The sequence below is a fragment of the Streptomyces sp. 71268 genome, from assembly GCF_029392895.1.
Taxonomy (GTDB): Bacteria; Actinomycetota; Actinomycetes; order Streptomycetales; family Streptomycetaceae; genus Streptomyces.
In genome coordinates this window covers 6,150,566-6,611,938 of the sequence record NZ_CP114200.1, presented here as the reverse complement: position 1 = coordinate 6,611,938, position 461,373 = coordinate 6,150,566, and the positions used below count along the sequence as shown (strand labels likewise).

General features: G+C 73.5%; 381 protein-coding genes, 4 tRNA genes, 1 other RNA gene, 10 pseudogenes and 3 riboswitches (2 of these 399 only partly in view). Of the genes and pseudogenes, 189 read left to right on the top strand and 207 right to left on the bottom strand.

Annotated features, from left to right (window positions below):
* The 5 genes and pseudogenes from murF to rsmH form a co-directional block, all read right to left on the bottom strand.
* Positions 1-1,359: the 5' portion of a UDP-N-acetylmuramoyl-tripeptide--D-alanyl-D-alanine ligase gene (gene murF / locus OYE22_RS26330; RefSeq protein WP_277322705.1), read on the bottom strand. It extends 78 nt beyond the left edge of the window; 1,359 of the gene's 1,437 nt are visible here — the first part of the coding sequence; the start codon lies at positions 1,357-1,359; its stop codon lies off the left edge, out of view.
* Positions 1,360-1,421: 62 nt separating this feature from the next.
* Positions 1,422-3,115 (bottom strand): annotated as a pseudogene (locus tag OYE22_RS26325) (UDP-N-acetylmuramoyl-L-alanyl-D-glutamate--2,6-diaminopimelate ligase).
* A 252-nt stretch (positions 3,116-3,367) separates the two neighbouring features.
* Positions 3,368-5,407 (bottom strand): penicillin-binding protein 2, encoded by a 2,040-nt coding sequence (locus OYE22_RS26320; protein ID WP_277324330.1) that lies wholly within the window; start codon positions 5,405-5,407, stop codon positions 3,368-3,370.
* An 885-nt stretch (positions 5,408-6,292) separates the two neighbouring features.
* Positions 6,293-6,967 carry a septum formation initiator family protein gene (locus OYE22_RS26315; protein WP_277324329.1) on the bottom strand — a complete coding sequence of 225 codons (675 nt, stop codon included), beginning with the start codon at positions 6,965-6,967 and terminating at the stop codon, positions 6,293-6,295.
* Positions 6,968-6,999: 32 nt separating this feature from the next.
* Complete coding sequence (gene rsmH, locus OYE22_RS26310; RefSeq protein WP_277322704.1) at positions 7,000-7,959, bottom strand: 16S rRNA (cytosine(1402)-N(4))-methyltransferase RsmH; 960 nt, start codon at positions 7,957-7,959, stop codon at positions 7,000-7,002.
* 382 nt (positions 7,960-8,341) lie between these two features.
* On the opposite strand from rsmH, the gene OYE22_RS26305 reads away from it, so the two are divergent.
* The 4 genes from OYE22_RS26305 to OYE22_RS26290 all read left to right on the top strand — a co-directional run bounded on the left by OYE22_RS26305 (position 8,342) and on the right by OYE22_RS26290 (position 14,032).
* Positions 8,342-8,899 (top strand): carbonic anhydrase, encoded by a 558-nt coding sequence (locus tag OYE22_RS26305; protein WP_277322703.1) that lies wholly within the window; start codon positions 8,342-8,344, stop codon positions 8,897-8,899.
* Positions 8,900-9,243: 344 nt separating this feature from the next.
* Entirely contained in the window at positions 9,244-10,242 is a 999-nt protein-coding gene (locus OYE22_RS26300; RefSeq protein ID WP_277322702.1) for a MoxR family ATPase, read from the top strand.
* Positions 10,242-11,606 (top strand): DUF58 domain-containing protein, encoded by a 1,365-nt coding sequence (locus OYE22_RS26295; RefSeq protein ID WP_277322701.1) that lies wholly within the window; start codon positions 10,242-10,244, stop codon positions 11,604-11,606. The genes OYE22_RS26300 and OYE22_RS26295 overlap by 1 nt, the downstream gene beginning before the upstream one ends.
* The gene (locus OYE22_RS26290; protein ID WP_277322700.1) at positions 11,603-14,032 is read left to right on the top strand and encodes a DUF3488 and transglutaminase-like domain-containing protein; all 2,430 of its coding nucleotides are present in this window, start codon (positions 11,603-11,605) and stop codon (positions 14,030-14,032) included. The genes OYE22_RS26295 and OYE22_RS26290 overlap by 4 nt, the downstream gene beginning before the upstream one ends.
* Before the next feature lie 538 nt (positions 14,033-14,570).
* Here the strand turns inward: OYE22_RS26290 and OYE22_RS26285 are convergent.
* The 3 genes from OYE22_RS26285 to OYE22_RS26275 form a co-directional block, all read right to left on the bottom strand.
* Entirely contained in the window at positions 14,571-14,978 is a 408-nt protein-coding gene (locus OYE22_RS26285; protein ID WP_277322699.1) for a DUF3040 domain-containing protein, read from the bottom strand.
* Between the two features lie 304 nt (positions 14,979-15,282).
* Positions 15,283-16,056 carry a methyltransferase gene (locus OYE22_RS26280; protein WP_277322698.1) on the bottom strand — a complete coding sequence of 258 codons (774 nt, stop codon included), beginning with the start codon at positions 16,054-16,056 and terminating at the stop codon, positions 15,283-15,285.
* A gap of 114 nt (positions 16,057-16,170) precedes the next feature.
* Positions 16,171-16,692, bottom strand: a complete 522-nt coding sequence (locus OYE22_RS26275; RefSeq protein ID WP_277322697.1) for an SAV_6107 family HEPN domain-containing protein — start codon at positions 16,690-16,692, stop codon at positions 16,171-16,173.
* Positions 16,693-17,178: 486 nt separating this feature from the next.
* Between OYE22_RS26275 and OYE22_RS26270 the strand changes: the two genes are divergently transcribed.
* The 4 genes from OYE22_RS26270 to OYE22_RS26255 all read left to right on the top strand — a co-directional run bounded on the left by OYE22_RS26270 (position 17,179) and on the right by OYE22_RS26255 (position 23,082).
* Positions 17,179-18,138: an ATP-binding cassette domain-containing protein gene (locus OYE22_RS26270; protein WP_277322696.1), complete on the top strand. Its 960-nt coding sequence runs from the start codon at positions 17,179-17,181 to the stop codon at positions 18,136-18,138.
* Entirely contained in the window at positions 18,110-20,341 is a 2,232-nt protein-coding gene (locus tag OYE22_RS26265; protein WP_277322695.1) for a YhgE/Pip domain-containing protein, read from the top strand. Before OYE22_RS26270 ends, OYE22_RS26265 begins: the two co-directional genes overlap by 29 nt.
* A gap of 44 nt (positions 20,342-20,385) precedes the next feature.
* Positions 20,386-21,060, top strand: a complete 675-nt coding sequence (locus tag OYE22_RS26260; protein ID WP_277322694.1) for a TetR/AcrR family transcriptional regulator — start codon at positions 20,386-20,388, stop codon at positions 21,058-21,060.
* 462 nt (positions 21,061-21,522) lie between these two features.
* Positions 21,523-23,082: an NAD(P)/FAD-dependent oxidoreductase gene (locus OYE22_RS26255; protein WP_277322693.1), complete on the top strand. Its 1,560-nt coding sequence runs from the start codon at positions 21,523-21,525 to the stop codon at positions 23,080-23,082.
* Between the two features lie 216 nt (positions 23,083-23,298).
* On the opposite strand, the gene OYE22_RS26250 is transcribed toward OYE22_RS26255, so the two are convergent.
* The 5 genes from OYE22_RS26250 to OYE22_RS26230 all read right to left on the bottom strand — a co-directional run bounded on the left by OYE22_RS26250 (position 23,299) and on the right by OYE22_RS26230 (position 28,389).
* Entirely contained in the window at positions 23,299-24,486 is a 1,188-nt protein-coding gene (locus OYE22_RS26250) for a hypothetical protein (protein WP_277322692.1), read from the bottom strand.
* Positions 24,487-24,537: 51 nt separating this feature from the next.
* On the bottom strand, positions 24,538-25,455 hold the full coding sequence (gene metF / locus OYE22_RS26245) for a methylenetetrahydrofolate reductase [NAD(P)H] (RefSeq protein WP_176161163.1): 918 nt from the start codon (positions 25,453-25,455) through the stop codon (positions 24,538-24,540).
* 122 nt (positions 25,456-25,577) lie between these two features.
* Positions 25,578-26,264 carry a thiamine phosphate synthase gene (gene thiE, locus OYE22_RS26240; RefSeq protein WP_176161164.1) on the bottom strand — a complete coding sequence of 229 codons (687 nt, stop codon included), beginning with the start codon at positions 26,262-26,264 and terminating at the stop codon, positions 25,578-25,580.
* Positions 26,265-26,451: 187 nt separating this feature from the next.
* Positions 26,452-26,817 carry an Rv2175c family DNA-binding protein gene (locus OYE22_RS26235; protein WP_277322691.1) on the bottom strand — a complete coding sequence of 122 codons (366 nt, stop codon included), beginning with the start codon at positions 26,815-26,817 and terminating at the stop codon, positions 26,452-26,454.
* A gap of 339 nt (positions 26,818-27,156) precedes the next feature.
* Positions 27,157-28,389 carry an FAD-dependent oxidoreductase gene (locus OYE22_RS26230; RefSeq protein WP_277324328.1) on the bottom strand — a complete coding sequence of 411 codons (1,233 nt, stop codon included), beginning with the start codon at positions 28,387-28,389 and terminating at the stop codon, positions 27,157-27,159.
* Between the two features lie 228 nt (positions 28,390-28,617).
* Positions 28,618-28,729: riboswitch (TPP riboswitch) on the top strand.
* On the opposite strand from OYE22_RS26230, the gene thiO reads away from it, so the two are divergent.
* From thiO to OYE22_RS26205, 5 genes are all read left to right on the top strand, one after another.
* Positions 28,727-30,250 carry a glycine oxidase ThiO gene (gene thiO / locus OYE22_RS26225; RefSeq protein ID WP_277322689.1) on the top strand — a complete coding sequence of 508 codons (1,524 nt, stop codon included), beginning with the start codon at positions 28,727-28,729 and terminating at the stop codon, positions 30,248-30,250. Its footprint overlaps the riboswitch before it by 3 nt.
* A gap of 3 nt (positions 30,251-30,253) precedes the next feature.
* The gene (thiS, locus tag OYE22_RS26220) at positions 30,254-30,478 is read left to right on the top strand and encodes a sulfur carrier protein ThiS (protein WP_277322688.1); all 225 of its coding nucleotides are present in this window, start codon (positions 30,254-30,256) and stop codon (positions 30,476-30,478) included.
* A gap of 184 nt (positions 30,479-30,662) precedes the next feature.
* Positions 30,663-31,406 carry a thiazole synthase gene (locus tag OYE22_RS26215; RefSeq protein ID WP_348652278.1) on the top strand — a complete coding sequence of 248 codons (744 nt, stop codon included), beginning with the start codon at positions 30,663-30,665 and terminating at the stop codon, positions 31,404-31,406.
* Positions 31,407-31,560: 154 nt separating this feature from the next.
* On the top strand, positions 31,561-33,573 hold the full coding sequence (pknB, locus tag OYE22_RS26210) for a Stk1 family PASTA domain-containing Ser/Thr kinase (protein WP_277322686.1): 2,013 nt from the start codon (positions 31,561-31,563) through the stop codon (positions 33,571-33,573).
* Positions 33,574-33,753: 180 nt separating this feature from the next.
* Complete coding sequence (locus OYE22_RS26205; RefSeq protein ID WP_277322685.1) at positions 33,754-34,629, top strand: deoxyribonuclease IV; 876 nt, start codon at positions 33,754-33,756, stop codon at positions 34,627-34,629.
* 45 nt (positions 34,630-34,674) lie between these two features.
* Here OYE22_RS26205 and OYE22_RS26200 read toward each other — a convergent pair whose 3' ends face one another.
* Entirely contained in the window at positions 34,675-35,298 is a 624-nt protein-coding gene (locus OYE22_RS26200) for a sulfite oxidase-like oxidoreductase (RefSeq protein ID WP_277322684.1), read from the bottom strand.
* Positions 35,299-35,455: 157 nt separating this feature from the next.
* Between OYE22_RS26200 and bfr the strand changes: the two genes are divergently transcribed.
* Positions 35,456-35,935 (top strand): bacterioferritin, encoded by a 480-nt coding sequence (gene bfr / locus OYE22_RS26195; protein ID WP_277322683.1) that lies wholly within the window; start codon positions 35,456-35,458, stop codon positions 35,933-35,935.
* A 55-nt stretch (positions 35,936-35,990) separates the two neighbouring features.
* Here the strand turns inward: bfr and OYE22_RS26190 are convergent, their stop codons facing one another.
* The gene (locus tag OYE22_RS26190) at positions 35,991-36,263 is read right to left on the bottom strand and encodes a (2Fe-2S)-binding protein (RefSeq protein WP_277322682.1); all 273 of its coding nucleotides are present in this window, start codon (positions 36,261-36,263) and stop codon (positions 35,991-35,993) included.
* 161 nt (positions 36,264-36,424) lie between these two features.
* Entirely contained in the window at positions 36,425-37,768 is a 1,344-nt protein-coding gene (locus OYE22_RS26185; RefSeq protein ID WP_277324327.1) for a 3-deoxy-7-phosphoheptulonate synthase class II, read from the bottom strand.
* Positions 37,769-38,181: 413 nt separating this feature from the next.
* Between OYE22_RS26185 and OYE22_RS26180 the strand changes: the two genes are divergently transcribed.
* Positions 38,182-40,200 (top strand): anthranilate synthase family protein, encoded by a 2,019-nt coding sequence (locus OYE22_RS26180; RefSeq protein ID WP_277322681.1) that lies wholly within the window; start codon positions 38,182-38,184, stop codon positions 40,198-40,200.
* Between the two features lie 130 nt (positions 40,201-40,330).
* Here OYE22_RS26180 and OYE22_RS26175 read toward each other — a convergent pair whose 3' ends face one another.
* From OYE22_RS26175 to OYE22_RS26160, 5 genes are all read right to left on the bottom strand, one after another.
* Positions 40,331-41,359 (bottom strand): 6-phosphofructokinase, encoded by a 1,029-nt coding sequence (locus tag OYE22_RS26175; protein WP_277322680.1) that lies wholly within the window; start codon positions 41,357-41,359, stop codon positions 40,331-40,333.
* Between the two features lie 186 nt (positions 41,360-41,545).
* Entirely contained in the window at positions 41,546-42,220 is a 675-nt protein-coding gene (locus OYE22_RS26170) for a response regulator transcription factor (RefSeq protein ID WP_277322679.1), read from the bottom strand.
* Positions 42,217-42,483, bottom strand: coding sequence for an ATP-binding protein (locus OYE22_RS33495; protein ID WP_348652248.1), 267 nt, complete (start codon positions 42,481-42,483; stop codon positions 42,217-42,219). Before OYE22_RS33495 ends, OYE22_RS26170 begins: the two co-directional genes overlap by 4 nt.
* A complete protein-coding gene (locus tag OYE22_RS26165; RefSeq protein ID WP_348652247.1) occupies positions 42,441-43,508 on the bottom strand; it encodes a DUF5931 domain-containing protein in 1,068 nt (355 codons plus the stop codon). Before OYE22_RS26165 ends, OYE22_RS33495 begins: the two co-directional genes overlap by 43 nt.
* A gap of 114 nt (positions 43,509-43,622) precedes the next feature.
* On the bottom strand, positions 43,623-44,402 hold the full coding sequence (locus OYE22_RS26160; RefSeq protein ID WP_277322678.1) for a lysophospholipid acyltransferase family protein: 780 nt from the start codon (positions 44,400-44,402) through the stop codon (positions 43,623-43,625).
* 285 nt (positions 44,403-44,687) lie between these two features.
* On the opposite strand from OYE22_RS26160, the gene OYE22_RS26155 reads away from it, so the two are divergent.
* The gene (locus tag OYE22_RS26155) at positions 44,688-45,476 is read left to right on the top strand and encodes an alpha/beta fold hydrolase (protein ID WP_277322677.1); all 789 of its coding nucleotides are present in this window, start codon (positions 44,688-44,690) and stop codon (positions 45,474-45,476) included.
* 471 nt (positions 45,477-45,947) lie between these two features.
* A pseudogene (locus OYE22_RS26150) lies at positions 45,948-46,502 on the top strand (hypothetical protein); the annotation flags it as partial.
* Between the two features lie 124 nt (positions 46,503-46,626).
* On the opposite strand, the gene OYE22_RS26145 reads toward OYE22_RS26150, so the two are convergent.
* From OYE22_RS26145 to OYE22_RS26120, 6 genes are all read right to left on the bottom strand, one after another.
* Positions 46,627-47,442 (bottom strand): endonuclease/exonuclease/phosphatase family protein, encoded by an 816-nt coding sequence (locus OYE22_RS26145; RefSeq protein ID WP_277322676.1) that lies wholly within the window; start codon positions 47,440-47,442, stop codon positions 46,627-46,629.
* Between the two features lie 291 nt (positions 47,443-47,733).
* Positions 47,734-48,675, bottom strand: coding sequence for an ROK family glucokinase (locus OYE22_RS26140; RefSeq protein WP_277322675.1), 942 nt, complete (start codon positions 48,673-48,675; stop codon positions 47,734-47,736).
* Positions 48,676-48,731: 56 nt separating this feature from the next.
* Positions 48,732-49,316: a DUF5304 domain-containing protein gene (locus OYE22_RS26135; protein WP_277322674.1), complete on the bottom strand. Its 585-nt coding sequence runs from the start codon at positions 49,314-49,316 to the stop codon at positions 48,732-48,734.
* Positions 49,317-49,419: 103 nt separating this feature from the next.
* Positions 49,420-50,754 (bottom strand): ArsA-related P-loop ATPase, encoded by a 1,335-nt coding sequence (locus OYE22_RS26130; RefSeq protein WP_277322673.1) that lies wholly within the window; start codon positions 50,752-50,754, stop codon positions 49,420-49,422.
* A 5-nt stretch (positions 50,755-50,759) separates the two neighbouring features.
* Positions 50,760-51,209: an SRPBCC family protein gene (locus OYE22_RS26125; RefSeq protein WP_277322672.1), complete on the bottom strand. Its 450-nt coding sequence runs from the start codon at positions 51,207-51,209 to the stop codon at positions 50,760-50,762.
* Positions 51,210-51,310: 101 nt separating this feature from the next.
* Positions 51,311-52,090, bottom strand: coding sequence for a metallophosphoesterase (locus OYE22_RS26120; protein WP_277322671.1), 780 nt, complete (start codon positions 52,088-52,090; stop codon positions 51,311-51,313).
* A gap of 260 nt (positions 52,091-52,350) precedes the next feature.
* On the opposite strand from OYE22_RS26120, the gene OYE22_RS26115 reads away from it, so the two are divergent.
* A complete protein-coding gene (locus OYE22_RS26115; RefSeq protein WP_277322670.1) occupies positions 52,351-54,147 on the top strand; it encodes an AMP-dependent synthetase/ligase in 1,797 nt (598 codons plus the stop codon).
* 128 nt (positions 54,148-54,275) lie between these two features.
* On the opposite strand, the gene OYE22_RS26110 is transcribed toward OYE22_RS26115, so the two are convergent.
* The 6 genes from OYE22_RS26110 to OYE22_RS26085 all read right to left on the bottom strand — a co-directional run bounded on the left by OYE22_RS26110 (position 54,276) and on the right by OYE22_RS26085 (position 61,843).
* A complete protein-coding gene (locus OYE22_RS26110) occupies positions 54,276-55,418 on the bottom strand; it encodes a glycosyltransferase family 4 protein (protein WP_277322669.1) in 1,143 nt (380 codons plus the stop codon).
* A 67-nt stretch (positions 55,419-55,485) separates the two neighbouring features.
* Complete coding sequence (locus OYE22_RS26105) at positions 55,486-56,808, bottom strand: hypothetical protein (RefSeq protein WP_277322668.1); 1,323 nt, start codon at positions 56,806-56,808, stop codon at positions 55,486-55,488.
* Positions 56,809-56,872: 64 nt separating this feature from the next.
* The gene (locus tag OYE22_RS26100; protein WP_277324326.1) at positions 56,873-57,922 is read right to left on the bottom strand and encodes a C40 family peptidase; all 1,050 of its coding nucleotides are present in this window, start codon (positions 57,920-57,922) and stop codon (positions 56,873-56,875) included.
* A gap of 498 nt (positions 57,923-58,420) precedes the next feature.
* Positions 58,421-59,488, bottom strand: a complete 1,068-nt coding sequence (locus tag OYE22_RS26095) for a C40 family peptidase (protein ID WP_187064200.1) — start codon at positions 59,486-59,488, stop codon at positions 58,421-58,423.
* A 670-nt stretch (positions 59,489-60,158) separates the two neighbouring features.
* Complete coding sequence (locus OYE22_RS26090) at positions 60,159-61,448, bottom strand: NYN domain-containing protein (protein ID WP_277324325.1); 1,290 nt, start codon at positions 61,446-61,448, stop codon at positions 60,159-60,161.
* 155 nt (positions 61,449-61,603) lie between these two features.
* Positions 61,604-61,843 carry a hypothetical protein gene (locus tag OYE22_RS26085; protein WP_277322667.1) on the bottom strand — a complete coding sequence of 80 codons (240 nt, stop codon included), beginning with the start codon at positions 61,841-61,843 and terminating at the stop codon, positions 61,604-61,606.
* A 290-nt stretch (positions 61,844-62,133) separates the two neighbouring features.
* Here OYE22_RS26085 and OYE22_RS26080 point away from each other — a divergent pair, with 290 nt between their 5' ends.
* From OYE22_RS26080 to OYE22_RS26050, 7 genes are all read left to right on the top strand, one after another.
* Positions 62,134-62,871: a rhomboid family intramembrane serine protease gene (locus tag OYE22_RS26080; protein WP_277322666.1), complete on the top strand. Its 738-nt coding sequence runs from the start codon at positions 62,134-62,136 to the stop codon at positions 62,869-62,871.
* Positions 62,868-63,149, top strand: a complete 282-nt coding sequence (locus tag OYE22_RS26075) for an Lrp/AsnC ligand binding domain-containing protein (protein ID WP_176161189.1) — start codon at positions 62,868-62,870, stop codon at positions 63,147-63,149. The genes OYE22_RS26080 and OYE22_RS26075 overlap by 4 nt, the downstream gene beginning before the upstream one ends.
* A 187-nt stretch (positions 63,150-63,336) precedes the next feature.
* On the top strand, positions 63,337-63,669 hold the full coding sequence (locus OYE22_RS26070) for a small secreted hydrophilic protein (RefSeq protein WP_277322665.1): 333 nt from the start codon (positions 63,337-63,339) through the stop codon (positions 63,667-63,669).
* Positions 63,656-65,209, top strand: a complete 1,554-nt coding sequence (locus OYE22_RS26065) for an ATP-binding protein (RefSeq protein ID WP_277322664.1) — start codon at positions 63,656-63,658, stop codon at positions 65,207-65,209. Before OYE22_RS26070 ends, OYE22_RS26065 begins: the two co-directional genes overlap by 14 nt.
* Entirely contained in the window at positions 65,209-65,868 is a 660-nt protein-coding gene (locus OYE22_RS26060) for a response regulator transcription factor (RefSeq protein ID WP_277322663.1), read from the top strand. Before OYE22_RS26065 ends, OYE22_RS26060 begins: the two co-directional genes overlap by 1 nt.
* 143 nt (positions 65,869-66,011) lie before the next feature.
* The gene (locus OYE22_RS26055) at positions 66,012-67,427 is read left to right on the top strand and encodes an SLC13 family permease (protein WP_277322662.1); all 1,416 of its coding nucleotides are present in this window, start codon (positions 66,012-66,014) and stop codon (positions 67,425-67,427) included.
* A 68-nt stretch (positions 67,428-67,495) separates the two neighbouring features.
* The gene (locus OYE22_RS26050; RefSeq protein ID WP_277322661.1) at positions 67,496-68,905 is read left to right on the top strand and encodes a glycerate kinase; all 1,410 of its coding nucleotides are present in this window, start codon (positions 67,496-67,498) and stop codon (positions 68,903-68,905) included.
* Between the two features lie 72 nt (positions 68,906-68,977).
* Here the strand turns inward: OYE22_RS26050 and OYE22_RS26045 are convergent, their stop codons facing one another.
* From OYE22_RS26045 to OYE22_RS26020, 6 genes are all read right to left on the bottom strand, one after another.
* A complete protein-coding gene (locus OYE22_RS26045; protein WP_277322660.1) occupies positions 68,978-70,453 on the bottom strand; it encodes an aminotransferase class V-fold PLP-dependent enzyme in 1,476 nt (491 codons plus the stop codon).
* A 267-nt stretch (positions 70,454-70,720) separates the two neighbouring features.
* A riboswitch (SAM riboswitch) is annotated at positions 70,721-70,838 on the bottom strand.
* 223 nt (positions 70,839-71,061) lie between these two features.
* Positions 71,062-72,186, bottom strand: a complete 1,125-nt coding sequence (gene trpD, locus OYE22_RS26040) for an anthranilate phosphoribosyltransferase (protein ID WP_277322659.1) — start codon at positions 72,184-72,186, stop codon at positions 71,062-71,064.
* A gap of 126 nt (positions 72,187-72,312) precedes the next feature.
* Complete coding sequence (locus OYE22_RS26035) at positions 72,313-73,941, bottom strand: cytochrome bc complex cytochrome b subunit (protein ID WP_277322658.1); 1,629 nt, start codon at positions 73,939-73,941, stop codon at positions 72,313-72,315.
* On the bottom strand, positions 73,938-74,993 hold the full coding sequence (locus tag OYE22_RS26030) for a Rieske 2Fe-2S domain-containing protein (RefSeq protein ID WP_277322657.1): 1,056 nt from the start codon (positions 74,991-74,993) through the stop codon (positions 73,938-73,940). Before OYE22_RS26030 ends, OYE22_RS26035 begins: the two co-directional genes overlap by 4 nt.
* Positions 74,990-75,802, bottom strand: a complete 813-nt coding sequence (locus tag OYE22_RS26025; RefSeq protein WP_277322656.1) for a cytochrome c — start codon at positions 75,800-75,802, stop codon at positions 74,990-74,992. The genes OYE22_RS26030 and OYE22_RS26025 overlap by 4 nt, the downstream gene beginning before the upstream one ends.
* A gap of 81 nt (positions 75,803-75,883) precedes the next feature.
* Positions 75,884-76,504 (bottom strand): heme-copper oxidase subunit III, encoded by a 621-nt coding sequence (locus tag OYE22_RS26020; protein ID WP_176161200.1) that lies wholly within the window; start codon positions 76,502-76,504, stop codon positions 75,884-75,886.
* A gap of 271 nt (positions 76,505-76,775) precedes the next feature.
* Between OYE22_RS26020 and OYE22_RS26015 the strand changes: the two genes are divergently transcribed.
* Positions 76,776-77,177, top strand: coding sequence for a hypothetical protein (locus tag OYE22_RS26015; RefSeq protein WP_176161201.1), 402 nt, complete (start codon positions 76,776-76,778; stop codon positions 77,175-77,177).
* Positions 77,178-77,316: 139 nt separating this feature from the next.
* Here OYE22_RS26015 and OYE22_RS26010 read toward each other — a convergent pair whose 3' ends face one another.
* The 4 genes from OYE22_RS26010 to coxB all read right to left on the bottom strand — a co-directional run bounded on the left by OYE22_RS26010 (position 77,317) and on the right by coxB (position 81,802).
* Positions 77,317-78,570 (bottom strand): Ig-like domain-containing protein, encoded by a 1,254-nt coding sequence (locus OYE22_RS26010; protein ID WP_277322655.1) that lies wholly within the window; start codon positions 78,568-78,570, stop codon positions 77,317-77,319.
* Positions 78,571-78,714: 144 nt separating this feature from the next.
* Entirely contained in the window at positions 78,715-79,113 is a 399-nt protein-coding gene (locus OYE22_RS26005) for a cytochrome c oxidase subunit 4 (protein ID WP_277322654.1), read from the bottom strand.
* Positions 79,110-80,843 (bottom strand): cytochrome c oxidase subunit I, encoded by a 1,734-nt coding sequence (gene ctaD / locus OYE22_RS26000; RefSeq protein WP_176161204.1) that lies wholly within the window; start codon positions 80,841-80,843, stop codon positions 79,110-79,112. The genes OYE22_RS26005 and ctaD overlap by 4 nt, the downstream gene beginning before the upstream one ends.
* On the bottom strand, positions 80,840-81,802 hold the full coding sequence (gene coxB / locus OYE22_RS25995; RefSeq protein ID WP_277322653.1) for a cytochrome c oxidase subunit II: 963 nt from the start codon (positions 81,800-81,802) through the stop codon (positions 80,840-80,842). The genes ctaD and coxB overlap by 4 nt, the downstream gene beginning before the upstream one ends.
* Before the next feature lie 475 nt (positions 81,803-82,277).
* Between coxB and OYE22_RS25990 the strand changes: the two genes are divergently transcribed.
* Positions 82,278-83,834, top strand: a complete 1,557-nt coding sequence (locus OYE22_RS25990; RefSeq protein WP_277322652.1) for a cysteine desulfurase/sulfurtransferase TusA family protein — start codon at positions 82,278-82,280, stop codon at positions 83,832-83,834.
* 125 nt (positions 83,835-83,959) lie between these two features.
* Here OYE22_RS25990 and OYE22_RS25985 read toward each other — a convergent pair whose 3' ends face one another.
* Entirely contained in the window at positions 83,960-84,946 is a 987-nt protein-coding gene (locus OYE22_RS25985; RefSeq protein ID WP_277322651.1) for a carbohydrate kinase family protein, read from the bottom strand.
* A gap of 188 nt (positions 84,947-85,134) precedes the next feature.
* Between OYE22_RS25985 and OYE22_RS25980 the strand changes: the two genes are divergently transcribed.
* Both OYE22_RS25980 and OYE22_RS25975 read left to right on the top strand, forming a co-directional pair.
* The gene (locus OYE22_RS25980) at positions 85,135-85,350 is read left to right on the top strand and encodes a hypothetical protein (RefSeq protein WP_277322650.1); all 216 of its coding nucleotides are present in this window, start codon (positions 85,135-85,137) and stop codon (positions 85,348-85,350) included.
* Positions 85,351-85,551: 201 nt separating this feature from the next.
* Positions 85,552-87,279: a hypothetical protein gene (locus OYE22_RS25975; protein WP_277322649.1), complete on the top strand. Its 1,728-nt coding sequence runs from the start codon at positions 85,552-85,554 to the stop codon at positions 87,277-87,279.
* 256 nt (positions 87,280-87,535) lie between these two features.
* Here the strand turns inward: OYE22_RS25975 and OYE22_RS25970 are convergent, their stop codons facing one another.
* Positions 87,536-87,889, bottom strand: coding sequence for an iron-sulfur cluster assembly accessory protein (locus OYE22_RS25970; protein ID WP_187063318.1), 354 nt, complete (start codon positions 87,887-87,889; stop codon positions 87,536-87,538).
* A 243-nt stretch (positions 87,890-88,132) separates the two neighbouring features.
* On the opposite strand from OYE22_RS25970, the gene nadA reads away from it, so the two are divergent.
* Positions 88,133-89,335: a quinolinate synthase NadA gene (nadA, locus tag OYE22_RS25965; RefSeq protein ID WP_277322648.1), complete on the top strand. Its 1,203-nt coding sequence runs from the start codon at positions 88,133-88,135 to the stop codon at positions 89,333-89,335.
* 134 nt (positions 89,336-89,469) lie between these two features.
* Here nadA and OYE22_RS25960 read toward each other — a convergent pair whose 3' ends face one another.
* The 4 genes from OYE22_RS25960 to OYE22_RS25945 all read right to left on the bottom strand — a co-directional run bounded on the left by OYE22_RS25960 (position 89,470) and on the right by OYE22_RS25945 (position 92,907).
* Complete coding sequence (locus OYE22_RS25960) at positions 89,470-90,159, bottom strand: response regulator transcription factor (protein WP_277322647.1); 690 nt, start codon at positions 90,157-90,159, stop codon at positions 89,470-89,472.
* Positions 90,156-91,583, bottom strand: coding sequence for a histidine kinase (locus tag OYE22_RS25955; RefSeq protein ID WP_277322646.1), 1,428 nt, complete (start codon positions 91,581-91,583; stop codon positions 90,156-90,158). The genes OYE22_RS25960 and OYE22_RS25955 overlap by 4 nt, the downstream gene beginning before the upstream one ends.
* A gap of 154 nt (positions 91,584-91,737) precedes the next feature.
* Positions 91,738-92,016, bottom strand: coding sequence for a hypothetical protein (locus OYE22_RS25950; RefSeq protein ID WP_277322645.1), 279 nt, complete (start codon positions 92,014-92,016; stop codon positions 91,738-91,740).
* Between the two features lie 93 nt (positions 92,017-92,109).
* Positions 92,110-92,907: a PspA/IM30 family protein gene (locus tag OYE22_RS25945; protein ID WP_277322644.1), complete on the bottom strand. Its 798-nt coding sequence runs from the start codon at positions 92,905-92,907 to the stop codon at positions 92,110-92,112.
* Positions 92,908-93,102: 195 nt separating this feature from the next.
* Here OYE22_RS25945 and OYE22_RS25940 point away from each other — a divergent pair, with 195 nt between their 5' ends.
* The 4 genes from OYE22_RS25940 to OYE22_RS25925 all read left to right on the top strand — a co-directional run bounded on the left by OYE22_RS25940 (position 93,103) and on the right by OYE22_RS25925 (position 97,819).
* A complete protein-coding gene (locus OYE22_RS25940; protein WP_277322643.1) occupies positions 93,103-93,777 on the top strand; it encodes a DUF3043 domain-containing protein in 675 nt (224 codons plus the stop codon).
* A gap of 56 nt (positions 93,778-93,833) precedes the next feature.
* A complete protein-coding gene (locus OYE22_RS25935) occupies positions 93,834-94,568 on the top strand; it encodes a methyltransferase domain-containing protein (RefSeq protein WP_277322641.1) in 735 nt (244 codons plus the stop codon).
* A gap of 234 nt (positions 94,569-94,802) precedes the next feature.
* Positions 94,803-96,578, top strand: coding sequence for an ABC transporter ATP-binding protein (locus OYE22_RS25930; RefSeq protein ID WP_277324324.1), 1,776 nt, complete (start codon positions 94,803-94,805; stop codon positions 96,576-96,578).
* A gap of 116 nt (positions 96,579-96,694) precedes the next feature.
* A complete protein-coding gene (locus OYE22_RS25925; RefSeq protein ID WP_277322640.1) occupies positions 96,695-97,819 on the top strand; it encodes a trypsin-like peptidase domain-containing protein in 1,125 nt (374 codons plus the stop codon).
* A 95-nt stretch (positions 97,820-97,914) separates the two neighbouring features.
* Here the strand turns inward: OYE22_RS25925 and OYE22_RS25920 are convergent, their stop codons facing one another.
* Positions 97,915-98,136, bottom strand: coding sequence for a hypothetical protein (locus OYE22_RS25920; protein WP_277322639.1), 222 nt, complete (start codon positions 98,134-98,136; stop codon positions 97,915-97,917).
* Between the two features lie 218 nt (positions 98,137-98,354).
* Between OYE22_RS25920 and OYE22_RS25915 the strand changes: the two genes are divergently transcribed.
* From OYE22_RS25915 to OYE22_RS25900, 4 genes and pseudogenes are all read left to right on the top strand, one after another.
* Positions 98,355-99,566 carry a bifunctional adenosylcobinamide kinase/adenosylcobinamide-phosphate guanylyltransferase gene (locus OYE22_RS25915; RefSeq protein ID WP_277322638.1) on the top strand — a complete coding sequence of 404 codons (1,212 nt, stop codon included), beginning with the start codon at positions 98,355-98,357 and terminating at the stop codon, positions 99,564-99,566.
* A gap of 110 nt (positions 99,567-99,676) precedes the next feature.
* Positions 99,677-100,723, top strand: coding sequence for a nicotinate-nucleotide--dimethylbenzimidazole phosphoribosyltransferase (gene cobT, locus OYE22_RS25910; RefSeq protein ID WP_277322637.1), 1,047 nt, complete (start codon positions 99,677-99,679; stop codon positions 100,721-100,723).
* A gap of 135 nt (positions 100,724-100,858) precedes the next feature.
* Complete coding sequence (locus OYE22_RS25905) at positions 100,859-102,625, top strand: phosphatidylglycerol lysyltransferase domain-containing protein (protein WP_277322636.1); 1,767 nt, start codon at positions 100,859-100,861, stop codon at positions 102,623-102,625.
* Positions 102,622-103,278, top strand: a pseudogene (locus tag OYE22_RS25900) (hypothetical protein); the annotation flags it as partial. The gene OYE22_RS25905 and the pseudogene OYE22_RS25900, both read left to right, overlap by 4 nt.
* A 209-nt stretch (positions 103,279-103,487) precedes the next feature.
* Here the strand turns inward: OYE22_RS25900 and OYE22_RS25895 are convergent.
* The gene (locus OYE22_RS25895; protein ID WP_277322635.1) at positions 103,488-104,225 is read right to left on the bottom strand and encodes a hypothetical protein; all 738 of its coding nucleotides are present in this window, start codon (positions 104,223-104,225) and stop codon (positions 103,488-103,490) included.
* Between the two features lie 33 nt (positions 104,226-104,258).
* On the opposite strand from OYE22_RS25895, the gene OYE22_RS25890 reads away from it, so the two are divergent.
* The 5 genes from OYE22_RS25890 to OYE22_RS25870 all read left to right on the top strand — a co-directional run bounded on the left by OYE22_RS25890 (position 104,259) and on the right by OYE22_RS25870 (position 111,622).
* Entirely contained in the window at positions 104,259-105,152 is an 894-nt protein-coding gene (locus tag OYE22_RS25890; RefSeq protein WP_277322634.1) for an adenosylcobinamide-GDP ribazoletransferase, read from the top strand.
* 367 nt (positions 105,153-105,519) lie between these two features.
* Complete coding sequence (locus OYE22_RS25885; protein ID WP_277322633.1) at positions 105,520-107,055, top strand: leucyl aminopeptidase; 1,536 nt, start codon at positions 105,520-105,522, stop codon at positions 107,053-107,055.
* A 471-nt stretch (positions 107,056-107,526) separates the two neighbouring features.
* Positions 107,527-108,915, top strand: coding sequence for a dihydrolipoyl dehydrogenase (lpdA, locus tag OYE22_RS25880; RefSeq protein ID WP_277322632.1), 1,389 nt, complete (start codon positions 107,527-107,529; stop codon positions 108,913-108,915).
* A gap of 50 nt (positions 108,916-108,965) precedes the next feature.
* A complete protein-coding gene (gene sucB / locus OYE22_RS25875; protein ID WP_277322631.1) occupies positions 108,966-110,756 on the top strand; it encodes a 2-oxoglutarate dehydrogenase, E2 component, dihydrolipoamide succinyltransferase in 1,791 nt (596 codons plus the stop codon).
* A 242-nt stretch (positions 110,757-110,998) separates the two neighbouring features.
* The gene (locus OYE22_RS25870; protein WP_176161228.1) at positions 110,999-111,622 is read left to right on the top strand and encodes a GntR family transcriptional regulator; all 624 of its coding nucleotides are present in this window, start codon (positions 110,999-111,001) and stop codon (positions 111,620-111,622) included.
* A 101-nt stretch (positions 111,623-111,723) separates the two neighbouring features.
* On the opposite strand, the gene OYE22_RS25865 is transcribed toward OYE22_RS25870, so the two are convergent.
* On the bottom strand, positions 111,724-111,900 hold the full coding sequence (locus OYE22_RS25865) for a hypothetical protein (RefSeq protein WP_277322630.1): 177 nt from the start codon (positions 111,898-111,900) through the stop codon (positions 111,724-111,726).
* A gap of 245 nt (positions 111,901-112,145) precedes the next feature.
* Here OYE22_RS25865 and OYE22_RS25860 point away from each other — a divergent pair, with 245 nt between their 5' ends.
* The 4 genes from OYE22_RS25860 (at position 112,146) to OYE22_RS25845 (ending at position 118,246) form a co-directional block, all read left to right on the top strand.
* Positions 112,146-113,324, top strand: coding sequence for a sensor histidine kinase (locus tag OYE22_RS25860; RefSeq protein ID WP_277322629.1), 1,179 nt, complete (start codon positions 112,146-112,148; stop codon positions 113,322-113,324).
* Positions 113,321-113,977 carry a response regulator transcription factor gene (locus OYE22_RS25855; protein ID WP_277322628.1) on the top strand — a complete coding sequence of 219 codons (657 nt, stop codon included), beginning with the start codon at positions 113,321-113,323 and terminating at the stop codon, positions 113,975-113,977. Before OYE22_RS25860 ends, OYE22_RS25855 begins: the two co-directional genes overlap by 4 nt.
* Before the next feature lie 348 nt (positions 113,978-114,325).
* Positions 114,326-117,070, top strand: a complete 2,745-nt coding sequence (aceE, locus tag OYE22_RS25850; protein ID WP_277322627.1) for a pyruvate dehydrogenase (acetyl-transferring), homodimeric type — start codon at positions 114,326-114,328, stop codon at positions 117,068-117,070.
* Positions 117,071-117,280: 210 nt separating this feature from the next.
* On the top strand, positions 117,281-118,246 hold the full coding sequence (locus OYE22_RS25845) for a WYL domain-containing protein (protein ID WP_277322626.1): 966 nt from the start codon (positions 117,281-117,283) through the stop codon (positions 118,244-118,246).
* Positions 118,247-118,334: 88 nt separating this feature from the next.
* Here the strand turns inward: OYE22_RS25845 and OYE22_RS25840 are convergent, their stop codons facing one another.
* A complete protein-coding gene (locus OYE22_RS25840; RefSeq protein WP_277322625.1) occupies positions 118,335-119,297 on the bottom strand; it encodes an SDR family oxidoreductase in 963 nt (320 codons plus the stop codon).
* A 229-nt stretch (positions 119,298-119,526) separates the two neighbouring features.
* Here OYE22_RS25840 and OYE22_RS25835 point away from each other — a divergent pair, with 229 nt between their 5' ends.
* Entirely contained in the window at positions 119,527-120,054 is a 528-nt protein-coding gene (locus tag OYE22_RS25835) for a DUF4240 domain-containing protein (protein WP_277324323.1), read from the top strand.
* 64 nt (positions 120,055-120,118) lie between these two features.
* Here OYE22_RS25835 and OYE22_RS25830 read toward each other — a convergent pair whose 3' ends face one another.
* Positions 120,119-120,610: a GNAT family N-acetyltransferase gene (locus OYE22_RS25830; protein WP_277324322.1), complete on the bottom strand. Its 492-nt coding sequence runs from the start codon at positions 120,608-120,610 to the stop codon at positions 120,119-120,121.
* Positions 120,611-120,924: 314 nt separating this feature from the next.
* Here OYE22_RS25830 and OYE22_RS25825 point away from each other — a divergent pair, with 314 nt between their 5' ends.
* Together OYE22_RS25825 and OYE22_RS25820 are read left to right on the top strand one after the other, a co-directional pair.
* The gene (locus OYE22_RS25825) at positions 120,925-121,818 is read left to right on the top strand and encodes a TIGR01777 family oxidoreductase (RefSeq protein WP_277322624.1); all 894 of its coding nucleotides are present in this window, start codon (positions 120,925-120,927) and stop codon (positions 121,816-121,818) included.
* 416 nt (positions 121,819-122,234) lie between these two features.
* Positions 122,235-123,551, top strand: a complete 1,317-nt coding sequence (locus OYE22_RS25820; RefSeq protein WP_277322623.1) for an FAD-dependent oxidoreductase — start codon at positions 122,235-122,237, stop codon at positions 123,549-123,551.
* Positions 123,552-123,722: 171 nt separating this feature from the next.
* On the opposite strand, the gene OYE22_RS25815 is transcribed toward OYE22_RS25820, so the two are convergent.
* Positions 123,723-125,348, bottom strand: coding sequence for a regulator (locus OYE22_RS25815; RefSeq protein ID WP_277322622.1), 1,626 nt, complete (start codon positions 125,346-125,348; stop codon positions 123,723-123,725).
* A gap of 564 nt (positions 125,349-125,912) precedes the next feature.
* Here OYE22_RS25815 and lipB point away from each other — a divergent pair.
* From lipB to OYE22_RS25795, 4 genes are all read left to right on the top strand, one after another.
* Positions 125,913-126,722: a lipoyl(octanoyl) transferase LipB gene (gene lipB, locus OYE22_RS25810; RefSeq protein ID WP_277322621.1), complete on the top strand. Its 810-nt coding sequence runs from the start codon at positions 125,913-125,915 to the stop codon at positions 126,720-126,722.
* Positions 126,723-126,838: 116 nt separating this feature from the next.
* Positions 126,839-127,789 (top strand): lipoyl synthase, encoded by a 951-nt coding sequence (gene lipA, locus OYE22_RS25805; protein WP_187061246.1) that lies wholly within the window; start codon positions 126,839-126,841, stop codon positions 127,787-127,789.
* Between the two features lie 257 nt (positions 127,790-128,046).
* Positions 128,047-128,268 (top strand): hypothetical protein, encoded by a 222-nt coding sequence (locus tag OYE22_RS25800; RefSeq protein ID WP_277322620.1) that lies wholly within the window; start codon positions 128,047-128,049, stop codon positions 128,266-128,268.
* 10 nt (positions 128,269-128,278) lie between these two features.
* Complete coding sequence (locus OYE22_RS25795; protein ID WP_277322619.1) at positions 128,279-128,959, top strand: DUF4191 domain-containing protein; 681 nt, start codon at positions 128,279-128,281, stop codon at positions 128,957-128,959.
* 388 nt (positions 128,960-129,347) lie between these two features.
* Here OYE22_RS25795 and OYE22_RS25790 read toward each other — a convergent pair whose 3' ends face one another.
* A complete protein-coding gene (locus OYE22_RS25790) occupies positions 129,348-129,815 on the bottom strand; it encodes an RDD family protein (protein WP_277322618.1) in 468 nt (155 codons plus the stop codon).
* Positions 129,816-130,072: 257 nt separating this feature from the next.
* Between OYE22_RS25790 and glnA (OYE22_RS25785) the strand changes: the two genes are divergently transcribed.
* Positions 130,073-131,482, top strand: coding sequence for a type I glutamate--ammonia ligase (glnA, locus tag OYE22_RS25785; protein WP_277322617.1), 1,410 nt, complete (start codon positions 130,073-130,075; stop codon positions 131,480-131,482).
* Between the two features lie 259 nt (positions 131,483-131,741).
* Here glnA (OYE22_RS25785) and OYE22_RS25780 read toward each other — a convergent pair whose 3' ends face one another.
* Positions 131,742-132,275: a toll/interleukin-1 receptor domain-containing protein gene (locus OYE22_RS25780; RefSeq protein ID WP_277322616.1), complete on the bottom strand. Its 534-nt coding sequence runs from the start codon at positions 132,273-132,275 to the stop codon at positions 131,742-131,744.
* A gap of 386 nt (positions 132,276-132,661) precedes the next feature.
* Here OYE22_RS25780 and OYE22_RS25775 point away from each other — a divergent pair, with 386 nt between their 5' ends.
* Positions 132,662-133,078 carry a hypothetical protein gene (locus tag OYE22_RS25775; RefSeq protein ID WP_277322615.1) on the top strand — a complete coding sequence of 139 codons (417 nt, stop codon included), beginning with the start codon at positions 132,662-132,664 and terminating at the stop codon, positions 133,076-133,078.
* Between the two features lie 247 nt (positions 133,079-133,325).
* Here OYE22_RS25775 and OYE22_RS25770 read toward each other — a convergent pair whose 3' ends face one another.
* The 5 genes from OYE22_RS25770 to OYE22_RS25750 all read right to left on the bottom strand — a co-directional run bounded on the left by OYE22_RS25770 (position 133,326) and on the right by OYE22_RS25750 (position 141,135).
* Complete coding sequence (locus OYE22_RS25770) at positions 133,326-134,354, bottom strand: DUF5954 family protein (RefSeq protein ID WP_277322614.1); 1,029 nt, start codon at positions 134,352-134,354, stop codon at positions 133,326-133,328.
* A gap of 333 nt (positions 134,355-134,687) precedes the next feature.
* On the bottom strand, positions 134,688-136,838 hold the full coding sequence (locus tag OYE22_RS25765; RefSeq protein WP_277322613.1) for a glycosyltransferase family 4 protein: 2,151 nt from the start codon (positions 136,836-136,838) through the stop codon (positions 134,688-134,690).
* Between the two features lie 421 nt (positions 136,839-137,259).
* Positions 137,260-139,224, bottom strand: coding sequence for a choline/carnitine O-acyltransferase (locus OYE22_RS25760; protein ID WP_277322612.1), 1,965 nt, complete (start codon positions 139,222-139,224; stop codon positions 137,260-137,262).
* A 342-nt stretch (positions 139,225-139,566) separates the two neighbouring features.
* Positions 139,567-140,430: an arpA protein gene (locus OYE22_RS25755; protein ID WP_277322611.1), complete on the bottom strand. Its 864-nt coding sequence runs from the start codon at positions 140,428-140,430 to the stop codon at positions 139,567-139,569.
* A 420-nt stretch (positions 140,431-140,850) separates the two neighbouring features.
* Positions 140,851-141,135, bottom strand: coding sequence for a hypothetical protein (locus OYE22_RS25750; RefSeq protein ID WP_176161264.1), 285 nt, complete (start codon positions 141,133-141,135; stop codon positions 140,851-140,853).
* A gap of 130 nt (positions 141,136-141,265) precedes the next feature.
* Between OYE22_RS25750 and OYE22_RS25745 the strand changes: the two genes are divergently transcribed.
* Positions 141,266-141,634 carry an arsenate reductase family protein gene (locus OYE22_RS25745; protein WP_277322610.1) on the top strand — a complete coding sequence of 123 codons (369 nt, stop codon included), beginning with the start codon at positions 141,266-141,268 and terminating at the stop codon, positions 141,632-141,634.
* Positions 141,635-141,842: 208 nt separating this feature from the next.
* Here OYE22_RS25745 and OYE22_RS25740 read toward each other — a convergent pair whose 3' ends face one another.
* The 15 genes from OYE22_RS25740 to OYE22_RS25670 all read right to left on the bottom strand — a co-directional run bounded on the left by OYE22_RS25740 (position 141,843) and on the right by OYE22_RS25670 (position 161,368).
* Positions 141,843-142,421: a DJ-1/PfpI family protein gene (locus tag OYE22_RS25740; protein ID WP_277322609.1), complete on the bottom strand. Its 579-nt coding sequence runs from the start codon at positions 142,419-142,421 to the stop codon at positions 141,843-141,845.
* A gap of 634 nt (positions 142,422-143,055) precedes the next feature.
* Positions 143,056-143,961 carry an ABC transporter ATP-binding protein gene (locus tag OYE22_RS25735; protein WP_277322608.1) on the bottom strand — a complete coding sequence of 302 codons (906 nt, stop codon included), beginning with the start codon at positions 143,959-143,961 and terminating at the stop codon, positions 143,056-143,058.
* Positions 143,962-144,136: 175 nt separating this feature from the next.
* Complete coding sequence (locus OYE22_RS25730; protein ID WP_277324321.1) at positions 144,137-145,102, bottom strand: iron ABC transporter permease; 966 nt, start codon at positions 145,100-145,102, stop codon at positions 144,137-144,139.
* A 269-nt stretch (positions 145,103-145,371) separates the two neighbouring features.
* Positions 145,372-146,424: an ABC transporter substrate-binding protein gene (locus OYE22_RS25725; protein ID WP_277322607.1), complete on the bottom strand. Its 1,053-nt coding sequence runs from the start codon at positions 146,422-146,424 to the stop codon at positions 145,372-145,374.
* 73 nt (positions 146,425-146,497) lie between these two features.
* Positions 146,498-151,240: a non-ribosomal peptide synthetase gene (locus OYE22_RS25720; RefSeq protein WP_277322606.1), complete on the bottom strand. Its 4,743-nt coding sequence runs from the start codon at positions 151,238-151,240 to the stop codon at positions 146,498-146,500.
* Positions 151,227-151,484: a phosphopantetheine-binding protein gene (locus tag OYE22_RS25715; RefSeq protein WP_176161270.1), complete on the bottom strand. Its 258-nt coding sequence runs from the start codon at positions 151,482-151,484 to the stop codon at positions 151,227-151,229. The genes OYE22_RS25720 and OYE22_RS25715 overlap by 14 nt, the downstream gene beginning before the upstream one ends.
* Positions 151,485-151,529: 45 nt before the next feature.
* Entirely contained in the window at positions 151,530-153,167 is a 1,638-nt protein-coding gene (locus OYE22_RS25710; protein ID WP_277322605.1) for a long-chain-fatty-acid--CoA ligase, read from the bottom strand.
* Between the two features lie 96 nt (positions 153,168-153,263).
* Positions 153,264-153,821 (bottom strand): FcoT family thioesterase, encoded by a 558-nt coding sequence (locus OYE22_RS25705; protein WP_277322604.1) that lies wholly within the window; start codon positions 153,819-153,821, stop codon positions 153,264-153,266.
* Positions 153,821-154,708: a TauD/TfdA family dioxygenase gene (locus OYE22_RS25700; RefSeq protein ID WP_277322603.1), complete on the bottom strand. Its 888-nt coding sequence runs from the start codon at positions 154,706-154,708 to the stop codon at positions 153,821-153,823. Before OYE22_RS25700 ends, OYE22_RS25705 begins: the two co-directional genes overlap by 1 nt.
* 70 nt (positions 154,709-154,778) lie before the next feature.
* A complete protein-coding gene (locus OYE22_RS25695) occupies positions 154,779-155,015 on the bottom strand; it encodes an acyl carrier protein (RefSeq protein WP_176161274.1) in 237 nt (78 codons plus the stop codon).
* Positions 155,012-156,064, bottom strand: coding sequence for a beta-ketoacyl-ACP synthase III (locus OYE22_RS25690; protein WP_277324320.1), 1,053 nt, complete (start codon positions 156,062-156,064; stop codon positions 155,012-155,014). The genes OYE22_RS25695 and OYE22_RS25690 overlap by 4 nt, the downstream gene beginning before the upstream one ends.
* A 219-nt stretch (positions 156,065-156,283) precedes the next feature.
* On the bottom strand, positions 156,284-157,699 hold the full coding sequence (locus tag OYE22_RS25685) for an MFS transporter (protein WP_277322602.1): 1,416 nt from the start codon (positions 157,697-157,699) through the stop codon (positions 156,284-156,286).
* A 1,029-nt stretch (positions 157,700-158,728) separates the two neighbouring features.
* Entirely contained in the window at positions 158,729-159,481 is a 753-nt protein-coding gene (locus OYE22_RS25680; protein ID WP_277322601.1) for an aspartyl/asparaginyl beta-hydroxylase domain-containing protein, read from the bottom strand.
* A gap of 288 nt (positions 159,482-159,769) precedes the next feature.
* Complete coding sequence (locus OYE22_RS25675) at positions 159,770-160,381, bottom strand: sigma-70 family RNA polymerase sigma factor (RefSeq protein WP_187062958.1); 612 nt, start codon at positions 160,379-160,381, stop codon at positions 159,770-159,772.
* Positions 160,382-160,645: 264 nt separating this feature from the next.
* On the bottom strand, positions 160,646-161,368 hold the full coding sequence (locus OYE22_RS25670; RefSeq protein WP_277322600.1) for a hypothetical protein: 723 nt from the start codon (positions 161,366-161,368) through the stop codon (positions 160,646-160,648).
* Positions 161,369-162,249: 881 nt separating this feature from the next.
* Between OYE22_RS25670 and OYE22_RS25665 the strand changes: the two genes are divergently transcribed.
* On the top strand, positions 162,250-162,774 hold the full coding sequence (locus tag OYE22_RS25665; protein WP_277324319.1) for a winged helix-turn-helix domain-containing protein: 525 nt from the start codon (positions 162,250-162,252) through the stop codon (positions 162,772-162,774).
* A 55-nt stretch (positions 162,775-162,829) separates the two neighbouring features.
* On the top strand, positions 162,830-163,369 hold the full coding sequence (locus OYE22_RS25660; protein ID WP_277322599.1) for a hypothetical protein: 540 nt from the start codon (positions 162,830-162,832) through the stop codon (positions 163,367-163,369).
* A 211-nt stretch (positions 163,370-163,580) separates the two neighbouring features.
* Here the strand turns inward: OYE22_RS25660 and OYE22_RS25655 are convergent, their stop codons facing one another.
* Entirely contained in the window at positions 163,581-165,917 is a 2,337-nt protein-coding gene (locus OYE22_RS25655) for an MMPL family transporter (RefSeq protein WP_277322598.1), read from the bottom strand.
* 236 nt (positions 165,918-166,153) lie between these two features.
* On the opposite strand from OYE22_RS25655, the gene OYE22_RS25650 reads away from it, so the two are divergent.
* The 10 genes from OYE22_RS25650 to OYE22_RS25605 all read left to right on the top strand — a co-directional run bounded on the left by OYE22_RS25650 (position 166,154) and on the right by OYE22_RS25605 (position 180,155).
* Complete coding sequence (locus tag OYE22_RS25650; protein ID WP_277322597.1) at positions 166,154-167,434, top strand: sensor histidine kinase; 1,281 nt, start codon at positions 166,154-166,156, stop codon at positions 167,432-167,434.
* Between the two features lie 182 nt (positions 167,435-167,616).
* Positions 167,617-168,444 carry an RNA pseudouridine synthase gene (locus OYE22_RS25645; protein ID WP_277322596.1) on the top strand — a complete coding sequence of 276 codons (828 nt, stop codon included), beginning with the start codon at positions 167,617-167,619 and terminating at the stop codon, positions 168,442-168,444.
* A gap of 160 nt (positions 168,445-168,604) precedes the next feature.
* On the top strand, positions 168,605-169,252 hold the full coding sequence (locus tag OYE22_RS25640) for a response regulator transcription factor (protein ID WP_277322595.1): 648 nt from the start codon (positions 168,605-168,607) through the stop codon (positions 169,250-169,252).
* Positions 169,253-169,348: 96 nt separating this feature from the next.
* The gene (locus OYE22_RS25635) at positions 169,349-172,522 is read left to right on the top strand and encodes an alpha-N-acetylglucosaminidase TIM-barrel domain-containing protein (protein WP_277322594.1); all 3,174 of its coding nucleotides are present in this window, start codon (positions 169,349-169,351) and stop codon (positions 172,520-172,522) included.
* Positions 172,523-172,606: 84 nt separating this feature from the next.
* Positions 172,607-174,556, top strand: a complete 1,950-nt coding sequence (locus OYE22_RS25630) for a hypothetical protein (RefSeq protein WP_277322593.1) — start codon at positions 172,607-172,609, stop codon at positions 174,554-174,556.
* 281 nt (positions 174,557-174,837) lie between these two features.
* Complete coding sequence (locus OYE22_RS25625; RefSeq protein ID WP_277322592.1) at positions 174,838-175,767, top strand: metal-dependent hydrolase; 930 nt, start codon at positions 174,838-174,840, stop codon at positions 175,765-175,767.
* Positions 175,768-175,769: 2 nt separating this feature from the next.
* On the top strand, positions 175,770-176,873 hold the full coding sequence (locus OYE22_RS25620) for a PDR/VanB family oxidoreductase (protein WP_277322591.1): 1,104 nt from the start codon (positions 175,770-175,772) through the stop codon (positions 176,871-176,873).
* A gap of 39 nt (positions 176,874-176,912) precedes the next feature.
* Positions 176,913-177,743, top strand: coding sequence for a TetR/AcrR family transcriptional regulator (locus OYE22_RS25615; protein ID WP_277322590.1), 831 nt, complete (start codon positions 176,913-176,915; stop codon positions 177,741-177,743).
* Positions 177,744-177,952: 209 nt separating this feature from the next.
* Positions 177,953-178,969 (top strand): DUF4253 domain-containing protein, encoded by a 1,017-nt coding sequence (locus tag OYE22_RS25610; protein ID WP_277322589.1) that lies wholly within the window; start codon positions 177,953-177,955, stop codon positions 178,967-178,969.
* Between the two features lie 409 nt (positions 178,970-179,378).
* Positions 179,379-180,155, top strand: coding sequence for a hypothetical protein (locus tag OYE22_RS25605; protein WP_277322588.1), 777 nt, complete (start codon positions 179,379-179,381; stop codon positions 180,153-180,155).
* A gap of 49 nt (positions 180,156-180,204) precedes the next feature.
* On the opposite strand, the gene OYE22_RS25600 is transcribed toward OYE22_RS25605, so the two are convergent.
* Entirely contained in the window at positions 180,205-182,037 is a 1,833-nt protein-coding gene (locus OYE22_RS25600; protein ID WP_277322587.1) for a glycoside hydrolase family 13 protein, read from the bottom strand.
* A 457-nt stretch (positions 182,038-182,494) separates the two neighbouring features.
* Here OYE22_RS25600 and OYE22_RS25595 point away from each other — a divergent pair, with 457 nt between their 5' ends.
* On the top strand, positions 182,495-183,580 hold the full coding sequence (locus OYE22_RS25595) for a LacI family DNA-binding transcriptional regulator (RefSeq protein ID WP_277322586.1): 1,086 nt from the start codon (positions 182,495-182,497) through the stop codon (positions 183,578-183,580).
* Between the two features lie 86 nt (positions 183,581-183,666).
* The gene (locus OYE22_RS25590) at positions 183,667-184,743 is read left to right on the top strand and encodes a phosphatase PAP2 family protein (protein ID WP_277322585.1); all 1,077 of its coding nucleotides are present in this window, start codon (positions 183,667-183,669) and stop codon (positions 184,741-184,743) included.
* A gap of 125 nt (positions 184,744-184,868) precedes the next feature.
* Here OYE22_RS25590 and OYE22_RS25585 read toward each other — a convergent pair whose 3' ends face one another.
* The 4 genes from OYE22_RS25585 to glnA (OYE22_RS25575) form a co-directional block, all read right to left on the bottom strand.
* Complete coding sequence (locus tag OYE22_RS25585; RefSeq protein WP_277322584.1) at positions 184,869-188,099, bottom strand: bifunctional [glutamine synthetase] adenylyltransferase/[glutamine synthetase]-adenylyl-L-tyrosine phosphorylase; 3,231 nt, start codon at positions 188,097-188,099, stop codon at positions 184,869-184,871.
* A gap of 334 nt (positions 188,100-188,433) precedes the next feature.
* Entirely contained in the window at positions 188,434-189,702 is a 1,269-nt protein-coding gene (locus tag OYE22_RS25580) for a serine hydrolase domain-containing protein (RefSeq protein ID WP_277322583.1), read from the bottom strand.
* A gap of 408 nt (positions 189,703-190,110) precedes the next feature.
* A complete protein-coding gene (locus OYE22_RS33490) occupies positions 190,111-190,404 on the bottom strand; it encodes a WGxxGxxG family protein (RefSeq protein WP_348652246.1) in 294 nt (97 codons plus the stop codon).
* 313 nt (positions 190,405-190,717) lie between these two features.
* Positions 190,718-192,079: a type I glutamate--ammonia ligase gene (gene glnA, locus OYE22_RS25575; protein WP_187062162.1), complete on the bottom strand. Its 1,362-nt coding sequence runs from the start codon at positions 192,077-192,079 to the stop codon at positions 190,718-190,720.
* 366 nt (positions 192,080-192,445) lie between these two features.
* Between glnA (OYE22_RS25575) and OYE22_RS25570 the strand changes: the two genes are divergently transcribed.
* From OYE22_RS25570 to OYE22_RS25555, 4 genes and pseudogenes are all read left to right on the top strand, one after another.
* Positions 192,446-194,434 (top strand): collagenase, encoded by a 1,989-nt coding sequence (locus OYE22_RS25570; RefSeq protein ID WP_277322582.1) that lies wholly within the window; start codon positions 192,446-192,448, stop codon positions 194,432-194,434.
* A gap of 184 nt (positions 194,435-194,618) precedes the next feature.
* Positions 194,619-195,272, top strand: a pseudogene (locus OYE22_RS25565) (GntR family transcriptional regulator); the annotation flags it as partial.
* A 595-nt stretch (positions 195,273-195,867) separates the two neighbouring features.
* Positions 195,868-196,056 (top strand): hypothetical protein, encoded by a 189-nt coding sequence (locus tag OYE22_RS25560; protein ID WP_277322581.1) that lies wholly within the window; start codon positions 195,868-195,870, stop codon positions 196,054-196,056.
* 154 nt (positions 196,057-196,210) lie between these two features.
* Positions 196,211-197,878 carry a multicopper oxidase family protein gene (locus tag OYE22_RS25555; protein ID WP_277322580.1) on the top strand — a complete coding sequence of 556 codons (1,668 nt, stop codon included), beginning with the start codon at positions 196,211-196,213 and terminating at the stop codon, positions 197,876-197,878.
* A gap of 120 nt (positions 197,879-197,998) precedes the next feature.
* On the opposite strand, the gene OYE22_RS25550 is transcribed toward OYE22_RS25555, so the two are convergent.
* Entirely contained in the window at positions 197,999-198,919 is a 921-nt protein-coding gene (locus OYE22_RS25550; RefSeq protein WP_277322579.1) for an NAD(P)H-binding protein, read from the bottom strand.
* Between the two features lie 84 nt (positions 198,920-199,003).
* On the opposite strand from OYE22_RS25550, the gene OYE22_RS25545 reads away from it, so the two are divergent.
* A complete protein-coding gene (locus tag OYE22_RS25545; protein ID WP_277322578.1) occupies positions 199,004-199,822 on the top strand; it encodes a WYL domain-containing protein in 819 nt (272 codons plus the stop codon).
* A 65-nt stretch (positions 199,823-199,887) separates the two neighbouring features.
* Positions 199,888-201,642: an NAD+ synthase gene (locus tag OYE22_RS25540; protein ID WP_277322577.1), complete on the top strand. Its 1,755-nt coding sequence runs from the start codon at positions 199,888-199,890 to the stop codon at positions 201,640-201,642.
* 124 nt (positions 201,643-201,766) lie between these two features.
* Here OYE22_RS25540 and OYE22_RS25535 read toward each other — a convergent pair whose 3' ends face one another.
* From OYE22_RS25535 to OYE22_RS25520, 4 genes are all read right to left on the bottom strand, one after another.
* The gene (locus OYE22_RS25535; protein WP_277322576.1) at positions 201,767-202,024 is read right to left on the bottom strand and encodes a hypothetical protein; all 258 of its coding nucleotides are present in this window, start codon (positions 202,022-202,024) and stop codon (positions 201,767-201,769) included.
* A 224-nt stretch (positions 202,025-202,248) separates the two neighbouring features.
* Positions 202,249-202,569 carry a hypothetical protein gene (locus OYE22_RS25530; RefSeq protein WP_277322575.1) on the bottom strand — a complete coding sequence of 107 codons (321 nt, stop codon included), beginning with the start codon at positions 202,567-202,569 and terminating at the stop codon, positions 202,249-202,251.
* A 169-nt stretch (positions 202,570-202,738) separates the two neighbouring features.
* Positions 202,739-202,996 carry a YrhB domain-containing protein gene (locus tag OYE22_RS25525; protein ID WP_277322574.1) on the bottom strand — a complete coding sequence of 86 codons (258 nt, stop codon included), beginning with the start codon at positions 202,994-202,996 and terminating at the stop codon, positions 202,739-202,741.
* A 3-nt stretch (positions 202,997-202,999) separates the two neighbouring features.
* Entirely contained in the window at positions 203,000-203,371 is a 372-nt protein-coding gene (locus OYE22_RS25520) for a hypothetical protein (RefSeq protein ID WP_277322573.1), read from the bottom strand.
* Positions 203,372-203,569: 198 nt separating this feature from the next.
* Between OYE22_RS25520 and OYE22_RS25515 the strand changes: the two genes are divergently transcribed.
* Positions 203,570-203,968, top strand: a complete 399-nt coding sequence (locus OYE22_RS25515) for a DUF3307 domain-containing protein (RefSeq protein WP_277322572.1) — start codon at positions 203,570-203,572, stop codon at positions 203,966-203,968.
* Positions 203,969-204,127: 159 nt separating this feature from the next.
* Here the strand turns inward: OYE22_RS25515 and OYE22_RS25510 are convergent, their stop codons facing one another.
* The 3 genes from OYE22_RS25510 to OYE22_RS25500 all read right to left on the bottom strand — a co-directional run bounded on the left by OYE22_RS25510 (position 204,128) and on the right by OYE22_RS25500 (position 206,321).
* The gene (locus tag OYE22_RS25510; RefSeq protein WP_277322571.1) at positions 204,128-204,592 is read right to left on the bottom strand and encodes a hypothetical protein; all 465 of its coding nucleotides are present in this window, start codon (positions 204,590-204,592) and stop codon (positions 204,128-204,130) included.
* Positions 204,592-204,912 carry a hypothetical protein gene (locus tag OYE22_RS25505; protein ID WP_277322570.1) on the bottom strand — a complete coding sequence of 107 codons (321 nt, stop codon included), beginning with the start codon at positions 204,910-204,912 and terminating at the stop codon, positions 204,592-204,594. The genes OYE22_RS25510 and OYE22_RS25505 overlap by 1 nt, the downstream gene beginning before the upstream one ends.
* A 230-nt stretch (positions 204,913-205,142) precedes the next feature.
* The gene (locus OYE22_RS25500) at positions 205,143-206,321 is read right to left on the bottom strand and encodes a helix-turn-helix transcriptional regulator (RefSeq protein ID WP_277324318.1); all 1,179 of its coding nucleotides are present in this window, start codon (positions 206,319-206,321) and stop codon (positions 205,143-205,145) included.
* A 69-nt stretch (positions 206,322-206,390) separates the two neighbouring features.
* Here OYE22_RS25500 and OYE22_RS25495 point away from each other — a divergent pair, with 69 nt between their 5' ends.
* Positions 206,391-207,368, top strand: coding sequence for an XRE family transcriptional regulator (locus OYE22_RS25495; RefSeq protein WP_277322569.1), 978 nt, complete (start codon positions 206,391-206,393; stop codon positions 207,366-207,368).
* Between the two features lie 166 nt (positions 207,369-207,534).
* The gene (locus OYE22_RS25490) at positions 207,535-208,269 is read left to right on the top strand and encodes a DsbA family oxidoreductase (protein WP_277322568.1); all 735 of its coding nucleotides are present in this window, start codon (positions 207,535-207,537) and stop codon (positions 208,267-208,269) included.
* A gap of 152 nt (positions 208,270-208,421) precedes the next feature.
* On the opposite strand, the gene OYE22_RS25485 is transcribed toward OYE22_RS25490, so the two are convergent.
* The 3 genes from OYE22_RS25485 to OYE22_RS25475 form a co-directional block, all read right to left on the bottom strand.
* Positions 208,422-209,468: an endonuclease/exonuclease/phosphatase family protein gene (locus OYE22_RS25485; RefSeq protein ID WP_277322567.1), complete on the bottom strand. Its 1,047-nt coding sequence runs from the start codon at positions 209,466-209,468 to the stop codon at positions 208,422-208,424.
* 347 nt (positions 209,469-209,815) lie between these two features.
* A complete protein-coding gene (locus tag OYE22_RS25480; protein WP_277324317.1) occupies positions 209,816-210,427 on the bottom strand; it encodes a TetR/AcrR family transcriptional regulator in 612 nt (203 codons plus the stop codon).
* Between the two features lie 179 nt (positions 210,428-210,606).
* Complete coding sequence (locus OYE22_RS25475) at positions 210,607-212,295, bottom strand: MFS transporter (RefSeq protein ID WP_277322566.1); 1,689 nt, start codon at positions 212,293-212,295, stop codon at positions 210,607-210,609.
* Positions 212,296-212,639: 344 nt separating this feature from the next.
* On the opposite strand from OYE22_RS25475, the gene panB reads away from it, so the two are divergent.
* The 3 genes from panB to OYE22_RS25460 all read left to right on the top strand — a co-directional run bounded on the left by panB (position 212,640) and on the right by OYE22_RS25460 (position 215,750).
* Entirely contained in the window at positions 212,640-213,569 is a 930-nt protein-coding gene (gene panB, locus OYE22_RS25470) for a 3-methyl-2-oxobutanoate hydroxymethyltransferase (protein ID WP_277322565.1), read from the top strand.
* A gap of 283 nt (positions 213,570-213,852) precedes the next feature.
* Positions 213,853-214,890, top strand: a complete 1,038-nt coding sequence (locus tag OYE22_RS25465; protein ID WP_277322564.1) for an ATP-binding cassette domain-containing protein — start codon at positions 213,853-213,855, stop codon at positions 214,888-214,890.
* On the top strand, positions 214,887-215,750 hold the full coding sequence (locus tag OYE22_RS25460) for an ABC transporter permease (protein ID WP_277322563.1): 864 nt from the start codon (positions 214,887-214,889) through the stop codon (positions 215,748-215,750). Before OYE22_RS25465 ends, OYE22_RS25460 begins: the two co-directional genes overlap by 4 nt.
* Before the next feature lie 141 nt (positions 215,751-215,891).
* On the opposite strand, the gene OYE22_RS25455 is transcribed toward OYE22_RS25460, so the two are convergent.
* Complete coding sequence (locus OYE22_RS25455) at positions 215,892-219,899, bottom strand: BTAD domain-containing putative transcriptional regulator (RefSeq protein WP_277324316.1); 4,008 nt, start codon at positions 219,897-219,899, stop codon at positions 215,892-215,894.
* 422 nt (positions 219,900-220,321) lie between these two features.
* Between OYE22_RS25455 and OYE22_RS25450 the strand changes: the two genes are divergently transcribed.
* Positions 220,322-221,140 carry a site-2 protease family protein gene (locus OYE22_RS25450; protein WP_277322562.1) on the top strand — a complete coding sequence of 273 codons (819 nt, stop codon included), beginning with the start codon at positions 220,322-220,324 and terminating at the stop codon, positions 221,138-221,140.
* Between the two features lie 38 nt (positions 221,141-221,178).
* Here the strand turns inward: OYE22_RS25450 and OYE22_RS25445 are convergent, their stop codons facing one another.
* From OYE22_RS25445 to OYE22_RS25420, 6 genes are all read right to left on the bottom strand, one after another.
* Positions 221,179-221,412, bottom strand: a complete 234-nt coding sequence (locus tag OYE22_RS25445) for a hypothetical protein (RefSeq protein ID WP_277322561.1) — start codon at positions 221,410-221,412, stop codon at positions 221,179-221,181.
* 121 nt (positions 221,413-221,533) lie between these two features.
* The gene (gene npdG / locus OYE22_RS25440) at positions 221,534-222,262 is read right to left on the bottom strand and encodes an NADPH-dependent F420 reductase (RefSeq protein WP_277322560.1); all 729 of its coding nucleotides are present in this window, start codon (positions 222,260-222,262) and stop codon (positions 221,534-221,536) included.
* A 57-nt stretch (positions 222,263-222,319) separates the two neighbouring features.
* On the bottom strand, positions 222,320-223,168 hold the full coding sequence (locus OYE22_RS25435) for a carbohydrate ABC transporter permease (protein ID WP_277322559.1): 849 nt from the start codon (positions 223,166-223,168) through the stop codon (positions 222,320-222,322).
* Complete coding sequence (locus tag OYE22_RS25430) at positions 223,165-224,088, bottom strand: sugar ABC transporter permease (protein WP_277322558.1); 924 nt, start codon at positions 224,086-224,088, stop codon at positions 223,165-223,167. The genes OYE22_RS25435 and OYE22_RS25430 overlap by 4 nt, the downstream gene beginning before the upstream one ends.
* A 134-nt stretch (positions 224,089-224,222) precedes the next feature.
* Entirely contained in the window at positions 224,223-225,560 is a 1,338-nt protein-coding gene (locus tag OYE22_RS25425) for an extracellular solute-binding protein (protein ID WP_277322557.1), read from the bottom strand.
* A complete protein-coding gene (locus OYE22_RS25420; protein ID WP_277322556.1) occupies positions 225,557-226,684 on the bottom strand; it encodes a sialidase family protein in 1,128 nt (375 codons plus the stop codon). The genes OYE22_RS25425 and OYE22_RS25420 overlap by 4 nt, the downstream gene beginning before the upstream one ends.
* A gap of 424 nt (positions 226,685-227,108) precedes the next feature.
* On the opposite strand from OYE22_RS25420, the gene OYE22_RS25415 reads away from it, so the two are divergent.
* Positions 227,109-227,336 carry a DUF5708 family protein gene (locus OYE22_RS25415; protein ID WP_277322555.1) on the top strand — a complete coding sequence of 76 codons (228 nt, stop codon included), beginning with the start codon at positions 227,109-227,111 and terminating at the stop codon, positions 227,334-227,336.
* 352 nt (positions 227,337-227,688) lie between these two features.
* Complete coding sequence (locus tag OYE22_RS25410; RefSeq protein WP_277324315.1) at positions 227,689-228,978, top strand: MFS transporter; 1,290 nt, start codon at positions 227,689-227,691, stop codon at positions 228,976-228,978.
* Between the two features lie 144 nt (positions 228,979-229,122).
* Here the strand turns inward: OYE22_RS25410 and OYE22_RS25405 are convergent, their stop codons facing one another.
* Complete coding sequence (locus tag OYE22_RS25405) at positions 229,123-229,458, bottom strand: helix-turn-helix domain-containing protein (RefSeq protein ID WP_277322554.1); 336 nt, start codon at positions 229,456-229,458, stop codon at positions 229,123-229,125.
* Between the two features lie 168 nt (positions 229,459-229,626).
* Between OYE22_RS25405 and OYE22_RS25400 the strand changes: the two genes are divergently transcribed.
* Positions 229,627-230,769, top strand: coding sequence for an FAD-dependent monooxygenase (locus OYE22_RS25400; protein WP_277322553.1), 1,143 nt, complete (start codon positions 229,627-229,629; stop codon positions 230,767-230,769).
* Between the two features lie 48 nt (positions 230,770-230,817).
* Here the strand turns inward: OYE22_RS25400 and OYE22_RS25395 are convergent.
* Both OYE22_RS25395 and OYE22_RS25390 read right to left on the bottom strand, forming a co-directional pair.
* Positions 230,818-231,811: pseudogene (locus tag OYE22_RS25395) on the bottom strand (NADP-dependent oxidoreductase).
* A gap of 134 nt (positions 231,812-231,945) precedes the next feature.
* On the bottom strand, positions 231,946-232,149 hold the full coding sequence (locus tag OYE22_RS25390; protein WP_176165987.1) for a hypothetical protein: 204 nt from the start codon (positions 232,147-232,149) through the stop codon (positions 231,946-231,948).
* 101 nt (positions 232,150-232,250) lie between these two features.
* On the opposite strand from OYE22_RS25390, the gene map reads away from it, so the two are divergent.
* Positions 232,251-233,108, top strand: coding sequence for a type I methionyl aminopeptidase (gene map / locus OYE22_RS25385; protein WP_176161325.1), 858 nt, complete (start codon positions 232,251-232,253; stop codon positions 233,106-233,108).
* Between the two features lie 113 nt (positions 233,109-233,221).
* Here map and OYE22_RS25380 read toward each other — a convergent pair whose 3' ends face one another.
* The 3 genes from OYE22_RS25380 to OYE22_RS25370 all read right to left on the bottom strand — a co-directional run bounded on the left by OYE22_RS25380 (position 233,222) and on the right by OYE22_RS25370 (position 237,677).
* Positions 233,222-233,905 (bottom strand): biliverdin-producing heme oxygenase, encoded by a 684-nt coding sequence (locus OYE22_RS25380; RefSeq protein ID WP_277322552.1) that lies wholly within the window; start codon positions 233,903-233,905, stop codon positions 233,222-233,224.
* A gap of 316 nt (positions 233,906-234,221) precedes the next feature.
* On the bottom strand, positions 234,222-235,907 hold the full coding sequence (locus OYE22_RS25375; protein ID WP_277322551.1) for an HtaA domain-containing protein: 1,686 nt from the start codon (positions 235,905-235,907) through the stop codon (positions 234,222-234,224).
* A 240-nt stretch (positions 235,908-236,147) separates the two neighbouring features.
* The gene (locus OYE22_RS25370; RefSeq protein ID WP_277322550.1) at positions 236,148-237,677 is read right to left on the bottom strand and encodes an HtaA domain-containing protein; all 1,530 of its coding nucleotides are present in this window, start codon (positions 237,675-237,677) and stop codon (positions 236,148-236,150) included.
* A gap of 120 nt (positions 237,678-237,797) precedes the next feature.
* Between OYE22_RS25370 and OYE22_RS25365 the strand changes: the two genes are divergently transcribed.
* The 4 genes from OYE22_RS25365 to OYE22_RS25350 all read left to right on the top strand — a co-directional run bounded on the left by OYE22_RS25365 (position 237,798) and on the right by OYE22_RS25350 (position 242,033).
* A complete protein-coding gene (locus OYE22_RS25365; RefSeq protein ID WP_277322549.1) occupies positions 237,798-238,847 on the top strand; it encodes an ABC transporter substrate-binding protein in 1,050 nt (349 codons plus the stop codon).
* A gap of 194 nt (positions 238,848-239,041) precedes the next feature.
* A complete protein-coding gene (locus tag OYE22_RS25360) occupies positions 239,042-240,082 on the top strand; it encodes an iron ABC transporter permease (RefSeq protein WP_277324314.1) in 1,041 nt (346 codons plus the stop codon).
* Positions 240,079-240,954 carry a heme ABC transporter ATP-binding protein gene (locus OYE22_RS25355; RefSeq protein WP_277322548.1) on the top strand — a complete coding sequence of 292 codons (876 nt, stop codon included), beginning with the start codon at positions 240,079-240,081 and terminating at the stop codon, positions 240,952-240,954. The genes OYE22_RS25360 and OYE22_RS25355 overlap by 4 nt, the downstream gene beginning before the upstream one ends.
* 104 nt (positions 240,955-241,058) lie before the next feature.
* Positions 241,059-242,033, top strand: a complete 975-nt coding sequence (locus OYE22_RS25350) for a hypothetical protein (RefSeq protein WP_277322547.1) — start codon at positions 241,059-241,061, stop codon at positions 242,031-242,033.
* A gap of 65 nt (positions 242,034-242,098) precedes the next feature.
* On the opposite strand, the gene OYE22_RS25345 is transcribed toward OYE22_RS25350, so the two are convergent.
* A complete protein-coding gene (locus tag OYE22_RS25345) occupies positions 242,099-242,812 on the bottom strand; it encodes a bifunctional DNA primase/polymerase (RefSeq protein WP_277322546.1) in 714 nt (237 codons plus the stop codon).
* A gap of 469 nt (positions 242,813-243,281) precedes the next feature.
* A pseudogene (locus tag OYE22_RS25340) lies at positions 243,282-243,872 on the bottom strand (TetR/AcrR family transcriptional regulator); the annotation flags it as partial.
* A 150-nt stretch (positions 243,873-244,022) separates the two neighbouring features.
* Between OYE22_RS25340 and OYE22_RS25335 the strand changes: the two are divergent.
* Both OYE22_RS25335 and ddaH read left to right on the top strand, forming a co-directional pair.
* Complete coding sequence (locus OYE22_RS25335; protein WP_277322545.1) at positions 244,023-244,202, top strand: DUF6243 family protein; 180 nt, start codon at positions 244,023-244,025, stop codon at positions 244,200-244,202.
* 453 nt (positions 244,203-244,655) lie between these two features.
* On the top strand, positions 244,656-245,480 hold the full coding sequence (gene ddaH / locus OYE22_RS25330; protein ID WP_348652245.1) for a dimethylargininase: 825 nt from the start codon (positions 244,656-244,658) through the stop codon (positions 245,478-245,480).
* A 234-nt stretch (positions 245,481-245,714) separates the two neighbouring features.
* Here ddaH and OYE22_RS25325 read toward each other — a convergent pair whose 3' ends face one another.
* From OYE22_RS25325 to OYE22_RS25305, 5 genes are all read right to left on the bottom strand, one after another.
* Complete coding sequence (locus OYE22_RS25325) at positions 245,715-246,857, bottom strand: small ribosomal subunit Rsm22 family protein (protein ID WP_277322544.1); 1,143 nt, start codon at positions 246,855-246,857, stop codon at positions 245,715-245,717.
* 10 nt (positions 246,858-246,867) lie between these two features.
* Positions 246,868-248,094 carry a serine hydrolase domain-containing protein gene (locus tag OYE22_RS25320; RefSeq protein WP_348652244.1) on the bottom strand — a complete coding sequence of 409 codons (1,227 nt, stop codon included), beginning with the start codon at positions 248,092-248,094 and terminating at the stop codon, positions 246,868-246,870.
* Positions 248,019-249,560 carry a Bcr/CflA family multidrug efflux MFS transporter gene (locus OYE22_RS25315; protein WP_277322543.1) on the bottom strand — a complete coding sequence of 514 codons (1,542 nt, stop codon included), beginning with the start codon at positions 249,558-249,560 and terminating at the stop codon, positions 248,019-248,021. Before OYE22_RS25315 ends, OYE22_RS25320 begins: the two co-directional genes overlap by 76 nt.
* Positions 249,561-249,814: 254 nt before the next feature.
* Positions 249,815-250,003 carry a DUF2795 domain-containing protein gene (locus OYE22_RS25310; RefSeq protein ID WP_277322542.1) on the bottom strand — a complete coding sequence of 63 codons (189 nt, stop codon included), beginning with the start codon at positions 250,001-250,003 and terminating at the stop codon, positions 249,815-249,817.
* 115 nt (positions 250,004-250,118) lie between these two features.
* A complete protein-coding gene (locus OYE22_RS25305) occupies positions 250,119-251,759 on the bottom strand; it encodes an alkaline phosphatase D family protein (protein WP_277322541.1) in 1,641 nt (546 codons plus the stop codon).
* A gap of 336 nt (positions 251,760-252,095) precedes the next feature.
* Between OYE22_RS25305 and OYE22_RS25300 the strand changes: the two genes are divergently transcribed.
* From OYE22_RS25300 to OYE22_RS25290, 3 genes are all read left to right on the top strand, one after another.
* Positions 252,096-253,028, top strand: coding sequence for a PhzF family phenazine biosynthesis isomerase (locus OYE22_RS25300; RefSeq protein ID WP_277322540.1), 933 nt, complete (start codon positions 252,096-252,098; stop codon positions 253,026-253,028).
* 256 nt (positions 253,029-253,284) lie between these two features.
* Complete coding sequence (locus OYE22_RS25295) at positions 253,285-254,046, top strand: SDR family oxidoreductase (RefSeq protein WP_277322539.1); 762 nt, start codon at positions 253,285-253,287, stop codon at positions 254,044-254,046.
* Between the two features lie 132 nt (positions 254,047-254,178).
* A complete protein-coding gene (locus tag OYE22_RS25290) occupies positions 254,179-254,787 on the top strand; it encodes a hypothetical protein (RefSeq protein ID WP_277322538.1) in 609 nt (202 codons plus the stop codon).
* A 4-nt stretch (positions 254,788-254,791) separates the two neighbouring features.
* Here the strand turns inward: OYE22_RS25290 and OYE22_RS25285 are convergent.
* Positions 254,792-255,684, bottom strand: a protein-coding gene (locus OYE22_RS25285; RefSeq protein WP_277324311.1) for an IS5 family transposase whose coding sequence is annotated in 2 segments (ribosomal slippage) — positions 254,792-255,363 and positions 255,363-255,684 — 894 coding nt in all. Because the reading frame shifts where the segments join, the coding sequence is not laid out codon by codon here.
* On the opposite strand from OYE22_RS25285, the gene OYE22_RS25280 reads away from it, so the two are divergent.
* Positions 255,607-255,771, top strand: coding sequence for a hypothetical protein (locus tag OYE22_RS25280; protein WP_277324446.1), 165 nt, complete (start codon positions 255,607-255,609; stop codon positions 255,769-255,771). The genes OYE22_RS25285 and OYE22_RS25280 overlap by 78 nt on opposite strands.
* Before the next feature lie 190 nt (positions 255,772-255,961).
* Positions 255,962-256,426 carry a cupin domain-containing protein gene (locus OYE22_RS25275; RefSeq protein WP_277322537.1) on the top strand — a complete coding sequence of 155 codons (465 nt, stop codon included), beginning with the start codon at positions 255,962-255,964 and terminating at the stop codon, positions 256,424-256,426.
* 77 nt (positions 256,427-256,503) lie between these two features.
* Here OYE22_RS25275 and rnpB read toward each other — a convergent pair.
* Positions 256,504-256,931, bottom strand: an RNA gene (gene rnpB, locus OYE22_RS25270) — RNase P RNA component class A.
* Positions 256,932-257,130: 199 nt separating this feature from the next.
* Between rnpB and OYE22_RS25265 the strand changes: the two genes are divergently transcribed.
* From OYE22_RS25265 to eda, 3 genes are all read left to right on the top strand, one after another.
* On the top strand, positions 257,131-258,393 hold the full coding sequence (locus OYE22_RS25265; protein ID WP_277322536.1) for an APC family permease: 1,263 nt from the start codon (positions 257,131-257,133) through the stop codon (positions 258,391-258,393).
* Positions 258,394-258,548: 155 nt separating this feature from the next.
* Positions 258,549-259,349: a peroxide stress protein YaaA gene (gene yaaA, locus OYE22_RS25260; RefSeq protein WP_277322535.1), complete on the top strand. Its 801-nt coding sequence runs from the start codon at positions 258,549-258,551 to the stop codon at positions 259,347-259,349.
* Between the two features lie 161 nt (positions 259,350-259,510).
* Positions 259,511-260,122, top strand: coding sequence for a bifunctional 4-hydroxy-2-oxoglutarate aldolase/2-dehydro-3-deoxy-phosphogluconate aldolase (gene eda / locus OYE22_RS25255; RefSeq protein ID WP_277324310.1), 612 nt, complete (start codon positions 259,511-259,513; stop codon positions 260,120-260,122).
* A gap of 73 nt (positions 260,123-260,195) precedes the next feature.
* On the opposite strand, the gene OYE22_RS25250 is transcribed toward eda, so the two are convergent.
* From OYE22_RS25250 to OYE22_RS25235, 4 genes are all read right to left on the bottom strand, one after another.
* Positions 260,196-261,434: a bifunctional RNase H/acid phosphatase gene (locus tag OYE22_RS25250; protein ID WP_277322534.1), complete on the bottom strand. Its 1,239-nt coding sequence runs from the start codon at positions 261,432-261,434 to the stop codon at positions 260,196-260,198.
* A 5-nt stretch (positions 261,435-261,439) separates the two neighbouring features.
* Positions 261,440-262,183 carry a C4-type zinc ribbon domain-containing protein gene (locus tag OYE22_RS25245; RefSeq protein WP_277324309.1) on the bottom strand — a complete coding sequence of 248 codons (744 nt, stop codon included), beginning with the start codon at positions 262,181-262,183 and terminating at the stop codon, positions 261,440-261,442.
* Positions 262,180-263,046: a Nif3-like dinuclear metal center hexameric protein gene (locus tag OYE22_RS25240; protein WP_277322533.1), complete on the bottom strand. Its 867-nt coding sequence runs from the start codon at positions 263,044-263,046 to the stop codon at positions 262,180-262,182. Before OYE22_RS25240 ends, OYE22_RS25245 begins: the two co-directional genes overlap by 4 nt.
* Before the next feature lie 145 nt (positions 263,047-263,191).
* Positions 263,192-264,244 (bottom strand): iron-siderophore ABC transporter substrate-binding protein, encoded by a 1,053-nt coding sequence (locus tag OYE22_RS25235; protein ID WP_277322532.1) that lies wholly within the window; start codon positions 264,242-264,244, stop codon positions 263,192-263,194.
* Positions 264,245-264,613: 369 nt separating this feature from the next.
* On the opposite strand from OYE22_RS25235, the pseudogene OYE22_RS25230 reads away from it, so the two are divergent.
* The 4 genes and pseudogenes from OYE22_RS25230 to OYE22_RS25215 form a co-directional block, all read left to right on the top strand.
* Positions 264,614-265,774, top strand: a pseudogene (locus tag OYE22_RS25230) (hypothetical protein); the annotation flags it as partial.
* A 1,564-nt stretch (positions 265,775-267,338) separates the two neighbouring features.
* On the top strand, positions 267,339-268,304 hold the full coding sequence (locus OYE22_RS25225; protein WP_277324308.1) for an ABC transporter ATP-binding protein: 966 nt from the start codon (positions 267,339-267,341) through the stop codon (positions 268,302-268,304).
* A complete protein-coding gene (locus OYE22_RS25220) occupies positions 268,301-269,029 on the top strand; it encodes an ABC transporter permease (RefSeq protein ID WP_277322530.1) in 729 nt (242 codons plus the stop codon). The genes OYE22_RS25225 and OYE22_RS25220 overlap by 4 nt, the downstream gene beginning before the upstream one ends.
* 190 nt (positions 269,030-269,219) lie before the next feature.
* A complete protein-coding gene (locus tag OYE22_RS25215) occupies positions 269,220-270,515 on the top strand; it encodes a histidine kinase (RefSeq protein WP_277322529.1) in 1,296 nt (431 codons plus the stop codon).
* Here the strand turns inward: OYE22_RS25215 and OYE22_RS25210 are convergent.
* Entirely contained in the window at positions 270,509-271,027 is a 519-nt protein-coding gene (locus tag OYE22_RS25210; RefSeq protein WP_277322528.1) for a DinB family protein, read from the bottom strand. The two genes, OYE22_RS25215 and OYE22_RS25210, sit on opposite strands and share 7 nt — an antisense overlap.
* Before the next feature lie 308 nt (positions 271,028-271,335).
* Here OYE22_RS25210 and OYE22_RS25205 point away from each other — a divergent pair, with 308 nt between their 5' ends.
* A complete protein-coding gene (locus OYE22_RS25205; RefSeq protein ID WP_277322527.1) occupies positions 271,336-271,998 on the top strand; it encodes a response regulator transcription factor in 663 nt (220 codons plus the stop codon).
* Between the two features lie 78 nt (positions 271,999-272,076).
* Here OYE22_RS25205 and OYE22_RS25200 read toward each other — a convergent pair whose 3' ends face one another.
* Together OYE22_RS25200 and OYE22_RS25195 are read right to left on the bottom strand one after the other, a co-directional pair.
* Complete coding sequence (locus OYE22_RS25200) at positions 272,077-272,886, bottom strand: SDR family oxidoreductase (RefSeq protein ID WP_277322526.1); 810 nt, start codon at positions 272,884-272,886, stop codon at positions 272,077-272,079.
* A 276-nt stretch (positions 272,887-273,162) separates the two neighbouring features.
* A complete protein-coding gene (locus OYE22_RS25195) occupies positions 273,163-274,785 on the bottom strand; it encodes an MFS transporter (protein ID WP_277322525.1) in 1,623 nt (540 codons plus the stop codon).
* A gap of 837 nt (positions 274,786-275,622) precedes the next feature.
* Between OYE22_RS25195 and OYE22_RS25190 the strand changes: the two genes are divergently transcribed.
* From OYE22_RS25190 to OYE22_RS25180, 3 genes are all read left to right on the top strand, one after another.
* Positions 275,623-276,261, top strand: a complete 639-nt coding sequence (locus OYE22_RS25190; RefSeq protein WP_277322524.1) for a class I SAM-dependent methyltransferase — start codon at positions 275,623-275,625, stop codon at positions 276,259-276,261.
* 248 nt (positions 276,262-276,509) lie between these two features.
* Positions 276,510-277,448, top strand: a complete 939-nt coding sequence (locus OYE22_RS25185) for an N-acetylmuramoyl-L-alanine amidase (protein ID WP_277322523.1) — start codon at positions 276,510-276,512, stop codon at positions 277,446-277,448.
* Positions 277,449-277,605: 157 nt separating this feature from the next.
* Positions 277,606-278,451 carry a DUF5336 domain-containing protein gene (locus OYE22_RS25180; protein WP_277322522.1) on the top strand — a complete coding sequence of 282 codons (846 nt, stop codon included), beginning with the start codon at positions 277,606-277,608 and terminating at the stop codon, positions 278,449-278,451.
* Positions 278,452-278,542: 91 nt separating this feature from the next.
* On the opposite strand, the gene OYE22_RS25175 is transcribed toward OYE22_RS25180, so the two are convergent.
* The 4 genes from OYE22_RS25175 to OYE22_RS25160 form a co-directional block, all read right to left on the bottom strand.
* Complete coding sequence (locus tag OYE22_RS25175) at positions 278,543-279,331, bottom strand: maleylpyruvate isomerase N-terminal domain-containing protein (protein ID WP_277322521.1); 789 nt, start codon at positions 279,329-279,331, stop codon at positions 278,543-278,545.
* A gap of 144 nt (positions 279,332-279,475) precedes the next feature.
* The gene (locus OYE22_RS25170) at positions 279,476-280,576 is read right to left on the bottom strand and encodes a prenyltransferase (RefSeq protein ID WP_277322520.1); all 1,101 of its coding nucleotides are present in this window, start codon (positions 280,574-280,576) and stop codon (positions 279,476-279,478) included.
* The gene (locus OYE22_RS25165) at positions 280,573-281,385 is read right to left on the bottom strand and encodes a class I SAM-dependent methyltransferase (protein WP_277322519.1); all 813 of its coding nucleotides are present in this window, start codon (positions 281,383-281,385) and stop codon (positions 280,573-280,575) included. Before OYE22_RS25165 ends, OYE22_RS25170 begins: the two co-directional genes overlap by 4 nt.
* 173 nt (positions 281,386-281,558) lie before the next feature.
* The gene (locus tag OYE22_RS25160) at positions 281,559-282,935 is read right to left on the bottom strand and encodes a glycosyltransferase family 4 protein (RefSeq protein WP_277322518.1); all 1,377 of its coding nucleotides are present in this window, start codon (positions 282,933-282,935) and stop codon (positions 281,559-281,561) included.
* Positions 282,936-283,293: 358 nt separating this feature from the next.
* On the opposite strand from OYE22_RS25160, the gene OYE22_RS25155 reads away from it, so the two are divergent.
* Positions 283,294-283,899, top strand: coding sequence for a TetR family transcriptional regulator (locus tag OYE22_RS25155; protein ID WP_277322517.1), 606 nt, complete (start codon positions 283,294-283,296; stop codon positions 283,897-283,899).
* A 241-nt stretch (positions 283,900-284,140) separates the two neighbouring features.
* On the opposite strand, the gene OYE22_RS25150 is transcribed toward OYE22_RS25155, so the two are convergent.
* A complete protein-coding gene (locus OYE22_RS25150) occupies positions 284,141-284,371 on the bottom strand; it encodes a ferredoxin (protein WP_277322516.1) in 231 nt (76 codons plus the stop codon).
* A 570-nt stretch (positions 284,372-284,941) separates the two neighbouring features.
* Between OYE22_RS25150 and OYE22_RS25145 the strand changes: the two genes are divergently transcribed.
* The 6 genes from OYE22_RS25145 (at position 284,942) to OYE22_RS25120 (ending at position 291,911) form a co-directional block, all read left to right on the top strand.
* Complete coding sequence (locus OYE22_RS25145) at positions 284,942-285,316, top strand: SH3 domain-containing protein (protein WP_277322515.1); 375 nt, start codon at positions 284,942-284,944, stop codon at positions 285,314-285,316.
* Positions 285,317-285,519: 203 nt separating this feature from the next.
* A riboswitch (cobalamin riboswitch) is annotated at positions 285,520-285,603 on the top strand.
* A 198-nt stretch (positions 285,604-285,801) separates the two neighbouring features.
* Positions 285,802-287,154: a prenyltransferase/squalene oxidase repeat-containing protein gene (locus tag OYE22_RS25140; RefSeq protein ID WP_277322514.1), complete on the top strand. Its 1,353-nt coding sequence runs from the start codon at positions 285,802-285,804 to the stop codon at positions 287,152-287,154.
* On the top strand, positions 287,154-287,966 hold the full coding sequence (locus tag OYE22_RS25135; protein ID WP_277322513.1) for an SCO2322 family protein: 813 nt from the start codon (positions 287,154-287,156) through the stop codon (positions 287,964-287,966). The genes OYE22_RS25140 and OYE22_RS25135 overlap by 1 nt, the downstream gene beginning before the upstream one ends.
* A gap of 17 nt (positions 287,967-287,983) precedes the next feature.
* On the top strand, positions 287,984-289,378 hold the full coding sequence (locus OYE22_RS25130) for an energy-coupling factor transporter transmembrane component T (RefSeq protein WP_277322512.1): 1,395 nt from the start codon (positions 287,984-287,986) through the stop codon (positions 289,376-289,378).
* Positions 289,375-291,003: an ABC transporter ATP-binding protein gene (locus OYE22_RS25125; protein WP_277322511.1), complete on the top strand. Its 1,629-nt coding sequence runs from the start codon at positions 289,375-289,377 to the stop codon at positions 291,001-291,003. The genes OYE22_RS25130 and OYE22_RS25125 overlap by 4 nt, the downstream gene beginning before the upstream one ends.
* A gap of 83 nt (positions 291,004-291,086) precedes the next feature.
* Complete coding sequence (locus OYE22_RS25120) at positions 291,087-291,911, top strand: ECF transporter S component (RefSeq protein ID WP_277324307.1); 825 nt, start codon at positions 291,087-291,089, stop codon at positions 291,909-291,911.
* Positions 291,912-291,972: 61 nt separating this feature from the next.
* On the opposite strand, the gene OYE22_RS25115 is transcribed toward OYE22_RS25120, so the two are convergent.
* Positions 291,973-292,428, bottom strand: a complete 456-nt coding sequence (locus tag OYE22_RS25115; RefSeq protein WP_277322510.1) for a GNAT family N-acetyltransferase — start codon at positions 292,426-292,428, stop codon at positions 291,973-291,975.
* A 178-nt stretch (positions 292,429-292,606) separates the two neighbouring features.
* Entirely contained in the window at positions 292,607-293,869 is a 1,263-nt protein-coding gene (locus OYE22_RS25110; RefSeq protein WP_277322509.1) for a steroid 3-ketoacyl-CoA thiolase, read from the bottom strand.
* Positions 293,870-294,192: 323 nt separating this feature from the next.
* Between OYE22_RS25110 and OYE22_RS25105 the strand changes: the two genes are divergently transcribed.
* The 5 genes from OYE22_RS25105 to OYE22_RS25085 all read left to right on the top strand — a co-directional run bounded on the left by OYE22_RS25105 (position 294,193) and on the right by OYE22_RS25085 (position 299,129).
* Positions 294,193-295,041, top strand: a complete 849-nt coding sequence (locus OYE22_RS25105; protein WP_277322508.1) for a MerR family transcriptional regulator — start codon at positions 294,193-294,195, stop codon at positions 295,039-295,041.
* Between the two features lie 123 nt (positions 295,042-295,164).
* On the top strand, positions 295,165-295,302 hold the full coding sequence (locus OYE22_RS25100) for a hypothetical protein (RefSeq protein ID WP_277322507.1): 138 nt from the start codon (positions 295,165-295,167) through the stop codon (positions 295,300-295,302).
* Positions 295,303-295,389: 87 nt separating this feature from the next.
* Positions 295,390-296,076, top strand: a complete 687-nt coding sequence (locus tag OYE22_RS25095) for a hypothetical protein (protein WP_277322506.1) — start codon at positions 295,390-295,392, stop codon at positions 296,074-296,076.
* 185 nt (positions 296,077-296,261) lie between these two features.
* Positions 296,262-296,843, top strand: coding sequence for a GNAT family N-acetyltransferase (locus OYE22_RS25090; RefSeq protein WP_277322505.1), 582 nt, complete (start codon positions 296,262-296,264; stop codon positions 296,841-296,843).
* 102 nt (positions 296,844-296,945) lie between these two features.
* Positions 296,946-299,129, top strand: coding sequence for an MMPL family transporter (locus tag OYE22_RS25085; protein ID WP_277322504.1), 2,184 nt, complete (start codon positions 296,946-296,948; stop codon positions 299,127-299,129).
* Between the two features lie 40 nt (positions 299,130-299,169).
* On the opposite strand, the gene OYE22_RS25080 is transcribed toward OYE22_RS25085, so the two are convergent.
* Positions 299,170-301,410, bottom strand: a complete 2,241-nt coding sequence (locus OYE22_RS25080; RefSeq protein ID WP_277324306.1) for a bifunctional glycosyltransferase 87/phosphatase PAP2 family protein — start codon at positions 301,408-301,410, stop codon at positions 299,170-299,172.
* A 706-nt stretch (positions 301,411-302,116) separates the two neighbouring features.
* On the opposite strand from OYE22_RS25080, the gene OYE22_RS25075 reads away from it, so the two are divergent.
* The 5 genes and pseudogenes from OYE22_RS25075 to OYE22_RS25055 all read left to right on the top strand — a co-directional run bounded on the left by OYE22_RS25075 (position 302,117) and on the right by OYE22_RS25055 (position 304,809).
* A complete protein-coding gene (locus tag OYE22_RS25075; RefSeq protein WP_277322503.1) occupies positions 302,117-302,527 on the top strand; it encodes a DUF2000 family protein in 411 nt (136 codons plus the stop codon).
* 164 nt (positions 302,528-302,691) lie between these two features.
* Positions 302,692-302,961 carry a hypothetical protein gene (locus tag OYE22_RS25070; protein ID WP_277322502.1) on the top strand — a complete coding sequence of 90 codons (270 nt, stop codon included), beginning with the start codon at positions 302,692-302,694 and terminating at the stop codon, positions 302,959-302,961.
* Between the two features lie 128 nt (positions 302,962-303,089).
* Positions 303,090-303,776 (top strand): DUF4352 domain-containing protein, encoded by a 687-nt coding sequence (locus OYE22_RS25065; protein WP_277322501.1) that lies wholly within the window; start codon positions 303,090-303,092, stop codon positions 303,774-303,776.
* Positions 303,777-303,905: 129 nt separating this feature from the next.
* Positions 303,906-304,223 (top strand): antibiotic biosynthesis monooxygenase, encoded by a 318-nt coding sequence (locus OYE22_RS25060; protein WP_277322500.1) that lies wholly within the window; start codon positions 303,906-303,908, stop codon positions 304,221-304,223.
* A gap of 69 nt (positions 304,224-304,292) precedes the next feature.
* Positions 304,293-304,809: pseudogene (locus OYE22_RS25055) on the top strand (GNAT family N-acetyltransferase).
* Between the two features lie 33 nt (positions 304,810-304,842).
* On the opposite strand, the gene OYE22_RS25050 reads toward OYE22_RS25055, so the two are convergent.
* On the bottom strand, positions 304,843-306,960 hold the full coding sequence (locus tag OYE22_RS25050; RefSeq protein WP_277322499.1) for a DHA2 family efflux MFS transporter permease subunit: 2,118 nt from the start codon (positions 306,958-306,960) through the stop codon (positions 304,843-304,845).
* 193 nt (positions 306,961-307,153) lie between these two features.
* On the opposite strand from OYE22_RS25050, the gene OYE22_RS25045 reads away from it, so the two are divergent.
* The 5 genes from OYE22_RS25045 (at position 307,154) to OYE22_RS25025 (ending at position 310,680) form a co-directional block, all read left to right on the top strand.
* A complete protein-coding gene (locus tag OYE22_RS25045; protein WP_277322498.1) occupies positions 307,154-308,134 on the top strand; it encodes a peptidoglycan-binding domain-containing protein in 981 nt (326 codons plus the stop codon).
* Between the two features lie 295 nt (positions 308,135-308,429).
* Positions 308,430-309,104, top strand: a complete 675-nt coding sequence (locus tag OYE22_RS25040) for an HAD-IA family hydrolase (protein ID WP_277322497.1) — start codon at positions 308,430-308,432, stop codon at positions 309,102-309,104.
* A gap of 126 nt (positions 309,105-309,230) precedes the next feature.
* Entirely contained in the window at positions 309,231-309,812 is a 582-nt protein-coding gene (locus OYE22_RS25035) for a dihydrofolate reductase family protein (RefSeq protein WP_277322496.1), read from the top strand.
* Between the two features lie 317 nt (positions 309,813-310,129).
* On the top strand, positions 310,130-310,396 hold the full coding sequence (locus tag OYE22_RS25030; RefSeq protein ID WP_277322495.1) for a hypothetical protein: 267 nt from the start codon (positions 310,130-310,132) through the stop codon (positions 310,394-310,396).
* Positions 310,393-310,680: a hypothetical protein gene (locus OYE22_RS25025; protein ID WP_277322494.1), complete on the top strand. Its 288-nt coding sequence runs from the start codon at positions 310,393-310,395 to the stop codon at positions 310,678-310,680. The genes OYE22_RS25030 and OYE22_RS25025 overlap by 4 nt, the downstream gene beginning before the upstream one ends.
* A gap of 184 nt (positions 310,681-310,864) precedes the next feature.
* Here the strand turns inward: OYE22_RS25025 and OYE22_RS25020 are convergent, their stop codons facing one another.
* Together OYE22_RS25020 and OYE22_RS25015 are read right to left on the bottom strand one after the other, a co-directional pair.
* Entirely contained in the window at positions 310,865-311,446 is a 582-nt protein-coding gene (locus OYE22_RS25020) for a TMEM165/GDT1 family protein (RefSeq protein WP_277322493.1), read from the bottom strand.
* A gap of 269 nt (positions 311,447-311,715) precedes the next feature.
* Complete coding sequence (locus OYE22_RS25015) at positions 311,716-312,573, bottom strand: ABC transporter permease (RefSeq protein ID WP_277322492.1); 858 nt, start codon at positions 312,571-312,573, stop codon at positions 311,716-311,718.
* Between the two features lie 191 nt (positions 312,574-312,764).
* Here OYE22_RS25015 and OYE22_RS25010 point away from each other — a divergent pair, with 191 nt between their 5' ends.
* Together OYE22_RS25010 and OYE22_RS25005 are read left to right on the top strand one after the other, a co-directional pair.
* The gene (locus tag OYE22_RS25010; RefSeq protein WP_277322491.1) at positions 312,765-313,433 is read left to right on the top strand and encodes an HNH endonuclease family protein; all 669 of its coding nucleotides are present in this window, start codon (positions 312,765-312,767) and stop codon (positions 313,431-313,433) included.
* 301 nt (positions 313,434-313,734) lie between these two features.
* Positions 313,735-315,492, top strand: a complete 1,758-nt coding sequence (locus tag OYE22_RS25005; protein WP_277322490.1) for an alkaline phosphatase D family protein — start codon at positions 313,735-313,737, stop codon at positions 315,490-315,492.
* 22 nt (positions 315,493-315,514) lie between these two features.
* On the opposite strand, the gene OYE22_RS25000 is transcribed toward OYE22_RS25005, so the two are convergent.
* On the bottom strand, positions 315,515-316,258 hold the full coding sequence (locus tag OYE22_RS25000; RefSeq protein WP_277322489.1) for a Clp protease N-terminal domain-containing protein: 744 nt from the start codon (positions 316,256-316,258) through the stop codon (positions 315,515-315,517).
* A 620-nt stretch (positions 316,259-316,878) separates the two neighbouring features.
* On the opposite strand from OYE22_RS25000, the gene OYE22_RS24995 reads away from it, so the two are divergent.
* The 3 genes from OYE22_RS24995 to OYE22_RS24985 all read left to right on the top strand — a co-directional run bounded on the left by OYE22_RS24995 (position 316,879) and on the right by OYE22_RS24985 (position 319,401).
* Positions 316,879-317,337, top strand: a complete 459-nt coding sequence (locus OYE22_RS24995) for a DoxX family protein (RefSeq protein WP_277322488.1) — start codon at positions 316,879-316,881, stop codon at positions 317,335-317,337.
* A 489-nt stretch (positions 317,338-317,826) separates the two neighbouring features.
* Complete coding sequence (locus tag OYE22_RS24990) at positions 317,827-318,480, top strand: VTT domain-containing protein (protein ID WP_277322487.1); 654 nt, start codon at positions 317,827-317,829, stop codon at positions 318,478-318,480.
* Positions 318,481-318,705: 225 nt separating this feature from the next.
* Positions 318,706-319,401 (top strand): lytic transglycosylase domain-containing protein, encoded by a 696-nt coding sequence (locus OYE22_RS24985; RefSeq protein WP_277322486.1) that lies wholly within the window; start codon positions 318,706-318,708, stop codon positions 319,399-319,401.
* 149 nt (positions 319,402-319,550) lie between these two features.
* On the opposite strand, the gene OYE22_RS24980 is transcribed toward OYE22_RS24985, so the two are convergent.
* The gene (locus OYE22_RS24980) at positions 319,551-320,333 is read right to left on the bottom strand and encodes an alpha/beta hydrolase (protein WP_277322485.1); all 783 of its coding nucleotides are present in this window, start codon (positions 320,331-320,333) and stop codon (positions 319,551-319,553) included.
* A gap of 431 nt (positions 320,334-320,764) precedes the next feature.
* On the opposite strand from OYE22_RS24980, the gene OYE22_RS24975 reads away from it, so the two are divergent.
* On the top strand, positions 320,765-321,796 hold the full coding sequence (locus OYE22_RS24975; RefSeq protein ID WP_277322484.1) for an aspartate-semialdehyde dehydrogenase: 1,032 nt from the start codon (positions 320,765-320,767) through the stop codon (positions 321,794-321,796).
* 152 nt (positions 321,797-321,948) lie between these two features.
* Here OYE22_RS24975 and OYE22_RS24970 read toward each other — a convergent pair whose 3' ends face one another.
* Positions 321,949-322,671 (bottom strand): TetR/AcrR family transcriptional regulator, encoded by a 723-nt coding sequence (locus tag OYE22_RS24970; RefSeq protein WP_277322483.1) that lies wholly within the window; start codon positions 322,669-322,671, stop codon positions 321,949-321,951.
* Between the two features lie 156 nt (positions 322,672-322,827).
* Between OYE22_RS24970 and OYE22_RS24965 the strand changes: the two genes are divergently transcribed.
* On the top strand, positions 322,828-323,544 hold the full coding sequence (locus OYE22_RS24965; RefSeq protein ID WP_277322482.1) for a hypothetical protein: 717 nt from the start codon (positions 322,828-322,830) through the stop codon (positions 323,542-323,544).
* A 142-nt stretch (positions 323,545-323,686) separates the two neighbouring features.
* Here OYE22_RS24965 and snpA read toward each other — a convergent pair whose 3' ends face one another.
* Positions 323,687-324,352, bottom strand: a complete 666-nt coding sequence (gene snpA, locus OYE22_RS24960; protein WP_277322481.1) for a snapalysin — start codon at positions 324,350-324,352, stop codon at positions 323,687-323,689.
* 323 nt (positions 324,353-324,675) lie between these two features.
* On the opposite strand from snpA, the gene OYE22_RS24955 reads away from it, so the two are divergent.
* Positions 324,676-325,773 carry a LysR family transcriptional regulator gene (locus OYE22_RS24955; protein WP_277322480.1) on the top strand — a complete coding sequence of 366 codons (1,098 nt, stop codon included), beginning with the start codon at positions 324,676-324,678 and terminating at the stop codon, positions 325,771-325,773.
* Here the strand turns inward: OYE22_RS24955 and OYE22_RS24950 are convergent.
* Positions 325,685-326,065, bottom strand: coding sequence for an anti-sigma factor antagonist (locus tag OYE22_RS24950; RefSeq protein WP_277322479.1), 381 nt, complete (start codon positions 326,063-326,065; stop codon positions 325,685-325,687). The two genes, OYE22_RS24955 and OYE22_RS24950, sit on opposite strands and share 89 nt — an antisense overlap.
* Before the next feature lie 716 nt (positions 326,066-326,781).
* Positions 326,782-326,853, bottom strand: a tRNA-Val gene (locus OYE22_RS24945).
* A 504-nt stretch (positions 326,854-327,357) separates the two neighbouring features.
* Between OYE22_RS24945 and OYE22_RS24940 the strand changes: the two genes are divergently transcribed.
* Both OYE22_RS24940 and OYE22_RS24935 read left to right on the top strand, forming a co-directional pair.
* A complete protein-coding gene (locus tag OYE22_RS24940; RefSeq protein WP_277324305.1) occupies positions 327,358-328,677 on the top strand; it encodes a hypothetical protein in 1,320 nt (439 codons plus the stop codon).
* 112 nt (positions 328,678-328,789) lie between these two features.
* On the top strand, positions 328,790-329,014 hold the full coding sequence (locus OYE22_RS24935; protein ID WP_277322478.1) for a zinc ribbon domain-containing protein: 225 nt from the start codon (positions 328,790-328,792) through the stop codon (positions 329,012-329,014).
* Between the two features lie 124 nt (positions 329,015-329,138).
* Here OYE22_RS24935 and OYE22_RS24930 read toward each other — a convergent pair whose 3' ends face one another.
* From OYE22_RS24930 to OYE22_RS24915, 4 genes are all read right to left on the bottom strand, one after another.
* Positions 329,139-329,960 carry a GntR family transcriptional regulator gene (locus OYE22_RS24930; protein ID WP_277322477.1) on the bottom strand — a complete coding sequence of 274 codons (822 nt, stop codon included), beginning with the start codon at positions 329,958-329,960 and terminating at the stop codon, positions 329,139-329,141.
* Between the two features lie 157 nt (positions 329,961-330,117).
* Positions 330,118-330,780: a class I SAM-dependent methyltransferase gene (locus OYE22_RS24925; protein ID WP_277322476.1), complete on the bottom strand. Its 663-nt coding sequence runs from the start codon at positions 330,778-330,780 to the stop codon at positions 330,118-330,120.
* A 136-nt stretch (positions 330,781-330,916) separates the two neighbouring features.
* On the bottom strand, positions 330,917-331,573 hold the full coding sequence (locus tag OYE22_RS24920; RefSeq protein WP_277322475.1) for a response regulator transcription factor: 657 nt from the start codon (positions 331,571-331,573) through the stop codon (positions 330,917-330,919).
* Positions 331,564-332,832: a histidine kinase gene (locus OYE22_RS24915; protein WP_277322474.1), complete on the bottom strand. Its 1,269-nt coding sequence runs from the start codon at positions 332,830-332,832 to the stop codon at positions 331,564-331,566. The genes OYE22_RS24920 and OYE22_RS24915 overlap by 10 nt, the downstream gene beginning before the upstream one ends.
* A gap of 133 nt (positions 332,833-332,965) precedes the next feature.
* Here OYE22_RS24915 and OYE22_RS24910 point away from each other — a divergent pair, with 133 nt between their 5' ends.
* Positions 332,966-333,589 (top strand): DedA family protein, encoded by a 624-nt coding sequence (locus OYE22_RS24910; RefSeq protein ID WP_277322473.1) that lies wholly within the window; start codon positions 332,966-332,968, stop codon positions 333,587-333,589.
* Positions 333,590-333,635: 46 nt separating this feature from the next.
* Here the strand turns inward: OYE22_RS24910 and OYE22_RS24905 are convergent, their stop codons facing one another.
* From OYE22_RS24905 to OYE22_RS24895, 3 genes are all read right to left on the bottom strand, one after another.
* Positions 333,636-334,379: an HAD family hydrolase gene (locus OYE22_RS24905; protein WP_348652277.1), complete on the bottom strand. Its 744-nt coding sequence runs from the start codon at positions 334,377-334,379 to the stop codon at positions 333,636-333,638.
* A 119-nt stretch (positions 334,380-334,498) separates the two neighbouring features.
* Entirely contained in the window at positions 334,499-337,441 is a 2,943-nt protein-coding gene (locus tag OYE22_RS24900) for a phosphoribosyltransferase domain-containing protein (protein WP_277322472.1), read from the bottom strand.
* A 116-nt stretch (positions 337,442-337,557) separates the two neighbouring features.
* Complete coding sequence (locus tag OYE22_RS24895) at positions 337,558-338,730, bottom strand: HpcH/HpaI aldolase/citrate lyase family protein (protein ID WP_277322471.1); 1,173 nt, start codon at positions 338,728-338,730, stop codon at positions 337,558-337,560.
* A 217-nt stretch (positions 338,731-338,947) separates the two neighbouring features.
* Between OYE22_RS24895 and OYE22_RS24890 the strand changes: the two genes are divergently transcribed.
* Entirely contained in the window at positions 338,948-339,901 is a 954-nt protein-coding gene (locus OYE22_RS24890) for a TerD family protein (RefSeq protein WP_277322470.1), read from the top strand.
* Positions 339,902-340,051: 150 nt separating this feature from the next.
* Here the strand turns inward: OYE22_RS24890 and OYE22_RS24885 are convergent, their stop codons facing one another.
* From OYE22_RS24885 to OYE22_RS24860, 6 genes are all read right to left on the bottom strand, one after another.
* Entirely contained in the window at positions 340,052-340,783 is a 732-nt protein-coding gene (locus OYE22_RS24885; protein WP_277322469.1) for a Tellurium resistance, read from the bottom strand.
* 104 nt (positions 340,784-340,887) lie between these two features.
* Entirely contained in the window at positions 340,888-342,036 is a 1,149-nt protein-coding gene (locus tag OYE22_RS24880; protein ID WP_277322468.1) for a DUF475 domain-containing protein, read from the bottom strand.
* Positions 342,037-342,085: 49 nt separating this feature from the next.
* Positions 342,086-342,661, bottom strand: coding sequence for a TerD family protein (locus tag OYE22_RS24875; RefSeq protein ID WP_176161409.1), 576 nt, complete (start codon positions 342,659-342,661; stop codon positions 342,086-342,088).
* A gap of 370 nt (positions 342,662-343,031) precedes the next feature.
* Positions 343,032-343,607, bottom strand: a complete 576-nt coding sequence (locus OYE22_RS24870; protein ID WP_176161410.1) for a TerD family protein — start codon at positions 343,605-343,607, stop codon at positions 343,032-343,034.
* 181 nt (positions 343,608-343,788) lie between these two features.
* Positions 343,789-344,247, bottom strand: a complete 459-nt coding sequence (locus OYE22_RS24865; RefSeq protein ID WP_277322467.1) for a peroxiredoxin — start codon at positions 344,245-344,247, stop codon at positions 343,789-343,791.
* 120 nt (positions 344,248-344,367) lie between these two features.
* Positions 344,368-344,808 (bottom strand): DUF3052 domain-containing protein, encoded by a 441-nt coding sequence (locus OYE22_RS24860; protein ID WP_277322466.1) that lies wholly within the window; start codon positions 344,806-344,808, stop codon positions 344,368-344,370.
* 474 nt (positions 344,809-345,282) lie between these two features.
* Here OYE22_RS24860 and aceE (OYE22_RS24855) point away from each other — a divergent pair, with 474 nt between their 5' ends.
* Positions 345,283-348,030, top strand: coding sequence for a pyruvate dehydrogenase (acetyl-transferring), homodimeric type (gene aceE / locus OYE22_RS24855; protein ID WP_277322465.1), 2,748 nt, complete (start codon positions 345,283-345,285; stop codon positions 348,028-348,030).
* A 68-nt stretch (positions 348,031-348,098) separates the two neighbouring features.
* Here the strand turns inward: aceE (OYE22_RS24855) and OYE22_RS24850 are convergent, their stop codons facing one another.
* Positions 348,099-348,524 carry a peptidase inhibitor family I36 protein gene (locus tag OYE22_RS24850; protein WP_277322464.1) on the bottom strand — a complete coding sequence of 142 codons (426 nt, stop codon included), beginning with the start codon at positions 348,522-348,524 and terminating at the stop codon, positions 348,099-348,101.
* A 355-nt stretch (positions 348,525-348,879) separates the two neighbouring features.
* The gene (locus OYE22_RS24845) at positions 348,880-350,487 is read right to left on the bottom strand and encodes an MFS transporter (RefSeq protein WP_277322463.1); all 1,608 of its coding nucleotides are present in this window, start codon (positions 350,485-350,487) and stop codon (positions 348,880-348,882) included.
* A gap of 322 nt (positions 350,488-350,809) precedes the next feature.
* Between OYE22_RS24845 and OYE22_RS24840 the strand changes: the two genes are divergently transcribed.
* The 7 genes and pseudogenes from OYE22_RS24840 to OYE22_RS24810 form a co-directional block, all read left to right on the top strand.
* Positions 350,810-351,592 (top strand): TetR family transcriptional regulator, encoded by a 783-nt coding sequence (locus tag OYE22_RS24840; RefSeq protein WP_277322462.1) that lies wholly within the window; start codon positions 350,810-350,812, stop codon positions 351,590-351,592.
* Positions 351,593-351,879: 287 nt separating this feature from the next.
* On the top strand, positions 351,880-353,106 hold the full coding sequence (locus OYE22_RS24835) for an alpha/beta hydrolase (protein WP_277322461.1): 1,227 nt from the start codon (positions 351,880-351,882) through the stop codon (positions 353,104-353,106).
* Positions 353,107-353,201: 95 nt separating this feature from the next.
* Positions 353,202-354,104, top strand: a complete 903-nt coding sequence (locus tag OYE22_RS24830) for a DUF4429 domain-containing protein (protein WP_277322460.1) — start codon at positions 353,202-353,204, stop codon at positions 354,102-354,104.
* A 337-nt stretch (positions 354,105-354,441) separates the two neighbouring features.
* Positions 354,442-355,875: a sensor histidine kinase gene (locus tag OYE22_RS24825; RefSeq protein ID WP_277322459.1), complete on the top strand. Its 1,434-nt coding sequence runs from the start codon at positions 354,442-354,444 to the stop codon at positions 355,873-355,875.
* A gap of 70 nt (positions 355,876-355,945) precedes the next feature.
* Entirely contained in the window at positions 355,946-356,626 is a 681-nt protein-coding gene (locus tag OYE22_RS24820; RefSeq protein ID WP_277322458.1) for a response regulator transcription factor, read from the top strand.
* 433 nt (positions 356,627-357,059) lie between these two features.
* The gene (locus tag OYE22_RS24815) at positions 357,060-358,526 is read left to right on the top strand and encodes an alpha/beta hydrolase (RefSeq protein WP_277322457.1); all 1,467 of its coding nucleotides are present in this window, start codon (positions 357,060-357,062) and stop codon (positions 358,524-358,526) included.
* A gap of 358 nt (positions 358,527-358,884) precedes the next feature.
* Positions 358,885-359,976: pseudogene (locus OYE22_RS24810) on the top strand (acyltransferase); the annotation flags it as partial.
* Positions 359,977-360,486: 510 nt separating this feature from the next.
* On the opposite strand, the gene OYE22_RS24805 reads toward OYE22_RS24810, so the two are convergent.
* Positions 360,487-361,503, bottom strand: coding sequence for an aldo/keto reductase (locus OYE22_RS24805; RefSeq protein ID WP_277322456.1), 1,017 nt, complete (start codon positions 361,501-361,503; stop codon positions 360,487-360,489).
* Between the two features lie 5 nt (positions 361,504-361,508).
* A complete protein-coding gene (locus OYE22_RS24800) occupies positions 361,509-361,979 on the bottom strand; it encodes a MerR family transcriptional regulator (RefSeq protein WP_277322455.1) in 471 nt (156 codons plus the stop codon).
* Positions 361,980-362,248: 269 nt separating this feature from the next.
* Here OYE22_RS24800 and OYE22_RS24795 point away from each other — a divergent pair, with 269 nt between their 5' ends.
* Complete coding sequence (locus OYE22_RS24795) at positions 362,249-363,067, top strand: serine hydrolase domain-containing protein (RefSeq protein ID WP_277322454.1); 819 nt, start codon at positions 362,249-362,251, stop codon at positions 363,065-363,067.
* 128 nt (positions 363,068-363,195) lie between these two features.
* Here the strand turns inward: OYE22_RS24795 and OYE22_RS24790 are convergent, their stop codons facing one another.
* The gene (locus OYE22_RS24790) at positions 363,196-363,867 is read right to left on the bottom strand and encodes a pirin family protein (protein WP_277322453.1); all 672 of its coding nucleotides are present in this window, start codon (positions 363,865-363,867) and stop codon (positions 363,196-363,198) included.
* Positions 363,868-363,937: 70 nt separating this feature from the next.
* Between OYE22_RS24790 and OYE22_RS24785 the strand changes: the two genes are divergently transcribed.
* From OYE22_RS24785 to fabF, 5 genes are all read left to right on the top strand, one after another.
* Complete coding sequence (locus OYE22_RS24785; RefSeq protein WP_176161427.1) at positions 363,938-365,116, top strand: helix-turn-helix domain-containing protein; 1,179 nt, start codon at positions 363,938-363,940, stop codon at positions 365,114-365,116.
* 95 nt (positions 365,117-365,211) lie between these two features.
* Positions 365,212-366,153 (top strand): ACP S-malonyltransferase, encoded by a 942-nt coding sequence (locus OYE22_RS24780; protein WP_277322452.1) that lies wholly within the window; start codon positions 365,212-365,214, stop codon positions 366,151-366,153.
* A 13-nt stretch (positions 366,154-366,166) separates the two neighbouring features.
* Positions 366,167-367,180 carry a ketoacyl-ACP synthase III gene (locus OYE22_RS24775; protein ID WP_277322451.1) on the top strand — a complete coding sequence of 338 codons (1,014 nt, stop codon included), beginning with the start codon at positions 366,167-366,169 and terminating at the stop codon, positions 367,178-367,180.
* A gap of 96 nt (positions 367,181-367,276) precedes the next feature.
* Entirely contained in the window at positions 367,277-367,525 is a 249-nt protein-coding gene (locus tag OYE22_RS24770) for an acyl carrier protein (RefSeq protein WP_176161430.1), read from the top strand.
* Between the two features lie 66 nt (positions 367,526-367,591).
* Positions 367,592-368,854, top strand: coding sequence for a beta-ketoacyl-ACP synthase II (fabF, locus tag OYE22_RS24765; protein WP_277322450.1), 1,263 nt, complete (start codon positions 367,592-367,594; stop codon positions 368,852-368,854).
* Positions 368,855-369,242: 388 nt separating this feature from the next.
* Here the strand turns inward: fabF and OYE22_RS24760 are convergent, their stop codons facing one another.
* The gene (locus tag OYE22_RS24760) at positions 369,243-369,737 is read right to left on the bottom strand and encodes a DUF3145 domain-containing protein (RefSeq protein ID WP_277322449.1); all 495 of its coding nucleotides are present in this window, start codon (positions 369,735-369,737) and stop codon (positions 369,243-369,245) included.
* Positions 369,738-370,059: 322 nt separating this feature from the next.
* Between OYE22_RS24760 and OYE22_RS24755 the strand changes: the two genes are divergently transcribed.
* A complete protein-coding gene (locus tag OYE22_RS24755; protein ID WP_277322448.1) occupies positions 370,060-370,959 on the top strand; it encodes an SGNH/GDSL hydrolase family protein in 900 nt (299 codons plus the stop codon).
* Between the two features lie 166 nt (positions 370,960-371,125).
* On the opposite strand, the gene OYE22_RS24750 is transcribed toward OYE22_RS24755, so the two are convergent.
* On the bottom strand, positions 371,126-371,965 hold the full coding sequence (locus tag OYE22_RS24750) for an EI24 domain-containing protein (RefSeq protein WP_277322447.1): 840 nt from the start codon (positions 371,963-371,965) through the stop codon (positions 371,126-371,128).
* A gap of 181 nt (positions 371,966-372,146) precedes the next feature.
* Positions 372,147-373,187 (bottom strand): NADP-dependent oxidoreductase, encoded by a 1,041-nt coding sequence (locus OYE22_RS24745; protein ID WP_277322446.1) that lies wholly within the window; start codon positions 373,185-373,187, stop codon positions 372,147-372,149.
* Positions 373,188-373,275: 88 nt separating this feature from the next.
* Here OYE22_RS24745 and OYE22_RS24740 point away from each other — a divergent pair, with 88 nt between their 5' ends.
* Both OYE22_RS24740 and OYE22_RS24735 read left to right on the top strand, forming a co-directional pair.
* Positions 373,276-373,719: a MarR family transcriptional regulator gene (locus OYE22_RS24740; RefSeq protein ID WP_187064306.1), complete on the top strand. Its 444-nt coding sequence runs from the start codon at positions 373,276-373,278 to the stop codon at positions 373,717-373,719.
* Between the two features lie 13 nt (positions 373,720-373,732).
* The gene (locus OYE22_RS24735) at positions 373,733-374,353 is read left to right on the top strand and encodes a DsbA family protein (RefSeq protein ID WP_277322445.1); all 621 of its coding nucleotides are present in this window, start codon (positions 373,733-373,735) and stop codon (positions 374,351-374,353) included.
* Between the two features lie 566 nt (positions 374,354-374,919).
* Here OYE22_RS24735 and OYE22_RS24730 read toward each other — a convergent pair.
* Positions 374,920-376,410 (bottom strand): pyridoxal-dependent decarboxylase, encoded by a 1,491-nt coding sequence (locus OYE22_RS24730; protein ID WP_277322444.1) that lies wholly within the window; start codon positions 376,408-376,410, stop codon positions 374,920-374,922.
* A 329-nt stretch (positions 376,411-376,739) separates the two neighbouring features.
* Here OYE22_RS24730 and OYE22_RS24725 point away from each other — a divergent pair, with 329 nt between their 5' ends.
* The gene (locus OYE22_RS24725; protein ID WP_277322443.1) at positions 376,740-377,258 is read left to right on the top strand and encodes a hypothetical protein; all 519 of its coding nucleotides are present in this window, start codon (positions 376,740-376,742) and stop codon (positions 377,256-377,258) included.
* A gap of 49 nt (positions 377,259-377,307) precedes the next feature.
* On the opposite strand, the gene OYE22_RS24720 is transcribed toward OYE22_RS24725, so the two are convergent.
* The 5 genes from OYE22_RS24720 to OYE22_RS24700 all read right to left on the bottom strand — a co-directional run bounded on the left by OYE22_RS24720 (position 377,308) and on the right by OYE22_RS24700 (position 382,123).
* A complete protein-coding gene (locus tag OYE22_RS24720; protein WP_277322442.1) occupies positions 377,308-378,081 on the bottom strand; it encodes a maleylpyruvate isomerase family mycothiol-dependent enzyme in 774 nt (257 codons plus the stop codon).
* Between the two features lie 11 nt (positions 378,082-378,092).
* The gene (locus OYE22_RS24715; protein WP_277322441.1) at positions 378,093-378,587 is read right to left on the bottom strand and encodes a methylated-DNA--[protein]-cysteine S-methyltransferase; all 495 of its coding nucleotides are present in this window, start codon (positions 378,585-378,587) and stop codon (positions 378,093-378,095) included.
* A 34-nt stretch (positions 378,588-378,621) separates the two neighbouring features.
* Positions 378,622-379,620: an LLM class oxidoreductase gene (locus OYE22_RS24710; RefSeq protein ID WP_277322440.1), complete on the bottom strand. Its 999-nt coding sequence runs from the start codon at positions 379,618-379,620 to the stop codon at positions 378,622-378,624.
* 783 nt (positions 379,621-380,403) lie between these two features.
* Positions 380,404-381,303: a LysR family transcriptional regulator gene (locus OYE22_RS24705; protein ID WP_277322439.1), complete on the bottom strand. Its 900-nt coding sequence runs from the start codon at positions 381,301-381,303 to the stop codon at positions 380,404-380,406.
* A 358-nt stretch (positions 381,304-381,661) separates the two neighbouring features.
* On the bottom strand, positions 381,662-382,123 hold the full coding sequence (locus OYE22_RS24700; RefSeq protein WP_277322438.1) for an Lrp/AsnC ligand binding domain-containing protein: 462 nt from the start codon (positions 382,121-382,123) through the stop codon (positions 381,662-381,664).
* A 495-nt stretch (positions 382,124-382,618) separates the two neighbouring features.
* On the opposite strand from OYE22_RS24700, the gene OYE22_RS24695 reads away from it, so the two are divergent.
* The 8 genes from OYE22_RS24695 (at position 382,619) to ectB (ending at position 391,692) form a co-directional block, all read left to right on the top strand.
* Positions 382,619-383,959 (top strand): SidA/IucD/PvdA family monooxygenase, encoded by a 1,341-nt coding sequence (locus tag OYE22_RS24695; protein WP_277322437.1) that lies wholly within the window; start codon positions 382,619-382,621, stop codon positions 383,957-383,959.
* 38 nt (positions 383,960-383,997) lie between these two features.
* Positions 383,998-385,326: a SidA/IucD/PvdA family monooxygenase gene (locus tag OYE22_RS24690; protein WP_277322436.1), complete on the top strand. Its 1,329-nt coding sequence runs from the start codon at positions 383,998-384,000 to the stop codon at positions 385,324-385,326.
* 38 nt (positions 385,327-385,364) lie between these two features.
* Complete coding sequence (locus tag OYE22_RS24685) at positions 385,365-385,781, top strand: cupin domain-containing protein (RefSeq protein ID WP_176161448.1); 417 nt, start codon at positions 385,365-385,367, stop codon at positions 385,779-385,781.
* Positions 385,778-386,980, top strand: a complete 1,203-nt coding sequence (locus OYE22_RS24680; RefSeq protein WP_277322435.1) for an FAD-dependent oxidoreductase — start codon at positions 385,778-385,780, stop codon at positions 386,978-386,980. Before OYE22_RS24685 ends, OYE22_RS24680 begins: the two co-directional genes overlap by 4 nt.
* On the top strand, positions 386,967-387,563 hold the full coding sequence (epsC, locus tag OYE22_RS24675; RefSeq protein ID WP_277322434.1) for a serine O-acetyltransferase EpsC: 597 nt from the start codon (positions 386,967-386,969) through the stop codon (positions 387,561-387,563). The genes OYE22_RS24680 and epsC overlap by 14 nt, the downstream gene beginning before the upstream one ends.
* Complete coding sequence (locus OYE22_RS24670) at positions 387,560-389,215, top strand: class I tRNA ligase family protein (RefSeq protein ID WP_277322433.1); 1,656 nt, start codon at positions 387,560-387,562, stop codon at positions 389,213-389,215. Before epsC ends, OYE22_RS24670 begins: the two co-directional genes overlap by 4 nt.
* Before the next feature lie 95 nt (positions 389,216-389,310).
* A complete protein-coding gene (locus OYE22_RS24665) occupies positions 389,311-390,198 on the top strand; it encodes a hypothetical protein (protein WP_277322432.1) in 888 nt (295 codons plus the stop codon).
* A gap of 225 nt (positions 390,199-390,423) precedes the next feature.
* A complete protein-coding gene (gene ectB / locus OYE22_RS24660) occupies positions 390,424-391,692 on the top strand; it encodes a diaminobutyrate--2-oxoglutarate transaminase (protein ID WP_277322431.1) in 1,269 nt (422 codons plus the stop codon).
* Between the two features lie 99 nt (positions 391,693-391,791).
* Here the strand turns inward: ectB and OYE22_RS24655 are convergent, their stop codons facing one another.
* From OYE22_RS24655 to OYE22_RS24645, 3 genes are read right to left on the bottom strand one after another with little or no spacing between them, the layout of a single operon-like run.
* Positions 391,792-392,931 (bottom strand): serine hydrolase, encoded by a 1,140-nt coding sequence (locus tag OYE22_RS24655; protein ID WP_277322430.1) that lies wholly within the window; start codon positions 392,929-392,931, stop codon positions 391,792-391,794.
* Positions 392,924-393,478 carry a flavin reductase family protein gene (locus OYE22_RS24650; protein WP_277322429.1) on the bottom strand — a complete coding sequence of 185 codons (555 nt, stop codon included), beginning with the start codon at positions 393,476-393,478 and terminating at the stop codon, positions 392,924-392,926. Before OYE22_RS24650 ends, OYE22_RS24655 begins: the two co-directional genes overlap by 8 nt.
* The gene (locus OYE22_RS24645) at positions 393,475-394,482 is read right to left on the bottom strand and encodes an LLM class oxidoreductase (RefSeq protein ID WP_277322428.1); all 1,008 of its coding nucleotides are present in this window, start codon (positions 394,480-394,482) and stop codon (positions 393,475-393,477) included. Before OYE22_RS24645 ends, OYE22_RS24650 begins: the two co-directional genes overlap by 4 nt.
* Before the next feature lie 87 nt (positions 394,483-394,569).
* Between OYE22_RS24645 and OYE22_RS24640 the strand changes: the two genes are divergently transcribed.
* Complete coding sequence (locus OYE22_RS24640) at positions 394,570-395,175, top strand: TetR/AcrR family transcriptional regulator (protein WP_277322427.1); 606 nt, start codon at positions 394,570-394,572, stop codon at positions 395,173-395,175.
* Positions 395,176-395,682: 507 nt separating this feature from the next.
* Positions 395,683-396,228 carry a hypothetical protein gene (locus OYE22_RS24635; RefSeq protein ID WP_277324303.1) on the top strand — a complete coding sequence of 182 codons (546 nt, stop codon included), beginning with the start codon at positions 395,683-395,685 and terminating at the stop codon, positions 396,226-396,228.
* Positions 396,229-396,321: 93 nt separating this feature from the next.
* Here OYE22_RS24635 and OYE22_RS24630 read toward each other — a convergent pair whose 3' ends face one another.
* From OYE22_RS24630 to OYE22_RS24615, 4 genes and pseudogenes are all read right to left on the bottom strand, one after another.
* Positions 396,322-396,930 (bottom strand): histidine phosphatase family protein, encoded by a 609-nt coding sequence (locus OYE22_RS24630; RefSeq protein WP_277322426.1) that lies wholly within the window; start codon positions 396,928-396,930, stop codon positions 396,322-396,324.
* Positions 396,923-397,306 carry a thioredoxin gene (gene trxA / locus OYE22_RS24625; RefSeq protein ID WP_277322425.1) on the bottom strand — a complete coding sequence of 128 codons (384 nt, stop codon included), beginning with the start codon at positions 397,304-397,306 and terminating at the stop codon, positions 396,923-396,925. The genes OYE22_RS24630 and trxA overlap by 8 nt, the downstream gene beginning before the upstream one ends.
* Positions 397,307-397,718: 412 nt before the next feature.
* Positions 397,719-398,633, bottom strand: coding sequence for a LysR family transcriptional regulator (locus OYE22_RS24620; RefSeq protein ID WP_277322424.1), 915 nt, complete (start codon positions 398,631-398,633; stop codon positions 397,719-397,721).
* 577 nt (positions 398,634-399,210) lie between these two features.
* Positions 399,211-401,151: pseudogene (locus tag OYE22_RS24615) on the bottom strand (NAD-binding protein).
* A 619-nt stretch (positions 401,152-401,770) separates the two neighbouring features.
* Between OYE22_RS24615 and OYE22_RS24610 the strand changes: the two are divergent.
* Positions 401,771-402,217 (top strand): MaoC family dehydratase N-terminal domain-containing protein, encoded by a 447-nt coding sequence (locus OYE22_RS24610; RefSeq protein ID WP_277322423.1) that lies wholly within the window; start codon positions 401,771-401,773, stop codon positions 402,215-402,217.
* Between the two features lie 91 nt (positions 402,218-402,308).
* Here OYE22_RS24610 and OYE22_RS24605 read toward each other — a convergent pair whose 3' ends face one another.
* From OYE22_RS24605 to OYE22_RS24535, 15 genes are all read right to left on the bottom strand, one after another.
* Positions 402,309-403,595, bottom strand: coding sequence for an acyltransferase (locus OYE22_RS24605; RefSeq protein WP_277322422.1), 1,287 nt, complete (start codon positions 403,593-403,595; stop codon positions 402,309-402,311).
* Positions 403,596-403,655: 60 nt separating this feature from the next.
* Positions 403,656-405,086, bottom strand: coding sequence for a 3-carboxy-cis,cis-muconate cycloisomerase (pcaB, locus tag OYE22_RS24600; protein WP_277322421.1), 1,431 nt, complete (start codon positions 405,084-405,086; stop codon positions 403,656-403,658).
* A gap of 95 nt (positions 405,087-405,181) precedes the next feature.
* Positions 405,182-407,161, bottom strand: a complete 1,980-nt coding sequence (locus OYE22_RS24595) for an FAD/NAD(P)-binding protein (RefSeq protein ID WP_277322420.1) — start codon at positions 407,159-407,161, stop codon at positions 405,182-405,184.
* A gap of 157 nt (positions 407,162-407,318) precedes the next feature.
* Positions 407,319-409,568, bottom strand: coding sequence for an anthranilate synthase component I (locus OYE22_RS24590; protein ID WP_277322419.1), 2,250 nt, complete (start codon positions 409,566-409,568; stop codon positions 407,319-407,321).
* A gap of 56 nt (positions 409,569-409,624) precedes the next feature.
* Positions 409,625-411,286, bottom strand: coding sequence for an FAD-dependent monooxygenase (locus OYE22_RS24585; protein WP_277322418.1), 1,662 nt, complete (start codon positions 411,284-411,286; stop codon positions 409,625-409,627).
* Positions 411,287-411,291: 5 nt separating this feature from the next.
* On the bottom strand, positions 411,292-413,169 hold the full coding sequence (locus OYE22_RS24580; RefSeq protein WP_277322417.1) for an AMP-binding protein: 1,878 nt from the start codon (positions 413,167-413,169) through the stop codon (positions 411,292-411,294).
* 292 nt (positions 413,170-413,461) lie between these two features.
* Entirely contained in the window at positions 413,462-415,693 is a 2,232-nt protein-coding gene (locus OYE22_RS24575) for an MMPL family transporter (protein WP_277322416.1), read from the bottom strand.
* A 72-nt stretch (positions 415,694-415,765) separates the two neighbouring features.
* Entirely contained in the window at positions 415,766-416,752 is a 987-nt protein-coding gene (locus tag OYE22_RS24570) for a transglutaminase domain-containing protein (RefSeq protein ID WP_277322415.1), read from the bottom strand.
* Between the two features lie 22 nt (positions 416,753-416,774).
* Positions 416,775-418,325, bottom strand: a complete 1,551-nt coding sequence (locus OYE22_RS24565; RefSeq protein WP_277322414.1) for a class I adenylate-forming enzyme family protein — start codon at positions 418,323-418,325, stop codon at positions 416,775-416,777.
* Entirely contained in the window at positions 418,322-418,609 is a 288-nt protein-coding gene (locus tag OYE22_RS24560; protein WP_176161471.1) for a phosphopantetheine-binding protein, read from the bottom strand. The genes OYE22_RS24565 and OYE22_RS24560 overlap by 4 nt, the downstream gene beginning before the upstream one ends.
* A gap of 146 nt (positions 418,610-418,755) precedes the next feature.
* The gene (locus OYE22_RS24555) at positions 418,756-419,919 is read right to left on the bottom strand and encodes an SDR family oxidoreductase (protein WP_277322413.1); all 1,164 of its coding nucleotides are present in this window, start codon (positions 419,917-419,919) and stop codon (positions 418,756-418,758) included.
* 185 nt (positions 419,920-420,104) lie between these two features.
* Positions 420,105-420,980 carry an alpha/beta hydrolase gene (locus tag OYE22_RS24550; RefSeq protein WP_277322412.1) on the bottom strand — a complete coding sequence of 292 codons (876 nt, stop codon included), beginning with the start codon at positions 420,978-420,980 and terminating at the stop codon, positions 420,105-420,107.
* A gap of 85 nt (positions 420,981-421,065) precedes the next feature.
* A complete protein-coding gene (locus tag OYE22_RS24545) occupies positions 421,066-421,251 on the bottom strand; it encodes a hypothetical protein (RefSeq protein WP_277322411.1) in 186 nt (61 codons plus the stop codon).
* 181 nt (positions 421,252-421,432) lie between these two features.
* Positions 421,433-423,451: an AfsR/SARP family transcriptional regulator gene (locus OYE22_RS24540; protein WP_277322410.1), complete on the bottom strand. Its 2,019-nt coding sequence runs from the start codon at positions 423,449-423,451 to the stop codon at positions 421,433-421,435.
* 2,118 nt (positions 423,452-425,569) lie between these two features.
* Complete coding sequence (locus OYE22_RS24535; RefSeq protein WP_277322409.1) at positions 425,570-426,145, bottom strand: TetR/AcrR family transcriptional regulator; 576 nt, start codon at positions 426,143-426,145, stop codon at positions 425,570-425,572.
* A gap of 95 nt (positions 426,146-426,240) precedes the next feature.
* Between OYE22_RS24535 and OYE22_RS24530 the strand changes: the two genes are divergently transcribed.
* On the top strand, positions 426,241-426,675 hold the full coding sequence (locus OYE22_RS24530; RefSeq protein WP_277322408.1) for a nuclear transport factor 2 family protein: 435 nt from the start codon (positions 426,241-426,243) through the stop codon (positions 426,673-426,675).
* Positions 426,672-427,586 (top strand): NAD(P)H-binding protein, encoded by a 915-nt coding sequence (locus OYE22_RS24525; protein WP_277322407.1) that lies wholly within the window; start codon positions 426,672-426,674, stop codon positions 427,584-427,586. Before OYE22_RS24530 ends, OYE22_RS24525 begins: the two co-directional genes overlap by 4 nt.
* Positions 427,587-428,015: 429 nt before the next feature.
* Here the strand turns inward: OYE22_RS24525 and OYE22_RS24520 are convergent, their stop codons facing one another.
* Positions 428,016-431,537 (bottom strand): hypothetical protein, encoded by a 3,522-nt coding sequence (locus tag OYE22_RS24520; RefSeq protein ID WP_277322406.1) that lies wholly within the window; start codon positions 431,535-431,537, stop codon positions 428,016-428,018.
* 159 nt (positions 431,538-431,696) lie between these two features.
* Positions 431,697-432,467 carry an alpha/beta hydrolase fold domain-containing protein gene (locus tag OYE22_RS24515; protein ID WP_277322405.1) on the bottom strand — a complete coding sequence of 257 codons (771 nt, stop codon included), beginning with the start codon at positions 432,465-432,467 and terminating at the stop codon, positions 431,697-431,699.
* A gap of 318 nt (positions 432,468-432,785) precedes the next feature.
* Between OYE22_RS24515 and OYE22_RS24510 the strand changes: the two genes are divergently transcribed.
* The 5 genes from OYE22_RS24510 (at position 432,786) to OYE22_RS24490 (ending at position 438,943) form a co-directional block, all read left to right on the top strand.
* Complete coding sequence (locus OYE22_RS24510) at positions 432,786-433,520, top strand: D-Ala-D-Ala carboxypeptidase family metallohydrolase (RefSeq protein ID WP_277322404.1); 735 nt, start codon at positions 432,786-432,788, stop codon at positions 433,518-433,520.
* A gap of 466 nt (positions 433,521-433,986) precedes the next feature.
* Entirely contained in the window at positions 433,987-434,253 is a 267-nt protein-coding gene (locus OYE22_RS24505; RefSeq protein WP_277322403.1) for a hypothetical protein, read from the top strand.
* A complete protein-coding gene (locus tag OYE22_RS24500) occupies positions 434,250-436,607 on the top strand; it encodes a tetratricopeptide repeat protein (RefSeq protein ID WP_277322402.1) in 2,358 nt (785 codons plus the stop codon). Before OYE22_RS24505 ends, OYE22_RS24500 begins: the two co-directional genes overlap by 4 nt.
* A 417-nt stretch (positions 436,608-437,024) precedes the next feature.
* Positions 437,025-438,494: an MFS transporter gene (locus tag OYE22_RS24495; RefSeq protein ID WP_277322401.1), complete on the top strand. Its 1,470-nt coding sequence runs from the start codon at positions 437,025-437,027 to the stop codon at positions 438,492-438,494.
* Positions 438,494-438,943 carry a MarR family transcriptional regulator gene (locus tag OYE22_RS24490; RefSeq protein ID WP_277322400.1) on the top strand — a complete coding sequence of 150 codons (450 nt, stop codon included), beginning with the start codon at positions 438,494-438,496 and terminating at the stop codon, positions 438,941-438,943. The genes OYE22_RS24495 and OYE22_RS24490 overlap by 1 nt, the downstream gene beginning before the upstream one ends.
* A 19-nt stretch (positions 438,944-438,962) precedes the next feature.
* On the opposite strand, the gene OYE22_RS24485 is transcribed toward OYE22_RS24490, so the two are convergent.
* Positions 438,963-439,730 (bottom strand): DUF2071 domain-containing protein, encoded by a 768-nt coding sequence (locus OYE22_RS24485; protein ID WP_277322399.1) that lies wholly within the window; start codon positions 439,728-439,730, stop codon positions 438,963-438,965.
* A 337-nt stretch (positions 439,731-440,067) separates the two neighbouring features.
* Between OYE22_RS24485 and OYE22_RS24480 the strand changes: the two genes are divergently transcribed.
* Both OYE22_RS24480 and OYE22_RS24475 read left to right on the top strand, forming a co-directional pair.
* On the top strand, positions 440,068-440,742 hold the full coding sequence (locus OYE22_RS24480) for a hypothetical protein (RefSeq protein ID WP_277322398.1): 675 nt from the start codon (positions 440,068-440,070) through the stop codon (positions 440,740-440,742).
* A 96-nt stretch (positions 440,743-440,838) separates the two neighbouring features.
* Complete coding sequence (locus tag OYE22_RS24475) at positions 440,839-441,351, top strand: hypothetical protein (RefSeq protein WP_277322397.1); 513 nt, start codon at positions 440,839-440,841, stop codon at positions 441,349-441,351.
* A gap of 168 nt (positions 441,352-441,519) precedes the next feature.
* Here the strand turns inward: OYE22_RS24475 and OYE22_RS24470 are convergent, their stop codons facing one another.
* Positions 441,520-442,065, bottom strand: coding sequence for a heme-binding protein (locus OYE22_RS24470; RefSeq protein ID WP_277322396.1), 546 nt, complete (start codon positions 442,063-442,065; stop codon positions 441,520-441,522).
* Positions 442,066-442,452: 387 nt separating this feature from the next.
* Here OYE22_RS24470 and OYE22_RS24465 point away from each other — a divergent pair, with 387 nt between their 5' ends.
* Together OYE22_RS24465 and OYE22_RS24460 are read left to right on the top strand one after the other, a co-directional pair.
* Positions 442,453-443,577 carry a sensor histidine kinase gene (locus OYE22_RS24465; protein WP_277324302.1) on the top strand — a complete coding sequence of 375 codons (1,125 nt, stop codon included), beginning with the start codon at positions 442,453-442,455 and terminating at the stop codon, positions 443,575-443,577.
* Positions 443,574-444,197 (top strand): response regulator transcription factor, encoded by a 624-nt coding sequence (locus tag OYE22_RS24460; RefSeq protein WP_277322395.1) that lies wholly within the window; start codon positions 443,574-443,576, stop codon positions 444,195-444,197. Before OYE22_RS24465 ends, OYE22_RS24460 begins: the two co-directional genes overlap by 4 nt.
* 60 nt (positions 444,198-444,257) lie before the next feature.
* On the opposite strand, the gene OYE22_RS24455 is transcribed toward OYE22_RS24460, so the two are convergent.
* The 5 genes from OYE22_RS24455 to OYE22_RS24435 all read right to left on the bottom strand — a co-directional run bounded on the left by OYE22_RS24455 (position 444,258) and on the right by OYE22_RS24435 (position 447,516).
* A complete protein-coding gene (locus OYE22_RS24455; protein ID WP_277322394.1) occupies positions 444,258-445,589 on the bottom strand; it encodes an amidohydrolase in 1,332 nt (443 codons plus the stop codon).
* A gap of 253 nt (positions 445,590-445,842) precedes the next feature.
* Positions 445,843-446,532, bottom strand: a complete 690-nt coding sequence (locus OYE22_RS24450) for a GntR family transcriptional regulator (RefSeq protein ID WP_277322393.1) — start codon at positions 446,530-446,532, stop codon at positions 445,843-445,845.
* Positions 446,533-447,094: 562 nt separating this feature from the next.
* Positions 447,095-447,168, bottom strand: a tRNA-Ile gene (locus OYE22_RS24445).
* A gap of 197 nt (positions 447,169-447,365) precedes the next feature.
* Positions 447,366-447,438, bottom strand: a tRNA-Asn gene (locus tag OYE22_RS24440).
* Positions 447,439-447,443: 5 nt separating this feature from the next.
* Positions 447,444-447,516 (bottom strand) — tRNA-Asn (locus tag OYE22_RS24435).
* Positions 447,517-447,752: 236 nt separating this feature from the next.
* Here OYE22_RS24435 and OYE22_RS24430 point away from each other — a divergent pair.
* Positions 447,753-448,052, top strand: a complete 300-nt coding sequence (locus OYE22_RS24430) for a YtxH domain-containing protein (RefSeq protein ID WP_277322392.1) — start codon at positions 447,753-447,755, stop codon at positions 448,050-448,052.
* 268 nt (positions 448,053-448,320) lie between these two features.
* The gene (locus tag OYE22_RS24425; protein WP_176161487.1) at positions 448,321-449,763 is read left to right on the top strand and encodes an FGGY family carbohydrate kinase; all 1,443 of its coding nucleotides are present in this window, start codon (positions 448,321-448,323) and stop codon (positions 449,761-449,763) included.
* 90 nt (positions 449,764-449,853) lie between these two features.
* Here the strand turns inward: OYE22_RS24425 and OYE22_RS24420 are convergent, their stop codons facing one another.
* The 8 genes from OYE22_RS24420 to cutA form a co-directional block, all read right to left on the bottom strand.
* The gene (locus tag OYE22_RS24420; protein ID WP_277322391.1) at positions 449,854-451,134 is read right to left on the bottom strand and encodes an RNA polymerase sigma factor; all 1,281 of its coding nucleotides are present in this window, start codon (positions 451,132-451,134) and stop codon (positions 449,854-449,856) included.
* Positions 451,135-451,214: 80 nt separating this feature from the next.
* The gene (gene dnaG, locus OYE22_RS24415; protein ID WP_277322390.1) at positions 451,215-453,161 is read right to left on the bottom strand and encodes a DNA primase; all 1,947 of its coding nucleotides are present in this window, start codon (positions 453,159-453,161) and stop codon (positions 451,215-451,217) included.
* 110 nt (positions 453,162-453,271) lie between these two features.
* Positions 453,272-453,775 (bottom strand): GNAT family N-acetyltransferase, encoded by a 504-nt coding sequence (locus OYE22_RS24410; RefSeq protein WP_277322389.1) that lies wholly within the window; start codon positions 453,773-453,775, stop codon positions 453,272-453,274.
* Positions 453,776-453,817: 42 nt separating this feature from the next.
* Positions 453,818-455,107 carry an FAD-dependent oxidoreductase gene (locus tag OYE22_RS24405; RefSeq protein ID WP_277322388.1) on the bottom strand — a complete coding sequence of 430 codons (1,290 nt, stop codon included), beginning with the start codon at positions 455,105-455,107 and terminating at the stop codon, positions 453,818-453,820.
* A 244-nt stretch (positions 455,108-455,351) separates the two neighbouring features.
* Entirely contained in the window at positions 455,352-456,779 is a 1,428-nt protein-coding gene (locus tag OYE22_RS24400) for a deoxyguanosinetriphosphate triphosphohydrolase (protein ID WP_277322387.1), read from the bottom strand.
* Between the two features lie 118 nt (positions 456,780-456,897).
* Positions 456,898-457,353 (bottom strand): MarR family winged helix-turn-helix transcriptional regulator, encoded by a 456-nt coding sequence (locus OYE22_RS24395; RefSeq protein ID WP_277322386.1) that lies wholly within the window; start codon positions 457,351-457,353, stop codon positions 456,898-456,900.
* A 48-nt stretch (positions 457,354-457,401) separates the two neighbouring features.
* Positions 457,402-458,466: an adenosine deaminase gene (locus tag OYE22_RS24390; RefSeq protein ID WP_277322385.1), complete on the bottom strand. Its 1,065-nt coding sequence runs from the start codon at positions 458,464-458,466 to the stop codon at positions 457,402-457,404.
* A 273-nt stretch (positions 458,467-458,739) separates the two neighbouring features.
* Positions 458,740-459,117, bottom strand: a complete 378-nt coding sequence (gene cutA / locus OYE22_RS24385) for a divalent-cation tolerance protein CutA (protein WP_277322384.1) — start codon at positions 459,115-459,117, stop codon at positions 458,740-458,742.
* Between the two features lie 195 nt (positions 459,118-459,312).
* Between cutA and OYE22_RS24380 the strand changes: the two genes are divergently transcribed.
* Complete coding sequence (locus OYE22_RS24380; protein WP_277322383.1) at positions 459,313-459,657, top strand: cupin; 345 nt, start codon at positions 459,313-459,315, stop codon at positions 459,655-459,657.
* A gap of 79 nt (positions 459,658-459,736) precedes the next feature.
* Entirely contained in the window at positions 459,737-460,117 is a 381-nt protein-coding gene (locus OYE22_RS24375) for a DUF4259 domain-containing protein (protein ID WP_277322382.1), read from the top strand.
* Between the two features lie 16 nt (positions 460,118-460,133).
* Here the strand turns inward: OYE22_RS24375 and OYE22_RS24370 are convergent, their stop codons facing one another.
* The gene (locus OYE22_RS24370) at positions 460,134-460,565 is read right to left on the bottom strand and encodes an ATP-binding protein (protein WP_277322381.1); all 432 of its coding nucleotides are present in this window, start codon (positions 460,563-460,565) and stop codon (positions 460,134-460,136) included.
* A gap of 328 nt (positions 460,566-460,893) precedes the next feature.
* Here OYE22_RS24370 and OYE22_RS24365 point away from each other — a divergent pair, with 328 nt between their 5' ends.
* Positions 460,894-461,373, top strand: partial view of a LuxR family transcriptional regulator gene (locus OYE22_RS24365; protein ID WP_277322380.1) — the start only. Its footprint extends 489 nt past the window's final position; 480 of the gene's 969 nt are visible here — the first part of the coding sequence; it begins with the start codon at positions 460,894-460,896; the stop codon falls past the right edge of the window.

The following is a 461,373-nucleotide window of genomic DNA, read 5'->3' as shown; positions in this document are numbered from 1 at the left end:
CCTGGACGCCTTCACCAGCGCGATGTCTCCCGGGCGCAACTCTCTGCGCAACAGTTCGACCGCCGCCCGCGCGTCGGACACGTGCACCGACTCCTCACCCCACGAACCCTCGTTCTTGGCGCCCATGTCGATCCAGGCGGCCTCCTGGCCGCCGACCGCCACGAGCTTGCTGACGTTGAGTCGAACGGCCAGCCGTCCGATCGCGTCGTGCTCGACGAGTGACTCCTCGCCGAGTTCGGCCATCTGACCGAGCACCGCCCACGTGCGTCCCCCCTGCGCCCGGTGGGCCGTGCCCATCGCCACGAGCGCGCGCAGCGCGGCTCGCATGGACTCGGGGTTCGCGTTGTAGGCGTCGTTGACGATCGTCACGCCGTCCGCGCGCTCGGTGACCTCCATCCGCCAGCGGGAGAGCTGTCCCGCCTCGGAGAGCGCCTCGGCGATCTCTGGGGCGGACATGCCCAACACATGGGCGACGGCGGCAGCGGCGAGCGCGTTCGACACGTGGTGCTCACCGTACAGGCGCATGGTCACGTCGCCGCACCCGGTGGGTGTGTGAAGCGTGAAGCTGGGCTGTCCGAGGTCGGTAAGCCGGACATTCTCGGCGCGTACGTGGGCCTCGGCGGCCTCACCGAACAACAGGACCTCCGCCTGGGTACGCGCGCTCATGGCGCGCACCAGCGGGTCGTCGGCGTTGAGCACGGCCACGCCGCCCGCCTCGGCCGTCGGCAGCCCCTCCACGAGTTCGCCCTTGGCCTGGGCGATCTGCTCGCGGCCGCCGAACTCCCCGATGTGCGCGGTGCCGACGTTGAGCACCAGGCCGATGTGCGGGGGCGTCAGTTCGGCCAGGTAGCGGATGTGGCCGATGCCGCGGGCGCCCATCTCCAGGACGAGGTGGCGGGTCTCGTCGTCGGCGCGCAGCGCCGTCAGCGGCATGCCGATCTCGTTGTTGAACGAGCCCGGCGTCCACACGGTCGGCCCGAGCCGCTCCAGGAGTTGGGCGATCAGGTCCTTGGTGCTGGTCTTGCCGGCCGAGCCGGTGAGGCCGACGACGCGGGCGCCGAGCCGCTCGACGACGGCGCGGGCGAGCGCGCCGAGCGCGGCCACCACGTCGTCCACGACGATGGCGGGCACGCCGACGGGGCGCGTGGCCACCACCGCCACCGCGCCGGCGGCGACGGCGCGTTCGGCGTAGTCGTGCCCGTCGACCCGCTCGCCGGCGAACGCGGCGAACAGGCCGCCGGGGCGCACCTCACGGGAGTCGATCACCACGGGCCCGGAGACCCGCTGGTCGAGGTCCGGTATGTCGTACGGCTGCCCGCCGACGATGGCGGTGACCTCGGCGAGGGACAGCGAGATCACAGGTCACCTCCGGCGGTTCCCGTGAGCTGCCTTGGAGAGGGTGATGCGCGCATGGCGGTGGGTCATCCCTGGTCGTCGTGGTGCTGCGTACGAGAGGCGCTGGGCGCCGCGGATGCGTAGTACGGGTGGCCCGGGTGCTGGCGGGCGGCCTCGATGGCCTCGCGCAGCACCTGGCGGTCGTCGAAGGCGCGCACCACGCCGGCGATGTCCTGGCCCTGTTCGTGGCCCTTGCCCGCCACGACGACGGTGTCGCCGGGCTCGGCGCGGGCGACGGCCGCGGCGATGGCCACGGCGCGCTCCTCCTCGACCAGCACCGTGCCGCGCTCGTGGGTGGGCACCTCGGCGGCGCCGGCGAGCATCGCGGCCAGGATCGCCAACGGGTCCTCGGAGCGCGGGTTGTCAGAGGTGAGGACGGCGGTGTCGGACAGCCGGGCCAGGGCCGCGCCCATGGCGTGGCGCTTGTGCGGGTCGCGGTCGCCGCCGCAGCCGAGTACGGCGTGCAGCTTGCCGTCGGTGACCTTGCGCAGGGCGCGCAGCACGGACTCGACGGCGTCGGGCTTGTGCGCGTAGTCGACGACCGCCAGGTAGGGCTGGCCGGCGTCCACGCGCTCCAGGCGGCCCGGCACCCCGGGCACGGCGGCGACGCCGTCGGCCGCGGTCTGCGGGTCGATCCCGGCCACGACCAGGGCGGTGATCGCGGCGAGCGCGTTGGCGACGTTGAAGGTGCCGGGCAGCGGGGCGGCGGCGCGCACCGACTGGCCCTCGGGGCCGAGCGCGGTGAACGTCGAGCCCAGCGGGCCGATCTCGACGCCGGCGGCGCGCCAGTCGGCGTCCGGGTGGCCCTCGGCGGAGAACGTGGTGACCGGGATCTGGGTCTCGCGGGCGAGCCGCTGCCCGTACTCGTCGTCGAGGTTGATGACCGCGGCCCGGCTGCGGGCCTTGGTGAACAACTGCGCCTTGGCCCGGTAGTAGTCCTCCATGTCCGGGTGGAAGTCGAGGTGCTCGGGGCTGAGGTTGTTGAAGACGGCGATGTCGAAGACGCAGCCGTCGACACGACCGAGCACGAGCGCGTGGCTGGAGACCTCCATGGCGACCGAGCGCACGCCGCGCTCGCGCATCACCGCGAACAGCGCCTGCAGGTCGGTGGCCTCGGGCGTGGTGCGCTCGGACTTGATCCGCTCGTCGCCGATGCGGGTCTCCACGGTGCCGATGAGGCCGGTCAGCTCGGCGCCGCCGGCCTGGTCGGGCGCGCCCGGCGCCTGCCCGGCCGCCAGGGCGGCGCGCAGGCCGCCCTCCATGAGGTACGCGGTGGTGGTCTTGCCCGAGGTGCCGGTGATGCCGATCTGCAGCAGGTCCTCGCCCGGCTCGCCGTAGATGGTGGCCGCCAGCGCGCCCATTCTGGCCCGCGGGTCCGGCACGACCAGCGCCGGCAGGCCGGCCGCCGCGACCCGCTCGGCTCCCGCCGGGTCGGTCAACGCGGCGACGGCTCCCAGGTCGGCGGCCTGGGCGGCGAAGTCGGCGCCGTGTACGCGGGCGCCGGGCAGCGCGGCGTAGACGTCACCGGGTCGTACCGCCCGGGAGTCGTGGGTGATGCCGGTGGCCTCGGCGCCCTCCTCGCTCGCCGCTGGGGCCTCGATACCGAGCTGACCGGCCAGCTCCGCGAGGGGGTGGGGCGGACCCGTACGGGGCGGGGCGGCCCCGGGTAGACCGGGGCGGCGTCCTTCTGGGTGGTTTGAGACTGATCAGCGTGTGGCACGGCGGTGAGCGTACCGGGCCCATGGGGTCCGCCGCGAAATGAGGGGGGCCGGGGCTCGGCGCTCGCGGGGCCCGGGCCAGCGGCGGCGGACCCCGTCGGGGCGGGGGTCGCGGGGCGCCAGGGCACGCCTCCGGGGCCCGCGGCGGACGAGGTGTCGCGGGTGCCTTTCCGCGGGCCGAACGGGGGATGTGCGGGGGGCCGCGAGCCGTGGTTCCCGGGGCCGGGGGTGATCGTACTCACGGCGCCCCGCGCTCACTGTCCGGGCTGGTAGGTGACGGGCAGCCGGGCGGGCTGCTTGCCGGTGGGGGCCACCCGCATGGTCTTGAGCGCGAACTCCATGACCTGCTTGTAGATCGGGCCGCAGACCTGGCCGCCGAAGTAGCTGCCCTTGGTGGGGTTCTGGACGGCGCAGTAGACGGTCACCCGTGGCTTGTCGGCGGGCGCGAAGCCGGCGAAGGAGGCGGTGTAGCCGTGGTAGCGGCCGGTCTTGGGGTCGACCCGGTTGGACGTACCGGTCTTGCCCGCGACCCGGTAGCCGGGGATCTTGGCCTTCGCGCCGGTGCCCTCCTGGTCGTCGACGACGGACTCCAGCATCTGGGCGAGCGTCCTGGCCGTCTTCTCGCTGACCACCCGGGTGCGCTGCGGCTCGGGCGCGGGCGTGAACCGCCCGTCGGGCCCCTTGGTGCCGCGGACCAGCGTTGGCACGACCCGCTCGCCGCCGCCCGCGATGGTGGAGTACACCGAGGCGGCCTGGACGGCGTTGAGCGACAGGCCCTGCCCGAAGGGGATCGTGTACTGCTGCGAGGCGCTCCAGTCCCCGGGCTTGGCCAGGATGCCGGCGGTCTCGCCGGGGAAGTCGAGCCCCGTGGGCTGGCCGAGGCCGAACCGTCGCAGGTAGGAGTAGAGGACCTCGTTGGACTCGGGCTGGTTCCTGCCCAGTTGCTCGGTGGCCAGGATGGTGCCGATGTTGCTGGACTTGGCGAGTACGCCGTTGAGCGTCAGGTGCCAGGTGGGGTGGTCGATGTCGTCGGCGAACGCGCGGTCGGCCCGGGGCAGCCGGTTGGGCACCACGACCCGGGTGTGCGGGGTCGCGGCGCCCTCCTCCAGGACGGCGGCCAGCGACATGAGCTTGCTGGTGCTGCCCGGTTCGTAGGCATCGGTGAGCGCCGCGTTGCCGAGGGCCGCCGGGTCGGCGGCGGAGACGTTGGCGGGGTCGAAGCCCGGCGCGTTGGCCAGCGCGAGGATCTCGCCGGTCCTGGTGTCCTGGACGACGACGTAGCCCCCGTCGGCCTTGGACTCGCGCACCTGGTCGCTGATGGCCTGCTGCGCGGCCCACTGGATGTCGCGGTCGATGGTCAGCTCGACGTCCGAGCCCGGCACGGCGGGCTGCTCCTTCACGTCCGCGGTGGGCACCTGCCGGCCGCCGGACTGGGCGTAGACGCGCCTGCCGTCCTTGCCGGCCAGCTCGGCGTTGAGCATCTGCTCGATGCCGGCGCTGCCCTTGCCCTGCGCGTTGACGAAGCCCAGCACGCCGGCGGCGAGGTCGCCGTTGGGGTAGACCCGCTTGCTGTGCCGCTCCCGGTTGATTCCGGCCAGCACGTTGACGCCCCGGCCCTTGGCCTCCTTGTCGGCCAGCGCGCTCTTGAGGTCCTTGATCTGGTTCCACACCTGGGGCGTGCGCTGCCGGGCGAGCACGGCGTACTTCGACTTGGGGTTGGCCGTGAGCTTGCCGACGAGTTCGCGCTCGCCCACGCCCAGGATCGGCGAGAGCAGCGCCGCGGCCTGCCGTGGCGCGTCGTTGACCTTGGCGCGTTCGGGGGTGAGCAGGTCGGGCGCCGCGGTGATGTCGTACGCGTCCACGGTGGTGGCCAGTTCAACACCGGTGCGGTCGGTGATCGAGCCGCGCTCGGCGGCGAGGGTGACCGGAATGTAGCGGTTGACGTTGGCCTTGGCGGTGTAGGCGTTGGCGTCCACGGCCTGCACCTGGAGCAGCCGCACGACGAAGGCGAGCATCACGAGCGTGAGCGCGAGGCTCACCAGGCGCAGCCTCGGGCGCGGGTTGCGCAGCCGCGACGGCGGACGGCCCGAACCCCCCGCTCCGCCCGAGCCGCCGCGTGGCCTGGGCGGCCGTGGCCGCCCGGAGCCGGGCCGCTCCGGGGTGCGGCGCTGTGCGGCGGGCGCCTTGGGCCGGGCGGGGCGCTCGCGCTCCGCCTCCCGCCGATTGCCGGGCGCGCGCTCGGCCTCGCCACGGCCCGCGTCGCGCTGGCCGCCGGCGTTCGGGCCGGGGGCCACCGCGTTCGCGCCGGCGCCCTCGCGCCACTGGCGGGCGCCCACGCGCTCGCCCCGCTCCCCGTCCGCGTACGGCGGCCGGGGGCGGGCTCGGCCGGGGGCCGCCGCCGCGCGCTGCCCGACGCTTTCTCGCTCCTCGTCTCGGGGGCGGACCACGTCGCGTGGCCTGCCCTCTTCGCCCGGCCTCGGGGTGGCGGGCCGGCCGGCCGCGCCGTACGGGCCCCGCGCGCGCAGCCGCTCCGCGTCCCCCTGCGGGGAGCCGGCGGCCGGCGGGCGGGTACCGCGCGCGCCCGGGCGCGCTCCGGGCGCCTGGCCCGGCGCGCGCTCCGCGCGGCGTGGGGGCTCGCTGGCGTAGGGGCGTGCGCCGTCGCGTCGGGGCGCCGCTTCACGCGGGCCGCGCGGGCCACGCGGCGCGCCGTCCGCGCGGCGCGCCCGCTCGTCCGGCCCACCCCGCTCGCGTGACACGCCCCGCTCGCGCGGCCCGCCCTGCTCACGTGGCCTGCCGCTCTCGCGCGGGCCCGCCCGCTCCGGTCGCTCGTCGCGCGGGAGCGGTCGTCCGCGCCCCGCGCCGTCGGCCGGGCGTCCGTCGTCGCGCCGGGCGGCGCTGCGTGGGCGCACGGGGCCCTTGCCGCCGTCCTGCCGGCCCGGCTCGCGCGGGCCACCGGGGCGCCCCTGCGACCGCCGCGCCTCGCGCGCGGCGCGGCGCTCCTCCCACTCGCGCGCGCCCCGTAGGGGTCCGGCGTCGCGCGGCTCCCTCGGCGTACGGTCACCGCCGGCGCCGCCGGCGCCACGACGGTCGCGGGGGGCGCGCCGGTCGCCCGGCTCGCGGGGGTCTCGCGGCTCCCGGCCGGTCATCCGCGGCCTCCGTCGTCGATGTGCGGCACAACGTCACCTGCCGAAGGTCGGGGTGGAGTTCGCTGGCGGATCGGTGCCGGGCACCGGCGGCTGGCCGGCGGGCGCGGCGCCCGGGGCGGCGTGGCCGGTGGCGGGCGCGGTGGCCCCCGGGCCCACGGTGTGGCCGGAAGGGGTGGGCGTCCGCGTGCCCGGGATGGCCGAGGGAGCCGGGGTGACCGGGGCGGGGGCGGCACCCGACGGGGCGGGCGTCGCGGTGGTGCCCGGGCCGAGGGTCGGACCGGACGGGGCGGGGGCCTGGGCGGCCGGCGGCGGGCTGGACGGCCGGAGCGCGGGCGGCAGTACGGCCGTCGGGGCGCTCTGCGTCGTCGGCTCCTTCGTCGCCGGCGCCGGCACGCCGCGTACCGTGCCGTCCGGGTTCAGGAACGCGGGGCCGCCGCCCGGTACCAGGCCCAGTTCGCGGGCCCGCCGCTCCAGGGTGTTCGGCTGGGCCAGCTCGTCCACCTCTTGTTGCAACGCCTGCTGCTCGTCCGTCAGGTCGTCGGTCTGCCGCTCCAGCCGGCTCAGCTCGAAGGAGCCCTGGTTGAGCGAGGAGTTCAGCACCAGCAGCGTGATCAGCCCGGAACCCAGCAGGACGACGACCAGCAGCACGAACGGGGCCCGCCGGGCCGAGCCCCGGCCCGTCGGCCGCAGCCGTACCAGCCGGGTCATCCGGCCATCGCCGGTGCGCTGCCGCGGGCCGCTCACGGGGCCTCCTCGCGAATGCGCTGCGCACCTCGCAGTCGGGCCGGGGCGGCGCGCCGGTTCTCGGCCACCTCTTCCTCGGTGGGCAGCTCGGCCCCGCGCGTGAGGAGTTTGAGGCGTGGCTGGTACTGCTCGGGCACGACGGGCAGCCCGGGCGGCGCCGTGCTGGTGGCTCCGGCCGCGAACACCTGCTTGACCAGCCGGTCTTCGAGGGAGTGGTAGGCGAGTACGGCGATCCGGCCGCCGACGGCGAGGCGGGACACGGCCGCCGGGATGGCGCGCTCGACGCTCCGCAGCTCGCCGTTGACCTCGATGCGCAGCGCCTGGAAAGTGCGCTTGGCGGGGTTGCCGCCGGTGCGCTTGGCGGCCTGGGGCAGCGCGTCGCGGATCAACTCGACGAGGCGCGCGCTGTTGGCGAAGGGTTCCTTCGCGCGCTCGCGCACCACGGCCTCCACGATCTTGCGCGCGAACTTCTCCTCCCCGTACGTGCGCAGCACCCGCACCAGGTCGCCCGGCGGGTAGGTGTTGAGCACCTCGGCGGCGCTGATGCCGGTGCTCTGGTCCATCCGCATGTCGAGCGGGGCGTCCTGGGCGTAGGCGAAGCCGCGGTCGGCCTCGTCCAACTGCATGGAGGACACGCCGAGGTCGAAGAGGACGCCCTGCACGCGGGGTACGCCCACCCGGTCGAGGACCTCGGGCAGCTCGTCGTAGATCGCGTACACCAACGTGGCGCGGTCGCCGTACGGGGCCAGCCGCTCGCCGGCGAGCCTGAGCGCGGCCGGGTCGCGGTCGAGCGCGATGAGCCGGGCGGCGGGGAAGGTGGTGAGCAGGGCCTCGCTGTGCCCGCCGAGCCCCAGCGTGCAGTCCACCACCACCGCCCCTGGCTCGGCGAGCGCCGGAGCGAGCAGATCCAGACAGCGCTGGAGCATCACGGGAACGTGGAGAGCGTTGCTGCTCATGCGCCCTTCCAGAGAGGGTGAGGGGGTCACGTGCCGCCGGGTCCCCGCCCGCTCGCTGAAGGGGAAGCGGCCTACTGGCGCCGGGGAAGTGACGTCAGGCGGCCGGGAGCGGGAGGAGGCCGAGTGGCACGTACACGCCGCACACGCGGGAGATTTGTCGATGCGAGGGGAGCGACACGTCTCCCACTTCGCGTCACTTTAGTCCACTCGTCCCTTCGGTCAACCAACTGGCCAGCGCGTCTCCCGCCTGTTCTTCGCCGCCCGATTCACTCGTTGGGAGCAGCCAACCACTCCCTGTGGGTTACCTCACACGGAGCCTGGTTGATCGGCTTTACCCCACCCTCTCGCGGCGTTTCGGTCCGGCGCCGGTTACGGTCGTGCCATGTCGACATCTGCGCCCTCACCGCTGAACTCTTCCCCTGACAGTGACAGTGCCGCCGTGGGAACGGTGACCGACGCCCTCGTCGCCGCCAACCAGCGCTACGCCGCCACGTTCACCGATCCCGGCATGGACGCCCGCCCGGTGCGGCGCGTCGCGGTCGTCGCCTGCATGGACGCCCGCATCGACCTGCACGCGGCACTGGGTCTCGAACTGGGCGACTGTCACACGATCCGCAACGCGGGCGGTGTGGTCACCGATGACATCATCCGCTCGCTGACGATCAGCCAGCGGGCGCTGGGCACCCGCAGCGTGGTGCTGATCCACCACACCGGCTGTGGTCTGCTCAGCCTGACCGAGGACTTCCGGCACGAGATCGAGGAAGAGGTCGGCCAGCGCCCCGCGTGGGCGGTCGAGGCGTTCCGCGACCTGGACGGGGACGTGCGGCAGTCGATGCAGCGGGTACGCACGTCGCCGTTCCTGCCGCACACCGACGACGTACGCGGCTTCGTCTTCGACGTGACCACCGGGCTGCTTCGGGAGATCAGCCCGCGTCCCTGAACCACGCGCCCGAGCTTGGCCGCCCGAGTCGCCCACCCGACCACCTCGTCGCGCGGGGAACCTGCGATCATGACGAGCCCGCCAGGCGGCCGGGCCACGCGCGCCGCGCGGCCACGGGTGGCGATCTCGGTGAAGGCACCAAAACAGCACAGTCGAATCCGCCGCAACGCCCCCACGTCCGGCATTTCGCCCCGGGTTATCCACAGGCGAGTGACGGGCAGTGGCAAGGGCGGCAAGAATGCCTACGTGACATCACGCCCCGCCACCGTGGAGTGGTGTCGGTGTTTGGGGTGGGCCGGTCCACGGCGTGGACGCGGCTCGGGGAACGGGCCGAGGAGGGCCGGGTGACGACCTATGAGGATCGAACGAGCCTCACCGATCTGACCGCCACAGCGGATCGAGTCCGCAGGTCGGTGGAGGAAGTGATCGAGGGCAAGCCCGAGGTCGTACGCCTTTCGCTGACCGTGCTGCTCGCCGAGGGGCACCTGCTGATCGAAGACGTGCCGGGCGTGGGCAAGACGATGCTCGCCAAGGCGCTCGCGCGCTCCATCGACTGCTCGGTGCGGCGCATCCAGTTCACCCCCGACCTGCTCCCGTCGGACATCACCGGGGTGAGCATCTACGACCAGCAGCGCAAGGAGTTCGAGTTCAAGCCGGGCGCGATCTTCGCGCAGATCGTCATCGGCGACGAGATCAACCGCGCCTCCCCCAAGACGCAGTCGGCCCTCCTCGAATCGATGGAGGAGCGGCAGGTCACCATGGACGGCGAGACGTACGAACTGCCGAGCCCCTTCATGGTCATCGCCACCCAGAACCCGGTCGAGATGGAGGGCACGTACCCCCTGCCGGAGGCGCAGCGGGACCGCTTCATGGCCCGGGTGTCGATCGGCTACCCGCACCCCGAGGCGGAGCTCCAGATGCTCGACGTGCACGGCGGCGTCTCCCCGCTGGACGACATGCGGCCGGTGGCGCACGCGCACGACATCGTCAAGCTGGTCGACGCGGTGCGCACGGTGCACGTGGCCGAGCCCGTGCGGCGTTACGCCGTGGAGCTCGTCGGCGCCACGCGACACCACCCGGAGCTGCGGCTCGGCGCGTCACCTCGGGCCACGCTGCACCTGGTGCGCGCCGCGAAGGCGGCCGCGGCGCTCGCCGGCCGGGAGTACGTGCTCCCGGACGACGTGCAGGCCCTGGCCGTCCCCGTGCTGGCGCACCGCCTGCTGCCCACGGCCCAGGCCCAGCTGGGCCGCCGTACCTCGGAGCAGGTCATAGCCGAGATCCTGCACCGTACGCCGGTGCCCTCGCCGTACGGTCAGCAGCCTCCGGGCGCCCGGAGGGCGTGATGTCCGCCGGGGGGACGTCGGTGGATCGGGACCCCGGGCTTGGGGGTGTGCACGCGGCGCTCGCCGGGTTGACGACGCGCGGCAGGTCCTTCCTCGCCGCCGGTGTGGCCGCGGCGTTGTGCAGCTTCGTGCTCGGCCAGGCGGACCTGTTGCGCGTCGGGCTGCTGCTGATCGCGCTGCCGCTGGTCTGCGTGGCCGTGGTCTACCGCACCAGGTACCGGGTGGCCGGCAGCCGGCGGCTGGACCCGGGCCGGGTGCCGGCGGGCTCGGAGGCCAGGGTGCAGTTGCGGATCGACAACGTGTCCCGGCTGCCCACGGGCGTGTTGATGCTCCAGGACCGGGTGCCGTACGTGCTGGGGCCCAGGCCCCGCTTCGTCCTCGACCGCGTCGAGACGGGCGGTCGGCGCGAGGTCTCCTACCGGGTCCGCTCCGACCTGCGCGGGCGCTATCCGCTGGGGCCCCTGCAACTGCGGCTGACCGACCCGTTCGGGATGTGCGAGCTGACCCGTGCCTTCAGTGGCTACGACACGCTCACGGTGGTGCCGCGGGCCGAGCCCCTTCCCCCCGTGCGACTGTCGGGCGAGGCCGCGGGGTACGGGGACGGCAGGCACCGCTCGCTGGCGCTGGCCGGCGAGGACGACGTGATTCCGCGCGGCTACCGGCACGGTGACGACCTGCGCCGGGTGCACTGGCGCTCCACCGCGCGCTACGGCGAGTTGATGGTGCGCCGCGAGGAGCAACCCCAGCGCGCCCGCTGCACGGTGCTGCTCGACACCCGCCGGGTGGCACACCAGGGAGCGGGCCCCGACTCCCCCTTCGAGTGGGCCGTCTCCGGCGCGGCGTCGGCCGCGGTGCACCTGCTGGAGCGCGGCTACTCGGTGCGGCTGCTCACCGACACCGGCAGTTCGGTGCCCGGCCACGACGGCGCCGGCGGGCACGCCAGCTCGCACGATTCGGCGGACGCCGCCGGGCTGGTGCTGGACACGCTCTCGGTCGTGCGGCACTCGGACGGCGCCGGGTTCTCCCGCGCCCACGACGTGCTGCGCGGCGGTGACGAGGGCCTGCTCGTCGCGTTCCTCGGCGAGCTGGACGAGGAGCAGGCGATGCTCGTCGCCAGGATGCGGCAGCGCAGCGGCGTGGCCGTGGCGTTCGTCCTCGACGGCGCCGCCTGGGCGCGCGGCGGGGCGTGGACGCGGCCGCGCCAGCTCGACGAGCGGCTGCGCCTGTTGCGGGACGCCGGCTGGGCGGCGCTGCCGGTCGCTCCCGGCACGCCGCTGCCCGAGCTGTGGCGGCAGGCCGATCAGTATCGAGCGCGGCACGGCGGCGTCACGGCGCCCGGTGCGGCGGACGGAGGCTGGGCATGAGTGGAAGCGCCCGGCTGGCGCTGTGTGCGACGCTGGCCACGCTGGCGGCGAGCTGCGCCCTGTTGCCGCTCGTGGACGGCTCCGGCTGGCTCCTGCAGGCGATGGTGCTGCTCGGTGTCCAGGCCGTGATCGGGGTGCTGGCCCGCCGGGTTCCGCTGGCCCGCCCGCTGACCGTCGCGACCCAGGCCCTGGCCGGGCTGCTTCTGCTGACCCTGGCCTTCGCGCGGGACCAGGCGATCGCGGGCGTGCTGCCAGCCCCCGCCGCCTTCCGCGAACTGGGTCGGCTGCTCAGCACGGGCGTCGACGACGTCGAGCGGTACGCCATACCGGCGCCCAGCACCACCGGCATCGAGCTGCTCCTCGTCGGCGGCGTGCTCGTGATCGGCCTGGTGGTGGACGCGCTCGCGGTGACGTTCCGCAGCGCCGCCCCCGCCGGGCTGCCTTTGCTCGCCCTGTTCTCCATCGCGGCCGGCCTGTCCGACGGCGGCTTCGACTGGCTGTGGTTCCTGGCGGCCGGCGCCGGCTACCTCGTGCTCCTGCTGGCCGAGGGCCGCGACCGGCTGTCGCAGTGGGGTCGCGTCTTCACCGGCGGTACGGGCCCGCGCGGCCAGGGCCGGGCGTCATCGGGCCTGGACGTGGGCAGCACCTCCCTGTCGCCGGTGCGCACGGGGCGCAGGATCGGCGTCCTCGCGCTCGGCATCGCGCTGGCCGTGCCGGCCGTGCTCCCGTCACTGGACGGCGGGCTGCTCGACCAGCGGGCCGGCGACCGCGGGCGGGGCGACGGCACCGGCGGCACGGTCCTGGGCGTCGACCCGGCGGTGTCACTGCGCGAGAGCCTGAACCAGCCGGAGGACAAGGAGGTGTTGCGCTACCGCACCTCCAGCCCCGAGACCCGGGACATGTACCTGCGCATCGTGGCGCTCGACAACTTCGACGGCTCCTCGTGGAAGCCGTCGAAGCGACCGGTGGAGGACGTCCCCGACATCCTCCCCTCCCCCGCGGGGCTGGGGCCCGACATCCGCACGAACCCGGTCGAGACCCAGTTCCAGGCAGCCGACTGGTACGCGCAGAACTGGCTCCCGATGCCCTACCCCGCGTCCGAGGTGCGCATGGACGGGCGCTGGCGCTTCGAACCGGAGGGCCGCACCATCGTCGGCGACCGGGGACAGACCACGCGCGGCGTCCAGTACGCGGTCTCCAGCCTGGCCGTGGACCCCACCGCCGCCCAGCTCTCCCAGGCCCCACCGCCACCTCCGGAGCTGCTCCGCGAGTACACCCAGATACCCGACTCGCTGCCGTCGGTCGTGGCCCGGACGGCGGACAGGGTGACCCGGGGCGCGAGCAACGCCTACGAACAGGCCGTCAAGCTCCAGGACTGGTTCTCCCTCGAGGGCGGCTTCCGCTACGACACCCAGGTGGAGACCGGCAGCGGCAGCGAGGCCATCGCCCGCTTCCTCCGGGACAAGGAGGGCTTCTGCGTCCACTTCTCCTTCTCCATGGCGGCCATGGCCAGGACGCTGAACATCCCCGCGCGCGTCGCGGTCGGCTTCACCCCGGGCACCGCGCAGACCGACGGCTCCATGTCGGTGGGCCTGCGGGACGCGCACGCCTGGCCCGAGCTGTACTTCGAGGGCGTCGGCTGGACGCGCTTCGAGCCCACGCCGAGCCGGGGTACGCAGCCCGACTACACCATCGAGGAGACCCCCTCCGACGACGGCTCGGTCCAGCCGCTGCCGCGGCCGACCCGTTCGACCGAGCCGTCCACCCGTCCCTCGCCGTCGGAGAGCTGCACGGTCGACATGAAGCGGCTCGGCGAGTGCGGCGGGCCCGCCCCCAAGGAACGGGACGAGGACGACAAGGACAGCGGCTTCCCCTGGGTCAGGACCACGCTGATCAGCGCGGGCGCCCTGGCCGCCGTGACCATCCCGCTGCTGCCGCTGCTCTGGCGGGTGCGGATACGGTCGCGACGGCTGGGTGAGTCGGCCGGACGCACCCCCGAGGCCGCCACCGCGCGCACGGTGGCCGCCTGGCAGGAGTTGCTGGACACCGGCTGGGACTACGGCATACCCCCCGACGACTCGCTGACCCCGCGCAAGGCCGCGGCCCGCGTCGTCGGCGTGGGCAAGCTGACCGGGCCACCGGCGGAGGCCGCGCACCGCGTGGCGGCGGCGGTGGAGGAGACCTGGTACGCACCACGGCCACGGCCGGCGGCGGGCCTCGCGGAGGACGTACGGCTGGTGGCGGCGGGACTGCGCGAGGCAGCCACCAAGCCCGCGAGGCTACGCGCCCTGCTGCTGCCCCGCTCGGCATCGCGAATCACCGAGCAGGCCGCGAGGCGCTGGGCCGAGCTGCTCGACCGCTGGCGCGCCTCCGCGTGGCAGCGCCGGCTCGCCAACCTGCGTTTCCCGAGCCGGCAGCGCGGCTGACCCGGGCCGCCCGGCGGACGGAACGCCGGCCGGGCGGCCTGGGCCAACCCCGGTGGCTGGCTGTGGATTGGGGGGCTGACCGCTCGGCCGACCGACGGGCCGGGTGCCGGCTGGTCGGTTGGCTGACGGGTCGGGTGGCGCGGACCCGCGAACGCGGGCCCCGTATGCGAGCCCGTACGGCCGCTCGCTTCCGAGCGGTCCGCGTCGGGCCTGCCCGCGTCCGTCCCCTCACCGCACCACAGCGCCCATGACGTGACCACGGCTCCCCGCCCACCCGGCGTTCCGCTCACGGGCGTGGCCGGTCCCGGCGCGGCGGCGCGGCGACGGTGGGACCCCGCGTCGCGCGGGCGTCGTGGCGGAATACGAAAGAGCTGTGGGGGGACCGCCAACGTGCGGTGCTCCGCCCACAGCTCTTCGCTGGTGAACGTGGTTCAGGGGTGGTGATCCGGGAGTCGGGTCGAAGGGCCCGACCCCGCGTCGGCGGGGGTTCGTCGTCCGGGACACCCGCGCCTTCGCGCTGACGGAGTGCGGTGAGTCCCTAGTGACCCTGTTCGTCGCGGCGGCGCTGCCACCGCTCCTCGATACGATTCATCATCGAACGACGCTGGTGACGACTTGGCTTGCGTGGCGCTGCCGCCCCGCCACCACCCGTCCCCTGCGCCTGCTCGCCTGGCTTGGGCGCCTTGCGCCAGCCGGTCACGGCCAACACGGCACAGCCCAGCATGACGAGGAAGCCTACGACGCTGATCCAGATCTGCTGGGCGACCATCCCAGCCATAAGGAGCGCGATGCCCACCAGAAAACCCGCGACCGCCTGGTAGACCCGTCGCCGGGTGTACGTGCGCAGGCCGCTACCCTCAAGCGCTGTCGCGAACTTGGGATCTTCGGCGTACAGCGCTCGCTCCATCTGCTCGAGCATGCGCTGCTCGTGCTCCGAGAGCGGCACGGAGTCCTCCTACTCGTCGGTCGCGGGGGGCGACCGGGGTGCGACCCTTCCAGGATAGGCAGGGAATCGCCCCCGTGAAACCCGCCCCTCTGCGCCAATTCACCCACCAGAACCGCAGTGGTGCCTGATAGCTCTGAGACGTCCATTCCCCACCCACCGACCCGCCATGCCGGACCGTGTGCCTTCGATCATACGGGGGGAACGGGCTGATCGGGTGGCCTGTGGTCGACTGCACGCCGGTCTCACGGCCATTGCCACGCGCTAGCCCACGCGAGTGACGGATGGGGCTGCGCTCACCGCGGAATCACGGCCGCTCGGCCAGTACGTGCAACTGGGTGGCGACGGAGTGGAAGGCCGGCTGTTCCGCCGCCGCGGCCTCCAGCCGCAGCAGCGCGTCCATGGCGCCGGGCTCGGTGTCCACCAGGACCCCGGGGACCAGGTCCGCGAAGACGCGCACGCCGTGCACCGCGCCCACCCGCAGCCCGGCCGCCGTCACCAGGTCGGAGAGCTGGTCGGCGGTGAAGCGCCGTGGCACCGGGTCGCCCTCGCCCCAACGCCCGGCCGGGTCGGTGAGCGCCTGCCGGGCCTCGGTGAAGTGCCCGGCCAGCGCGCGGGCGAGCACGGCGCCGCCGAGTCCGGCCGCGAGCAGGCTGAGCACGCCCGCCGGGCGGAGCGCGGCGACGGCGTTGCGCACGCCCTCGGCCGGGTCGTCCACGTACTCCAGGACGCCGTGGCAGAGCACCGCGTCGTAGCCGCCGCGCTCCACCACGTCGAACAGGCCGTGCGCGTCACCCTGCACGCCGCGCACCCGGTCGGCCACGCCCGCCTCGGCGGCCCGGCGCTCCAGCGCGAACAGCGCGTTGGGGCTGGGGTCCACCACGGTGACCCGGTGCCCGAGCCGTGCGACGGGCACGGCGAAGTTGCCGGTCCCGCCGCCGGTGTCGAGTACGTCCAGGGCGTCGCGCGCACCATCGCCGCCCTGTCGCTCGGCCTTGACCCGGCGGTCCAGGGCGTCCTTGAGGACATCCCAGACCACGGCGGTACGGAGGGATGCGCGGGGGCGCAACGGGTCTGACACAGCGGGTGGCTCCTCGGCGCGGCGCCGACCCGGCCTGTGGCGGTGTCGGCGGGAGATGACGTCGTAAAGCCCCAGCCTATTGCCTCCGGCGCCGCGTCCGGCCGCGCGGTGCGGTCAGCCCCGCGCGGCGTCGTCGCGTGGCGCCTGCCGGGGCAGCACGGGTTGCAGCACCAGCATGCGCTCGACGATGCGCAGGAACATGCTCGCGTCCCGGAGCAGGTCGTCCGCGTCGCGGTCGCTGGCCGCGCCGCGTATGCCCGCCTCGGCCCGGGCCCGGCGGGCGGCGCCGGAGGCGAACAGCGCGCTCCACTCGGTCAGTTCCGGCGCGACTTCCGGCAGCACCTCCCAGGCGCTGCGGATGCGCTGCCGCCGTCGCGGGTTGGTCTCCGGGCGGCCGTGGACGGCGAGCACGGCGGCGGCCGTGCGCAGGGCGGCGAGGTGGGCGGTGGCGAACCGCTCGTTGGGCACCGCCAGCGCGGCGGCCTCCTCTAGTCCGTGGTGAGCCTGGGTGAGCAGATCGAGGGCCGCGGGCGGGGCCGTGGCACGGCGGATGACGGGGTGGACATCGCTCGCGGGACCGGGCAACGAGGGGGCAGCGGCGGCACGGTGCCGTCGTGCGGCGGCGGTACTGGCCATGACGAACCTCCTGTCGTCGTCGGGCGGCCCGACCGTGTGGTAAGAGGGCCGCCGTATGTGCCCATCGTGGGGCACACCACTGACAATCGGCGCTGACCTGCACGAACGCCCGATAGTCGGGTCGCGGCGGCCCCTCGGGGGCCCGGGCGGCGGCGCCCTTGCCGTGTGCGTGGCCCGCCCCGCCCGCCGGCCGGCCCCGGCGCTCGCACCGCCTCGCGCCCCACCCGCCCCGGTACCCACCGCATCGAGCCAATTCCGCGACGGGCGGCCACCTCTCCCGTACCCGTACGCCTCCTCGCGCCCCGCTCACCCGCGAGCGCCCCGCTCTCGCGCCCGGCGCCGCCCGACGTCGCTCCGTACCCGCCTCACCGCCGCCCGAATACCGGTCCGCCCTCCCTCAGCCCCCTCCGCCTGCCACCCGGGTGGTGTCGCGGCGCTCTTCGCGTGCATACTTTTTAGACTGACCAGTCAGATCAAAGGAGTCTCGTGTTGCGAACCCCTCGTCCTGCCGAGGAGGCTCACTCTCGGTCCGGGGCGGCCGTCACGGCCGAGGGGCTGGGCGTGCGCGGGCCGCGCGGTTGGGTCTTCCGCGACATCAGCGTGGTGGCGGACCCTGGAGCGCTGATCGCGATCGCGGGCCCGTCCGGGTCCGGTCGCACCTGCCTGCTGCTCGCGCTCACCGGCCGGATGCGCGTCACCGCCGGCCACGCGGAGGTGGGCGGTCACCGGTTGCCGCGCCAGATGACGGCCGTGCGCCGCAGCACGGGGCTCGGCCCCGTACCGGGCGTGACCGATCTCGAGCCGGCGCTCACCGTCGCCGAGCACCTGCGGGAGCGCGCTCTCCTCACCCGGCGGTTCGGCGGCTCGCCGCGCGCCCTGTTCCGGCCGCGCTCCGCGCGTGCGGCCGAGTCGCGTGCGCGGATCGAGGACGCGCTCCACCGCGCCGGCCTGGACGTCGACGCACTGCCCAAGGGCGCCCGGACCGCCGTGCGCGACCTGGAGCGCCTTGAGGTCCTGCGCCTGTCGGTGGCCCTCGCGCTCATCGGCGCCCCGCGCCTGTTGGCCGTCGACGACACGGACCTCAAGCTGTCGCCGGCCGACCGGGAGCGCGCCTGGTCGATGCTGCGCGGCATCGCGGAGGGCGGCACGACGGTCCTCGCGGTGTGCGGCGAGCCGCCGGCGGACGCCGTGGTGCTGTCGACCAACCCGGGCGACAGGGAGCGGGCGCACGATCCGGCGCACGCGCGGGAGGAGGCCGACGCCACCCCGGCGAACGGGCCGGCCACCCAGCGGCCCGCGGCCAGCACAGACGAGGCCGGCACAGACGAGGTCAGCACGGACGAGACCGGCGCGGACGGGCCCGGCGGGCAGGGCAACGGGCGGCACGGGGCCCACGAGCACGAGGGAGGGGCGTTCGATGCGATCGCCGAAGCTGGCCGCGCTTGAGCTGAAGCGGTTCGGCCGGGGGAAGCTGCCGCGCGCCGCGCTCGCCGCGATGATGCTGCTCCCCCTGTTGTACGGGGCGCTCTACCTGTGGTCCTTCTGGGACCCGTACCACCGCCTCGACAGGATCCCGGTCGCGCTCGTCAACGCGGACGAGGGCGCATCGGTGGACGGTGAGAAGCGGGTGATCGGCGACGACCTCGTGCGCGGGCTGCGGGACAGCGACACCTTCGACTGGCACGAGACCAGCGCCAAGGAGGCGCGCGAGGGTGTGGAGGACGGCACGTACTACCTGTCGCTGACCGTTCCCGCCGACTTCAGCGGCCAGCTCGCCTCCAACTCCGGCGACGCCCCGGAGACCGGCGCGCTGAAGGTGCGTACCAACGACGCGAACAACTACATCGTGGGCCAGATCTCCCGCAGCGTCTTCTCCGAGGTGCGCGCCGCCGCGTCCGCCAAGGCGTCGCGCGGTTTCTACGACAAGATCTTCGTGAGCTTCTCCGACATCCACGGCAAGACGGAGGAGGCCGCCAAGGGCGCCGACAAGCTCGGCAAGGGCATCGGGGACGCCAAGAACGGCGCCGACAAGATCCACAAGGGCCTCGACAAGGCCGAGAAGGGCAGCAGTTCCCTCCAGGGCGGCGTGACGAAACTGCACTCCGGGGCCGGCCGGCTCAAGGCGGGCGCGGGCGACGTGGCCGACGGCACCCAGCAACTGGCCGACAAGGTCAACGGCGCCTACCGCGACAACGCGAACGCGCGCGCCTTCCTCAAGGAGCACGGCAAGGACATCGGCGAGGCCGCCCGGCTCGTCGCCGACACCTCGCAGCGCATCGGCGACAACCTCGACACGCTTCCCAGCTCCACCGGTACCGCGGCCCGCGAGGCCCGCACGGCGGCCGACGACCTCGCCACCGAGTACCGCGAGCAGTGCGCGGACGCCGGATCGCCCACGCCAGCCCCGAGCGGCGGCGCGCCCGGCCCCACCGCGAGCCCCGCGCCCCCGACGGCCGCCACACCCGACACACCCGCCCCGGACGCCGGCCCCACCACGCCTGCGCAGCGCCCCGGCGTGCCCGGCGCACCGTCCGGCTCGGTGTGCGCCGCGCTGGGCAGCGCCGTGGAGGCCGCGGAGCGCGCCGCCGACGTCGCGCGCGACCTCGACGCGCTGGTACGGAGCAACACCAAGGGCCTGGACGAGCTGGCCCGGAACCTGGACGACGTGCACGACAAGGCCGTCTGGCTGGCCGAGCGCGCCCCGCACCTGAGCCGGGACATCGACTCCGCCGTCGCCAAGATCAACGCGCTCAACGACGGCGCGCACCAGGTCGCCACCGGAGCCGGCGACCTGCACACCGGGCTCACCAGCGCCAAGAGCGGGGCCACCTCCCTGCACACCGGCGTGGACGACCTGTACACCGGCGCGGGCAACCTCAACGGCGGGCTGTTCAAGCTGGTGGACGGCTCGCAGAAGCTGTCCGGCGGCCTGCACGACGGCGTCAGGAAGATCCCCGACTACGACAAGGAGCAGCGGGACGCCCGTACCGAGGTGATGGCCGACCCGGTGCGGCTCGCCTCCCAGTCGATGCACGCGGCACCGAACTACGGCACCGGATTCGCGCCGTACTTCATCCCGCTCTCCCTGTGGGTCGGCGCGATGGTGGCGTACATGCTCATCCAGCCGCTAAACCGGCGCGCGCTGGCCGCCGGGGCCTCGCCCGTGCGGATCGCGCTGGCCGGGTGGCTACCGGTCGCGGCCATCGGCGCCCTCCAGACGGCGGCCCTGATGGCCGTGTTGCACTGGGGGCTCGGCCTGGAGATGACCCGCGCCGCCGGCACCGTGGGCTTCCTGGCGCTGGTCACCTGCTGCTTCGCGGCGATCGTGCAGTGGCTGAACGCGCGTTTCGGGCCCGCCGGGCGCATCCTCGTCCTCGCGGTGCTGATGTTGCAGTTGACGTCGGCCGGCGGCACCTACCCCGTGCAGACGAGCCCGGCGTTCTTCAACGCGCTGCATCCGCTGCTGCCGATGAGCTACGTCGTGGAGGCGCTGCGCAGGTTGATCACCGGCGGCGGTCTGGAACCGGTGTGGCAGGGCAGCCTGGTGTTGCTGGCCTTCACGGTCGGCGCGCTCGCGCTGACCACCCTCACGGCCCGGCGCAAGCAGGTGTGGACCATCGACCGGCTGCACCCGGAGCTCACTCTGTGAACCGCGCGCGCCGGCCGACCCCGCCGACGGGCAGAATCGGGGGCATGAACACCAGCGCCGCGCCCGCCCCGAAGACGCCCCCGGGGCCACCCGCCGACAAGCGCCGCGAGGGCACGCGGCGCAGGCTCTTCGAGGCGGCGGTCACGCTCATCGCGGAGCAGGGCTTCTCCTCCACCACGGTGGAGGAGATCGCCGAACGCGCCGGGGTCGCCAAGGGCACCGTCTACTACAACTTCGCCAGCAAGTCGGTGCTCTTCGAGGAGTTGCTGCGGCACGGCATCGAGCTGCTGCGGGACGCGTTGCAGGAGGCCGCCGACACGGTGGCCGCGCGCGGCGGCGGCAGCGTGGACGCGCTGGACGCCATGATCCGGTCCGGGCTCGCCTTCATCGACCGCTACCCGGCGCTGACCCAGCTCTACGCGGCCGAGCTGTGGCGCACGAACCGGGCCTGGCAGTCGACCCTGATGGTGGTGCGCGCACAGGTCCTCGCCGTCATCGAGGCTGTCCTGCGGGACGGCGTGGCCAGGGACGAGCTGAGCGCCGAGATCGACACCGGGCTGACGGCGTCGGCCCTGTTCGGCATGGTCCTGGTGGCCGGGGTCGACTGGAAGTCGTACCAGCCGCAGCGCAGCATCGACGACGTGCACGCCGCGCTGTCGCTGCTGGTCCAGGGCCGGGTGGGGGGCACCAGGGCGCCGGGCCCGGGCCCGGCCGCGTAGCGGGGCCGGGGCGGGGCGTCGGTGGCGGGGCCGGCTGGCGCGCCGGCGCCGCCACCCCCGGCGCACAGGCGAAGGCGCTGTTCTGGCGTCGATCGATCCCCCTCGACCGCCCCCAGAACAGCGCCTGCCCCGTACTCCCCCGTTGTTCCCCCGTACTCCCCCCGTATCCCCCGTTGCTCCCCCGTGTCCGGCGGCCCCGAGGGGCCGCCGCGTCGCGGTGGTCCCCCGAGCCAACCCGCCCCCCGTCTCGGCAGGGTCGCCGCGCCGCTCCGCCGCCCCGTGTCGGCGGTGTGACGCCAGCGTCCCTGCCGCGGCCCTCACTCTTCCGTCTCCGCAGGTGGAGCCCCATCCGCGCACCTACTCATCTGGGTGACTGAGTACGCGTACCTACCGCGTGAGTTCTCGCGCCGAGGCCGGGGCCGGCCGGCGGCGTTGTCAGAGGGGGCGGATAAAGTCGCGGGCATGGCACGGATTGCGGTGATCGGCGCCGGGATGGGCGCGATGGCAGCCGCCGCCAGGCTGGCCGTCGCGGGCCACCGGGTGGCGGTGTACGAGCGCGGTGCGACGCACGGCGGCGGTGTGGGGCGGCTTGAGCGGGACGGCTTCGCCTTCGACACCGGCCCCGGCCTGCTGCACCTGCCCGCCGTCTACCGCGATCTGTTCGTCAAGACCGGCAAGGAGTCGCTGGAGCAGTGCGTCGAGCTGCGCCAGGTCGATCCGGCCGGCGCCCACGTCTTCGCCGACGGCACCACGGTCACGCTGCCCAACGCGTCCCGGGCCGGCGTGGTCAGCGCGCTGGACGCCGCGTTCGGCGCCGGGTCGGGCGAGCGGTGGAGCGATCTGGTCAACCGCGCGCGCGAGGTCTGGGACGCCACCCGGCGCCCCCTGCTGGAGGAGCCGCTGCGCGCCGACCGGGCCGCGCTGGCCGACGACCCGTATCCGGCGCTGCGGCGCGGCTGGTTCCAGCGCGGCCCCGCCCCGCTGGCCAAGGTCGCCCGGCGCGAGCTGGCCGACCCCCGGCTGGCCGCGCTCCTGGAGAGCCAGGCCCTGGCGTACGGCCTCGACCCGCGCGCGGCGCCGGCCAGCGCGAGCGTGCTCGCCTATCTGGAGCAGACCTTCGGGAGCTGGTACGCGCGGGGCGGGATGCGCGCGCTGGCCGACGCGCTCCACGCGCGCTGCCTGGCTCGCGGGGTGGAGTTCACCTTCGGCGCGGAGGCCAGGGCCGTGCTGGCCAAGGACGGTCGTGCCGCGGGCATCGAGCTGGCGGACGGCACCACGGTCACCGCCGACTCGGTGGTCGCCGGCGTGAGCCCGGAGCGACTGGCGCGCCTGCTCCCGCCGGAGGCCGTCGCCGGCTCGGCGCCGGTCGCGGAGGGCGACGAGGACAGCGGGCCGCGAGCGCCGCTCGGCCGGTTCTCCGTGCTGCTGGCGCTGCGTGGCGCCCGCCCCACCGACGCGCCGCACCGCACGGTGGTGCACCCGGCGGACCCCGACGCGGAGTACGCGGAGTTGTTCCCGACCCGCCCCGGCCGGCGGCGGGCGGCGGCCCCGGCGCCCGGCCCGGGGGTGGCCACGGCGCCGACGGTCACGGTGTCGCGACCCGCCGACCCCGAGCTGGTGCCGGACGGCGACCACGAGGCGGTGACGCTCACGGCCGCCGCGCGCCCGCACACGGCGGTGGACTGGACTGACGCGGAGCTGGCCGAGCGGTCGGCGGACCGCCTGGTCGCGGCGGCCGAGGCGGCCGTGCCGGACCTGCGGAGCCGCGTGTTGTGGCGCGAGATACGCACGCCGTACGACACGGCACGGGAGACGGGCGTGGCCACCGGCAGCGTGCCGGTCCCCTCGCTCGCGGGGGCCGGCGGCCGGTACCTGGCCCCGGCCAACCCGGCCCAACTGCCCGGCCTATACCGGGTGGGCGGCTGGTCGCACCCGGGCGGCGGCCTCGCGCACGCGGGCATGTCGGGCGCCATGGTGGCCGGGCTCATCGTCGACGGCGCGGACTGGCGCGGCTCGCAGTAGCCGCCCCTCCCGGGCCGGTCCGACCACGGGTCACCGGGCCGCCGCCCGTCCGGCGCGCGGCCGTCACCCAGCGCGCGGCGGGTCCGTGCGCGACGGGTTGTCACGCGCCGAGTTGGTACGCGAGGGGCCCGTGCCCGGCGGCTGCCGCGCGGTGGTCGGCGCGTACCCAGCGGCCCGCTCCGTCCTCCGCCCGGGGCTCGGTCGTCGCGGGCGGCGTCAGTAGCGGTACTGGCCGTCCGGGTCGTGGTGGCCGGGGTAGTACGGGTCGGGCTCGCCGGGGGGCGGGGTGATCGGCGGGGTCTCGCCGTCGCGCTGTTGCGGGACCCACGCGCCCTCGGGCGGCGCCTGCGGGGAGAACTGCTGCGGCACGCCGTAGCCGGACGCGGGGTAGCCGGCCTGGTCGTACCCGTCGTACCCGTCGCCGCCGAGGCCGCCCGGGGCGTAACCCGTGCCGTAGCCGCCGGCGGTCTGGCCCGGGAAGCCCGCTGGGTCGGAGTAGCCCGCGGCCGGGTCGTAGCCGCCCGGGGCCAGGTCGTGCGGGGCGAGGTCGCCCGCGGCGAAGCCGGTCGGGGCGACCTCGTTCGCGGCGGCGGGCTGGCCGTAGGGGTCGTGCGGGGTTTGGCCGTAGCCGCCCTGGGCGTACGGGCCCGGCGCGCCGAGGGGGCCTTGGCCGTAGCCACCCAGAGGGTCGCCGGTGTGGGCGTACGGGTCGTCGGCGGGCGACGGTGGGGCGCCGTAGGGCTGCTCGGGGTAGCCGGCGTACGGGTCCGCGCCGTAGCCGTCGTAGCCGCCGGGCGGGTAGCCGTGCTGGCCGTCGCCGGCGCCCTGACCGTCGTAGGTCGCGTAGGCCTCGTAGCCGCCCGGCCCACCCGGACCGGCGGCGGCGCCGGTGTCGCCGGAGGAGGGCGGGCCGCTCGGCGCGGCGGCGAACGGGGTGTCGGCGGAGTCCGTGCGGTATATGCCGTAGCCGTCGGTGTCGTCGGGCAGCGGTTCCGGTTGGTAGGTCGGCGGGACGGGCGGCTCGACGGGGGCGGGCGGGGCCCCCGGCTCAGCCTGCTCGGCCTGGAGGTCGGAGACGCGTAGCGTCGGCTCGGACGCGGGGGCGCCGCCGCGGCGGCGGCCCTTCCCGCCGCCGGTGGCGCGCCCCGCGCCGCCCGAGCCGCGCAGCGACCAGCCGGTGACGAAGCCGCGCCGGAAGGAGAGCGTGACGTAGGTCTGGCCGACCGCGAAGGCCGCGGTGCCCGCGCCGATCAGCGGCACCGACCCGAGGACGACGCCGAGCACGACGCCGAGGAAGCCGGTGAAGGCCAGCAGCCGCCAGCGCAGCCGCGCCTTGTGCTGCAACAGCACCTCACCGAGCAGCCACAGGGCGACGACGCCGAACGCGCAGTAGAGGACCGCCATGCCCGTGTACGCCCCTCTCGTCCGGCCGCGGGTGCGCGGCCGTCACCGCTTTCAGGGCCGTTGGTGCAGCCCGAGGTTCTCGTAGATTTCCAGCGTCGCCGTGGAGTGGTTCAGGGTGATGAAGTGCAGCCCGGGGATCTCCTCGGCCATCAACCGCGCGCACAGTTCGGTGGCGTAGTCGATTCCGATTGAGCGTACAGCCGCCGGATCGTCCTTGACCGCCAGGATGCGCGAGGCGAGTTCGGGCGGGAACGCGGCGTTGCTCAACTGCGCGAACCGCTCGATCTGGCGGACGTTGGTGACCGGCATGATCTCCGGAATGATCGGCGTGGGGCAACCGGCCGCCGCGACCCGGTCCCGCAGTCGCAGGTAGTCCTCCGGGTAGAAGAACATCTGGGTGATCGCGAAGTCGGCGCCCGCGCGGCACTTGTTGATGAAGTGCCGGATGTCGGTCTCCCAGTCCTGGGAGCGCGGGTGCATCTCCGGGAAGGCCGCGACGCCGACGCAGAAGTCGCCGGACTCCTTGATCAGTTCGACGAGTTCGGCGGCGTACGAGACGCCCTCGGGGTGGCGCACCCACTCACCCATCGGGTCGCCGGGCGGGTCGCCACGGACCGCCAGCATGTTGCGGATGCCCGCGTCGGCGTACTGGCCGATGACGTTGCGCAACTCGGTCAGCGAGTGGTTCACGGCCGTGAGGTGGGCGACCGGGGTGAGGGTGGTGTCGGTGGCGATCCGCTCGGTGGCGCGGACGGTGCCCTCGCGCGAGGAGCCGCCCGCGCCGTACGTCACGGACACGAAGGTGGGGGCGACGGCCTCGATGCGACGGATGGCATTCCACAGGGTCCGCTCGCCCTTCTCCGTCTTCGGGGCCGCGAACTCAAACGAATACGACTGTTCACCGGATGCGAGGAGTTCGCGCACCGTACGGGCGTGATCGGTCCGGGTGGATGCTGTGCCAAGGGCCATACCAGCAGGTTATCGAGCCGCGCCCGAGGCCCCCAACCGTCCCCGGCGTTATGCCCGGATAGCGCGGATCGCTCCAGTGTTTTCGGACACCGGCCCGCGGGCGGGCGGGCCGCGCCGGGCGGCTACGCCGAACGCTCCCGCACCCGTTTGGCCAGGTGGGCGGTGGCCTCGGCCGGGTCAGCGGCCTCGGTGATGGCGCGCACCACGACGACCCGGCGGGCCCCGGCGTCCAGGACCTCGTCCAGGTTGCCGGCGTCGATGCCGCCGATGGCGAACCACGGCCGGTCGGAGTCGAGCGAGGCCGCGTACCGCACGAGGTCGAGCCCGGGGGCGTGCCGGCCCGGCTTGGTCGGGGTCGGCCAGCAGGGGCCGGTGCAGTAGTAGTCCACGCCGGGCTCGACGGAGGCGGCACGGGCCTCGGCCTCCGCGTGGGTCGACCGCCCGATCAGCACCTCGTCGCCGAGGATGGCGCGGGCGGCCGGCACCGGCAGGTCGCCCTGGCCCAGGTGCAGCACGTGGGCTCCCGGCTGGTGGGCGCCACGGGTGGCGAAGGCGACGTCCGCGCGGTCGTTGACGGCCAGCAGGGCGCCGTGCCTGCGGCACGCCTCGGCGAAGACGGCGAGGTGGTCGAGTTCCTCGGCCGCCTCCATGCCCTTGTCGCGCAACTGCACGATGTCCACGCCGGCGGCGAGCACCGCGTCGAGGAACTCCGGCAGGTCCCCCTGGCGCTTGCGGGCGTCGGTGCACAGGTACAGCCGGGCGTCGGCGAGTTGCTCGCGCGCGGCGGCTGCGGTGACTGCGGCGGCCATGGGATGGCCTCCCCCCAGATCAGCGGCGTACGGGCCGGGCGCGGGTGCGCCGGCCCGGCCCGTACGCCGGACGGTTACGTGCTGTGGGCACTACGGAACGGATCGCGAAGCGGGTCGCGCGGGGCGCGGACGGCGGCGCGCCACGGGCCGGCGGCCCGCGACGGCGCCCCGGCACCGCGCGTGCGCCCTACACCGCGAGCGCCTGCGCCCGGCGCTTCACCTCCGTGCCGCGGTTCTCGCGGAGCGCCTGCGCTGGGGTGCCGGGGAGTGTCGGGTCCGCGGTGAACAGCCACTCCAGCATCTCTTCGTCGGTAAAGCCGTCGTCCCGCAGCAGCGTCAGGGTGCCTACCAGGCCCTTGACGATGCGGCCCTCGCCGATGAACTCGGCTGGCACCTGGAGCGCCCGGTTCTCGCCACGGCGCACCGCGATCAACTGGCCCTCCTTGACCAACTGCCGCACCCGGGTTACCTCGACGTCGAGCAGTTCGGCGATGTCGGGGAGGGTGAGCCAGGCAGGGACGAGAGCATCGGTCTTTGCGTCAATCTCGGTCACGGGACAAGCCTGCCATCTGGGACTGACACTCGGTAGCCGAAAACGGTCAGCTACCCCCTTCTCACACCTCGGCCGCCCGCTCTGACCTGGGGTTTTACGCCGAGAAGCGATCCGTGGCGGCTACCGGGCGGCGCCGCCGCCGGGCCTCGCCCGGCCGGTTCGCGAGCGGCCCGGGCGCCCGGCCGCCGCGCCCGGTACGCGCCAGCCGGCCACCTCGCCCAGCCCGCTCGCCGGGCGCCCGCGAGGGGCGGCGGGCCCCACGCGGCGCGCCCGCGGGCCCCTGCCGCCGGCCTGGCCCGCCGCCCGCGGGCCCCTGCCGCCGCCAGCCCGGCCCGCGCGTCAGCGGACGGCGGACTTGAGTGGCACCGACGGGTCGGCCGCGCGGGCCTCGTCCAGGTGGGCGCCCTGCTCGATCAGCTTGCGGCCCTGGGTCAGGTCGCGCGGGCGGCCCACCGCCAACAGGGCGATCAGGGCCCCGTCGCGCAGCCAGCACACGCTCCAGGCGGCGCTCGTCGGGTCGCCGCGCCAGACCATCGTGTCCGCGGCCGTGTGGTGACCCGCGTACTGCACGAACCGGCCGAACTGCTCGGACCAGAAGTACGGCACCGGGTCGTAGACCGGCCCCGTGAAGTGCGCGGCGTCACCGCCGACGATGTGGGCCGCGACCGTGCGCGGCCCCTGGAGCGCGTTGTCCCAGTGGTGCACGAGCAGCCGCTGGCCGTAGCGGGCCGAGGGGAAGGAGACGCAGTCGCCGACCGCGTACACGTCGGGGGCCGAGGTGCGCAGCGCGCCGTCGGCCCGCACGGAGCCGTCGGGCCCCAGGGCGATGCCCGACTCCGCCAGCCAGCCCGTCGCGGGCCTGGCCCCGATGCCGACCACCACGGCGTCGGCCGGCAGCCGGGTGCCGTCGGCGAGCGAGACCGCCCCCGGCTCCACGGCGGCCACCCGCGCCCCGGTGCGCAGCACGGCCCCGCTGTCCGCGTACCAGCCGACCATGTGCGCGGCCACCTCGGCCGGCAGCGCGCCGGCCAGCGGCCGGTCCGCGGCCTCGACCACGGTCACCGCGCAGCCCGCCTCGCGGGCCGCGGTGGCGAACTCGGCCCCGATCCAGCCGGCCCCGACGACGACGATGTCGTGCTGTGCGGCGAGCACCGGCCGCAGCCGCTCCGCGTCATCCAGCGTGCGCAGCAGGTGCACGCCGGGCACGCCCTCGCTGCCGGGCAGCGCGATCGGCTCGGCGCCGGTGGCGATCACGAGATGGGCGTACGGCACCGGGCCCGCGTCGGTGACCACGAGGCGATCGGCCGGCCGCACGCCGGCCACCCAGCGGCCGAGCTGGAGGTCGATGCCGAGCGCGGCGAAGTCCACGTCGAAGGCCGACCCCTCGGCCTTGCCGAGCAACACCGCCTTGGACAGCGGTGGCCGGTCGTACGGCTGGTGGGGTTCGCCACCGAGCAGCGTGATGGTGCCGGTCCAGCCCTGCTCACGCAGGGCGACCGCGGTCTGCACCCCCGCCATGCCGGCCCCGACGATCACGACCCGGCGGTCGTCGCCGCTCGGGCCACCGGTCACGGCGCGGCCCTGGCCGCCGTTACGCGTCTCCTCGGTGTCCTCGCTCACGCGATCACTGTAGGACGAGGCGTCTCACGGGCCGCAGCGCCGTGCGGGGAGATCTCCGACACAAGGTCGCCCGCCGTGACACGGCGGGCCCGCGCTCCGGGCGCGGGGTCGGTGGCCCCACCACGGATACCGGGCCCGCTCCGTTTCGGGGCCACGGGGGGCGTATTAGGGTGGCGGGTGCACACCACTCGCGGGAGCCCGGACGCACCGGGCTGAGAGGGGGGCTGGCGGCCCCCGACCGTACGAACCTGATCCGGGTCATTCCGGCGAAGGGAGGGGCTGGACGCCCATGCACGCGTCTGCCGAGGACCACGCGGCCGCCCACGACGGGGCCGCCGCGACCGCGCCCCCGTACCACGAGGACCCGCACCGTCCCCCGCCCGGGGCCCGCCCCGCTGACGCGCGGCGGCCCGCGCCGCAGGGGGCGGTGGCGGCGCGGCCAGCGGCCTCCGACGTCCGCTGTGACGTGCTGGTCATCGGCGGCGGCATCATCGGCCTGGTCACCGCGTGGCGCGCCGCCCAGCGCGGGCTGCGCACCGTGCTGGCCGACCCGGCGCCCGGTGGCGGGGCCGCCCAGGTCGCGGCGGGCATGCTGGCCGCCGTCACCGAGACGCACTACGGCGAGGAGACGCTGCTCGGCCTGAACCTGGCGTCCGCGCGCCGCTACCCCGACTTCGCCACCGAGCTGACACAGGCGAGCGGCCAGCCCACCGGCTACCGTGCCTGCGGCACCCTCGCCGTCGCGCTCGACAGCGACGACCGGGCGCAACTCCGCGACCTGCACGCCCTCCAGCAGCGCTGCGGGCTCGACGCGCGGTGGCTGACCGGGCGTGAGTGCCGGCGCCTGGAGCCGCTGCTCGCGCCCGGCGTGCGCGGTGGCGTGTGGGTCGAGGGCGACCACCAGATCGACCCCCGGCTGCTCGCCGCCGCCCTGCTCACCGCCTGCCGGCGCGCCGGGGTCGACTTCCGGCACTCCTGGGCGCGCCGACTGACGCTGGCCGGCCCCGGGGACGCCCGGGAGGCCGCGGAACACGCCGGTGACCGGCGCGCGACGGGTGCCGTGCTGGCCGACGGCGCCCGGGTCGCGGCGGGTCAGGTGGTCCTCGCCGGCGGCAGCCTCAGCGGCCGGCTCGCCGGGTTGCCCGCCGACGTGGTGCCGCCGGTGCGGCCGGTGAAGGGCCAGTTGCTGCGGCTGCGGGTGCCGGCCCCGCTGGCCGCCGCGGGGCCGTTCCTGTCCCGCACCGTACGGGCCGTGGTGCGCGGCGGGCAGATCTACCTCGTGCCCCGGGTGAACGGCGAGCTGATCGTCGGGGCGACCACCGAGGAACTCGGCTGGGACACCACCGTCACCGCGGGTGGCCTGTACGAGCTGCTGCGGGACGCGCACGAGGTGCTGCCGGGCGTCACAGAGCTGGAGCTGGTCGAGACGCTGGCCGGGCTGCGCCCCGGCTCGCCCGACAACGCGCCGCTGCTCGGCCCGACCCGGCTGCCCGGCCTGGTCCTGGCCACCGGCCACCACCGGAACGGCGTGCTGCTCACCCCGGTGACCGGCGACGTGCTGGCCGAGGTGCTGACCACCGGCGAACTCCCCCCGTACGCCCACCCGTTCACGCCCCTGCGCTTCCCCCCAGCGCCAGCACCAGCACCAGCACCAGCACCAGCGACCGTGCCAGTCCGCGAGACGGCCAGCGGCGGCCCCACGCCGCCGCCGTACGACACGTCACCGGTCGCGCCCGCCGGGCCCGCGCCGGCCCCGGCGCCCGACCGGCCCGCCCTGGCCACCCGGCCGACCGACGCACCCCAGGAGCCGTAAGCCATGACCGTCTCCCCTCCCGCCACCCTCACCGTCTCCGTCAACGGCGAGCCCCGGCAGGTGCCGGACGGCACCACGCTCGACCAGCTCGTCGCCACGCTCACCGCCGCGCCGGGCGGCGTCGCCGCCGCCGTCAACGAGGCGGTCGTCCCGCGCGGGCAGTGGCCCGCCACCGCGCTGTCCGCCGAGGACCGCGTCGAGGTGCTCACCGCCGTACAGGGAGGCTGATCCGTCCCCCATGTCCCACCCCGCACTCGACCACCACCACTCCCCCGACACCCCGTCCGACCCGCCCGTCCCGTCCAACCCGTCCAACCCGTCCGTGGGTGCCGACACGGCGCCCACGCCCGGCTTCCTGCCCAGCGCCGACCCGCTGACCATCGGCGACCGGGAGTTCGCCTCCCGGCTGATCATGGGCACCGGCGGCGCGCCCAGCCTGGAGATCCTGGAGCGCGCGCTCATCGCCTCCGGTACCCAGCTCACGACCGTCGCCATGCGCCGCCTGAACCCGCGCGTGCAGGGCTCGGTCCTGTCCGTACTCGACCGGCTCGGCATCCAGGTGCTGCCGAACACCGCGGGCTGCTTCACCGCGGGCGAGGCCGTGCTCACCGCCCGACTGGCGCGCGAGGCGCTGGGCACGGACTGGGTCAAGCTGGAGGTGGTGGCCGACGAACGCACCCTGCTGCCGGACCCCATCGAGCTGCTGGACGCGGCGGAGACGCTGGTGGACGACGGGTTCACGGTGCTGCCGTACACCAACGACGACCCGGTGCTCGCGCAGAAGCTGGAGGACGTCGGCTGCGCGGCGATCATGCCGCTCGGCTCCCCCATCGGCTCCGGGCTCGGCATCCGCAACCCGCACAACTTCCAGCTCATCACCGAGCGGGCGCGGGTGCCGGTCATCCTCGACGCCGGCGCCGGCACCGCGTCCGACGTCGCGCTCGCGATGGAGCTGGGCTGCGCGGCGGTCATGCTCGCCTCGGCGGTGACGCGCGCGCAGGAGCCCGAGCTGATGGCCGAGGCGATGCGGTACGCGGTCTCGGCGGGCCGCCTGGCCAGCCGCGCCGGCCGCATCCCGCGCCGGCACTTCGCGCTGGCCTCCTCGCCCGAGGAGGGCAGGGCGCGCCTCGACCCGGAGCGGCCCGCGTTCGAATAGCCACGTCCGACGGGTGCCGGCGGCGGCCGGCCGCCGGCCCAGGCGGGCGGTTCGCACGGGAGTGCCACTCTCCGGTCACTGTTCGGCTTCAGTCGCGGCCGGTGCCACCGCTGGTGAGCCCGGGTGTCGGGCACGGCTCGTAGACTCCTCTGTCGTGGATACGACCCTGCAGGACCCGCTCGTCGGGCAGGTACTCGACGGCCGCTACCGGATCGAGGCGCGGATCGCCGTCGGCGGTATGGCGACGGTCTACCGGGCCGTCGACACCCGGCTCGACCGCGTGCTCGCGCTCAAGGTGATGCACCCGGCGCTGGCCACCGACGAAGCGTTCGTCGAACGGTTCATCCGCGAGGCCAAGTCCGTGGCCCGGCTCGACCACCCCAACGTGGTGGGCGTGTTCGACCAGGGAACCGACGGCACGTACGTCTACCTCGCGATGGAGTACGTGGCCGGCTGCACGCTGCGCGACGTGCTGCGCGAGCGGGGGGCGCTCCAGCCGCGCATCGCCCTGGACGTCGCGGAGCCGGTGCTCGCCGCGCTGGGCGCGGCCCACCTGGCCGGCCTCGTACACCGCGACATGAAGCCGGAGAACGTGCTGATCGGCGACGACGGCCGGGTCAAGGTCGCCGACTTCGGGCTGGTGCGGACGGTGGACGCGGCGACCAACACCTCCACCGGCGCCGTCCTCGGCACCGTCTCCTACCTGGCGCCCGAGCAGATCGAGCACGGCACGGCCGACACCAGGGCGGACGTGTACGCCTGCGGCGTGGTCCTGTACGAGATGCTCACCGGCGCCAAGCCGCACACCGGCACCACCCCGGCCCAGGTGCTCTACCAGCAGTTGCACGAGGACGTCCCGGCGCCCTCGCGCAGCGTGCCGGGGCTCGCCCCGGCGCTGGACGAGCTGGTGGCCGAGGCCACCGCCCGCGACCCCGAGCAGCGCCCGGCCGGCGCCGTGGAACTCCTCGGCCGGCTGCGCACCGCCCGCTCGGGCCTGACCGACGCGCAGCTCGACGTGGCCCCGCCACGGGCGAAGGCCGGCACGCTCGACGCCCCGGTGCCGCGCTCCGGCAGCGGCCCCGACGACCGCACGAGCGTGATCCCACGGGCCGCCGCGGCGCGCGAGACCGCCACCCGGCGGCAGCCGGCGCCGAGCCCCGTGGCCGGCGGCGCGGCGGCGGACGGTGACGACGAGCTGAACCGCACCAGCGTGCTGCGCCCGCGGCTGCTGGAAGAGCGCCCGGTCAACGACGACCCGCCGCCCAAGCGGCCGCGCCGCCCCGGCGGGCTGCGCATGCCGCGCCGTCCGGTGCTCACCGCGGTCACGGCGCTGCTGCTGGTCTTCGGCGTCGGACTCGGCATCTGGTACATCAACTCCGGCCAGTTCACGCACGTGCCCGCCGTACTGAGCATGAAGCAGGCCGAAGCCGAGAAGAAGGTGCGGGACGCGGGGCTCGACGTCAAGATCAAGCACGGCTTCAGCGACGTCGTGGAGAAGGGGCGGATCATCTCCACCCACCCCGAGAGCAACGCCCGCATCCGCAACACCGGCACCGTCACCCTCACCGTCTCGCGCGGCACGGAGATGGCCGAGGTGCCGAACGTGGCGGGCATGTCGCTGGAGGACGCCAGGAAGAAGATCGAGGACGCCGGGCTCAGCCTCGGCAAGGTGACCAAGCGCTTCAGCGAGGAGACCCCGCGCGGCGACGTGCTGGGCTCCGAGCCGGCGGCCGGTACGGAACGGCGCCCGGACTCGGCCGTGGCGGTCACCGTGAGCAAGGGCGCCCCCATCGACCTGCCGGACGTCGTCGGCGACGTGCTCGACGACGCCGAGAGCGAGCTGCGGGACGCCGGCCTCGACGTGAAGATCGCCGAGCCGGTCTTCTCGGACGAGGACAAGGACACCGTCGCGCTGCAGAACCCGCCCGAGGGGTCGCGCGTCGCCGAGGGCGACACGATCACCCTGACGCCGTCCAAGGGCAAGGAGATGATCGAGGTGCCGCACGTCGAGGGCGACCACCTGGACGACGCCAAGCGGAAGCTGGAGGACGCGGGCTTCGAGGTCGGCGTCAACCGCTTCTTCTTCGGCGACACGGTCTTCGACCAGTCGGTCGACGGCGGCGACGAAGCGCCGAAGGGCAGCAAGATCACCCTGCGAGTGCGCTGACCCGACGCCGCCACGCCACGACTGCCCCGGCCCCCGCGAGCCCCGCCGCTCGCGGGGGCCGGGCCGTCCGGAGCGCGCGGGGCCCGTCGCTCGCGAAGGCGGCCCGCCGGGGCCGGCGGGGTGGCCGACGCCACCCGGCCCGGCGCTCCGGAGCGTGTGCCCGGCTGGCACCCTTGGTGCGTGAGCACGTCTGCCATCCGCACCCGCAACCCCATCGGCGGCCACGTACCCGTGGCCGGAGGGCTCGCCTCCGTCGGCCTGTCCTACGCCCGCGACCTCGGCGCCGAGAGCCTCCAGGTCTTCGTCGCCAACCCGCGCGGCTGGGCCACCCCGGCCGGCAACCCGCGCCAGGACGAGGAGTTCCGCGCGGCCTGCGCGGCCGAGTCGCTGCCGGCGTACGTGCACGCGCCCTACCTGATCAACTTCGGCTCGCACACCGAGGCGACCGCCGAGAAGTCGGTGGAGTCGCTGCGGCACTCGCTGCGCCGGGGCCGGGCCATCGGCGCGCTCGGGGTGGTCGTGCACACCGGCTCGGCCACCGGTGGCCGGTCCCGCGCCACCGCGCTCGCGCAGGTCAGGGAGCGGCTGCTGCCCCTGCTCGACGAGCTGACGCACGACGACGACCCCTGGCTGCTCCTTGAGCCGACCGCGGGACAGGGCGCGTCGCTGTGCGCGCTCGCCGAGGACCTGGGCCCCTACTTCGACGTGCTCGACCGGCACCCGCGGCTCGGCGTGTGCCTGGACACCTGCCACGCGTTCGCCGCCGGCCACGACATGGCCGCCGCCGGGGGCACCAAGGCGCTCCTCGACGAGCTGGTCGCGGTGGTGGGCGAGGGGCGGCTGAAGCTCATCCACGCCAACGACTCCAAGGACGTCGTCGGCGCCCACAAGGACCGGCACGCCAACATCGGCGCCGGCCACATCGGGGCGGACGCCTTCGGCGAGCTGTTCACCCACCCGGCCACGGCCGGCGTGCCGCTGGTGATCGAGACGCCGGGCGGCAAGGAGGGGCACGCCGCGGACGTGGCCCGGCTCAAGGAACTGCGCGCGGGCTGACGGCACCCCCGCCGGGCCGGGTCAGACCCGGCGCCGGGGCGCTGGCTACAGCTCCGGGCCGTCGCCCGGCTCCTCCTGGTAGGAGTAGCGCTGCTCGCGCCAGGGGTCACCGAGGTTGTGATATCCCCGCTCTTCCCAAAAGCCGCGCCGGTCGGCGGTCATGTACTCCACGCCGCGCACCCATTTCGGGCCTTTCCACGCGTAGAGCTGGGGAACGATGAGGCGGACCGGAAATCCGTGCTCCGCCGTCAGCGGCTCGCCGCCCTTGTGCGTGGCGAAAATTGTCCGCTCGGCCGCGAAATCCTCGAGTCGCAGATTCGAGCTGAACCCGTATTCCGCCCACACCATCACATGGGTGACATCTTCGGCCGGCGGAGCGAGTTCGAGGAACAGTCGGGCGGGCACGCCGCCCCACTCCGCGCCCAACATGCTGAACTTCGTCACGCAGTGCAGATCGGCCACGACCGTGGAGTACGGAAGGGCCGCGAATTCCTCGTGCGTCCAGCAGTGCTTGTCCCCGTCGGCCGTCGCGCCGAATACGCGGAACTCCCAGCGGTCGGGTCGGAACCTGGGCACCGGGCCGTAGTGGGTGACCGGCCAGCCCCGTTGTAGCCGTTGCCCCGGAGGTAGCTGTCCCTGCTCCCCTTCGCGGCTTTCCGGCTGACCCATGCCTCCATGGTGTCAGACCTTCGGGGGTGGTCGTGACCAGCGGCTCTGCTATTCGGGCAACTCACACTAAGCATGCACTTACTGGACGGTGTCGCCGGCGCGGTGCGAGGATGCGCGCGAACTCCCGTTCCCGCTTGGATTGGAAGGAGTCTCTGCGATGCAGGGCGACCCCGAGGTCATCGAATTCCTCAACGAGCAGCTCACCGGTGAGCTCACCGCGATCAACCAGTACTTCCTGCACGCGAAAATGCAGGAGAACTTCGGTTGGACCAAGCTCGCGAAGTACACGCGGCACGAGTCGTTCGACGAGATGAAGCACGCCGAGGTGCTGACCGACCGGATTCTGTTCCTGGAGGGCCTACCCAACTACCAGCGGCTGTTCCACGTCCGGGTGGGGCAGACGGTGACCGAGATGTTCCAGGCGGACCGGCAGGTCGAGGTGGAGGCGATCGATCGCCTGCGGCGCGGCATCGAGGTCATGCGGTCCAAGGGCGACATCACGTCGGCGAACATCTTCGAGAGCATCCTCGAAGACGAGGAACACCACATCGACTATCTCGACACCCAGCTCGAACTGATCGAGAAACTGGGCGAGCCGCTCTACATCGCGCAACTCATCGAGCAGCCCGACAGCTAGTCCCGTATTCGCCGGGCGGCACCCGTCCGCGCGGCAGTCTACGCGGGACCTGGCGTCAGGCGGCCTCGACGGTGGACACCGGCGCGGGAGCGGCCGGCTGCTCGGCGGCCAGCGCGGCGGCGGCACCGTCCGGACCGAGTCGGTCGAGGACCGCGCGCCGGGGACAGCCCGCGCCCCGCCCGAGGAGCGCCTGGATGCGGCGCACGCACGAGCCGCAGTCGGTGCCCGCCTTGCTGGCGGAGGCTATCTGGCGAGGGGTGCACGCGCCGCTTTCCGCATGCTCCCGTACCTGCCGCTCGGTGATGCCGAAGCATGAGCAGACGTACACGCGGTCACCCCCGTACGGGATTGATAGGGAAACCTCATCACCATTGATCGCTGAGGTTACCCTTACCTTACCCGGCACCCCACGGGGATAACAGTCGGGGTCACAGCAGTGGGGCGCGGATCACAGATCCGCGCCCCACACGCCGTTTCAGGCCCCGTCCGTCACTGGTCCCGGTACATCTCCGCGACCAGGAACGCCAGGTCAAGCGACTGGCTGCGGTTGAGCCGCGGGTCGCACGCCGTCTCGTAGCGCTGGTGCAGGTCGTCCACGAAGATCTCGTCGCCGCCGCCCACACACTCGGTCACGTCGTCGCCGGTCAGCTCGACGTGGATGCCGCCGGGGTGGGTGCCGAGGCCCTTGTGGACCTCGAAGAAGCCCTTGACCTCGTCCAACACGTCGTCGAAGCGCCGCGTCTTGTGGCCGGAGGCCGCCTCGAAGGTGTTGCCGTGCATCGGGTCGCAGATCCAGGCGACCTGCGCGCCGGAGGCGGTGACCTTCTCGACCAGCGTGGGCAGCATGTCGCGGACCTTGTCCGCGCCCATACGGGTGATGAAGGTGAGCCGCCCCGGCTCGCGGTTCGGATCGAGCCGCTCGATCAGGGTGAGGGCGTCCTCGGCCGTGGTGGTGGGGCCGAGCTTCACCCCGATCGGGTTGCGGATCTTGGAGGCGAACTCGATGTGGGCGCCGTCGAGCTGTCGGGTGCGCTCGCCGATCCACACCATGTGCCCGGAGACGTCGTACAGGTCACCGGTGCGCGAGTCGACCCGGGTCAGCGCCGACTCGTAGTCGAGCACCAGGGCCTCGTGCGAGGCGAAGAACTCAACGGTCTTGAACTCCTCCGGGTCCACCCCGCAGGCGTTCATGAAGTTCAGCGCGCGGTCGATCTCCCGCGCCAGCGCCTCGTAACGCTGCCCGGAGGGGGACGACTTCACGAAGTCCTGGTTCCAGGCGTGCACCTGGCGCAGGTCGGCGTAGCCGCCGGTGGTGAAGGCGCGCACCAGGTTCAGCGTGGCGGCCGACGCGTGGTACATGCGCTTGAGCCGCTGCGGGTCCGGGATGCGGGCGGCCTCGGTGAACTCGAAGCCGTTGACGGAGTCGCCCCGGTAGGTCGGCAGGGTGACGCCGTCGCGGGTCTCGGTGGGCTTGGAGCGCGGCTTGCTGTACTGGCCCGCGATCCGCCCGACCTTGACCACCGGCACCGAGCCGGCGTACGTGAGGACGGCGCCCATCTGCAACAGCGTCTTGAGCTTGTTGCGGATCTGGTCGGCGCCGACGGCGTCGAACGCCTCCGCGCAGTCGCCGCCCTGGAGCAGGAACGCCTCGCCGCGTGCCACCGCGCCCAGCCGGGCACGCAACTGGTCGCACTCGCCGGCGAAGACGAGGGGCGGATAGGACTCGAGCTCGGCGATCACATCGCGCAGAGCCTCGTGGTCCGGCCAGTCAGGCTGCTGCGCCGCGGGCAGGGAGCGCCAGGTGTGTCCACCGGCGTGGGTTTCAGCGTTCACGGTCACGTTGTCAACATTACGGGGTCTCTCCGGGCGTCCATGCCCCCGCCCACGGGTTGAGACGGTTTCCGACCGGTTCCTGGCTCGATGCCGACACCTTGTTGACCTGCGATGGAAGGCTTCACGACCGGTTGTGGCCGGTCCGCTTCGCGCGACCCGGGCGCCGCCGCCCGCGCCGCCAGTCCGTGGACACGGCGCCGCCGGCGCCCGTCCCGCTTCGGGTAGGGTGCCGCCCATGCACACGCAGCCCAACCGTTTCTGGTGGTGGACCGCTCACTCGGCGGCCCACTAGCGCGCGTTGTCCACAGCACCACGCGAAGGCCGCCCCGAGGGGCGGCCTTCGCTGCGTGTGCGGGCCGTCCCTCCCCCGTAGGTCCACCTGACCCGTGGACCCCTCCGGACGGAAGGACCCCATGTCAGAGCAGTCACAGCCACCCAAGCCGGCGCACCACGCCCAGCCCGGTACGCCCGAGCGCGACCAGCCCGGCGCCGCCGAGCTCGTCCGCCGCCTCCTGTCCGCCGACTGCCCTCCGTACGCGCTGTTGCGGCGCCGGGCGCCCGGGCACGACGCGGACACCGTCGAGGTCCTGATCGGGCCGGTCACCGAGGTCGACCGGCTCGCCGACATCCCGCTCCCCGAGCCGGGCGCGGACCCCGCGCGGGCGGGGCGACCGGCGTGGGACGCGCTGGCGCTGGTGCCCTTCCGGCAGATCCGCGAGCGCGGCTTCCAGGCGCACGACGACGGGACCCCGCTGGCGGTGCTGCGCCCCGACGAGGCGTACGCGCTGCCGCTGTCCGCGCTGCTCGCGGCGCTCCCCGCGCACCAGGTGCGGGTGACGGATGGCGCCTTCGACGTCGACGACGAGGGGTACGCGCGGATCGTGCGGCGCGTCATCGACGAGGAGATCGGCACCGGCGAGGGCGCCAACTTCGTGATCCGGCGCACCTTCGAGGGCGAGATCCCCGGCTTCGCCGCCCGCGACGCGCTCGCGCTCTTCCGCCACCTGCTGGCCGGCGAGCGCGGCGCGTACTGGACGTACGTGGTGCACACCGGCGAGCGGACGCTGGTGGGCGCCAGTCCCGAGGTGCACGTGCGGATGTCGGGCGAGACCGTCGTGATGAACCCCATCAGCGGCACCTACCGCTACCCCGAGCGGGGTCCCAGCGTCGAGGGCCTGCTCGCGTTCCTCGGCGACCGCAAGGAGGTGGAGGAGTTGTCCATGGTCGTGGACGAGGAGCTGAAGATGATGTGCGCCGTCGGCGACCGGGGCGGCGTGGTGGTCGGGCCGCGGCTGCGGGAGATGGCGCACCTGGCGCACACCGAGTACGAGCTGCGCGGGCGCAGCACGCTGGACGTGCGCGAGGTGCTGCGGCAGACGATGTTCGCGGCGACCGTCACCGGCTCGCCCGTACAGAACGCCTGCCGGGTGATCGCCCGGCACGAGCCGCGCGGCACGGACGGCCGGGGGCGCGGCTACTACGCGGGGGCTCTCGCGCTGATCGGCCGGGACGCCGGCGGGGCCCGCACCCTGGACTCGCCGATCCTCATCCGCACCGCCGACATCGACGGGCGCGGGCGGCTGCGGGTGCCGGTCGGGGCGACCCTGGTACGCCACTCCGACCCGGCCGGGGAGGTCGCCGAGACGCACGCCAAGGCCGCCGGGGTGCTGACGGCGCTCGGGGTGCGGGCGGCTCCGGCGCGGGCGTCCGGCGCGGGCGCCAGCCGTCTCGCGGACGACCCGCGGGTGCGGGCCGCGCTCGACGCCAGGCGCGCGGACCTGGCGCCGTTCTGGCTGCGGATGAACGCGCCGGGGCCGGGCGCGGGGAGCGCGGGGCACGCGCTGGTCGTCGACGCCGAGGACACGTTCACCTCGATGCTGGCGCACCTGCTGGCCACCTCGGGGCTGCGGGTTGAGGTGCGCGGGTTCGCCGAGCCGGGGCTGCGGGAGGCCGCGCTCGCGCACCCGGGTCCGGTCGTGCTCGGCCCGGGCCCGGGCGACCCGTCGGACGCGGCCGACCCGAGGATGCGGCTGCTGCGCGGCCTGGCGGCGGACCTGCTGCGCGAGCACCGGCACGGGCTGCTCGGGGTCTGCCTGGGGCACGAGCTGATCGCCGCGGAGCTGGGTCTTCCGATCGTCCGCAAGCGGGTGCCGGCGCAGGGCGCCCAGGAGCGGATCGACTTCTTCGGCCGGCCGGAGACGGTCGGCTTCTATAACACGTTCACGGCCCGCTGTGACGCGCGGGCGGAGACGGAACTCGCCTCGCGCCGGGTCGAGTTGAGTCGGGACGCGGTGAGCGGCGAGGTGCACGCGCTGCGCGGGCCCGGGTTCGGCGGGCTCCAGTTCCACCCGGAGTCGGTGCTGACGCTGGGCGGCGCGGCGCTGGTGGCCCAGGAGTTGGCGCTGGCCCGGCAGACGGTGCCGCAGGCGTAACGGGGCGGGCCCGGGGCGGCCGGCGCGGTAGCCGGTCGCCCCCCCCCCGGCTGAGGGCCGGTTGGCGCGCCCCGGCCGGGCCCCGGCCGGGACGGGCCCGCCGCGTGTCCGTGGCGGGCCCGCCACGCGCTCAGCCGAAGAAGACCCCGGCCTCCGCGTACAGCCGCGGGTCCACGGTCTTGAGCTTGGCCGTGGCCTCGGTCAGCGGCACGCGCACCACCTCCGTGCCGCGCAGCGCGACCATCGCGCCGTACGCCTGGTCCCGTACGGCCTCGATGGCGTGCAGGCCGAAGCGGGTGGCCAGCCAGCGGTCGAAGGCGCTGGGCGTGCCGCCGCGCTGGACGTGGCCGAGCACGGTGGTCCTGGCCTCCTTGCCGGTGCGCCGCTCGATCTCCTTGGCCAGCCACTCGCCGACGCCCGACAGCCGCACGTGGCCGAAGGAGTCCAGCGAGCCGTCCTTGAGGACCATCTCGCCGTCCTTGGGCATGGCGCCCTCGGCGACGACGACGATGGGCGCGTAGCGGACCTTGAACCGGGACTCCACCCAGCCGCAGACCTCGGCCACGTCGAACCGCTGCTCCGGGATGAGGATCGCGTTGGCCCCGCCGGCGAGGCCCGAGTGCAGGGCGATCCAGCCGGCGTGCCGGCCCATCACCTCCACCACCAGGACCCGCATGTGGGACTCGGCCGTGGTGTGCAGCCGGTCGATGGCCTCGGTGGCGATGTTGACGGCCGTGTCGAAGCCGAAGGTGTAGTCGGTGGCGGACAGGTCGTTGTCGATGGTCTTGGGGACGCCGACGCACGGCACCCCGTACTCGTCGGACAGCCGCGCCGCGACGCCGAGGGTGTCCTCGCCGCCGATCGCGATCAGCGCGTCCACCTCGTGCTTGGCGAGGTTCTCCTTGATCCGGCGGATGCCGTCCACCGCCGTGAGCGGATTGGTCCGCGACGATCCGAGGATGGTGCCGCCGCGCGGCAGGATGCCGCGCACCGCGGGGATGTCGAGCGGTACGACCTGGCCCTCCAGCGGTCCGCGCCAGCCGTCCCTGAACCCGGTGAAGGTGTATCCGTACTCCTGGACGCCCTTGCGGACGGCCGCGCGGATGACCGCGTTGAGACCGGGGCAGTCACCACCACCGGTCAGCACTCCGACCCGCATCGCATCTTCCCTTCTCCCGTGAATGACCCGATTTGGCAGCCACGCTAATGGTGACGCAGGTCACACGAGTGGGGGTAGAGGGCGAATTGCCGCGCGCGGCGCGGGAGTTGGTCCGGCGCGTTCACTCGTACGAGGGGCGCGCGGGGCGCGAGCGACCCGCGGACGGACGTTCGGCGGCCTCGCGCGTTACGCGTCGCCGTCCAGGCCGCGCTCTATGGCGTAGCGCACCAACTCGACGCGGTTGTGCAGGTGCAGCTTGCCCAGGGTGTTCTGGACGTGGTTCTGCACGGTGCGGTGCGAGATGACGAGCCGCTCGGCGATCTGCTTGTACGAAAGGCCCTTGGCGACCAGCCGCAGCACCTCGGTCTCCCGGTCGGTCAGCCGGGGCGCGCCCGCCTCGTCGGTGGTGGCCGGGGCCGGCTCGGTGGCCAGGCGCCGGTACTCGCCGAGGACCAGGCCCGCGAGGCCGGGCGTGAACACCGCGTCGCCGGCGGCCGTACGGCTCACCGCGTCCAGGAGTTCGGCAGTCGACGCGGACTTCACCAGGTAGCCGGTGGCGCCCGACTTCACGGCCTCCAGCACGTCCGCGTGCTCGCCGCTGGCCGACAGGACCAGCACCCGCAGCGCGGGGTTGGCGCCCACCAGTTCCTTGCACACCCGCACCCCCGGCAGCCCCGGCAGGTTGAGGTCGAGCACCAGTACGTCGGGCCGCGCGGCGGTGGCCCGGCGCACCGCCTGCGGCCCGTCGCCGGCGGTCGCCACCACGTCGAACCCGGCTTCCGCCAGGTCGCGGGCGACCGCGTCCCGCCACATCGGGTGGTCGTCCACCACCATCACCCGTACGACCGCTGCCTCGCTCATGACGCGTCCTTCCTCCCCCGTGGGACTCGCAACTCCACCTCGGTGCCCTGCCCCGGCACCGATTCGAGGTCCGCGCTGCCGCCGAGGTCGCGCAGTCGGCCCCGGATCGACTGGGCGACGCCGAGCCGCCCCTCGCGCTCGGCGTCCACGAGCCGCCCCTCCGGGATGCCCGGGCCGTCGTCGCGGACGGTGACGAGCACGGCGTCCGGCTCGTCCTCGATCAATATGAACGCCCTGGCCCCCTCGCCGGCGTGCTGGCGCACGTTGTCCAGCGCGGCGCTGACCGCGCTCGCCAGCTCCGTCGCCGCGTGCGCGGGCAGCAGTACGGGGGCGCCCGGTTCGGCGAGCGAGACCGAGGCCCCGGCGAACGGCGCGAGCAGGGTGCGCAGGTCCAGCGGCTCCGACGCGCGGCCAGCGTCCGCCGCCTCACGGGCGGCGTCCGCGGCGGCCCGGGCGGTGGCGAGGGGGACGGCGCGGCCGGGCCGGCGGGCGGTGCGGTGTCGGTGGGCCGGGCGCCGGGCGGGTGGCCCGACCGGTCCAGTCCGCTGGTGATCAGGGTGCGCAGCGCGACCTCCTGCTCGCCGGCCATCCGGCCGAGTTCGGCCGCCTCGCCACCGATGGCCACGCCCCGCCGCTGCACCATGGCCAGCACCTGGAGCACGCTGTCGTGGATGTCGCGGGCCAGCCGCTCCCGCTCCCGGGTGGCCGCCTCGATCTGCAGGGCCCGGGCGAGGGTGCGCTCACTGGCGCGGGCCACCTCGACCACGTAGCCGATCGCCACGCTGGCCACCCAGACCAGCATCACGTTGTGCACCGTGTTCTGGGCGAAGGCCCCGCGCTCGACGATGTTGGCCGCGCCCGCTATGGCCGAGGCCACCGCGCCCCAGCGCCAGCCGCCCTTGATGGCGAAGCCGAGCACGGCGCCCGCGGTCCATATCGAGGGCAGCGTGGGTCCGCCGTCGACGATCCGCTGGTCCGTGTCGACCAGCGGCGTCAGCAGGATGCCGACGATCGCCACGGAGAGGTCCGCGATCAGGAACCGCCTGGTGCACCGCTCGGCGGAGCTGACCATGCGCCAGCTGAACGCCATCCAGCCGGCCAGCAGCAGCATGTACGCGCCGGCGCCGAGCGGGTGCGCGTACTCGCCGTAGGCGTGGACGTACAGGGCGATCGCGTAGAGCGCGGTCAGGACGCGGTAGCCGGTCAGGGCTCGCCACAGCGGCTGCTCGACCGACATCCGCACCACGCGCTCGCGCGCCGGACGCTCACGCGCCGCTTGCTGAGCCACCTGACACCCCCCGCTGGGCACCGCTCCCCCGTCGACCGTAGCGACCCGGCCCCCTCACCAGCGACCCGGGCCCGTCGGCAGCGACCTGGCCTCGTCGCCAGCGCCCCGGCCTCGTTACCGGCCCGCCGCGTCCGAACCCCTCGTGCCGGCCCGGCCGGGCTTGCCGGCCTTGCCGGCATCGTCCTTCGCCGCCTTGGCCGCCTTCTCTTCCTTCTCCTGCTTGGCGGCCTCGGCGAGCTGCCGCTTGGCGGCGGTCGCGTAGATGTCCACGTACTCCTGGCCCGAGAGCTTCATGATTTCGTACATGACCTCGTCGGTGACCGAGCGCAGGATGAACCGGTCGCCGTCCATGCCGTGGTAGCGGCTGAAGTCCAGCGGCTTGCCGATCCGGATGCCCGGCCGCATCAGCTTGGGCATCACCTTGCCCGGCGGCTGGATCTTCTCGGTGTCGATCATCGCGACCGGGATCACCGGCGCTCCGGTGGCCAGCGCGACCCGGGCCAGGCCGCCCGGCTTGCCGCGGTAGAGCCGGCCGTCCGGGGAGCGGGTGCCCTCCGGGTAGATGCCGAAGAGCTCACCGCGCTCCAGCACCTCGATGCCGCTCTTGATCGCGGCCTCGCCGGCGCCGCGCGCGCCCGAGCGGTCCACCGGGAGCTGGCCGACGCCCTTGAAGAAGGCTGCGGTCATCCTGCCCTTGAGGCCGGGCGAGGTGAAGTACTCCGCCTTGGCGATGAAGGTGACCTTCCGGTCGAGCATCGCCGGCAGGAAGAAGGAGTCCGAGAAGGAGAGGTGGTTGCTGGCCAGGATCGCGGGCCCCTCGGACGGGATGTTCTCCAGGCCCTCCACCCAGGGTCGGAAGGCAAGCTTCAGCGACCCACCGATGGAAAGCTTCATTGCGCCGTAGAACAACCGAGGACCTCCTGTATCCGACGAGGAGACCTTAACCCGCCGCGGGGCACGGCTCTCGCCCGCGTTCGGCGGCGGGCGACGGGCCGGGGCGCGGCCCGGTCCGGTCCGACGCCCGTGGCCCGGCTCGCCCCGGGCCCCGCGCTCGGCGTGCGCGCGGCGTACCGGGCGGGCGCGGGCGTACCGATCGGCCTATCCGACGTGCGGCGCTCCGCGTAGGCTGAGGTCCCAACCGTCCGGCCGCGCCCGGCCCCTGACCGAACGGAGACCCCGGTGCCGCTGTCCCCCGGAGCCGAGCCGTTCCACCACCCCGGAAACCCCGGGAACACCGTCGGTGTCCTGGTCTGCCACGGCTTCACCGGCTCCCCCCAGTCCGTGCGGCCCTGGGCCACCTCGCTCGCCGAGCGCGGGTACGCGGTCTCGCTCCCGCTGCTGCCCGGCCACGGCACCCGGTGGCAGGACCTGGCGCTCACCGGCTGGCAGGACTGGTACGCGGAGGTCGACCGGGAACTGAGCAGGCTGGCGGCGCGCTGTTCCCGGGTCTTCGTCTGCGGCCTGTCCATGGGCGGCACGCTGGCGCTGCGCCTCGCGGCCCGGCACGGGGCCACCGTCAGCGGCCTGGTGCTGGTCAACCCGGCGAACAAGATGCACGACGTGGCGGCCAGGGCGCTGCCCGTGGTGCGCCACCTGGTCCCCTCGACCAAGGGCATCGCGAGCGACATCGCCAAGCCGGGCAACCAGGAACTGGGCTACGACCGGGTGCCGCTGCACGCGGCGCACTCGCTGCGTCAGTTCTTCCGGATCGTGGACGCGGAGCTGCCCCAGGTCACCCAGCCGCTGCTGGTGCTGCACAGCCCGCAGGACCACGTGGTGCCGCCGGTGGACTCGGCGCGCATCCTGGCCCGGGTCTCGTCCACGGACATCACCGAACGGCTGCTGGAGCGCAGCTTCCACGTGGCCACGCTGGACCACGACGCGGAGCTGATCTTCGCCGACACGCACGCGTTCATCAGCCGCCTGGCGTCGCCCGCCGACGCGCCGCGCCCGGACCGGGTGGGCTGAGCCATGCCACGGGCTGAGGGAGAGGCAGGACAGGGACCGGTGCCCGAGCGCGACGCACACACCGACGACACGGCGGACGCCGGCGCCCCCGAGGAGCGGCCGGCCGCTCCCGGCGCCCAGGAGCCCACCGACGGCGCGCCGGCCGACCGCGCGCCGGGCGTGCCGAGCCCGGCCGGCGAGGCCGAGGCGGCGCGCGCGGCCGAGGCCGGGCGCGCGGCGGACGGGGCGCACGCGTCCGGGGCGGCCGAGCCCCAGGAGGGGCCGCCCGGCGACACCCACCGCACCACGGGCGACCTCGCCACCCACGACGGCACACCGGGTGGCGGGACCGCCACCGGCCCGACCGCCGAGAAGCAGCCGCCGGCCGACGGCGCGGCCGGCGACGGCGCGGCGGCCAGCGGCGGGGCGGCGGCCAGCGACGGAACGGGCGGTGCCGCCGGCCCGGAGCACGACGCGGCTCGGCGCTCGGCCGAGGAGGCGGCGTGGGCCGAGATCGTCGCGGGTTACGGGGACGAGCCGCCGGACCCGCCGGGCGTGGCCCCCTGGTCGTCGGCCGACGCGCGGGCCCGGGCGGCCGGCGGGCCCGCACGGGAGATCGCGCCGGGCAAGCCGGACAAGACGCTCGGCACGGCGGGTGGCTCCGGCCGGGAGGCGGACGAGCCGCCGGCGGAGCCGGCCATGGCGCTCGGCGGCTCCGTGATCTTCGCGCCGGGCGTCGGCCCGCGCGACTGGTCCCCGGCCGAGCCCTCCGACGACGACTTCGACGCGAGCGACGAGGGCCATTTCGTGCCGCCCGAGCCGCCGCCGCTGCCGCACGCGGACACCACGGCCCGCTTCGCCTGGCTGGCCGTGCTCGGTGGGCCGCTGCTGCTGTTGCTCATGGTGGTGCTGCGCCAGGAGATCACCTGGTGGATCGCGACCCTGGGGGTCGGCGGCTTCCTGGGCGGCTTCGCCACGCTGGTGGCGCGGATGCGCGGCGACGAGGACGAAGAGGACGAGGACCCCGGCCGGGGCGCGGTCGTCTGAGCGACGGCGGGCCGGCCTGATCAACGGACCGGGCCGGCCCACCCCGCGACCGGCCCGGGGCTTCACACTCCCCCGCCAAGCCCCCCGCCGCCGGGCCTCGCCCGGGCCCGGCCGGGTCGGTCGGTCAGCCTTCGGACGGCGCGGGGTGCGGCAGCCGGAGGGCGGCCAGCACGGGCAGGTGGTCGGCCGCCGCGCGCAGGTCGGCCGGGCGCAGCGTGGGCAGTTCGGCCGGCACGCCAGCGCCGAGAACCTCCACGCCACCGGTGGTCAGCACGGCGTCCACCCGCTCGCGCGGCCCGGCGGGCGGCGCGGTGTGCTCCCCGCCCCACGGCCGCACGGCCCACGCGTCCCGCAACCGGCCGCCGGTCAGCCGCTGGAAGGCCGGGCCCTCCGGCGCCTCGCCGAGGCTGCCGGCGAGCACGGCGTACGGCGCGTCGAGGCCGCCGAGCCGGGACAGCAGCGCCCCCGCGTGGACCTGGCGCTCCGCGGCGTCCGGGCTGAGGTGGCAGCTCAGCACGCCGAGCCGGACGTCGCCGAAGCGCAGCACGGCGGCGGCCACACCGCGCCGCCGCAGGCCGGGCGTCCCGGGTAGCAGGGTCTCCTCGGTGCGCTCCACGTGGGCCCGCAGCGTGCTGAAGATCGCCGGGCCCGCGGTGGTGGCGCCGCCCGTCACGTGCACCAGGCCGGCCTCGCGGGCGAGCCGCGCGAGCGCCTTGCGCCAGCGGAAGAACCGGGGCGCCTCCTGGACGCACACCACGTCCGGGGCGGTGGCGCGGATGACGTGGGCCACCGCGCGGCAGGCGGCGCCGGCCGGCTGGCCGGGCGCGTCGCGCAGCGAGCGCACGTTGTAGCTGAGCACCCGCACCACGACGGAGCCGTCCGGCTCCCTGCGCGAGGCGGGCAGGTCGTGCTGTTGACTGCGTACGGCCGCGAACGTCACTTCGCCACTCCAGAACTGGGACCGGACTCGATGATCTGCTGTGCGCTGTTCCGTGGTGCTGGGTCGCACTGGTGGTGCTGAACACCCTGTTGATGCGTGCCCCATGGTGCCGACGATGCTGGTGTGACGGAAGTTCCCGCCGGCGGTGGCCCGTTCGAGCCGCGCGCGGGGCAGTGCCGCCGCCGGGTCGCGGGGCGAGCGTACGTCCACGGCGTGCCGCGTACGACGCGACGGCGCGGTGCCCACCCGCGCGGGGCTGTGCGGGGGCGGCGCCGCGCCGTCGGTGTGCGGTCAGCCCTGGCGGGCCAGGTCGGCCGCGCCGACCAGCCCCGCCTTGCCGCCGAGCTGGGCGGCCAACACCTGGGCGTGGGGCCGCCATTGGCCGCCCACCAGCCAGCGGCGGAAGGACTTGCGGATCGGGTCGAGCACGAGGTCGCCCTCGTCGGAGACGCCGCCGCCGACGATGAACGCCGACGGGTCGAAGAGCGAGGCGAGGTCGGCCAGGCCGGCGCCCGCCCAACGGGCGAGTTCGCGGAAGGAGTCGATGGCCACCGGGTCGCCGCTGCGGGCGGCCTGGCTCACGTGCTTGCCCTCGATCCCGGCGGGGGTGCCGTCGCCGAGGCCGAGCAGCAGCGACGCGTTCTCCGGCGTGGCGGCGGCGCGCTGGCGCGCGTAGCGGACCAGGGCGCGGCCGGAGGCGTACTGCTCCCAACAGCCCTGGCTGCCGCAGCCGCACAGCAGGCCGTCCGGGACCACCCGGATGTGCCCGAACTCGCCCGCCACGCCGAACCGGCCGCGGCGCAGCTTGTTGCCGATGATGACGCCGCCGCCCAGGCCGGTGCCGAGCGTGATGCAGATGACGTCCTCGTGGCCCTGGCCCGCGCCGAACCGGTATTCGCCCCAGGCCGCCGCGTTGGCGTCGTTCTCCACCACCACCGGCAGCCCGACGCGCTGTTCGACCTTGTCCTTGAGCGCCTCGTGACGCCAGTTGACGTTCGGGGCGAAGAGCACCGTCGCCCGCTTGTCGTCCACGTAGCCGGCCGCGCCGATGCCGACCGCCTCCACCTCGTGGTCCGCGCTGACCGTGCGCACGGCCTCCGCGATCGCGTCCACGACGGCCTCGGGAGTGGGCGGGGTCGGCACCTTGCAGGTGCCCCGGATCGCGCCCTCCTCGTCGACCACGCCCGCTGCGATCTTGGTGCCGCCGATGTCGACGCCGATGGTGAGTCCCATGTGTCCCTCAGTCTTCGGTCGAACCCCGCTGCGGCCAACCGTACCGGAGCGCGGGCTCAGTCGAGGTCGATGTGTTCACTTCCTGGAGGCGTATCGTCTCGGCGCTCGTCGTCTTCGCGCTCCGTCGCCGCTCCCGGCGCCGCCCCGCGCGCCGCCTCGTCGTCGCCCCGGGTCCAGCGCTGTTCCTGTCCACTGACGGCGGCCCGAGCAGCAGCGAGCAGCTCCGTACCGGCAGTTGCCAGGTGGTCGAAGACGTCGGGGTTGCGCTCGATGACGGGCTCGACCACCGCCCGCGCCTGCCCGATCAGTTGCCGTACGACGGTTTGGGCGGCGGCGCCAGCAATCGGGCCTTGAAGCGAAGAGAGCTTGTTGGTCACTGTTTCCGCCAACTTACGCAACTCTTCGGCGGCACTGACCTGCTGCGGTCCGTAGCGGTCCCGTCGCCTGGCGCGTTCGGCGTCGAGGTCCTCGGCGCACGCCTGCTCCCAGGCGCCCGGGTCGGGCGCCTGGCGCGGCCCGCTCTCGCGGGTGTCCTGGTCGGCGGGGTGGGCGCGGTCGCCGGCGGGGCCGTCGGCGCCGGGCTGGGAGGCGGGCCCGGGCGCGCTGGCGGCGTCGTCCGGGCGCTCGGTGGCATCGCTCATGGCGGGCTCCTGCGGTGCGGCCAGGCCGTCGGCCCGTCCGGCGCGATCGGCCCGGCCTGGTCTGGTCGGCTCTTTCGACGGTACCCGAACAGCGGTGTGCCGTTCAGTGGTCGCGGGGCCACAACCGTGGGTCGGGGGCGAAGCGCACGCGCAGGGCGCCCTCGTGCAGCCCCGCGCCGGCGACGGTGCACCGGCGCAGCGCGGAGGGCAGCGGCAGCACGCGGCGGAACTCGCCCACGGTGACGACGAGTTCGTCGCCGCGCCGCACCAGGGACAGATCGTCCCGCTCGGCGCCGTCCAGCGGCAGCCGCCACACCAGCAGCCCCTCGTCCGCCAGCCGGTCCTCGACCGTCCACGGCTCGGCGGCGGGCCGGTCGGGGCGCGCGTCGACGGGCCCGACGGCGTCCGCCAGCGGCCCGAGGTCGGCCAGGCCCCGTGGGTCACGCCCGGCGTGCGGCACCTCGCGTACGGGGATGCCGGCCGGCCCTTCGTCGGTGGCCTCGGCGGCGTGTTCAGGGGCGGCCGTGGCGCTCCCGCACGCCTCGCGCAACTCCTTGAGCGCGGCCTGCTGCTGGCCCGAGGCCGCGGCCAGCCACGGGTCGGCGGAGCCGACGGGCAGCAGCCGGTTGGCGATCACCGCGTCCACCCGGCAGCCGTGCAGGGCGAGCCCGGCGCGCGCGGCGCGCAGCGCTCGCGCGGCCAGCGGCCCCGGCTCGGCGACCAGGCGTACGGTCACCGCGTCCGACTCGATGAGCCGCCGCACCGCCGCCAGGTCCTCCTGCCAGCGGCCGAAGGTCTCGTAGAGCCGCTGCGCGGGCACAGGCACGCCGGCGAGCTGGGCCAGCATGGGGTGCAGCGCGCGGGACGCCTGGCGCTCGGCGGGCAGCAGTCGGCGCAGGTAGCGGCCGAGCTGCTCGGGCAGGCCGAGGAGGCGGATCGCCTCGGGCGCGGGCGGCAGGTCCACGACGAGCACGTCCCAACCGCGCGGGGGCCCGCCAGCCGCGCGGGCGGCGGCGCCGCGGTCCGCGGCCTGGTGGACCGCGCGCAGGGTGGCCAGGAGGGCGAACGTGTCGGCGCCCGGCAGTTCGGTGGCCTCCTCGGCGGCCACGGCGCTGGCCCCGAGATAGTCGAGGACGCTACGGGCGCGCTCCTGGACCGCCGCCAGCTCGGACCGGAAGTACTCCGGTGTCGCGATCCGCGCCACCCACAGCCCGGGAGCCAGTTCGGTGGGCGGGGTCCAGGGGGCGGGCGCGGTCTCGGCCGTCGGCTCGGCGGCGGGGGCCGGGCCCGCGGGGTGGAAGACCTCGTCCAGGGCGCCGGCGCGGTCGGTGCTGAGCAGCAGCGTGCGCTGCCCGGAGCGGGCCGTGGCGAGCGCGGTGGCGGCGGCGACGGTGGTGCGTCCACCGCCGCCGACGCCGGTGATCAGAACGGTGCGCATCCGGGTCAGCCCCTGGGGGCGCTCTCCACGCGCTTCTTCAGCCCCGCCAGCGCCCGGTCGATGATGACCTTCTCGGCCTTGCGCTTGATCATGCCGAGCATGGGGATCTTGACGTCCACGGTGAGCTGGTAGGTGACCAGGGTGCGGGCGCCGCTGTCGAGCGGGTCGAGCCGGTAGGAGCCGTCGAGCGAGCGCAGCATCTGGGACCTGACCAGCGACCAGCTCACCTCGCGCTCGCCGATCCAGGTGTACGCCAGGGTGTGGTCGTCCTTGATGGCGCCGGCGTCGAGCAGCAGCCGCACCTGTTCGACGCGGCCCTGCGGGTCCCTGGCGATGACCTCGGCTTCCTTGACCTCTCCGGTCCACTCGGGGTAGCGGTCGAAGTCGGCGATCACCCCCATCACGTCGGCCGGGGCCGCTTCGATCGTGATGCTTGAGCTGGTGTGTTCCGCCATCGCCGTGGCTCCTCCGTACCCGTTCGCCGCCTGGTGCGCCTGCGGTGAAGGCTATCGCGCGCCGTCCACCGCACCGACCGCCCCATGTGCCCGGCGCCGGCTCACCACTCCAACACCCAGGGGGTGCCGGACGAGGCGAAGTGGCCGACGTTCACGCACTCGGTCGCGCCCACCCGCATGCGGCGCGCCAGCGGCTGGTGCACGTGCCCGAAGAGGGCGTACGCGGGGCGCGTCGCGCGGATCGCGTCGAGGAGCGCGGAGCTGCCGCGCTCGAAGCGCCGGGCGACCGTGTCGTAGCACAGCTCGGGGACGTCGGGCGGGATGTGCGTGCACAACACGTCCACCTCGCCGAGCGCGGCGATCTTGGCCGCGTAGGCGTCGTCGTCGATCTCGTACGGGGTGCGCATCGGGGTGCGCAGCCCGCCGCCGACGAAGCCGAAGACCCGGCCGCCGATCTCCACCCGCTCGCCGTCCAGGACCGTGGTGCCCGGGCCGGCGTAGTCGGGCCACAGGGCCGGGATGTCCACGTTTCCGTACGTGGCGTACGTGGGCGTGGGGAAGGCGGCGAAGAGTTCGGCGTACTGTCCCCGCACCGCGGTCTCGATCGCCTGCTCACGGCTGCCGCCCGTGCGTTCCTCGAGGTCCGCCCAGAGCGCGCGGCCGAACTCGCGGGCCTCGTCGAAGCGGCGGGCGGTGCGCAGGGCCACGATGTGGTGCGCGTTCTCCACCCCGAACAGGTCCGGGAAGATGCCGCGCGAGTGATCGGCGTAGTCCAGGAAGAGCACGAGATCCCCGAGACACACCAGGGCGTCGGCGCCGGTCCCCGCCTTGTCGAGGTCGGCACTGTTGCCATGCACATCACTGACCACGTGAACTCGCATGCGGCTCACCTTATGCCCGTTAAGCAGCTCGCCGGAAGGGCCCCCACCTGCGGTTACTTCCGCGTCACCCGAGTTTGGGACTACTGTGCGCGAAGCCAGCTTCCTAGTGTGTGACGCATCAAACATCTAGGCGTGACCCCTATCCCCTAGCCGTACCGATGGGTAACGTCCGGGCAGTCCTACACCTCTGCCTGATGGACCGCAGCCGACGCAGCACGCCACAGCGACGTGGCGCCGGCGCCCGACGAGGAGCAGCAGTCTTGCGCGAGTTCAGCCTCCCGGCCCTGTATGAAGTACCGGCCGACGGCAACCTGACGGACCTCATCCGGCGCAACGCCGCCCAGCACCCGGACGTTCCCGTGCTGGGGCGCAAGGTCGACGGACGCTGGCAGGACGTCACCGCGGCGGTCTTCCTGGCCGAGGTCAGGTCAGCGGCCAAGGGACTGATCGCCTCCGGTGTCCGCCCCGGCGACCGGGTCGGGCTCATGTCACGCACCCGGTACGAGTGGACGCTCTTCGACTTCGCGATCTGGAGCGCCGGCGCGGTGACGGTCCCGGTGTACGAGACCAGCTCGGCCGAGCAGGTGCAGTGGATCCTGGGCGACTCGGGCGCCGTGGCCTGCCTGGTGGAGACCCCCGAGCACGAGGCCGTCGTGGACTCCGTACGCGACCGGCTGCCCGCCCTGGACCGCGTGTGGCAGATCGAGGGCGACGCGGTGGGCGCGCTGGCGGCGGCCGGCGAGGGCGTCACCGACCAGGCCGTGGACGAGCGCAGCGCGGCGGCGACCGCCGACTCCCCCGCCACCATCGTGTACACCTCGGGCACCACGGGCCGGCCCAAGGGCTGCGTGCTGACCCACCGCAGCTTCTTCGCCGAGTGCGGCAACGCCGTCGAGCGGCTCAAGCCGATCTTCCAGACCAACGAGTCCTCGGTGCTGCTCTTCCTCCCCGTGGCGCACGTCTTCGGGCGCCTGGTGCAGGTCGCCTCCGTGCTCGCGCCGATCAAGCTGGGCCACGTCGCCGACATCAAGACCCTCACCGACGAACTCGCCGCCTTCCGCCCGACGCTGATCCTCGGCGTGCCGCGCGTCTTCGAGAAGGTCTACAACTCGGCGCGCGCCAAGGCCCAGGCCGACGGCAAGGGCAAGATCTTCGACCGGGCCGCGGAGTGCGCCATCGCCTACAGCCGCGCCCTGGACACCCCCGGTGGCGTGCCGCTCGGGCTGCGGCTCAAGCACAAGGTCTTCGACCGGCTGGTCTTCCGCAAGCTGCGCGCCGTCCTCGGCGGCCGGGCCACGCACGCGATCTCCGGCGGCGCGCCGCTGGGCGAGCGGCTCGGGCACTTCTACCGCGGGATCGGCTTCACGGTCCTGGAGGGGTACGGGCTGACCGAGTCCTGCGCGGCCACCACCTTCAACCCCTGGGACCGGCAGAAGATCGGCACGGTCGGCCAGCCGATGCCGGGCTCGGTGGTGCGCATCGCCGACGACGGCGAGGTGCTGCTCCACGGCGAGCACCTGTTCAACGGCTACTGGAACAACGAGGCGGCCACCGCCGACGCGCTCTCCGACGGCTGGTTCCACACCGGTGACGTGGGCACGTTGGACGAGGACGGCTACCTGACCATCACCGGCCGCAAGAAGGAGATCATCGTGACGGCGGGCGGCAAGAACGTCGCCCCGGCCGTCATCGAGGACCGCATCCGGGCGCACGCGCTGGTCGCCGAGTGCATGGTGGTGGGCGACGCGCGGCCGTTCGTCGGCGCGCTGATCACGCTGGACGAGGAGTTCCTGCCGCGCTGGGCGGCCGAACGCGGCCGGCCCGCCGACGCGCCCGCCTCCGAGCTGCGCTCCGACCCGGAGCTGCTGGCCGAGATCCAGCGGGCGGTGGACGACGGGAACGCGGCGGTCTCCAAGGCCGAGTCGGTGCGCAAGTTCCGCATCCTGGCCACCCAGTTCACCGAGGACTCCGGCCACGTGACGCCGTCCATGAAGCTCAAGCGGAACGTGGTGGCCAAGGACTTCGCGGACGAGATCGAGGCCATCTACCGCACCTGACGGCCGCCGCCCGGGCCCACGAGGGCCCGGACGCCCGCGTACCACCGGCGCGCGGGCGCCCCGCGCCCCGCGCCAGCCCGGCCAGGACAGAGCAGCCCGAGCAGAGCAGCCCGGCCCGGGTGGCTCCGTCAGAGCAGTTCGGTCAGACGCTGGGCCAGTAGGTCCCAGCGCCAGCGCTCCTCGACCCAGGCGCGGCCCCGCTCGCCCATCCGCTGGCGCAGCTCCGGGTCGCCCAGCAGCGCGATGATCCGGTCCGCGCTCTCCTCGACCGAGCCGCCCCGTACGACCCAGCCCGTCTCGCCGTCGAGCACCGCGTCCGGCGCGCCGCCCGAGTCGCCGGCCACCACCGGCAGTCCGGTCGCCGACGCCTCCAGGTAGACGATGCCGAGCCCCTCGACGTCGAGCCCGCCGCGCCGGGTGCGGCACGGCATGGCGAAGACGTCGCCCGCCCCGTAGTGGGCCGGCAGTTCGGCGCCGGGCACCGGCCCGGTGAAGCGCACCGAATCGCTCACCCCGGTCTGCCGGGCCAGCCGCTCCAGGTCCCCCCGGTACGGGCCGCCCCCGACGATCAGGAGCACCGCGTCCGGCACCCGGCTCAGGATGCGCGGCAGCGCGAGGATCAGGGTGTCCTGCCCCTTGCGCGGCACGAGCCGCGACACGCACACCACGACCGGCCGGTCGGTAAGGCCGAGCCTGGCCCGGATCTCGTCACCGCCCGAACCGGGGTGGAACGCCTTCTCGTCCACGCCGGGCGGGAGTTGGACCATCCGGGCCGCGGCCCGCTCGGTGAGCGCGCCGGCGATCCGGGAGCGGGTGTACTCGCCCAGGTAGGTGAGCGTGTCGGTGCCGTCGCCGATGCGGCGCAGGAGCTGGCGGGCGGCGGGGAGCTGGGCCCAGCCGGCCTCGTGTCCGTGCGTGGTGGCCACCAGCCGGCGCGCGCCGGCCGCGCGCAGCGCGGGCGCCATCAGCCCGAGCGGCGCCGCGGCGCCGAACCACACCGACGAGCAGCCGTGGGCGCGCAGCAGCTCCGTCGCCCGCCGGGTGACCCGGGGCGTGGGCAGCAGCATGGTCGTGCGGTCCCGCACCACGGTGAAGGGCTGTTCCGCGTCGAAGGCCGCGCAGGCCCGGGCGCCCTCCTCGCCGCGCTTCCAGGTGCTGGCGTAGACGACGAGGCGGGCGGGGTCGAGGCGGAGCGCCATGTTGTGCAGGAAGGTCTGGATGCCGCCGGGACGGGGCGGGAAGTCGTTCGTGACGATCAGGGTCTTGTCCATCGCCGCCGACAGTACCCAAGGCGAGCCCGCCCCACGTCGGCAGGCGAGCCTGGCCCGCGCGCCCACGTTAGGACGCCGCCCGCGGTACGGCGGGCGCCGCGAGCTGCTTCTTGAGGTAGGCCCGCCAGCGCCGGACGAACTCCTTCTCGCTGACCCGCAGTACGTCGCGGAGCGCGTCCCGCACGCCCGCCTCACGGTCGGGCGCGCCGCCGACCGCGCGGTAGAAGGCGACCAGTTTCCGCTCGCCCCACTGCTCGGCGATCATCCGGCAGGCCAGCCAGCCCTGCTCGTACGCCTGCGCCAGCACGTTTCCGTCCCCCGCGAAGCCGAAGTCGGCGTCGCGCGGCAGGTCGTCGGGAAGGTCGCCGGCTTCCACGGCGCGGGTCAGCTCGGGGGCGACCTGGCGCGGGAAGGTCTTGGTGTCGCGGTAGCCGACCCAGTCGGCGAAACCCTCGGAGAGCCACAGCGGGGTGCTGGCAGAGGTGTGGGCGCGGGTCGCGACGTGGGTGGCCTCGTGCGTCATGACGACCTGCCGGCCGAGGTCGCCGAGCGCGTCGTACGCCTCCGGGTTGATGATCACGCGGTCCGCGGGGACGGTGCCCGAGCCGCCGATCTCGCCGGTGGTGACCGCCGCTATGCCCCGGTAGCCGGAGGCGGACCCGCCGAGCAGGGCCGCCATGTCCGGGAGCGAGCGCGGCACCAGGACCACCACGCGGCCCGCCCACGGCCCGCGCCAGGCGCGGTGCACGCTCGGCACGGCGCTGTCAGCGGTCTCGGCGACGCCCTGGAGGTAGCGCCGGTCCTGTCCGACACCGAGCACCAGGCTGCGTTCGCCACGGACCACCGAGACCCGGCCCTGGTCCCACAGTTGCGCGGCGCCACGCTCAGCGGCCCCCGGCGCGGTACGGGTCGGCGCCTGGACGGCGGCCACGTACCAGTGGTGCCCGCGCTGCGCGAGGGTGAGCCGCTGGGGCGCGACGACGGGCGCGGTGTCGTAGCCGGCGAGCCGGTAGCGCATCTCGACCTGGGCGGTGACCCGACGGCCGGTGCCGTCGACGGGCGGAAAACCGCCCTTTCGGATGAAACGGTACTGCACGGAGCTGAGGGGGACCTCGGCCAGATTGGCGAACGTCCGCTGCTGCTCGGCGCGGTGGCGCCCGGGCGCGCGGTCGACGGTGGCCATGAAGGCACCCTCGTCCCGCTCCCGGACCGCGTCGGCGCGCCGCTCCAACAGCCGCTCTATCGCCCGCGCGTCCGGGTCGGGGCCGTCCGACTCGCGGCCCCAGCCGGCCATCGCCGCCAGCGTGCAGAGCAGCGCCGTGAGCACCACAAGGGCGGCCACCACACCGCTGACCGCCCACCGTCCACCCCGCCGCAACCTGCCCGCCACGCCGTCGATCGTACGGGGTGCGCGCGAGCGGCAGCAGGCGAACACCGGACGACGCGGCGCGCCGTCAGGGGCGGTTGACGGACGTCACGGGCATCATCCCCACCGGGTCGTAGCGCACGTTGGCGCCGGGGTGCGGGGCGTGGATGACCTGGCCGCCGCCCACGTACATGCCGACGTGGCTGGCGTCGCCCCGGTAGACCACCAGGTCGCCCGGCTGCGCCTGGCTGAGCGGCACCCGCTGCCCGACGCCGGCCTGGCCCTGCGAGGTGCGCGGGATGGCCACCCCGGCCTGCCGCCAGGCCCACTGAGTCAGCCCCGAGCAGTCGAAGGAGCTGGGCCCGCTCTGGCCCCACGCGTACGGGGCGCCGATGGCGCCCTGCGCGGCGCGCACCGCGGAGGCGGCGCGCGGGGAGGCGGCGGCGCTCGTGCCCGCGCGCTGGTGTTCCTCCTGCCGCCCGAGGGCCTGGCGGTCGGCCTTGGCGCGCTCGCTGCGGCGCAGCGCGGCGCGCTCGGCCGCGGTGAGCCCGTTGAGCACGGTGCGGGCGGCGGCGAGTTTGGCGGTGACCTCGCGCTTGTGCCGGGCCACCGCCTCCCGGCTGCGTTCGAGTTCGACGAGCCTGCCGGCGGCCTCGGTGCGCTCCTGTCGCAGGGCGCGCTGCGCCGCGTGCAGCAGGCGGAGCTGGCCGGCCTGGCGGTTGGAGATCCGGTCGAGCGCCGCCGACTTGGTGAGGAAGCCGTCCGGGTCCTCGGTGAGCAGCAGGGTCAGGCTCGGGTCGACGCCGCCGGAGCGGTACTGGGCGCCGGCGAGCCCGGCGAGCGCCCCGCGCAGCTGGTTGACCCGCTCCTGGCCACGGGCCACGCCGTTCTGCAGCGCGCTGACCCGCTCGCGGAGTTGGTCGGCCCGCTCCTTGGCCAGGTTGTACTTCTCGGTGGCCCGCTCGGCTTCGTGGAAGAGGCGTTCCACGGTGCGCCTGGCGGAACTGGTGCTCTGGCCGCTGGTGTTGCCGCTCCGCGTGTCGCTGCTGTGCGCGTCGGACGGCGAGGCCCCCGGGTCGGCGCCGGCCGGGACCGCGGTGAGCGCGACCGCCGAGGCGGCGAGCGCGGCGGACAGCATGGCCACTCGGGCCGGCCGGTCGTGAGCTGAGGGCGAGGTACGGCGATGGGACGCCACTGGAGGCCGCATTCCCTTCCGCTGGCGGCGGTCCCCCGCGCCCACGGACAGGCGTACGACAGGGCGTGACCGCGCGCGGCAGAGAGTAGCCGTATGGACACGGAGGGTCCAAGGACCGTCCGCCGCGCCGCATTCCGGCCGAGCCCGGCGCCGTCGCCTCAGGCGCAGGTCACCGGCGGGGTGGCCAGTCAACCGGGGACCGGGCGGTTCCCCCGAACGGATGCCCGCCGACGTTCGGCCGACGGGGCGGACCGGCGGCGCGCGCGCCGCGATCCGGGAGCGACGAACGAGCGGGCCGGTCGGCCGGCGGCCAACCACGGCCGGGCGGCCGGCAGTTGATGGGCGCGCGACCGGCGGGACGGGGCATCAGAGGGCCTCGGGTACGCCTCGGCGCCCGGGCCGAAGTGGCCACGGGCGCCGACGGAGCGAGCGGGCGGGACGTCAGATGCGGACGCCGAACTGGAACGGCATGTTGTTGATCGACTCGTAGCGCACGTTGGCACCCGGCTTGGGCGCGTGCAGCACCTGGCCGTTGCCCGCGTACAGGCCGATGTGGTGCAGGTCGCTGTAGAAGAGCACCAGGTCGCCGGGCTGGAGTTCGCTCTGCCCGATACGGGTGCCGTTGTTGGCCTGCGCCTGCGAGGTGCGGTCCAGCGAGACGTCGGCCTGGCTGTAGGCCCAACCGGTGAGGCCGGAGCAGTCGAAGGAGTTCGGACCGGTCGCGCCCCAGACGTACGGGGAGCCGATCTTGGTCTTCGCGGCGGCGAGGGCGATGCCGGCGCGTCCCGAGGTCGGGACGTCCTTGGCCGGGTCGGACTCGCCGCCCTTGTCGGCGTCGAGGTCCTCGCGCTGGTTGGCCGAGCGGTTGGCCCGCTCCTGCTCCTCCCGCTCCTCCTTGGCGAGCTGCTCGCGCTCCTGCGCGGTGAGCGAGTTGAGCAGCGACTGCGCCTTGGAGAGTTTGCCCTGGATTTCCTTCTTCTTGTCGCCGAGCGCCTTGCGGGTGTCGGCCAGGTCCTTGAGCTTGAGGCCGGCCTCCTCACGCTGCTGCTTGAGGGTGCGCTGCTTGTCGGCGATCTTCTTGAGCGCCCCGGCCTGCTTGCTGGTGACCTGGTTGAGCGTGGACGCCTTGTCCAGGTAGTCGTCCGGGTCGGACGAGAGGATGAGCTGGAGGGAGGGGTCCACGCCACCGGAGCGGTACTGGGCGGTGGCCATCGAGCCGAGGCCGTTGCGCAGCTTGTTGAGCTCCTCCTGGCCGCGCGCGACCTTGTCCTGGAGCCCGTCCACCTGCTCTTCGAGGGTGTCCTGCTTCTCCTTGGCCCCGTTGTACTTCTCGGTGGCCACCTCCGCCTCTTCGTACAGCTTGTCGACCTGAGCCTTGACGTCCTTCTTGGTCGGCTTCGGGTCGGCCTGGGCGGCCTGCGAGGTGAGGGCGACGGCGGCGGCGGCGGTCGCGGTGAGGACGGTTACCCGAGTGCGGCTCGGCTGCTTGGGTCGACGGTGGGACGCCACAGTGGGCGAGCTCCTTCTTCCTCCAGCCGCCTACCGGGTGGCGGGGGGCGCTAACCCCGGCTCCGCGTCGCGAGCGCCCAGGGCGGACGGCCGTCAACACGGACTCGGCGGTACCTCCGCTGTCACTCCGGATGAGTGATCAACCGCGCGAAGGTTCGGGGCCTGACCTTAGTGACCTCGCCGTGATCCGTTCAAACTCACAGGGAAAAAACTTGGCTCTCGGGCCCATCCTTTACCAACATCACACAATCCGTCACCCCGAGTTGACGCACAGCTCATGAGGGAGCGCTGGGTATGCCGCTTTTGTTCGCCCTATGACGTGACTTGACCGATGCTCCCGCGCATAGCGATAGATGAGCGACTATCAGGTCAGATGCGGGGGCGCGGGTGACCGAGGCGTTGATCACAATGCGGGTCCGGAGGGACAAACCCGCGAGGGCGGGCGGACGTTCGCGCGCACCGACCCGCCGCGCCCGTACGAGGCCCGCACGGGCCCGCCAGCGTGCGTACGGGACCAGGGCGCGTGCGGGGACGAGGGCGCACGCGGGACGAGGTCACGCGAGGCAGCGGCGGCTACGGGGGGGGCGGGCGCCGGCGCGCACGAAAGTGGCGCGCCGGCGCGGACGCGGGCGGGCCTCAGGTGCGGGCGGGCTTCAAGTGCGGGCGGGCTTCAGGTGCGGGCGAGGCGCTTGAGCAGCAGGGCGGAGGCCACCGGGCGGGCGCCGGACTTGGCGACGCCGTCCGCCACCTCACGGTCGGTGGAGACCACCACCACGGGACGGCCCGGCGGCTCGGCCCGCACCAGTTGCCGGATCAGCTCGTCCGCCGTCACACCGGGCTTGCTGAACATCACCCGCACCCCGCGCGGCGGCGCGAGCAGCACCGGGGCGGCCAGTTCGGCGCCGTCGAAGACGCAGGTCATCTCCGCGCCGGTCTGCGCCGCGAGCACCGCGAGCCCGCCGAGCAGCCGCAGCCGCTGCTTCTCCAACGGCATCGTCGGATAGCCGGTCTTGGTCACGTTGTAGCCGTCGACCACCAGGTGGGCCTGCGGCAGGGCCAGGAGCTGGTCAAGGAGCGCCGGGTCCATGTCGGACAGCGCGCGGGTGGCGATGTCCTTGGGCGTCATCTTGCCGGGCTCGACGGCGTCCACGGTGTCCGCCGGACGCATCGACGCGGGCGGCAGGGCCAGTTCGCGGCGCAGCCCCTGCGCGGCGTCGAGCATCGTGTCGAGCAGCAGCCGCAGCCGCATGTCCTCCACGCTGCGCCCCTCGCGCACCGCGCGGCGGCTGGCCTCAAGTGCCGCCTCGGTCTCGGCCAGCCGCGTCTTGAGCCGCCGCGCCTCCCCGTCGGCCCTGGCCTGCTCGGCCGCCGCGGCGGCGCGCTGCGCCTCCAGTTCGCTCGCGGACTTGCGCAGCGCGGCCTCGCCCCGCCGCACGTCGCTGAGCGCGCTGCGCAGCTTGCGCTGGAGCGCGTCGGCCTCCTTGCGGGCCGCCTCCAGCTCCGCGCGCGAGCGCTCGGCGTCGCCGCGGGCGGCCGTGCGTACCTGGTCCAGTTCCTCGCGCAGCCGGCGCAGCTCGTCCAGGGCGCGCGCGCCGGCGCGTTCCGCGTTGGCGCGCTGGGCCTCCTCGCCCGCGGCCTCGACGAGCTTGACCCAGCCGGTGGGGCGCAGCACGTACGCCAGGGCCGCGACGTCCACCGGGTCGGCCGCGGCGGGCGGCGAGCCGGCCTCGATGGTCTCGGCCAGCTCGGGCTGCGTCTCGCGCAGCCGGGCGGCGATCCGCTGGCGGAAGGCCGGGGCGGTGGCGATGGCGGCGGCCATGGCGTTGCCCGCGAACTTGGCCCGCCGGGTCGGGGTGAAGCGGGCGTACTGCCGCAACTGGGGCGGCAGCTCGCCGACGGTCAGGGCACCGAACGCGTCGGCGACCAGGGCCACCACCCGGTGCCTGACCCCTTCGGGCAGCGGGCGGTCGAGCGCCTCGACGGCGTCGCCGGTGCCGCCGTCGGGCCCGTCGGAACCGTCGGGGCCAACGGCACCCGCGACGCCGTCAGCTCCGTCGGCGCCGTCCACGGCGTCCGGGCCGCTCGTCCGCTCCACCACCTGTCACCGCTCCGTTCTCAGGCGCTCGCGCCCGGGCGGTCGACGAGCTCGATCTGGTCGACCGCGTTGCACCAGCGGCAGCGCACCGACTCAATGGTCTCACTGACCACCTTGCGCTCCTCGGTGCTGGGTTCCCCGGCCAGGTCCAGGTGCACGTACTCGACGGCCTTGGTCGAGCGCGTCACGTCGAAACGGGTGAGGTTCCCGCACAGGGTGCAGCGCCAGCGGGTGTCGGCTGTGGGCTGGGGAGAGGCCATCGTGTCGTCCTTCACGTCTTCGTTCGCATTCGTTCGCGGTCCACGCGGCCTTCCGCCCGGCCTGGTGCACCCGGTACGCCGCGACCACGCGCGTCGCACCGGGCGCGGTACGCCGCACACGGCTGCCACCTGCCCCCGGGAGCGCCCGGGCCCCTCCGCGGTGCGCCGTCGGACTGCGGGAGTGCTGGGCGTAACCCTACGGCCTGACGGTCGCCGGGTGGGGGCCACGGCGGCACCCGGGGCGGGTACGGAGATCTGCGGGGTCCCGTGTGGTACGGGATGATCTGGACATGTTCAAGAAGGCGGCGTCCGACGGCCCTCTGGTGACATACGCGCTCATCGCCGCCTGCTGTCTGCTCTTCCTCCTCAGCCCCGCCGCCGGGCTCGCTCCCCCGGACGGGGACCGCGCCGAACTCCTGCGCGCGCGGCAGGACCACTTCGCCCGGTGGGGTGTGGTCCCCGCCAAGTTGTGGGCCGGCCCCGCCCGCGCCGCCCTGTCCCCGCTGACCGCGCTGTTCGTGCACGGCACCTGGCCGCACCTGCTGGGCAACATGCTCTTCCTCCAGGTCTTCGGCTCACTGGCCGAGGCCCGCATGGGTCGGTTGCGGTTCCTGGCGTGCTACCTGCTCGCCGGCTACCTGGCGCTGGTCGGCTTCGCCGTGGCGCACGCGGACTCCACACAGCCGCTGGTCGGGGCCTCCGGGGCGGTCTCGGGGGTGCTCGGCGCCTTCCTGTTCCTGCTGCCGCGGGCCCGGGTCACCAGCCTCTTCCCCTTCCTGTTCTTCCTGCCGCTGCGCTTCCCCGCCTATCTCGTGCTGCCGCTGTGGTGCGCGCTCCAGTGGCTGGCGGCCCGGCACGGCGGCCCCCGCCCCGGCGTCGCCCACCTCGCCCATCTGATCGGCTTCGGCGCCGGGTTCCTGTACGCCCTGCTCCACCAGCGGGGGCGGACGGGCCCCGGGGCGGGTTCCGGGCCGCCGGCTAGAGTGAAAGAGCCCGTTCAGGCCACCGAGGGAGACAGCCAGCCGTGATCACGTCAATCGTGCTCATCAAGACCAGCGTGGACCAGATCCCCGAGGTCGCCGAGAAGATCGCCGCCCTGGAGGGGGTGAGCGAGGTCTACTCGGTCACCGGCGCGCACAACCTGATCGCCATGGTGCGGGTGGCCCGCCACGACGACCTCGCCGACGTCATCCCCGGCCAGATCAGCAAGGTCCCCGGGGTGGCCTCTACGGAGACGCACATCGCCTTCCGCACGTACTCGCAGCACGACCTGGAGGCGGCCTTCGCGATCGGGCTCGACGCGTAACCGGGGCCGCGCGCCGACCGCGTACGGAGCCGGCGCGGGCCGCCGCGCGCGGTACCGGCCGGCCCGCTGGCCCGCTCGCGCGCGGCGTTCCGTACGCGCCGTCGGCGCCCCGCGCGACCAGGGAAGATGAAGAAGTCCTCATGGTGTCTTCATCGCGGCCCGCGGGTCGGCGGCGCACCGTGGGGGCATGGCCCTATCCCACCGACTCGCCACCCTCACGGCCGTCGTCGCGATCCCGCTCGGCATCGCCGTCACGAGCTACCTGCTGACCGACAGCCCCGACTCGCCCAAGGCCCCCTCCAAGGTCGAGCTCGAATCCGGCACCCCGGCGCCCGACCCAAGCGCCCCGCCGGGCGCCACGCCCACCGGGCCGCCCCCGGCGTCCGACCGGCCCGCCTCCCCGAGCCACGAGGCCGTACCCCCACCGCCAGCGACCGACGGTATGGCCGATGACACCGCAGACGACACCACCGAGCACGACGACGACGCGGGCGACGACGGACCCGGTGACGACGGCTGACGCGCCCCCCGCGCCGGGCCGCCGGATCTCGGCCCGGGTACGGATCCTGCTGTGGCTGCTCCTGGTGATGACCGTCGCGCTGGCCGCCGTCGCCACCACCACCCGCTCGATCCTGCTGCGCGACGTCGACCAACGCACGACGGAACTGCTCGCGCAGGAGGCCGGCGAGTTCGCCAACTTCGTCGAGCGCGGCCAGGACCCGCGCACCGGCGCCCCGTTCACCGAGCCGCGCCGGCTGCTCAAGGTCTTCCTGGAGCGGCAGTACGCCGACCCGTACGAGGAACTGCTCGGCCTGGTGCACGACGCGAAGCCGCCGTCGGTGGTCCGGCAGAAGCGCGACATTCCCGTGCGGCTACCGCTGTACCGCGACGACCGGGCGCTGGCCGCCATCGCCCGCTCCGAGCGGACCACCGGCACCCTCGACCGGGACGAGGGCGAGGTGCGCTGGGCCAAGGTCGCCATCCGGCCGGGCGGCGCGGGCCCCGAGGGCACCTTCGTGGTCGCCTTCCACCCGGACCGCGAAACGGCGCGCGCGGGCGAGGTCTTCCGCATCCTGCTGGCCATCTCGGGCGTCGCGCTGCTGATGACCTGCGGCATCGGCTGGGTCGTCGCCGGCCGCATCCTCGCCCCCGTACGCCTGGTGCGCACCACCGCGGCGCAGCTCACCGAGCAGGACCTGACCCGGCGCATCCCGGTGCGGGGCCGCGACGACATCTCGGCGCTCGCCGAGACGTTCAACGCGATGCTGGACCGCCTGGAGCGGGCGTTCGGCGCCCAGCGCCAGTTCGTGGACGACGCAGGCCACGAGCTGCGCACGCCCATCACCATCGTGCGCGGTCACCTGGAACTGATGAACACCGGCCCGGACGGGGCGGCCGAGCGCGAGGAGACCGTGCGCCTGGTCACCGACGAGCTGGACCGGATGAGCCGCATCGTCGAGGACCTGCTCCTGCTGGCCAAGGCCGAGCGCCCGGACTTCGTCGCCCCCGCTCCGGTGCAGCTCACCGAGCTGACCGCCGATGTCTTCGTCAAGGCCCGCACGCTCGGCGAGCGCCGCTGGGAGCTGGCCGAGGTCGCCGAGGGCGAGGCGCTGCTCGACGCCCAGCGCGTCACCCAGGCCATGGTGCAGCTCGCGCAGAACGCCGTGCAGCACACCGCCGTCGGCCAGCGCATCCGCATCGGCTCCCGGCGCGCCCCCGGCCTGGTGGAGCTGTACGTGAGCGACACCGGGCCCGGCGTGCGGCCCGAGGACACCGAGTTGATCTTCGAGAGGTTCCGCCGGGGCACCGCCCGGCGCGGCGCCCGCGGCCCGGGGGCGGCCACCGACACCCACGGCGGGGGCGCCGGCCTCGGCCTGTCGATCGTCAAGGCCATCGCCGAGGGCCACCGGGGCCGCGTGGAGCTGCGCCCCGGCGACTGGCACGACCCGGCCGCCCCCGCCCCGACGACCGGCCCCGCCACCGCGCCGCACCCGAGCCCGGCCGCGCCCGGGGACGGGGCCGGCGCCACCTTCGCCCTGCTGCTGGAGGACACCACCTGATGAAGCGCATTCTGGTCGCCGAGGACGAGGAGCGCATCGCCGCCTTCGTCGAGAAGGGCCTGCGCGCGAGCGGCTTCACCACCACCATCGCGGCCGACGGCGACACCGCGGCCGACTACGCCCGCACCGGCGGCTTCGACCTGATCATCCTCGACATCGGACTGCCGGGCCAGGACGGTTTCACGGTGCTGCGCGGGCTGCGCGAGGACCGGGTGACGACGCCGGTGATCGTCCTGACCGCGCGCGACTCCGTACGGGACACGGTGGCCGGCCTCGAGGGCGGCGCGGACGACTGGATGACCAAGCCGTTCCGCTTCGAGGAGCTGCTGGCCCGGGTGCGGTTGCGGCTGCGCACGGCCGCCCGCGCCCCCGAGGTGACCGTGCTGCGCAGCGGCGACCTCAGCCTCGACCTGCGCACCCGCAGGGCCCGCGCGGGGCAGACCTCGGTCGACCTGACGGCGCGTGAGTTCGTCCTGCTCGAACTGTTCCTGCGCCACCCGGGCCAGGTCCTCACGCGCGAGCAGATCCTCTCCCACGTGTGGGGGTACGACTTCGACCCCGGCTCCAACATCGTGGACGTCTACGTGCGGGCGCTGCGCAAGAAGCTGGGCGCGGGCCGCGTGGAGACCGTGCGCGGCATGGGCTACCGGCTGCCCTGAGCCGGGCGCCCGCGCGGCACGGCCCGGACCGGGGCGGGCTCCGGGCCGGTCACGTGGCGGGGCGGCGGGCGCCGCCGGCGGGGATGAAGTTCTCCTCATCGCGCGCTCATCGGCGGCTCACCGCCGGCGCCAAGACTGACGGAGTGACCCTCACCCACCGGCAGGCCGCCGCCTGGTGCGCCGCCCTCAGCGCGTGCGCCGTACTGGCCGTGCCCGGCACCCTGCCGGGGCTGGCCACCGACGCCAGGCTCACCCTGGCCGTATTCGCCCTGGCCACCTGCGCCTGGATCGCCACCCCGATCGACGACACCTACGTCGCGCTCGGCGCGGGCCTGGCGCTCACCGCGACCGGCGTGATCAGCAGCGAGACGCTGTTCGGCACCCTGGGCGACGCCACCGTGTGGCTGCTGATCTGCGCCTTCGTGCTCGCCGCCGCGGTGGGCCGCAGCGGGCTCGCCGGGCGGGCCGCGGCGTTCCTGGTGAGCGGGGCGGGCAGCGTGCGCCAGCTCGTCCACCTCACCACGGCCGCCCTGGTGGCCACCGCCTTCGCCGTCCCGGCCACCTCCGGGCGGGCGGCGCTCGCGCTGCCGGTGTTCCTGGCGCTCGCGCGGGTGCTGGCCGACCGGGCGCGGCTGGTGGTGATGCTGGCGCTGCTGTTCCCCACCGTCATCCTGCTCTCCGCCGTGGCCACGCTGATCGGCGCCGGGGCGCACCTGATCACCGTCTCGGTGCTGTGGGAGTCGACCGGCGAGGAGATTGGCTTCGCCCGCTGGCTGCTGCTCGGGCTGCCGCTTGCCATCGCCTCCTCGCACCTGGCGGCCGAGGTGGTGCTGCTGACCATGACCCGGCGGGCCGACCGTCAGGGGCCCGTACGCATCACCGCCGAGCAACTCCAGGAGCACACCCCGCATCCGGTGACCGGGCCGCTGAGCGCCGCGGAGACCCGCTGCGCGCTGTTGCTTGGCACCGTCGTGCTGCTGTGGTGCAGCGAACCCCTGCACCAGGTGCCGCCGGCCGTGGTCGCGCTGATCGGCGCGCTGGTGGCCGCCTCGCCGGCGCTGGGCACGGTGCGGCTCAAGGACGCGCTGAGCACCGTCCCGTGGTCGCTGCTGCTGTTCATGGCGGCCACGATGGCCATGGGCATCGCGCTCTCGGTCTCCGGCGCGGCCCGCTGGCTGGTGTCGGGCCTACCCGGCGGCGGCGTGCCGCCCTGGCTGTTCCTGGGCGTGGTCATCGCCCTCAGCACGGCGGCCCACCTGGCGCTCCAGTCCCGTTCCGCCCGCTCCAGCGTGCTGGTCCCGCTGGTGGTGGCCGCCGCCGGCGAGGCCGGGGTCAGCCCGGTGGCCGCCGCGCTGGCCTCCACGGCCGCCGCCGGCTTCTGCCACACCCTGCCGGCCTCGGCCAAGCCCGTGGCCCTCTTCGCCGACCTGCCGGACGACACCCCCACGTACGCGCCGCGCGACCTGTTGCGCCTCTCTCTGGTCCTGGCCCCGCTGACGGCCGTCCTGGTGTGGCTGTTCGCGCTGGGCGTCTGGCCCCTGCTCGGCGTACCGCTGTGACCCGCCGACGCCGGCCCCCACCACCGGACCGCTACCCGCCCCCACCCCCTACGGATCTACGGAGCACCATGAACGCCCCCGCACCCCGCCCCCTGCGCTTCGCCGTGGCCCCCAGTGGGTTCAAAGAGTCGCTGTCCGCCCGCGAGGCCGCCGAGGCCATCGCCGAGGGGCTGCGCCGTGTGGTGCCCGACGCCGACACCGACCTGATACCGCTGGTGGACGGCGGCGAGGGCACCGCCGAGGCGCTGGCCGCCGCGACCGGTGGCGCCCTGCACCACCTCACCGCCACCGGCCCGACCGGCGTCGCGGTGCCCACCCACTTCGCGCTGCTCGGCCCCGGCGCGCGCGGCCCGGCCGGGGCGCGCACCGCGGCGGTCGAGATGGCCGCCGTCGCCGGACTGTCCCTGGTGCCGCCGGACCAGCGCGACCCCGGCGCCACCACCACCCGCGGTGTCGGCGAACTCATCCGCGCCGCCCTGGACTTCGGCGCGCGCCGCGTCCTCGTCGGCTGCGGCGACTCGGGTACGTCCGACGGCGGCGCGGGCGCGCTCCAGGCACTCGGTGCCCGACTGCTCGACGCGGACGGCCGCGAACTCCCGCCCGGCGGGCGGGCCCTGACCCGCCTCGCCCGCGTCGACCGGTCGCGGCTCGACCCCCGACTGGCCGAGACCGAACTGCTGGTCGCCTGCAACCCGTTCAACGTGCTGTGCGGCCCGCAGGGCGTGGCCCGGGTCTTCGGGCCACAGAAGGGCGCGAGCCCGGCCCAGGTCGAGGAGTTGTCGGCCGCGCTCGAACGCTGGGCCCACATCCTCGCGCGCGACGTGAGCGGCCCCGCCGTCGCGCTCGCCTCCCCCGCGCCGGGCCCGCCACCGGGCGCCGCCCCCGCGCCGGCGCACGCCGCGCCGGGCGCGGCGCCGGCCCTGGCCCTGCTGCCCTCGGCCGCCGGCGGCGTCGATCTGCGCCACGGGCCCGGCACCGGCGCGTCCGGGGGGCTCGGCGCCGGACTGGCCGCGATCGGCGCCCGGTTGCTGCCCCGCTTCGACGTGCTCCTGGACGGCCTGGACCTGGATGCCCGGTTGGCTCGCGCCGACCTCGTCGTCACCGCCGAGGGCGCACTGGACCGGCAGACGACCCGGGGCAAGATCCCGGCCGAGGTGGCGCGCCGCGCCAAGGCCCACGGCAGACCGGTGCTCGCCCTCGCGGGCACCATCGGCGAAGGCGCTCAGGAGGTACGCGGCGCGGGGGTCGACGCCTACCACGGCATCCTGCCCGCGCCGGTGGCGCTCGCCGAGGCCCTGGGGCGGGGCCGGGAGTTCCTCACGGACGCGGCGGAGGCGGCCCTGCGGATGATCCTCATCGGCACCCGACTCACCGCCGCCCCGGGCCGCTTCGCGCCCGTGGCGGCGCCCATCACGGCCCCGAGCCCCGGCCCCGGCCGCCTCGTGCCGCTGCCCGGTCCGCCCGCCGCGTCGCGCTGAAGCCCCGCCCGCCGCCGGCCCGTGGCCCGAGCGCGGCACCGCGCACGGGCCACGGCGCGGCGGCGTCACGGGTCAATGCGCCGTCGCGCCCCGGTCCGGCACGCAGCGGCCGTCCTCGGTGCGATAGCTCCAGCGGGCGCCGTCGCGCACCAACTCCCGCACCGCGCGCACGAACCGCTCGACGTGCTCGTCGGGCGTCCCGGCGCCGAAGCTGACCCGGATCGCGTTCAGCGAGCCCGAGCCACCGGGCGCCTGGTCCGGCGCCCCGCACTCGCCCGGCTCCGACGCCTCGCTGTCGAGCAGGGTGCGCACCAGCGGGTGGGCGCAGAACAGCCCGTCCCGCACGCCGATGCCGTACTCGGCGGAGAGCGCGGCGGCGAAGTGCGAGCTGTTCCAGCCGTCCACGACGAAGGAGAGCACCCCGACCCGGGGCGCGTCGTCGCCGAACAGCGACAGGAGGCGCACCTGCGGGACGTCGGCGAGACCGGCCCGTACGGCGGCGATCAGCTCCCGCTCGCGCTCGACCAGCGCGTCGAAGCCGGCCTCGGTCAGCGCCCGGCACGCCGAGGCGATGGCGTACACGCCGATCACGTTCGGCGAGCCGGCCTCGTGCCGGGCGGCGGTGGTGTGCCAGGCCACGTCCACGCCGCCGTCGGCGGCCCGCACCACGGTGCGGCTGGCGCCGCCACCGGCGAGGTACGGCTCCGCCGCGCGCAGCCAGTCCGCGCGGCCCGCGAGCACACCGGATCCGAACGGCGCGTACAGCTTGTGACCGGAGAACGCGACCCAGTCCACGTTCAACTCGGCGATGTCGACCGGGTGGTGGGGGGCCAGCTGGGCGGCGTCGAGCACGATCCGGGCGCCGTGCGCGTGCGCCGTCGCCGCCAACTCACGCACCGGCCACAGCTCGCCGGTCACGTTCGACGCGCCGGTCACGCAGACCAGCGCGGGCCCTTCGGCGGCCCCTTCCGCCAGCGCCGCCTCCAGCGTCCGCACGGCGGCGGCGGGCGAACGGGGCGCGCTCAGGTAGGTCACCGACACGCCCCGCTGCCGCTCCCAGGGCAGCAGCGCGGCGTGGTGCTCGGTCTCGAAGACGTACACCCGCGTGCCCTCGGGCAGCACGGCGGCGAGCAGGTTGAGCGAGTCGGTGGTGGAGCGGGTGAAGACGACCTGGTCGTCCGGGCGGCAGCCGAGGAACGCGGCCACGTCCGCGCGGCTGGTCTCGAACAGGTCGGTGGACAACTGCGAGAGGTAGCCCGCCCCCCGGTGCACGCTGCCGTAGTACGGGGCGTACGCGGCCACGTCCTCCCACACCCGGCGCAGCGCGGGGGCGCTGGCGGCGTAGTCCAGCGCGGCGTAGCCGACCTCGCCCCCGGTGACCAGCGGAACCCGCACGTCCGCCCCGAGCACGGGCAGCGGCAGCGAGGCCGACCGGGCCGCACAGGCGGGCTCGGCCGCCACCCCGGTGTCGGCGGTGGTGGCCGAAGCGGCGTCGGCGGAGGCGACGGTGGCGGCGGTCGGGGCGGCGGCGAAGGGGCGCGTGGACATGGCGAGTTCTCCCGGCAGGGCAGGGCTTCACACGAGGGAAGCAACAGGGCTTGGGGAAACGCACGGCCGACGGCTGACCCGTCGGTGGGTGCGGAAGACGGCCCGGGGGTGCCCGCGCGCTGGCGCGGATCGGATGGGCCGGAATGTCCGGAAAACCGGAGCGTGCTGAACGGGGCCGGCGGGCCCTAACGCATTCGCTGACTCACGGAGCTTCTCCCTCGACCACCAGGACCCCTGGATGTCTCACTCGAGGAAACGAGTGCGAGGGGTCCGCGCTTGCCGTAGACCTCGCTGCCTACGGCCTGGTCATCACCCGGGGCACCCCGCCACGGACGGAGGGTTGCCGGACAGCGGGCCGGGGCCTGTGTCGCTGTCACTCGTGACCTGCGAAGCATCATGCCACACCGCGCCCACACCGCAACCGCCCACCTCCCCCACCGGCGGCACACGGGGTGGCGAATCGGCCACGCGCCCGGACTGCGCGGGCCGTTGACGGGCCCGCACGCGGCGCGAGGGCGCGCCCCCGTCCGGGGACGCGCCCTCACTCTGTACTGCCCTGTACCGCTGCGTGCTGTGCCGCCTGGCCCACGCCGCCGCGCGGCGCGTGGCTACTCCTGGCTGGCCGCCACCCACCGCTCCAGCGTGCGCCTGGCCGCGCCCGAGTCGATGGCCTCGGCCGCGCGCCCCATCGCCGCCCCGATCCGCTCGGCGAGCGGCGGCAGCTCCGGCGCGGGAGCCCCCGCCTCGAACCGCGCGGCCGACTCCGCCGCCGACGTCGTGCTCAACGCGTCCAGGGCGACGAGGGCCGCCGCCGAGTTGAGCAGCACGGCGTCCCGTACCGGCCCGTGCTCGCCGGCGAGCAGCCGGCGGGCCACGTCGGCGTTGTACGAGGCGTCAGCGCCCCGCAGGGCCTCCACGGGGACCAGTTCCAGGCCGACGTCGCGCGGGTCGAAGCTCTGCTCGCGCACGGTACCGTCGCGCACCTCCCACACCCGGGAGGTCGCCGTGGTGGTCAGCTCGTCCAGGCCGTCGTCGCCACGGAAGACCAGCGCGCTGGTGCCGCGCCCGGCGAGCACCCCCGCCAGGATCGGCGCCATCCGCGGGTCGGCGACCCCGGTGGCCTGGGCCGCGACCTTGGCCGGATTGGTGAGGGGCCCGAGGAAGTTGAACGTGGTGGGGATGCCCAGTTCGCGGCGGGCCGCCGCCACGTGCCGCAGCGAGGGGTGGAACTTGACGGCGAAACAGAAGGTGATGCCCGCCCGCCCGGCGACCTCGGCCACCCGCGCCGGCGTGAGGTCCAGGTTGACCCCGAGCTTCTCCAACACGTCGGAGGCGCCGCTGGCCGAGGAGGCGGCCCGGTTGCCGTGCTTGACGACCCGGGCGCCGGTGCCGGCCACCACGATCGAGGACATCGTGGAGATGTTGACCGTCTTGGCCCCGTCGCCGCCCGTCCCCACGATGTCCACGGTGGGCCCGGGGACGTCGATCAGGTTGGCGTGCTCGTACATCGTGCGGACCATGCCGGCGACCTCGTCGACCGTCTCGCCCTTGGCCCGCAGGGCGACCGCGAACCCCGCGATCTGGGTGTCACTGGCCTGGCCCGTCATGATGCGGTCCATCGCCCAGGCGGAGGCGTCGGCGCCGAGGTCCTGGCCGGCGAGGAGGCTGCGCAGGATGCCCGGCCAGGTGTGGGCCGTCGCGCTGTCGCCGCCTGCCGGGGTCACAACGTTCATGGTCCACGCTCCTGGTGGTGGGTGAGGTGTGGAGCCAGCCTATCCAGGGCCGGGAACAGACGAAGAACCCCGTCCAAACATCGGACGGGGTTCTCCGTGTGGCGATCAGCAGGTGATCAGGAGGGGTCAGTGGTGACCGTGGCCGCTCGTGATCTCCTTGTACTCCTCGACGGTGGGCTTGGCGATCTGGTTGTCCTCGCCGTACAGGCCCTTCGACAGCTTGACGCGGAGCTTCTCGGAGCGGGTGGGCTTGCGCACCACGCCGTTCTCGTCCACCTCGGGCTCCAGCTCAAGCGGCTTGTACTGGTCGTGCGCCGTGAGCGTGTGCAACTGGTCCTGCGACAGCGGCTCGTGCACCTCGATGAACTCGCCGTGCGGCAGCCGCTTGATGATGCCGGACTCGCGACCGTGCAGCACCTTCTCCTTGTCCCGACGCTGCAGGCCGAGGCAGATCCGCTTGGTGACGATGAACGACACCACCGGCAGCACGAAGAACGCGATGCGCGAGAACCAGGTGATCGCGTTGATCGACAGGTGGAAGTGGGTGGCCCACAGGTCGTTTCCACCGGCGATCAGCATCGTCAGGTACGTGGTGATCCAGGCGACACCGAAGCCGGTACGGGTCGGCGTGTTGCGCGGCCGGTCCAGCAGGTGGTGGTGGCGCTTGTCGCCGGTCGCCCAGGACTCGATGAACGGGTAGACGGCGATGGCGAGCAGCACCAGCGGGAAGATCACCAGCGGGATGAACACACCCAGCACGAGGGTGTGGCCCCAGGCGTTGATCTCCCAGCCAGGCATCACTCGGATCAGACCCTCGGCGAAGCCGAGATACCAGTCCGGCTGGGCACCTGTGGACACCTGGTCTGGTCGGTAGGGGCCGATCGCCCACACCGGGTTGATGGTGGCGACGGCCGCGATGGCCGCGATGACACCGAAGACCAGGAAGAAGAAGCCACCGGCCTTGCCCATGTACACCGGCAGGAACGGCGTGCCCACCACGTTGGTGTTGGTCTTGCCGGGCCCGGCCCAGTGGGTGTGCTTGTGCAGGAACACCATGATCAGGTGCGCCACGACCAGGCCGAGCATGATGCCCGGCAGCAACAGGATGTGGATCGAGTAGAACCGGCCGACGAAGTCGTGCCCGGGGAACTCGCCTCCGAAGAGGAACATCGACAGGTAGGTGCCGACCAGCGGGACCGACAGGATGGCGCCCTGGGTGAAGCGGACACCGGTGCCGGAGAGCAGGTCGTCCGGCAGCGAGTAGCCGGTGAGGCCGGTGAAGAGGCCGAGCACCAGCAGCAGGAAGCCGAACACCCAGTTCATCTCACGCGGCTTGCGGTACGCACCGGTGAAGAAGACGCGCATCATGTGCACGAACATGCTGCCGACGAAGATCAGCGCGGCCCAGTGGTGGATCTGCCGGATCAGCAGACCACCGCGGACCTCGAAGCTGATGTCGAGCGTCGAGGCGTACGCCTCCGACATCCTGATCCCCTGCATGGGCACGTACGGACCGTCGTAGACGATCTCGCCCATGCTGGGGTTGAAGAACATCGTCAGGTACACACCCGTGAGGATGATGATGATGAAGCTGTAGAGGCAGACCTCACCCAACATGAACGACCAGTGGTCGGGGAAGATCTTGCGCATGTTGGCCTTGGCCAGGCTGTAGATGCCCAGCCGGCTGTCGGCCCAGTCGGCGACGCGCTCGCCCGCTGGAGCCTTCTTGCGCCGAGTGTCGGTTGCAGTACTCATCCGCGCTCCCAGTAGGCAGGACCGACGGGCTCCGCGAAGTCGCCCATCGCCTCAAGGTAGCCCTTGTCGTTGACCGTGATCCGAAGCTGCGGCAGGGCGTGGCCCGCCGGGCCGAAGATGACTCGGCCGCCGTCGGTCAGGTCGAAGGTCGACTGGTGGCACGGGCACAGCACGTGGTGGGTCTGCTGCTCGTAGAGGCTGATCGGGCAGCCCACGTGCGTGCAGATCTTCGAGAACGCGACGATGCCCTCGTGCGACCAGTCCAGTTCGCGCTTGTTCTTGATGTCCTCCGGCTGCAGCCGGACGATCATGAGCGCCGCCTTGGCGATCTGGTTGTTGAAGTCGTGGTCCTCTTCGCTCAGGCCCTCGGGCATGGCGAACGTCAACGAACCGACGGCGATGTCCTCGGGACGCAGCGGCTCGTGCGTGTTCTCGTTGATGAGCATCTTGCCCTTGGCCCACTTGGTGTGCCTGAGCATCGTGCCCGGCATCGGGCCCAGGTCACGCAGCAGCACCAGGCCGGTCAGCGGCACCATGGCCATCGCGCCGATCAGCGTGTTGCGGACCAGCTTCCGGCGGCCGAGGTCCGACTCGCGGGCACCGTCCTGGAACCCGGCGAGCACCTCCTCGCGCACCTCGGGGGTGGCCTCTATGTCGTGCCGCTCCTCGGGCACCTCGACATCGGTCATCAGCGTCCGGGCCCAGTGGATGGCGCCGGCGCCGATGCAGAACAGCGCGAGCCCCAGGGTCAGACCCAGCGAGAGGTTGAGCGCGCTGACGTGGCCGATCGGGAAGACGTAGACGATCTTGTCGACCGGGAACGCGACGTACGAGGCGATGAAGCCGATCGTGGACAGCATCGACAGCGTGAACAGCCCGGCGACCACGCGCTCGGAGCGCTTGGCGGCCCGCTCGTCGATGTCCTGCACACGGTGCTCGTGGGGCGGCAGCCCCGGGTTGGCGAACGGGTTGTCCCGAGTCGCCAGCACGCCGCCGTCGGCGTCGTCCTGCTGCTGTGGCAGGTTCTCTTCTGAGTTGTCTTGGCTGCTCATGACTTCTTGGCCTTCGTGGTCCGGGCTGCGACCCAAATGGTGATGGCGACCAGGGCGCCCAGGCCGAACACCCAGGCGAACAAGCCCTCAGCCACCGGGCCGAGTCCACCCAGTTGGAAACCACCGGGGCTCTCGGTGTCGTCGCTGTTGACCTTGTTGAGGTAGGCGATGATGTCCCTCTTTTCCTTCTCCGGCATGACCGTGTCGGGGAAAGACGGCATGTTCTGCGGGCCGGTCTGCATGGCCTCGTAGATGTGCTTCGGGCTCACACCGTCAAGAGGGGGCGCGTACTTGCCGTTGCTCAGCGCCCCGCCCTTGCCTGAGAAATTGTGGCACTGGGCACAGTTCGAACGGAAGAGCTGCCCACCGTTGGCAGCATCCTCCTTGCCGTTGAGGCTGTACTGGCTCTTGTTCGGCGTTTCCGGGCCGGCGCCGAGCGAGGCCACGTACGCCGCGAGCTGCTCGGTCTCGGCGGCCGTGTAGACCTTGGGCTTCTTCGGGGCCTGGGCACCGTTCTGCTGGGCCGGCATGCGGCCGGTGCTCACCTGGAAGTCCACGGCGGCGGCGCCGACGCCGACCAGGCTCGGACCGTCAGATGTGCCTTGGCCGCCAGTGCCGTGGCAGCTTGCGCAGCCAACGGCGTAGAGCTTCTTGCCCTCGTCGATGGCGAGGGAGGTCTGGGCCTCGTCGGCCTTGGCCTTGTCCGCCGGCGCGAACGCGGCGTAAAGCCCCCCCGTGGCCGCCAGCGCGAAGAGTAGGACGACGAGCGCCGCCAGCGGATGGCGCCGTCGTGCGGAGAGCTTTTTCACGGATTACCCCGGTGTCAGGATCTTCAGCGTCGATGCTTTTGGCTGCGTCTCGGGTGAAACGCGGGTCCGGTGCGGGACCGGTTACTTGATCATGTAGATCGTGGCGAAGAGGCCGATCCAGACGACGTCGACGAAGTGCCAGTAGTACGACACGACGATGGCCGCCGTCGCCTGCTCGTGCGTGAACCTCTTGGCCGCGTACGTCCTGCCCAGGACCAGCAAGAACGCGATGAGTCCGCCCGTCACGTGCAGCCCGTGGAAGCCGGTGGTCAGGTAGAACACCGAACCGTACGGGTCGGACGAGAGGGTGAGCCCCTCGTGCTTGACCAGCTCGGTGTACTCGAAGACCTGACCGCCGATGAAGATCGCACCCATCACGAAGGTGACCACGAACCACATGCGCAGCTTCTTCACGTCACCGCGCTCGGCGGCGAAGACGCCGAGCTGGCACGTGAGGGAGGAGAGCACCAGGATCGTGGTGTTCGTGGCGGAGAACGGGAAGTTCAGCGCATCGGCCATTTCCTTCCAGTGCTCTGCCCCGGTCACCGATCGGAGGGTGAAGTACATCGCGAAGAGGGCCGCGAAGAACATCAGCTCGGAACTCAGCCAGATGATGGTTCCGACGCTGGTGAGGTTCGGCCGGTTGACCGACGGGTGCGCGTGCCCGGTATCTACTGCTGTTGCTGTCGCCACGACCGACATTATGTCGGTCGCTTATCCCGCCCTCACCTCGGGGGGTCCCGTTCGGAGTGTCAAGGCTGTTCAAGCGGCTCGTACGGCCTATTGCGGCGGTCCCCCGAAGGAGGGAAACGGTATCCGGGGCTCCACAACGCGTTCCGCGCGCCAGCCCTCCTGACGCCCCGTCGAGCCCGGGGAAGATCCGTACGACCTCTCCTCGCCGCGGGCCCCGGCGCAGTAGCATCCGCCCCACGGACCCAGTCCGTTCCGTGCCGTCCACCTGCCTGGAGGAAAGATGCGGCCCACTGCCACGGTGCTGGTCTACAGCGATGACGCGGGCACCCGCGAGCAGGTGCGGCTGGCCGCCGGGCGGCGTCCAGCGGCGGACGTCCCCGAGGTCGAGTACCTGGAGTGCGCCACCCTGCCCGCCGTCCTGGAGGCCCTGGAGGCCGGCGGGATCGACGTCTGCGTCCTGGACGGCGAGACCGCGCCCGCCGGCGGCATGGGCGTGTGCCGACAGATCAAGGACGAGATCTACGCCTGCCCCCCGGTGCTGCTGCTCATGGGCCGCCCGCAGGACGCCTGGCTGGCCACCTGGAGCCGCGCCGAGGCCGCTGTGACGCTCCCGGTGGACCCGGTGGCGCTCGCCGACGCGCTGGCCGGGCTGCTGCGCCAGAAGCGGGCCATAAGCGCCTGAGACCGGCACACGGCCGATTCACGGCGAAGGGGGTCCGGTCCGCGGGAGCGGTCGGGCCCCCTTCGGCATGTGGCGGGCCGGCTCGGCGTGTCGCGGGCCGCCTGGACGGCGGACCGCCGTGGCCGGGTCCTGCCGTGGCTCAGACCGCCGGTCGCAGCCGGGCCGTGTCGGCCGGGCCGCCGCCGTCGCGCGGTCCGGTGGTCAGGGCGCTGCCCTGGCGCCACTTGTCCCAGGACAGGTTCCAGTCGCCGAAGCCGTTGTCGAACGGCGTCATCGTGGTGCCGCCGCTGCCCGTGACCGTCACCAGGTCGCCGGGGCGCACCGTGTCGAAGAACCAGCGGGCGTTGGCGGTGCTCATCCCGGTGCAGCCGTGGCTGACGTTGGCGGCGCCGTGCGAGCCCGCCGACCAGGGCGCCGCGTGCACGTACTCGCCGCTCCAGGTGACCCGGGTGGCCCAGTGCACCGGCAGGTCGTACGACTCGGAACTGCCCTCCGCGATGCCGATGCTGGTCCCGCGCATGCGGACGAAGGACTCCTTGGCGAGGACGACCTTGACGCCGTTGCGCGTGTCGAAGCCCGGCTTGCCGGTGGTGACGGGGATGGTGCGCAGCGTCCTGCCGTCGCGCCGTATGGTCATCCGGTGCGCCGCCGCGTCCGTGACGGCCTCGATCCTGGCGCCGGTGCGCAGCGTGAGGGGCTTGGTGGGGCCGCCGTAGAGGCCGCCGGCGACCTTGATGCCGTCCAGGTGGCTGCGCACGGTGATGGTGGCTCTGGCGGGCCAGTACGCGCGCGGGCGGTAGTGCAGGCTCCTCTCGTCCACCCAGTGCCAGGCGCCCTCGACGGCCGGCTGGGAGCTGACGCGCAGGGCGCGTTCGACGGTGGCCCGGTCCTCGCGGTTCTTCACGGGGGCGCTGAGTTCGGCGGTGACCGGCTGGCCGACCCCGTAGGTGCCGCTGTCCGGGCCGAAACGCACCCGGAGCAACTTGTCGGCGGGGGCGGTGTCGTAGCTGATGGTCTTGCGGCCCGGCCTGCCGTCGGCGTTCTCGGTGCTCACCCGGAGCGTGTAGTGGGCGCCTGCCGCGAGCGGGGCGGTGGAGCGCCACCGCTTGCCGTCGGCGGTGAGTTCGCCGCGCAGGTAGCGGCCGGTGGCGTCGGTGGCGGTCACGTCGGTGATCCGGCTGCCGCCGCCCTTGGCGGTGACCTCCAGGGGCCGGTCGGGGTCGGCCTGGCGGCCGCGCGGGTCGCCGTTGAAGGCCACCTGTTCGGCGGCGTCGTACGGCTTGTCAGCCAGCGGGTCGGAGGGGGAGCCCGCGCAGGCCACGGCGCCTATCGCCAGCGGCGTCACCAGGAGGGCGCAGCGGATGGGTATTCGGGAGCGAGAGGTGTGGCTCATGACCACACGCTAAGAACGGCGGCCGGTTTCGGCGCGCGCAGCGGGCCAAACGAGGGGCGGCCACGGCGGTGACGGGTCCCCCGAAACGCGTACGGCCCGGACTCCCCCGAGGGGGTGTCCGGGCCGTACGGCGAACGGGTGTGCCTACTGGGTGCGGTTCTCGCCCCGGTAGTACTCAAAGACCCAGCCGAAGATGCTGATCATGATGATCGGGGCCGAGAAGTACATCAGCCACCAACCGAAGACCACGCCGAGGAAGGCGAACGAGCCACCCACCGCGAGGAACAGCGGCTGCCAGCTGTGCGGGCTGAAGAAGCCCAGCTCACCGGCGTCGTCAGCGACGTCAGCGTCCTTGTTGTCCTGCGCTCCGGCGTCCACCCGGCGCGCGGTGAACGCCAGGTAGTAGCCGATCATCATGCTCAGGCCGAAGGACAGGGAGAGCGCGGTCGTGCCGACCGGCTCCTTGGACCAGACGCCATAGACGATCGCCATGGCGAGGATGAAGACGGCGAGCCAGATGAACATCCGGCCTTGGATCTTCACTTGCCTGCCTCCTTGCCACCCGCGAGGGCCTTCTCTTCGGTGTGCCCGACGTTCTCAAGCTGGTCGAGCGCGGCGATCTCCGGGTGGTGCAGGTCGAACGCCGGGGATTCGGAGCGAATGCGCGGCAGCGTGAGGAAGTTGTGCCGCGGCGGCGGGCAGGAAGTCGCCCACTCCAGCGAACGGCCGTAGCCCCACGGGTCGTCGACCTCGACCTTCTTGCCGTACTTCGCGGTCTTCCACACGTTGTAGAAGAACGGCAGCACGGACAGGCCCAGCAGGAACGAGCTGATGGTGGAGATGGTGTTGAGCGTGGTGAAGCCGTCCGCGTGCAGGTAGTCGGCGTACCGGCGGGGCATGCCCTCGGCGCCCAGCCAGTGCTGCACCAGGAACGTGCCGTGGAAGCCGATGAACAGCGTCCAGAAGGTGATCTTCCCGAGCCGCTCGTCCAGCATCTTGCCGGTGAACTTCGGCCACCAGAAGTGGAAGCCGGAGAACATCGCGAAGACCACGGTGCCGAAGATGACGTAGTGGAAGTGCGCGACGACGAAGTACGAGTCGGAGACGTGGAAGTCCATCGGCGGCGAGGCCAGGATGACGCCGGTCAGACCACCGAAGGTGAAGGTGATCAGGAAGCCGACCGCCCACAGCATGGGCGTCTCGAAGCTCAGAGAGCCCTTCCACATGGTGCCGATCCAGTTGAAGAACTTCACACCGGTGGGCACCGCGATAAGGAAGGTCATGAAGGAGAAGAACGGTAGGAGCACGCCGCCTGTGACGTACATGTGGTGCGCCCAGACCGTCACCGAGAGACCGGCGATGGCGATCGTCGCGGCCACCAGACCGATGTAACCGAACATCGGCTTGCGGCTGAAGACCGGAATGACCTCGGAGATGATGCCGAAGAACGGCAGGGCGATGATGTACACCTCTGGGTGGCCGAAGAACCAGAAGAGGTGTTGCCACAACAGTGCGCCGCCGTTGGCCGCGTCGAAGATGTGCGCCCCGAATTTGCGGTCCGCCTCCAGGGCGAACAGCGCGGCGGCGAGCACGGGGAAGGCGAGCAGCACCAGGACACCGGTGAGCAGCACGTTCCAGGTGAAGATCGGCATCCGGAACATCGTCATGCCGGGAGCGCGCATGCAGATGATCGTGGTGATGAAGTTGACCGAGCCGAGGATGGTGCCGAAGCCCGAGAGGGCCAGACCCATGATCCACATGTCGGCGCCGACGCCCGGCGAGCGGACCGCGTCCGACAGCGGGGAGTAGGCGAACCAGCCGAAGTCGGCCGCGCCGTTGGGGGTGAGGAACCCGCCGACCGCGATGAGCGAGCCGAAGAGGTACAGCCAGTAGGCGAACATGTTCAGCCGCGGGAACGCCACGTCGGGCGCGCCGATCTGCAGCGGCATGATCCAGTTGGCGAATCCGGCGAACAGCGGCGTCGCGAACATCAGCAGCATGATCGTGCCGTGCATCGTGAACGCCTGGTTGAACTGCTCGTTCGACATGATCTGCGTGCCGGGGCGAGCGAGTTCGGCGCGCATGAACAGCGCCATGACGCCGCCGATGCAGAAGAACGCGAACGAGGTGACCAGGTACATCGTGCCGATCGTCTTGTGATCGGTCGTGGTCAGCCACTTCACCACGGCACTGCCGGGGGCTTTCCGGTACTCGGGTGGTGCTGCCTTTGCCGTGTCGGCGGCGGCACCCTGAGGTTCGTTGAGGATGCTCACTGGTTCTTGGTCTCCGCGTTCTTGGCGGCGTCCGTCTGCTTGATGGTTGCCGGGAGGTATCCGGTCTGACCCTTCTTCGCCAGGTCCTTCAGGTGCTTCCGGTACTCCTCGGGGGAGACCACCTTGACGTTGAAGAGCATCCGGGAGTGGTCCTTGCCGCAGAGCTCGGCGCACTTACCCATGAAGGTGCCCTCCTTGTTCGGAGTCACCTCGAATCGGTTCGTGTGGCCGGGGATGACGTCCTGCTTCATCAGGAACGGAATCACCCAGAACGAGTGGATGACGTCCCGCGAGGTGAGCACGAACTGGACCGTCTCGCCCTTCGGCAGCCACAGCGTCGGGCCCGGCCAGCCCTTGTCCGGGTCACGGTCGCCCGGGATGCCCTGGTCGTACACGCCCTCGGCGCCCTTGGGCACGGCCTTCAGCATCCGGTCCGGGATGCCGGCGACCTCCTTGGGGGTTTTCGCGGGTGTGGACGGGTCGCCGTCCACGTTCTCCATGTAGTTGAAGCCCCAGCTCCACTGGTAGCCCACGACGTTGATGACGTGGTCGGGCTTCTTGGAGGTCTTGAGGAGTTCGCTCTCATCGCGCGCGGTGAAGTAGAACAACACCGAGACGATGACGAGCGGCACGACGGTGTACAGCGCCTCGATGGGCATGTTGTACCGCGTCTGCGGGGGTACCTCGACCTTGGTCCTGCTGCGCCGGTGGAAGATGACGCTCCACAGGATCAGGCCCCAGACCAGCACGCCTGTGGCGAGTGCTGCCGCCCAGGAGCCCTGCCACAGGGAGAGAATCCGCGGCGCCTCCTCCGTGACGGGGGTGGGCATTCCGAGGCGGGGGAAGTCCTTGGATGTGCAACCGGTAGCGGTCGCGAGGACCAGGCCCGCGGCCAGCGCCTGCGGCAGCTTCCGCCGCATCGGGCGCCGCGACGAGCGGTCGGAGCCGTTGGGACTCACGTAGCGCCTTCCCGAGAGTCTCGCCCGTGCGGCCGGCTGCGGCCGTCTCGCTGGTCGGTCGCCGGCCCGCTGCGGGCAGGGGTTTGGATGTTTATGCGGACCAAACCCTACTGGACGCTATTTGAGGTCGCGCGGGGAGGGTGCCCAACGCGCCGGTCCGGGCCCCGAAGGGGTGGAACAGCCGGCTCCGGACGGCATCTGACGGTGTGCTGAGCGCACCCTCGCGCGGCCGGCCGAAGGGGCGGCCGGCTGGTCGTACGCCGGGCCGGGGCGGCCCGCGCCGCCGGTCGCACGCGGGCCGGGGCCCGGCTCCGGCGGCGGCCCCGGGCGAGCCCTCCCGGGCGCGGCCGCCTTCCGGGGGCGGCCGGTCGGCCCCTCGGGGGCGGCCGGTCGTCCGGCGCTCCCTGGTCCGCCCGGGCGACGCGGCGTGAGCCGCGCTACGGCGCTCGGCCCACCGGTCGTCTAGCGTCGTCGCGTGCCCTACTTCGACGCGGCCTCCTCCGCTCCCCCGCACCCCGTGGCCCGGCAGGCGCTGCTCGCCGCCCTGGACGAGGGGTGGGGCGACCCGGCCCGGCTCTACCGGGAGGGGCGGCGGGCCCGACTGCTGCTCGACGCCGCGCGGCAGACCGCGGCCGACGCCGTCGGCTGCCGCCCCGACGAGCTGGTCTTCACCGCGTCGGGGACGCGCGCGGTGCACCAGGGCATCGCCGGGGCCCTCGCCGGCCGGCGGCGGGTCGGCCGGGGGCTGGTCGTCTCGGCGGTCGAGCACTCCTCCGTACTCCACGCGGCCACCGCCCACACGGTCGCGGGCGGCACGGTCACCGAGGTCGGCGTGGACCGTACGGGTCGGGTGGCGCCCACCGCGTACGCCGACGCGCTACGCGGGGTCGCCGAGCCCGTCGCGCTGGCCTGTCTCCAGTCGGCCAACCACGAGGTGGGCACCGAGCAGCCGGTGGTGGACGTCGCGGAGGTCTGCCGCGAGGCGGGCGTGCCGCTCCTGGTGGACGCCGCGCAGTCGCTGGCCTGGGGTCGGGTCGAGGGCCGCTGGTCGCTGCTGACGGCGAGCGCGCACAAGTGGGGCGGGCCGGCGGGCGTGGGGCTGCTGGTGGTGCGCAAGGGCGTGCGGTTCGCGCCGCAGGGCCCGGTGGACGAGCGGGAGTCGGGCCGGTCCGCGGGGTTCGAGAACATCCCGGCCATCGTCGCCGCGGCGGCCTCGCTGCGCGCCGTGCGCGAGGAGGCCGAGTCCGAGGCGCTGCGGCTGCGCGGCCTGGTGGACCGCGTCCGGACCCGGGTACCGGAGCTGGTGCCGGACGTGGAGGTGGTCGGGGACCCGACGCGGCGGCTGCCGCACCTGGTCACCTTCTCCTGCCTGTACGTCGACGGGGAGAGCCTGCTGCACGGGCTCGACCGGGCGGAGTTCGCCGTCTCCTCCGGTTCCTCGTGCACGTCGAGCACGCTGACCCCGAGCCATGTGCTGCGGGCGATGGGGGTGCTGTCGGAGGGCAACGTGCGCGTGTCGCTCCCGAGGGGGACGACCGAGGCGGACGTGGAGCTGTTCCTGGAGCTGCTGCCCGGGATCGTGTCGGCGGTACGCGCGAAGCTGGGGGCGCCGACGGGGCGGGAGTCGGCCTCGGTACGGGGGCCGCGCGCCGACGGGGCGGCGCCGACGGGCGCGGTGGAGGCGCCCGGCGCTCAGAGCTCGGCCGCCGCGGACGCGGCCGGAGGCGGGGCCGGGAATGAAGGCGGGGCTGGGAACGAAGGCCGGGCCGAGGCCGACGGCGCGGGCGCGGACGACGCGCGCGATCTGGAGCCGGCGCTGACCGTGGACGCGCTGGGCAAGCGCTGCCCGCTGCCGGTCATCGAGCTGGCCAAGGTGATCGAGGACGTCCCGGTCGGCGCGGTGGTCGCGGTGCTGGCCGACGACGACGCGGCGCGCCTGGACATCCCGGCCTGGTGCGACATGCGGGGGCAGGAGTACGTGGGCGAGCGCGCGGCGCGGCGCGGCATGGCGTACTGGGTGCGCCGCCGGTAGCCTCCGCCGCGCCGACGGCGGACCGGCTCGCCCCCGCCCCCGCCGGTCACGCGGCGGGAGCGGGGGCGAAGGAGCGCGGAGCGCTGGGGCTGGTGCTCGGTGCGCGGAGCGCTCCGGGCGGGGGCTCAGGCCAGGTCGGCCGGCAGGTGCGGGGTGATCTCGGCGGCGGCGTCCGCGCCGTACGCCTTCTGGAAGCGCTCGACGAAGTTGCCGGAGCGCAGCTCGTACTCCTGCGTGCCGAGCGTCTCGATGACCAGTGTGGCCAGCATGCAGCCGACCTGCGCGGACCGCTCCAGGGGCAGTTCCCAGGACAGGCCGGCGAGGAAGCCCGCGCGGAAGGCGTCGCCGACGCCGGTCGGGTCGACCTTGGCCTTCTCCTCGGGCACGCCCACCTCGATGGTGGGCTCGCCGACGCGCTCGACGCGCACGCCCCGCGCGCCCAGCGTTGTCACCCGGGTGCCGACCTTGCCGAGGATCTCCTCGGCGGTCCAGCCGGTCTTGGTCTCGATGAGCGCCTTCTCGTACTCGTTGGTGAACAGGTACGTGGCACCGTCCACCAGACGGCGGATGTCCTCGCCCTCCATTCGGGCGAGTTGCTGCGAGGGGTCGGCGGCGAACGCGTAGCCGCGCGTACGGCACTCGTCGGTGTGGCGGACCATCGCCTCGGGGTCGTCGGCGCCGATCAGTACGAGGTCGAGTCCGCCGACGCGCTGCGCGACGGGCTGCAGCTCGATCTGGCGGGCCTCGCTCATGGCGCCGGTGTAGAAGGAGGCGATCTGGTTGTGGTCGGTGTCGGTCGTGCACACGAAGCGCGCGGTGTGCAGCAGCTCCGAGATGCGAACCGACTCGGTGTCGACGCCGTGCCGCTCCAGCCAGGCGCGGTACTCGGCGAAGTCCTCGCCCGCCGCGCCGACCAGGACCGGGCGCAGGCCGAGCGCGCCCATGCCGAAGCAGATGTTGGGCCCGACGCCGCCGCGGCGGATGTCGAGGGCGTCGACCAGGAAGGACAGCGAGACCGTATGCAACTGGTCGGCGACCAGTTGGTCGGCGAAACGGCCGGGGAAGGTCATCAGGTGATCAGTGGCGATAGAGCCGGTGACAGCAATGCGCACGGCGAGTCTGCTCCTGCGGGCGACGACAAGGACGATGGTGAGGACGGTCGCTTCACGCTACCGGCTCCGCCGCTCGGCGCCGAACGGGCAAAACTACCCAATAGTAGGGCTTTCTTCGCAGCGTTCGACGTGCCTACGGTGCCTCTAGCCGGGGTGTGCGCCAGCCGCCCCACGGACCGGGAGAGCCCATGCGACAGGACGCCACCCCCGACCTTCCCGTGCACGCCGCCGAACCGGAGTCGTTCGCCGAACTGCGGGCCGACTGCGCGCGGATGGCGCCGCGCTGGTCCGCCAGCGGCGCCGCGGCGACCGCGCCGCCGGTGGGCCCGGCCCAGCTTCGCGGCGTACGGGTGCCGTCGGCCTCCGCCCACCTGGTGGACGGCATGGCCGACTACGGCGACTGAACCGCCGCGCGAGGTGGCCGGCTCCGGCCGCGCCCCCGCCGCTCGGGCCCTCGGGCCGCCGCGTGCCACTCGGGCGCGCGGCGGCCCGTTTTCCGTTCCGCGCCGACCCGGTGGAACCGACCGCTCCCCCGCTCCGTCCCATCGGCGTCCCCGTCCCGGGGATGGAGCCGAACCAAAGAGCGGAGCCGAAGGAGTAACACCGTGAGCACCGAGGACACCCCCGAGGACCTCTCCGAGGAGACTTCCGGCCACACCAGTACGAAGACCGCGAGCAAGCGCCGTTCCCCGTGGGCCATCGCCACGGTGGCCGCGGCGGTGATGGTGGTCGGCGGTGGCGGCGCCTACTGGGCGTCGTCGGCCTCCGACGACGGTGGGTCGCGGGACGGCGGCCGGTCGAGCGACCCGGCGCCCCTGGCCATCGGCGAGCGGGCCGGCGACGAACGCGGGGCGCGCGATGGCATCGCCCCCGGCGAACCCGACCCCGGCCGCGCGCACTACCGGGCACCCGGCGAACTGCCCACCGCGCCACGGGAGACGGCCCCCGTCTACCGCACCGCCCCGAAGGTCTCCCGCGCCGACGTGGAGCGACTGGCCAAGGCGCTGCGCGTGGCCGGCGAGCCCCGGCTGGAGCGCGGCGTGTGGAAGGTCGGCGGCACCCCGGACCGGATGAGCCCGACGCTGCGCGTGAAGGAGACGGGTGCCGGCGGCTGGTCGTACACCAAGTTCGGCGCGCCGGGCGGCGACGGCTGCCTGGAGCCGCCGCACACCATGGGCGACGCCGACGACGCCAGCCAGTCCAGCCCGGCCGGCCCGCGCTGCGGCTCGCTGCGGGACGGCACCTCCGGCGGCGGCACCAAGGACGCCGGGCGCGGCCGCGAGGCGCGCGGCCCGAAGAACGCGCCGGCGGTGCCCGACGGCGGTTCGGAGCCGGTCTCCGTCGCCGAGGCCGAGAAGGCCGCGCGGCCCGTGCTCGACGCGGTCGGCCAGTCCGACGCGAAGCTCGACGCGAGCCGCACCTACGGGGCGGTGCGCGCGGTGACCGCCGACCCGACCTTCGACGGGCTGCCCAGCTACGGCTGGCAGACCACGCTTGAGGTCGGCGTGGACGGCGACGTCGACGGGGCCAACGGCTTCCTCAACAAGCTGGCCAAGGGCGACGAGTACCCGCTGATCGACGCGGACGAGGCCGTCAAGGCGCTCAACGCCGGCCCGGGCAACGCGGGCCGGGCCCCCGTCGGCGACTGCGCCCACACCGAGCCCGCCGCGCCCGACGTGGCGGACGACGTGGAGAAGGGCGACCAGGGCGACAGCGGCGGCAAGGCCGAGCGGGGCACCGACGGCGCGAGCGGCGCCGGGGACGGCGAGCGGGAGGTCGCGCCGTGCGCGCCGGCCCGTGGCGAGCGGTCCGCCGCGCACGAGGTGCGCGAGGCGAGGTTCGGGCTCGGCATGCGGTTCGAGGAGGGCCGGCAGGTGCTGGTGCCCTCGTGGATCTTCACGGTGCGCCCGGCGGACGCCAAGGACGGCGAGTCCGACTTCACCGTCACGCACCCGGCCGTGGACCCGAAGTACGTGATCGGCGCCAGGACCGGCCCCGGCGCGCCAACCGACGGCGGCTCGGACCGGGAGCCCGGTAACGGCACCCGCCCGGGCAAGCACATCGAGTCCTACAGCGCGGACGGCAAGAGCCTGACCGTCCGGTTCTACGGCGGGGTGTGCTCGACGTACGAGGCCACCGCCGACACCTCCGACTCAAAGGTCACCGTGCGGGTGACGGGCAAGGAGAAGAAGCCGGGCGCGAAGTGCGTCCTGGTCGCCAAGGAGTTCGAGAAGAAGATCACGCTCGACGAGCCGCTGGGCGACCGCGAGGTGGTGGACGCCGCCACCGGCGAGTCCGTGCCCAAGGGTGAGGGCGCGAAGCAGGACAAGTAGCGCGAGCGCGGCACGGCCCGTACGGCACGTGGCGCCGGAGCGTCGGGACAGCAGCGGACGCGACCGGGGCGGCGGCCCTCGTCAGCCATGGCCTGGAGCCATGGGGCGGGGGCCGCCGCCTCCGTCGTGGTCGGCCGCGCCGTGAGCCGGGCGCCGGAGCGCGCGGCAGGCGTGCGACCGGGGCGCGGTGCGCCGTCGGCCGCCGTGTGTGGCCCTCGGCCCCGCGGGCGGGTGCGCCCGCGGAGGGGTGGGGGCCTTAGCTGAAGGAGTCGCCGCAGGCGCAGGAGCCCGTGGCGTTCGGGTTGTCGATGGTGAAGCCCTGCTTCTCGATGGTGTCCACGAAGTCGATGGAGGCGCCACCGAGGTACGGGGCGCTCATGCGGTCGGTGACGACCTTGACCCCGTCGAAGTCCTTCACGACATCGCCGTCGAGCGAACGCTCGTCGAAGAAGAGCTGGTAGCGCAGGCCGGAGCAGCCACCAGGCTGAACTGCGACGCGCAGCGCGAGGTCCTCGCGGCCTTCCTGCTCAAGGAGCGCCTTGACCTTGCCCGCGGCGGCATCGGACAGGAGGATGCCGTCACTCGTGGTGGTGTCGTCCTGAACCGTCATCTGCTTCTCTCCCGGGTTGTACGGACTGCTTGCCCTCGGCTGCAACCCACGCCGGGCCGAATTCATTCCGACTCTGGCGCGCGTCTTCCGTCTTCATGCTCGCACACCGGCCTCCGCCCGGACACGGGCCGCCGAACCGGGCATGCGTCACATCGACGCGATGGCCATCGTCAACGTGACGCGAAGCGGTTATGATAAATAGCGTCAATCAGACGAAAAGGCTTGTCTGCGGAAACAGAAAGGGTGCGTGCTGTGACCACCGCCCAACCTCTCGACGTCCAGCCCACGCCTCTGGCCCTGCTGCTCCTGGGTCGCGAGTCCGACCCGAGGAGCGAGCGCGGCGTGGAGTGCCCGGGCGACCTCCCCGCCCCCTCCGACCCCGACCTGGTGGCCCGCGCCCGGGCGGCCAAGGAGCGGCTCGGGGACCGCGTCTTCGTGCTCGGCCACCACTACCAGCGCGACGAGGTCATCGAGTTCGCGGACGTCACCGGGGACTCGTTCAAGCTCGCCAGGGACGCGGCCGCCCGGCCGGACGCCGAGTTCATCGTCTTCTGCGGCGTGCACTTCATGGCCGAGTCCGCCGACATCCTCACCGGCGACGACCAGCAGGTCATCCTCCCCGACCTGGCCGCCGGCTGCTCCATGGCCGACATGGCCACGGCCGAGCAGGTCGCCGAGTGCTGGGACGTGCTGACCGAGGCCGGCGTGGCGGAGGTGACCGTGCCCGTCTCGTACATGAACTCCTCCGCCGACATCAAGGCGTTCACCGGCAAGCACGGCGGCACGATCTGCACCTCGTCCAACGCGCGGCGGGCCCTGGAGTGGGCCTTCGCGCAGGGCGGCCAGGCCGGCGGCGCCAAGGTGCTCTTCCTGCCCGACCAGCACCTGGGGCGCAACACGGCCGTACGGGACCTCGGGATGTCCCTGGAGGACTGCGTCGTCTACAACCCGCACAAGCCGAACGGTGGCCTGACCGTCGAGGAGCTGCGCGCGGCGAAGATGATCCTGTGGCGCGGCCACTGCTCGGTGCACGGCCGGTTCTCGCTGGAGTCGGTGCGGGACGTGCGCGAGCGCATACCGGGCGTGAACGTGCTGGTCCACCCCGAGTGCAAGCACGAGGTCGTCGCGGCCGCCGACTACGTGGGCTCGACCGAGCACATCATCCAGACCCTGGAGGCCGCGCCGGCCGGGTCCAAGTGGGCCATCGGCACCGAGCTGAACCTGGTGCGGCGGCTGGCCAACCGGTTCGCCGACCAGGACAAGGAGATCGTCTTCCTCGACAAGACGGTGTGCTTCTGCTCCACGATGAACCGCATCGACCTCCCGCACCTGGTCTGGGCCCTGGAGTCGTTGGCCGACGGCAAGGTGGTCAACCGCATCGAGGTCGACCCGGAGACGGAGAGCTTCGCCAAGCTGGCCCTGGAGCGGATGCTGTCCCTGCCGTAGCCCCGCCCCGGCGCCCCCACCAGCGGGCCGCCGCGAACGCCCCGCCCGCCGTCCCACCGACGCGGCGCGGGGCGTTCGCGCGCACGCCGGCCGCCCACCGCCAGCCGCGCCCCCGACCTCGCGGGGGACGACAGCTACTCCGAGCGCGGGCGCACCAGGCCGCTCTCGTACGCGATGACCACGAGCCCGGCCCGGTCGCGGGCGCCGAGCTTGGCCATGGTCCGGTTGACGTGGGTCTTCACGGTGAGCGGGCTGACCTGGAGCCGCTCGGCGATCTGGTCGTTCGACAGCCCGCCGGCGACCTGCACCAGCACCTCGCGCTCGCGCACCGTCAGCGCGTCGAGCCGGGCCGCCTCGTAGCCGCCGTCGGCCGCGTGATCTCCCGAACCGGCGCCCTGCGCGAGGAACTTGGCGATCAGCCCCTTGGTGGCGACCGGCGACAGCAGGGCCTCGCCCGCCGCCGCGACCCGGATGGCGGCCAGCAGTTCCTCGGGCTCGGCGCCCTTGCCCAGGAAGCCGCTGGCGCCCGCGCGCAGCGACTCCACCACGTACTCGTCCACCTCGAACGTGGTCAGCATGACCACCCGCACGTCCGCCAGCGCGGGGTCGGCGCTGATCAGCCGGGTGGCGGCGAGCCCGTCGGTGCCGGGCATCCGGATGTCCATCAGCACCACGTCGGCGCCGGTCTCCCGGGTCAGCCGGACGGCCTCGGCACCGTCCGACGCCTCCCCGACGACCTCCATGTCGGACTCGGAGTCCACCAGGATGCGGAAGGCGCTGCGCAACAGCGCCTGGTCGTCCGCGAGCACCACCTTGATCGTCATACGTTCTCGTCCCCTCCCGCGCGGCCCCGTACGGGAAGTGTCGCGCGCACTCGGAAGCCGCCCTCAAGCCGGGGCCCCGCCTCGCAGTCGCCGCGCAGCGCGGCGACCCGCTCGCGCATGCCGATCAGGCCGTGCCCGCCGCCGTCGGCCGCCTCCCGCCAGGCGCCACCGAGGTCGCGGGCGGTGGGCGGCGCGCCCCGGTCGGCGCCGCGCGCCGCAGGCTGGCCCCTGCCGGCCGTCGGGCCCGCCCTGCCCTGGAGCGCGCCGACGCGGGCGGCCGGCTGCGCCGCCGTCTCGCCGGTGCCGCCGCCGTCGTCCACGACGGTGATCTCCAGCTCGTCCCGCTGCCGCACGATGCGCACCGCGGCCGTGGCGCTGGGTCCCGCGTGCTTGTGCACGTTGGTCAGCGCCTCCTGGATGACGCGGTACGCGGTGAGGTCGACGGCGGTCGGCAGGGCGCCGGACACCTCGGCGACGCCGGCCGCGTCGGTCACCCGCGCACCCGGCTCGCCCTCGCTCGCCGCCTCCACGGTCACCCGCAGCCCGGTACGGACGAAGCCGTCGATGAGCTGGTCGAGGACGCTGAGCCCGGGCGCCGGCTCGGTGGGGGCCTTCGGGTCGCCGTACTGGCGCAACAGGCCGACGGTGGCGCGCAGTTCGCCCAGGGCCGAGCGGCTGGCCTCGCGCACGTGCGCGAGGGCCTGCTTGGCCTGGTCCGGGCGGCTGTCCATGACGTGCGAGGCCACCCCGGCCTGCACGTTGACCAGCGCGATGTGGTGGGCGACCACGTCGTGCAGCTCGCGGGCGATGCGCAGCCGCTCCTCGGCCACCCGGCGCCTGGCCTCCTCCTCGCGGGTGCGCTCGGCGCGCACCGCGCGCTCCTCGATCGCCGCGATGAAGGCCCGCCGGCTGCGCACCGCGTCGCCGACGGCGGCGGCCATGCCGGTCCAGGCGAAGATGCCGAGGTTCTCCTGCGCGTACCAGGGCTGGACCCCGAAGATCATCACGGTGCCGGTGAGCAGCGCGACGGTGGCCGCGCCGATCCGCCAGGTGGTGTGCCGGTCGGTGGAGGCCGCGACGGTGTAGAGCGCGATGACCACGCTGATGGCCAGTTGGGAGGGGGGCACGGAGCCGTCCCGCGAGCCGGCGATGCCCAGCACGCTCAGCACCGTGGTGACGGCGAGCACCGTCCGTGGCCGCCGGCGGCGCAGCACGAGCGCGGCGCTGCACAGCACGGCCAGGCCGACGAGGAGCGGGCCGACGTCGGGCCTGTTCTCGGAGGGCCCGGTCACCGAGCTGACCAGGATGCAGACGAAGACGCCGGCGGCGATCACCGCGTCCACGGCGAGCGGGCGCGCACGGAGCCAGCAGTCGCGGATCGGCCCCGGTCTCGGGGTGCTCGGTCCGGTGGCGGGAGGAGTCACGGCATCCAACGGTACGGGCTGACGCGCGGGCCGGTGGCCACCGCGCAGCACGCACCGCCCCCGGCGCCGGGAGGTCGTCCTCCGGGTGCCGGGGGCGGCGGGTGCGCTCGGTCCGGGCCAGGCGCGTGGGGTGGCTGGAGCGGTCGGGCGGTGCTCAGTTCGGGATGAGTCCGTCGTCGCTGAGCATCTGTTCGACCTCTTCGAGGGTGGCTTCGGGCCCGGGGAGGATCAACTCGGACGGCTGGAGCGCGTCGTCGGGCAGCGGTTCGCCCAGGCGGCGCACGGCGTCGAGGAGCGCGGCCAGCGTGCGTCGGAAGCCGTCGTGGTCGCCGCCCTGTATCTCGGCGAGCAACTCGTCGTCCAGGCGGTTGAGTTCGGCGAAGTGGACGTCGTCCAGCCTCACCTGGCCCTCCCCCATGATCCGTACGATCACGATGGCCTCCTCGGCTCACGGTCTTCCCGGCGCGGTCGAACGACCGGCGCCGGTGTCCTCGCCACGTCGCGCACGACGTCGCGTCCGGCGAGGCTACTTCTCGAAGCGCGGCTTCTGCCGGTCGACGGGCTGCACCTGGCTGCCGGGCGCGGCCTGCCCGCCCTCGATGGCGGGCGCCCCGCTGCCGCCGGCCAGCTCGGCCTTCATGCGCTGGAGTTCGATCTCCACGTCCGTGCCGCCGGAGATGCGGTCCAGCTCGGCCGCGATGTCGTCCTTGGCGGCGAGCCCCGACTGGTCGTCGAGCGCGCCCGAGGCCAGCAGTTCGTCGATAGCCCCGGCCCGCGCCTGGAGCTGCGCGGTCTTGTCCTCGGCGCGCTGGATGGCCATGCCGACGTCGCCCATCTCCTCGGAGATGCCGGAGAACGCCTCGCCGATGCGGGTCTGTGCCTGGGCGGCGGTGTAGGTGGCCTTGATGGTCTCCTTCTTGGTACGGAAGGCGTCCACCTTGGCCTGGAGGCGCTGGGCCGCCAGGGTGAGCTTCTCCTCCTCACCCTGGAGCGTCTGGTGCTGCGTCTCCAGGTCGGTGACCTGCTGTTGGAGGGCCGCCCTGCGGGAGAGCGCCTCGCGGGCCAGGTCCTCGCGCCCGAGCGCGAGCGCCTTGCGGCCCTGCTCCTCCAGCTTGGAGGACTGGCCCTGCAACTGGTTCAGCTGCAGTTCGAGCCGCTTGCGGGAGGTCGCCACGTCCGCGACCCCGCGCCGCACCTTCTGGAGCAGTTCGAGCTGCTTCTGGTACGAGTAGTCGAGCGTCTCTCGTGGGTCCTCGGCCCGGTCCAGGGCCTTGTTGGCCTTCGCGCGGAAGATCATTCCCATACGCTTCATGACACCGCTCATGGGCCTCGCGCGCCCCCTTCTGACGGACTTCGGCTCCAGCACCCTCTACAGACCCAGCGTACGGGCCCCGCATCTATTACCGCACTGTTCGGGCGCTCTCGGACTCCTCCTGGAGGACGATCAGGTGTAGGCGGTCTCCGGCCCGAGGAGTAGGTGGCGCCCGGGGAAACACCGCTACACGTGAGCACACCACTCATGAGACGTACCGCCGTTGCCGGATCGTTCCCCCCGAGGCTGTGGTCTACCCCCCGCCACCCCGTACCCTTGGGTTTTGTGTTCCGAAGCCGTTCGAAGGATGAGCAGTCCGCGCCCTCACGGGTGACCGCGGACGAGCCGCAGCAGCCCCGTGACCCGCAGGCGCCCAAGGGCCGCCCCACGCCCAAGCGCAGCGAGGCACAGTCGCAGCGCCGCAGCCTGGCCAACACGCCGACGTCCCGCAAGGACGCGGCCAGGCGGCAGCGCGAGGCCAGGCGGGCCGACCTGGCCAGGCAGCGGGAGGCTCTCGCCAACGGCGACGAGCGGTACCTGCCGGTCCGCGACCGGGGCCCGATCCGGCGGTTCGCCCGGGACTACGTGGACTCCCGGTTCGTCATCGCGGAGTTCTTCCTGCCGCTCGCGGTGATCATCCTCGTCCTGAGTCTGGTGCAGGCCGGCGCCATGCAGCAGTACGTGCTGTTGCTGTGGATGATCGTGATCTTCCTGATCGTGATCAACTCGGTGGTCATCGGCATCTCGCTCAAGCGCCAGTTGCGCCAGCGCTTCCCCGGCGAGAACCTGCGCGGCGCCGTGGCGTACGCCCTGATGCGCAGCCTCCAGATGCGCCGGCTGCGGCTGCCCAAGCCGCAGGTCAAGCGCGGAGAGCGGCCCTGACCGGGAGCGCTGCCTTCGCCCGCGGCGCACAGAACTGGCTCAGCGGCCTCGGCGGGTTGCGCAACACCGTCCGCCAGGAGCTGGTCGCCCGACAGCTCGACGAGCAGATCGCCGGGCGCTACCCCGCCGGGCGGCAGCTCCGCGTGCTCGACGTCGGCCTCGGACAGGGCACCCAGGCGCTGCGGTTGGCGCGCGTCGGGCACGAGGTGACCGGCCTGGAGTCGGACCCGGCGATGCTCGCGGCCCTGCGCGCCGCCCTGGAGGGTGAGCCGCGGTTCGTGCGCGAGCGGGTGCGGCTGATCCAGGGCGACGGCCGGGACACCGGCGCGCACTTCCTGCCGGGCGCCTTCGACGTGGTGCTCTGTCACGGCGTGCTCATGTACGTGCCCGAGCCGGACCCGATGCTCGCCGGCCTCGCCCGCGTGCTGGCCGCCGGCGGGCTGCTCTCGCTGGTCGTGCGGAACGCGGACGCGCTCGCCCTGCGGCCCGGGCTCGCCGGCGACTGGGCGGGGGCGCTGGCCGCCTTCGACTCCCCCGCGTACACCAACCGGCTCGGCCTGCCGGTGCGCGCCGACCGGCGCGCGGACCTGACGGCCACGCTGGCGGGCATCGGCGCGCCGGTGCACGCCTGGTACGGCGTGCGGCTGTTCACCGACGGCGCCGCCGACGGCACGGTGCCGCCGGCCGCCGACGAGCTGGCCCAGCTGCTCGACGCGGAGGACCGCGCCGGGCGCACCGACCCGTACCGGTCCCTGGCGGCGCTGCTGCACCTGTGCGGGGTGCGCGGCTAGCGAGCGGGCTTGCCTGTCGGGTGAGAGCCGGTCCGCGGGGCCGCGCGGCGAGATTCGCCGGGTGTTCGGGTCAGGTAAGGGTGTCCGTACCGCGTCCTGTCCTTCGCCAGAAGGTTCCAGAGCCCGGGAGAGAACGTGTCCGCCGAGCAGGACGCCGCGCCGTCGGCGACGCCCGTGGTCCAGCCGTCCCCAAGCGGGACGGGTACGGCGGCGGAGTCGGCGCCGCCGACCAAGCTGCCCGCCCGCCAGACGTGGGCCATCCTGCGCGAGCACATCCGGCCGCACCGCTGGACGATCGTGCTGGCCGCGGTGTTCGCGCTGATCGGCGCGGCGACCGGGCTCGCGCAGCCGCTGGCCGCCAAGGAGCTGGTCAACCGGCTCGGGGACGACGAGTCGATCGCCGGGATGCTGGTGGTGCTGACCCTGCTGGTGGTGCTCGGCACGGCCATCGAGGCGTTCGGCGCCTACCTGCTGGAGCGCACGGCCGAGTCCGTGGTGCTGGCGGCCCGGCGGCGCCTGGTGGGGCGGTTGTTGCGGCTGCGGGTGCCTGAGGTCGAGCGCACCCAGCCCGGTGACCTGATGTCGCGGGTCACGTCGGACACCACGCTGTTGCGTTCGGTGGCCACGGAATCGCTGGTCGGGGCCGTTACCGGGGCCCTCACGCTGATCGCGACCGTGGTGTTGATGGGGCTCATGGAACCGGTGCTGCTGCTGGTCACGCTGGGCGTGATGGTGCTGATCGGCGGCGCGGTGGGGCTCGTCATGCCACGGATCGCCCTGGCCAGCAAGGCGGCCCAGGAGGCGGTCGGGGCGATCTCCACGGTGTTGGAGCGCTCCTTCGGGGCCCTGCGCACCATCAAGGCGTCCGGTGCCGAGGACCGGGAGAACGCCGCGGTGGACGCGGCGGCGCACGACGCCTGGCGACACGGCGTACGGGCCGCCAAGTGGCGGGCGCTGGCCTGGTCGTCGGTGGGGTTCGCGGTGCAGGTCTCCTTCCTCGTGGTGCTCGGCGTGGGCGGCGCTCGGGTGGCCTCCGGCGCGACCGACGTGGGCACGCTCATCGCCTTCCTGCTCTTCCTCTTCTACCTGATCGACCCGGTCAGCCGCCTGGTCGAGGCCGTCTCCCAGTACCAGGTCGGGGCCGCCGCCGTGGCCCGCATCAGCGAGGCGGAGCAACTGGCGACCGAGCCGGTGGGCCCGGCCCGGCCACGGGTTGGCACGCCGGTCGCGGAGGGCGCTGACGGGGCCGGCGCGAGCGGGCCGGTCCGCCCCGCGACCGTCACCTTCGACGACGTCACCTTCCGCTACCGCGACGACCTGCCCCCCGTCCACCACGGCGTCAGCTTCACCATCCCCAGCGGCGGGCTCACGGCGTTCGTCGGCCCGTCCGGCGCCGGCAAGACCACGGTCTTCGGGCTGATCGAACGGTTCTACGAGGCCACCGGCGGCCGGGTCCTCGTGGACGGGCGGTCCGTCCTGGACTGGCCGCTGGACGAGCTGCGGGCCGCCATCGGGTACGTCGAACAGGACGCGCCGGTGCTCGCCGGCACGCTCCGCGACAACCTGCTCTTCGCCCATCCGACCGCCAGCGAGGACGAGCTGCGCGAGGTCCTCGTACGCACCAAGTTGGACGCCCTCGTGGAGCGGCTGCCGGACGGGCTGGAGACGCTGGTGGGCCACCGTGGCAGCAAGCTCTCGGGCGGCGAGCGGCAGCGGGTGGCGATCGCCCGCGCGCTGCTGCGCCGCCCCCGACTGCTGCTCCTGGACGAGGCGACGTCGCAGCTCGACGCGGTGAACGAGATGGCGCTGCGGGACACGGTGGCGCTCGCGGCCCGCGAGACGACGATTCTGGTCGTCGCGCACCGGCTGTCGACGGTCACGCTGGCCGATCGCATCGTGGTGATGGACGGCGGCCGGGTGCGCGCGGTGGGCACACACGCGGAGCTGGTGGCCACCGACCCGCTGTACGGGGAGCTGGCGGCGGCCCAGCTCCTGGCCACGGCCCCGTAGGCGGGCGGCGGGGCCGCCCCGTGGCGACGGTGGCCGGCGCGGGCCCGGGGCCGTGGGGGTGACCCGAGCGGCGGCGTCCACGGGCCGACGGCCGCTCGGCGCGGGAGACTCCGGGCATGAGCCTTCCTCGTGCGTACGCTCTGCCGCTACGGCTACGCCGGGCGGTGCCCGCCCTCGGGTGTGTGGTGGCCCTGCTGGCCGGGTGCAGCTCCGACGGCTCCGATCCCGGGCCCGCCTCCGCGTCGGCCACCGGCGCGGAGTCCGGGCCGGCCACCAGGACACCCGGCGCGAGCGGGCTGCGGACCGGGGGCGGGGGCGACGGACCGCAGGTGCAGCGCGCGTACGAGGAGACGGTGCGGGCGGTGCTGCCGTCGGTCGTCCAGATCACCACCGACGGCGGCCTCGGCTCGGGCGTCGTCTACGACGCGCGGGGCCACATCGTCACCAACGCGCACGTGGTGGGCGACGCCCGCGCGTTCGAGGTCACCCTGGCCACCGGCGACGCGACGCTGCCGGCCCGCCTGGTCGCCAGCTTCCCGCCACAGGACCTGGCCGTCATCAAGCTGGAGGACCCGCCGAAGGACCTCAAGCCCGCCGGGTTCGGCGACTCGGCCAAGGTGCGCATCGGGCAGATCGTCCTCGCCATGGGGAGCCCGCTCGGCCTGTCGGGCAGCGTCACCCAGGGCATCGTCTCCGCCCTGGACCGCACCGTGGGCGAGGGCCGGCGCGGCGGCGGCACCGGGGCCACCATCGGCAACCTGGTGCAGACCTCCGCCGCGATCAACCCGGGCAACAGCGGCGGCGCCCTGGTCAACCTCGACCACCAGGTCATCGGCGTCCCGACACTGGCCGCCGCCGACCCCGAGCAGGGCGACCAGGCCGCCGGCATCGGCTTCGCCATCCCCGCCTCCACCGTCACCCACATCGCCGACCAGATGATCGAGCACGGCCGGGTGACGCGGTCGGGCAAGGCCGCGCTCGGCATCAGCGGGCGCACCGTGCTCGGACCGGGGTACGAGCCGGCCGGGGTCGCGGTCGTCGCGGTCACCCGGGACGGCGCGGCGGCGAGGGCCGGGCTGCGGGCCGGCGACCGGATCGTGCGCGTCGACGACACGTCGACGGCGACCATGTCGGCCCTGACCGACGCGCTGGCCCGGCACCAGGTAGGCGACCGGGTCGAGGTGGCGTACGACCGGCGGGGGCGACAGCGGACCGTGTCGGTCAGGCTGGGCGAGCTGTAGCGGGGCCCGGGCCACGGCCGGTCGGCGGGCCGTGGCCCGACGTGCCGTGGCGCCCGCCGGCGGTGCTCGGCGGGCGCCACGGCGCGGCGGGGTGCTCAGCCGGTCGGCTCGGCCTGGTCCGCGTGCAGGCTCATCGGCCCGTAGATCTTGGCGTCGTCCTCATACAGGTGCACCTGATCCACGCCGCCGTCGGCCAGGTCCTTCCACACCTCGCCGAGCCACGACTCCGCGTCGCCCTGGGTCGGGAAGTCCTCCGGCTCCACCGGGGGAGCCGTCTGCGTCCCATCGGCCTTCTCGAACCGCCACGTCCACGCCATGTCCGCTCCGTCTCTGCCGCCGTGTTGCCGCACCGCGCGGGTCGCGCCGCCCGCCGTCGGCGACGCGTCGCGGCCCGCGCGCCCGGCACGTCACGCCGCCGCGCGGGGCGGCTGCGCCGTGCCGGTACGGCCCTGGTGACCGCAGCGTAGCCCGGCCGGACACCCCATCGGAGGTGGCCCCGCGCGCTGGCCGACCGTGGACGCGAGACGATCAGGGCGTGGAACTGACTCTCCTCGGCACCGGAGCCCCGGGTGGGCTGCCCCGGCCCGACTGCCCCTGCGCCGCCTGCGCCACCGCCGTGGGCGCCGCTGCGCGGGCCGCGACGGCGCTGCTCATCGACGACGCGCTGCTGCTCGACCTCACCCCTGGCCCGGCCCTGGCCGCGGCGCGGGCCGGGCGCACGCTGGCCGGCGTGCGGCAGGTGCTGCTCTCGCACCCGCACAACGGGCCGGCGGTCGAGGTGCCGCCCGGGCTGCCGGCGCCCGGGCGGGCCGCGGACGGGCGGGAGCTGGCGCTGCTGAGCGGGCACCGGGTGCGGGCCATCGCCCTGGACGCCCCCGGCACCGGGTACGAGGTGACCGGGCCCGACGGCGAGCGGCTGCTGTACCTGCCGCCCGACGCCGCGCCCGCGGGCCTGGCCGACCCGGGGCCCGCCCGTCCCGGCAGGCCGTACGACATGGTGCTGCTCGACGTGTTGGGCCGGCCCGACGCGCTGGCCAGGCTGCGGGCCGCGGGGCTGGTGGCGCCCACCACGGACGTGCTGGCCGTGCACATCGACCACACCGTGCCGCCGGGCCCCGAGCTGCACCGCCGGCTCGCCGCCGCGGGCGCGCGGACCGTCCCGGACGGGCGGACGCTGGTGGTCGGCGAGTACCACGCGGTGCCCGACCTGCCGCGGCGCACGCTGGTGCTCGGCGGCGCGCGGTCCGGGAAGTCGCTGGAGGCCGAGCGGCGGCTCGCGGCCTTTCCCGAGGTGCTGTACGTGGCCACCGGTGGGCGCCGGGCCGGCGACCCGGAGTGGGCGGCGCGGGTGGCCGCGCACCGCGAGCGCCGGCCGGGGAGCTGGCGTACGGCCGAGACGTGCGACCTGGAGCCGCTGCTCGCGGACGAGGGTCCGCCGCTGCTGGTGGACTGCCTGTCGCTGTGGCTGACGGACGCGATGGACGCGGTCGGGGCGTGGGAGGACGAACGCTGGGCCGACGGCGGCGAGCACGCCCTGCGCGAGCGGGTGGCGGCGCTGGTCGCCGCGGTACGGGCCATCCGGCGTCCGCTGGTGGCGGTGAGCAACGAGGTCGGCTCCGGCGTGGTGCCCGCGACGGCCTCCGGCCGCCGCTTCCGGGACGAGCTGGGGCGGCTGAACGCGGCGGTGGCCGCCGAGTGCGAGCACGTCCTGCTGGTGGTCGCGGGCCAGTCGCTGACGCTGCGCTGAGCGGGCCGCGACGGTGGTCACGGGGCCTGCCGGACGCGCGGCCGGGCCCCCGGCCCACGGGACGGGCCTGGGGGCCCTACGGGAGGGGCGGGAACGATAGGGTGCGGCGGATGAGCGGTCTACACCTCGATGACTTCGTCGACCTGATCGAGCGCCCCGACGGCGGCGTACGCCGTGACGCCGAGGAGCGCCGCGCCCGGTTCGCCACGCCACCCGGCGCGCTGGGGCGGCTGGACGAGCTGGGCGAGTGGCTGGCCGCCGCGCAGGCGAGCGTGCCGGTCAAGCCCATCGAGCGGGCGCGGGTGCTGTTGTTCGCCGGCGACCACGGCGTCGCCGAACTGGACGTCTCGGGGCGCCCGGCGGGCACCACCAAGGAGCTCGTACGGGAGGCGCTGGACGGCACCAGCGCGGTGGCGATCCTGGCCCGCCGCTACGGCGTCGGGCTGCGCGTGGTGGACCTCGCGGTGGACTGCGACCCGGCCGAGTTCCCCGAGGAGGTCACCCGGCACCGGGTGCGGCGGGGTTCGGGCCGGATCGACATCGAGGACGCGCTCAGCGCGGAGGAGGTCGAGCAGGCGTTCCGGGCCGGGATGGCGATCGCCGACGAGGAGGCCGACTCCGGCACCGACCTGGTGGTGCTCGGCGATCTGAGCGTGGGCGGCACCACCGCCGCCAGCACCCTGGTCGCGGCGCTGTGCGGCACCGACGCCTCCGTGGTGACCGGGCGCGGCGGGTTCGGGATCGACGACCTGGCGTGGATGCGCAAGTGCGCGGCGATCCGGGACGCGCTGCGCCGGGCCCGGCCGGTCCTCGGTGACCAGCTGGAGCTGCTGCGCACCTCGGGCGGCGCGGACCTGGCGGCCATCACGGGGTTCCTGTTGCAGAGCGCCGTGCGCCACACGCCGGTGATCCTGGACGGGGTGGTCTCGGCCGCGTGCGCGCTGGTGGCGCAGCGGGTGGCGTTCCGGGCGCCGGACTGGTGGCTGGCCGGCCACGCGAGCGGGGAGCCCGCGCAGGCCAAGGCGTTGGACCGGACCGCGCTCAACCCTCTCCTGGACCACGGCGTCAGTGTGGGTGAGGGAACCGGGGCGCTGCTCGCTCTGCCGATGGTGCAGGCGGCCGCGGCCCTGGCGGCGGAACTTCCGCTGCGGGACTGACGTACGGGCCCGCTGGCCCGGCACCCGGCGGCGCGCGTTCGCGCCGCCGGGTCGTGCTGGGCCCTGGTGCGATCCAATCGGGCAAAGCAGCCCAAAATTCGAATAAAACACCTCTCCCTCATATGCTCTACTTTCATGGGAGAAGTCCGTTTGAGTCCGGAAGAAGGCAAGCAGCGCGGCCCCTGGGCTCAGCGGAGTGCGGCGTTCGCGGTCTGGTACCTACGTGCCGTCACGTTCGTCAACCTGCTGAGCGCGGTGTGGGTGTCCTTCGGCAACGACCTGCGCCGCCACAACGTCGACGAGTACTTCACGCCCTACCTGCTGACGGCGGGCTTCTTCTCGGCCGCGCTCTCCCTGTTCCTCGCCGTCACCATGCGCCGCCGCAAGCGCGCCGCCTGGATCCTCAACCTGGTGATCAGCGGCCTGCTGCTGGTGGTCTTCGCGCTGGCGATGCCCTTCCACGAGTTCCGCCAGCACGCGCAGAACTGGGTCTCGCTGCTGCTGACCGCCCTGTTCGTGGCGGCGCTCCTGGTGGGCCGGCGCGAGTTCTACGCCAAGGGCGACCGCTCCAACCCCAAGCTCGCCGCGGTCGTCGCGGTCGGCGGGCTGCTGGTCGGCTCGCTGCTCGCCGCCGGCCTGGTCACCCTCGCCAACACCGCCACCGACGACGAGCGCTCCACCTTCCTCACCCGCTGGCGGTACGGCGTCATGCGGCTGATCTCACTCGCCGCCGACGAGGACCGGTTCCCCGGCATCGCCACCCCCGGCTGGGTGGACGTGATCATCAACATCATGAGCACGCTGTTGCTGCTGCTCGTGCTGTACGTCGCCTTCCGCTCCCGGCGCGCCGTCGACCCCATCACGCCGGGCGACGAGGAGAAGCTACGCGCCCTGCTGGACCGGCACGGCGAGCGGGACTCGCTCGGCTACTTCGCGCTGCGCCACGACAAGAGCGTCATCTGGTCCCCGTCCGGCAAGTCCGCCGTCACCTACCGCGTCGTCGGCGGCGTCTCACTGGCCTCCGGCGACCCGATCGGCGACCCGGAGGCCTGGCCCGGCGCGATCGACCGCTGGCTGGCCGAGGCCCGCGAGCACGGCTGGGCCCCCGCCGTCATGGGCGCCAGCGAGGAGGGCGGCACGGTCTACGCGCGGCACGGCCTGGACGCGCTGGAACTGGGTGACGAGGCGCTGGTGGACACCGCCGAGTTCACCCTCGAAGGGCGCGCGATGCGCACCGTGCGGCAGGCGTACAACCGCGTGAAGCGCGCCGGGTACACCGTGCGCATCCGGCGGCACGAGGAGATCCCGGACGCGGAGATGGCCGAACTGGTCCGCCTCGCCGACGACTGGCGCGACGGCGCGACCGAGCGCGGGTTCTCCATGGCGCTGGGCCGCCTCGGCGACCCGAACGACGGCCGCTGCGTGATGCTGGAGTGCTTCGACGCCGACGGCACGCCCAAGGCCCTGCTCAGCTTCGCGCCCTGGGGGCCGCACGGCCTCTCGCTCGACCTGATGCGCCGGGACCGCGACTCGGACAACGGGTTGATGGAGTTCATGGTCCTGGAGCTGATCCAGCGCGCGAAGGAGGTGGGCGTCAACCAGATCTCGCTGAACTTCGCGATGTTCCGCTCGGTCTTCGAGCGCGGCGCCAGGCTGGGCGCCGGGCCCGTCCTTCGGCTGTGGCGCTCGCTGCTCAGCTTCTGCTCGCGCTGGTGGCAGATCGAGTCGCTGTACCGGGCCAACGCGAAGTACCGGCCCATCTGGGAGCCGCGCTACCTGCTCTTCGAGAAGAGCACCGACCTGCTGCGGATCGGCCTCGCCAGCGCCCGCGCCGAGGGCTTCCTGGAGGCCCCGGGGCTGCCCAAGTGGCTCAACCGCAAGCACCTGGAGACCCACAGATGACGCCCCACACACTGCTCGACCTCGTGCCCGGGCCGGTGCGCCGGCTGGTGCGCGCCGAGTGGGGCTCGCTGGCCGGGGCGGTACGCGAGGGCCTGGCCCGCCGCCGGTTCGCCGCGCTGACGGTGACGCTCACGGCCCTGTTCCTGATCGTGGCCTGCCAGTACGTGCAGAACCAGCCCTGGGGCCGCGAGCCCATCGCGCTCCTCGGCTACGTCCAGGCCGACCAGCCCTGGTGGGGCGCGCTGCTGCGCACCCCGCTGTCGCTGTTCGTACCCGCGCCCGACCTGCCGGTGTGGGGCGGGTTGCTCCAGATCTTCGTCGTCTTCGCGATCTGCGAGTGCGCGCTGGGCTGGCGCCGCACGCTGGTCATCGCGTACGTGGCCACGCTGGCGGGCACCACGTACGCGCGCGTCGGCATCGCGCTCGGCCCCGGCGGACCGCTCGGGCTGCCGCCGGAGACCGCCCAGGTGCACGACACCGGCCCGTCGGCGGCCGTGGTCGGGCTCTCGGTGTACGTGTGCTGGCGCCACCGTGCCTGGCTGACCGGCGCGTTGACGATCGCCTCGATGGTGGTCGAGGTACACGCCAAGCCGAACCTGGCCGGCCGCGAGCACCTGGTGGCGATCGGCGCCATCCTCGTGGTGTGCGCGGTGGGCACCTGGGTCGAGCGGCGGCGCGCCGCGCGCCCGGCCGGGGCCCGGCCGCGCGGGTGGCTCGGCCGGGCGGCCGACGGGCTGCGGGGCCCGCACGGCTACCCGGGCCCGCCGCTGCTGCGGGTGCTGCGCACGGCGCGCCGACTGCGCCCGCACGCCCAGCGCCCCGGCCCGGCAGCGGCGCTGCCCGCCCCGCGCGACGGCCGGGCTCACGAGTGCGAGAAGCCGCCCAGCCAGTCCTGGACCCTGCGGCGCAGCCGGCTCCACCGGGCGTCGTGAGCCCGGGCCCGGCGCCGCGCCCTGGCCCGGGCGCGCGGCCGGTTGCGGTAGCAGCGCCGGGCCCAGGGTGAGCCCGGGCGGGCCAGGCGTACGGCGCCGAACGGGGCCACCAGCGGCACCAGCACCCCGAGCACCGCCATCCGTGGCTTGCCCTTGGCGAGGGCGACCAGCGAGAACAGGAAGTTGACCGCCACGTTGAGCGCGACCAGCCGCCGGTCGTGCCGCTCGGCCGCCGTCAGGTCGTTGACCCCGAACGGCAGGAAGCCGCCGAGCAGCAACGCCACCAGGGCGGCCGTCAACACCACGACCTCCACGCTCTTGCGGCCCTGCTCCGACCAGTACACGTCGTCCAGGTGCAGCACGAGCGCGAACTCGTCCAGGACAAGCCCCGCCCCGAGGCCGAAGATCACCGCGCACACCGCGGCCCCCGCCCCCTGCCGCCCGCTGGCCACCGCGCCGAAGCCGCCGACGACGGTGAGCACCACGCCCGGCACCACGTGGTGCACGTGCAGCCCGCCGGCCGTCACGTCGCGGAAGGGCCCCCTGCCGGCCCGGATCAGCCGGGTGACCAGCCGCGCCGCGGCGAAGGCCAGCACGAACGAGGCGAGCGCGAGCAGCAGGGGCAGCTTGCCCGGTTCCACGATGTCGCGCTGCCACCAGTGCCCCATGGCTCCTCACCCTGCGCGATAACCTGCGGCGCGATGGACACCACGCCGCCCCCGTCCCCCGCACGCCCGCCCGGCCCCGACCGCGCCGACGCCCGTAACGCGCCCGCCGACGACCCCGCCGAGGCTCCGGGACCCGACCGCCCGGGCCGCGCCGCCGCGCTCGCGCACGGCCTGCGGTTCGCCTTCGGCACGCTCACGGCGGTGCCGGTGCGGGTCACGCGCTGGGACCGGGACGCCGCGCGCGCGGGCATGCTGTGCGCGCCCCTGGTCGGCCTCGCGGTGGGGCTGTGCGCGGCCGTACCCGGCGGCCTGTTGCTGCTGGCCGGCGCCGGTCCGCTGCTGGCGGCCGTCGCCACCGTCGCGGTGCCCGCCGTCATGACCCGCGCCCTGCACCTGGACGGCCTCGCCGACACGGCCGACGGCCTGGGCAGCGCCAAGCCACCGGCGCGGGCCCTTGACATCATGAAGCGCTCCGACATCGGCCCGTTCGGCGTGCTCGCGCTGGTCTTCGTCATCCTCGCGCAGGTCGCGGCCGTGCGCGAGCTGTACGCGGACCACTGGGCCGTCGGCGCGCTCGCGGTGACCGTCGCCGGGCTCGCCGCGCGCTGCGCCCTCACCCTGGCCAGCCGCGCCGGGGTGCCCGCCGCGCGCCCGACGGGGCTCGGCGCGGTGGTGGCCGGCGTCGTACCGGCGCGCGCCGCGCTGGCCGTCGCGGCGGTGGCGGCCGGGTGCTGCGCGGGCGCGGGCGCGCTGGCGGGCCCGTACGGGGCGCTGCGGTGCGGCCTGGCCGTGCTCGCCGCGCTGGCCGTGACCGAGGCGCTGCTGCGGCACTGCCGGCGCCGGTTCGGCGGGGTGACCGGCGACGTGTTCGGGGCGCTCGCGGAGACGGCGGCGACGACGGCGCTGGTGGTGTTCACGCTGGGCTGAGCGCCACACACACCGCTCACGCTGGGCTGAGGGCCGCGCACGCTACGGATTCGGCCAGCCCGGCGCGTCGGACGGTGCGGCGAAAGTGCTGGTCGGCGGGGGGATGGGGGTCAACGGCCGGGCGGCGGGCGGCAGATGGGGCCCCCCGCGCGCCGGGCCGACGGCCGCGCGCCGCCGCTGCCCTGGTCCATCGGCCAGGTCGGCCGATGCTGGCACAACACGCCCCGTACAGCGCGAGTTAGGCTCGCGATGGCCGCCACGACCACCGCACCGGGCCGCGCCCGTCCTCAGGCCGGCGCATACGATGCCCACGGCGCGGCCGGCCCACCAAGCGGCCTTACCTCAACGGAAGAGAGACCCCACCACCGTGACTGCTCTGACTCTCAGCACGTCGAGTGCCACCACACTGCGTGCGGACGCCGTCGTCGTCGGTGTGGCGAAGGGCGCCAAGGGCCCCGTCGTCGCGCTGGGCGCCGAGGCCATCGACAAGGCGTTCGACGGCAAGCTGGCCGCCGTCCTGGAAACCCTCGGCGCCAGCGGCGGCGAGGGCGAGGTGACCAAGCTGCCCTCCGCGTCCGGGATCAAGGCCCCGGTCGTGCTCGCGGTCGGCCTCGGCGACGCCCCGGCCAAGGGCGAGGACTTCGACACCGAGACGCTGCGCCGGGCCGCTGGTTCCGCCGCCCGCGCGCTGACCGGCACGAAGAAGGCCGCGTTCGCGCTGCCGCTGGCGGACGTGGAGTCCGCCGCCGCGGTCGCCGAGGGCGCGCTGCTCGGCGCGTACGCGTTCACCGCCTACCGGGGCGGCGAGGGCAAGGCCCCCAAGGGCGGCGACGCCGGCAAGAGCGCGCCGCTGGCCGAGGTCACCCTCCTCGGCGGCAAGCCGCGGGACAAGGCGTACAAGGCCGCGGTCGAGCGGGCCGAGGCGCTGGCCGCCGAGGTCAACCGCGCCCGCGACCTGATCAACATCCCCTCCAACGACCTGACCCCGAAGTCCTTCGCCGCGCAGGCGCAGGCCGCGGCCAAGGAGTTCGGGCTCAGCATCGAGGTGCTGGACGAGAAGGCGCTGGCCAAGGGCGGCTACGGCGGCCTGATCGGCGTCGGCCAGGGCTCGGAGAACCCGCCGCGGCTGGTCAAGATCGCGTACCGGCACTCCAAGGCGAGCAAGACGCTGGCGCTGGTCGGCAAGGGCATTACGTACGACTCGGGCGGCATCTCGCTCAAGCCGGCCGGCCACAACGAGACGATGAAGTGCGACATGAGCGGCGCCGCCGCCGTCTTCGCCGCCGTCGTGGCCGCCGCCAAGCTGGGCCTCAAGGTCAACGTCACCGGCTGGCTGGCGCTGGCCGAGAACATGCCGTCGGGCTCGGCGACCCGCCCCGGCGACGTGCTGCGGATGTACAGCGGCAAGACGGTCGAGGTGCTCAACACCGACGCCGAGGGCCGCCTGGTGCTCGCGGACGCGCTCACCCGGGCCTCGGAGGAGAAGCCGGACGCGATCGTGGACGTGGCGACGCTGACCGGCGCCATGGTGCTCGCGCTCGGCAACCGCACCTTCGGCATCATGGCCAACGACGACGCCTTCCGCGCCTCGCTGCACGAGATCGCGCAGGAGGTGGGCGAGCAGTCCTGGCCCATGCCGATGCCCGTCGAGCTGCGCAAGGGCATGGACTCCCCCATCGCCGACATCGCCAACATGGGCGAGCGCGCCGGCGGCGGCCTGGTGGCCGGCCTGTTCCTGCAGGAGTTCGTGGGCGAGGGCATCACGTGGGCGCACCTGGACATCGCGGGTCCGGCCTTCCACGAGGGCGCGCCGTACGGCTACACGCACAAGGGCGGCACGGGTTCGGCCGTGCGTACCCTGGTGCGGCTGGCCGAGCGCACCGCGGCGGGCGACCTGGGCTGAGCGCCCGGCGCCGCGTGATCCGGGGGCTCGGTCGCCCGCCCGGGGTGTCCACCACCTGGGCAGTCGAGCAGCCGACCCCCGGATGAACGCGGCCCACTCCGGAGCGTGACCAACGGCCCCGTGCGTGCGTGCACGGGGCCGTGGCGCGTTCGCTCACAGCGATCTACTCGCCGGTACGAACGGTGCCGAGCGCCGCGCCCGCCCGGGATTCGGGCCGTACGTGGTGCTTTCCACCACCTCACGGACCGGCCCGGCGTCCCGCCGTCCGCGAACAAGTGCGAAGATGTTGTCTCGGCAGGACAGGGCCCCGGCTCGGACACGAGCCAGACCGCAGGGCCGATTACACAGCGGCCGAACAACAGCCGCCGCCCGGTCACGGGCTCTGCTTCCGTAGGCTCTGTTGGAGACAACCGAGAAACGAAGCGCAGCGGAGTGACCGGCTCCGGCGTACCCATGCATGGAGGACGTGACGTGGCGAACGACGCCAGCACTGTTTTCGACCTAGTGATCCTCGGGGGCGGCAGCGGTGGCTACGCCGCTGCCCTGCGCGGAGCTCAGCTTGGCCTGGACGTCGCCCTGATCGAGAAGAACAAGGTCGGCGGCACCTGCCTGCACAACGGCTGCATCCCCACCAAGGCGCTGCTGCACGCCGGTGAGATCGCCGACCAGGCGCGGGAGAGCGCCGAGTTCGGCGTGAAGGCCAGCTTCGAGGGCATCGACATCGCGGCCGTGCACAAGTACAAGGACGGCGTGATCTCCGGCCTGTACAAGGGCCTGCAGGGCCTGATCGCCAGCCGCAAGGTCACCTACGTGGAGGGCGAGGGCCGACTGTCCTCGCCGACCTCCGTCGACGTGAACGGCCAGCGCTACGAGGGCCGGCACATCCTGCTGGCGACCGGCTCCGTGCCGAAGTCGCTGCCGGGCCTGGAGATCGACGGCAACCGCGTCATCTCCTCGGACCACGCGCTGACCCTGGACCGCGTGCCGGAGTCCGCGATCGTGCTCGGCGGCGGCGTCATCGGCGTCGAGTTCGCCTCCGCCTGGAAGTCCTTCGGCACCGACGTGACCATCGTCGAGGCGCTGCCGAACCTGGTTCCGGTCGAGGACGTGAACAGCTCCAAGCTCCTGGAGCGCGCCTTCCGCAAGCGCGGCATCAAGTTCTCCGTCGGCTCGCGCTTCTCCGGCGTCGAGTACACCGCCAACGGTGTCAAGGTCTCGCTGGAGAACGGCAAGACCTTCGAGGCCGAGCTGCTGCTCGTCGCCGTCGGTCGCGGCCCGGTCTCGCAGGGCCTGGGCTACGAGGAGGCCGGAGTCGCCATGGACCGTGGCTACGTCCTGGTCGACGAGTACATGCGCACCAACGTGCCGACCATCTCGGCCGTCGGCGACCTGGTCCCCACCCTCCAGCTCGCGCACGTCGGCTTCGCCGAGGGCATCCTGGTCGCGGAGCGGCTCGCCGGTCTGCAGACCGTGCCGATCGACTACGACGGCGTGCCCCGCGTCACGTACTGCCACCCCGAGGTCGCCTCCGTCGGCATCACCGAGGAGAAGGCCAAGGAGCTGTACGGCGCCGACAAGGTCGTGGCCCTGAAGTACAACCTGGGTGGCAACGGCAAGAGCCGCATCCTGAAGACCACGGGTGAGATCAAGCTCGTCCAGGTGCGCGACGGCGCCGTGGTCGGCGTCCACATGGTCGGTGACCGCATGGGTGAGCAGGTTGGCGAAGCCCAGCTCATCTACAACTGGGAGGCGCTGCCCGCCGAGGTGGCCCAGCTCATCCACGCGCACCCCACGCAGAACGAGGCCCTCGGCGAGGCCCACCTGGCCCTGGCCGGCAAGCCGCTGCACTCGCACGACTAGTAGTCCCGGGCGCGACCACATCCGCAAGATCGTTAGGAGCAACCGAAACCATGGCGGTTTCCGTAACCCTGCCGGCGCTCGGCGAGAGCGTCACCGAGGGCACCGTCACCCGCTGGCTCAAGGCCGAGGGTGAGCGCGTCGAGGCCGACGAGCCCCTGCTCGAGGTCTCGACCGACAAGGTCGACACCGAAATCCCGGCCCCCGCGGCCGGTGTCCTCAGCTCCATCAAGGTGGCCGAGGACGAGACCGTCGAGGTCGGCGCCGAACTGGCCGTCATCGACGACGGCTCCGGCGCCCCCGCCGAGGCCCCCGCCGCAGAGGCGGCCCCGGCCCAGGAGCAGGCCCCGGCCGAGGAGCCGGCCCAGGCCGCCGCCCCGGCCCAGGACCAGGCCCCGCAGGCCGAGGCGGCCCCCGCGGGCTCGGCCGAGGGCACCGCGGTCACGCTGCCGGCGCTCGGCGAGTCCGTGACCGAGGGCACCGTCACGCGCTGGCTCAAGTCGGTGGGCGACTCCGTCGAGGAGGACGAGCCGCTGCTCGAGGTCTCCACCGACAAGGTCGACACCGAGATCCCGGCGCCGGCCTCCGGCACCCTGCTGGAGATCGTCATCGGCGAGGACGAGACCGCCGAGGTCGGTGCCAAGCTGGCCGTCATCGGTGCCGCGGGCGCTGCCCCGGCCGCCGCTCCGGCGGCGCCCGCCGAGGCTCCGGCCCCGGCCGCCGCCCCGGCCCAGCCCGCCCCGCAGGCGGCCCCGGCTCCGGCTCCGCAGGCGCCGTCGGCCCCCGCCCCGCAGGCCGCGACGCCGGCCCCGGTCGCTCCGGACCCGGCCCCGGCCGCTCCGGCGCCCGCGCCGGCCCCGGCCGCCGCCCCCGCCGCTTCGGCGCCCGCCGCCTCGACCGGTGGCGACGCCGAGGGCGCGTACGTCACGCCGCTGGTGCGCAAGCTCGCCGCGGAGAGCGGCGTCGACCTGTCCACGGTCAAGGGCACCGGCGTCGGTGGCCGCATCCGCAAGCAGGACGTCGTGGACGCCGCTGCCGCCGCCAAGGCCGCGCAGCAGGCCGCCCCGGCCGCGGCTCCGGCCGCCGCCGCGCCGAAGGCCCCGGCCCTCGAGGTCTCCCCGCTGCGCGGGCAGACCGTCAAGATGCCGCGCATCCGCAAGGTCATCGGCGACAACATGATGAAGGCGCTGCACGAGCAGGCGCAGCTCTCCAGCGTGGTCGAGGTGGATGTCACCAAGATCATGAAGCTGCGGGCCCGCGCGAAGGACGCGTTCGCGCAGCGCGAGGGCGTCAAGCTCTCGCCGATGCCGTTCTTCGTCAAGGCCGCAGTGCAGGCGCTGAAGGCGTACCCGACCGTCAACGCCCGGATCAACGAGGCCGACGGCACGATCACCTACTTCGACACCGAGAACGTCGGTATCGCGGTGGACGCCGAGAAGGGCCTGATGACCCCGGTCATCAAGGGCGCCGGTGACCTGAACCTGGCCGGCATCGCCCGTAAGACGGCGGAGCTGGCGGGCAACGTGCGGGCCAACAAGATCAGCCCGGACGACCTGGCGGGCGCGACGTTCACGATCAGCAACACCGGCTCGCGCGGCGCGCTGTTCGACACGATCATCGTGCCGCCGAACCAGGTGGCGATCCTGGGCATCGGTGCGACCGTCAAGCGCCCCGTGGTCATCGACCACCCGGAGCTGGGCGAGACCATCGCCGTGCGCAACATGGCCTTCCTGACGCTCTCCTACGACCACCGCCTGGTGGACGGCGCCGACGCCGCCCGCTACCTGGGGGCCGTGAAGGCGATCCTGGAGGCCGGCGAGTTCGAGGTCGAGCTCGGCCTGTGAACGACGCCGCGCTGACGCGGTAACCCGGCGGCCCCGGTTCACCTCGGTGAACCGGGGCCGCCGCCGTTCGCGCGCGGGCGCGCGTACGCGCCGGCCGGGCCGTGGCGGGCCGGCCCCGCGCGGTGCGAACTGGCGCCGGGCGTGTGACGGGGCTCGGCCGGTGGCCGCGATACCGGGATAATGGCCGACGTTTCCGCGCGCCCCGTACGAGCGCGCGGTGCGCGACCCCGAGGAGCACCTTCATGACCCCGCCAGTCGTCCACTCGCTGCGCGAGCAGATCCGCGAGCACATCCTGGAAGGGATCATCAGCGGGCGATGGCAGCCGGGCGAGCGGATCGTGGAACGGCACATCGCCGTGGAGCTGGAGGTCAGCCAGACCCCGGTGCGCGAGGCCCTGCGCGAGCTGGAGTCGCTCCGTCTGATCGAGTCGGCCCCCAACAAGGGCGTACGCGTACGCAGTCTGACCGCCGCCGACCTCAAGGAGAGCTATCCGGTACGGGCCGGGCTCGAACAGGTGGCTGCGGAGCTGGCCGCGGGCAAGCTGGCCGCCGACACCACGGCCCTGGAGCGCGAGGTGGCGGCGCTGTGCGAGGCGGACCGGGCCCCGGACGGTGAGGCGCAGGTCAGGCATACGGTGGCCTTCCACCGCGAGATCGTCCTGGCGTCCGGCAACAGCGTCCTGCTGCACACCTGGGAGTCACTGGGCGTCGAGGTGTGGACCACGCTGTCCATCCGCTGGCTGAGCCCCGAGCCGCGCTCCCACGCCCAGGAGCACCAGGAACTCGTGGACGCCTTCCGCCGCCGCGACCCGGCCATCGGCGAACTGCTACGCACGCACGTGCTGAGCTGCGCGCCCCGGCTGTGAGCGGATCGGTTCGACTGGGACCGGTTCGGCTGGGATCGGTTCCGCTCGGCGGTGATCGGTTTGGCGGTCATCGGTTCGGCCGTGGTCCGGCGCGCGGCCGGTCACGGGCGGCGTCCGGACGCGAAGGCCATGGCGATGATCACCGCGAGCAGCAGCCAGACCATGGGCACGTTTCCTCCTACGGGGTGCGCGGGGCGGTGACCGGCGCGCGGCAGCGGGGCGGTCACGCGCCGGAGCCCCGCCGGCGCTCGGGCGGCGGCGCCCCGGTGAGTGGTCACGGGTTCACGGTGCCGCGCCCGCCGCCCGCGCGGCATCGGGCCGGCGGCGACAACGCGGGGCGCCGGAGGTAGCCCACGGGCGTACGCCCCCGGGCCGATGCCCCGGCGCGGCGGCGGACCGTACGATCCCGCCATGCCTGACACCGCGCGCCACGAGCGCGCCCGCCCGCCCCGGTCGGCCCCCCGCCCCGGCACCCGCCCCAGACGCCGCGCCCGGCGGGCCGGGCCGACGCGCCCGGTCCGTCGTGGTGACGGTGCTGGCCTGGGGCGGGGCCCTGGTGTACCCGCTGGTCCTGTTCGCGGTAGCGCAGGCGGAGCCGCGCCAGACGGTGGCGGTGCGGGTCATGCTCCTGGTGGTCGCCACCCTGCTGCCGCTGTCGCTGCTGCGGCGCGGCCCGGTGGTGGCGCTGCCGCTGATGCTGGCGGGCACGCTCGCCGCGTCGACGCCGCCGGAGATCAGCTGGGAGATCGTCTACCTGCTGGTCCTGGTGGACGACGTGGCGCTCGGCTACGTCGCGGCGCGCAGGTCGCGCCGTGTGAGCCTGTCGATGGCGGCGCTGACCCTGCTGACGCACGTCACCGTCGTGTCGACCGGGGCACGCGCGAACGACGACGCCCTCAACGCCTCCACGCTGGTCACGCTGACCGTCCTGGTGGCGTGGACGAGCGGGCGGCGGCTGCGCGAGCGCCGCGAGCACGCCGCCGCGCTGCGCGACCAGGCCGCCGCCCGGGCCGTCACCGCCGAGCGGCTGCGCATCGCCCGCGAGTTGCACGACATGATCGCGCACAGCATTGGTGTGATCGCCATCCAGGCGGGCGTGGGCGGTCGGGTCATCGACTCCCAGCCCGCCGAGGCCCGCAAGGCCCTGTCCGTCATCGAGGACACCAGCCGGGAGACGCTCGCCGGGCTGCGCCGGACGCTGGTCGCGCTGCGCCGCGACGAGTCGGATACCGGTGGCGCGGTCGGCCCCCGTGAGCCCGCCCCCGGCCTGGACGACCTGGGCAAGCTCGCCGCGACGACGGCGGACGCGGGCGTGCGGGTCGAACTGCGGTGGGAGGGGACGCGCAGGCCGCTGCCGGCCGACATCGACCTGGCGGGCTACCGGATCGTGCAGGAGGCCCTCACCAACGTCATCCGGCACGCGCGGACGGACGCCTGCCGGGTGACCGTCTCCTACCAGCAGGCGGCGGTGGCGGTCGAGGTGACCGACGCCGGACGCGGCGGCACCGTCGGGCCCGGCGCCGGGCTCGGGATCGTCGGCATGCGGGAGCGAGCCGCCCTGCTGGGGGGCCGCTTCACGGCGGGCCCGCGACCGGGGGGCGGGTTCACGGTGGCGGCCGTGCTGCCGGAGCCGGATGGTTGGGGGGCCGGGGGTACGGCGGGTTCGGGCGCGGCGGCGGTGGCGACGGGGGTGGCGGGATGAGCGTGCGCGTCGTACTGGCCGACGACCAGCCGCTGGTGCGGACCGGCCTGCGGGTGCTGATGGCCGACACGCCGGACATCGTCGTGGTGGGCGAGGCCGCGACCGGCGCGGAGGCGGTGCGGCTGGCCGCCGAGGTCGCGCCCGACGTGGTGGTGATGGACATCCGGATGCCGGAGCTGAACGGCATCGAGGCGACCCGGCGGCTCACGGCCGACCAGCCGGGCGTCCGCAGCCTCATCCTCACCACCTTCGATGACGACGACTCCGTGTACGCCGCGCTGCGGGCCGGGGCCAGCGGGTTCCTCGTCAAGGACATGGCGTTGGAGGCGATCCTGGACGCCATCCGGGTGGTCGCCGCCGGGGACGGGCTGATCGCCCCGAGCGTGACCCGCCGGCTGATCGAGGAGTTCGCGGGCCGCCCCGAGCCCACGCCGCCGCCCCCGCCGCCGAGCGGGATCACCGACCGGGAGCGCGAGGTGCTGACCCTCGTCGGCCGGGGACTGTCGAACGCGGAGATCGCCGACGAGCTGTGCATCGCCGTCGCCACCGCCAAGGCGCACGTGGCCCGGCTGTTCACCAAGCTCGGCGCCCGCGACCGGGTGCACCTGGTCATCGCCGCGTACGAGGCGGGCCTGGTCGCCCCGACACGCTGAACCGCGCCGCCGCGCCCGGGTGACCCGCCCGTGCCGGGCACCGGCCGGCGGTACGGCGCGTGGTGCGGGGCGCGGTACGCGGCGCGGCGGCCCGGCGCGGGGGCGCGCCCGGCGGGGTCCCGCGCGGCGCCCGCTGGCCCTCCCCGGGGCCTTCGCCGAGAGCGCGAACGGCGTTTCGCCACCGCGCAGTTGCGGCACGCAGTGCCGGCGTTGGCGACACCGCGTGCCGACTTTTGCGCTTTCGCCCGAGAACCATTGATCGATCATCGATCACAGACGTATCGTCGAACGCGGGGTGCGACCCCTGCCTGCCGCTCTTGCCTTCACTCGTCCGGAAAGGGGCCACCCATGCCCGACGCCGTACGCCCGCCGTACAGCCAGCTCGACCAGCTCCCGGACCGGGACCCGCAGGAGACGGCGGAGTGGCGCGAGTCGCTCGACGCCGTGACCAAGGCGGCGGGCCCGCACCGGGCCGCGTACCTGCTGCGCCGCACCCTGGAGCACGCCGCGCGCCCGGACGCCCCGCGAGGCCTGGACCTGGCCCCGCTCCAGGAGACCGACTACGTCAACACGATCCCCACCGCCGCCGAGCCCGCCTATCCGGGCGACGAGGCGCTGGAGGCCCGGATCACGGCGTGGAACCGGTGGAACGCCGCCGCGATGGTCACCCGCGGCGCGCGGTTCGGCCTCGGTGGGCACATCGCCACCTTCGCCTCCGCCGCCTGGCTGTACGAAACCGGCTTCCAGCACTTCTTCCGCGGCAAGGAGGGCGACCAGTCCGGCGACCAGCTCTACCTGCAGGGCCACGCGTCGCCCGGCATCTACGCCCGCGCGTTCCTCGACGGCCGGCTCGGCGAGGCGCAGCTCGACCGGTTCCGGCAGGAGGCGGCGGGCAACGCGGGCGGGCTGCCGTCCTACCCGCACCCGCGCCGGCTGCCCTGGCTGTGGGAGTTCCCCACGGTCTCGATGGGCCTCGGCCCGCTCTCGGCGATCTACCAGGCTCGGTTCAACCGGTACCTGGAGCACCGGGGCATCAAGGACACCTCCGGCTCCCGGGTGTGGGCCTTCCTCGGCGACGGCGAGATGGACGAGCCCGAGTCGACCGCCGCCCTCGCGCTGGCCGGCCGGGAGGGGCTGGACAACCTCACCTTCGTCATCAACTGCAACCTCCAGCGCCTCGACGGCCCGGTACGGCCCAACTTCAAGATCGTGCAGGAGCTCGAGGCGCAGTTCCGCGCCGCCGGGTGGAACGTCGTCAAGGCGCTGTGGGGCGCCGCGTGGGACGAGGTGCTGGCGCGGGACACCGAGGGCGCGCTGCTCCGCAGGCTGCGCGAGGTGCCGGACGCCCAGTTCCAGACGTACGCGACGCGTGACGCGGGCTATGTGCGCGAGCACTTCTTCGGCGGCGAGCCCGCGCTCGCCGCGCTCGGCCGCGAGCTGACCGACGCCAAGCTGCTGGAGCTGTTCCAGACCTCGCGCGCCGGGCACGAGCCGCGCAAGGTGTACGCCGCCTACCGGGCGGCCGTCGAGCACCGTGGGGCCCCGACGGTGATCCTGGCGCAGACCGTCAAGGGGTACACCCTCGGCCCGGGCTTCGAGTCCCGCAACGCCAACCACCAGATGAAGAAGCTCACGGGCAAGGAGTTCCGCGCCATGCGGGACCTGCTGGAGCTGCCCATCCCGGACAGCGCGCTGAGCGGCGACCTCGTGCCGTACTGGCACCCCGGTCAGGACTCCCCCGAGGTGCGCTACCTGCACGAGCGCCGCGCCGCGCTCGGCGGCCCCGCCCCGGCCCGGAAGGTGGTCGCGAGGCCCCTGCCGGCCCCCGCGCAGAAGCCGTTCGAGGCGCTGTACAAGGGCTCGGGCACCCAGGAGATCGCCACCACGATGGCGTTCGTCCGGCTGGTCAAGGACCTCATGCGGGACAAGGAGACCGGCCACCGCTGGGTGCCGATCGTGCCGGACGAGGCGCGCACCTTCGGCATGGAGTCGCTGTTCCCGTCGGCCGGGATCTACTCGCCGGTCGGTCAGACGTACGACCCGGTCGACCGCGATCAGCTCCTGTACTACAAGGAGGCCAAGAACGGTCAGATCCTCAACGAGGGCATCACCGAGGCGGGTTCGCTGGCCGACTTCACCGCGGCGGCGACGTCGTACGCCACGCACGCCGAGCCGATGATCCCGTTCTACATCTTCTACTCGATGTTCGGCTGGCAGCGCACGGCGGACCAGTTCTGGGCGCTGGCCGACCAGTTGGGCCGCGGCTTCGTCATCGGCGCCACCGCCGGCCGCACCACGATGACCGGCGAGGGACTCCAGCACGCGGACGGCCACTCGCACCTGATCGCCTCCACCAACCCGGCGGCGATCTCGTACGACCCGGCGTTCGCCTACGAGGTGGCGGTGATCGTCAAGGAGGGGCTGCGTCGGATGTACCGCCCCGAGGCGGGCGAGGACCCCGACGTCTTCTACTACCTGACGGTCTACAACGAGACCAAGGTGCAGCCGCCGATGCCCGAGGGCGTCGAGGAGGGCATCATCAAGGGCCTCTACCGCTACCGGCCGGCCGACGAACAGGCCGCGGCGGCATCGGCCGCGGCAAGCACCGGCGCGCCCACCACCGACGGTGGTGGCCCGCCGCGCCTGCAACTCCTGGCCTCCGGTACGGCCATCCACTGGGCCCTGGACGCCCAGCGGTTGCTGGCCGATGACTGGGGAGTCGCCGCCGACGTGTGGTCGGCACCCTCATGGACCGAGTTGCGCCGCGACGCCCTGTCCTGCGATGCGGCGCAGCTCAAGGGCGAGGATCGGGTCCCGTACGTCACCCGTGCCCTGGCCGGCGCACCGGGCCCGGTCCTCGCCGTCAGCGACTGGATGCGGTCGGTTCCCGACCAGATAGCGCCCTGGGTGGAGCAGGACTGGACCTCGATCGGCACGGACGGCTTCGGCCTCTCCGACACCCGCGAGGCCGTCCGCCGCCACTTCGGCGTCGACCCCCAGTCCGTGACCGTGGCGGCGCTCGCCGCGCTGGCCAAGCGCGGGGAGGTCAAGCCGGAGACGGTCCGCGAGGCCGTGGAGCGGTACGGGCTCTGACGCTTCGCGACGGGCGGGCCGGCCCGCGCCACCGGCCCACCCGCCCTCCCGGTGGCCGTCCCCGGGTAACCCGTGCCCGGGGCGGCCCTCCCGTACGGACCGCGCTCGGGCCAGCCCGCTCCCCTATCGGTCACGTCCCACCGGCCCGCTCCCCCGGGCCGGCGGGACGCGACGACCGCGACTGTCAGTGGCCGCGTGCATCATGAGCCCATGCGCGCGGCCCGACTGATCAAGATGGTGTTGCTGCTCCAATCCCGGGCCCAGATGACGGGGGCGGAGCTGGCGGAGGAGTTGGAGGTTTCGGAGCGGACGGTGGCCAGGGACGTACTGGCCCTCTCCGAGGCCGGCGTCCCGATCTACGCGGACCGGGGCCGGGCCGGCGGGTACCGCCTCATCGGCGGCTACCGCACCCGGCTGACCGGCCTCGGCCGCACGGAGGCGGAGGCACTCTTCCTGTCCGGGGTGCCGTCGGCGCTGCGCGAGATGGGCCTCGCGGACGCCGCCTCCGCGGCCCGGCTGAAGGTGTCGGCCGCCCTGCTGCCCGAGCTGAGCGACGCGGCGGACGGCGCGGCCCAGCGCTTCCACCTGGACGCCCCGGCCTGGTACCACGCGCCGAGCACCCCCGAGCTGCTCCCGGTGATCGCCGACGCGGTGTGGGACGACCGACGGCTCACCGGCCGCTACCGCCGGAGCGGCGGCGAGGTGGAGCGCGAGCTGGAGCCGTACGGGCTCGTGCTCAAGGCGGGGGTCTGGTATCTGGCGGCGCGCGCGGACGCCTCGTGGCGGGTCTACCGCGTCGACCGGTTCACGGCCGTCGAGCCGTCCGGAGAGCGGTTCGAGCGCGACGCCTCCTTCGAGCTGCCCGCCTTCTGGGCGGACCGCGCGGCGGAGTTCCTGCGCTCGATCCTGCGCGCGGAGGTCGTGCTCCGCCTGTCGGAGCGCGGCGTCCGGCTGCTGCCGCTCCGTACGGACGCTGGCACGGCCCGGGAGTCGATCGCCGCGGCGGCCGACCCCGACCCGCGAGGTTGGATCACGGTCACCCTGCCCGTCGAGACGCTGGACGTCGCCTACGAGCAGCTCCTCGGGCTCGGCCCGGAGTGCGAGGTCGTCGAGCCCCCCGCGCTGCGCGCACGCATGGCCGAGGCCCTGGCCCAGGCGGCGGCGCGCTACGCCTGACGCCGGCCCGGCGCGCCGCTCACCCCGCTCCCCCGCGCCCCGCTCACCCGCATCGCGTACCGCGCACCGCCGTGGCGCGCGCCGCGCCCTACCGGTAGTCCTCGACCGATCCCTCCTTCTTGCCGAAGACCAGGTCGCGGAAGTAGCCGAAGCAGTCAGGCTGGGAGCCGTCGGTGTCGCGGAAGTCGTAGACCCTGGCCAGTTCGCCGCTGGAGAGCGAGGCGCCGTTCCAGCGGGCCCGGTCCTCGTCGCTGGCGAGCGCGGCCACCGCCTTGCCGATGAGCGCCGGGGACTCGGCGATGGCGAAGTGCGGTTCCCGCGCGATGGCGTCGCGCCAGTTCTCCTCGGTGACCCCGAAGTGGTCGAGCATCTCCTCCGACCGCAGGAAGCCGGGCGACATGCTGACGGCCGTGCCGCCGTGCTCCTTCAACTCCTCCGCGACCCCGAACGCGGCCCGGATCGGCACGTTCTTGGCGATGTCGAAGAAGAGGTTGCCCCGGTAGGTGGCGTTGAAGTCGGCGGTGCCGTCGGTCATCTCGACGACCAGGCCACCGGGCCGCCGGATCAGCAGCGGGAGCAGGTGGTGGAGGGTGATCAGGTGCGAGTCGATGCCGAGCCGCAGCATCCGCAGCCCCTTGTCGAGGTCCACCTCCCACGCCTTGGTGTCGAACTCGATCAGCCGGTCGCCGCCCCAGACGCCGTTGACGAGGATGTCGAGCCGCCCGTGCCCGTCGTCGACGCGCCGCGCGAGGGCCCGTACCTGTTCCGGCTCCAGGTGGTCGGTGCGGACGGCGATGCCCGTGCCGCCGGCCGCCGTGACCAGTTCGGCGGTCTCCTCGATGGTCTCGGTCGCCCGGCCCACCTCGCTCAGCCGGACCCCGGCGCCGTCGTCGCCGCGCGTGGTGCGCCCCGTGACGTACACGGTCGCGCCCGCCTCGCCAAGGGCGATGGCGATCGCCCGGCTCGCGCCACGGGTCGCCCCCGCCACCAGTGCGATCTTGTCCGACAGCGCGCGCCCGCCCTGGGTGTTCACGTGTCCTCGTCCCTTCATCGGTGCCAAACGTTGTTGCCGTGGATGACTGTGTCGGGGAAAGGAGTCATCTCCTGTCGTGATTGCCGAGGATTTCGCGGGCGTACGCCGTCGCGCGGCGGTCGGACGAATCACGGCGGTCGTACGAACTGGGAAATAACGGACCGACCCCGTGCGCGGTAACGACACAGCCGCATCCGGGGCGCTCGGCGTGCACGGCCATGGCGCAGGGCCGATGCTGGTCCCTGTGATGGACGAGACGGAGTTCTGGGCACTGATCGACGCCTCGCGCGAGGCCGCGGACGGCGACCCCGAGTACCAGGCGGACCTGCTCATCGACCAGTTGCTGCGACTCGACCCGGACTCCGTGGCCGACTTCGCGCGCCACTTTGAGGCGCGCTACCACCGCGCCTACCGCTGGGACCTGTGGGGCGCCGCCACCGTGTTGCTGGACGACGCGAGCGAGGACGTGTTCGACGACTTCCGCTGCTGGCTGATCGGGCAGGGCAGGGAGGTCTTCGAGGGGGCGCTGCACGAGCCCGACGACCTGGCGCGGCTGCTGGCCGACTTCGACCCGCGCGCGGACGGTGACGCGGAGGACCTGGGCTACGCGGCGGACGAGGCGTACGAGCAGCTCACCGGCCTCGAAACGCCCGACCTCGGCCTTCCCGAGCCGCCGGGCGAGCCGGCCGGCCCCGCCCTCCCGCTGCGCGACGACAAGGCGCTCGCGGACCGCTTCCCGCTGCTGTGGGACCGGTTCCGGGGCGCGGGCGGCTGACCCCCGAAGCTACGACCCGCCTCCCGAGGGGCGGGCCCGACGCCTCACAGGGCGCGCCCCGGCCTCACAGGGCGCGCCCCATCAGCACGTCGTCCACGTACGCGCCCGCGAGCAGGAACTCCCCGGGCAGCACGCCCTCCACGGCGAACCCCTCGGACGCGTACAGCTTCCGGGCCGCGTCGTTGTGCCCCAGCACGCGCAGCGTGAGCCGCGTGGCGCCTTCCGCACGCGCCTGGGCGCACGCCGCGCGCAGCAGGGCGCGCGCCGCGCCACGCCCCCGGGCCCCGTCGTCGACGGCGAGCCCCAGGATCTGCCGTACGTGGGCGTTGGACGCCAGTGGCGTCGGCGGGCACAGCCGGATGTAGCCGGCGACCCGGCCGTCCACCTCGACCACCAGGTACTGCGCCGGCGGGCCCTGGTCGTCGAAGAACGGCTGGCCCGGGTCCCTCGACGGCGCGGGCGCGGGCGAGTGCACCGTGGACCACACGCGCCGGTCGATGGCGGCCAGCGCCTCCCCGTCGGCCCGCCGCGCGGGCCGCACCACCACACCCGCCACGGGCGCCGGCCCACCCGTCGCGACGGGCTCGGCCGACGCGACGGCCACGGCGGACTCGGCCGGCACACCAGGCACAGCGGGCTCGGCCGGCGCGCCAGGCACAGTGAGCTTGGCCGGCGCGGCGGGTGCGGAGCGGGCGGATACGGGCGGGTCGGCCGGGGGGCGCGGCGGGCGCGGGTTCGCACATGTGGATCACTGTGCCACCGGGCCCCGGCCCCCGGCACCCCCGGGCCGCTCGCGGATGTGCCCGGCCCGACCGCCGCGCGGCGCCCACCCGCCTGTCCGGGCACATCGCCGGGCCGATCGGGGGCAGGATGGCGGGCATGCGTATTGCAGTCACCGGTGCGTCCGGCCTCATCGGCTCCGCGCTCGCCCACGCGTTGCGGGGCGACGGCCACCACGTCGTACGCCTCGTACGACGTGCCCCACGCACCGACCACGAGGTGGAGTGGGATCCACACCGGCAGTGGGTGGACGCCAGCGGGCTGATCGGCTGTGAGGCCGTCGTCCATCTGGCCGGCGCGGGCATCGGCGACCGGCGCTGGAGCGCGGCGCGCAAACGGGAGTTGCGGGACAGCCGGGTGCTGGGCACCGCCGCGATCGCCGAGGCCGTCGCGTCGCTCGACACCCCGCCCGCCGTGCTGGTCTCGGGCAGCGCCATCGGCGTCTACGGCGACACCGGGGACCGCCCGGTGGACGAGGACACCCCGCCCGGGCACGGCTTCCTGGCCGACCTGTGCCAGGAGTGGGAGGAGGCGGCGGAACCCGCCGTCGAGGCCGGCATCCGCACCGTGTACGCCCGCACCGGTCTGGTGGTGGCGCGCGGCGGCGGAGCCTGGGGGCGGATGTTCCCGCTGTTCCGGATGGGGCTCGGCGGCCGGCTCGGCACCGGCGACCAGTACTGGAGCTTCATCGCCCTGCGGGACGAGGTGGCGGCGCTGCGCCACGTCATCGCGACCGAGTCGCTGTCGGGCCCGGTGAACCTCACCGCGCCCGAGCCGGTCACCAACCGCGAGGTCACCGCCGCCATGGGGCGCGTGCTGCGCCGGCCCGCGAAGCTGGCCGTGCCCCGGCCCGCGCTGCGGCTCGCCCTCGGCGAACTCTCCACCGACGTTCTGAGCAGCCAACGCGTCCTCCCCCGGCGCCTGTTGGACACCGGGTTCAGCTTCGCCTTCCCACACATCGACGACGCGATCCGGGCCGCCTGAGCACGGGGCGGCGGACGGAGGCCGCCGGCGCGGCCCCGCCCACCACCGGCGCACGCTGACCCGGACCGCCACCACCCCGCCCGCCCGGCGCCGCCCACACCACCGGCTCCCCCGCGCCGCCGGCACCCGCGCGCCGCCGGCTTCCCCGCGCCCGCCGTGCCGTGCGCCGCGTGCCGCGTGCCGGCGGCGCGGGGCTCACGCCCGCGCGCCCTCGCGCCCCCGGCCCCACCACCGGTGCCCGCGCCGCCCGCCGGTACCACCCGACGCGCGTGCGACCGTCGTGCGACCGTGCTCGGTCGATGCGCGACTGCCGTCGCCCGGCTTTCTTTCTACCGTCGAGTTCGGTTCACGCATCGCCCTAGCCAGTTGAGGGCATCAGGCCCCAGATACATCGCAGCGACCTCGGGGAGGGGCACGTGCTCGGCAGCGCACGCCACACGGACGTCGTCATCGTCGGGGCCGGTCTGGCCGGCCTCGCCGCGGCTCACCAACTGACCAGCGCCGGGCTGACGGTGCGGGTCCTGGAGGCCGAACCCAGGGTCGGCGGGCGCATGACGACCGACGACATCGACGGATTCCGGCTCGACCGCACCGGCGAGTTCCTCAACACCTCCTTCCCCGAGCTGCGGCGCACGCCGGGGCTCGGGGAGCTGCCCCTGCGCCCGCTGTCGCCCGGCGTGCTGGTGCACGGCGAGGGCCGCACGCACCGGATGGGCGAGCCGCGCGGCGCCGGCGGCGCGTTCACCACGGCGCGCGCGCTGGCGACGGCGGCCCGCGCGCCGCGCGCCGGCGGGCTCGACCAAGCCCGGCTCGGCGCCGCCCTCAGCCGGCTCGCGGCGGTGCCAACGCACCGGCTCCTCGCGCGCCCCGAGCGCCCGACCGCCGCGTCCCTGACGGTCCGTGGGCTGCCCTCGCGCACCATCGACGGCTTCCTGCGCCCCCTGCTGACGGCGCTGCTCTCCGACCCGGAGCTGATCACCTCAAGCCGCTGCGCCGATCTGGCGCTGCGCGGATACGCGCGCGGCCGGCTGTCGCTGGCCGCGGGCGGCGCCGCCGCGGTCCCGGAGCTGCTGGCGGCCCTGCTGCCGCCCGGGACGGTGCGCACCGGCGTACGCGCCGTCTCCACCTCCACCACCCGGGTGGCCACCGCCGAACACGGCGAGCTGAGCTGCCGTTCGGTGGTCGTGGCCACCGGCGCCAAGGCCGCGGCCGACCTGCTGCCCGGGCTGCGCCTGCCGGCCTTCCACCCGGTGACGGTGTTGCACTACGCGGCGCCGAGCGCGCCGTTGCGCGAGCCCGCGCTCGTGTTGGCCGGCGACCGGCGCGGCCCCGTCGCGTACACGATGGTGGCCAGCGAGGTGGACCCGGCGCGCAGCCGGCCGGGGCAGGCGCTCGTCACGGCGGTCGCGCTCGGCGCGGCGGCGACGGAGCCGGCCGGCACGCTGGAGCGCGCCGCGCGCGGCCAGCTCGCGCGCGTCTACGCCACCTCCACCCGCGACTGGCGGCTGCTCGCCGCCTTCCCCGACCCCTACGCGGTGCCGGCCATGCCCGCGCCGCACGACCTGCGCCGCCCGGTGCGGCTGCTGCACGGCCTGTACGTGTGCGGCGACCACCGCGACACCAGTTCGGCCCAGGGCGCGCTGCACTCCGGGCGCCGCGCGGCCCGGGAAGTCCTGCGCGACTTCGGCCTGAACCCGGGCTGCGACGCCACGCCTCTCAGCGCGGCCGCCTGACCGCCCGCGGGCCGGCCGGGGAGGCGGCGGCCGGCCCGCGGGAGCCACGTACGGCACGCGCGCGCCGGGTGGGTCGTGCAACCGCTCCCACTCGCGCCCGCGCCGCACCCGAACGCGGAACCGGCCGTACGACGCCTGTTCGACGCCCCTCTTCGTGCACGACGTCCCGGCTCACCCCAGGGCCGCCACCCGCTCCCGGTACCCGCGTACCGGGGCCGCGTCCCGGTACGGTTCGAGCCGGCGCTCGAAGTCGCGCACGTACTCCACCGCGCGCGCCGAGCGCATCTCCGCCGCCTGCTGGGCCGCCTCCGCGCCCAGCGCGCACGCCTGCTCCAGCTCGCCGAGCCCGAGCCGGGCCGTCGCCAGCACCACCCGGCAGAACACCCGGCTGCGCGCGAACCCCGCGCCGCGGAGCTGGAGCGAGCGCTCCGCGTGCTGGGCGGCGGCGCGGTACTGCTGGAGGTCGCGGTAGCAGTGCCCGAAGTCGTCGGCGAGCTGCGACTCGTCGAAGAAGCGCGCCCAGTACGGCACGTCGTCGCCCGGCCGCGCCGTCTCCAGCGCCCGTTCCGCCCGCGCCAGCGACGCCGTGCAGGCCCGGGCCTCGGACAGGACGGCGTGCCCGCGCGCCTCGGCGGCGTGCAACAGCGCCTGCACCACCGGCGGCGCCCCGGAGCCCACGCCCTGTTGCGCCACCCGCGCGAGCTGCACCGCCTCCCGGCCGTGGCCCAGGTAGACGGCCTGCCGGCTCATCGTGACCAGCACGTAGCTGCCGTACGCCCGGTCCCCCGCGGCCTGGGTCAGCCGCAGGGCCTGCACGAAGTAGCGCTGCGCCAGCCCGTGCGCGGCGATGTCGTACGAGGTCCAGCCGGCCAGCCGGGTCAGGTCCGCGATGGCGGCGAACAGGCGGCGCCCGATGGTCTCGCCGTAGCTGCCGCGCAGCATGGGCTCGCCCTCGTGCTCCAGGTAGCGCACCAGCGCCTGCCGGGCGTGGCCGCCGCCGTAGGCGTGGTCCAGCGCCCGGAAGAGTTCGCCGACCGAGCGCAGCGCGGCGATGTCGCCGGCGGTGACCCGGTGGCCCGGGCCCCGGTCGGTGCGGTCGGTGAGCCGCTGGCGCGGCACCGCGACCCGGTTCTGCAGCGGCACGCGCGCGTTGCCGACGCCCGCCACGGCGCCCGCGGCGCCGGCGACCGCCGGCTGTCCCGCGCCCGGCCCGCCGGGTGTGCCCGGTGCGCCGCCACGGCCGACCCCGCTGGGGGTGGGCCCGCCGGCGCGCGGTGCGCCGACGCCGGGTCGGCCGGCGCCCTCGGGCCCTGGCTGGCCCGGCCTGGTGGGGGCGGGGACGCCGCGGGCCACCCGGTCGTCGGCCCGTCCGATCAGCCAGTCCCGGCTGGGGACCACCAGACCGGCCGGCGTGAAGGCGATCTTCCGTAGTTCGCTGTGGCTGCCGGAGTCCTTCCGCCACAGTCCGCTGACAATGTCCACCGCCTCCTCCGGCGAGGACGCGAACTCCAGTCCCGCGTAGACCGGGGCGCACGCGTCGAGGCCGAGGTCCTGGGCGGACAGGCGCCTGCCGAGGCGGCGGGTGAAGACCTCGGCGATCAGTGCCGGGGTCGTGCCACGCGGCTGCTGCCCGCGTAGCCAGCGCGTTACCGACGTCTTGTCGTATCGCAGGTCAAGGCCGTGCTCAAGCCCGAGCTGGTCCACTCGCCGGGCGAGGCCCGCGTGCGAGAAACCGGCCTCGGCGATAAGCGCGGCGAGCTGACGGTTGGGGGTGTGCTGCGGGGATCGTTCCGTCATCAGCCTGCCGGTCTCCCTGATCGCATCGCTCTGTGGAACGGCGTGAATTTAGCGGTTGACAGTGCGCTACTCGCCAGCTTCGCCCCGCATTCATCCGATCGTGTGAGAAGCGATGAGATACGTAACGCCCAGCTCACGCCCGTTCGCTCCGGCGCAGGCCCGCCCGCCTCCCGCGTCCGGCAACGACCCCACCTCAGGCTTTGGCACGGCCTCGCCCCCGCCTCCACCCGGGCGCGGTCGAAACCCGGCCGACCACCGCCCCGGCCACGGCTCGAACTCGCCCCCGCCACTCCCCCCGCCCCACGCCGGCGTGCCCCGGTCCCGCCCGCCGCGCGGGCCGCCCCCCGCCCGCCCTCCGGCCCGCCTCCTGGCGCTCCCTTGGCCGCCCCCATCGCGCGCGCCGGTCGGCTCCCGGGCGCCGCGCGGCAGGCCGGCGCGGGCGGGGTCGCGCGCCCCACGCCCCGCGCCGGGCGGGCGCGTCCGACGGCCGCGTGCCGGCAGGTCGCGGCACCGCCGTACAGTGGCGGAGGCGAAACGGTTGCGAGTTTGTTCGAAGGAGCTGCCATGGGGCTTCCCCAGCCACACGGAGATCAGAGCGAGCTGCGCTTCGTCCACCTGGGATTCGGCGCGGACGCGGTCGAGTACCAGGAGGCTTGGCAAGAGCAGCGCCGGGTGCACTCGGCACGCTTCGCCGACGAGATCCCGGACACCTGCCTGCTCCTTGAGCACCCCGAGGTCTACACCGCGGGACGGCGCACGGCCGACAACGAACGCCCCCTGGACGGCACCCCCGTGGTGGACGTGGACCGCGGCGGCAAGATCACCTGGCACGGCCCCGGACAACTCGTCGGCTACCCCATCCTGAAGCTGCCGCGCCCGGTGGACGTGATCGCCCACGTACGGCGGCTGGAGGAGGCGCTGCTGCGCACCTGCGCGGAGCTGGGCGTGGAGACCACCCGCGTCGAGGGGCGCAGCGGCGTGTGGGTGCTCGGCGACCCGGTCGAGCAGCGCCCGGCCATCGGCGGCCTCGACCTGGACTTCGACCCGCGACTGACCGACGAGGAGTTCGACGCCCGGCTCAACGGCCCGGAGTACGCCCCCTCCAACGCGGGCCAGCGCCGCGAGGACCGCAAGCTGGCCGCCATCGGCGTACGCATCGCCAAGGGCGTGACCATGCACGGCTTCTCGCTGAACTGCAACCCGGACAACACGTCGTTCGACCGCATCGTGCCGTGCGGCATCCGCGACGCCGGCGTGACCTCCCTCTCCCACGAGCTGGGGCGCGACGTGACCGTCCTTGAGGTGCTCCCGCTGGTCGAGCGGCACCTGGCGGACGTGCTGGCCGAAAGCGTGCCGCTGCCCCGCGCTGTCTGAGGAATGCACCCCGCAGCTCGCGGGTTGGTCTCGACAGAAGAGCACGCGATATACGGGCGTACCCTGGTGTTCGCCGAAGATTCGAAAGCCGCGCCAAGCGAAGTGGAGTGCCGGACGTGTCCGCAGTCGCACCCGATGGACGCAAGATGTTGCGCCTGGAGGTCCGGAACAGCCAGACCCCCATCGAGCGCAAGCCCGAGTGGATCAAGACCCGGGCGAAGATGGGTCCCGAGTACAACCAGTTGCAGAAGCTGGTCAAGACCGAGGGCCTGCACACGGTGTGCCAGGAGGCTGGCTGTCCCAACATCTTCGAGTGCTGGGAGGACCGCGAGGCGACGTTCCTGATCGGCGGCGACCAGTGCACCCGGCGCTGTGACTTCTGCCAGATCGACACCGGCAAGCCGCAGGCGCTCGACCGCGACGAGCCCCGCCGGGTCGCGGAGTCCGTACAGCAGATGGAGCTGCGCTACGCCACCATCACCGGCGTCGCCCGCGACGACCTGGAGGACGGCGGCGCCTGGCTGTACGCGGAGACCGTGCGCCAGATCCACGCGGCGATGCCGGACACCGGCGTCGAACTCCTCATCCCGGACTTCAACGCCGAGCCCGCCGCCCTCGCCGAGGTCTTCTCCTCCCGGCCCGAGGTGCTCGCCCACAACGTCGAGACGGTGCCCCGCATCTTCCGGCGCATCCGCCCCGGCTTCCGCTACGAGCGCTCTCTTGAGGTCATCACCAAGGCCCGCGAGGCCGGCCTGGTCACCAAGTCCAACCTGATCCTGGGCATGGGCGAGGAGCGCGCGGAGATCAGCGAGGCGCTGCACGACCTGTACGAGGCGGGCTGCGAGCTGATCACCATCACGCAGTACCTGCGCCCCACCCCCCGCCACCACCCCGTCGAGCGCTGGGTGAAGCCGCAGGAGTTCGTGGAGCTGCAGGAGGAGGCGGAGGAGATCGGCTACGCCGGCGTCATGTCGGGCCCGCTGGTCCGCTCCTCCTACCGCGCGGGCCGGCTCTACCAGCAGGCCATCGAGCGGCGTAACGCGGCGGTCCCCGCCAAGACCGCCTGATCCCACCGGTCAGACGAGGCACCGCCGCCTCGCCCCCGGCCGTGAGCACCTTCGGCACGCCCCGCGCGGCCCGCACCACCCGCGACACCGCGCGGTCCGTGCGGGCCGCGCCGGCGTTCGCCGGGGCTCGGCACGTAACCCAGGTTTGACCGCGCCGTCACCCCCGGCTCACGCCGGAGGGCGACCATGGAGACGTAGCGACACCCCGGCACAGCCCATCCACGCGTACCCGCGATTCGCCCGAGGAGACCGCCACCATGCCGGCCGCGCCCGCCCGCCCCGCCACCCGCCCCTCCGTGCGCCCGTCCGTCGCCGTGGCCCTGCGCGCGATCGAGGGCCTGCTGCTCGGTGCCGGGCAGCGCACCGCGCGCCGCAACGCGTGGACGGCGGTCCTGGAGGACCGGCGTCGCGCCAAGGCCCGTCACGAGGCCGAACACGTGCTGGAGGCCGTGGCGACCCGCACGCCGCAGGCGACGTAAACTGCGGTACATGGCGAGGAAGGAAACATCCGAGAACCCCGGGCGGCTGAAACAGATCGCCCTGACCTACAAGATGACCAAGAAGGTCGACTCGAAGGTCGGTCTTGTCGTCGCGGCTGTGGGCATCATCACGTTCGGTGTCTTCCTCGCGATCGGCCTGTGGATCGACCATCCGATCCTGTTGGGCATCCTGGGCTTCGTGCTGGCCTTCCTCGCGATGGCCATCATCTTCGGCCGACGGGCGGAGCGCGCGGCCTTCGGGCAGATGGAGGGCCAGCCGGGCGCGGCGGCCGCCGTACTGGAGAACGTGGGCCGTGGCTGGTCGGTGACGCCGGCCGTGGCCATGAACCGCAACCAGGACGTCATCCACCGCGCCGTCGGCAAGGCCGGCATCGTGCTGGTCGCCGAGGGCAACCCGAACCGGCTGCGGTCGATGCTGGCGGCCGAGAAGAAGCGCATGGCCCGCATCGTGGCCGACGTGCCGGTGCACGACGTGATGGTCGGCAACGGCGAGGGCGAGGTTCCGATCAGCAAGCTCCGGACCAAGCTGCTGAAGCTGCCGCGGGTGCTCCCCGGCGCGCAGGTCACCGCGGTCAACGACCGCCTCAGGGCGCTCGGTGACCTGATGAGCAACATGCCGATCCCCAAGGGCCCCATGCCGAAGAACCTGCGCATGCCGAAGGGTCGCTAGTCCCCCACCACCGGCGCGGCGCGCCCCAGAGCCTCCCACGAAGGGCGGCCCGAACATCTCCGTTCGGGCCGCCCTTCGTGCGTACGGGCGCGTACGCGGCGCCCTGAGCGCGGGCCCGCGTGCGCCCGCCGTCACGCCCGCCGTACGACAGCGAAACGCGCCCCCGGCGGGCCGATGAGGCCGTCAGGGGCGCGCGAGCGGAGCGAGGCGAACGGGCCGCGCGCCGGTCCCGTGGGGCCGTACGCGGACACGGGCGCGCGGGCGCGGCAGGACTCCGTAGCCGCGCCGGTACGCGAAGTCTGGCGGGCGGCAACGGTCAACCCGTAGGGGGCCACGGGTGCCGCGCCGGACCTCAAGGACCGGGCGCCGGGCGCCGGCGCCGCGCGAACTACAGGCGGACCTGGACGGCGCCCGCGGCCCGGTCGTGCAGGCCACGGGAGTCGCGGTCCCAGATGACGGCCGGGACGACCAGGCTGAGCAGGACGCAGCGCAGCAGGGTACGCGGCAGCGAGAGCCGGTTGCCGCTCAGGTCGACGACGCGGATGCGCAGCAGCATCTTGCCCGGCGTGCAGCCCAGCGTGCCCACGGTGAGCAGGGACATCACCAGGAAGACGGGCAGCGCCCAGTTCCCGGCCGACGCCGCGTCGCGGTCGGCGATCAGCCCGTACGCGATGAGGAGACACAGCCCCCAGTCGACGAGGAGGGCGAGCATGCGCCGGCCGGGCGGGGCGACGGCGCCCCGTCCGTCGCGGGGCAGGCCGAGCCGTTCACCCCGGTAGCCGAAGTCGACGCCCATCTCCTCGGCCGCCGCGCGGGGCCCGGAGAGCCACGAGCCAATTACTTGCCTGTTATCCACCCCACCACGGTACTGCGGTGACGCCCCGTTCCGGCCCCTCGGGGGCCGGGAACGGCCCGCCGAGGGGCGGTGGCCGGCCACGGGTGGCGCGCGGGGCACGCGTTCCGACCCCGCGTACCGGTTAACCTGAGCGAAACAAATGGGTCATGCTCGGGAAATCCCGGCTACCTATGGTCGGGCCCGGCGCCACCGCCACCGCACAGGTCAGCGCTATCGAAGCAACCCCGACCGCTCCCGGCCGGGCTAGGAGGAGTGGGATGTTCCAGAACGGCGACGACGCCAAGAAGTTCATCGCGGATGAGGACGTCAAGTTCGTGGACGTCCGCTTCTGCGACCTGCCTGGCGTGATGCAGCACTTCACCATCCCGGCGGCGGTGTTCGACCCCTCCGAAGAGCTCGCCTTCGACGGTTCCTCGATCCGCGGCTTCCAGGCGATCCACGAGTCCGACATGGCGCTGCGCGCGGACCTGAGCACGGCGCGCGTCGACCCGTTCCGCCGGGACAAGACGCTCAACATCAACTTCTTCATCCACGACCCGATCACGGGCGAGCAGTACAGCCGCGACCCGCGCAACATCGCCAAGAAGGCCGAGGCGTACCTGGCCTCCACCGGCATCGCGGACACCGCGTTCTTCGGCCCCGAGGCCGAGTTCTACGTCTTCGACAACGTGCGCTTCAACACCACCGCGAACGAGTCCTTCTACCACATCGACTCCGAGGCCGGCGCCTGGAACACCGGCGCGGTGGAGAACAACCGCGGCTACAAGGTGCGCTACAAGGGCGGCTACTTCCCGGCCCCGCCGGTGGACCACTTCGCCGACCTGCGCGCTGAGATCTCCCTTGAGCTGGAGCGGGCCGGCCTCCAGGTCGAGCGCCAGCACCACGAGGTCGGCACCGCCGGCCAGGCCGAGATCAACTACAAGTTCAACACGCTGCTGGCCGCGGCCGACGACCTGATGCTCTTCAAGTACATCGTGAAGAACGTCGCCTGGCGCAACGGCAAGACCGCCACCTTCATGCCCAAGCCGATCTTCGGCGACAACGGCTCCGGCATGCACGTCCACCAGTCGCTGTGGACGGGCGGCGAGCCCCTCTTCTACGACGAGCAGGGTTACGCGGGCCTCTCGGACACCGCCCGCTACTACATCGGCGGCATCCTCAAGCACGCCCCGTCGCTGCTGGCCTTCACCAACCCGACGGTGAACTCCTACCACCGCCTGGTCCCCGGCTTCGAGGCCCCGGTCAACCTGGTCTACTCGCAGCGCAACCGCTCCGCCGCCATGCGCATCCCGATCACGGGCTCCAACCCGAAGGCCAAGCGCGTCGAGTTCCGCGCCCCGGACCCGTCCTCCAACCCGTACCTGGCGTTCTCGGCGCTCCTCCTCGCGGGCCTGGACGGCGTGAAGAACAAGATCGAGCCGGCCGAGCCGATCGACAAGGACCTCTACGAGCTGGCCCCCGAGGAGCACGCGGGCGTCCCCCAGGTCCCCACCTCCCTGCCGGCCGTCCTGGACGCCCTCGAGGCCGACAACGAGTACCTGCAACAGGGCGGCGTCTTCACGGCGGACCTGATCGAGACCTGGATCGACTACAAGCGCACCCAGGAAATCGCCCCGATCCAGCTCCGGCCGCACCCGCACGAGTTCGAGCTGTACTTCGACCTGTAAGTCGACCTGAGGACAGTGGGGCTGGAGCGCGCTGGCCCGGGGCACAGGAGGTTGCACCGGACGTCTGCCGCCTAGCCCAGCCTCATCTCATTCGCAACTGAGGACCGTCTTCTCCGCAAGGGAAGGCGGTCCTCAGCCGTGTGCTTCTCAGGGCTGGGTGCCGTCTCTCAAGGTGACCAGTCGACATCCAAGGAAGGGGGTCTGGTGCCGAACGAGGCGGTCCGAGTACGGGAGGCCGTCGTAGCTCGCAGTGGCAACTTCATCGAAGCAACGCGTCAACTGCCTTACCGAGCAAGCCCTTGCGGCGCGACTCTTCTCCGCGAACACTTTGGATGTGCGGACACACCTTAACAAGCTGCTCTGCAATGAAATTAACATCCTGTCGAATGTTTCGATAGTCGAACCTCAAATATTGCAGTCTCGACATCTCGTTAGGCACTTCAAGCGAGCCCTCTGCACTCAAGCGTTCAACCCCAGAAAGCAGTATGGGGATTACCTTCTTCTCGTATCTGAACGCCTCCCCAAGCTCCCGCAGGACCCAGCCGCTCCCATCGACCCCCTCGTCGAATTGGCGCTTCATACTCGCTGCCCATCCTTCATCTATGACTGCAAGCATGACTTCACACTCGGCCACAGCTCGAAGAATGGCGTCCGCGTAGTCCGATCCCGGACAGATCGACCTGGCGGCACGGAAGACCTGTCCTTCGCCGAAACGTCTGATCAATAAATCATCAAGCAGAGCCGCTGCGTAAGCTCCGCCTTCTTGACGGTAATTAAGAAAGATCAATGTCAACGCATCCCACTTTCCACGCTATCGATGCGACTACCTTTCCATGAACTCCCCACATTGATCACACCTCTGCCCTAGGATAGCCGGCCAGCGGAAACGTGTTAGGCCAGCAAGGAGCCGCACGTCATCAATCGTGCGCTTGTGGCGACGGGAGGACAGGCCCAGTGGCTGGAACTCACGACGGGAGTCGACCGCGACAAGGCAAGAGCAGATACAAAATATCACTCGAAAAACAAGGCAGCACCGGAGGGCCGCTACCTGAAGCCGACTTACTAGACCTGACGAAATGGCACATCGACAGATACGACCGACTGCGCTCGTCCACGTCAACCCGCGCTTCTGCCTTACTCAGCGCTAATTCAATATTGGCAACTGGTGCACTGATCCTCGTGAACTATCACCTGCAAACCAGCAGGGGCTCATGGTCTCTGTGGGGCGAAATCTGCTTCGGAGCGCTGACCACTCTGACGCTAGCACTCATTCTGCGAAGCTTATGGGGCTGCATCAACGCTATCGCAACGCGCAAGACCATCCGCGTGCTGCACGCCGCCGAGATCCCATCGAGGTTTCTGTTCAATTGGGGGGACACTCTCAAGTCTGTTGACGACCAGAGCAGCTTTGCGAGGGAAATATGCGAACTCAGCTTAGATGCAGCTCTGGGCCACGCCGTGGCTGAGCTCTGGACGGACATCCTGCAGCACGCACAACGGCATCAGCATCTCCGATCCGCGATCAGCACCTTCCAGTACTGCGTTATAGCTCTGCTGGGGCTCGCTTCCTTCACGTTCACTGCGGCGCTGATGTGACGCGCGCCTGAACGAGGGTGCCTACTAACTGATTCACGACGACCGGCCACAATCGTCAACGGGTCATCATGACGTACACCCCAGATTGAACTCCCGGTTTCTCTGTGCTGACCTCAGCGAGGGATGGGCCGCTTTCGCCGAAGATCGGCTGCTCGGCAGAGCTTGATCGAGTTGGTCGCCTGGGAGCCTGATGCTGCGGAAGACCCGTAGACCCAGCACTTCGTCACTAGATCGTTGAAGTCAGCACTCAGTCGTCGTGGTCATGGTCGTGATGGATGTCGCCGTTCTCGTCCATGGTCGGGTGGAGCTTCATGGGGCCGTATCCGTCGACGTCGGTGCGGCGCGGGGGCTCCGGGCCGTCCGGGCCGCAGCGGACGAGGCGTTCAATGCGGCAGATGCGGTAGTGGCGGTCGCCCACGCACACGTCGTTGGCGTCGCCGGCGGCCTTGAACTTCTCGGCCGCTTCGGCGTACGCGGCCTTCTGCCGCTCGTCGAACTCGTAGAGCACGGGCCAGAAGTCGATCATCGCGCCGTGCAGCAGGTCCCGGGCCTCGTGCGGGGTGGCCATCATGGCGCCGTGCGGCTCCCAGCCGCTCTCGTTGCCTTCGGCCACGCGGAAGCCGACGGGCAGCAGCGCGATGTCCGGGTAGGCGGCGGCCGCCCGCTCGGAGTCCTCGCGTACGGCGGCCGGGTAGCGGGAGCCGGTGTAGGCGAAGTCGCGCATGCCCAGCTTCGTGGCACCCGCGATCAGGCCGTCGTCCTGGCCTGGATCGATGGCGAAGTCCACGTCAGGCGAGGGCTCTCTGCTGGGCACGCCCCAGGCCCGGTCGACCGGCTCCCGGTCGGTGGGGCGGGGCGGCTCAAGCCCGTCCTCCCCGCTGCGCGCGAACTCGTCCCCCCGTACGACCCGGTAACGCACACCGAGGGCTTCGATCTCGTTGACCGGTTCACGTTCGAGAACGGCCACGGCGGCCAGCAGTTCGCGCCGTACCGCGGGGTCGTCGGTGTCGTCCTTGGCCTTGAACCACAGGTGCGAGTTCAGCGCGTCCCGGGCCTGCTGGGGCATCCCGTCCACGACCGGTGACAGCACCCGCCAGCGCGCCCCGCGGGCGGGGTCCTGCGCGGCGATCCCGAAGACGGGTCCCCGCAGGGCCGGGTTCGGGTAACGCCGCGAGGCGGTCACCGCGTCGGCCTCCGTCACCCATGCGACCGGGTCGTCCCGGCGGACCAGCGCTGCGTGGAGGGCGTCGAGCTGTCGCTTCCAGTCATCAACCATGCGCACATTGTGAGCGACGCGGGTCGGGGGTAGGGGCGAATCCCTCCAAGTGGCCGAGGGGCGGCCGAGGTTGGGGCATGGTGGGTCGGATGGGGGTGTGCCCAAGTGCACCCGGGATTGTCCTGCCGACCTGGTCATGGCAGAACGCGCGGCGGAATGGCCGGCGGGAGGCGGGGCGGGCGGTCGCAGCCTTGGAGTGCGTCGGGGCGCGGCGGCCGACGCAAGCCCCCCTCGCCCGCCACGCGAGCACGTCGGGGTGTGAGCGTGCGAGGCCGGCCCGCCCCGGGCGCTGGCGGGCACTCGCGGCGCCGACCATGCCCGGCGCCAGCGCCCCTACTCCCCCTCCTCCGCCTCGTCCCGAACACTCAGCGCCAGGTTGTTGGTCGCCGTGAAGAAGGGCTTGACGCGGGTGGTGCCGCGGGTGGGGTGGTCGTGGTGGGCGGGGGGTGCGTAGTCGGTCTTCTTGCGGTCGACGATGTCGCCGGTGATGCGGCCCACCGGGACGGGGGGTCGGCCCGGGGTGCGGACGGTGAGGTCCCACAGGTCGTGTTCCACGGAGCGGCGGCGCAGGGCCTCCGCGTAGGGGAGGGTGAAGCTGAAGCGGCCCTCGCCCAGGTCCGTGACGGGGACGTCGAAGTCGTACGCGGAGTCCTCGCGGGCCGCGGCGTGCACGGTGGCCGAGGCCAGGGGGAGGTCGGTGGGGGCCAGGACGCGGGCGGTGAGGGTGGCCGCGTCGTGGTCGACGGCGACCCTGGTGACCTCGGCGTGGGCCGGGCGCCGCCAGCTCCGGAGGGCGAGGAAGCCGTCGGTGGTGGCGTACGGCACCCAGGGGGCGAGGCCGTCGGCGTCGCGGGCGGGCGGTTCGCCGATCAGGCGGGCGGTCTCGGCGATGGCGGCGGTCAGGCGGGTGCGGTTGTGGGTGTCGCGCGGGGCGACGTAACAGTCCCAGCGGCCCTCGGCGAGCGCGTGTTCGCGGTGGCTCAGCAGCACGCCGGCCTCGCCGTCGGGGACCGGGACGCGGATCTCCCGGCGTTGCGGGTCGCGGCGCAGCCGGGCGACGAAGTCGAGGGGGCCCGGCGGGAGGTCGGCCAGCCGGATGGTGATGTCGCCGTTCGCGCTCGACCGGGCGAAGGCCACGGTGCGCGGCGCCTCGGGTGCCGCGCCCTGGGCCGCGGCGTCGCCGGCCGGCTCCGGCGTCGCCTCGTCGCCGCGCAGCGCGGCCCGCATCCGCCGCAGCAGGCCGGGGCGCGCGGTCTTGCGCTCGGGCGCGCGGTCGGTGTTCTGGCCGCGCGCGGTTTCCTGGCCACGGGCCGGGGTGCGCCCCTTACCGAGGGTGGTGAAGAGTTCCTCGTAGCGGCGCCCGATGACGTCGGGGGCGAACGTGGCCGCCTTGGCGAGCGCGCCCTCGCCCAGCTTGCGGCGCAGCGCGTCGTCCGACATCAGCGAGCGCAGGGCGGCGGCGTAGGCGGAGACGTCCGTGCCGGTGGCCGGGGCGAGGGGGACGAGCAGGCCGTCCTGGCCGTCGCTGATGATCTCGGCGGGGCCGTGCGGGCAGTCGGTGGCGATGACCGGGACGCCGCAGTGCATGGCCTCCACGATGGTCATGCCGAAGGACTCCATGTCCGAGGAGACCGCGGCCAGCGCGCCCTTGGCCCACTCGGTCTCGATCGGCGACACGGCGCCCATCAGGAACACCCGGTCGTACAGGCCCAGTTGGTCGATGAGCCGGCGCAGCTTGGCCTTCTCGGGGCCGCGGCCGTAGACCCGTAGCGTCCAGTCGGGGAACTCGTCGGCGACCGCGGCGAACGCGTTGACCAGCCGGTCGTAGCGCTTGACGGCGACCAGCCGGCCGGCGGAGACGATGACCCGGGTGGCCAGGTTGGAGGGCTCTACCTGCGCCTTCGGCACGCCGTTGGGGATGGCCAGGATGGTGGTGGTGACGTCCGGGAGGGCCGCGCGGTACTGGGCGGCGTCGGCCTCGGAGACGGTCACGAAGGCGTCGAGGTCGCTCAGGGCGGTGTTCTGATCGGTGCGCAGTTGGTCGCTGTGCGCGTCGAGCGAGAGGTGCTCCTGGCCGATGCGCACCTGGTGGGGCTTGCCGTAACGGGCGAGGTAGCCGTTGAGGATGGGGCGGGTGGCGATCACCACGTCGGCGTCGGTCCGGGCCAGGAAGCCGGCGATGCGCTCGTCGTGCAGCGCGGTGTAGTGCAGCCGGCCGAAGTCGACGCCCTTGTCGGGGAACATCGTGTTGGGCCGCTTCGTCAGCTCGTGCTCGCCCTCGTAACCGGGGCTGTCCTCGCGCATGTCGATCAGGGAGCTGAGCCGCACCCCGGCGCCGTAGGTGAGCTGCGGCTCGTCGGCGACCCGGTGCACGCTGACGACCTCGACGTCGTGTCGGGCCGCCAGCGCGGTGGACAGGTTCACCGTCGAGCGGATGGTCCCCCCGATGCCGTACGCGTTGTGGATCAGGAAAACGATCTTCACTGTGGGGCTCCCACCGCTTCTGTCGTCACGGCCCGTCCGTGAGGTCGTGGACTGTTGGACCCCTGGCCCCGTCCGGCCAGGGAAAGCCCCTCGTCCAGGGGTTTCGAACCGCTGGAGTTCGCAACCGCCGAAGGGCACGAGCATGATCGAATACGTGGTATTCCGGGAGCAAAATTAACCCAAAGCTGGTTCGCCCGTCATCTCGCGGCTGAATTGCCCGCTCCCACCGTCGCACGCCCCCGCTCGGGCGCGGCGCGCGGGGCCGCGCGCCGGGCACGCGAGTGCGGCGCGCGAGCCGGGCCGCACGCGAGGCGGCCCGCCCCCCGGGTGGGGAGCGGGCCGGTCCCGGGCGCGGTGGCGCGGGGGTTGGGGCCGGTCAGGGCTGGGCGCTCGGCCGGCTCGCTCCGGCGCGGCCAGCGGCTCACTCCGGCTCGGCCAGCAGGTCGCGCATCTCGTCGACCGCCCCGCGCAACTCGGCGGCGAAGGCATGCATCTGGTCGGCCACCGGGCGCGGGGTGCTCAGGTAGACGTGGAAGCGGTCCGGGAGCAGGACGTAGGCGACGCCGATGCAACGAGGGCTGGTGGAGCCGAAGCCGAAGTACTGGATGTGGGCCGAGGGCGCGGAACTCGTACTCAGGTAGTCGTCCCGCATGACCAACCACCCCGGGCTACGGTAGAGCGCGGGCTGCTCGGGGACGCCGAGTTCCGCGCCGCGGCGGCGCTGGATCAGCTCCAGCTCCCACAGGTGCTGCTCGGGCGCCTGGCCGAGCTGGCACTCCCTGGCCCGGGTCACGTGCGTCTCGGCGGCCGAGCGCAGCGCGGCACGGCGGGTGGCGGCGTCGGCCGCCGGGTCCTCCATGGCCGCCACGAACCGCTGGATCCGCGGGGTCACCACGCGCATCGCCTCGGTGCGCCCGCGCCGGTACTGGCGGGTGGCGATCGACTCGTACGTGGCGCCGAGCCGGCCCTTGGCGCGCTGGTGCGCGAGTTGGTAGGCGAGCTGTACGAACGCGTCCGGCGAGACGCGCAGCGACTTGGCGTGCCGGGCGCCGAAGTCGTCGAAGGAGACGGTGCGGGTGGCGGTGGCCGCGCCGTACTCCGCGAAGGCGTCGGCGGCCGAGCGCACCCGGGCCCGCAGCGCCGCGTCCAGCTCGAAGTGGATCGGGCGGGGCGTGGGCGCGCCCTGGGTGCGCGCGCCGGCGCGCAGGGCGTGTTCGGACGCCGGGGTGCCGAGGACGGCGTCCACGAAGCTGAGGATGGTCGTGCCGTCCAGCTCGCAGTGTTCGACGTTGACGCCCGCCCGGCCGTCGGCGAAGACGATCAGCGACAGGGCCTTGTCGAACCAGCGGTTGCCCCGGTCGCCGTAGAGGAGTTCGTCGCAGGCGCGCTGGGTGTCCGCGGGCGCGAAGTCCTCGAGACAGAGGCAGAACAGCGCGGTCTCGACCTCGTCCAGGGCCGCCGCGTTGCCCGGGTGGCAGGCGAGCAGGGCGTCCCGGGCCGCGGCCCATTCCGCGCGGGCCATGGTGGTCAGGTGGCCCACGGACGTGTCGGGCGCGGGCGGCTCGGCGCCGGCGGCCAGCACGGAGCGCAGCCCGGCCGTCAGGTCGGCCAGGCTGTGCGGGGTCCCGTCCGGGCCGATGACGTCGAGGCGGAACATGTGGCCTCGGTGGAAGACCACGATGTGCCGGGCCCGCGACGGGCCGGGCCACCGCGCGGTGTACGGGGCGCGGACGGTGTCCTGTTCGAGGCCGGGGATGCGGGTGGTGGAGAAGAGGTACTTGTTCTGTTCCATCGACTGCGGCTGACCGCGCTGCACGAGCGGCGGCACCCGCTCCTGGTCGAGCAGCCGCTTGTAGTGCACGGCCCCGGCGATGAGCCCGGCGGCCCGCTCCACCTGCGGCTGGACGGGGTCCCGCACCTCGCTGTCCCGGACACCCTGGACACCCTGGTCGCCCTGGTCGCCCTCGACACCCTCGACACCTTCGACATCCTGGAAGAGAAAGAAGAAGTTGGCGTTGAGCGCGATCCGGTCGCGTCGCCCCAGGTAGCGGTAGGGCCAGAAGGTGTCGAGCCAACTGTGCACTCCCTCGCTCGCGTCGTACTCCGCGAGCGCCGCCTGCAGGGTCCGGCCCACGCCCCCCTCCGCCGCGAACGCCGCCACCTCGGCTTCCGTCGCCGCGCGTTCCTCGTCGGTCAGCAGCGGCGCGCACCAGGCGAGGAACCGCTCGCAACTCTCCTCAAGCGTGGGCAGCGGGACGCGCGGGAGCACGTCCTCGTGCGCGAAGGTGGGCGCGCTGGCCGGGTCGGGGCCCGGCGCGGCGGCGCCCTGGGCGCCTGCCGCCCCTCGGCCGGTCGGGGTGGGGTCCGTTTCCTGGCTGGTGTGCATGGGGCTGCTTCCTTCGGGCGCTGTGGGCGGTACGGAGGGCGGCGGCCGGGCCGCTTCCGCTGACCGCCCGGACGGGCGGCGCGGGCGGACGGCTCCGGTGGGGCTGGTCGGGGTGCGGGCTGAGGCGGGAACGGGCGTGCGCGGGACGGGGCGGTCTGGGTGCGGCGAGGGTACGGCGGGGGACCCGGTTGCAGCCAACAGCGGTTGTGTACAGGCGAGTTGAGGCCGGGACCCGGCACCCATCGGTCGGTGCGGTGGGGCGAGGTGGGGCCTACCGTACGGGCCACGGATCGGCCGGCGCGCTCCGCTGGCCGGGCGACGGGGTACGGCGGGGCGCGGCGGCTAGTCGAGGAGGCTGTCGCCGCGTACGGCGTCGGCCGCCAGGTGCGCGGGCAGCACCCGGCCGAAGAGTTGGCGGGTGCGGGCCACGCTGCCGACGACGCCGGGGCGCTGGCTGTAGGCGAAGATCGCGGAGTGGCGGGCGACGGAGCCGCGCACCGGGCTCACCCGGTGCAGGGCGTAGCGGCCGGCGAAGAGTTGGAGGTCGCCGGTGCCGGGTGACAGGCGCCTGATGAGCCGCTCGCCCCGGCCGGCGAGCACGTCCCGCACGTCGTCGAAGTTCTCCGACCGGGCCGACCTGATGTGCGGGCAGAACTCGAAGACGCCGCCGTCCCGGGGCGCCTGGGTGAGCATGCTCACGGTGAACTCGTTGGTGTCGAAGTGCCACGGGTGGCCCCTGCCCGCCTCCACGACGTTGAGCACCAACCCGGAGAGCGGGTCGGCGAGTTCGTACAGCTCGGGCAGCGCGAAGCAGCGGGCGACGAAGCGCTGGAACGCCCGGTGCGCGTAGAGCTGGCTGATGAGGGCCTGGGCCGGGATGTGGTCCCGGGCGACGAACGCGTTGCCGCGCTCGAAGAGCGTGCGGCCGGGGTGGTCGGGCGGCAGGTCGGCCGTCTCGGCGATGTTGTAGACGTTGACCGTCTCGACGTCGGCGTACGCCCGGGGCGCGAGCGCCGCGCACTCCTGGCGCAGGGTTTCGTGCAGCTCGGGGCGGACGAAGTCGGGCAGCACCGTGCAGCCGAGCGAGGCCAGCTCGCGCCGCGCCCGGTCCACCACGGACCGCCCGACGGGCCCCGCGAGGTCCAGCAGGGGGTATCGCGCCGTGTTGACCACCTGATCGAGCGACGTCGCTTCCGCAGTGCCCATGAGGGTCCTCTCCAGGTACGGGTCGGCCGTTGCGAGGCGGCGACGAACGCGGCGAACCGACGCGCGCCCGGCCCCGCCCCGAGGCGCCCCGCGGCGTCCGGGCGTGACCCGACGGGCCCCGGGTCCACCGCCTCAGCGGCAGCAACTCTACTGGCGAGTAACGCAGTTGGTGACGGTCACGGCGATGCCTTTGTCTGTGACACGCCACACGCCACACGCCACCGGGCGCGGTGGGGCGCCGTGCCGGCGTCGCTCGCCCAGGGGCCGCCCGGGGGTGCCGTGACCCCGGCACCGGCACTGTCGGCGCCGCCGCCGATGGCACCCTGCCCCGCCCCCACCGTTCGCACACCGCGCGTCGACCGCACGCACCACCGCCCCGCGGCCGAGGCCGCGGGGCGGTGGGTTGGTCCGTCGCGTCGGTCAGTCGTCGTAGTGGATGAGCGAGCGCACCATGCGGCAGGTGGTGTCGGACGGCGGGTGCACGCCGATCCGGGCCGCGGTGGTGCGTATCTTGCGGTTGGACGCCTGCTCTGGGCGGTACACCCCGGCGTGCAGCAGGGCGATCGCCAGGCGCATGGCCTTCAGGCGGCGGTGGTGCGACTCGTACCACTCGCGCGGGTGCCCGGCTGGCACCCGCTTCTTCGGCAGCGTCGGGAAACTCGGCAGGTCCGGCAGGTACGGAAGAGGTGTTGCGGCAACGGCCATCGGCGTCCTCCAGATCGGTCGTTCGCCCTCTCTCTTACTCCCTTATTTTACGTCAGGGCACTGACAATCGCCCCAGGCCAGACGGGGTTTGACCGGGCTGGAGCGGGCGCGAGGGGGTACCGTGGCGGGCATGGAGATCTGGATCAACCCGGCCTGTTCCAAGTGCCGTAGCGCGCTCACCCTGCTGGACGCGGAGGGCGCCGACTACACCGTCCGCCGCTACCTCGACGACGTCCCGAGCCAGGACGAGATCCGGGCCGTGCTGGAGCGGCTGGGCCTCGAACCGTGGGACATCGCGCGCACCCAGGAGGCCGCGGCCAAGGAGCTGGGGCTGCGGGAGTGGCCGCGCGACGCCGACGCGCGCGAGCGCTGGATCGCGGCGCTCGCCGAGCACCCCAAGCTGATCCAGCGGCCGATCATCACGGCGGACGACGGTTCGGCTGTGGTGGGGCGTACGGACGAGGCGGTGCGCGAGGCCGTCGCCCGCTCCCGGGGCTGAGCCCGCCGGCCGGGTCGCGGCGCCGGTGGCCCCACTCGCGGACGCGCGCCACGGGTGGGGCCGCCGCCCCCGGCCGGTGGCGTGCTCGGCCGGGGGCGGTGGTGCGGTGTGGTGTCGGGTGGTGCGTGGGGCCGGGGCGTACGGCGCCGGGTGGTGCATGGGGCCGGGGCGCACGGCAGCCGGCTCCGGTTGGCGCGGTACGGCCCGGTCAGGCGGCGTGCTGGTACTGGATGCCCTGCCGTACGGTCTCCGCGGCCTCGGGGCTGTCCATGCGGCCGACCAGGTGCAGCGCCATGTCTATGCCGGCCGAGACGCCGGCGCTGGTGACGACGGTGCCGTTGTCGACGAAGCGTTCCTCGACGCGGACGTCGACCGAGGTGTCGATGTCGGCGAAGAACTGGCCGTAGCGCCAGTGCGTGGTGGCGGGCTGGCCGGCCAGCAGGCCGGCGGCGGCGAAGACCAGGGAGCCGGTGCACACGCTGGCCAACAGGGTTCCCTCGCCGTGGAGTTGACGCAGCCACTTGAGGTGGTGCTCGTCCTCCTGGAGGACGTTGGTGCCGTCACCGCCGGGGTGGACCAGTAAGTCCAGCCGCGGGGCGTGCTCCACGTCGTAGTCCATCGTGAGGCCGAGCCCCTTGGAGCAGCGGACGACTCCGGCCTCGCGGCCGATCGCGAAGATCCGGACGGGGAACGAGGCGACGTGGTGGGCCCAGTAGCCGAGGACCTCCCAGGGTCCCACGGCGTCGAGTTCCTCGACTTCCTCGAAGAACAGCACTCCGACGTTCACGGGCGTGACGGTGTTCATGGAGAGTGACCAGCTTTCGTGATGTGGGGGACGGTAGGGGGTGCAGATGGTGCGAATGGTGCGTTTGTGGTGCGATGCGAGCGCACGAGGGCGCACGCGGGCCGGGGACCGGCCAGGGGTGAGGGCTCGCGGCAGACGAACACCACGGGCGGGGCATCACCCGGGTGGTGCGATGGTGCGGGCCTAGCGATGGAGCCGTGGGACAGGTGCCGTGTGCGGTGGGACGTTCCGCGCACAGCGGGGCACGAGCCGAGCAGCACCGCGCGGTGGGGCAGTGGAGCATGAACCGAGCGGCGGGTGCCGGTGTGCCGATGTGCTGGTGGTACGCCGCGACCGGCCGGGTTCGCGCGTGGGGACGCGCGAGGCGACCGGGCCACGGGCGCGCTCGTACGCGGGGCACGGGCGCGCGTTCGGGGGTGGAGCGGGGACGTACGGGCGGTGCGGTGGTGCGGGTGGTGCCGGTGGATCTAGTGGTGCGGTCACGGTGGTCGTACGGCCCGGGGGTCGGGCGGCCTGGCCTTCGGGCAGGTCGGGCGCTCGTACGTGCCGTGCGGGTCGGGCGGTCGTACGGGGCGGGCCGGCGGGACGGTGGGTGGTCGCTCCGCGGGGCGGGGCGTCAGCCCGGTACCGGGGCCTGAGCCTCGTGTTCGGTGGGGGTCAGGGGCGCGGGGTGGGTCGGGGTGAGCGGCGCCGGGGGCGTGCGGTCGGTGGGTTCGGCCGTCGCGGCCGGGTCCGGCGTCGCGTCGTGGATGGCCAGCGGGTCGGCGCCGTAGGTGATGCGGATGACGCCGTCGGCGTGCCGTTCCGCCACGGCCCGCACGCCGAAGACCTCGCGCAGGATGTCGGGGGTCAGCACGTCGAGCACCTTGCCGGCCGCCGCCACCACGCCCTCGCTCAGCACCACGAGGTGGTCGCAGAGCCGGGCGGCGAGGTCGAGGTCGTGCAGCACGGCCAGGGTCGTGGTGCCGGTGCCACGGATCAGGTCGAGCAGTTCGAAGCGGGCGCGGATGTCGAGGTGGTTGGTCAGCTCGTCGAGCACCAGCAACTTCGGCTTCTGCGCCAACGCCCTTGCCAGCAGCACCCGTTGGCGTTCGCCGCCGGAGAGGGACGCGAAGTCCCGCTCCGCCAGCGGACGGGCTCCGCAGGCGTCCATGGCCTCCGCCACGGCGCGGTGGTCCTCGGCGCCGTCCCGGCCGAGCAGCCCGTGGTGGGGGGTGCGACCGAGTGCGACGATCTCCTGGACGCACAGGCCCACCGCGTTGCTGTTGCTGTCCTGCAGGACGGCGGCGGTGCGCCGGGCGGCGGTGCGGGCGGGCAGTTTCCACACGTCGTCGCCGGCCACCCGCACCACGCCCTGGGACGGGCGCAGCGAGCGGTAGACGGCGCGCAGCAGCGTGGACTTGCCGCTGCCGTTGGGGCCGATGAGGCCCACGATGTCGCCCTGGGCGGCGTCGAGGCTGACGTCGCGCAGGATGGGTTGGTGGTCGAGGGTGACGTGGAGCCCGTCCACGGTGAGCTTCATGTCGTCACGCTCCTCATGCCGTTCGTACGGTTCACGCTGTTCATGCGGTGTCCAAGCTGGTGGCTCCCGGTCTCCGGGGCCCGTACCTCGCGCCGCTGCGCGGCGGTCGGCCGGGCCGGGGTCTGGGGCGCGTACGCCAGGGGCAGGCGGGCGGCCCGGGATCGCATCACGCTACTCACGAGGCATCAAGCGTCTTGTTGCGACGCAGCAGCCACAGGAAGAAGGGTGCCCCGAAAAGCGCCGTAAGGATGCCGAGCGGCAACTCATTTGGCCGGTTAACGGTGCGCGACAACAGATCGACAACGACGAGATAGATGGCCCCGACGACCGCGGCCAGCGGCAGCAGCCTGCGGTGATCCGCGCCCACGGCCAGCCGTACCAGATGGGGAATCATCAGGCCAACGAAACCGATGCCGCCGGCGACGGCGATCACGGTGCCGGTGAGCAACGAGGACAGCACGAGCAGCGCGCCCCGCAGCCGGTGCACGTCCACGCCGAGCGCGGTGGCCGACTCGTCGCCGGCCAGCAGCGCGTTGAGCTGGCGGCCGAACAGGGCCAGGAAGACCGTGCTGGTCACGACCACGGTGCTGACCAGGCCGAGCTGGTCCCACTTGGCGCCCGCGACGCTGCCCAGCATCCAGAACATCACCGAGCGCAACTCGGTGGGCGTGGCCTGGAGTTGGAGGTAGCTGGTGCCGGCGAGGAAGAGGTAGCCGACGGCCACGCCGGAGAGCACGAGGCGGGTGGGGGCGAGCCGGCCCCTGGTCAGGCCGAGCACGAAGACCAGTGCCACGGCGACCATCGCGCCGGCGAAGGCCGCGGCCGAGACGCCGAGCCCGCCCAGCGCGCCGCCGGCCATGGTGATGACCATGACGGCGCCCAGCGAGGCGCCGGAGGAGACGCCGAGGACGTACGGGTCGGCGAGCGGGTTGGCCACCACGGCCTGGAGGACCACGCCGGAGACCGCGAGGCCGGCGCCGACCAGGGCGGCGAGCACCACGCGCGGGGTGCGGAAGTTCCAGACGATCTGGTCCAGGGCGGGGTCCGCGGTGGCGCCCGCGCCGGTGAGGTGGTGCCAGACGATGCGCCACACGTCGACGACCGGGATGGTGACCGAGCCGATGCTGATGGCCACCATCATCGTGCCGGCGAGCACCGCGAGCAGGCCGACGAGCAGCGGCCCGGTGGGTACGTTGAGGATGCGCGGCCCCTTGACCCGGCGCGGCGTGCGGCGCTTGGCCGACGGGGTGGGCCCGGGCCTGGTGTCGGTCGCGGTGTCGGTCGCGCCACGGGCGGCGAGGGCGCGCGGCAGGGCGCCGGCCAGCGAGCGGGCGGCCCGGCCCGGCGGGGCGCTCGCGGCTTTCGCGTGCGGTGTCCGGGGCGGGTAGGGCTCCTCCGCTGCCTGCGCGCTCACCGCTCCCCCAGCGCCTCGGGGTGCAGCATCTCGCCGATCTTCGTCACGGCCAGGTCGTTGCTGGGCCCCAGGTAGGCCGAGTCGGAGAGGGTGACGTACCGGTTGTTCTTGGCGGCGGGCCACTGCGGGAAGTCCCGCAGCAGCTTGCGGGCGAAGGCCGCCGGGTTCTTGTCCTGGTAGCCGATGACCACCAGCGCGTCCACGGGCTCGGCCGCGACCTTCTCCTTGCTGAGGTCGGCGAAGGTGTTCTTGGTGACCGTGGCGAAGGCGTTGGTGCCGCCGGCCTTGTTCAGGAGGTCGTTCCAGATCCCGTTGGCCGCGACGGAGCTGAAGTCGTTGGCGCCCATCGACATGTTGGAGAAGACCACCATGACGCGGGGCTGCTTGCCGCCCTTGGCCTGGATCCTGCGGGAGACGTCGGCGATCTTCCGCTTCGAGTCGGCGATCAGCTTCTCCGCGCGCTCCTCGACCTGGAAGATCTTGCCCAGGTCGCGCAGGAGTTGGTAGCTGTCCTCGATGGTCATCTTCGAGGTGTCCTCGTCGCAGCCCTGCGGCGAGACGTAGCTGTTGGCCGCGACGGAGGCCAGGTCGTCCCGGGTGGCGAAGCCGTTGCCCGAGGAGAAACCGTACGCGGTGGTGGAGAGCACCAGGTCGGGCCGCAGGCCCAGCATCGCCTCGCGCGGGATGTCGAAGGCGTCGTTGGGCTTGACGCCGCCGTCGGGCAGCTTCGCGATGGCCTCGGCGCGACCCTTCACCTCGGAGGCACCGTACGACTGCTGGTTGGCCACGACGCGGTCGCCGAGGCCGAGCGCGAGCAGCGCGGAGACCTCGGCGACGGAGGCGCCGTTCATGACGACGACGCGGCTGGGCGCCTTGGTGTACGTGGTGCTGCGCCCGCAGTTCTTCAGCGTGACGGGGTAGCCGGCGCCGGAGCGTTCGCCCTTGGCGGCGTTCTCGGTCGTGGCGGACGTCGAACTTCCGCCGCAGGCCGCTGTGACCAGGCAGAGCGCTCCGGCCAGCACCGCCATGGCGGGCCGTTTCCTATGCATGCGGGCTCCTCGGGGGTGGGTCGGACTCCGCCTCAGTAGTCGTGGCGGAGTCCGGCCCAGTTCCCGGGATGCCCTAACCCGCCGTGACGGGTTCCGGCCGATCACCTCCCGTGGGGCGGGGCAGGCTGCCGGTTTTCACGCAATGGTCCAGGTATCGGAAGACCAGCGACCGGTCGATGGTCGGGCAGGTGATGCCGGTGTCGGCCAGGCCGCGCAGCACGTTGTCCGCGCGGATGTGGCCGAGCCTCAGCTCCGGCTCGGCCGCCGCCGCTTCGGGTGCGGCGCCGGCGCTGTCGCCGCCCCGCGCGCCGTTCGCGTCGGAGCCGGCGTCCGCGTCGCCCGGGCCGTCGAAGGTGTCGAAGAAGGCGAGCGTCGTGGTGGCCACGTCCGCCGCGCGCGGCAGCTCCGCGCGCCACTGGGCCAGCGGCATCCGGCGCACCCGGTAGCCGTAGGCGGTGATCCAGTCGTACAGGTCGTCCAGCCTCAGTTGCGGCGCCGGCGCGTGGTTGAACACGACGTCGGTGCCGGACTCGTGGCGCAGGGCGAGCCGGACGACGGCGCGGGCGACGTAGTCCACCGGCGTCCACACCTCGGCCTCGAAGAGGTCGGGCACGATGCCGGCCGGGATGCCGGCGCGCAGCACGCTCCAGACGAAGTCGCGGTCGTTGACGAAGCCGGTGTCGGGGGCGCCGACGACCCGGCCGAGCCGGTGCAGGGTGACCGGAAGGCCACGCTCCGCCGCCTGCTCCAGGAGCCGTTCGGAGGCCCACTTGCTCTGCTGGTAGCCGTAGATGAGACCGGGGTGCGGCGGCAGGAACGCCTCGGGCACCTCGGGGCTGCGGCTGTACGGCGGGGCCGTGGAGAGCGTGGAGACCAGGTGGAACGGGATGCTCCGGCCGGCCGCCAGGCGCAGCAGCTCCCGGGTGGACTCCGTGTTGGCCCCGCGCAGGCTGGAGTACTCGCGCATGATGCTGACGGTCGCGGCGTTGTGGAAGATCGCGTCGCAGCTCGCGGCGAGTTCGGCCAGCCGCTCCGGGGACAGGCCCAGGTGCGGGCGGCCCAGGTCGGCCGGCTCGGCGACGATGCGCCGGGCGGCCTCGCCGACGGCGAGTTGCTGCTCGTCCAGCGCCTGCCGCAGCCGGGCGGTGGCCTGCTCGCGGTCGGCCGCCCGTACCAGGCAGACGACCTCGGCGTCCGTGCTGGTCAGCAACTCGGCCAGCAGGTGGGCGCCGACGAAGCCGGTGGCGCCGGTGAGCAGCACCTGACGCGGCGGCGCCGTCGGGTCGACCCGGGTTCCGGAGCCCGGCGCGATGTCGGCCTCCAGCTCCGCGTCGCGCGCCACGGCGGCGACGGCGGCCGGCAGTCCGTTCTCGGCCACCTCCGTCGCGTCGGCGGCCGGCGTGCCGGTCGCCGGGGCGGCGGCCGGCCCCGCGTCAGTCCGCGTGGCCGCGTCGTCCGGGCCCGCCTGCTGGGCGAGGTGGGCCGCGAGGTCGGCGGCCGTCGGGTACTGGAACAGCCAGGCCACCTTGACCTCGCGGGCCAGTTCCACGCCGAGCCGGTTGGCGACCTGGATGGCCTGGAGCGACTGGGCGCCGAGGTCGAAGAAGTCGTCGCCCGGGGCGATGTGGTCGGCGCCCAGGACCTGGGCCCAGACCCCGGTGATGGCCGCTTCCAGCGCGTTGGCCGGGGCGGCGTCCGGAGCGGCGCCCGGGGCGGCGTCGGTCTCCTGGTCGGCGGCGGGGGCCGGGGCGTCGAGTGCGGCCAGCGCCTTGCGGTCGATCTTGCCGGAGCCGGTCAGCGGGAGCCGCTCGTGGAAGGTGAGCGCGGAGGGGATCATCGCGGCGGGCAGCACGGCCCGCAGCGCCTCGCGTACCTCGGTGGCCTGCGGCGCGGTGCCGTCGGCGACCAGGTGGGCGACGAGCCGGCGGGTGCCGTCGGGCAGGATCTGCCCGATCACCGCGGCCTCGCGCAGACCCGGCTGGCGCAGCAGCGCCGCCTCCACCTCGGTGGGGTGCACCCGGTGTCCGCTGATCTTGAACTCGCCGTCGACCCGGCCGACGAACCGCAGCAGCCCGTCGTCGGCGAGCCGTACCAGGTCGCCGGTGCGGTAGGCGCGGGGCGCGCCCGGCAGGTCGGACAGCGGGGCGAACCGTTCGGCGTCCGCGGTGCGCGCGCCACGGTAGCCGCGTGCCAACGCGTCGCCGACCAGGTGCAGTTCACCGATCGTGCCGCCCTCGCCCGTGCCTGCGGCGGTCCCCTGGTCCGTCTCCCCGTCCACCGGGACGAGGACCGCCCGGGTGCCGGGCAGCGGGCGGCCGATGGGCACGTCGCCCGCGGCCAGTTCGGGGTCGTGCAGGTCGGCGACGGTGGCGACGACGGTGGCCTCGGTCGGCCCGTAGGTGTTGAACAGGCGCACCGAGGACCCGACCGCGCGCCGCCAGCCGTCCACCCGTTCGGGCACGGCGGCCTCGCCGCCGATGATGACGGTACGTACCGACGCGGGCAGCGTGGCGGAGCCGGTGGCGAGCGCGTACGCGACCTCGTGCCAGTACGCCGTGGGCAGGTCGAGGACGCTGACGCGCAGCCGTTCGCAGGCGCCGGTCAGGGTGGCGACGGACTCGGTCATCTCGTCGGTGCGCACGACCAGCGTGGCCCCGGCGCACAGGGTCAGGAAGATCTCCTCGACGCTGGCGTCGAAGTGCAGCGGCGCGAACTGCATGACCCGGTCGTCCGCGCCCAGCTCGTAGCGCTGGGTGGCGCCGGCGACGAAGTGGGCCAGCGCGCCGTGCCCGATCTCCACGCCCTTGGGCTCGCCGGTGGAGCCCGAGGTGTAGATGACGTACGCCAACGCGTCGGAGGCGGCCCGCTCGGCGGCGACGCGGTCGGCGCGCTGGGCGGCGGTCGCCGGCTCCGGGTCGGCCGCGGCGTCCAGGAGGAGCACGGGAACGGTGCCCGTGTCGCCCGGCAGCGCCACGGCGAGCCCGGCCGAACCGCCGGCGCCCGCGCCGCCGCCGGGCAGCTTGGCCACGTGGTTGGCGGTGGTGAGCACGGCCGCGGCGTCGGCGGCGGCCAGCAGGGCGGTGGTACGGGTCGCGGGCGCGCCGAGGTCGATCGGACAGTAGGCGGCGCCCGCGTAGAGCGTGCCGAGGATGGCGGTGACGGCGTCGACGCCGCGCGGCAGGGCGACGGCCACGAGCGCGCCACGGCCGAGCCCCTGCGCGGTGAGCCGCTCGGCGAGCCGGCGCGCCGAGGCGTCCAGTTCGGCGTAGCTCACGCGCTGGTCGCCGTGTTCGACGGCGGTGGCGTCGCCCCGGGTGGCGACCCGCTCGGCGATCTGGTCGAGCACGGGGCGGGCCGGCGCGCGCAGCGGGCCGCCGTCCACGACGGGCCACTCGGCCGCCGCGCCGGCGTCGGTCGGGCCGGCCTCGGTGGTGGCCGGCGCGGGGCGCTCGGCGGGCGCACCGGCGAGCTGCGAGAGCGGGCGGTGGGGCTCGGCGAGCGCGGCGCGCAGCAGCGCGAGCAGCCCGCGCTGGTGGGTGGCCAGGTCGTTCGCGTCGTACAGGTCGGGGTTGGCGTCGAAGGCGAAGCGCAGGCCGGCGCCCTCGGCCCGGTCGTAGACGTTGACGGACAGGTCGTCGACGGGGCCGGCGGAGACGTTGTGCACGGTGCTGGCGTGGCCGGCGAAGCGCAGGTCGTACTCGAAGGGCATGATGTTGACGCCGGGGCCCGAGAGGCGTCGCTTGCCGCCGACCAGCTTGAGGTCGCGCCGCAGGTGCTCGTAGCGGTAGCGCTGGTGGGGCAGGCCGGCGCGCAGTTCGGCGGCCACCCGTGGGGCGAGGTCGGCGAGGCTGTCGCCCGGGCCGGAGGCCACCCGCAGCGGCAACACGTTGCGCACCATGCACGGCACGCGCAGCGACACCGAGCCCAGCCGGCCCATGACGGGCACGCTCAGCACGGCCTCGGGGGCGCCGCTGACCTGCTGGATGTAGCGGGCGGTGACCGCGAGCAGCACGTCCGACCAGGTGACGGAGAGTTCGTCGGCCCGCTGGCGCAGCGTGCTCACCTCGGCCGGGGCCAGGTCGGTGATCTGCCGCCGGAAGGTGCGGGCGGGCAGCGCGGAGTCGTCGGTGAGGCTGGGCACCGAGGGCCGGTCGGCGTACCGCTTGGCCCAGTACGCGCCGTCCTTGTCGCGCCGTGGGCTGCTCTGGTACGCGTGCTCCTCGTCGCGCACGGACCGCAGGGTGCCGAAGCCGCTGTCGCCGGTGGGGCGGCCGGCGACCAGCGCGGTGTACACGTCGGCGACGCGGCGGGCGACGAGCGAGAGCCCGAAGCCGTCGAGCGCGATGTGGTGGACGCGGTGGTACCACCAGTACTCGTTCTCCGCGACGCGGAACAGGGCGTGTCCGAAGACCGGTTCGCGCTCCAGGTCGACCGGGCGCGCCATGTCGCGGGCCATCCAGGCCAGCGCGGCGGCGCGCGGGGCGGCCTCCGGGGTCAGGTCGGCCACGTGCGGCTGCCAGTCGGTGACGTCCGCGGTGACCTGCCAGAGCTTGCCGTCCTGGGCGGTGAAGCGCACGCCGAGCGCCTCGGTCTCGGCGACCACCTGGCGCAGCGCGGCGACGAAGACCTCGGTGTCGACGGGGCCGGCGATGCACACGTACTCGGCCGTGTTGAACGCGGGGCTGTCCAGGTCGAGTTGCTGACCGGTCCAGATGCCCTCCTGCGCGGCGAGCAGCGGGTGCCGCTCCCCCGCGCCGTCCGCGCCGGGGCCGGCGGGGGTCGCGGTGCCGCTCTGGGTGCCGTCAGGCTTCGGCATGTTCGACTCCCGCCTGGCGTTCGGCGATCAGGTCCCACCACTGGGCGAACGACGTGCGCTCGGCCAGCTCCACGAAGCTGACCTCGGCGCCGGCCGAGCGCCAGCGTTCGGCCAGGGTGACGATGCGCAGCGAGTCCAGGCCCGCGTACAGGGGGTTCTCGTCGAGGTCTACTTCATCCGGCTGCTGGTGCAGCACCTCCGCGAGGTCGGCGCGGAAGGTCGCCAGCGTCAAGGGCTCAGACATGTCGTTCTCTCTTGGGTAGCGGGGCAGGGGCTGCGGCGACGGCGGTCAGTTGACCTTGCGGTCCGCGTCCTTCCAGAAGCGGTCGCGCAGTTCGCGGCGGAGGATCTTGCCGCTGGGGTTGCGCGGCACCTGGTCGATGAACTCGTACTTGGCGGGGAGCTTGAAGCTGGCGAGCCGGTCCACCAGGAAGCGGTGCAGGTCCCGGGGGGTCGGCTGCTCGCCGGGGACGGCGACGACGAAGGCGTGGATGGTCTCGCCCCAGCGCTCGTCGGGCGCGCCCACCACGCACGCCTCGCGCACGCCGGGGTGCGCCTCGAGGGCGCCCTCGATCTCGGCGGGGTAGACGTTCTCGCCCGCGACGATGACGGCGTCCTTGATCCGGTCGCTGATGAACACGTAGCCGTCGGCGTCGATATAGCCGGCGTCGCCGGTGTGGATCCACTCGCCGACCAGCGTCTCGCGGGTCTTGTCGGGAAGGCCCCAGTACTCGACCATGCGGGCCGGGGTGGCCAGGCACACCTCGCCGACGGTCCCGACGGGCAGTTCCTTGCCGTCCCCGTCGATGACCTTGGCGCGCACGCCCGGGTACGGGTGGCCGGCGGCCTTCATCCGGGGGTGTCCCGGCACGTGGTCGGCGGGGGGCAGGCACACGGCGGTGTTGCCGGTCTCGGTGAGGCCGTAGATCTGGGCGAACTCGCAGCCGAAGAGGGCGAGGCTCTGTTCGAGCAGCGCCTCGGAGATGGGTGAACCGCCGTAGACGATCTTGCGCAGCGTGCTGAAGTGCTCCGGGCTCACGCCGGGTTCGGCCAGCATCATGCGCAGCATCGCGGGCACCACGCAGGCGGTGGTGATGCCCAGGTCCTTGATCAGCGCGTTGGCCTGGTGCGGCGCGAAGGCGCGCATGGCGACGACGGTCACGCCAGCGCTGAAGTTCTGCGTGGCCCACCACAGGCCGCCCACGTGGAAGCCGGGGATGCCGATCAGGGCGATGTCGCCGGGGCGCCAGTCGATCCAGTCCAGGCCCTGCGAGGCGAGCGCGTCGCGGATGGCGAAGAAGCTGCGGTGGGCCAGGACCACGCCCTTGGGCAGGCCGGTGGTGCCGCTGGTGTAGATCTGGGCGACGGGGGTGTCGGGGGTCGCCGGGCGGTTCACCTCGGTGTCGGGGTGCGCGCCCTTCCAGGCGGCGAAGTCGACGGCCGTGGCGCTGGGCGCGTCCTCGCCGGCGGTGGCGGGGCCCGCGCCGGTGCTCAGCCGGACCACCGTGGTGGGCACGGCGTCCGGCACCCGGTCGATGACGGGGGCGAACTCCTCCTCCAGGAAGAGGAGTTCGCTGCCGGAGTCGCGCAGGATGTGGCTGACCTCGGGCGCGGTCAGGCGCCAGTTGATGGGCACGAGCACGGTCCGGCTCTTGGCGCAGCCGAAGAGGATCTCGTAGTAGTGCTCGGATTCCTTGCCGAGGTAGGCGACGCGCGCGCCGGGCGCCAGTCCCGCGGCCTCGATGGCGTGCGCGATGCGGTTGCTCTCCCGGTGCAGGTCCCCGTAGGTCAGGACGCGGCCCTCGCACAGCACCGCCGGTACGTCCGGCTGCCGCTCGGCGTGGAAGCGTGCCGTCTCGTCGAGGGTGTGCAGGTTCGGGTGGTAGAGCCTGCCGTCGGCTGTACGCGTCATCGTGGAATCGGCCATGTCCTGCGCCTCCGCATTCGGTCCGTGGTGCGGGCCGCCGCCCTTTTCTCGGCGGCCCGCACCACGGCAGGTGTTATCGCTGTGTGAAGGTGACGGCTAAGCGACACCCACGAAAGCGAGGGTGGCCTCGCCGTCGCAGCGTCCGCCGTCGGCGTCCCAGTACCGGTACGACGTTTCGGCGAGCAGCATGGGATCGCCGCCGCCCGGAGTACGCCGGGTGAGCGAGAGGAACGTCATCTCACCGGAGAACGACCGGGGATTGATGGGTCGCCGGAAATTGCTGCCGAAGCGGGCGATGAGGATATCCGGAAGCTGGTGCCGCCAGTAGTCTTCCATCGTCCACGAGGCGAATCCCGGCATCAGTCCCTCTTGCACGGACTTGGCGACCAGGTAATACATCATCTGGTTGTAGCAGATGTTCACCTCGACCGCGTTGAGGTGCCCGGTGTCGTCGATGTAGCACGACTCCGGAATGGCGAACTCACAACGCGCCGTGCCCAGTCCCGCGTTGGCGCTGACCTCCGCGGAGAGCAGGTACTTGCAGTTCTCTTTGTAGGGGCGCAGCACCAACGGGAGCAGCTCGCGGTCGGTGGCGTACCACTCGGGTGCCGACGGCTTGTCCCCGACGACACGTTCGGCGGTGTGGGTCGCCATCAGACCGTGAGTCCGTCGTAGAGCTTGTGCTCGTCGTGCACGGTGACCCGGAACGAGGAGGTGGGCTCGGGGGCGGTGGTGTGCAGGGCGCGGTGGATCAGGCTGCGGTTGTCCCAGACCAGCAGGTCGCCCTTCTCGAAGCTCTGCAGGTGGATGTTGTCGTTGGAGAAGGTGTCGTCCAGCTGCCCGGTGGCCTTGAACAGGTCGTGCAGCAGGTCGGTCTCCAGCGGCTTGCCCTCCGCGTCCTCGATGTCCACGGTGAAGCCCTCGCTGATGTAGAGGATCGTTTCACCGGTGATCGGGTGGGTGAAGGTCGTGGGGTGCACCACCGGCGGGGTCTTGGTCTCGACCTCTTCGATGATCTCGGAGATCGGGCGGTAGACGTCGTGCGGGCGGATCTTGAAGTACTTGCGGACGGAGTGCCGGCAACGCGTGCCCTCGGCCGCCTTCTTGAGGTCCTCGGGAAGCGCCTCGTACGCCTTGCCCATGTCGATGAAGTACGTTCCGCGGTTCTTCTGCGGAATGACCTGGGGGTAGATCAGCGTGATGCCGAACGGGTCCGGCATGAACATGTAGTCCGCGTGCCAGAACTTACCGGTCTTCGGCACGCCGATCTGCTTGCCGTCCTTCGGAACGTTGGACGAGACGAAGACCTCGGGCACGTCAGGGTGCTGGTACATCGGCTCGTAGTACGTCTCGGGACGGCCGAGCCGCTTGCCGAGCTCCAGGAATTGCGCGGGGTCGAGGTCCTGCCCCTTGAGCACCGCGATTTTCTTCGTGTAGACGGTTTCCTTGAGCTTCTGGATGTCCGCCTCAGAAGCGCTGGCGTAGTCGAACCCGTGCACGGCCGCGCCGAGCTTCTTGCCTTCCTGCGGGACGATCTCCATGGTGACTGCCTTTCCGGGAGTTAAAGGTGAACCGTGTTTGTCGAAATTGGCTCGGGGAGGACGTGCACGGCTATCCGGCAAGCCGCTCGTCAATGAGCTTGGCCGTGGCGCCGAGGCTGAGGTCGGGGTGCAGTTCGCTGTCCTCGATGGTCACGCCCAGCTCGCGTTCGACGTGCATGACGATCTCCACGAGCGTCAGCGAGTCGACGTCGAGCTCCGCGTAGGTCGCGTCCGGGGTGGTGTCCTCCGGCGGGGCCTCGTGCAGCTTGGTCAGCAGGGCGATGAGTCGGTCATAGGTGGCGCTCATGGTGCGAGAGGTCCTCCCTCTTGGGCGGTTACGGGTGCGGCTGCCGCGGATGCGGTCGGCGTGCGGGGTGTCAGGTCGGGCCAGCGCAGCACGCAGGAGCCCCAGGTCAGGCCACCGCCGAAGGCGGTGAGGAGCACGCGGTCCCCGGGCTCGATAACGTTGCCGGCCGCCGCGTCCGCGAGCGCCAGCGGGATGGAGGCGGCACCGGTGTTTCCGACCGACTCGACGTTGGAGACGCAGCGCTCGCGCGGGAGGCCGAGATCGTCGGCGACCGCGCGCAGGATGCGCTGGTTGGCCTGGTGCGGCACGAGGTGGTCGACGTCGTCGACCTTCCACTCGGCGGCGGCGAGCGAGGCGCGGACGGAGCCGGTCATGCGTGTGATCGCGTGCCGGAACACCGCCCTGCCCTGCATCGAGAAGTGCCGGTCGGCGTGGCTGGGCTGCTCCTCGCGGCGCGAGCGCTGCCGGGAGCCGCCAGCGGCCACCATGATCATCTCTTCCTCGGCGCCGTCGCTGCCGAGGTCGAAGTGGCCGATGGCGCCGGGCTCGTCGGCGTCGCCGGCGCGCAGCACGACCGCCCCGGCGCCGTCGCCGAAGATGATCGCGTTCGCGCGGTCCAGCGGGTCGATGATGGTGGTGTACGTGTCCGCGCCGATCAGGAGCACGCGCTCGGCGACGCCCGCGGTGATCAGGCCGGCGGCGGTGGCGAGCCCGTAGACGAAGCCGGTGCACACGGCGCTGACGTCGAAGGCCGCGACGCCGGTCAGGCCGAGCCGGTGGGCCACCAGCGGGGCGGTGGCCGGGCAGCTCCGGTCGGGCGTGGTGGTGGCCACGACCACGGCGTCCACGCGCTCGGTGCCGGCCGACTCCAGCGCGCGCCGGCCCGCCTCGACGGCGAGGTCCGAGGTGGCCTGGCCGGGGTCGGCGAAGTGGCGCTGGCGGATGCCGGTGCGGGTGGCGATCCACTCGTCGCTGGTGTCGAGGTAGGTGGACAACTCGTCGTTGGTGACGATGCGCGGCGGCAGCCAACCCGCGAGCCCGCACAACACGGCGGCACGCGCCGGCCGCGCGCCAGCCGCACGCGGGGCGTACGCGAGGGCTCGTTCGTCGGGTTCGGGCGGTGGGGCGGCGTCGCTGGGCACAGCGGTCTCCTCAATCGGCGAGCAGGTCGGCAAGCGGAGTCAGCGGGTTCGGTCGGGTACTGGTGTGAGGGGTGGAGGCCCGACCGGTGGCGGGCGGTGGCGTGGGACCGGCGGTTGACGGGGCCGTTACCGGCTCGGGGCCCTCCTGAGCGCGAGGAGCACGAGCGTCCCGCAGCAGATGCCGGCCGCGATCAGGTAGCTGACCAGGCGTACGCCGTCGACGAGCCCGTCGCGCAGCGCCTCGCCGGCCAGTCCGTCGCTGCGCGTGTTGGCCACGGCGACCAGCAGCGCGAGCCCGACGGCGCCGCCCACCTGGAGCGTCGTGGAGGCCAGACCCGACGCGATGCCCTGGTCGGTCGGGGCGACGCCGGAGGCGGCCACGATCCACAGCGCGGTCCAGGCCGCGCCCTGACCGAGGCTGAGCAGCACCAGTCCGGGGACCAGGCGCCCGTAGGAGCCACTGTCGGTGAAGGCCACGGCGAGCGCGACCGCGCCGGCCGCGCCGAGCAGCAACCCGCCGAGCAGCGTGGCCCGTACGCCGAAGGCGGCGATCGCCCGCTCGCCGACCTGGGTCCCGGCCGCGACCATGACGGCCGGCAGCAGGAACGCCAACCCGGTCTCCAGCGCGCTGTAGTGGTGCACGAGCTGGAAGTAGCGGGTGAGGAAGTAGGGGACGGAGGCGAAGGTCGCGTTGAAGACCGCGGCCAGCGCCATTCCGGCCACCAGGGAGCGGTGCGTGAGCAGTCGCACCGGGGTGAGCGGATCGCGGGTGCGCGCCTCGATGACCGCGAACGCCGCGAGCAGCAGCACCGAGCTGAGCGCGCACAGCACGGTGGCCTTGCTGGTCCAGCCCACCTCGGGCCCGCGGACCAGCAGGAACACCAGGAGCGTGATGCCAGCGGTCGCGGTGACGGCGCCCAGGGCGTCGAAGTCGCGCTCCCGCGAACGCGGCGGGTCGGCGGGGAAGAGCAGCCACCCGGCCAGCGCGATGGCCCCGGCCAGCGGAACGTTGACCATGAACACCGACGGCCAGCCGAACGCCTCGACCAGGACGCCGCCGAGCAGCGAGCCGAAGCACAGCCCGCCGGCGCCGGCCGCGCCCCACACGGCCAGCGCCTTGTTACGGCGCGGGCCCTCCTCGTAGATCGTGGTGATCAGCGAGAGGGTGGCGGGGAACAGCAGCGATCCGCCGATGCCCTGCACGGCGCGCACGGCGACCAACAGCCAGGCGGTGTCGGTCAGTCCGCCGATCAGCGACGAGCCGGCGTACAACCCGGCGGCCAGCACGAACATCCGGCGCCGGCCCAGCAGATCGGTGGCCCGGCCGCCGAGGAGCAGGAACCCACCGGTGGCCACGACGTAGGCGCTGACCACCCACTGCAGGTCCTGCTCGGAGAAGCCGAGGCCCTCCTGGATGCTCGGCAGGGCGACGTAGACGATGTTGAAGTCGAGTGCGATGACGAGCTGCGCGGCGGCCAGTACGAACAGGGACAGCCCAAGCCGCTGACGAGGTGGTGCGGGTGACGACGTTATTGCGGACATCCTCGGACATTCCCCCTCAGGAAACTGCTGAAATCACGACAGCGGTTCCCCATGCCTCGTGCGGTGGATCATCACTGCGATGCGTACGGCGAATCATTGCTGGGTGCCGAAATGCTGCACCACACACTGAAATGACCGGCCCCGGCGGCGGGCCTCCCCAGCCCGCGAACACCTGGCCACACGTCATTGGGCGACTCGCCCTGGATGCTTGCTCACCCCCATCGGCACGGCAAGCATTTGGCCTTCTTTTCGGCCTGGCTCAGATTCCGGTTGCAGTTCTGGTTAAGGCGTCACTGAGCGTCTTCATGACAAGTGGGATTCAGCCACCCCGAGTGGCGCGTTCCCCTCTCTCCCTTCACAGGAACATCCGGCGGGCCAGGGCGTTACCCCGCGAAAGAGTGAGCGAAACACCGTTGAACTTCGCGCTTTTTGCCCGGTTCGGCGGTCCCGTGACCCACTCCGAACAGACTCTTTTCGGCCAACGCCAGGTGAGCGTACAGGGGCAGGGATGACCGATTCAAGCGGCTAGGCAGCCGAAATGCGGGCACCAGGGAAGCATTCCCACCGCTATTCGGAGGGTGCCGTTCCGGGGTGCCAGGAAGGGCCTTTTTCGGTAGTCGGACGAGAAAGTCATCGAGTTCCCGACTGACCCGAAGTTCTTCATCACATGCTGCCTTGGCATAGACCAAGCTGTCTAGATGTTGGAGAGTTGACGAGTGATTTGCGCCCGCATAGGGCGATGCCGACCGCCGTTCACCCGAAAGCCCACCAGGTCAACGGGAGGTGACCGGGAACCCGCGGTACGAGGCGCCCGAAAGCCGCCCGCCCGCCGCTCGGCCCGGCGAATTCCTCCCGTTTCCGGGGATCGCGCCCGCCAGGTCGGGGGAGCATATACGGCTACGGTGCGTCGTGATCCCCTCGCCCAGTGTCCACCTGGCGTTCACCGGAATCCGCTTCCGGAAACACGACTGCCGCCGTCCGTCGCGAACGACGAACGGCGGCAGTCGTACCTGGTGGGCGGGGGTTCGGTCAGTCCTCGCCCATCAGCTTCCGGATCTCCGTGATGAGCGCCACCAGCGCCGCGCGCTCGGGCACGGTGGTGTCGGGGTGCCAGAGGTCGACCAGCAGGCAGGTACGCGGGCGGGTCCCGGAGTTCCACGCCTCGTGCTCAAAGGAGTAGTCGAAGAGCAGGCACTTCCCCTCCTCCCAGGAGCGGGTCTCCCCCGCGACCTTGATCCCGCAGCCCTCGGGGATGTCCACCGCCAGGTGCAGGTTGATGCTGAAGTTCCACAGGTCGGAGTGCGGCTTGATGGCGGCGCCCGGCAGCAGCGTGGAGAAATGGCATTCGAGGAGCGGGCAGATCTTCTCGGTGTCGACGGCGAACTCCTTGAGCACCTTGTACGCCGTCGGCGCCGTCGCCTCCGACTCCGCGACCAGGCCCCCCTTGCGGTAGAGGTAGAGCGCCTGCCAGTCGTCCTGCGGCGTGAGGTAGTGCTCGTAGTTGGAAAAGGCCTCGCGCCGCGCGGCCCAGGCCGTCTCCAGTTCCGACTTGATCGCCCCGTGCTGCTCCTCGAGGGCGGCTATGAAGGGCGTGTGCTCGGCATGTCCGTACGGATCGTGCCAGGGCTGCTGCGAAATTCCCGGCATGATCCACTTGGCACCTTGCTGCAACGGGTGGCGCTGCTGCTTCTTGCTGTCGAGCATCTCCTCCACGCGCTCGATGGAGTCGGAGCCGTACTCGCTCCGGATCGCGGCGAAGGCGTTCTCAATCTCCGGTGTCACTGAATTCTCCTGATGGTGAGAGAAAAGGTGAGGCAAAGTTAGGTGAGAAAGCGTAAGAGGGGGGAATGGCACTCGGGGAACGGGGCGGGGAACAGCGGCGGCGTCGGGGGCCGCGCGGCCTCTTCCCGCCGCGGTCCGGACAACCGGGGCATACCCCGGTGGCCGGATACAGAAGCTCGCTCGATCCGGCCACGTGGGGTGGCCGGATCATGTCGAGCACAGGCGTGCCTCCCCCGCGCGCCACCCAACGACCGGCGCGCGGGCCCGAATTCGACGGCGGTACGCCAGTCAGGCCGCGAACGCGACCCCGGACACCTCCGCCGTGCGCAGCAGCGTGATGAGGTCCTCGCGCGCCCTGGCCACCCGGGAGCGAACCGTGCCGACCGGGCAGCCGACGACGGCGGCGGCCTCCGCGTAGGGCAGGCCCAGGAGCTGGGTGAGGATGAACGCCTCGCGCCGGTGCGGCTCAAGGGTGTTCAACAGGTCGAGCAGGGCGACGCCCTCCTCGAAGCCGGGCAGCCCCGACGGCTGCGCCCCCTCGGCGGCCGACTGCCAGTTGGGGGCGTCGGCGACGCGGGGCCGGGCGGCGGCCGACCGGTAGCGGTCGATGACCACGCGACGGGCGATCGAGAGCAACCAGGTACGCGCGTAGGAGCGTCCAGCGAAGCGCGGCAGGGAGTTGAGTGCGCGCAGGAACGTCTCCTGGGTGAGGTCGTCCGCGCTGTGCACATCGGCGCTCAGATGGGTGACGAACCGCCAGACATCCCGGTAGGTGGCACGTACGAAGCGCTCGACGGCGGCGGGGTTGCCATCCCGTGCCGCCAGCGCCCAGTCGGTCACCTCCTCGTCGTCCGCGGGGCGGGACGGTCCGGGGCAGGCCCGGACTAGGGCAGGAATCATCGCAACGGAGTCCTTTGGGGGGCTGTGTGCCGCGCCATGGGTAACCACGGCCCGGCGATGACAGCTCCGCACACCTCGCTCGGCCACGCCGGTGGCCGCGGTGCCGACAAGGGCACCGACGTCTTCGGCGCGGGGCACAGCGAGGGACCGCGGGGCCTGGAGCCGACGCCTTACGGGGCCGTCTTCGCGGGAACGACCACCGGCATCGGAACTGCGCCCGTCACCACGGCATGGGCGCCCGAGGGGGCGCGGGTGACGGTGCGTTCAGCGCAGGGCGAGGCGGTATGGCGGCGCGCGGCCAGCCAGGACGTGGCGCAGGAAGAGTCGGCGCGGGCGCCGGACGCGCGAGGTGCGGGTCAGGCGGGGCCGTGGACATCGCCGCGGTCCGGCGACCAGGCCGTGGTAGGCGATGCGCAGCGGGACGAAGACGGCGGCGGCCAGCGCGCGGCCGAGCCGGTAGGCGGCGCGCTCACCGCGCCACAGCCACAGCCCGCAGGCCAGGGCCGCCAGCACGTGGGCGAGCAGCATGCCCCAGCCGTGGCAGAAGGGCGTCAGCCCCTCCAGGCCGTCCGGGCTGTCCTGGCCGGCGCCGCGCGGGCCGGCGGTGGGTCGTGCGAGGGGTTCGGCGGCGTCCGCGGCGCTCGGCTGCCCCGTGGGCGGGGAGAGGCCGGCGCGCACCTCGTACGCCGCCTTGGGTATGTGGCCCGCGTGGCCGTGCGCCGCCATCGACGCCGACCGGTCCATCAGCGAGAACAGCACGTGGAGCGCGAGTTGGGACAAGACGGTCGCCCCCGTCACCGCGAACGCGCCCCGCTCGCGCCCGGCGAGCCACCAGGCGGCCGACGCCGTCCCGGCGAACGCGCTGCCCAGCGCGAGCGGTGACACGCCCGTGCCGGAAGCGAGTGAGTGACCAGCGGCGGCGGCGACGACGCACACGGCCGCGAAGGTCGCGGCTCGTATGGCGCGGGACGCCAGCCCAGTGGTCATAGTCGACATGTTGCCAGCCAGCAGTGACAAGTGGTGCAGACCAAGGGGAAACTTTGCCCACGATCGACACGTTCATGACACGGACGCATATCGTGGCTAATCCTTTATCTCCCCTGGTGAGACGGTGTCTTGACGAAGCGTCGACGGAAATGCGGACTGCGGTCTTCCATGATCCGACGATGCGTCGGCATGTCCGAAACGCTGCGGTGGTCACGGCGTGACCGTCACCACCGGGCCGGCCGCCCGCCCCCTGGGACCGCTCCCCCGCGTCCTCCGCCGACGCCGCGTCGACGCCCTCGGCCCCCGGGCCGGACGGGAGGGGGCCGGTCCGCGCGCGGGGCGGCGGCGCGAGCGGGCCGGGCGGCGGCCGGGGCGCGCTACCGAGCGCCGCACACGTGGCGCCAGGCGGGCCGGGGCCGGGGATGTGACCTGCGACCGAGCCGGGACCCTCGTCGGATTGTCTGCTTCAATAGGGGCATGGCCAGCCTCCACAGCACCGCGACAGGTCGCAGCGACCTTGAGCCGTTTTGGCCTTCTCGCCAGGGGCACCACTTCGACCGCGAGTGTTGTCGCGCGCTCTGACGCGCGGGCCCGCTCACTGCGCTGACACCTGACGTCCCCCTCGGACGTCGGCTCTCCGGCCGCCAGCCCTGCCCGCGCGCACGACGTCCACGACGCCCTCTGCGCGAAAGAGCTGACCTCTCATGACCCACGCACGCTCGCTGTCCCCCTCGCCCGCGACCTCCGTCCCGTCGGTTTCCTCCGTATCCGCCGTTTCCGCCGTTCCTTCCGCGTCTCCCGTCTCGTCCGTCTCCTCGGCGTCCTCGGCAGCGCACCTGCCCCCCGGCGCCGCCGGCTCCCCCGTCTCCGCCGCCACGCCGCTGCGCGCGGCGCGCCCGCAGCCGCCCCGGCAGCGACTGCGCGCGGTGGCCCCCGACGAACTGCCGCCCGTCGCGGACCTGCTGCACTCGGAGGCCACCTGGCTGCCCGCCCCCGCGCACAGTCTGCCGACGCTGCCCGGGCAGCCGCCGATGGTCGGCTACCTGGTCCTGGTCCCCGCCGATCGGCGGCCCGGGGCCGGCCCGGTGGCGCCGGCGCCGGCCGCCACCACGCACGGCGACGCGCTGATCCAGATCGACCCCGAGCAACGCGCCGCCCAGGTCGCGGGCCGTCCGCTGGACCTGACCTACCTGGAGTTCGAGCTGCTGACCCACCTGGTCGCGCACCCGCACCGGGTGCACACCCGGGACCAGTTGGTGACCACGGTGTGGGGCTACGGGCACGTCGGGGACGGCCGGACCGTCGACGTCCACATCGCCCGGCTGCGCCGCAAGCTGGGCGCGGAACACCGGGCGGCCATCGTCACCGTGCGCCGGGTCGGCTACAAGTACGCGCCCATCGGCTGACTCACGTACCTCGGACGGCCATCCACGGGCGCGGGTCGCGGTATAGCGTGCCCGTATGGAACTCGATCGCTTCATGCCCGAGCACGACTTCCGGTCCGTCTACAGCCGTCGGATCGCGGCCGATCCCGCGACGACCTGGCGCGCCTTCCAGGAGCTGACCGCCGAGGAACTCCACATCACCCAGATGCTGACCGGCATCCGCTCGCTGGGCACGCTGCGGCTCAGCGGGCGGGTCTCGGAGTCGGCGCCGGTGCCGCTGCTGGCGCGCGACGAGCTGGCCGAGGTGCGCGGGAAGATCGCCAAGTTCTGGTACGTACGGCCCGAGGTGGCCCCGATCCCGGACGGCGACCCAGAGGCGTTCTGTGACTTCACCGAGCCCGGCTGGGCCAAGACCGTCACCGGGGCCCGGGTGGTCGCCGACGGCGACGGCAGCCTCATGACCATCGAGACCCGGGTGCGCTGCACGGACGAGCGGTCCCGGCTGGTCTTCGGGGCGTACTGGCTGGCGATCCGCGCGGGCGGCGCGGGGCTGGTCCGGCTGGAGATGTTGCAGGCCGTCGCGCGTCGGGTCGAGCCGGTCGTCGCGGCGGCCTGACGGCGCGCGCCGCCACCGCGCCGCACGCCCGGTCGCACCCCGGTCGCCGGGCGCGCTCGCGCCGCCGCCGGACACGGGGTTCCGTGTCCGGCGGCGGCGCGTGGTGCGGGGCGGGCCCTGACACGGGCCCGGTTTCCGAGGGCCCGGGCCCGGCGGGGGCGTCCGCCGGGCCGCGGGGTCAGGGGCGGTCAGGGGCGGCGCCCCCGTCGCCCTACGGCCGGCCGTAGCCGTCGTATCCCTGGCCGCTTCCGGGCCGCTGGCCCGGGCCGGCGCCGTAGCCGGGGTACTGGTCCTGGCCGTAGCCCTGGCCGTACCCCTGGTCGTGGCCGGGCCGCTGGGCGTACGGGCCGGGGGTCGCGGCCATCGCGGGCTGGTGGGCCAGCGGGCGGGTGGTGGGCTCCACCGGCTCGTCGCCGTGCGAGAAGTGCGGGAGCCAGCCGAGCCAGCGGGGCAGGTACCAGTTCCTGTCACCGAGCAGCGCCATCACCGAGGGCAGCAGCACCATACGGACCAGGGTCGCGTCGAGCAGGACCGCGACCGCCAGGCCGACGCCCATCTGCTGCATATCCTGCATGGACAGCATCGCGAAGACCGCGAACACGGCCACCATGATCGCCGCGGCGCCGGAGATGGAGCCGGCGGTGGCCTGGATGCCCTCGACGATCGCCGCCCGGGTGGAGCGGCCACGGTCGTGTGCCTCCCGGATACGGGAGACCACGAAAACGTGGTAGTCCATCGACAGGCCGAACAGGATGACCAGCACGAACAGCGGCATCCAGGACTCGATCGCGCCGACCTTCTCCATGCCGAGCGCTCCGGCGCCCCAGCCGTGCTGGAAGACCGCGACCATCACGCCGTACGCGGCGGCCACCGACAGCAGGTTGAGCACGATCGAGACCAGCGCGATGGGCACCGAGCGGAAGCAGACCAGCATCAGCACGAACGTCATCGCGATGATGAACAGGAAGACCGGCACGATGCCCGTCTTGAGCTGGTCGTTGAAGTCGACCGAGCCGGCCAGGTCGCCGGTGACGTACACCTGCTCGGTGGCGTCGGCCAGCGTGCCGGGGATGACGTCCTCGCGCAGGGTGGTCAGGGCGTGCTTTGACTCGTCGTCGGAGCCGTTGCCGGCCAGCGGCACGTCGATCTCCGCGACACCCTTCTCCGGGTGCGTGACGACCTCGACGGTGCCGAACTCGCCGGTCGCCGCGGCCTTCTTCCTGAAGTCGGCGACCGCGTTGACGAAGCCGGGCGCGCTCACGTCGGCCTCCATGACCACCTGGGCCGGGGACGGGCCGCCGGGGAAGGTCTCGGTGATCTCACGGAAGGCGACCGCGATGCCCGCGTCCTTGCCGAACTGCTTCTCCAGGCCGAGCTGCTCCGTCTTCATGCCCGCCGCCGGCGCCCCCAGCGCCACCAGCGCGACCGTGGCCAGCACGGCGAACACCTTCGGCCGGGCCACGACGGGCTTGATCAGCGCCGTGACGACGCCGGTCTTCTCGGGCCGCGCGGCCCGGCGCTCGGCCCTGCGGCCCAGGAAGGGCAGCCGGCCCTTGTTGACCCGGTCACCCAGCCAGGACAGCATCGCGGGCAGCACCGTCACGGAGCCCAGCATGGCGATGAAGACGACCACGATGGTGGCCACCGCGAAGCCCTTGAACAGCAGCAGCCCGGAGAAGAACATGCCGGCCATGGCGACCATCACCGTGAAGCCGGAGACCAGCACGGTGCGCCCGCTGGTGGCCGCGGCGATGCGCAGCGCCGTCTCCGCGTCCCGGCCGGCGGCCCGCTCGTCCCGCTCCCGGCGCAGGTAGAACAGGCAGTAGTCGACGCCGACGGCCAGGCCGACCAGGAACATCACCGAGTTGATGGTGGGCGTCAGGTGCATCTGGTGGCTGACCAGCGCCAGCACGCCGAAGGTCGCGACGCAGGCGGTCAGCGCGAGGATCACCGGGAGCAGCGCGGCGACCGCGGCGCCGAAGACGACGAAGAGGATGCCGAGCGCCAGCGGTACGGCCGTGAACTCGGCCTTCTTCATGTCGTCGCCGAGCACCGTGTCCAGCCAGGTGGCGGAGCTGGCCTCGCCGAACTGGTAGACCTCCAGTTCCTTGTGGGACTTGGCCGCCTTGTCCACCAGGTCCATGACGGGGTCGACGCGGTCGCCCGCGGTGTCGGCGTCACCCTTCATGTCGAAGCTGATCAGGCCCTCGCGCCCGCTGTCGGAGCGGACCGGGTCCTTGACGTCGTCGACCTCCCCGGTCTTCTCGATGTCGGCGGCGAGCTGGTCGGCGACGGCGCGCCAGCCGTCCGGCTCGGCGCTGCGCACCATCACCATCTCGCCCGCGGGGGTGGTCAGGCCGGCGTCCTCCAGGATCTTCTCGGCCTTGACCGAATCGCCCGCGCCGTCCTCCGACTTGGTCATCTCGACCATGCCCGACGCTCCGCCGGCGACGGCGAGCAGCACGACGAACAGCAACCAGCCGAAGATCGCGGTCTTGCGGTGGCGGGTACTCCACCCGCCGAGCCGGGCCGCGAGGTTCTGCTTCATGGCGTTTCTCCCCCTGAGGTAAGGACCGAGTAAGTCACGTCCTCAACCTAGGAATCGCCAGGTCCGCGCCCCAGCCGCCAAAGCACCCAAGGCCCGAAGCAAAAGGCGAGGTCGGCGGGGTGGTGCTAGGTACACCCCGGCTCGGGGTCCGGCGCCAGTGCCGCACAATGGTCGGGCGGCCAGACTGGACAGTGCCCGAGGTACGGGCGGTACGGCCCACGACGGGGAGAGCACACATGAGAGTCCGCAACGCGCTGCGCGTGTCCGCCCAGGGGTTCGCGCTGATGTTCATCACCCTCGCGGGCTCGATCACGCTGTTCGTCCTGACGGTGCTGTCGATCGTCTTCATCCTGCTGGGCATCGGCCTGATCACGACCCCGTACGTGCTGGCCGCCGTGCGCGGCTTCGCCAACTGGCGGCGGCGGATCGCGGGCGACTGGGCCGGGGTGACGATCCCCGTGCCCTACCGGCCCTTCCCGCCCGACCTGCGCCCCGGCTTCACCGGCCTGGTCGAGCGGTGCACCCTGCTGCTCAAGGACCCCGCGACCTGGCGCGACCTGCTGTGGCTGTTCACCGACATGACGGCGGGCTTCGTCACCGCCCTGCTCTCCTTCGTCCTCATCCCGTACGCCGTCTACGGATGGGTGCTCGCGGCGGGCGTGTGGCGGCCGATCGTCAACTCGGGCGGCAACGAGTGGTACGCCTTCATCCCGGTCTCCTCGCAGTCCACGGCGAACCTCGCGGCGCTGCTCGGCATCGCCCTCGTGGCGCTCGCCCTGTTCGTGAACCCGGTGTTTCAGCGCGCCCACTTCCTCATCGCCCGGGGCCTGTTGGCGCCCACCCCGCAGATGGCGCTCACCGCCCGGGTGGAGCGGCTGACCGCGACCCGGCACGACGCGGTCGACACCTCGGCCGCCGAGCTGCGCCGCATCGAGCGCGACCTGCACGACGGCGCGCAGGCCCGGCTGGTGGCGATGGGCATGAGCCTGGGCACCATCGAGGCGCTGATCGAGAAGGACCCGCAGCAGGCGAAGAAGATGCTGTCGATGGCCCGGGCGAACTCGGCCGAGGCCCTGGCCGAGCTGCGCGACCTGGTGCGCGGCATCCACCCGCCCGTGCTGGCCGAGCGCGGCCTCGGCGACGCGGTGCGGGCGCTGGCGCTGCGGATGGCGATGCCGGTGGAGGTGGACGTGGAGCTGCCCGGGCGGTTCGAGGAGCCGGTGGAGTCGGCGGCGTACTTCGCGATCAGCGAGGTGCTGACGAACGCGGCCAAGCACGCGCGGGCCGAGCGGGTGTGGCTGGACGTGCACCACGCGGACGGCACGCTGCGGATCGCGGTGACCGACAACGGCAGGGGCGGGGCGGACACCACCGCCGGCTCGGGGCTGACCGGCATCGAGCGGCGGCTCGGCGCCTTCGACGGGGTGCTGGCCGTCAGCAGCCCGGTCGGCGGGCCGACCATGGTGACCATGGAGATCCCGTGCGATCCGTACCCGGCCCCCTCCGGCAGGGCGTGAGCCTTTCCGCGAAGTGGGTACGGGACCCGATCGGGCCGCGCCGGGCGTGACCGGGCGCGGCCCGTGGCCGTGGGAGCGCCCGGGGCCCCGGTGGTCGGCTGGATTTCGCGCCCGCCGGGTGGTTTGGGAGCATGGGGCGAGCGCTGGCGCACCGCCGCGCCCGGGACCTGAGATGGATGCAGATGAACGAGTGGACCCAGATCCGGGACCGTACGGGTTCCATCGTGCGGGAGGACGCGGCGTTCCTCGTGGTGAACAAGCCCGCCGGCGTCTCCGTGATGGGCGAACGGCACGAGAGTGACCTGGTCCGGATGGCCGAGGAGGTCGGCGAGACGCTGATCCCGTGCCACCGGATCGACAAGGCGACCTCGGGCGTCGTGCTCTTCGCCAAGCAGCAGCGCATCCAGTCCGAGGTGACCAGGCAGTTCAACAAGCGCACGGTGGACAAGGCGTACCTGGCCCTGGTGCCCACCGACGGCCGGCCCGGGGGGCTGCCGGAGCGCGGCACCATCGACATGCCGTTGAGCGTGGGGCGCAAGAACCGGGTGCGGGTGGGGGCGCAGCGCGAGGACATCACCACCGACGCGCCGGCGGGCACCGAGGCGGCGCACGGTTGCTGGCGGGTGCCGGACGAGAAGGTGTTCACGCACGTCAAGACGTATCCGTCGATCACCCACTTCACTCGGCTGTGGGCGGACGAGCGGCACACGCTGCTGGCGATCGAGCCGGTGACCGGGCGCCGGCACCAGATCCGGGTGCACCTGGCGTGGATCGGTTTCCCCATCGTGGGCGACCCGCTGTTCGACAAGCAGGCCGCCGCCCGTGGCGAGCGCACCTGCCTGCACTCGTGGCGGCTGGCGTTCGACGCGACGTGGGCCGGGGGCGAGCGGGTGACGGTCTCCGCCGACCCGGGGGACGACTTCTGGACACCGGTCGCGGAGCGGTTGCCCGCTGCCGGGCCGGCCGCCTGGCTGGAGGGGCCCCCGGCGACGGGCCTCTCCTCCGCCTGAGCCGCGCCGGCTCCCCGGCGGTACGCCGGCCGGGCCGCGCACCGGGCCCACCTGGTCACCGCCCACTCCGTGGAGGGCGGGCGGGGCGCGCTCGGTAGAGTGCCAGGGCATCCGCCGCCGGAACGCCGGCGGCACCTGATCCCCCTCGCTGGAGTACGCCGTGCGCGCAGTCGTGGCCGAAGACCTCTTCCTGCTCCGGGACGGTCTGGTGCGGATGTTGGAGGCGTACGACTTCGAGATCGCCGCCGCGGTCGAGTCCGGGCCCGAACTCTCCCGCGCGCTCGCCGAGTTGGAGCCCGACGTGGCCGTGGTGGACGTGCGGCTGCCGCCGTCCTTCACCGACGAGGGCCTCCAGTGCGCGCTCGCCGCGCGCCGGGCCAGGCCGGGCCTGCCGGTGCTCGTCCTGTCCCAGCACGTGGAGCAGTTGTACGCGCGCGAGTTGCTCGCCGACGGCAGCGGTGGCATCGGCTACCTGCTCAAGGACCGGGTCTTCGACGCCGACCAGTTCATCGACGCGGTCCGCCGGGTGGCCGCCGGCGGCACCGCGATGGACCCGCAGGTCATCTCGCAACTGCTGACCCGGCGCTCGCAGGACAAGCCGATGGGCAACCTGACGCCCCGTGAGAAGGAGGTGATGGAGCTGATGGCGCAGGGCAGGTCCAACGCGGCCATCGCCGCGCAGCTCTTCGTCACCGAGCGGGCGGTCGCCAAACACACCTCGAACATCTTCGGCAAGCTCGGCCTGCCGCCGTCCGACGACGACAACCGGCGCGTTCTGGCCGTCCTCGCCTACCTCGACCGGGGCTGACGACACCGGCCCGCAAGGCGTCTCGACCCGGGGTCTGGCAGCGGTTACGGTGCCCTCGCATGTGTCCACCGATCCTGACGAACCGTGGGGGCATCCGTGAGTGACCTGACCAGACGCACCGTCCTTGGCACCGCCGGCGCCATCGGCGTCACCGCCGCGCTGGCCGCGCACGGCAGCGGGGCGAGCGCCGCCCCGCACGCCGGTGCCGGCGCGGCCCGCGATGGCAAGCCGTACTCCCTGGCCCCGGCCCGCGCGGCCCTGGCCCGGCTGCTGCCCGACCACGTGGACCAGTTCCGGCTGCGGCTGCTGGCCGACGGCCCCGGCCGTGGCGCCGGGCAGCGGCCCGCCGGCCGGCACGACCGCGACCGCCGCGAGCGCTTCACCGTCACCGGTTCCACCGGACGCGTCGAGGTCGCCGGTACCAGCCCCGCGGTGATCCTGACCGGCGTGCACTGGTACCTCAAGTACACCTGCCGGGCGCACCTGTCGTGGTCGGGCAACCAGCTCGACCTGCCGCAGCGGCTGCCCGCCCCGCGCGAGCCGCTGCGCCGCTCCACCGCCCTCCCGCACCGCTTCGCCTTCAACGACACCCACGACGGCTACACCTCGCCGTACGCCGACTGGGACCGCTGGGAGCGAATGATCGACCTGCTCGCGCTGCACGGCTGCAACGAGGTGCTGATCACCGCGGGCCAGGAGGCGGTCTACCACCGCTTCCTCCAGGAGTTCGGCTACTCCGACACCGAGCTGCGCACCTGGCTGCCCGCCCCCTCCCACCAGCCCTGGTGGATGCTCCAGAACATGAGCGAGTACGCGGGCCCGGTCAGCCCCGAGCTGCTGGCCAAGCGGACCGAGTTGGGCCAGCGGATCGCGGACCGGCTGCGCGAGCTGGGCATGTCGCCGATCTTCCCCGGCTACTTCGGCACCGTCCCGGGCGGCTTCGCCGAGCGCAACCCCGGCGGGCGCACCATCGAGCAGGGCACCTGGAACGGGCTGCCGCGCCCGGAGTGGCTCGACCCGCGCACGCCCGTCTTCGAGCGGGTCGCCGCCTCCTTCTACCGCCACCAGGAGGAACTGTTCGGGCCGGCCGTCGGCTACAAGATGGACCTGCTGCACGAGGGCGGCAACCCGGGCGACGTGCCGGTCGCCGACGCGGCGCGCGCCGTGCAGAAGGCGCTCGCCGCCGCCCGGCCGGAGGCCGTCTGGGTGATTCTCGGCTGGCAGGAGAACCCGCGCCGGGAGCTGCTGAACGCCGTGGACAAGAGCCGGTTGCTGGTCGTCGACGGGCTCTCGGACCTGGAGCGGATCGGCGACCGCGAGCAGGACTGGGGCGGCACGCCGTACGCGTTCGGCACCATCCCCAACTTCGGCGGACGCACCACGATCGGCGCCAAGACCCATATGTGGGCGGACCGTTTCACCGTATGGCGCGACAAACCCGACAGCGCGCTGGTGGGCACCGCGTACATGCCCGAGGCCGCCGAGCGCGACCCGGCCGCCTTCGAACTCTTCAGCGAGCTGGCCTGGCGGGACGCGGCCGTGGACCGCACGGCCTGGTTCCGCGAGTACGCCGACGCCCGCTACGGCGGCCGGGACCGGCACGCCCACGAGGCGTTCGACGCGCTGCGCGAGAGCGCGTACGAGATCAGCAGCGCCGACGGGAGGCCGCACGACTCGATCTTCGCGGCGCGGCCCAACCTCGGCGCGCGCTCGGGCACCTACTACGCCACCCGCGAACCCGCCTTCGACCTGGCCGTCTTCGACACCGCCTTCGCGGCGCTGCTCGGCGTGCGGCCCGCGCTGCGCGGCTCGGACGCCTACCGGTACGACATCACGGACCTGGGTCGACAGGTGCTGGCCAACCGCTCCTGGCAGTTGCAGCCCCAGCTCAAGTCGGCCTACCAGCGCGGCGACCTGGCCGCCTTCCGCGCCCTGTCCCGGCTGTGGCTGCGGCTGATGGAGCTGAGCGAGGAGATGTCGGCGGCGCACCGCGGCTTCCTGCTCGGCCCGTGGCTCGAGGACGCGAAGCGGATGGCGTCCAGCGAGGCCGAACAGGTCCAACTGGAGCACTCCGCACGGGCGTTGATCACCACCTGGGCCGACCGCGCCACCGCCGACACGGGCCGGCTCGCCAACTACGGCAACCGCGACTGGCAGGGGCTGATCGGCGACTTCCACCTGCCGCAGTGGCGGCTCTACCTGGACGAGTTGGAGGACGCGCTCGCCGAGGGCCGCGAGCCGAAGACGTTCGACTGGTACACCATCGAGGAGCCCTGGACCCGGGAGCGCAAGAGCTACCCGCAGCGGCCGACGCGCGACGCGTACCGCACCGCGAGCCGGGTCCGCGAGGTGCTGGCCCGCGCCCCGTACCAGGGTGCCATCGAGGTCAGCGCCGACCCGACCGCGCTCGAACCCGGTGGCAACGCGCTGGTGACGGTGGACTTCCACAACATCAACGGCCTGGCCCCCACCGGCCGCGTGGACTTCCGCCTCACCGGCCCGGACGCCACCCCGCAGGGCCCCACCTCGGTGCCCAGCGTGCCGGCCGCCGGCCACGTCGCCGCGCACTGGCGGGTGACGGCACCGAGCACGCCGCTGACGGCGCCGCTGGAGCCGCTGCCGTACGAGCTGAGCACGGCCTACGGGCCGCGCGGCGAGGAGCGGATCACCGACGTGCGCCGGGGCACCCTCCACGTCGCCGGCCCGCTGGAGGCCGGGCTGCGCACGGTCACCACCAACGACGCGGTCTTCGGCCAGCTCGGCGACCGGTACGCCATCGCCGGCGGCGGCCGGGACCTGTGGAAGGCCACGGCCGAGTTCGGCGCGGTCTACCGGCCGCGGTCGCTGGCCACCGGCGGCGCGGTGAGCGTGCGCGTGACCCAGCAGCCGGCGACCGGCCCGTGGGCGCGCGCGGGCATCATCGTCCGCGACGACCTGTCCACCGCCGGCTCCCCGGGCTTCCTCAACCTGGCGGTCACGCCCGGCAACGGCGTCGTGCTCTCCTACGACGCCAACGGCGACGGCACCGTGGACACCTACCGGCGCGTCACCGGCGTGCGGGCGCCCGTACTGCTGCGGCTGACCCGCGAGCCGTCCGGCGCGTACACCGGGGCGCTGTCCACGGACGACGGGGCCACCTGGCGCACGGTGGGCACGGTGAGCGTGCCCGGGGCCGCCGACCGGCAGGACGCGGGCCTGTTCATGACGGCCACGCACGGCGGCTCGGGGGCCCACGGGCTGGTCGACTTCGCCGACTGGCAGACGCGGTAGACCACGGGTCGCGGGGCCCACGGCGCGGGCCCCGCGACCCTGCCGCGCAGGTGACCATCGCCTGCCTCGCTCGTTCTACGGGCCGTGGAACAGCAGCAGGCGACAGCGCCCCCCAGCGAGCCCCCCGGCCCCCTCGACCCGGAGCTGGCCGAAGCCGCGCTCACGGAGCACTATCGGCACCTGGTGCGGCTCGGCTACGTCGTCCTGCCGCCCGACCTCGGCCGCACCCGCCGCGTCCTGACCGCGCACGCCCTGGCCCAACGCGCCCTGCCGCGCGGCGCGACAGACGCCGCCGAGCCGGCCGCGACCCGCTCGGCCGGGCTGCCGGGACAGCGCGGGGCACGCGGGGCGGCCGACGGCTACCCGCCGCTGCGGCTGCGGGTGTTGCGGGCCGCCCTCGATGCCGCGCGGCCCCGACGGCGCTGGGAGTTGCCGCCCCGCGCCGCGCTGCCGCCGCTGCTGCCGCAGGTGTGGGGGCTGCGGCTGGCCCCCCGCTCCGACGGGCCCGCCGCGCTGGCCCTGGAACAGACCCTGGCCTCCCTCTCCGGGCCCGGCCGGGCCGCCTTCGCGCTGCGCGACCTCGACGGGCTCGACGGGCCGGCGCTGCGCCGGGTCCTGGCGGATGCGGGCGTGGCGGACGCGGCCGCGGCCGTCGCCGAGGCCGACGGCGTCCCCCGGGCCGACCGCGCCGACCGGCCGCGGCTGGACTCGCCGGAGTTCGACCCGTGCGCGCTGCGCGCCCGCCCGACCGACCTGGCGCGCCGCCGCCAACACGGCCGGGCCGCGCTGGCCGCGGCCGCGGCCCTCGCGGTGTGCGCCGTGTTGCTCGGGCTTCCCGGCGACGGCTGGGGCCCGGACGGCGCCGCGGCCCCCACCTACGCCCGTAACCCCGCGGCCGACGCGGCCCTCGACCCGAACCGGCTCACCCGCGCCGAGCCGGACGCCTGGCGCACCGCCAGCCGCCGCGACTTCGCGACCTGGCCCGCGCGCGGCGACCGGCTCGGCGACCGTGAGCTGCTGCGGCGGGCGCTGGCCGTGTGGGCGCGGCCCGGCGGCTCGGTGCGGGTCGCGGCCACCCCCGGCACCCTGCCCGGACCGCCCGCCGGGCCGCCCCAGTTGCTGTTCGCCGGCACCGTGGACCAGGCCGCGGTGGTGCTGTTCCACGACGGGCTGCGGGTGGTCAGGTACGCGGAGGCCAGGAGCGGCGACGGGGGCGGCGCGCTGCTCGACCTCGGGCGCGCCGACGCGGCCGACCAGGCGTCGGCGACGGCCCTGGTCCTCGGCCGCGTCGGCGGCACCGTGCGCTATCTGACGGCACCCTGGGTGCGCTCGGTCGCGGTGCGGGACCTGTTGGCCCCGCAGGAAGCGGCGCGGCCCGTCACGCGCGGCGCCGACGGGGTGACCGCCCCGGTGCGCAGCCCCGTCCAGGCCAGGGAGTGCACCTCCTGGCCGGCCCTGCAGCTCGGCCCGCACCTGGCCACCGACCTCGGGGAGTTGGTCCCGGCCCGGCTGACGTACGGGCCCCCCGGCGCCGGCACCGACGCGACGGGCGCGCAGGCGCTGCGCGATCTCGCCCGTACCGCCTGTCACCTGCCGGAGCTTCGCGGGGCCGGCGTGCGCGACGTGAACGCCTGGCAGTTCGCCAGCCAGGTGCTCCCGGAGGCCGCGGGCAGCGCCGCCTGGGTGTGCACCAGGGCGGAGACGTGGCGCGGCACGGGCGCCAGGACGCTGGCCCAACTCCAACTGCCCGCGCGCCGCCCCGACGCGCCGGGCACAGTCGCCGCCCGCTCAAAGGACTCGGCGGCGTGCGGGCCTCGCGCCCCGCACGTGCTGTCCGGCGTGCTGTGGAAGTCCCCGGCCGGCCAGTGGTACGTGCTGGCCGCGGGCGACTCCGAGGTCACCTCGATCACCCTGAGCGGCGGCATGACCGGCTCGGCCCCGGGCAACCTGCTGGCCCTTCCCACCAAGCCCGGCACCCGCCCCGACCTCAGCGCCACCCTCGCCAGCGGCGAACGCCTCACCGCCCTGCGCTGACCGACCACCTCCCCCAACCCGCCCCGCTCCTCCCCGCACCTGACCGGCCGGCCCGGTCCCGGCTCACCCCGGGACCGGGCCGGTTCGCGTGGGGGCGGCGGTTCGGCGGGCTCGCGAGGGGTTCGGGCAGCGGAACGGCGGAGGCGGGTCGCGGGGCAGCGGATGCTGGCGGGCCGAGTGGCGGGGCGGCGGGCGCGGGGCCGGCGGGCGGCCGTCGGTGGTGGGAATTCCCGGGTGCGCACCCCTGTTGCCATCTACTTACCCGCCAGTACATTGACACCATGTCTAATACGGCCAAGGCGCGGCCCGCCCCCGTGGCCTCGGAGTACACCCCGCTCGCGGCACGGAACGTGGACTTCGAGTGGTCCGGCACCCCGCTGCACTGGGTGCCGGGCGACCCCGCCACGACGCACACGATCAACGTGCTGCACCTGCTCCTGCCCGCCGGCGAGCGCTGGTTCGTGCACGTCTACAAGCAGGCCCTGCCGCTCATCCGGGACGAGCGGCTACGCGCGGACGTGCTCGGCTTCATCGGCCAGGAGGCCGTGCACTCCCAGGCGCACGACCAGGTGCTGCCGCACCTGGCGCGGCTCGGGCTCGACCCCACCCCGTACACGGCGCAGGTCGACTGGTTCTTCGAGAAGCTGCTCGGCGACCGCACGCTGCCGCCCGGCCGGGCGCGCGAGTGGTGGCTGCTTGAGCGGATCGCGCTGATCGCGGCGATCGAGCACTACACGGCGTTCCTCGGGGACTGGGTCCTCGGCGCCGACGCGCTCGACCGCAGGGGCTGCGACCCGGTCATGCTCGACCTGCTGCGCTGGCACGGCGCCGAGGAGGTCGAACACCGCTCGGTGGCGTTCGACCTGTTCCAGCACGTGGACGGCGGCTACCGGCGCCGGGCGCGGACCTGGGGCGCGGCCTTCACCGCGCTGGTCTTCCTCTGGCAGCGCGGCATCAGGTTCTTCATGGCCAACGACCCGACGCTGCGCGACGGCAAGGCCAGCCTGCGGGAGTTCGTCCGGGCCGGGCGGCAGGGCCTGCTGCCCCGACCCGGCGCCATCGCCCGCTCCATACCGGCCTACCTGAGCCCCGGCTACCACCCCTCGCGGGAGTTCAGCACCGCCCAGGCTCTGGCCTACCTGGCCAACTCCCCCGCCGCGACGGCCGCCGAGGCCAAGGCGGCCCCCGCCCGCCCGACCGGAGGTGCCTGACCATGGCCCGCGTCCCCCTGCCCCGCCCCCGCACCGTCATCGCGCTCGCCGCCGCCGCGCTCGTCGTCCGGCACGCCCTGGGTCGCGAGGTCGAGCGGTCCCCGCTGTGGCCCATGCCCGCGTTGGAGGACCCGATATCCGGCCGTGGCCGGGGCGGGTCCGGCGGCGCGGCGCCGCGCATGATGATCACCGAACGGCGGGAGGTGGCCGACGGCGTGATGCTCCTGCGGCTGGCCGGCACCGAGTTGCCGCCCTGGCAGCCCGGCGCCCACCTGGACCTCGTGCTGCCCTCGGGGACGATCCGGCAGTACTCGCTGTGCGGCGACCCGGCCGACACCACCTCGTACACCATCGCCACCCGGCTCGTCGAGGACGGTCGCGGCGGCTCCCGCGAGGTCCACGAGCAGTTGCACGAGGGCGAGGAGGTCGAGGTGCGCGGGCCACGGAACCGCTTCCCGCTGGTCGAGGCCCCGGCGTACGTCTTCGTCGCGGGCGGCATCGGGATCACGCCGATCCTGCCGATGCTGCGCGCCGTGGAGGCGGCCGGCGTGCCGTGGCGGCTGGTGTACGGGGGGCGTTCGCTGGCCAGCATGCCGTTCGTGGCCGAGGTCGAGAAGCTCGGCGGGCCGGAGAAGGTCAGCGTGCTGCCCGAGGACGAGCGGGGCCGCCCCGACCTGGCGGCCGTACTGGCCGGTGCGCCCGAGGGAGCGGCGGTCTACTGCTGCGGGCCCGACGGGCTGATGGACGCGGTCGCCGAGCTGTGCGCGGCCGACCCGCCCGGTGGCGGGCTGCACATGGAGCGGTTCGCGCCGGGCGGGACGGGGCACCGTGGCGGCGTGGACACGGCGTTCGAGGTGGAGCTGCGCCGCACCGGCACCACGGTCAGCGTCGGGCCCCGGACCAGCGTGCTGACCGCCATCCGCGAACAGGCCCTGCCCGACCTCGCGTACTCCTGCGCCCAGGGTTTCTGCGGCACCTGCCTGCAACGGGTCGTCGCCGGCGACATCGACCACCGTGACGAGTTGCTGACCGACGCGGAGCGCGACGACCAGATGCTGATCTGCGTCTCGCGGGCGTACGGGGACAGGCTCGTACTCGACCTCTGAGCCGGCCGGAGGGGCGCGGTGGCCAACTAGGATGAGGCCATGGCCAAGAGCGCGCGCCGCAGAATGGGCGTCGAGGAACGACGTGAACAGCTCATCACGGTGGCGCTCGACCTCTTCGGCAGTCGGTCCCCCGAGGACGTCTCGATCGACGAGATCGCCGAACGCGCAGGCATCTCCAGACCGTTGGTCTACCACTACTTCCCCGGCAAGCAGAGCCTGTACGAGGCGGCGCTGCGGCGCGCCGCCGACGAGCTGAGCGCCCGTTTCGTCGAGCCCCGGGAGGGGCCGTTGGGCGAGCGGCTGCTGCGCGTCATGGGCCGCTTCTTCGACTTCGTCGAGGACCACGGCCCCGGCTTCTCGGCCCTGATGCGCGGCGGCCCGGCCGCCGCGGTCGGCGGCGGCGAGGTGCCGCACCCGACGGGCAGTGCCCGCGCGACCATCGACGACGTGCGGCAGGCGGCGTACGAACAGATCCTGGCGCACCTGGAGGTCGAGCGGCCCTCCGCGCGGCTCGCGCTGATCGTGCGCTCGTGGGTCTCGCTGGCGGAGACCACCGCCCTGCTGTGGCTCGACGGGCGCACGGTCGCGCGCGCGGAGCTTGAGGTGCAGCTCGTGCACGACTTCGTGGCGCTGGCCTCGGTGGGCGCCACGGCGGACCCGGAACTGGCCGACCTGGTGCGGCAGCTGCTCGTGCGGGAGCCGCCGGACGGACTCTTCGCCGACCTGCTGACGCGGCTGATCACGCTGGTGCCCGAGGTGACCGACGCCCCCCAGGTACCGCTGGACCCCCACGTACCCCACGCGCCGCACGTCTCGCACCCCCCGCACGTGCCGCACGCTCCCCGGGCGTCCGAGGTCCCCCGGGTCTGAGATCCCCCGCGTCCGGACTTCCCTAGAGCTGGCACACGTGGGTCCGGATTGGCCGGGTTTCGCGGGCTGTGTCCTGCCCTCGGAGCGGGTGGTGGCGGGTGGCCGCCGGCTGCCGGCCGATGGGTCGCCGGCTGTTGCGCGCCGGGACGTTGACCGCCCGACGCCTGTTCGACGCTGAGTTGTCAGACACTGGGGGTAGCGTCACCCCCGTGACCACGCACGCGACACCCCCGAACCCCCTCCACATCCTGGCCGCCGACCCCACGGGACGCTCCCTGGGACTCGACTTCGACCTGCCGCCGGGCACCCTGCACCGGCTCACCCTCGACGGCCTGTGGCACGAGCCGCTGCTGTGGCGCGCCACCGAGCCGGCCACGGAGGACTCGTGGGGACGGCTGCTGCCCGCGCTGAAGGCGGCCGGGTTGCGCCCGGTGCTGCTCGGCGGGGAGCGCGAGAGCGATGGCGACCAGCCGTGGAACGAGGAGTTGGGCCCGGACCTGGCGTCCGACCCGGACGACTACGAGGCCGGCGCGCTGCTGGCCGAGTGGTGGGCCGACAACACCGCCCCGGTGGAGGACGAGGAGGACGCCGCCGGCGCTGACCGGCGGGGCGCCGCCGTGGTCGACGGGGACGTTGAGCGGGCGGACGGACTGGAGCCCGACGCGGACGAGGAGTTGGCGGACGGCGCGGCCGAGGGTCCCTGGCGCGCGGGGCGCGCCCCGGGGCAGCCGGCGCGCGAGGGCGGCGCGGAGCTGGACGACGCCGTGGCGCTCGCTCCGTACGGCACCGCGTGGCCCGGCCTCGCGCCGGCCTGCCCGGCCGTGGTGGACCCGGACGAGCGCGCCGCCGAGGTGGCCGCCGCCCTGGTGGAGTACGACATCCTCACCGCGCCCCGGATAGCCCTGGTGCCGGCCGAGCGCAGCGCGGACGTCCTCGCGGCGATCGGCTGGCTCGGCCCGCTGAACTACGACGAGGACGCGGCCCCGTTCTCCGCCGTGCTGCGCTCCTGGGAGGACCGGTTCGGGATACGCGTGGTGGCGCTGGAGTTCGACGTGCTGCACGTGTCGGTGCCCCACCCGCCCCGCACCCTGGAGGAGGCGCTGCCGATCGCCGCCGAGCACTTCGCGTTCTGCCCGGACAACATCTGGCAGGACAGCGAGACCCTGGAGCGGTACGCGCGGGAGCACCTGGTGGGCAAGCACAACTGGTCGTTCTGGTGGGACTGACCGGTCCGGGTTAGGCCGGCCCGGCCACGCGCCGCCGGGCCGGGCCGGGCCGGCTCGTCACGGGGACCGTAACCCGCGTGGTGGAACACGGTTTCGCATCGGTCGCCGCCAGGAAGGTGACACGCCGCTCCGACAACCGCGCCGTTCCGCGCGGGCGTCTTGTGGGGCGGCATGGTCCCGGGCGGCGCGAGAGCGCCGGAGAGTGAGGTGCGCGGAGATGACAACCACCCGCCGGGGAGGCGGCCCCCGTCCACCGAGCCCTCCGGCTCCCCCAGGCGGCGGGCCCGTACCGCTGCGGCCGGGACCGCCGGCCCCACCGCCGGCCCCACCGGCCCCGCCGCCACCGGGCGTCCCGAACGCCCCCGCCCGGCCTCGGGGTTGGCCGTCGGTGCTGCGGACGTTGCGGCGCGTGCCCGTCGGCCTGATCCCGGTCTTGCTGCCCTTCCTGTTGCTGCTCTCGCCGCTGGTGGCGCTGTACTCGATCGCCCGCGGCGCCCGCCTCACGGCCTGGCGCCTCTTCGTGCGCGGCGGCGCCCCGGTCCCGGTCCACGATCCGCAGGTCGCGCGCCTGAAGACCCTCCGGACGTGGGCGGCGGTCGCGGTCTCGATCGCGGTCGTCGCGGCCCTGGGAAGCCTGCGGGACCTGGACCAGCACCTCACCGAGCACTGGGCCACGCTCCTGCTCACGCCCTGGCTGCTCATCGCCAGCGGCCCGGTCGTCCTCGGCGTCCTCATCTGGCTCGCGCCGCCCACCCGCCGCGCCACGATGCGGGCCGCGCTGCGCGGACCACTGCGCCAACTCGGCCTGTTCTTCGGCACCTTGGCCCTGATACCGGCCCTGTTCTACGGCCTGGACCTGCTCAACCCCTCGCACGTGGGCGGGAATCTCGGCACCCTGCTGATCCTGGCGTGCGTGGTGGCGGGCATGTGGTCGGTCTTCCTGTTCCTGTTCGCGTCGGCCACGGTGGCCCGCACCGGCTTCGGCACGGCGGCCGTGCACCCCGCGACCCCGGCCCTGTTGACCAGCGTCCTGGTCTGGGAGATCGCGGCCATCGGCGGACTGCCCAACGGGCCGCCCGTCCTGGCGTACGTGCTGCTCGTCGGCGGTCCGGCCACGGTCACGGCCCTCTCCTGCTGGGAGATCAGCCGACTGCGCTCCCGGTACGGGGTGCGGCTGCGCGGCTGAGCCGCCTCGCGGGCGCCCGGGGCGGGGGCCGGCCGCCCCGGGCCCGGGCTCACACCGCCCACCACACCGCCGTGTCGGCGGGCAGCTCGCGCGTCCCCCCTTCGGCGGGGCCGAGTTCGGCGCTGGCCACCAGCACCGGGCCGGGCTCGGGCAGGCGCACGGGGGCGGACGTGGTGTTGACCGTGCACTGCACGCCGCCCAGCGGCGCGTCGCGCCGGAAGGAGAGCACCCCCTCGGGCGCCGTCAGCCAGCGCACCGCGTCCCCCGCGCCGAGCGCCGGCTGCTCGCGGCGGACCGCGAGCGCCCGCCGGTAGAGCTCCAGCGTCGAGTGCGGGTCACCGGTCTGCGCGGCCACGCTGAGCCGGGCCCAGGTGGCCGGCTGCGGCAGCCAGCTCGGGCCACCGGGCTCGGGGCCGAACCCGTACGGCGGAACGTCGCCCGACCAGGGCAGCGGCACCCGGCAGCCGTCGCGCAGCCCGGCCTGGCCGTCACCGCGGAAGAACGAGGGGTCCTGTCGCACCTCGTCGGGCAGGTCGGTGACCTCGGGCAGGCCGAGTTCCTCGCCCTGGTAGAGGTAGGCGGAGCCGGGCAGCGCCAGCATCAGCAGCGCCGCCGCCCGCGCGCGGGCTAGCCCCTGCTCCGGGCCGGCGTCGGCGAACCGGGTGGCGTGCCGCACCACGTCGTGGTTGGACAGCACCCAGGTGGTGGGCGCGCCGACCGGACGCATGGCGGCCAGCGACTCGTCGATGACCGCGCGCAGTGCCGCGGCGTCCCAACCCGTGGTGAGGTAGTGGAAGTTGAACGCCTGGTGCAGCTCGTCGGGGCGCAGGTAGCGCGCGGTGCGCTCGGCGCTGGGGGTCCACGCCTCGGCGACGCCCACGCGCTGCCCGGGGTACTCGTCCAGGACCTTGCGCCAACTCCGGTAGATCGCGTGGACCCCGTCCTGGTCGAAGAAGGGCAACGCCTGGTTGCCGAGCAGCTTGAGCTGCCCGGTGCGGCCCATGTCGGGCAGCCCGGCGGCCTTGACCAGGCCGTGCGCGACGTCGATGCGGAAACCGTCGACGCCGAGGTCGAGCCAGAACCGCAGGATGGTGCGGAACTCGTCCTGGACGGCGGGGTGGTCCCAGTTGAAGTCGGGCTGCTGCGGTGCGAACAGGTGCAAGTACCACTCGCCCGGGGTGCCGTCGGGGTTGGTGGTACGGGTCCAGGCGGGCCCGCCGAAGATGGACTCCCAGTCGTTGGGCGGCAGTTGACCGTCCGCCCCCTTGCCGGCCCGGAAGTGGAAGCGGTCCCGCGGCGCGGAGCCCGGCCCCTCGCGCAGCGCCCGTCGGAACCAGGCGTGCTGGTCGGAGCAGTGGTTCGGCACCAGGTCCACGATCACCCGCAGCCCGAGCCGGTGGGCCTCGTCGATGACGGCCTCGGCGTCGGCCAGCGTGCCGAACATGGGGTCGATGGCGCGGTAGTCCGCGACGTCGTAACCGGCGTCGGCCTGCGGCGAGGCGTAGCAGGGGCTGAGCCAGACGGCGTCGACGCCGAGGTCGCGCAGGTGGGGCAGGCGGTGGCGGACGCCGGCCAGGTCGCCCATGCCGTCGCCGTCGGCGTCGGCGAAGCTGCGCGGATAGACCTGGTAGATGACGGCTTCGCGCCACCATTCGGAGTGCCGCGCGCCGGCGGGGGCGCGGTGGTCGGCGGTGCGGGGTTCGCCGACGGGGTGGCCTTCGGCGGGCTGGTCGGCGCCGGGGCGGTGGTCGGCGCGCGGCGCCGTCGCGCCGGCAGCGTCGGGGGCGGCGACAGCGTCCGGGGAAGAAGCGGGGGCGACCGGGGTGGCTGCGGGGTGGTCCGTCGGAGCCGTGCCGGTGGGGGCGGCGAGGTGCTCTGTCATGTCATCCCTGGGGTGCTCGGATACGGAGCGGCGGCGCCGGCCCACGGGCCGGTGCGGCGCCACGGTGGGGCGCGGCGGGGGTGTGGTCGCTCGCCGGCCGGCGGTCGGGCCACGGCGGGCTGGCTGGGTTGCCGAGGAACGTAACAGGGTTGCAAGGACACGGAAAGAGCTTGCGAGAGTTTTCCACCGCGCCCCCGAGACACCGCTCCCACGCGCCGGCCCGCCAGCCGCCGCACGCCCTTGACAACCAGCTCAGCCAGGGCCTTTCCATCCTCCTACCGCGCCGGACTGCGACTGCAAGAACTTGCAAGAACGGTGCTCGGCCTCCACCGCGCGCCCCCGCACGCTCCCCGCGCGCCGCTGCCCCGACACCCCCTCGCGGTGGCGCGCGAACGGCGTCCGGGACCGCCCCGCCCGCGGTGGGCAGGGCGGCGGGCGACCGGTAGGGTCCCACTCCATGACCGCACGGCTCGCCGACATCGCAGCCCAGGCGGGGGTCAGTGAAGCCACCGTGAGCCGGGTGCTGAACGAGAAGCCCGGCGTGGCCTCGGCCACTCGCGCATCCGTACTCGCCGCGCTCGACGCGCTCGGCTACGAACGCCCCCTGCGTCTGCGCCGGCGCGGCACCGGGCTCGTCGGGCTGATCACGCCCGAGCTGGAGAACCCGATCTTCCCCGCCCTCGCCCAGGTCATCGGGCAGGCCCTGACCCGGCAGGGGTACGCGCCGGTGCTGGCCACCCAGACGCCGGGCGGTCCGACCGAGGACGAGCTGACGGAGATGCTGGTCGAGCGGGGCGTGGCCGGCATCATCGTGGTCTCCGGGCTGCACGCGGACACCACCGCCGACGTGCGCCGCTACGCGCGCCTGCGCGCCGGTGGCATGCCCTTCGTGCTGGTGGACGGCTACGCGCCCCAGGTGCGCGCGCCCTTCATCTCACCCGACGACCGGGCCGCGATGGAGCTGGCCGTCACCCACTTGGCCGCGCTCGGGCACCACCGGATCGGCCTCGCGCTCGGACCCGCGCGCTTCGTGCCGGTCCAGCGCAAGATCGAGGGGTTCCTGCGCGGCATGCGGCAGCGGCTCGGCGTCGCGCCCGAGGCGTGCGCGGAACTCATCGAGCACTCGCTTTACACCCTGGAGGGCGGCCGGGCGGCCGGCGGCGCGCTGCTTGAGCGGGGCTGTACGGCGGTGGTGTGCGCGAGCGACATGATGGCCCTCGGCGCGGTGCGGGCCGCCCGCGAGCGCGGGCTGCGGGTGCCACGGGACGTGTCCGTGATCGGCTTCGACGACTCGCCCCTGATCGCCTTCACCGACCCGCCGCTGACCACGGTGCGCAAGCCCGTACGCGCCATGGGGCAGGCGGCGGTGCGGGCCCTGTTGGAGGAGATCGGCGGAGCGCACTCGGCGGACGCGGCGAGCGCCGCCTCGGCCCCGCTGTACAGCGAGTTCGTGTTCCTGCCCGAGTTGGTCGTACGGGAATCAACCGCTTCCGCGCCAGGTGTCTCACCGGCCACCCGCGCTCGCCCAGCCCAGGGGGCGTGAGGGGCGGGTGTCCGCCTCTCGGGTGAGGCGCATACCCGACCTGCGGGTGATCTGCCGAGCAGACAAGTCTGGCAGACTGTTCTTCTATGGGTGAAGCGATTTCGAGGACTCCGGAAGGCCGGACGGCAGCTCTCCCGCCACCCATCGAGGAGCGCGCGGAAGAGGCCGGTCCGCCGGTCGCGCGCACCCGCCTGGCCCGGCTCCGCGCGCCCCGCAGGCCCCGGCTGTGGTTCGAGATCCTGCTCATCGCGGTGAGCTACTGGACGTACTCGCTGATCCGCAACGCGGTGCCGGCGCACAAGGACACCGCGCTGCGCAACGCCCACTGGATCTGGGACGCCGAGCAGTACCTCGGCCTCGCCGTCGAACGCGGCGTGAACCACGGCGTCAACTCGGTCACGTGGCTGATCGTCGGCATGAACTACTACTACGCCACGCTGCACTTCGTGGTGACGATCGGCGTCCTGGTGTGGCTCTACCGCTGGCACCCCGGGCGGTACGCGGCGATCCGCCTGGTGCTCTTCGCCACCACCGGCGTGGCCCTGGTCGGCTTCTTCTTCTTCCCGCTGGCCCCGCCCCGGCTGATGCCGGACATGGACTTCATCGACACGGTGCTGGTCCACCACACCTGGGGCTCGCTGGCCTCGGGGAACCTGGCCGAGGTGTCCAACCAGTACGCGGCCATGCCCTCGATGCACATCGGCTGGTCGACCTGGTGCGGAATCACCATCGCCGCGCTGGCCAGGCCGCGCTGGGTCAGGACGCTCGGCGTGCTGTACCCGGTGGCCACGCTGGTGGTGATCGTCGCCACCGCCAACCACTTCTGGCTCGACGCCGTCGGCGGTCTGATCTGCCTGTCGTTCGGCTTCGCGGTCGCCACGCTGTGGTACGCGGCCTCGCCGTACCGGCTGCCGCAGCACATCGCGAGCCCCGTCGCACGGCGCTCCGTCCCCGGCCGGGCCACGCAGGCACCGGCGGCGGCCGAGCCCAGCCCCGCGCCCCCGGCCGAGCGGGAGCGGCACGGGGCGTCAGCCGCCCCGAAGGCCAGCGAGGCCCAGGCGGCCCCGCCCGCGCCGGGCCCCACGGACGGTGCCGCGGCGGCTCCCGCCACGGGTGACGGGGCGGCGGCCGACCGCCCCAGCACCGCGGCCCGCCGCTCCTGACCGCCGACCGCCCCAGCTCACCCCTGCTGACCGGCTGACCGGCTGACCAGCGATTTCCGGCCGGTCTACCTTCATCGGCCGAGCCGGCCCGTCGCCGGCCCGTCGGCGGGCCAGGGCGTCGCGGATCAGCCCGGGTAGTCGTAGAACAGCCGCTCCATCACGCCCCGGGCGCGCCGGGTCGTGCGGCGGTAGTCGTCCACCATCTCGCCGACGTGTCCCGGCTCGTAGCCGAGGTAGCGGCCGACGGCGGCCAGCTCGCGGCCGTCGGCGGGGAAGGTGTCGCCCGGCCGGCCGCGCACCAGCATCACCGCGTTCCGCACCCGGGTGGCCAGCACCCACGCCTCGTCCAGGATCTGCGCGTCGTCGGTGTCGATCAGGCCGATGGCGTGCGCCGCGGCCAGCGCGGGCCGGGTGCGGGTGGTGCGCAGGCCGGGCTCCGCCCAGGCGTGCCGCAACTGCAGGAGCTGCACGGTCCACTCCACGTCGGACAGGCCGCCACGGCCGAGCTTGGTGTGGGTGGTGGGGTCCGCGCCGCGCGGCAGCCGCTCGGACTCCATCCGCGCCTTGAGCCGGCGGATCTCCCGTACGGCGTCCTCGCCGAGGCCGTCGACGGGGTACCGCAGCGGGTCGATCAGCTCGATGAACCGTTCCCCCAGTTCGGCGTCGCCCGCGACCGGCTCCGCCCGCAGCAGCGCCTGGCTCTCCCACACCTTCGCCCAGCGCCGGTAGTAGGCGGCGTACGAGGCGAGGGTGCGCACCAGCGGTCCCGACTTGCCCTCCGGGCGCAGGTCGGCGTCGATGAGCAGCGGCGGGTCCGAGGTGGGGAGCTGGAGCAGCCGGCGCATCTCGTTGGCGACGGCGAACGCGGCCCGGGCCGCCTCCTGCTCGTCGACGCCGGGGCGCGGCTCGTGAACGAAGAGCACGTCCGCGTCGGAGCCGTAGTTCAGCTCGTGCCCGCCGAAGCGGCCCATGCCGATGACCGCGAACCGGGTGGGCAGGGTCTCGCCCCAGGTGTCGCGCACGGCCGCGCGCAGCGCGCCGGCGATGGTGGCCGCGTTGAGGTCGGAGAGCGCGGCGCCGACGGCGTCGGCGGCGGCGCCCGCGTCCAGCCCGGCCGGTGGTTCGCCGCCGGCCGCCGCGCCGGGGCCGTGCGCCGCCGGCTCGGCCGCCCCCCCGGTGGCGGTCCCCGTGGCGGCCCCCGCCGCTGGCGCGGTGCCACCGGCGTGCCCGGGGTGGCCCGGGTGTTCGTGGTACGGGGCGAAGGCGCCGATGAGGTCGGCCGCCGCGGTGCGGAACAGCTCGCGCCGGCGTACGCCGCGCGCCGCCGCGACCGCCTGTTCGGGCCCGTCGGCGCGGCTGACGGCGGCGAGCACCTCCTGTTCCAGGTGGGCCCGGGTGCGCGCGCGCAGCCCCTGCGGGTCGCCGAGCAGCGCGACCGCCTCCGGGGCGCGCAACAGCAGGTCGGGGGCGAGTCGGCCGGCGGACAGGACGCGGGCCAGGTTCTCGGCCGCGGCGCCCTCGTCCCGCAGCAGCCGCAGGTACCAGGGCGTCTTGCCGAGCGCGTCGGAGACCTTGCGGAAGCCCAGCAGGCCCGCGTCCGGGTCGGCGGAGTCGGCGAACCAGCCGAGCAGCACCGGCAGCAGGGTGCGCTGGATGGCGGCCTTGCGGGTGACGCCCGAGGCCAGCGCCTCCAGGTGGCGCAGCGCACCCACCGGGTCGGCGTAGCCCAGCGCTTCCAGGCGCTGCCCGGCGGCCTTGGTGCTGAGCCGGGTCTCGCCCGGTTCGAGCTGGGCGACGGCGTCGAGCAGCGGCCGGTAGAACAGCTTCTCGTGCAGCCGGCGCACCTCGCGCGCGTGCCGCTTCCACTCCTGCCGCAGCCGGGTCACCGGCTCGGTGCGCGGCCAGTCGAAGGGGCGCGACAGCGAGCGGCCCAGGCGCCGCAGGTCGGCCTCGTCCTCAGGGACCAGGTGGGTGCGGCGCAGCTTGTAGAGCTGGATGTGGTGTTCCATGGTGCGCAGGAAGCGGTACGCGTCGTCGAGCGCGGCGGCGTCCGCGCGCCCCACGTAGCCACCGGCGGCCAGCGCGGCGAGGGCGTCCAGCGTGCTGCCGCTGCGCAGCGAGGCGTCGCTGCGGCCGTGTACGAGTTGCAGCAACTGCACCGCGAACTCGACGTCCCGCAGGCCGCCCGGGCCCAGCTTGATCTCCCGGTCCACCTGGGCCGCCGGGATGTTCTCCACGACCCGGCGGCGCATCTGCTGGACGTCGGCGACGAAGTTCTCACGCTCGGCGGCCTGCCACACGAGCGGGGCCAGCGCGTCCACGTACGCCTGCCCGAGCGCGGCGTCCCCGGCCACCGGGCGGGCCTTGAGCAGCGCCTGGAACTCCCAGGTCTTGGCCCACCGCTGGTAGTAGGCGAGGTGGCTGGCGAGGGTGCGCACCAGGGGGCCGTTGCGGCCCTCCGGGCGCAGGTTGGCGTCCACCGGCCAGATGGTGCCCTCGGCGGTGACGTCGCCGCAGATGCGAACCAGGTGGGCGGCGAGCCGGGTGGCGGCGCGCAGCGCGGCCGACTCGTCGTCGGCCGCGGCGCCGGACCGCCGGGGTTCGTCGGCCGCCGCGTCGCCGGGCGCGTCGGGGCGCGCGGTGGCGGGGCGGTGCGGCGCCTCGGCGACGAAGATGACGTCCACGTCGGACACGTAGTTCAGCTCGCGCCCGCCGCACTTGCCCATCCCGATCACGGCCAGCCGGCACGCGGCGGCGTCCTCGGGCGCCTCCTCCTCGGCGATCCGCAGGGCGGTGCGGAGGGTCGCGGTGGCCAGGTCGGCGAGTTCGGCAGCGGTCTGTGCCACGCCGGTGGTTCCGCACACGTCACGGGCCGCTATGCCGAGCAGGCACCTGCGGTAGGCGACGCGCAGCGCGTCGGGCTTGCTCAGCTCGCCCGCCGGGTCGCCCCACACGCCGTGCGTCAGCGCCTGCTCGAACTCGGGGATGCTCGGATTCAGGTCGGCGGACTCGTAGGTGGCCAGCGAGCGCCAGTCGTCGGGGTGCCGGGCGAGGTGGTCGCCGAGCGCCTCGGACGCGCCGAGCACCCCGAGCAGCCGGTCGCGCAGCGGCTTGGCCGTGGTGACCGTGGTGAGCAGTGTCTGCCGCTCGTCCTCCGGCAGCGCCTCGGCCAGCCGCACCAGGCCCATCAGGGCGAGGTTGGGGTCGGCGGTGGCGCCCAGCGCGTCGAGCAGCACCGGATCGGCCCGCACGGCGGCGAGCCCCGGCGCGTCGAGCAGCCGCCCGGCCGCCGCGGGGTCGGTGAATCCATAGCGCAGCAGCCGGCCGAACCGGCTGTCCCGTCGCCCTTGCAGCACGGCGTACCCGCCTTTCCGCGCGGTCGTCACCCGGTGCCGGCCCCTTGGGCCCGGCCGCCCTGGCCACGGCCGCTCGCCCTGGTCCGCGAGGGAGCTTAGTACCTGCCCAGCGGGGACCCGCCGGCACGGGCGGCCGTGTCCACTGTGCCCTATACCCGCGCGGCACGGGGTGCCACGGGCCGGAGAACGGCTGACCTCCGGCCCGTGCGGGGGGGACGGGGACGGCGTGTGGGGCGCACGCGGGGCTGGCGGTGTGGTCGGGACTGGCGGTGTGGTCGGGACTGGCGGTGTGGTCGGGACTGGCGGTGTGGTCGGGACTGGCGGTGTGGTCGCGTCAGCGGGTGAGGAGTTCCACCTCCCGCTGGACCACATCGAAGAACGGCACGTCGTCGGAGTTGCCGAGGATGACGCCGACCCAGCCGGTGTCGGGATAGATGTTCCAGCTGGCGAAGCTGCCGGGGTTGACGCCCGCGCGCCCGTTGACCCACTGCCCGTTGGTGAGGCTGACCGGCATCATGTAGGTCCCGAAGGCCGCGTCGGCGGGGACGGCCCTGTACGCCTTGCGGGCCAGGCCGCCGCCCTGGGGGGCGAGGGGGACCTTGGGGCCGAAGAACAGCTCGGCGTAGTGTCGGTCGAGGAGCGTGCCGTCGCTCAGCCCGTGCGCGAAGCGGACCAGGTCCGGCGCGGTGGCGAAGCCGCCGTCGCCGGGGAAGTCGATGAAGCCGCGCGCCGGGTTCTTGCCCAACTGGTACGGGTCCGGGCTGCCCTTGTCCAGGTTGCGGACGGCGTCGACCCGGCTGCCGTCCGCGATCCGCATGTACGAGTGCGCGATGTGCTTGTCGGTCAGCCACTGCGGCCGGGTGTAGAACGCGGTGCCGGTCATGCCGCACCGCCGGAAGACGTTCTCCTCGACGTAGTCCCAGTACGTCGTGCCCGACACGGCCTCGACGATCAGGGCGGGGATGGCGACCTCGGCGCCGGCGTGGTCGGTGGGGGTGCCGGGGGCGGAGACCAGCTTGGCCTGACGGGCCCACCGCTCGTAGTACTCACGCACCTCGTCCCTGCTCTGGAAGACGCGCTCCAGGTCCTCCTCCGGGGTGTTCAACCCGGAAGTGCCGGAGAGCAGGTGGTGGATGGTCACCCGCTCGGCGATCTCCTGGGGGAAGCCCGTAAGGTGCGCGCCCACCGGGTCCGAGAGCCGCAGCTTGCCCTGTTGCGCGAGTTGCAGGATGGCCACCGCGCCGAACGGCTTGCCCGCCGACGAGAGGTTGAACGCGACCCCCTCGTGGTTGCGGACCCCCTTCTCCTTGTCGGCCATGCCGTAACTGCGCGAGAGCACCGTGCGGCCACGGTGCGACAGCAGCACCACGCCGGAGAACTTGTCCTCGGCGGCCAGCTTCGCCACGTACCGGTCGTAGGCCCCGCCGGGCCTGGCGTCCGCCGGAATAGTGTCGGGGTCGGTCGCGGCCGGGGCGGCGTGGCCGGGCCGGGCACCTGCTAACTGCGCGCCGCCCGCCGCCACGCCGGCGGCCGTCAACCCGCCCCATCCGAGCAGCTTCCGCCGGTCGATGCCGCGTACGCCGCGTACGGAATCCGAGTCCATGATCACGTTCCATTCCTGATCGACGGGCCGCCCACAGGCGCGCGGCGGTCCACGCGCCCATCGAAGACGGAGACGTGTATCGCGGGCGTATGCGTTTTCCGGTACGCCCGCGATGTGCGGCGAGCCGAGGGCGTCGAGGAACGTGCGGAACGGAGGGAACGGAGGGGGACAGAGAAAGACGGCGGTGGCCGAACGGCGGCCCACCGCCCGCAGGGCCCGCCCGGCCGGCCCCTACAACACCGGCAGCCTGTCGCGCAGTTGGAAGGTGGCCACCTCGGAGCGGCACGTCACCCGTTCCTGCTTCCTGTCGCGCGGAAAGGAAGAACCCCGGGCCGACCGAGGTCCCCGACCGCGCCGGCCGGGGACCTCGACGACATCAACTGATGGATCTCCTGACGCGCGTCCGGCTCAGAGACGATCATTCGGGTGCGCGCCACCAGCCCCTGTCCCGCGACGGGTTCCCGTGTCGTGTGTCTTACTCCGACGCGGGATGAGGCCGAGCAGACCCAGAAGGCCGGCAAGACCCCACAGGCCCCAGCCTCCGTTGTCGTCGTCCTTGTTGTCATCACCCTGCGCTTGACTCTGGGTGGCCTGCACGGTGGCTGTCTGGGCCACCACCGGTGTCTGCGCTTCCGCGGTGACCGCGGCGGGTCCCGCAAGGAGAGCGGCGGTGAGGAGAGCACCGATAGTCGTGCGACGCATAGTTCCTCCTTGGATAACCCAAAAGGTGGGTCTTGCTCCCCATAGGAACGGCTCCGCGAGGGCGCGCAACTCCGGCAGGCGCGACAACTCCTGCTGAAGTGCGGTGGAGCCCCTCTCCCGGGCGCTACGCCCAGTAGGGGCCATACGGCCGAATGGGTGACCTGGTGGAGTGCCCTCCATCCCGCCGGCCGATCCCCGCCGGAGGCATCGCCTTCGACCGTCGCACGCTATGCGGGCTCCGCCCGCGTGCCGTTGCTTCGCCGCGGCGCCCGACGGCCCGCCCGCTTGGCGTTCCCTATGCCGCTGACCAGCCCTACAACACCGGCAGCAAGTTGCGCAGTTCGAAGGCGGTCACTTCCGACCGGTACTCCTCCCACTCCTGCTTCTTGTTGCGCAGGAAGAAGTCGAAGACGTGCTCGCCCAGCGTCTCGGCGACCAGTTCGCTGCGCTCCATGAGGGCGATCGCCTCGCCCAGGTTCTGCGGCAGCGGTTCGATGCCCATGGCGCGCCGCTCGGAGTCGGAGAGCGCCCACACGTCGTCGTCGGCGCCGGCCGGCAGCTCGTACCCCTCCTCGATGCCCTTGAGGCCGGCGGCGAGCAGCACCGCGTAGGTCAGGTAGGGGTTGGCGCCGGAGTCGATGGAGCGGACCTCGACGCGCGTGGAGCCGGTCTTGCCCGGCTTGTACATCGGCACCCGGATGAGCGCGGAGCGGTTGTTGTGACCCCAGCAGATGTACGAGGGGGCCTCGCCGCCGGCGCCGGCGGTGCGCTGGGAGCCGCCCCAGATGCGCTTGTAGGAGTTGACCCACTGGTTGGTGACGGCCGAGGTCTCGGCGGCGTGCCGGAGCAGGCCGGCGATGAAGGACCGGCCCACCTTGGAGAGTTGGTACTCGGCGCCGGACTCGTGGAAGGCGTTGCGGTCTCCCTCGAAGAGGGAGAGGTGGGTGTGCATGCCGGAGCCGGGGTGCTCCGAGAACGGCTTGGGCATGAACGTGGCCTGCACGCCCTGTTCCAGCGCGACCTGCTTCATCACCAGGCGGAAGGTCATGACGTTGTCGGCGGTGGACAGCGCGTCGGCGTAGCGCAGGTCGATCTCCTGCTGGCCCGGCGCGCCCTCGTGGTGCGAGAACTCGACCGAGATGCCCATGGATTCGAGCATGGTGATCGCCTGCCGGCGGAAGTCCATGCCCACGTTCTGCGGGGTGTGGTCGAAGTAGCCGGAGGAGTCGGCGGGCACCGGGCGGGTGCCGTCGACGGGCTTGTTCTTCAGCAGGAAGAACTCGATCTCGGGGTGGGTGTAGAAGGTGAAGCCGAGGTCGGAGGTCTTGGCGAGGATGCGCTTGAGGACGTAGCGCGGATCGGCGTAGGACGGGGAGCCGTCCGGCATCAGGATGTCGCAGAACATGCGCGCGGTGCCGGGGGCCTCGGCGCGCCAGGGCAGGATCTGGAAGGTGGCCGGATCCGGCTTCGCGATCATGTCCGACTCGTAGACCCGGGCGAAGCCCTCGATGGCTGAGCCGTCGAAGCCGATGCCCTCGTCAAACGCCTGCTCCAACTCGGCGGGAGCGACCGCGACGGACTTGAGGAAGCCGAGCACATCGGTGAACCACAGCCGTACGAAGCGGATGTCGCGCTCTTCGAGCGTGCGGAGCACGAACTCCTGCTGCTTATCCATAGTACCTATCCTCGCAGGTCAGACGGCTGCTCTGGGGTGCTTGGCAGATCCGGTGACACCTCAGTATCACGCCACCGGGTTTCCGTTGAGTTTCGCATCCGTACCGGCGCTTCGCGCCGGCGCGTGCGCCTTGTCCTGGTGCCGGGCCCTCGCCCGGCGGGTCGGCCCTCCCTCACGTCGCGCGCGGGTGCCCGACGCGGGCCGGAGCACGCGTGCGGAACTCTTTCGCGCTCAACTCTTCCCGGCGTGAGGTGACGTGTGAAATTTTACATGGCACACGCTCCGTACGTGTCCATGACACGACGTACGGGCGCGCGTCCGTGCGCCCCGCGCGCGGCCACTCCACCCCCACAGGAGGCATCTGCGATGAGAAGGACCCCGGTGCGACGGCGCACCGGCCCACTGGCAGCCCTGGCCATATCCCTGTGCCTCGGCGGCGGACTGCTCGCCGCCCCGAGCCAGGCGGCCCCCGCCGCCCCACCCCCCACGCCCGGCGCCGCGCCCACCACCACGCGGGGCCCGGACGGCGCGGGGCCGTCCGGGCCGGCGCCGTCGGCCGCACGACCCGTCGAGGCCGAGCACGTACGCGACGCGCGTACCCCGCTCGACCAGCGCCCGCCCCTGTCGGCCGACCGGGACGTACCGCGACAGGACTACGACGCACCCGCCACGCTCTCCCCCGAGCGGCGCCGCCCCTCGGCGCGCGGGACGGGGCGCGCGGCGTGCGACGTCGGCGACTTCACCGGCAACACGGGCACGGCCCTGGTCGAGAAGGTCAAGGGCGCGGCCCCGGACTGCGTCAACACCCTGTTCAACCTCACCGGCGCCGACGCGCGCGGCGCCTTCCGCGAGGAGCAGATGGTCACCGTGGCCGACGCGCTGCGCGCCGGCTCCGCCGACTACCCGGGCGACGGCTCGACCGGCATGCCGCAGATCGTGCTGTTCCTGCGGGCCGGGTACTACGTCCACTGGTACAACCCGGACGACGTCGGCGAGTACGGGCCGGCGCTGCGCTCGGCGATCCAGGGCGGCCTCGACGCGTTCTTCGACTCCCCGCGCGCCGGTGACGTCACGGACGCCAACGGCGAGACCCTGGCCGAGGCCGTCACCCTGATCGACAGCGCCGAGGAGAACGCCCGCTACCTGCCGGTGGTCAAGCGGCTGTTGGAGGGGTACGACGCCTCGTACGACGACTCCTGGTGGATGCTCAACGCGGTCAACAACGTGTACACCGTGCTCTTCCGTGGTCACCAGGTGCCCGAGTTCGTACGCGCCGTCGAGCAGGACCCGAGCATCCTCTACACGCTTTCCGACTTCGCCGAGCAGCACCTGGACCTCCTCGGCGGCGAGCAGAGCTATCTGACCTCGAACGCCGGGCGCGAACTCGGCCGCTTCCTCCAACACGACGCGCTGCGGCCCGAGGTCGCCCCGCTGGCCAGGGGGCTGCTCCAGCGCAGTGAGATCACCGGCCGCACGGCCCCGCTGTGGGTCGGCGTGGCCGAGATGACCGCCGCGTACGACGGGGACAACTGCGCCACGTACGGCACCTGCGACCTGCCCGAGCGGCTGACCGAGGCGGCGCTGCCGGTGCGGCACGCGTGCGGGCCGAGCATCGACATCCGCGCGCAGGAGATCGACGCGGAGCAGTTGGCCGCCACCTGCGCCAGCCTGACCGGCCAGGACGCCTTCTTCCACGACATCGCCCGGGACAGCGGCCCGGTCGCCGACGACCACAACGAGACCATCGAGGTCACCGCCTTCGACTCCAGCACCGACTACCAGACGTACGCCGGCGCGATCTTCGGCATCGACACCAACAACGGCGGCATGTACCTGGAGGGCGACCCGTCGGTGGAGGGCAACAAGCCTCGGTTCGTCGCCTACGAGGCGGAGTGGCTGCGGCCCGACTTCGCGATCTGGAACCTCAACCACGAGTACACCCACTACCTCGACGGCCGGTTCAACATGCACGGCGACTTCGAGGCCGGGGTCAGCACGCCGACCGTGTGGTGGATCGAGGGGTTCGCCGAGTACGTCTCGTACTCCTACCGCGACCTGCCCTACGAGGAGGCCGCCGCCGAGGCCGGCAAGCACACCTACCCGCTGAGCACGCTCTTCGACACCACGTACGAGAACGCCGACACCACGCGTGTCTACCGCTGGGGCTACCTCGCCGTGCGCTACCTGCTCGAACGCCACCGCGACGACGTGGACACGGTGCTCGGGTACTACCGCGCGGGCGACTGGCGGGCCGCGCGGCAGCACCTCACGCGGACCATCGGCACCCGGTACGACGCCGACTGGAACGCCTGGTTGACCGAGTGCGCGGCCGGCGGCTGCGCCAGGACGGCCTGACGCACGCTCCGCGCGGCCCGGCCACCCACGGCCGGCCGCGCGGCCACGCCCCGCCGCCCCCGGCCCGGACCCCACCCGGGCCGGGGGCGGCGGCCCCTTACGCCATGGGTGCTACCGGTTGGGCCGAAGGCTTGATGAAATGTGAAGTTATACTCTCCGGGCCGAACCTAGGACGGAGGCCCACGTGGCTGACCTGCGGCAACGCAACCTGATCCTGGTCCAGGAGCGGCTGCGCGACCAGGTGGCGAACGCCCTGCGCGCCGCCATGATCGCCGGTGAGCTCCAGGCCGGAACCGTGTACTCCGCCCCGGCGCTCGCCGCCGAACTGGGCGTCTCGGCGACGCCGGTCCGCGAGGCCATGCTCGCCCTGGCCCGCGAGGGCATGGTGGAACCGGTCCGCAACAAGGGCTTTCGGATCACCGAACTGTCCGACCGCGACCTCGACGAGTACAGCGAGATCCGCGAGCTGATCGAGGTGCCCACCATCGGGCGGGTGACCCGCACGGTCTCCGTCGAGGACCTGGAGTCGATGCGCCCGGTGGCCCAGGAGATCGTGGCCGCCGCCGGCCGGCACGACCTGATCGGCTACCTGGAGGCGGACCGCAGGTTCCACCTCCAACTCGTGGGCCTGGCCGGCAACGCCCGCCTGGTGGAGGTCGTCGGCGACCTGCGCAAGCGGGCCCGGCTGTTCGGTCTCGCCCGGCTCGACCGCAACGGGGAGCTGATCGCCTCGGCCGAGGAGCACCTGGAACTCCTCGACCTGATGATCGCGGGCGACGCGCCGGGCGCCCAGGAGTGCATGCGCCGCCACCTGGGCCACGTCCGCTCGCTGTGGTCCTCACCGGTCAAGGGCGAGGACGGGGACGGAGACGGGGACGAGCAGGGGGGGCGTGCGCGGGGCGGAGTAGTCGCGTCGGCGGGTGCGCGGCGTGCGTGGGGGCGAGGAGTACGCGTACGCGGGGGCGCGGCGTACGCGGGGGCGCGGGGTGGCCGCGCGGCGGTCGGACGGGGCGGGCGGCCCGCTACCTGCCCTCCGCCGGGCATACCCCACGGGGGTAGGCTGGCCCGCGATGACCGTACGGGGGCGCACGGCGCCGAACCAGCAGCGAGGCGGCACCACCTGGGGTGCCCGGCTGCTGCTGTTCACGGCCCTGCTGTTCGGCATCGTCACCATGCACACGCTCGGCCATCCCACGGAGCACGGCGGTACGGCGGGGCACGGCGGTACGGCCGGGCACGCGCGGCCGAGCGAGGCGACGGCCGGCCGTCCGCTGACGGCTGACGCCCCGCCAGCCGACCCGCCGCCGCCCGCGCACGCTCCGGCCGCCCACACCGCCGACCACCCCACCCTCACCTCGGACGACATCCGCGCGTCAGGCGCCGCGGTCGGCCTCGGCGATCCGGTTCAGCTCGGCGCGCCCGGGCGCGGCGGGATGGACCCGTTGTCGGTGTGCCTCGCGGTGCTCGCGGCGTGGTCCGTCGTGCTGCTGCTGAGCGCGGCCGCGCGACGCCGGGCCACGGCCGGCTCGGCCCGGCTCGGCACCGCGTACGCCCCCGCGCCGTGGCCCGCTCCGCCACCCCGCCCCGCTCCCCCGACCCGCACCACGGTGCTGCGCCTGTAGGACGGCCCGCGCCGCTCCCCCACCACCTCGCTGAGATCCCGCTCGACCGACCCGGCACGCGTGTGTCCGGACGTCGGCCGGGTGCCGCGCGGTGCCCGCGAGCGGCGGCCGAGCCCACCCTTACGCGTCGACACCGATCGAGGTGCTTTTCGTCATGCGCACAACCTCCCGGCGTGCCCTGTTGGCCGCCACCACCGCGCTGGCCGGCGGCGGCCTGCTCGCCGCCTGTTCCTCCGACTCCGACCCGGGTTCCCCCTCGGGCTCCGGTTCGCACGGCGGCCACGGCAAGGACGCCGCCCCCGGCGACTACGTCGCCCCCGACGACCCCGCGGTCGCCGCCGCCGAGCGCCGGCGCCGCCCGGGTCCGGTACGTGAGGTGAGCCTGACCGCCGCCCGCGCCCGGCTCGACCTGGGCGGCGGGGTGAGCGTCAACTCGTGGGCGTACGACGGCGAGTTGCCGGGGCGCGAGCTGCGGATCACCGCTGGTGACACGCTCGCCCTCACCCTCGCCAACCACCTGCCACAGGCCACCTCGCTGCACTGGCACGGCCTCGCGCTGCGCAACGACATGGACGGCGTGCCCGGCCTCACCCAGCGCCCGGTGCGAGCCGGCGCCTCGCACACCTACCGGTTCGCGGTGCCGCACCCCGGCACGTACTGGTTCCACCCGCACAGCGGCGTACAGCAGGACCGTGGCCTGTACGCGCCGCTCATCGTCGAGGACCCCAAGGAGCCGCTCGCGTACGACAGGGAGTGGGTCGTGGTGCTCGACGACTGGGTGGACGGCGTCCAGGGCAGCACCCCGGACGCCGTGCTCGCCGAACTCAGCTCGGGCATGGGCCACGGGGACACGGGCGCCGGCGGCCACGGCGGGATGGATCACGGGGAGATGGGCCACGGAGGGATGGACCACGGGGGCGCGAGCCCCAGCGGTACGCCGACGGGGCCGGCGCGCTCCGGGCCGCCCCGGATGATGATGGGCGCGACCAGCAAGCTGCTTGGCGGCGACGCGGGCGATGTGGCGTACCCGTACTACCTGGTCAACGGGCGTACGGCCAAGGACCCGCACACGTTCAGGGCCCGCCCCGGGGACCGGGTGCGCATCCGGCTCGTCAACGCGGGTGGGGACACGGCCTTCCGGGTGGCGCTCGGCGGGCACACCATGACCGTCACGCACACCGACGGCTTCCCCGTCGAGCACGCGCGCACGGACGCGCTGCTGCTGGGCATGGGCGAGCGCTACGACGTGCTGGTCACGGTGGGCGACGGGGTGTTCCCGCTGACCGCCGTCGCCGAGGGGAAGCGGCAGGCCGCGCTCGCCGTGCTGCGTACCGGCGGTGGCGCCGCGCCGGCCGCCGACGTCCGCCCGCGCGAGTTGTCCGGCAGGCTGCTGACGGCGGAGAAGCTGCGCGCGGCCGAGCCCGTACGGCTGGCCGCCGGCGCGCCGGACCGTACGGTGCGGCTGCGGCTGACCGGCTCGATGGCGCGGTACGACTGGGCGATCAACGGCAGGCGCTACAGCCCGAAGCAGCGCTATCCGGTGCGGGCGGGCGAACGCGTGCGGCTGTCGTTCGTCAACGACACGACCATGTGGCACCCGATGCACCTGCACGGACACACCTTCGCGCTGGCCTCGTCCTCCGGCGCGCGCGCCGGGGCGGCGGCGGGCGGCGGGGCGCGCAAGGACACCGCCATCGTGCTGCCGGGACGCCGCCTCGACGTGGACTTCGACGCGGACAACCCGGGCCTGTGGATGCTCCACTGCCACAACGTCTACCACGCGGAGTCGGGCATGATGACGGTCCTCGGCTACCGGAAGTAACGCCTCGGCGAGCGGGGCTACGGCGCGTCCGTCGCAGCCCCGCGACGGGGCCGGGCCAGCCGGGCCGGCCCGGACAAAGGTCAAGTCAGGCCAGGACGAGCCGGGCCGGCCCCGGCCGCGTCACGGCGCGTCGTCGGCGAGCCGGGGTCGCAGGTGGTCGTAGGCCCAGGCGGCGAGGGTGGTGGGGGTCGTGGTGTGGACGGTGCGGGGCTGTTCGGGGACGAAGTCCTCGCGCAGACCGGTCGACATGCCGAGCACGGCCTCGACCGCCGCGTCGGCCATCCCGACCCGCCGGAGCTGGGCGCGCATGGCGTCGTCGGTGATCCGCTCGACGCCGATCGGCCGGCCGGTGGCCGCGCCGAGGATGTCGGCCACCTGGCGCCAGGTCAGGTCGGCCGGCCCGTGCACCGCCCGCACGCACCGCCCGGACCAGCCCGGCGACAGCAGCCGCGCGACGGCTACCTCGGCGATGTCGCGCGGCGCCACCCAGGGCATGGGCGCGTCGAGCGGCAGGACCACCTGGAGGGCGCCCGCCCGCAGGGCGTCGAGTTGGAGTTCGAGGTTGCTGAAGAAGTAGCCGCAGCGCAGATGGGTGACGTCGACGCCGGTGGCGTCGAGGGCCAGTTCGGCGTGGGCCAGGCCGTCGATCTCGCCGGCGCCCCGCCGCTTCTCGGCGCCGACGCTGCTCTGGAAGACGACACGCCCGATCCGGTTGTCGGTCACGGCACGGACCACGCTGGCGGTGGCGCGCGCGTACGCGGCGAGCGGGTCCGGGCCGCCGGGGGTCGGGACCACCCAGAACAGCGCGTCCACGCCCACGGTGGCGGCCGCCACCGCGTCGGCGTCGTATTGGTCGACCCGTACGGCGTCCACCGCCTCCCGCAGGTCGGGGGCGAGCCGGTCGGGGTCGCGGGACAGCACGCGCGGTCGGACCCCGGCGCGCAGCAGCGCGGCGACGACGTGCCGGCCGACGTTGCCGGTGGGGGTGGTCACGGCGATCCGTGGGGTGGCCTGGTCCGGCACGGTTGTCTCGCTCCGCATGGTCTCTCTCCTTCGGTGGCTCTGCCCGCAGGCTAGAAGGAGAGCCGGCCGGAACTCGTCCTCCTCTTCTGAGAGGTTGCGGAGATGGACCACGACCCCACGACCAGAACCCTGGCGCTGCTCACGCTGTTGCAGTCCGGCGGCGAGTGGACCGCCGCCGACCTGGCCGGACGGCTCGGCACGAGCACGCGCACGGTGCGCCGCGACGCCCAGCGGCTGCGCCGGCTCGGCTACGCGGTCGAGGCCCGCCCGGGCCCCGGCAGCACCTACCGGCTGCGCCCCGGGGTCAGGATGCCGCCGCTGCTGTTCACCGCCGACGAGATCACCGCCCTGGTGGCCGGGCTGCACCTGATCCGCGCCTGGCTCCCGGAGGATGCGGTCGCCTCCAGCGCGCTGGTCAAGCTCGACCAGGTGCTGCCCCGCCCGCTGCGCCGCCGCGCCGCCGCGACCGACCTGGCCACCGAGGTGCTCCAGCAGCCCGGGGCAGTGGTCGCGGCGGCGACCGTGGGCGTGATCGCGGACGCGGTCGCCGAGGGCGGCCGGCTCCGCTTCCGCTACACCGACCAGCACGACCGGCGTACGACCCGACTGGTCGAGCCGTACCGCCACTTCCTGCGCGCCGGCGCGTGGTACCTCGTGGCCTTCGACGTGGACCGGGACGACTGGCGCACCTTCCGGCTCGACCGGATCGCCGACATCACCCCGGTGGCGGGCGCCTTCCCGCCACGCCCGTTCCCCGACGCGTCCATCGAGCACTGGCTGACCACCGACTTCGGCCGCGCCGCCGCGGAGCGCCCGTCAGACGCCGCCCCGGGCGCGCCGCGCGGCGCCTCGGAGCCCACGGAGCCGGCGGAGCCCGCGGAGACCAGGGAGCCCGCGCAGCCGGCGGAGCCCACCGAGTGACGCCCGGCGCGGTGTGGCCGCCCTCACCACCCCATCGCGTCAAACAGACGATTACACTGGCCGGCGTGCCTCAACTTCGCCTCGCTCTGAACCAGATCGACTCCACCGTCGGTGACCTCGCGGCCAACGCGGAGGCCGTCGTCCAATGGACCCGGCACGCCGCCGAACAGGGCGCCCACCTGGTGGCCTTCCCCGAGATGGCGCTGACCGGCTACCCCGTCGAGGACCTGGCGCTGCGCGCCTCCTTCGTCGAGGCGTCCCGCGCCGCGCTGACCGCGCTCGCCGCCCGGCTGGGGGCCGAGGGCTTCGGCGAGCTGCCGGTGATCGTCGGCTACCTGGACCGCAGCGACAAGGAGCAGCCGCGCTACGGCCAGCCGGCGGGCGCGCCGCGCAACGCCGCGGCCGTGCTGCACCGCGGGCAGGTGGCACTCACCTTCGCCAAGCACCACCTGCCGAACTACGGCGTCTTCGACGAGTTCCGCTACTTCGTGCCCGGCGAGACGCTGCCGGTCATCCGCGTGCACGGCGTCGACGTCGCCCTCGCCATCTGCGAGGACCTGTGGCAGGAGGGCGGCCGGGTGCCCGCCACCCGCTCCGCCGGCGCCGGCCTGCTGGTGTCGATCAACGCCTCCCCATACGAGCGCGAGAAGGACGACACCCGCCTTGAGCTGGTACGCAGGCGCGCCCGCGAGGCCGGCTGCACCACCGCCTACCTGGCCATGATCGGCGGCCAGGACGACCTGGTCTTCGACGGCGACTCGATCGTGGTCGACCGCGAGGGCGAGGTGATCGCGCGGGCCCCGCAGTTCGCCGAGGGCTGCGTCCTGGTCGACCTGGACCTGCCGGCCGCCGCGCCCGAGCCCCCCTCGGGCGTGGTCGACGACGGGCTGCGCGTCGACCACGTCACCCTGAGCCAGGACCCGGTGCCGGCGTACGAGCGGGAGTTGGCCGGCGGCGAGGCCGAGCGGCTCGGCGACGCGGAGGAGATCTACACCGCCCTGGTGGTGGGCCTGCGCGCGTACGTCGCCAAGAACGGCTTCCGCAGCGTGCTCATCGGCCTCTCCGGCGGCATCGACTCGGCGCTGGTGGCGGCCATCGCGTGCGACGCGCTGGGCGCGCGCAACGTGTACGGCGTGTCCATGCCGTCGAAGTACAGCTCCGGCCACTCCAAGGAGGACGCCGCCGAGCTGGCCCGACGCACCGGCCTCAACTTCCGTACGGTGCCCATCGTCCCGATGTTCGACGCGTACATGGGCTCGCTCGACCTGACCGGCCTCGCCGAGGAGAACCTCCAGGCGCGGCTGCGCGGCACGCTGCTGATGGCGCTCTCCAACCAGGAGGGCCACATCGTGCTGGCCCCCGGCAACAAGTCGGAGCTGGCCTGCGGCTACTCCACGCTCTACGGCGACTCCGTCGGCGCGTACGGCCCGATCAAGGACCTCTACAAGACGGGCGTCTTCCGCCTGGCGCGGTGGCGCAACCAGGCGGCCGAGGAACGCGGCCAGACACCGCCGATCCCGGAGAACTCGATCACCAAGCCCCCGAGCGCCGAACTGCGCCCGGGCCAGGTCGACGCCGACTCGCTGCCCGACTACGACGTGCTCGACCAGATCCTGGAGCGCTACGTCGACCGCGACCAGGGCAGCGCGGAGATCGTCGCCGCGGGCTTCGACCCGGAGACGGTGACCCGGGTGCTGCGCATGGTGGACGCGGCGGAGTACAAGCGCCGCCAGTACCCGCCGGGCACCAAGATCTCCGCCAAGGGCTTCGGCAAGGACCGCCGCCTGCCCATCACCAACCGGTGGCGCGAGTCGGGCTGAACGGGGCGCTGACGCGGGTGGAGTCGGGTCGGGGGGCTGGCGTGGCTCGGCTGGGGGTGACGCGTGGAACGGCCCGCCGGTGGTTTCCGGCGGGCCGTCGTGGGCGCGGGGCAGTTGAGCCGCGCTAGAGCTCCATATCTGCGGCCTCATCGGCGCCCAGCATGCGACACTCCCCCGTCACGAGGTTCACGGCCACCGGGCCACCACCAACGGCCATGTCCCGCCAGTTACGGGTCCGCAGGAACGTGGCGGACTGGCAACCGAAGTACGCGGTATCACCCCGCCGAACGGGCGGACGGGGGATGATGGCGAACTCCATCTCCAGCGAATACCCCTTGGCGAACTCCGCCGCCAACTCCCTTGCTTCGCTCTCTTCGATCATCACTCAGCGCCTTCAGGTCCACGGCTGTGGTTGGGTAAGCACCGTATCGATCCGCGCGCCGGCGACCGCGCGCGGGCCCTCCATCGCGCCCACCACTCGATTCCGCTCATCACCTGGTTGATCCGGTGGTCGGTCCGGGCGAGTTATTCGACGCCGGCGTGTTGGCCGGGGTGGCTCGCGCGAACGGCCCGCCGGGGGTTCCGGCGGGCCGCTACGCGCTCGGGTCAGTCGACCCGCGTGCGCCGCAGGAGACGCAGGCCGCTCGTTTGGCTGAGACGGTCGTGGTCCCGCTGGGTCGGGTTCGTCACGTAGAGCAGAGTGCGATGCTCCGGGAAGTCCGGCTCGGCCGGATAGCCGTCTCCATCGACCCAGTTGGCCTCGATCGAGATCGTGCCGCCGCCCTGCTCCTTGCGCAGATAGTAAATGCCGCCCTTGAAGCCACTCTCGCGCTCCTCAAAGGAACAGCCCAGCGACTCTCGCACCACATCCCTGAGTGCGCTCGGGGTCAGTTCTTCACTTCCGTACAGGTGGAAGTCGTCTGCCATCAGGGCCGCCTTAGCATTCACGCCCGGCTCTGGCGTCGGGCTATGCGGGAATCGTCGCGGCGGGCTTCGAGCCGGAGGCGGCGCCCTGGTACGGCTGGCGGCGCCGCGCGCGAACGGCCCGCCGGTGGGTTCCGGCGGGCCATCGTGCGCGCGGAGCAGTTGACCCGCACTAGAGTTCCATCTCAGCGGCCTCCGCTGCGCCCAGCATGTGACACTCCCCGGTCACGAGATCCACAGCCACCGGGCCATTTCCGATGGCCATGTCCCGCCAGTTACCAGTGCGCAAGAACTCGGCGGACTGGCAGGCGAAATATGCCACGTTGCCCCGCCGCACGGGAGGCTCGGGCGCGATAGCGAGTTCCATTTCCGACGACTTCCCCTTGGCGAACTCCGCCGCCAATTCCCTTGCCCGGCTCTCTTCGATCATCGCTCAGCGCCTTCGAGTCCCCGGCTGTCCATGGGCAAGCACCGTATCGATCCGCGCGCCGGCGACCGTGCGCGGGCCCTCCAACACCAGCAGTTCCGCTCCCAAGCGCAGGTGAGGCTGGGCCAACTCTGGCACGAGGAATCCCACCAAACACCGGCGGCGGTGGCCGTCCAATCGCTCAGTCTCCTGCAACAGGATGCTCAGTTGGTCCGCCGAGGCCGGCCAGCCAGGCTGGACCGCTTCCTCGCCGCCCCGCACGAACACCGCGGTGGCCATGTAGACAGGCGCGGCGGGTGGGCCCGACTTCCGCCCGCCATCTTCGTACGCGCGCCAGACGACCAGGCTCTCGGCCACGGGACTCTCGATCTTCTCCATCACGGCCACCACTCGGTTCCGTTCAACAACTGGCTGGTCGGGCGGGTTGGTCACCGCCGGCGCGAGCGAACGGCCCGCGAAACGGGCACCCCGAGGTGACCAGAAGCCGTCAGGCGCCGCGAGAGACGTGGAAAGCTGCCGACTCGCGGGCCCACCGACAGCATCGCCCGCCACCATGCCCCCTGGGAGGCACTACGCATGTTCGCATCGCTCTTTGTTCTGTTATACGTCGCCCATTTGTTAGCCGACTACCCGTTCCAGACAGACCATCAAGTAGCGCATAAGGGGGAGCAAACCGCGATCGGGCGGCGCGCTAACGCCACTCACGCTCTGATCCATGTGGGAACGTCAGCCACCCTCCTCGCCACGGGCGCGGTCGTGCTCGACCTCCACTTCAGCATTCCCGTGTCCGCTATCGCCCTGGTCTGGATCGGCGCCAGCCATTCCTTTATCGACCGTGGGTGGCCAGTGGAGCGGTGGATGAGAAGCAACCTCCAGGAGAAGTCTTTCGAGGAAGGAGGGGCCGCCCACATCGACCAGGTCGCGCATGTCGCCGCGTTGACTGTCGCCGCACTTGCCATTGCTGGACTTTCCTAAGCGAATGAGCTTCGAACGACTTTGTTGAGGACCTCAGGCCCTCCATCGGGCTGACGTCCGCGCCACAGCTCAGGCAGCGGGCGTACGGCAGGGTCAGGCCCCGCCCGTCGCGCACGAAGGGAACGTACGGGCGGGGCCGCCGCGCGGAGCAGTCGGACCTCAGCCCCCGGCAACGGGCTCGCCACACCACAACGTCGGAGGCTGCCCGCCTCGCACGCGGGCGCGCAACGCGTGGACCAGAGCGGGCTGCTCGGCCTCTTCCAGTGGCGTCCACACCAGGTGGGACCGGCCGCATCCGCCACACGGCGGAAGCGTCTCCGTGGACAGCGTTCCGCCGTCGAGCACCAGCACCATCTGCTCCACGCCGCCCTCGCGCCCCGACGGCCGTTGGTCGACGGCCAGGAGCGGGGGCGGCTGCGCCGGGGCCCGTAACCCCAGGGCCGCCGTCACCCGTGCCGCAGCCTGCCGCAGCGGCTCGTCGGGGCGCAGGATGACCCCGGGCGGGCCCGCCTCGCCGTCCCGTACGACCTGGAGTACGCGAGGCCAAGCACGGCTGACGTCGAGCGGGTTGAGCGGGTCGGCCGGCTGCCACACAAGCAGGGTGACCCACGTCTGCCGAGTCATCAGGGCGCCGCCCCACCCGCGATCCGGGCCATCCCGGCGCACTCCTCCGGGCTCCGGTCATCGAAGGTGCACAGCCCCGCCGAGTTGCACCCGTTGGACCAGAACCAGCCCTCGACCGTGGTGCGCTCTACGCGCCGCGCGTTCGGGCACAGCACGTCCTTGCGGAGCGCGTCGGGGTCGAAGAGGGCGAGTTCGTACGCGCGTTGGAAGTCGGTATCGGTGGCCGGCGCCCACACGCCATCGGCCCGCAGGAAGAACCGCAGCGCCACCCCCTTGACGATGACACGATGCGTGCCTTCGAAGACGAGGTGTTTCAGCATGGCGCCTCCGGCGGGGGTCGGAGGTGTGGCGCCTGCGGCGAGGGCGGGATTGTGGTTCATCGGGCCGCTCCCCGGCAGTGCGGCCGGGCACCAACGTGGTCGATCATGCGTGAGTCAGCTCCTCAAGAAGTGACTGGATGGAGTCCCGCCTTGAGCCTGCTGACACATAGGGCCAGAACTGCCATATCCCGATGACAGTTCTGGCCCTAGCCGTAACGCAGCGTGAGTGGTTACCAGCCCAGCCAAGCTCCGTAGTTGTTGAACGAGTTCGACATCCGGCGCTTCGCCGCTTCGAGCCCCGCGTACGTCTCGCGCACCGTCGGGTGGTACCGCGTCTGCTGTGGGGCTAGCTTGCGCGCCTTGACGAGGCTCTGGAACGAGGCGTCCGCCTGCCCGGTCCACATCTGCGCCCGGGCCAGTTCCGCGTAGTGGTGTGCCAGCCGCGACGGTGGCCAGCCCTCGGGAAACGCCACGGCCTTGGCCGAGGAGACGGCCTCGGGGTACAGGTCCAACTCGGCGAGCACGCTGACGCGGTGGACTTCGACGTTGGTCGGCCCGAAGGAGAGCCAGTGGACCTTCTCCGCGTGGCCCGTCCGCGTGGCGATGCGCTTCGCCTCCGCCAGGTGTTCCTCCGCGGTGTCCTGGTCCTTGTCGCGCCCCGCGAGGACCGCCGCCCCGAGGTGCAGTTGTCCCTGGAGCACGTCCTTCACCCGCCCGGGCTCCGCCTGGTCCAGTACGCCCATGCCAAGCGCGATGAGGCGTTTGCCAGTTCGGTAGTCACTGGCCCGGAAATAGGCCAGGGCACGCAGGTACTGCCGCATCCCGCTGAGTACCGGATCGGAGGCCCGCTGCGCCGCCCACTCCAACCGGTCGAGCGCCACACTGCACAGATCCGGAAAGCCGAGCTTGGTTGTGATGTCGTACGCGGTGCGGTACAGGCTCGCGAGCACCGTCCACGCCTGCGTGCTCGGGTGGGTGTGTGCGGTCGTGGTCGTCTCGTGCAGGAGCGCTGGGAGGTCCGCCGCCACCCGCTTGATCTCGGTGGCCCGAACCAGCGCACACAGTTGGTCGGCGGCCTCGCTCAACTCAGCCAGGGGCCGAGGGGCGACGTCCGGATCGGGGCCCAGGTCGTAGATGTTGAGGGCCTCGCGAATGGGCTGTATCAGTCCGTCGAGCTGATCCTGGCGCAGCTCCTCCAGATACGGTTGACCCGTCAGCGTCGTCACGGAGATCGACAGGGCGCGCGCCAAGGCTCCCAACACGGAGGGGCTGGCGGGCATGCGGTTCTGCTCGACTTTCGTCAACGTCGAGTAGCTGACGGCGGACAGATCAGCCAGGGCTCGCTGCGTCAGACCGCGAATCTTCCGCTCGCGGGCGATGCGGGCGCCGGTGGTGGTGAGGATGGGCATGGCCACAGGGCATCTTCCTCCTTGGGGAAAACGTACCGCGTGGGGCTGGATGGGCAGGGGGATCAGCTGATGACGACCCCCGCCGGTGGCCCCCCACCCTTCACCGACTCCCCCCTCCGCATCAGCGACACCCGGGGAGCCGACTTCGCCGAGGCCATTCGGCAGGCGTCCCAGCAACTCGTCGCGCTGGACAACGGGCCGCTCGGTGTGCCCGTGGCCGAGCCGGCCGTACGGGCGTTCCGGATAGTGCGCGACCGGCTCGACCGCGCCGACTACGACCCACGACACGGGCGTGACATCCGTTCCGCGGCGGCGGAGTTGGCCGAGGTGGCCGGGTGGGCACTGTTCGACGTCGAGCAACACGCCGCCGCGCGGCGAGCCAACCAGACGGCCCTGGCTCTGGCCCGAGAGGCCGGCGACGCGAGCATGGAACTGCTGATCCGGCAGAACATCGCGATGTGCGGCGAGTGGACGGGGAACCACCCCGAGGCGTTGGCCGTCACGCGAGGTGTGCTGGCGCAGGGTGCGCTTTCGCCCCGCGTGGAGGCCATCTTCCGGGTCCGGGAGGCCAAGGGCCTGGCCGGGTTGGCGTACACCACGGAGGCGCTCCAAGCCCTGTCGGCCGCCCGTTCGCTGCTGGAGGACGGGACGCGCGAGAGCGACCCGTACTGGGCATGGTGGGTGACGCCCGAGGAGATCGACGGGCATCTGGGGCACGTGTTCCAGGACGCCGGTCGTACGGGCGAGGCCATCGAGGTTTTCCAGCGGGTGGTCAACGGTCCGGCGACGGTGCCGGTTGGCCATGCGGGGATGAGCGACGCGCGCCTGCTCGACTGCCTGCTCCGGGAGCGCGCCTGGCGCGACGCCGACGCGCTCACCCACCAGGTCATCGCGGCCGTGCGGGCACGCTCGTCTCAGCGCGTCCGCTCCTCCCTCGGGCGGACGGCGGAGCGGGGGCGCAGGCACCGCGACGCGCCCCCCAGCCTGCGTGACGCCCTGACGCACCTCGCCGACATGGTGGGCACGCACCCTCTCGACTTCGCGTGAGGGGCCGACCCCGTCGGGCCCACGGTGAGCGGCCTCACTCTGGGAGGCGCCCCCACTCACCCCCGGGAATACTCGGTCGCGCGGTCTGGTTGTCACCAGGAACGCTTGAATGTTCAAGAGCATGTCAAGGCAGCAGCGGATCAGTGCGGCAACAAGGAGTAGCCCAGTGAAGGTCGAGATCTACAGCGACATCGCTTGCCCGTGGTGCTACGTCGGTAAGACGCGCTTCGAGCAGGCGCTGGCCGCGTACCCGCAGGCGGACCAGGTCGAGGTGGTCTACCGGCCGTTCCAGCTCGACCCCGGCGCCCCGGAGGAGCCGTTGCCGCACCGTGAGGTGCTGGCGGCCAAGTACGGGCCGCAGTCCGTGCAGATGGACGCGCGGATCACGGAGCTGGGCGCGGCCGAGAACCTCGTCTTCGACTTCGACACGGTCGTGGAGAACAACTCGCTGCTGGCCCACCGGCTGCTGCGGTACGTGCTCGACACGTACGGGAGCGAGGCCCAGGCGCGACTCAAGGGGCGCCTCCTGGCCGCGCACTTCGGCGAGGGGATGGACATCGGCGACCGCGCGCAGCTCGCCGACGCCGCCGTCGCGGTCGGGCTCGACCGCGACCCGGTCACCGAGTTCCTGGACGGCGACGAGCTGCACGATGAGGTGCTGGACGAGATCGAGGTGGCCCGCGCCCGTGGCGTCACCGCCGTGCCCACCTTCGTGTTCGAGGGGCAGTGGGCCGTCCAGGGCGGCCAGGAGGCGGACACCTTCCTGCGCGTCTTCGAGCAGGTGGCCCGGGAGACGGCCGGTGCCGCGCCCGCCGCCGCCAGCCAGGACGCCGGCGCGGGCCAGGCGGGCCAGGGCGGCGCCGCGTGCGAGGGCGACGCGTGCGAGGTTCCGCGCGACTGAGCGGCGGCGGCCCGGACGGTGCGGGGCGGCGGGGCGGGCGTTCCACGCGACCGCGCCGCCCGCGCGCGGCACCCGGTCCGCCCGCACGCCCGGTTCGCCCGCGCGCCCGGCTCGGCTCGGCCCGGCGGCCAGGGAGGCCGGGAAGGCCGGCGCTACAGGTTGACCGACGCCGCCACCGGCAGGTGGTCGCTGCCCGTCTCCGGCAGGGTCCACGCGGAGACGGGTTCCACGCCGCGCACCAGGATCTGGTCGATGCGGGCCATGGGGAAGGACGCGGGCCAACTGAAGCCGAAGCCGTCGCCCGCCGCGCCCTGCGCGGAGCGCAGTTGGGAGGTGACGGGGGCGAGCGCGCGGTCGTTCATGGTGCCGTTCAGGTCGCCGAGGAGGATCACCTTGTCCAGGCGCTCGTGGGAGATGGCCTTGCCGAGGGTCTCCGCGCTGTCGTCGCGCTGGCCCGCCGTGAACCCCGCGTCGAACTTGACCCGCACCGACGGCAGATGTGCCACGTACACCGCCACCTCGCCCTTGGGCGCGGCGACCGTGGCCCGCAGGGCGCGGGTCCAGCCCATCTTGATGTCCACGGCCCGCGCGTCCTTGATCGGGTACGCGCTCCACAGGCCGACCGTGCCCTTGACGGTGTGGTACGGGTACGCCGACTTGAGCGCCCGCTCGTAGGCGGGCAGCGCGTCGGCCGTCAACTCCTCCAGCGCGACCACGTGCGCGCCGGACGCCGCCACGTCCCTGGCCGTGCCGGCCGGGTTGGAGTTGTCCGCGTTGACGTTGTGCGTCACGACGGTGAGGTCCCCGCCGGAACCGGACTTGCTGGTCAGCAGGCCACCGAAGAGATTCAGCCATACGATCACCGGCAGCAGCAGCGCCACCAACGCGCTGGCCGACCTGCGGAACAGCGCGCAGGCGAGCAGCACCGGAATGGTCACCATGCCGATCCACGGCAGGAACGTCTCCAGCAGGCTGCCGAGGTTGCCGACGTCGTTGGGGACCTGCGCGTGCAGGATCATCAACAGCGCCAGCAGCACCGCGAATCCCGCCACCACCAGGCCGCGCCGCCAGACGTCGCGCCCCCGCCAGCCGTTGACCAGGCGACGCCCCCGGGAACCGATCAGGCGACGCACCCGGGAGCGGACCGGTCCGGGTTCGTCCCGGTCGTGCCCGGTCTCTTCCGCGTACGCCTGCGCCATGCGTCGTCCTCACTAGCTCACCGGCCCGCCACCGCCTAGACCATAGGCGATGACCAGGTCGTTTCCCGACGCCCCGGGTGGACGTCTCGAAAGGGAGGACGAGTGACGGGCGGGCCCGGGTTCCGCCGCGCGGGCCTGAGCCGGGCGCTGTGACACGACAGGCACAAATCGGCGTACGTGCCGGCCGGCGCCGTGGGAGCGCGGACGCGGCGGGCGCACACGGGTGGCCGCCGGCCCGGTCCGTGACCACCGCCATGGCTGGCCGAAACCTGCCCAACGCGGAGGGTCACCCGCGACCCACCGGCCTCACCCGTCAGTGCGAAGCCTCGCGGCCCCGTCCGTCACACTCAACCGCGCGGACGGACCCCGTCCAGCACCGTGTCGACGATGCGTTCCGCGAGCCCGTCGGGCAGGTCCATCCACTCGTGCAGGAGCATCCGCGAGAGCATCGGGCCGACGAAGAGTTCGGCGAGGAAGTCCACGTCCTGGTCGGCGCGGATCTCGCCGCGCTCGACGCCGCGCCGCAGGACCGCGCGCAGGAACTCGGTCCGCTTGTGCACCACCGTCTCGTGGTACGTGCGCCACAGTTCCGGATACGCCTTCACCTGCGTCACCACCGTGCGCAGCAGCGCCGAGTGCCGCTTGGCCAGGCCGCGCTGGCGGAGGAACTCCAGCAACCGCACCAGGTCGTCGCGGACCGACTCGCCCACGGGCGCCGGCGGGTCGGCGTCGAGGGCGCGCATCACGTCGAGTATCAGCGCGGGCTTGCCCGACCAGCGGCGGTAGACGGTGGCCTTGCCGACGCCCGCCTCGCGCGCGATGCGCTCCATGGACAACTCGCCGACCGTGACGCCCTCTTCGAGGAGGCGCAGCACGGTCTCGATGATCGCCGTGTCGGCCGCCGCGCTCCGTGGCCGCCCCCGCCGCTCCCCCGGCACCACCGGGGCCGGCAGGCCCACGGGGCACTCCGTCGCGGCGGGGTCGACCGAGGGCGTCGTACCGCACGGCGCCCCGCCACCCGACGCCTCGGCCCGCGCGGCACCGCCGGCCCCCGAGGGGGCCGCCACTTCGGCGGGCCCCTCCCCGGGTGCGGGGTCGGGCCGGTCGGACGCCCGCTCGACGTCGGATGGCGTGGGGATCACCGGTGTGCCTCCAGCGTGTTCGGCTCGTCCTGTCCGCGCTCCGTGGCGCCGCCGGCCGCGCCCGCGCCGTCCGCCCGCGCGGCCGACTCCTCACCGGCCCCCTCGCCGGGCGTCTGGCCGGGCCCCGCGCCGGCCTTCTTGCCGGGCAGGAACACGGCGACGACCAGCGCGCCGAGCAGCGCGACGCCGGCCGCGCTGAGGGCGGTGACGTGCATGGCGTGGATGAACGCGTCGTGCGCCGGCTCGACCAGCGCCCTGCCCTGCTCCCCCATCCGCTGCACCGCGCCGAGCGTGGCCTCGATGGACTCGCCGGCGGTGTGCCGCTGGGCGTCGGAGAGGCCGGGTACGGCGGCGAGTTCGTCCTCGATGTCGTTACGGTACGTGGTCGACAGCAGCGACCCCAGGACGGCGACCCCCAGGGCGCCGCCGACCTGCCGGAACGTGTTGTTGAGCGCGGAGCCGGAGCCGGCCTTGTCGCGCGGCAGGGCCTGCATGATCGCCACGGTGACGGGCGGCATGATGTGCGCCATGCCCGCGCCCTGGAGGAAGAAGAGCACCTCGAGGACCCAGATGGGGCTGTCGGTGTCGAGCAGCAGGAAGCCGGCGAGGGTCCCCGCGACGACCAGCATGCCGCCGGTGCACACGGCGCGCGCTCCGAAGCGCTCGACCACCAGGCGCGAGCGTGGGGCGAAGAGCAACTGCGCCACGGCCAGCGGCAGCAGCAACAGGCCGGACTCCAGCGGGGTGTAGCCGCGCACGCTCTGGGTGTAGAAGACGATGAAGAACGTGACGCCCATGAGCGCGAAGAAGACCAGCGCGATGGCGGCGATGGCGGCCGAGAAGGCCGGCTTGCGGAAGTAGCTGACGTCGACGGCCGGGTGGTCGCTGCGCTTCTCGTGCCAGACGAACAGCGCCAGCACCAGCACGCCCAGGCCGATGGTGCCGAGCACCTCGGGGTCGGTGAAGTCGGCCAGCTGGCCGCCCTTGATGATCCCGTAGACGAGCGAGATGAGCCCCACGATGGACAGCAGCACGCCGATCGGGTCGAGGCGGCCGGGCTTGGGGTCGCGCGAGTCGGGCACCAGGACGACCATCGCGATCAGGCCGACGATCACGACGGGGACGTTGACGAGGAAGACCGAGCCCCACCAGAAGTGGTCGAGCAGGACGCCGCCGGTGATCGGGCCGATCGCGATGGCGAGGCCGACGGCGGCGACCCAGATGCCGATGGCCTTGGGCTGCTCGTCGCGCTCGAAGACGTTCATCAGGATCGCCAGCGTGGCGGGCATCACCAGCGCGCCGCCGAGGCCCATCACGGCCCGGTAGGTGATCAGTTCGCCGGGCGATCCGGAGAACGCGGCGAGCACCGAGCCGATGCCGAACACCAGCATGCCGGCGAGCAGGACCTTCTTGCGGCCGTACCGGTCACCGCACAGGCCGGCGGTGAAGAGCAGCCCGGCGAAGACGAGGGTGTAGGAGTTGATCGCCCATTCCAGCTCGCTCTGGGTGGCGCCCAGGCCGGTCGGCTCCGGCGACGAGATGGTCTTCATGGCGACGTTGAGGATCGAGTTGTCCAGCACCACGATCAGCACGCTGAACATGAGGACGACGAGGATCGCCCACCGCCTGCGGTGGATCGCCTCGGGCACGGTGCGGACCGTGGCTATGTCGGAAGGTGTTGCCATGGCGCCCAGGCTACGGCTATTTCGATACGAGACCGTCTCGTATTGGAAAGTCTTTACGTAGCGCCACGAGCGGATGATCAACTTCCGGACCGGCTTTCGGCCAGGCTCCGGCGTGGGCGCGGGAGGGACCGGGCGGTCGCGTGGACACCGCGTCGGCGCGGTGGCGGCGCGCTCCCGGTGTGGGCGCGGCCCGGCCCCGCCCACCGCTGTCCAGATGGCGGGCGTGACGCGTGGGACGAACGAGGGCGGACGACCCTTCCGCAGCACGTAGGCCGCGTGCCAGCATGGAGGCGGTCCAGGGACGCCGTGAGGGCGCCTTGAGATGACGAAATCGGAGCCATGTCATGACGACGCATGCCTCGCAACAGGCTGCACACACCACACCAGCCACACCCGTCACACCGGCCGCGCCCGCCGCCGCACCGGGCACCGGCGCGCCCGCGAGCGACAAGGCGCTGTACGGCGGCAAGGGGACCCGGCGGATCACCGTCCGGGACATCGCGGCCGCCAAGGAGCGCGGCGAGAAGTGGCCCATGCTCACCGCCTACGACGCGATGACCGCGTCGGTCTTCGACGAGGCGGGCATCCCCGTCATGCTCGTCGGCGACTCGATGGGCAACTGCCACCTCGGCTACGAGTCCACCGTGCCGGTCACGATGGACGAGATCACCATCCTCTCCGCGGCCGTGGTGCGCGGCACCAAGCGCGCCCTCGTCGTCGGCGACCTGCCCTTCGGCGCGTACCAGGAGGGCCCCGTGCAGGCCCTGCGCAGCGCGACCCGGCTGGTCAAGGAGGCGGGCGTGGGCGCGGTGAAGCTGGAGGGCGGCGAGCGCTCGGCCGACCAGATCGAGCTGCTCGTACGGTCCGGCATCCCGGTGATGGCGCACATCGGCCTCACCCCGCAGTCCGTCAACGCCTACGGCGGCTACCCGGTCCAGGGCCGTGGCGAGGAGGCGGCCGCGCAGTTGCTGCGGGACGCCAAGGCCGTACAGGACGCGGGGGCGTTCGCCGTCGTGCTCGAACTCGTACCGGCCGAGCTGGCCGCCGAGGTCACGCGCTCGCTGCACGTGCCGACCGTGGGCATCGGCGCGGGCGCGGAGTGCGACGCGCAGGTGCTGGTGTGGACGGACATGGCGGGCCTGACCGGCGGCCGGGTGCCACGGTTCGTGAAGCAGTACGCGCGGTTGCGCGAGACCCTCGGCGACGCCGCCAGGTCCTTCGCCGACGAGGTCGTCGGCGGCACCTACCCGGCGCCTGAGCACGCGTTCCGCTGAGGCGCCGCACGCGCGACAGGGTCGGGCCGGGCCCGGGTACCTCACCCGGGCCCGGCCCGAACGTCGCGGCGCGCGCGGCGGCGGTCGGGCTCAGCGGCGACCGGCCCCGGAGTGGCCGAAGTCGATCGGTTGTAAGCCGACCGGGGTTTGATTCTGACGAAAGCACAAACGGCAGGTCAGGGCCTGGGCGGAGGAACGGTCGACAGCCCGCCGACACGCGGGTGTCGGCTGGCCGTCGGTGGCCTGTAGGTCGATTGTCAGTGGTGTCTGAGAGCGTTGCGCCATGACGCGTTCGCAAAACTCACCACACGAGACAAGTCCCGGCCGTGGCAACGCGGTCGAGGTACGGGGGTTGGTCAAGCACTACGGCACGACCAAGGCGCTCGACGGCGTCGACCTCGACGTCAAGGAAGGCACCGTGCTCGGTGTCCTCGGTCCCAACGGAGCGGGCAAGACCACGCTCGTGCGCTGCCTTTCCACGCTGGTCGAGCCGGACTCCGGCAGCGCCCGGGTGGCCGGCTTCGACGTGCGGCGGCAGCCGCGCCAGCTCCGCCGGGCGATCGGCCTCACCGGGCAGTACGCGTCGGTGGACGAGAAGCTCTCCGGCTGGGAGAACCTCTACATGATCGGGCGGCTGCTCGACCTGTCGCGCCGCGCGGCCCGCAAGCGGGCCGACGACATGCTGGAGCGGTTCTCGCTGACCGAGGCCGCCAAGCGGCCGGCGAGCCAGTACTCGGGCGGTATGCGGCGCCGGCTCGACCTCGCCGCGTCGATGATCGGCAACCCCCAGGTGCTGTACCTGGACGAGCCGACGACCGGCCTCGACCCCCGCACCCGTAACGAGGTGTGGGAGGAGGTGCGCCGGATGGTCGGCGACGGCGCCACGGTGCTGCTCACCACGCAGTACATGGAGGAGGCCGAGCAACTGGCCAACGAGCTGACGGTCATCGACCGGGGCCAGGTCATCGCCGGCGGCCAGGTGGCCGAGCTGAAGGCGAAGGTCGGCGGCCGGACCCTGCAGATCCGCCCGGCCGACCCGGAGCAGTTGCACCGGATGGTCGGCGCCGTGGCACAGGCGGGCCTCGAGGGCGTCGCGGGCGCGCGCGCCGACGAGGCCGAGGGCCTGGTCAGCGTGCCGATCGTCAGCGACGAGCAGCTCACGGCGCTGGTCGGGCTGCTCAGCCAGCGCGGCTTCACCATTTCCAGCATCGACACCCATCTGCCCAGCCTGGACGAGGTGTTCCTGGCCATCACCGGCCGCAAGACCTCGGACGCCGAGCAGGGCCAGGACCAGAACAAGCTTGAGGAGGTCGCCGCATGAGCGCGGCAACCATCACGGCTCCGGACAAGGCTCCGGACCAGCAGCGCGGCCCGACCGGCAGGACGTCCGACGACGCCCGGATCGGCCTGCGCGGGAACCTGCGCCACATCGGCGCCCTGGCGCGCCGCAACGTGATGCAGATCAAGCAGGACCCGGGGTCGATGGTCGACGCCATGCTGATGCCGATCATCTTCACGCTGCTGTTCGTGTACGTCTTCGGCGGCGCGGTCGGTGGCAGCCTCGGCGGCAACCGCGACGTGTACACCAACTACGTCATCCCGGGCCTGCTGGCCATGGGTGGCCTGAACATCGCCATGTCGGTGGGCACCGGCATCAACGACGATTTCAGCAAGGGGGTGATGGACCGCTTCCGCACGATGCCGATAGCCCGCTCCTCGGTGCTGGTGGCCAAGCTGATAGTCGAGGGCGGCCGGATGCTGGTCTCCTCGACCATCCTGCTGCTGGTGGCGTTCATCATCGGCTTCGACCTGAAGACGGGCCCGCTGGAGCTGCTGGCCGCCGCCGGTCTCGCGCTGGCCTTCGGCACGTCGCTCACGTGGATCTTCATGCTGCTCGGCCTGTCCATGAAGACCCCGCAGGCGGTGCAGGGCATCGGCTTCCTGATCCTGATGCCGCTGCAGTTCGGGTCCTCGGTGTTCGCCCCGACCGGGACGATGCCGGGCTGGTTGCAGGCGTTCACCGACTACAACCCGCTGTCCAACCTCGCGGACGCGGTCCGTGCCCTGCTCAACGGCGAGGGCGCGGTGGCCGACCCGGTGTTGGCCACGCTGGCCTGGTCGGTGGGGATCACCGTGGTGATCGCCCCGCTGGCGGTGCGCAAGTTCCGCACGAAGGTCTGAGCCGTGACAGGGCCGGCCAGTCTCCCGACCGGCGGCCGCGGGGGTAGGACACCCGGCGGCCGCGCGGGGGACGTCGGGCGCCGCACGCCGCACACCGCGGCGCGGGGGCCGAGCCGGTGGCCTGCCTCGGTCAGCGACGCGTCAGATCAGGGCCGCGGCCTCCGCGAGGGAGAGGCCGCGGCCCGCCGCGTACTCCCGCTCGTACCGCGCCTCGGCCAGTTCGGCCCGGGCCGAGCGCTCCGCCTCGGCGCGCTCCGCCTGGTGCGTGCGGGCCAGGCACACGCCGGGCGGGAAGAGCGCGTCGTGGGCGCCGATCAGCCGGGCGGCCACGCGCGCCCGGTCGGTGCCGCCGAGCGCGGTCAACGCGTGCGCGCCCGTCACCAGTTGGGCGACCGGCACCTGCGGCGCGACCAGCCAGCCCACCGCCGACCGGGTCTTGGCCAGGGCGCCCCGCAGCCGCCGCAGGGCCTCGGCCGGCCGACCCTCCAACGTGTCCAGCCAGGCCAACAGGCCCTCCATGATTCCCTGGAAGAGCTCGTGGCTGCGGCCGCCGAACTCGGTGAGCTGGTGCTCGAAATGGGCGCGCGCCTCGGCGTAGCGGCCAGCTTCGGCGCACCACACGGCGTAGTGCAGGCGCGCGTACGACACGGCCTCGGTGTTCGTGCGCTGGCCGTCGGTCATGATCTGGACGAGCATCTGCACGCCCTGCTCGGTCTCCCGCGGGCTCGCGGCGCGTTTGATCATCACGCCGGCGAGCCGCGCCCGCAGCAGCCACACCTGTGTCTGCGCGCCGAGCCGCTCGGCGTAACCGATCGCCTCCTGGTAGTCGGCGGTCGCCGCCGCGTACTCACCGCGCTCCTCACGCGCCGCGCCGCGGCCGGACAGCGCCTCGGCCGCGCCCCACGAGTCCCCGAGCCGCGCGAAGATCTCCAGGCTCTCGCCGATGTCCCGGTCCAGGCTCGTGGGGTCGAAGTGCTGGGCGGCGAGCACCTTGGCCCGCAGTTGCAGCATGAACGCCAACTCCCACGGGTCGCCGATCTCCCGGCCGGCCCGTACGGAGGCGTCGACGATCTCGCGCAGGCTCGCGGAGTCGCCGACGACCAGCGGCGCGATGAACCACAGCAGGCCCGGCAGTCGACAGGTCTGCGGCAGCCCCGGCCGGTACGCCGCGACCACGCCGCGCAACTCCCCCCGGGAAGCGGGGTCTTCGAGTCCGCGCAGGTCGCCCTCCAGGAGGGCGAGCCCGATGAGACGCACGCTGCGCCGCGCCTCCCACAGTTGGTCGGGCGGCATGGGCGGCGGCGCGTCGGTGGCCCGCGCCAGCAGCGGCGGCGCCGGCGTGACGGGCGCCTGGAACGGGTTGGGCCCCAGCTCCGTCACGGCCGCCGCCCAGGTGCGCAGGTCGGCGCGGTGATCCCGGAGGTGCCAGAACCAGTTCAGGGACAGCACCAGACACAGCCCCTCCTGCTCGTCGCCGGCGGCGACGGCCCGGCGCAGGGCGGTACGCAGGTTCTCGTGCTCCAGTTCAAGCCGCCACAACCAAGCGACCTGCGCGGCGCCGCGCAGCAACGGGTCAGCGCGGCGGGCGAGTTCGCGGTACGCGACCAGGTGCCGGCGCTCCACGGCCACCCGCTCCCCCGCCTCGTCCAACCGCTCGGCCGCGTACTCGGCGACCGTCTCCAGGAGCCGGTAGCGCATCCCGTCGTCGTACGCCGGATCGCCCCGCCCGCCCGCGCCCGACCCGGGCGCTCCCGCGTCCCGGACCGCCCCGCGCCCGCCCGTCGGGGAATGCGGGCCGGGCGCGCCGGCGTCCGGGGCGCCCGGCCCGCTCGCCTCGGCGGGGGCCGCGACGACCAGCGACTTGTCCACCAGGGAGCCGAGCAGGGCCGCGACGTCGCGCGGGTCGACGCCCGCGTGCGCACCGCTGCCCGCGCCGCCGTTCGCGGCGGTGACCGGTTCGCCGGGCCCGGCGGGGTCGTCGGCGCACACGGCCTCGGCGGCGGCCAGGTCGCAGCCGCCGGCGAAGACGGACAGCCGCCGCAGTACGGCCCGCTCCCGCGCGTCGAGCAGGTCCCAGGACCAGTCCACGACGGCCCGCAGCGTCTGTTGCCGTGGCAACAGGGTGCGGCTGCCCGTGGTCAGCAGCCGGAACCTGTCGTCGAGCCGGTCGGCGAGCTGTCGGGGCGAGAGCAGCCGCAGGCGCGCCGCGGCCAGCTCGATGGCCAGCGGCAGCCCGTCGAGGCGGCGGCAGATCTCCGCGCACGCGGCCAGGTCGTCCTCGACGCGGAACCCGGGCCGGGCCGACGCGCCCCGGTCGGCCAGCAGCCGCAGCGCGACGGGCTGCGGCAGCGGCTCGACGGAGCGTACGACCTCGCCGGGCACGGCCAGCGGCTCGCGGCTGGTGGCGAGCACGGTGACGCCGGGGCAGTGCGCGACGAGCGTCTCGGCCAGTTGGGCGGCGACCTCGATCACGTGCTCGCAGTTGTCGAGGACGAGCAGCATGCGGCGGGCCGCGCAGTGTTCGGTGAGCCGGGTCAGCGGGTCGAGCGCGGTCCGTTCGGCCGCGGCGTGCAGCCCCTCGGCCGCGGTGCTGCGGATGACGGTCTCCCGCGCGCCGAGCGTCGTCAGAACCGTCTCGACGACCGTGTCGGGGTCGTGCGCGGGGGCGAGTTCGGCGAGCCAGGCGCCGTCCGGCCAGTCGTCGGCGACGCTGGCGGCGGCCACCTTGGAAAGCCGGGTCTTGCCGGAGCCGCCCGGCCCCAGCAGCGTGATGAGCCGGTGCGTGCCGAGGTCCGCGCGCAGCGCGTGCAGGTCGCGCTCGCGCCCGACGAAGCTGGTGAGCGACGCCCGCAGGTTGCCCACCGGCCGGCCACCACCGGGGGCGGCCGGCGCGGCGGGGGTCACGGGCGGATCGGCGGTGGCGGCGGGCGCTCCCGGGGGTGCCGGCACGGTGGAGGGCACGGGTGGGTGCACGGTGCCGTGCACGACAGGGCGCCCGGCCGACCCGGGGCCCGTACCCGCGCTGACGGCCGCGTGCGGGCGCGGGTCCGTCCACGCGACCGGGCCCGTACCCACGTCCGGGCCCGCGCTCGCGGCCGGGGCGTCGCGGTCCGCCGACTCGTCGCGGTCCGACGGCTCCCCGGGGCCGGGCAGCGGGTCGTGGCCGGTCACCGGGGAAGGGCCGGTGAGCTGGCCGGGGGCGGGCCAGCCGGCGGCGCGGCCGGGCGAACCGTTCTCGGCGGCGGTGCCGCTCGGGTCGGCGGGCCCGGCCTGTCCGGTGGGTCCGCTCCGGTCGGACGGCTCGGGCGGGCCCGCCGGGATGCCGGGCCCGCTCCGGCCGGCGCGGTCGGGCCGGCCACCGGGGCCGGCCGGCCAGCTCCCGTCGGTCGGGGCGCGGCCGGCGTCCGGGGTGAGGAGTTCGGCGTGGAGCGCGCGCAGTTCCGGTCCCGGGTCGGTGCCGAGGCGGTCGACGAGTTCGCGGCGTACCTGTTCGTAGGCCGCCAGCGCCTCCGCGGCGCGGCCCGTGTCGCGCAGGGCGCGGATGCGCAGCGCGTGCAGCGGCTCGTCCAGCGGGTGGGCCTCGCACAGTTCGGTGAGGGCGGGCAGGGCGTGGGCCGCGCGGCCGAGGGCGAGGTCGGCCCGGGCCCGGTCGCGCCGCGCGTCCAGGTGCCGCGCCTCGGCCCGCGCCGCGGACGCCGTACGGCTGGGCAGGTCGGCCAGGGCCGGGCCGCGCCACAGTGCCAGGGCCTCGTCGAGCAGGGCGGAGGCCCGGCCGGGGTCGCCGTCGGCCAGCGCGCCGGAGGCGTCCCGGGCGAGTCGTTCGAAGCGGAACAGGTCGATGGAATCCGGGTCGGTCTGGAGCAGGTAGCCGCCGTCCACGGAGAGGATCGCCGCGCGTCCTATGGCCTTCCGCAACCGGCCGATCAGGGCCTGGAGCGCGCCGCTGGCCTGCCGTGGGGCGCTGCCGGGGGCGCCGGGCTCCGCGTCCCAGACCTCGGCGATCAGGGCGTCGGCGGAGCACACCCGGCCGGGGCGCAGGGCGAGCGCCGCGAGGAGCGCACGCAGACGGGCGCCGCCGAGCGCGACGAGGGTGCCGTCGTCGTGATGGGCCTGGGTGGTGCCGAGTATGCCGTAGCGCACGCCGTCCATTGTGGTCGACGGCCAACTGCCGACGTTCACGGGTCCTCGTTCGTCAGCCTGGAAGCGGCGCTGCGCGCCGGGGCGTTGTCGCATTCCTCCGAAACCTCCCGCAAGCCCTTCCGCGGCGCGCTCCCCGTGTCCTCGTCCCCGTCCTCGGCTTCGGCCCGCGCACGGCGCGACCCGCCGCCGCGCCGGCCGGGCGCCGCACCCCGCGCCCCCGACATCCCCGTTGCGTGTACCCACGGGCCCACTCTGCCTGGAACCCCGTGCCCGTCGCGCGTCGTTTTCGCCGCGTCGGGCCCCGCCCCCGACTACCGTCGGCCCGGGACACCGCCGCGCGCGGGCCCCGCGCCACCCCGTCCGGCCCTGACCTGCCCTGTCCGGCCCTGAACCGCCCACTCCCTTCGCCCGCATCCCTGGAGCCGCGTCCGATGACTGCGCCAGCCACCCGCCGTGACCTGCGTGTCAGCCCCGTCTTCCTGGCGATCGTGGCGGTCATGGGGGTCTCGGGTTGGGCGGTGTGGACCGAGGCCGCGGGCGGCACCGGGTTCGCGGTGTTCCTGTTCGTCGTCTCCGGCTGGGTCGTCTCGCTGTGCCTGCACGAGTACGCGCACGCCCGCGCGGCGCTGCACAGCGGCGACCTGTCGATCGGGGCGAAGGGCTATCTGACGCTCAACCCGCTGCGGTACACGCACCCACTGCTGAGCATCGGGCTGCCGCTGCTGTTCGTGGTGCTCGGCGGGATCGGGCTGCCGGGCGGCGCGGTCTTCATCGAGCGACACCGCATCCGGGGACGGTGGCGACACAGCCTGATCTCGGCGGCCGGGCCGCTGACGAACGCGCTGTGCGCGCTGCTGCTGACCGCGCCGTTCTGGCTCGGCTGGCTGGACGGCGCGCCGCCGGAGTTCCGGGCCGCGCTGGCGTTCCTGGCGCTGCTCCAGGTCACCGCGGCGATCATCAACGCGCTGCCGGTGCCGGGCCTGGACGGCTACGGGGTGATCGAGCCGTGGCTCTCACCCGGGGTGCGCCGGCAGGCGGCGCCGTTCGCGCCGTTCGGGCTGCTGGCGGCCTTCGGGTTGCTGTGGATTCCCGAGGTCAACCACGCGTTCTTCGACGCGGTGGACGCGATCCTGCGGGCGCTGGGGGTGTCGGAGTTCGAGACGCGGTACGGCCTGGACAGCTTCCGCTTCTGGCAGGAGCAGAAGGAGGACTTCGACTGGTCCCCCACCTGGCAGCAACCCACGCGGTGAGCGCCTGCCTGCCGTGAGTGCCTACCTGTCGTGAGCGCCTACCTGGGAGGCAGCCCGCCGAGCCCGCCCTGCGCGGCGGCCCGCTCGGTGCGCACCTTGCGCAGGTAGATCCACCACAGGTTGCTGGTGAGCCCCGCCAACAGGACCCACACGACGCCCAGCCAGCTCCCCTTCACGAAGGACACGACGGCCGCGGCGGTGGCGAAGGCACACACGACGAGCGCGTACAGGGCGATGCGCCGGGCGGGGTCGGGCTTGGACTGGGCGGACATGCGATGGCTCCTGCGGGGCGGGGGTGTGTCCCCGCCATTGTCCCCCACCCGCGCGCGGCGCCGGGGCCGGGTGCGCCGCCCCGCGCGCTGGTCGCGGGGCGCGCGGGGCGGGCGGGGGTGCTCAGACGTCCGTGACTCGCAGGCCGGCGTGCGCCTTGTAGCGGCGGTTGACCGAGATGAGGTTGGCCACCAGCGACTCCACCTGGTGCGCGTTGCGCAGCCGGCCGGCGAAGACGCCGCGCATGCCGGGGATGCGGGCGGCCAGCGCCTGCACGGTGTCGGTGTCGGCGCGGCGCTCGCCGAGTACCAGCACGTCGGCGTCGATCTCGGCGATGTCGGGGTCCTGGAGCAGCACCGCCGACAGGTGGTGGAAGGCGGCGGTGACGCGCGAGTCGGGCAGCAGCGCGGCGGCCTGCTGGGCGGCGCTGCCCTCCTCGGGCTTGAGGGCGTAGGCGCCCTGCTTGTCGAAGCCGAGCGGGTTCACGCAGTCGACGACGAGCTTGCCCGCGAGTTCGGCGCGCAGCGCCTCCAGCGTCTTGGCGTGCCCGTCCCACGGCACGGCGACGATCACGATGTCGCTGCGCCGCGCGCACTCGGCGTTGTCGGCGCCCTCGACGCCGTGGCCCAGCTCCTCGGCGGCGGCCCGCGCGCGCTCGGCGGCGCGGGAGCCGACGATCACCTTCTGGCCCGCCTTGGCCAGCCGGTAGGCGAGCCCGCGGCCCTGGTCGCCGGTGCCACCGAGGACGCCGACCACCAGGCCGGACACGTCGGGCAGCTCCCACGGGTCCTTGGCCGGCGCCTTGCCCCCGGCCGGTGCCGGGGCCTTGCTCGTGTCATCAGGAGAAGTCATACGGCGATCCTGCCAGCCGCGCGCCAGCCCGGCCTTACTGGCCGGTAGTGTCGCGGCTCACGTCTTGACGCTGCCCTCGGCCAGGCCGGTGCGCCAGTACCGCTGGAGCACGCCCATCAGCACCATCAGCGGGATGACGGACATGAACGCGCCGCCGACCGTGTACTGGTACAGCTCCGGCGCCCGGTCGGCGTAGCCCTGCCAGCCGACGAGGCCGAGTTGGACCGGGTACAGGTCGGAGTCGTTGAGCATGACCAGCGGCAGGAAGAAGTTGTTCCAGATGTGGACGAACTGGAAGAGGAAGACGGTCACCAGGGCCGGGCTCATCAGCCGCAGCACCACCGTGCCGAAGATCCGCGTCTCGCCCGCGCCGTCGATCCTGGCGGCCTCCAGGAGCGAGTCCGGTACGGCGGCCGAGGCGTAGATCCGGCAGAGGTAGACCCCGAAGGGGCTGACGACGCTGGGTACGAGCACCGCCCAGTACGTGTTGGCGAGGCCGATCTCGCTGAACAGCAGGTAGAGCGGGAGGGCGAGCGCGGTGCCGGGGATGAGCACGCCGGCCAGGATCACGTTGAAGATCGCCTCTCGGCCACGGAAGACGAACTTGGCCAGCGCGTAGCCGGCGGCGGCCGACAGCAGGGTGGCCGCCAGCGCGCCGACGCCGGCGTACAGCAGGCTGTTGAGCATCCAGGTGACGTAGATGCCGTCGTCGTAGGTGAGGACGTCGCGCAGGTAGTCGACGGGGTGCGGATTGGCGAACCAGAAGCCGAAGGTGCCGAAGAGGTCGCCGGTGTCCTTGGTGGCCGAGACGGTGAGCCAGTAGACGGGCACCAGGAAGTAGATGGCGGCGACCGAGAGCAGGGACAGGGTGATGATGCGGTGCCGCAGCGGCGGTTGCTGACTCACTTGCCGTCCCTCCCGTCCCGGGGGCCCCGGCCGACGAGTTTGAGGAATCCGAACGACAGCACGCAGGCGACCAGCGCGAGCAGGACCGCCTCGGCCGCCGCGATGTGCTGGTTGTTGCTGGTGAACGCCTCGTTGTAGGCGTGCAGGTTGGGCGTGTAGCCGGAGTCGATGGAGGTGCTGAGCGGGCGGAGCACCATCGGCTCGGCGAACAGTTGCAGGGTGCCGATGATGCTGAAGACGGTGGTGAGCACCAGCGCCGGCTTGATCAGCGGCAGCTTGACGTGCCGGACGATCTGCCAGGCGTTGGCCCCGTCGATCCGCGCGGCCTCGTACAGGTCGCCTGGGATGGCCTTGAGCTGGGCGATCAGCACGAGCATGTTGTAGCCGGTGAACTGCCAGGTGACGATGTTGGCGATGGACCACAGGACGGCGTCCCGGCCGAGGAAGTCCACTTGCCAGCCGGCCGAGTCGGCGATCTCCACCAGCGGGCTGATGCCGGGGACGTAGAGGAAGCCCCACAGGATGGAGGCGATGACGCCGGGGATGCCGTACGGCAGGAAGAAGGCGGTACGGAAGAAGCCGACCCAGCGCGCGGACGCGGCGTCGAGCAGCAGCGCGAGCGCGGTGGCGAAGACGAGCATGACCGGCACCTGGACGATGCCGAAGAGGAGCACGCGGCCGAAGCCGTTGATGAACCGTTCGTCCTCCAGCGCGTGGCCGTAGTTGGACAGGCCGGCCCACACCTCGTTGGTCGGGCCGCCGATGCCCAGCGGCGCGGGCCGCTCGACCTTGAGCAGGCTCTGGTAGATGGCGTAACAGATGGGCGCGATGAAGCAGAGCAGGAACACCGCGAGGAACGGCAGCAGGAAGCCGAGGGCCGCGCGGGCGTTGCGGGCCTCGGTGCGGGTGGGTCGCTTCACGTTGCGGTACTCCTATCGACCGGCAGTCCGGCGGGGTCTGCGGGCGGCGCGCGGACGGCCGGGGTCACGCGCGTGGGAGCGGGCCTGGCGGGCGGGGCGGGGGCCCGGCGGTGGGCGCCCCGCGCACCGGTGGGTCACCCGCTGGCCGAGCTTCGCCCGGCCTCGACCTTGAGCCCCTTGTCCCTGAGGTCCTCGATGGTCTCGCCCTGCACCTTCTCCAGCACCGAGCGGAAGGCGGTGCCGTCCCCGATGGCCTCCAGGAACGCGTCGCCGAGCCGCTGGTAGAGGGTGTCCACGGTGGGCCCCCACTTCCAGCTCGTGTCCACGGCCTTGCCGGCCTCGATGAAGATCCGGCTGTAGTGCTGGCCGCCGAAGAACTCCCGGCGGCCCTCCAGGTCGGCGGTGGTGTAGCCGGAGACGGCGCTGGGGAAGCCGTAGCCGCCCTTGATCAGCAGTTGGACGGCCTCCGGGGCGGAGTTGAGCCACACGGCGAAAGCCAGGGCGTCCCTGGGGTAGGTGCAGTCGGTGAAGATCGCGGTGGTCGAGCCGCCCCAGTTGGCCTGCGCGTTCTCGCCCCGCTTCCACTGCGGCAGCGACGCGGCCCGCCACTTGCCCGCCGTGTCGGGGGCGTTGCCGGTCAGCAGCGCGTCGCCCCAGCTCGCGCCCAGCCAGGAAACGATGTCACCGGTCTGGATGTCCTTGTACCAGGCGTTCTGCCGGTCCGGGATGGTCTTGATCAGCTCGTCGTCGACGAGCCTGCTCCAGAAGTCGGCGACCCTGAGCGAGGGCGCGTCGTCGATGGCGACGGTCCAGGTGTCGCCCCGGGTGCCGAACCAGCGCCCGCCGGCCTGCCAGGCCAGGGCGGCGAAGCGGTTGCCGTTGGTGGCCGAGAACGTCTCGATCCAGGCACCGTGTTCGCGCACCGCCCGGGCCGCGTCCGCGTACTCGGCCCAGGTACGCGGCGTCCTGATCCCCCACTCGTCGAACAGGTCCTGGCGTAAGAACAGGCCCATCGGGCCCGAGTCCTGCGGGATGGCGTACACGGACCTGCCGTACACCGACTGCTGCCACTGCCAGCCCACGAAGCGGGACCGGTAGCGGTCGCCGCCGTACGCCGACAGGTCGACCAGGGCGTTGTCGAGGAGGAAGCTGGGGACGACCGAATACTCTATCTGCGCGAGGTCCGGGGCGTCGCCGGCCTTCACGGCGGCGTGCATCTTGGCGTACTGGGCGCCGCCCACCGCCGAGACCTTCTCCAGGTTGATCCGCACCTCGGGGTGGCGCTCGTTCCACAGCGCCACCGGGTTCTCGATGCCCGGCACCCAGGACCAGAAGTTGAGCGTGATCTTCTCGCCCTTCCTGCGCTCCCTGACCTCGTGGCCGTCGTCGCCGCAGCCGGCGAGCGCGGCCCCGGCCGCCGCGGCCGCTGCCGCGCCCACGACGGTGCGCCGGCCGGGTCCCCGCGCGCTCATGTCAGGTCCCGCACGGGCACGCGGCGGAAGGTGAGGGTCGAGTAGGCGCTGAAGTCACCCGTCTCGTAGAGCAGTCCGACGGTGTCCTCGTCCAGTCGCGCGAGGTCGGAGTAGGCGGCCGGCAGGCCGTCCACGGTGTGCGCCGTGCGCCAGGTGACGCCCCCGTCGTCGCTGGCCCGCACGGTCATCAGGGCCCGGTAGTCGGGCGTCGCGGGCCCGGAGAACAGCAGCGTCCCGCCGCCGCGCGCGCCGGGGCGGTCCAGGTGCAGGACGCTGCCCTGGACGACGGGTGTCACCAGGCCGGCCTGCGGGCGGAACGGCTTGACCAGCGAGGCGCCGCCGTCGGTCGAGTAGGCGTCGGCCCGGTTGCCGGGCGCGGCGGCGTCGGTGCGGGTGTTGAAGTAGACCCGGCCGTCCGGGAGCTGCGCGGCGGTCGTCTCGTTGACGTTGACGTAGCCGTCCGGGTTGTCGTCCACGTAGCCGAGCCGCCAGGTCGCGCCGCCGTCGTCGCTGAGCAGGTCGTGGCCGCCGTTGTACTTGCCCTCCGTTCCGCTGTCGGCGCCGGAGGGCGGCAGCGAGTGGTTGCCCGGGACCACGATGCGCCCGGCGTGCGCTCCGTGGCGCAACTGGAGGGCGTGCCCGGGCGTGGTGGCGTACCAGCGCCACTCGGGGCGTTTGACGTGCTCGGTGATCTCGCGCGGGGTCGACCAGGTCGCGCCGTCGTCGTCGCTGTCCTGCACCCACACCCGCCGGCCGTCGGCCGGCGAGACCTCGCCGCGGCGGATGCGGTCCTCGGTGGCGCCGGCCGCGCTGTGCACCTGCACCAGGACGATCCGGCCACCGTCGACGACCACGGGCGCGGGGTTGCCCGCCGTGCCGTCGCCGTTGCGGCTGACGGTCTGGAGCGGGCCCCAGGTGCGCCCGCCGTCGGTGGAGCGTCGCAGCACCAGGTCGATGTCGCCCCAGTCGGCCGACGAGGCCACCCGCCCCTCGGCGAAGGCGAGCACGGTGCCCCGGTCCGTGACGACCAGCGCGGGAATCCGATAGCTCGCGTACCCATCGGTGCCGGCGCGGAAGGGGACGGACACTTCGTAGGTCTTGTACGCCGTCATATCGCTTGCCATCAGACCCTCCCGATGCCCCGGTGCAATCGAGCGCCAACGACAGGACGTAGGACGTCCCTTGTGTGCGGCGACCATAAGGACCGCATTACAGAGCGTCAAGACACGGCACATGAACAGTTAGCGGCGCAGCCTGAGCGATTCCGCCAAAGGATGCAGTCATACCGGTCGCGTTCTCGTGCCCTGGGTCGAGGCGCGGGCACCCGCCGAGACCTAGCGTGAACGGCGTGAAGGGGGCGCCCGCGCGCCCGGCCCGGCACCGGTCGGGGGCGGTCGGCGGGTGCCGCGAACGAGTCGCCGGCGCGGCTCGCCCGAAGGGCCGCCGGACGGCGTGCGAACGGGTTACGCGAGCCCCTGGTCGAGCGCCGTTCGCGCGGCGCACTACGGAGGCGCGCCGGCAGGGACCGGCGGGGAGAGGGGCGTACGGATGTACGAGAAGTGGCACAGCGCGCGCGACGGCGGCCGACCGGCGGGCAAGCACCTGGTCGAGGGAGCGGCGACGGCCGTGGTGGGTCTCGCCCTGTGGCGGTTCACCGCGGATGTGCACACCCCGGTCATCACGCTGCGCAAGGTGGGCGTGGTGCTGGCGTTCATCGGCGTGGCGCAGCTTCTCTACGGCGCGTACGTACGGGCCTCGGCGCGCGGGAGGCGTTGAGGCGCGAGGCGGGGACACGGCGGCGCGGGAGCGGGCACGGGAACGGGGCGGGGTCGGGGGTTGAGGCTGGCGCGGGGGCTGGTGCCGTGAGGGCGGGTGACCTCGCGCCGGTCGCACGCGAGGTCGATCGATATTCGGTTGCCCGTGTTCGCTGGTCGGCGGACGATGACCTCTCGTGACCCATCCCGAACAGCCCGACGTGGCAGATGCTGATCGTTCCCCCGTCGAGGCTGTCGAGACCGGTGGGGTCGCCGAGATCCCCCGGCCGGCCGATGGCGCGGCGGACGCCGGAGCGGGCGAGAGCGACGAGGGCAGTGGGGCCACGGACAAGCCGCCGCGGCCCGGCGGGCGCGTGCGGGCACTGCTCCCCGACCTGTCGCCGTGGCGCTCCTCGCGGGACTTCCGGCTGATCTGGATGGCCGGCGCCGTGACCTCCTTCGGCAGCTTCCTGACCATGATCGCGCTGCCGTTGCAGGTCAAGGAGTTGACCGGCTCGGCCTTCGCGGTCGGCGCGATCGGCGCCGTGCAGCTCGTGCCGCTGATCGTCTTCGGCCTGTACGGCGGCGCCCTCGCCGACGCCATGGACCGGCGCACGCTCATCCTGCTCACCGAGCTGGGCCTCGGCGTCCTCACCGTCCTGCTGCTGGTCAACAGCCTGCTGCCGCATCCCATGCTGTGGCTGCTGTACGTGGTGGCGGGGCTGACCAGCGCGCTGGCCGGCATCCAGCAACCGGCCCTTGACGCCCTGATGGCCCGGATCGTCCCGCACGACCAGCTCACCGCCGCCGCGGCGCTCAACTCCATCCGCTGGCAGCTCTCGGCCATCGTCGGCCCCTCGGTCGCCGGGGTGATCGTCGCGTTCGCCGGGCTGCCCGTGGCGTACGGGCTCGACCTGCTGACCTTCGTCGTCTCCACGCTGCTGGCGGTGCGGCTCGCGGCGGCGCCGCCCGCGCACGACGCGCAGCGCCCCTCGCTGGCCGGCATCTGGGCGGGCGCCCGCTACGCGTGGCAGCGCAAGGAACTCCTGGGCACCTACGCGGTCGACATGGTCGCCATGTTCTTCGCGTACCCGAACGCGATCTTCCCCTTCCTCGCCGACGACCTGGACGCGACCTGGGCGCTCGGCCTGATGTACGCGGCGGGCTCGGTCGGCTCGGTGCTGGTCAGCCTGACCAGCGGCTGGACCTCACGGGTGTACCGGCACGGCCGGATGGTGGCGGCCGGCGCCGCGCTGTGGGGGCTGGCCATGGCCGCGGCCGGGGCGCTGCCGAGCATCTGGCTGGTGCTGCTGTGCCTGGCGGTGGCGGGCGGCGCGGACATGATCAGCGGCCTGTTCCGGTCCACGCTGTGGAACCAGACCATCCCGGACGAGCTGCGCGGCCGACTGGCCGGCATCGAGCTGCTCTCGTACATGACGGGCCCACAGCTCGGCCAGGTCAGGGCGGGTTCGATGGCCGCGCTGACGAGCGTGCGGGCCTCGGTGTGGACGGGCGGCATCGCGTGCGTGGCGGCGGTCGGGCTGCTGGCGGCCTCGCTGCCGAAGCTGATGGCGTACGACTCCCGGACCAACCCGCACGCCCTCAAGATGCGCGCGGCACGTGAGGCACGTGAGACAAGCGAGGCGAGCCCCGCGCCGCAGTGAGGCGTGCGCGGCGGGCCGGGTTGTCCGGTCGGACGCGATCCGGTCCGCGTCGTGCTCGGCTACCCGCGAGCCGGGCGCGAGCTGGACCCGGTCGAGTTCGCGACGCGGGCCGGCCCGGACTCCCTCCGGCGTGCCCGTCCGCGCTCAGTGAGGAGCGGTACCACCCGGGGACTCCGCTCCCAGGAGCGCGAGCAGCCCGGGGAATCGCCTCTCGATGTCCGCGCGTCGTAGTCGGATGCCCTTGCGGTTGCCGTAGTCGATCTCGTCGACGAGACCCGCCTCGCGCAGGACGCGGAAGTGGTGGGTCTGGGTCTGCTTCGAGATCGGAAGGTCGAACGAGTTACAGCCCCGCTCGCTGTCGCTGCGGTCGGCGGCCAACCGGGTGATCACCGAACGACGGTGCTCGTCGGCGAGGGCGCGAAACACCGCGCCCAGATCGAGTGCGTCGGCCTCCGGGCCGACCAGGTTCTTCCCGGCCACGCGGCACCTCCTCCAGGTACGACTTGAATCGTACCTGAAAGGTGTGCTCCACTGAGGTACGAAATTCTTCGTACCTACTCGACCATGCTCCCCCGTGCCTCCGCTCCCTGAGACCAGGGCCGCACTCGCCGGGGAACCTGGTCATCGACACTCCGAGAGGTCATCGTCATGCAGAAGCCCGAGGTGCTGATAGTCGGTGCCGGAATCGCGGGGCCCGCACTCGCGTACTGGCTCTCCCGGAACGGCTACCGGCCGACGGTCGTCGAACACGCCCGGCAACTGCGCTCCGGCGGTAGCGCGATCGTCGTGAAGGGGCCCGCGATCCCGGTCGCCGACCGCATGGGCGTCCTTCCGCGGCTCCGCGAGCTCGCCACCCGCAATCGGTCACTGACCCTGCTCGACCCCGGCGGCAGGCGCGTCCTGCGACTCCCGGTCACCTCGGACAAGGCGCCGACGGTCGAGGTGACCCGGGCCGACCTGTCCGAGGTGCTTCACCGGTCGGCGCGGGCCGAGGCCGAGTTCCTGTTCGACGACACCGTCACCGCCCTCGCCCAGGACGCAGGGGGAGTTGACGTCACCTTCCGGCGGTCCGCGCCACGGCGCTTCGACCTGGTCGTCGGAGCCGACGGGATGCACTCCACCGTACGGCGCCTGGTGTTCGGGCCCGAGCGGCAGTTCGTGAGCGACCTGGGCCTGTACGGCGCGACCGTCCCGCTGGAACCCGACGCCGTCGAGGACCCGAGCGAGATGACGATGCTGACCGTGCCGAACCGGATGCTGGTCCTCCACCCCTCGCGGACCACTCCGCTCGCGATCTTCACCTTCCGGGCCGCACAGGCAGCGCCCCACGACCGCAAGAACATCGCCCGTCACAAGCAGACCGTGGCCGACGCCTACGCCGACGTGCGGTGGCGGGCACCGGAGTTCGTGGCGGCGTTCCTCGACCACCCGGCTCCGTTCTTCGACCCCCTGACCACCGTCCGGATGCCCTCGTGGTCCCGTGGGCGGGTCGTCCTGCTCGGGGACGCGGCGGCGGCGACAGCCCTGCTGGGCGACGGGTCCAGCATGGCGATGGCAGGTGCGTACGCCCTCGCGGAGGAGCTCGCCGCCCACCCCGGCGACCACGCCCGCGCCTTCGCCGCCTACGAGGCGCGGCTCCGCCGCGAGGTGGGCCCGCGACAGCGACGCGTCGGTCCGCTCTCCAGGCTCATGGTGCCCCGCACCCGGCCGGGCCTCGCGGTGCGCAACGCGGTGGGCCGCGCCGTCGGCCGCGCGAACCGGACCACCTCTCGCCAAACCGCGAACCCGTAGGCCGGGTCCGCGCCGACCGCTCACCGGGCCCGCCCACGCGGCGTGGCCTCAGTCCTCCGGCGGCGCGTCGGCGACCTGGATCAGGGGCTTTCCGGGGGTCGCGCGCCGGGCGGTGAAGGCGGCGGCGGCCTCGGCCAGCGGGTAGACCGGGCCCACCAGTGGCCGCAGCCGCCCGTCCTGGACCCGTCGCGCGAGATCGGCCAGGCGGTACCGGTCAGGCTCGACGACGAAGAAGACCGTCCGACCGTTCTCGGGGCGCACCGTGGACGGCGCGGCGATCGTGACGAGCGTGCCGCCGGGCCGCACCAGCCGGGCCGAGCGTTCGAGCACCTCACCGCCGATCACGTCGAGGACCAGGTCCACCGGGCCGGCGTCCGCCAGTTGGCCACCCGCGCCGCCGCGCCCGCCGCCCGGCCCGCCCCCCGCCGTCCCGCCCGCCGTTCGGCTCGCCGTCGAGGTCGACGAAGACGTCGGCGCCCAGTTCCAGGGCCGTGGCCCGGTCCCGGGCGCGGCCGGTGGCGACCACCCGCGCCCCGGCCTCGCGGGCGAGTTGGACCGCGACGCTGCCGACCCCGCCGGCCGCGCCGTGGATCAGCACGCTCTGCCCGGCCACCAACCGCCCGTGGTCGAAGAGTCCCTGCCAGGCGGTGAGCCCGGAGATCGGCAGCGCCGCGGCCTCCAGGTGGCCGACGGACGCCGGCAGCGGCGCCAGGTTGCGGGCCTCCACGGCCACGTACTCGGCCAGCGTGCCGTCGCGCGTCCAGTCGGTCAGCCCGAACACCCGCTGGCCGACGGTGAGGCCCGTGGTGCCGAACCCCAGCTCGGCCACCACACCGGACACCTCGTGGCCGGGGACGGAGGGCGTGCGGTCGCGGCCGGCGCGGTCCGTCCAGGTGCCCGGCCACTCCAGTTCGCCGGGCGTGAAGCCGGCCGCGTGCACCCGGACGACGACGTCGTTCTCGGCCGCGTGCGGATACGGGGCCTCCTCGTACACCAGCCCGCCCGTCCCGGCCGCCCGGTCGCGCACCCTGATCGCCTTCATGGTCACTCTCCTCCCCGCAGCGAGCTGGTCCCCGCGCTGCTCACGAGGACGACGCTAGTCGCGGCCTTGGCCCGTCCCGTGGTCCAAGTTCGGGCCAGGATCATGGGCCAAGTCGCGTGGCGCCGGCGCGGACGCTAGTCGTTCCAGCGGGGGTCGTTCTGCCAGTCGCGCTCGCGGTCCCGGGTGTGCTCGATCGCCTGGGCCGCCTCCTCGCGGGTGGCGTACGGGCCCAGCCGGTCGGCCGCCCGGCACTCGGGGCCCTCCTCCACGCGTCCGTGGCGCACGCAGTAGTACCACTCGCCGGGCTTGCCGGGCGTGCCCTTCGAGAACAGCGCCATCTGTGCCTCGCCTTCCTCACCTGTCTCCACCGCACCGCGTTCACGTGTGCTGGCTCACTTGCCGCCATGGTGCCCGATGCGTCCTGGATACACTCGCTGGCATGTCTGGCCAGTCGCTTCTAGTCCCGGGGCAGCTCTCCCCCCTCCGCACCGTCCCCGCCGCCATCCCGCGGCCGGAATACGTGGGCAAGGACGCCCCCACCCCGTACACCGGTCCCGAGGTGCAGGACGCCGAGACGATCGAGCGGATGCGGGTCGCCGGGCGCATCGCCGCGCAGGCGCTGGAAGAGACCGCGCGGCACATCGTGCCGGGGACCACCACGGACGAACTCGACCGGGTCGCGCACGAGTTCCTCTGCGACCACGGCGCGTACCCGTCCACGCTCGGCTACCGCAAGTACCCCAAGTCGCTGTGCACCTCGGTCAACGAGGTCATCTGCCACGGCATCCCCGACTCGACCGTGCTGCGCGACGGCGACATCGTGAACCTGGACATCACCGCGTACATCGGCGGCGTGCACGGCGACAACAACGCCACCTACCTGTGCGGCGACGTGGACGAGGAGTCGCGGCTGCTCGTGGAGCGCACCCGGGAGTCGCTGGCACGGGCCATCAAGGCCGTCAAGCCGGGTCGGCAGATCAACATCATCGGGCGCGTCATCGAGTCGTACGCCAAGCGCTTCGGCTACGGCGTGGTGCGGGACTTCACCGGGCACGGCATCAACACGTCGTTCCACTCGGGCCTGATCGTGCCGCACTACGACAGCCCGCACCACACCACCGAGATCCGGCCCGGCATGACGTTCACCATCGAGCCGATGCTGACCCTGGGGACGCACGAGTACGACATGTGGGACGACGGCTGGACCGTGGTCACCAAGGACCGCAAGCGCACCGCCCAGTTCGAGCACACGCTCGTGGTCACCGAGACCGGAGCGGACATCCTTACGCTGCCCTGACCCCGGGGCGACACCGGTCCGACGGGCCACGACGGCCTGTACGACCACCACGACGCGAGCCCGCCACCCCACTGCCGGGGTGGCGGGCTCGCGTCGTGGGCGGGCGGACCCGCTCAGGCGCTGAGCGCGCCCGGGCCGTCGGTGCCGAAGAGTTCGCCCAGCTCCCGGAAGACCCCGGTGTTCAGCGCGAACGCCCGCTTGCACTCCTCGATAACGCGCTGCTTCTCCAGGTCGTCCACCGGCAGCGCGTCGAGCAGCGCCCGGTACTCGCGCTTGAACGCGGCCGGGTTGCCGATCTCCTCGAAGACGTAGAACCGCACGCCGTCGCCCTTGCGCTCGAAGCCCCAGGTCTTCTCCGCGGTGCCGCGGATGATCTGGCCGCCGGAGAGGTCGCCGAGGTAGCGCGTGTAGTGGTGGGCGACGAACCCGCCGGGCCACCGCCGCGCGCACTCCTCAACCCGCTCCGCGTACGCCGCGGTGGCGGGCAGCGGCTCCAGGCCCGCGCGCCAGTCGGGGCCGCCGAGGAAGGCGAGGTCGCGTTCGAGCTCCGCCGTACGTGCCAGCTCGGGCCGGATGAACGGGCCCGCCACCGGGTCGTCGGCCAGCGTGGCCGGGGCGCTCTCCAGGGCCCGGTAGACGAACCAGAGCTGCTCCGTGTACCGCCGGAAGGCGGTCACGCCGAGTTGGCCGCCGAGCATGGCGCTCATGAACATCGAGGTCTCGGCCTCGGTGTGCTGCGCGTGCGAGGCGGTGCGGATGACCGTGGAGAACGGCTCGGGTGCGGGTGCGGCGTCCAAGACGGACCTCCGGGTGCCGATGGGACGAGAGCGAGCGGGCCTTGCATGCCGAAAAGCGACATGAGAAGCCGAGAACACGGGAGACACCCGCTTCGTGGGTGGTCCCGCCGGCAATTCTGTCTACTTAGGTTTGCCTAAGTCAATGCCTTCCCGACGTCCTGTCGGTAAAAACCCTACCGCCGCGACGACCCTCGGGCGAGTGGCTTCCCGGCGGCGGCCCCGGCGGTGCAGCCGCGCGCCCGCGCCCACCGGCTGGGGGCCGGGGGCGCGGGCGCGGTGTGGGGGGTGGGTTCGCCTCGCGTCAGGCGGCGGGAGGTCAGCCCTGGGCGGGGGTGGCCGCCGCCCGGCGGCGGACGGCGAAGGCCGCCGCGCCACCGCCGGCGACCAGCACGCCGGCGGCGCCGAGCAGCACGCCGGTGGGCACGTCGGCGCCGGTGGCGGCCAGCGAGCCGGAGCCGCCCGTGCTGCCGCCACCGCCGTCGCCACCGGTCACGCCGCCGGTGCCGAACGCCTCGGTGTCGGAGCCCGTGCCGCCGGTGTCACCCGAGCCGCCGGTGCCGGAGCCCGAGGTGCCGCCGGAGCCGGCGGTGCCGCCCGGCAGGCTGGCGTCCTTGTCCAGCGAGACGGCGAGGTTGATCGGGTCGAGCGCCTCGCCGGCCTCGTAGTAGCCCGCGAACGCCCTGGCCCCGTCCTCGGTGAGGGTGGCCGGGACGTTGTTGAGGGAGAGCACCTTGTCGGTGCCGGTCAGGCCGTCGGCGGGCAGCTTGAGGTCGGCCAGCGTCAGGTCGTCGCTGCGGGTGACCTTGCCGGTCTTGATGTCCTTGGAGGACAGGTCGGCGACGAGGATGCCCTTGGCCCCGTTCGCCCTGACCTTCAGGTCGCTGATCCTGAGGTCGAGCTTGCCCGCGTGGCCGGTGAAGCGGACCGTGCCGGCGAACTTGGCGTCCAGTGACTTGGCGTCCGCGTCGTAGTTCCCGCTGCCCTCGGGGAAGCGGTAGACGTCGCCCTGCTTCCTGGCGCCGCCGGAGAGTTCGACCTTGCCGCTCGCGATCGGCCCGGTGACGTACTTGCGGAACTTCTCCTTGACGCCCCAGTCGAGGTTGCCGGAGTGGATCTCGCCGCTGACGCCGGGCTGCTCGGTGGTGTCGCTGGTCGGCTTGGACGTGGGCTGGTCGGTGGGCTGGTTCGTCGGCTTGTCGGTCGGCTTGTCCGTCGGCCGGTTCGTGGGCTCGTCGGTCGGCTTGTCCGTCGGCTTGTCGGTGGGCTTGTCCGTGGGCTTGTCGGTCGGCTTGTCCGTGGGCTTGTCCGTCGGCTCCGGCTTGACCGGGCCGCCGGGGGTGACCGTGAGCGTGGCCGGGTCGAGGTCGTCGCCGGCCGCGTAGAAGCCGCTGAACGCCTTGGCGCCGTCCTCGGTCAGCTTGGCCGGGATGTTGGCGAAGGTCATCGCGCCGCCCGCGCCCTGGCCCGGCCGGACGTTGGTCAGGTCGAGGTCGGCGAGCCGCACGTCGTCGCTGTTGGTGACCTTGCCGGTCTTCATGTCCTTGGAGCTGACGTCGGCCGTGATCGCGCCCTTGGTCCGCTCGGTGCTCAGCTTGAGGTCGCTCAGCCTGAGGTCGAGCTTCTCCTCGTGGCCGGTGAAGCGGACGGCGCCCTTGAAGGCGGTGTTGACGGCGTGCGTGCCGGTGTCATAGGTGCCCGCGCCGTCGACGAAGGTGAACGGCCCGTTGCCCGCCGCCTGCTTCGCGCCGTCCGACACGGTGATCTTGCCGCCGGCGATGGGCCCGGCGACGTACTTGCGGAAGCTCTCCTTCACGCCCCAGTCCAGGGTGCCGTTCTTCAGCTCCAGCTTCGGCGGGCCGGCCGGCTTGCCGCCGTCGTCGCCGGCGGCGAACGCCGGCAGGCTCAGCGCGGCGGCGCCGAGCGCGGCGGCGGTGGCTATGGCGGCGGTCCGCGCGACCGTGGTGCGTCGCGGTCCGCGGGGTGCGGGGTGGGTGGCGGACATCGTCAGACATCTCCTCGAATGGGTGGTGGGACCGGCCGCCGGGGGGATGCGGCCGGACCCGTTGCGTGGTGGGCGGCGCCCGGCGTGCACGGGCCGGGTTGGCCTGGGCCGTGCGGCGGGCGAACCCGGAGAGGGCCGGTCGCCCGCCGCGTGGCTGCCCCGCTCGGGGGCTCTCGCGTGGGGGGGGTGGGGGGCTCGCGCGGCGGGGCCGCGCGGGCCGGGTCTCGTGGGGCGCCGGGGTCAACCGCCGGCGGGCGCGCCGTCGGTGTCGGTCGGCGTGGTGGCCTCGGCGGTGCGGCGCTTGCGGACGACGAGCACGGTGGCCGCGGCGACGGCGGCGAGCAGCGCGGCGCCGCCGGTCACCAGCGCGGGCGTGGAGGGCCCGTCCGAGTCGTCGGCCGCCTGGCCGCCGTCGGAGTCGGCCGGTGCCGCGACCGCCGTCGCCGAGGGCTCCGGCGAGGGCGTGGCCGTCGGCTCGCTGCCAAGGTCCGGCAGGGGCGGCAGGGTCGCGTCCGCGTCGGTGGCCACGGCCAGCGAGAGCGGGTCCATCGCGGTGCCGGCCCGGTACATCCCGCCGAACGCCTCGGCGCCCTGCCGGGTCAGCCTGGTCGGCGCCTCCGCCACCGTGACCAGGCCGTCCTTGGCCTTGGGCGCCTTGAGCGCCGTGGCGTCGAAGGTGACCAGGGGCACGCCGCGGCGGGTGGCGCCGTCGGTGGTCACGTCGGCCGCGAGGGTGCCCCGGCCGTCGGCGACCTTGACCCGTACGCCGCTCAGCGCGAGGTCGAGACGGGCCCCGGTGAAGTGCGTACGACCGGTGAACGTGGCGTCCAGGGCCCCGGTGCGGCGGTCGTAGTCGCCCTTGCCGGCCGGGAAGCGGAACAGCGCGCCGCCGTCCCGTGCCCCGTCGGTGAGCTTCCAACGCCCCTTCGCGATGGGGCCGGTGACGTACTCCCGGAAGGTGCGGCGCACGCCCCAGTCCACGGCGGCGTCCTCGATCCTCGCGGCGCCCCCGGCCCGGTCGGCCTCGTCGCCGGTCTTGGGCTTGTCCCCGTCCTTGTCCCCGCTCTTGGCGCCGTCCTCGGGCTTGTCCTGGCCGGGCTTGCCCCCCTTGTCGCCGCTGTCGCCCTTGTCGTCCGTCGCGCCGGGCGCGATGTCGGCCGAGAGGTTCAGCGGGTCGAGCGGGGTGCCGGCCGTGTAGTAGCCGGCGAACGCCTGCGCGCCGCGCGCGGTGAGGGTGGCCGGGATGGACTGGAGGACGACGGCGGTGCCGCCGCCGCGCATGTTCACCCGGGACAGGTCGAGGGACGCCAACGGGACCTGGCTGGCGCTGGTCACCTTGCCGGTGCCCTTGGCCCGGCTCACCATGTCCGCGTACAGGGTGCCGGTGCCGTTGCCCGAGGTGCGCACCGTCAGCCGGCTGAGGCTCAGGTCGAGTTCGTACGTGCCGCTCGGCTTGCGATGCCCGACGAAGTGCACCCCGCCGGAGAACGCGGCGCTGAAGGAGCCGCTGTCCGGGTCGTAGGAGCCCTTGGCCGAGTGGAAGCGGAACTGGCTCTCGCCCACCGTGGCGGCGCCCTGCCGGAGGCTCCAACTGCCCTGGGCGATGGGCCCCGTGACGTAGCGCTGGAAGGAGGACTTGAGGCCCCAGTCCAGGCGTCCGCCGGCGACCGCGCGGTCCGCCGCGTGGGCGGCGGTGACCGGTGACAGCGCGCCGAGGAGCCCGGCGAGAAGCACGAGCACACCGGCGCGGGTGGGTCTGGCTGGCAGCATCAGATGCCCCTCCCGAAACGTAGCGATGCAGGTAAGGCTAACCTAAGCTACAGCTCGGCCTGGTCGGAACCCCGGGGCCGGCGGCCCCCGTGGACGGCAGGACGACAGAGAGGCGAAAACGTGCAGCAACGGCAGTCGGCGAGGCCATCCGCCCGCCTTCCGCGCATCGTCCCCGCCCTCGCCGTCACCCTCGCGCTCGCGCTCGGGCTCGCCGGGTGCGGCGGGTCCGACGGCGGTTCGGGCGGCGGGAAGGGCGGCGGGAAGAACGCCGCCGCGGCACAAGCGGAAGCGCTGGAACCGCTCGCGAAGAAGCCGAGCCCGACCCTGCCGGCCACCGTCAACTCGGCCGACGGTCACCGCACCACCGTGACCAGCGCCGACCGGATCGTGCCGCTCACCGGCTCGCTCTCGGAGATCGTGTTCACCCTCGGACTCGGCGACCGGGTGGTCGGGCGCGACGTCACCGCCGACTTCGCGCAGGCCAGGAAGTTGCCGGTGGTCACGCGCGCGCACGACGTGTCGGCCGAGAACGTGCTCTCGCTGAAGCCCACCGTCGTCCTGGCCGACACCAGTACCGGACCGGCCGAGGCCATCGACCAGATCCGCGACGCGGGCGTACCGCTCATTACCCTCGCCCCCGCGAAGGAACTCGCAGACGTCGGCACCCGCATCGACGCGGTCGCCGCCGCGCTCGGCGTGCCGGACGCGGGCCGGGAGTTGCGTGAGCGGACCGAGCGCCGGATCGACGCCGTACGGGCCGACATCAAGCGCCCGGCCGACGGCAAGCGCCCACGGGTGGCGTTCCTGTACCTGCGCGGCTCGGCCGCGGTCTACCTGCTCGGCGGGCGCGACTCGGGCGCCGGCTCGCTGCTTGAGGCGGCCGGCGCGCGGGACGCCGGCCGGGAGTCCGGCCTGGAGAAGGACTTCACGCCGATCACCAGCGAGGCCCTGGCCAAGGCTGCCCCGGACGCCATCCTCGTGATGTCCAAGGGACTTGACTCGGTCGGCGGCGTGGACGGTTTGCTCAAGCTGCCCGGCGTCGCCGAGACACCGGCCGGGATGGACCGCCGCGTCGTCTCCATCGAGGACGGCAAGCTGCTCAACTACGGGCCGCGCACCGACCAGGTGCTGCGCTCGCTCGTGGACCAGTTGTACGAGGACGCGGCGTGACGCTCTCGACCGGGCCCTCCCAGCCCCCGCACGCCCCGAGGTCCCCTCGGACGGAGAAGTCCCCACGAGGCCATGACTCCGCCACGCCCCCGGAGGCTCCGGAACCAGTAGAGGCTCTGGAGCCCGTGAAGGCTGCGGAGCCCGTGGCGGGATCGTCGACCGAGTCCGCCATCACGCGGCCGCCGAGCCCCACGGTGGCCGGGCGGCGCCGCGCGCGGGCGGCGGCGCTGACCGGGGGGCTGGTCGTCGCGCTGGTCACGCTGTGCCTGGTGGCCGCGGGCACCGGCGCGTACGACATCCCCATCGGCGACGTCGCGCGCTCGGCGCTGCACCGGGTGGGGCTCGGCGGGGCGCCGCTGGACCGGGTCGGCGAGAGCGTGCTGTGGAACGTACGGCTGCCGCGCGTCGTGCTCGCCCTGCTGGTCGGGGCGTCGCTGGGGTGCGCGGGGGCGCTGATGCAGGGCGGGTTCGGCAACCCGCTGGCCGAGCCCGGGGTGATCGGGATCTCGGCGGGCGCCGCCGTGGGCGCGGTGGGCGCCATCGCGCTCGGCCTCACCTTCCTCGGCGACTGGACCGTGACCGCCTGCGCGTTCGGCTCCGGGCTGCTGACCGTGCTGGTCGTGTACGTGCTCTCGCGGTCGGACGGCAAGACCGAGGTGGTGACGCTGATCCTGACCGGCATCGCCGTCAACGCCTTCGCCGGCGCGCTGATCGGCCTGTTCATCTTCTTCGCCGACAACGCGCAGATCACCCAGATCACCTTCTGGCAGCTCGGCAGCCTCTCCCAGGCCACCTGGCCCAAGGTGCTCGCGGTGCTGCCGTGCGCTGTGGCCGGCCTGGTCCTCGCGCCGGTGTACGCGCGCCAACTGGACCTGCTCGCCCTCGGCGAGCGCCCGGCCCGGCACCTGGGCGTGGACGTGGAGCGGCTGCGGGTCGCCGTCGTGGTGCTGGTCGCGCTGCTGACGGCCGCCGCGGTCGCCGTCGCGGGCATCATCACCTTCGTCGGACTGCTCGTACCGCACCTGCTGCGGATGGCCGCCGGCCCGGGGCACCGGTTCCTGGTGCCGGGCAGCGCGCTGGGCGGGGCCGTCGTGCTGGTCGCGGCCGACCTCGCGGCGCGCACCGTCGCGCAACCCGCCGAACTACCGCTCGGCGTGCTCACCGCGCTGTTCGGCAGCCCGTTCTTCTTCTGGCTGTTGCGCAGGACCCGTCGCAAGCAAGGAGGTTGGGCATGAGCGTGCGCTCCCTGACGGGCCGGCTGACCGGCCGCGCCCGGCGGCTGCCGGGCCGCCCCGCGCCGGGCGAGGTGGCGGCCGAGGTGTCCGGCCTGCGGGTCGTACTCGGCGGCCGGACGGTGCTGGACGACGTGTCGCTGCGGGTCACCGCGGGCGAGGTGCTCGCGCTGGTCGGGCCGAACGGGGCGGGCAAGTCCACGCTGCTGTCCGCACTCGCGGCCGACCTGACCCCGGCCGCGGGCACCGTACGCGTCGACGGGCGCCCCGTGGCCGACTGGAGCGCGGGCGAGTTGGCGCTGCGCCGGTCCGTGCTGCCCCAGTCCGCCGCGCTGTCCTTCCCGTTCACGGTGGAGGAGGTGGTACGGATGGGCCGCGCCCCGTGGGTGGGCACGCCGGCGGAGGACGAGGATGACCCGGCGGTGGCGGCGGCCATGGTCACCACGGAGGTGGCCGCGTTCGCCGACCGCCCCTTCGGCGCGCTCTCCGGCGGCGAACGCGCCCGTACCGCGCTGGCCAGGGTGCTGGCCCAACGCACCGCCCTGCTGCTGCTCGACGAACCGACGGCCGCGCTGGACCTGCGGCACCAGGAGTTGGTGCTGCGGGTGTGCCGGGAGCGGGCCGCGGCGGGGGACGCCGTCGTCGTGGTCCTGCACGACCTGGGGTTGGCCGCGGCGTACGCGGACCGCACCGCCGTGCTGCACGGCGGGCGGATCGCGGCCGCCGGGCCGCCGGACGAGGTGTTCGGCGAGGAACTCCTGTCGGCCGTCTACCGGCAGCCGGTCGAGGTGCTGCCGCACCCACGGACCGGGGTACCGCTGGTGGTGCCCCGCCGCGACGGCCGGGGCTCCGGGGCCGCCGCCCGGCTCGGCTGACGGGCCGGTCCCCGGGGGCCTGACCCGGGCCCGCCCGTATAGGGTTGCGCCGTTCGTGGCGTCCTCGGTGCAGAGCGAGGCGCACCCGAAGGAGCAGGAGCACCATGATGGGAAGGTTGCCCCGCCCGCGGTTGACGGCGCTGACGACCGCGGCGCTGCTGACGCTGACCGGCTGCATGACGGTGCACGGTGAGCGGGAGGTGATCCCGGCGGTGAGCGAGGAAGAGGCCCCGAAGGTCCTCCGCCACTTCACCGACACGTACAACAAGGCGTGGCGCGCGGCCGATCCGAAGCTGATCGCCCAGGCCGAGACGGGGCCGCTGCTCGCGATCGGCAGGGCGGACCTGACGGCCGAGCGGGCCGAGCACCCGGACGGCAACCCGGGGGTGGGCGCGTTGGAGTTCAAGAACGCCCGCTTCACCATCCCCAAGCAGGCGGGCTGGCCCAAGTTCTTCGTCGCCGACGCGGACAGCAACCGGGGCACCGACCGCTGGATGCTGATGTTCACCCGGGGCGGGCCCGACGAGCCGTGGCGGGCCGCCTACCTGTCGCTGCTCAGCGAGGACGAGGTGCCCGACTTCGCCCTCGACGCCGACGGGTTCGCCAAGCCGGTGCCCACCGGCGCCGACTCGGGGCTCACGGTACGCCCGGACCGGCTCAGCTCCGCGTACGTGAACTACCTGATGACGGGGAAGGGCACCGAGTTCGCGGACGGGCCGGCGACCTCCGGGCTGCGGGCGGAGCGGCAGAAGCACGTGCGCACGCCGAAGTACTGGACCGAGTACATCGACACCCCCGCGCACGGCGGCGACTTCGCCCCGGTCGGGCTGCGCACCAAGGACGGCGGGGGCGTGGTCTTCTTCGCCTCCTACCACCGTCAGAAGCAGACCGCCGCCAAGGGCTTCCGGCCCACCCCGCCCAAGCGCGTGGAGGCGGTCATGACCGGCGAGGTCCGCAAGGCGATCACGTTGACCCGGGTCTTCGAGTCCTCCGTGCGCGTCCCGGCCAAGGGCGCCACCGAGCGCGAGGTGGTCTTCCTCAACCGGCTTGAAGGCGTCACGGCCGCCAAGGGCGAATAGCGCCGGGCACGACGCGCGCCCGGGCCGGCCGTGAGCTGTGACCCGGGCCGGCGGGCGGTGCGGGCTCAGTGGCCGATCGGCCAGGCCGCCGTCTCGTGCTCAGCGTCGTCGCTCGCGTACAGGGCGCACGCGTCGGTGAGCGTCTCCAGCAGGCTGAGCGGGTCGGGCAGCGGACGCTCGGGGCCGAGGAGCCAGGCCACGTGCCCGTCGCCCGGCAGCCGGGCCGGCGGCACCAGTACGTAGCTGCCGCGGCAGTGCCAGCGCAGCCCGGGGTGCTCGTCCATGGTCTCGGGGTGGCAGTCCAACTCGCAGGGCCACCACTCGTCCTCGTCGTCCGGGGTGCCACGGGTCGCGGTGAAGAACAGCATCCGGTCGGGGTCGCACGTGGCGACCGGGCCGACCTCGACGCCCGCGGCGCCGAGCCGCTCCAGGGCGTGCCGACCGGCGTCGACCGGCACGTCGAGCACGTCGTGGGCGATGCCGGTCGCGGTGATGAAGTTCGCCTCCGGCTGGGTGCGCAGCCAGTGCGTGACGCGCTCCACGTCGGTGGTCGCCTGGGTCTGCCAGGCGAACGAGAGGGGATGTCGGGCCGGGGTGGGACAGCCGACGCGCTCACACGAACACCGGTAGCCGGCGGGGTGCGCGGCGGGGGCGAGCGGGAGGCCGGCGCTCGCCGCGGCCAGCAGCAGATCCTCACGCGTGCCCCCGGCACTCGCGGCCGGGTCCGAGCCGCCCCGGGGTCGGCGCAGCCACTGGGAGAACCTGCCTTTGCGTTCCATCTATCCCCTCGCTTCGCCGCTGTCCTGAGATCAATGCTGCCACCATCCTGCGCCCCAGGTGACCGCAGTGCGGAGCCGGGGCGGCAGAGACTATCCCGGTGCCCGGCGCGAAGAGCGGGCAAATCCCGATTTTTGGCCCTAGCGTTTTGCTTATGATCACTCGGGGCGTCGTGCTGGCCGTCCGCACGCCATCCCTGAGCGTTCCGCCACCGCCGACGGGCCAGCCCCGGACGCGCTCGCGACGCCCGCCGCCCACGGGAGGCGGCGGGCCCACGCGACGGATCGGACCGTCTCGGACCATCTACGACCGGGCCGTTCCGGGGTGGACCGGTTCGGGTCGGAACGGTTCGGACCGGGGCCTCGGCCCGGCGTGCAGAGGAGACAGGGCGGGCCGGCGGGCCGGGCCAGCGCGCCGGGCTAGGGGGGCCGGGGTGGCGGCGGGGGCGGCGGGGGCGGCAGCGGCGGGCGTGGCGATGCCGCCCAGCACCTGGTCCACGAGGGCGTCCGCGTACGCGTGGTCCATCGGCAGGGTCCGCAGCGACCAGCGGTGGAAGATCGGGCCGACGAGCATTTCGACGGCGACCCGCAGATCGGCGTCGGCGGAGATCTGGCCGGCCTCCTGCGCGGCACGCAACCGGCCGGTCCAGGCGGCGAGCTGCGGTTCGAGGACCCGGGCGTTCAGCTCCGCGCCGAGTTCGGGGTCGTTCTGACTCTCGGCGACCAGCGCGCGGGTGGGCAGCGCGTACTTGGGGTCGTCCATGGTGTCCACGGTGGCGCGCAGCACGTCCTTCGCGTCCGCGGCGAGGTCGCCCGTGTCGGGCAGGGTGATCTCCGCGCCGGCCCCGCCGCTCTGTTCCAGGAAGGAGTCGAAGAGCACGGCGGCCTTCGAGGGCCACCAGCGGTAGATCGTCTGCTTGCCGACCCCGGCGCGGGCGGCGATGGCCTCGATGGTGAGCTTGCCGAAGCCGACCTCGCCGACGAGTTCGAGGGCGGCGTCCAGGATCGCGCGGCGCGAGCGCTCGCTGCGGCGACTTGAGTCGGGGGCCGTCTTGCGGGCCATGTTCTTGGTCATGGGGGCAATCTACCAACCGCGAGGCGAGACGTATCGTCTTGACAAGACGATACGTCTCGCGCAGACTCGACGGCATGCGAGACGCCTCGTCTCGCTCGCTTCGTACCCCATTCCTCGCACTCCGAAAGGGAGACCCCCATGAGCAAGGGACGTTCCGGAAGCATGCTCGGCGTCGGCGGCACCCGCGCCAACCTCTCCCGCTCCGCCCTGCGTGGCGGGCGCGGGCGGCGCGGCGCGCAGGGCGACCTCGACCCGATGGCGCAGAAGCGGGAGTTGCTGCGCAAGCTCCAGGAGAAGAACCGGGCCGCGGACGCGTGATCCGCGGCCCACGGGCGGGGCCCCGCGCCGCCGTCACGCGCGTGGCACCGGACGGCCGGCACCACGCCACTCCCCCGGCGCCGGCATCGACATCGACACCAGGCACCAGCAGCACCAGCAGCACCAGCCTCGCACCCACCGTTCGAGGGCGGGCCCGCGGCCACCATCGGCCGCGGGCCCGCGGCGTGTCGCGGGGCGCCCGCGACCGGCTCGGCCGGGTCGGTGAGCGCGCTCTGCGTACGCCGGCGCACTCGGTCGCTTGGAGCCGCCCCACGATCGCCCGCGCGTGAAGGGCTGCGTTCGGTGTGATATCGGTGCATAGCGGCCGCTCAAGGGGTCAGCCCGGGCTAGCAGCAAATGGCCCGTTCGGTCCATGTACCGCGGTCCATAAGGATGGACGATTTTGGTGCGCACGCGATCCGTGCGTAGCCACCCCACCGGGAGGAGCCCTCTTTGCGTACGTCTGAGCGCCGCGCGACTCCGCGCCGCTACCTGATGTGCCCACCCGCGCACTTCAAGGTCACGTACTCCATCAACCCCTGGATGGACCCGAACAAGCCCGTGGACCTCGCGCTCGCCCGCACGCAGTGGGAGGTGCTGCGCGACCGGTACCGCGCGCTCGGGCACACCGTCGAGGAGCTGACCCCCGACCCCGCGCTACCCGACATGGTGTTCGCGGCCAACGGCGCGCTCGTGGTCGAGGGGCGGGTGCTCGGCGCCCGCTTCGCCCACCCCGAGCGCACGGCGGAGGCCGCGGCGCACGCGGCCTGGTTCCGCGCGCACGGCTACACCGACGTCTACGAGCCGGAGCACATCAACGAGGGCGAGGGCGACTTCGCCGTCACCGCGACCCTGCTGCTGGCCGGGCGGGGCTTCCGCAGCAGCCCGCTCTCCCACCCCGAGGCCCAGGAGTTCTTCGGCCGCCCGGTCATCGGCCTCGACCTCGTCGACCCCCGCTACTACCACTTGGACACGGCGCTGGCCGTGCTCGACGACTCCACCGACGCCGACATCATGTACTACCCGGGCGCCTTCTCCGCCGGCAGTCAGGCCGTGCTCGCCCGGCTCTTCCCGGACGCGCTGCTGGCCAGCGAGGCGGACGCGGCGGCGTTCGGCCTCAACGCCGTCAGCGACGGGCGCCACGTGCTGCTCCCGCAGGAGGCGGTGGGCCTGTTCGAGCCGCTGCGCGAGCGCGGTTACGAGCCGATCGGGCTCGACCTCGGCGAACTCCTCAAGGGCGGCGGCAGCGTCAAGTGCTGCACCCAGGAGCTGCGGTAGCCGCTCGCCGGTCCACGCCTCCCGGCCGCCGGCCCGGCGCACCCCACGGCGGGCCCTCTCCCGCCGAACCCCGCACCCTCGCCCTCATCTCCCTCACCCTCATCCACTGACCCCGCTGGTCTGGCGCGCGGGCGCACCCGCGCACACCCTCGCGTACCCGCGTCAGGCCCGCCCGGCGACCGACCCGCCGCGACACCGCACCGCGCGCGGGTGGGTCGCCCCGGCCCGCGTGGGTCAGGCTTCCCCCGAATCCGGCTCCGTGTCCGGCTCGGGCGGCCAGCCGTCGCCCCACGCCACGTCGCGGGCGGCCCGGTAGAGCGTCCCGCGGCGCTTGGTGACCACCTCGCGGCGCAGCTCGCCGTCCGCCGCGCACAGGTCCAACAGCACCTGACCCTTGCGGATCTGCGGGTGCCGCACCACCCGGTGCTCCGCCGCCCGCCCGGCCACGTCCGGCCGCGCCGCCACCACGTAGCTGAACTTCTCGTCCTCGTACGCCAGCGAGCCGCCCTTGACCTGGCGGTGCAGCGACGAGCGGCTGACGCGGGCCGCGAAGTGGCACCAGTCGCTGCCCGGGGCGATCGGGCAGGCGTCGCTGTGCGGGCACGGCGCGAGCACCCGCAGCCCCGCCGCGACGAGTCGCTCCCGGGCCCGCAGCACCCGCAGGTAGCCCTCCGGCGTGCCCGGCTCGACGACCGCGACGGCGCGCCCGCTCTCGGCCACCGCGTCGATCACGGTCTCCCGGTCGGCCTCGGTCAGCTCGCCGAGCACGTACGAGACGGTGATCAGGTCGGCCGGTTCCGGCAGCGTGAAGCCGGCGCCGATGGGGCGGCGCTGCCACCGCACCGCGCGCAGCGCGGCGGACCCGGAGTCCGTGGCCAGTTCGCGGCCGAGGGCGAGCGCGGGTTCGGCCCAGTCGTAGACGGTGCCGACTCGCCGCTCGTCGGCCCAGGTCGCGGCCGTGGCCCAGGTCGCGGCGCCGGTGCCGCCGCCGATGTCCAGGTGGCTGGCGGGCACCCAGTGCGGTGCGGCGGCGCGCAGCGCCCCGAGGGCGTGCCGGACCGCCTCGAAGGTGGCGGGCATCCGGTACGCGGCGTACGCGACCACGTCGGAGCGGTCGCGCAGGACCGGCGCCCCGGTCGGGGTGCGCCCCCGGTAGGTGGCGATGAGCCGCTCGACGGCCTGCGCGGCCTGCTTGGGCGGCAGCCCGTCCAGGAGGGTGGCGAGCGCGGTGCGCAGGCTCTCGCCGGTGACGGGGCCGTCGGCGGCGCCCCCGGCGCTGTCGACAGGGCTCTCGGCAGGACCGTCAGCAGGGCCGTCGGGGTGGCCGGTGAGGGGGCTCGCGAAGGGGGCGCGGGCGGCGGGGCGAGGGGCGTGCATCCGGTGGAGTTTAGTCCGTGCGCCCGGCCGCCCGCCGCGCGTCGAGCGCGCGGGCCAGCCGGGTGGCGGCGGCGGCCCGCGGCCCGTTGTCGGCCGGCCGGCGCCGCGGGTGCACGGTGTTGGCCAGCAGCACCAGGTAGCCGCCGGTGGCCCGGTCGAGCACCAGGCTGGTGCCCGTGAACCCGGTGTGCCCGGCCGCGCCGCGCCCCGCCAGCTCCCCCATGAACCAGGGCTGGTCCACCGCGAAGCCGAGCCCCGGCGGCGCGAGCAGCGCGGCCACCGACTCGGGCGACAGGATGCGCGCGCCCCGGTAGGCGCCGCCGGCCAGCAGGGCCCGGCACAGGATCTCCAGGTCCCCGGCCGGCGCGAAGAGCCCCGCGTGCCCGGCCACGCCGCCGAGCGCGTACGCGTTCTCGTCGTGCACGACGCCGCGCACCGGGCCCCGGTCGAGCTTGCCCCACGGCGGGCGCTGGTCCTCGGTCGCGGCGATCTCCGGCCGCCAGGACGCGGGCGGGACGAAGCGGGTACGGCGCATGCCGAGCGGCCCGGTGACCATCTCGCGGACCAGCGCGTCCAGCGGGCGCCCGGTGGCGCGCTCCAGGACCCGCTGGAGCAGCAGCATGTTCAGGTCCGAGTAGCGGTACGGGCCGCCCGGCGCGGTCAGCGGCGCCTCGCGGGCCACCGCGGCCCAGCGGGCGGCGGCCGGGTCGTCGGCGGGGCCGGCGGGCAGCGCGTACAGCGGCAGTTCGGGCCGCAGCCCCGAGGTGTGCGTGAGGAGCTGGCGCACGGTGATGCCGTGCGCCGCGGCGGCGGTCAGCTCCGGGGCGTACGCGGCGGCCGGCCGCTCCAGCGCGATGGCGCCCCGCTCGGCCGCGCCGACCGCCACCACGGCCGTGCACAGCTTGGTCAGCGAGGCGAGGTCGAAGACGGTGTCGGGGCGCATCGGCACCCGCTCCCCCACCGGCAGCTCGACGCCCCGGTCGGTCGCCTCGTCGTACGCCCCGTACCGCACCGCCCAGCCGAACGCCTCGTGGACCAGCGTGCGGTCGCCCTGCCCGGCGAGCACCACGACGCCCGCGCACCAGGGCCGCTCGCCCGCCGGCAACGCGGCCACCTCGCGCGTCAACGCCGTGAGCTGGTCCCGGTGCGCGGCCGGGCCGGTCAGTCCTTCGCCGGGCCGCCCGCCGCCGGGGGCTGGACCCGCACCGTCTCGTCGCTGTTCGTCGCGCGCTGCCATGGGCGGCACAGTCCCATGAAAGCGGCGGCGGCGGCGAACGTGCAGCCGACCTGGACCACCGTCATCGGCACCGCCGTGTCCTCGCCCGCGATGCCCACCAGCGGCGAGGCGATCGCGCCGACCAGGAACGAGGTGGTGCCCAGCAGCGCCGAGGCGGAGCCCGCGGCGTGCGGGGTGCGCATCAGGGCCTGCGCGTTGGTGTTGGGCATCACCAGCCCCATCGCGGACATCAGCACGAACAGTCCGGTGGCCATCGGCACCAGGCCCACCGTGCCGAACACGCCACAGGCCATGAGCAGCAGCGCCACCGAGGCCAGCATGATCACCGCGATGCCGACGGACAGGGCCTTGTCGAGGCTGACCCGGCCGACGAGCACCTTGCCGTTGAGCTGGCCGACCGCGACCAGGCCGATCGAGTTGAGGCCGAACAGCAGGCTGAAGGTCTGCGGCGAGGCCCCGTAGATCTCCTGGATGACGAAGGCGGAGCCGGAGACGTACGCGAAGAGCGCGGCGAAGGCGAAGCTGCCGGCCAGCGTGTAGCCGGTGAAGACGCGGTCGGCGAGCAGCCCGCGCATGGTGCGCATCGTCTCCGGGAAACCGCCGGTGTGCCGCCGCTCGGGCGGCAGCGTCTCGTCGAGGCGGCGCCAGACCACCAGGGTGAGCAGGATGCCGATCACGGTGAGGACGACGAAGACCCCACGCCAGTCGGTGAGCCGCAGCACCTGGCCACCGATCACCGGCGCGATGATCGGCGCGACGCCCGAGATCAACATCAGGGTGGAGAAGAAACGGGCCATCTCGACCCCGTCGTACAGGTCGCGCACGACCGCCCGGGCGATCACGATGCCCGCGGCGCCGGCCAGCCCCTGGAGCAGCCGGAAGGCGATGAGCAGTTCGGCATTGGGGGCGAACGCGCAGATGGCGGTGGCGATCACGTAGATCACCATGCCGATGAGCAGCGGCCGGCGGCGGCCCCAGCGGTCGCTCATCGGGCCGACGACGAGTTGGCCGAGGGCCATGCCCGCCAGGCAGGCGGTCAGCGTGAGCTGCACGGTGGCGGCCGGGCTGTGCAGGGCGTCGGTGACCTCGGGCAGCGCCGGGAGGTACATGTCCATCGACAGCGGCGGCAGCGCGGTGAGACCACCGAGGATGAGGGTGACCAGCAGGCCGGTGCGGCGCTGGGCGACCAGGTGCGGCGCGGCGGGCGCGGCGCCCGCGGCCTTGGCATCCGCCGCCTTGGCGGCCGCGGCCTTGGCGTCCGCCGTCGTGCCGTGCGGGCCGGACGAGCGCTGGCCGGGCAGGGTGGAGGCGGCGGGGTCCGGGCGCGCCGGCCGCCCGGGTATGACGGGGTCGGCGGTGGCGGCCGGGGCGTCGGCGACGCCGGCGGGGGCGTCGGGAACGGTGACGGGAGTGGAGGTCGGGGTGTGGTGGGTGGGCTCGGCCGCGCGGGGGCCGGGGTCCGTCATGCGTGACTCCATAGTCGTTTGATGGCCTAACCATGTTGTCACGAGGACGCCTCCGACCTCGCCGAATCAGCCGCTTTCCACACGTGATTCCCGGCTCAGCCGGGCCGGCCGCGCGATCGGCGACCCACCGCGCCGCCGACGCGGGCCGGGGCCGGCGCGGGACGGGAGTGCCGGGAGGCACGGGCAGGTGCCGGTGTCGCCCCACGAGGCGACACCGGCACCTGCTCTGGCCGGCCGGGTCCGGCCGGCTCCAGCTACTGCTGACCCACTTCCTTGTTGATGGCGGCGGGCGAGTCGTACTCCTTTTCCGGGAGCGACTTCAGGGCGCCCATGACGTCCTTGCTCGCACCGTGTTCCTTGGCCTGGTCGACGATCTCGCGCTTGGAGGCGGGGTAGTGCACCCCGCCCAGGCACTTCTGCATTTCGATCGGGTTGACGTCCATACCTCCAGCACACGGGCAGGCGGCCGGCACGGCCAACGGGCATCCGCCGAACGGGTGAGTCGGTCGCGGGGGCACGGGGGCGGGCCCCGCGTCCGGGGTCAGCTCGACCGGCCGGTCAGACCTGGTGCAGGCCCGGGTTGCCGGCCTCGGTGGCGTACGAGGCCACGGTCTGGATCGGGGCCCCCGGCCGGGTGATGTAGGGCACGGTCTTGTAGTCCGCGCGGGCCTGCTCGCCGTCGAGCGTGAGGGCCACGTAGCCGCGCTTGCCGTTGTAGAACTTCAGGTGCGGGTTGGCCTTCATGTACCGGTCCCAGTTGTCCGGCTTCTCCACGCCGTCCTTGCCGCTGGCGACGGACGTGGTGACGAACTCGACGCCCACGGTGCGCGAGTCGGGCTTGGCGAAGTCGCGCTTGATGTCGAACGCGTAGTGCACGTGCACGTCGCCGGTGAGGACCACCAGGTTGTCCACGCCCGCGGACTCGGCGCCGGCGAGCACCCGCTCACGGGAGGCCGGGTAGCCGTCCCAGGAGTCCATGCTCAGCTTGTAGTCCGGCTTGTCGGTGCTGCGCCGCTCGGCGAAGGTGACCTGCTGCGGGACGACGTTCCACACCGCGTTCGAGCGGCGCCAGCCGTCGATCAGCCAGCGCTCCTGCTCAGCGCCGGTCATCGTGCGCGACGGGTCGGTCGACTCGGGGCCCGGCACCTGCCAGCCGTCGCCGTACGCTTGGTCGGAGCGGTACTGGCGGGTGTCCAGGATGTCGAACTGCGCCAGCCGCCCGTACTGGAGGCGCCGGTAGAGCCGCATGTCGGGGCCGTTGGGGCGCTGCGGGGCGCGCAGCGGCTGGTTCTCCCAGTACGCGCGGTACGCGGCGGCCCGGCGGATCAGGAACTCGGCCGGCGGCACGTCGTTCTCGGGGGTGTCGTCCGCGTAGTTGTTCTCGGTCTCGTGGTCGTCCCAGGTGACGATGAAGGGGTGCGCGGCGTGCGCGGCCCTGAGGTCCGGGTCGGTCTTGTAGAGGGCGTACCGCAGCCGGTAGTCCTCCAGCTTCACGGTCTCCCGGTTGAAGACCTCCGGCAGCGTGCGGTCGGTGTAGTTGCGGGCGCCGCCGACCGAGTTCACCGCGTACTCGTAGAGGTAGTCGCCGAGGTGGAAGACGGCGTCCAGGTCCTCGTCGGCCAGGTGCCGGTAGGCCGTGAAGTAGCCGTCGTGGTACGCCTGGCAGGAGACGAGGCCGAAGCTCAGGTCGGAGACGCGGGCCTGGGCGGCGGGCGCGGTGCGGGTGCGACCGACCTCGCTGATCCACTTGCCGGTCCGGAAGCGGAAGTAGTACGTGCGGCCCGGCTCAAGCCCGGCCGGCTCGACGTGCACGGTGTGGTTGAACTCGGCGTACGCGCTGGTCGTGCCGCGCCGCACGACCCGGCGGAACCGCTCGTCGTGCGCCACCTCCCAGCGCACCTGGACCTTCTTGCGCGGCAGGCCGCCGCCGACCTCGAACGGGCGCGGGGCGAGCCGTGTCCACAGCACCACCGAGTCGGAGCGCGGGTCGCCCGAGGCGACGCCGAGGGTGAACGGGTTGTCCGCGATGCGCGCGGCATCGTAGGTGCTCGACGCGGCCTGCGCGGTGCCGGGCAGGTTGGTGGCGAAGGCGAGCGCGGCGGCCGCGCCGGTGACCGTGAGGAACCGCCGGCGTCCGAGGTGCGCGGCCGCGGCCCGTATCTCCCGCTCCACCTGGTCGTCATACGATGAGTGCGTCATCTGCCCCTCCTGGGCTCGTGTGGGTCGCAGGCGATTGGAGCGGTGACGGACGGCGGCCCGCTGACCCGTGTACGACCCACACATGTCGGGTGCGTGAGTTCCCTTCCCGTAACGGGCGTTTGCGGCATTCCGTGACGGCTCTTTGTCGCCACAGGGCAGGCGGGGCCGTCACGGACGGGCGGGGACTGTCGCCCGGGGGCGCGGGAGGCAGCCACCCCGGGGCGCGGGGCGTGCGGGGTGTCGCGGGGTACGCGCCGTCCGCTCGGGGCGCGCGGCGCGGGCGGCGCTCCGATGACGGCCCGGAATACGCCGCTGACCTGGTCAGTTGGAGGGGCCATGACGACGCGACACGATCTGGAACCCCACCCCTCCGAGCCCACGCCGGCACCGGCCGGCCAACCCGAGGTGCTGCGCTACACGGCCTTCTCGCGCGATCCACGGGGCGGCAACCCGGCCGGGGTGGTGCTCGACGCGACCGGTCTGACCGACGCGGAGCAGCTCGCCATCGCGGCCGAACTCGGCTATTCGGAGACGGCGTTCCTCACCGCGCCCCCGTCGGGTCTCGGCGGCGAGCCAGGCCGCGCGTACACGGTGCGCTTCTTCAGCCCGCTGGCCGAGGTCCCGTTCTGCGGCCACGCCACGGTGGCCGCGGCGGTGGCGCTCGCGGACCGGATCGGCCCGGGCGAGGTGCTGTTCGCCACCCGGGCCGGCACCGTCCCGGTGGCGGTGACCGAGCGGGACGGCGTCGCGTACGCCACGCTCACCAGCGTCGAGCCGAAGGTCTCCGAGATCTCCGCCGCCGATCTCGCCGAGGCCCTGGCGGCGCTCGGCTGGGCCGCGTCCGACCTCGACCCGCGGCTGCCCGCGCGCATCGCGTACGCGGGCGCGCGCCACCTGGTCATCGGCGCGGCGACCCGGGAACGGCTGGCCGACCTCGACTACGACTTCGACCGGCTCGCCACCTTCATGCGCGCCCACGACCTGACCACCCTGCAACTGGCGTGGGCGGCGCCCGGCGGCACGGCGCGGTCGGCCACCTTCCACGTGCGCGACCCGTTCCCGGTCGGCGGGGTGGTCGAGGACCCGGCCACCGGCGCGGCGGCGGCGGCCTTCGGCGCCTACACGCGCGCCCTCGGCATCACCACGGCGCCGGCCACGCTCACCCTCCACCAGGGCGAAGACCTCGGCCGGCCCGGCCTCCTTGAGGTCCGCATCACCGCCGGCGACCCACGGATCGCGGTGACGGGGGCGGCCACGCGGATTCCCTGACCCCGCGTCGGGGCGGCACCGGTGCCGGGCGGCGGTCGCCGCCCGGCACCGCGCTCACCACCGCGCTCCCACCGCCCACGGCCAGCCCCGATCCACCGGTCCCGACCCGCCCGGCCCGGCCGGTCCGCCCCGGTCCCGATCTACCTGTCCGTTTACCGCCAGCACGCCGCGACGCCACGAACGAAGCTTTCCTCAACGCCGAATTCGCCGCACGAATTCGGCGGCCAGCAGAGTATTGAGGAAAGGAATATCCGTCATGTCAACGCGACTGGAATCCAAGGTCATCGTGGTCACCGGCGGCACTTCGGGAATCGGCAGGGCGGTGGCCGAGCGCATTGCCTCCGAGGGCGCTTCGGTCGTGCTCGCGGCCCGCCGCAAGGACGTCGGCGACGAGGTGGTGGCGGGCATCCGCGCCAACGGCGGCAATGCCCTTTTCGTACCGACCGACGTCACCGTGGAATCCGACATGGCCCACCTGGTGGAAACGGCGGTACGGGAATTCGGGCGGCTGGACGGCGCGTTCAACAACGCCGGTGGCGTCAATTCCTTCGGCCCGCTCCAGGAGACGGCGACCGAGCGGTGGTCGGCCGAGTTGGAACACAACCTGACGAGCGTCTTCTTCAGCCTCAAGCACCAGCTCCCGGCGATCGTCGCGGCCGGCGGCGGCTCCGTCGTCGTCAACGCCTCCAACCTCGGCGTCGTCGGCATGCCGGGCGTCGCCCCGTACGTGGCGGCCAAGCACGGCGTGGTCGGCCTGGCCCGGGCGGCTGCGCTGGAGAACGCCGAACAGGCCGTACGGGTCAACGCGTTGATCACCGGCGGCGTCGACACCCCGCTGTTCCGCGGCACGATGGGCACCACCCCGGAGGCCGTGGCCCAGATCGCGGCCCTGCACCCGCTGGGCCGGATCTCGCAGCCCGAGGAGATCGCCGCGTTCGCCGCGTTCCTGCTCAGCGACGAGGCCAGCTTCGTGACCGGCGCCGCGCTGGCCGTCGACGGCGGGTTCACGACGCGCTGACCAACACCGCCCACGAGCCCGCGCGGGGCGGTGAGCGCTTCGGGGCTCACCGACCCGCCGGGCCGGGGGTCTTACGCGAAAGATGCTGAGCTTTCCGTCCCGGTCAACGGCTCACAGCGACATCATGGCCCCATGACTCCACTCGTCCCCGCCCAGCGGCTCGCTGACCACATTCAACGCCTCCTGGGCGAGGGGCCCTTCTCCGCGCCCGGTGGGTGGGCCCATATGGGAGCCGTCATCTGCGACGTCAGCTTCCAGGCCCGCTGCCGGTACGAGGCGACGCTCCGGCCGCGACTGCTTCGGCTCCAGGCCAACTGGCCGGACGCGGCGACGGTCCAGGGTTTCCAGCGGCGGCTCGCCGTCGAGGACCTCGCCGTGGCCATGAACTTCAACTCCCCCCGGAAGGTCGCGACGGCCCACGCCGTCACCGACCTGCTGGCCACCCACGGCGTCGACACCCGCGACGATCTCCGCGCCTGGCTCGACGACCAGAACCACCGCGCCCTGCTGCGCACGGTGCGCGGGGTGGGCGCGAAAAGCATCGACTACGTCGGCAACCTTGTCGGACGCTCCCAGGTCGCCGTCGACGTACACCTACGCGCCTTCGCTACCCAGGCCGGCCTGTCCGACCTGCGCTACGAGCAGCTACGCGCCGCGTACGAGGAAGCCGCCACGCTCCTCGGACACGATCTAAGCGGGCTCGAACACGCCGTCTGGCGGTATCAGTCAGCCGCCGCGTAGCGGGCTAGGGCCTGTCTGACAAAGGATCTTGGTTGGGTTGGCGGAGCCAGAGGATGAGTGCGGCGAGGTGGATGCCGGCCTTGTAGCGGGTGGCGAGTTTGTCGAAGCGGGTGGCGATCGCGCGGAATTGCTTGAGGCGGTTGAAGCAGCGCTCGACCACGTTGCGGGCCTTGTAAAGCTCGCGATCGAAGGCCGGCGGTCTGCCGCCGGCCTTCCCTCGCCGTAGGCGGTTGGCCTTCTGGTCCGCCCGCTCCGGGATCACTGCCCGGATGCCTCTGCCTCGCAAGGACTGGCGGATCGCCCGGGAGGAGTACGCCTTGTCCGCGATGACGGCATCGGGCCTAAGGCGCGGGCGCCCGGCGCTGGCCCGGGGCACCCTCAGCGCGTCCATGACCGTGTCGAAGACGGTGGAGTCGTTGACGTTGCCGGGCGTGAGGACAACGGCCAAGGGCAGGCCACGGCCGTCGCAGGCGAGGTGGAGCTTGGTGGTCAGCCCGCCGCGGGAGCGGCCCAGCGCCTGGCCAGCCGACGGATATGCCGGATCTTCCAGTTCGTCCCCCGCCGCCGCCCCCTTTTGCGGGCCCCGGCGGCGTGCTGATGCGCCCGGTTGATCGTGGAGTCGACCGACACCACCCACTCCACGGCTCCGATGGAGTCGTCACGGACCTGGACCTGCTCGAGCAGGCGAGCCCAGGTACCGTCCGCCTCCCAGCGAGCGAACCGCTCATAGACCGTCTGCCACGGTCCATAGCGTTCGGGCAGGTCACGCCACGGAGCACCGGTCCGCAACCGCCACAACACCCCGTTGATCACCTGCCGATGATCCCGCCACGGCCGACCACGACCATCAACACCCGGCAGCAGCGGGACTACCCGCTCCCACGCCGCATCCGTCAGCTCTCCACGACCCACCACAAGACCAATTATCAGACAGGCCCTAAAGGCCAGCTCCCGTCACACGACGCGACCCGTGGTCGCGACTGACGTCCGGATACGGCGACGGGGGGCTTCCACAGCCGCCGTCTCCCCCTGGCCGGACGCCCCGGCGCGGCATCCATCCGCCCCGCGCCAGCGGGCCCGCGTTGCCGGAACAGCAACGATAATTGCTCACTTGGGGAAGGGAGTCGCAGCCTGGTTCCGGCCGAGACGACCACCACACCCGAGAGGCCGCACCATGACGACGCCCCCGCAAGACGCCGCCCCCGCACCCGCCTCCGAGGCGCACACCCCACCCGACGCCCCGCTCAACGATCGCGTCCACCGCGTCGGAAGTGGCGAACTGGACGGCTACGCCGCCATCAGCGGCGGCACGGTCGGCTCGAAGCGGCTCTGGATGGGCCTGGTCGAGAACCCGCCGCTGAGCGCGACGGACAACCACCACCACGGCGACTCCGAGGCGGGCATCTACGTGGTCAGCGGCCACCCCGTGTTCGTCTACCACGACGGCACCCGGGAGGTACGCCTGGAGGGCCACCCCGGCGACTTCTTCCTCGTCCCGCCGTTCGTCCCGCACCGCGAGGAGAACCCGGACCCGAACGAGCCCGCGGTCGTCGTCATCGCCCGGACCACGCAGGAACCGATCAAGGTCTCGGTTCCGGAGCTGTACCGCCTGGAGGCACCGGGCACGCCGGCACGCTAGCTGGCACCACGGGGCTCCGCTGCCCACCGAAACGGCCCCTGACCAGCGCGTGCGCTGGTCAGGGGACGTTTGAGCGACGGACGAGTGCGGCCATATACGCCGGGTTCTGTCTCCCCGTGGCCTTGCGGCGCGCGGGGGAGGCGGCCATCCATCTAGGGCTGCCGTTGCCGACAACCTCGTGCGGTCTACCCGCGAACTCGGGCGGGCAGCCCTCAGGCGTTCGCGCAGAACCGCCAGTCGGCGGTTCCTCTTGACCTTGCTCCGGGTGGGGTTTACCTAGCCGTCCGGGTCACCCCGGACGCTGGTGGTCTCTTACACCACCGTTTCACCCTTACCGAGCGCCTGACGGCCCTCGGCGGTCTGTTTTCTGTGGCACTGTCCCGCGGGTCACCCCGGGTGGGCGTTACCCACCACCCTGCCGTGTGGAGCCCGGACGTTCCTCGGCGGGTAGCCTCCGCACTCCGAGGAATGTGGTGCCACCCGACGCGACCGCCCAGCCGACTCGTCCGTCGTGCCCACCATGCTACCCGCCGGTCGTCGCGCGGCCGGCGCCGGCCGGGCCCGCGGCGGGGCGGGCCGGCGCCGGTGCCCTGGGCCGAAGGGGGTTCGGGCGGGCCCGGGCCGGTGGCCAGGGCGGGGGGCGTGGAGTGTCCGGAAGCTGGCGGCCATGGCGTCACGGCGCGGCGGGCGACACAATCAGCCGTATGACGACCGACGCTGGGCTCCGCCGTGAGCTGGGCACCTTCGACGCGGTGATGACCGGGCTCGGGGCCATGATCGGCGCCGGCGTCTTCGCCGCCTTCGCGCCCGCCGCCGACGCCGCGGGCTCCGGGCTGCTGCTCGCCCTCGGCCTGGCCGCGATCGTGGCGTACTGCAACGCCACCTCGTCGGCCCGGCTCGCCGCCCGCTACCCGGCCTCCGGCGGCACCTACGTCTACGGGCGGGAGCGCCTCGGTCCGTTCTGGGGGCACCTGGCCGGGTGGGGTTTCGTGGTCGGCAAGACCGCCTCGTGCGCGGCGATGGCCCTGGTGGTGGGCTCCTACGCGTGGCCGGAGCACGAGCGGGCGGTGGCGGTCGCCGCCGTCGTGGCGCTGACGGTGGTCAACTGCCTCGGGGTGCGCAAGGCCGTCTGGCTCACCTGGACGATCGTCGCGGCGGTGCTCCTGGTGCTGACCGCCGTCTGCGTGGCCGCGTGGGGCGCGGAGGGCACCCGGGCCCCGTGGGCGGCGGACGCGACGGCCCCGGACGTGACGGTGGGCGGGGTGCTCCAGGCGGCGGGTCTGCTGTTCTTCGCGTTCGCCGGGTACGCCAGGATCGCCACCCTCGGCGAGGAGGTGCGCGATCCGGCGCGTACCATCCCGCGGGCCGTCCCGCTGGCGCTCGGCATCGTCCTGGTGGTGTACGCGGCGGTCGGCTCCGCCGCGCTGGCCGTGCTCGGGCCGGGCGCCCTGGCCGAGGCGAGCGCGCCGCTCACCGACGTGGTGCGCGCGGCGGACGCGGGGTGGCTGTCCCCCTTCGTACGGACCGGTGCGGCGCTCGCCGCGCTCGGCTCGCTGCTGGCGCTGATCCTCGGCGTCTCCCGTACCACCCTGGCCATGGCGCGCGACCGGCATCTGCCGGGGGCGCTGACGGCGGTGCACGCGCGTACGGCGGCCCCGTACCGGGCGGAGATCGCGGTCGGGGCGGTGGTGGCCGTGGTGGCGGCGACGGCGGACCTGCGCGGGGCGATCGGCTTCTCCTCCTTCGGCGTGCTCGCCTACTACGCGATCGCCAACGCCAGCGCCTGGACGCTGACCCCGGACGAGTCCCGGCCGCCCCGCGCGGTGCCCGTCGTCGGCCTCGCCGGCTGCGTCGCGCTCGCCTTCGCCCTGCCGCTGACCTCGGTCCTGGTGGGTGTCGGCGTGCTGGCGGTGGGGGCGCTCTCGTACGGGGTGCGCGGCCGCTGGGTCGGCGCGGGGCGGAGCTGACGGCCGGGCCCGGTACGCGCGGTTTCGTCGCATCGGCGCGGCCGGCATAGGCTGCGGCGGGGCCGCCTGCCGGTCGCCGTTCCGGACCCGGCGTCCCGACGCGGCCCCGACACACCGCGTCCCCCGCGTCGTCGGTCCGGATGAGGAGAACCACCGTGCTCGTACTGTTGCCGCCGTCCGAGGGGAAGGCCCCCAGCGGGTCGGGTGCCGCCCTGAAGCTGGAGGGGCTGTCGCTGCCGGAGCTCGGGGCGGCGCGGTCCGCCGTCCTGGACGAGCTGGTGGCGTTGTGTACGGGGGGCGACGAGGACAAGGCCGCGCAGGTGCTCGGCCTCAGCGCGGGGTTGCGCGGCGAGATCGCCAAGAACGCGGAGCTGCGTACCGCCGGGACCAGGCCGGCCGGCCAGATCTACACGGGCGTCCTGTACGACGCGCTCGACCTGGCCACCTTCGACGCCGCGGCCCGGCGCCGCGCGGCCCGCTCGCTGCTGGTCTTCTCCGGGCTGTGGGGCGCCGTGCGGATCGGCGACCGCATCCCCTCCTACCGCTGCTCGATGGGGGTCAAGCTGCCGGGCCTCGGCGCGCTCGGCGCCCACTGGCGCGGCCCGATGAGCGAGGCACTGCCCGCGGCGGCGGGCCAGGGGCTGGTGCTCGACCTGCGCTCGGCGGCGTACGCGACGGCGTGGAAGCCGGCGGGCGAGATCGCCGAGCGCACGGCGACGGTGCGCGTGCTGCAGTCGAAGGTGGTCGCCGGCGTGGAGAAGCGGACGGTGGTCAGCCACTTCAACAAGGCGACCAAGGGCCGCATGGTGCGCGACCTGCTGACGGCGGGCAGCGCGCCGCGCGGGCCCCGGGAACTGGTCGAGGCGCTGCGCGAACTCGGCTACACCGTGGAGGCCACGCCGCCGGCGCGACGGGGCGCCACCTGGGCGCTGGACGTGATCGTGACGGAGCTCTGAGGTAGCCCACCAGGGTGCGCGTTGCACTGTTCGCAACAGGCATTGCGGATAGTGCCGTACGGGCGGAGGATGGCCGCGTGACTGGTGCTGCTTCCTCCTCTGCCACCGCGGCTTCCGCCGCTCCCTCCCCCACCACCGGCGCCGGCTCGCCGGGCTCGGTCCTGGGCCTCGCGCCCGTGATCCCGGTGGTCGTCATCGACGACGCGGCCGACGCCGTACCGCTCGCGCGGGCCCTGGTGGCGGGCGGGCTGTCGGCGATCGAGGTGACGCTGCGCACGCCGGCGGCGCCCGAGGCGATCCGGGCCATCGCCGCCGAGGTGCCGGACGCCGTGGTCGGCGCGGGCACCGTGCTCACCCCGCAGGACGTGCGGGCCTCGGTGGCGGCCGGCGCGCGGTTCCTGGTCAGCCCGGGTTGGACCGAGCGGCTGCTCGGCGCGCTCCAGGGCTCGGGGCTGCCGTTCCTGCCCGGTGTCTCCTCCGCCTCGGAGGTGCTGGCACTGCTGGAGCACGGGGTGCACGAGATGAAGTTCTTCCCGGCGGAGGCGGCCGGCGGCGCCGGCTACCTGCGCGCGCTGTCCGCCCCGCTGCCGCAGGCGCGCTTCTGCCCCACCGGCGGCATCGGCCTCGCCTCGGCGCCGGCGTACCTGGCCCTGCCCAACGTGGCCTGTGTGGGCGGCAGTTGGATGCTGCCATCGGACGCGCTGCGGGCCCGGGACTGGTCGCGCGTCGAGCACCTGGCTCGCGAGGCGGCGGCGCTGGCCCCGGCCGCGTAGCTCCCTGGCGCGGGCCCGGAGGCCGGCCGGCCGAACGCGTGACGCCGGGCCGGTCAGCGCGGGGGGGTGTCGTTCAGCGCAGGTGTGAGGTGTCGTTCAGCAGGCGCAGCGAGGCGTTGCCGTCGCCGAAGTACGCCACGGCCGACAGCGAGGCCGCCGAGAGTTCCATCCGGAACAGGGACTCCGGCGGGGCCCCCAGTGCGAGCCGGACCAGCGTCTTGATCGGCGTGACGTGCGTGACCACCAGGACCGTGCGGCCCGGGTGCCGTCCGATGAGCGCGTCGCGGGCCTCCGCCACCCGGTGGGCGACCGCCGCGAAGCTCTCGCCGCCGCCGGTCGGGGCGGCCTTGGTCGAGCCCAGCCAGGTGGTGAGGTCGGCCGGGTACCGCTCGCGCACCTCGGCGAAGGTCAGCCCCTCCCACGCGCCGAAGTCCGTCTCCCGCAGCCCCGCGTCCACCTGGACATCGAGGCCGAGCCGGTCCGCCACCGCCCGCGCCGTCTGCCGGCAGCGCCGCAGCGGTGAGGTGACGACGGCCTCGACGGTGCCCCGGGCGGCGAGCGCCGCCGCGGCGTGCTCGGCCTGCCGAAGCCCCACGGGCGACAGTTCGGGGTCGGACCCGGTGCTGCCGGAGAACCGCTTCTGCGGGGTGAGCGCGGTCTCGCCGTGCCGCAGCAGTACGAGGGTGGTCGGCGGGCCCAGGTCGGGGGCGGGGCTCCAGCCCATGGTCGGGGCCGCCGGCCGGACCTCGGTGGCGCCGGCCGCCTCCGCTGAGGCGCTCGCGCCGAAGTCGGCGTCCGGGCCCACGCCCGCCCCAGTGCCGGTGCCGATGCTGGTGTCGGTGCCCGGCGGGCTCGCCGGGCCGGCCGCCGGCAGGGCCGTGGCCGGGCGCCAGGGCTCGCCCCGCCCGCCCGCGTCCATCGCCTCGTTGGCCAGCCGGTCCGCGTGCTTGTTCTGCTCGCGCGGCACCCAGGCGTAGCTGACCTGGCCGGCCGGGAAGATCGCCGCCGCCTCGGTGGCCAGCGGGCGCATGTCGGGGTGCTTGATCTTCCAGCGGCCCGACATCTGCTCCACCACGAGCTTGGAGTCCATCCGGACCAGCACGTGCGCCGCCGGGTCGAGGGCGTACGCCGCGCGCAGGCCGGCGATCAGCCCCTGGTACTCGGCCACGTTGTTGGTGGCCGTACCGATGAACTCCGCGGCCTCGGCGAGGGGTTGGCCCGTCTCCTGGTCGAAGACGACGGCGCCGTAGCCGGCGGGCCCCGGGTTGCCCCGGGACCCGCCGTCCGCCTCCACCACGAAGCGGTGCGGCATTCGGCTCAGAGCCCCGACTCGGGCGTGCGGACCAGGATGCGGCGGCAGTTCTCGCACCGCACGACCTCGTCCGGCTTCGCCGCCTTGACCTCGTTGATCTCGGTGATGTTCAGCTCCAGGCGGCAGCCCTCGCAGCGGCGCTGGTAGAGCCGGGCCGCGCCGACGCCGCCCTGCTGGGTGCGCAGCTTCTCGTACAGCTTGAGCAGGTCGGCCGGGATGGAGCCGGCGACCACCTCGCGCTCCTTGGTGGCCGTCGCGATCTCGGCGTCGAGGCTCTCGGTGGCGGCGTCCCGGCGCGCGGTGGCGTCCACGACCTTGGCCTCGACGGCGGCGACCTGCTCGGTGAGTTCGGCGGCCCTGGCCTGGGCGGACTCGCGACGCTCCATGATCTCCAGGACCACGTCCTCCAGGGTGCCCTGGCGCCTGGCCAGCGAGGCGATCTCGCTCTGCAGGTTCTCCAGGTCCTTGGGCGAGGTCACGGCGCCGGAGTCGAGGCGCTTCTGGTCGCGGGCGGCGCGCTGGCGGACCTGGTCCACGTCCTGCTCCGCCTTGGTCTGTTCGCGGGCGGTGTCGCTCTCCTCGGTCTGCGCGGCGACGAGCAGGTCGCGCAGTTGCGTCAGGTCGGCGTTGAGGGTCTCGATCTCGGCGTGCTCGGGCAGGCTCGCGCGCTTGTGGGCGAGCTGGGAGAGCCGTACGTCGAGCGCCTGGACGTCGAGGAGGCGGATCTGGTCGGCGGGCGCGGCGTTCAGTTCGGGGCTCCAGAGGGCTGAGTCGTGTGGGCTTGGGGTGTGGCGGACGCGTGCGCGGTCCACGGGTCGGTGACCGTGTGCGAGATGTGCGTACGCAGGCCCCACGCGTTCCGGTCGGAAATCTCGTCGAGCTGGGCCGCGGCCTGCTCGACCCAGGGCCATTCGGTGGCCCAGTGCGCGGCGTCCACCAGGGCCAGCGGGCCGGTCTCCCGGGCCTCGGAGGCCGGGTGGTGGCGCAGGTCGGCGGTGACGTAGGCGTCCACGCCGGCGGCCCGCACGGCGTCGAAGAGGCTGTCGCCCGAGCCGCCGCAGACCGCGACGGTGCGCACGGTGGCCTCCGGGTCGCCGGCGACCCGCACGCCCTGCGCGGTGCGCGGCAGCCGCGCCGCGACCCGCTCGCCGAAGGCGGCCAGGCTCAGCGGTACGTCCAGCTCGCAGATCCGGCCGAGGCCGCGGCGGCCCGCCGGGTCGCTCGGGTCGGGCACGAGCGGCGCGGTGACGCGCAGGTCGAGCGCCCCGGCGAGGGCGTCGGAGACGCCGGGGTCGGCGCGGTCGGCGTTGGTGTGCGCCACGTGCAACGCGACGTCGTGCTTGATCAGGGTGTGCACCACGCGGCCCTTGAACGTGGAGGCCGCGACGGAGGTCGTGCCGCGCAGGTAGAGCGGGTGGTGCGTGACGAGCAGGTCGGCGCCGATCCGTACGGCCTCGTCGGCGACGGCCTGCACGGGGTCGACGGCGAACAGGACGCGGGTGACGGGCTGGTCCGGGTCTCCACAGACCGTGCCGACGGCGTCCCACTCCTCGGCCCGCTGCGGGGGCCAGAGGGCGTCGAGCGCGGTGAGAACTTCAGCGAGTGCGGGCACGGGTCAGAGGTTACCTGCCCGCCCCGCCCCCACGCCCCTGAGCTGTGGCACCCCGCCCCCGACCGGCCGCCGGCACGGGCGGAGCGGCGGGGCCGGGCGGCCGACACCGTTGCCATACGGGGCGGCGGGACGGGGTGGGCGGGCGTTACGGCGCCAGGTAGCCGCGCAGGTCGTTCAGGACGCTGCGGGCCGCGGTGACGCCGAGGCCCAGGTACCAGGTCTCGTCCGGCACGTCCTTGGCCTGCCCGGCCCGCACCGCGCCCAGCTTCTTCCACAGCGGGTTGTCCTCGGCGCGGTCGCGCTTGGTGGTCTTCGGGTCGCCGTAGACGCCGGTGAAGATCCAGTCGGCGTCCGCCTCGTCGATACGCTCCGGGCTGATCTCCGTGGCCAGGTCGTTGACCTGCTGGTTCTTCGGGCGAGGCAGGCCCACGTCGGCCAGGATGGTGCCGATGAAGGACGCCTTGGCGTAGAGCCGGGTGAACTGCGGCATGTAGCGGAGCATGGTGACGGTCGGCTTGTCAGGGCCGATGTCGGCGCCGAGCTTCTTGGCCGCCGCCTCGTACGCGGCCAACTCCTTGCGCGCCGCCTCGGTCTTGTCCAGGGCCGCCGCGTTGAGGAGGTAGTTCTCCTTCCAGGTGAAGCCGGGGCGGATGGAGAAGACGGTCGGGGCGATCTGCGCGAGCTTCTTGTACTGGCCCTCGGCGCGCAGCTTGCTGCCCAGGATGAGGTCGGGGCGCAGGGCGTGGATGGCCTCCAGGTTGAGGCTGTTGATGGTGCCGACGCTCTTCGGGTTCCCCGCGGCCTTCTTCAGGTAGTCGGGGATGCCGTCGTCGCCCTCGGACGGGGCGTAGCCGACCGGCCGTATGCCGAGCGAGACGACGTTGTCCAGCTCGCCGACGTCGAGCACGACCACGCGCTGAGGCGCGGCCTTGATCTCCGTCTTGCCCATGGCGTGCGTGACGGTGCGCGGGAACTCGCCGGGCCGCGCGTCGGTGCCCATCCGCGCGGTCTCCTCGGCGGCCTTGCCGAAGTCCTTGCCGCCCTGCGCGACGGACTTCGAGCCGCCGCCCGAGCCGCCGCCGTCGTCGTCCGAGGCGCCACAGGCCGACAGGGCGAGCGTGCCGGCGAGGGTGAGGGAGACGGCGGCGAGGGCGCGCCGCCTGAGGGCGGGCACCGTGGCGCGACGGCGTGGGGGCATGACGTGCTCCTGCTCTACGAGGGTTTCGCGGGGCCCCACGGGGCCGTGGCGCCGCGCGGGGCGAACCGCGGCGGCGTGCCGGTCTCCAGGTGAGGCGACCCTTACCTTAAGCCGCCCCGCGAGTCCCCCTTGAGCCGCGTCCCTCGCCGCCCCGTCCCCCGCCCGGGGCGATCGCCGGGTGGGTCTGGGCCAGCACGGCGCTCCGTTGGCGGCCACGCCGCGCCGGCCGTCCAGCCGGGTCCAAGCACACCAACCACGCACATGCCGGAAATCCGAGTGCTAGCCACCCTTTCGCGTGAAGTAGCGCACCGGTCGCCGCTCCCCACGGGGTCGACAAAACTACGTTCAGGCACTGGAGGTGACCGTTCCATGACGGCCTGTGCCATCGAGACCGCTCCCCAGACTGACCGCACCACGCGTTCCACCCACCCCGAGACCGCCCCGGGGCCCGCCCCCGGCGACGGCGGACGGGGCCCGGGCGACGCCGTACGGGGCCCGGCCGAGCACACCACCGCAGCCACCGCGGCGCAGCCCGGCCCGGCCGCCCTCACGCTCGCGGCCGACGGTTCGTACGCGGCCCGGCTCGCGGTCTGCCGCGCGACCGGTGAGTGGTTCCCGGAGCGCTGGACGCTGAGCGGTCCCGAGCCGTACGCGGTGCCGCTGCCGGCGCGACAGCCGGAGGAGCCGGAGAGCGAGGTGTCGCCGCTGGCGGACGGGCGCGTGCTGATCCGCCGTCAGGTCGCCGAGCGGCACGCGCTCTCGCTGCTCTACCCCGCCGGCCCCGGCACCGGCGAACTCCCGCTCGGCTTCATCGAGTGCGACGAACTGTCGCTGCTGCCACCGGCGCCCTGCGGCACCCTGGCGTACGCGCTGGCGCCCGGCGAGCACTCCACGCACGTGTGGCTGGTGCACGGCGGCTCGTTCGGGCCCGAGCACGTCGCGGAGGTGCCCGGGCGGTGCACGGGGGGAAGCTGGCTGGACCGCTCCGGGCGGCTGCTCGCCCTCGACCGCGAGTGGAACGGCCGGGTCAAGTCCGTCGTCGTGGACCTGCGACGGGGCGGCGAGACCACGCCGCTGCTCCAGATCGCCGAGGACAGCGACGACCGGCTCGTACTGGCCGATCCGGACAGCGGCCTGCTGCTCGTGCGGTCCAACGCGCCGGGCCGGGAGCGGCTCGGCTGGGGCGTGCTCGGCAGCACGCTGCCGGTGCGCTTCCCCGACTGCCTCGATCCGCGCCCCACCGACCCGCGCACCGGCGGCACGGCGCACCCGGCGGTCACGCTGGCGCCGTTCGCGGCGCAGCCGGGCCAGACGCTGACGCCGGAGAACTGCGCGGTGGCGTTCCGGCTGACGCCGGCGCACCCGGGCGGCGGCGCGAGTTGGGTCGCCGTGTGGCGCCCGGCGGACCGTCGGCTGCGGCACCTGTCCGCGCCGTCCGGCTGGCTGCCGGGCGCGGGCCTGTGGACCCGGGACGGCGAGTTGCGCCTGCCGTACGCCACCACGCAGACGGCCTGCGGCCTGGCCCGGCTGCGCGCGGCCGACCTCGCCCCGCAGCCCCCGGCCAGGCGACGGACGCAGGCCGGGCCCACGCAAGCCCAGCTCGCGCAGGCCGGGCCCGTCGGCCGTGGCGTACGCGACGGCGTGGGGCAGGCGCGCGCGGGTGGCACAGTGCGCGCGCCGGGCGCCGGCCGGTCCAGGGCGCCGGGCCACTCCCTGGCCCCGTACGAGCCGGCCCGTTTCCGCGCGCCGCTGCCCGCCTACGAGGCGCCGCCGCCCATGCACGAGCGGTGCGCCGAGCAGCCCGCGCACCCCGCCGCCCCGCGCGCGGGCCGGACGCTCCCGCTCGACGCCTCGCGGCCCTGGCAGCACGAGGGGCCCGGCCCGCACGACGAGAGCCAGCACCACGCGGGCCCACACAGCGTGGGCTCACACAGCGTGGACCAGCACTATGGGCGCCCGCACCACGTGAGCCCGTACGACGAGAGCCGGCACCGCGCGAGCGCGTACGAAGCGCCGGCCGCCTGGGGGCCCGCCGCCGATCCGCGCCGTGCGGCGGCCGCGCCCCGCCCCGTGCCGCTCCAGCAGGCACCGCTGGAGCGGCCGGCGTAGGGGGCGCCGGCGAACGGTTCGTCGGTGTCGCGTGGGCGCCGGTGGTCGATTCCGCTCGACCGGCCGGCGCCTCGCGTCAACTCCCGGGCCGCACAACGCATTGCATCTCCCGCTATATCCGTCCCAGCGGAGCAAAGCGGGAGCGTCTGCGAAATCGCGTGTGAATACGCACCGTTCGGCGCGCTCTTATCCGCGCCGAAGACGGCGACCAAGTCGGTGACTAAAGGGCGACAAAATCAGGCCCCTTATGCGGTCGGCGCGTGATCCACGGGCTGGTTAGACTTGAGTGGGGGCTACGCAAGCCGTAGGCGGGGCATGTTTTCGTGCGCCGAACGGCCTGTCGTTGGTGGCGTGTTGACGCTGGTCACAGCTCGCGTGCACGGGCAGTGACCCCCCGCGCGCACGACATTAGCGATATTTCACGGAGTGACTTCCCTCATGGCCAATGCCCGAATGGATTCCCCCGATACTCGTCAATGGGGATCGCCCGCGTCGCAGCGGGGCGATGCCGCGTCCACCGAGGCCGCTGGCGCCGGTAAGCACCGCGGCCCGGCCGCCGCCGAAAGCGGCCAGGAACAGGCGCACGGCAAGCACCGACGCCCCGCGGGCCAATAGGCGACACCCACCACGCGCGGAGAAAGCACCGCCGGGCGGTCGGGGCGAGCGGGACGCGGCGAGGGGGCACTCGACGGTCACGTGCGGGACACCCCGCCACCGGCCCTCCCCCTCTCCTCCCGCCCCTCCCCACACCCGTGACATTTGTCCCGGTGAGCCGCTGACATTTACATCTGCCCAGCTCAGCGGCCGATTTCGTAGCGTCTAAGGCATGACGCAGCCAGCCCGCACGGGCCCTCACGCGCCGGCCACGCCCGGCGCCGCCGGCCCGGCCACCTCAGCAAGCCCAACCAGGCCAGGCGGCCCCGCCAACCCGGACAGCGCGGGCGGCCCGTTCGGCGGGCCGGGCCCCCGGGCCGCCGCGCCGGCCGTGCGGCTGAGCGGCGTGACGCGCCACGACGGCACGGTCCGCGCCGTCGACGGTCTCGACCTGGAGATCGCCCGCGGCTCCACCGTCGCCCTGCTCGGCCGGAACGGCGCGGGCAAGTCCACCGCGTTGAACGTGCTCCTCGGCCTGCTGCCGCCGACGGCGGGCGAGGTCTCGCTCTTCGGCGGCCCGCCGCGGCGCGCGGTGCGCGAGGGCCGGGTGGGGGCGATGCTCCAGGACGGCCGGCCCATCCCGCGCGTGACGGTGCGGGAGTTGGTCCGGTTCGTGGCCGCCAGCTATCCGGCGCCGCTGCCCGTGGCGCGCACGCTGGCGCTCGCCGGCCTCGACGCGCTCGCCGACCGGCGCGTGGACCGGCTCTCCGGGGGCCAGGCACAGCGCGTCCGGTTCGCCCTCGCACTCGCCGGAAACCCGGAGTTGGTCGTGTTGGACGAGCCGACTACGGCCCTAGACGTGGCCGCGCGGCGGGCGTTCCGGGAGGCCATGCGCCGCTACACGGGGCGGGGCAACACCGTGCTGTTCTCCACGCACTACCTGCCGGAGGCGGACGAGAACGCGGACCGGATCGTCGTCATCGACGGCGGGCGGATCGTCGCCGACGGCTCCGGCACCGAGGTGAAGCGTTCCGTGGGTGGCCACCTGGTCGCCTTCGACCTGGCGGGAGCGTCGAGCGCGGACCTCGCGCGGCTGCCCGGCGTGACGGCCGTGCGGGTGCGCGGCGGTCGCGCCCGGCTGCGCAGCGTGGACTCCGACGCCACCGTCGTGGCCCTGGCCGAGCGCGGCGCGGTCCGTGGCCTTGAGGTCACCCCGGCCAGCCTCGACGACGTGTTCCTCGCCCTGACCGCCGCGCCCGAGACGACGCGCGGCGCGACGGGAGACGACGCGGCGGAAGACGGGGCGGCGCGAGACGGGGCGGCGGGGCTCGGCGCGGCGGAGGCGGTAGCCCGGTGATCGCCTACCTGATGCTCGAAGTACGCCGCACGCTGCGCGACTCCGGATTCGTCATCTTCGGCGTCGGCATGCCGGTGGCGATGTACCTGCTCTTCTCCAACCTGGTCCTGGACGGTGGCGACCAGCGGGCGGAGACCACGGTGTCGCTGATGGTCGGCATGGCCGCGTACGGGGCGCTCGGTTCCGCGCTCAGCGTCGGCACGGGGCTCGCGGAGGACCGTTCACTCGGCTGGCTGCGACAGTTGCGGCTCACCCCGCTCGCGCCCTCCCGGGTCGTCGCCGCCCGCGCCCTCACCGGGTCGGTCGTCGTGCTGCCCGCCATCGTGGCGGTGCTGCTGGCCGGCGGGCTGGTCAATCACGTGGCGCTGGCCCCCTGGCAGTGGGGCGCCCTCCTCGGCCTGCTCTGGCTGGGCACCGCGCCCTTCACGCTGTTGGGCCTCGGCAACGGCTACCGGCTGAGCGCGCAGACCACCGGCGTGGTCAACCTCGTCTGCGGCCTGGGCCTGTCCATAGTCGGCGGCCTGTGGGTGCCCACCGACTCCTTCCCCGACTGGCTCCGGGCCCTGTCCAGTTGGACGCCCACCCACCGCTTCGCAGAGTTGGGCTGGAGCGTGACCGACGGACACGCGCCGCACCTGATAACGGCCCTGACACTGGCCGGCTGGCTCGCCCTCTTCGCCGGCTACGCCCTGCGCTCGTACCGCGTCTGCACCCGTACGGCATGACCCGGTGCCCCGAGACCGTCGCGGCCCGGGTGGTGCGCGCCGCCCACAGCGGGCGAAGGGCGAACGCCCCGGATCCGGGGCGTACGGTACGCACTGGCCGCGGACCGGCGCTCACGGCCGCACGGGCGAGAGCGGCTGGGTGGGTGGGGGTGGCAGAAGGATCTGGAGCGGTGGCGGGAGGGTGTGGGGGATGGCGTGGTGGGAGCGGATCGACGCACGGCTGGGACGTCGGGCGGACGGCTACGCCGTGCGGTTTCCCGGGAACCGTGACGAGGGGCCCAGCGAGTGGGTGCTCGTCCCCTGGCTGCTGCTGGCGAGCGGGGCCGCGGTGGACGTGTGGGAGGGCCATGTCGCCCCCCGGTGGCTGGCGGCGGCGGGGTTGGTCTCGTTCGTGGGGTGCTACCTCGCCGCCATATTCGTCGGGAGCGCGTCCACTCGCGCCCGGCGCCGCGCCGCGATCCTGTTCCTCCTGCCGGCCACGCTGCTGGCCAGCGTGCTCGGCGCCGCGTACGGGGGCGGTTGGCTGACCCTGTTCTCGCTGCTGTCGCTGGCCACCGGGGTCACGGTGCGCCCGCCGACGGTGCTGCCGGCACTGCTCGGCGTGGTGGCCGTCGGCGTCCTCAGCGCCATGGTCGGTGGTCATCCCGACGAGGTGGTGACCGTGGCGTACTCCTCGTTGATGTCCGGTGCGGTGGTCGCCATCGTCCGGAGGTTGATCGTCACCGTCCACAAACTCCACGACGCCCAGGAGGCGTTGACACGCTCGGCCGTCGAGCGCGAGCGGTTGCGCTTCTCCCGCGACCTGCACGACCTGCTCGGCCACACGATGTCGGTCGTGGTGGTGAAGGCCGAGGCGGTGCGGCGGCTCGCCCCGCACGACCCGCGGGCGGCCCTGGCCCAGGCGGCGGACATCGAGGCGATCGGCCGGCAGGCCCTCACCGAGATCCGCGAGGCCGTCACCGGCTACCGCGAGGGCAGTCTGGCCACCGAGTTGGACCGGGCGCGTTCGCTGCTGGACGCGGCCGGCGTGACGGCGGTCGTACGCCAGTGGGGCCCGCCGCTACCGGCCCAGACCGAGGCGTTGCTCGGCTGGGTGGTCCGGGAGGGCGTCACCAACACGGTCCGGCACAGCGGCGCCACGCGGTGCGAGATCGAACTCCGCACGGGCGTGGACACGGTGCGACTGAGCATCGTGGACGACGGGTCCGGCGGTACGGGAGGAACGGCGGGGACGGCGGGAATGGCGGGCGCAACCGGCGAGCGGCCCGCGAGCCCGCGCGAGCACGGTGCGACGCGACGGGGCGGCGGGACGGGCCTCGCCGGTCTCACGGAACGGCTCGCGGTGGCCGGCGGCACGCTGGACTTCGGCCCGGACGGCCGGCGCGGCTTCCGGCTCACCGCCGTGCTGCCCGTGGACCTCCCCGCGCCGCCGCCCGGGTTCGAGGTGGCGGCGGGGAGCGGTGTGGGCGGGGCGGCCGGTCAGTAGTAACCCTTCGCGCCGTCCAGCGACTCCCGGATGGTGTCCATGTGTCCGGCGTGCCGGGCGGTCTCCTCTATCAGGTGGAACAGTATCCAGCGCAGGCTCGCCTCGCGGGCGGCGACTCCCGGCGCCCGGCCGGTGTCGTCGAGCGCGTGGCCCGCGATGATCTCGTTCGACACAGCGCACTGCCGCTCGTACTCCGCGAGGAGTTGGGCCAGTGGTACGCCGTCCACCCGCATCTCGGCGCTGTCGGGAGCGTCGGCGGCGGCGCGCGGCCCCCGTTCCGGCCGGCCGAGGAAGACGTGCTCGAACCAGAGGTGCTCGACCCAGGTCAGATGGGCGACGAGGCCGGCCATCGTCATGAGGGGCGAGGTGGGCAGCAGCGCCCGGTGCGCGTTCTCGTCGCTGAGGTCGGCGCACTTCCACTGGACGACCGCGCGCTGCATGTCGAGCCAGCCGACCAACTGGGTCCGCTCGTCAGCGGTGTAGGGAGGGCGCTCGCGAGGTGGTGGCGTCATGGCCGGTGACGCTACCTGTGTGACGGCGCACCCGCATGACGTTTTCTCGCGAGAGGGCGGGCAAGTGAGCAGACGGGCGAGCGAGCGGACGGGCGAGAGGGCGAGCCAGCGAGCGGGCAGGCGGCCGAGCCGGCGGGCGCGGCCCGGACAGGACCGGGCGCTGTGGGACCGTACGGTCCGTACGGCCGCGGCGGGGCCGGGTGGTCGGGTGGTCGCCCGGGCCCGGGTGGTCGCGCGGGCGGTGTCCCGCGCGCGGCGGCCGGTCGGGACTGGTCCGGCGCGCGCCCGGCCCTCGTTAGGCTGCCCGCATGACCGACTCCGCCAGTCAGCAGACCGCCGAGGCCGCGAGCGAGGAGGGCGTGCCGCGTATCCGGGTCCTGCTCGCCGAGGACCAGGGCATGCTGCGCGGCGCGTTGGCGCTGTTGCTCGGGCTTGAGCCGGACATAACGGTGGTCGCGGAGGTGGCGACGGGCGACGCGGTCGTGCCTCGGGCGGTGGAGGCGCGGCCGGACGTGGCGCTGCTCGACATCGAACTGCCGGGTCGCAGCGGGCTCGACGCGGCGGCCGAACTCCGTGAGCGGCTGCCGGAGTGCCGCGTGCTGATCCTGACCACCTTCAGCCGCCCCGGCTACCTGCGGCGCGCGATGGAGGTCGGGGCGTACGGGTTCCTCGTCAAGGACGGACCCGTGGAGGAGTTGGCGGCGTCGATCCGCCGGGTGTTGGCGGGCGAGCGCGTCATCGATCCGGCACTCGCGGCGGCGGCGCTGAGCGCCGGGCCTAACCCCCTGACGCCGCGCGAGCGGGACGTGCTGTCCGCGGCGGCTGACGGCGCCACCATCGCGGACGTCGCCGGCCGGGTCCACCTCTCCCCCGCCACCGTGCGCAACTACCTCTCGGCCGCCATCGGCAAGACCCGGACCCGCAACCGCATGGAGGCGGTCCGCGCCGCCCGGCAGAACGGCTGGCTCTGAGCGGCCCACCGCTCGTCCGGGCGGCCGGGACCGGCACGGAACCCGTCGGGACGGCGGGCTTGTCGCGGCCCGGGCGCGTCAGGTGCGCAGGTACGAGGCGCCGTTGAGGTCCAGGACGGTGCCGGAGCTCCACTGCGCCTCGGGCGAGGCCAGCCACAGCACCGCGGCCGCGATCTCGGCGGGTTCCGCGACCCGGCCGAAGGGGCTCTGGGCACGGATCGCCTCGCCCTCGGCGCCGGTCAGCCGGTGCGCGACGCGGTCGGTGTCGATGAAGCCCGGCGCCACCGAGGCGACGGCGATGCCGTGCGGGGCCAGGGCCACGGCCAGCGACTGGCCGAGCGCGTGCACGGCGGCCTTCGTCGCCCCGTACGCCGGGTGGTCGGGCTCGCCGCGGAAGGCGCCGCGCGAGCCGATGTTGACGATGCGGCCGCCGGTGCCCTGGTCGATCATGTGCCGGGTGGCGAGGTGGCTGAGGTGGGCGGTGCCGAGCAGGTTGACCGCCACGTGCGCCTGCCAGGCCTCGGTCCACTCCGTGTAGGAGGTCTCCGCCGGTGGGTGCGGGGTGTTGACGGCGGCGTTGTTCACCAGGACGTCGATGCCGCCGAGCGCCGCGACCGCCTCGCGGACCAACTCCCGTGCCCCGTCCGCGGTGGCGAGGTCGGCGCCGACGAGGGCGTGTCCGGTGCCGGGCAGCGAGGCGAGCGTGGCCTCGGCGTCCGCGCGCCGCGTGCCGTAGTGCACCGCCACCCGGTCGCCGTGCGCCGCGAAGGCCGCGGCCACCGCCCGGCCGAGGCCGCGCGAGGCCCCGCTGACGAGCACCCGCCGCCCGGTGGCGGCGAACGCCGACCCGGGCGACAAACCAGTGGTGGGCGGCGGGGGGTTGGCCATGGCTGCGCTCTCTCCTCGCGGTGGTACGCGGTCTCGGTCTCCGCGCTGTGCTACGCGGCTACGCGGGTTCCTCGCGGTGCCGCGTGGGCCTCGCGGCCGGCGCGGCCAGCCTATGTCGCCGCGCCCGCGCGCCCCGGCGCCCCCTCCGCGCCCCGCACTCCCCACGTTCCACTGCCCCGCGCCACCGCACCCCGCTGTCCCGCACCCCCACGTCCCGCGCCTACGCGCCCGGCCGCGCCTCTGCTTCCCGCCTGGCCGCTCCGCGCCCCGGTGCGCTCAGCTCCCGGACTCGGCCCGTTGGCCCGGGGCGCTCCCGTCCCGTCCTGCGTCGGCTCGGTCCGGCCCCGCCGTAACACCACCGGGCGCGGCCGGCGTGGCCAGCACGTCCGACGCGTCCGCTTCTTCCGGCCCCTGCTCCTGCTCCTGCTCCTGCTGCGCGTCGTCCGCCGCCGGCCGGGCGGGGCGCGGCGGCAGCAGGGCCACCAGGGCGGTGGCCAGGACCAGGACCAGGGCGCCGACCAGGAAGGCCCGGGCGTACCCCTGCGTCAGGGCGTCGGCGGAGCGGCTGCCGAGCGCGTCGGTGCGGTCCGCGGCGACGGTGACGAGCAGCGACAGGCCGAGCGCGCCGCCGATCGTCCGCGCGGTGTTGAGCAGGCCCGACACGACACCGGCGTCGGTGGGCGGGACGCCCGAGGTGGCCGCGGCGGTGAGCGGGGTCATCATCAGGCCGGCGCCGAACGACATGAGGATGCCGGGCCCGAGGAGGGTGGTCAGGAACGTTCCGTCCACGTCCATGGCGCTCTGCCAGAAGAAGCCCGCCGATGCGACGGCGCCGCCGGCGAAGGTGAGCAGCCTCGGGTCCACGCCGCGGGCCATGAACTTGGGGGCGACCTGCGCGCCGACGACGATCGAGATGGTGTGCGGCAGGAACGCGAGGCCGGCGCGGACGGCGTTGTAGTCCAGGACGTTCTGCATGTACAGCGACAGGAAGTACCACATCGAGAAGAAGCCCATGCCGCAGACGACCAGCACCAGGTTGGCCGACCAGACGGCGCGGACGCGGAACAGCCGCAGCGGCACCAGCGGTTCCGCCGAGCGGGACTCGACGGCCACGAAACCGGCGAGCGCGAGCAGCCCGCCGCCCAGCGGCACCAGGGCCTCGGCCCCGTTCCAGCCGTACTCCTCGGTGCGCGCGATCCCGTACGCCACGGCGCCGACGCCGACGGTGACCAGCGCCGCCCCCGGCAGGTCCAGCGGTCGGCGCGAGGGCGTCGCGTGCTGGCCGGTGAGCGAGGTGGCGGCCACGACGCACACCAGCACGCCGATCGGCACGTTGATGAGCAGCACCCAGCGCCAGGACAGGGCGTCGGTCAGCACGCCCCCGATGAGTCCGCCCGCCGCGCCGCCGCCGATGCCGACGGCCATCCACAGCCCGATGGCCCGCATCCGTTCCGGGCCCTCCGGGAACGAGGAGGTGATGATGGTGAGCGTGGACGGGGCGAGGGTGGCGGCGCCCACGCCCTGGGCGGCGCGGGCCGCGATGATCTGCCACGGCTCCTGCGCCAGGCCGCCGGCGAGGCTGGCCAGCGTGAACAGGCTGAGGCCGGCCAGGAACACCTGCTTGCGCCCGAAGAGGTCGCCCGCCCGGCCGCCGAGGAGCATGAAGCCGGCGTAGGTGAGGGTGTAGGCGTTGGCCACCCACTGCAGGTCGCTCTCGTCGAGGCCGAGCCCGGTCCGCATCGAGGGCAGGGCCACGTTGACGACCGACACGTCGAGGACGACGAGGAACTGCCCGGCGCACGCGGCGAGGATCACCGCCCAGGCGAGCGGCGTGGGCCGGGCGGCGGCGGGGGCCGGAGCGTCGGCCGCGGCGGGCCCACCAGCTTCTGTCTGCGACATGACAGTCATGCTGGCAGCGGGGCACCGCCCTGCCGCCGCCCGCTCGCCGCGTCCCGGGCCCCACCCGGCCGAGTTAGGGGCTCCGCCCGACCGTCTAGGGGTCAACTCCGGGTGCTCCCCCGGCCCCTGCGCCCCTCCGTGGCTGACCGCGTCCCTCCGTGCCTGGCCGTGCCCGGGCCCGTCGAACCGTGCCCCTCCCTGTCGGACCGAGCCCCTCCCCACCTGACCGTGCCCACACCAGCACCACACACCCCTGCGCTCGCGCCCCTCGTTCCGGTGCGTGCGGACCCCCGCCCGGCCACGCGCGCCAGCTGGCCGGTTACCGCACGGCCGCCGCGCGCGCCATCGCGCCCCGTACGGGCTCCGCCCCGCCCCCCGTCACGGGCCGCCCACCCCTGGCCGTCTGGTCCGCCGTCGGTCGCGGGCCGCGCCGTTGGCGCCACCCCGCGCGTGCGCGGGGCCGGCGCGTGGGGCACGATGAACGGCCGGCCGGTCCGGGCGGCGGGGTTCCTCGCGCGGGCGACCGCGCCGGGGCGTGGCGTGGCACGGAGGTACGGCGCCCTCCGTACCGCGATCCGGTGCGAGCCCCGAGCGGTGCGGGCGGCCGACCGTGGCCCGTATCGCGCGGCGGGAAATCCGGGGCGAAATGCGGTGGGAAATCCGACCGTTCGGGAATTGCGGTCGAAGGCGTCCTGGCAGAGTTCCGGGGAGCGAAAGGGATGCCGTAAGTCCCGGAATGGCCGCACATCGCGGAAAATTTCATACCCCCGCCCGACAACCGACCACACCGCGTGGCCGGGAAGACCCAGAGATCGTCAGAGAGCAGAGGAACCGACCATGTCGCCCAAGCCGGAGATCGTCGCCGCTTTCGAGGCGGCCAAGGGATTCATGCCGCTCGACGAGGGACTGGCCCTGTACGAGGCGGCGGAGGAGGCGGGGGCGCGTGGGCTACCGCTGCTCGAGGTCGGCAGCTACTGCGGACGCTCCACGATCCTGTTGGCCGCCGCCGCGCGCGAGGCGGGCACCGTGGTCGTCACGGTCGACCACCACCGCGGCTCGGAGGAGCAGCAGCCGGGGTGGGAGTACCACGACCCGTCGCTGGTCGATCCTCGGGTGGGGCTGATGGACACGTTGCCCACCTTCCGCCACACGCTGCACGCGGCCGGGCTCGAAGGGCACGTGATCGCGGTGGTGGGGAAGTCGCCGCAGGTCGCCGCGGTGTGGGGCGGCCGGCTCGGCCTGGTGTTCATCGACGGCGGGCACACCGACGAGCACGCGAGCGGCGACTACGCGGGCTGGGCGCCGCACCTCGCGCAGGGCGGCCTGCTCGTGATCCACGACGTGTTCCCGGACCCGGCCGACGGCGGGCAGGCGCCGTACCGCGTCTACCGGCGGGCGCTGGAGTCGGGGGCGTTCACCGAGGTCTCCGAGACCGGCTCGCTCCGCGTCCTGCGCCGTACGGCCCCGGGCGTCTGACGCCCCGCCGCCCGCCGCCCCGCTCCCTCCGCTCCGTCCGCTCCGTCCGCTCCGTCCGCTTCCGCCTCTCCCACCGCTCTCCCGGACCGCCCGTCGCGCCGCGTACCGCCCGGCTCGTACGCCCTGCCTGCTACGTCCCGCTTCCGCCGCACTCGCGCCCCCCGCTCGCGCGCCGGCACGCGGCGGCGGGCCACGGGAACGCGCCCCGGAGCGCACTGGCCGGCGCGCGGCGCACTACCATCGCCCGGGTGTCGAACGGCAGCTTTCCCCCCACCCCGCGCCGGCTCGGCGGCACCCTCGTCATCGTGCTGGCCGTGCTCGCGCCGGTCTGCTTCGCGGGCTGGCTCGTGTGGCGCTCCATGGACGAGGGCGACACCGGGGCCCCCGGCGCGCCGCCGCTCGCCGCCGCCTCCTCGGCCGCGCCGTCCGCGACGCGGGACGACGGGCGGCGGGATGACCCCGCCGCCTCGGAACGCCCCCCGTCGCCGGGGCACACGCCCGACCAACGGGCCCTGCGGGGCAAGGTGGTGGTCATCGATCCGGGGCACAACCCGCGCAACCGGGACCACACCGCCGAGATCGCCCGGCTGGTCGACGTCGGCACCCACCGCAAGGAGTGCGACACCACGGGTGCCGCGACCAACGCGGGGTACGCCGAGGCCGCCTTCACGCTCGACGTGTCGCGGCGGGTGCGCACGCTGCTGCGCGAGCGCGGCGCGACCGTGAAGCTCACGCAGGACAACGACCGCCCGTACGGGCCGTGCGTGGACGAGCGGGCGGCGATCGGCAACACGGCGCGCGCGGACGCGGCCGTCTCCGTCCACGCCGACGGTGCGGGCGCCGGCCAGCGCGGCTTCCATGTGATCTTGCCCGCGTCGGTGCGCGGCGGCGGGGCCGACACGTCGGCCATCACCGGTCCCTCGCGCCACCTGGGCAGTTCGCTGGCGCGCCGCTTCGGCGAGGCCACCGGGAGCGCTCCCGCCAACTACCTGGGCGGGGGCGAGGGCTTGACGGTCCGCGATGATTTGGGCGGACTCAATCTCTCCACGGTTCCCAAGGTGTTCATCGAGTGTGGCAATATGCGCGACTCGAAGGATGCGGCGTTGTTGACCGATGCGCGCTGGAGACAGCGGGCGGCGCGTGGTATTGCCGACGGCATTACGGACTTCTTGCGCGGGAAGCGATAACGGCCGGGTTGAGCAGCCGTAACGGTCGCTCCCGAAGGGGCGCACCCGGCCGTTCCGGCGATAGATTCACCCGTACGATGGGGGGCCACCCCCGCGCCCTCGCACTTCGCGTCCGGCGACAGCGACGAAAACAGACGAGACCGATAGAGGACCTTACGTGAACATCCGCTCCCTCACTCGAGGCGATGGCGTGGTGATCGGAGCAGCGGTTTTGCTGTTCGTCGCCTCGTTCCTCGATTTCCTTGCCATCGAATGCCCGTCAGGCGTGCCGTCCTCCCAGTGCTCGTCGTGGAACGGCTGGAGCTCCGACTTCGCCTCCAACACGGCCGGCATCTTCGTCCTCGGTGTGGTCGGGGCGGCCCTGGTCGTCCTGTCGCACCTGCTGCCGCAGCGCAACCTGTTCGGTCTGACGCTGGAGCAGTGGGGGACGGCGCTCGCGGTGGCCGCGGCGTTCACCTCCACCTGGACGATGATCTTCAGCCACCCGGACGGCATGGAGAAGGGCGCGGGCCAGATCCTGGGCTTCATCGCCCTGCTTCTGCTGGCCGGCGCCGCCGTGGCCGGTCCGCGCGTGCCCGCGCTCAAGGCTCCGCTCCTGGGCACGGCCTCGCCGCAGCCCACCCCCTCCCCCTACGGTGGCCAGCCGGGTCAGGCCGGCCAGCCGGCCGGTGGCTACGGCTACCCCGGCGGTCAGCAGCCGGGTGCCTCCTCCCCGTACGGTGCTCCGGCCGGTGGCCAGCCCTCGTACGGCGGGCAGCCGGGTGGCGCGAGCGCGGCGCCGGCCGCGGCGGGCGCCGGTGCCGGGGAGTTCGCCCCGTTCTGGTTCGCCGTTCCGGTGGCGCGTCCGCTCTACGCCGAGGACGGCTCGGCGACGCCGATCGCCGAGCTGGCGCCGGGCACCTGGTACCTGGCGGTGGAGCAGCGCGGGCAGGCGCTCGTGGCGCAGACGCAGGACGGCCGTCGCGGCGTGCTGCAGGACACCACGGGCATCCAGCGCGGCTGAGCCGATCCACCAGCCGTTCGCGGCGCTACGGCCCCTCGTCCCTCGCGGGCGGGGGGCCGTCGCCGTGCCCGGCGCCGGCGGCGCCCGGCGGTTACTCGAAGCTGGCCCGGTCCAGCCAGAAGTCCAGCAGCGCGCGGTCGCCGGTGATCCGCACGCGGTCGGTGTCCCGGGGCAGCCGGCGGTAGAAGAGGAGCGCCAGGTCGGTGAGGGCGCCACTGGCGGTGACCTCGGCGGCGCTCTGGGCACGGGCCCAGCGCACGCCCTCCGGGGTCAGCTCGATGGTCCAGTGGCCGGCCTGCTCCGGCGCGGTGTCCGTGGCCCGCAGTCCGATGGCCTGGCCGGTGCCCCGCAACTCGCCGAGCTTGGGGTTGAAGTGGGCGGCCAGCGGGTTGGTGACGATCTCCAACCACTCGTCGACGGCGTCCGCCGCGACGTCCGGGGCCACGGCGTACTCGGTCCCCGTGGCGGAGACCGCGTCCGCCCGGTGGATCACCGTCTCGTGCGTCATGCGGCGCGCCCAGAACGCCGGGCTCTGCTCCTGGCCCCAGGTCCACACGGGGGCGGTGGGGCCCGCCTCGGCGAGCGCCGCGTCGAGCATGGCGGCCCCCTCGGCCAGCCAGGCGTCCATGGCGCGCGGGTCGCTCCCGTCCGGGCCGGCCGACGCTGGCCGTTCGTCCTCCACGTACTCCGTCGCGCGCGCGACGATCAGGGACTCGGCCCAGCGGTGGGCCCGGCCGACGTGTCGCAGCAGGTCGGCCAGGGTCCAGTCGGGACAGGTGGGCACGCGCGTCGACAGGTCGGCGTCGGCCACGGCCGCGCGCAGCAGGTCGCTCTCCGTGGCCAACGCGGCACGGTAGCGGTCGTATCCAAGGTCGGTCATGGGCTTACCGTATGGCCGGCTCCGCGCGGCTCGCCTCGGTATTTCGCGTCGGGGGCCGAGGCCGGCCGGGGTGGCCGTGACCACCCCCGTGGGCTCGCCGGCCGCGCGGCGTCGGGGCGCGCGGCCGGGGCGGGCCCGGCGGGGTCAGCAGCAGTCCGGGGCGAGCCCGGTGGGCAGCCGCTCGCCGCCGAAGACCTGCACGGTGGGCTCGTCGCCGCCGAGCGCGGCCACCGCGAGGAGCAGCGAGCCCGCGGTCCAACTGGTCAGCTCGCGCGGCCAGATGGCGTCGTCGTCGAAGACGTAGCCGGTCCAGTACAGGCCGTCGGCGGCGCGTAGGTGGTGGATGGAGCGCAGCACCCGTACCGCGTGGTCGCTCTCGCCCATCGCCCAGAGGGCGAGGGCCAGTTCGCAGCTCTCGCCGCCGGTGACCCAGGGGTTGGGGGACACGCAGCGCACGCCGTAGTCGGGGACGACGAAGCGGTCCCAGCCGCTCGCGATGCGCTCCTTGGCGGCGGCGCCGGTGACCGCCCCGCCGAGGACCGGGTAGTACCAGTCCATGGAGTAGCGGCTCTTGTCGAGGAACCGCTCGGGGTGGTGCCGGATGGCGTGCCGGAGCCAGCCGAGCGCCAACTCCCAGTCGGGCTGCGGGTCCTCGCGGTGCTCGGCGATGGCCAGGGCGCAGCGCAGGGCGTGGTGGATCGAGGAGCAGCCGGTCAGCAGCGCGTCGGTGACCAGGGCGCCGCCGTCGTCGGGCGCGGCGCGCTTCCAGCCGATCTGGCCGCCGGGCTGCTGGAGGCCGAGAACGAACTCGATGGCCGCGTAGACGGTGGGCCAGAGCTGGTCGAGGAAGGTCTCGTCGCCGGTGGCCAGGTAGTGGTGCCAGGTGCCGACGGCGACGTAGGCGCAGAAGTTGGTCTCCTTGGCGCGGTCGGTCGGCCGGTCGGCGGCCACGCCGTCGGGGGTGTCGGGGTAGGCCGCGTACCAGGAGCCGTCGGAGTTCTGGTGCCGGGCCAGCCAGCGGTAGGCGGCCTCGGCGCGCTCGTGCTCGCCCGCGGCGTCCAGCGCCATGGCGGTCTCGGTGTGGTCCCACGGGTCGAGGTGGTGGCCACGGAACCACGGGATGGCGCCGTCCGCGCGCTGTACGGCGAGGATGCCGGCGACGGTCTCGGCGGCCTGTTCCGCCGTCAACACGCCGGGCAGCACCAGGCGTTCGGTACGCCCCGGCCCACGGCCCGCGACGGTCACGCCCGCTCCTCGACGGCGGCGCGGGCGGGAGCGGCGGCCTGACCGGTGGCATTCGCGGTGGCGTCCGGCACGGGGTCGGGCAACGGCCGCGCGGGGGCGTGCGGCTTCGTCGCGTACGCCACGAAGCTCTTGCCGATGAGCGGGTTGAGCGCGCTCTCGGCGACCCGGGTGGCCAGTGGCTTCTTCATGATGTCCCAGACGAGCAGCTTGTGGTACGCGCGGACCGGCAGCGCCTTGTCGTTGTCCACGCCGAACGCGCACTTGAGCCACCAGTACGGGCTGTGCAGGCCGTGCGCGTGGTGGGTGCCGTACGGTCGCAGCCCGGCCTCGCGGAGCTTGTCGAGCAGTTCGTCGGCGCGGTAGATGCGGATGTGGCCGCCCTCGACCTCGTGGTAGGCGTCCGAGAGGGCCCAGCAGACCTTCTCCGGGCCGTACCGGGGAACGGTGACCGCTATCCGACCGCCCGGGCGCAGCACCCGCACCATCTCGGCGAGCACGCCCTTGTCGTCGGGGATGTGCTCCATGACCTCGGAGATGATCACGACGTCGAAGCTGTCGTCGGGGAAGGGCAGCGCGAGCGCGTCGCCCTCCAGGGCGGTGGCGGTGGCCGTCGCGGGCGCCTCCCCCGCCTCCTTCATGGCGGCGAACCACCGGGCGACCTCGCGGATCTCCTCGCCGTTGCGGTCGAGCGCGACGACGTGCGCGCCGCGCCGGTAGCACTCGAAGGCGTGCCGGCCCGCGCCGCAGCCGAGGTCGAGGACCCGGTCGCCTGCGGCGAGCGGGAAGCGGGAGAAGTCGACGGTCAGCACGGGGGTCTGCCCTCTCTTTCCATCAAGCGGTGGGGGCACCTCCCGGGGACCGGCGGGGGTGCCGGGGCGGGGAGGCGGTGCGGGGCGGTTCGCGGCGGGCGGGGCTTGCGGGCCACGGGGTCGGGGGCGGGCTCGGCGGGCGGGGTGGTGCGGCGGGTACGGGGCGGACGGGGTCAGCGACGCCGGGCGGCGGCCCGCACGCGGATGGCCTCGCGGTAGTGCTCGACGGTGCCGCGCGCGGCCTGTTCCCAGGTGAAGCGGCTCAGCACGCGTTCCCGGCCGGCCGCGCCGAGTCGGGCCCGCAGCGCGGGGTCGTCCAGGAGCCGGCCGATGGCCTGGGCGAGCGCGCCCGCGTCGCCGGGCGGCACCGCGAGGCAGGTCTCGCCGTCCGGGCCCGCCACCTCGGGGATGGCGCCGCCGGTGGTGGCCACCAGCGGGGTGCCGGTGGCCATGGCCTCGGCGGCGGGCAGCGAGAACCCCTCGTACAGCGAGGGCACGCACGCCACCTGCGCCCCACGGACCAGGTCGACCAGCTCCGTGTCGGTGATGCCCTTGACGAACTGGACGGCGTCCGCGAGCCCGTACCGCTCGATGGCCGCGGCCACCGGTCCGTCGTCCGCGCGCTTGCCGACCACGACCAGGTGGGCGGCGGGCTGTTCGGTACGCAGCTTGGCGAGCGCCTCGATCAGGTAGACGAGGCCCTTGAGCGGCACGTCGGCGCTGGAGGTGGTGACGACGCGGCCGGGGATCCGCGGAACGGCGGGGTCGGGCGAGAAGAGCGTGGTGTCGGCGCCGATGGGCACCACGTGCACGCGGCGCGGGGAGACGCCGAGGTCGGCGACGATCTCCTGGCGGGAGGAGCCGGAGACGGTGAGCACCGTCGGCAGCCGCTTGGCGACGCGCTTCTGCATCCGGGTGAAGGCGTACCAGCGGCGGACCGAGGCGCGGCGGCGCCGGTCGGTGGCCGCGTCCAGCTCCAGCTTGCGGTCCACCGTGATCGGGTGGTGGATGGTGGTGACCAGGGGGAAGCCGGCGCGTTCCAGGCCGAGCAGGCCGTAGCCGAGGGTCTGGTTGTCGTGCACGACGTCGAAGGCGCCGCGCCGGGCCGCGAGGTGGCGGCGGGCACGGAGGCTGAAAGTGAGCGGCTCGGGGAAGCCGCCGGTCCACATGGTGCCGACCTCGAGGGCGTCGATCCAGTCGCGGATCTCGTGCGCCTTGGGCGTGCGGAACGGGTCGGGCTGCCGGTAGAGGTCGAGGCTGGGCAGTTCGGTGAGGTGGACGCCGCCGCCAGCGGGATAGTCGGGCCCGTCCGCGCCGTTCACCCCGTCAGCGCCGTCCAGGACGGGGTAGGGCTGGGCGCCGAGCACCTCGACGTGGTGGCCGAGCCGGGCCAGCTCGCGGGAGAGGTGGCGCACGTACACGCCCTGGCCGCCGCAGAACGGGTCGCCCCGGTAGGTGAGCAGCGCGATGCGCAACGGGGCGCCTTCGGCGGCGGGGGGCGCCGCCCGGAGCGGTTCGGGCCCGGTCGTCTGCACGGCCTCAGCGGTCACTCGCGGCCCCCTTCTCGACGCAGTTCAGCGGGAGCGTAACCGCTCGCTGAGATCTAGAACAAGTTCCACCATCGGAACGTGCGGGAAGTCTCGAAGATACCCGCCGTGCCGGGGCGCCCCGGTCCGGGCCCGGGTGATTCGCGCCACTGGGTGAACCGTGGTCGCGGCGGTGTGCCGGTCGCCGGCCACGGCCGGCGACCCGGGCGCCGGCTGGCGGGCGCGGGGCGGCCCGGGGCTCCGGGGGCGCGTCAAAGTGAAACAGGTTTCAGCACTCGCGCGGCCCCGTGGGCCCTGTCATCATGCACGGTGTTCGCAGCCGCCCGGCGCACGCGCCGGCTCCCGCACCGAAGTAGGACAGATGACCGCAGTCTCGAAGCCGACCTCGGCGCCGCTCACCGAGCGGCAGGAGGCGCGCCGCCGTCGGATTCTGCACGCCAGCGCCCAACTGGCCAGCCGGGGCGGGTTCGAGGCCGTCCAGATGCGGGCGGTGGCCGAGACCTCGGGGGTGGCGCTCGGCACCCTCTACCGCTACTTCCCGTCCAAGGTGCACCTGCTGGTGGCGACGATGCAGGACCAGTTGCAGCGGCTGCACGAGACGCTGCGCAAGCGCCCCCCGGCCGAGGAGGAGCCCTCGGCCCGGGTCGCCCAGACGCTCATGCGGGCCTTCCGGGCCATGCAGCGCGAGCCGCAGCTCGCCGACGCCATGGTGCGCGCCCTGACCTTCGCCGACCGCTCGGTCAGCCCCGAGGTGGACACGGTCTCCCGCTTGACGACGGCCATCATCCTGGACGCGATGGGCCTGGCCGGCACGCCGACCCCGGCTCAGCTTTCGGCCGTCCGCGTCATCGAGCACACCTGGCACTCCGCGCTCGTCACCTGGCTCTCGGGGCGGGCCTCCATCGCCCAGGTCAAGATCGACATCGAGACCGTCTGCCGCCTGATCGACCTCACGACCCCCGCCTGACCCACCAGGGCGCGCGAGGCGCGACCGGCCGGACGGAGGGCGCGGAACTCGCCGCCGGAGCCGCGTTCAACGCGACACCGACGCGACCCGCCTGGTGACGCCACGACAACTCGTCGTCGTGGGTGGGCCGTTGCCGCCGCACCGACCCGGGACCGGGCGGCGGGCAGGGCACCCGTGGCCGCGCGGCGGGTCGGGCATCCGGGGCCCGTCCGCCGCGCGCCCGGAGGGGGGCGCCGCCGGGTCAGTCCACGGGCGGGAAGACGGGCTCGCCGCCGCCGAGCCGTAGCGATATGGCCTCCACGGGGCAGCTCTCGGCGGCGTCCAACACCCGCTCGGATGCGTCCACTTCGGCGGCGACGGGCTCGGACCGCCGGGTCGCCCCCAGCCGGAACACGTCCGGCGTCTCGCCCACGCACAGCCCCGAGCCGATGCATCGACCCTGGTCAACCTCGATCTGCCAGCGCTCCGCCATGCCGTCCCGCCTTCCGCGTACGCCCCGAGGGCACGTGATCATTCCCCGCGCACGATAGGCCGCCCCACCCGGCGACCCAACCCCGCCAACCCGCCCCGGCGCGCCCGACGAGCGCCACAAGCCCGCCCGACACCACCACCCCCACCCGGCCGCACGCCGACTCCGCGCCAGCTCCCCCGACCCGACGCCTCCCCCGACCCGCGCCCCTCCCGCCCCGCCGCCGCGCCGGCCGTGGGCCCACGGCCGGGTGGGCGACCCCGGCCGGCGGCTGGCCGGGGTGTACGGGGCGAGCGGTGAGCGGCGCCGGAAGGCCAGTTCAGGTGGGGCGACAGGTGACGGAAGTTACCGAATGTGACGAGTTGCGAAGTTTCCGTGACCTACTTAGCGTGCTTTGTGGCGGTTAGGTGGATTTTCATTGGATCTGCCCGGTCGCTGTCGGGTGCCCGTTGAGGCGCCGGTGGGCAGTCGCCGGCGTCGCCGAACGCCCGGCGCGGCACGCCGCCGCACTCTTCCGCTGGCTCCGCGCACTCCCCGCCGGGGAGCCGCTCTTTCACCTCACTGGAGAAACAGATGTTCCTGCAGTCCACGTTCAGCAAGCTCGCCGTGACGGCGGCGACGGGCGCCCTCGCGCTCGCCACCGCCGCCACCCCCGCCCTCGCCGCGACCCCCACCGCCGCGCCGGAGAAGAACGCCTCCGCCGAGGCCCGGCCGCACTACAAGGGCCGCGTGATCGCGAAGTCGGGCCTGCTGATCCGGAGCGGCCCGAGCCAGAAGCACAAGGTCGTCGGCGCCCTCCCGCACGGCACGGTCGTCAACATCGTGTGCAAGGTCAACGGGCAGAACATCGACGGCAACCCGCGCTGGTACCTGCTGAGCACCGGCAAGTGGGCGTGGGGCGCGGCCCGTTACATCGTCAACATCGGCCCGGCCCCGCACTGGTGCTGACCTGACGCCCGGCCCAGCCGGAGCGACGCCCCGTCGGCCTTCACCTCCCCTCGCGGGCGGTGGGGGCCGACGACGTGCTGACGGATGCCGGCGCGACCGGAGCCGGGGCCCGGAGGCCGGGCCCCGGCCCGGGGGCGGCGGGCATCGGGGGCGCGGGGGCGGCGGATAAGCTGTCGCGGACAACTTCATCCCGCCCCGCGTCGGGGAAAGCCGGTGGGAGACCGGCGCTGACCCGCAACCGTGAGCGCGGCGCGCCCCGTGGCGCGAGCGCGCGAGCCGGACCACCCGCACCGGGGCGACAGGCTCCCGGAGCCGGCCGGGCCCGTGTGGGCGCCGACCGGTCGCCGGCACCCGTCGAGGTCTGCGGAGCTGAGCCCGGTGCCACCGCGCGGAGCGCGCGGAGGGCGGCGTGCGCGGCTGCGCGGCGCGACGACCGACGCCGCGATGACGGACATCGCGACGCTACCCACCGAGAGGCACCGACCATGGCCCCCTCCTTCGCCGTCCACGCGCGCCGCGGCGCCGTGGCGCTGGCCTGCGCCGTCGCCGTGGGCGCGGCCTCGGCACCCGTCGCGAACGCGGCGGGCGCCGACGAGGCCCCGTCCGCCGCGGCGTCCTCATCCGCCCCGGCGCCCGGGTCGCAGAAGCCGCCCAGGGGGCTGTACGGCGCCAAGGACCCGAAGTTCGACGGCGTGTGGCGACAGTCGCTGGCGTTCCTCGCGCAGGACGCGGCGGGCGTGACGCCGGCCACCGAGGCCATCGACTGGCTGGCCGGGCAGCAGTGCGCGGACGGCGGGTTCACCCCCTACCGGGCGGACACCAAGACCCCGTGCGACGCGAAGAAGGGCGAGTTCAGCGACGCGACCGGCGCCGCCGTGCAGGCGTTGACCACGGTCGAGGGGCGTGGCGCCGAGGTCGCCAAGGGGCTCGACTGGCTCACCCGGCACCAGAACGCGGACGGCGGCTGGGGCATGAACCCGGGCAGCCCGAGCGACCCGAACTCCACGGCCGTGGCCATCGGCGCGTTCGCCGCCGCGGACAAGGACCCGGGCAAGGTCACCGCCAAGGGCGGCAAGAACCCGTACGACGCGCTGCGGAACTTCCAGCTCGGCTGCGACGCGAAGCAGGGTGAGCGGGGCGCGTTCGGCTACCTGCCGGACAAGAGCGGCAAGCTGTCCCCGAACGGGCTGGCCACCGCGGACGGCGCGCTGGCCGCGCAGGGGCGGGGCTTCCTGGTGGCGCCGGCCAAGCGGTCAGGTGCCGACCCGAAGCCACTGGCCTGTGCCGACGGCGCGAAGGGCGAGGCCGCGAAGGCGGCGGGGCGCCAGGGCACCGCGGACGCCGCCGCCGCGTACCTGACGAAGGCCCTGTCCGCCGGCGACCAGCACCTGACGTCCGCGATGCCCGGCACCGAGCCGCAGCCCGACTACGGCAGCACCGCCGACGCGGTGATCGCGCTCGCGGCCGGCGGCCACAAGGACGCGGCGCAGGGCCCGCTCAAGTGGCTCCAGGCGTCCAAGAGCGGCGCGCTGACCTGGGCGAAGGGCGACCCGGGCGCGCTGGCCAAGCTGGTGCTCGCCGCGCACGCGGGCGGCGCCGACCCGCGCGCGTTCGGCGGCGCGGACCTGGTCGAGCAGCTCAACGCCACCGGCCCGACCCCCGCCGCCGTCTCCTCGGACGGCGGGGGCGCCAAGGACGGCGAGGACGGCAAGGACAACAAGGACGAGAAGGACGACGACGGGGGCGGCGCGGGCGTCTGGTGGGTCGTCGGCGTGGGCCTGGTGGCCGGCATCGGGATCGGCTTCCTGCTGAGCGGCCGTAAGAAGCAGCGGCTCTGATGCGCGCGGGGGAGGCGACGGAGCAGGCCGCGACCGGGCCGGCCCGCCACGGGGCGACGGCCGCGCGCCGGACCCGGTCGGCGCGGCCGGCCGCCGGCGCGCGCTCGCGGCGTTCCGCCGGCCCCCGGACGCGGCGCGGGTCGCTCGCCACGCCGGTGGCGCTCGCGCTGGCGGCCCCGCTGCTCGGCCTGTGGGGCGCGGCGCCGGCCGCCGCCGACGGCTACCGCTACTGGTCGTTCTGGGAGCGCGACGGCGGCGAGTGGACGTACGCGACCCAGGGCCCCGCGACCGCGCGGCCGGGCGACGGGGACACCATCGGCTTCCGGTTCGCCGTCAGCCAGAACACCCGGGACGCGGCGCGGCCACGCGGCGCCGCCGACTTCGCCGCGATCTGCGCCGGTACGCCCGACGGTGGCGGCAAGCGGGTCGCGGTGGTGCTCGACTTCGGCACGGCGCGGGACGCGCCGGGCGGCGACCGGCCGCCCCGTTCCCGTACGGCGTGCGCGCGCGTGGGCGATGACGGCACCGCCGCCGACGCGCTCGCCCAGGTCGCCAAGCCGCTGCGCTACGACTCCACCGCCCTGCTGTGCGCCATCGCCGGCTACCCCAGGTCGGGCTGTGGCGAGCAGGTGGGCGACTCGGCGGACTCCCCCGGCACGGGAGAGACGGCGCGGGAGGACACGGGGCGGGACGCGACGGCGAAGGACGGCGCGGACGACAGCGGGCCGTCGGCCGGGCTGATCGGTGGCGCCGTCGCGATCGCCGCGCTGGGCGCGGCGGCGCTGTGGCAGGCCCGCCGCCGACGCGGATGAGCGCCGCCGACTGCCCGATGAGCGACCTTCCACGCGGCGAGACCACCGCCGCCCGCGAACACGCCCCCGGCCGGGGCGGCACCGGGCGCGCCGCCACCCCGCGCGAGGGGCGCCCGGCCCGTCTTCGGCGCGCCGCCCGCGCGCCGGTGGCCACCCGGGCGGGCGCCCTGCACGCCGGGGCGTGGTGGGTGTGGGCGCTCGGGCTCGCCGTCGCCGCTTCCCGCACCACCAACCCGTTGCTGCTGGCCCTGTTGGTAGCGGTCGCGGGGTACGTGGTGGCGGTGCGCCGCACGCGGGCGCCATGGGCCCGTTCGTACGGCGCGTTCGTCAAGATCGCCCTGGTGGTGCTCGGCATCCGGCTGGTCTTCGCGGTCTTCCTCGGCTCGCCGATCCCGGGCACGCACACCCTGTTCACCCTCCCTGAGGTGCCGCTTCCGGAGTGGGCCAAGGGGGTGCGGCTCGGTGGCCGGGTGACGGCGGAGGGGCTGGTGTTCGCGCTGTACGACGGGTTGAAGCTGGCCGCGCTGCTGATCTGTGTCGGCGCGGCCAACGCGCTGGCCAACCCGGCCCGGCTGCTCAAGTCGCTGCCGGGGGCGCTGTACGAGGCGGGGGTGGCGGTCGTCGTCGCCATGACGTTCGCGCCGCACCTGGTCGCGGACGTACAGCGGCTGCGCGCCGCCCGGCGGTTGCGCGGCCGGTCCGACCGGGGGCTGAAGGCCCTGTTGCAGGTCGGGCTGCCCGTCCTGGAGGGGGCGTTGGAGCGCTCGGTGGCGCTCGCCGCCGCGATGGACGCCCGCGGCTACGGGCGCACCGCCCAGGTACCGCGCGCCGTGCGGCACACCACGACCGCCCTCAGCATCGGCGGCCTGCTCGGCGTGTGCGCCGGCACGTACGGCCTGCTCGCCGCCGAGGGCGCGGGGTACGCGCTGCCCGTGCTGCTCGCCGGGCTGGCCGCCGCCCTTGGCGGCCTGTGGCTCGGCGGGCGCCGCTCCGCGCGCAGCCGCTACCGGCCCGACCGGTGGGGCGCGCGCGCCTGGCTGGTCGCCGGGTCCGGGGTCGCGGTGGCGGGCCTGATGATCTGGGCGGGCTCGTACGCGCCCACGGCGCTGCACCCGCCCGCCGTCCCGCTGACCGCGCCGACGCTCCCGCTGTGGCCGGCCGCCTCGGTGCTGCTCGGGCTGCTGCCCGCGCTGATCGCCCCCGTACCGCCGGACGCGGTCGTACGGACCGGCCGGGACCGGCGTACCGGCCCGGACGTACGGTCCGACGCGGCCGGGCGGGACCCGGCGGGCGCACCGGGCGGCGGCCGGCGCCGCACGGCGACCGGGGCCCGGCGCGCGGCCGACCCGCCGCCCGCGTCCCGCGCGGCGTACCCGAGCACCGAACCACCAGCGAAGGAGACCGAGCGGTGATCCGCTTCGACCAGGTGTCCGTCACCTACGACGACGCCGCCGGACCCGCTCTGGCGGGCGTGGACCTGACCGCGGACGAGGGGGAGCTGTGCCTGCTCGTCGGGCCGTCCGGGGTCGGCAAGTCCACGCTGCTGGGCACCGTGTCCGGGCTCGTGCCGCACTTCAGCGGCGGCACCCTGCACGGCACCGTCACCGTGGCCGGCCGCGACACCCGCACCCACCGGCCGCGCGAACTCGCCGACGTCGTCGGCACCGTGGGCCAGGACCCGCTGGCGCACTTCGTCACCGACACGGTCGAGGACGAGTTGGCGTACGGCATGGAGTCGCTCGGGCTGCCGCCGGAGACCATGCGCCGCCGGGTCGAGGAGACGTTGGACCTGCTGGGCCTGGCGGCGCTGCGCGAGCGGCCCATCGCCACCCTCTCCGGCGGCCAGCAGCAGCGGGTGGCCATCGGCTCGGTGCTCACCGCGCACCCTCGGGTCCTGGTCCTCGACGAGCCGACCTCGGCCCTCGACCCGGCCGCCGCCGAGGAGGTGCTGGCCGTGTTGCAACGGCTCGTGCACGACCTGGGCACCACCGTGCTGCTCGCCGAACACCGCCTGGAGCGGGTCGTGCAGTACGCGGACCAGGTCGTCGTGTTGCCCGCGCCGGGCGAGGCGCCGCTGGTCGGCGAGCCCGCCGCGATGATGGCCCGCTCGCCGGTGCACCCGCCGGTGGTGGCGCTCGGCCGGCTGGCGGGCTGGTCGCCGCTGCCGCTGTCGGTGCGCGACGCGCGCCGCAGGGCGGGGACGTTGCGCGACCGGCTGGCCCCGGCGCCCGCCGCGACCGGCGCGGGCGAGCCGGCCGCGCCCGACGCCGTCGCGCCGCCCGTCGGCCGGGCTGAGGGGCTGACGGTGCGCCGTGGCCGGATCGACGCCCTGCGCGGGGTCGACCTCACGGTGCGCCCCGGCGAGAGCGTCGCCCTGATGGGCCGCAACGGGGCCGGCAAGTCCACGCTGCTGTCGGCGTTCGTCGGGCTGCACGAGCCGGCGGCCGGCACGGTGCGGGTCGGCGACGCGGTACCGCACCGCACCCGCCCGGCCGAACTGCTGCGCCGGGTGGGCCTGGTCCCGCAGGAACCGCGCGACCTGCTGTACGCGGACACGGTGGCCGCCGAGTGCGAGGCCGCCGACCGCGACGCCGACGCGCCGCCCGGCACCTGCCGCGCCCTGGTGACCAGGCTGCTGCCGGACGTCGCCGACGCCACCCACCCACGGGACCTGTCCGAGGGGCAGCGGCTCGCGCTCGCGCTGGCCGTGATCCTCACCGCGAGTCCGCCGCTGATCCTGCTCGACGAGCCGACCCGGGGCCTGGACTACGCGGCAAAGGCCCGGCTCGTGGAGGTGTTGCGCGCCCTCGCGGCCGACGGCCACGGCATCGTGCTGGCCACCCACGACGTGGAACTCGCCGCCGAACTGGCGCACCGGGTGGTGATCCTCGCCGACGGCGAGGTGGTCGCCGACGGGCCGACGGCCGAGGTCGTCGTCTCGTCACCGGCCTTCGCACCCCAGGTCGCCAAGGTGCTGGCGCCGCTGCCCTACCTCACCGTCCCGCAGGTCGCGCACGCCCTGGGGGCCGGCGCGTGACGGGCCACCAGCCGCGACCGGACGACGCGCCCACGGCCGGCGCCGCCGCGCACCCGCCGCGCGCGCGGCGGCAGTCCCGGCCGATCCGTCTGGGCCCGCGCTCGGTGGTCGCGCTCGTGCTGGTCAGCGCGGTCGGCGTGGCCGCGTTCGGCTGGCCGCTGCTGGCCGACTCGGAGTCGGGGCTCGCCCACTCGCGGGACGCGCCCTGGCTGTTCGCGGCGCTGCTGCCGCTGCTGCTCGCCGTGGTCGTGGCGACGATCGCCGACACCGGCCTGGACGCCAAGGCCATCGCGATGCTGGGAGTGCTGGCCGCCGCCGGCGCCGCGCTGCGCCCGCTGGGCGCGGGCACCGCCGGCATCGAGCCGATGTTCTTCCTCATGGTGCTCTCGGGCCGGGTGCTCGGGCCGGGCTTCGGGTTCGTGCTCGGCGCGGTGGCGATGTTCGCGTCCGCCCTGCTGACCGGGGGCGTCGGCCCGTGGATGCCGTTCCAGATGCTGGCGATGGGCTGGGTCTCGATGGGCGCCGGACTGCTGCCGGGCCCCCACCGGCTGCGGGGCCGGGCGGAACTCGCGCTGCTCGCGGCGTACGGGGCCCTGGCGTCGGCGCTCTACGGCCTGATCATGAACCTCCAGGGCTGGCCGTACATCGGCGGCCTGGGCTCGGGCATCTCCTTCGTGCCAGGGGACCCGCTGCCGGAGAACCTGTCCCGCTTCCTCGCCTACCACCTGGCCACCTCGCTCGGCTGGGACCTGCCGCGCGCCGTCCTGACGGTCGTCCTCGTGCTGACCCTCGGCGGCACCATCCTGGCGGCGCTGCGCCGCGCCACCCGGCGGGCCGCGTTCGACGCGCCGATCGCCTTCCGGCCGCATCCGCCCGCGCCGCGACCCGACCGCGCGCCGCCGACCTAGCCCGTCCGGCGCCGTCGTCCACGCGGCGCCGCCCTGCCCCGACCGACCACGCGCGCGCCGCTCAGTCGAGGACGAAGGCCAGCTCCGGCCGGTCCCAGGCGACCGACGGCGGGTTGGCGCGAAGGGTGCCCACGCGCCGCGCGCCGACGCTGCGGTAGAAGCCCTCGGCCGGCGGATGGGAGACGACGCGGACGCTGGCGATGCCCTCGGCGCGCGCCTGTGCCTTCATGTGCTCGGCCAGTCGCCGCCCGATGCCCAGGCCCTGCGCGCGGTCGCTCACGAACATGAGGTCCACCTCGGGCGGGTCGAGGATCAGCGAGTAGAACCCGAGCAGCCGATCCGCCGCGTCCACCGCCACGAACACGTGGTGGGTCGCGATGTAGTCGGGGCCGACCCGGTAGCCCGCCACCATCGCCGCGTACTGCCCCACGTACGCCGAGGACCCCCGGACCAGCGCCGTCAGCCGGCGCGCGTCCGCCGCCGTGGCCCGTCGGATCGTGACGTCCGTTCCGTGCATGAACCGCTCCCGTTGCCCTGGCCGCGACCCTCGCGCGCGGGCCGGGCCCTACGCACGCCCGTCGCGTAATAGATCAATGAAGTGCCAGGCTATTACGCGCGGTGGCGGGCCTCCACCCGTGCCCGGCGTGATCCGGCGCACCCCGGAGCGGGCGCGTGAGGGGGCGGGAGGCCGGGGCTCACAGGCGTTGCAGCAGGGTGCCCGTCGCCTGGCCGCCGCCCGTGCCCATCGTGATGAGCGCGACCTCGGCGTCCCGGCGTTCCAGTTCGTGCAGGGCCGTGGTGATCAGCCGGGCGCCGGTGGCGCCCACCGGATGGCCGATGGCGATGGCCCCGCCGTTCACGTTCACCCGCTCCAGGTCCTGCTCGAAGACCTGCGCCCAGGACAGCACCACCGACGCGAAGGACTCGTTGATCTCGACCAGGTCCACGTCCGCGAGGGTCATGCCCGCCCGGCCGAGGACCGCTCGGGTGGCGTCGACGGGGCCGTCGAGGTGGAAGTGCGGATCGGCGCCGACCAGGGCCTGGGCGAGGATACGGGCCCGTGGGCGCAGCCCGAGGGCGTGGGCCACCGGCCGGGCGGCCCACAGCACGGCGCTCGCCCCGTCGGAGACCGGCGCGGTGTTGCCCGCCGTGTGCACCGCGGCCGGCATCACCGCCCGCAGCTCGCCCAGCGCCGCCAGGCTCGTCTCCCGCACCCCCTCGTCCCGCTCCACCAGCCGCCAGTCGGCCTCGCCGGCGGCCTGGCCGAACCAGTCCCCGGCCGCGTCCGTCCCACCGACCCACTCCCCGGCCTCGCCAGCCCAGTCCCCGACCGGATCGGCCGCGTGTCCGGCCCGGCCCGCCCCGGATGGCGGCACCCGCACACCGAACGTCTCGCGCGCGAACCGGCCCCGCGCCCACGCCCGCGCCGCCCGCTGCTGCGAGGCGAGGCCCACCGCGTCCACCCGCTCCCGGGTCAGGCCCCGGCGGCGGGCGATGCGCTCGGCGGCCTCGAAGTGCCCCGGCAGGTCCACCTGCCACTGGTCCGGCCGCGGTCGGCCCGGCCCCTGCCGGCTGTTGCTGCCGAGCGGCACCCGCGACATGGCCTCGACCCCGCAGCCGATGCCGACGTCGATCACCCCGCTCGCGACCATGCTGGCCACCATGTGGTTGGCCTGCTGCGACGAGCCGCACTGGCAGTCCACGGTGGTCGCGGCGGTCTCGTACGGCAGACCCTGGGCGAGCCAGGCGTGCCGGGCCACGTTCATCGACTGCTCCCCGGCCGGCGTGGCGGTGCCGCCGACGACCTGCTCGACGCAGTCGGCCCTGATCCCGGTGCGGGCGAGGAGTTCGCCGTACGTCTGGCCGAGCAGGCTGGCCGGGTGCAGGCCGGCGAGCGCCCCGCCACGGGCGCCGATCGGGGTGCGCACCGCCTCGACGATGACGGGTTCCGGGGCCATGGCTCGTCCTCTCTCGCGTCCACGCGCGGGGCGAACCGGTGTGCGTGCCCCCCGGAATCGGACTGGTACGCGTATCTGTGACGGGCGTTCAGTCTGCGGAGGTGGCGACGGGGGCGCAAGAGTCTTGCGGGAGGGGCGCGCTGGACCGGTCGGCGGGCGCCCCCACGCGCGGCCCGGGGGCCGGCCGCCGCCGCACGCGACCGGGGGGGGCACGGACCGGCCGGGCGGTGAACGCGCCGGCGTGGCGGGCAGGTTGCTGCCAGCCGCCGTCGGGTCGCCGCCATGTCACCCGGTGGTGATGCCGGGACCCTACACTCGCTCGCGTGGACCAGGCATCGGGGCACGGCCGGGAGTACCGGGTGGCGGAACTGGGGCGCGCGGCGGGCGTCAAGGTGCGCAATCTGCGCTACTACCAGGGCCGTGGGCTGCTGCCGCCGCCGCGCTACGAGGGCCGGGTGGCGCTGTACTCCGAGGCGCACCTCGCGCGGCTGCGGCTGATCAGCGACCTGCTCGCGCGCGGCTACCCGGTCAACGGCATCGCCGAGCTGTTCGCCGCCTGGGACCGGGGCAGTTGCCTCGCCGAGTTCCTGGGTTACGAGCACCCCGCGCGGGGGTGCCGGCGCCAGACGGAACGCCCCACACCGGTGGTGACCTGCCGCGAGGAGTTGCGCGAGCGGTTCGGCGACCAGGCGACCGAGGAGAACCTGCGCCGCGCCGCGCAGCTCGGCTACCTCCGCGTCGACGGCGAGACGATCACCCACGGGAGCCCCGAACTCGTGGACCTGGCGGCCGAGTTGGTGCGTGCCGGAGTGCCGCTGGACGCGCTGCTCACCGCCGGCGCCATGGTCCGCGACCACACCGCGCGACTGGCCCGCCACCTGGTCACCGCCGTACGCGCCCCCGCGCCCGCAGACCCCCACGACGCACCGCCCACCGAGACGCCCGGGCCCGACACCGAGCCGGCGGGCGCCGAGCCGGCGGGGGCCGCTCCGGCGAGCGCCGCCGCGCCGCCGCCCTCGGCGCGGCGCCTCGCGCGCGCGGTGGCCACCCTGCGCCCGCTGGCCGGCGAGGCGCTGGGCGCCGAGTTCGCGCGGGCGGTGGACCGCGCGGTGGCGGCGGAGTACGGCGCGGCACGGCGGCCGGCACGGGACGACGCCGACCCCGCGCGCTGACCGGCTCGGCCGGCCCTGACCTGCCGCGACCCGCCGTGGGTCCGCCCCGCCCCGGGCCCGGTCCGTTCCGGCGGGGTGCCGCGCTCCCCGGGGCACGTTCTCGCCAAGTACGGCTTCCATCTCATGGCTGACAACGACGGCATACCTGCACTTCGCTGGCACGGACGGGCATCGATCGCTGATCCGACGGTTCATCAGAACCTGCCGGGCCGGCCGAAAACCGCCGTGGCTGATCTTTTCAATGGCCATTGGCAGCTTTAGGATCGGGCCCCGTTACGTCAGGTAATCAGCTCGGTTCATGTTGTGCGCGGAGCCCGCTCCGCAACGCTGCTCTCAAGGAGCCCCTTCATGACGAACCGCACGCACCGCTCCCGCGTTCTGACCACCTCCGCCGCCGGCGTCGCCGCCGCCGCGGCCGTAGCGCTCTCGCTCGCCGGCACCGCCACCGCCGAGTCGCGGACCACGGCGGCCGGGTCCACCACGGTGACCCCGGCGGGCCACTACTTCGGCGCCAAGCAGTCGGGTGACGTCGTTCTCAAGGCCGGCGGCATGACCGTGACCTGTAAGGTCTCGACCTCGCAGCCCACCGGCAGCGGCAGCGCCAACCAGATACCCGCGGCGCCCAACAACACCAACCCGAGCGGCCCGGTGTCCGGCACCATCACCGCGCCCACCTTCGAGTCCTGCACCACCAACGTGCCCGGCGTGAACGTCTCCATCGCCACCTCCGGCACCTGGGGCATCTCCATCCAGCACGGCTCCACGATCGCGGCCAACCTGTCCGCCCCGCAGGGCGGCCTGGTCATGAGCCTGACCGGCGCCCTCACCTGCACCGGCACCTCCGGCGCCGCGAACGTCCCCGGCACCTGGACCAACGGCTCCCCGGCCAAGCTCAGCTACGCCGAGTCCACCGTCCCGGTGACCATCACGGGCGGCGCCGGCTGCCCGACCGACGTCACCTCGGCCTCGCTCAGCGCCGCGTACGACGTCTCGGACGTCACCGACCCGTCGGCCACGCTCGCCGTGACCGCCTGATCCGGCTCACTCTCCCGCCCCGACCCGGCGCGACCAACGCCCGGGCCGGGGCGGGGCCTTCGGCGCGTCCAGGCTCGCCGCCCGGGGCGCCGGGGCCTCGCCAGCCCGGACGGCGGCCCGCCGGACCCGTCTGACCACGCCTTTTTCCCGTGCTCCGGGGCCCGGGCTTCGCCTACCGTGTCGCCATGTCCACTCCCCTCGCTCCCGCCTCGCTCACCGCCGCCGTACCGCTCCTGGACGGCGTGCTGATACGCCCCGCCGCCGAGTCCGACGCCGAGGCGCTGGCCGCGGCCTACCGGCGCAGCCGCGACCACCTGCGGCCCTGGGAACCACGGCGCCCCGACAGCTTCTTCACCACCGAGGGCCAACTGACCCGGCTCCGCGAGCAGGCCGACGAACAGCGCGCCGGGCGCCTCGCGGCCTGGCTGCTGACCGACGGCGAGGCGGTCGTCGGTGGGCTGACGCTCTCCGGCATCGTCCACGGCCCCTTCCGCAGCGCCTCCCTCGGCTACTGGATCGCGGCCGGACGACTCGGCCGGGGGCTGGCCACCGCGGCGGTGCGCGCCGCGTGTCAGGCGGCCGACGGGGAACTGGGCCTGCACCGCCTGCAGGCCGGCACCCTGGTGCACAACACGCGCTCGCAGCGGGTGCTGGTCAAGAGCGGCTTCGAGCGGTTCGGCAGGGCGGACCGCTACCTGCACATCGACGGCGCCTGGCGGGACCACCTGCTCTTCCACCGCATCCTCAACGACCGCCACCCCGCCTGACCCACCCGCGCCCGACCGGCGGCTCCGAGATGCGCGCGGCGGCGCGGCGACGGATGCTGGCTGAACGCGACGATCCGAACGGGGGCGAGCGGGAGGGCAGGCATGTTCGCAGGTCTGGGCCGTTTCGTGGTGCGTCACCCGTGGTGGGTGATCGCGACCTGGGTCATCGCTGCCGCCGCCGTCCTGTCGTTCGCCCCCAAGCTCACCGCCACCAGCGACGAGGCCAGCTTCCTGCCGTCGGAGTACGAGTCGATCAAGGCGATGGACCTCCAGGAGGCGCAGTTCCCGCAGAAGCGCAACATCGCCGCCATCATCGTCTTCCAGCGCTCCGACGGCGCCCGGCTGACCTCGGCGGACTCCGCGGACGTACGAGAGGTCTCCGCCGACCTGGCCGGGCGGGACATCCCCGAGATCCAGGACGTCAGCGCGGCGGCGGTGTCGCCCAACAAGCGGGTACAGACCGCGACCGTGGCCATGCCCGAGGTGGCCAACCCGGACGACACCGCGCAGCAGGACGCGGTGCAGACGCTGCGGGACGAGTTGCCCGGGACTTTGAAGGGCACCGACCTCACGGCGGGCGTGACGGGTTCGGCCGCCCAGTCCCTGGACGAGCGCGAGTCCTCCGAACGGGCGGGCACACTGGTCGCCGTCGGCACCGTCGTGATCATTATCGTGCTGTTGGTGGCCATCTTCCGCAGCCCGATCATCGCGCTGTTGCCGGTGGTGCTCATCGGCCTCATCTCGCCGATGGCCACCGGCCTGATCGCCAGCGCCAACGACGCCTTCGACATGAAGGCGGACCGCTCCATCCAGGAGTTGCTGACGGTCGTGCTGTTCGGCGTCGGCACCGACTACATCCTGTTCCTGCTGTTCCGCTACCGCGAGGCGCTGCGCGCCGGCGAGGACGCCAAGGGCGGGATGGTGCACGCCGTGGAGCGGGTCGGCGAGGCCATCGCCTCGGCCGCCGGTGCCGTCATCGTCGCGTTCGCCGCGCTGGCCCTGTCCACCCTCGGGATGCTCAAGTCGATGGGCCCGGCGCTGGCCATCGCCGTCTTCGTCACGCTGCTCGCGGGGCTGACCCTGGTGCCCGCCGTGGTGTCGCTGCTCGGCACCCGCGTCTTCTGGCCCTCGCGCTCCTGGCGCGCCGAGCCGTCCGGCACCGGCTTCGCCCGCTTCGGGCTGGCGCTGGCCCGCCGGCCGGCGGTGTGGGCCGTGGCGTCCGCCGTCTTCATGGGGGCGCTGGCGGTGGGAGCGCTCGGCTACCGCGCCAACTTCGACCTCGCGGGCTCCTCGCTGCCCAAGAGCAAGGAGTCCATCGTCGCCCAGCGCGACATGGAGAAGGGCTTCCCGGCCGGCACCACCGACCCCACCTCCGTCTACCTGGACGCCCCCGCCGGCGACCGGCTCAGCCGCGCCGACACGACGGCCTTCGGCGACCGGCTCCGCCAGGTGGACGGCGTCGGCTCGGTCGACCCGGCCAAGCTCAGCGAGGACGGGCGGACGGCGTCGTACGAGGTGGTGCTCGCGGACCCGCCCGCCTCCGACGACGCCCTCGACACGGTACGCAGCGGGTTGCGCCCGGCGGCGGACGAGGCGGCGCCGGGGGGCACCCGGGCCCTGGTGGGCGGCACGACGGCGGTGTACGTCGACATCAACAAGGCGGTCGACCGCGACTACGCCGTGGTCTTCCCGGTGGCCGCGCTCTGCATCATGATCATTCTCGGCCTGCTGCTGCGCAGCCTGGTGGCGCCCTGGTACCTGATGGTCTCGGTCGCGCTCGGCTTCGGCGCCACGCTCGGCGCGACGTCCATCATCTTCCAGCGGATCGGCACCCAACCCGGGCTGATGTTCATGCTGCCGGTGATCATGTACCTGTTCGTGGTCGCCCTCGGCACCGACTACAACATCCTGATGGTCTCCCGGCTGCGGGAGGAGGCCCGCGAGGGACGCGACCCGCGCGACGCGGCGGGCACCGCCGTCCGCCACTCCGGGCCGACCATCGCCGCCGCCGGCGTCATCCTGGCCGGCACGTTCGCGACGCTGATGCTCGCGGGCAACGCCACCCTGTCCCAGATGGGCTTCGCGCTGTCCTTCGGCATCGTGGTGGCGGCGTTCGTGATGGCCATGATCTTCACGCCGAGCCTGACGGCGCTGATCGGCCACACGGCGTGGTGGCCCGGCCACGGCGACCGGGGCCCGGGCCGGTCGGCCAACCACGAGGCGCCGGCCGCCCGCGCCCGGCGCGAACGCGCCCCGGATCCCCCGCCGCGCCCTCCCGACGCCTGAGCCGCGCCGCGACCGGCGCGCCGCCCGTCGCGGTCCGCCGCTAGCGGGCCGCGTCGGCCGGGGCCGGCCGGTCGTCCGGGTCCGCGTCGGGGCCCCCGGGCTCGCCGGGACCGGGCTCTACGGAATCGTGCTTGACGAGGTCGTGCTTCCCGGAGCCGGGCTTCACCGCGTCGGGCTCCACGGGGTCGGTCTCCGCTGAGCCGGCCTCGGCGGACTGTGGGCCGGGGGGCTCGGCGGCGTCCCGTAGAGCGGTGGGCGCCGTGGCGGCCGCCGTGCCGGGGGCCGGGGCGGGGTCGGTCCCCGGCAGCTTGGCCCGGGCCCTGGCCCACAGGGTGGCCGCCCGGCCACGGGCCGCGGCGGCCCCGGCCTCCGTGGCCCTGGCCGGCTCGATCGGGGCGCGGCCCGCGCCGGTCAGCACGTACTGGAGGGCGAAGCCGGCCGCGACGACGGCCGCGCCGCCCACCGCGTCCAGCAGGTAGTGGTTGGCGGTGCCGACGATGACCGCGGTGGTCAGCACCGGGTACAGCAGGCCCAGCACCTTCATCCACAGCCTGGGCGCCACCAGGGCGATCACCACACCGCACCACAGCGACCAGCCGACGTGCAGCGAGGGCATCGCCGCGTACTGGTTGGAGAGCTTGGTCAGCGCGCCGAAGTCCGGGTCGTTGAGGTCCTGCGGGCCGTGCGCGGTGTCGATGTAGCCCATGTCCATCAGGCGCGGCGGCGCCAGCGGGTAGAGCCAGAAGCCGAACAGCGCGAGCAGCGTGGCGAAGGCCAGCGGGGTGCGCGCCCACCGGTAGGTGGCGGGGCGGCTGACGTACAGCCAGGCAAGGAGCGACAGCGGGACCAGGAAGTGGAAGGTCGAGTAGTAGTAGTTCATGCTCGCTTCGAGCCACGGGGTGTCGGCCACGAAGTGGTTGAACCAGTACTCCACGTCGATGTGCAGCCAGCTCTCGATGCTGAGGATCTGCCGGCCGTGCCCCTCCGCCAGGCTCCGCTCGTCCGGCGCGTGGGCACGGATGAACGAGTAGCCCCAGTAGCCGACGCGGATGAGCATCAGCTCCAGGAGCAGGTTCGGCCGGGACAGCGGGCGCCGCCAGAACTTCAGCATCGGCACCCACGAGTACGGCGTGCGCACGGGCTCCGCCGTCGGGCTCGGCTGCGGCCTGTTCCACTCGGGGGCGTCGCGCGTCAGGAAGGGCACCAGGCAGGCGGCGGCCAGCGCGGCGAAGAGCTGGGCGTTGTCACCGATGAAGCCGAGCCCTTCCAGGCCGCCGGGCATCAACGCGTGCCGGTTGAGCGTCATGACCAGCACCACGAGCACCGGCCACACCAGCCGGTCCGCCTGCCGCCTGCCGACTCGGCCAACGACGGCCAGCAGTATCCACAGGAGCTGGTGCTGCCAGGAGGTGGGCGAGACGGCCAGTGCCACACAGCCGGTGATCGCGGCGGCGAGCAGCAACTGCCCGTCCCTGGCGTAGTGCGCGGCGCGGCGCAGGCCCCACCAGATCACCGCGGCGGCGAGCACGGCCAGCAGGGTCAGCTCCAGCGGGCCGCGCAGCCCGGCGCGGAGCAGCAGGCCGTGCAGCGACTGGTTGGACAGGCTGTCGGGGCTCTCGCCGAGGCCGGCGCCGCCGATGTGGTGCACCCAGTACGTCCACGAGTCGTGCGGCATTGCGGCCCAGGCCAGCGCGGAGCAGGCGGCGAAGGTGGCGCCGGTCAGGACGGCGACCCGGCGGCGGCCGGTGAGCCACAGCAGCCCGGCGAAGAGCAGCAGGGCGGGCTGGAGCGCCGCGGCGACGCCGATGAGCAGGGCCGACTGGCGGGCGGAGGTCTTCGGCAGCAGGGAAAGCAGCACCAGCAGGACGGGGATGATGCTGGTCTGGCCGAGCGTGAAGGCGTTGCGTACCGGCAGCGAGAGGACGATCAGGCTGATGGCGACGGGGGCGGCGAGCAGCGCGGTGCGCCGGGAGACCGGGCTCGGCAGCAGGCGGGCGGCGACCAGGCCGAGGACGGCGACGAGGGCGAGGGTGCCGAAGGTCCAGGCGACGCCGAGGCTCTGCTCGGCGGCCCGGGTCAGTGGCTTGAGGACGAGTCCGGCGAAGGGGGTGCCGGTGAAGGCGTCAGTGTCGTACAGCGAGCCCCGGACGTGCAGGACGCCCCGCTCGCCGATCCAGGTCTCCAGATCGGTCAGGCGCTGGTCCGGGGGCAGTCGCAGCACCGCCGCCGCCTGGCGGGCGGCCAGCAGGCCGGCCACCACCCACAGCCCGGCGAGCGCCATGCCGATCCGCGAACGGGCTGCCGGCTCCGGCCGGGTGCCCGCGGATCTGCCCAGTCCGCTCCGCTCGACGTCCGTCACGCCCTGCTGCTCCCCCACTCGCCGTGTCACTCGTATCCAATGTTCGAGACCTTACTGAGCCCGCGGAAAAGACGCGGAAAACCCCCACGTCACCTGACCGCTACCGCGGGTCGCCTGGAAGTCGCCTGTCGTTCGGCGGGGTAACCATGTGCGCGAATACGTCGCCAGGAGTAATTTCACCACTTTCCCGTGTGCCGTCTGATCACTGGGTGGCCGGGGGCACCCGCCGTCGGTCGGCCGGCCCTCGGTGCGAGCGCGCGGCATCCCGCGCGCCGGCGCGGACGCCCGCACGGGACGCCCGGAGCGCTGGGCTCCGGGCGCGGCCGCCGTGCGACGGGGCACCGCGCGGCTACGCCGTTCGAGGGAGCTCCGACGGCGCGCGGGCCGGCGGGGGCGGGCGTGCGGCCAAGCCGGCGAGCGCCGGCCGCCGATTCCGTGGCGGGCCGACGGGTCCGCTCGCGTCGCCGCTCCGCTCGCTGCTCCATCACGTCATTGTGCCGCGATCTCGGAGGAGCCCGCTCCGCGAGCCGGCCGCACGCGACGCGGGGGCGGTGCTCGGGGGGCGCCCGGCCGGCGCCGCGCACCAGCGTCCAAGACGCCGCCCCGGGCCCTCCGGCACCGTGCTGACATGCGCTTTGACACCAAGATCGCGGTGATCGTCCGGAACGACCTCGCCGCCTGGCAGAAGCTGAACGTGACCGCGTTCGTCTCCAGTGGCATCGCTCACGCCGCGACTGACGTCGTGGGCGAGCCCTACGAGGACGGCTCGGGCAACGGGTACCCGCCGATGTTCCGCGAGCCCGTCCTCGTCTACGCGGCCGACGCCGCCACCCTGCTCCGTACGCACCAGCGCGCCCTGAGCCGGGGTGTGACCACGGCCCTGTACCCGGTGGAGCTGTTCGCCACGGACAACGACGACGACAACCGGGCCGCCGTGCTGGCCGTGCCCGCCCCGGACCTGGACCTGGCGGGCCTGGCGGTGCGCGGCCCGCGCGCGGCCGTGGACAAGGTCGTCCGGGGCCTGCGCAGGCACGACTGACGGGCGGACCGAGGGGTTGCGTCCGCGCGCGTACGGGGCGTGCGGGATGCCACGGGCGCTGACGGGCTTGGCCGCACGCCCCGGACCGTCATTGTTTCCCGGACACGCCGGGGCGCGTTGGCCACCATGGACGGGCAGACAACTCCCTCCGTGGAAGGACACGCGTGGACCTCACCACCGCACTCGCCATGTCGAAGGCCGAGCGGCAGTCCGCCATCGAACGCATCGAGCGTGGCCGGGAGCGTGGCCGAGCGCTCATCCAGAACGCCCGCCCCGGGCCGTACGCGGACGGGCTGCTGGCGGCGCACGAGTACGACCTCGCGGTGGTCACCGCGCTGCGACTGATCGACGCCCTGGCGGTCTCCGGCCGGGAAGCCGCGGCGGCGATCTGGCCGCAGACCCCGCCGCGTTCGGCTTACCTGACCGCGACCTGACCGGAAAACGGCCAGATACCCGACATCACCGCAGGTCAGGTGGCCAGGCGGCAAAAACGGAACCGTTCGGTGCATACTGAGCCCGCACCAGCGGCGCCCGGGCCGCTCGTGGTCATTCGGGGGGTCCCATGCGCGTGTCCCGCGCCCTTGCTGTCCTGACGTCCGCGGCGCTGCTGAGCGCCGTTCTCGCCGGCTGCTCCGACGACGGTGGTGACGGGGGCAAGGGCACCGGCGACCCGGCCGCGTCGAAGGCGCGACCGGCCACCAGCACTGCCAGCGCCACCGGTACGGACACCGACGCGGCCGGCGACGCCCCGCTCGACGTGCCCGAGGAGAAGACCGAGACGAAGACCACGCCCGCCGCCGCGGCCCCGTCCCTGGCGGTCGGCGAGTCGGGCACGTACGAGGTCGGTGAGACCGACGAGTACGGCGAGAACTTCAAGGTCACGTCCAGGATGAAGGTAACGGTGGTCAGCGCGGAGTACGTGACGCCCGCGCAGGTCAACACCACCAACCAGCCCGAGAAGGGGCAGTACGTCGCCCTCACCCTCACCGTGCGCAACACCGGCGGGGCGCCGGCCGACTTCGCCGCGTACGGGATGATGAAGTGGGAGGACGCCAAGACGGCCGCGCAGGACGCCACCACGCTGGAGGGCGTCGGCGAGGGCGCGGACCTGGACACGACGTACAAGCCCGGGCAGTCCGTGACGGGGCGGCTGGTGCTCGACGTCGTACGGCGCGGCGGGGTCGTCCACTACTACGACGCGAACGCCGGTGGCGAGTCCCCCTCCTTCACGGTCGAGCTGCCGAAGTAGCCCGGCCCGGGTCGCGGCGGCCGGGCCGCCGACCGCCGCGACCGGCGCTCGGGGCGATGTAGGAGACTGCTCGCACCAGATCGAGGCGAGGTCGCCGGCGCGGTGGCCTCCGGGTGTGAGAGGTGTCGAGTGAGCGTCGTCAAGATCAACGTACTGACGGTTCCGGCGGAGCAGCGCGAGGTGCTGGAGCAGCGCTTCGCCTCCCGGGCCGGTGCCGTGGAGGGCTCCGACGGCTTCGAGTGGTTCGAGCTGCTGCGCCCCGTGGAGGGCACCGACCAGTACCTCGTCTACACCCGGTGGCGCAGCGAGGAGGACTTCGCGGCGTGGATGGAGGGCACGATGAGGGCCAGCCACGGCGGCGAGGGCGGCGAGCGCCCGAAGCCGGCCGCCTCCGGCTCCACGCTGTGGTCCTTCGAGGTCGTCCAGCAGGCGGCCCCCAAGGGCTGAGGCCCGCGCCCCGCCGACCCGGCGAAATCCGGCTGCGGCGGCGGATGGCGGGTGCTCACAATGGCCCGCATGACATCAGCCTTCACCCAGCGCTCGACCTGGGAGGTCGCCGCGCGACCCGTGCACGCGGCGGAGTCGGCCGCGTTGCTGCGCGCGTACTTCGTCGAAGTGAGCGACCGCTACTACCTGCGGTACGAGAACCGTCGGTCGACCCCCGAGGAGATCGAGTCGGGCCTCCTCGAACACCACAGCGACGACCTGATACCGCCGCGCGCGGTGTTCCTGGTCGGGTGGTACGGGGGGTGCGGCGGCGGGCTGCGCCGGGGTGCGGCTGCGCGACGCGGCGACGGCGGAGTTGAAGCGGCTGTACGTGCGGCCCGCCGAGCGCGGCACGGGCGGCGGCTCCGCGCTGCTGGCCGCCGCCCACGCGAGCGCGCGGGAGCTGGGCGCCCGGCGCGTCATCCTGGACACCCGCAACGACCTGGTCGAGGCGCGGGCGCTGTACGAGCGGCACGGGTACGTCGAGATCGAGCGCTACAACGACGATCCGTACGCGGAGCACTGGTTCGCCAAGGACCTGGTCTGAGTCTGGTGGAGGCGGCGTCGCGGGGGCCCTGGTTCACACCGGGCGGCGGCGCACACCGGCCTTCGGCCGGTAGGCGTCGCCGTTGTGCGGGCGCTCGCCGTCGGAGCCACACAGCTCCCCCGTCAGCTCGTGCACCAGCGCCACCAGGTCGGTCGGGCGGTCCGGGCCCCACCAGTCGCCGAGGAGTTCGGCCAGCGACTCCTCGCGGGCGCGCGCGAGGCGGGCCGCGACCTGGCGACCCTGCTCGGTGAGGACCAGCGCCATGCCCTCGCGCTCGGCGAGGCGACGCTCCTCGACCTGCCGGGCGGCCGCGGTGACCACGCCGAGGGGCAGGTCGGCGCGCTCGGCGAGCAGGGCGGGTTCCACGAGGCCGTGGAAGTTGATCCGCAGCAGCAGCCAGCAGGACGCGGGCCGCAGCTCGACGCCAGCCCGCTCGGCGATCCTGGCGTAGACGTGCTTGCGGCCCTCGCGGCTGCCGAGCGTGGACAGCGCGCGGGCCACCTCGTCGCGCGAGGTGCGTTCGACGGGGTTGCTGGCCAGCACCTCGCTCGCCTCGGGGGCGGTCACGGAGGCGCGTAGCGGCTCCTCCCGCAGGAACCAGGCGAGCGCCAGCGCGACGAGCACCAGCGGCACCGCGTACAGGAACACGTCGGTGATGGAGACGGCGTACGCGTCGAGCACGCCGGCGCGCTGGCCGGGCGGGAGCCCGCTCACCGCGCGCGGGTCGGCGCTGAGCGAGTCGGGGTTCACGCCGGGTGGCAGCGGCTGTCCGGCGAGCGCGTCGGCGATGCGCGGGCCGAGCTTGTTGGCGAAGATCGTGCCGAAGATGGAGACGCCGAACGCGGCGCCGATGGAGCGGAAGAACGTGGCGCCCGAGGTGGCCACGCCCAGGTCCGCGTAGTCCACCGCGTTCTGCACGATCAGCACCAGAACCTGCATCACCAGGCCGAGCCCGAGGCCGAAGACGAAGAAGTACGCGCTCATCTCGGCGACGCCGCTGTGCCGGTCGAGCTGGTGGAGCAGCAGCAGGCCGAGCGCGGTGACGGCGGTGCCGGCGATGGGGAAGACGCGGTAGTGACCGGTGCGGCTGACGATCTGCCCGGAGGTCGTGGAGGCGATGAGCAGCCCGAGCACCATGGGCAGCATGTGCACGCCCGACATGGTCGGCGTGACGTCGTGCACGACCTGGAGGAACGTCGGCAGGTAGGTCATGCTGCCGAACATCGCGAAGCCGATGACGAAGCCGATGGCCGAGCAGAGCGCGAAGGTGCGGCTGCGGAAGAGTCGCAGCGGCAGCACGGGCTCCGCGGCCCGCCGCTCGACGCGTACGAAGGCCGCGAGGAGCGCGATGGCCAGCACGCCCAGGCCCGTGATCTGCCAGGAGTCCCAGTCGAAGCTGACGCCGCCGAGCGAGGCCACCAGGACCAGACAGGCGGCGACCGCCGCGATGAGGAAGGTGCCCAGGTAGTCGATGGTGTGCCGGGTGCGGCGGCGCGGTATGTGCAGCACGGCGGCGATCACCAGCAGGGCCACGACGCCCACGGGCAGGTTGATGTAGAACACCCAGCGCCAGCTCAGGTGGTCCACGAAGACGCCGCCGAGCAGCGGCCCGAGCACGCTGGTGGCCCCGAAGACGGCGCCGAACAGGCCCTGGTAGCGGCCCCGCTCGCGGGGCGGCACGAGGTCGCCGACGATCGCCATGGACAGCACGATCAGCCCGCCACCGCCGAGCCCCTGCACCGCGCGGAAGCCGATGAGCTGGGGCATGTCCTGGGCGATGCCGCACAGGGCCGAGCCGACCAGGAAGATGACGATGGCCAGTTGGTAGAGGTTCTTGCGTCCGTACTGGTCACCGAGCTTGCCCCACAGGGGCGTGGCGGCGGTCGCGGCGAGCAGGTACGCCGTCACCACCCAGGACAGGTGCTCCAGGCCGCCGAGGTCGCTGACGATGGTGGGCAGCGCCGTCGAGACGATCGTCTGGTCGAGGGCGGCGAGCAACATGCCGAGCAGCAGCGCGCCGATCGCGACCAGCACGGTGCGCCGCTCGTGTTCGCGGCGCCGGTCCGGATGGGTGGCTGGGTGGCTGGCGGCGCCGGCGGACGCGGCGGGCTCGCTGGGTAGCGGGCCCCGCGAACGTGCGTCCTCGGCCATGTGGCGCCTCCTTGTCCGTGGGTCCGGCTGCGCGGGGTTCCGCTGGCCGCCGACGGCGACCAACCGCTCATCCCATCCTCACCCGTTTGCCCGGTTACGGCCTGCCGAGCGCCGTCCTCGCCACGGACATCCGCCTGCGCGAACACGTGTCCGGTCTGCATAATCGCCAGCGACGTACGAGGGAGGGAACAACGTGACGGGAGAACTCTGCCCGCACTGCTTCGCACCACCGCGCGCGGACGGGCGCCCCGGCTGCGCCTGCGCGGCGCGCGGGGCCGACCTACCGGACCTCACGCCGACCGCCGCGCTGCCCGAGATACCCGAGACCGGCCCCAACCCCGACGACCTGCGGCTCTTCGACGAAGCCCCGCAGACCACCGGCCCGGCGGACGCGGGCTCGGCGGCGACGGGCGGGGCGGCCGGGGACGGCCCGGGCGCCACGCCGTCCGGCGCGACGGGGAGCGGGGACGGTCCCGAGGAGGGCGGCGCCGGGGCGACGGGGGGCAGACCGGCACGGCACCGGCGACGGCGCCCGCTGGCGATCGTGATCGCGGCGGCGGTCCTGGTCGCCGTGGTGGGCACCGTCGCCTTCGGCACCGGGCTGCTCGGCGGCCAGAGCGGCGATGCGTCGGACGACCAGGCGCTGACCGACGACCGCGCGGCCACCCCCTCCGCCGCCCTGTCCACCTGGGACGGGCGGATGACCGACGGCGCGACGCCACCGCCGAGCAGCACCGCGACCCCCTCGCCCAGCGCCTCGCGCTCGCGCGGCGAGAGCCCGTCCGCGACACCGTCGGCGACGCCGTCGCCCACGCGCGAGCCCAGCGCCTCGCCCTCCGCGTCGTCGGCGCGCCCCTCCGACACCGGCGCGCCCGACCGGCCGAGCGAGCGGCCCACGCCCGCCACCTCGGCCCCGACCGACCCGCCCCGGCCGACCACACCCGCGGGCCCGCCCGTGCTGCGCCAGGGCGACAGCGGCCCCGAGGTCGCCGAACTCCAGGACCGGCTGCGCCAGACGTGGACCTACGTCGGCGCGGCGGACGGCGAGTACGACGCGGGCGTCACGGACGCGGTCGGCACCTACCAGCGCCGCCACGACATCACCGCCGACCCGGAGGGCGTCTACGGCCCGCACACCCGCGACTACCTGGAGGCCCGCACGGACCAGCCCTAGCGGGGCGGGCCCGCGCGTGCCGCCAGCGCCCGGCGGGCGCGGCGGGGAACCGGCGCGGCGGGATGCGACAGGGCGCGGTGAGGAGCCGGCGGCGCGCGGCGGGGAGCCGGCCGCGCGCGGGTCCGTCACACGCCGGATATGAGGTGTTCATCAGGGCCATGGCCGGGGGCGCTGGCGTCGCGGGGCGACTCTTTGTATGTTTGAGAAACAAAGTGGTTCCGCCCGCACCCCCGACCGTGAGCGGAGCCGCTTTCCTTCACGCACCGCGCGTCCACGCCGAGCCCAGGAGTGCCCCATGGCTCCCACGAGCACCCCCCAGACCATCGGCGCCGTCAAGGCGCTGCTCCTCGACATGGACGGGACGCTCGTCAATTCCGACGCCGTCGTGGAGCGCTGCTGGCGGCGCTGGGCCGCGGAGCACGGGCTCGACGGCGACAGCGTGATCAAGGTCGTGCACGGCCGGCAGGGCCAGGCCACCATGGCCGTGCTCCTCCCCGACCGCCCGCACGAGGAGAACCTCGCCGACAACGCGCGGATGCTCGCCTGGGAGACCTCCGACGTGGCGGGCGTGGTGCCGGTGGCGGGCGCGCCCGCGTTCATGGCCGCCCTGGCGCGGCTGCCGCACGCCCTGGTCACCTCGGCCGACCGCGGCCTGTCCCAGGCCCGGATGGACGCCGCCGCGCTGCCGATGCCGCGCGTGCGGGTCACCGCCGAGTCCGTGAGCGCCAGCAAGCCCGACCCGGAGGGGTTCCTCAAGGGCGCGGCCGAGCTGGGGTTCGCGCCCGCCGACTGCGTCGCCTTCGAGGACTCCGAGGTGGGCATCGCGGCGGCCCGCGCGGCCGGCATGCGCGTGGTGGGCGTGGGCCCCCGCGCGGCGGCCCACGCGCCCACCGCCCACGTGCGCGACCTGACGCAGGTCCGCGTCGAGGCGCTGCCGGACGGCGGCCTCACCCTGCACATCGCCCCGTGAGCCGGGCCACCCGGTAGCCGGCTCCGGGTCAATTCGCCCCGGCCGCAGGGAGATCCGCAGCCCTGCCATCCGAAGTGCCAGCCCACACGCGCTAGTTTGGGGCACCCCGAAGCAGAGGAGAGCCCCGTGGGCAAGGTCGTCATGTACAGCTCGGTGTCGGTGGACGGCTTCGTCGCGGACGAGAACGACCAACCTGGGCCGCTGTTCGACTGGTTGATGAGCGGTGACGTCCCGTTGGACGAGAGCGGCGCGTTGAAGGTGTCGCAGACGTCCTACGACTACATCCGGCCGTACTGGGACCAGATCGGCGTCACGGTCGTCGGCCGGCACGTCTTCGACCTGACGGACGGCTGGGACGGAAAGCCGCCGGGCGGAATGGACCACATGGTCGTCGTGACGCACCGGCCGCGGCCCGATGGCTGGGACCCCGAGGCGCCGTTCCACTTCGTCGACGGCGTCGAGGCGGCCGTGGCCAGGGCGCGGGAACTCGCGGGCGACCGCTTGGTCGAGATCGCCGCCGGCGACGTCGGTGGCCAGGTACTCGCCGCGGGCCTGGTCGACGAGGTGCGCATGGACGTCGTACCCGTCGTGTTCGGCTCCGGCAAGCGCTACTTCGGGTCGGTCGACGCGCAGCACCTGTTGGACGGCCCCGACCTGGTGGTCCAGGGCGACCGCGTGCTCCACCTGCGCTACCAGGTGCGCCGCTGACCGATCCGGGCGGCCACGCCTGAAGCGGCCCCGCCGCGAACGGAAGCACGCGGAGGGGCCGCCGCCGCGCCGACTGCCACCGCCCCGGCGCCGCCGGGGCACGGTATCCGGTCACGCGCGCCGTCGCGCACCAGCCCGGGCCCGCCCGCGTACCGCCGCGTCAACCGCCCGGGTGGTACAGGCTGATTTCCTACCTGACGCGCCGCACATCCCGCCTTCCCCACCGCACGCCGCCGGTTGGCCCACCCTGGGCTGGTCTCCGCACGGGCGCACGTGAGCCCCGCACCTTGAGGAAGGGAAACGGAACGATGACCTCCATGGGGAAGCCTCCGGCAGCGTTGGACGGGTCCGGTGGCCCGTGGCCGATGGGCCCCGAGCAGGGGCCGGCCCGCGGGGAGTTGGCCATGGACGAGTCGTCGGGCCGGATGGGGATCGTGCTGTGCCCCGGCGCGGGCCGCGTCGCGCTGCGCTCGCTGACCGGGGGCGACCGGTGGGAGGCGGAGACGGCGGCGGTACGGCCGCCCACGCCACGGGAGCGGCTCAGCGCGCGGATCGCGATCGTCAACGGGCGGTGGGGGAAGTGACCGAGGAAGAGGCGGTCGAGGCGATCGGCGACGCGGTGGAGGACCTGACCACGGGCCGCGTCGGCGTGCTGACCGACGCCGGCCCGTACACCTCGCCGACCACCCGACGCACGACGTTCCTGGTCTTCATCCGGCCGGAGCGCGGCGGCGTGGAGTGGACGGTCGAGCCCGAGCAGGTACGCCGCCACACGCCGGGGCACGCGCCGCACGGGCGCGTACCGACGGCGCGCGGCACCTCCCGCGCGCTGGCCGCCGCCCCGCCGCGCTCGATCCCGTACCACTGACGGCGCCGCGCCGCCGACCGGCCCGCCGCGCGAACCAGCCGGCGGGCCACCACGGCGCGGGGCGTGGGCCAGCCCGGCACGCGGCGCCACCGGCCCGCTCCACGACCCAGCAGGGGACGGGCGGGCGACGGGCCGGAAGGCGCGTGGCGCATAGCCGCAGGGCCGTGGGGCCGCCGGGCGCGGGTCAGCCGGCGACCGCCTCGTACAGGCTGAAGCCCGCCAGGACCAGCATCACGCAGGCGCCGATCTTGGTGATGAGCCGCAGCGGCACGTACTTCATCAGGGTCCGGCCGCCGACGATGCCGATGCCCGCGACCGCCCACAGCGCGAGCACCGCGCCGACGCCGACGGAGAGCGGGCTGTCGTAGCGGGCGGCGAGGTTGGCCGTCATGATCTGCGTCAGGTCGCCGAACTCGGCGACCAGGATCAGCATGAAGCCGCTGCCGGCGACCTTCCAGAAGCTCTGGTCGGCCGGTTTGGCGATCTCCTCGTCGCCCTCGTCCTTCTTGAACAGCAGCATCGCCGCGCCCGCCAGGAAGAGCACGCCGACGATGGCCTGGAGCAGCCGCTGCGGCAACAGCGTGAGGACGCTGCCGGCGGCGATGGCGAGCGCGACGTGGACGGCGAACGCGGCGGCGACGCCGGCGAAGACGTAGGAGGCGCGGTAACGGGCGCCGAGCATGAGACCGGCCAGGGCGGTCTTGTCGGGCAGCTCGGCGAGGAAGACGACGCCGAAGGTCACGGCGGCGACGGTGAGGCTGAACACGGGGCTTGGTCCCTCATTCGGTCGGGCGTCCGCGCCGATGGGGCCCTGCGAGAGGGGTCGCTTCGGCACGGCAGCGTCGGACACTGCGGCCGAAGGTCTCGCTGGCACGGTGGTACGTGACGAACCCCTCGGCACATCGCGTAGATGTGCCCGGTCCGCACCCACCGGCCTCCGGGCGCCGGCTCCCCGTTCCCCCGAGTGCGCGTGCACCCCACCGCGGGCGGTGGCTGGGAGGCGGGTGAGCAGTATGTCGACGGTCCGGCGAAGAGCTACTCCCCTTCTGCTGCCGTCGAGGATACGTCAGGGTCCACGTCGCGGTGCAGCCGTCCCCCGGCGACCAGCTCAAGGACCACCGCGACCGCCACCACCTGCACCGCCATCAGCGCCACCAGCACAAAGAGCTGCACCGCGCCGGCCTGCGCCGGCGACGCGCCGCCCAGCAGCATGCCGACGAAGGCCCCGGGCAGCGTGACCAGGCCCACGGTCCTGGTCTGGTCGAGGCCGGGCAGCAGCGCGTCGGAGGCGGCCGGGCGGGCGATCTCCAGGCGGGCGTCGCGTGGCGGCAGACCGAGGGCGAGCCCGGCCTCCACCTCGCCCCGCCGCGCCTCCAGCTCGTCCAGGGCGCGCCGGCCGCCGAGCACCGTCGCGGTGAGCGCGCCGCCGATGAGGATGCCGGTGATCGGGATCAGGGTGATGCCCCGCACCGGCACCAGTCCGGTCAGCAGCAGCGCGGCGACCACCGGCAGCACGCCCGCGAGGATCGGCGCCGCCGCCCACCACCAGGAGCGGTTCGCGGTGATGCGCCGGCCGGCGGTGCGCACGGCGACCGCGAACATCACGGCGATGAACGTGAGCAGCAGCGGCACCGCGCGCACCACCCAGCCGATCAGCAGGGAGACGGCGGCGAGCTGCACGACGGCGCGCAGCCCCGCGCTCAGCACGGCGCGCGCGTGGCCGTGCCCGCCGCCGGCCGACCGGCCCCCACCGCCGGGGCGGCCGGTGCCGTGCGTGAGGTGGGCGAGCGCGCCCACGGTGGCGGCGGCGAGCAACAAGGCCGCGAGCAGCACCCCGAGCGCGGGCCCGACGGGGAGCAGGGCGGCGCCCGCGAGGGGGACGGTGGCAGGCACCACCACACCTTACGGGGCGTCAAAGCGCTGGCCACGACGTCGGTCTGGGGCGCGTCGACCCGCCGCGCCCCCTTGCTTTGACATGACCGCGTCGTCACTCTGTTACCTGGCGCCCACCCCACGGAAACCGGGCGCCGAGACCCTGTTCGGGCCACAGCGCCCGCATCCCCCCACCGCAGAGGGAGTTCGCCATGTCCCGTACGGACACGACTTCGACACGTCGCGGCATCTACGCGCGTCGAGCCACCGCCGTCGGCGGTCTCGCCACGCTGGTCGGCACGCTGGTGCTGAGCGGTCCGAGCGCGCAGGCCGCGCCGCCCACCCCGCCGAGCGCCGACACCGCGCGCACCTACCTCTCCCAGCTCACCGTCAAGTCCGAGGGCTCGTCCGACGGTTACAGCCGCGAGAAGTTCCCGCACTGGAGCACCCAGAGCGGCGCCTGCAACACCCGCGAGGTCGTCCTGAAGCGCGACGGCAAGAACGTCGAGCAGAACAGCAGCTGCGCCGCGGTCAAGGGCACCTGGTTCTCGCCCTACGACGGGCAGACCTGGAGCGCCGCGTCGGACGTGGACATCGACCACGTGGTGCCGCTGTCCGAGGCGTGGAAGTCCGGCGCCAGCAAGTGGACCACCTCCCGCCGCGAGGGCTTCGCCAACGACCTCGGCCGCGCGCAGCTCATCGCCGTGACGGACAACGTCAACCAGGCCAAGGGCGACAAGGACCCGGGCGAGTGGCTGCCGCCCACCAAGAGCTACCACTGCACGTACGCCCGGATGTGGGTCTCGGTCAAGCACCACTACGACCTGTCCGTGGACAGCACCGAGAAGAGCGCCCTCAGCCGCATCCTCAACGGCTGCTGACGGCCCCCACCCACCGCCGGCCCACCGCCGCGCCGATCCGCCGCACCCGACCGACGGGGCGGCGGATCGGCCGCGTCCCGGGACCGTTCGTCGCGACGCGTCCGACCGGCTCCTCCCAGCCTCCGCCCGCTTCCGGTCGCCTCCCTCGGTCGCGTTCCGCCCCGCCCGGCCCCCCCGTTCCGTACCGTACGAACACGGGTACGCCGGGCCCGCACGGCACGCGGCGCCGCGGCGGTGGCCGCCGGCGGCCACCGGTGAGACGCCCGCGGGTCGGCGGGTGAGGGCGATGGAGGGAGCGCGGATGGCCGGGTTGCGACTGGGGCCGTTGCTACGCCAGATCGACTGGGAGACCGGCGAGCGCGCCACCGTGTGGGTCGAGACCGACGCGCCGTGCGAGGTCGAGGTGCGCTGCGCGCCCCCGGCGGACGCGCCGGCGCGCGGGGCGGGCCACCCCGCGCCGGGGCCCGGCGGCACGGCCCACACCTGGCGGCTCGCCGGCCACCACTACGCCCTGGTGGAGGTGGCGGGGCTGCGCCCGGACAGCGTGGTCGCCTACGAGGTGCTGCTCGACGGCGAGCGGGTGTGGCCGCTGCCCGACTCCCGCTTCCCCGCCTCCACGATCCACACCCCACCCGCGCGGACCGACGCGGGCGACGAGGCCACGGCCACGGGCGACCGCGCCGTACGGGTCGCCTTCGGCTCCTGCCGGTGGGCCGCGCCGCCCGCCGCTGGGGGCGGTGGGCACGACCCGATCGGCCCGGACGCCCTCGACGCGCTGGCCGCCCGCATCGCCCGCGACCCGGACGGCGACCGCCCCGACGTGCTCGTACTCCTCGGCGACCAGGTGTACGCGGACGAGACCTCGGCGGCCACCCGCGACTGGCTGGCCACCCGGCGCGACCTGAGCCAGCCACCGTGGGACCAGGTCGCCGACTACGAGGAGTACACCCGCCTCTACGACGAGTCCTGGCTCGACCCGGAGGTGCGCTGGCTGCTGTCGACGGTGCCGAGCTGCATGATCTTCGACGACCACGACGTGAGCGACGACTGGAACACCAGCGCCGCCTGGCAGGCGCGGATGCGCGCCACGCCGTGGTGGCGCGAGCGCGTGCTGAGCGGCCTCATGTCGTACTGGGTCTACCAGCACCTGGGCAACCTCTCCCCCGCCGAACTCGCGGCCGACGAGCTGTTCGCGGCCGTCCGCGCGGCCGACCGGGAGGGGCCGGACGGGGCCACGGAGCTGCTGCGGGACTTCGCGGCGCGCGCCGACGCCGACCCGACCTTCACCCGCTGGAGCTACCGCCGCGACTTCGGCCGGGTGCGGCTGGTGATGGTGGACAACCGGGCCGCGCGGGTGCTGACCGAGGGCAGCCGGTCGATGCTCGACAAGGAGGAGCTGAGCTGGCTGCGCGACCAGCTCCACGACGCCCCCGAGAGTGTGGACCACCTGCTCGTCGGCGCCTCGCTGCCGTGGCTGCTGCCGCCCTTCGTCCACGACGTCGAGGGTTGGAACGCGGCGCTGTGCGCCGGCGAGCGCGGCCCGCGCTGGACCAGGATCTCCGAGGACCTGCGCCAACGCGCCGACCTGGAGCACTGGTCGGCCTTCCCCGCCTCGTTCGACGCGCTGACCCAGCTCATCGCCGAGGCGGGCGGCGGACCCGCCGCGCCCGCGACGATCAGCGTGCTCTCCGGTGACGTGCACCACGCCTACGTCGCGGAGCCGGACTGGTCGCGGTGGCCACGGCCGCCGGTGAGCCGGGTGCTGCAACTGACCTGCTCGCCGGTGCACAACAGCATCCCGGCCTCGATCCGGATCGGCTTCCGGTTCGGCTGGAGCCGGCCCGCGCGGCTGCTCGGCCGCCTCTTCGCCCGGCACGCCAGGGCCGGCCGCCCGAAGCTGAGCTGGCGCCGCACGGGCGGGCCGTGGTTCGGCAACCAGCTCATGACCCTGACCCTGCGCGGCAGGCACGCCCGGCTCCGGCTCGACCAGACGCGCGGGTCCGGCCCTGGGCCGGCACGCCTGGTCACCACGGAGCAGCGGGACCTGACGCCCGGCTGACCGGGGCCCCGGGCCGCGCGGGCTACCCCGGCTCGTCGGTGGGCGCGCTGTCGGCGACCGCCTGCGCCACGTGGGCCGCGGCGGCGTCCTTGGCGACGCCGACGCCCGTGAGCACGCCCGCCCCGTCCTCCTGCTCAAGGAGCGCGAGCAGCAGGTGCTCGGTGCCGATCTCGCGGTGGCCCAGGCGCAGCGCCTCGCGGAAGGTCAGCTCCAGCGTCTTGCGCGCGTCCGCGCTGTACGGGATGAGTTCGGGCGCCTCGCCGGCGGCGGGGGCGGGCAGCGCGGCGAGCGCCGCCTCGCGTACCCGCTCCAGGGGCACCCCCTGGGCGCGGATGGCCTGCGCGGCCAGCGTGTCGGGCGCGCTCAGCAGGCCGAGGGTCAGGTGCGCGGGGCCGACCTCGGGGCTGGCCGCGGTCTTGGCCTCGTTGTGGGCGCTCACCACGACGTTGCGGGCGGCGGTGGTGAACTGGTTGAAGCCCTGCTGGGCGTCGAGCGCCGGCGCCTCGGTGGCGCCCTTGGGCACGAACCGCTTCTGGGCCGCCTGCCGGGTGACGCCCATGCTCTTGCCGATCTCGGTCCAGGAGGCGCCGGAGCGGCGGGCCTGGTCCACGAAGTGGCCGATGAGGTGGTCGGCGAGGTCGCCGAGGTGGTCGGCGGCGACCACCGCGCCGGAGAGCTGGTCGAGCGCGTCGGGGTGGGCCCGCCTGATGGCCTCGATCAGTTCGTCGAGCCGCACGGGGGGCGTGATGTCCAAGGGCTTCGTCATGCGTCAACCGTAGGTTGACAAATCCTGGCGCGTCAACCCGACGTTGACAGTGGAGATGCACCAAGCGCCCTCGCGACACCTTCGCGCCACACCGACGCGCACCACTCCTCCCGGGCGGCTCGACCGGCATCCCACCCCGACGGGCGGGACCTGCCGCGTCCGGCACATGCGGAACGGGGGGCCGCACCCCGACCAAGGCGATGCGTTTCGGCCATTCGAGAGCCAGGCCACCCAGGGCGCCAGGAAGCGATTCACCAGCGACCCACAAAAAGTCCATACCAACTGGTCGAGACCACCTGACGGTCATGCCCATGTCGCCCTACGCTCGACACAGCGACCGAGCCCGTTCACAACACCCCGCCCACAACGGGGCGATCCCCACCGCACACGCAACGACCTTGCGTAACGCGCGCCCACCGGCTACCACACGGCCCCTGGCAGCGGCGATGGACAAAAGCGGGCACCCGCGCCGCCGCGCGACCCCCACCACTCCCGCCGACGCGCGAGCACCGGCACGGGACGAGCAGATCTGGCAGAACTTGAACTTGCAACAAACTATTAGGCGTCCCTAACCTGGCCCCCTCGTTGTTTCCCGTCCCCGAAACGAGGAGTCCCCTGTCATGTCGTCCCCCAGCTCGCTCACCGAGCAACTCGACGCCGCGCGACCGCGCGTCACCTCGCTTTTCCGGATCGTCGTCGGCCTGCTCTTCGCCTGCCACGGCGCCTCGTCGCTCTTCGGCAGCTTCGGCGGCGTCGACGGCGCCGGCGGCACCGTGGACACCGGCACCTGGCCGGGCTGGTACGCGGCCGTGATCCAGCTCGTCGGCGGCGTCCTCGTGATGACCGGCCTGTTCACCCGCAGCGCGGCCTTCATATCCTCCGGCTCGATGGCGTACGCCTACTTCACCGAGCACCAGACGGAGAAGCTGTGGCCGCTGGAGAACGGCGGCGAGGCGTCCGCGATGTTCTGCTGGGCGTTCCTCATGATCGTCTTCACCGGCCCCGGCCCCTGGGCCCTGGACCGGCTCCTCGGCGAGCGGCGCGTCACCGAGCCGCACCGCCAGCCGACCCGCGTCTGACGCCGCCCGGCGACCGCCGGCCCACCGCCCGCCTCCACCGGGCGACGTCCGGCACCACCCGCGCAGTCTCCACCCGGCCGCGCCCCGATCACGATCGGGGCGCGGCCGGGTGCCGTTCCGGCCCGCCAGAGCCGACCACCGGGGGTCCCGACGGCCGCGGTTCGAGCGACTTCGCCGACCTGCGGATGTAACGACGTGATGACGAGTCGACATATCGAGATACCGAGACCCGCCCGCGCGAGTGGACCGTTATGAACCGTTGCTCATGGTGTGCACCCGGGTATCGGGCGCATGATCGACCGGAGACCGCCCGGTCACCCGCGCCGCGGGCGGCCGTACGCCGTGATCTCGGCGTTATGCAGCCGCGGTGACCGCCCTCGGCTCGGTATGCTCTATCAGCACAGGCATACGCTGTATGGCTGTGCTGAAGAGGCCGCTCCTGCCGCTCCCCTGCGACGTCGCGGCGGGGGAACGGGACCGGGAGAGACGTTGCTGGAAACCTTGGGGTCGCTGGTCGACACCCCGTGGATCTACGTGATCATTGGTGCGTCCGTGGTCCTCGACGTCTTCCTGCCCGTACTACCCAGCGGCATCCTGGTGATCGCCGCGGCCACCGCCGCCGCCGGCACGACGACGGCCGACGCCGTCGGGGCCGCGCGGGGCGTCAAACCCGACGCCGACGTCCCCGAGATGCTCGCGCTCGTGCTGTGCGCCGCCACCGCCTCCGTCCTCGGCGACCTGGTCGCCTACCGGCTGGCCTGGCGCGGTGGCGAACGCCTCGACCGCGCCATCGCCCGCTCCCGCCGACTGACCGCCGCCCAGCAGAAGTTGGGCGCCGCGCTGGAGCGCGGCGGGGCCACGCTCGTGGTCCTCGCGCGCTTCGCGCCCGCCGGTCGCTCCGTGGTGAGCCTGGGAGCCGGCGCCGCACACCGCAAGGTCGCCGAGTTCCTGCCGTGGTCGGCGCTGGCCGGGCTGATGTGGGCGGCGTACAGCGTGGGCCTCGGCTACCTCGGCAGCCAGTGGCTCGGCGCCACGTGGCTCAGTACCGCGGTCTCGGTGCTCGCCCTGTTCGCCGTGGGCACGATCGCCGGGTACGTGATGAGCCGGCGGCCGAGCAACCAGAAGGCCCAGCAGGCCGCCTGACCGCCACACCGGCCAACCGCCGCCGCACCACTCCCCGTTACGGGCCCGCGCGAGACCGCGCGGGCCCGTGCGACGTCCGGCGGCGCGGCCCACGGCGGGGCACCCGCGCACGAGGTGGGAACGCGAATGCGGATCAACCGGCGCACGCCCACGTCCGATTACGGGCGCCCACGTAAATCCGGTTATCGTCCCTCCCATGCTCATCTCCCCACCTTCCGCTTCCGTATGGTGACCCGCCGTGCCCGCTCCGGTCTGGGCATCGTGGTCAGCGCGGCGCTGCTGGGCGCCGGGGTCCTCGCCGTACGCGAACTGGTGACGGACGGATCGGACCCGCTGCCCACGGTCCCGGACGAACACCGCGCCACCCTGGAGGCCGCCGCCCGCACCTGCGCGCCGCTGAGCGTGCCGCTGCTCGCCGCGCAGATCGACGCGGAGAGCGGCTGGGACCCGCGGGCCAGTTCGGGCAAGGCCGACGGGATCGCCCAGTTCGCGCCGGTCACCTGGACCGAGTGGGGCCGCGACGGGGACGGCGACGGCCAGGCCGACGTCTGGAACCCGAAGGACGCCATCGCCTCGCAGGCCCGCTACCTGTGCCACCTGTACGACTCGGTCAAGGACGTCCCCGGCGACCGCACCAAGTTGGCGCTCGCCGCCTACAACGCGGGCCCGGGCGCGGTGCTGCGGGCGCGGGGCATCCCGGAGTTCAACGAGACCCGGGGTTACGTCGACCGGATCACCAGGCGGTTGCTGCCCGAGTACGAGCAGACGGAGCGGGAGCGGCGCGAGAAGCTGGGGGAGACCGCCGGGACCGCGCACCCCGACGGCGAGGACCCGACGCCCACGGCGGCCCCGCCCACGGACGCGAGCCCCACCGCCGTGAGCCCCACCGACGCGACCGGCGCCGTCGAGCCGCAGCCGTAACCGCAGTCGTAGCCGTAGGCGCTGACGTAGCCGTAGGCGCTGACGTAGCCGTAGGCGCTGACGTAGCCGTAGGCGCTGACAGCCTGCGGTGGTTTCCGGCCGCGCGGGCGAGGGGGCGGGGCGCGGGGCCCGGTGTGGGCGCCGCGCCCTCAGCCGGCGTCCGGTGCGAGGAAGTCCTCCACCACGCGAACGAGTTCGAGCGGGGCCTCGTCGGCCGCGTAGTGTCCCGCGGCCGGCAGTTCCACCAACTCCGCGGCCGGATACCAGCGCAGCCAGGTCTCGCCCATGACCCGCGCCGACAGCGCCGGGTCGTGCCCGCCGACCACCACCCGTACCGGCAGCGGCAGGCCCTCGATCTGCTCGTGGAAGTCCTCCCGGGCCCAGGAGTCCAGCCAGGCCCGGAGCGCTTCGGGGTCGATGTGCTCGACCGAGTGTCGGACCATGAGGTCGAGCCAGGCGTCGGGGTGCCGGTTGCCCGTCGTCAGGTCGATGATCGCGCGCCGGCTGTCCGGGCGCTCCGCGGCCGACGCGAACAGTTCCCACTGCTCGCCCGCCATCGGCACCCCGCTCGCGGGCACCGGTGAGACGCCCACCAACCGGCGCACCCGGTGCGGGGCCGCCGCCAGCAGCCGCTGGGCCACCGCGGCGCCCATGGAGTGGCCCAGCACGGAGAAGCGCTCCCACCCCAGGTGGTCGACGAGCGCCAGCAGGTCGTGCCCCGCCTCGCTGGTGGTGTACTCGCCGGGAACCCCGCGCGCCTTGCCGTATCCGCGCAGGTCCGGCAGGACGTAGGTGAACGCCTGGCGGTCGAGGTGCGGGAGCAGCGCGGTGTAGGCGGAGCGGTCCGCGAACCAGCCGTGGACGGCCACGACCCGGTGCGGGCCCTCTCCGATGACCTCGTGCGGTGGTACGAAGGGAGCGAGGGGTGCCACGGCGCCTCCGATCCGGGGTGGACGCGGGTGCCTGGCACACCCACAGGGCATAACCGTGGCCGCAACTCGGCGCCCGGGCAAGGTGGCTGGCCGGATCGGCGGCGCCCCGCCGCCCCGGGCGGGCGCCCGGCCGCCCCCGCCCGTAGCGCCGCCGCCAGCCGCGTCGCCCCGGTCCGAGATCACACCCACGATCGGAACCCGCCCATCCGCGTGACCCGCTTCACCCGCGGATCGGGCTTACACCGGGGCGGCGGACGGGAAGGTGCGGGAGATACTGCAACGGTCGTACGCGCCCGGCCAGCGGGGCGGCGGGGGGTCGCCCCCGGGGGCGGGGGCGCGTGCGGACGGGGTGACGACGTGATGACGGAGCACGACCGGGGGTGGCGGTGCGTCCGCCGGTCCCGGCGGGCGCGGGTGAGTGGAGGAGCAGGATGAGAATCGGAATCGTCGGTGCCACCGGCCAGGTCGGCGGGGTGATGCTCGGCATACTCGCCGAGCGTGGCTTCCCGGTGGAGCAGTTGCGGCTGTTCGCCTCGGCACGCTCGGCGGGGCGCACCCTGCCGTGGCAGGACACCGAGATCACCGTGGAGGACGCGGCCACCGCCGACTACTCCGGCCTGGACATCGTGCTGTTCTCGGCGGGCGGCGCCACCTCCAAGGCGCTGGCCCCCAAGGTGGCCGCCGCCGGGCCCGTGGTGATCGACAACTCGTCGGCCTGGCGGATGGACCCCGAGGTCCCGCTGGTGGTCTCCGAGGTGAACCCGGAGGCCGTCGCGGAGCGCCCGAAGGGCATCATCGCCAACCCCAACTGCACCACCATGGCGGCCATGCCCGTGCTGCGCCCGCTGCACGCCGAGGCCGGCCTGGAGAGCCTGGTCGTCGCCTCCTACCAGGCGGTGTCCGGTAGCGGCCTGGAGGGCGTGGCCGAGTTGGAGGAGCAGATCCAGAAGACCGCCGGGACGGCGGCGCGGCTCACCCACGGCGGCTCGGCCGTGACCCTGCCCGAGCCGCGCAAGTACGCCCGGCCCATCGCGTACAACGTGCTGCCGATGGCCGGATCGCTGCTCGACGACGGCTCGGGCGAGACGGACGAGGAGCGCAAGCTGCGCAACGAGAGCCGCAAGATCCTGGGCATCCCGGAGCTGCTCGTCTCCGGCACCTGCGTCCGGGTGCCGGTCTTCACCGGGCACTCGCTCCAGGTCAACGCGCGCTTCGCGGCGCCGATCAGCCCCGAGCGGGCCGCCGAGCTGTTCGCCGACGCGCCGGGCGTGACGCTCTCCGACATCCCCACGCCGCTCCAGGCCGCCGGCCAGGACCCCACGTTCGTCGGCCGCATCCGGTCGGACGAGACCGTCCCCGACGGCCGCGGCCTGGCCTTCTTCTGCGCCAGCGACAACCTGCGCAAGGGCGCGGCGCTCAACGCCGTACAGCTCGCGGAGCTGGTGGCGGCCGAGTCCGCGTAACGCCCACCGCCACGCCGCGCGCACGCCGCCCACGCCGTACGACAGGAGCCCGGCCCCGCAGCCCGCGGGCCGGGCTCCCGCCGTGTGCCCGCCCGGTGCGGCGGGCGCCGCGCCGGAAGCACGGGTCCGGCGGCCGCTGGCCCGGCGGGCCGTCAGGTCGCCGCCTCGTGGCGCTCGCCGGAGGTCGTGGCGTCGCGCGGCCCACCGCTCGGCCGGGGCACGGGGGCGGCGGCCGGGGCCGCGCCCAACGGGGCCGCGTCACGTGAGGCCGCGTCGCGCGGGGCCGCGTCGAGCGGGCCGGCGGACACGTCGCGCAGGCCGGCCAGGCTGATGTCCAGGTAACGACGCCAGTCCCCGGTCCCGTTGCGGATGATCGCCGCGAGCCCGCACACGATCATGCTGAGGTCCGCGACCTCCACATCGGGCCGGATCGTCCCCTGCGTCCTGGCGCGCGCGATGAGTTCGGCCGCTATGGCCTCGGTCCGCTCCGCCGCCGCGCCCTCGGGCCTGGCCGATCCGAGGGTCGCCTCGATCGACGCGGTGAGCCCACGGTCGCTGGCCAGCACCTCGCCGATGTACCCGATGTAGCGGGCGAGCCCGTCGGCGGCGTCCGGGCACGGCACGCACACCGTACGGCCGAACTCGACGATGTCGTCGTGGCGCGCCTCGCCCGCGGCCTCGATGAGCGCGGCCCGGCTCGGGAAGTGGCGGTAGACGGTGCCGATGCCGACCCCCGCGGCCCGAGCCACCTCGGGCATCTGCACGTCCTGGCCACGTGCCGTGAACAGCGCGCGGGCGGCGGCCAGGACACGGGCCCGGTTGCGCTCGGCGTCGGCGCGCGGCTTCCGTCGTCGTGGGGGCGATGGGGTCGACACGCTGCCCGATCCTAGTGCCAGCGCCGTTCCCGCGTTCCGCGCCAGCGTTCCAGGCAACGGGCATTTCCGCAGGTGAACGGGGTTTTTGGCGTTCCAGCGTCCCGCATGAGCGCGGCTCCCTTGCCGGCCCGGGCGCGGCCGTGGCGAAGTTGCCCCATGAACAAGCACTCGCACCTCAACAACAGCGCCAGCACCGGCACCACCGTCAGCGCCAGCACCACCGTCAGCACCGCCCGTGCCGGCGTCCGGGCCCGGCTCGGCCGGGCCGGCGCCGTCGGCCTGGCCGTCCTGGCCACCGCGGCGACCACCGCCGTACTCGCTCCGACCGCGACCGCGGCCCCGCGGGCGGCCCAGGCGGCCGAGCCCGCGTTCCTGGCGCCCAACGAGCTGCCCCCGCACGCCTCCTCCGCCTGGTACGCCAGCCCCGTCACCGCCGGCACGCCGGACCCGCTGCCGTTCTGCGTCGGCCCCGCGCTGCCCGGCGCCACCTCCGTACACCGCGACTTCTGGACCGAGTACGACACCGGCGCGGTCCAGGTGACCGTCGTGGAGCGGGACGAGACGCGCGCCAAGTCGCTGGCGGCCCTGTGGAACAAGACCATCCGCGCCTGCGCGGACAAGGTCGAGCAGGAGGACCCCGACATGACGGCGGAGTTCCGGGACTTCGGCTCGATCAACGTCGAGGAGGGCGCCAACGTCTACGGCATCCACACGGCCCACGCCTGGGGCTCGTCCGACATCAACATGTTCTCGGTGGGCCGGGACGGCCGGACGGTCACGGTCGTGAAGTGGGGCCAGATGGGCAACTTCCAGCACGCGCAGGTGCCCGACTTCAAGCAGACCACGACGACCGCGGTCAACAAGCTCTACTGATCCCCGGCCCGGCCTGGCCCGACACGGCCGGTCAGGCCCGACGGCCCCGGCCTCGTTCCGTACGGCAGCGGACCGGCCGCCCCCGCGCACTGGACGTGCGGGGGCGGCCGGTCCGTCGTGCGGGGTCAGGCCACGGGCGGCGTCACTTGAGGAACGCGCCCTTGTCGAAGGCGCTCACGTTGGCGATCCCGTTGGCCCAGAGCTGGTCGACGCGGGCCGACTCCTGCGCGTTCGGGTTCGGGTTGGTGCAGGACGGGCCGGGGCCGCCGCCCGACATCAGCTCGCTGCACGGGCCCGAGTAGTTGTCCGGCAGGCCGAGGACGTGGCCGGTCTCGTGCGCGGTGACCCGGGTCGAGTCGAACTCCTGGTTCTGCCTGTAGTCCAGGAAGATGTAGCCCCTGCCGTGCCCGTCGGTGCTGGCGTACGAGCCACGCGGGTCGTTGCCCTCGCGGTACTGGAAGTCGCCGCCCGAGCCCTCCTGGAGCTTCACGTTGGACACGTGCGAGTTCCAGATCTGCGTGCTGCGCGCGATCTGCGAGGCGAAGGTGGGCGCCTGGCTGGCGTCGTAGGTGACGGTGACGGCCCGCTCGCCGGTCCTGGCCTGCTTGGCCTTGGCCGACTCGATGACGGCCGTGAAGAACGCCTTGGTGGCCGCGGCGTTCTCGCCGGACGCCTCGTACGCCGCGATGCTGGCCGGCGTCGAGCGCTGCGCGGCGTCCGTGCTGGTGGCGGCCGAGGCGGGCAGCGCGCTCATGGTGGCCAGGCCGAGGCCGAGCGAGACCGACAGGAATATCCTGGAGTGCTTCATGTGGGGGGACTCCTTCGTGCGTCCGGGGACCCCGGCGACCGCCGTGGGGTAGCGGTCGGGCCGTCCGGAACGTGTCCCGCCGAGTGTCAGGGAGGGATCGCGCGGCGCGGATGATGCCAACTGGCGATAGCACGGCGTTATAGGGGCGCGGAAGTCGGTGAACCGCGCATACCCGCTCGTACTCGGGCAAGGCACCACTGCTACGGGGCCGGAAGGGCAACGTGGGGCGACGCGCCGTCGTCCGGACGCCGACGCGGACGATCGGATGGTGTCTCTGGTGTGCGCCGCGCGTGCGCCGTTATGCTCCGGCCGTGGAGCTCGACGTGAGACACCTTCGTGCGCTCTGTGCTATTGCCGACGCGGGCAGCGTGCGCAAGGCCGCGCTGCAACTGGGCATGACGCAACCGTCCCTCACCACACAGCTCAGGCGCATCGAGAAGGCGATCGGTGGCCTGCTGTTCACCCGCGAACAGTCAGGCAGCCATCCCACGCCGCTCGGGCGGTCCATCCTGGCCCGGGCCCGGCCGATAGTGGCCGACATGAGCGCCCTGGTCACCGCCGCCAAGGACGCCGCCGCCAACATCAGCGAGGCGCACCTGCGCATCGGCAGCACCGGCAACCGCGCCGTGGCCGGCTGGCTGCGCAGGCTGCACGCCCGGCTGCCCGACACGGACACCACGATCCACGTCGACGTCTCCGCCACGATGCTGCTCCAGATGGTGGCCACCCAGCAGCTCGACGTGGCGTTCGTGCACGAGTTCTCGGGCTTCCCGCTGCCCGTGCCCAGCGGCGTCGAGCGGCGCGAACTGGTCGCCCGGGAGCCGCAGTTCATCGCCCTCTCCGCGACCCACCCGGCGGCCAAACGCCCCGTGGTCCGACTCGCCGACCTGGCCGACGACCGCTGGGTGGTCGACCTGACCGTGGAGGACGAGTGCGCGGCGCTGCGCCGCGTCTTCGCCGAGGCCGACCTCAACCCCCGTCTGGTGCACGTACGCGACAACACCACGGCCGCCGAACTCGTCGCCTCCGGCGAGGCCGTCACACCCTGCCAGCCCACCACGAGCGCCCGCGAGGGCACGGTGATCCGCCCGCTCCGGGACGACCCGCTGACCGTCCGGCTGTTCATGGTCTCCCGGCCACACACCACCTGCGCCCCCGACGCGGACGCGCTCTACGCCGACCTCAGGGCCTCCTACCTGGAGCTGGCCTGGGCGAACCCGGCGTACCGGCTGTGGCTGCTGCGTCACAACAGCCCGCTGCTGCGCTCCGACGAGGCCGCGCCCGGCGCGCGCCCGTCCTCGGCCGCCGTCTCCTGCCTGGCGCCGATACCGGTCACGCTGCCCGTTCCAGGGCCTGCTCCAGCGTCGGCACGGGCCGCAGCAGCCCCGTCAGGTTGGCGATCTCCATCAGCCGCAGGGTGACGGCGTGCGCGCAGACCAGGCCGAGCCGCCCCGCGCGCCGCGTCATGCGCTCCTCGGCGCGCACCAGCAGGGCCAGCCCCGTGCAGTCGAAGAACGTCGTGCGCCGCAGGTCGACGACGACGTGCGGGGTGCCGTTCGGCGCCGTCGCCTCGTCAAGAACGACCCGGATCGCCCCAGCGGTGGCGAGATCCACATCCCCCGACAGCTCCACGACGGTGCAGCCGCGCACGTCGTACGACCGTGCCAGCCGCTCGCCGTCGTCCCGCTCGCTCGCCCAGGCGGCACCGCTCACGCTCACCCCACACCCGCCGCACGGCCCCGTTTCCCCCACAGCCCCCGCACCCCCTGCTCCCCTGGTCACTCCCGTGTCCCGCGCATCCCCCGTACCGCATGTCTCCCCCAGATGTCCCGAGTGCCCGTTGAGGGCACCTACCGTCCCGGCCTCCGCCGGCCCGAGCGCCCGTTGCGTGCGGGCGGACCGGGCGGTCTCCCCGTGCTCCACCGCCGCCGTCCTCCGTTGATGGTCACAGCCCATGCCGAGGTCCCCATGTCCGCCTGACCTGCCGCCCTGGCACGGGTACGCCTGGTGCCGGTGCCTGGTGCTCGCCGACGTCGATTTCACGCCATTGGCAACTGGGGTGACAGACGGGCCACGCTAGCGGCGAGCCTCATCGAGAGGGCATGCAAGAACGATTCTTGGGAGCCGAAGAACACTCGTACGAGTGAAGACACCCCCGGACTCTTGTTGTTGACGTGGCGTCAAACATGCTCCGCGAGAGTGGGCTTGAAGTATGCGCTCCACGGGCGGCCTCGCCGGCCGGCCGGGACCCTCCGACACCGTTTCGGAGCCCGGTTCCGGGGGCTGCGGCGGGGTCGGGCGGGAGGCTCGTACGCGCCGACGAACCCGACCACCGACACCTCGCCCGACGCGCTCCGCCACCGGGCCCGGAAAACACTTCCGGCCCGGTCCCTCTCGCGGTCTCGCGAGGAGGGACCAGGCCGGCTGGGTGGGCACAACAGGGATCGAACCTGTGACATCTGCTTTGTAAGAGCAGCGCTCTACCGCTGAGCTATGCGCCCTGGCACGCGCCGACAGCCTACCCCGACCCGGCCCCGTACTCGCAAACTCGTGCCCCTGTGGGCCCGGGCCGCGGCCGGTCGGGCCGTGGGGGCGCTGGGCAGGGGCGGAGGGTGGAGGCGAGGGGCGGGGGGTGCTCGGATCGGCTGGGTGGGGCGCGAACTATCCGGCCCGTGTGTTCGTCCCTAACGGGTGGGAGAATGGCATCCGGGCCTGGGGCGATTCATCGGGAGAGGGTAGTGACGGCGACCACCGCGCAGTCTGTACGCCTAGCACGTCGCCTGCTTCATGGCCGACCGCCCGCCCGCGCCGTCGCCCCGGCCGCCGTGACCAGCCCGGCCCACGCGGGCGCCGAAGCCCGCGCCGGTGCCACCACCAGGGCCGGTGCCGGCGCCACCGCCGAAGCCGGTGCGACCGCCGCCGCTGCCGTACGGCGCGGCGCCGGCTCCGCCGCCGTGGCCCGCCGTGCGGCCGGACGCGCCTGCGGCGGCGGTGCCACGCGCCGGGTGGCCGGGGACGTCCTCGTGCTCGTCGCGCTGCCGGTGCCGCTGGTGCTGGCCGCGCTGGCCGGGTCGTTCACCGGGGGCGGGACGCGGCGCTGGTTCGGGCGGGGTGAGAGTCAGCGGGCCGACGCGCAGGCGGCCAAGGACGCCGCCGCCGCCGCGTTCTACGAGCTGGACACCGCCCAGCGGGACCTGCGGATCTCCATCGAGACGATCGCGGCCGTGGACGACTCCCCCGCCGCGCGCCGGGCCGTCAGCGACTTCGCGGCGCTCGGTCAGCGCATCGACCAGGCCAGCCACGACTACATCAGCGCCGTCGACTCGCACGACCTGGACCGCGACGACCTGGAAGCCTCCGCCGCCTCCCGCGCCCGTGCCGAACTGACGCGGGCCAAGGCCGGTCTGGAGCGCGCCAAGGGGGACCTCGACCGGTTCGCCGAGGGCCTGGCGCCCTTGTTGCGTACGGCCGAGACCCAGTTGGCCCGGCTGGCGCCGGCCGTCGAACGGGCCCGGCAGGCGCTGCTGGCCGCCACCCAGGCGCTGGACGCGGTACGAGCCTCCGGGCTGCGGGCCGACGAGTTGGCGGCCCGGCTCGCCGCGCTCTCGCCCGAGCTGACCAAGCTCAACCAGGGCGCCGGGCAGCACGGCGTACAGGAGACGATCCGGCGCGCCGATCACGTGCTGCGCGCGGCCGAGGCCGTGCGCGGGGAAGCCGAGCGGCTGCCGGCGACCGCCGCCGACATCGACAAACGGCTGGTCTCGCTGCGCACCAGGGCCGAGGCCATCACCACGCGCGCCGCGGGCGTCGAGCCGGTGCTCAGCGAGTTGCGCCGGCGCTACAGCGCCGCCTGCTGGCAGGACCTCCAGCCCGTGCCCGAGCAGGCCGCGCACGCGGTGGCGCAGGCCGAGGCCAGGCTGGCCGAGGCGCGGGTGGCCCGCGACGAGCAGCGCTGGCCGGACGCGCTGGCCCTGCTGTCCACGGCGCGGGCGCTGCTCAACACCACCGACGAGGCGGTGTCCACCGCCGGCGACCGGCTGCGCCGGCTGGACGAGGTCTCCCACGACCAGGCGCACGAGGTGGAGCGCACCCGGTTCGCCGTGCGGGACGCGCAGCGGCTGGCCATGGCGGGGCGCAACACCCCCGATCCGCGCCACGCCCGCCCGCTCGACGACGCCGTCGCGCGGCTGGACCGCGCGATCGCCGGTCTGGAGGGGCGGCACCCCGACTGGTGGCACTTCCTCACCGAGACCGAGGCCGTGCGGCAGACCGCGGCCCGGGTGGTGCGGGAGATCCGCGAGGAGCGCGGGGCGTCCGGCGGCTGACCCGCGCCGACTCCCGGCCACGACGCGCGGGCCGCGTGGCCGTGGGGCGGCGGTCGGGACGGGGTTGCGCACAGGGGTCCGGCCGGCGGCGGATCGCGATTAGGCTGCGGGCATGCCTCGTTACGAATACCGCTGCCGCGCCTGTGGCGCCAACTTCGAGCTGAGCCGGCCCATGGCGGACTTCAACGCGCCCGCCACCTGCCCCGACGGGCACGGCGACACGGTCAAGCTGCTGTCGACGGTCGCCGTCGGTACCGGCGCCGCCTCGCGTGGTCCCGCGCCCGCCGCGGGCGGCGGGGGCGGGGGCGGTTGCTGCGGCGGTGGCTGCTGCGGCTGAGCGCCCGCAAGTAACGCGCTCGGCGTCCCTACCAGGCCGTCCCGGCCCACCTGTCCGCCGGCCCGCGCGCTCAGCGTTCCGCCGGTGGCGGGGCCGGGGCCCGGCCTGGTCCCGCGTCCGCGTCCTAGTCCGGTTCCTCGGGGGTGGCGCGGCGCCGGGCGAGTGAGCCGGTGGCGGCCGAGCTGTGCACCGTGAAGGCCATCGTGCCGGGTACGTACCGGTCGTCCGACCACTCGATGGGCGCGCCGGCCGGATCGGTGCTGCGGCGGCGCTCGCGGAGCAGCGGGTCGCCGGGTTGGCAGCCGAGCAGCCGGGCGTCGTCCGCGTCGGCCCGTACGAGGTCGATGGTGTGGTGCGCGTCGGCGATCATGACGCCCTGTTCCTCGAGCCGTACCGTGTGCGAGACGGTGTCCGGGTCCAGCGCGGCGACGAGGGCGCCGACGGACTCCGGGTAGACCGTGCGCTCGATCATGACCGGCCGGCCGGAGAGCGTACGGACCCGGAGCATGCGGTAGACCGTGGCCTGGGTGTCGAGCCGGAGTAGCTCGCGTTCGGTGGCGTCGGCCGGGTGGCGCTCGATCGAGACGACCCGGCCGCCGGGCTCCTCGTCGATGGAGCGGGCCCAGCGGGTGAAGCTGAGGAGTTCGCCGAAGCTCTGCGCGCCCTCGGAGCCGAGCACGACCCGGCGGGTGCCGCGCCGGGAGGTGACCAGGCCCTCCGCGCGGAGCACGGCGAGCGCCTGTCGTACGGTGCCGCGCGAGACGCCGTAGCGCTGCGCCAGGTCGCCCTCGGCCGGTAGCCGGCCGCCCGATCCGTACGCCCCGTCGGTGATCGCCTGCCGCAGGTCGGCGGCCACCTTCTGGTACATCGTCCGCGGCCGGCCCGCGGGCGCGCCGCCCGCCACGGCACCGCCCGCCGCGGTGTCGCCCGCGGTCGCGCCGTTCACCACTGCCTCTCCTCCACGTCTCCCGCGCCCGCGCCTGGCCAGCGCCCCTCGTCACGTACAGCCGTGCCGCGAGGTGCTGGCGCCGCGCGCGTCCTGGGAGGGGAGCCTAGCCGCGCGCGGCGCGTTCGCCGGACGCCCCGGGGCCGGGGCGGGGTGGTTAGCGGCGGCGGGCCAGTGTCAGGCCGTCGGCGACCTCCAGCATCACCGAGTCCACCCGGGGGTCGGCCAGCACGTGCTCGTTGAAGGCGTGGATCGCGGCGCCGTTGGGGGACGCGGAGGACAGGTCGGCGACCTCGCCGCCGTAACAGACGTTGTCGGCGGCGATCAGCCCGCCCGGGCGCATCCGGGGCACCAGCTCCTCCCAGTAGGCCAGGTAGCCCTGCTTGTCGGCGTCGATGAAGGCCAGGTCGACATGGGGTTCGGGGGGCATCGCGCGCAGCGTCCGGAGGGCGGGGGCGATGCGCAGGTCGATGCGGTCGGCGACGTCGGCGCGCTGCCAGGCCGCGCGGCCGTACTCCGCCCACTCGGCGGAGACGTCGCAGGCGATGAGCCTTCCGTCCGGGGGCAGCGCCCGGGCCATGCACAGGGTGGACAGACCGGTGAAGGTGCCGATCTCCACGACGTGGCGGGCGCCGATCAGCCGGACCAGGAACGCGAGCAGCGGCCCCTGCTCCTGGGCGATCTGCATGCCCGCGTGGTCCGGCAGGGCGGCCCTGGTCCGGGCGACGAGTTCGCGCTGTACGGCGTCGGGTGGGGGGTTGTGCGCCAGTACGTAGGCGTGCAGCGCGCTGGACTGTGCCGGACGCTTGGAATCGGCCATGGAAACCCTTCCCTCTCACTGCGGAGCGACGGCGTTCCTCGCACTCGCCCGAAGGCGGCGACCGCCCACCGAGCGGTGTGGCCGCCCTGGGCGAGCGCCCCGGGCGGCACGGCGTGCCGCACGGGGCGATCCCGCCCTAACTACCCACGTAGCGGAGCACGGCAAGCACCCGGCGGCTGTAGCCGGTGGTTCCGGTCAGCTCCAGCTTGTCGAAGATGGCGTTGATGTGTTTCTCGACGGCGCTGCGGGAGACGTGCAGCCGCTGCGCGATGGCGGCGTTGGCGTGCCCCTGCGCCATCTCGCCGAGCACCTCGCGCTCGCGCTCGGTGAGCCGGGCGAGCGGGTCCGTGTGGGTGCTGCGGGCCAGGAGTTGGCGTACCACCTCGGGGTCGAAGGCGGCCTGGCCCGCGGCGACCCGCTCCAGGGCGTCCAGGAACTCGTCCACCTGCATGACCCGGTCCTTCAGCAGATAGCCGACGCCCCCGCCGCCGGCGGTCATCTCACCCGTGAGCAGCTCGGTGGCGTAGCGCTTCTCGACGTACTGGGAGAGCACGAGCACCCCGAGCCCGGGGTGGCGGCCGCGGATCTCCAGGGCGGCGCGCAGCCCCTCGTCGGTGTGGGTGGGGGGCATCCGCACGTCGACGCAGACCGCGTCCGCCGGGTGCTCGTCCACCGCCGCCAGCAGCGCGGTGGCGTCGCCGACGGCCGCGACGACGTCGTGGCCCTCCTCGGTCAGCAGCCGCACCAGGCCCTCGCGCAGCAGGGTCGAGTCGTCGGCCAGGATTACGCGCATGGCAACTCCGCGGTGATGGTGGTGGGGCCGCCCGGCGGGCTGTCCACCCGCAGGGTGCCGTCGATGGCCGCGACCCGGCGGGCCAGCCCGAGCAGGCCGCTGCCCGTCGGGTCGGCGCCGCCCGAGCCGTCGTCGGTGATCCGCGCCCGTAGGACGAAGGACGGGGCGCGGTCGGCGCCGCGGGCGGTGCGGGCCGGGGGTCGGGGTCGGGCCGGCTCCGGGGCTCCGTCGCGCGCGCCGGGCAGCCCCGTGGCGACGGGCACCGGGGCGGGCGGCGCGGGCTCGGCCGGGGCGCGGGTCACGGCGATGTGCACGCGCTGTGCCCCGGAGTGCTTGACGGCGTTGGTGACGGCCTCGCTGATGACGAAGTAGGCGACGGTGCGGACCTCGGTCGCGGGCTCGGCGGTGAGGCCGTAGTCGAGTCGTACGGGCAGCCCGACGCGTTCGGCGACGGTCTCCAGGGCGGCCCGCAGCCCCGCCTCGTCCAAAACCGTGGGGTAGACCCGCCAGGCCACCTCGCGCAGCTCGTCCAGCGCCTGCCGGCTCTCCGCGTGCGCCTGCTCCAACAGGGCCTGGGTGCGCGCCGCGTCCTGGCCCCGGCGGGCCCGGCCGAGCAGCATGCCGAGCGCCACGAGGCGCTGCTGCACCCCGTCGTGCAGGTCGCGTTCGATGCGGCGGCGCTCGTCGTGCACGGCGGCGACGACGCCGGCCCGGCTGCTGGCCAGTTCCTCGATCCGGCGGCGCAACTCGTCCTGCGGTTCGGGGCCGAGGAAGTACCAGGCGACCCGCTGTTCCAGGGCGACGACGCCGAACAGGCCCTGGGCGGCGAGGAAGAGCAGGAACATGCCGGCGACGGAGGAGTAGATCTGCTCGTCGCGGTTGTACGAGTGGAACATCGGCCAGCCCCAGATGATCAGCGACCCGTACAGGGCGCCGATCAGCACGGAGAGCACCACCAGGCAGCCGAGCGGAGCGAGCAGCCAGCGGACGGCCAGGTAGCCGAGCGCCCGGCTGCCGCCGTAGGAGGAGCCGATCTCGACGTGCAGGAAGTACGCCAGGCGGCGCCGCTCCACCCGCGCCAGGCGGCGCGCGCCGCCGGCCACGGCCCGCAGCACCGTTTGCCGGGCCCGCGGCCAGACGAACACGCACAGCAGCGCCAGGCCGCTGAGCGCCGCGTACACCAGGCCCACCACGGCCGTGCAGCCGCCGATCACCAGCCCCACCGATATGCGCAGCCCGCGCCGCACCCACATGACCATGCCCCGCACGCTAACCGCCCCACCGGGGCCGGCACACTGAGGATTTCCGCAGGTCGTGGCTGTGGTCGACGGCCGGCCTGGTGGGCGGCGCACACCATGGCCCGGGGGCGGCGCCGTTCCTAGCGTTTCGGGCATGACGGATCGCATCACCGACTGGGCAACCGGTCTCATGGACACCCTGGGAGCGCCGGGCGCGGGACTCGCCATCGCGTTGGAGAACCTGTTCCCGCCGCTGCCGAGCGAGGTGATCCTGCCGCTCGCCGGCTTCTCGGCCAGCCAGGGCGACATGAACCTGCTGGCCGCGCTGGTGTGGACCACCGCCGGCTCCGTGGTGGGCGCGCTCGCGCTGTACTGGGTGGGCGCGTTGCTCGGCCGGGACCGGGTGATCGCGCTGGCCGGGCGGCTGCCGCTGGTCAAGCCGGCCGACATCGACAAGACCGAGCGCTGGTTCGTCCGGCACGGCACCAAGGCGGTCTTCTTCGGCCGCATGATCCCCATCTTCCGCAGCCTCATCTCCCTGCCCGCCGGCGTCGAGCGGATGCCGCTGCCCGTCTTCACGCTCCTGACCACCCTCGGCAGCCTGCTGTGGAACACGGCGTTCGTGCTGGCCGGCTACGCCCTGGGCGAGAACTGGGAGGACGTGTCCGACTACGTCTCGGTCTACTCCAAGGGCGTGCTCGCCGCCGCCGTGCTGGCCGTCCTCGCCTTCGTCACCCTGCGGCTGGCCCGGCCGGGGCGCGGCAAGCGGCGCGGCTGAGGGGCGGCCGGGGTGCCTGACCGGGCGGGCCGCGTGGCCGGCCCGGTCAGGCGCCGTCGGCCGCCGCCTTGCGGAACTGGCGCAGGATCTCCTCACCGGCGGCGACCCCGCGCTCGGCGAGGGCGGTGACGTGCGGCGCCGACCAGCCCACGGCCGCCAACTCGCCGTGGCCCGGGCGCCAGCCCTGGTCGGCGGCGAGCAGCAGGTCCGCGTCCAGGAGGGCGTCACCGGCGGCGAGGACCCGCCGCGCCCCGGTGCGCCGCGCCACCTCGGCGACGGCGGCGCTCTTGGTCAGCGGGCGCGGCACCACGTACAGCTTGCGGCCCTGGAGCGAGACGCCCCAGCCGCGCTGGTCGGCCCAGTCGGTCAGCTCCGCCACCCAGCCGTCGGGCAGCAGCGCGCGCTCGACCACGAGGTAGGCGAACAGGTCCTCGGCGACCCGCTCCTTGAGCAGCCAGGCCGGGTCGGCCGTGGCCACCAGGTGGGCCCGTACCTCCGCCAGCGAGGCGCACTCGCCGCGCAGCGCCCGGTCCACCGTGCGCTGCCAGTCGGGGTCGCTCTCGCCGTCCACCAGGAGGTGGCCGCCGTTGGCGCAGACCGCGTAGCGCGGCGGCGGGCCCGGCAGCCGGATGCGCCCGAACTGCTCGCGGGTGCGGGTGGTGGCCGGCACGAAGGTGGTGGCCGAGGCGAGTTCGGTGAGCAGCCCGGCGGCGGTCTCGGTCAGGTACGACAACGGCTTGGCCTGGTAGACCTCCACGCACAGCAGGCGCGGCGCCCGCGCGTCGGGCATGTCGAGCCCGAGCGCGGCGGCCGAGTAGATGAGCGTCCGGTCCAGGTCGCTGGCCACCAGGACGGGGGCGGCGCCGCCCGCGACGGGGGCGCTCACCGGGCTCTCCGCGACGGAGGCGCTCACCGGGCCACCGCCCGGCCGTCGGCGCCGGTCGCGGCGCGCGTGTAGCGGGGATGGATCAGCCCGACGCAGGAGTACGGCAGGTCGTCCACCTCCTCCACCGGGACGCCGCGCTGCTCGGCGAGCATGCGTACGTGGTCCAGGTCGGGGCCGGCGCCTCGGCGGGCGAGGACCTTCCAGGGCACCCGGCGCAGCAGCACCCGGCTGGTCTCGCCGACGCCCGGCTTGACGAGGTTCACGTCGTGGATGCCGTACTCCTCGCTGATCCGCTCGACGGCGGCCCAGCCCTCCCAGGTGGGGGCCCGGTGCGGGGTGGCGATCAGTTCCTTGGCGTCGCGGACGGCGGCGTCGGCGACCTCGGCGAAGCGTGCCGTGACGGTGTCGAGGAACAGCGCGGACAGGTCGACGTCGGCCAGCTCGCGGTAGAACTTCGCGCCGTGGAACTGGCCGGGCCGCACCAGGTCGGCGCGGAGCACGGTGCGCGAGACGAGCCCGGAGACCGTCGAGTTGAGGCAGGCGGAGGGGATGAGGAAGTCGTCCCGGGTGCCGTAGGTCGCAACGCACCCACCGGGGTCGGCCAGTACGGCGATCCGCGGGTCGAAGCCGCGCACGCCCCCGGCCGCCTCGCTGGCTTCGAACTCCTCGATGGCGGCGGCCAGTTCGCGGGTGATGGCGCCCTTACCGGTCCAGCCGTCCACGAAGACGACGTCGACCGGGTCGTGGTGGCGGGCCAGCCAGCGCAGCGCCGCGGTGTCGATGCCCCGGCCGCGCACGATGGAGATGGCGTAGTGCGGCAGGTCGACGCCGTGCGCGTGCTGGGCCCAGCGGCGCATCAACACGCCGACGGGCGTGCCCGCGCGGGCCAACGAGACCAGCACCGGGCGGGAGTCGGGCCCACGGCCCGGGCGGTCCTGGTGCTCGGCCAGCAGCGTCTCGGTGACGGCCCCGACGGCCCGCGCGATGCGCGCGGCGGAGGTCTGGAGCGCGGAACGGAACAGATCCTGGTAGGCGTCGCTGGGCTGGTACTCGATGGGCAGCGACTCGGCGTAGTGCGCCCCGCCGCCCTGGATCGCCTCCTCCCGCTCCTCGATCGGCGCCTCCAGGGTCACCTCGGAGAAGTCCTGGAGCAGCCAGCCGACCTCGTCGGCGGCGTACGAGGAGAAGTCGGGCCCGCGGAGCGGTTCTTGCATGGGTGACGCCTGTCGGTCGGGCACGCCGCCGGGCGTGCGGGGGGTGGGTACGGAGGTGGCGGGACCGGCTGCCCGGGCCCGGTCGGCGGGTACGGCCGTGGCGGGCGCGGGCGGGTCCTGCGGGGCGCGGCGGGCCGGGATCGCGGCCTCGACGGGGGCCGGCTCGGCCGTGCTGGCCGGACCGTCGGCGGCGCCGGTGGGGACGTAGGAGGGGACGACGGCGTACACCAGGCGCGGCGTCTGCGCGGCCAGCGCGTCGAGCAGCCCGCCGGGCGCGTGCAGGGCGGGCGTGTCGGCGGCCGAGTCCACGACGGCCACGACGGCGTCGAAGCGGCGCGCCGGGTCGCCACCGGGCGCCACGTTGTACGCGTAGCGCGGGCCGGGGCCGTCGGCGGGCGCGTCGTGCGCGGGGAAGGTGAGCCTGGTGCGGATGGCGTACCCGGGGTCGTCCAGGGCGAGGACCGGCGAGCGGGTCGTGGTGGAGTACCGCACCTCGACGCCCGCGGCCGCGCCGCTCACACCGCCCGCGTCGCTCGTGCCCTTGGCCGGGGCGTGGTCGAACTCGGCCTGCAACGCCTCGGCCAGCCGCAGCGGCGCGTACATCAGCTCCTCGAAGCCGAGCACGAGCACCCGGGCCCCGGGGGCGAGGCGTTCGGGGCGCACGGCTCGCGCGAGGCGGCGGGCCATGTCGGGCAGCGCGGCGTCCAGGGCCCGGCGGTGCGCGGGTGTGAAGCCGTGCCGGCCGCCGTCGGGCAGCCCACGCGGCCAGTCGAGTTCGACGCGTACGGGGGCGGGATGTGCGGGCCCGGCGTGCTCGGGGGCGGGGTGCGCGGGCCCGGCGTGCTCGGGGGCTCCGTCCGGGAGGGTGGCGGTGGGGCCCGTCTCGTGCTCGGCCACCAGTGCCTGGCCACGGGCCAGCACGTCCGGGGGCAGCCGCACCGTGCCGGCCGCGAGCGCCACCAGGTCGACCCGGGCGCCCAGCGAGGCGGCGAAGCGGTCCAGGTCGGCGCGGTCGGCGGCGGAGCGCATGTCCACCAGGGCGACGACCACGTACCGCTCGCGCGGGAAGCGTCGGTGCAGCGTGCGGATGGTGTTGAGCACGGTGCGCCCGGTGGAGAACTCGTCGTCCACGAGCACCAGCGGCCCGTCCCCGGCCAGCAGCGCGGGGTCCTCGGGCAGCAGGAGGTGCGAGGTCGCGTGGCTGTGCTCCTCCTCGAAGCCGCCCACCGGTCGCACCCCCTCCACCGGCCGACGGGTCGAGTGCAGGTACGGGGCGAGCGCGAGGCCGTCGGCGACGCTGTGGCCGAGCCCGGTCGCCGTCTCCGCATAGCCGAGCACCACCGCGCGCGCCGCGTCCGCGTCGCCGAGCAGCGCGCGCACCCGCTCGCCGAGCCGCACCCCCGCCCCGTAGACCACGGCGGGCCGCTGCGGCACGTGCTTGCCGAGGACGTTGGAGACCAGCAGGTGCGCCCGGCGCGGGTTGCGGCGCAGCGCGAGCCCGAGCAACTCCCGCAGCCGCCCGCCCCCGGCACCGTCCCCAGCCGCGCCTCCGGAGCCGTCCGGGCCGGCTTGGCTGGTCTGGCTCTGGCTGGTCTGACTGGCCTGGCCGATCTGGTCGGCCCGTGCGTCACCGTCGGCGGCGGCCACCGCGTCCGACGCGTCCCGCGCGTCCTCCAGAGCGATGCCGAGCTGATCCGCGACCCACTGCCCCGACCACATCACGTGCCGCCCCGCTCCCTCGTCAACCGTCAACTCCCGCACCCTTCACGCATCATCGCCCCTGTCCGCCGCGTCACCCGCGCACCCCGGCCACCACGGCCGGCCACGCCCGGACCCGGTCCGCCGACCAACAGCCCACCAGCCCACCGTCAGCCGGCCGCCGGCAGCCCCGCCGAGAGCAGTTCCACGAAGCCCACACCCTCGCGCGCCACGCCGAACACCTCGGCGCGCAACATGGTGCGCTCCGCCCAGGCGCGGTGCGGCTTCACCTCGTTCATCTTGTTCGTGTACGCGGAACGCAGCACGCCGCCACCGCCGCGCCGCGGCGCGAGGATGTCGACCGCGTCGCTGAACTCCTCGTGGCTGACGACCGACAACGCGTGCACGGGGGCCACGTGGGTGGGGTGGATGCAGGTCTTGCCCTGGAGGCCGTTGGCGCGGTCGAGTTCGATCTCGCGCAGCAGGCCGTCCATGTCGTGCTCGATGAGCGCGGTACGCAGCGCCTCGGCCTCTCCGGTGAAGGGGCTGCGCCGAAGCTGCGGCTTGAACATCCGCTCGTGCGGCTTGAAGTACTCCCACACCGGGCCGGTCACGGTGAACCCGGTGCCGTCCGCGCGGCCGAGCACGTTGACCACGTCCGCGATGACGGAGGCGACCAACTGCACGTCGTACGCCGTCATGTCGGGCGCCCGACGTAGCCCGTAGGCGGAGCAGAAGTCGGTGACGCCCAGGCGCAGGGCCAGCACCCGGTCCCGGTACTTGTCGACGGTGCGGGCGATGCCGCTCAGCGTCTCCCCGCGGGTCTCCAGGTGCAGCAGCTCCGGCGACTCCAGGACCGGCATGGCGTACAGCCGCCGCTCCAGGTCCGGGCTGCACGAGGTCAGCGCCTCCAGGAACGGTACGCCACGCTCCTCGGTGAACTTGGGAAGTACAAAACCAGACAGCAATCGCACGGATGCGCCGAGCCGCCGTACCAGATCCGGGATCTGTTCGGCGGCCCGCACGCGTATGAACAGCAGCGGCAGGGGCGGGTCGTCCGTGCGCGCGGCCAGCGCGGCGAACTGGCGGACCAGGTTCTCCTCCGCCTGCGTCACCTCGCTGTCGTCGATCGAGTCCTCCAGGCACAGCACCATCGAAACCACGCCCCGACCTGCCTGTTTGACGATGGCGTCGGCGAGGCCCTGGCGGGTCGCGGGGCTGTAGAGGGTGGCTCCGAGCGCGACGGCGAGGGTGCCGGCCGGCGCGTCCGGCGTGAACTCGATGGGCTCGCGGTGGAACAGATCCTTCCGCGCCGCCGCCGACAGATATCCGAAATGACGCATGTAACTCCCAAAGCTGCCGCAGCCCTCCGACGGCCCGACTGGCCGGAAGCGTGGCCGATAATCGTACGACCCATGCGGGTCAAGAGTTCCCCAAGTACGTGAAAGTCCGGTAACTCACATGCGTACGCAGGGTGCACTCGCTCCCCGTATCTCCCAGATGGCCAGCCCGTAACCCCCACGTTGTTCCGGCACCCTCCGGGAGGGCAGGATTGCGACCATGACGCACGCGATGTCGAAAGGGTCGAACATCCCGCTGCCGGCAACGGCCGTACGGGCGGTGCTGCAGTGGACGCCGGGTTCCGGCGTGCCGGACGTGGATGCCTCGGCACTGCTGCTCGCCGCCGACGGACACGTGCGCTCGGACGAGGACTTCGTCTTCTACAACCAGCCCCGCCACCCCTCCGGCCTCGTCCGGCACCTGCCCAAGCAGCGGATCGCCGACGGGCTCACGGACACCATCGAGGCCGACCTGGGCTCCCTGGAGGCCGGCGTGAACCGGGTGGTGCTCGCGGCCTCCGCCGACGGCGGCCCCTTCGGCCTGGTCCGGGACCTGTGCCTGCGGCTGTACGACAGCGCGGCGGCCGACGGCGCGGAGCCCTTTGCCGTCTTCAACGTCGTCGCCGAGACGGGCGAGGAGACGGCGCTCATCTGCGGCGAGCTCTACCGACGCGGCGACCGCTGGAAGTTCCGCGCGCTCGGCCAGGGCTACGACTCCGGCCTGGTCGGCCTCGCCACGGAGTTCGGCATCTCGGTGGACGACTCCGAGGCGCCCCAGTCCCCCGAACCTCCCGCGCCCGCCCCACACCCCGGGGCACCGGGCCCCGGCGCCCCGAGCCCGGCGGCCGGCCCCGTACCGGTCCCGGCCCAGCCCGTGGGAGGCTACGGCTTCCCGCCACCCCCGCCCGCGCCACCGACGGCTCCGCCGGCCGCGCCACCGGCCGTCCCGCCCCAGCCCGCGACCGCCCCCGCGTACGCCGCGGGCGCCGGCGCGCGGCACGACGCCCAGTGGGCCGGGCACCCGCGGCAACCGCCGGTGCCTCCGCAGCAGCCGGCCTACGGCTATCCGCCGCACCCCGCGTACGGCTACCCGCAGCACCCGCAGCCAGTGGCCCCACCACCGCACCAGTTCCGACTTCCGCCGCAGGGACCGCAGTTCCAACGGCGCCGCTGAGCCCCGCCCCCGCGCGGGGGCGGCCGGGGCCGGACGGATCGCCAGAACCGGGCCGGTCGCCGGGGCCGGGCGGGTCGGCGGCGCCGGATACGGCGCCGAGGCCGGCGGGGTCGTCAAGGCCGGGCGGCGATCGGTCGGCCGGTGCCCGGCTCAGACCTTGGTCTTCTTGTAGCCCCGGCCCCACTGGAGTCCCCAGCCGTACAGCCGGTCCAGCTCCGCCTGGAAGCCGTAGACGTACTTCACCTCGCGGCGCACCACGATCTCGCCCTTGATGTTCTCGATGAGCACCACGGCGCACGAGCGCGCCTGCGGGGCCCGCTCGTCGAGGGTGATCTCGATGCGCGGCCCGCTGCTCGGGTAGAGCGTGACCACCCCGTGCGTCCGGTCGAAGGCGGGCGTGCCGTCGTAGATGTAGACGAAGATCAGCAGCCGGCTGAAGTCGTCCTTGTGGTCGAGGTTGATGTAGACGGTCTCGCCGGAGGCCGAGCCGAACCGGTCGTCACCGCTGAGGTGCACGTAGGGCGGCTCGTTCAGCGACCCGAAGAAGTTGCCCAGCGGCTGCACCACGCCCTTGCTGCCGCTCTGCATCTCGTACATGCACGCCAGGTCCAGGTCCACGTTGACCATCGCGGGCCCCTGGGTCTGGACCGGCTGCGGCTTGAACATCTGGAGCGGGTTGCGCCACAGCCCTCGGTTCGGCTTGGCGTTGAAGTCGGTGGTGCGCATCTGCCAGGAGAGGTTGACCCGTAGGTTGCCGCTGGCCGCGCCCTGTTTGGTGAGCGAGACGGTCGGATGTCGCTTGGTCAGCTCGACGGCCCCGGAGGCACCGCCGCTGTCGAAGTCCTGCCCCGCTCCGCGTCCCCAGCCGCTCCACAACGGCATTGCGCACACCCCCATGTCCGTGGCCACCCACACCGAAACGGGGCGGGCCGCGAGGTGCGACCTCGTGGCCCGCCCCGTAGAAGCGTTCCGCATCCGAGCCCGGGTCACACTCTGGAGGTGACCTCGGACTTCTCGTTCGAGCCACCAGCGCCGCCCTCTTCCGCCGCGATGCGACGGTTGCGGACGACCGAGGACCAGAACGAACCGGCGATCAACGCGACGCCGATGCCACCGGTGATGACCTCGTGGATGTGCCACTTGATGGTCACCAGCAGCAGCGCGGCCAGTGCGCCGATCGCGTAGTGCGCGCCGTGCTCCAGGTAGACGTAGTCGTCCAGGGTGCCCTCGCGAACGAGGTAGACCGTGAGCGACCGGACGTACATGGCGCCGATGCCGAGGCCGAGCGCCATCCAGAAGATGTGGTTGGTGACCGCGAAGGCGCCGATCACGCCGTCGAAGGAGAAGGACGCGTCCAGCACCTCAAGGTAGAGGAACATGAAGAACGCGGCCTTGCCGGCGAGGCCGACCATGGTGGGCTCCTTGCCCGCCTTCTTGGCCTGCTCCTCCGCCTCGTGCTCGCGCTCCTCCTCTTCTTCGAGCTTGTTCTCGAAGTGTCCGGAGAGTCCGCCGACGATCAGATACGTGATCAGGCCGGCGATGCCGGACAGCATCACCGTCGCCGCCTTGTCCACGTGTCCGCCGCCGTGTTGCGCGGCCGATTCGGCCCAGGTGGTGGCGGCGACCAGCAGCACGATGAGGGCCACGCACACCGAGAAGCCGTCGATCCTGCCGAGCCGCGACAGCGGGCGCTCAAGCCACCCGATCCACTTGTGCTCGTGATCGTCGAAGATGAAGTCGAGGAAGATCATGAGCAGGAACATGCCTCCGAAGGAGGCGATGGCCGGATGCGCGTCCGTGACCAACTGCTCGTACTTGTCGGCGTCGTTCATCGCCAGTTCGACGGCCTCGATGGGCCCCATCTGGGCGGTGACGGCGACGATGACGACGGGGAAGACCAGTCGCATACCGAACACGGCGATGATGATGCCGACGCTCAGGAAGATCTTCTGCCAGAAGGCGTTCATCTTCTTCAGCACGCCGGCATTGACGACCGCGTTGTCGAAGGAGAGTGAGATCTCCAGGACGGAGAGGATCGCGACGATCGCGAAGGCCTCCCAGCCCCAGAAGATCGCAGCACAGGCGAGTCCCGCGGCGGTGACGCCGAAAGACCAGCCGAAGGTTCTCAGGAGCACTGGCCACCCAATCGTGTGTGAGGGGTCCCCCGCGCGCTAGTGCGCGGTTTTACGAAACGTTGACCCCGAAGTCTAGAGCGATGCCCCGCAGACCCGACGCGTACCCCTGCCCGACGGCACGGAACTTCCACTCGCCGCCGTACCGGTACACCTCGCCGAAGATCATCGCCGTCTCGCTCGACGCGTCCTCGCTCAGGTCGTAGCGGGCCAGCTCGCTGCCGTCGGCCTGGTTGACCACGCGGATGAACGCGTTGCTCACCTGACCGAAGCTCTGGCCCCTGGCGTCGGCGTCGTGGATGGAGACCGGGAAGATGATCTTGTCGACCTCGGTCGGCACCTTGGTCAGGTCCACGATCAGCGACTCGTCGTCACCGTCGCCCTCGCCGGTGAGGTTGTCGCCGGTGTGCTCCACGGAGCCCTCGGGGCTCTTGAGGTTGTTGTAGAAGACGAAGTACTCGTCCCCCAGCACCCGCCCCGACCGGCACAGCAGCGCGCTGGCGTCCAGGTCGAACGGCGCACCGGTGGTGGAGCGCGCGTCCCAGCCGAGCCCCACCAGCACCTGGGTGAGATTCGGCGCGGCCTTCGAGAGGGAGACGTTGCCTCCCTTGGCGAGCGTTACGCCCATGTTGTTGTTCCTCCCCAAAGTCACGGCGCTGGGTACGGCTCGCGCTGCACCACCGCACTACTCGTACTGCACGCCCCACTGGCCGGGCCAGTACAGCGCGTACTGCTCGTTCTGCTCGTTTTCCCTACCCGCTTCCCCATCCGCGCGGGCCGACGTCGGTCCGCCCGGGCGCGCACGCCCCACGTGGCGCCGGCCGGGGCCCGGGTACGGGCGTGGCCCGGGTGCGGGGCCCGCGCCGGCCGGGCCTTCGGCCGTGGCCGAAACGAGGCGGCCCCGCAGCACGTCCGGCGCCGCACTCCCGGGGTTGAGTCGGGCCCCCACCGGAAGGTCGGGGTGTGCGGCGCCGGACGCGCTACGACAGACGCGGGGGTCAGACGTTGACGCCGAAGTCCTGCGCGATACCGCGCAGGCCCGAGGCGTACCCCTGACCAATGGCCCGGAACTTCCACTCGGCGCCGTTGCGGTACAGCTCGCCGAAGACCATCGCGGTCTCGGTCGAGGCGTCCTCGCTCAGGTCGTAGCGCGCCAGCTCGACGTTGTCGGCCTGGTTGACGACGCGGATGAACGCGTTGCGCACCTGGCCGAAGCTCTGCTGGCGGGTCTCGGCGTCGTAGATCGAGACCGGGAAAACGATCTTGGCGACATCGGCCGGAACAGCGGCCAGGTTCACCTTGATCTGCTCGTCGTCGCCCTCGCCCTCACCGGTGATGTTGTCACCGGTGTGCTCCACGGAGCCGTCGGGGCTCTTCAGGTTGTTGAAGAAGACGAAGTTCGAGTCGTTGGCGACCTTGCCCTCGGCGTTCGCCAGCAGCGCGCTGGCGTCGAGGTCGAAGTCAGTGCCCGTGGTCGTACGGGCGTCCCAGCCGAGACCGACGATAACGGCGGTCAGGTTAGGGGCTTCCTTGGTCAGCGAGACGTTGCCGCCCTTGCTGAGGCTGACTCCCACGAGTCCTCCCAGGTGAGTTTCGTCAGGGAGCACAGCGTGCCCCCGTCATACGGTTGCCATCGGATCAACGTTTTGATCCTAGTGAGCGGTTCCCCCCGAGCGGTACGACCGTGCGCCGCCGGGAAGAGGTGTCGCGCCGCTCCCGCCGGCCCGCTCGGCCGACGCGGGGCGCGGGGGACGCCTAGAGCTCCGCGAGCGCCTTGGCGTAGTCGTTCAGGTCGCGGGCGTCCGGCAGGCCGTTGACGACCGTCCAGCGCACCACGCCCTCCTTGTCGATGACGAAGGTGCCGCGCACCGCGCAACCCTTCTCCTCGTCGAAGACGCCGTAGGCCCGGGAGACCTCGCCGTGCGGCCAGAAGTCGGAGAGCAGCGGGAACTCGAACCCCTCCTGCTCGGCGAAGACGCGCAGGCTGAACGGCGAGTCGTTGGAGACCGCGAGGAGCTGGACCTCGTCGTTGACGAACTTCGGCAGTTCGTCGCGGAGCGCGCGCAGCTCGCCCGTGCAGACACCGGTGAAGGCGAACGGGTAGAAGAGCAGTACGACGTTCCGCTCGCCGCGGAACTCCGAGAGCGTGACCTGTTCGCCATGCTGGGTCCGCAGCGCGAATTCCGGGGCCTTCGCACCGACCTCGACGGCCATGAGGGGACGTCCCTTCGAAGAATCTCGACAGATCGCGACCACCCTACGCGCAGAGCCCCCATCCGACCGTCGTCGGATGGGGGCTCTCGCAGCGACCTCGGGCCAAGGCCACCGACGGTCTCAGCGCTTGGCGGAGCGAGCCGTCTTCGGGGTGACCAGGCGGCTGCCGCTCCAGTCCTTCCCGGCGCTGATGCTCCTGGTCTGGGACAGACCGGCGGTCGTCGCCGCCTCACCGATGTCGCTGGGCTCCACGTACCCGTCGCGACCGGTCTTCGGGGTCAGCAACCAGACCGAGCCGCCTTCGTCGATCATCGTGGTGGCGTCCACGAGCGCGTCGGTCAGGTCGCCGTCGTCCTCTCGGAACCACAGCACCACGGCGTCGGCCACGTCGTCGTAGTCCTCGTCGACGAGCTCGGTGCCGGTGAGCTCCTCGATGCCCTCACGCAGCTCCTGCTCCACGTCGTCGTCGTAGCCGATCTCCTGGACCACCTGCCCGGGCTCGAAACCCAGCCTGGCGGCCGGATTGGTCCGCTCCTCCGCGTGGTCCGCGGTCGCGCTCACGGATTGCCTCCTGTCATCCTGCAGAAATTGTCTTGATCGCCTCGCGCGTACGCGGGGCATTGGGCGTAGTCCACACGTGCCGGGCGGTTCGCGCAAGTACCCGGCTGCCGATCCCGCCCAAACGTTGACGACTCGCCGCAACTCACATCCTGACGCCACAGGCGTAAGTGATTCAAGACACAGGCTTATGTCCGGCTTGCGAAGTTGTTTCCCGCCACTGCGGCATTCGAGGTCGAACGGCCGTACACGAGGGACTTCCATAGTGGGCGTATGGTTGCGATTTGGCCGTCGCCAGTCGCTGGGCTCCCTGGCGCCCGTCTCACCCTGTGGTGGTTACCGCTGAGTAGAGATGACGTACTCGCACACCGCGGTACACGATGGAGGACGGCGCGAAAGCAGGACCAGATACGAAGACCGCGTGCGCAGCAGCACTCACGTGCCGAGCACGACACGACAGAACAGCGAAGGAACAGCGTGGCTTCCGGATCAGATCGCAACCCGATCATCATTGGCGGCCTTCCCAGCCAGGTCCCGGACTTCGATCCCGAAGAGACCCAGGAATGGCTCGACTCGCTCGACGCAGCCGTCGATGAGCGAGGCCGGGAACGCGCCCGCTACCTGATGCTCCGCCTGATCGAGCGCGCCCGCGAAAAGCGGGTTGCCGTGCCCGAGATGCGCAGCACGGACTACGTCAACACCATCGCGACCAAGGACGAGCCGTTCTTCCCCGGAAACGAGGAGATCGAGCGCAAGGTCCTGAACGCGACCCGGTGGAACGCGGCCGTCATGGTCTCGCGCGCGCAGCGCCCCGGCATCGGCGTCGGCGGCCACATCGCCACCTTCGCCTCCTCGGCCTCCCTGTATGACGTGGGCTTCAACCACTTCTTCCGGGGCAAGGACGCGGGTGACGGCGGCGACCAGATCTTCTTCCAGGGCCACGCCTCGCCCGGCATCTACGCCCGCGCCTTCCTCCTCGACCGGCTGAACGAGCACCACCTCGACGCCTTCCGGCAGGAGAAGTCCAAGGCCCCCTACGGCCTGTCCAGCTACCCGCACCCGCGGCTGATGCCGGACTTCTGGGAGTTCCCGACCGTCTCCATGGGCCTCGGCCCGCTCGGCGCGATCTACCAGGCGCGGATGAACCGCTACATGGAGGCCCGCGGCATCGCCGACACCTCCGCCTCGCACGTCTGGGCCTACCTGGGCGACGGCGAGATGGACGAGCCCGAGTCGCTGGGCCAGCTCTCCATCGCCGCCCGCGAGGGCCTGGACAACCTGACCTTCGTCGTCAACTGCAACCTGCAGCGCCTCGACGGCCCGGTGCGCGGCAACGGCAAGGTCATGCAGGAGCTGGAGTCGCAGTTCCGCGGCGCCGGCTGGAACGTGATCAAGCTCGTGTGGGACCGGAGCTGGGACCCGCTGCTCGCGCAGGACCGGGACGGCGTGCTGGTCAACAAGCTGAACACGACCCCGGACGGTCAGTTCCAGACGTACGCGACCGAGACCGGCGCCTACATCCGCCAGCACTTCTTCGGCGACGACCACCGGCTGCGCGCCATGGTCGAGGGCATGACCGACGACCAGATCCTGCACCTGGGCCGTGGTGGCCACGACCACCGCAAGATCTACGCGGCGTACGCGGCGGCCAAGGCGCACAAGGGCCAGCCCACCGTGATCCTGGCGCAGACCGTCAAGGGCTGGACGCTCGGGCCGAACTTCGAGGGCCGCAACGCGACCCACCAGATGAAGAAGCTCACGGTCGAGGACCTCAAGCGCTTCCGTGACCGGCTGCACCTGCCGATCGCGGACAAGGAGCTGGAGTCGGGTCTTCCCCCGTACTACCACCCGGGTCGCGACTCCGAGGAGATCCAGTACATGCACGACCGCCGCAAGGCGCTGGGCGGCTACGTGCCGACCCGTGTCGTGCGCGCGAAGCCGCTGCCGCAGCCGGACGAGAAGCTGTACGCGGCGGCCAAGAAGGGCTCCGGCCAGCAGTCGATCGCCACCACCATGGCCTTCGTGCGGGTCCTGAAGGACCTGATGCGGGACAAGGAGATCGGCAAGCGCTTCGTGCTGATCGCCCCCGACGAGTACCGCACCTTCGGCATGGACGCGTTCTTCCCGTCGGCCAAGATCTACAACCCGCTGGGCCAGCAGTACGAGTCCGTCGACCGCGACCTCCTCCTGGCGTACAAGGAGTCCCCCACCGGCCAGATGCTGCACGACGGCATCTCCGAGGCGGGCTGTACCGCGTCGCTGATCGCGGCCGGTTCCGCGTACGCCACGCACGGTGAGCCGCTGATCCCGGTCTACGTCTTCTACTCGATGTTCGGGTTCCAGCGCACCGGTGACCAGTTCTGGCAGATGGCCGACCAGCTCTCGCGCGGTTTCGTCCTCGGCGCGACCGCCGGGCGCACGACGCTGACCGGTGAGGGCCTCCAGCACGCCGACGGCCACTCGCAGCTCCTGGCCTCGACGAACCCGGCGTGCGTGTCCTACGACCCGGCGTACGGGTACGAGATCGCGCACATCGTGCAGGACGGCCTGCGCCGGATGTACGGCGAGACCGCGGACGGCCAGCCGGGCGAGGACGTCTTCTACTACCTCACCGTCTACAACGAGCCCATCCAGCACCCGGCGGAGCCCGCCGACGTGGACGTCGAGGGCATCCTCAAGGGCATCTACCACCTGAGGTCGGGCGAGAAGGGCGCCATCCCGGCGCAGATTCTCGCCTCCGGCGTGGCCGTGCCGTGGGCGCTGGAGGCCCAGCGGATCCTGGCCGACGAGTGGAACGTCAAGGCGGACGTCTGGTCGGCGACCTCCTGGAACGAGCTGCGCCGCGACGCCGTGGAGGTGGAGGAGCACAACCTCCTGCACCCGGAGGAGGAGCAGCGCGTGCCCTACGTGACGCGCAAGCTCGCCGACGCGCAGGGCCCGTTCGTGGCCGTCTCCGACTGGATGCGCGCGGTTCCCGACCAGATCGCCCGCTGGGTGCCCGGCCGGTACCAGTCGCTGGGCGCCGACGGCTTCGGCTTCGCCGACACCCGGGGAGCGGCCCGCCGCTACTTCAACATCGACGCCCAGTCGATCGTTCTCGGCGTGCTCACGGAGCTCGCCCAGGAGGGCAAGGTCGACCGCTCCCTTCTCAAGCAGGCCATCGACCGCTACCAGCTCCTGGACGCCACCGCGGCCGACCCGGGCGCGGCGGGCGGCGACGCGTGAGCGGTACCGCGTAACGAGGCGTGAACCGCCGGGCCGGACGGGGCTTCCCGTCCGGCCCGGCGGCGTTCTCAGCGCTCCCAGATCTTGATCGCCCCGATCTGGTAGGGCGACTCGGCCAGCCGGGCGCCGCTGCCCTTGCCCGGATAGGTGTCGAACTCGCCGGTCTCCCCGCACTCGGCGCTCTGGTACGTGGTGACCGGGCGCCCGGTGCGGTTGGCGAGGGATTCGGCCCTCGCCCCGGCCGGCAGCGGCACGCAGCTCTCGATGTCGGTGTTCGACAGCTCGTAGGTGTGGCGCGGGCCCTTGAAGCCGGGGCGCTCCCACAGGCAGAGCTGGCCCGCCGCGCAGTCGCTCGGTCGGCTGGCGTGCGGGGTGGTCGGCTGCGCGCTCGCTCGCGGCGGGGCCAGGGCCGTGGTCATGGCCGCCACCGCCCCCATCGCCGCCAGGGTCGTCAGCGCCCGAACCGTGGTGCCCCGCTTCGTCGTCGTACGCATTTTCTGTTACTCCCCGTGTGCTCGGATTCGGGCGTGCCTGGTGGCACGCCCCGGGGAGGTGTCGGCGTGGCCCTCGTGTGGGCCGGCGCCGCTTCCCCCGTATCCGCAGCTTGCTGGGTCGCGGAGGGGTGCGCCAAGGGCGGGGGCGGGACGTGACCCGGATAGGGGACGCTCGCGTCGGTTTGGCGGCGGCGGCCCTCGTTGACGTGCGGCGTTGACGCTGCGTGAGGGACTGGGTTGAGCCTTACGTCCGAGGTCAGATGGGTGTTGGCCGGCCCGGACGGCCCTGCCGGACCCCCGACAGGGCCGCCGCGCGAGGCGCCCGAGAGTCACCCGAACGGAGGACGGTAAGCGGTCAGATGTGCGGCGTTTTGGTGCTCGCGTCGGACTGGGCGCCTCGCTTGGCGAGCGTCGCGACGGCGGCCGCGCCGACCGCGACGACGGCGGCGACCGTGAAGGACAGGCCCATGCCGGACACGAACGTCTCGTGCGCGGCGTGTGTGATCTTCTCCGCGACGTCCGCAGGCGGCGGGTTGTCCGGGTCGATGGGCGGCCGGCCGATGGCGACCGCGTCGGCGGCCTGGTCCAGCTCGTGCCCGGAGGGCGCGGGCAGGCCGGCCTCCGCCCAGTTGACGGGCAGGTCACGGTCCACGCGGCCCGCCATGACCGCGCCCAGCACGGCGGTGCCCAGGCTGCCGCCGACCTGCATCGCGGCCTGCTGGAGGCCGCCCGCCACGCCGGCGGCCTCCAGCGGGGCGTTGCCGACGATGACCTCCGTCGCGCCCACCATCACGGGTGCGAGGCCGAGACCGAGCAGGGCGAACCACAGCGACATCAGCCCGGTGCCCGAGTCGACGTCCAGGCCGGCCAGCCCGTAGAGCGCGATCGCCGTCAGCACCATCGCGCCGACCAGGGGCACGCGCGGCCCGACCCGCGTGATCAGGGCGCCGGCCGCCGGGGACGCGACGATCATCATCGCGGTCAGCGGCAGCAGGTGCAGGCCGCTGTCCACGGGGCTCATGCCGTGCACGTTCTGCAGGTAGAAGGTGACGAAGAACAGTCCGCCCATGAAGCCGAAGGCCATGAGCACCATCAGGACGGTGCCGGCGGACAGCGGGACGGAGCGGAAGAGGCCGAGCGGCAGCAGCGGTTCCGCCGCCCGGGTCTGCCAGTACGCGAAGGCGGCGAAGGCGACCACCGCGAGGCCGAGGAAGAGCAGCGTCGCCGGGTCGCCCCAGCCCCACTCCGGCGCCTTGATCAGCGCCCAGATCAGGCAGAACATCGCGCCGGACAGCAGCGCGATGCCGGGGATGTCGAACGAGCGGGGGGCGTTGTCGGCCCGGTGGTCGCGCAGGATCAGCAGGCCGATGGCGAGCGCGACGACGCCGACGGGGATGTTGATGAAGAAGACCGACTGCCAGTTGACGTGTTCCACGAGCAGGCCGCCGACGATCGGGCCGCCCGCGGTGGAGGCGCCGATGACCATGCCCCAGATGCCGATCGCCATGTTGAGCTTCTCGGCCGGAAAGGTGGCGCGGAGCAGGCCGAGCGCCGCGGGCATCAGCAGGGCGCCGAACAGGCCCTGAAGTACACGGAAGGCCACCACGGCCGTGACGTTGCCGGACAGTCCGATGGCGGCCGAGGCGAGCGCGAAGCCGGTGACGCCGACGAGGAAGGTCTGTCGGTGGCCGAAGCGGTCGCCGAGCTTGCCCGCCGTGATCAGGGCGACGGCGAGGGCCAGCAGGTAGCCGTTGGTTATCCACTGCACGTCGGCGAGGGAGGCGCCGAGGTCGTGCTGGATGGCGGGGTTGGCGATGGCCACGATCGTGCCGTCGAGGGCGACCATCATGACGCCGATCGCGACGGAGATGAGGGTGAGCCAGGGGTGGCCTCGCATTCCGGACTGGGGCAGCGGCTCCTGTTGCTCCGGCGCGGCGCCGGCGACGGTGGTCTCTGAGGTCATTTAATGAGATTAATGACAGCTGCTGACAAGTGACAAAGAGTTTCAAGAGTCGGAGCCTGCCACGGTTGGCGCTGGGTAGGGTGAACTGCCCCGGACGCACGCCCGTGCCACCGGAGCGCACGACCGGGCGCACGCCGTACGACACGCGGCGCCTCGCACGACAGGCAGGCGCCTCGTACGACATGTGGTGCGGCGTGCCCCGTACGGCGGGACACCGCCGAACGCCGCACGCCGGCAGCCGGGCCGGGTGACGTACGGGCCCGGTCGGGTGACGTGCGGACGGCGCGTGGGCCCGCCCTCGCGAGGAGAGAGCCGAAAGGTGATGACGGACCAGGTGACACCCCCCATCGGCCTGCGGCAGCGCAAGAAGCAACGGACGCGCGACGCCCTGACCCGCGCGGCGCTCGAACTCTTCGTGGAGCAGGGGTACGAGGACACCACCGTCGACGAGATCGCGGAGGCCGTCGACGTCTCGCAGCGGACGTTCTTCCGCTACTTCGCCAACAAGGAGGAAGTGGCCTTTTCCGTACAGGAGTTGGCCGAGGCGTACTTCTACGCGGCGGTGCTGGACCGGCCCGCGCACGAGGCGCCGCTCGTCGCGCTGCGCCGGGCCGTCTCCTCGGCCTGGGAGAGCGTCGACGAGGCCATCCGGGAGGTGGTGCCGCTCGAACTCCACATGCGCGCCTACCGAATGATCGAGTCCACCCCCGCCCTGCTCGCCGTTCACCTGCGCCGTAATGCCGAGCTGGAGGCGCGGTTCGCGCAGGAGATCGCCCGGCGCGAGGGAGTGGACCTGGCGGCCGATCCCAGGCCACGGGTGTTGGTGGCGGCGTTCGGGGGCGTGATGCGGGTGGCGGCCAAGGTGTGGAGCGAGGGCGACGACTGCACGGTGGCCGCGATTCGCGACCTCACCGAGTCGTACCTGGACCAGTTGCCCCCGGCGCTGGCCGACGACTGGCACCGACCGCGCACCGCCAGCAGGGGCAACATCGCCAGCCCGGCCAATCCCGCCAGCCCGGTCAGCACCGCCAGCCCCAACGACCCCGGCCCCGGCCGTGGCCGTACGACCACCGTGGCCGGCGCGGACGGCGCGTGTCGCGCGTGACCCACAGCCGGGAGCGGCGGGGCCGGGCCTGGGTGGGTCGGGCGTGCCGCTCGTGGTGGCGGGCGCGGCGATCGGTCCGGGCCGCCGCGGCGTCGTCCACCATGTCACGGCAAGGGCGGAGCGCCAGAAAGCACCGCAAAGCGCCGGCAAATGGTCCGGACGAGCGTTCGGAAGGCGCCGGAAGGGCGAAGAAAAATCACCCCCTGAGTTCAATTGTCCGCATTCAAACGTGAGATGACTCACGCGTTTTGGCGACCGTTGCCCCGCTTCTCCTAGGGTGGTTCGCGGTGACTTCCTTTCCGGAGCTCGGCTCCCCCTCCTCCCTGTCCTGGGTGCACACGGCCACGGCCTGGCGCACGACGCTCGCGCTGGTCGTGGTCTTCGTGCTGCTCGCCACCAGCGGTTGGGCCATGGGCAGGCGGATCGGCGCCGGGCCCGACCCGTTGAGCGCCTCGCTCGCCGCGTGGGGGAAGGGCACCATCGCCGGGCGCCCGCTGCCGGACACGGACTCCTCGCCCCGCCGCTTGGCGCGCTTCTTCGACTCGCTCACCGGCGCCCAACTCACCCGCCTCGTCCGGCGCTACCCGCTCGCCGTGGGCAACCTCAACGGCGCCCCCGTCGGGCTGCGCTACCGGGCCAACCGGCTGGCACTGAACCAGGCCAGGCTGGTGGAGCGGAAGCGGACGCACGACGACCGGCTCACGCCGTACGGGCAGCACGAGGCGGAGCGGCGCATGCACCGCTACGAGTCGTTGCTGAGCGAAGGACGGCAGATTCTCGCGTTCGACCCCACGGGATCGGGCCGGGTCGCGGAGGTCTTCGGGAACCTGGCAACCGCGCGGCGGGTGTCGGTCGTGGTACCTGGCGTGGACACGGACCTCCTCACGTTCGAGCGGACCCGCCAGCCCTACCGGGCGCCGGTCGGCATGGCCCGTTCGCTGTACGCGGCCGAGCGGTCCGCGAGCCCGGCGAGCCGGACCGCCGTGATCGCCTGGGCCGACTACACCAGCCCGGCCGGCATCGGCATCGACGCCGCGACCGGCGCGCGGGCCGAGGACGGCGCGCGGCGGCTGCGCGCCACGCTGGGCGGACTGCCCCGGCGGTCGCGGGCCGAGGTCGCCCTGTTCTGTCACAGCTACGGTTCCGTGGTGTGCGGGGTCGCCGCCGACGACCTGCCGCGCGCGGTCACCGACATCGCCGTCTCGGGCAGCCCGGGCATGCGCGCCGAGAACGTCGCCGACCTGGGCACATCGGCGCGCGTGTGGGCCGCGCGGGATTCCGGCGACTGGATCGCCGACGTACCTCATCTCGACATCGCCGGGTTCGGGCACGGGGCCGACCCGGTGGAGTCGGGCTTCGGCGCTCGTGTGCTGTCTGCTGACGGGGCGGCGGGGCACGCGGGATACTTCGAACCGGGGACGACGAGCCTCGCCAACTTCGCCAGGGTCGGCGTCGGCGCGGTGACGTCGGTGAGTTGCGGGGGTGGTGACGCCTGCACCGCGGGCCTGATCTGACCGCGGAGGACGACGAAGAAACGCCAGGCAGAGGTTTGACGCGCGTAGCGCACCAAAGGGGGACGGGCGGGCGACCGCAACATACGATGAGCCACATGGGTGATGTGCTGGCCGGTTTTCACACGGTCTGGGAGTTCAACGCTGACTCCGTGCTCATCCGCTTCGAACGGGGGATTCGCACACCGAAGCTGCTCCAGGCGCTCGGTGAACGCCGCATCCCCTACGAGGCGTTGGCAGGAGTGGAGCTGACGCCCGGCAAGCGCGGCACGGTGGTGTTGCGCGCGGTGCCGAGGCCCGGCGCCGATCCGCTGATGGACGCGGCGGACGGGCAGCTCAAGGAGAACTACGACCCGTATCGGCTGGTGCTGCCCGCCGAGCGGGAGACGCTCGCCGAGTACTACGCGGACGAGATACGGGCCGCGCTGGGTCCGGACGCCAAGGCGCCGGCCGATACCCATCTGGTGGCGGCGCCCGCGCCGCCGCTGACCTTCAAGGCGTACGACGGAAAGGCGTCCTTCGACGGGTCGTCCGTGGTCTTCCGGTGGTTTTGGACGGGCGCGTCCTCCGCCAAGTGGAAGGCCGGTGACCAGCGGTTCCAGGTCTCGGAGCTGACCGGGGTCGAGTGGCGGTCACCCGAGGTGTTCAACGGGCACCTGCGGCTGGTGGCGCGCGGCGCGGACGGGAGCGAACCGGGCGCGGCCGACCAGAACCCGGCCGCGGTCGTCTTCGGCATGGGGTACGGCCTGGTGCACGACTCGTTGCCGTTCGCGGCGGCCGTCCTGGAGGCGGTACGGGCCGCGTCCACCGGCAACGGTGGCGGGCCGCACCCGCACGGCGCGCCGGTGCCGAGCCCGGTGGAGGCCCAGCAGGCCTCGGCCCGCCCCGATCCCGGGCACATCGCCGACCGCATCCGGCACCTGGGCGACCTGCACCAGGCGGGGCTGTTGACGGATGACGAGTTCACGTCGAAGAAGGCGGAGCTGCTGGCGGAGCTGTGACGCGCGTCGAGCGGGTTCCCGGCGTGCGGTGATACGCCGCGTGCGGTGGTACGCGATGTCCGGTGGTCCACGCGCGCGGCAGCGCGTGTTGTGCGCCGGCCCGCGGCGAGGGTTGACCCCGCGCTCCAGCGGTGACCCGCGTCGGGCGCTGGCCGGCGGCGTCGAGCGGTGGTGACCGTGCGCGCGGTGCGTCTCGGCCCGGGGGGCCGGGGCGCGCCGTGGCGTCCTCCCCTGGCGGGAGCCCGCGCCCCGGCGGATCGACCTCGCGGGCGTATCGGGCGTCACCGCACGCGGGGGCACGCGGCCCCGGACGGTCAGGCCATACGCTGGGCACCTCATGTCCACCGCACCCCCCTCCCCCGCGCCGTCGTCCGGCGGCGAACCGCACGCGCCGCTGCGGCAGCGGGCGCGTGCCGCGGCACGTCGTGTGCTGCGCGACGTCGTACACGATCTGACCACGCCCGCCGAGCCGCCCCGGGCGTCGCTCGCGGCCGGCGAACGGCGCTGGCTGCGCCGGCTGCCCTACTTCCTCCTCGGCGTGCTCACGGCGATCCTGTTGCCGGTCACGGGGACGATGCTGACCAACGGCTACGGCCTGCATCCGGCGGCCTCCGGAGTGCTGGCCATCACGCAGGTCACACCGTTGTTGCTGGCGGTGCGCCGGCCGCTCCAGGCGTGGTGGATCATCTTCCCGGCCGACGTGGTGGGCGCCTTCGCGCTGCTGACGGTGCCCGACCAGGAGCAGCCCTGGCCCTGGACGCCGATGGCGATCATCGGTTACCTGGCGCTGTCGCTCGCGCTGGGGCTGCGCGAGGGACGGCGCACGCTGGTCACCATCTGGCTGCTGAGCGGGGCGGCCGGCGCGCTGTTCGAGCTGATCTCGCAGGACCGCAGTGACGGCTCGCCCGTGCTGCTGTTCGTCCTCGGCGGCATCGTGCTGCTGGTCGGCGGCACGGTGCGCGAGCGCCGCGACGCCCAGCGGCGACTGGCCGAGGTGGAGACGATCAGCGAGGCGGAGCGGGCCCGCCGCACGCTGCTCGAGGAGCGCGCGCGCATCGCCCGCGAGCTGCACGACGTGGTGGCGCACCACATGTCGGTGATCACGGTGCAGGCGGACAGCGCCCCGTACCGCATCGAGGACTTGCCGCCGCAGGCGCGCGAGGAGTTCGGCACCATCGCGGCCATGGCCCGCGAGTCGCTGACCGAGATGCGTCGGCTGCTCGGCGTGCTGCGCAACGACGGCGCCGGCAGCGACCCCGAGCGCATGCCGCAGCCGGGGCTGAGCCGGGTGCCGCAGCTCGTGGAGGCGACGCTGCGGGCGGGGGTGCCGGTGAAGTGGGATATCCCGGACGCGGTGAACCGGCTCGGCCCGCTCCCGCAGGCCGTGGAGCTGTCGGCGTACCGGATCGTGCAGGAGGCGCTGGCCAACGTCGTACGGCACGCGCCGGGCGCCCCCACACACGTGTCGCTGACCACGACCGGCAGCCATCTGGGCGTGCTGGTGATCAACTACGCGCCGCCCGAGCCGGCGTCGGTGCCGCTGGAGACCGCTGGCACCGGTCACGGGCTGGTGGGCATGCGTGAGCGCGTGCGGCTCGTCGGCGGCACCGTGGACATCGGGCCGCTGCCCGACGGTGGCTTCCGCGTCGCGGCCCGGTTGCCGCTCGCGGCACACGGCGCGGGGGCGGAGTCCGGTTCGGCCAGCTCGGCCGGGGGCCCCGAAGAGGTGGACATCCCGGGGACCGCTTCCCCGCCCGCCCCGGACGGCTAGTCTCCGCACGGGCCCCCGGCGGGCCCGCCCCTGGCAGAGTGGCCCGCGAGACGAAGGACCTCAGTAACCCATGACCACCCGCGTGATCATCGTTGACGATCAGGCCATGGTGCGGGCGGGCTTCGCCGCGCTCCTGGCCACGCAGAGCGACATCGACGTCGTCGGCGAGGCCCCGGACGGGAAGCAGGGGGTCGAGGTCAGCCGGTCCACGCACCCCGACGTGGTGCTCATGGACGTCCGGATGCCCGAGATGGACGGGTTGGAGGCGGCCCGGCAGCTCCTGTCGCCGCCGCCGGGCGTCGTGCACCGGCCCAAGGTGTTGATGCTGACCACGTTCGACGTGGACGACTACGTGTACGAGGCGCTGCGCGCGGGCGCCAGCGGCTTCCTCCTCAAGGACGCGCCGCCGGCCGACCTGATCTCGGCGGTACGGATCGTCGCTCGGGGCGAGGCGCTGCTCGCGCCGTCGGTGACCCGCCGCCTGATCGCCGACTTCGCCCGGCAGCGCCCGGCCCCGCGCCGGGACCCCGCGCTGCGCCTCCAGGGCCTCACGCCTCGCGAGACGGAGGTCCTGGAGTTGATAGCCCGGGGCCTGTCGAACTCGGAGATCGCCGCCTCGCTCGTGCTGGCCGAGCAGACCGTGAAGAGCCACATCGGCCGGGTGCTGGCCAAGTTGGGGCTGCGCGACCGCGCCCAGGCCGTGATCTTCGCGTACGAGTCGGGCCTGGTCACCCCCGGCGACGCCCCCTGACCTGACCGGAGGGGGGACTGTCGGAGGGCGGGCTGCCCGAGGACGGGGCGGCGGGCGACGGGGGCCCGGGCGGCGGAGGTTTGTGGCGGTCGGTTCGGTCGGCATGCCCCGTCGTCATGTGCCGGGCCGGCCTCGTGTGCCGCGTCCGAGCCTGATGTCGCGGCCCTGCTCCCCGGGCGGGCGGACTCCGCACGCTCTGCCTCCGCTGCCTCGCCCCCCGCACCGGGCCGAGCGACCGGCCCCGTGCTCAGGTGTGCCCCGCTGACCTGGGCGTACGGCAGCGACCCCCTACCCCAGTAGCACCCGGCAATACCTCGGAGCTATCCGCGAGTTGGCTCCGAGGCATCAAGTGCCGCGACCCTTTCGCTTCCTACCTTCCCCTCGTCAGGCCGCCAGGACGGCGCGCGGCCACGGACGAGGGAAGTGAGCGGCGATGGTGCAGCGGGGGCAGCACGACGAGCGGAAGCGGTACGCGCGGGGCGCGGGGCTGCTGGCCGAGACGGCCGAGACACGGCCGGCCGCCGCCGCGTCCCCGTCGGCCACGGCCGGCTCCTCCGTCACTCCGCGCGCACGGCGCGGACGGCGGCGGCGCGCGGGGCGGGGCAGACGGACCCTGGTGGCGCTCGCGCTCGCGGTCACCACCGTGACCGGCACCGCGGGCTGGGCCGTGGCCCACGAGCAGCCCGCCATCACCGGCCCGCCGCCGGGCGCCGCGGCCTGGCGCGCGGACGACTCGCTGGGCCGCCCCCTGCCCGACCCGGCGACCGCCTCACCCACCGCCGTGGCCCGCTTCTTCGCGGGCCTCACCACCGCCGAGCAGCACACGCTGGCCCAGCGACACCCGCTGATCACCGGCAACCTGGACGGCGCCCCGATCACCCTGCGGTACGAGGCGAACGAGCGGGCCCTCGCGGTCGAGCGGGACCGGGAGTTGACCCGCGCCCGGGACGACGGGCTGACCTCGCAGGGCCGCGACCGCGCCCGCGACCGCGCCGAGCGCTATGCCGCGCTCCTCGCCGGCGACCGGCAGATCCTCGCGTTCGACCCGCGCGACCGAGGCCAGGTGGCGGAGGTCTACGGGGACCTGACCCGGGCCCGCCACACGGCCGTCATCGTGCCGGGCTCGGACATCGACCTCGGCTCGTACGCCACCCCAGCCACACCGTCCCCCGCGGCCACGGCCACGGCCGGCCGGGCGGACGGTCGCCCCGACGGCGGGGCGAGCACACCGCCGGCCGGCGCCGAGGCGGCTACGACGGCGGCTGCGACGCCGATCGGTATGGCCACGTCGCTGCGGACCGAACTCGCGCGCCAGGCCCCGCACACCGGCACCGCCGTCATCTCCTGGACCGGCTACTCCACGCCGGTGGGCCTCGGCCTGGACGCGGCGACGGGCCGGCTCGCGCGGGCGGGCGCGCCCCGACTCGATCGGTTCCTGGCCGGGTTGGCGGCCGCCGACGGCGCGCCCACCGCCCCGCCAACCGTGCTCTGTCACAGCTACGGCTCGGTGGTCTGCGGGCTCGCCGCGCACCGGATCGGCCCCGACGCCTCCGACCTGGTCGTCCTCGGCAGCCCCGGCACCCGCGCGGACAGCGTGGCCGACCTGGGGACCAGCGCCAGGGTGTGGGCCGCCAAGGACGGCTCCGACTGGATCGGCAAGATCCCGCACGTCGAGTTGTTCGGCCTCGGTCACGGTGCCGACCCGGCAGGTGACGGCTTCGGCGCCCGCCGGCTGTCCACGGCACGCGTCGACGGCCACGCGGGGTACTTCGCGCCGAACACCGAGTCGCTGCGCAACTTCGCCCGCATCACGCTGGGCGACTTCGGCGCGGTGCGCTGCGCGGTGGGCTCCGACAGCACCGCCGCCGACGTTCGGGGGTGCGTCAGTGATCTGCTCTGAACGCGGGACGTCAACCCCGGCGGCCCACACGGGCACCGACGACCACGGTGAGAAGAGCCCTGATGGGAGCGGCCCGGGCGCGGAGGGGCTGGGCGCGGAAGCCCCGAACGCGGAGGGCCCGGGTGCGCAGGGCCCGGACGCGGAGGGTCGGGGTACGAGTGGGCCGGGCGGACCAGGGCCGGGCGAGGAAGGACCGGCGACAAAGGGGTCCGGGGCGGAGGAGCTGAGGGCGGAGGGGGCGAGGGCGAAGAGGCCGGGGGCGGAGGGGCCGGGGACGGGTGGCCACGACCGTGCCCAGAGCGGCTCGCGATGGGACGCCGGCGGGCCGCTAGCGCGGGCCCGCCGTGCCGCCCGCCGCATCGACGCCGGTACGCCGGCCGAACGCGACCGGGCCATCGACGGGCTGCGGGCGCTGGCGCTGCTGGCCGTCGTGCTCGGCCACTGGCTGCTGGGTGGGCTGACCCGCGGTGACGGCGGGGTGCTGGAGACCGCGAGCCCGCTGGCGTCGCTGGACCAGTTCGCACCGCTGAGCTGGGTCCTTCAGCTCCTGGGCCTGTTCTTCCTGGTCGGCGGGTACGCGTCCGTGCGCTCGTGGCGCCGGGCGGAGGCCCGTGGCGTGCGCACGGGCCAGTGGCTGTGGGCCCGGCTGGTGCGGTTGGGGCGGCCGGTGGGCGCGCTCGCGGTCGCCTGTGCGGTCCTGGTCGCCGAGCTGCACGCCGTGGGCGTACCCGGCGGGACGCTGCGCACCGCCCTCACGCTGGTGGCACAGCCCCTGTGGTTCCTGGCCGTCTACGCCGTCCTCACCGCGCTCACCCCGTACTGCGACCGCGCGGCGCGCCGCGCCGGAGCCTGGTCGGCGGTGCCGCTGCTGTTGTGCGTGGCCGCCGTTGACCTCCTGCGGTACGGGCCGTACGCGCAGTCCGTGCCCTCCGTGGTCGGGCTGCTCAACGTGCTGCCTGGCTGGCTGTTCGGGTACCAGCTCGGTGTGGCCTGGGGGTGCGGGCGGCTGGATCGGCGCGGGGGTTGGCTGTTGCTGGTCGGGGGCGCGGCGCTGTTCGCGGTGCTGGTCGGCGAGTGCGGCTACCCGGCGAGCATGGTCGGCGTACCCGGCGCCGACCGCACCAACTCGCACCCACCGTCCCTGCTGGTGCTCGCGCTGGCCGCCGCTCAGTGCGGGGCCGCGATACTGCTGCGCGGGCCGCTGGCCCGCATGTTGCGACGGCCGCTGCTGTGGGCCCCGGTCGCGCTGATCAACCTCTCGGCGGTGACCGTGCTGTGCTGGCACCAGTGGGCGCCGCTGGCCTTCGCCGTGCCCGCCGCGTGGTTCGGTGACGTGCCGGGGCTGGTGGCGGCGCCGGATTCGGTGGACTGGCTGTTGCTGCGCTGCGCCTGGCTTCCGCTGTTCGCGGTGGTCTTGCTGGTCCTGGTGCGGTGGGCCCGCCAGTTCGAGCGGGGCCCGGGCACCCAGGCCGCCGGGCGGGCGCGGCGGATAGGGCCCGGGCCGGAGGCGCGGGACGCGCTCTCAGCGCGGGAGGCCACGCCGACGCCGCCAGCCCGGGCGGCGCGGCCCGCGCGGCCGACGCAGCCGGCGCACGAGGGGGGAGGAGCCCTTCCCCCGCCCGCGGTGCCACCGGCCCAGGCCACACGGTCGGCGTCATCCGAGCGGGAGGCGATACCGTGCCGGCCGCGCCGCCCGTAGCCGGTACCGGCCGTCACCTCACCCAGGACCCGCACGACGCGAACGCCCATGCCCCGACGCCCGTGCGCCCCCGACGCCGCTGCCCGAGCGCCGACACCCGCCCCGGGGGCGTCGACACCCGCCCCGGGCACCCGACCCGCGCCCCGGTCCAGTTCCTGCCCGCCAACCGGGACCCGGCCCCACCCCCCGGCCCGCCCGCTCCCCGGTCAGGAGCCGGCGTGCCGTGCGGGCGGGCCCCCGGCCGGCCTCCGCCAGGGGGCGCTACTCGCGGCCCGCCGCCGTGAACGACATGTCCGCGTAGCGTCCGCCCGTGACCCGGCTGGCGATCGGTTCCAGGGCGGCGAGTTCGGCCGCGTCCAGGGTGAGGTCGGCGGCGGCGAGGTTCTCGTCCAGCCGGGAGCGCTTGCGGGTACCCGGGATCGGGACCACCGCCAGGTCGTGCACCCGGGACCGCTGGTGCACCCAGGCCAGGGCGACCTGGGCGAGCGTCACCCCGCGTTCCTGGGCGATGCCGCGCACGGGCTCGAGGAGGGCGGCGTTGGCGGCGGCGTTGTCGCCGGTGAAGCGGGGCTGGGTGCGGCGCCAGTCGTCCTCGGCCAGTTCCTGGTCGGCGTGGACGAACGCGCCGGTGAGGAAGCCACGGCCGAGCGGCGAGTACGGCACGAAGGTGACGCCGAGCTCACGCGCCGCGGCCACCACGCCCTCCTCCACGTCGCGGCTGAACAGGGACCACTCGGACTGCACCGCGGCGATCGGGTGCACGCCGTGCGCGGCGCGCAGTTCGGTGCCGGAGACCTCGCTCAGCCCGAGGTGCTTGACCTTGCCCTCGGTGACGAGTTCGGCCATGGCGCCCACGGTCTCCTCGATCGGCACGTCGAGGTTGCGGCGGTGCATGTAGTAGAGATCCACGTGGTCCACGCCGAGCCGGCGCAGGCTGCCCTCGATGGACTGCCGGATGTAGTCGCGGTCGTTGCGAATCTCCTGGTACGACGGGTCGTCCTCGCGGCGTACGATCGCGAACTTGGTGGCCAGCGTGATCTCGTCACGGTGGGCCTTGACGAAGGGGGCGAGGAACTCCTCGTTGCGGCCGAAGCCGTAGATGTCGGCCGTGTCGAAGAGCGTGACGCCCCGTTCCAGGGCGTGCTCCAGGGTGGCTCGGGCCTCGGCCTCGTCGGTCGGGCCGTAGGCGTGGGACATGCCCATGCAGCCCAGGCCCTGCACGCCGACCAGGGGGCCGTCCGTGCCGAGGGTGACGGCCGCGATCTTCTCGTTGCTCATGGCGCTCAGGCCCTCTCCGACGCCCGCCGGGCGTCAGCGTAGTTGTCGATCTTGTGGTCGAGGATCGCGAGGGTGCCCTGCAGTTCGGCGATGCGGCGCCGTACGTCCTCCCGGTGCGCGGTGAGCAGTTTCTCGCGTTCGGGGAAGGTGTGCTCGCCGGCGCGGACCAGTTCGGCGTAGCGGACCATGTCCGCGACCGGCATGCCGGTCAGTCGGAGCTTGCCGACCAGGTCGAGCCAGTTCAGGTCCCGGTTGCTGTAGCGGCGCTGGCCGGTGTGTGACCGGTCCACGTGTGGCATCAGGCCGATCCGCTCGTACCAGCGCAGGGTGTGCGCGCTGAGCCCGGTCGCGGTGACGACCTCGCTGATCGTGTAGCGGTCCTGGCCGGTCGGCCGTGGATGTACCAGCGGCCGCGCGCACGCCGACACCTCGGCTGCGGGAGCCGTCGTGGCGTATGCGCTGTCCGTCACGGTCATGCCGTCCACCCTTCGCAGGTTGCCTGTCCCTCGCGGCGTCTTCAACGCTAGAGAGTTGGAGTGCACTCCAAGCAAGCGCCGATATTGCGAAGTCGTTGCCCGCGGGCCACGGCAGGGCGGCCCGTCCCCCCGGCGGGCCGGTCGAGCCGGCCGGCCGAACCCGACCCGGGCGGGCGGTCGGGCGGACGAGCACGCGAGCAGGCGAGCGGCCCGACGTGGAGCGGGCCCTGTTCGTCGTGCGGCACGGGCCAGGTCGTAGGCTCCCTGCCATGGAAAGCCTGCGGATCATCGAGAACTGGCCGGTCCCCGCCGCGGCGGCGGCCGTCGTACGCGCCGATGGCACCGTGGTCGGGACGCACGGCCCGATCCGTGACCGCTTCCCGCTCGCGTCGGTCACCAAGCCGCTGGTGGCGCTCGCCGCGCTGGTCGCCGTCGAGGAGGGTGCGGTCGAGCTGGACGAGCCGGCCGGTCCGGCCGGGTCCACGGTGCGGCACCTGCTCGCGCACACCTCGGGGCTCGCCTTCGACGAGCACCGTACGATGGCCGGCCCGGGTGAGCGGCGCATCTACTCCAACGCGGGCTTCGAGGTGCTCGGCGAGCACATCGCGGCGGCCACCGAGATCCCGTTCCCCGAGTACGTGCGGCAGGCGGTGTTCGAGCCGCTCGGCATGGCCGACAGCGAGCTGGCCGGTTCGCCGGCCAAGGACGCGGTCTCCACCGTGGCCGACCTGGTCGCCTTCGCCGCCGAGTTGCAACACCCCCGCCTGGTCGCGCGGCAGACCCTCGCCGACGCGACGTCCGTGGTCTTCCCGGGCCTTGGCGGCGTGCTGCCCGGCTACGGGAACCAGCGGCCGAACGACTGGGGCCTCGGCTTCGAGATCCGCGCGCACAAGTCGCCGCACTGGACGGGCTCCGCCTCCTCGCCCGCCACGTTCGGCCACTTCGGGCAGGCCGGCACGTTCCTGTGGGTGGACCCGGCGGCCGGCGCGGCCTGCGTGGCGCTGACGAACCGGGCGTTCGGCCCGTGGGCCATCGAGGCATGGCCGGTTCTCACCGACGCGGTGCTCGCCGAGCTGGCACGAACCTGACGCCCTCCGCTCGCTTACGGACCGGTGACGGGCGCCGCCGCGGGAGGGCTCGCCCGTCACCGGCCCCCGGGCCCCCGGGGCGTCAACCGTCCGGCGCGTCGACACGCCCGCGGCCATACCCGCCGGCCCTAGAAGCCGTAGTCGGGCTCCGCGTGCATCTCCCAGACCAGGAACTCCGTCTCGCCCACCGCCGTGCCCCGCAGCCCCGGCCGCTCGAACAGGCGCGCGGCGTCCCCCGGGCCCAGCGTCTCGCCCGCCAGCCGCAGCCCGCCGCGCACCACGTGGACGTAGATCGCCGGCGCGTCGGGCAGTTCGGTGTGCGCGCCGTCCGCGAGCCGGCGCGGGTGCAGCACCGCCTCGGTGCGCTCCAGCGCGTACGGGGTGGCGTCGGAGATGCCCCGTACCACCTCGTACTCGGGTTCGCCGCCCCAGGCCGCAGGCGTCAGCCACATCTGCACGAACCGCAACGGCCGGCTGCCCTCGTTGCGCTCGCTGTGCCGTACGCCGCTGCCGGCGCTCAGCCGCTGCACGTCGCCGGGGCGGACAACCGTCCGGTGCCCGGTGGAGTCCTCGTGGGTGAGTTCTCCCTCGATCACCCAGGTGACGATCTCCAGGTCGCGGTGTGGGTGCTCGTCGAACCCGGCGCCGGGCGCGAGGTACTCCTCGTTGCACGCCGCCAGCAGTCCGAACCGCACGTTGTCCGGGTCGTAGAAACCCGAGAAGGAGAAGGCATGCCAGGTCTCGACACCCGGTTCGACTCCGCCCCGGTAGCGCTCATCAGCCCGCTGCACCCACGTCATCGGCCCACGGTAGCCCCTGCGCTGACCCCGTGCCCCCGCGCACCCCACCCGATAAGGCAGGCTTGTCTCCGTGCCTGAACCCGCATCCGCTACCCCGCACCCGCATCCCGCGACGCTCCGCCGATTGGAGAAGTCGTCCGGCAAGCTCGCGGCGGTCGCCATCGCCCGCATGGACGAGCAGCTCCCGTGGTATCGGGCGATGCCACCCGAGAACCGCTCCTGGATCGGCCTGGTCGCCCAGGCCGGTATCGCGGCGTTCACGGAGTGGTTCCGGCATCCCGAGACGCCGCAGGCCATCAGCACCGACGTGTTCGGCACCGCGCCCAGGGAGCTGACCCGGGCGATCACGCTGCGGCAGACCGTGGAGATGGTCCGTACGACCATCGAGGTCATGGAGTCGGCCATCGACGAGGTGGCGGCGCCCGGTGACGAGTCGGTGCTGCGCGAGGCGGTCCTGGTCTACGCGCGCGAGATCGCGTTCGCGACGGCCCAGGTGTACGCGCAGGCCGCCGAGGCCCGGGGCGCCTGGGACGCCCGGCTGGAGTCGCTGGTGGTCAACGCGGTGCTCTCCGGCGAGGCGGACGAGGGTGCCCTCTCGCGGGCCGCGGCGCTCGGCTGGACCTCGCCCGAATCGGTGTGCGTGGTGCTCGGCACGGCCCCCAGCGGCAACAGCGAGTTGACGGTGGAGGCCATCCGGCGCGCCGCCCGGCACGCCAAGGTGCAGGTGCTGACCGGGGTGCTCGGCGAGCGGCTGGTGGTTATCGCGGGCGGTTCCGACAATCCGCTCCAGACGGCGAAGGCCCTCATCGGCCCGTTCGCGCCCGGTCCCGTGGTCGCCGGCCCGGTGGTGGGCGACCTGGTGTCGGCGACCCGTTCGGCCGGGGCGGCGGCGGCCGGCCTAAAGGCGAGCGCGGCCTGGCCCGACGCTCCGCGACCGGTTCTCGCGGACGATCTCCTGCCCGAACGAGCGATGGCGGGCGACCCTGCCGCTCGTGAACAGCTAGTGGAGGAGATCTACAGACCGTTGAGCGAGGCGGGCTCGGCCCTCCTGGAAACGCTGAGCGTGTACCTGGAGCAGGCGAGCAGCCTGGAGGGCGCCGCCCGGATGTTGTTCGTGCACCCCAACACCGTGCGCTACCGGCTGCGACGTGTGACCGACGTCACCGGGTGGTCACCTTCCGACGTGCGGTCGGCGTTCACGCTGCGTATCGCGCTCATCCTGGGGCGGCTGACCGACGCCGGAACGTGAGTCCAGGGTTTTGTCCAAGCCCAACAATTCCCCACACGGTTCTTCGTCCCTGTCCCCACGGGCGTTCGGGACCCCGCACAAGAGAGAGTGTGAGAGTGCTCGTACTCGTCGCTCCCGGCCAAGGCGCTCAGACGCCCGGCTTCCTCACCCCCTGGCTCGAACTTCCCGGCGTTGAGGACCAGCTTCGCGCCTGGTCCACCGTCCTCGACCTCGACCTCGTCCACTACGGGACGAAGGCCGACGAGGACGAGATCCGGGACACCGCCGTGGCGCAGCCGCTGCTCGTGGCCGCCGCGCTGGTCTCGGCCCAGCAGCTCTTCCCGACCGCGGAGGACTTCTCCGCGAAGGTGGGCGTGGCGGCCGGGCACAGCGTCGGCGAGGTGGCCGCGGCCGCGCTGACCGGCGTGCTGTCGACCGTGGACGCGCTGCGCCTGGTGCGCAAGCGCGGCCTGGCGATGGCCGAGGCCGCGGCGGTGGCCGAGACCGGCATGGCCGCCCTGCTCGGCGGCGACCAGGACGTGGTCCTGCCGCACCTGGAGAAGCTGGGCCTGACGCCGGCGAACGTGAACGGCGCGGGCCAGATCGTGGCCGCCGGCACCGTCGAGCAGCTCGCCGCGCTCGCCGCAGACAAGCCGGAGGGCACCCGCAAGGTCGTGCCGCTCAAGGTGGCCGGCGCCTTCCACACCCAGCACATGGCGCCCGCCGTCGCGGCCCTGGCGTCCGCCGCGACCCAGCTCGTGCCCGCCGACCCGCACACCCGATACGTGTCCAACAAGGACGGCCAGCTCGTCGCCGATGGCAAGGACGTCATCGACCGGCTGGTCGGCCAGGTCGCCAGCCCCGTGCGCTGGGACCTGTGCATGGAGACCTTCAGCGACCTCGGCGCCACCGCCCTCATCGAGGTGGCGCCCGGCGGAGCCCTGACCGGGCTGGCCAAGCGCGCGCTCCCCGGCGTGCAGCACGTGGCACTGAAGAAGCCGGACCACCTCGAAGCGGCCCGCACGCTGATCGCCGAGCACGCTGTCCCGGCCGAATAGGAGTCCTCAGAGCATGACGTCGAAGATCAAGCCCGCCAAGGGCTCCCCGTACGCGCGCATTCTCGGCGTCGGCGGCTACCGCCCGACCCGGGTGGTGCCGAACGAGGAGATCCTCAAGCACATCGACTCGTCGGACGAGTGGATTCGTTCGCGCTCCGGCATCGCCACCCGGCACTGGGCCGGCCCGGAGGAGACCGTGGCCGCCATGTCCGTGGAGGCCGGCGGCAAGGCGATCGCCGACGCCGGAATAACCCCGGACCAGATCGGCGCCGTGATCGTCTCGACGGTCTCGCACTTCAAGCAGACCCCGGCCATCGCCACCGAGATCGCGCACCGGCTGGGCACCGGCAAGCCCGCCGCGTTCGACATCTCCGCCGGCTGCGCCGGTTTCGGCTACGGCCTGACGCTGGCCAAGGGCCTGATCGTCGAGGGCAGCGCGGAGTACGTGCTGGTCCTCGGCGTGGAACGGCTGTCCGACCTGACGGACCTGACGGACCGCGCGACGGCGTTCCTGTTCGGCGACGGCGCCGGCGCCGTGGTGGTCGGCCCGGCGAAGGAGCCCGGCATCGGCCCCACGGTCTGGGGCTCGGAGGGCGACAAGTCGAACACCATCATGCAGACCGAGTCGTGGGAGGTCTTCAAGGACGCCCAGGACCGCAACGAGGTCCGCTACCCGGCCATCACCCAGGAGGGCCAGGCGGTCTTCCGCTGGGCCGTCTACGAGATGGCCAAGGTCGCCCAGCAGGCCCTGGACCAGGCCGGCGTGCGGGCCGAGGACCTCGACGTCTTCATCCCGCACCAGGCCAACATGCGCATCATCGACTCGATGATCAAGACCCTCAAGCTGCCGGAGCACGTCACGGTCGCCCGCGACGTGGAGTCCACCGGCAACACCTCGGCGGCCTCCATCCCGCTCGCCATGGAGCGGCTGTTGGCCACCGGCCAGGCGAAGAGCGGCGACACCGCTCTCGTCATCGGCTTCGGGGCGGGTCTCGTCTACGCCGCCACGGTCGTTACCCTCCCCTAGGTCCGTACGATCGACCCGCGGATTCACCGCTTCACCGCAGCCCGGAACCCTCGGGGCTGCACACCTCATCGCACAACATCGAAGGAGAGCGCCAACATGGCCGCCACTCAGGAAGAGATCGTCGCCGGTCTCGCAGAGATCGTGAACGAGATCGCCGGTATCCCGGCCGAGGACGTCCAGGTGGACAAGTCCTTCACCGACGACCTGGACGTCGACTCGCTGTCCATGGTCGAGGTCGTCGTCGCCGCCGAAGAGCGCTTCGACGTCAAGATCCCGGACGACGACGTCAAGAACCTCAAGACCGTCGGCGACGCGACGAACTACATCCTCAAGCACCAGTCCTGAGGCACCGCCTGTCGCCACCCGAGCGGTGGCGCATTCCGCACCTCTACCCGTGGAGAAAGAATTCCTGTGAACGCGACCAATCGCACGGTGGTCGTCACCGGTATCGGCGCAACCACACCGCTGGGTGGCGACAGCGCGTCATTCTGGGAGGGTCTGCTCGCCGGACGCTCCGGCGTCAGCCCCCTCACGCAGGACTGGGCGGCCGAGCTGCCCGTCCAGATCGCGGCACAGATCGCCGTCGACCCCGGTGAGTCCATCCCCCGGCCGCAGGCCAGGAAGCTCGACCGGTCGGCGCAGTTCGCGCTGATCGCGGCCCGCGAGGCGTGGGCGGACGCCGGGTACACCGGCAAGGCCGGCGCCGAGGCGGCCGTCAACCCCGACCGGCTCGGCGCGGTCATCGCCTCCGGCATCGGCGGCGTCACCACCCTGCTCGGCCAGTACGACATCCTGCGGGAGCAGGGCGTGCGGAAGGTCTCCCCGCACACCGTGCCCATGCTGATGCCGAACAGCCCGGCGGCCAACGTCGGACTCGAGGTCAACGCGCAGGCCGGCGTGCACACCCCGGTGAGCGCGTGCGCCTCCGGCGCCGAGGCCATCGGCTACGCCGTCGAGATGATCCGCAGCGGACGCGCCGACGTGGTCGTCGCGGGCGGCACCGAGGCGGCCATCCACCCGCTGCCCATCGCCGCCTTCGGCAACATGATGGCGATGACCAAGAACAACGAGGACCCCGAGGGTGCCTCGCGCCCCTACGACACGGGCCGGGACGGCTTCGTGCTCGGCGAGGGCGCCGGCGTCGTGGTCCTGGAGTCGGCCGAGCACGCCGCGCAGCGCGGCGCCACGGTGTACTGCGAGGCCGTCGGGCAGGGCCTGTCCGCCGACAGCCACCACATCGCGCAGCCCGAGCCCTCCGGCAGCGGCATCGCCAACGCCCTGCAGAACCTGCTCGACGGCACCGACCTCGACCCCGCCACGATCACGCACGTCAACGCGCACGCCACCTCCACGCCGCTGGGCGACGTGGCGGAGCTGAAGGCGCTGCGCAAGGTGTTCGGCGACGACGTCGACCACATGGCCGTCTCGGCGACCAAGTCGATGACCGGCCACCTGCTCGGCGGCGCCGGCGGCATCGAGACCGTCGCGACGGTGCTGGCACTCAAGCACCGGATCGCCCCGCCGACGATCAACATCTCCGAGCTCGACCCGGAGGTGGACGGAGACATCGTGCGCGACGAGCCGCGCGCGCTGCCCGAGGGCACGATCGCGGCGCTGAACAACTCGTTCGGCTTCGGCGGCCACAACGTGGCGCTCGCCTTCCGCACGGTCTGACCCCGCCGAGCACCCCGCTCGACCACACCGGCCCCGCCCGACGGCTACCCCACGGCGACGGCCCGCGTGACGCGGCGGCCCCGCGTGACGACGTACGCACAAGCGCCCGTCCGGTCTCCACTCGACCGGGCGGGCGCTTCTGCGTTCGCGGCGTACCGGCCCGACGACACGCCACGGACGGCCTACGGCGGGAGTGCGCGAGGTACGACGGGGGCGGCGCATCGCACGGGGCGTACGGCAGGGAAAGACACCCGGCGGCGTGCGGCGCACGGCACGCGGCGCACGGCAAGCGGTCTACGGCGGGAGCAGGCCCGGGCGGCCTACGGCGCGCGCCCGCACAGCGCGACACCGCGCTCGCCCGCCGGCTCGCGCCGTGGACGGCGTCGGCTCAGACGACCTGGTGCAGCCAGCGCACCGGGGCGCCTTCGCCGGCGTACCGGAACGGCTCAAGCTCGTCGTCCCATGGCTTGCCCAGCAGCCGGGTGAGTTCCGAGGCGAGTTCGCTCTCGCCTCGCGAGGCGCGGCCGAGCGCGGCGCGTAGCCGGTCCTCGGGGATCAGGATGTCGCCGTGCATGCCGGTGACGGCGTGGAAGATGCCCAGCTCCGGCGTGGAGCTGTAGCGCTCGCCCTCGGCCGTGGCGCACGGCTCGGCGGTCACCTCGAAGCGCAGCAGGTGCCAACCGCGCAGCGCGGACGCGAGCTTGGAGGCGGTGCCGGCCTGACCCTGCCAGGAGAACTCGGCGCGCCAGGTGCCGGGCGCGGCGGGCTGTCTGATCCAGTCCAGGGTGACGCGCACGCCGAGCACGCCCGCGATGGCCCATTCGACGTGCGGACACAGCGCGCGCGGGGCGGAGTGTACGTACAGAACTCCACGTGTCGTCACCGGGACCTCCAGTGCGGTTCGAGGTTCGCCTTCCCCAGCGGCCTCGCGTTCCGTACCGGCCTGAGCCCAGGACAGCAACCATTCTGCCCCAATGATCACACCCGCACCAGCCCCCGAGGCTACCTGCAGTAAACACTACTGGGGGTAATTCTCTCGAAATGGGACAGGAAATGACGCGATGTAACCTGCCAGCGCGGAAACGCATACTCCCACGGTTGGCACCCACCCCACACGGGCAAAGCTACCGCGCGGCGATACCGAGGGGATGACGTACCGTCGGTCTCGGATACATATCATTGCGCGGCCCGAGAGGGGAACAGCGGTGCGGGATCACGCTCAGTCAACACGTCTGCGGCGCTCCACCGCGGCTACCGCCCTGCTGGCGTGCGTGGCGTTGCTCGCGGGGTGTACGAGCGACTCCGGCGAGGCCGGCGCGAAGAGCGCCCGGTCGGGGGCCAACCGCCCGGTCGCGAAACCCACTCCCACGTGGGACCCCCGACCCGGCTCGATCGCCTCGGTCGGTGACTCGATCAGCCGCGGCTTCGACGCCTGTTCGGTGCTCTCCGACTGCCCGGAGGCGTCCTGGTCCACCGGCATGGACGTGGACAGCCTGGCCCGGCAACTGCTGCCGAACCCACAGCGCCGCGCCTGGAACTACGCCAAGACCGGTGCCGTGATGGCCGACCTGCCGGCCCAGATCAGCGCCGCCACGGCCAAGCGGCCCGAGTTGGTCACCGTGCTGATCGGCGCGAACGACGCCTGTCAGGACACGGTCGCCCAGATGACGCCGGTGGCCGACTTCCGGGCCGACTTCGCCGCCTCGCTGAACACGCTGCGCCGCGCGCTGCCCAAGACGCAGGTGTACGTGGCGAGCGTGCCCGACCTCAAGCGACTGTGGTCCGAGGGCCGCAAGGACGCGATCCGGCGCCAGGTGTGGAAGCTGGGCATCTGCCCCTCGATGCTGCGCGACGCGCAGTCCACCCACGAACGGGCCAACGACCGGCGCGACCAGGTACACCAACGGGTGCGGGACTACAACGAGGTGCTGCGCGAGGAGTGCGCCAAGGTCGTGCTCTGCCGCTACGACAAGGCGGTGCACGACTACCGCTTCACCGATGACGAGCTGAGCAAGTGGGACTGGTTCCACCCCAGCAAGGAGGGCCAGCGGAAGCTGGCCTCCCTGGCCTACACCGAGATCACCCGCCGCGACGGCGGCGCCTAGCCCGGCGCGGGACCACCCCGGCCCACCCCAGCGGCGTACTCCGCGAGGGAGTTGCCACACATCTCCGCTCCCCCGCCGCCGGGCGCGCCACCGTACCGGGTCAGCGCGGGGCGCGGCGGCGTCAGCCGTACGGGTCATGTCGCACGGCCCGAACGCGCCGCGCGACTCAGCCGTACGGAGTGGGGCCGACGGGGCCGTGCGGCGCGCCCGTACCGGCACCGCCCGTGCCCGCCGCGGCCTCGCCCGGGGCGGGTCCGTCGTCGGAGGTCGGTTCGCCGAGCAGGTCGCGGGCGAGCAGCGTCGCCCCGGCCACGGCACCGGGCATCACGATCACGGCGGCCAGCGGCACCAGGAAGAGCAGGGTCAGCGGCACGCCGAAGCCGAGGACGAGCAGCTTGCGGGAGCGCAACAGACGCAGCCGCTCGGCGAGCGGGACCCGGCGGCGCGCGAGCGCGACGGCGGCCAGTTCCTCGGTGAGGAAGAAGCCGGAGACGCAGAAGTCGATGGCGGGGATCGCGGTCTGCCCGATCACCGGCAGGAAGCCCGCCGCGAACAGCAGCGTGCCCCACAGCGCCACGCGCGCGAGGACGGCCGTGCTCTCCCGCGCGGAGATGAGCAGTTCGCGCCAGAGCGGCAGCCCCGACGAGGGGACGTGGCCGTCGATGGCCAGGTCCACGCGCTCGGAGAGCGACTCGTAGAACGGCTGGCCCACCAGGAGCGTGACCGCGGTGAAGGTGATCAGCGCGAGGAGCAGGCAGCCGCCGAAGAACAGCACCGCCAGCGCGCCACGGAACAGGCCGAGCCAGGGTGTGCCCCAGTCGTCGGCGAAGGGCGTCAGCCAGGCGATGACGTCGTCGGTCCACCAGCCGAGCGCGACCAGCGCGGCGACGTACCCCACCAGGGTGATCAGGGCCGGCACCATGCCCAGCCCCCACGAGCGGGGGTGGCGGGCCACCCAGCGCTGACCCTTCATCAGATAGCCCAAGCCGGCCGCCAGATCTCGCATGGGCGCAGCTTAGGCGGTGACCGGTCGGAAGATCACCGGGGGCCCGGAACCGTCGTGGCCGACGGTGGCCGCGGCGCCGGTGGACCGCCAGCGACACCTCCTGGTGACGCGGGGGTCGTGCCGGGCCCGGGCGCCCGCCCGGGCGGTGGGCACGGGCGGGCGCCCGGGTGGGCGGGGGCTGTCAGTCGCCGAGGCTGACGATCATCTTGCCGACGTTCTCGCCGCGCAGCATGCCGAGGAAGGCGTCCACGGCGTTCTCGATGCCGGCCACCACGGTTTCGCGGTGGCGCAGGCTGCCGTCGCGCAGCCAGCCGCCGACCTCGTTCACGAACTGGGGGCGCAGGTCGAAGTGGTCCGTGACGAGCAGGCCCTGGATGCGCAGCCGCTTGCCGACGATCAGCGGCAGGTTGTGCGGCGCCGGGGTCGGCTCGGTGGCGTTGTACTGCGCGATCATGCCGCAGGCGGCGACCCGGCCGTGCACGTGGAGGGAGTCGATGGCCGCGGCCAGGTGGTCCCCGCCGACGTTGTCGAAGTAGACGTCGATGCCGTCGGGGGCCGCCTCCCTGAGCTGCTCGGCGACCGGGCCCTTCTTGTAGTTGAAGGCCGCGTCGAAGCCGTACTCGTCGAGGAGGAGCCGCACCTTCTCGTCCGAGCCCGCGCTGCCGATGACCCGCGAGGCCCCCTTGAGCCGGGCGATCTGGCCGACCTGGCTGCCGACCGCGCCCGCGGCGCCGGAGACGAAGACCGCGTCGCCCTCCTGGAAGGCGGCCGAGCGCAGCAGCCCCGCGTAGGCGGTGAGGCCGGTCATGCCGAGCACGCCGAGGTAGGCGGAGAGCGGGGCGACGTCCGGGTTGACCGTGCTGGCGTCCTTGCCCGCCACCAGCGCGTACTCGCGCCAGCCCAGGCGATGCGTGACGTGGTCGCCGGGCCGATACTCGGGGGTGTCGGGGCCGACGGCGACGACCACGCCGACCGCGGCGCCGTCCATCGGCTCGTCCAGCCCGAAGGGCGGCACGTACGACTTGACGTCGTTCATACGGCCGCGCATGTAGGGGTCGACCGACATGTGCGTGTTGCGCACCAGGATCTCGCCCGGGCCCGGCTCGTCGATCGCGATCTCGCGGAGCGCGAAGTCGTCCGGCGTGGGCCAGCCCTTCGGGCGGGCGACGAGGTGCCAGGCGCGGCTGGTCGCGGGGAGGCCGGTCGGGTGGGTGACGGACATGCGGCGGAACCTCCAGTTACTTCAGGTGGTGAAACAACCATGCACTTGGATATTTCATGGTGTCAAGCAACGCGGTACCCTGACCCGTATGGCCCCACGCATCGACCCGCTCACCTTCGAGGTCATCGAGCTCATCGGCACCGTCGTCGCGCGCTACCACGAGGAGTACGAGCACGCGGCGGCGCAGCACGCGCTGACCGGTGCGCAGGCCAGGGTGCTCGGGCTGCTCGCGCGTGAGCCGATGCCGATGCGCCGGATCGCGCAGCAGCTCAAGTGCGAGCCGTCGAACGTCACCGGCATCGTGGACCGCCTCGAAGGCCGGGGCCTGGTCGAGCGTCGCCCCGACCCGACCGACCGTCGGGTCAAGCTCGCCGCCACCACCGAGTCGGGCATGGAGACCGCGGTCCGGCTGCGCGGCTCGCTCGACTTCGCGCGAGAGCCGCTGGCCGGCCTCTCGCACCAGGAACGCATGGTGCTACGTGATCTTCTGCAACGGATGCTGGAGATCACCCCGGAAGAGCCCGCTGAATAGTTAGGTTCGGACCATGAGCGATCAGACCACACGCCACTCCGTTGACTTCTACTTCGACCCGGCCTGCCCCTTCGCCTGGATCACCTCCCGCTGGATTCTGGAGGTGGAGCAGCACCGCGACCTTGACCTGCGCTTTCGCGTCATGAGCCTGTCCGTGCTCAACGAGGGGCGGGACGACATACCCGAGCGCTACAAGGAGTCCCTCGCGCGCAACTGGGGCCCGGTGCGTGTCTGCATAGCCGCGGCGCAGCAGCACGGCGAGGGGGTGCTGCGCGAGCTGTACACGGCGCTGGGCACCCGCATCCACAACGAGGGCCGCCAGGCGGACCGGAAGCTGATCGAGGAGGCACTGGCGGAGGTCGGCCTGCCGACGGAGCTGGCGGACGCCGCGGACACCACCGCGTACGACGAGGCGCTGCGCAAGAGCCACCACGAGGGCATGGACCCGGTGGGCCAGGAGGTAGGTACACCGACGCTGCACATCGACGGCGTCGCCTTCTTCGGTCCCGTGCTGACCGCCATCCCCCGTGGCGAGGAGGCCCTGCGCGTCTTCGACGGGGCCCGGCTGCTGGCCGGCTACCCGAAGTTCTTCGAGCTCAAGCGCTCCCGGACCGGGGAGCTGGACTTCTCCTGAGGCACCACGCGGGGCGGTGGCGCGGTGGCCGGGTCGCCGCTGCGCCACCGCCCCGCGCGCCACGTCCCCTCCGCGCCGGCCCGGTCGCTCAACTCCCGCCTCAACACCGCGGCAGGCGTGGGGGTTTGGTACGTACGACGGCGCGACGGGCCACTTCCGGCCACGTCGCGCCGACCAATTCTGTTCGCGGGGCGCGTCGTTACGCTCGGCCGCTGGGTTTGCGGGTTTCGTTCGGGCCGCGTTTCTGACCGAGTGGTCCTCGCGGCCCGACCGCATCGCACCCGCTGCGGTCGGGCGCGCCGGGGGTGTCCTCCGGCGCGTGGACAACGCTGGCCGTGACCGCAGCCTGCTCTCGTGCCGGGCCCGGGGGCCCGGCTCCCGCACGCCGCTGACGCCTACCGACTCCCCACCGGCGGCGTCCTGTCGCGTGCGGCGTGCGTACTTCATACCTCGTCCGGCGCGTGCCGTGGCCGACACACCACGGGTCCGGCACCGGAACGGCGGGCCGGCGGCGGGGTGTTCGGCGACCGGAGCGTGCCGGTCCGGCTCGCTGTCGTGACCGCTCGTCAGCCGGGGATTCCGACGGCGATACGGGCCTTGTCCATCTCCTCCACCAACGCGGCGACGTCGGCGGCCTCGGTGCGGTAGCTCGTGATGCACAGCCGCAGCGCGGCGCGGCCGGACAGACGCACCGGGCTGATCCACGCCTGCCCGCGCTCGACCACCTTGTCCGCGACGGCCGAGTGCCAGGCCCAGCTCTCCGCCGGGCTCAACCGCTCGTCGACCGCCGGGTCCACGACGCACACCAGGGGCAGCGGCGTGTCGTTGATGCGGTGCCAGCCGCTCTCCGTCGCGCGGACGGCGAGCAGCCGGCCGAGCGCGGTGTCGCGTTCGACCTGGGTGGCGTAACCGTCCTGCCCGGTCACGGCCAGCCCGAGGAAGACCTTGAGACCGATCAGCCGGCGCGACCACTGCACGCTGTTGGTGTAGGGGTCGCTGCCCACGGTGTCCGCGGGCATGTACGAGGTGCTGACCCGGAAGCTCTCCGCGACCGCCTGCGGGTGCCTGCTCAGGAACATGCCGGCGCCCATCGGTGCGGACATCCACTTGTGGGCGTCCACGGTGACGCTGTCCGCGTGCTCGATACCGGCCAGCATGGGGCGCAGTTCGTCGGAGAAGGCGACCGTGCCCGCCCAGGCCGCGTCGACGTGCAGGTGCGTGTTCCACTCGGCGGCGCACGCGGCCAGCTCCGGCAGCGGGTCGAGGGCGCCGCCGCCGGTGGTGCCCGACGTGCCGACGAGCAGGAACGGCCGCATGCCGGCCGCGACATCGGCGGCGTGCAGCCTGCGGAGTTCGTTGATGTCCATCCGGTAGCTGTCGTCGACCGGGACCAGTCGCACCGCGTCCCGGCCGAGTCCGGTCATGTGCGCGATCTTCAGCCAGGCCAGATGGCTTTCGGCCGAGGCGTACATCACCGGCTGGCCGGGAACGGCCGCCAGGCCGCGGTCGGCGTACTCCGGGAAGTGCCGGGTGAGCGCGATGAGCACCGCGCTCAGGTTGGCCTCGGCGCCCCCGGTGGTGAACGAGCCGGCCACCGGGGACGGCAGGCCGAGCCGGCTGGCCAGGAAGCGCAGCACGTGCTGCTCGATCTCGACCGCCGCCGGCGCGTGGCTGTACGCGGCGAGCTGGGGGTTGAACGCGGCGGTCAGCAACTCGCCGGCGACGCCCCACCAGTGCGGGGTGGGGTTGAACAGCCCGAAGTAACGGGGGTGGGTGGTATGGACGCCCCACTGCGCCAGCCCCGTGGCCACGTCGGCCAGCACCGACTCGGCGGAGTGGGGCGTGGAGAAGTCATACTCGCCCACCCACTTGCGGATCTGGTCGCTGTCGAACGACACGGGCGCCACGGACCCGTCGGCCACGCCGTCCGCGTGCTTGCGCACCAGCGTGACGGTGGTTTCGAGTAACTCGTCCACCTGCTCCGGGCCGATGTCCAGGGGGCTCGGCTTGAGGAGCCAAGACTCCGTTAGGTCGGCAGAAATAAGATCACTCATCATCGCCTATCTCGTCTTGAGGTTGCGCGAATCGCGCGGAAAGTAGCACGGGGATATTCCCCCGGCACCGAAAATCTACAACCAATAAGGGCTGCTGCCAAGAGGTGGTTTTCAAAAGGAGAGTCGCATCCGACGCTCCCGACATCTCTATGCCGCCGCGGGGTTCAGGAGAATTTACTCAGCCCGGCACTTGAAAAGACGAGAAGCGGGGTAGGTACCCTGTGACCCTCATCGGTCGAATGCGGCCGAAGGCATGGCGCATTCATCCAGCTCAAGTCCCCTGCATTTTCGACCCAGGCACCGCAGTTGCTGACACGGCGAAAGGGAGCACAGTGGAGCAGGCCAAGATCACCGACATCGCACAGGACCGGTCCGAGGCGAAAATAACCCTCATCGGCGTTCCGACCAAGCCGAGCGTGACTGGTCAGATATTGCGGGCCCTTGCGGTTTCCGGGCTCGTCGTTGGCACGATTTCCCAAAGCGCGAACCGATCGGCCGACGATCGCATCGATATCACCTTCACCGTCCCGAACAAGCTGGGCTGGCGGGCGATGACGCAGTTGACGAATCTGCGTACCGCCTTCGACTTCGACGAAGTTCTCTTCGACGACCACATCGGCAGGGTATTGCTGCGCGGATTCGGTATGCGGGCGGACCCCGGCGTTCTCGCCAAGTTCTGCGAGACGCTGGCGCGTCACCGGATCAGCATCGATCTGATCACCACCTCGGAGCTCCAGATCTCGGCGGTCTGCCACGATTCCCGGTTGGCCGAGGCAGTGCGCGCGCTCAGTGCGGCCTTCCAGCTCCCGGCTGTCTCGGAACCGAAGGTCTACGCCGGGTTGGGACGATAGGAAGCCTTCGGGGTGTGCGTCTCATGTGCCCCGGATCGCGGTGGCGGGTTCAGTCCGTACACAGGACCCGCACCCGGTCCGGGGCACCGTGCGTGAGGGGGAGCGGAACCCTGCGCCACAGGCCGAGGTAGAGATGCTCGGCCGGGCCACTGAGCAGGACGTCGGCTTGGTCGTCGGCGTGCTCTCCGGCGGCCTGGCGGCCGGTGGTGAGCACGGTCTCCACCGTGCCGTGATCGATCGTGACGGACCACCGCGCCCCCTGTGCCGCCTCGTCGGTGGCGTGGACGACCGCCGTCCAGCGGGCGTCGGCGATCTCCTCGGTACGCAGCGGCAGTTGGATGTCCAGGATCTCGCCGATGCCGTCCAGACAGGCCCGCGTCGGCAGTGCGCGTTCCCGTCCCAGCGCGTGGTGCGCGTCCCAGGTGTGCACCAGCGCCTCGTGCGCGATGCAGCGCGGCCAGAAGTCGAGTCGCTGGGGCTCGCGCGACCAGTTCCAGACGTGTGTCTCCGGGTCCAGCGCGCGCAACTGCTTGACCATGGCGTGCGTCTGGTCCGCCGCCCACGCGGCGACCTCGGGATCGGGCCGTGGGGTGGCGTCGGTGAACTCCGGCTCCGGGCCGGCCGCGTCGATGACGGCGTTGACGAAGTACGCGATATTGCCCACGTGGTGCACGAGGTCGCGCAGCCGCCATCCCGGGCAACTGGGCACCGTGACGTCCAGGTCGTGCGCCGAGATGTCGAGTAGTTCCGCGGTCCACGTCTCGATAAGGCTCAGGTACTCCTCATCGGTGAAACATCGCTGCTTGGGGGAGGCAGCAGTCATCGGGCGCTCTCCTAGAAGAGGGAGTCAGCTTGGTTTTCGTGGTGGCGCAACCAGCGCTTGATGTCCAGGCCCCAGGTATAACCACCCAGGTTGCCGTCGGTGCGGTGCACGCGGTGGCAGGGCACGAGAATGCCCACCCGATTCACCGCGCAGGCGCGACCGGCCGCACGCGGCGCCTTGGGAAGCATTTCGCTGTAGGTCATCGTCACCCCCGCGGGCTGATCCCTCAGACGTTGCCAGGCTTGTTGCATCAGGGCCGTACCGGGTTGGCGTACCTCTATGGCGTCAATTGCCGTGAGATCGCCGTCGAAATACGCCCGCAAAGCCGCTGCCGCGGCGGTCGGCTCGCCTCGCGGTGAAGTCGGCTCGTGCGGTATGTCCAAGGAGTCGAACAGTTCCTCGGCCGTACGGGCAAATCCACACACCGCCACCGCGCCGTCCTCGTGACTGACGACCACCAACGGCCCGACGGGGGTGTCCAGCACTTCGCTGCCCAGGGTTTCCATTGCTCCACTACCGCTGTTCACTACCACTGTTCCGCTACCACGCGGGCCGCTGGGGTGCCGGCGCGGTCAGCGCGGGGAAATGCGGGACGACTTCCTCGGCCAGTTGGGCCACCACCTCGGCGGCCGGTCGCTGGCCGTGCTGGACTCCCAGGGCCACGTGGTTGATGCCGGCGTCCTGCCAGCGCCCCAGCAGCTCCAGGAGGCCGTCGGTTCCGGTCCGCAGGATGAATCCGGCCCGCAGTGCCGTGCGCTCGTGTCGCCGGTCCTCGACCAGATCAATCCACGCATTCGTCGCCACCGGCTTGAACCGGCCACTCGGAATGAGTTTTCGCCATGCGGCCGCGTTTTCCCCCAGGGCCCTCGGTCCGGCCGCGTTGACCATGGCCCCGGGGTACGTCAACCAGCCATCGGCGTGTTCCGCGATCCACTCCGGGTCCTGCTGCGAAGAACCCGTCACCAACAACGGAACACGGCCACTGACCGGTTTCGGCAGTACGTCGACGCCACCGCTCAGGCGGCCCAGCGGGGAGGACACGGTGGGGCGTTCGGACTCCAGGACGGTCCGGAACATCTCCACCGCTTGCCGGTAACGCTCGCCCCGCGTCGGGAAGTCGATCCCGTAGGCCGGGAACTCGGCCGGCCGGTCGCCGGAGGCCGCGCCCAGGACCAGGCGACCGCCGGACAACTGGTCGATCGAGGCGGCCTGTTTGGCCAGGTCGATCGGGTGTCGCAGGGTGAAGACGACGCTCCCCGCGGCCAGCGCCGCGTGGTTGGTGTGCGCCGCCAGCCAGGTCAGGTACGTCCAGGGATCGAAGACCTGCCCGACGTCGCCGAAGCTCGGATCGAGCAGGGGTACGTCCCGCACCCAGATCGCCGCGAAGCCGGACCGGTCGGCGAGTTGAATCGCGTCACCCTGCCCGACCATCCGCGTCATGTCACCGGTGTAGGGCCACAACGGCAGGAACAGGCCGACTGTCAGCTTGCCCGGGGTGAACATCCTGAGAAAGCCAGGATGCTCGTCCGTGAGGTCCATCCCGGATATACCTACTTCCCGTGTAGAAAGGTCGGCTCTCCGTGACGCTATCAGAAACTTCACGGCGCTGATCTGCGGGATCAGGTATAGCGAATCTGAATAGAGATATGCCGGAAACGTATTTCACGTGGCCTCGGAGCGATTAGCGGAAGAGGTTCCGCTTAGCGCCTCCTTTGCCGCCGGGCTCCGGACGACTCTGTGACGTAACTAACCCGTGACCCTGCGCAGCGCGCTGACCTGCTCCGGAACCGGAAGGATCTCATCCTTCCACGGTTCGGGGCACCGCCCGGGGCACATCGGCGAACCGGTGTCGGTTCTCGACCCGACGCTGGCCGGGCGGGGTGCGGGCGGCTCGCGACGGGGCGCCGCGGCGGGGCCTCGCCCGGCGGGTTCGCCGGGCGCCAGCGCGAGGAGCCGTACGAGCCACCGGACTGTCGTACGCGATCGCGCTTATGCCCCGCTTTCCCCCTTCCAAGGGTGGCGGGTGCGCCCGATGATGCGGGTGCGACCTTGCCGACCCATGCGTTTTGGCCATGTACGTGGCTGGCGGGACGCAGATGCCCACGAGCGGGCCGAGGGGGTGTTGCGGCTGGTCGTGTGGGCCGGGATCGTGTCAGGAGGGGCAGGAGGGTCACGACGGGCATGACGTTCGACGCGGGTTCACGCTGTGGGGAGCGGCGAGCGTCGCAGGTCACGCCGGATATCTCGGAGGGTGACGAAGGGCGTGGAGGGGGCAGAGGGTGGACACATCACGTGCGCTGTACAGGCAACGATGTCCGGGGGTTACGTACTGCCCGACTGTTGCTCGATGGCCTCTTTCGCGACAGCGATGAACTGCCGCAGGGGCGGCGAGACGCTGTCCGCGCGCCAGGCCAGGGCGATGGTGGACATGGGCGCGTCGCGGATGTTGACGAACACCAGGTCAGGCCGATTATAGAAGCGGCACGCGCCCTCGGTGGTGATACTGACCCCGTGACCGGCCGCCGCCGCCTGCAGCTCGCTTTCGAAAGAAGCGGCTTCGACACCGACGACTTCCGGAGCGCCACCCCGCTGATCGTTGAACATCCAAAAATCTCGCCACGCCCCATTTCCTGGCGGCGCGATGAGTGGTTCTTTGAGCAACTGGGCAACACTGACGTCGACGCCGCGCGCGAGCGGGTGATCGACCGGCATGGCGGCGACCAGTCGCTCCTCGGTGAACACCAAGTGATCCAAACCCGATGTCTGATGCGGGAGGCGAAGGAAGGCAACATCTGTCGTGCGATCCGCCAACCCCGCCGATGTGTCATTAAAGTCAAACTCCCGCACCTCGACCTTGACATCGGGGAAGCGCTTGCGGAACATCTGTAGCACGAGCGGAGTGAATTCAAGGGCCGCGGCAACCAGGAAGCCCACCTTGAGACGACCGCTCTTGCCTTCGGCCGCGAGCTGCGCCGCGCCGATTGCCTCGTCGAACGCCGCTACCGCAACGCGGGCGTTCACGAGGAACTCCGCCCCAGCGGCACTCAGAGTGACGCCGTGTGGATGTCGGATCAGGAGTTGTAACCCGAGTTCCCGCTCCAACTGGCGGATCTGCCGGGAGAGCGATGGCTGGGCGACCTTGAGCCGGCCCGACGCCCGGGTGAAGTTGCCTTCCTCAGCGACGCCTATGAAGTAGCGGAATTGCCGTAGATCAACCGTCATGAACGGTGAGTGTACGCTGCGCGTGCGCTTTGTGATCGCTATCGACGGCACCAACCGAGCCCCGCCGCGCTCGATTTGGCCAACCTATTTCCACGCTTATCAATGAATTGCGGGCCGAACGCGTCATACGCCGGCCCATCCCCCATATACCCGCTGCGACCAGCGCTTCCTCACCGATCACGCAGGCTTGACATAGTCACCTCAAGTGCGAATCGGCGCGGCGCCAGGCCGGGCCCGAGCTGCCCTCGGATGGATCGCCCGGGAGCGATGTCGTATCGCTCCCAGGGCTTCAAACGTCTCCATGCGGCGATCTCGCCCTCATCGAAAGCAAGCGTTCGCCTCGGCACCGGGTGTGATTTCACTCATGTCCCGCGAGTAGCCCCCGGTTGCCCTTGACTACCTTCATGGTTAAGTGCGTCGTCACTTGTGCGACTCCCGGCAACCGGCACAGGGTTTCGGCGTAGAAGCGCTCATAGGCCGTGATGTCCGCCACCGCGATACGCAGCAGGTAGTCCGGGTCACCAAAGAGCCGGTGCGCTTCCAGTACCTGGGGTAGGGCGGCCACCTTGGCCTCAAATTCGGTCATAAGATGCCAATCCCCTTGTTTCAGCGCCACCGTGGCGAAGGGCTGGAATCCCGAGTCCAGGAAACTGCCATCCAGGTCCGCTCGGTAACCGCGTATGACCCCAATTCTTTCCAGGTTCCTGACGCGCCGGAGGCACGGCGTCGGGGTCAATCCCACCTTGGCGGCAAGATCAGCATTGGTTAACCGACCGTCCCGTTCAAGCTCATGGAGGATCATGCGATCAATTCTGTCCATGGTGGTTGATCATGCTACAACCCATGCGCAAAAAACAAGGACTTAGCGTCAGTTGCTAGCGACCTTGGGGTACAGTAATTCCAGCGCCCAACAATGAAGGTCCCGTCGGCTGCCTTCTGACGGGCGTCAGCCTGTGATCGTCGCTATCGGTTACCAGTGAATCCCTTTGACTGCGGAGCTTCGCTGCCGCAAGAGTGGATAAGCGGAACTCTTGATTCTCGGTCAAATCCGGCATCGATGCGCCTCTCGAACCCGCCCCTCTCTACGGGTTTTCGAAGGCATCTGAGGCCGGCCCGAGAGCCGCTACAGCGCCCCTTCAGTACAGCCCGGAGAAGCATTTGGGCTGCCCAGGAAAGTACCGACAGGTTGCGCTGCAACCTGTCCGCATGTCGCGCCAAAGCTGCATACGGTTTGAATCACCTGCAGGGCTTGTTCTCAATTCGCGACGCCCTCAGCGTTAGGCTTGAACTCAATGCGAGTAAGAGGAGAATTGTCATGTCTTTTCCTGCGCGTGTGCACGACGTTCTCGGTGTCGGCTTCGGCCCTGCCAACCTTGCGTTGGCGATCGCATTAGAGGAGAAGTATCCAAGCCTGGACATACGGTTTCTTGAGGCTCGCCCGACGCCCGACTGGCAGCCCGGCATGCTCCTCGACGGCTCCGACATCCAGAACCACCCCAGCCGCGACCTGGTGACTCTGCGGAACCCGCGCAGTCGTTACAGCTTCATCAACTACCTGCACGAGCAGGGTCGGTTGCTCAAGCACTTCAACCTCCCGATCGAGTTCCCGCTGCGCAAGGAGTACGCCGGCTACATCCGCTGGGCGGCGAGCTTCTTCTCGCACCAGGTGGACTGCGGCCAGTACGCCGTCGGCATCGACGTGGTGGAAAACGCCGGCGAGCGCGTCTGGGAGGTCTCCACCGGTTCCGGCCGCAGGTACCTGGCCCGCTCCGTGGTCATGGCACCCGGTCGTACGCCCTATGTGCCGACCCCGTACGACGCGGCCGCGGCGGAGAGCAACCGCGTCTTCCACCTCACCCAGTACCTGCCGCGGCTCAAGGAACTCACCGCCGACGAGCCCCCGAAGGCGGTCGCGGTGATCGGTGGCAGCCAGAGCGCCGTCGAGCTCGCGCTCGACCTGCACCGGCAATTCCCCGGAGCCCGGGTGATGACCTACCCGCGTTCGTACTCGCTGCGACTCAAGGACACCAGCCCGTTCAGCGAAGAGGGCTATTTCCCCGAGTTCACCGAGTACTACTTCAACGCCTCGCGGGAAAGCCGCCGCGCGCTGGACGCGTACATGCAGCCCACCAACTACTCCTCGGCCGACGGTGACGTGCTCAAGGAGCTGTACCTGGCCATCTACGAGCAGCAGCTCGACGGCGACCAGCGGCTGTTCGTGAAGGGCAACCTCCAGGCCACCTCCGTCGTGCCCAACGACAAGGGCGTGGTCATCGACTTCGAGGAGCTGCACACCGGCGAGCAGGTGCGCGACGAGGTCGACTTCGTGGTGCTGGCCACCGGCTTCCGCAACATGGGCCCGGGCCCGCACGAGGAGCTGTTCCCGCCGCTGCTGGCCCCCGTCGCGCAGCACCTCAAGAAGGAGGTGGACGGCCGCCTCGAGGTCAGCCGCGACTACGCGCTGGTCTCCAACGAGGACGAGAACGCCCTCCCGCCGCTGTTCCTCAACGGCCTGTGCGAGTCCAGCCACGGCATCGGTGACGCCGGCTCGTTCAGTCTGCTGTCGCTGCGTACCGGGACCCTCGCCGAGGGACTGGCCGCCCGGCTGGGCGAGAAGCTGGACGACCCCTCGGACTCTGTCCCGATCGCCCTCTGATCCACCGGACCGCGACCTTCGACGGGAGACACCCCAATATGCACATCCACGACGTTGTGGTGGCCGGATTCGGCCCCTCTGGCATCTCGCTCGCCGCCGCTATCGAGGACCACGACGACGCTCATCAGGGAACCGGCCCCCTGGACGCGGTCTACCTGGAACGGAGCGCGACGTCGGCCTGGCAGCCCAACCAGGTCCTGCCGGGCACCGACATCCAGCACCACTTCCTGCGCGACCTCGCCACCCCGCGCGACCCCCGCTCCCGCTTCTCCTTCACCAACTTCCTCATGCAAAGCGGGCGTTTCTACCCGTTCACGCTGCTGGGCGGTTACGTGAGCCGCCTGGAGTGGTCGGAGTATGTGCAGTGGGCCGCGGCCCAGGTGCGCAGGCAGGCCGAGTACCACCGGGAGGTGCTGCGCGTCGAGCCCGTCACCGACGCCGACGGCACCGTCCGCGTCGCGCGGGTGATCAGCCGCGACCCCCGGGACGGCGCCACCCACGAGCACCTGAGCCGCAACGTGGTACTGGCCACCGGCCACGTCCCCTACGTGCCGGAGTCCTTCCAGAAGCACGTCGGCGAGCGGGTCTTCCACGCCAGCGAGTTCCTGCCCCGGATGACCGCGCTGCGCGAGAACCTGGGCCGGGCACCGCGCTTCGCGATCATCGGCGCCGGCCAGACCGCGGGCGAGATCATCCTGTACCTGGCGGGCGAGCACCCCGAGGCGCAGATCCACTCGCTGGTGCGGCACGGCGGCTTCAAGATGTACGAACTCGGCCACTTCAGCAACGAGGCGTACTTCCCCGCCGAGACGGACTACTTCTACGGCCTGGAGGGCGAGGCCCGCGAGCGGGCGCTCGCGCACGCCCGCGCCACCAACTACTCGGCCGTGGACCCCGACGTGTCCACCGCCCTCTACCAGGCGGCCTACCAGGACCGGTTGTCCGGCACCAACCGGCTGCACATGCACCGCCGCGTCGAGGTCACCGACCTCGCGGTCTCCGAGAGCGGGGTGCGGCTGACGACCTCCGAGGTGTACACGGAGGAGGCGGGCGCCATCGAGGCCGACGCGGTGATCCTGTGCACCGGGTACACGGAGCCGCAGTTCCCGACGGCGCTTGAGCCCTTCGCCCCCCACCTGTCGCGCGACGCCGACGGACTCCTCAACGTCACCCGCGCCTACCGCGCCGAGAACAGCGACCGCTGCACGGTCGGCATCTACCTCGACGGAATGACCGAGTGGCGGCACGGCATCGCCAGCGCGACGTCCTTCAGTCAGATGGCGACCAAGGCGGACACCGTCCACCGCGACCTGCGGGCCACCATCGCGCGCCAGCAGCAGGCGGCCTCCGCCGCCCTCGCCGTCTAGCACCGTCGGAACAGCACTGTTCAGGAGAGGAATCAATCGTGCACTTCTTCACCACACGCCCGGAAGACATGACCTTCGAGGAGAAGTTCAACGTCAGCGGCCGGCGCATCTTCCCCTGGGAGGAGGCGGTCCCGGAGACCCCGTTCTGGGGCGGCGCCTGGGTCGATGTGGCGCCCGGTGCGACCTCCACGCCGCACAACCACGACGAGTACGAGATGTTCTTCATCACCGAGGGCACCGGCGTGCTGCGCCTCGGCGACGAGGAGCGCCGGGTGAGCCCCGGTGACACGATCCTGATGACGCCGTTCAAGGACCACGCGCTGACCAACGACGGCGACACCCGACTGCGGTTCGTCACCATCTGGTGGGGCAGCGCGGAGGCCATCGCCGCCGAGCGCGCCAAGTGGGCGGCCGAGTTCGGCATCGAGGACGACGCCACCGGGCCGAGTCAGTGACCGCTACCCGGAGCGCGGACGCCGTCATCGTCGGCGGCGGCGTGATCGGGGCGGCCATCGCCTACCACCTCGCCCTCGCCGGCCTGGAGCGGGTCGTCGTGTGCGAGCAGAGCCGGATCGCCTCGCAGGGCGCCACGGCCCGCTCGGGCGGGCTGCTGCGCCTGCACCACACGACGGCCTGCGACACCCTACTGACCGCGCTCAGCCTGCCCACCTTCGAGCAGTGGGGCGAGGTCATCGGGGGCGACTGCGGGTACCGGCGCACCGGTTTCGCGATGCTGGTGGGCGAGGAGCACGTGGAGGCCCTGCGGGTGAACACCGCCGTGGCCGCCGAGGCGATGTCGTACGAGCGGGTCGAGGTCATCGACCCGGACCAGGCCGGGACCCTCTTTCCCGGCCTGGACCTGGCGGGCGTGGCCGCCGTGGCGTACGAGCCGTCCGGCGGTTACGCGGACCCGGCCGCCACGGCCAACTCGCTGATCGCGGCGGCGCGCCGGATCGGGGTCAGCGAGGCCGAGGGCACGCGGGTGGTCCGGGTGCTGGAGCACGAGGGCGCGGTGACCGGGGTGGAGACCTCGGCGGGCCGCATCGAGGCGCCGTTGGTCGTGTTGACCAGCGGCGCCTGGGGGGCCGAGTCGGCCGCCCACCTCGGGGTCGAGGTCCCGGTCGTTCCCCGACGGATCGGGCTGGCCCAGGTCGCGCTGCCCGGCGCCGGCCGTCGTGGCTCCGACAACCAGCTCCCGACCTGCATCGACGACACCATCGGCAGCTACTTCCGGCCCGGCGGCACGGACCGGTTCTTCTTCGGCGTGCAGAGCCACCCGGACGTGGACCTGGAACAGGGTGCCGCCCCGCTGACCCGCGACGAGGTGGACGCGGCGGTGGCGGCGGTCTCCCGCCGGGTGCCGGCCGTGGACAGCGCGCCGCTGGTCGGCACCCGCGCCGGCTACGACGGCTACACCCCGGACAAGCGACCCGTGATCGGGCCGGCCGGGCCCGACGGGCTGTACCTGGCCCTCGGCTTCAGCGGCGGCGGATTCAAGTTGGCACCCGCCGTGGCCGAGCTGGCCGCACGAGAGATAAGCGAGGGCGAGGCCGTCATCGGCAAGGCCGGCGAGCCGCTGCTGGAGCCCTACCGTCCGCAGCGTTTCGCGAACGGCAACCTGATCACGCCGGAGGCTCCGTATGCCCACATATAAGTCCGTGTTAGAGATGCTGCGCGAGGACCTCGCCACCGTTCGTGCCAAGGACCCGGCGGCGCGCAGCAACCGAGAGGTCCTGCTGTACCCGCACATCCACGCCCTGTGGACCTACCGGCTGGCCAACCGCCTGTGGAAGCGCGGCAACCGCACCATCGCCCGCGCGCTGTCGCTGATGGCGCGGGCGGTCAGCGGGATCGAGATCCACCCGGGCGCGACGATCGGCCGGCGTTTCTTCATCGACCACGGCACCGGCGTGGTCATCGGGGAGACGGTGCGCATCGGCGACGATGTGATGCTCTACCACCAGGTCACCCTCGGCTCGGTGGGTTGGTGGAAGGACCTGAAGCGACCCGCCCGTTCGCGCCGCCACCCGGTGGTGGAGGACGGCGTGATCATCTGCACCGGGGCCAGCGTGCTCGGCCCGGTGTGCATCGGTGTGAACACCCGGATCGGCGCGCACGCCGTGATCCTGGACGATCTGCCGCCGGACGCCCGTATCGGTGCCGGTGTCACGTACCCCCACGCGTCGGACGACGTCGTCTCCGCCCTGCGTATCGCGGAAGGAAGCAGCGTTTCGTGAATACCTACATCGTCACCAGCGCGCCGCCCAACCCCAACGGGGACCTGCACCTGGGTCACATATCCGGTCCCTTCCTCGGCGCGGACGTGCTGAGCCGGCACCTGCGCCAGCGCGGCCACGAGGTGCGCTACGTCGGCTACTCGGACGAGCACTCCTGCTACGTGCCGCGCCGCGCCGCCGAGATCGGGTCCACTCCGTACGAGACCGCGTTGCTGTTCGGCAACCGGATGGAGGAGACCCTCTCGCTGGGCTCGATGCACCACGACTGGTTCACCCGTCCGCTGATGACGCCCAAGCACACCGAGATCGTCCAGAGCTTCTTCACCCGGCTCTGGGAGGAGGGCAAGCTCAGGGTCGTCGAGCTGCCGGTGTTCCACTGCCCCCGGTGCGAGCGCTACCTGTACGAGGCCGAGGTCCGCGGCGAGTGCCAGTTCTGCGAGGCGCCGTCGGACGGCATCTACTGCGAGGCGTGCGGCCTGGCCCAGGAGTCCGGTGCGCTGGGCGCCGCGAAGTGCACGGCGTGCTGGGAGACCCCGGAGCTGACCACGCTCCAGCGCATCGTCTTCCCGCTTGAGGAGTACCGCGAGCAGTTGCTCGCCTACTACACGAAGAACGGCGGCCAGTGGCGGCCCCGGCTGCGCGCCTACCTGGACACGTTGTTCGAGAACGAGCTGCCCCTGACACCGATCAGCCGGCAGGCCGACTACGGCATCCCGGTGCCGCTGGACGGCTGGGACGGGCACATCCTGGACACCTGGTTCAGCGGCATCTGCGGCTACCTGGCCGGGACGGCCTGCCTGACCGAGGCCCAGGGGCGGCCGGGCCTGTGGCAGGAGCAGTGGTCCGACCCGGACACCAAGATCGTCAACTTCCTGGGCTTCGACTGCTCCTTCTCGCACGCGGTGCTGTGGCCGGCGCTGCTCCTCGCGCACGGCGACTACACGCTGCCGAGCCAGGTGATCACCAACGAGTTCTACCGGCTGGAGGGCGACAAGTTCTCCACCAGCCGGGGCCACGCGATCTGGGGCGGGGAGTTCCTGCACCAGGTCAACGCGGACGCGCTGCGCTTCCACCTGTGCCTGACCGGGCCGGAGCGGGAGCAGGGCAACTTCGCGATGAAGGAGCTCGTCAACTCGGTGGAGACGATCCTCGTCGACGGGTTGCAGCGGTGGGCGCAGACCGTGCTGTCGCTGCTGGCCGAGGACTTCGGCTCGACGGTGCCGGAGCACGAGGGCCTGACCGAGCCGCTGACCATCTCGCTGCTCGAACTCCCCAAGGCCATCGCCGGCTCGCTGTCGGCCAACTCCTTCTCGCCGCAACGCGCCGCGGCCGAGCTGGCGGCCACCATCGACCGGGCCGTGAAGGACCTGCCGCGGCTGAACGAGGCGCGCGGCGCGGCCGAGGGCTCCGAGGACGGGCAGCGGGCGTACGCCTCGCGCCTGGTGACGCACGTGGAGACGCTGGCGCTGGTGTCGGTGTTGGCCGCGCCGCTGATGCCGGGGTGGGCCCACCTGATCGCCAAGCACCTGGACATCCCGGTGGACGTGGCGACGCGGATGCCGAGCTGGCCCGAGCTGGCGGACCTGCTGCTCGTGCCGGCGGGCCGGCAGGTGAGGACCCCGCTGCCGGACGTCTTCCACAAGCTCGGGTGAGCTGGGCCGGCATGAGTGTCGTGCGCACCGCGTTCGGTACCACGACCGCGGTTCTGGGAGCGGGAACACTGCTGGTACCCGCGGCACTGGCACCCGTGTCGAAGAGCGGATCGGCCTCGCTCGTCCTCGCCGGGGCGTTGTTGGCCTGGGCCCTGTTGGTCGGGGCCGCCGGCGGGACGCGCGGGCTCGGGGCGGCGGAGTTCGTACGGGAGCGGGTCGGGCCGGGCGTGGCGTACGTCGTGCACGGCCTGTACTTCGGCGGCTTCGCCATCGGACAGGCCGTCGTGGTCGGTGCGGCCGGCGAGTTCGCCGGCTCCGGCCCGACGGCCTACGTCCTCGGGGTGGCCGTGCTGCTCCTGGCCGGGGCGCTGGCCTGGGCCGGGGTGACGCCGTCGGCCGCGGTGCGCGACGGGCGGACGGTGGTGGTCCTGGCGCTGGCCGCGCTCTGGTGGCTCTCGCCCCGGTCGCTGTCGCTCGACACGGGCGACTCGTTCCCGGGCGGGGCGTCGCTGCTCGTCGTACCGCTGCTCTTCGCGTGGGTGGGGCTCGAGTCGACGGTGCCGTCCCTGCGCTCCTCCCCCACCTCCGGCACGCTGGGCGTCGTGCTGGGCCTCGCGGCACCGGCCCTGCTGTACGCCGTGCTGCTGTCCCCCCGGGACGCCGCGCCGCCCGGGGGCCAGGCCGGCGAGACGGCGCTCGGGTGGTTCGCCGCCCTCGTCCTCGCCTCCTACTGTCTGACCAACCTGCTTGCCGTGGGGGCCCGTTGGCGGCACCTGCGTCCCGAAGCCACCGGGGCGGGGGCGGCGCGCGGCCCCGAGCGGCGGGGGATCGCGGTGGCGGTCGCCATCGCGCTGGCCGCCCTCAGCCTGGCCGCCGCGCTCGACTGGAGCGTCGCCCTCCTGTTGCTCGGCCCTGGCACGGCCACGGCCTCCATCTACGCCCTGCTCGCCCTGTCGGCCGCCCGTCGGCCGCGCGGCGCCTAGGGGTGCCACCACCTGCCACACCGCCGGGGGGCGTGCGCGGGCCACGTGCCGGTCCCCTTGTTGCACCACGGGTGGCGGCGCCGGTCGGACGACCGGTGCCGCCACCGAAGTCCCTTCGTCGACAAGCCCCAGGGCCGCCTCCGCGACCGCGACCCACTGCACTGCGCAGCAGCCGGCACCACACGGCTTCTCGATCCTTCCCCTTGTTCCCCCTCGGAGGATGCTGTGACCATCACGCCCCCTGACCTGAGCGTTTTCGAAACCCTGGAGTCGGAGGTGCGCAGCTACTGCCGGAGCTGGCCCACCGTGTTCGACCGGGCGCAGGGCAGCCGCATGTACGACGAGGACGGCCACACCTACCTGGACTTCTTCGCCGGGGCCGGGTCGCTCAACTACGGCCACAACAATCCGGTCCTCAAGCGCGCGTTAATCGACTACATCGAACGTGACGGGATCACGCACGGCCTGGACATGTCGACCACGGCCAAGCGGAGCTTCCTGGAGAAGTTCCAGAGCATCATCCTGCGCCCGCGCGACCTGCCGTACAAGGTGATGTTCCCGGGCCCGACCGGCACTAACGCGGTCGAGTCCGCGCTCAAGCTGGCCCGCAAGGTCAAGGGCCGCGAGTCGATCGTCTCCTTCACCAACGCCTTCCACGGCATGTCCCTCGGCTCGCTGGCCGTGACCGGCAACTCCTTCAAGCGGGCGGGCGCCGGGGTGCCGCTGGTGCACGGCACGCCGATGCCGTTCGACAACTACCTCCAGGGCCGCACCCCGGACTTCCTGTGGTTCGAGCGGCTGCTTGAGGACTCGGGCTCCGGGTTCAACTACCCGGCGGCGGTGATCGTGGAGACGGTGCAGGGCGAGGGCGGCATCAACGTGGCCCGCGCGCAGTGGCTGCGCGAACTGGCCGACCTGTGCAAACGCCGCGACATGCTGCTCATCGTCGACGACATCCAGATGGGCTGCGGACGCACCGGCGCCTTCTTCTCCTTCGAAGAGGCCGGCATCGTCCCCGACATCGTCACCGTCTCCAAGTCCATCAGCGGCTACGGCCTGCCCATGGCCCTGACCCTCTTCAAGCCCGAACTCGATGTCTGGGAGCCCGGCGAACACAACGGCACCTTCCGCGGCAACAACCCCGCCTTCGTCACCGCCGCCGCCACCCTCGACACCTACTGGGCCGACGGCCAGATGGAGAAGCAGACCCTCGCCCGCGGCGAGGTCGTGGAGACGAGCCTGCTGGCCATGGCCGACGAGCACCGGCGCTCCATCGTCAGCGTCCGGGGCCGTGGCCTGGTGTGGGGCATCGAGTTCGCCGACAAGGAGCGGGCCACCAAGGTGTGCGCGCGCGCCTTCGAGCTGGGCCTGATCGTGGAGACCTCGGGGCCGCAGAGCGAGGTCGTCAAGCTGCTGCCGGCGCTGACCATCTCGACGGAGCAACTGGACGAGGGCCTGCGCATCCTGGCCCGCGCCATCCGGGAGACCGCCTGATCCAGCTACGGGCCGCGGCGGCCAGCACCGCCGCGGCCCGCCCGGTGGAGCCTGGCCCCGTGACCGTCGGCCCAGCCGTCGGTCACGGGGCCGCGTGCCTCAGGCGGCGTGCCGCGCCACCGCGCGCAGAAACGCCACCGTCTCCATCTCGCGGTTGCTCTGCTCGCCGGTCGTGGTGCCGTAGCGCCGGTTGGCGGACAGCTTCACGATGGTGGCCCGGTGAGCGGGGGCGACGTAGACGAACTGGTTGTACACGCCGATCGCGCTGAACTCGCCCTCGTCGCCCTCGGGCAGCCACCACTGGTAGCCGTAGCCGACGTCGACGGCGTGGTCGGCGATGATCGGGCCGCCGGGCGCCAGGTGGTCGGCGGCGACCGTGACCGAGTCCCGCACCCACTGCTCGGGCACGATCTGCCGCCCCTGCCACACGCCGCCGTTGCGGTACAGCTCGCCGAACTTGGCGTAGTCGCGCGCGGTCAGGTTGAGCCCGGCGTACGCCAGCTCGGTCCCCTGGGGGTCCACCAGCCAGTAGCCGGGCGCCTCCGTGCCCAGCGGCTCGCACAGCTTCTCCTGCGTGTACGCGGTGAGCGAGCGACCGGTGGCCTTGGCCAGGAGGGTGCCGAGCAACTGGGTCTCGGCCGAGTTGTAGCGGCACACCGTGCCGGGCTCGCTCTCGCGCTCCAGGCCCTCGGCGAAGCCCTCCAGGGTGGCACCGGTGAGCCGGTTGAAGTCCGAGGACGGGTCGTTGTAGTCCTCGTTCCACCGGGCGCCGGAGGACATCTGGAGCACGTCCCTGATCGACACCCCGTCGTAGGCGGAGCCCGCCGGCACCGGCACGTAGGAGCTGATCGGGTCCTCGACCCCGGCTATGTGCCCGTCCGCGACGGCGATCCCCACCAGCGCGGAGACGTAGCTCTTGGCTATCGACATCGACAGCCACTGCGCGTCCACGCCGCCGGTGAGGGTGTAGCGCTCGTACCTGATCTCGCCGTCCACCAGCACCAGCAGCGCCGCGGTGTCGGTGTCCGTCAGGAACTCCTCACACGACAGCTCGGTGCCGTCGAACGCGAAGGTCTCCGGCAGGCTGAGCGACGCGCCGTGCGGCCAGGTGTACGGCCGGGCGGCGGGGGTTAACTCGCTCGTGGGCAGGAGCCGTTGCAACCGACTGAAGCGCTCGTGCTGCGGGGCGCCGGTGAAGAGGTCGAGTTCGCCCAGCGTTCTCCGTTGGGGCTCAGGCATCTTTTTCCTCGTGCTGGAGAGGTGACCCGGTCACGGTCCGGAAGCCGCCCCGGGTGAAGACGAGCGGGGCGGCGTCGGGCCGGTGGATGTACGAGCCGGCGACGGCGCCGACCATCAGGCTGTGGTCCGCCACCGGGATGCGCTGCTCCAGGCGGCACTCCAGGACGGCCACGCTCGCGGCGAGCACCGGGTCCCCCGTCTCGGGCGAAGGCCGCCACGCGACCCGGGCGAAGGGGTCCTCCTCCGGGTTGGAGCGCGCGAAGAGCACCGCGAGTTCCTCCTGGTCGGCGGCCAGGAAGTTGATCGCGAAGCTCGACGCGTTCCGCAGGATCGCGTACGTGTTCGTCTCGTGGTTGACCGCGGCCAGCGCCGTGGGCGGGTGCAGCGACAGGGACATCACCGCGTTCGCCGTCATGCCGTGCGGTCCCGCGGGGCCGATGGTGGTCAGCACGGTGACGCCGGTGGGGAAGTGCCGCATCACGGCACGGAACTCCTCGGCGTCGGTGCCGCGCACCTCGGGCGCGGTACGCGTGACGGACTCGGTCACCACGTCGGCTGGTGCGGCGCGGGCCCGGCCAGGGCGGGGAAGTGCGGGACGACCTCCTCGGCCAGTTGGGCCACGGCCTCGGCGGCCGGCCGACGGCCGTGCTGCACGCCGAGCGCGGCGTGGTTGACGCCGGCGTCCTGCCAGCGCTGGAGCAGCTCGATGAGGCCGTCGGAGCCGGTGCGCAGGACGAAGCCGCCGCGCAGCGGGGTGGGCTTGTACTTCCGGTCCTCGACCAGGTCGATCCACTCGTTGGTGGCCACCGGCTTGAACTGGCCGCCGGGGATCAGCTCGCGCCACGCGGCGGCCTTCTGGCCCAGCGCCTTCGGGCCGGCCGGGGTCGCCGTGGCGCCCGGGTAGACCAGCCAGCCGTCGGCGTTCTCCGCGATCCACTGCGGCTTCTGCTGCGAGGAGCCCGTGACCAGCAGCGGGATGCGCCCGGCCACCGGCTTCGGGAGCACGTCCACGCCGCCGCCGAAACGTCCCAGGCTGGAGCTGATGGAGGGGTTCCTGGCCTCGGTCAGCTCGCGGAACCAGGTCACGGCGTCGCGGTAGCGCTCGCCGCGCGTCGCGTGGTCGATGCCGTACGCGGGGAACTCGGAGGCGCGGTCGCCGGAGGCGGCGCCCAGCACGACGCGCCCGCCGCTGAGGTGGTCGATCGAGGCGGCCTGCTTGGCCAGGTCGATGGGGTGGCGCAGGGTGAAGATGGCGCTGCCGGCGGCCAGCGAGACCCGCTTGGTGTGCGCGGCCAGCCAGGCCAGGTAGGTCCACGGGTCGAAGACCTGACCGGCGTCGCCGAACCCGGGGTCGAACAGCGGCACGTCGCGCACCCACACGGCCGAGAACTCCGCCTCGTCGGCGCGCTTGATGGCCTCCGCCTGGCCGGCCATGGCCTTCATGTCACCCGCGTACTGCCACAGCGGCAGGAAGAGACCGACCGTCAGCTTCCCCTCGCCGAACATGCGCGCGAAACCCGGGTGCGCATCACGTACGAACGCGTCACTCATGACATCAGCCTTCCCTAGATGGATCGATCGCTCTAGTCCGTACGATAGCAGAGTAGATCGATCGATCCATCCGGTAGCCTGAGTGGCATGAACGCCACGGAACGGACGACTGCTCAGCCAGAAGCGCGCAGTGACACCCGAACCCGGCTCGTGGTGGCGACGGCGACGCTGCTGCAACGCCAGGGGTACGAGGGCACCAGCGTCAAGCAGATCCTGCGGGAGGCGGAGGCCACCTACGGCTCCCTCTACCACTTCTTCCCCGCCGGCAAGGAGGAGCTCGCGGCCGAGGCGCTGCGCTTTGGCGCCGCCGACTTCACCGACCTGCTGCGCCGGGGCCTCTCCAGCGCCGACGAGCCCGCCGAGGCCGTCGCGAACTGCGCCCACCTGCTGGCCGACACGCTGCGCGAGTCCAACTGGACCGACGGCTGCCCCGTCGCGGCCACCGCGCTGGAGATCATCGGCCGCTCCCCCGTCATCCAGCGCACCTCCGACGAGGCGCTGCGCCAGTGGCGCGAACTGATCGCCTCCAAGCTCAAGGAAGGCGCGATTCCCGAGGTCAAGGCGACCGCCCTGGCCTGCACGATCCTCTCGACCCTCGAAGGCGCCGAGCTGCTCAGCCGCGTCTCCAGCGACGACGAGCCGCTGCACCTCGCGGCCGAACACCTGGCCCAGCTCGTCCGCGCCAGCGCCTGACGACGTACACCGGTCGACCGCCCGGACACCCGGCCACCGGCACCTCGTGCGCCAACTCCGTTGCGCGGGAAGCGTGTTGGTCCCCGTTGCGAACTCCTGACGCCCTCCTCGGGCGGCCGAGCGTGCCGGCGTACGTCACGCGCGCGAGGGGGTGGGGGCTCGGCCCCGGCGTGCTGCCGGGTGCGTCACGATGGGGGCATGAGCCCCGCCGCCTCCCCCGACCCCGATCGTCCAGCGCCTCCCGAGCGTCCGACGGGCCCCGACCGGCCGCCGCTCCCGCCCGGCGCGAACACCGACCCCACGGAGCCCGGCACCGGGCCCGCGAGCGCGGGCCGGAAGGTGGCCGGCGAGGAAGCCGGGGACGGGAGCGGAGAGGAAACCGGAGACGGGAGCGGGGAGCGGGTCGGGGAGGAGGCCGCCGGGAGGTCGTTGCTCGCTGCCTCCGGCGCGCGGGGGCTCCCGGCGGCCTTCGGGCCGCTGCACTTCCAGCTCGTACTGCTCCGACGGATGGCCGACCACCAGGGGGAACTGGTCGCGGAGGCGCTGCGGGAGCTGGGGGTGAGTCGGGCCGACCTGCGCGAGGCGAACCGCCGCTGGCAGGCCATGGTGCGCTCGCCCCGACAGCAGGGGGCCGCGCGGCGCTACCGGTCCGTGCTGGGGCCGCCACAGGCGGTGGGCCGGCGCCGGATCGGGGATCTGACCTGCGAGGCGCTGAGCTGGCCGGTGCCGCTGTGGCCCACGCTGCGGTTCGAGGTGCTGGCCGGTCCGGGCGGGGCGGTCTGGAACGAGTGGCTGGTCCGCGCCCCGGGGGCGGCGGGGCCGGCCCTTCGTACCGCCGCCGACCTGGCGCCCTGGTCGTGCACGGTGGACGAGGTGGCGCGGGCCTTCGCCCCGGCCCGCCCCCTGGAGGGAACGGCGCCGACCCGCTGGCGGCTGGCCTTCACCGCCCCGGCGGGGCCCGCCGGGGCGGCCGGGGGCGGCGACCTGGCGCCGGAGCCGTACGTCGCGGAGTTCACCTGGGGGTTGCTCCAGCGGGTGGCCAGGGCCGGGTGAGGACCCCGTGGCCGCGTGTCGCGAGTCGAACCGTCCGTGGCGCGATAGCGAAGGGGTTCGGTGGCGCGCGGGGCGCGCTCGTGGGCGGCGGCGTCAGCTGGCCGGGACGTTCCACCCGGTGACCGCGGGGCGCCCGTGGTCGAGGCCGATGCGGCTCACGGTCGCCGTGTCCAGCCGGAACAACGCGCCCGCCGCCACCGGCAGGCCCAGCCGACGGGCAGCGACGGCCCGCAGGATGTGCCCGTGCCCGAAGAGGAGCACGTCACCGGCGTCCTCGGCGTCCGCGTCCAGCAGCGGGGCGAGCCCGGCGAGCAGCCGGTCGACCCGGGCGGTGACCTGCTCGGGGCTCTCCCCCGGGCGCTCGGGGGACTCCTGTGGGGCGCCGTCGGTCCACAGGGACCAGTCGGGGCGGGTGCGCTGGATGTCGGGCGTGGTCCGGCCCTCGTACGCGCCGTAGGCCCATTCGCTCAGGTCGCTGTCGACCTCGGCGCGGTCGAGCAGACCGGCCAACCGGGCCGTCTCCCGCGCCCGCACCCGCGGGCTGACCAGGACCCTCGCGAGGGTCCTGGTCGCCAGCGGCGGACGGAGGGCGCGCGCCTGCTCCGCGCCCCGCTCCGTGAGCGGCAGCTCAGTCCAGCTCGTGTGCTGGCCCGAACGGCTCCAGTCCGTCTCGCCGTGCCGCACCAGCAGCAGTTCAGTCACTCGAACCCTGCTGCTTGGCCGCCGCCTCGGCGACCGAGGCGCGTACCTCGTCCATGTTCAGCGCGCGCGCCTGGCCGATGACGTCCTCCAGCGCGGTGGCCGGCAGCGCGCCCGGCTGGGCGAAGACCGCGATGTTGTCCCGGACGATCATCAGCGTCGGGATGGACTGGATCTCGAAGGCCGCCGCCAACTCCGGCTGCGCCTCGGTGTTGACCTTGGCGAAGACCAGGTCGTCGTGGCGCTCGGACGCGCTCTCGAAGACTGGGGAGAACGTGCGGCACGGGCCGCACCAGGAAGCCCAGAAGTCGATCAGGACGAATTCACTCCCGGAAACGATCTCGTCAAAGTTGTCCTTGGTGAGTTCCACCGTGCTCATGTGCGGCTCCCTGCTTTCCGTCTCGGCGGTGGTTCCGGCAACCCTAACGGTCCCTGCACGCGCGCTATTCCCGCGAGCGCCGCGTATTTTTTAGCCGTCCGCCGCCGGCGTGGTCGGAGGTTCGACGGACATCTGCTGCCCAGTCCTGGGCCGCCATAACACCTGTACGTTATGGGCTTTTGACATTGGCCGCACAGCGAGCGGCGCGGGATAGTGAAGCCACGGCCGGGTCCTTCGCACGCCGTTTGCTCATGGGGAGCGGTGGCCCGGCCCGTGCCGGTCGCCGGGTTCCGGGACCGGCGCAGCCACCCCCCACGCAAGACTCCAGCGGCCGGCAGCCGTGGTCTCACACGCCTGTCGGCCGCTGGCCCAAGGGCGCCGGCGCGCGCTCTCGCACCCCGCGCGCCCGCCCTCACTCCAGGTCCGTCGCGCGCCGTCGGCTGGCGAAGCCCTCCTCGGCGGCCGTGACCAGCGTCTGCTGGCAGTCGGCGAGCCGCCCGGGGTCCCGCCAGGCCAGCACGTGGCGCACCCGTATCGGATCGCCGGTCAGCCGCTTGGCGACCGTTCCCTCGCGCATCCGCACCCCGCCCTGCGCCAGGGCGATCGCGGCCCCCTGGATCACCAGGTCGAAGGCGGTCCCGGCGTCGACGATGTCGTGGTCGATACGGGGCGTGAACCCGGCCGCCCTACAGGTGGCGATGAACGCCGCGCGGTCGCCCCCGTCACGCTCCAGGGGCGACATGGTCCAGCTCTCGTCGGCCAGGTCCGCGAGGTCCACCCGCTCCTCCTCGGCCAGTGGGTGTCCGTGCGGCAGCAGCACCAGCGCGGGCTCGATGCCGATCACCGCGTGCACGATGCCGGCCTGGGGTCTGGACTCGTAGCCGGGTACGTCGGTGATGGCGGCGACGTCGAGCTGGTCGCCCGCCAGGCGGTCCAACGCCCAGGAGGCGGAGGGGAACTGGTGCGAGACCACCGGCGCGTCGATCAGGCCGGACAGCTTGGTCGCCAGGTGCGAGAAGACCGGCCCGGGCGAGCCGCCGAGCCGTACCGTGACCGCCTCGGTCGCCGCGATGCGCTTGCTCTCGCGGATGCGGTCGGCGCTGGCGACGGCGTTGCGCGCGTGCGCGAGCACCTCGTCCCCGAAGCGCGTCGGCCGCACGCCCGTGGCCTCGCGGACGAACACGGGGCGCCCCAGCGCCGCCTCGATGCGTTTGAGCTGGGTGGAGACCGCGGGCTGGGAGAGCAGGAGGGTGGCAGCGGCCCTGGTCAGACTGCCGGTGTCCGCGATCGTCACCAACGTGCGCAGGTGACGCAACTCCAGTTCCATAGGACCGGAAACCTATCGTCCTTCCGCCGCGCCGAGAAGGCGTCCCGCAGGCCATCCCGGCGCCCGGGACGCCCCCACGGGCCCGGGCCGCCGCGGACCGCCCGCTTCCGCCCTGGCGGGTGGTGGCCACTCGGCGGCGCGGGGCGGTGGTTCCAGGCTGCGGTACGGGCGGGCGGGGGCCCGGAAAAAGTGGCGGGGTACTGAGCGGGGAAATCGCCCACGGGCGCGTCACGCGGGTCATCTGCCTTCTTTCGCGAGGCGGTCGCCGCCGGTTTCCGGCGCCTTTCACCTCGCCGTCGCACTGCCCGTCCTCGCCCTTTCGGTGCCGTACGCGCGGGCCGTACGTCGCGCATTTCGCGCTGCCTCGGTGGTCGATTTCCTCCGGTGGCGTGAGGCGGGCAGGGGTGGGGATTTCTCTCCCGGTGGAACCGCCGCGATGCGACGGTCGCTCGCCAACTGCCCCCATTCCCGAACCTCGTGGGGCGGTGACGCGGTGGTGGTGCGGGCCGTGAGAAACGCGTGAAACGTACGGGCCGCTCGCGGCGCGAAAAGGTGGGGAAGAAACGGGGGCGGCGCGCTATTCGGCGCGGCGCGCCTGCGGGCGGCCCAGGAGTTCGGCCAGGCCGCGGCGGGTGGCGACCAGGACGACGCGGTCGGCGGCGCGCAGTTCGTACGCCGGGTCCAGGTCCCACACCAGGCGGCGGGGGGCCTCCGCGCCGGACGCGCCGTCGGGTGGCAGGGCCGCGCTGAGGTCGGCCGACCGGTCGCCGGGGGCCGAGGTGTCCAGCGCGAGCACCCGCCAGGCCCCGGCCCGGAACGCCCGCTCGACGGTGCGCCCCGCGAGTTGCGGGTGGCCCGCCACCTCGACGGCTGCCACCAGCAGCACCTTGCGCTCCACCGAGAAGGCGCCGAGCACCTGACGGCCCATCATGGCGCCGGCGAAGGCGGGCGCGGCCAGCGAGGAGACGCTGCGGCTGCGGGTGAGGGCCTGTGGGTGGGCGGCCCGCAGGGTGCGGTAGACGGCGGTGGCGAAGTCGTCGTCGTACAGCCGCAGCGCGACGCGTACGCCGGGGTGGACCGAGCGGGCGTACAGCGCGGCCTCCAGGTTGGTGATGTCCGCGCTGGTCAGGGCCAACAGCGCGTGGGCGCGGTGGATCTTGGCCGCCTCAAGGACGCCCTCCTGTGTGACGTCGCCGAGCACCACGGGCACCCGCAGGCGGCGGGCCAGCGCGATGCCCCGGGCCTCCGGGTCGTTCTCCACGCAGACCACCGGGATGTCCAACTCCCGCAGCCTGACCAGCACCCGCGTACCGATCTTGCCGAGGCCCAGCAGCACGACGTGGCCCGAGAGGCCGCGCGGCGGGCGGCGGAGCGCGGACGCGGTACGGAAGGTGCCGAACGCCTCCAGCGCGGCGGCGACCATGACCGGCAGCAACAGCAGCCCGATCAGCCCCGTCAGCAGTTGCATCGCCTGTCGGCTGGTGCGCTCCCCCACCGCCGGGTCGCCCATGGCGAACAGGTCGAGCAGCGTCAGGTACGCGGCGTGCAGCGGGTGGTCGCCGGTGGTCAGCTAGGAGGTCACGGCCAGTGCGAGCACCGCGGCGCTCACCCCCGCGATCGACCAGCGCAGCCGGGTGGGCAGCAGCGCGGCCAGCGGCGCCCGGCGCCCGCCGACGCGGCGCGAGGAGTGGGCGGGCACGTCGTGCGAGACGGCTTCGAGGACCAGCCTGCGGCGGCCCGTCGCGGCCCGCACCGTGGCCTCGTCGGGCAGCAGCCTCGGCCCCTCGTCGCCGCTGCTGTCGGAGCCGTCGGAGCCGGCCGGGTCGCCCACGGTCGAGGAGAGCAGCGCGAGGACGCCGAGCCCACGGTCGGCGTCCGCGCCGCCGGACGCCGGGGCGCGCTCGACCACGCGCAACATCAGCCCGTCCGCCTGGACGACCTTGCTGGTCCCGGCGATGGCGGTGGCCGCGAGCGCGGGGGCGGCGGTGTCGGCGTCGGAGAGCACGGTGGTGACCGCCTCCGGCGCGGCTCCCGCGCCGCCGGCGCTCCCCGGGCCGACGACGGCCGCCGCCTGGTCGAGGAGTTCCTCCAGCCGCTGGCCGAGCTTGCGGTTGTACAGGCGGATCACCAGGCGCAGGTGGGGGCTGAGGCGGCGGGCGGCGAGCGCGGCCCGGATGTTGGCCTCGTCGTCATCGTGGACCAGGGCGAGCGCGGCGGCCCGCCGCACGCCCGCCTCGATGAGCACGCCCTCGTCAAGCTCCGCCGCCTCCAGGATCGTTGGCGCGTCGTCGGCGGCGCCCGGCGCGGGGTCGGCGCCGTTCCCGGTGGCGGTCGCGCGGGCCATCGCGGCGCTCACGCGCCCGAACAGCGCCGTGGCGCGCCCGACGGCCCGTCCCCGCGCGGGCCGCCCCGCGACCTCCCGCACGGGCGGCACCACGAGCGTCACCCGCTCCCCGTAGACGCCGCGCAACTCGGCCGCGAGCCGGTGAGCCAGGGCGTCGTCGCCGGACACGATCATGTGCCCGGTCAGCGCCGTGGACGGGTCAGCCTGGGTGGAGGGGGAGAGTGAGGACACACCTGTAGAGAGTCCCGTGCCCCGGCGGCAGTTCCCTCCGTTTCCGGTTCGGGTCCCGGGCCGGGGCGGTGGCGGGGCGTACGGAGCGGGGCGGGGCGGGCGTACGAGCGGGGCGGGCGGGGTGGTGGTCGGGTGGCGGGCCGGAGGTGGGGGCGGCTGCGGGGCAGATGGTTTCATGGCGCAATTGGTCGGTCGGTGGCCGCCAGTTCGGCGCGGGCGCAATTCCGCTCGCCGGGTGGTGGGAGCGCTCTGCCGCCGCGTCGGTGTGGTCTCTTTCGCAGTCCCCCGGGCGTGGTTCCGTGGCAGAATGCGGAGGGTTGCCGCCAAGGTCTCTCATCGGCCCGGGAATTACCGGGAGGAGCGGCAGCGACTGACCGCGCGAGGCGAAACGGGGGGCCTTGTTCCGCTCGGTTCGCGAGGGGCGCGCACGTACCGCCGATCGCGCCCGGACAGTGGGCGCCGGGTAGCCGACGCTTTCGTTTCCGGCCGCCTACCGTGCCGCCAGTTCTGCCGCGCTCACTATCCGCAAGATATCCGTAGTTTCACGTGCTAGGAGCACCGCATGCCTCTCGACACCTCTTACGTCGGACGGGTTTATCCGCCCACCGCTCCTTATGAGGTGGGCCGCGAGAAGATCCGCGAGTTCGCGACGGCCGTGGGGGACACGAACCCCGTCTTCACCGATCCCCAGGCGGCGCGGGAGCACGGGCACGCCGACGTGATCGCCCCGCCGACGTTCATCTTCACCCTCGCCCAGCGCGCCACGGACCAGGTGGTGCACGACCCCGAACTCGGCCTCGACTACAGCCGCGTGGTCCACCGTGACCAGCGCTTCGAGTACAGCCGGCCCATCTACGCCGGCGACCGGCTGACCGTGGTCGTGCACGTGGACGGCATCAAGGCGCTGGCCGGCAACGACGTGGTGGACCTGCGCGGCGAGGTGGGCACCGACCAGGGCGAGCACGTGGTCACCGTCTACCTGACCCTGGTCTCCCGGGCCGCGGACTGACACCTCGCGGGCACCGGGTCGGGGCGGCCCGCCGCGAGCGCGGGCCGCCCCCAGGAAGCCGTCATGCAGGTGTCGACCGACCGCGACCGGTTCAGGTCTTGCTCGGCACCCGCTCGTCGCTGTCGCCACTCGGCCGCTCGGTACGGGCCCGCTCGGCGGAGTCCGGCGTGGCAGCGGCCGAGGCGGAGGGTTCCGGCGTGCCGGGGACCACGCCCGCCGCCCGCGCGGCGCCGCCGCTGCCCGGGGCCGGCCGTGTCGACCGGGAGCCGCTGAGGTAGCGCATGCCGGGCTTCTCGACCACCTCGTACAGCACGGCCGACAGCGCCAGGCTGACCAGCAGGAAGCCGATGATGACGAGGACGGCCTGGCCGGTCTCCCAGTTCTTGCCGCGCCCCAGCCAGTCGTGCCCGTACAGCAGGACCAGCAAGTGCACCAGGTAGAAGGCGAACGAGCGCTCGCCGAGCCAGACCATCGGCCGGCTGGCGAACCAACTGCCCCCGCCGCGGATGTCGGCGTCGGCGGCGGCCGGGATCAGCAGCGCGATCGGGATGATGGTGGCGGCCACCAGGCTGTAGAGGTACGGGACCTCTCGCGCGGCCAGGTAGTAGCCGACGCCGAACAGCGCGATCGGCACGACCAGCGGCATCCGGAACCACCTGCCCTCGGCCACCACCCGGGCCAGCAGCATGCCGAGCACGAACTCCAGCGCGCGCACCGGCGGGAAGATGTAGACGCACCAGTACTGCTTAAGGCTCGCGGTGCCGTCGGGCAGCATCATCACCGGGTCCTCGGTGACCAGCTTGGCCACCAGCGGCACGCAGATGATCGCGGCGGTCACGACCACGGCGGCGGGCCACAGGTGCGAGGCGCGGATGCGGGAGACGCCCATCCACAGCACGGGAAAGGCCAGGTAGAAGAAGAGTTCGCAGGCCAGCGACCAACTGACGGCGTTGCCGCTGAGGAACACGTCGTACTCGGGCCACCAGGAGTGGATCAGCGACAGGTTGGTGATCGCCTCGTCCGCGTCGACCGTGCCCGCCGCGGCCAGCATCCCGTCGGTGCGCGAGATCAGCCAGAAGGCCACCAGGGCGGTCACGAGGTGCCCGGGGTAGACCTTGGCGATCCGCCGACGCCAGAACCCGGGCGCGCGCTCGCCCTCGCGGCGCGACCAGGCGAGGACGAACCCGCTGAGCACGAAGAAGAACGAGACGCCGATCCAGCCGGCCTTGTTCACGACGTCGGCGTAGTCGCCCTGCACCTCGGGATCGCGGAAGAAGCGCTCCCAGGCGACGTGGAAGGCGAAGACCATCAGCGCCGCGATGAAGCGCATGCCGGTCAGCGAGGGCAGGCGGGAAGTTCGTTGGTGTGTGGGGGTCATGGTGTGGTGCTCCCTAGTGGCCCGGCGCGTGGCCGGCTCGGTGTGTCGGTGGTGACCGGCTCAGGCGCGTAGGGCCCGATCGGTGAGGGCCGACGCCGCCCCGGTGTAGCGGGCGGGGTCGAGCAGCTCGTTGATCTCCTCCTGGTCGAGGTGGGCGGTGACGTCGGGCAGTTCGGCGAGGACCGCGCCCAGCCCGCTTCCGCGCTCGGCGGCGGTACGGGCCGCCGCGCCGAGCACGGCCTTGGCCCGCGCCTTGCCCAGGTGCGGGGTGAGTACGGCGGCGAGGCGCTCGGAGACGATCTGCCCGTCGGTCAGGTCGAGGTTGGCGCGCATCCGCTCCGGGTGCGGCTCAAGGCCCGTCAGGAGTTCGGCGGCGGTGTGCGCGGCGCCGCCGGCCAGCCGCAGGCACTCGCGCAGCGGCTGCCACTCGGCGTGCCAGGCGCCGCCGGAGCGCTCGTCCTCGGTGAGCATGCAGCCGTACAACCCGGCTGCCAACTGCGGCAGTTGCAGGGCGGCCGAGCGGATCAGGGTGGCCAGCACGGGGTTGCGCTTGTGCGGCATGGCCGACGACGCGCCGCGCCCGGCCGGCCCCGGCTCGCTGACCTCGCCGACCTCGGTGCGGGCCAGCGACTGCACGTCCACGGCGATCTTGCCGAGCGCGCCGGCCAGGAACGAGGTGGCCGCCGCGACGTCCGCCAGCGGGGTGCGCAGCACGTGCCAGGGCAACAGCGGTACGGCCAGGCCCAGTTCCTCGGCGTACGCGGCGGTCAGGGCCTCGCCGTACGCGGCGGCCTCGGCCCGCCGCCGCTCCCGGGCGGCGCCGTCCCCGGTGTCCCCGTGGCCCGCGTACTCCAGGTAGCCGGCCAGCGTGCCGGCGGCGCCGCCTAGCTCCACCGGCAGCGTGTCGGCCAGCGTCTGGAGGCGGTGGGTGGCCTGGCGGACCAGGTCGAGCCAGCCGGCCGCCTTGAGCCCGAACGTGGTCGGGACCGCGTGCAGGGTGAGGGTGCGGCCGGCCATCGGGGTGTCCCGGTGGTCGCGGGCCAGCCGCTCCAGAGCGACCCGGCAGCGGTCCAGGTCGGCCAGGATCAGCCGCACGGCCCGCCGGGTGACCAGCATGGCCGCGGTGTCCAGCACGTCCTGGCTGGTGGAGCCGCGGTGGACGTAGTCGGCCGCCAGCGCGTCCCGGTCGGCCACGGCCACGGTCAGCGCCTGTACGAAGCCGACGACCGGGTTGGCGGTCTCCCGGGCCGCGTGCGCCAGGGCCACCAGGTCGAGTTCCGCGTCGGCGCCGACGGCGGCGATGACCTCCGCCGCCTGGGCCGGGACCGTGCCCAGCCGGGCCTGGGCGCGGGCCAGGGCGACCTCCGCCTCGATCATGGCGCGCAGCCACGCCTGGTCGTCGACCTCCGCTTCGACGGGCGTGGCCGCTCTGACCGGGGACAGCAGTCCCGCGTCCAACGACCCGGCGGGTTCACCGCGGTGGGCTGTCATCTCGTTACTCGCGTCCCTTCGTGGGCCTTCGTGGGTGGGTGGGGTACGTCAGGCCGGGTGGCCGGGTGGGCTGTGGGCCGGCGGCCCGGGCGCGCTCATGCCGCGCTCTCGGTGCGGGCCGGCTCCGGGTCGGGGGCGGTGGCGGCGCCGCAGGCCAGGGCGGCCAGGGCGATGGCGTCGGAGTCGGTGAGGGTCACCGATCCCACACCCGGTCTGATGCCGGCGGCGGTGACCCAGTGCACGGCCTCGGTGGGCACGCCGAAGGCGAAGCGGCGCGGGTGCGGGCGGTCGGCGGCGTCCAGGAGGTGGAACGGGCGGGCGGTGACGGCCAGGCCGTCGGTCTCGTACCAGCCGCCGTCCCGGGTGGCGACGCGGTGCGCGCGGCACTGCCCGCTGGCCTGGAGGTGGCGCAGCAGCGCGTCGCCGGTGCGGCGCAGCGTGATGTCGGGCAGCCGGGCCTCGATGAGGAACCGCGCGCGCACCGTCGAGTCCGGGACGTACGGGGACCAGGCGCGGTAGCCGTCCTCGGTGACGTCCACGCGCAGGTCGGGGCCGATCACGCGCAGCACGCCGGCCTCGATCAGCGCCACCATCTCCTCGGTGCGCCGGGCGGGCGGGCCGATGGACAGGTAGGCGTTGAGCGGGGTGTACCAGCGGTCCAGGTGTTCGCGGTGGCTGTCGCCGTGCAGCCCGCCGTGGTCCACCACGAGCCGGATCTCGTTGCGCAGGTCGCGCAGCACGTCGAGGGCAGCCTTGTGCGGGCCGCTGACGTTGCCCTGGCGGGCCTGTGCGACGTCCTCCCGCAGGTGGTCCACGAGCCAGCGCTCGAAGTGGTCCGGGCCGCCGAACTCCTGGTCGCGGTAGGGGTGGGCGAGGCCGTCCCAGTCCCAGCGGTCGGCCCCGGATATCCCGTACGCGTCGAGCACCCGGGACTCCTCAGCGCTGTTCCAGGGCCGGTCCAGGTACTCCTTGCGGAACGCCTCGACGTCGGCGGCCCGGTCGCGGCTGGTCAGCAGGGCGCTGTAGTAGACCGTCTCGGCCTCCTTGGCGACCAGCGGCCACACCTCGGCGCGGAAGTCCACGCCCGGGCTGTCCTCGGGCCTGCGGTGCAGCTCCGCGATCTTCTCGGGGGTGAGCAGCAGCGGCTCGTGCCGGCCGTGCGGGCCCTTCTGGTTCTCGCCGCGCGCCTGGTACGGGATGCCGCGGCGGGAGCCGGCGTACAGGCGCGGCTCGCGGCCCGACGGCCGGTAGACCAGGCGGCCGGTCACGCGCTCGAAGACGCCGCCGCGGCCGGCGGTCAGCAGGGCCTGGTAGTCGAAGAAGTTCAGCCCGAGGCCGCGCAGCAGCACCGGTTCGCCGGCGCCGATCGCGCTCAGGTCGACGTCGGCCGGGTTGGCCGGCGGCAGGTAGCCGAGTCCGTGGGCGCTGGCCTGCTCGGCGATCGCGCGCTCCCCCGCGCCGGCGTCGGCGGGCAGGTGGCCCAGGGCGAGTACCACGGCGTCCAGCCCGTCCAGCACGGTGCCGTCGGACAGCGTCACCCGCTGGAGCGGCACCTCGTGCCCCGGCCGCGCCCGCGCGTCGTCCAGGGCGACGGCCCGGGCGGCGTGCGTGGTGAGGTGCACATGGGCCGGGGCGCCGGCGACGATCCGGTCGAAGACCCAGGTCAGGTACTGGCCGTAGAAGGCGCGGGTGGGGTACGAGTCGGGACCCAGCTCACGCGCCTCGGCGAGGGTGACGTCGCGGTAGGCCGGGTCGCCGCAGTCGGCGGCGCCGCCCGGGGCCAGCAGCGCCTGGGCCCACTGGTAGAGGCTCGGGCCCGGTTCGAGGGGGCCCTGGAGCTCGACGCTGTCGTCGGTGAACAGGGATATCTGTCCCGCGACGGTGTTCATGAGCAACTGCCGGGACTGGTCGACGCGCCAGACGCGGCCGGGCCCGGGCGGGTAGGGGTCGACGAGGTGGATGTGGAGCCGGGTGTCGCGGCTGGTCCCGCGCGCGGCGGCGCACAGGCGCTCTAGCACGGAGAGGCCACGTGGCCCCGCGCCTACTACGCACACGGCTTGCTGCCTGGAGGTCATGCGCGTCCGTCCTGCCGGTAGAGGTGGCGGTAGGTGGTGGTGAGGTGACGGTGGGGGTGGTGCTGACTGTTGGGGGGAGGGTGCCGGTGGGGCTGGCGGGTTCAGTGGGCTGGCGCTGTCGGTGGGCGCCGCCGGCGGGCGGGGCTCACTGGGCCGTTCACCGGCCGGCCCTGTGCGGCGCCCGGCGCATCAGGTGGGTCACGGCGTTGCCGATGACGGTCCGGCCCGTGTGCCCGGCGACGGTCAGGATCGACTCCGGGTGGAACTGCACGGCCGCGAAGCCGCGTTCGGGCATCTCCACGGCCATCGCGACCCGCCCCTCCTCCGTGGTCGCGGTGACCTTGAGCTGTTCGGGCAGCAGCTCGGGCACCGCGTACAGCGAGTGGTAGCGGCCCGCTTCGAAGGCCGGGGGCAGCCCGTCCAGGAGGAGGGAGTCGGTGGTGGTGCGCAGGATGCGCGAGCGCTTGCCGTGCACGGGCGCGGGCAGCGTGGCCAGGCGCCCGCCGAAGTACTCGACCAGGCCCTGGAGTCCCAGGCAGACCCCGAAGGCGGGGATGGCCAGGCGTTCGGCCTCGGCGATGGTGGCGGCGGTGGCGAAGTCGGAGGGGGTGCCGGGCCCCGGCGAGAGCACCACCAGGTCGGGCCGCCGCTCCTCCAACAGGCGCAGGTGGCCGCCGCTGCGGTAGGTGTCCACCTGGGCTCCGGTCTCGCGGAAGTACCCCGCCAGGCAGTGCACGAAGGAGTCGCGGTGGTCGACGATGAGCACGCTGCGCCCCTCGCCCGGCGCCTCGCGTACGTGCAGCCGGCCGGCGGCCGGCCGGTCGACGCTGTCCTCCAGCACCTCGAGCAGCGTCCTGGCCTTGAGTTCGGTCTCCTGCTCCTCGTCCTCGGGCCGCGAGTCGTGCAGCAGCGTGGCGCCCACCCGCACGGTGGCCACGCCGTCGCGCAGCTCGATGGTGCGCAACGTGAGCACCGTCTCCAGGCCGCCGTCGAAGCCGACCCGGCCGACGGCGCCGCCGTACCAGCGGCGCGGCGAGCGCTCGTGCCGCTCGATGAACTCGACGGCGGCCAGCTTGGGCGCCCCGGTCACGGTGACCGCCCACAGATGGGCCATCAGGGCGTCCAACGCGTCCAGGCCCGGGCGCAGTTCGCCCTCGACGTGGTCGACGGTGTGGATGAGGCTGGAGTACATCTCGATGCGGCGCCGGGCGGTGACGCGTACGGTGCCCGGCACGCACACCCGGGACTTGTCGTTGCGGTCCACGTCGGTGCACATGGTCAGCTCGTTCTCGTCCTTGGCCGAGTTGAGCAGGGTACGGATGTGCTCGGCGTCCTCCAGGGCGTTGCCGCCGCGCCGGATGGTGCCGCTGATCGGTGACGACTCGACCAGGGTGCGCGTCCCGTCGGCGCCCGTGTCGCGGCGGACCCGGACGAACACCTCCGGTGACGCGCCGACCAGGAACTCGCCCTCGGCGAGGTTCATCAGCAGGTTGCGCGGGGTCGGGTTGCGGTGCCGCAACCGGCGGAAGAGCTGGGCCGGGCCGGCGCTGACCGCGCGCCGGAAGACCTGCCCGGGCACGGCCTCGAACAGGGCCCCGGAGCGGAACAGCGGCATGGCCGCGTCCACCACCCGGGCGTACTCGCCGGGCTCCAGGTCCCGCTCCCTGGCCGGCCGCCGGCCGGGCGTGAACGGGCAGGCGGGGGTGGTGCGCTCAAGGCCCTCGGTGCCGCCGCCCGGCACCCGGAACTCGTAGGCGTGCCGCAGCGCCTCGTCGCTGTGCAGGTCGAGTTCGTACAGCGCGTCCGGCAGGTGCAGCACCATGTCGCGGTCGCCGGGCGCGCGCCGCTGGTGCCGCTCCATCGGGTCCACCTGGAAGATCAGGTCGTAGCCGAACGCGCCGTACAGGCCGAGCAGCGGGTCGGGCCCGGCCATGCCCTCGACCAGGGCCCGCACGGCGGCGAAGACGCCGACCTGGCGGGTGCGGTCCTCCTCGGCGAACAGCCCGGCCGGCGGCGCGCCCTGCACCCGCACGCTGTCCCCGCCGCGCGCGGTGCCCCCTGCTCCCGAGAGGCCGCTGATCCCGGTGAGCGAGGGCACCCCGTCCAGGAGCGCGCCGAGCACCGGGAGCAGCAGCCCGCCCCGGTCGTTGAGGGCACGGAAGGTGACCTGGGCGCCGGACGCGGTGACCTCGACGGGCGGGTCGAGGTAGCCGACGGCCCGGTCACCGTCCCGGAACTGGAGCAGCCCGCGGCGTTCGCACAGCGCGTCCTCCAGGACGCCGCGGGTGGCCGTGGCGCTGCCGACGTGCTCGGTGGTGCGCACCACCCGCACGCCGGCCGGCGTGGTCCACCGCGTGGTCTCCGCCGCCCGGACGGCGGGCGGCTCGGCGGCTTCCAGCAGGGTCATCTCCCGGCTCCTTTCAAGCCCGGGTGCCGCGCGGGCACCCCGTGTCGATCACCGGGTCACGCGGTGGTGGTCCAGAGGAGGTCCGCGCGGGCGGACTGCACGTGGGTCCAGCCCTGGCTGAGTTCGGCCGGCGGGCAGACGTAGGCGGTGCGGGCGCCGGTGACGGCGCGGACGCGTTCGCTCAGCGCCATCTGGGCGGTCCGGTTGTCGGCCGCGTCGCGCTCGCCCGGAGCCACCGCGACCACGTCCACGGCCTCGGCCCGCACCAGTTCGGCCACCCGCGCCACGGCCGCGGCCACCGGTTCCTCGGCAGGCGCGGTGGCGCGCACCAGGACGCCGACCCGGGCGCCGGGCGCCGCCGCGCGCGCCTGCCGCAGGCGGGCCCGCGCGTCGCTCAGGAACGCCTCGAACGAGCCCGTCGTCGCGTCGAGTTCGACGACGACGGTGTCCGCGCGCGGCGTCGGCGCGACGGGTTCGTCCGCCGTCCCCACCAGCACCGCGTCGCCGGCTCCGGCCGGCTCGCCCGCGCGCACCAGGGCGGGCACCGGCTCGGTGGGCCTGGGGGTCCACGCGTGCCCGCAGCGCTCGGCGAGCCCCTTGTCGAGGCGCAGCAGCAGGTCGGCCGGGGACTGTCCGCTGCGGCTGAGCAGGCGCAGCATCAGCGTGCCGACGTCCAGGTCGGCGTGGTCCTCCTGGTGCTCCCACATCCGGCGGCTGGCCCAGGCCGCCCGCTGGATGCCGGCCACGATCGGCCGGCGCGCCCTCTCGTACGCGACCAGGGCCTCCTCCAGCGCGTCGGGGCCGGTCTCGGCGGCGTCGTGCAGGCGGCGGGCGAGTTCGGTGGCGTCCTCCAGGGCCATGGTGGTGCCGGAGCCGACGGAGAAGTGCGCGGTGTGCACGGCGTCGCCGATGCCGACGAGGCGGCCGTGGGACCAGCGGTCGGCGTCGACGTGCGAGAACGTCAACCAACGCGACCCGTTGCCGATCAGCCGCGCGCCCTCCAGGTCGGCGGCGAAGACCTTGGCGCAGTACTCCATGGCCTGCTCGTCGTTCCACCCCGGCGGCTGGGTGTGCCCGTCGACGAACCCACCGGCCCGGAAGGTCTCCGCGCTGATCTCCACCAGGAAGGTGGACTTGTCCCGGGTGTACGGGTAGACGTGCGCGCCGACCGGGCCGTGCCCGCCGTCGGCGAACAGGAAGGTCATCGCGTCGAAGGCGCGCTCCACGCCGAACCACGCGTACCGGCTCTCGCCGGTGACCTGGCGGGCGCCCCACCGCGTGGCGTGGGCCGCGCGGGTGCGGCTGCCGGCGCCGTCGGCGGCGACCACCACGTCGTAGCGCTCAAGGAGGTCGCTGGCGTCGGCCTCGGTGCGGTAGTGCAGTCGGGCGCCGGACTCGCGGGCCAGCTTCTGCAGGCTCAGCAGCAGCGCGCGCCGCTCGACGGCGGCGAAGCCGTGCCCGGAGGAGCGCACGGCGTGGCCGTCGCGGCGTACCTCCACGTCGTCCCAGCGGGCGCCCTGGTCGAGGAGGGCGGCGACCACGTCGGGCGCGGCCTGCCGCAGCCGGGCCAGGCTCAGCCGGGAGAAGACCACGCCGAAGCCGAACGTGGCGTCGGCCGGGCTGCGCTCGAAGACGTCCACCTCGTGGTCGCCGAGCCGGCGCAGCAACAGGGCGAGCATCAACCCGCCGGGACCCGCTCCCACGCATGCAACTCGCATCGTCCTCATACCCCCTTGGCCGGGGTAGCGGGCGGAAGGTCCGCCTCGCCACTCCCGCTGGTGTCCTGTGCGGCGCCGTCGGTCGGCGCCTGTGTGCTGGTCGAAGCGGCGTCGGCACCGCTCGGTCGGGCGCCCGGCGCGCCCCCGTCCGGGCCGGTGAGCGGCTCGCCGCCCGGCGCCGGACGGGTTGCCTCCACGCCCGTGGCCTGGGTGTCCGTGGCCTGAGCGTCGGTCGCCTGGGCGTCCGTGGCCTGGACGTCGGCGGTCGGCGTGTCGGTTGCCCGGGGTTCGGCGCTCGGCGCGCCGGTGGGCAGGGCCCCGGTGGTCGCGGTCCGGGCCCCGGTGGGCTGGTCGGCCGTGCCCGGGGCGCTGGTGGCCGGCTGGCCGAGCTGGGCGCGCAGTACCCGGCGCAGCACCTTGCCCGCGGTGCTGCGGGGCACCTCGGGGACGAACACGACGCGCGCCGGGCGCTTGTAGCCGGCCAGTTCGGCGACGCAGGCGGCGAGCAGGGTGGACGCGCTGGGCGCCGGCTCGGCCACGGCGACGAACGCGACGGGCACCTCGCCCCACTCCGCGCACGCCTCGCCCACCACGGCCACGTCCGCCACCCCCGGCTGGGCCGCGAGCACCCGCTCGACCTCGGCCGGGTAGACGTGCCGGCCGCCCCGGTCGATGACGTCCCGGAGCCGGTCGACGAGGTAGAGGTAGCCGTCCGGGTCGGCGTACGCGGCGTCGCCGGTGCGCAGCCAGCCGTCGCGCAGCACCTCGGCCGTCGCGGCCTCCTCGCCCCAGTAGCCGAGCATCCGCCCGTCGCCGCGCACGCACAGCTCGCCGATCTCGCCGGGCGGCACCCGGTGGCCCGCGCGGTCGTGGACCTCGATGTGGCAGCCGGGCAGCATCCGCCCCGCCGAGCGCAGCCGCAGCTCGGCGGTGGCGTCGGCGACGCCGGCGCCACCGGTCACCTGGGCGCGGTCGAAGAGCATGGCGGCGACGGGCCCGCCGCCCTCGGTGATGCCGTAGACGTTGCGCACCGGGCACGGGAGGCGCTCAAGGGCCTCCCGCAACACCTCGTCGGGGATCGGCGCGCCGCCGCACATCACCTCGGTGAGGGTGGCCAGCCCCGCCGCGTCGAAGGACGCCTCGCGCAGCACGGCGCGGACCATGGCGGGCACCAGGAAGGCGCGGGTGGCGCGGTGCCGGGCCACGTCGGCCAGGAAGCGCTCCGGGGTGAACCCGGGCTCCAGGACGAGGGTGCCGCCCGCGGCCAGCAGGGCGAGGCCGATGACCACGCTGCCGTGGAAGAGCGGGCACGGGTGGACCATGACGTCGTGCGGGCCGAAGCCCAGCTCGGCGGCCATGCCGGTGTAACAGGCGGACAGGGAGCGGTGGGTGACCGTCACGCCCTTGGCCCGGCCCGTGGTGGCCGAGGTGTGCAGGATGGCGTGGATGTCGTCCTGCCGGGGCAGCGGCAGCACGCGCACCGGCCCGGTGGCCATCGCCTCGTACGCGGGCGAGCCCAGCGTCACCCGCCAGCCGTCGCCGAACACCTCACCGTGCCGGTCGAGCACGGACCGCTCGGCGAAGACGCCCACCGGCTCCACGGTGTCGATGGCGTACGCGACCTCGGGCCCGGGGAAGGTGTGGTTGACGGGGCAGACGATGACGCCCGCCTTGGCCGCCGCGACGTACAGCTCAAGGACCTCGGCGCGGTTCGGCGAGCTGACCGCGATCCGCTCGCCGCGCCGTACGCCCCGGTCGAGCAGCGCGCTGGCCAGCGCGTCGGTGCGGGCGTCCAGTTCGCGCCAGGTCAGCTCGCGCGCGCCGGCGACCACCGCCAGCGCGTCGGGGCGCTGCTGGCGGTGGCGGCGGACGAAGTGCGCCATCCACATCAGGGGGCCTCCCGGCCGGCGACGCCGGGTGTGGCGCGGGCGACGGGGTCGGCCGTCTCCGGCAGGACGTTGGGCTCCAGCGGCAGTCGGTGACCCGGTGTGAGCTGGTCGGTCACGGCTTCGGCTTCCCCTCGTGGTGTGCGGGTGGTGCGGGTGGTGCGGGCGCCGGGTGGTGCGCGATGTCGGCGCCGCGGCGGCGGGCGCCGTCGTACACCGAGGTGGGCGGCGGGGCCGTGGGCCGTGGCGTGGGCCCCGCCGCCGCTCGGGTGCGCGTGGGCGCCGTGGGCTAGCCGCCGACCTCCGAGTCCCTGCGCGCCGGGGCCGGGGCGGGGGCGGCCTCGCCGCCCTCCCTGAGCCCGAAGCGCTGGTGGAGGCTGGCCAGCGGGCCGGGGGCCCACCAGTTCCACTTGCCGGCCAGCCGCATGAAGGCCGGCACGAGCACGCCACGCACCAGGGTCGCGTCCATGATCACGGCCAGCGCCATGCCCAGGCCCAGGATCTTCATGTACGTGATGCCGGAGACGACGAAGGACAGGAAGACCGTCGCCACGAGCACGGCGGCGGCGGTGACGATGCCGCCGGTGCGCTCCAGGCCGAGGGCGACGGAGCGGGTGTTGTCGCCGGTCAGGTCGTACTCCTCCTTGATCCGTGAGAGGAGGAAGACCTCGTAGTCCATGGAGAGGCCGAACGCCACGCAGAACATCATGATCGGCGTGGTGGCCACGATGCCGCCGGTGACCGTGAAGTCACCCACCAGCCACTGCAGGTGCCCGTCCTGGAAGATCCAGACCATGGCGCCGAAGGTGGCCGTCAGGCTGAGCAGGTTGAGCACCAGCGCCTTGACGGGCACCAGGACGCTGCCGGTGAGCAGGAAGAGCAGGACGAAGGTGGAGACGGCGATCAGCGCGATGCTGTACGGCAGCCGGTCGCCGAGCGAGTCCATGGTGTCGCGGAACGCGGGCCCGGTGCCGCCCACCTTGACGTCGAAGGGCGCGTTGGTGGCGCGGACGTCGCGCACCACGTCCTGGCCCTCGTCGCTGTAGGAGCCGACGCTGGGCACCACCGACAGCCAGGTGCCGTCCTCGCCCGCGTACCGGGCTGACTCCCTGGTGGCCCGGCTGACCTGGCGGCCCTCGGCGTACGAGCCGGTCAGCGCGTCCACCCGGGCGACGTTGTCGAGTTGGGACAGCGCGCTGGCGTAGTCGCCGATCTCGGCCGTCCTGGCACTCGGGTCGCCAAGGCCCTCGGCGACGACCATGACCGGCTCCATCTCGCGGGCCGTGTAGTCCTGCGAGAGCGTGGTGTTGACCCGGTGCGCCTCGGCGTCCTTGGGCAGCGCGCGCTCGTCGGCGAGGTTGAAGCTGATGCCGAGGAACGGGCCGCCGAGCACCAGGAGTACGACGATGACGCCGGAGGCGAAGGGGACCGGGCGACGCATCACCTTGGTCGCGACCTTGTGCCAGAAGCCGTCCTCGACCGACCTGGTCCGCTGCTTGGTCCACGACCACTTGTTGATGCGCGGCCCGATGACGGCCAGCAGCGCCGGCAGCATCACCAGGGTGGAGAGCGCGGCGAAGGCCACGACGGCGATGCCGGAGTAGGCGAAGGACCGCAGGAAGTACATGGGGAACAACAGCAGGGCGGAAAGCGACAGAATGACGGTGATGGCCGAGTAGAGCACCGTACGCCCGGCGGTCTTGACGCTCGTGGCGACCGCTTCCTCGACGGTCGCGCCCTTTCCGAGTTCCTCGCGGTATCGGCTGACGACAAAGAGGCTGTAGTCGATACCGAGTCCGAGTCCGAGCCCCGTTGTCATATTCATCGCGAACACCGAGACGTCGGTGAACGAGACGAGTATCTGCAACACCAGCATGGCGCCGATGATGGAGACAATTCCGAGCGCGAGCGGCAACAGGGCGGCGATGACGCCACGGAAGACCAGAATCAGCAGAATCAGGGTGATGGGCAGCGCGATGGTTTCCGCGAGCAGCAGGTCGTCCTGCGTCTGGACGTTCAGCTCGCGGTACGCCTCGGCCCGGCCGCCGAAGAGGACGTCCAGCCCCTCGAAGCCGTCCTCGTAGTGCGGGAGCAGCTTCTCCAGGTTGTCCTCCACCTCGTCCTCGTCGCCCTCCAGGTGGGCCAGGACGAGCGCGGAGTCGGACTTCTCACTGCGCAGCGAGGGGTCCTTGCCCAGTGTCCAGTAGGAGCCGGCCGACTGGACGCCGGGCTCCTCACTGAGCTTCCTGGTCAGTTCGGCGCCCTTGCGCGCGGTCTGTGCCTGGTCCGCGCCCTGTGGGGTCTTCACCAGCAGCACCAGGTTGGGCTCGCCGGTGCCGAAGCGGTCGGTCAGCGCCTTGCTCGCCTTGGTCGATTCCGCGTCCGGCACCTCGTACCCGCCCGACGACAGCTTGCTCGAAACGCTGCCGCCGAGCCCTCCGGCGACCACGCAGAAAAGCAGGCACAGGATGAGCACCAGCTTTCTGCGTCCGGTCGCCAGCGCTGCCAGCTTGTTGAACATCAGATCCTCCAGTGTGGAGCTTTCGGAACCGGCCGATTCGGTTCCGACGAGGGTGTGTCGGAGATGATCAGATCAGTCGGCCAGTGGCAGCGGGCGGCAGTCGACCAGAATTCGCTCGCCATTGGCAGAGACGTGATCGGCCAGTGTCTCTTCGGCCGTTCGGTCCCAGGCGAGTACGCGGTTGTGAATGGAACCTCGGCAGAAGTCGGCGAACTCCGGGGCGGTATTGCGCTGGCGTCCGCCGAGATAGGCGAGCACCGGGTCGAGCACCAGCCAGCGCCCCTCCTCGTACACCTCGGTCCAGGCGTGCTCGACGCCGATGAGGCCGAGCAGGAACCCCTTGCGGGTGCGGGCGCGCAGGCCGGCCTCCTCGGCGCGCTCGCGCATCAGCCAGGCGGAGACCACGCAGTCGGCCATCCGGTGGGCGAGCGCGGTGCGCGGCTCGGCGCGCAGCGTGCCGGGGATCCAGCCGTACTGGTAGACGCCGGTGGCCAGTTCGTCCAGGAGCTGGTCGTGGATGTCGCGCACGGCGTCGGTGCGCGGGCTGTCCACCAGGCCCCGGGTGGTCAGGCGGGCCTCGGCGGTGCCGGGGCCGTCGACGTCCACCCGCCAGTCGACGAGTTCGCCGCCGAGCACCTTGGGCGCCGGGGGCAGCGGGGCGACCACGGACTCGGGCGACCCCTCGACGGTGGCGGCGAGCCGCACGCGCCAGTTGCGGGTCGCCGTCCAGCTCTCCGGCTTGCCCGTGGCCAGCCGCATGCAGGAGCGCTCGCCGAGTTCGGCCACCGACCGGCCGGTGCCCGACTGCAGGCCCAGGTTCATCACGTCGTGGTAGTCGAACCGCGGGCCGTCCGGCGTCTCCTCGGCCGGGAAGCCGGCCGCCACGAGCTGCTCCACCAGGCCCGTGTCGCAGCCGAGTTGGTGGGCCGCCTCCTCCACGCCGAGCCTGGGGTCCCGGTGCCCGGTGGGCACCGGGATCATCTTCTCCACGCCGCGCTTCATGGCCTCGAGCCGCGAGGCCGGCGGGTCGCCCGCCGCGTTCCGGTGGTCGGTCGTCATCTTCCGGGCTCCTTGTCGCCGTTTACCGTTCCGCGAGCCGGGTCAGCTCGCCGGCGGCGAGCCGGCGCGCGACCTCGAGTCGCTTGACCTTCCAGGTGGCGGTGTGCGGGATGTCGTCCCAGCGGCAGTGCACCGGGTCCGCCAGCGGCGGCAGTTCCTTGGTCGCCGCCGCCCAGGCCACCGGGTCGAGCGGCAGGTCGCCGCGCGTGCACACCAGCGGCACCGGCAGCCCGTCCTCGACCGGGATCAGCACGGCCTCGGTGAGCTGCGGGATGCTCTCCAGGATGTGGTCCTCGGTGGCCAGCAAGCTGTCCACGCCGCTGGCGCGGTCCACCAGCCGGTCGTACAGGTGCAGGCAGCCCTTCTTGCTGACCATCCCGTAGTCCCCCATCGCCCACCAGCCGTTCTTCCGCTGGTCGGGGTAGCCGATGTAGCTGGGGGTGATGCCGCCGGAGCGGGCGAAGATCGCGCCGGGGGTCTGCTTGCCGAGGTCGGTGTCGCCGTCCTCGTCGCTGATGCGGATCCTGGTGTGCCCGAAGACCGGCTTGCCCACGCAACGGCCGTCCTCGCAGCCGCCGCCGAGCCTGTGCAGCTTGACGGTGACGGGGCCGGTCTCGGACTGGCCGTACGCCTGGAGGTAACGGGCCTTCGGCTTGGCGACCCGCAGCAGCGTGTTGATGGTCCTGGGGTGCGCGGCGTCGAAGGAGCTGAGGAACATCCGTACGCCCGCGAAGAGTTCGGGCCGCTCCTCGGCCACCTCCTCCCAGCGGATGAACACGTTGGGCACGGTCTCCAGGAGGCCGGGGCGGACCCGGGCCATCATGGCGGCGGCGTTGGCCGGCTCCGGGTCGACCATGAAGCCCAGCGGCACGCCGAGGGCGAGGATGGCGAGCATGCCGGACATGCTGCGCGCGTGCACCGGCGACAGGCACATCAGCAGCGGGTCGTTGACGCGCAGCACCCGGCCGATCATGACCTGTGGCTTGGCGTGCCCGGCGAAGCTCTTGACGGAGTGCACCACCAGCTTGGGCACCCCGGTGGTGCCGGAGCTGTGCGTGACCAACTGCGGCGAGTCCTGAGGCGGTACGGCAAGGGCGGGCAGTGGCGCGGGGTCGAGGTCGCCGAGCGAGCGGCCGTGGGCTCCGGCGTCGCCGACGTACCAGCGGGGCGCGGCGTCGGCGGCCACCTCGGCCAGGGTGCCGCCGGCCTCGACGGCGGCGTCGGTGACGATCGCGACCGGTTCGGCGGTACGCACCAGAGCGCCCAGCGAGGCCGCCCCGACCGCGTCGTGCACCAGCACGGGCACGGCGCCGATACGGGCGCACGCGAAGGCGAGCAGCGGCACGTCGAAGTTGGGCCGCTTGACGATGACGACCCGGCCGCCGGAGCCGACCCCGGCGGCGGCGAGCAGGCCCGCGGCCTGGTCGACGCGGTCGCGGAAGTCCACGAAGCTCAGCTCGGTGCCGGCGGCCGGGAACAGGTCGAGCGGGCGGTCCAGGTAGAGGGAGGCGCCTGGGTGGCGGCGCGCGGCCTCCGCCGGCGCGGTGGCCAGCGCCATGGTGCGCCGGCTCACTGGTCGGCTCCCTCGCGGACGGCCGCGCGGGTGTCGGGCTCGGCGGCGATGTGCGCCACCAGGTTGTCGAACGAGGAGACGGCGTCGACCGAGTCCAACAGGTCCCACTCGACGCCGAACGTCTCGTCGATGGCGTCGAGCAGGCGCATGAAGCCGGTCGAGGTCAGGCCGAGGTTCCACAGCGGCACCGTGCGGGCACCCGGCTCGTCCAGCGGCACGGCGCCGCCGACTATGTCCTCCAGCAGGGCGCGCAGCTTCTCCGCTACCGCTTCCGGGCTGTGCATTGGGGTCCTCCATTCACTGCCCGCGTGTGCTGGCAGGCTCGGGTGGTACGGGTGGTGCGGGCGTTTCTCGACAGTGCGGGCGATACGGAAGGTGCGGCGGTCGCGACCGCGGTGCGCGGGCCGCGACCGCCGCGGCCTGGCCGTGGCTAGGCCACGCGCAGGCGTTCGGCGGCGGGCTTGACCACGCGCCCGAGGCCGGCGCTCTCGTCGAACCCCCGCTGCTGGCGGAGGAAGTACAGGACGTACTCGGCCAGGTCGTCGATGCCCATCGGAGCCCGCGAGGCGTCCGCGCCGCACACCGCGTCGGTGTGCGTCAGGTCGAACGTCTTGCTGTTCTTCATGTGCGGGCGGTAGAAGTCCATGCCCTTGTCGAAGACGTCGTCCACGGGCGTGAAGTCGGTGGTGTCCGAGGCCCAGATGGGGCTGGGCAGGCCGACCAGGTCCATCACCGTGGTGATGATGTCGCTGGTGGTGGGCTGCTCGGCGTTGGCCAGGTGGAAGAAGGTCTCCGGGGAGTCGGAGAGCGCGATGGAGACCGCGTTGCGGGCCACCATGTCCACCGGCACGAAGTTCAGCCGGGACTCGGGGTCGGCCAGCAGCCGCACGGGCGTGTCGGGCAGCATCTCCACGCCGAGCCGGCGTCCGGCCACCCGCTTGAAGAGCAGCACCTGGCGGGCGAAGCCGTACATGCCGGACCAGTTGATGCCGTGCCGGGTGACGCTGTGCCCGATGACGATGCTGGGGCGCAGCACGCGGATACGCATCCGGTCGGCGGCGTCCAGGACCAGCGCCTCGGCCTGGATCTTGGAGCGCTCGTAGCTGTTGTTGGCCACCGAGGTGTCGGTGGCGCGCTCCTCGCGGATCAGGCCGCGCCGGGCGCCCGCGACGTAGGAGGTGCTGACGTAGTTGAACGTGGTGGCGCCGAGGTCCTGGGCGAGCTGGAGGATGTTGCGGGTGCCGCCGATGTTCTGCGCCTCGATCTCCTCGCGGTACTCCTCCTCGTACCGCAGCGACGCCGCGCAGTGCCACAGCTCGTCGATCCGGGGGGCGGTGGTCAGGTCGACGCCGCCGCCGGCGACCGTCATGTCGCCGCGGACGGCCCGGGTGCGCTCGGCGATGGCGGTGGCCAGCTCGGGGCGTCCGTAGCCCTCAGCCAGGCCGTTCAGCGCCTCGTGCAGGCGCTTGGTTGCTACCTTGTCGTCGCTGCCGCGCACCATGGCGTAGATGACGCCCTCGGTGCGCTCCAGCAGTTCCAGGACCACGGTGCCGCCGACAAAGCCGGTGGCCCCGGTCAGCAGACGGATCGTCATCAGTGCTTCTCCCAGGGGATGGTGACAGCGCGGTCGGTCCGCTCGCCGTGGCGGCGGTGACTGTCGGTCGGTCGCGTGGGTGCGGCGGGGACGGGCCTCGGGGGCGCGCGGGCCCGGGGTGGCGGCCGGTGCGCGCCGGACGGTCGGGCGGTTCTCGCCGGCCCGCTCCCCCGCCGGGTGGTGGATCAGGCCGTGACGTGCTGGCCGGCCGCCACCAGTTCGCGCAGGAACTCGCCGGTGGCCTTCTGGAAGCCGTCCGGGTCGTCGAAGAAGGGCACGTGGCCGGCGCGGGCCAGCGTCACGGCGCGCGATCCCGGGATGCGGGCCAGCGCGTCCTCGACGACCGACTCGCTCCAGGAGAAGTCGCCGTCGCCGAGGATGAGCAGGGTGGGCGCGGCGATCCGGGACAGCAGCTCGGGGTTGTCGTCCAGTTCGAGGGAGGCGAGGAAGTTCTCCTTGATGCCCTCGGCGGTGAACAGCGAGGCGAAGCTGTCGCGCAGCGCCAGGTAGGCGGGCAGGCCGCCGCCGTTGATGGTCTGGTCGCAGAAGGACATGGCGTACAGGTGGTTGAAGAACTGCGGGATGCCGCCCGAGTCCAGGCTCGCCACCCAGGAACGGGTGACCAGCTCGCGGCGCAGGCCGCCGTTGGGCGAGAACGCCGGGCCGACCAGGACCAGGCCCGCGACCCGCTCGGGGTACCTGAGCGCGAAGTCGCGCACGATGAGGGTGGAGATCGAGGTGCCGATCAGGTACGTCTTGTCCACCTTGAGGTGGTCGAGGAGGGCCTTGAGGTCCTCGACGTGGTCCACGAAGCGGACCTTCTCCGGGCCGGGCTTGGAGTTGCCCTGGTTGCGCAGGTCGTAGTTGATGAGCTGGAAGTCGCCCTCCAGCTGGGTGGTGAAGCCGTGCCAGAAGGGGCTCACCATGGCGAAGTTGTTGAGCATGACGACGGCGGGGCCCTCGCCGCGCACCTCGTAGCTCAGCTCCACACCGCCGTCGAGCACCAGCGTCTCGTGGTCGGCGTACCGGACGTCGAGTTGTCCGAACTCCAGGTCTGCCATGTCGGTTCGTCCTCCGTTGTCATCGCACGACTGCGCGGGTGCGTAGGCGCGCTCGGCGTGGTGGGCCTGGGCGGGGTCGTGGCCGTCAGCGGCGGGACTCCCGACCGCCGTGGGCCGGGTCGGTGCCGACCCCGGCGTGCGGGCCCGGGTCCGCGGCGCGCTCGGCCGCGCGGCGCACCTCGAAGCGACATCCGCTGATGTCACCGTGGCCCGCCGCGACGACCTCCACGTCAAGCCCTACGGGCACCAGCGGCCATCCGCCGTGTCCCATGGGGCACCCCCTGTCTGCTCCGCCCGCCGGCCGTGGGGCCGCCGCTTCGTCGCGGTCGGCGCACGGCCGGTGGGGGAGGCATGTCGGAGCGTTGTTCGAACGCTCCGACAGCGATCCTGGTGGCCGGTGGCCAAGGCGCGTTCAAGGCGTGGAAAAGGGGGGCCCGGGGATAGGGGTTGACTTACGCCGAGGTGCCCGCCGCTGCCGGCACGGCTCGCTCGCGCGCTCCGGGCAGTACGTGCAACGCGGCGGTCGCCGGCGCGTGTACGGGCACGGACAGCCGGGTCAACACGGGGATACGGAACAGTGGCACGGCGTCCGGGCCCTCGTGCCACATCTCCGCGACGCAGTGGTCGAGAAGCTGTCCGACCAGCATCTCCGCACTCCAGGCGTCCACGCCGAGCAGCGTCGCGGCGCGCGCGATGGTGAACGGCTCGCCGCCGGCGGCCGACAGCAGCGTCAGCGCCTCGTACGCGGTCTGGTCAAGGCGCGCGCAAGCGCTGGCAAGGCGGGCCAGGACATCGAACGAACCGGTGCGCAACTGGGCGATGCGGTGGTCCTCCTCGGCCAGCCGCGCGGCGAGGTCGGTGACCGACCACATGGGCCGCGCCGCCAGCTTCTCGCCCGCGGCGCGCACCGCGAGCGGCAGGTTGCCGGTCAGCCGCACCACCTGGCGGGCCACCGCCGAGTCCGCGCCGACCCGGTGGCGGCCGGCCAGCGAGGCGAACAGCTCGGCCGCCTCGTCGGTCTCCATCGGGCCCAGCTCCACAGTGGCCGCGCCCGGCAGCCCCGGCAGCCGCACGCGGGAGGTGACCAGCACCGTGCTGCCCGGGCCGCCCGGCAGCAGCGGCGCCACCTGGTCGGCCGACGTGGCGTCGTCGAGCAGGACCAGCAGCCGTCGCTCCGCGCTCCAGTTGCGGAAGATGCGCCCCAACTCCTCCGTGTCGTCGGGCAGGTCGACCACCGGGTGTCCGAGGTCGCGCAGGAGCGCGCGCAGCACGCACGCCGGGCGCACCGGGCGGTCGTCGTCGTCGTGCAGCCGCGCGTACAGCTGCCCGTCGGGGAAGAGTTCGCGCAGCCGGTGCGCGGCGTGCACGGCCAGCGCGGTCTTGCCGGCGCCCGCGCCGCCGAGCACGGTGACGATGCGGGGCGCGGACCGCGCGCCGGCGGCCGGCTGCGCCAGCTCCTCCAGGCGCGCCAACTCGGCCCGGCGGCCGGTGAAGTCGGCCGTGTCCACCGGAAGTTGTGCCGGCGGGCGGTGACCGGCCGCCGGATGGGCCGCGAGGGCGGCGGCGGGCGCGGCCCCGGCTGGCGCCAGCGGGGCCGGCTCGGGCCGCGTGGGGACGGTGGCGGGCGTGGTCAGGGCGACCGGTTCGGCGCGCGCCGCGGGCTGGTCGGGTTCGAGGGTCTCGTTGAGCACGTCCCACTGGAGCTTCTGCAACCGCTCCGACGGGTCGATGCCGAGGTCCTCGACGAGGTTGCGGCGCAGCCGGGTGAACGCGTCGAGCGCCATGCTGCGCTGGTCGGCCCGGTAGGCGGCGCGCATGAGCTGCGCCGTGAACTCCTCGTGCACCGGGTGCGCCGCGGTGAGTTGCCGCAGCTCGCCGAGCAGGCTGCGGTGCCGGCCGAGTTGCAGCTCGGCCTCGATGCGCAGTTCGAGGGCGCTGATCCGGGCCTCGGAGATCTGCGTGATCCGGGCCGCGAGCACCGGCCCCGCCTCAAGCCCGGCGAACGGGTCGCCGCGCCACAGGGCCAGCGCGGAGCGCAGCGTGGCCACCACGTTCAGCGCGTCCCCCTTGCCGAGGGCGCGCCGCGCCTGGGTGACCCGGCGCTCGAACTCCCACAGGTCCAGCTCGTCCACCAGCAGGTTGATCCGGTAGCCGTTGGGGCACGTCTCCAGCCGGTTGCTGGGGCCCGACGCGCTCTGCAGCGCCCGGCGGAGCTGGTAGACGTAGGTCTGTACGGTCTTGCGGGCGAGCCGTGGCGGCTCGTCCTCCCACAACTCCTCGATCAGCGCGGAGGTGGTGACCAGCCGGTTGGCGTGGATGAGCAGTACGGCCAGGGCGCGCCGGGCCATGGGCGCCGACGGCGTGCGGTTCTCGCCCCGCTCTCTGACCTCCATCGGTCCGAGCACCCCGATGCGCAGGGCCGTCGGCTCGGTATCGGGTGTGCCCGCATCGGGCAACGCGCCGTCCTTCATGTCTTCCCCCGTGTTGCGTTGTCACATCGCGCATGGCTCCCACCGACGACTCGCGGGGCGAGTGGGCCCCGCGGGCTCACATGGGTGGGGCTCTGCCGGCCGGTCGGTCCGGCGTGGGGCCGGGCACCGGGCCGCGGCGTTGGGCGCCCGCCGAGGTCGCGGCGCGGGCGTCGGATATCGAGCGCCGCCACGGCTCGCCCGGTGCGGGCCTGCGGCGCGGGGCCTGAGCGGCGAAGCGCCCGACGGCGGACGGGTTGGTGGCGGGTGAGGTGGTCGCGGGTGAGGTGGTGGCGTACGTGCCGGCGGCGCGCGGGGCCGCCGGGGCGGGTGTGCCACACCACCGCGCGGTGGTACGCGGCGGCGGGGCGGCCCGCGACAGCGTTGCCACGGATGGCCTGACGGCCTGCGGCGCGGGCGCGACGGGCGTCGCGAGCGGCCCGACGGATGTCGCGAGCCGCGCGGCGGTGGTGGGCTGCCCGCCAGTAGTGGTGGGAGGCGCGGCGGAGGTGGCGGGCCGCGCGATCCGTGTGCGGGCCGCGCGCACCCGGCCGGGGGCCGGCCCCGTGCCGCACCGGGGGCGGGGCGATCCACCGCTCACCGCCCGGGTGCGGGCCGCTAACCGCGGACGAGGTGGCCGGGTGCTCATGGGGCTGACCGTACGGCGCGCCGCAGATCGGCGCAGTAGCACCACCGGAATCGGGTGACTAGCAGGAATTTGCCGTTGCCTTCGGCGGCCTTGCCATTGGGCGAACGAAACGACTGGCAGAAATGCGGGGCGCGCTTCCCGCGCACGCCCGTACCGCCAAGGCCGGAGCGCGTTCCGACGTTGACGGAAGTGACGGTTTCGTCCGGTCGATCCGCGCCACGGGCCGTGGCGCCGACCATGGCGCGGGATAGTGGAAGAGAGAAACGAGAACGGTGACCGCTCGGTGCGGCGACACGCATCCCTGGACCCTCCATGTCTCGTGCTGACGGGTTTTCCCAGCGATCCCAGTAGCTACGTGGCCAGTTGGGTCGCATCCAGTGCGTCGCGCCGCTGAATCATGGCATAGGACCCGGCCGGATTTCCATGGTGATTCCGAGGCGCCGTTCCCCCTTCGCACCGAACAACGCCTTGTTCATTGCCGCGCCATATGACTGCCATCCCTCGTGGACCTCCAGTGTGAGCATCGGCACAGCCGCCGGCACCCGGAGGCCCACTCGCGGCCCGTATCGACGGGGCCGGTGTCCGTCGCCGCGAAATGCGCCGCCCCCGACCACCGGCCAGGTCGCGCGGGCCGCCCCGCGCCTGGCCGCCGAGCCGGCCCACCACGCCCGGCATCCACCACCCCACCAGGGCACATGCCACACCTGGGGCGCCCGGCGACCGCGTCGCGACAACCACCACGAGCCGCCAACGCCCCGCCCCGCCCCCGCGACCGACTCCGGGTTCTTCGCCCCCGCACCGGCGGACACATCGCACACGCGGAATCCGCACCGATTGGCCGGGTATGCCCGGGCCTTTCCTCACGACCCGTCAATTCCCGGTCGACCGGAGGGAACAGGCAGCGAAATCCGCCGCGTCAGCATCCCCGGCGCGGCGACATTCGCCGTCGCCGCCGGCCCCAGCGACACCCCTCAAACACCCCAGCGGGATCGCGTGAATTCCGGTTGCCGCGTTACGGGCGCCACCGGACGGGGAAGCCCGCGCAGCGGACATGCCGTGCCGAGCCATTCCTCGATCCGCATATCCAGCCGGGCGCGCGACGCGCACCCAGCACGGGACCGCCACTCGGGCGCCGCTCCGAACACGACACGCGTTACGCGCGGTTCACCGCGTCGCGCATTCAGCCGCCGACCCGATCTTACGTCAAATCCCTTACGGCAACGGCCTTTCCGCATGCTCGCGCCCGGCGGGCCAAGGCGCCCCACCGCCGCCCTTCGCCGAGAACTCCCACCGCGTGACCGGGAATACGGGCACCCCCTAAATCGCGCAATTCACAGGGCGCGGCCCGAGCCCTTCGCCACGGACGACACCAGCGCCGAGGACACCAACCGGGCCACCCCGGGCCACCCCTGAGACAGCCTGACCACCCCGGGACAGCCACGGCGGCCGGCGGGCGAGGCGCGGGCGTCTCGCTAGCCGAGCACCACCGCCGCGAACCCCGCCAGTCGCCGCCGCACCTCCTCCCCCGCCAACCCCTCGACCGTCACCAGGTGTTCCACGAGGTCGGCCCGGGTCGCGGCCAGCAGGACGTGGGCGGCGTAGTCGGCGTCGGGCACGTCGGGCAGCTCCCGCAGCACGTCGCGGAGGGTCGCGTGCCACCCGACGTAGTGCCCGGCCTGGTACGGGCTGGCGCCACCCGCGTCCTCCAGGGCCAGCGTCAGGTGCCGGTTGGCGAGCTTGAACTCCAGCACGGCGTCGAGCAGCGCCAGGGCCCGTTCCCGGGGCGCGCCCCCCGGGCCGAGCGGCGGCGGCCCGGCCTCCACGGCCTGTCGCAGCGGCTCGATCCGGGCCTCGACCAGGGCGCGGATCAGCCCTGCCCGATCCCCGAACCGCCGGAAGAGGGTCCCCTTGCCGACCCCGGCCGCCGCCGCCACGTCGTCCATCGAGATGCCGCGCGGGCGCTCGCTGCGGGCGAACAGCGCGTCGGCCGCGGCCAACACGGCCTCGCGGTTGCGCACGGCGTCCGCGCGCTCCCTCCGTACGGTCACGGAACCCTCCTCTTGCGAAGCGGACCAGCGGTCCGTATATTGCCGATGACACAAGCGGACTATCGGTCCGCATCGTATCGGACGGAGCACTTCCGATGACCGACCCCACGGCACCGGCGGACCTCTTCCGCCACGGGCTGCGCCTGCTGCTCGCCAAGGACATCGACGGCTGGGTGGCGCTGAGCGACGAGCAGGTGCGCGTCGAGTTCCCGTACGCCCCGCCCGGCTACCCGCGGCGGCTGACGGGCCGCGCCGAACTCGCCGCGTACCTGCGGGACTACCCCGACCACATCGACCTGCGCGAGGTCGCCCACCTGGAGATCCACGAGACCACCGACCCGACGACCATCGTCGCCGAGTGGCGCGGCACCGGCCGCGTCGTCGCGACCGGCGCGCCCTACGACATGACGTACGTGGTGGTCGCCACCGTCCGCGACGGGCGCTTCACCCACTACCGCGACTACTGGAACCCGCTCGCCATCCCGGACTCGATGGCCGCCGAGCGGACCACCGCGAGGAGCGCGCCGTGACCGAGCACGACACCGCACCGGCCACCCCAGCCACAGGGGCCAGTGGAACCACCCTGGTCACCGGGGCCACGGGCAACACCGGCGGGCGCGTCGTTGGCCGGCTCGTCTCGCTCGGGCGGCCCGTCACCGCGGCGAGCCGTGGCGCCACCGCGCCGGCGGGCGCCCGAGGCGCGCGCTTCGACTGGTACGACCCCGCCACCCACGACGAGGCCCTGCGCGGCGCGGACCGGGTGTACGTCGTCCCGCCGGTCGGCGACCCCGACCCGGCGCCGGTGGTACTGCCGTTCCTGCGCCGGGCGCGCGCGGCCGGCGTGCGCCGCGTCGTACTCCTCAGCTCGTCCGCGATCCGGGCCGGCGACCCGGGCGTGGGGCAGGTGCACGCCGCGCTCGACGACCTCTTCGAGACCTGGTCCGTGCTGCGGCCGTCGTGGTTCATGCAGAACTTCACCGGCCAGCACCCACACGCCGACAGCGTCCGCGGCGACGGCGTGCTCACCACCGCCACCGGCACCGGCCGCGTCGGCTTCGTGGACGCCGAGGACATCGCCGAGGTCGCCGTGCACGCGCTGACCGACGACCCGCCACCCACCGGCGACCTGGTCATCACCGGTCCCGAGGCGCTGAGTTACGACGAGGTCGCCGCCCTGCTCAGCGCGGTGACGGGCCGCCCCGTCAGCCACGCCCCGGTCGGCTTCGCCGACCTACGCGACCGGTTGGCGGCCGGGCTGCCGATGGAGTACGCCGCGTTCCTGGCCGGCCTCGACCGCGCCATCGCCGAGGGCGCCGAGGAGTACGTCACCGACACCGTGCTGCGCCTCACGGGCCGCCCGCCCCACACCCTCCGCGAGCACGCCGTCGCCCACTTGGGCCAGCGCCCCGCGCCGGCCACGCGCCCCGACCGCACGCCCTGACCGCGCGTTCTGACCGCACGCCCTGACCACGTGCGTCCGGTGACACGCCCCGTGGAGCAGCCGTGGTCGCGCGGGCCCGCCACCCGCTTCGAGCAGCCCTGACCGCGCTGCCCGGAACGGGCCGGGGCCAGCGCGGGCCGGTCCCGGCCGGCGCGCGGTGTGCGGACCGCCGCCGGCGCGCGCGCCGTGGCGACAGCGCGGGGGCGTGGCCGACGGCCGTGCGTTGTCAGTGGTCGGTCGTAGCGTGTGAACCGTCCCTATCCACGCTGCTGGCTGCTGCGCGATGCGGACACCGGGCCGGACCCACCCGGGTCCGGCCCGCACCCGGCCCTGCCACCGATCGCGCGCTCACCGACCGCGCGCTCACCGACCCCGCCGACCGCTGCCGTCCGAGCCGACGGCTGACCACCCGAAGGGGGGCGCCGATGCTCACCGCCCAGCGCGGCACGGCGGTTGGCCGACCGGACTTGAGGCGCCGGCGCGTGACACGGCTACGACCGCAGGGCGGCGACGAACTGGGGGATGGCCGCGGCCACGTGCGCCCCCAGGTCGATCGCCGCGTGCGCCTCCGGCACCCCGGGCGCCTCCGCGAACTCGGGGAGGCCGAGGAAGGCGAAGAGCGGCCCGATCGGACCGAGGGACGCCGCCCACTCCCCCCGCGCCGCCCGCGAGCCGCCCCTCCTCCCACGCCCGCACCAGCGGCGGGAGGACGCACAGCGCCGCCAGCGTGGTGACGACGGGCGCCGCCTGGCTCAGGGTCCGGCCCGCCGGCGTGTCGTGCCCCAACAGGCCGAGCAGGCTGCCGATCCCGGCGACGACCTCCCCGAGCACCGGGTACGGGACGTGCTCGTCGGGGGTGGTGGCCAGCGTCCAGTCGCCGAAGCCGGCCGCGAGCACCACCAGGCTCGACGCCAGGACGCCGCCGTGGAAGTGGCGCAGCAGCGGCTGGTCCGGCGCGCGCGGTGTCCACAGGTCGATGCCGGCCCGCGCGAACGCCAGGTAGCAGGTGCTCATGCTGGTCAACACCCCCAGCGCCAGGCCCTGTTCCTCCTCGTCCCGAGACCCGGGCTCGTCGCCGGTGTGGTACGGCCAGATCCCGTCGGGGAACAGGCTGGCCCGGGCGTCACCCGTGGCGACCTTGTGCGCGATGGTCGCCGGGTAGGCGGCCATGAGCGCGAGGAGGCCGCCGACGGTCGGCGTGTCGTCGTCCTCACGCCGCGCGGCGCGGGCGGCCTGCTGCCACAGCGGGGTGAGCCGCGACCCGTCCAACGCGGTGTTCAGCGAACCGGCGATCGCGCCCACGGCGGCGTCCACGACCCGCAGCAGGCTGTGCACGATCTCCCGCACGCACCCGAAGACCGCCCGCAGGCACTTCTTGGCCTCGGCCAGCAGGTGGGCGAGGTCCTGGTCGTACACCTGCCGCTGGCTGCCGACGAGGCCGCCGACCGCCTCCCACAGGGCGTGCAGATGGCACAGGACGCGCTCCCTGACCGCGGCGAAGTCCGTGGCGAAGGCCCGCTCAAGCGCGGGGTCGAGCCGGAGGGCGGGGAAGGTCAGCGGCCCGAGTCGCTGGAGCCGCTCCTCGAGCCAGCCGGCGATCGGGTCGTTGAGGGCCTCGAAGACCACCGGACGGGGCACCGCGAAGGCGATGCCGGCCTGGAACGTCTTGTCCTTGAGCAATCCGTGCGCGAGCACGTCGAGCAGTTGGTCGAGGTCACCCTCCCGCGCGTCGAGCCAGGCGTCGACGGTCTGGTCCAGGCGAGCGAACCCGTCGGCGTCGGCGACCGTCCGGGAGAGGTTCATGGCCCGTTGGAGCGCCGTCTTGGCCTCCCACACGGCCTTCCAGTCGGTCGCGGTGCTCAACCAGCCGATCACCTCCCGGGAGGGGACACCGACGCCCGCGAAGCACGCGCCGACGGCCCGCCCGCCCTCCTCCATGCCCCGCACGGGCAACCGGACACCCGGCGCGACGGGCCGCCCCGCGAGCGCCAGTCCGGTCGCCGCCCAGCCTGTCCCGTCCGCGGCCCAGCTCCCCACCTCGACCACGCCGCGCTCCACCCCGAACCACAGGTCGCCGATCACGAGCGGGTCCCCGGCGCCGTCCGCCCCGGCCCGCGTGCCCTGGGCCGTGGCGCTGGCCGCAACCTCGTTCCCGTTGGCGGTACACGCGGCATCGGTGCTGGTCGGTGCGTCGGTGGTGGTCGGTACTTGTACGGCGGGCGGGGCGGTAGGTCCCTCCAGTGCGTGCCGGGCGATCGCTCGGATGACCTCGGCGGTGCGGGCGAGCCGGTCGGGGGCGACGCCTGCGGCGAGGTCGCCCAGCGCCGCTCCCCCGGCGTCGAACGCGGGCAGCCGCCCCCGGGCGTCGCTCTCGCGCAGGGTGCCCGTGCCGGCGAGGTAGGCGAGCGTCTTGGTACCGGGGCGAATGGTGGCCACGTGGTTCCCGGCCCCGTTCATGAGCACCAACTCCGTCCTGGCCAGCGTGGTGGCCCGGACCATGAATCGCAGCAGGCCCGCGTGGTCGGTCAGGAACGGCTGGGGCTCCGCGGTCAGCGTGTGCAACGTCGGCTCGACGCCTGTCACTCCGGGTCGCTGCCAGTAGATCTCGCAGTCGCCGGCGTGCGCGGCACTGGCGAGGCCGACCTCGTGCAGGACCAGCGGCCTGCCGGTCGCGTCGAACACGCTCAGCTCGACGTGGTGGAAGTCCGCGGTGTGCGCCTCGCCCGCGGTGCCGGGCCGGCGCACCTCGACAGAGCGCCACCTGCGCGTACGCGCCTGCTGGACGGCCAGTCGCAGCAGCGGGCCGTCGCGGTGGCAGGTGAACAGCGCGGTGTCCCGCTCCCCGCGCGTCCTTCCGGCGACGGCGAAGAGGCCGACCTCCCGGTCGATGGGGACCGGCGGCGTCCAGCGCCCCGGCGTCGACCGACTCTCGCGGATCACCCACAGCCGTCGCGCCACGTCCAGCGCGTACATGTCCCGGAAGTCCCGCTCGCCCCCGCCGTACGACTCCCGGCGACGGTGCGGGACCACGTCGGCGAACCCCACGGCGACGGGCATCGGCGGTACGGGCGCCGGCGCGAGCCGCCCCTCGCCGCCCGCCCTACCGTCGAGGCGCGCGCACGAGAAGGATCCGTCCCGGTTGGCCACCAGGACCAGCAGGGCCCCGCCGTCCGGGTACAGCGCCACTACCTGCCGCGCCCGCCTGCCCTCCTCGTGCGAGAGGCGAGCGCTGCCACCCCGCGCTCCGTCCGCGCCGCGCCACGCCACGTGCACGGGGTACGCGTCGGTGGGTCGCACCCACGCGGCGCAGGCGTACCGACCGTCGCCCAGTTCGACGTCGGCCAGCAGGCCGCCACCGGGCCCCGCGTCGTCGAACTCCGCCTCCATCGCCTCGCCTTCGCGGATCAGGCAGTACCGGCCGTCTCCCTGCCGCGCGTACGCCAGCCCCTCGCCGTCACAACGCAAGGCCTCCCACCGGGCCCCGTCGTCGGCCGACAGCCGCCGAGCCGGGCCGAAGCCGCCGTCCGGCGCGAGCGCGCAGGTGTGCAAGGCGCCCGCGGTGTCCAGCACCACGCAGCGCGGCGAGTGACCCACGACGACGACCTCGGCGGGCTCGGTCCCGGCCCCGAGGTCGAGCGGCGTCACCCGCCAGCCGAGCGGGACCCGCGCGTCGCGCACCACGTGCAGGGCCCGGCGCGGCAGCCCGTCGACCGCGCTGACCACCACCGCCTGCGGCACCGCCTCCCCAACTCCTGCCCGACCACCGGCGACCGGCGGCGCGCCATCGGCGGGGGCGGTCTCGTCCGGTGCGTAGAACTGAGCGACGGGGCGGGCGGACGAGGCATCCACCGGGATGCCCACCGCCCGCAGCGTGTCCTGCATCGTCACGTCCAGAACCTGCACGTGAGTGGCGCCGGTCGGAGCATCCTCGCCGGGTGCTGGTGTGCCCATCCGCATCTCCCTACTGCTGCTGACACCGGTCAGGGGGTCAGCGAGCTACCCCTTCGCACGGCGGGGTATGCATGTGCTGATAGCTCACGACATACGCGTACGTATGTTGACGGAGCGGATGCTCGCCACCTACGCAGACCAGCCCGGCACGCGCCACGTTCACCGCCCGGCCGGGCCCTTCCCACCCACGCCGCCCTCGGCCGGCGCGAGGCCGGCCGCGTGCGCGATGACCTCGGCCGTGGCCCGCCCGCCGGCCACCGCGTGCGCGGCCCGCGCCGGTACGCACCGCCCGCGCTCCACGCTGAACTCGGCCATGACGACACCGGCGTGGTCCGTCGCCAGCTCCGTCCGCCACACGGGCCAGCCGCGCTCCCGCAGGGCGGCGGCGAACTCGCGGGTGTGCTCCGCCGCCACGATGTCGTCCGCCGTCCCGTGCACCAGTCGCACGGGCAGCGGCCCCGCCGACGTGGTGGCCAACTCCGCCAACGGGCTGGCGCCGGTGGTCCGGGCGGGCCGGCCGTAGTGGCCCGCTATGCCGACGACGGCCATCGGCCGCCATCCGTCGCACGCGGCGGGTCGCAGCGCGAGGCCCGCCGCGGCCCCGGCCCCGGCCGACCAGCCGGCGAGCACGCACCTATCGGCATCGCCCCCGTGGGCGCCGGCGTGCTCCCGTACGAAGCGCAGCGACTCGAGGAGGTGCGCGCGCCCGCCGTCCGCGGCGTCGGAGCGCCAGTCCGGTACGTAGACGAGCAACCCGAGCCGCGCGACCTCGCGCGCCAGCGGCCGCAGAACGTCCCGTTCTTCGGGGCCGATGCCGTGCCACAGCAGGGCGACGGGCGCCGCCGTCCGGGCCCCGTCGGGGCGGTGCACGTCCATGGCCAGGGCGTCGGTCCCGTAGGTGGTGGTGTGCGTCGTGGGCTGGGTGGTCACGTCCGTGCGCTCCTGATCCGCTGGTGTTGACGGGCCTTCGATCCTGCCCGTACCGCCGACCGGCCCGACGACCGCCTCCGCCACCCAACCCGGCCCACCGCGGCGCCGCGCCCCTCTCCCCGCCCCCGCGCGACGTTCCCTTGCCGCCACGCGACGGGGAGGCGAACTTTCGGCGGCCCGCGTACGGGCGGTTGACGCGCGTAGCGTGCCGGCCACAGGCTAGGTCCCGGCCACCAACGAGGCGTTGGCGACGGCCATTTCAGCCGGGGGCCGACGGTTCCCGCCAGCGATGTGACGGTTGACGGTCGGGAGGCCGGCATGCTCAGACGCACCACACGTTTGCTTGTCTCATTTGTCATGGTCATGGCGGGCGCCGTGATCGGCGTTGGCACCACGTCGGGCACGGCACAGGCCGCCTCGTGCTACACCTGGAACCGCACCCTCTCCCAGGGCTCGACGGGCAGCGACGTGACCCAGTTGCAGATCCGCGTGGCCGGCTGGGTGACCTCGGGCGAACGGCTCTCGTACGACGGCAACTACGGCGCCCGTACCGCCGCCGCCGTGAAGAAGTTCCAGGCCGCGTACGGCCTCAGCGCGGACGGCGTGGCGGGCCCGAAGACCTTCAGCAAGATCTACTCGCTCCAGGACGCGGACTGCACGCCGATCCACTTCACGTACGCCGAGCTGAACAAGTGCAACTCCACCTGGTCCGGCGGCGCGGTCTCGGCCACCACCGCCAAGGCGAACGCCCTGAAGACCATGTGGAAGCTGGAGGCGATGCGGCACGCGCTCGGCGACGTGCCGATCCAGATCTCCAGCGGCTTCCGCTCCTACGCCTGCAACAGCGCGGTCGGCGGCGCGTCCAGCAGCCGCCACCTGTACGGCGACGCCGCCGACCTCGTCGGCTCGCCGACCCTGTGCCGCCTCGCGCAGCAGGCCAGGACGCACGGCTTCTCGGAGATCCTCGGCCCGGGCTACACCGGCCACAACGACCACACCCACGTGGCCTTCGACCCGTCGGCGTTCTGGTCCGCCCCCAAGTGCGGTATCTGAACCACGCAACGCGCCCGCCCCGTCGACACCCCGCCCCGAGCGGCGAGCCGACGGGGCGGGCTCGCGGCTTTCGCCCCTGCCGGGCGGGATGGCACGGTGGGGCCTGGGGCGTAAGCCGACTCCGTCACCCGAGCGGTTAGCGCAACACGCGCCCAGAGGCTCCCCACTACGCCACTCGTTTCAGGTCGACCCAGGCCAACGACCCGAGCGCGCAAGCATCATGCGACTGAATGCCCGCAAGGCCACGACGGGGGCCCCTCCCACCCGTAAGCTTTTTTCCTCGGGGAAATTCCTGTGAGGGGGCGACATGGAACCACTCGCATTCGCGGCAGCTAGCGCATTGGTTTGCGCGATGGCGACAGATGGTTGGCGAACAGCACAGGCAGCGACAGTGGCGCTATGGCGCCGGGTGGCCCCTGAGAGGGCAGCCGCGATAGGGACAGAATTGGACGAGGTCCGGTCTCTGATGCTGACCGCGCGACAACAGGGGCATCAGGATCCGGAGGACGCCCTGGCTGGCACATGGCGCCTGCGCCTCCAACAGCTTCTCGACCAAGAGCCCCAGTTCGCCGACGAGCTACGGCGACTCTTGGACGAACACCTCACGCCGGCACTGGAGGGGAAGGGCTTCGACCGCCCCCACAAGGTCGTGCAGAATGCCACAGCTAACGATCACTCCGAGATCATCCAGGTCGGTCGTGACGCCCATATCCATCGGCCGCCGAGGCCATGACGAGCCGACCCCACGATCCCCCTCAACCCCATCTCGTACAGAACGCTACTTCTCACGGTCATGGCCAAGTCATTCAAGTGGCCGGGGACCTCCACCAGAGCACCCACCCGGCCTGCACCCCTGGTCCCCTGCCCAGCCTGCCGCGCGAGGTTTCCGGGTTCACAGGCCGTGAGGACGAACTGCGTTCCCTACTCCGTGAAGCCACTGAGCAATGCGGGGCCACCGTCGTCTCAGTCGTGGACGGCATGGCCGGAGTCGGCAAAACCGCATTCGTCATTCACGCAGCACATCTGCTTGCCAAACACTTCCCCGACGGACAACTCTTCCTTCGCCTGCACGCGCACACGCCCGGGCAACGCCCCGTCGACTCCTCAGAGCTCCTCGCCTCCCTGCTCACCCTCCACGGCGTCCCCGCGCAGTTGATCCCAGCCCATCTGGACGCCCGTTCCGCGCTATGGCGAGCCCAGCTCTCAGGGAAGAAGACACTCATTGTCCTCGATGACGCAGTGGATTCCGCCCAGATTGAACCGCTACTGCCAGGAACCGGTAATTGCCTGGCCCTCGTGACCAGCCGTCGCCGACTCTTGGCCCTGGACAACGCCACGTCCATAACCCTCGCTCCCCTGCCGACAGAGCAGGGGGTTCGACTCCTCCACCAGCTCGCGCACCGCACCCCGGAACCATCCGAGTTGGCCTCAGCCGCCGGCATGGTCCGGCAGTGCGGCAACCTCCCTCTGGCAATAGCCGTACTTGCCGGGCGCTTGGCTCATCACCCGAAATGGTCGATCACTCAACTCGCAGCGAACTTCGCCGCGGCTCGGGACCGGCTCAGTGAACTGCGCGTCCCAGGCCGCGCTGTCGCTGCGGCCTTCGACCTGTCCTACGCGGCCCTCCCCCCGGAGCAAAGACGCCTCTTCCGCAGCCTGAGCTCGCACATCGGGCCGGACTTCGACGCGTACGCCACTGCGGCCCTTAACAACATCAGGGTAGAACAGGCACGCCACGGTCTTGAGCTCCTGTACGCGGACCACCTGATCGACGAGTTGACCCCAGGTCGCTTCCGTATGCACGATCTCATTCGCGCATACGCAGAAGACCGCAGAAAGGCTGAAGACACTCCCGCGACGAGGTGCCGAAGCCTTGATCGCCTTCTGGACTACTACCAGGGCGCGACCGCAGAGGCCGACTGGTTTCTGCGGCAGTGCCACCACGGCAGCTCACCACCTGGGGGCACGCGCATTGGTCATCTACCACAGAATCGAGACGAGGCACTGGCGTGGATGCGTCGAGAGCGCGCCACTCTCATCGCCTGCATCGACTTTGCGCGAGCCCAGTCGGACGACGCTCGGGTCGTCACGCTGACGGCCTCGATGGCGGTCTTTCTGCGTCACGACGGCCCTTGGCCGCACGTTGCCTCCCTCCACCGTGCCGCCGTCGCAGCGGCCCGCCGTTGTGGCGCACAGCGCGCTGAGGCGCACGCATCATACGAGCTGGCCTGCGCCCGGGCTGCGATCGGCGACTACCAGGAAGCCGTCCAATTGCACGAGCGAGCCCTGGCTTGGTACCAAGGCGCTCATGACACGCATGGTGCCGCCACTACCTTGCGCGAGCTGGGCCGGATGCGATCGGCGACCAGCGACTACCCTGCGGCGGCCCGGCTCCAAGAGCAGGCCCTTTCCGCGTTCAGATCCATCGGGGATCGTCGGTGCCAGGCGGTCACCCTGGGGGCGCTGGGCCGGGTTCGGGACATGACCGGAGACCTTTCGGCCGCCGCCGCCTTGCAGGAGCAGGCGCTCACCCTGTGCCGGGAGGCGCGTGATCAGGCGGGGGAAGCTGTTGCGCTGCACGACTTGGGCCGCGTGTGGTCTGCCATGGGCGATCACGCGCAGGGTGCGGAGTTACTGGAGCAAGCTCTCGTTCATCACCAACGGGTCGGCGACCAGGGAGGTGAGGCCACGGTTCTGAGCAGCCTGGGGCGCACGCGGCGTCAGTTGGGAAACCATGAGGCTGCCGCCCTGGCGTTGACACGCGCCCGGCAGTTGGCCAGCGCTCTCGGCGATGTGCACGGTGAGGCCAATGCCGTGTACGGCCTCGGCAGGGTAAGGAGCGAATCCGGTGATCTCGGGGCCGCAGCACAGCTCATACTCGAATCGGCGGCATTGTTCAGGACCCTCGGCGACCGGCTCGGGCAAGCGAATGCGGCCCATGCGGTCGGCCGGGTAGGGGCCGCTGCGGGAGACATTTCCATGGCCAGGGAGCAACTGAGTCGCGCTGCGGCCATGTTTCGCGCCCTCGGAGACACTGAGCGCGAAGCCGCAGTTCTCCGTAGCATGGAAAGACTCCTGACCACTTAAGGCGGCGCCGAGGTCCGCTGCTGGCAGCCAACATGCCGTACGCCTCATCGGCCACCAGGCAGGATGTGCCCAACTCGCAGCTCGATGAGTGGCAAGCGCCTCGCCGCCGAATGACGCTCACTCGGCCGCCGCTGCGGTATCGAAGTCGGTGCAGATGTCCAGTGCGTCGATCTTTGTCCGTAGCACTCCTGCGCCTCGTCGGCCTGATGCCGATCCAGGCGTGGAGCGACGCGCAGTGGCCGAGGAGTCCTCACCGCACGGGTCCCGCAGACCGGAGCGATCCCGCACGAGGCCACAGAACCACTCCGGCCCCCTGCCGGGCGGGGTGACGGCCCCGCCAACCTCAACCCCAGCCCCCTGGACATTTAGTTGTGTGGACGCAATAGTTGTATCCACACAATGAATCGAGGATGTCCCGTGGCCCAGCTCGCTCCGCGCCGGCGCTGGTTGGTGCTGGCCATCTGCTGCCTGAGCTTGTTGATCGTCAGTTTCGACGTCACCGCCCTCAACGTCGCGCTGCCCTCCATCCAGCGCGATCTGGGCAGTTCGGTCTCCGGACTGCAGTGGACGGTCGACGGCTACACCCTGGTGCTGGCCAGCCTGTTGATGTTCTCCGGTTCGCTCGCCGACCGGGTGGGGCGACGGCGCGTCTTCCAGGCCGGGTTGACCGTCTTCACCACGGCCTCGCTGCTGTGCAGCCTCGCGCCGGGGCTCGGCTGGCTGATCGCCGCGCGGGTGCTCCAGGCCGTCGGCGGGTCGATGCTCAACCCCGTCGCCATGTCGATCATCAGCAACGTGTTCGCCGACTCCCGCGAACGCGCCCGCGCGATCGGCGTGTGGAGCGGCGTCGTCGGGATCAGCATGGCGGCCGGGCCGATCATGGGCGGCGCGCTCGTGGAGGCGGCCGGTTGGCGCGCCATCTTCTGGATCAACGTCCCCATCGGCCTGGCCGCGCTCGTCCTGACCCGGCGCTACGTACCGGAGTCCCGCGCCGCGCGCCCCCGCCGCGTCGATCCCGTCGGGCAGGTCCTGGTCATCGTCCTCCTCGCGACGGTGACGTACGCGATCATCGAGTCGCCGGCCCGGGGCTGGGACTCGCCGCTCGTGGTCGCGTGCGCGCTCACCGCCCTCGGCGCGCTCCTGGGGCTCCTGTGGTACGAGCCCAGGCGCGCCGATCCCCTGGTTGACCTGCGACTCTTTCGGTCCGTGCCGTTCTCGGGGGCCACCGTCACCGCCGTGGCCGCGTTCTTCTCGCTGGGCGGCTTCCTGTTCATCAGCTCCCTCTACCTCCAGCACGTACGGCGCTTCGACCCGCTGCACGCCGGCCTGTTCATGCTGCCCATGGCCGTCATGGCGCTGGTCAGCGCGCCGCTGTCGGGGCGGATCGTCGGATCCCACGGGCCCCGCACGCCGCTCCTGGTGGCCGGGGCCGCGCTGGGCGCGAGCGCGGCCCTCCAGGCGCTGACCTACTCCGCGCACCTCTCGGTGGCCGTACTGTTCCCCGCCTACGCGCTGTTCGGCATCGGCTTCGGGATGGTCAACGCCCCCATCACCAACACCGCTGTGGCCTCGCTGCCGCGCTCGCGGGCCGGCGTGGCCGCCGCGATGGCCTCCACCAGCCGCCAGCTCGGCCAGGCGCTCGGGGTGGCGGTCATCGGCGCGCTGCTGGCGGCCGGCGCCCACCTGGACCCGGCGGCGACCGGCCCGCACCCGGACCCGACGGCGTTCATCGACGCGAGCCGGACGGCCTGGTGGCTCATCGCCGGGTGCGGCGGCGGAATCCTGCTGGTGGGTACGCTCACCTCTGGCCGCTGGGCGCAGTCCACGGCCCGGCGCACCGCGCGGCGGCTGGCCGCCGAGGAGACCCAAGCGACAGTGAAGGCCTGATGGAACGCGCACGCGAGACGGACCAACCGGTGGACGACGCCACCGCTCAGGCCGCCACCCGAGCCTGGCAGGGGCTGCACACCCTCCTGTTGGAGCGCCACAACCGTCGCAAGGAGGTCGCGGACGCGCTCGGCATGAGCTTCAGTCGCATCCGCGCCCTGCGCCGCATCGCCCCGGGCCCGCTCACGCTGCGGGACCTGGCACAGCGGATGGGCACCGACCCGCCGTACACCACCGTCATCGTCGACGACCTGGTACGACGCGGCTTCGCGGAGCGCGTCACACACCCCGTCGACCGGCGCTCCAAGCTGGTCCGCCTCACCGAGGAGGGCAAGGCCGCCGCCCACCGCGCCGCCACGATCCTCGCCACCCCGCCCGACGACCTGCTCGCCCTGCCCCGCGAGGACATCGAGGCGCTCGACCGCGTGGTGACCCGGCTCCTGGGGTGACCTGCCCGCGGCGGCCCGGCTACGGCGTGGGGATGCCCGCCGGGGCGCGCGGCGGACGCCCGAACCGGACCGGGACGCCCGGCGAGTACAGCACGCTCACCGGCCGCGCTGCCGGCGCCGGCAGGCCCGCGGCGGCGATCAGGTTCTCGTCGCAGCGCAGGAGTTCGGCGCGGTGCAGGGGCCAGCGGGGGTGGGTGTTCGGGAGGTACATCGAGCGCCCGAAGAACGTGTTGTGCATGCCCCAGCGGGCGGTCAGGAAGTGCTCAAGGTCGGTGGGCTCGTCAACCGGCCCAGCGACCCGGATGGCGATCCGGCTGTACGCGCCCCGCGGCCCGGGCCAGCGCCGACGGCTGGTGTACGTGACGGTGTCGCCGACCCGGCGCACGCTCATCCTCGACCAGAGGTAGGGGAGGCGGAACGCGGCCCGGGCGACGGCGACGGGAACCAGGCGGGACGCGTCCAGCGAGCGGAAGACCACCCCACGCCGGCCGTGGGCGTCCACCGAGTACAGGCGGACGTTGGTCTCCGGGAAGGTCCCGAGGTAGGGGACGCCCGGGAGCCGGAACCAGCCCACCCGGTGCATCCGGAAGGCGACCAGCCCGACGTAGGTGCGACCGTCCAACGTGTCCGGACGGGTGCCGACGGGCAACAGCGGCGCGACGGCGGCGGGTTCGGCGGCCCAGTGCAGGAAGGTCAGGTCCAGCCAGGACTGCGTGAGCAGCGGGTACTCCGCGTCGTGCGGCGGGTCGGCCGTTATCGGCTCGGGAACCCTCTCCAGCGACACCATCACCGCAGTATCCCAGGGGACCGCCACCCTCCTACGGGCCGGCCGGGAGCGGGAGTCGGACCGGGGGCCTCGCTCGGGCTGGTGGGCTCTCGGCGGCGGGCCGGGTACGTCCCGGCGGGGGCTCGAATGGGGGCGGCCACCGGCAATACCGACACGCAAGAGAAACACGCCGAAGAGAAACCACCTTTCGCCAGCCTTTCCCTGGTAGACGGCTGTCTCCCTCGGTCGTCCCGCTCACCGGGTTCACCACTTCGTTGATGACGGTGCGCCAGTTGGCTAGCTTGTACGGGTCATGTCGGGCCAGCACCCGACAGGACGATGAACAAGGGGGAAACACATGCTGCGCACGAAGTTCACGGCCATAGCGGCAGCGACGGTGATGACCGTCGGCGTCGCCGGAACCGCCTCAGCGGTCAGCGACACGAATTCTCCGCCGGCCCCTCCGTCGATAGCGGCGGACCCGGCGTACAAGATTCTCAAGCACCTCAAGTACATGGGTCCCGGCCATGCCTCGCTGCGTGTTGGTTACTACAACAGCGCCCAGGACAAGGGATTCGGCTGGAACAAGCTGAAGAAGAAGCACAACATCACCAAGTACGGCGCCGTCGAGTACGTCGCGCAGTCACCCAACCGTCAGCACATCGGCGGGAAGTCGTACCGGGAGATCGCGTACGCGGGCAAGTACAAGTGCCGTAACGGCGTCTGCAAACTCGTCAAGCAGTACAAGGTGCAACTCACCGTCAACGAGAAGAAACTGCGGGACGGTCAGGACAAGGGTGTCATCACCATGTACTGCACGGGCGTGGTCAAGTGCCCGAAGTGGGTGTCCACCACGCTGGCCAAGCTCAACCGCGGATCAGCAGCCAGCTCCGACGAGCAGTACCAGCGCTCCTACCGGCCACTCGCCACCAGCACGCGGACGTTGACGGCCACCGCGGTGCCGGCCGAGAAATCCGCGGCCGCTCACAAGCCGTCGCTGAACACGCCCGCTTTCGGCGGCTTCGCGGAGTAACCTCCCCGCGCCCTTTCGGAAGACGTGCCTGCTTCGACTCCGACCAGTGGGGTCGAAGCAGGCACCCGAGCCCGGCCACCGCCCAGGAGCTGAACCGTGCACACCAGCACCCCGTTTCTGGCGCGCGCCGCCGAAGCGGCAATGACCATGGGCGGCGACGGATACCGCCTGCTCCATCTCGATATCCCGACCCGCAGGCTCACCTTCGCGGATACCGGCGCCGCTCCCGCACCCGGTATCTTCCTCCACGGAAGCCCCCGACAGGCCGCCGACCGTGCCTGGCGCGCGGACCACGACTGGCAACCCGCCCCAAAATCGCCTCCCCATCTCCAATTGGCCTGGCTGCTCGATGACATGAGCACCTGGCTCGCGGACCTTTCCGAAATCCAGGTCACCGTGGACGGCCTCGACGCCCCCGTACCGGATTGGTGTGACGTTCTCCTCCGGGACGGCGACACCCGCCTCCGGGCCCGCGTCCAGCTCGCGAACCGAAACGAACCCCTCGACTTTCCGGGAATGTACCTGCGCGACCTTTTCGCGGAGGGCCGGGCGAGCGACTACGTCGCGGATGAGTTCCCGCACGTGGTCGACCTGAGAACGGTGCTGTGAGCCCGACCACGGCGCCGGCGAAGGCAGCGATCCGCTCCCCCGGCCCGCCGTACGAGCACCACCGACGCGACCAATGTCCGCGACCGATGTCCGCGACCGACGCGCGCCGGACGCCAGGCGCCGGGCGCCGGACGCCAGGCGCCGGGCGCGGACACCGTACGGGAGCGGCTACCGCCCCAGGGCGGCCACGCCGGCGCGGGCGAACTTCTCGTCGAGGTCGCCGCTGGGGGCGCCGGCCACGCCGATGCCCGCGATCGGGGCGCCCTTGACGGCGATCGGGGCGCCGCCGGCCAGGAACAGGGTGTTCGGGATGTCCTTCAGGTTCGGCGCCGTCTTCAGGCGGTTGGCCAGCTCGGAGGTGGGCGCGTTCCAGGAGACCGAGGTGTACGCCTTCCTGACCGCCGACTCGTAGGACTGCGGGCCCGCGCCGTCCCCGCGCAGGGTGACCACGGTGTTGCCGTTGCGGTCGACGACCGCGACGGACACCCGCTCGTTGTGCTTGCGCGCCTCGTCCAGTGCGGCCTTCGCGGCCTTGGTGGCGGCCTCGACGGACAGGTGCGTGGACTGCGTGGTGTGCGCGCTGGCGACGGCGGCGGCCGGCGCGGCCGCCGGGGTCGCGGCGTTGGCGGAGAGCGCGCCGAAGGTGCCGGCCGCGAGGGTGGCGGCGACGGCGGTGCCGGTCAGGGCGCGGGCGCCACGGGAAAGCTTCTTCATCGAGTGTCTCCTGCTCCTCGGTGACGTGCTGTGCTCCAAGCCTGCGGTCCGGGTCCGCCCTCACGGCTCGACGGATCGGCCTCGTCCCCGGCACCGTACGGCCGAGCCCCGGGTCATCCGATCGGTTGACCCGGCGGTCGGCGCTTCGACGGACAATGAGGGAATCCGCGCAGGTCCGGGCAGTGTCGAACCGTCCGCGTACGGCGCGGGCACGATGGGGAACCGTGCCGCACACCTCGTGCGGCGCGCACGCGACCAGAACGGAGCGCACGGGGTGCGTACAGCCTCCAGGAACCTCGCGGGGTCACGGCCGTGAGCTGGGCCCGGGGCGGCCCCGACGAGCCGACCAGCGCGGGTGAGCGCGACTCCCGCTGGCTGTCGGCGGTGATGCATGCCGCGTTCTTCCTGCTGCTCGCCGCCTCCCTCACCCGTTACCTCATCCGGCACCCGGGGTCGCCGCACACGGCGTGGATCGTCGCGCTCAGCGCGGTGCTCGGCCTGCTCTACGTCCTCGGCCCCGCGATGGGCTCCCGGCCCACCCTGCGCAGGCTGCTGTGGCTCGGCGCCGAAGTGGGCGTCTGGGTCGTGCTCGTGGTGCTCGCGCCCAGCTTCGGGTGGTGCGCGGTGCCGCTGTTCTACACGGGGTTGCGCACCCTGCCGCCCCGCGCCGCGCTCAGCCTGGCCGCGCTGCTGACCACGTTCATGGTGGTCGCCCAGCAGCGCCTCGTGTCCGGCGTGGACCCCAACCTGCTGATCGCCCCGCCCGCCGTGGCCGCGCTGGCGATCGCGGTCTTCGTCCACATGGACCGGCAGGCCGCCCGGCAGCGGGCCCTCATCGACGACCTGGTCCGCACCCGCCGTGACCTGGCCGCCACCGAACGGCGCGAGGGCATGCTCGCCGAACGGCAGCGGCTCGCCATGGACATCCACGACACCCTCGCGCAGGGCCTGTCCAGCCAGCGGATGCTGTTCCAGGCGGCGGAGCGGATCTGGGACACCGACCCGGCCACCGCCCGGGGCCACCTGCGCGCGGCGGCGGGCATCGCGGAGCACAACCTGGCCGAGGCGCGCCGCTTCGTCCACGACCTGGCCCCCGCCGACCTGAACGAGGGCGGTTCCCTCCCGGCGGCGCTGCGGCTGCTCGCCGCGCGCGAGTCCACCGAGGAGCTGACCGTCCGCTGCCGGGCCGAGGGGGCCGAGACGAGGCTGCCCGCGCGGGTGGAGTCGGCGCTGCTACGGATCGCGCAGGGCGCCCTCGCCAACGTACGCGAGCACTCCGGCGCCCGCACCGCACAACTCACCCTCACCCACCTCGGCGACCTGGTCGTCCTCGACGTCGCGGACGACGGCCGGGGCTTCGACCCGGCCGCCGTGCCCGCCGAGGGCATGCGCGGCCACGGTCTGCCCGCGATCCGCGCCCGGGTACGGCAGTTGGGCGGCACCCTGACCATCGAGTCGGCGCCCGGCGAGGGCACCGTCCTGTCCGCCGCGATCCCGTTGGAGAGCCCATGACAGCCCCGGTCCGTCTCCTGGTCTGCGACGACCACCTCGTCGTACGGGCCGGCCTACTGGCCCTGCTCGCCAGCGCCCCCGACATCGAGGTCGTCGGGGAGGCGGGCGGTGGCGAGGAGGCGGTCGCGCTCGCCGCGAAGCTCACCCCCGACGTCGTCCTGATGGACCTCCAGCTCGGCCCCGGCATCGACGGCATCGAGGCCACCCGACGGATCTCCGGAACCGGGGTGCGGGTGCTCGTGCTGACGACGTACGACACGGACGCCGACATCACCCGCGCCATCGAGGCCGGCGCCACCGGGTACCTGCTGAAGGCGGAGCGGCCCGAGGAGTTGTTCGCCGCGATCCACGCCGCGGCGCGGGGGCGCACCGCGCTCTCGCCACCGGTGGCCAGCCGGGTGATGGCCCGGATGCGGGCGCCCGGGCCCACGCTCACCGCCCGCGAGCTGGACATCCTGCGCCAGTTGGCGCGCGGGCTCGGCAACCGGGAGATCGCCCGCGCCCTGTTCGTCTCCGAGGCCACGGTGAAGACCCACCTCCGCCGCGTCTACGACAAGCTGGGCGTGGAGACCCGCGCGGGAGCGGTGGCCGTGGCGAAGGAACAGCGGTTGCTGCCCTGACGTCGCCCACGGGCGGCCGGCCCACCCGCGTGGCCCGAGCGCGCCGCGCGGGTGGCCGGCTCAGACGAGTTCGCCGTCGCGGGCGACGACCTGACCGCCGTGTACGACCATGTCCCGGCGCGGCATGTCCACCACGACCTGCGGTACGCACTCGCCGCGCAGCAGGTTGAAGTCCGCCGGGTCGCCCGGCTTGAACTCCACCCGGTCAAGGCCCAGCACGTCGGCGCCGCCGTGCGTGCCCAGGGTGTGGCAGTCCACCAGTTCCTCGTCGAGGCGCACACCGGTGACCCAGCCCAGGATGTGGGTGCGGTGCAGCATGTCGGCGTTGCCGAAGGGGCTCCACGCGTCGCGCACCCCGTCCGAGCCCAGGCCCACGCGTACCCCGTGTTCGCGCAGCGTGGCCAGGGGCAGGACCAGGGAGCCGCTCGGGGCGACGGTCGTGAGGGCGATGTCCTGCTCGGCCAGGTCCCGCGCCATAGTCTCCAACTCGCCCTCGCCGAGGAACGGCAGGCAGAAGACGTGGCTGACGGTCACCTTGCCGCGCAGCGACAGCGCCCTGGTGCGCTCGACGATGCCACGCAGCACGCGGACGCCCTTCTCGTCCCGGTCGTGCAGATGGATGTCGACGCCCACGCCGTAGCGGTCGGCGAGGCCGAAGACGAGGTCGAGTTGTTCGTCGAGCGCGTGGTCGAAGCTGATCGGGTCGATGCCGCCGATCAGGTCGGCCAGACCGCTGCGCGCCGCGTCCTCAAGCAGCTTCGCCGTGCCGAGGGTACGGACCACGCCGTGCTGCGGGAAGGCCACGACCTGCACGTCGAGCGCGTGCGAGAGCCGCTCGCGTGCCTCGGCGACGCCTTCGAGCCCCCGCAGGCCGTAGGCCGGGGCCACGTCGGCATGCGCCCGCATCGCGCGGGTGCCCCGCGTCACCGCGTGGGCCAGCAGCGCGTGGGCGCGCTCGGCCACCGGGCGGCGCTGGCTGTGGAACAACGCGACGTCCTGCTCGCAGTACTCGGCGATACCGGAGGCCGGCTGGCGCGAGACCCAGTCGCCGCCCCAGGTCGTCTTGTCCGGGTGGATGTGGGCGTCGACGAGGCCGGCCAACGCGATGCGGCCACCACCGTCGATGATCCGCGCGCCCGAGGGCGCGGGGCCGTCGGTGAAACGCCCGTCGACCACGGTCAGGTCCACGGGGGTCTTCGCCCCCAGCGGCCGTACGTCACGGAAGACGACCGCCTTCCCGGGGCGCCCACGGCTGCCGTGGCCGGCCGCCGCCGGAGAGGTGGGCGCGTCGGAGGCGGCCACGGGACCGGCGGACGCGGAGAGCGCGGTGCCGGCGCCCGCGAGCGCGGCACTGGCAAGGGCGTGGCGGCGGGACAGCGGAGGGGGAACCATGACCGGTCTCCTTGCGGGTTCGAGGGGCGACGGCGTACGACGCGACGCCGCGCGGGGCCCGGACCCCGCCTCCAGATTTTGTATACCAAGCCCTGAAGCGCGGCAAGATCACCTCGAACGGACGGAGTTCTTTCGAGCCGAAATCTCCAGATTGAGCACATTTTTCGACGAGCGGCCCGCCCCGAAACCGCACCTACCAGCCCTGACGAACAACGCCCCGAGCACTTCGGTATACCGACTCCGGGGTGGACGGCTACGTGTCACCGAAGAGGGAGCGCAGTGCCACCGTGCGACTGTCGCGTACGTGCAGCAGGGTGCTGGCCGCCGCCAGCTCCTCGTCCCCCGCGGCGATGTGCCGGAACATCTCGGCGTGCTGCGCCCGCATCTGGGCCGGCTCCTCGCGCAGCCCGAACAACAACTGGAGCTGCCAGCTCAACTGTTCCATGGTGCGCGCCAACAGGGGGTTGCCACCGAGCGCCACGATCTGTTCGTGGAACGCGGTATGGGCACCGACCTCCCGATCGGCCTCGCCGGCCACGGCCGCGCTCTCGGCCCGCTCCAGCAACGCGCGCAGCGCGGCGAGCCCCTCCGGCTCCCCCGCCGCGGCCACGCGGCGCGCCGCCAGCCGCGACGCCTGGACGGCCAGCGGCTCCCACACCTCGTATAGGTGCCGCACGTCGACCGGCTCCAACGTGCGCACCCGCACCCCACTGTGCGGCGACAGTTCCAGCAGCCCCTCGGAGACGAGGGCGCGCAACGCCTCACGCACGGGCACCCGCGACATCCGCAGTTCCTCGGCCACCTCGCGTTCGACGAGCCGCGAACCCATCGCGTAGCGCCGGTCCACGATACGCTGCCGCACCGCCTCCCGCGCCTGCGCGCTCAACGACATCCGCCCCTCCCCGGGCCCACCACCCACCAGCCCCGCCCCGCTACCCGCCATCCGCATCGTCCTTCACGTTCCGTGTCCCCCGGCGAGAATACGGCGGCGCGGCCATGCGATCGGGTCCGCGCTTCTCGAACCAGCGGCCCAGGCGCAAGGCTGGTGTGCGGTCAAGGCACCTGACCGCACACCGTGGCGCGCGCTACCGATTCGAGGTTCCCTGGTCGCCGAGCACCTGAGCGCGGCGATCGCTGTCGCCGAAGGGTAGGCCGACGCTGACGACGGAAAGGGCATGGGATTGACCGATGCGACGAGCGTGGCCCTGGCCGCCGCGCACCGAACCGACGCCATGTTCACCACGGGCTGCCACTTCCGTCGTGGCCCGATCCTTGACCGACCACAAAGCCTTCCGGCGTTTGCCCGACGACCTGTAAACGCTGGGCTCGACGCCGCCGCGAAGCCTGCCGAACAGCTTGCCGACTCAGAAAGATTTGCCGGGGGTCACGGCCACCTCGGCGAGCCAGCGGCTCCACCACACCTGAACCGTGGGAACCACCTGAAGTGGCGCCCCTCACACTCGCGTTCCCCCAGCTCAGAACGATCCTTCACAGGAGGCGCCGAGTGGGGCGGGTGGGACTCGAACCCACGACCGACGGATTATGAGTCCGCTGCTCTAACCGGCTGAGCTACCGCCCCGTAACGGCGCGTCGCGCACAACTGTGCGCGTCGTCTGCCGCAGCATAGCCGCTCATACGATCTGCTGCCCCTGAGGGTCCGCATCGCGCATTGATGAGGACTGTGGAGCACCGGCGAGCGGTTCCCGGGCCGGAGAAAACCGTACCGGGGGCATGAAACGGGCATGAAAAAAGCCCCTTACGGGGCTCTTCCTTCAGCTCCCCCGACTGGACTCGAACCAGTAACCCTCCGGTTAACAGCCGAATGCTCTGCCAATTGAGCTACAGGGGACCGAGCTCCCCCGACTGGACTCGAACCAGTAACCTGCCGGTTAACAGCCGGCTGCTCTGCCAATTGAGCTACAGGGGATTGCTCCGTGTGCCTCGATTGCGCTCCCCTCCGGCTTCCCGGGGGGCGCGCGCTCGCTGCGACACATACATTAGCGCAAGCAGGGGGGTGCTTCGCCAATCGGTTCCCCCTGGATGATCAGGGAGTGATCGGAGGATGATCACCAGCACCTGCGGGTAGGCGGGCAGCACAACCCAGCGGGGCTGTTGTGTTCCGCTCGCTCAAGCGGCAGCGGAGAAGCCAGGAAAGGTGGAGTGATGCGCTACCGGCTGACGTTCATCACCGGAGTCGCCGTCGGCTACGTGCTCGGCGCACGGGCCGGGCGCGAACGGTACGAGCAGTTGCGCAAGAACGCGCAGCGGGTCTCCCAGAACCCGGCGGTCCGCAATACGGCCGAGGCCGCCGCGCACAGTGGGCGCGAGGCGGCCGGTAAGGCGTTCGACGTGGTGAGCGCGAAGTTCGGCGACCGGCTCCCCGACTCGGTGTCGGCACGCGTCCAGTCCCTGCGCGAGCAGCGCAACGGCGCGGGGGACGACTGGGGCACGAGCAACACCTAGGCCGCCACTCGTCGGCGTAGCGCGGGCCCGGGGCGAATCCCCCGGGCCCGCGTCGTGCTCGGGTCACGCCCTGGCCGGGCGCTCTCGCGGGCGGCATTCCCCCTACTGCCCGCGGGCGCCTGTCCGGCCCCCGACCGGCGGGCAGGCCGGGCCCGTGCTCGGTGGTCGGTGATCCGGGCAGGTCAGGGCGGCGCGCGGGGTGGTGCGCGGGGGCGTGGGGGCGACCGTGGCGTGGTGGGTGGTGGGCGATGAGGCATTATCGGGGCCCATGGGGATAGTCGCCGGGTTGGACAGTTCGTCGGAGAGCACGCGCGTCGTCGTCTGCGACACGGACACGGGCGCCGTGCTCAAGCAGGGTTACGCGCCGCACCCCGCCACCGGGGTCGATGTGGACCCGCAGGCGTGGTTGCTCTCGTTGGGGGAGGCCGCGGACGGCGGGCTGCTTGAGGGTGTGCAGGCCATCGGCGTCTCCGCCCAGCAGAACGGTTTGCTGGTCCTGGACGCCGGCGGGGTGCTCGTACGGCCCGCGATGCTGGGCAACGACAAGCGTGCGCAGACCGCCGCAGCCGACCTGGTGGACGCGCTGGGCGGGCGACCGGCCTGGGCCGAGGCGGTCGGTTCCGTGCCGCACGCCGGGCAGGCGGTGGCGAAGCTGCGCTGGTTGGCGCGCGCCGAGCCGGAGGCGGCGCGGCGGGCGGCCGAGGTGCTCCAGCCGCACGACTGGCTGGTGTGGCAGCTCCTCGGGCGGCCCGGGCGGCGCACGACCGACCGCGGTGCCGCGTCCGGCACCGGCTACTGGTCCGCCGCGTCGGGCCAGTACCGGCCGGACCTCGCCGAGCTGGCGCTCGGCCATCCCGTCCGACTGCCGGAGGTCATCGCCCCCGCCGAGCCCGCCGGGCACACGCCCGAGGGCCTGCTGATCTCGGCCGGCACCGGCGAGACCATGGCCGCCGCCTTCGGGCTCGGGGTCTCCCTGGGCGACGCGGTGGTCTCGCTCGGCGCCTCGGGCTCGGTGTTCGCCGTGCACCACGAGGCCCTCGCCGACCCGACCGGCACCATCACCTCGTACGCGGACGCCACCGGCATGCACCTGCCCGTGGTGCACACGCTCAACGCGGTGCGGGCGCTGCGCGGCACCGCCGAGCTGCTGGGTACGGACCTGGAGGGGCTGTCCGAGCTGGCGGTGAAGTCCACACCCGGCTCGCACGGCCTGGTGTTGCTGCCGTACCTGGAGGGTGAGCGCACCCCGCACCTGCCGCACGCGGCGGGCACGCTGTCGGGGCTGCGTCGGGAGAGCATGAAGCCCGAGCACCTGGCCCGGGCGTCGTTCGAGGGGATGCTGTGCGGGCTCGCGGACGCGTTGGACGTGTTGCGCGGGCGAGGCGTCGAGGTGCGGCGGGTGTTCCTGCTCGGGCCCGCGGCCGGGTTGCCGGCGGTGCAGGCCATCGCGCCGTCGCTGCTGGGCGCGCAGATCGTGGTGCCCGAGCCGGCGGACTACGCGGCCATCGGCGCGGCTCGGCAGGCCGCGTGGGCGCTCGGCGTCGCGCACGGCACCCTGGCGCCGCACACGCCGCCGCACTGGCCGGCCGCGGCGAGCCAGGTGTTCGAGCCGGGTGACGAGCTGACGGTCGGCCAGTCAGTGCGGCAGCAGTTCGGGACGGTGCGCGACCAGATCCACCCGGAGGCGTTCGGCTGGAACCCGAACGCCTGAGGCGGGCGCCGGCCCGCTGGAGCGGTGTCGGTGTCGGCGGGCGGTTCGGCGGCGGCGGTGTCGGCGGGCCCGGTGTCGACGAGGGTCGCGTCAGTCCAGGTAGCCGCGGAGTTGGTCGGCGAAGGCGTGGTCGCGGAGCTTGCCCAGGGTCTTGGACTCGATCTGGCGGATGCGCTCGCGGGTGACGCCGAAGATGCGGCCGATCTCCTCCAGGGTGCGTGGGCGGCCGTCGGTGAGGCCGTAGCGCAGTTGGACGACCTTGCGCTCGCGTTCGCCGAGGGTGGACAGGACCGCCTCCAGGTGCTCGCGCAGCAGCAGGAAGGCGGCGGACTCCACCGGCGAGGTGGCGTCGCCGTCCTCGATGAGGTCGCCGAGCGCCACGTCGTCCTCCTCGCCGACCGGCGTGTGCAGCGAGATGGGCTCCTGGGCCAGCCGCCGCACCTCGCTGACGCGTTCCTCCGGCACCCCGAGGTGCTCGGCGACCTCGGCCGCGGTGGGCTCCTGGCCGCGTTCCTGGAGCATCCGGCGCTGCACCCGTACCACCCGGTTGATCAGCTCGACGACGTGCACCGGCACCCGGATGGTGCGGGCTTGGTCGGCCAGCGCGCGGGACATGGCCTGGCGAATCCACCAGGTCGCGTACGTGGAGAACTTGTAGCCGCGCGCGTAGTCGAACTTCTCCACCGCGCGGATCAGCCCGAGGTTGCCCTCCTGGACGAGGTCGAGCATGGTCAGGCCGCGCCCGACGTACCGCTTGGCCACCGAGACCACCAGCCGTAGGTTCGCCTCGATCAGGCGGCGCTTGGCCATCCGGCCGAGCACCACCAACCGGTCCAGGTCCGAGGCGAGTTGGGTGTCCAGGTCGGCGGCGCCGGCCAGCTTGGCCTCGGCGAACAGGCCGGCCTCCACGCGGCGGGCCAGCTCCACCTCCTCGGCGGCCGACAGCAGCGGGATGCGGCCGATCTCGCGCAGGTACTGGCGGAAGAGGTCGGATGAGGGGCCGGTGGCGTCCGGTCGCTGCGCGGGCACGACCACGGCCGGCTCCGGCACGGAATCCGCCGCGACGGGGCCCGGTGCGGCGAGGTCCGGCGCGGCGGGGTCCGGCGCGGCGGGGTCCGGCTCGGCCGGCTCGGCCGCGTCCTCCGGGTGGCGGGGCGGCAGGCTCCGCGGCGGCACGACGCTCGCCTCGGCGGTGCGGGTACGGGTCTGCACGCGGGCGACCTCCAGGGTGATCGCCGCCGGATCGGGGGCGGCGTTCGGTGGCGGGGCGACTGCGGACTGACCGTCACCCGTCCCGTACGTCGTGAGTGGATGTGCGGGGGAATGTGGGCCTCTGCGGCCGGCACCGCCGCGTTCCGAAGGCTCAGGCACCGGCTCCAGTGTGGGGCACGACACACTTCCGCCACGAGGGGCGTGCGGGCACTTTCTGCGTCCGGTGCGTGACCGGACGGCTACAGCGCGGCGGCGCCGCGCTCGCGCAGGGACTGCCCGTACTGCTGGAGGACCCAGAGTTCGTTCTGCACGGCGGCCAGGTGGGCCGGGTCCGCCTGCTGGCCCAGGCGCTGGAGGGTGCCGCGGATCTCGGTGATGCGCTGGTTGACGGCGGCCAGCCGAACGGCGACGAGTTGCATGCCGGCGTACACCTCGTCGGCGTCGCGGCGGGTGTGCAGCGGCTCCACGGTCAGCTCGGTGACCAGGGCGCGCACCGTGTCGTCGGGCGCTGCCTCGCGCACGCGGGCCACGTAGCCCGCGTCGGCCGTGGAGACTCCGCCGGCCTGCTCGATGACCTCGCGGACCACCGCGTACGGCGGGGCGGTGAACTCGTCGGCGCCGTACGCGTCGAAGGCCGGGGCCACCAGTTCGGGGCGCTGGAGGGCGAGCTTGAGCAGCTCGCGCTCGACGCGGTGGGCGGGGCTGCGCAGGTTGAGCGCGGGGCCGCGCAGCCCGGGCGGCGGGGCGCTCCGCTGCTCGGCCGGCCCGTGCGGCTCGCCACGCCCCGACGGGCCGCCGTCGCGGCCGTAGGAGCCATTGCCCCGGACGCCGGAGGGGCCGCCGCGCTGGCCGCGCTCGCGGTTCCAGCGGGCGAGTTGGGCGACGCGGCGGACCACGAACTGGGTGTCCAGGATGCCCAGCATGCCGGCCAGCGTCACCGCGTACTCGTGCTGGATGGAGCTGTTCTTGATGTTGGCGACGATGGGCGCGGCGGCTTCGAGCGCCGCGGCGCGGCCCTCGGCGGTGTCCAGGTTGTGCCGGCCGACGACGTGCCGGATGGCGAAGGCGAACAGCGGGGTGCGGCTGTCCACCAGGCCGGCCACCGCCGCGTCGCCCTGCGCGAGCCGCAGCTCGCACGGGTCCATGCCGCCCGGGGTGATGGCGATCGAGGTCTCGGCCGCGAACTTCTGGTCGTCCTCGAAGGCGCGCAGCGCCGCCTTCTGGCCGGCGGCGTCGCCGTCGAAGGTGAAGACGACCTCGGAGCCGGAGTTGTCCATCAGCAGCCGGCGCAGGATCTTGATGTGCTCGCCGGCGAAGGCGGTGCCGCAGGTGGCGATGGCGGTGGTGACGCCGGCCAGGTGGCAGGCCATGACGTCGGTGTAGCCCTCGACGACGACCGCCCGGTTGGTCTTGGCGATCTCCTTCTTGGCCAGGTCGATGCCGTAGAGCACCTGGGACTTGCGGTAGAGCGGGGTCTCCGGGGTGTTCAGGTACTTCGGGCCGTTGTCGTCGTCGCGCAGCTTGCGGGCGCCGAAGCCGATGACCTCGCCGGTGATGTCGCGGATGGGCCACATCAGGCGGCCCCGGAAGCGGTCGATGGGCCCGCGGCGGCCCTCCTGGGCCAGGCCGGAGAGCAGCAGCTCCTTGTCGCTGAAGCCCCGGCCGCGCAGGTAGCGGATCAGGTGGTCCCAGCCGGCTGGGCTGTAGCCGACGCCGAAGTGCTCGGCGGCGGCCTGGTCGAAGCCGCGCTGGGCGAGGAAGGCGCGGCCGATCTCGGCCTCGGGGCTGGCGAGCTGTTCGACGTAGAACTGCGCGGCCACCTTGTGCGCCTCGACCAGGCGGGTGCGCTCGCCCTGCTGGCGGCCGGGGGTGTACCCACCCTGCTCGTAGCGCAGCGTGATGCCGGCGACGCCGGCGAGGCGCTCGATGGTCTCGGCGAAGGAGAGGTGGTCGATCTTCATGATGAAGTCGACCGTGTCGCCGCCCTCTTGGCAGCCGAAGCAGTAGAAGAGGCCCTTGCTGGGACTGACCTGGAAGGACGGGGACTTCTCGTCGTGGAAGGGGCACAGGCCCTTGAGGTTGCCGCCGCCCCCGTTGCGCAACTGGAGGTACTCGGACACGACGGCGTCGATCGGGACCGCGTCCCGGACCGCCTTCACGTCGTCATCGTTGATCCGTCCTGCCACGCGTGAATTCTACGGGTGGCCCCCGACACTCCCGTCCGCCAGGACCGCCAGGACCGCCAGGCTCGGCAGGATCGCCAGGGCCGCCATGGCGGGCAGGATCGCCGGCTCGGTCACGGGGACTCGATCACGAAGACCAGGTGCGGGCCGATGGTGGGGACGTCGAACTCCTCCCCCACGGCCGCGAAGCCGTGCCGCTCGTAGAAGCCACGGGCCGAGGTGCGGCCGTTGCACCAGGTCCAGCGGGCGCCACGGGCCGCGGCCTCGGTCAGCCCGGCGCGCAGCACGGCCACCCCGTAGCCCTGGCCACGGGCGGCGGGGGCGCTGGCCATGCCGCGGAACCGGTAGGCGCTCTCGGCGCGGCCCCGCGGCCCGGCCAGGTCGGCCGCGGCCGGCGGCAGCGGGTCGGGGAAGAACGTCGCGCAGGCCAGCGGGCGCGCGGTGGCGTCGGCGTCCGGGGCCGTGGTGTCGGCGCCCGGGTAGGCGGCGAGGTGGAAGACGCCGGGCGCGTCGTCCTCGGGGAAGGCGGCGCTCGCGCGGGGCTGCCCGGGGCGGAGCACCGACCAGCGCAGGTCGAGGATCTCCGCCACCGGGACCACGGACGTGACGATCGACATACGGCCACGCTACGGGAGCGGGCCCGGGCGGCTGGCCGCGCCCTACGGCAGCAGCGAGGTCAGCGGGAGGGAGGGGTCGGCCAGGGCCTCCGGGTCGAGCGGCACGCCGGCGCGGATGAGGGCCTGGATCGGCTCGGTGACGTCCCACACGTTGACGTTCATCCCGGCCAGCAGCCGCCCCCGCGCGTCCAGCCAGAAGCCGATGAACTCGCGCTTGCCGACGTCGCCCCGGCACACCACCTGCGCGTAGCTGCCGGGCGGCGCGTAGCCCGAGTACTCCAGGCCCACGTCGTACTGGTCGGAGAAGAAGTACGGCACCCGGTCGTACGTCACGTCTTGGCCGAGCATGGCGCGGGCGGCGACCGGGCCGCCGTTGAGCGCGTTGGCCCAGTGCTCGACGCGCAGCCGCTCGCCCGCGGGCAGACCGGCGGCGAGCTGGGGCAGCGGGAAGGCGGCGGCGTCGCCGGCGGCGAAGATGTCCGGGTCGCTGGTGCGCAGGCCGGCGTCGACGGCGATGCCGCCACGGGCCGGGCCGGTGCGGGGGGCGATCTCCAGCCCCGCGGCCTCCGCGAGCGCGGTGCGGGGCGCGGCGCCGATCGCGGCGAGCACGGCGTGCGCGGGGTGCTCCTCGCCGTCGTCGGTCCGCGCGGCCAGCACCATGCCGTCCTGGCCGGTGATCTCGGTGAGCCGGGCGCCGAAGTGGAAGCGGACGCCGTGGCTGCCGTGCAGGTCGGTGAAGAGCGCGCCGAGTTCGGGCCCGACGACGGTGTGCAGCGGCCCCTGCTCGGGCTCCACGATGGTCACCTCGGCGCCGTAGCCACGGGCGGCGGCGGCGACTTCGAGGCCGATCCAGCCGGCGCCGGCGATGACCAGGTGCCCGTTGTCGCGCCCGAGCGAGGCCAGCACGCCGCGCAGCCGCTCGGCGTGGGCGAGGCGGCGCAGGTGGTGCACGCCGGCCAGGTCGGTGCCGGGGATCTCCAGGCGGCGCGGCTCGGCGCCGGTGGCCAGCAGCAGCCGGTCGTAGTGGATGCGGGTGCCGTCGCCCAGGCGTACGGACCTGGCCTCCCGGTCGAGGTGCACGGCGGGCTGGCCGAGGTGGAGTTCGATGTGGGCCTGCGCGTACCAGCCCGGCTCGTGGACGAAGACGCTGTCGCGCTCCTGGCTGCCGCTGAGGAACCCCTTGGACAGTGGCGGGCGTTCGTAGGGGTGGTCGCGTTCGTCACAGATGAGGATCACCCGGCCGGTGAAGCCCTCGGCCCGGAGCGTCTCGGCGGCCTTCGCCCCCGCAAGCCCTCCTCCGACGATGACGAACGTTCGATGTGCGTCGACCACTTGTCGCCTCCTCGCTCGCGCGCGGTACGCCTGCGCCCGGGGTGTCCCGGTTCGCCTGTGCGGGTGTGTGCCCGCGCGTACACCCAGCATGAACGTCTGGTGTACACCCCGGCCGTCCCACCACAGGGAGGAGGGTCCCGCACCGAGCGGCTGGCGGGAAGGGGCACTACGCCGGACGGGCCAGCCGGAGGCCCGGCCGGCGCGGCACCCTCGGGGGGCCGGCAGGGGCCGCGCGGCGGGCGGCTCAGCGGGGCGTGGCCAGGCGGGCGCGCAGCGAGCGGGCGGAGGCGTCGGTGAGCGAGGCGATCTGGTCCACGATGACGCGCAGCCCGGCAGCGTCGTCGCCGTCGCTGGTGGCGGTCGCGAACAGCGCGCGGAACTGCGGGTCGAGCCCGTGCGGGGCCCGCGCGATCAGCGCTTCGGCCAGTTCGGCGATGACCACGCGCTGCTCCGCGCGCAGCCGCTCCTGGTCGGGGCGCTGCATCACGTACCGATCGGCCACCGCCTTGAGGACGGCGCACTCCAGGCGAACGGGCCCTGGCACGACGAGGGTGGCCGCGTACCGGGTGAGCCGGCCCGTCCCGTACGCGGCGCGGGTGGCCTCCTCGGCGGCCTGGCAGAAGCGGCCGATGAGTTGGCTGGTGGCGTCCTTGAGGCGGGCCTGCGCGAGGGCGGAGCCGTCGTAGCCGTGCGGCCACCACTCCTGGTCGAGCAGCCGGTCGAGGGCCTCGGCCAGTTCCGCCGGGTCGGCCCCGGGGGCGTAGCGGCTGGCGGCGACGGCGAAGATCTCGCGCCGCTCGGGCTCGGCGAGCAGCATCGCCGGGTCCAGGTGCCCGGCGTGCAGGCCGTCCTCGACATCGTGCACGGAGTACGCGACGTCGTCGGACCAGTCCATGACCTGGGCCTCGAAGCAGGTGGCGGTCGGCGGGGCGTCCTGTCGCAGCCAGTGGAAGACCGGCAGGTCGTCCGCGTAGACGCCGCACTTGGGCGAGGCGGGGTCGGTGGGGTGGCCGCCGCGTGGCCAGGGGTACTTGGTGGCGGCGTCCAGGGCGGCGCGGGTGAGGTTGAGGCCGACGCTGGTCGGCTCGCCGGTCTCGGGGTCGGCGCGGAAGCGCTTGGGCTCGATGCGGGTGAGCAGGCGCAGCGACTGGGCGTTGCCCTCGAAGCCGCCGCACGGCTGGGCGATCTCGTTGAGCGCGCGTTCGCCGTTGTGTCCGAACGGGGGGTGGCCGAGGTCGTGCGCCAGGCAGGCGACCTCGACCAGGTCGGGGTCGCAGCCGAGCGCGGCGCCGAGTTCCCGGCCCACCTGGGCGCACTCCAGGGAGTGCGTGAGCCGGGTGCGGGGGCTGGCGTCCCACGCCTGGCCGCTCACGCCGGGCGTGACCACCTGGGTCTTGCCGGCGAGCCGGCGCAGCGCGGCGGAGTGCAGCAGCCGGGCCCGGTCGCGCTGGAAGGCGGTGCGGCCGGGGCGCTTGTCGGGCTCGGGCTCCCAGCGTTCCAGGTCGGCGCCCGAGTAGCCGGGCACGCCCGGCTCCGTCGCCCGGCCTGGCCGGTCCTGGGCGGTGTGGTCCGGGGTGGTGTCGTCCGGGGTGGGCTGGCCCGCCGGGGCTATCCGTCCGGGCTGACCGGTTCGCCCGGGTCGCCCGGTGGAAGGCGGTGGTGTGCCGTTCATACCCCGACGGTAGCCGCCGGGGGGCGGGCGGTCCTGACCGGGCGCGCCCCGCGCCGCCGGGCCCCGGGGTGTCGCGCCCCGGGGCGGATGGCGGGCGGTAGCGTGCCGCGGGCGCCGGTCAGTGGTGCCACGCCTCACCCCCCGTGTTGTGGATCATCCGCTGGAGCACCTTCATGGTGGTCAGGAACTCCGCGTCGGTGATGCCCTCGTGCACGGTCTCCCGGCTGGCCCGCTGGATCTCGGCGGCCTGCGCGTACAGCGCCTCGCCCGCCTCCGTGAAGCGCAGCCGCCCCTCCTCGTCGGGCGCGAGCAGGCCGCGTTCCAGGGTCGCGTCGATCTCGGGTTCCAGGTCGGCGCCCACGTCCAGGTACCCCTTGAGCACGGCCGTGATCTCCTCGCGGGTGCGCCCGGCCGGGTGCTCGGCCACCTGGTGCAGCGTCCACCACTGCGGCTGGGTGAGCCCGACCCCCGACAGGCCGGCCCTGATGTACGTGACGACCGCCTGGCTCGCGGCCCAACTCCAGTAGCCGATCGGCTGCTTGACCAACTCTTCGTCGCTGTGTGAGAACTCCATGACGACGACGGTAGGAGTTAAACCATTGTTGAGGTCAACCGACGCGCCTCAGAACTCGTGCGCGTCCACCTCGGCCAGGTATCCGGCCCGGGTCCGCTCGTCGAGGAAGGCGGCGAGGAAGGAGTTGCGCGCGAGCGTGCGCAGCGCCTCGGCGTCCAGGCCGAGCGCGTCCCGGACGGCGGTGTAGTTGTCGCCGACATAGCCGCCGAAGTACGCCGGGTCGTCGGAGTTGACGCACACCCGCAGGCCGGCCGCGAGCATGGCGGGCAGCGGGTGGTCGGCCAGGTCCTCGTACACCCGCAGCCGCACGTTGGACAGCGGGCACACGGTCAGCGGCACCTGGTCCGCGACCAGCCGGGCCACCAGCGCCTCGTCCTCAAGGCAGCGCACGCCGTGGTCGACCCGGTCCACGCCGAGGATGTCGAGCGCCTCCCACACGTAACCGGGCGGGCCCTCCTCGCCCGCGTGCGCCACGCACCTCAGCCCGGCGGCGCGGGCCCGTTCGAAGACCTCGCGGAACTTCGACGGCGGGTTGCCCACCTCGGCCGAGTCGAGCCCGACCGCCGTGATCCGGTGCAGCCAGGGGCGGGCCGCCTCGAAGGTGGCCAGCGCCGACTCGGCGCTCTCGTCGCGCAGGAAGCACATGATGAGGCGGGTGGTGATGCCGTACGCCTCGGACGCCTGGTCCAGCGCGCGGGCGAGGCCGTCGATGACCGTGCCGATCGGCACCCCGCGCGCGACGTGGGCCTGCGGGTCGAAGAAGATCTCGGCGTGCCGCACCCCCTGCGCCCGGGCCCGCGCGAGGTAGGCGTGCGCCAGCTCGGCGAAGTCCTCCTCGGTACGCAGGACGTCCATCAGGGCGTAGTAGAGGTTGAGGAAGGACTGGAGGTCGGTGAAGGAGTACGCGGCGCGCAGCTCGTCCTCGGAGGCGTACGGCAGCGTGACGCCGTTGCGCCGGGCCAGCGCGAAGGCCAGCTCCGGTTCCAACGTGCCCTCGATGTGGAGGTGGAGCTCCGCGGTGGGGAGAGCGGACGGGCGGGGGGCGGACCCGGCGGCCCGGGCCGCCGGGTCTTGGTCGGCGGGCCTGGCGGTGGGGTCGGACGGGTCGGACATGGCACCTGATCTCGCTCTGAGCTGCGGAAAGAAGCTCCCAGCGTAACGTCGCGGCGGCGCCGGTCACCGTCGGCCACGGCCGGGTCCACGGCGCGCGTCCGGGCCGCGCGGGCGCCCCCCGGCGCGGTGGACCCGGGCCCGCGCCGGGTCGCCGGCGGCGCGCCGCGCGTGCCGCACGACGCGCTCGTACGGGGTCGTCGGGGCGCCCTGGCCGTATATCCCTCCGGCGCGTCCGGCGTGCGGAGCACGTCGGAGTACGCGGCGTCGGTGGGGCTACTCGGGGCGGGTCTCGTCGACCACCCAGGCCAGGTAGGTCGGGTCGCCGTGGGTGACCGGGGTCGCGATGATCTCCGGCGTCTCGTAGTCGTGCTCGGCCCGCAGGTACTCGGCCAGCGCCTCGAAGCGCGCGACCGTCGTCTTGAAGAGCACCTGCCACTCCCGCTCGGTGACCACCTCGCCCCGCCACCGGTAGACGGAGGTGACCGGCCCGCTGATCTGCGCACAGGCCGCGACCCTGGCCGCCACCGCGCCGCGCGCCAGGGCGTCGGCCTTCTCGCCGGCGTCGGTGGTGGTCAGGACGGTGAGGAAGGCGGCGGAGTCGGGTTCGGCGACAGCGGGCGTGGCGGCGGGATCGGACGGGTTGTGGGCCACGGGTACGGCTCCTTCGGCTCGGGCTGACGGTCCGGCTACCCGCCGCCTCCGACCGCACTCCCGGGCGGTGGCGGCGGGGAACGTGGCATGCGGACGCACACGCGGGGTACCACGGTAGCCGCGCGGGCCATCCGGGCTCGCGGTACGGTCAAATACCACCAAAGCGGCACGCGGAGCGCAGCGAAAGGACGGTCCATGGACGACCTCACCGCACTGGCCCGTGACCATCTCGACCGGGCGCGGATGGAGGCGCACGGGCGCAGCGCGCACCTGTTCCTGCACGACGGGCCACTGCGGCAGAGCCTGATCGCGCTGGTCACCGGCACGGAGCTGGACGAGCACAACGCCCCGCCCGCGGCCAGCCTCCAGGTGCTGCACGGCCACGTGCGGCTGACGGGCAGCGAGAGCGGCGACCGCGACCTGATCGCCGGCCAGATGCAGGCCATCCCGCACGAGCGGAACTCACTGCTCGCCGTGGAGGACTCGGTGGTCCTGCTGACGGCGGTGACCGCGACCCCCGACTGCGCGCTCGAACCCTGACCGGTCACGTGACTGTCAGACCCCCGTGGTGAGCTGGAGCCCTACCGAAGCACGGACGGCTCGAACGGGGAGGGCCCGCATGGGCACGTGGGGCAGTGGGAACTTCGAGAACGACACGTCGGCCGAGCACCTGGCGGAGTTCGTCGACCGGATCGTCGCCGGGGTGGCCGACGCGATGGCCGGCGACCCCGTGGAGCTGGAGCCGGACGAGTACCGGGGCAACGTGGTGCCGTGCGACCTGGAGCTGCTGTACGTCCTCACGCGGGCCGGTTACGGGGCCGAGCGCCTGCCACGGCCCGAGGTGATCGAGGGGTGGAAGGACCACTTCACAGCCGTCTGGGAGCGGACCATCGACGGGCTGGAGCCGTCGGAGGGGTTCAAGGACGAGCGGCGCGCGGTGCTCGTGCGCACCTTCGACCAGTTGACCGAGGTCGCCGAGGCGGCCGCGGCGCGGGGCTGAGCGGGGCGGCAGAGCCCTAGCGCGGCAGGCGGACCGTGCTCGTCTTGCCGAGCGCGTCCGCGTCGGCCACCACGCGCAGTTCGCCGCCGGCCTCCTCGGCCAGGGCGGCGACGATGGCCAGGCCCCGGCCGCCGCCTCCGTCGGCGTGGGCTCGCGAGCGCGGCGCGGGGATGGCGGGGTGCCGGTCGTGCACGGCGATGATCAGCACCTCCGGCGTGAGGGCGAGGAGGACGTCGGCCAGCGGCGAGGTGATCGCGGCGTGCCGGACGCTGTTGGTGACCAGCTCGCTGAGGGCGAGCAGCGCGGCGTCGGCCAGCGCCTCGTCGGCCTCGGTCAGCCAGTCGGCCAGCAGCTTCCGGGCCTCGCGCCGCGCGAGCGGCACGGAGGCGGGGACGGTGGGCAGGGTGAGGCGCCGCTGCGCGAGGCTGGGCGCTTTCGTGGCGGTCATGGCGCCGGGTTCACATCCTTCACGTCCCCCACGTCGTCCACGTCGGCATCACGTTCCTCACGCGTCCTTCCCGCGTACGGTCGGCGTCCGCCAGGCGTCTGGCGGGCCTCCCGTGGGCGTCGGGTCGAACGTCATCGGGTGGTGCGAGCGGCTCCGCGTCATCGGTCCAGACCAGTGGCCAAATGGTTGGCTCAGACTTCGTTGGCCAGGATGAATCGGGCAGGTGGAATCTGGTGCACCGTAGCGTGGATACCCATCGGCCGGAATGCCGAAAGGTGGCCGATGGCCACAACTAGCCGCCCGCGCTCGCCCTTCCTATGCTGGGCCGATGCCGGATGCGCTGCTGGAACCCGTGGGTCTCGGCGCCACCGAGAGCGCCCTGTATCTGCATGTGCTGTCCACCCCTCGCTGCACCACGACCCAACTCGCCGAAGCCGTCGGGGCGACCCCGGCCCAGGTCCGCCCCGCCCTGCGGCGGCTGGTAGAGTCGGGCCTGATCGCCAGGATCGGGGGCCGGCCCGCCCGCTACACCGCCGCCCCGCCCGGCGCGGCCTTCGACGCCCTCGCCGAGCGGCGCCACCAGGAGCTGGAGGAGTTGCGCGGGCACCTGCGGGAGCTGGCCGTGCGCTACCAGGGAGCGACCGCGAACAGCCCCGGGGACCTCATCGAGCTGGTCGAGGGCCCACTCGCGATGCGGGACCGGGTCGAGCAGCTCCAGCTCGGCGCGGAGCGGGAGATGCTGGTGGTCGACTGCCCGCCGTACTTCAGCGCGACGGCCAACGACAACCCCATCGAGGACCAGTTGCTG

Bases quoted from the DNA above. Each gene is read 5' to 3' on its own strand.
- OYE22_RS25845 (WP_277322626.1), top strand. From the start codon at position 117,281: ATGCGCGCGGCCCGACTGATCAAGATGGTGTTGCTGCTCCAATCCCGG.
- OYE22_RS25425 (WP_277322557.1), bottom strand. From the start codon at position 225,560: ATGAGCGCGCGGGGACCCGGCCGGCGCACCGTCGTGGGCGCGGCAGCG.
- OYE22_RS25415 (WP_277322555.1), top strand. From the start codon at position 227,109: ATGTACGAGAAGTGGCACAGCGCGCGCGACGGCGGCCGACCGGCGGGC.
- OYE22_RS25735 (WP_277322608.1), bottom strand. From the start codon at position 143,961: ATGAAGCTCACCGTGGACGGGCTCCACGTCACCCTCGACCACCAACCC.
- OYE22_RS25795 (WP_277322619.1), top strand. From the start codon at position 128,279: ATGGCGAGGAAGGAAACATCCGAGAACCCCGGGCGGCTGAAACAGATC.
- OYE22_RS24550 (WP_277322412.1), bottom strand. From the start codon at position 420,980: ATGGCAGACCTGGAGTTCGGACAACTCGACGTCCGGTACGCCGACCAC.
- OYE22_RS25685 (WP_277322602.1), bottom strand. From the start codon at position 157,699: ATGTCCGCAATAACGTCGTCACCCGCACCACCTCGTCAGCGGCTTGGG.
- OYE22_RS25100 (WP_277322507.1), top strand. From the start codon at position 295,165: ATGGCTGACAACGACGGCATACCTGCACTTCGCTGGCACGGACGGGCA.
- OYE22_RS24605 (WP_277322422.1), bottom strand. From the start codon at position 403,595: ATGACCCCCACACACCAACGAACTTCCCGCCTGCCCTCGCTGACCGGC.
- OYE22_RS24820 (WP_277322458.1), top strand. From the start codon at position 355,946: ATGACCACCCGCGTGATCATCGTTGACGATCAGGCCATGGTGCGGGCG.
- OYE22_RS25140 (WP_277322514.1), top strand. From the start codon at position 285,802: ATGGCCCCCTCCTTCGCCGTCCACGCGCGCCGCGGCGCCGTGGCGCTG.
- OYE22_RS25375 (WP_277322551.1), bottom strand. From the start codon at position 235,907: ATGTCCGCCACCCACCCCGCACCCCGCGGACCGCGACGCACCACGGTC.
- OYE22_RS26175 (WP_277322680.1), bottom strand. From the start codon at position 41,359: ATGCGGGTCGGAGTGCTGACCGGTGGTGGTGACTGCCCCGGTCTCAAC.
- OYE22_RS25300 (WP_277322540.1), top strand. From the start codon at position 252,096: ATGACGACGCGACACGATCTGGAACCCCACCCCTCCGAGCCCACGCCG.
- cobT (WP_277322637.1), top strand. From the start codon at position 99,677: ATGAGCGGTCTACACCTCGATGACTTCGTCGACCTGATCGAGCGCCCC.
- OYE22_RS26130 (WP_277322673.1), bottom strand. From the start codon at position 50,754: ATGCGCACCGTTCTGATCACCGGCGTCGGCGGCGGTGGACGCACCACC.
- OYE22_RS24840 (WP_277322462.1), top strand. From the start codon at position 350,810: ATGACGGACCAGGTGACACCCCCCATCGGCCTGCGGCAGCGCAAGAAG.
- OYE22_RS25770 (WP_277322614.1), bottom strand. From the start codon at position 134,354: ATGGTTGATGACTGGAAGCGACAGCTCGACGCCCTCCACGCAGCGCTG.
- panB (WP_277322565.1), top strand. From the start codon at position 212,640: ATGACGACGCATGCCTCGCAACAGGCTGCACACACCACACCAGCCACA.
- OYE22_RS24845 (WP_277322463.1), bottom strand. From the start codon at position 350,487: ATGACCTCAGAGACCACCGTCGCCGGCGCCGCGCCGGAGCAACAGGAG.
- OYE22_RS25460 (WP_277322563.1), top strand. From the start codon at position 214,887: ATGAGCGCGGCAACCATCACGGCTCCGGACAAGGCTCCGGACCAGCAG.
- OYE22_RS26135 (WP_277322674.1), bottom strand. From the start codon at position 49,316: ATGAGCGATGCCACCGAGCGCCCGGACGACGCCGCCAGCGCGCCCGGG.
- OYE22_RS25645 (WP_277322596.1), top strand. From the start codon at position 167,617: ATGAACGAGTGGACCCAGATCCGGGACCGTACGGGTTCCATCGTGCGG.
- OYE22_RS25145 (WP_277322515.1), top strand. From the start codon at position 284,942: ATGTTCCTGCAGTCCACGTTCAGCAAGCTCGCCGTGACGGCGGCGACG.
- pcaB (WP_277322421.1), bottom strand. From the start codon at position 405,086: ATGACAGCCCACCGCGGTGAACCCGCCGGGTCGTTGGACGCGGGACTG.
- OYE22_RS25290 (WP_277322538.1), top strand. From the start codon at position 254,179: ATGACTCCACTCGTCCCCGCCCAGCGGCTCGCTGACCACATTCAACGC.
- OYE22_RS24375 (WP_277322382.1), top strand. From the start codon at position 459,737: ATGGGCACGTGGGGCAGTGGGAACTTCGAGAACGACACGTCGGCCGAG.
- OYE22_RS24640 (WP_277322427.1), top strand. From the start codon at position 394,570: ATGAACGCCACGGAACGGACGACTGCTCAGCCAGAAGCGCGCAGTGAC.
- OYE22_RS25590 (WP_277322585.1), top strand. From the start codon at position 183,667: ATGGGTGAAGCGATTTCGAGGACTCCGGAAGGCCGGACGGCAGCTCTC.
- OYE22_RS26010 (WP_277322655.1), bottom strand. From the start codon at position 78,570: ATGAGCCACACCTCTCGCTCCCGAATACCCATCCGCTGCGCCCTCCTG.
- OYE22_RS24720 (WP_277322442.1), bottom strand. From the start codon at position 378,081: ATGACTGCTGCCTCCCCCAAGCAGCGATGTTTCACCGATGAGGAGTAC.
- snpA (WP_277322481.1), bottom strand. From the start codon at position 324,352: ATGAAGCACTCCAGGATATTCCTGTCGGTCTCGCTCGGCCTCGGCCTG.
- OYE22_RS26160 (WP_277322678.1), bottom strand. From the start codon at position 44,402: ATGAAGCTTTCCATCGGTGGGTCGCTGAAGCTTGCCTTCCGACCCTGG.
- OYE22_RS24695 (WP_277322437.1), top strand. From the start codon at position 382,619: ATGTCTTTTCCTGCGCGTGTGCACGACGTTCTCGGTGTCGGCTTCGGC.
- OYE22_RS25705 (WP_277322604.1), bottom strand. From the start codon at position 153,821: ATGGCGACCCACACCGCCGAACGTGTCGTCGGGGACAAGCCGTCGGCA.
- OYE22_RS25155 (WP_277322517.1), top strand. From the start codon at position 283,294: ATGACCGCAGTCTCGAAGCCGACCTCGGCGCCGCTCACCGAGCGGCAG.
- OYE22_RS26200 (WP_277322684.1), bottom strand. From the start codon at position 35,298: ATGGGTCAGCCGGAAAGCCGCGAAGGGGAGCAGGGACAGCTACCTCCG.
- metF (WP_176161163.1), bottom strand. From the start codon at position 25,455: ATGGCCCTTGGCACAGCATCCACCCGGACCGATCACGCCCGTACGGTG.
- OYE22_RS25660 (WP_277322599.1), top strand. From the start codon at position 162,830: ATGGAACTCGATCGCTTCATGCCCGAGCACGACTTCCGGTCCGTCTAC.
- OYE22_RS25345 (WP_277322546.1), bottom strand. From the start codon at position 242,812: ATGGAACGCAAAGGCAGGTTCTCCCAGTGGCTGCGCCGACCCCGGGGC.
- OYE22_RS24690 (WP_277322436.1), top strand. From the start codon at position 383,998: ATGCACATCCACGACGTTGTGGTGGCCGGATTCGGCCCCTCTGGCATC.
- OYE22_RS24460 (WP_277322395.1), top strand. From the start codon at position 443,574: ATGACAGCCCCGGTCCGTCTCCTGGTCTGCGACGACCACCTCGTCGTA.
- OYE22_RS24390 (WP_277322385.1), bottom strand. From the start codon at position 458,466: ATGTCCGACCCGTCCGACCCCACCGCCAGGCCCGCCGACCAAGACCCG.
- OYE22_RS26050 (WP_277322661.1), top strand. From the start codon at position 67,496: ATGAACGCCCCCGCACCCCGCCCCCTGCGCTTCGCCGTGGCCCCCAGT.
- OYE22_RS24555 (WP_277322413.1), bottom strand. From the start codon at position 419,919: ATGACGATCCGTCTGCTGACCGGGGCCACCGGCTTTGTCGGCGGCACC.
- OYE22_RS25655 (WP_277322598.1), bottom strand. From the start codon at position 165,917: ATGAAGCAGAACCTCGCGGCCCGGCTCGGCGGGTGGAGTACCCGCCAC.
- OYE22_RS24710 (WP_277322440.1), bottom strand. From the start codon at position 379,620: ATGGACCTCACGGACGAGCATCCTGGCTTTCTCAGGATGTTCACCCCG.
- OYE22_RS24645 (WP_277322428.1), bottom strand. From the start codon at position 394,482: ATGAGTGACGCGTTCGTACGTGATGCGCACCCGGGTTTCGCGCGCATG.
- rsmH (WP_277322704.1), bottom strand. From the start codon at position 7,959: ATGAGCAGCAACGCTCTCCACGTTCCCGTGATGCTCCAGCGCTGTCTG.
- OYE22_RS25870 (WP_176161228.1), top strand. From the start codon at position 110,999: ATGACCCCGCCAGTCGTCCACTCGCTGCGCGAGCAGATCCGCGAGCAC.
- epsC (WP_277322434.1), top strand. From the start codon at position 386,967: ATGCCCACATATAAGTCCGTGTTAGAGATGCTGCGCGAGGACCTCGCC.
- OYE22_RS26085 (WP_277322667.1), bottom strand. From the start codon at position 61,843: ATGGCCTCTCCCCAGCCCACAGCCGACACCCGCTGGCGCTGCACCCTG.
- OYE22_RS25205 (WP_277322527.1), top strand. From the start codon at position 271,336: ATGACCGACTCCGCCAGTCAGCAGACCGCCGAGGCCGCGAGCGAGGAG.
- OYE22_RS24805 (WP_277322456.1), bottom strand. From the start codon at position 361,503: ATGAGCAACGAGAAGATCGCGGCCGTCACCCTCGGCACGGACGGCCCC.
- OYE22_RS25420 (WP_277322556.1), bottom strand. From the start codon at position 226,684: ATGGCAAGCGATATGACGGCGTACAAGACCTACGAAGTGTCCGTCCCC.
- OYE22_RS25710 (WP_277322605.1), bottom strand. From the start codon at position 153,167: ATGGCCGATTCCACGATGACGCGTACAGCCGACGGCAGGCTCTACCAC.
- OYE22_RS24540 (WP_277322410.1), bottom strand. From the start codon at position 423,451: ATGAAGGACGGCGCGTTGCCCGATGCGGGCACACCCGATACCGAGCCG.
- OYE22_RS24915 (WP_277322474.1), bottom strand. From the start codon at position 332,832: ATGGTCATGTGGGTGCGGCGCGGGCTGCGCATATCGGTGGGGCTGGTG.
- OYE22_RS25675 (WP_187062958.1), bottom strand. From the start codon at position 160,381: ATGATTCCTGCCCTAGTCCGGGCCTGCCCCGGACCGTCCCGCCCCGCG.
- OYE22_RS25745 (WP_277322610.1), top strand. From the start codon at position 141,266: ATGGAGATCTGGATCAACCCGGCCTGTTCCAAGTGCCGTAGCGCGCTC.
- OYE22_RS25200 (WP_277322526.1), bottom strand. From the start codon at position 272,886: ATGGCCAACCCCCCGCCGCCCACCACTGGTTTGTCGCCCGGGTCGGCG.
- OYE22_RS25370 (WP_277322550.1), bottom strand. From the start codon at position 237,677: ATGCTGCCAGCCAGACCCACCCGCGCCGGTGTGCTCGTGCTTCTCGCC.
- glnA (WP_187062162.1), bottom strand. From the start codon at position 192,079: ATGGATAAGCAGCAGGAGTTCGTGCTCCGCACGCTCGAAGAGCGCGAC.
- OYE22_RS26035 (WP_277322658.1), bottom strand. From the start codon at position 73,941: ATGAGTACTGCAACCGACACTCGGCGCAAGAAGGCTCCAGCGGGCGAG.
- OYE22_RS25390 (WP_176165987.1), bottom strand. From the start codon at position 232,149: ATGGCGCTGTTCTCGAAGGGCACGCCCGGCAAGCCCGGCGAGTGGTAC.
- OYE22_RS25235 (WP_277322532.1), bottom strand. From the start codon at position 264,244: ATGCCCCCACGCCGTCGCGCCACGGTGCCCGCCCTCAGGCGGCGCGCC.
- OYE22_RS25725 (WP_277322607.1), bottom strand. From the start codon at position 146,424: ATGCATAGGAAACGGCCCGCCATGGCGGTGCTGGCCGGAGCGCTCTGC.
- OYE22_RS26045 (WP_277322660.1), bottom strand. From the start codon at position 70,453: ATGTCCACGCGCCCCTTCGCCGCCGCCCCGACCGCCGCCACCGTCGCC.
- OYE22_RS25920 (WP_277322639.1), bottom strand. From the start codon at position 98,136: ATGGCGTGGACGTGGCGGTTCGAGAAGGCCGATGGGACGCAGACGGCT.
- OYE22_RS24470 (WP_277322396.1), bottom strand. From the start codon at position 442,065: ATGAAGAAGCTTTCCCGTGGCGCCCGCGCCCTGACCGGCACCGCCGTC.
- OYE22_RS24850 (WP_277322464.1), bottom strand. From the start codon at position 348,524: ATGCGTACGACGACGAAGCGGGGCACCACGGTTCGGGCGCTGACGACC.
- OYE22_RS24530 (WP_277322408.1), top strand. From the start codon at position 426,241: ATGACCGACCCCACGGCACCGGCGGACCTCTTCCGCCACGGGCTGCGC.
- OYE22_RS26020 (WP_176161200.1), bottom strand. From the start codon at position 76,504: ATGTCGGTCGTGGCGACAGCAACAGCAGTAGATACCGGGCACGCGCAC.
- OYE22_RS24995 (WP_277322488.1), top strand. From the start codon at position 316,879: ATGTCGTCCCCCAGCTCGCTCACCGAGCAACTCGACGCCGCGCGACCG.
- OYE22_RS26295 (WP_277322701.1), top strand. From the start codon at position 10,242: ATGTCCGCCGGGGGGACGTCGGTGGATCGGGACCCCGGGCTTGGGGGT.
- OYE22_RS25085 (WP_277322504.1), top strand. From the start codon at position 296,946: ATGTTCGCAGGTCTGGGCCGTTTCGTGGTGCGTCACCCGTGGTGGGTG.
- OYE22_RS26110 (WP_277322669.1), bottom strand. From the start codon at position 55,418: ATGGACAAGACCCTGATCGTCACGAACGACTTCCCGCCCCGTCCCGGC.
- OYE22_RS24770 (WP_176161430.1), top strand. From the start codon at position 367,277: ATGGCCGCCACTCAGGAAGAGATCGTCGCCGGTCTCGCAGAGATCGTG.
- OYE22_RS25215 (WP_277322529.1), top strand. From the start codon at position 269,220: ATGGCGTGGTGGGAGCGGATCGACGCACGGCTGGGACGTCGGGCGGAC.
- OYE22_RS25750 (WP_176161264.1), bottom strand. From the start codon at position 141,135: ATGGCCGTTGCCGCAACACCTCTTCCGTACCTGCCGGACCTGCCGAGT.
- OYE22_RS25195 (WP_277322525.1), bottom strand. From the start codon at position 274,785: ATGTCGCAGACAGAAGCTGGTGGGCCCGCCGCGGCCGACGCTCCGGCC.
- OYE22_RS25970 (WP_187063318.1), bottom strand. From the start codon at position 87,889: ATGACGGTTCAGGACGACACCACCACGAGTGACGGCATCCTCCTGTCC.
- OYE22_RS24505 (WP_277322403.1), top strand. From the start codon at position 433,987: ATGCTGACCGCGCGACAACAGGGGCATCAGGATCCGGAGGACGCCCTG.
- OYE22_RS24905 (WP_348652277.1), bottom strand. From the start codon at position 334,379: ATGCCCGACGCGCGGGCGCCGCGCCTGCTGTGCGTGGAGGTCTACCAG.
- OYE22_RS26290 (WP_277322700.1), top strand. From the start codon at position 11,603: ATGAGTGGAAGCGCCCGGCTGGCGCTGTGTGCGACGCTGGCCACGCTG.
- OYE22_RS24620 (WP_277322424.1), bottom strand. From the start codon at position 398,633: ATGGAACTGGAGTTGCGTCACCTGCGCACGTTGGTGACGATCGCGGAC.
- OYE22_RS25310 (WP_277322542.1), bottom strand. From the start codon at position 250,003: ATGGACGTCAACCCGATCGAAATGCAGAAGTGCCTGGGCGGGGTGCAC.
- OYE22_RS25150 (WP_277322516.1), bottom strand. From the start codon at position 284,371: ATGGCGGAGCGCTGGCAGATCGAGGTTGACCAGGGTCGATGCATCGGC.
- OYE22_RS26255 (WP_277322693.1), top strand. From the start codon at position 21,523: ATGGCACGGATTGCGGTGATCGGCGCCGGGATGGGCGCGATGGCAGCC.
- OYE22_RS25115 (WP_277322510.1), bottom strand. From the start codon at position 292,428: ATGCACGGAACGGACGTCACGATCCGACGGGCCACGGCGGCGGACGCG.
- OYE22_RS25175 (WP_277322521.1), bottom strand. From the start codon at position 279,331: ATGACCGACCTTGGATACGACCGCTACCGTGCCGCGTTGGCCACGGAG.
- OYE22_RS25800 (WP_277322620.1), top strand. From the start codon at position 128,047: ATGCCGGCCGCGCCCGCCCGCCCCGCCACCCGCCCCTCCGTGCGCCCG.
- OYE22_RS24705 (WP_277322439.1), bottom strand. From the start codon at position 381,303: ATGACGGTTGATCTACGGCAATTCCGCTACTTCATAGGCGTCGCTGAG.
- OYE22_RS25720 (WP_277322606.1), bottom strand. From the start codon at position 151,240: ATGCCGAAGCCTGACGGCACCCAGAGCGGCACCGCGACCCCCGCCGGC.
- OYE22_RS24925 (WP_277322476.1), bottom strand. From the start codon at position 330,780: ATGGCCGATTCCAAGCGTCCGGCACAGTCCAGCGCGCTGCACGCCTAC.
- OYE22_RS24875 (WP_176161409.1), bottom strand. From the start codon at position 342,661: ATGGGCGTAACGCTCGCCAAGGGAGGCAACGTCTCCCTCTCGAAGGCC.
- aceE (WP_277322627.1), top strand. From the start codon at position 114,326: ATGCCCGACGCCGTACGCCCGCCGTACAGCCAGCTCGACCAGCTCCCG.
- OYE22_RS25095 (WP_277322506.1), top strand. From the start codon at position 295,390: ATGACGAACCGCACGCACCGCTCCCGCGTTCTGACCACCTCCGCCGCC.
- OYE22_RS26080 (WP_277322666.1), top strand. From the start codon at position 62,134: ATGTTCAAGAAGGCGGCGTCCGACGGCCCTCTGGTGACATACGCGCTC.
- thiO (WP_277322689.1), top strand. From the start codon at position 28,727: ATGCACGCGTCTGCCGAGGACCACGCGGCCGCCCACGACGGGGCCGCC.
- OYE22_RS26120 (WP_277322671.1), bottom strand. From the start codon at position 52,090: ATGCGAGTTCACGTGGTCAGTGATGTGCATGGCAACAGTGCCGACCTC.
- OYE22_RS24700 (WP_277322438.1), bottom strand. From the start codon at position 382,123: ATGGACAGAATTGATCGCATGATCCTCCATGAGCTTGAACGGGACGGT.
- OYE22_RS26140 (WP_277322675.1), bottom strand. From the start codon at position 48,675: ATGGGACTCACCATCGGCGTCGACATCGGCGGCACCAAGATCGCAGCG.
- OYE22_RS25090 (WP_277322505.1), top strand. From the start codon at position 296,262: ATGTCCACTCCCCTCGCTCCCGCCTCGCTCACCGCCGCCGTACCGCTC.
- OYE22_RS25130 (WP_277322512.1), top strand. From the start codon at position 287,984: ATGAGCGACCTTCCACGCGGCGAGACCACCGCCGCCCGCGAACACGCC.
- OYE22_RS24715 (WP_277322441.1), bottom strand. From the start codon at position 378,587: ATGGAAACCCTGGGCAGCGAAGTGCTGGACACCCCCGTCGGGCCGTTG.
- OYE22_RS24380 (WP_277322383.1), top strand. From the start codon at position 459,313: ATGGACGACCTCACCGCACTGGCCCGTGACCATCTCGACCGGGCGCGG.
- OYE22_RS25895 (WP_277322635.1), bottom strand. From the start codon at position 104,225: ATGGGGCACTGGTGGCAGCGCGACATCGTGGAACCGGGCAAGCTGCCC.
- OYE22_RS25945 (WP_277322644.1), bottom strand. From the start codon at position 92,907: ATGAGCGGTGTCATGAAGCGTATGGGAATGATCTTCCGCGCGAAGGCC.
- OYE22_RS25355 (WP_277322548.1), top strand. From the start codon at position 240,079: ATGAGCGTGCGCTCCCTGACGGGCCGGCTGACCGGCCGCGCCCGGCGG.
- OYE22_RS25905 (WP_277322636.1), top strand. From the start codon at position 100,859: ATGGGAGAAGTCCGTTTGAGTCCGGAAGAAGGCAAGCAGCGCGGCCCC.
- OYE22_RS25570 (WP_277322582.1), top strand. From the start codon at position 192,446: ATGAGAAGGACCCCGGTGCGACGGCGCACCGGCCCACTGGCAGCCCTG.
- OYE22_RS25555 (WP_277322580.1), top strand. From the start codon at position 196,211: ATGCGCACAACCTCCCGGCGTGCCCTGTTGGCCGCCACCACCGCGCTG.
- OYE22_RS24890 (WP_277322470.1), top strand. From the start codon at position 338,948: ATGACGCACGCGATGTCGAAAGGGTCGAACATCCCGCTGCCGGCAACG.
- OYE22_RS24400 (WP_277322387.1), bottom strand. From the start codon at position 456,779: ATGAACGGCACACCACCGCCTTCCACCGGGCGACCCGGGCGAACCGGT.
- OYE22_RS25000 (WP_277322489.1), bottom strand. From the start codon at position 316,258: ATGACGAAGCCCTTGGACATCACGCCCCCCGTGCGGCTCGACGAACTG.
- OYE22_RS25580 (WP_277322583.1), bottom strand. From the start codon at position 189,702: ATGGACTCGGATTCCGTACGCGGCGTACGCGGCATCGACCGGCGGAAG.
- glnA (WP_277322617.1), top strand. From the start codon at position 130,073: ATGTTCCAGAACGGCGACGACGCCAAGAAGTTCATCGCGGATGAGGAC.
- OYE22_RS26265 (WP_277322695.1), top strand. From the start codon at position 18,110: ATGCGATCGCCGAAGCTGGCCGCGCTTGAGCTGAAGCGGTTCGGCCGG.
- OYE22_RS25815 (WP_277322622.1), bottom strand. From the start codon at position 125,348: ATGACGGAACGATCCCCGCAGCACACCCCCAACCGTCAGCTCGCCGCG.
- OYE22_RS24595 (WP_277322420.1), bottom strand. From the start codon at position 407,161: ATGACCTCCAGGCAGCAAGCCGTGTGCGTAGTAGGCGCGGGGCCACGT.
- OYE22_RS25760 (WP_277322612.1), bottom strand. From the start codon at position 139,224: ATGCACACCAGCCAGGAAACGGACCCCACCCCGACCGGCCGAGGGGCG.
- OYE22_RS25210 (WP_277322528.1), bottom strand. From the start codon at position 271,027: ATGACGCCACCACCTCGCGAGCGCCCTCCCTACACCGCTGACGAGCGG.
- OYE22_RS24560 (WP_176161471.1), bottom strand. From the start codon at position 418,609: ATGCACAGCCCGGAAGCGGTAGCGGAGAAGCTGCGCGCCCTGCTGGAG.
- OYE22_RS25110 (WP_277322509.1), bottom strand. From the start codon at position 293,869: ATGGCCCCGGAACCCGTCATCGTCGAGGCGGTGCGCACCCCGATCGGC.
- OYE22_RS25455 (WP_277324316.1), bottom strand. From the start codon at position 219,899: ATGGACGGCGTGCGCTACGGCATACTCGGCACCACCCAGGCCCATCAC.
- OYE22_RS24730 (WP_277322444.1), bottom strand. From the start codon at position 376,410: ATGATGAGTGATCTTATTTCTGCCGACCTAACGGAGTCTTGGCTCCTC.
- OYE22_RS24655 (WP_277322430.1), bottom strand. From the start codon at position 392,931: ATGCCTGAGCCCCAACGGAGAACGCTGGGCGAACTCGACCTCTTCACC.
- OYE22_RS24910 (WP_277322473.1), top strand. From the start codon at position 332,966: ATGACGGATCGCATCACCGACTGGGCAACCGGTCTCATGGACACCCTG.
- OYE22_RS24585 (WP_277322418.1), bottom strand. From the start codon at position 411,286: ATGCGAGTTGCATGCGTGGGAGCGGGTCCCGGCGGGTTGATGCTCGCC.
- OYE22_RS25335 (WP_277322545.1), top strand. From the start codon at position 244,023: ATGAGCAAGGGACGTTCCGGAAGCATGCTCGGCGTCGGCGGCACCCGC.
- OYE22_RS24590 (WP_277322419.1), bottom strand. From the start codon at position 409,568: ATGACCCTGCTGGAAGCCGCCGAGCCGCCCGCCGTCCGGGCGGCGGAG.
- OYE22_RS25030 (WP_277322495.1), top strand. From the start codon at position 310,130: ATGGGGAAGCCTCCGGCAGCGTTGGACGGGTCCGGTGGCCCGTGGCCG.
- OYE22_RS25620 (WP_277322591.1), top strand. From the start codon at position 175,770: ATGGCCCGCGTCCCCCTGCCCCGCCCCCGCACCGTCATCGCGCTCGCC.
- OYE22_RS24500 (WP_277322402.1), top strand. From the start codon at position 434,250: ATGACGAGCCGACCCCACGATCCCCCTCAACCCCATCTCGTACAGAAC.
- OYE22_RS25515 (WP_277322572.1), top strand. From the start codon at position 203,570: ATGTTCGCATCGCTCTTTGTTCTGTTATACGTCGCCCATTTGTTAGCC.
- thiE (WP_176161164.1), bottom strand. From the start codon at position 26,264: ATGGCCGCCGCAGTCACCGCAGCCGCCGCGCGCGAGCAACTCGCCGAC.
- OYE22_RS25530 (WP_277322575.1), bottom strand. From the start codon at position 202,569: ATGGCAGACGACTTCCACCTGTACGGAAGTGAAGAACTGACCCCGAGC.
- OYE22_RS25730 (WP_277324321.1), bottom strand. From the start codon at position 145,102: ATGATGGTGGCCATCAGCATCGGCTCGGTCACCATCCCGGTCGTCGAC.
- OYE22_RS25075 (WP_277322503.1), top strand. From the start codon at position 302,117: ATGCGCTTTGACACCAAGATCGCGGTGATCGTCCGGAACGACCTCGCC.
- OYE22_RS26060 (WP_277322663.1), top strand. From the start codon at position 65,209: ATGAAGCGCATTCTGGTCGCCGAGGACGAGGAGCGCATCGCCGCCTTC.
- OYE22_RS25855 (WP_277322628.1), top strand. From the start codon at position 113,321: ATGAGCGTGCGCGTCGTACTGGCCGACGACCAGCCGCTGGTGCGGACC.
- OYE22_RS25265 (WP_277322536.1), top strand. From the start codon at position 257,131: ATGACGACCGACGCTGGGCTCCGCCGTGAGCTGGGCACCTTCGACGCG.
- OYE22_RS26215 (WP_348652278.1), top strand. From the start codon at position 30,663: ATGGGCACCGGCGGCGCGCCCAGCCTGGAGATCCTGGAGCGCGCGCTC.
- OYE22_RS25040 (WP_277322497.1), top strand. From the start codon at position 308,430: ATGGCTCCCACGAGCACCCCCCAGACCATCGGCGCCGTCAAGGCGCTG.
- OYE22_RS26250 (WP_277322692.1), bottom strand. From the start codon at position 24,486: ATGGCGGTCCTCTACTGCGCGTTCGGCGTCGTCGCCCTGTGGCTGCTC.
- OYE22_RS24575 (WP_277322416.1), bottom strand. From the start codon at position 415,693: ATGTTCAACAAGCTGGCAGCGCTGGCGACCGGACGCAGAAAGCTGGTG.
- OYE22_RS24740 (WP_187064306.1), top strand. From the start codon at position 373,276: ATGGCCCCACGCATCGACCCGCTCACCTTCGAGGTCATCGAGCTCATC.
- OYE22_RS24790 (WP_277322453.1), bottom strand. From the start codon at position 363,867: ATGACGTGGGTGCAGCGGGCTGATGAGCGCTACCGGGGCGGAGTCGAA.
- OYE22_RS25535 (WP_277322576.1), bottom strand. From the start codon at position 202,024: ATGATCGAAGAGAGCGAAGCAAGGGAGTTGGCGGCGGAGTTCGCCAAG.
- trxA (WP_277322425.1), bottom strand. From the start codon at position 397,306: ATGAGCACGGTGGAACTCACCAAGGACAACTTTGACGAGATCGTTTCC.
- OYE22_RS25960 (WP_277322647.1), bottom strand. From the start codon at position 90,159: ATGACGATCAAGGTGGTGCTCGCGGACGACCAGGCGCTGTTGCGCAGC.
- OYE22_RS24885 (WP_277322469.1), bottom strand. From the start codon at position 340,783: ATGCCGTTGTGGAGCGGCTGGGGACGCGGAGCGGGGCAGGACTTCGAC.
- OYE22_RS26180 (WP_277322681.1), top strand. From the start codon at position 38,182: ATGTCAGAGCAGTCACAGCCACCCAAGCCGGCGCACCACGCCCAGCCC.
- sucB (WP_277322631.1), top strand. From the start codon at position 108,966: ATGGCGGTTTCCGTAACCCTGCCGGCGCTCGGCGAGAGCGTCACCGAG.
- OYE22_RS24450 (WP_277322393.1), bottom strand. From the start codon at position 446,532: ATGGCGGGTAGCGGGGCGGGGCTGGTGGGTGGTGGGCCCGGGGAGGGG.
- OYE22_RS24830 (WP_277322460.1), top strand. From the start codon at position 353,202: ATGGGTGATGTGCTGGCCGGTTTTCACACGGTCTGGGAGTTCAACGCT.
- OYE22_RS25400 (WP_277322553.1), top strand. From the start codon at position 229,627: ATGCAGAAGCCCGAGGTGCTGATAGTCGGTGCCGGAATCGCGGGGCCC.
- OYE22_RS25980 (WP_277322650.1), top strand. From the start codon at position 85,135: ATGCGACAGGACGCCACCCCCGACCTTCCCGTGCACGCCGCCGAACCG.
- OYE22_RS25495 (WP_277322569.1), top strand. From the start codon at position 206,391: ATGACGACCCCCGCCGGTGGCCCCCCACCCTTCACCGACTCCCCCCTC.
- OYE22_RS25325 (WP_277322544.1), bottom strand. From the start codon at position 246,857: ATGCACGCCCCTCGCCCCGCCGCCCGCGCCCCCTTCGCGAGCCCCCTC.
- OYE22_RS24610 (WP_277322423.1), top strand. From the start codon at position 401,771: ATGCCTCTCGACACCTCTTACGTCGGACGGGTTTATCCGCCCACCGCT.
- OYE22_RS25835 (WP_277324323.1), top strand. From the start codon at position 119,527: ATGGACGAGACGGAGTTCTGGGCACTGATCGACGCCTCGCGCGAGGCC.
- OYE22_RS26125 (WP_277322672.1), bottom strand. From the start codon at position 51,209: ATGGCGGAACACACCAGCTCAAGCATCACGATCGAAGCGGCCCCGGCC.
- OYE22_RS25295 (WP_277322539.1), top strand. From the start codon at position 253,285: ATGTCAACGCGACTGGAATCCAAGGTCATCGTGGTCACCGGCGGCACT.
- OYE22_RS25005 (WP_277322490.1), top strand. From the start codon at position 313,735: ATGGCCGGGTTGCGACTGGGGCCGTTGCTACGCCAGATCGACTGGGAG.
- OYE22_RS25925 (WP_277322640.1), top strand. From the start codon at position 96,695: ATGAGCCTTCCTCGTGCGTACGCTCTGCCGCTACGGCTACGCCGGGCG.
- OYE22_RS25080 (WP_277324306.1), bottom strand. From the start codon at position 301,410: ATGGCGCTCGCCGGGCTGTGGGTGGTGGCCGGCCTGCTGGCCGCCCGC.
- OYE22_RS26260 (WP_277322694.1), top strand. From the start codon at position 20,386: ATGAACACCAGCGCCGCGCCCGCCCCGAAGACGCCCCCGGGGCCACCC.
- OYE22_RS25450 (WP_277322562.1), top strand. From the start codon at position 220,322: ATGACTGCGCCAGCCACCCGCCGTGACCTGCGTGTCAGCCCCGTCTTC.
- OYE22_RS24580 (WP_277322417.1), bottom strand. From the start codon at position 413,169: ATGGCGCACTTCGTCCGCCGCCACCGCCAGCAGCGCCCCGACGCGCTG.
- OYE22_RS25315 (WP_277322543.1), bottom strand. From the start codon at position 249,560: ATGACGGACCCCGGCCCCCGCGCGGCCGAGCCCACCCACCACACCCCG.
- OYE22_RS25670 (WP_277322600.1), bottom strand. From the start codon at position 161,368: ATGACCACTGGGCTGGCGTCCCGCGCCATACGAGCCGCGACCTTCGCG.
- OYE22_RS24410 (WP_277322389.1), bottom strand. From the start codon at position 453,775: ATGTCGATCGTCACGTCCGTGGTCCCGGTGGCGGAGATCCTCGACCTG.
- OYE22_RS25280 (WP_277324446.1), top strand. From the start codon at position 255,607: ATGATCCCGCCACGGCCGACCACGACCATCAACACCCGGCAGCAGCGG.
- OYE22_RS25010 (WP_277322491.1), top strand. From the start codon at position 312,765: ATGTCCCGTACGGACACGACTTCGACACGTCGCGGCATCTACGCGCGT.
- OYE22_RS25505 (WP_277322570.1), bottom strand. From the start codon at position 204,912: ATGCTGAAACACCTCGTCTTCGAAGGCACGCATCGTGTCATCGTCAAG.
- OYE22_RS24370 (WP_277322381.1), bottom strand. From the start codon at position 460,565: ATGACCGCCACGAAAGCGCCCAGCCTCGCGCAGCGGCGCCTCACCCTG.
- OYE22_RS24745 (WP_277322446.1), bottom strand. From the start codon at position 373,187: ATGTCCGTCACCCACCCGACCGGCCTCCCCGCGACCAGCCGCGCCTGG.
- OYE22_RS24985 (WP_277322486.1), top strand. From the start codon at position 318,706: ATGGTGACCCGCCGTGCCCGCTCCGGTCTGGGCATCGTGGTCAGCGCG.
- OYE22_RS26170 (WP_277322679.1), bottom strand. From the start codon at position 42,220: ATGAGCGAGGCAGCGGTCGTACGGGTGATGGTGGTGGACGACCACCCG.
- OYE22_RS24570 (WP_277322415.1), bottom strand. From the start codon at position 416,752: ATGACGACCGACCACCGGAACGCGGCGGGCGACCCGCCGGCCTCGCGG.
- OYE22_RS24490 (WP_277322400.1), top strand. From the start codon at position 438,494: ATGGAACGCGCACGCGAGACGGACCAACCGGTGGACGACGCCACCGCT.
- OYE22_RS24480 (WP_277322398.1), top strand. From the start codon at position 440,068: ATGCTGCGCACGAAGTTCACGGCCATAGCGGCAGCGACGGTGATGACC.
- OYE22_RS25275 (WP_277322537.1), top strand. From the start codon at position 255,962: ATGACGACGCCCCCGCAAGACGCCGCCCCCGCACCCGCCTCCGAGGCG.
- OYE22_RS25465 (WP_277322564.1), top strand. From the start codon at position 213,853: ATGACGCGTTCGCAAAACTCACCACACGAGACAAGTCCCGGCCGTGGC.
- OYE22_RS24975 (WP_277322484.1), top strand. From the start codon at position 320,765: ATGAGAATCGGAATCGTCGGTGCCACCGGCCAGGTCGGCGGGGTGATG.
- OYE22_RS25715 (WP_176161270.1), bottom strand. From the start codon at position 151,484: ATGTCTGAGCCCTTGACGCTGGCGACCTTCCGCGCCGACCTCGCGGAG.
- OYE22_RS24800 (WP_277322455.1), bottom strand. From the start codon at position 361,979: ATGACCGTGACGGACAGCGCATACGCCACGACGGCTCCCGCAGCCGAG.
- thiS (WP_277322688.1), top strand. From the start codon at position 30,254: ATGACCGTCTCCCCTCCCGCCACCCTCACCGTCTCCGTCAACGGCGAG.
- OYE22_RS24825 (WP_277322459.1), top strand. From the start codon at position 354,442: ATGTCCACCGCACCCCCCTCCCCCGCGCCGTCGTCCGGCGGCGAACCG.
- OYE22_RS24895 (WP_277322471.1), bottom strand. From the start codon at position 338,730: ATGCGTCATTTCGGATATCTGTCGGCGGCGGCGCGGAAGGATCTGTTC.
- OYE22_RS25250 (WP_277322534.1), bottom strand. From the start codon at position 261,434: ATGCCGCACCGCTTCGTGGTGGAGGCGGACGGCGGGTCCCGGGGCAAC.
- OYE22_RS25320 (WP_348652244.1), bottom strand. From the start codon at position 248,094: ATGGCAGCGCGCGACGAACAGCGACGAGACGGTGCGGGTCCAGCCCCC.
- OYE22_RS24920 (WP_277322475.1), bottom strand. From the start codon at position 331,573: ATGCGCGTAATCCTGGCCGACGACTCGACCCTGCTGCGCGAGGGCCTG.
- OYE22_RS25475 (WP_277322566.1), bottom strand. From the start codon at position 212,295: ATGGCAACACCTTCCGACATAGCCACGGTCCGCACCGTGCCCGAGGCG.
- OYE22_RS25700 (WP_277322603.1), bottom strand. From the start codon at position 154,708: ATGGAGATCGTCCCGCAGGAAGGCAAGAAGCTCGGCGCGGCCGTGCAC.
- map (WP_176161325.1), top strand. From the start codon at position 232,251: ATGTCTGGCCAGTCGCTTCTAGTCCCGGGGCAGCTCTCCCCCCTCCGC.
- OYE22_RS24815 (WP_277322457.1), top strand. From the start codon at position 357,060: ATGGTGCAGCGGGGGCAGCACGACGAGCGGAAGCGGTACGCGCGGGGC.
- OYE22_RS26100 (WP_277324326.1), bottom strand. From the start codon at position 57,922: ATGCTGTCCGCCGCGCTCGCCGCCTCGGCGGTCGCGCTCACCGCGGTC.
- OYE22_RS25500 (WP_277324318.1), bottom strand. From the start codon at position 206,321: ATGCCCATCCTCACCACCACCGGCGCCCGCATCGCCCGCGAGCGGAAG.
- OYE22_RS25305 (WP_277322541.1), bottom strand. From the start codon at position 251,759: ATGACGCACTCATCGTATGACGACCAGGTGGAGCGGGAGATACGGGCC.
- OYE22_RS24425 (WP_176161487.1), top strand. From the start codon at position 448,321: ATGGGGATAGTCGCCGGGTTGGACAGTTCGTCGGAGAGCACGCGCGTC.
- npdG (WP_277322560.1), bottom strand. From the start codon at position 222,262: ATGACTTCTCCTGATGACACGAGCAAGGCCCCGGCACCGGCCGGGGGC.
- OYE22_RS24430 (WP_277322392.1), top strand. From the start codon at position 447,753: ATGCGCTACCGGCTGACGTTCATCACCGGAGTCGCCGTCGGCTACGTG.
- OYE22_RS25840 (WP_277322625.1), bottom strand. From the start codon at position 119,297: ATGAAGGGACGAGGACACGTGAACACCCAGGGCGGGCGCGCGCTGTCG.
- OYE22_RS25520 (WP_277322573.1), bottom strand. From the start codon at position 203,371: ATGGAGAAGATCGAGAGTCCCGTGGCCGAGAGCCTGGTCGTCTGGCGC.
- bfr (WP_277322683.1), top strand. From the start codon at position 35,456: ATGCAGGGCGACCCCGAGGTCATCGAATTCCTCAACGAGCAGCTCACC.
- OYE22_RS24750 (WP_277322447.1), bottom strand. From the start codon at position 371,965: ATGCGAGATCTGGCGGCCGGCTTGGGCTATCTGATGAAGGGTCAGCGC.
- OYE22_RS25890 (WP_277322634.1), top strand. From the start codon at position 104,259: ATGGACACCACGCCGCCCCCGTCCCCCGCACGCCCGCCCGGCCCCGAC.
- OYE22_RS25940 (WP_277322643.1), top strand. From the start codon at position 93,103: ATGAGACGTACCGCCGTTGCCGGATCGTTCCCCCCGAGGCTGTGGTCT.
- OYE22_RS25650 (WP_277322597.1), top strand. From the start codon at position 166,154: ATGAGAGTCCGCAACGCGCTGCGCGTGTCCGCCCAGGGGTTCGCGCTG.
- OYE22_RS25050 (WP_277322499.1), bottom strand. From the start codon at position 306,960: ATGGCCGAGGACGCACGTTCGCGGGGCCCGCTACCCAGCGAGCCCGCC.
- OYE22_RS33490 (WP_348652246.1), bottom strand. From the start codon at position 190,404: ATGCGTCGCACGACTATCGGTGCTCTCCTCACCGCCGCTCTCCTTGCG.
- OYE22_RS25625 (WP_277322592.1), top strand. From the start codon at position 174,838: ATGTCTAATACGGCCAAGGCGCGGCCCGCCCCCGTGGCCTCGGAGTAC.
- OYE22_RS24545 (WP_277322411.1), bottom strand. From the start codon at position 421,251: ATGGGACACGGCGGATGGCCGCTGGTGCCCGTAGGGCTTGACGTGGAG.
- OYE22_RS24775 (WP_277322451.1), top strand. From the start codon at position 366,167: ATGACGTCGAAGATCAAGCCCGCCAAGGGCTCCCCGTACGCGCGCATT.
- OYE22_RS24795 (WP_277322454.1), top strand. From the start codon at position 362,249: ATGGAAAGCCTGCGGATCATCGAGAACTGGCCGGTCCCCGCCGCGGCG.
- OYE22_RS25445 (WP_277322561.1), bottom strand. From the start codon at position 221,412: ATGTCCGCCCAGTCCAAGCCCGACCCCGCCCGGCGCATCGCCCTGTAC.
- OYE22_RS25190 (WP_277322524.1), top strand. From the start codon at position 275,623: ATGTCGCCCAAGCCGGAGATCGTCGCCGCTTTCGAGGCGGCCAAGGGA.
- OYE22_RS25525 (WP_277322574.1), bottom strand. From the start codon at position 202,996: ATGATCGAAGAGAGCCGGGCAAGGGAATTGGCGGCGGAGTTCGCCAAG.
- OYE22_RS24485 (WP_277322399.1), bottom strand. From the start codon at position 439,730: ATGGTGTCGCTGGAGAGGGTTCCCGAGCCGATAACGGCCGACCCGCCG.
- OYE22_RS25600 (WP_277322587.1), bottom strand. From the start codon at position 182,037: ATGACAGAGCACCTCGCCGCCCCCACCGGCACGGCTCCGACGGACCAC.
- OYE22_RS25510 (WP_277322571.1), bottom strand. From the start codon at position 204,592: ATGACTCGGCAGACGTGGGTCACCCTGCTTGTGTGGCAGCCGGCCGAC.
- OYE22_RS25825 (WP_277322624.1), top strand. From the start codon at position 120,925: ATGGCGGGCATGCGTATTGCAGTCACCGGTGCGTCCGGCCTCATCGGC.
- OYE22_RS24965 (WP_277322482.1), top strand. From the start codon at position 322,828: ATGAACAAGCACTCGCACCTCAACAACAGCGCCAGCACCGGCACCACC.
- OYE22_RS24510 (WP_277322404.1), top strand. From the start codon at position 432,786: ATGCTCAGACGCACCACACGTTTGCTTGTCTCATTTGTCATGGTCATG.
- OYE22_RS26015 (WP_176161201.1), top strand. From the start codon at position 76,776: ATGCGGCCCACTGCCACGGTGCTGGTCTACAGCGATGACGCGGGCACC.
- OYE22_RS24635 (WP_277324303.1), top strand. From the start codon at position 395,683: ATGGCCGACCACCAGGGGGAACTGGTCGCGGAGGCGCTGCGGGAGCTG.
- OYE22_RS25350 (WP_277322547.1), top strand. From the start codon at position 241,059: ATGATGGGAAGGTTGCCCCGCCCGCGGTTGACGGCGCTGACGACCGCG.
- lipB (WP_277322621.1), top strand. From the start codon at position 125,913: ATGGGGCTTCCCCAGCCACACGGAGATCAGAGCGAGCTGCGCTTCGTC.
- OYE22_RS24735 (WP_277322445.1), top strand. From the start codon at position 373,733: ATGAGCGATCAGACCACACGCCACTCCGTTGACTTCTACTTCGACCCG.
- OYE22_RS26305 (WP_277322703.1), top strand. From the start codon at position 8,342: ATGTCGACATCTGCGCCCTCACCGCTGAACTCTTCCCCTGACAGTGAC.
- OYE22_RS24520 (WP_277322406.1), bottom strand. From the start codon at position 431,537: ATGGGCACACCAGCACCCGGCGAGGATGCTCCGACCGGCGCCACTCAC.
- OYE22_RS25135 (WP_277322513.1), top strand. From the start codon at position 287,154: ATGCGCGCGGGGGAGGCGACGGAGCAGGCCGCGACCGGGCCGGCCCGC.
- OYE22_RS25560 (WP_277322581.1), top strand. From the start codon at position 195,868: ATGGACCCGTTGTCGGTGTGCCTCGCGGTGCTCGCGGCGTGGTCCGTC.
- OYE22_RS25695 (WP_176161274.1), bottom strand. From the start codon at position 155,015: ATGAGCGCCACCTATGACCGACTCATCGCCCTGCTGACCAAGCTGCAC.
- OYE22_RS25755 (WP_277322611.1), bottom strand. From the start codon at position 140,430: ATGGGCACTGCGGAAGCGACGTCGCTCGATCAGGTGGTCAACACGGCG.
- OYE22_RS26275 (WP_277322697.1), bottom strand. From the start codon at position 16,692: ATGGCCAGTACCGCCGCCGCACGACGGCACCGTGCCGCCGCTGCCCCC.
- OYE22_RS25595 (WP_277322586.1), top strand. From the start codon at position 182,495: ATGACCGCACGGCTCGCCGACATCGCAGCCCAGGCGGGGGTCAGTGAA.
- OYE22_RS25485 (WP_277322567.1), bottom strand. From the start codon at position 209,468: ATGGCGCAGGCGTACGCGGAAGAGACCGGGCACGACCGGGACGAACCC.
- OYE22_RS25550 (WP_277322579.1), bottom strand. From the start codon at position 198,919: ATGCGGAGCGAGACAACCGTGCCGGACCAGGCCACCCCACGGATCGCC.
- OYE22_RS24465 (WP_277324302.1), top strand. From the start codon at position 442,453: ATGCATGCCGCGTTCTTCCTGCTGCTCGCCGCCTCCCTCACCCGTTAC.
- trpD (WP_277322659.1), bottom strand. From the start codon at position 72,186: ATGAACGTTGTGACCCCGGCAGGCGGCGACAGCGCGACGGCCCACACC.
- OYE22_RS25545 (WP_277322578.1), top strand. From the start codon at position 199,004: ATGGACCACGACCCCACGACCAGAACCCTGGCGCTGCTCACGCTGTTG.
- OYE22_RS26030 (WP_277322657.1), bottom strand. From the start codon at position 74,993: ATGAGCAGCCAAGACAACTCAGAAGAGAACCTGCCACAGCAGCAGGAC.
- OYE22_RS24395 (WP_277322386.1), bottom strand. From the start codon at position 457,353: ATGGAGTTCTCACACAGCGACGAAGAGTTGGTCAAGCAGCCGATCGGC.
- OYE22_RS24935 (WP_277322478.1), top strand. From the start codon at position 328,790: ATGCCTCGTTACGAATACCGCTGCCGCGCCTGTGGCGCCAACTTCGAG.
- OYE22_RS24455 (WP_277322394.1), bottom strand. From the start codon at position 445,589: ATGGTTCCCCCTCCGCTGTCCCGCCGCCACGCCCTTGCCAGTGCCGCG.
- OYE22_RS26315 (WP_277324329.1), bottom strand. From the start codon at position 6,967: ATGACCCGGCTGGTACGGCTGCGGCCGACGGGCCGGGGCTCGGCCCGG.
- OYE22_RS25065 (WP_277322501.1), top strand. From the start codon at position 303,090: ATGCGCGTGTCCCGCGCCCTTGCTGTCCTGACGTCCGCGGCGCTGCTG.
- OYE22_RS24865 (WP_277322467.1), bottom strand. From the start codon at position 344,247: ATGGCCGTCGAGGTCGGTGCGAAGGCCCCGGAATTCGCGCTGCGGACC.
- OYE22_RS26070 (WP_277322665.1), top strand. From the start codon at position 63,337: ATGGCCCTATCCCACCGACTCGCCACCCTCACGGCCGTCGTCGCGATC.
- OYE22_RS25615 (WP_277322590.1), top strand. From the start codon at position 176,913: ATGGCCAAGAGCGCGCGCCGCAGAATGGGCGTCGAGGAACGACGTGAA.